The 340,140-nt window shown below is 71.8% G+C and carries 306 protein-coding genes, 5 tRNA genes and 6 pseudogenes; 150 read left to right on the plus strand and 167 right to left on the minus strand.

Going from position 1 to position 340,140, the window contains the following annotated elements; all coding sequences use genetic code 11:
• Positions 1-143: 143 nt before the first annotated feature.
• Together ACF09J_RS07250 and ACF09J_RS07255 are read right to left on the minus strand one after the other, a co-directional pair.
• Complete coding sequence (locus ACF09J_RS07250; protein WP_392304381.1) at positions 144-1,361, minus strand: helix-turn-helix domain-containing protein; 1,218 nt, start codon at positions 1,359-1,361, stop codon at positions 144-146.
• A gap of 378 nt (positions 1,362-1,739) precedes the next feature.
• Positions 1,740-2,114: a hypothetical protein gene (locus tag ACF09J_RS07255; RefSeq protein WP_392304382.1), complete on the minus strand. Its 375-nt coding sequence runs from the start codon at positions 2,112-2,114 to the stop codon at positions 1,740-1,742.
• 355 nt (positions 2,115-2,469) lie between these two features.
• Between ACF09J_RS07255 and ACF09J_RS07260 the strand changes: the two genes are divergently transcribed.
• The gene (locus tag ACF09J_RS07260; protein ID WP_392304383.1) at positions 2,470-2,997 is read left to right on the plus strand and encodes a universal stress protein; all 528 of its coding nucleotides are present in this window, start codon (positions 2,470-2,472) and stop codon (positions 2,995-2,997) included.
• Positions 2,998-3,136: 139 nt separating this feature from the next.
• Positions 3,137-3,703 (plus strand): GPR1/FUN34/YaaH family transporter, encoded by a 567-nt coding sequence (locus ACF09J_RS07265; RefSeq protein WP_392304384.1) that lies wholly within the window; start codon positions 3,137-3,139, stop codon positions 3,701-3,703.
• Between the two features lie 160 nt (positions 3,704-3,863).
• Here ACF09J_RS07265 and glmS read toward each other — a convergent pair whose 3' ends face one another.
• From glmS to ACF09J_RS07280, 3 genes are all read right to left on the minus strand, one after another.
• Complete coding sequence (gene glmS / locus ACF09J_RS07270) at positions 3,864-5,681, minus strand: glutamine--fructose-6-phosphate transaminase (isomerizing) (RefSeq protein ID WP_392304385.1); 1,818 nt, start codon at positions 5,679-5,681, stop codon at positions 3,864-3,866.
• Positions 5,682-5,693: 12 nt separating this feature from the next.
• Positions 5,694-5,951: a hypothetical protein gene (locus ACF09J_RS07275; protein ID WP_189705630.1), complete on the minus strand. Its 258-nt coding sequence runs from the start codon at positions 5,949-5,951 to the stop codon at positions 5,694-5,696.
• A 113-nt stretch (positions 5,952-6,064) separates the two neighbouring features.
• Positions 6,065-6,946 (minus strand): DUF4429 domain-containing protein, encoded by an 882-nt coding sequence (locus tag ACF09J_RS07280; RefSeq protein WP_392304386.1) that lies wholly within the window; start codon positions 6,944-6,946, stop codon positions 6,065-6,067.
• 126 nt (positions 6,947-7,072) lie between these two features.
• Between ACF09J_RS07280 and ACF09J_RS07285 the strand changes: the two genes are divergently transcribed.
• Positions 7,073-8,662 (plus strand): beta-N-acetylhexosaminidase, encoded by a 1,590-nt coding sequence (locus ACF09J_RS07285; RefSeq protein WP_392304387.1) that lies wholly within the window; start codon positions 7,073-7,075, stop codon positions 8,660-8,662.
• 88 nt (positions 8,663-8,750) lie between these two features.
• Here the strand turns inward: ACF09J_RS07285 and ACF09J_RS07290 are convergent, their stop codons facing one another.
• The 10 genes from ACF09J_RS07290 to ACF09J_RS07335 form a co-directional block, all read right to left on the minus strand.
• Positions 8,751-10,520 (minus strand): IucA/IucC family protein, encoded by a 1,770-nt coding sequence (locus ACF09J_RS07290; RefSeq protein ID WP_392304388.1) that lies wholly within the window; start codon positions 10,518-10,520, stop codon positions 8,751-8,753.
• A complete protein-coding gene (locus ACF09J_RS07295) occupies positions 10,517-11,047 on the minus strand; it encodes a GNAT family N-acetyltransferase (protein ID WP_392304389.1) in 531 nt (176 codons plus the stop codon). Before ACF09J_RS07295 ends, ACF09J_RS07290 begins: the two co-directional genes overlap by 4 nt.
• On the minus strand, positions 11,044-12,363 hold the full coding sequence (locus ACF09J_RS07300; protein ID WP_392304390.1) for a lysine N(6)-hydroxylase/L-ornithine N(5)-oxygenase family protein: 1,320 nt from the start codon (positions 12,361-12,363) through the stop codon (positions 11,044-11,046). The genes ACF09J_RS07295 and ACF09J_RS07300 overlap by 4 nt, the downstream gene beginning before the upstream one ends.
• Positions 12,347-13,789: a pyridoxal phosphate-dependent decarboxylase family protein gene (locus ACF09J_RS07305; protein WP_392304391.1), complete on the minus strand. Its 1,443-nt coding sequence runs from the start codon at positions 13,787-13,789 to the stop codon at positions 12,347-12,349. The genes ACF09J_RS07300 and ACF09J_RS07305 overlap by 17 nt, the downstream gene beginning before the upstream one ends.
• A 116-nt stretch (positions 13,790-13,905) precedes the next feature.
• Complete coding sequence (locus ACF09J_RS07310) at positions 13,906-14,754, minus strand: siderophore-interacting protein (RefSeq protein WP_392304392.1); 849 nt, start codon at positions 14,752-14,754, stop codon at positions 13,906-13,908.
• Between the two features lie 70 nt (positions 14,755-14,824).
• Complete coding sequence (locus tag ACF09J_RS07315; RefSeq protein ID WP_392304393.1) at positions 14,825-15,874, minus strand: ABC transporter substrate-binding protein; 1,050 nt, start codon at positions 15,872-15,874, stop codon at positions 14,825-14,827.
• A gap of 165 nt (positions 15,875-16,039) precedes the next feature.
• Complete coding sequence (locus ACF09J_RS07320) at positions 16,040-17,200, minus strand: acyl-CoA dehydrogenase family protein (RefSeq protein WP_392304394.1); 1,161 nt, start codon at positions 17,198-17,200, stop codon at positions 16,040-16,042.
• A gap of 6 nt (positions 17,201-17,206) precedes the next feature.
• The gene (locus ACF09J_RS07325; protein WP_392304395.1) at positions 17,207-18,175 is read right to left on the minus strand and encodes a hydroxymethylglutaryl-CoA lyase; all 969 of its coding nucleotides are present in this window, start codon (positions 18,173-18,175) and stop codon (positions 17,207-17,209) included.
• Complete coding sequence (locus ACF09J_RS07330) at positions 18,172-20,139, minus strand: biotin carboxylase N-terminal domain-containing protein (RefSeq protein WP_392304674.1); 1,968 nt, start codon at positions 20,137-20,139, stop codon at positions 18,172-18,174. The genes ACF09J_RS07325 and ACF09J_RS07330 overlap by 4 nt, the downstream gene beginning before the upstream one ends.
• A gap of 17 nt (positions 20,140-20,156) precedes the next feature.
• Positions 20,157-21,773, minus strand: a complete 1,617-nt coding sequence (locus tag ACF09J_RS07335; RefSeq protein ID WP_392304396.1) for a carboxyl transferase domain-containing protein — start codon at positions 21,771-21,773, stop codon at positions 20,157-20,159.
• Between the two features lie 107 nt (positions 21,774-21,880).
• Here ACF09J_RS07335 and ACF09J_RS07340 point away from each other — a divergent pair, with 107 nt between their 5' ends.
• The 3 genes from ACF09J_RS07340 (at position 21,881) to ACF09J_RS07350 (ending at position 24,759) form a co-directional block, all read left to right on the plus strand.
• Positions 21,881-22,489 (plus strand): TetR/AcrR family transcriptional regulator, encoded by a 609-nt coding sequence (locus ACF09J_RS07340; protein ID WP_392304397.1) that lies wholly within the window; start codon positions 21,881-21,883, stop codon positions 22,487-22,489.
• A gap of 202 nt (positions 22,490-22,691) precedes the next feature.
• Positions 22,692-23,849: an acyl-CoA dehydrogenase family protein gene (locus ACF09J_RS07345; RefSeq protein WP_392304398.1), complete on the plus strand. Its 1,158-nt coding sequence runs from the start codon at positions 22,692-22,694 to the stop codon at positions 23,847-23,849.
• Positions 23,850-23,862: 13 nt separating this feature from the next.
• A complete protein-coding gene (locus tag ACF09J_RS07350) occupies positions 23,863-24,759 on the plus strand; it encodes an acyl-CoA thioesterase (protein ID WP_392304399.1) in 897 nt (298 codons plus the stop codon).
• Between the two features lie 15 nt (positions 24,760-24,774).
• On the opposite strand, the gene ACF09J_RS07355 is transcribed toward ACF09J_RS07350, so the two are convergent.
• On the minus strand, positions 24,775-25,563 hold the full coding sequence (locus tag ACF09J_RS07355; RefSeq protein ID WP_392304400.1) for a phosphatase: 789 nt from the start codon (positions 25,561-25,563) through the stop codon (positions 24,775-24,777).
• 62 nt (positions 25,564-25,625) lie between these two features.
• Complete coding sequence (locus tag ACF09J_RS07360; protein ID WP_392304401.1) at positions 25,626-27,230, minus strand: PucR family transcriptional regulator ligand-binding domain-containing protein; 1,605 nt, start codon at positions 27,228-27,230, stop codon at positions 25,626-25,628.
• A 192-nt stretch (positions 27,231-27,422) separates the two neighbouring features.
• Between ACF09J_RS07360 and ACF09J_RS07365 the strand changes: the two genes are divergently transcribed.
• The 7 genes from ACF09J_RS07365 (at position 27,423) to ACF09J_RS07395 (ending at position 38,558) form a co-directional block, all read left to right on the plus strand.
• Positions 27,423-28,886 carry a sodium:solute symporter gene (locus ACF09J_RS07365; protein ID WP_392304402.1) on the plus strand — a complete coding sequence of 488 codons (1,464 nt, stop codon included), beginning with the start codon at positions 27,423-27,425 and terminating at the stop codon, positions 28,884-28,886.
• A gap of 56 nt (positions 28,887-28,942) precedes the next feature.
• Entirely contained in the window at positions 28,943-29,914 is a 972-nt protein-coding gene (speB, locus tag ACF09J_RS07370) for an agmatinase (protein ID WP_392304403.1), read from the plus strand.
• A 5-nt stretch (positions 29,915-29,919) separates the two neighbouring features.
• The gene (locus tag ACF09J_RS07375) at positions 29,920-31,605 is read left to right on the plus strand and encodes a thiamine pyrophosphate-binding protein (RefSeq protein WP_392304404.1); all 1,686 of its coding nucleotides are present in this window, start codon (positions 29,920-29,922) and stop codon (positions 31,603-31,605) included.
• Positions 31,606-31,731: 126 nt separating this feature from the next.
• Entirely contained in the window at positions 31,732-32,655 is a 924-nt protein-coding gene (locus ACF09J_RS07380; RefSeq protein ID WP_392304405.1) for a serine hydrolase, read from the plus strand.
• 96 nt (positions 32,656-32,751) lie between these two features.
• Positions 32,752-36,480, plus strand: coding sequence for an ABC transporter ATP-binding protein (locus ACF09J_RS07385; protein ID WP_392304406.1), 3,729 nt, complete (start codon positions 32,752-32,754; stop codon positions 36,478-36,480).
• Between the two features lie 78 nt (positions 36,481-36,558).
• Positions 36,559-36,948: a hypothetical protein gene (locus tag ACF09J_RS07390; RefSeq protein ID WP_392304407.1), complete on the plus strand. Its 390-nt coding sequence runs from the start codon at positions 36,559-36,561 to the stop codon at positions 36,946-36,948.
• A 119-nt stretch (positions 36,949-37,067) separates the two neighbouring features.
• Positions 37,068-38,558 carry a S28 family serine protease gene (locus tag ACF09J_RS07395; protein ID WP_392304408.1) on the plus strand — a complete coding sequence of 497 codons (1,491 nt, stop codon included), beginning with the start codon at positions 37,068-37,070 and terminating at the stop codon, positions 38,556-38,558.
• Positions 38,559-38,700: 142 nt separating this feature from the next.
• Here ACF09J_RS07395 and ACF09J_RS07400 read toward each other — a convergent pair whose 3' ends face one another.
• The 3 genes from ACF09J_RS07400 to ACF09J_RS07410 all read right to left on the minus strand — a co-directional run bounded on the left by ACF09J_RS07400 (position 38,701) and on the right by ACF09J_RS07410 (position 42,539).
• Positions 38,701-39,330, minus strand: coding sequence for a hypothetical protein (locus tag ACF09J_RS07400; RefSeq protein ID WP_392304409.1), 630 nt, complete (start codon positions 39,328-39,330; stop codon positions 38,701-38,703).
• A gap of 135 nt (positions 39,331-39,465) precedes the next feature.
• Positions 39,466-41,295, minus strand: a complete 1,830-nt coding sequence (locus tag ACF09J_RS07405; protein WP_392304410.1) for a glycoside hydrolase family 3 protein — start codon at positions 41,293-41,295, stop codon at positions 39,466-39,468.
• 326 nt (positions 41,296-41,621) lie between these two features.
• Entirely contained in the window at positions 41,622-42,539 is a 918-nt protein-coding gene (locus ACF09J_RS07410; protein WP_392304411.1) for a LysR family transcriptional regulator, read from the minus strand.
• 98 nt (positions 42,540-42,637) lie between these two features.
• Between ACF09J_RS07410 and ACF09J_RS07415 the strand changes: the two genes are divergently transcribed.
• A complete protein-coding gene (locus tag ACF09J_RS07415; RefSeq protein WP_392304412.1) occupies positions 42,638-43,585 on the plus strand; it encodes an EamA family transporter in 948 nt (315 codons plus the stop codon).
• Between the two features lie 7 nt (positions 43,586-43,592).
• On the opposite strand, the gene ACF09J_RS07420 is transcribed toward ACF09J_RS07415, so the two are convergent.
• Positions 43,593-44,525: a GNAT family N-acetyltransferase gene (locus ACF09J_RS07420; RefSeq protein WP_392304413.1), complete on the minus strand. Its 933-nt coding sequence runs from the start codon at positions 44,523-44,525 to the stop codon at positions 43,593-43,595.
• A 1,157-nt stretch (positions 44,526-45,682) separates the two neighbouring features.
• Positions 45,683-46,753 (minus strand): LacI family DNA-binding transcriptional regulator, encoded by a 1,071-nt coding sequence (locus ACF09J_RS07425; RefSeq protein WP_392304414.1) that lies wholly within the window; start codon positions 46,751-46,753, stop codon positions 45,683-45,685.
• A 286-nt stretch (positions 46,754-47,039) separates the two neighbouring features.
• Between ACF09J_RS07425 and ACF09J_RS07430 the strand changes: the two genes are divergently transcribed.
• From ACF09J_RS07430 to ACF09J_RS07440, 3 genes are read left to right on the plus strand one after another with little or no spacing between them, the layout of a single operon-like run.
• Positions 47,040-48,191 (plus strand): Gfo/Idh/MocA family protein, encoded by a 1,152-nt coding sequence (locus ACF09J_RS07430; RefSeq protein WP_392304415.1) that lies wholly within the window; start codon positions 47,040-47,042, stop codon positions 48,189-48,191.
• Complete coding sequence (locus ACF09J_RS07435) at positions 48,188-49,339, plus strand: dihydrodipicolinate synthase family protein (RefSeq protein ID WP_392304416.1); 1,152 nt, start codon at positions 48,188-48,190, stop codon at positions 49,337-49,339. Before ACF09J_RS07430 ends, ACF09J_RS07435 begins: the two co-directional genes overlap by 4 nt.
• On the plus strand, positions 49,336-50,172 hold the full coding sequence (locus ACF09J_RS07440) for a sugar phosphate isomerase/epimerase family protein (protein WP_392304417.1): 837 nt from the start codon (positions 49,336-49,338) through the stop codon (positions 50,170-50,172). The genes ACF09J_RS07435 and ACF09J_RS07440 overlap by 4 nt, the downstream gene beginning before the upstream one ends.
• 53 nt (positions 50,173-50,225) lie before the next feature.
• Here the strand turns inward: ACF09J_RS07440 and ACF09J_RS07445 are convergent, their stop codons facing one another.
• Positions 50,226-51,128 (minus strand): ribokinase, encoded by a 903-nt coding sequence (locus ACF09J_RS07445; RefSeq protein WP_392304418.1) that lies wholly within the window; start codon positions 51,126-51,128, stop codon positions 50,226-50,228.
• A gap of 64 nt (positions 51,129-51,192) precedes the next feature.
• Complete coding sequence (locus ACF09J_RS07450; RefSeq protein ID WP_392304419.1) at positions 51,193-52,209, minus strand: LacI family DNA-binding transcriptional regulator; 1,017 nt, start codon at positions 52,207-52,209, stop codon at positions 51,193-51,195.
• A gap of 202 nt (positions 52,210-52,411) precedes the next feature.
• On the opposite strand from ACF09J_RS07450, the gene ACF09J_RS07455 reads away from it, so the two are divergent.
• Both ACF09J_RS07455 and ACF09J_RS07460 read left to right on the plus strand, forming a co-directional pair.
• Entirely contained in the window at positions 52,412-54,676 is a 2,265-nt protein-coding gene (locus ACF09J_RS07455; RefSeq protein ID WP_392304420.1) for an ATP-dependent RecD-like DNA helicase, read from the plus strand.
• Between the two features lie 253 nt (positions 54,677-54,929).
• The gene (locus ACF09J_RS07460) at positions 54,930-56,219 is read left to right on the plus strand and encodes a citrate synthase (RefSeq protein WP_392304421.1); all 1,290 of its coding nucleotides are present in this window, start codon (positions 54,930-54,932) and stop codon (positions 56,217-56,219) included.
• A gap of 662 nt (positions 56,220-56,881) precedes the next feature.
• Here the strand turns inward: ACF09J_RS07460 and ACF09J_RS07465 are convergent.
• Positions 56,882-59,161 carry a heavy metal translocating P-type ATPase gene (locus ACF09J_RS07465; protein WP_392304675.1) on the minus strand — a complete coding sequence of 760 codons (2,280 nt, stop codon included), beginning with the start codon at positions 59,159-59,161 and terminating at the stop codon, positions 56,882-56,884.
• Between the two features lie 57 nt (positions 59,162-59,218).
• Positions 59,219-59,458, minus strand: coding sequence for a heavy-metal-associated domain-containing protein (locus tag ACF09J_RS07470; protein WP_392304422.1), 240 nt, complete (start codon positions 59,456-59,458; stop codon positions 59,219-59,221).
• A gap of 297 nt (positions 59,459-59,755) precedes the next feature.
• On the opposite strand from ACF09J_RS07470, the gene ACF09J_RS07475 reads away from it, so the two are divergent.
• Complete coding sequence (locus ACF09J_RS07475) at positions 59,756-60,799, plus strand: zinc-dependent alcohol dehydrogenase family protein (RefSeq protein ID WP_392304423.1); 1,044 nt, start codon at positions 59,756-59,758, stop codon at positions 60,797-60,799.
• A gap of 58 nt (positions 60,800-60,857) precedes the next feature.
• Here ACF09J_RS07475 and ACF09J_RS07480 read toward each other — a convergent pair whose 3' ends face one another.
• A complete protein-coding gene (locus tag ACF09J_RS07480) occupies positions 60,858-61,058 on the minus strand; it encodes an AlpA family transcriptional regulator (RefSeq protein ID WP_100569385.1) in 201 nt (66 codons plus the stop codon).
• Between the two features lie 463 nt (positions 61,059-61,521).
• On the opposite strand from ACF09J_RS07480, the pseudogene ACF09J_RS07485 reads away from it, so the two are divergent.
• The 13 genes and pseudogenes from ACF09J_RS07485 to ACF09J_RS07545 form a co-directional block, all read left to right on the plus strand.
• A pseudogene (locus tag ACF09J_RS07485) lies at positions 61,522-61,659 on the plus strand (5-deoxy-glucuronate isomerase); the annotation flags it as partial.
• A gap of 47 nt (positions 61,660-61,706) precedes the next feature.
• Positions 61,707-61,898, plus strand: a pseudogene (locus tag ACF09J_RS07490) (3D-(3,5/4)-trihydroxycyclohexane-1,2-dione acylhydrolase (decyclizing)); the annotation flags it as partial.
• Positions 61,899-61,912: 14 nt separating this feature from the next.
• Positions 61,913-63,415 (plus strand): CoA-acylating methylmalonate-semialdehyde dehydrogenase, encoded by a 1,503-nt coding sequence (gene mmsA / locus ACF09J_RS07495; protein WP_392304424.1) that lies wholly within the window; start codon positions 61,913-61,915, stop codon positions 63,413-63,415.
• 346 nt (positions 63,416-63,761) lie between these two features.
• Entirely contained in the window at positions 63,762-65,180 is a 1,419-nt protein-coding gene (locus ACF09J_RS07500; protein WP_392304425.1) for an APC family permease, read from the plus strand.
• A 128-nt stretch (positions 65,181-65,308) separates the two neighbouring features.
• Positions 65,309-67,960 carry a CocE/NonD family hydrolase gene (locus ACF09J_RS07505; RefSeq protein ID WP_392304426.1) on the plus strand — a complete coding sequence of 884 codons (2,652 nt, stop codon included), beginning with the start codon at positions 65,309-65,311 and terminating at the stop codon, positions 67,958-67,960.
• Positions 67,957-68,820 carry an ABC transporter permease gene (locus ACF09J_RS07510; RefSeq protein WP_392304427.1) on the plus strand — a complete coding sequence of 288 codons (864 nt, stop codon included), beginning with the start codon at positions 67,957-67,959 and terminating at the stop codon, positions 68,818-68,820. Before ACF09J_RS07505 ends, ACF09J_RS07510 begins: the two co-directional genes overlap by 4 nt.
• A 280-nt stretch (positions 68,821-69,100) precedes the next feature.
• Positions 69,101-69,298 carry a hypothetical protein gene (locus ACF09J_RS07515; RefSeq protein WP_392304428.1) on the plus strand — a complete coding sequence of 66 codons (198 nt, stop codon included), beginning with the start codon at positions 69,101-69,103 and terminating at the stop codon, positions 69,296-69,298.
• Positions 69,299-69,582: 284 nt separating this feature from the next.
• Complete coding sequence (locus ACF09J_RS07520; protein ID WP_392304429.1) at positions 69,583-69,810, plus strand: chaplin; 228 nt, start codon at positions 69,583-69,585, stop codon at positions 69,808-69,810.
• Between the two features lie 130 nt (positions 69,811-69,940).
• Positions 69,941-70,561 carry a chaplin gene (locus ACF09J_RS07525; protein WP_392304430.1) on the plus strand — a complete coding sequence of 207 codons (621 nt, stop codon included), beginning with the start codon at positions 69,941-69,943 and terminating at the stop codon, positions 70,559-70,561.
• A 979-nt stretch (positions 70,562-71,540) separates the two neighbouring features.
• Entirely contained in the window at positions 71,541-71,780 is a 240-nt protein-coding gene (locus ACF09J_RS07530; protein ID WP_392304431.1) for a chaplin, read from the plus strand.
• Positions 71,781-71,962: 182 nt separating this feature from the next.
• Complete coding sequence (locus ACF09J_RS07535) at positions 71,963-72,244, plus strand: hypothetical protein (protein WP_392304432.1); 282 nt, start codon at positions 71,963-71,965, stop codon at positions 72,242-72,244.
• A gap of 151 nt (positions 72,245-72,395) precedes the next feature.
• Positions 72,396-72,905: a hypothetical protein gene (locus ACF09J_RS07540; RefSeq protein WP_392304433.1), complete on the plus strand. Its 510-nt coding sequence runs from the start codon at positions 72,396-72,398 to the stop codon at positions 72,903-72,905.
• 72 nt (positions 72,906-72,977) lie between these two features.
• Positions 72,978-75,797, plus strand: a complete 2,820-nt coding sequence (locus ACF09J_RS07545; RefSeq protein WP_392304434.1) for a SpoIIE family protein phosphatase — start codon at positions 72,978-72,980, stop codon at positions 75,795-75,797.
• Positions 75,798-75,825: 28 nt separating this feature from the next.
• On the opposite strand, the gene ACF09J_RS07550 is transcribed toward ACF09J_RS07545, so the two are convergent.
• Entirely contained in the window at positions 75,826-76,485 is a 660-nt protein-coding gene (locus ACF09J_RS07550; protein ID WP_392304435.1) for a class I SAM-dependent DNA methyltransferase, read from the minus strand.
• 144 nt (positions 76,486-76,629) lie between these two features.
• On the opposite strand from ACF09J_RS07550, the gene ACF09J_RS07555 reads away from it, so the two are divergent.
• Together ACF09J_RS07555 and ACF09J_RS07560 are read left to right on the plus strand one after the other, a co-directional pair.
• Entirely contained in the window at positions 76,630-76,926 is a 297-nt protein-coding gene (locus ACF09J_RS07555; RefSeq protein ID WP_392304436.1) for a hypothetical protein, read from the plus strand.
• An 825-nt stretch (positions 76,927-77,751) separates the two neighbouring features.
• Positions 77,752-77,988, plus strand: a complete 237-nt coding sequence (locus ACF09J_RS07560; RefSeq protein ID WP_392304437.1) for a helix-turn-helix domain-containing protein — start codon at positions 77,752-77,754, stop codon at positions 77,986-77,988.
• A 123-nt stretch (positions 77,989-78,111) separates the two neighbouring features.
• On the opposite strand, the gene ACF09J_RS07565 is transcribed toward ACF09J_RS07560, so the two are convergent.
• The 4 genes from ACF09J_RS07565 to ACF09J_RS07580 form a co-directional block, all read right to left on the minus strand.
• Positions 78,112-79,200: a hypothetical protein gene (locus ACF09J_RS07565; protein WP_392304438.1), complete on the minus strand. Its 1,089-nt coding sequence runs from the start codon at positions 79,198-79,200 to the stop codon at positions 78,112-78,114.
• On the minus strand, positions 79,125-79,577 hold the full coding sequence (locus ACF09J_RS07570; protein ID WP_392304439.1) for an NUDIX domain-containing protein: 453 nt from the start codon (positions 79,575-79,577) through the stop codon (positions 79,125-79,127). Before ACF09J_RS07570 ends, ACF09J_RS07565 begins: the two co-directional genes overlap by 76 nt.
• Before the next feature lie 93 nt (positions 79,578-79,670).
• The gene (locus ACF09J_RS07575; protein ID WP_392304440.1) at positions 79,671-79,940 is read right to left on the minus strand and encodes a hypothetical protein; all 270 of its coding nucleotides are present in this window, start codon (positions 79,938-79,940) and stop codon (positions 79,671-79,673) included.
• Entirely contained in the window at positions 79,937-80,275 is a 339-nt protein-coding gene (locus ACF09J_RS07580; RefSeq protein WP_392304441.1) for a hypothetical protein, read from the minus strand. Before ACF09J_RS07580 ends, ACF09J_RS07575 begins: the two co-directional genes overlap by 4 nt.
• Positions 80,276-80,419: 144 nt before the next feature.
• Here ACF09J_RS07580 and ACF09J_RS07585 point away from each other — a divergent pair, with 144 nt between their 5' ends.
• Positions 80,420-81,178 carry a GntR family transcriptional regulator gene (locus tag ACF09J_RS07585; RefSeq protein ID WP_392304442.1) on the plus strand — a complete coding sequence of 253 codons (759 nt, stop codon included), beginning with the start codon at positions 80,420-80,422 and terminating at the stop codon, positions 81,176-81,178.
• Positions 81,179-81,238: 60 nt separating this feature from the next.
• Here ACF09J_RS07585 and ACF09J_RS07590 read toward each other — a convergent pair whose 3' ends face one another.
• The 27 genes from ACF09J_RS07590 to ACF09J_RS07720 all read right to left on the minus strand — a co-directional run bounded on the left by ACF09J_RS07590 (position 81,239) and on the right by ACF09J_RS07720 (position 105,668).
• On the minus strand, positions 81,239-81,946 hold the full coding sequence (locus ACF09J_RS07590) for a collagen-like protein (protein ID WP_392304443.1): 708 nt from the start codon (positions 81,944-81,946) through the stop codon (positions 81,239-81,241).
• The gene (locus tag ACF09J_RS07595) at positions 81,943-82,275 is read right to left on the minus strand and encodes a hypothetical protein (protein ID WP_392304444.1); all 333 of its coding nucleotides are present in this window, start codon (positions 82,273-82,275) and stop codon (positions 81,943-81,945) included. The genes ACF09J_RS07590 and ACF09J_RS07595 overlap by 4 nt, the downstream gene beginning before the upstream one ends.
• Positions 82,276-82,325: 50 nt before the next feature.
• Positions 82,326-82,640 carry a hypothetical protein gene (locus ACF09J_RS07600; RefSeq protein WP_392304445.1) on the minus strand — a complete coding sequence of 105 codons (315 nt, stop codon included), beginning with the start codon at positions 82,638-82,640 and terminating at the stop codon, positions 82,326-82,328.
• A gap of 70 nt (positions 82,641-82,710) precedes the next feature.
• Positions 82,711-83,781, minus strand: coding sequence for a peptidoglycan-binding protein (locus tag ACF09J_RS07605; RefSeq protein WP_392304446.1), 1,071 nt, complete (start codon positions 83,779-83,781; stop codon positions 82,711-82,713).
• 70 nt (positions 83,782-83,851) lie between these two features.
• A complete protein-coding gene (locus ACF09J_RS07610; RefSeq protein WP_392304447.1) occupies positions 83,852-85,192 on the minus strand; it encodes a hypothetical protein in 1,341 nt (446 codons plus the stop codon).
• 64 nt (positions 85,193-85,256) lie between these two features.
• Entirely contained in the window at positions 85,257-85,580 is a 324-nt protein-coding gene (locus ACF09J_RS07615; protein WP_392304448.1) for a hypothetical protein, read from the minus strand.
• Positions 85,580-86,332: a hypothetical protein gene (locus ACF09J_RS07620; RefSeq protein ID WP_392304449.1), complete on the minus strand. Its 753-nt coding sequence runs from the start codon at positions 86,330-86,332 to the stop codon at positions 85,580-85,582. Before ACF09J_RS07620 ends, ACF09J_RS07615 begins: the two co-directional genes overlap by 1 nt.
• A gap of 2 nt (positions 86,333-86,334) precedes the next feature.
• Positions 86,335-87,417, minus strand: a complete 1,083-nt coding sequence (locus ACF09J_RS07625; RefSeq protein ID WP_392304450.1) for a hypothetical protein — start codon at positions 87,415-87,417, stop codon at positions 86,335-86,337.
• A complete protein-coding gene (locus ACF09J_RS07630) occupies positions 87,414-88,439 on the minus strand; it encodes a hypothetical protein (RefSeq protein WP_392304451.1) in 1,026 nt (341 codons plus the stop codon). Before ACF09J_RS07630 ends, ACF09J_RS07625 begins: the two co-directional genes overlap by 4 nt.
• A gap of 9 nt (positions 88,440-88,448) precedes the next feature.
• The gene (locus tag ACF09J_RS07635; RefSeq protein WP_392304452.1) at positions 88,449-89,315 is read right to left on the minus strand and encodes a hypothetical protein; all 867 of its coding nucleotides are present in this window, start codon (positions 89,313-89,315) and stop codon (positions 88,449-88,451) included.
• 13 nt (positions 89,316-89,328) lie between these two features.
• Positions 89,329-94,749, minus strand: a complete 5,421-nt coding sequence (locus ACF09J_RS07640; RefSeq protein ID WP_392304453.1) for a phage tail tape measure protein — start codon at positions 94,747-94,749, stop codon at positions 89,329-89,331.
• A gap of 46 nt (positions 94,750-94,795) precedes the next feature.
• On the minus strand, positions 94,796-95,077 hold the full coding sequence (locus tag ACF09J_RS07645; protein ID WP_392304454.1) for a hypothetical protein: 282 nt from the start codon (positions 95,075-95,077) through the stop codon (positions 94,796-94,798).
• A 38-nt stretch (positions 95,078-95,115) separates the two neighbouring features.
• A complete protein-coding gene (locus ACF09J_RS07650) occupies positions 95,116-95,745 on the minus strand; it encodes a hypothetical protein (RefSeq protein WP_392304455.1) in 630 nt (209 codons plus the stop codon).
• A gap of 2 nt (positions 95,746-95,747) precedes the next feature.
• Positions 95,748-96,272: a hypothetical protein gene (locus tag ACF09J_RS07655; RefSeq protein ID WP_392304456.1), complete on the minus strand. Its 525-nt coding sequence runs from the start codon at positions 96,270-96,272 to the stop codon at positions 95,748-95,750.
• A 1-nt stretch (position 96,273) separates the two neighbouring features.
• The gene (locus tag ACF09J_RS07660; protein WP_392304457.1) at positions 96,274-96,531 is read right to left on the minus strand and encodes a hypothetical protein; all 258 of its coding nucleotides are present in this window, start codon (positions 96,529-96,531) and stop codon (positions 96,274-96,276) included.
• An 8-nt stretch (positions 96,532-96,539) separates the two neighbouring features.
• Positions 96,540-96,950: a hypothetical protein gene (locus tag ACF09J_RS07665; RefSeq protein WP_392304458.1), complete on the minus strand. Its 411-nt coding sequence runs from the start codon at positions 96,948-96,950 to the stop codon at positions 96,540-96,542.
• Positions 96,947-97,324 carry a hypothetical protein gene (locus tag ACF09J_RS07670; protein WP_392304459.1) on the minus strand — a complete coding sequence of 126 codons (378 nt, stop codon included), beginning with the start codon at positions 97,322-97,324 and terminating at the stop codon, positions 96,947-96,949. Before ACF09J_RS07670 ends, ACF09J_RS07665 begins: the two co-directional genes overlap by 4 nt.
• Positions 97,321-97,719, minus strand: coding sequence for a DUF6093 family protein (locus tag ACF09J_RS07675; RefSeq protein WP_392304460.1), 399 nt, complete (start codon positions 97,717-97,719; stop codon positions 97,321-97,323). Before ACF09J_RS07675 ends, ACF09J_RS07670 begins: the two co-directional genes overlap by 4 nt.
• Positions 97,706-98,284, minus strand: a complete 579-nt coding sequence (locus ACF09J_RS07680; RefSeq protein WP_392304461.1) for a hypothetical protein — start codon at positions 98,282-98,284, stop codon at positions 97,706-97,708. Before ACF09J_RS07680 ends, ACF09J_RS07675 begins: the two co-directional genes overlap by 14 nt.
• Before the next feature lie 34 nt (positions 98,285-98,318).
• Entirely contained in the window at positions 98,319-98,585 is a 267-nt protein-coding gene (locus tag ACF09J_RS07685; protein ID WP_392304462.1) for a hypothetical protein, read from the minus strand.
• Between the two features lie 43 nt (positions 98,586-98,628).
• On the minus strand, positions 98,629-99,447 hold the full coding sequence (locus tag ACF09J_RS07690; protein ID WP_392304463.1) for a P22 phage major capsid protein family protein: 819 nt from the start codon (positions 99,445-99,447) through the stop codon (positions 98,629-98,631).
• 48 nt (positions 99,448-99,495) lie between these two features.
• Positions 99,496-100,314 (minus strand): hypothetical protein, encoded by an 819-nt coding sequence (locus ACF09J_RS07695; protein ID WP_392304464.1) that lies wholly within the window; start codon positions 100,312-100,314, stop codon positions 99,496-99,498.
• 51 nt (positions 100,315-100,365) lie between these two features.
• Positions 100,366-101,394, minus strand: coding sequence for a hypothetical protein (locus tag ACF09J_RS07700; RefSeq protein ID WP_392304465.1), 1,029 nt, complete (start codon positions 101,392-101,394; stop codon positions 100,366-100,368).
• The gene (locus ACF09J_RS07705; RefSeq protein WP_392304466.1) at positions 101,391-102,908 is read right to left on the minus strand and encodes a phage portal protein; all 1,518 of its coding nucleotides are present in this window, start codon (positions 102,906-102,908) and stop codon (positions 101,391-101,393) included. The genes ACF09J_RS07700 and ACF09J_RS07705 overlap by 4 nt, the downstream gene beginning before the upstream one ends.
• A 27-nt stretch (positions 102,909-102,935) precedes the next feature.
• Entirely contained in the window at positions 102,936-104,585 is a 1,650-nt protein-coding gene (locus ACF09J_RS07710) for a terminase (protein WP_392304467.1), read from the minus strand.
• A gap of 3 nt (positions 104,586-104,588) precedes the next feature.
• On the minus strand, positions 104,589-105,080 hold the full coding sequence (locus ACF09J_RS07715; RefSeq protein WP_392304468.1) for a hypothetical protein: 492 nt from the start codon (positions 105,078-105,080) through the stop codon (positions 104,589-104,591).
• 321 nt (positions 105,081-105,401) lie between these two features.
• Positions 105,402-105,668: a hypothetical protein gene (locus ACF09J_RS07720; RefSeq protein WP_392304469.1), complete on the minus strand. Its 267-nt coding sequence runs from the start codon at positions 105,666-105,668 to the stop codon at positions 105,402-105,404.
• A gap of 537 nt (positions 105,669-106,205) precedes the next feature.
• Here ACF09J_RS07720 and ACF09J_RS07725 point away from each other — a divergent pair.
• Positions 106,206-106,619, plus strand: a complete 414-nt coding sequence (locus tag ACF09J_RS07725) for a hypothetical protein (RefSeq protein ID WP_392304470.1) — start codon at positions 106,206-106,208, stop codon at positions 106,617-106,619.
• A gap of 17 nt (positions 106,620-106,636) precedes the next feature.
• Here ACF09J_RS07725 and ACF09J_RS07730 read toward each other — a convergent pair whose 3' ends face one another.
• The 12 genes from ACF09J_RS07730 to ACF09J_RS07785 all read right to left on the minus strand — a co-directional run bounded on the left by ACF09J_RS07730 (position 106,637) and on the right by ACF09J_RS07785 (position 113,693).
• Positions 106,637-106,888 (minus strand): MerR family DNA-binding transcriptional regulator, encoded by a 252-nt coding sequence (locus ACF09J_RS07730; RefSeq protein WP_392304471.1) that lies wholly within the window; start codon positions 106,886-106,888, stop codon positions 106,637-106,639.
• Between the two features lie 531 nt (positions 106,889-107,419).
• Positions 107,420-107,863: a DUF6941 family protein gene (locus ACF09J_RS07735; protein WP_392304472.1), complete on the minus strand. Its 444-nt coding sequence runs from the start codon at positions 107,861-107,863 to the stop codon at positions 107,420-107,422.
• Positions 107,860-108,306, minus strand: coding sequence for a hypothetical protein (locus tag ACF09J_RS07740; RefSeq protein ID WP_392304473.1), 447 nt, complete (start codon positions 108,304-108,306; stop codon positions 107,860-107,862). Before ACF09J_RS07740 ends, ACF09J_RS07735 begins: the two co-directional genes overlap by 4 nt.
• Positions 108,307-108,323: 17 nt before the next feature.
• Positions 108,324-108,728, minus strand: coding sequence for a hypothetical protein (locus tag ACF09J_RS07745; protein WP_392304474.1), 405 nt, complete (start codon positions 108,726-108,728; stop codon positions 108,324-108,326).
• Positions 108,729-108,869: 141 nt separating this feature from the next.
• The gene (locus ACF09J_RS07750; RefSeq protein WP_392304475.1) at positions 108,870-109,118 is read right to left on the minus strand and encodes a hypothetical protein; all 249 of its coding nucleotides are present in this window, start codon (positions 109,116-109,118) and stop codon (positions 108,870-108,872) included.
• A 97-nt stretch (positions 109,119-109,215) separates the two neighbouring features.
• The gene (locus ACF09J_RS07755; RefSeq protein WP_392304476.1) at positions 109,216-109,926 is read right to left on the minus strand and encodes a hypothetical protein; all 711 of its coding nucleotides are present in this window, start codon (positions 109,924-109,926) and stop codon (positions 109,216-109,218) included.
• On the minus strand, positions 109,926-110,327 hold the full coding sequence (locus ACF09J_RS07760; RefSeq protein ID WP_392304477.1) for a hypothetical protein: 402 nt from the start codon (positions 110,325-110,327) through the stop codon (positions 109,926-109,928). Before ACF09J_RS07760 ends, ACF09J_RS07755 begins: the two co-directional genes overlap by 1 nt.
• Entirely contained in the window at positions 110,324-111,217 is an 894-nt protein-coding gene (locus tag ACF09J_RS07765; RefSeq protein ID WP_392304478.1) for a hypothetical protein, read from the minus strand. Before ACF09J_RS07765 ends, ACF09J_RS07760 begins: the two co-directional genes overlap by 4 nt.
• Positions 111,214-111,933: a nuclease-related domain-containing protein gene (locus ACF09J_RS07770; RefSeq protein ID WP_392304479.1), complete on the minus strand. Its 720-nt coding sequence runs from the start codon at positions 111,931-111,933 to the stop codon at positions 111,214-111,216. Before ACF09J_RS07770 ends, ACF09J_RS07765 begins: the two co-directional genes overlap by 4 nt.
• Positions 111,930-113,201, minus strand: a complete 1,272-nt coding sequence (locus ACF09J_RS07775) for a DUF2637 domain-containing protein (protein WP_392304480.1) — start codon at positions 113,199-113,201, stop codon at positions 111,930-111,932. Before ACF09J_RS07775 ends, ACF09J_RS07770 begins: the two co-directional genes overlap by 4 nt.
• Positions 113,202-113,283: 82 nt before the next feature.
• Positions 113,284-113,481, minus strand: coding sequence for a hypothetical protein (locus ACF09J_RS07780; protein WP_392304481.1), 198 nt, complete (start codon positions 113,479-113,481; stop codon positions 113,284-113,286).
• Entirely contained in the window at positions 113,481-113,693 is a 213-nt protein-coding gene (locus ACF09J_RS07785; RefSeq protein WP_392304482.1) for a hypothetical protein, read from the minus strand. The genes ACF09J_RS07780 and ACF09J_RS07785 overlap by 1 nt, the downstream gene beginning before the upstream one ends.
• 142 nt (positions 113,694-113,835) lie before the next feature.
• Between ACF09J_RS07785 and ACF09J_RS07790 the strand changes: the two genes are divergently transcribed.
• The 4 genes from ACF09J_RS07790 to ACF09J_RS07805 all read left to right on the plus strand — a co-directional run bounded on the left by ACF09J_RS07790 (position 113,836) and on the right by ACF09J_RS07805 (position 115,314).
• Positions 113,836-114,108 (plus strand): hypothetical protein, encoded by a 273-nt coding sequence (locus tag ACF09J_RS07790; RefSeq protein ID WP_392304483.1) that lies wholly within the window; start codon positions 113,836-113,838, stop codon positions 114,106-114,108.
• 119 nt (positions 114,109-114,227) lie between these two features.
• Entirely contained in the window at positions 114,228-114,563 is a 336-nt protein-coding gene (locus ACF09J_RS07795) for a DUF6233 domain-containing protein (protein ID WP_392304484.1), read from the plus strand.
• A 46-nt stretch (positions 114,564-114,609) separates the two neighbouring features.
• Positions 114,610-114,825 carry a hypothetical protein gene (locus ACF09J_RS07800; protein WP_392304485.1) on the plus strand — a complete coding sequence of 72 codons (216 nt, stop codon included), beginning with the start codon at positions 114,610-114,612 and terminating at the stop codon, positions 114,823-114,825.
• A 108-nt stretch (positions 114,826-114,933) separates the two neighbouring features.
• Positions 114,934-115,314, plus strand: a complete 381-nt coding sequence (locus ACF09J_RS07805; RefSeq protein WP_392304486.1) for a hypothetical protein — start codon at positions 114,934-114,936, stop codon at positions 115,312-115,314.
• 71 nt (positions 115,315-115,385) lie between these two features.
• On the opposite strand, the gene ACF09J_RS07810 is transcribed toward ACF09J_RS07805, so the two are convergent.
• The 16 genes from ACF09J_RS07810 to ACF09J_RS07885 form a co-directional block, all read right to left on the minus strand.
• A complete protein-coding gene (locus ACF09J_RS07810) occupies positions 115,386-116,279 on the minus strand; it encodes a Ku protein (RefSeq protein ID WP_392304487.1) in 894 nt (297 codons plus the stop codon).
• Between the two features lie 212 nt (positions 116,280-116,491).
• Complete coding sequence (locus ACF09J_RS07815; protein WP_392304488.1) at positions 116,492-116,719, minus strand: hypothetical protein; 228 nt, start codon at positions 116,717-116,719, stop codon at positions 116,492-116,494.
• 179 nt (positions 116,720-116,898) lie between these two features.
• Positions 116,899-117,615 carry a hypothetical protein gene (locus tag ACF09J_RS07820; protein ID WP_392304489.1) on the minus strand — a complete coding sequence of 239 codons (717 nt, stop codon included), beginning with the start codon at positions 117,613-117,615 and terminating at the stop codon, positions 116,899-116,901.
• Positions 117,616-117,715: 100 nt separating this feature from the next.
• Positions 117,716-118,132 (minus strand): HIT family protein, encoded by a 417-nt coding sequence (locus ACF09J_RS07825; protein ID WP_392304490.1) that lies wholly within the window; start codon positions 118,130-118,132, stop codon positions 117,716-117,718.
• Positions 118,133-118,134: 2 nt separating this feature from the next.
• Positions 118,135-119,688, minus strand: coding sequence for a hypothetical protein (locus tag ACF09J_RS07830; RefSeq protein WP_392304491.1), 1,554 nt, complete (start codon positions 119,686-119,688; stop codon positions 118,135-118,137).
• On the minus strand, positions 119,685-120,044 hold the full coding sequence (locus ACF09J_RS07835; protein WP_392304492.1) for a hypothetical protein: 360 nt from the start codon (positions 120,042-120,044) through the stop codon (positions 119,685-119,687). The genes ACF09J_RS07830 and ACF09J_RS07835 overlap by 4 nt, the downstream gene beginning before the upstream one ends.
• 147 nt (positions 120,045-120,191) lie before the next feature.
• Positions 120,192-120,317 carry a hypothetical protein gene (locus ACF09J_RS07840; protein WP_392304493.1) on the minus strand — a complete coding sequence of 42 codons (126 nt, stop codon included), beginning with the start codon at positions 120,315-120,317 and terminating at the stop codon, positions 120,192-120,194.
• Positions 120,314-120,550: a hypothetical protein gene (locus ACF09J_RS07845; protein ID WP_392304494.1), complete on the minus strand. Its 237-nt coding sequence runs from the start codon at positions 120,548-120,550 to the stop codon at positions 120,314-120,316. The genes ACF09J_RS07840 and ACF09J_RS07845 overlap by 4 nt, the downstream gene beginning before the upstream one ends.
• Positions 120,547-120,687 (minus strand): hypothetical protein, encoded by a 141-nt coding sequence (locus ACF09J_RS07850; RefSeq protein WP_392304495.1) that lies wholly within the window; start codon positions 120,685-120,687, stop codon positions 120,547-120,549. Before ACF09J_RS07850 ends, ACF09J_RS07845 begins: the two co-directional genes overlap by 4 nt.
• Positions 120,688-120,759: 72 nt before the next feature.
• Entirely contained in the window at positions 120,760-121,080 is a 321-nt protein-coding gene (locus tag ACF09J_RS07855) for a DUF4326 domain-containing protein (protein ID WP_392304496.1), read from the minus strand.
• A 77-nt stretch (positions 121,081-121,157) separates the two neighbouring features.
• Positions 121,158-121,976: a DNA adenine methylase gene (locus ACF09J_RS07860; RefSeq protein ID WP_392304497.1), complete on the minus strand. Its 819-nt coding sequence runs from the start codon at positions 121,974-121,976 to the stop codon at positions 121,158-121,160.
• Positions 121,973-122,188, minus strand: a complete 216-nt coding sequence (locus ACF09J_RS07865) for a hypothetical protein (protein WP_392304498.1) — start codon at positions 122,186-122,188, stop codon at positions 121,973-121,975. The genes ACF09J_RS07860 and ACF09J_RS07865 overlap by 4 nt, the downstream gene beginning before the upstream one ends.
• Positions 122,185-122,754 carry a histone-like nucleoid-structuring protein Lsr2 gene (locus ACF09J_RS07870; protein ID WP_392304499.1) on the minus strand — a complete coding sequence of 190 codons (570 nt, stop codon included), beginning with the start codon at positions 122,752-122,754 and terminating at the stop codon, positions 122,185-122,187. Before ACF09J_RS07870 ends, ACF09J_RS07865 begins: the two co-directional genes overlap by 4 nt.
• Positions 122,751-123,278: a hypothetical protein gene (locus ACF09J_RS07875; RefSeq protein WP_392304500.1), complete on the minus strand. Its 528-nt coding sequence runs from the start codon at positions 123,276-123,278 to the stop codon at positions 122,751-122,753. The genes ACF09J_RS07870 and ACF09J_RS07875 overlap by 4 nt, the downstream gene beginning before the upstream one ends.
• Positions 123,275-123,595, minus strand: a complete 321-nt coding sequence (locus ACF09J_RS07880; protein ID WP_392304501.1) for a hypothetical protein — start codon at positions 123,593-123,595, stop codon at positions 123,275-123,277. The genes ACF09J_RS07875 and ACF09J_RS07880 overlap by 4 nt, the downstream gene beginning before the upstream one ends.
• The gene (locus tag ACF09J_RS07885; protein WP_392304502.1) at positions 123,585-125,333 is read right to left on the minus strand and encodes a hypothetical protein; all 1,749 of its coding nucleotides are present in this window, start codon (positions 125,331-125,333) and stop codon (positions 123,585-123,587) included. Before ACF09J_RS07885 ends, ACF09J_RS07880 begins: the two co-directional genes overlap by 11 nt.
• 193 nt (positions 125,334-125,526) lie before the next feature.
• Between ACF09J_RS07885 and ACF09J_RS07890 the strand changes: the two genes are divergently transcribed.
• On the plus strand, positions 125,527-125,736 hold the full coding sequence (locus ACF09J_RS07890) for a type II toxin-antitoxin system prevent-host-death family antitoxin (protein WP_392304503.1): 210 nt from the start codon (positions 125,527-125,529) through the stop codon (positions 125,734-125,736).
• 69 nt (positions 125,737-125,805) lie between these two features.
• Here the strand turns inward: ACF09J_RS07890 and ACF09J_RS07895 are convergent, their stop codons facing one another.
• From ACF09J_RS07895 to ACF09J_RS07950, 12 genes are all read right to left on the minus strand, one after another.
• Positions 125,806-126,201: a hypothetical protein gene (locus ACF09J_RS07895; protein ID WP_392304504.1), complete on the minus strand. Its 396-nt coding sequence runs from the start codon at positions 126,199-126,201 to the stop codon at positions 125,806-125,808.
• 74 nt (positions 126,202-126,275) lie between these two features.
• Positions 126,276-126,833, minus strand: a complete 558-nt coding sequence (locus tag ACF09J_RS07900) for a hypothetical protein (RefSeq protein ID WP_392304505.1) — start codon at positions 126,831-126,833, stop codon at positions 126,276-126,278.
• Positions 126,834-127,073: 240 nt separating this feature from the next.
• Positions 127,074-127,982 (minus strand): hypothetical protein, encoded by a 909-nt coding sequence (locus tag ACF09J_RS07905; protein WP_392304506.1) that lies wholly within the window; start codon positions 127,980-127,982, stop codon positions 127,074-127,076.
• On the minus strand, positions 127,979-128,458 hold the full coding sequence (locus tag ACF09J_RS07910) for a hypothetical protein (RefSeq protein WP_392304507.1): 480 nt from the start codon (positions 128,456-128,458) through the stop codon (positions 127,979-127,981). The genes ACF09J_RS07905 and ACF09J_RS07910 overlap by 4 nt, the downstream gene beginning before the upstream one ends.
• On the minus strand, positions 128,458-128,769 hold the full coding sequence (locus ACF09J_RS07915; RefSeq protein WP_392304508.1) for a hypothetical protein: 312 nt from the start codon (positions 128,767-128,769) through the stop codon (positions 128,458-128,460). The genes ACF09J_RS07910 and ACF09J_RS07915 overlap by 1 nt, the downstream gene beginning before the upstream one ends.
• Entirely contained in the window at positions 128,766-129,014 is a 249-nt protein-coding gene (locus tag ACF09J_RS07920) for a hypothetical protein (protein ID WP_392304509.1), read from the minus strand. Before ACF09J_RS07920 ends, ACF09J_RS07915 begins: the two co-directional genes overlap by 4 nt.
• 106 nt (positions 129,015-129,120) lie before the next feature.
• On the minus strand, positions 129,121-129,531 hold the full coding sequence (locus tag ACF09J_RS07925; RefSeq protein WP_392304510.1) for a hypothetical protein: 411 nt from the start codon (positions 129,529-129,531) through the stop codon (positions 129,121-129,123).
• Positions 129,528-129,878, minus strand: coding sequence for a hypothetical protein (locus ACF09J_RS07930; RefSeq protein ID WP_392304511.1), 351 nt, complete (start codon positions 129,876-129,878; stop codon positions 129,528-129,530). The genes ACF09J_RS07925 and ACF09J_RS07930 overlap by 4 nt, the downstream gene beginning before the upstream one ends.
• Positions 129,875-130,429 (minus strand): hypothetical protein, encoded by a 555-nt coding sequence (locus ACF09J_RS07935; RefSeq protein ID WP_392304512.1) that lies wholly within the window; start codon positions 130,427-130,429, stop codon positions 129,875-129,877. Before ACF09J_RS07935 ends, ACF09J_RS07930 begins: the two co-directional genes overlap by 4 nt.
• Entirely contained in the window at positions 130,426-130,920 is a 495-nt protein-coding gene (locus ACF09J_RS07940; RefSeq protein ID WP_392304513.1) for a hypothetical protein, read from the minus strand. Before ACF09J_RS07940 ends, ACF09J_RS07935 begins: the two co-directional genes overlap by 4 nt.
• 89 nt (positions 130,921-131,009) lie before the next feature.
• Entirely contained in the window at positions 131,010-131,333 is a 324-nt protein-coding gene (locus ACF09J_RS07945; RefSeq protein ID WP_392304514.1) for a hypothetical protein, read from the minus strand.
• A complete protein-coding gene (locus ACF09J_RS07950) occupies positions 131,230-131,610 on the minus strand; it encodes a helix-turn-helix domain-containing protein (protein WP_392304515.1) in 381 nt (126 codons plus the stop codon). The genes ACF09J_RS07945 and ACF09J_RS07950 overlap by 104 nt, the downstream gene beginning before the upstream one ends.
• Positions 131,611-131,893: 283 nt before the next feature.
• Between ACF09J_RS07950 and ACF09J_RS07955 the strand changes: the two genes are divergently transcribed.
• Together ACF09J_RS07955 and ACF09J_RS07960 are read left to right on the plus strand one after the other, a co-directional pair.
• Complete coding sequence (locus tag ACF09J_RS07955) at positions 131,894-132,268, plus strand: hypothetical protein (protein WP_392304516.1); 375 nt, start codon at positions 131,894-131,896, stop codon at positions 132,266-132,268.
• 166 nt (positions 132,269-132,434) lie between these two features.
• Positions 132,435-132,620 carry a hypothetical protein gene (locus ACF09J_RS07960; protein ID WP_392304517.1) on the plus strand — a complete coding sequence of 62 codons (186 nt, stop codon included), beginning with the start codon at positions 132,435-132,437 and terminating at the stop codon, positions 132,618-132,620.
• A gap of 74 nt (positions 132,621-132,694) precedes the next feature.
• On the opposite strand, the gene ACF09J_RS07965 is transcribed toward ACF09J_RS07960, so the two are convergent.
• Both ACF09J_RS07965 and ACF09J_RS07970 read right to left on the minus strand, forming a co-directional pair.
• The gene (locus ACF09J_RS07965; protein WP_392304518.1) at positions 132,695-133,669 is read right to left on the minus strand and encodes a tyrosine-type recombinase/integrase; all 975 of its coding nucleotides are present in this window, start codon (positions 133,667-133,669) and stop codon (positions 132,695-132,697) included.
• Between the two features lie 113 nt (positions 133,670-133,782).
• Positions 133,783-133,855 (minus strand) — tRNA-Arg (locus tag ACF09J_RS07970).
• Positions 133,856-134,176: 321 nt separating this feature from the next.
• Here ACF09J_RS07970 and ACF09J_RS07975 point away from each other — a divergent pair.
• The 8 genes from ACF09J_RS07975 (at position 134,177) to ACF09J_RS08010 (ending at position 143,592) form a co-directional block, all read left to right on the plus strand.
• Complete coding sequence (locus ACF09J_RS07975) at positions 134,177-135,790, plus strand: dynamin family protein (RefSeq protein ID WP_392304519.1); 1,614 nt, start codon at positions 134,177-134,179, stop codon at positions 135,788-135,790.
• A 306-nt stretch (positions 135,791-136,096) separates the two neighbouring features.
• A complete protein-coding gene (locus tag ACF09J_RS07980) occupies positions 136,097-137,887 on the plus strand; it encodes a GTPase (protein ID WP_392304676.1) in 1,791 nt (596 codons plus the stop codon).
• A 265-nt stretch (positions 137,888-138,152) separates the two neighbouring features.
• A complete protein-coding gene (locus ACF09J_RS07985) occupies positions 138,153-138,620 on the plus strand; it encodes a single-stranded DNA-binding protein (protein WP_392304520.1) in 468 nt (155 codons plus the stop codon).
• A 181-nt stretch (positions 138,621-138,801) separates the two neighbouring features.
• Positions 138,802-140,205, plus strand: coding sequence for a Cys-Gln thioester bond-forming surface protein (locus tag ACF09J_RS07990; RefSeq protein WP_392304521.1), 1,404 nt, complete (start codon positions 138,802-138,804; stop codon positions 140,203-140,205).
• Positions 140,206-140,265: 60 nt separating this feature from the next.
• Complete coding sequence (locus ACF09J_RS07995) at positions 140,266-140,583, plus strand: hypothetical protein (protein ID WP_392304522.1); 318 nt, start codon at positions 140,266-140,268, stop codon at positions 140,581-140,583.
• A 172-nt stretch (positions 140,584-140,755) separates the two neighbouring features.
• Positions 140,756-142,420 (plus strand): energy-dependent translational throttle protein EttA, encoded by a 1,665-nt coding sequence (gene ettA / locus ACF09J_RS08000; RefSeq protein ID WP_392304523.1) that lies wholly within the window; start codon positions 140,756-140,758, stop codon positions 142,418-142,420.
• Between the two features lie 9 nt (positions 142,421-142,429).
• Positions 142,430-142,876: an acyl-CoA thioesterase gene (locus ACF09J_RS08005; protein ID WP_392304524.1), complete on the plus strand. Its 447-nt coding sequence runs from the start codon at positions 142,430-142,432 to the stop codon at positions 142,874-142,876.
• Positions 142,873-143,592 (plus strand): hypothetical protein, encoded by a 720-nt coding sequence (locus tag ACF09J_RS08010; RefSeq protein ID WP_392304525.1) that lies wholly within the window; start codon positions 142,873-142,875, stop codon positions 143,590-143,592. Before ACF09J_RS08005 ends, ACF09J_RS08010 begins: the two co-directional genes overlap by 4 nt.
• Positions 143,593-143,605: 13 nt before the next feature.
• Here the strand turns inward: ACF09J_RS08010 and ACF09J_RS08015 are convergent, their stop codons facing one another.
• The 19 genes from ACF09J_RS08015 to ACF09J_RS08105 form a co-directional block, all read right to left on the minus strand.
• The gene (locus tag ACF09J_RS08015) at positions 143,606-144,565 is read right to left on the minus strand and encodes an ABC transporter ATP-binding protein (protein ID WP_392304526.1); all 960 of its coding nucleotides are present in this window, start codon (positions 144,563-144,565) and stop codon (positions 143,606-143,608) included.
• Positions 144,566-144,626: 61 nt separating this feature from the next.
• A complete protein-coding gene (locus tag ACF09J_RS08020; protein WP_392304677.1) occupies positions 144,627-147,380 on the minus strand; it encodes an ABC transporter permease in 2,754 nt (917 codons plus the stop codon).
• A 1-nt stretch (position 147,381) separates the two neighbouring features.
• A complete protein-coding gene (locus ACF09J_RS08025; protein WP_392304527.1) occupies positions 147,382-150,714 on the minus strand; it encodes an FtsX-like permease family protein in 3,333 nt (1,110 codons plus the stop codon).
• Between the two features lie 153 nt (positions 150,715-150,867).
• Complete coding sequence (locus ACF09J_RS08030; protein ID WP_392304528.1) at positions 150,868-151,272, minus strand: globin; 405 nt, start codon at positions 151,270-151,272, stop codon at positions 150,868-150,870.
• Positions 151,273-151,384: 112 nt separating this feature from the next.
• Entirely contained in the window at positions 151,385-152,608 is a 1,224-nt protein-coding gene (locus ACF09J_RS08035) for an FHA domain-containing protein (protein WP_392304529.1), read from the minus strand.
• Positions 152,609-152,701: 93 nt separating this feature from the next.
• Positions 152,702-154,048, minus strand: coding sequence for a VWA domain-containing protein (locus ACF09J_RS08040; RefSeq protein ID WP_392304530.1), 1,347 nt, complete (start codon positions 154,046-154,048; stop codon positions 152,702-152,704).
• Positions 154,049-154,184: 136 nt separating this feature from the next.
• The gene (locus tag ACF09J_RS08045) at positions 154,185-155,879 is read right to left on the minus strand and encodes a protein phosphatase 2C domain-containing protein (RefSeq protein WP_392304531.1); all 1,695 of its coding nucleotides are present in this window, start codon (positions 155,877-155,879) and stop codon (positions 154,185-154,187) included.
• 3 nt (positions 155,880-155,882) lie between these two features.
• On the minus strand, positions 155,883-158,423 hold the full coding sequence (locus ACF09J_RS08050; RefSeq protein WP_392304532.1) for a tetratricopeptide repeat protein: 2,541 nt from the start codon (positions 158,421-158,423) through the stop codon (positions 155,883-155,885).
• 8 nt (positions 158,424-158,431) lie between these two features.
• Positions 158,432-159,730 (minus strand): hypothetical protein, encoded by a 1,299-nt coding sequence (locus tag ACF09J_RS08055; RefSeq protein WP_392304533.1) that lies wholly within the window; start codon positions 159,728-159,730, stop codon positions 158,432-158,434.
• 80 nt (positions 159,731-159,810) lie between these two features.
• On the minus strand, positions 159,811-160,824 hold the full coding sequence (locus tag ACF09J_RS08060; protein WP_392304534.1) for a glutamate ABC transporter substrate-binding protein: 1,014 nt from the start codon (positions 160,822-160,824) through the stop codon (positions 159,811-159,813).
• A 35-nt stretch (positions 160,825-160,859) separates the two neighbouring features.
• On the minus strand, positions 160,860-162,308 hold the full coding sequence (locus tag ACF09J_RS08065) for a hypothetical protein (protein ID WP_392304535.1): 1,449 nt from the start codon (positions 162,306-162,308) through the stop codon (positions 160,860-160,862).
• A 239-nt stretch (positions 162,309-162,547) separates the two neighbouring features.
• Positions 162,548-163,519 (minus strand): N-acetylglucosamine kinase, encoded by a 972-nt coding sequence (locus tag ACF09J_RS08070; RefSeq protein ID WP_392304536.1) that lies wholly within the window; start codon positions 163,517-163,519, stop codon positions 162,548-162,550.
• Positions 163,510-164,775: a 6-phospho-beta-glucosidase gene (locus tag ACF09J_RS08075; protein WP_392304537.1), complete on the minus strand. Its 1,266-nt coding sequence runs from the start codon at positions 164,773-164,775 to the stop codon at positions 163,510-163,512. The genes ACF09J_RS08070 and ACF09J_RS08075 overlap by 10 nt, the downstream gene beginning before the upstream one ends.
• Before the next feature lie 5 nt (positions 164,776-164,780).
• On the minus strand, positions 164,781-165,674 hold the full coding sequence (locus ACF09J_RS08080; protein ID WP_392304538.1) for a carbohydrate ABC transporter permease: 894 nt from the start codon (positions 165,672-165,674) through the stop codon (positions 164,781-164,783).
• Positions 165,675-165,676: 2 nt separating this feature from the next.
• The gene (locus ACF09J_RS08085) at positions 165,677-166,618 is read right to left on the minus strand and encodes a carbohydrate ABC transporter permease (RefSeq protein ID WP_392304539.1); all 942 of its coding nucleotides are present in this window, start codon (positions 166,616-166,618) and stop codon (positions 165,677-165,679) included.
• 6 nt (positions 166,619-166,624) lie between these two features.
• Complete coding sequence (locus tag ACF09J_RS08090) at positions 166,625-167,962, minus strand: ABC transporter substrate-binding protein (protein WP_392304540.1); 1,338 nt, start codon at positions 167,960-167,962, stop codon at positions 166,625-166,627.
• Positions 167,963-168,021: 59 nt separating this feature from the next.
• Positions 168,022-169,233, minus strand: a complete 1,212-nt coding sequence (locus ACF09J_RS08095; RefSeq protein WP_392304541.1) for an ROK family protein — start codon at positions 169,231-169,233, stop codon at positions 168,022-168,024.
• Between the two features lie 169 nt (positions 169,234-169,402).
• Positions 169,403-170,023 (minus strand): Uma2 family endonuclease, encoded by a 621-nt coding sequence (locus tag ACF09J_RS08100; protein ID WP_392304542.1) that lies wholly within the window; start codon positions 170,021-170,023, stop codon positions 169,403-169,405.
• Positions 170,024-170,183: 160 nt separating this feature from the next.
• The gene (locus ACF09J_RS08105) at positions 170,184-171,293 is read right to left on the minus strand and encodes a mechanosensitive ion channel family protein (protein WP_392304543.1); all 1,110 of its coding nucleotides are present in this window, start codon (positions 171,291-171,293) and stop codon (positions 170,184-170,186) included.
• 312 nt (positions 171,294-171,605) lie between these two features.
• On the opposite strand from ACF09J_RS08105, the gene ACF09J_RS08110 reads away from it, so the two are divergent.
• Positions 171,606-172,142 carry an HNH endonuclease gene (locus tag ACF09J_RS08110; protein ID WP_100566803.1) on the plus strand — a complete coding sequence of 179 codons (537 nt, stop codon included), beginning with the start codon at positions 171,606-171,608 and terminating at the stop codon, positions 172,140-172,142.
• 120 nt (positions 172,143-172,262) lie between these two features.
• On the opposite strand, the gene ACF09J_RS08115 is transcribed toward ACF09J_RS08110, so the two are convergent.
• The 4 genes from ACF09J_RS08115 to ACF09J_RS08130 all read right to left on the minus strand — a co-directional run bounded on the left by ACF09J_RS08115 (position 172,263) and on the right by ACF09J_RS08130 (position 177,991).
• On the minus strand, positions 172,263-173,621 hold the full coding sequence (locus tag ACF09J_RS08115) for an FtsX-like permease family protein (RefSeq protein WP_392304544.1): 1,359 nt from the start codon (positions 173,619-173,621) through the stop codon (positions 172,263-172,265).
• Complete coding sequence (locus tag ACF09J_RS08120; protein ID WP_392304545.1) at positions 173,618-174,307, minus strand: ABC transporter ATP-binding protein; 690 nt, start codon at positions 174,305-174,307, stop codon at positions 173,618-173,620. Before ACF09J_RS08120 ends, ACF09J_RS08115 begins: the two co-directional genes overlap by 4 nt.
• The gene (locus ACF09J_RS08125; RefSeq protein WP_392304546.1) at positions 174,304-174,837 is read right to left on the minus strand and encodes a PadR family transcriptional regulator; all 534 of its coding nucleotides are present in this window, start codon (positions 174,835-174,837) and stop codon (positions 174,304-174,306) included. The genes ACF09J_RS08120 and ACF09J_RS08125 overlap by 4 nt, the downstream gene beginning before the upstream one ends.
• A gap of 136 nt (positions 174,838-174,973) precedes the next feature.
• Positions 174,974-177,991 carry a beta-N-acetylglucosaminidase domain-containing protein gene (locus ACF09J_RS08130; protein ID WP_392304678.1) on the minus strand — a complete coding sequence of 1,006 codons (3,018 nt, stop codon included), beginning with the start codon at positions 177,989-177,991 and terminating at the stop codon, positions 174,974-174,976.
• 257 nt (positions 177,992-178,248) lie between these two features.
• Between ACF09J_RS08130 and ACF09J_RS08135 the strand changes: the two genes are divergently transcribed.
• The 3 genes from ACF09J_RS08135 (at position 178,249) to ACF09J_RS08145 (ending at position 181,172) form a co-directional block, all read left to right on the plus strand.
• Positions 178,249-178,563, plus strand: coding sequence for a hypothetical protein (locus ACF09J_RS08135; RefSeq protein ID WP_392304547.1), 315 nt, complete (start codon positions 178,249-178,251; stop codon positions 178,561-178,563).
• Entirely contained in the window at positions 178,564-180,789 is a 2,226-nt protein-coding gene (malQ, locus tag ACF09J_RS08140) for a 4-alpha-glucanotransferase (protein ID WP_392304548.1), read from the plus strand.
• A gap of 119 nt (positions 180,790-180,908) precedes the next feature.
• Entirely contained in the window at positions 180,909-181,172 is a 264-nt protein-coding gene (locus ACF09J_RS08145; RefSeq protein ID WP_392304549.1) for a hypothetical protein, read from the plus strand.
• 138 nt (positions 181,173-181,310) lie between these two features.
• On the opposite strand, the gene ACF09J_RS08150 is transcribed toward ACF09J_RS08145, so the two are convergent.
• Positions 181,311-181,838 carry a MarR family winged helix-turn-helix transcriptional regulator gene (locus tag ACF09J_RS08150; protein ID WP_392304550.1) on the minus strand — a complete coding sequence of 176 codons (528 nt, stop codon included), beginning with the start codon at positions 181,836-181,838 and terminating at the stop codon, positions 181,311-181,313.
• A gap of 78 nt (positions 181,839-181,916) precedes the next feature.
• On the opposite strand from ACF09J_RS08150, the gene ACF09J_RS08155 reads away from it, so the two are divergent.
• Complete coding sequence (locus ACF09J_RS08155; protein WP_392304551.1) at positions 181,917-182,870, plus strand: EamA family transporter; 954 nt, start codon at positions 181,917-181,919, stop codon at positions 182,868-182,870.
• A 10-nt stretch (positions 182,871-182,880) separates the two neighbouring features.
• Here the strand turns inward: ACF09J_RS08155 and ACF09J_RS08160 are convergent.
• Positions 182,881-182,994, minus strand: a pseudogene (locus tag ACF09J_RS08160) (2-phospho-L-lactate transferase); the annotation flags it as partial.
• A gap of 10 nt (positions 182,995-183,004) precedes the next feature.
• Here ACF09J_RS08160 and ACF09J_RS08165 point away from each other — a divergent pair.
• Together ACF09J_RS08165 and ACF09J_RS08170 are read left to right on the plus strand one after the other, a co-directional pair.
• Positions 183,005-183,135: pseudogene (locus ACF09J_RS08165) on the plus strand (LysR family transcriptional regulator); the annotation flags it as partial.
• Positions 183,136-183,217: 82 nt separating this feature from the next.
• Complete coding sequence (locus ACF09J_RS08170; protein WP_392304552.1) at positions 183,218-183,358, plus strand: hypothetical protein; 141 nt, start codon at positions 183,218-183,220, stop codon at positions 183,356-183,358.
• A 79-nt stretch (positions 183,359-183,437) separates the two neighbouring features.
• Here ACF09J_RS08170 and pepN (ACF09J_RS08175) read toward each other — a convergent pair whose 3' ends face one another.
• On the minus strand, positions 183,438-186,056 hold the full coding sequence (gene pepN / locus ACF09J_RS08175) for an aminopeptidase N (protein ID WP_392304553.1): 2,619 nt from the start codon (positions 186,054-186,056) through the stop codon (positions 183,438-183,440).
• Between the two features lie 112 nt (positions 186,057-186,168).
• Here pepN (ACF09J_RS08175) and ACF09J_RS08180 point away from each other — a divergent pair, with 112 nt between their 5' ends.
• Positions 186,169-186,669: a DUF1203 domain-containing protein gene (locus ACF09J_RS08180; RefSeq protein WP_392304554.1), complete on the plus strand. Its 501-nt coding sequence runs from the start codon at positions 186,169-186,171 to the stop codon at positions 186,667-186,669.
• Positions 186,670-186,673: 4 nt separating this feature from the next.
• Here the strand turns inward: ACF09J_RS08180 and ACF09J_RS08185 are convergent, their stop codons facing one another.
• Together ACF09J_RS08185 and ACF09J_RS08190 are read right to left on the minus strand one after the other, a co-directional pair.
• On the minus strand, positions 186,674-187,693 hold the full coding sequence (locus ACF09J_RS08185; RefSeq protein WP_392304555.1) for an aspartate-semialdehyde dehydrogenase: 1,020 nt from the start codon (positions 187,691-187,693) through the stop codon (positions 186,674-186,676).
• Between the two features lie 198 nt (positions 187,694-187,891).
• Positions 187,892-191,218, minus strand: a complete 3,327-nt coding sequence (locus ACF09J_RS08190) for a S8 family serine peptidase (RefSeq protein ID WP_392304556.1) — start codon at positions 191,216-191,218, stop codon at positions 187,892-187,894.
• Positions 191,219-191,535: 317 nt separating this feature from the next.
• Here ACF09J_RS08190 and ACF09J_RS08195 point away from each other — a divergent pair, with 317 nt between their 5' ends.
• Positions 191,536-191,982, plus strand: a complete 447-nt coding sequence (locus ACF09J_RS08195) for an NUDIX hydrolase (RefSeq protein WP_392304557.1) — start codon at positions 191,536-191,538, stop codon at positions 191,980-191,982.
• Positions 191,983-192,064: 82 nt separating this feature from the next.
• Here ACF09J_RS08195 and ACF09J_RS08200 read toward each other — a convergent pair whose 3' ends face one another.
• Both ACF09J_RS08200 and pepN (ACF09J_RS08205) read right to left on the minus strand, forming a co-directional pair.
• Positions 192,065-193,126: a hypothetical protein gene (locus ACF09J_RS08200; protein WP_392304558.1), complete on the minus strand. Its 1,062-nt coding sequence runs from the start codon at positions 193,124-193,126 to the stop codon at positions 192,065-192,067.
• 203 nt (positions 193,127-193,329) lie between these two features.
• Positions 193,330-195,930 (minus strand): aminopeptidase N, encoded by a 2,601-nt coding sequence (pepN, locus tag ACF09J_RS08205; protein WP_392304559.1) that lies wholly within the window; start codon positions 195,928-195,930, stop codon positions 193,330-193,332.
• A 135-nt stretch (positions 195,931-196,065) separates the two neighbouring features.
• On the opposite strand from pepN (ACF09J_RS08205), the gene ACF09J_RS08210 reads away from it, so the two are divergent.
• Positions 196,066-196,740 (plus strand): DsbA family protein, encoded by a 675-nt coding sequence (locus ACF09J_RS08210; RefSeq protein ID WP_392304560.1) that lies wholly within the window; start codon positions 196,066-196,068, stop codon positions 196,738-196,740.
• 83 nt (positions 196,741-196,823) lie between these two features.
• Here the strand turns inward: ACF09J_RS08210 and ACF09J_RS08215 are convergent, their stop codons facing one another.
• Positions 196,824-198,206 (minus strand): amino acid permease, encoded by a 1,383-nt coding sequence (locus tag ACF09J_RS08215; protein WP_392304561.1) that lies wholly within the window; start codon positions 198,204-198,206, stop codon positions 196,824-196,826.
• Between the two features lie 396 nt (positions 198,207-198,602).
• Between ACF09J_RS08215 and ACF09J_RS08220 the strand changes: the two genes are divergently transcribed.
• On the plus strand, positions 198,603-199,184 hold the full coding sequence (locus ACF09J_RS08220; protein WP_392304562.1) for a biotin transporter BioY: 582 nt from the start codon (positions 198,603-198,605) through the stop codon (positions 199,182-199,184).
• Between the two features lie 222 nt (positions 199,185-199,406).
• Here the strand turns inward: ACF09J_RS08220 and ACF09J_RS08225 are convergent.
• Positions 199,407-200,870: pseudogene (locus ACF09J_RS08225) on the minus strand (amino acid permease); the annotation flags it as partial.
• 219 nt (positions 200,871-201,089) lie between these two features.
• Between ACF09J_RS08225 and ACF09J_RS08230 the strand changes: the two are divergent.
• Complete coding sequence (locus ACF09J_RS08230) at positions 201,090-201,575, plus strand: ribose-5-phosphate isomerase (RefSeq protein WP_392304563.1); 486 nt, start codon at positions 201,090-201,092, stop codon at positions 201,573-201,575.
• Between the two features lie 478 nt (positions 201,576-202,053).
• Positions 202,054-202,887, plus strand: a complete 834-nt coding sequence (locus ACF09J_RS08235; RefSeq protein ID WP_392304564.1) for an Fpg/Nei family DNA glycosylase — start codon at positions 202,054-202,056, stop codon at positions 202,885-202,887.
• A 10-nt stretch (positions 202,888-202,897) separates the two neighbouring features.
• Here ACF09J_RS08235 and ACF09J_RS08240 read toward each other — a convergent pair whose 3' ends face one another.
• Positions 202,898-204,139 (minus strand): GNAT family N-acetyltransferase, encoded by a 1,242-nt coding sequence (locus tag ACF09J_RS08240; protein WP_392304565.1) that lies wholly within the window; start codon positions 204,137-204,139, stop codon positions 202,898-202,900.
• 162 nt (positions 204,140-204,301) lie between these two features.
• Here ACF09J_RS08240 and ACF09J_RS08245 point away from each other — a divergent pair, with 162 nt between their 5' ends.
• Both ACF09J_RS08245 and ACF09J_RS08250 read left to right on the plus strand, forming a co-directional pair.
• On the plus strand, positions 204,302-205,480 hold the full coding sequence (locus ACF09J_RS08245) for a PP2C family protein-serine/threonine phosphatase (protein WP_392304566.1): 1,179 nt from the start codon (positions 204,302-204,304) through the stop codon (positions 205,478-205,480).
• Between the two features lie 12 nt (positions 205,481-205,492).
• Positions 205,493-205,975 carry an HD domain-containing protein gene (locus ACF09J_RS08250; protein ID WP_392304567.1) on the plus strand — a complete coding sequence of 161 codons (483 nt, stop codon included), beginning with the start codon at positions 205,493-205,495 and terminating at the stop codon, positions 205,973-205,975.
• On the opposite strand, the gene ACF09J_RS08255 is transcribed toward ACF09J_RS08250, so the two are convergent.
• A complete protein-coding gene (locus ACF09J_RS08255) occupies positions 205,965-207,149 on the minus strand; it encodes an acyltransferase family protein (protein ID WP_392304568.1) in 1,185 nt (394 codons plus the stop codon). The genes ACF09J_RS08250 and ACF09J_RS08255 overlap by 11 nt on opposite strands.
• A gap of 485 nt (positions 207,150-207,634) precedes the next feature.
• Between ACF09J_RS08255 and ACF09J_RS08260 the strand changes: the two genes are divergently transcribed.
• Positions 207,635-207,829: a hypothetical protein gene (locus ACF09J_RS08260; protein ID WP_392304569.1), complete on the plus strand. Its 195-nt coding sequence runs from the start codon at positions 207,635-207,637 to the stop codon at positions 207,827-207,829.
• Positions 207,830-207,927: 98 nt separating this feature from the next.
• On the opposite strand, the gene ACF09J_RS08265 is transcribed toward ACF09J_RS08260, so the two are convergent.
• Positions 207,928-207,998: transfer RNA gene (locus tag ACF09J_RS08265), tRNA-Gly, on the minus strand.
• Between the two features lie 254 nt (positions 207,999-208,252).
• Between ACF09J_RS08265 and ACF09J_RS08270 the strand changes: the two genes are divergently transcribed.
• The 5 genes from ACF09J_RS08270 to clpX all read left to right on the plus strand — a co-directional run bounded on the left by ACF09J_RS08270 (position 208,253) and on the right by clpX (position 213,030).
• Positions 208,253-208,329, plus strand: a tRNA-Pro gene (locus ACF09J_RS08270).
• 193 nt (positions 208,330-208,522) lie between these two features.
• Complete coding sequence (tig, locus tag ACF09J_RS08275; protein WP_392304570.1) at positions 208,523-209,902, plus strand: trigger factor; 1,380 nt, start codon at positions 208,523-208,525, stop codon at positions 209,900-209,902.
• A gap of 264 nt (positions 209,903-210,166) precedes the next feature.
• Positions 210,167-210,772: an ATP-dependent Clp protease proteolytic subunit gene (locus ACF09J_RS08280; RefSeq protein WP_199836507.1), complete on the plus strand. Its 606-nt coding sequence runs from the start codon at positions 210,167-210,169 to the stop codon at positions 210,770-210,772.
• A gap of 131 nt (positions 210,773-210,903) precedes the next feature.
• Positions 210,904-211,584, plus strand: coding sequence for an ATP-dependent Clp protease proteolytic subunit (locus tag ACF09J_RS08285; protein WP_392304571.1), 681 nt, complete (start codon positions 210,904-210,906; stop codon positions 211,582-211,584).
• Between the two features lie 159 nt (positions 211,585-211,743).
• The gene (gene clpX / locus ACF09J_RS08290) at positions 211,744-213,030 is read left to right on the plus strand and encodes an ATP-dependent Clp protease ATP-binding subunit ClpX (RefSeq protein WP_100566838.1); all 1,287 of its coding nucleotides are present in this window, start codon (positions 211,744-211,746) and stop codon (positions 213,028-213,030) included.
• Positions 213,031-213,093: 63 nt separating this feature from the next.
• On the opposite strand, the gene ACF09J_RS08295 is transcribed toward clpX, so the two are convergent.
• The gene (locus ACF09J_RS08295; protein ID WP_392304572.1) at positions 213,094-214,050 is read right to left on the minus strand and encodes a hypothetical protein; all 957 of its coding nucleotides are present in this window, start codon (positions 214,048-214,050) and stop codon (positions 213,094-213,096) included.
• A gap of 137 nt (positions 214,051-214,187) precedes the next feature.
• On the opposite strand from ACF09J_RS08295, the gene ACF09J_RS08300 reads away from it, so the two are divergent.
• From ACF09J_RS08300 to ACF09J_RS08405, 22 genes and pseudogenes are all read left to right on the plus strand, one after another.
• Positions 214,188-216,818 (plus strand): valine--tRNA ligase, encoded by a 2,631-nt coding sequence (locus tag ACF09J_RS08300; protein ID WP_392304573.1) that lies wholly within the window; start codon positions 214,188-214,190, stop codon positions 216,816-216,818.
• A 123-nt stretch (positions 216,819-216,941) separates the two neighbouring features.
• On the plus strand, positions 216,942-218,459 hold the full coding sequence (locus tag ACF09J_RS08305; RefSeq protein ID WP_392304574.1) for a bifunctional folylpolyglutamate synthase/dihydrofolate synthase: 1,518 nt from the start codon (positions 216,942-216,944) through the stop codon (positions 218,457-218,459).
• A gap of 6 nt (positions 218,460-218,465) precedes the next feature.
• Complete coding sequence (locus ACF09J_RS08310) at positions 218,466-218,828, plus strand: DUF4233 domain-containing protein (protein ID WP_392304575.1); 363 nt, start codon at positions 218,466-218,468, stop codon at positions 218,826-218,828.
• A gap of 64 nt (positions 218,829-218,892) precedes the next feature.
• Positions 218,893-219,306: a nucleoside-diphosphate kinase gene (gene ndk / locus ACF09J_RS08315; RefSeq protein WP_392304576.1), complete on the plus strand. Its 414-nt coding sequence runs from the start codon at positions 218,893-218,895 to the stop codon at positions 219,304-219,306.
• Between the two features lie 313 nt (positions 219,307-219,619).
• Positions 219,620-220,639, plus strand: coding sequence for a rod shape-determining protein (locus ACF09J_RS08320; RefSeq protein WP_100566843.1), 1,020 nt, complete (start codon positions 219,620-219,622; stop codon positions 220,637-220,639).
• A 159-nt stretch (positions 220,640-220,798) separates the two neighbouring features.
• A complete protein-coding gene (mreC, locus tag ACF09J_RS08325) occupies positions 220,799-221,740 on the plus strand; it encodes a rod shape-determining protein MreC (protein ID WP_392304577.1) in 942 nt (313 codons plus the stop codon).
• A 14-nt stretch (positions 221,741-221,754) separates the two neighbouring features.
• A complete protein-coding gene (gene mreD / locus ACF09J_RS08330; protein ID WP_392304578.1) occupies positions 221,755-222,432 on the plus strand; it encodes a rod shape-determining protein MreD in 678 nt (225 codons plus the stop codon).
• A 71-nt stretch (positions 222,433-222,503) separates the two neighbouring features.
• Positions 222,504-224,825 carry a penicillin-binding protein 2 gene (gene mrdA, locus ACF09J_RS08335; protein WP_392304579.1) on the plus strand — a complete coding sequence of 774 codons (2,322 nt, stop codon included), beginning with the start codon at positions 222,504-222,506 and terminating at the stop codon, positions 224,823-224,825.
• Positions 224,822-226,021: a rod shape-determining protein RodA gene (gene rodA / locus ACF09J_RS08340; protein WP_392304580.1), complete on the plus strand. Its 1,200-nt coding sequence runs from the start codon at positions 224,822-224,824 to the stop codon at positions 226,019-226,021. The genes mrdA and rodA overlap by 4 nt, the downstream gene beginning before the upstream one ends.
• Positions 226,022-226,079: 58 nt before the next feature.
• Positions 226,080-227,618: a CHAD domain-containing protein gene (locus ACF09J_RS08345; protein ID WP_392304581.1), complete on the plus strand. Its 1,539-nt coding sequence runs from the start codon at positions 226,080-226,082 to the stop codon at positions 227,616-227,618.
• Positions 227,619-227,712: 94 nt separating this feature from the next.
• Positions 227,713-229,692, plus strand: a complete 1,980-nt coding sequence (locus tag ACF09J_RS08350; RefSeq protein WP_392304582.1) for a TIGR03960 family B12-binding radical SAM protein — start codon at positions 227,713-227,715, stop codon at positions 229,690-229,692.
• A 50-nt stretch (positions 229,693-229,742) separates the two neighbouring features.
• Positions 229,743-230,429, plus strand: coding sequence for an SDR family oxidoreductase (locus ACF09J_RS08355; protein WP_392304583.1), 687 nt, complete (start codon positions 229,743-229,745; stop codon positions 230,427-230,429).
• Positions 230,430-230,601: 172 nt separating this feature from the next.
• Positions 230,602-231,387 (plus strand): TIGR03936 family radical SAM-associated protein, encoded by a 786-nt coding sequence (locus ACF09J_RS08360; protein WP_392304584.1) that lies wholly within the window; start codon positions 230,602-230,604, stop codon positions 231,385-231,387.
• A gap of 277 nt (positions 231,388-231,664) precedes the next feature.
• A complete protein-coding gene (locus ACF09J_RS08365; protein WP_392304585.1) occupies positions 231,665-236,041 on the plus strand; it encodes an Rne/Rng family ribonuclease in 4,377 nt (1,458 codons plus the stop codon).
• Positions 236,042-236,502: 461 nt separating this feature from the next.
• A pseudogene (locus ACF09J_RS08370) lies at positions 236,503-236,612 on the plus strand (glucose-1-phosphate thymidylyltransferase); the annotation flags it as partial.
• On the plus strand, positions 236,609-237,598 hold the full coding sequence (gene rfbB, locus ACF09J_RS08375) for a dTDP-glucose 4,6-dehydratase (protein WP_392304586.1): 990 nt from the start codon (positions 236,609-236,611) through the stop codon (positions 237,596-237,598). The pseudogene ACF09J_RS08370 and the gene rfbB, both read left to right, overlap by 4 nt.
• A gap of 10 nt (positions 237,599-237,608) precedes the next feature.
• Entirely contained in the window at positions 237,609-238,571 is a 963-nt protein-coding gene (gene rfbD, locus ACF09J_RS08380) for a dTDP-4-dehydrorhamnose reductase (RefSeq protein WP_392304587.1), read from the plus strand.
• Positions 238,571-239,164 carry a dTDP-4-dehydrorhamnose 3,5-epimerase gene (rfbC, locus tag ACF09J_RS08385; protein ID WP_392304588.1) on the plus strand — a complete coding sequence of 198 codons (594 nt, stop codon included), beginning with the start codon at positions 238,571-238,573 and terminating at the stop codon, positions 239,162-239,164. Before rfbD ends, rfbC begins: the two co-directional genes overlap by 1 nt.
• Before the next feature lie 189 nt (positions 239,165-239,353).
• Positions 239,354-239,674 (plus strand): 50S ribosomal protein L21, encoded by a 321-nt coding sequence (gene rplU, locus ACF09J_RS08390; RefSeq protein ID WP_030653874.1) that lies wholly within the window; start codon positions 239,354-239,356, stop codon positions 239,672-239,674.
• Positions 239,675-239,688: 14 nt separating this feature from the next.
• Entirely contained in the window at positions 239,689-239,943 is a 255-nt protein-coding gene (rpmA, locus tag ACF09J_RS08395) for a 50S ribosomal protein L27 (RefSeq protein ID WP_030051735.1), read from the plus strand.
• A 111-nt stretch (positions 239,944-240,054) separates the two neighbouring features.
• A complete protein-coding gene (gene obgE, locus ACF09J_RS08400; RefSeq protein WP_392304589.1) occupies positions 240,055-241,491 on the plus strand; it encodes a GTPase ObgE in 1,437 nt (478 codons plus the stop codon).
• Positions 241,492-241,706: 215 nt separating this feature from the next.
• Positions 241,707-242,525, plus strand: a complete 819-nt coding sequence (locus ACF09J_RS08405; RefSeq protein WP_392304590.1) for an acyltransferase — start codon at positions 241,707-241,709, stop codon at positions 242,523-242,525.
• 61 nt (positions 242,526-242,586) lie between these two features.
• On the opposite strand, the gene ACF09J_RS08410 is transcribed toward ACF09J_RS08405, so the two are convergent.
• The 3 genes from ACF09J_RS08410 to ACF09J_RS08420 are packed head-to-tail and all read right to left on the minus strand — an operon-like array spanning position 242,587 to position 245,930.
• Positions 242,587-243,660, minus strand: coding sequence for an NAD-dependent epimerase/dehydratase family protein (locus ACF09J_RS08410; RefSeq protein ID WP_392304591.1), 1,074 nt, complete (start codon positions 243,658-243,660; stop codon positions 242,587-242,589).
• Positions 243,657-244,373 carry a 2-C-methyl-D-erythritol 4-phosphate cytidylyltransferase gene (locus ACF09J_RS08415; protein ID WP_392304592.1) on the minus strand — a complete coding sequence of 239 codons (717 nt, stop codon included), beginning with the start codon at positions 244,371-244,373 and terminating at the stop codon, positions 243,657-243,659. The genes ACF09J_RS08410 and ACF09J_RS08415 overlap by 4 nt, the downstream gene beginning before the upstream one ends.
• Positions 244,374-244,376: 3 nt before the next feature.
• Positions 244,377-245,930 (minus strand): CDP-glycerol glycerophosphotransferase family protein, encoded by a 1,554-nt coding sequence (locus ACF09J_RS08420; protein ID WP_392304593.1) that lies wholly within the window; start codon positions 245,928-245,930, stop codon positions 244,377-244,379.
• Between the two features lie 553 nt (positions 245,931-246,483).
• Here ACF09J_RS08420 and proB point away from each other — a divergent pair.
• From proB to ACF09J_RS08445, 5 genes are all read left to right on the plus strand, one after another.
• Positions 246,484-247,629, plus strand: coding sequence for a glutamate 5-kinase (proB, locus tag ACF09J_RS08425; RefSeq protein WP_392304594.1), 1,146 nt, complete (start codon positions 246,484-246,486; stop codon positions 247,627-247,629).
• Between the two features lie 173 nt (positions 247,630-247,802).
• A complete protein-coding gene (locus tag ACF09J_RS08430) occupies positions 247,803-248,231 on the plus strand; it encodes a hypothetical protein (RefSeq protein ID WP_392304595.1) in 429 nt (142 codons plus the stop codon).
• A 59-nt stretch (positions 248,232-248,290) separates the two neighbouring features.
• Positions 248,291-249,577: a glutamate-5-semialdehyde dehydrogenase gene (locus ACF09J_RS08435; RefSeq protein WP_392304596.1), complete on the plus strand. Its 1,287-nt coding sequence runs from the start codon at positions 248,291-248,293 to the stop codon at positions 249,575-249,577.
• Between the two features lie 90 nt (positions 249,578-249,667).
• A complete protein-coding gene (locus ACF09J_RS08440) occupies positions 249,668-250,228 on the plus strand; it encodes a hypothetical protein (protein ID WP_392304597.1) in 561 nt (186 codons plus the stop codon).
• An 89-nt stretch (positions 250,229-250,317) separates the two neighbouring features.
• Complete coding sequence (locus tag ACF09J_RS08445) at positions 250,318-251,391, plus strand: hypothetical protein (protein WP_392304598.1); 1,074 nt, start codon at positions 250,318-250,320, stop codon at positions 251,389-251,391.
• A gap of 1 nt (position 251,392) precedes the next feature.
• Here ACF09J_RS08445 and ACF09J_RS08450 read toward each other — a convergent pair whose 3' ends face one another.
• A complete protein-coding gene (locus tag ACF09J_RS08450; protein ID WP_392304599.1) occupies positions 251,393-252,514 on the minus strand; it encodes a M48 family metallopeptidase in 1,122 nt (373 codons plus the stop codon).
• An 89-nt stretch (positions 252,515-252,603) separates the two neighbouring features.
• Here ACF09J_RS08450 and ACF09J_RS08455 point away from each other — a divergent pair, with 89 nt between their 5' ends.
• From ACF09J_RS08455 to ACF09J_RS08500, 10 genes are all read left to right on the plus strand, one after another.
• Complete coding sequence (locus tag ACF09J_RS08455; RefSeq protein WP_392304600.1) at positions 252,604-252,768, plus strand: hypothetical protein; 165 nt, start codon at positions 252,604-252,606, stop codon at positions 252,766-252,768.
• Positions 252,769-252,945: 177 nt separating this feature from the next.
• A complete protein-coding gene (locus ACF09J_RS08460) occupies positions 252,946-253,101 on the plus strand; it encodes a hypothetical protein (protein WP_392304601.1) in 156 nt (51 codons plus the stop codon).
• 70 nt (positions 253,102-253,171) lie between these two features.
• Entirely contained in the window at positions 253,172-253,846 is a 675-nt protein-coding gene (nadD, locus tag ACF09J_RS08465) for a nicotinate-nucleotide adenylyltransferase (protein ID WP_392304602.1), read from the plus strand.
• A 16-nt stretch (positions 253,847-253,862) separates the two neighbouring features.
• The gene (locus ACF09J_RS08470; RefSeq protein WP_392304603.1) at positions 253,863-255,629 is read left to right on the plus strand and encodes an LCP family protein; all 1,767 of its coding nucleotides are present in this window, start codon (positions 253,863-253,865) and stop codon (positions 255,627-255,629) included.
• A 78-nt stretch (positions 255,630-255,707) separates the two neighbouring features.
• Positions 255,708-256,154 (plus strand): ribosome silencing factor, encoded by a 447-nt coding sequence (rsfS, locus tag ACF09J_RS08475; protein WP_392304604.1) that lies wholly within the window; start codon positions 255,708-255,710, stop codon positions 256,152-256,154.
• Positions 256,145-256,822, plus strand: a complete 678-nt coding sequence (locus ACF09J_RS08480) for a histidine phosphatase family protein (RefSeq protein WP_392304605.1) — start codon at positions 256,145-256,147, stop codon at positions 256,820-256,822. The genes rsfS and ACF09J_RS08480 overlap by 10 nt, the downstream gene beginning before the upstream one ends.
• Positions 256,823-256,941: 119 nt before the next feature.
• A tRNA-Ala gene (locus ACF09J_RS08485) sits at positions 256,942-257,014 on the plus strand.
• A gap of 282 nt (positions 257,015-257,296) precedes the next feature.
• Complete coding sequence (locus ACF09J_RS08490; RefSeq protein WP_392304606.1) at positions 257,297-257,467, plus strand: hypothetical protein; 171 nt, start codon at positions 257,297-257,299, stop codon at positions 257,465-257,467.
• Positions 257,468-257,470: 3 nt separating this feature from the next.
• Positions 257,471-257,704: a hypothetical protein gene (locus ACF09J_RS08495; protein ID WP_100566877.1), complete on the plus strand. Its 234-nt coding sequence runs from the start codon at positions 257,471-257,473 to the stop codon at positions 257,702-257,704.
• Positions 257,705-257,845: 141 nt separating this feature from the next.
• A tRNA-Ala gene (locus ACF09J_RS08500) sits at positions 257,846-257,918 on the plus strand.
• A 120-nt stretch (positions 257,919-258,038) separates the two neighbouring features.
• Here ACF09J_RS08500 and ACF09J_RS08505 read toward each other — a convergent pair.
• Both ACF09J_RS08505 and ACF09J_RS08510 read right to left on the minus strand, forming a co-directional pair.
• On the minus strand, positions 258,039-259,649 hold the full coding sequence (locus tag ACF09J_RS08505; RefSeq protein WP_392304607.1) for an NADH-ubiquinone oxidoreductase-F iron-sulfur binding region domain-containing protein: 1,611 nt from the start codon (positions 259,647-259,649) through the stop codon (positions 258,039-258,041).
• The gene (locus ACF09J_RS08510) at positions 259,646-260,917 is read right to left on the minus strand and encodes a cytochrome b/b6 domain-containing protein (RefSeq protein WP_392304608.1); all 1,272 of its coding nucleotides are present in this window, start codon (positions 260,915-260,917) and stop codon (positions 259,646-259,648) included. Before ACF09J_RS08510 ends, ACF09J_RS08505 begins: the two co-directional genes overlap by 4 nt.
• 447 nt (positions 260,918-261,364) lie before the next feature.
• Here ACF09J_RS08510 and leuS point away from each other — a divergent pair, with 447 nt between their 5' ends.
• The 8 genes from leuS (at position 261,365) to holA (ending at position 272,923) form a co-directional block, all read left to right on the plus strand.
• A complete protein-coding gene (gene leuS, locus ACF09J_RS08515) occupies positions 261,365-264,256 on the plus strand; it encodes a leucine--tRNA ligase (protein WP_392304609.1) in 2,892 nt (963 codons plus the stop codon).
• Between the two features lie 145 nt (positions 264,257-264,401).
• The gene (locus ACF09J_RS08520; RefSeq protein ID WP_392304610.1) at positions 264,402-265,124 is read left to right on the plus strand and encodes a hypothetical protein; all 723 of its coding nucleotides are present in this window, start codon (positions 264,402-264,404) and stop codon (positions 265,122-265,124) included.
• Positions 265,125-265,207: 83 nt separating this feature from the next.
• Positions 265,208-266,053: a DegV family protein gene (locus ACF09J_RS08525; protein WP_392304611.1), complete on the plus strand. Its 846-nt coding sequence runs from the start codon at positions 265,208-265,210 to the stop codon at positions 266,051-266,053.
• A gap of 801 nt (positions 266,054-266,854) precedes the next feature.
• Positions 266,855-267,754: a helix-hairpin-helix domain-containing protein gene (locus ACF09J_RS08530; RefSeq protein ID WP_392304612.1), complete on the plus strand. Its 900-nt coding sequence runs from the start codon at positions 266,855-266,857 to the stop codon at positions 267,752-267,754.
• Positions 267,751-270,462, plus strand: a complete 2,712-nt coding sequence (locus ACF09J_RS08535; protein WP_392304613.1) for a ComEC/Rec2 family competence protein — start codon at positions 267,751-267,753, stop codon at positions 270,460-270,462. Before ACF09J_RS08530 ends, ACF09J_RS08535 begins: the two co-directional genes overlap by 4 nt.
• A gap of 208 nt (positions 270,463-270,670) precedes the next feature.
• Positions 270,671-271,552, plus strand: coding sequence for a YceI family protein (locus ACF09J_RS08540; RefSeq protein WP_392304679.1), 882 nt, complete (start codon positions 270,671-270,673; stop codon positions 271,550-271,552).
• A gap of 68 nt (positions 271,553-271,620) precedes the next feature.
• A complete protein-coding gene (locus tag ACF09J_RS08545; protein WP_326802413.1) occupies positions 271,621-271,866 on the plus strand; it encodes a hypothetical protein in 246 nt (81 codons plus the stop codon).
• Positions 271,867-271,933: 67 nt separating this feature from the next.
• Positions 271,934-272,923, plus strand: coding sequence for a DNA polymerase III subunit delta (gene holA, locus ACF09J_RS08550; RefSeq protein ID WP_392304614.1), 990 nt, complete (start codon positions 271,934-271,936; stop codon positions 272,921-272,923).
• Between the two features lie 268 nt (positions 272,924-273,191).
• Here holA and rpsT read toward each other — a convergent pair whose 3' ends face one another.
• Positions 273,192-273,458 carry a 30S ribosomal protein S20 gene (gene rpsT / locus ACF09J_RS08555; RefSeq protein ID WP_392304615.1) on the minus strand — a complete coding sequence of 89 codons (267 nt, stop codon included), beginning with the start codon at positions 273,456-273,458 and terminating at the stop codon, positions 273,192-273,194.
• A 220-nt stretch (positions 273,459-273,678) separates the two neighbouring features.
• On the opposite strand from rpsT, the gene lepA reads away from it, so the two are divergent.
• The 4 genes from lepA (at position 273,679) to hemW (ending at position 281,156) form a co-directional block, all read left to right on the plus strand.
• A complete protein-coding gene (gene lepA / locus ACF09J_RS08560; protein WP_392304616.1) occupies positions 273,679-275,547 on the plus strand; it encodes a translation elongation factor 4 in 1,869 nt (622 codons plus the stop codon).
• A gap of 269 nt (positions 275,548-275,816) precedes the next feature.
• Complete coding sequence (locus ACF09J_RS08565; protein WP_392304617.1) at positions 275,817-277,691, plus strand: AMP-dependent synthetase/ligase; 1,875 nt, start codon at positions 275,817-275,819, stop codon at positions 277,689-277,691.
• Positions 277,692-277,929: 238 nt separating this feature from the next.
• Positions 277,930-279,876 carry a SpoIIE family protein phosphatase gene (locus ACF09J_RS08570; protein ID WP_392304618.1) on the plus strand — a complete coding sequence of 649 codons (1,947 nt, stop codon included), beginning with the start codon at positions 277,930-277,932 and terminating at the stop codon, positions 279,874-279,876.
• 47 nt (positions 279,877-279,923) lie between these two features.
• Complete coding sequence (gene hemW / locus ACF09J_RS08575; RefSeq protein WP_392304619.1) at positions 279,924-281,156, plus strand: radical SAM family heme chaperone HemW; 1,233 nt, start codon at positions 279,924-279,926, stop codon at positions 281,154-281,156.
• A gap of 43 nt (positions 281,157-281,199) precedes the next feature.
• On the opposite strand, the gene ACF09J_RS08580 is transcribed toward hemW, so the two are convergent.
• Positions 281,200-282,063: a DUF3097 domain-containing protein gene (locus ACF09J_RS08580; protein WP_392304620.1), complete on the minus strand. Its 864-nt coding sequence runs from the start codon at positions 282,061-282,063 to the stop codon at positions 281,200-281,202.
• A 32-nt stretch (positions 282,064-282,095) separates the two neighbouring features.
• Positions 282,096-282,857 carry an MBL fold metallo-hydrolase gene (locus tag ACF09J_RS08585; RefSeq protein WP_392304621.1) on the minus strand — a complete coding sequence of 254 codons (762 nt, stop codon included), beginning with the start codon at positions 282,855-282,857 and terminating at the stop codon, positions 282,096-282,098.
• A gap of 200 nt (positions 282,858-283,057) precedes the next feature.
• On the opposite strand from ACF09J_RS08585, the gene hrcA reads away from it, so the two are divergent.
• The 13 genes from hrcA (at position 283,058) to ACF09J_RS08650 (ending at position 300,220) form a co-directional block, all read left to right on the plus strand.
• Positions 283,058-284,074: a heat-inducible transcriptional repressor HrcA gene (gene hrcA, locus ACF09J_RS08590; RefSeq protein ID WP_392304680.1), complete on the plus strand. Its 1,017-nt coding sequence runs from the start codon at positions 283,058-283,060 to the stop codon at positions 284,072-284,074.
• Positions 284,075-285,214, plus strand: coding sequence for a molecular chaperone DnaJ (gene dnaJ, locus ACF09J_RS08595; protein ID WP_392304622.1), 1,140 nt, complete (start codon positions 284,075-284,077; stop codon positions 285,212-285,214).
• Positions 285,215-285,396: 182 nt separating this feature from the next.
• Complete coding sequence (locus tag ACF09J_RS08600) at positions 285,397-286,485, plus strand: nitronate monooxygenase (protein WP_392304623.1); 1,089 nt, start codon at positions 285,397-285,399, stop codon at positions 286,483-286,485.
• A complete protein-coding gene (locus ACF09J_RS08605) occupies positions 286,482-287,222 on the plus strand; it encodes a 16S rRNA (uracil(1498)-N(3))-methyltransferase (protein ID WP_392304624.1) in 741 nt (246 codons plus the stop codon). Before ACF09J_RS08600 ends, ACF09J_RS08605 begins: the two co-directional genes overlap by 4 nt.
• A gap of 125 nt (positions 287,223-287,347) precedes the next feature.
• The gene (locus ACF09J_RS08610; RefSeq protein ID WP_392304625.1) at positions 287,348-287,923 is read left to right on the plus strand and encodes a hypothetical protein; all 576 of its coding nucleotides are present in this window, start codon (positions 287,348-287,350) and stop codon (positions 287,921-287,923) included.
• 171 nt (positions 287,924-288,094) lie between these two features.
• A complete protein-coding gene (locus tag ACF09J_RS08615; RefSeq protein ID WP_392304681.1) occupies positions 288,095-291,283 on the plus strand; it encodes a S41 family peptidase in 3,189 nt (1,062 codons plus the stop codon).
• A gap of 92 nt (positions 291,284-291,375) precedes the next feature.
• Positions 291,376-291,729, plus strand: a complete 354-nt coding sequence (locus tag ACF09J_RS08620; protein ID WP_392304626.1) for a histidine triad nucleotide-binding protein — start codon at positions 291,376-291,378, stop codon at positions 291,727-291,729.
• A gap of 6 nt (positions 291,730-291,735) precedes the next feature.
• On the plus strand, positions 291,736-292,644 hold the full coding sequence (locus tag ACF09J_RS08625) for a ribonuclease Z (protein ID WP_392304627.1): 909 nt from the start codon (positions 291,736-291,738) through the stop codon (positions 292,642-292,644).
• A gap of 21 nt (positions 292,645-292,665) precedes the next feature.
• A complete protein-coding gene (locus ACF09J_RS08630; RefSeq protein WP_392304628.1) occupies positions 292,666-293,661 on the plus strand; it encodes an adenosine deaminase in 996 nt (331 codons plus the stop codon).
• A gap of 117 nt (positions 293,662-293,778) precedes the next feature.
• The gene (locus tag ACF09J_RS08635; protein WP_392304629.1) at positions 293,779-294,744 is read left to right on the plus strand and encodes a 5-dehydro-4-deoxyglucarate dehydratase; all 966 of its coding nucleotides are present in this window, start codon (positions 293,779-293,781) and stop codon (positions 294,742-294,744) included.
• Positions 294,741-296,030, plus strand: coding sequence for a glucarate dehydratase family protein (locus ACF09J_RS08640; protein ID WP_392304630.1), 1,290 nt, complete (start codon positions 294,741-294,743; stop codon positions 296,028-296,030). The genes ACF09J_RS08635 and ACF09J_RS08640 overlap by 4 nt, the downstream gene beginning before the upstream one ends.
• A 189-nt stretch (positions 296,031-296,219) precedes the next feature.
• Positions 296,220-297,341 (plus strand): carbohydrate kinase family protein, encoded by a 1,122-nt coding sequence (locus ACF09J_RS08645; RefSeq protein WP_392304682.1) that lies wholly within the window; start codon positions 296,220-296,222, stop codon positions 297,339-297,341.
• 755 nt (positions 297,342-298,096) lie between these two features.
• Positions 298,097-300,220: a glycoside hydrolase family 31 protein gene (locus ACF09J_RS08650; RefSeq protein ID WP_392304631.1), complete on the plus strand. Its 2,124-nt coding sequence runs from the start codon at positions 298,097-298,099 to the stop codon at positions 300,218-300,220.
• Between the two features lie 76 nt (positions 300,221-300,296).
• Here the strand turns inward: ACF09J_RS08650 and era are convergent, their stop codons facing one another.
• The 9 genes from era to ACF09J_RS08695 form a co-directional block, all read right to left on the minus strand.
• The gene (gene era, locus ACF09J_RS08655) at positions 300,297-301,250 is read right to left on the minus strand and encodes a GTPase Era (protein WP_392304632.1); all 954 of its coding nucleotides are present in this window, start codon (positions 301,248-301,250) and stop codon (positions 300,297-300,299) included.
• A gap of 68 nt (positions 301,251-301,318) precedes the next feature.
• Complete coding sequence (locus tag ACF09J_RS08660) at positions 301,319-301,681, minus strand: cytidine deaminase (protein ID WP_392304633.1); 363 nt, start codon at positions 301,679-301,681, stop codon at positions 301,319-301,321.
• Positions 301,682-301,783: 102 nt separating this feature from the next.
• Positions 301,784-302,143: an MmcQ/YjbR family DNA-binding protein gene (locus tag ACF09J_RS08665; RefSeq protein ID WP_392304634.1), complete on the minus strand. Its 360-nt coding sequence runs from the start codon at positions 302,141-302,143 to the stop codon at positions 301,784-301,786.
• A complete protein-coding gene (locus tag ACF09J_RS08670; protein ID WP_392304635.1) occupies positions 302,140-303,450 on the minus strand; it encodes a hemolysin family protein in 1,311 nt (436 codons plus the stop codon). The genes ACF09J_RS08665 and ACF09J_RS08670 overlap by 4 nt, the downstream gene beginning before the upstream one ends.
• A gap of 7 nt (positions 303,451-303,457) precedes the next feature.
• Positions 303,458-303,955 carry an rRNA maturation RNase YbeY gene (ybeY, locus tag ACF09J_RS08675; RefSeq protein WP_365423733.1) on the minus strand — a complete coding sequence of 166 codons (498 nt, stop codon included), beginning with the start codon at positions 303,953-303,955 and terminating at the stop codon, positions 303,458-303,460.
• A gap of 12 nt (positions 303,956-303,967) precedes the next feature.
• Complete coding sequence (locus ACF09J_RS08680) at positions 303,968-306,142, minus strand: PhoH family protein (RefSeq protein ID WP_392304636.1); 2,175 nt, start codon at positions 306,140-306,142, stop codon at positions 303,968-303,970.
• Between the two features lie 180 nt (positions 306,143-306,322).
• Positions 306,323-307,687 (minus strand): GH1 family beta-glucosidase, encoded by a 1,365-nt coding sequence (locus ACF09J_RS08685; protein WP_392304637.1) that lies wholly within the window; start codon positions 307,685-307,687, stop codon positions 306,323-306,325.
• 58 nt (positions 307,688-307,745) lie between these two features.
• Positions 307,746-308,012: a protealysin inhibitor emfourin gene (locus ACF09J_RS08690; protein ID WP_392304638.1), complete on the minus strand. Its 267-nt coding sequence runs from the start codon at positions 308,010-308,012 to the stop codon at positions 307,746-307,748.
• Between the two features lie 20 nt (positions 308,013-308,032).
• A complete protein-coding gene (locus ACF09J_RS08695; RefSeq protein ID WP_392304639.1) occupies positions 308,033-309,106 on the minus strand; it encodes a M4 family metallopeptidase in 1,074 nt (357 codons plus the stop codon).
• Between the two features lie 363 nt (positions 309,107-309,469).
• Between ACF09J_RS08695 and leuA the strand changes: the two genes are divergently transcribed.
• The 6 genes from leuA (at position 309,470) to ACF09J_RS08725 (ending at position 316,807) form a co-directional block, all read left to right on the plus strand.
• Complete coding sequence (leuA, locus tag ACF09J_RS08700; protein ID WP_392304640.1) at positions 309,470-311,191, plus strand: 2-isopropylmalate synthase; 1,722 nt, start codon at positions 309,470-309,472, stop codon at positions 311,189-311,191.
• Between the two features lie 195 nt (positions 311,192-311,386).
• Positions 311,387-312,085 (plus strand): TerB family tellurite resistance protein, encoded by a 699-nt coding sequence (locus ACF09J_RS08705; protein ID WP_392304641.1) that lies wholly within the window; start codon positions 311,387-311,389, stop codon positions 312,083-312,085.
• A 165-nt stretch (positions 312,086-312,250) separates the two neighbouring features.
• Positions 312,251-314,341 (plus strand): MMPL family transporter, encoded by a 2,091-nt coding sequence (locus tag ACF09J_RS08710; RefSeq protein ID WP_392304642.1) that lies wholly within the window; start codon positions 312,251-312,253, stop codon positions 314,339-314,341.
• Positions 314,342-314,397: 56 nt separating this feature from the next.
• Positions 314,398-315,612 (plus strand): sensor histidine kinase, encoded by a 1,215-nt coding sequence (locus tag ACF09J_RS08715; RefSeq protein WP_392304643.1) that lies wholly within the window; start codon positions 314,398-314,400, stop codon positions 315,610-315,612.
• Positions 315,609-316,274 (plus strand): response regulator, encoded by a 666-nt coding sequence (locus tag ACF09J_RS08720; protein WP_392304644.1) that lies wholly within the window; start codon positions 315,609-315,611, stop codon positions 316,272-316,274. Before ACF09J_RS08715 ends, ACF09J_RS08720 begins: the two co-directional genes overlap by 4 nt.
• A gap of 56 nt (positions 316,275-316,330) precedes the next feature.
• Positions 316,331-316,807, plus strand: a complete 477-nt coding sequence (locus ACF09J_RS08725) for a protein phosphatase (protein ID WP_392304645.1) — start codon at positions 316,331-316,333, stop codon at positions 316,805-316,807.
• Positions 316,808-316,817: 10 nt separating this feature from the next.
• Here the strand turns inward: ACF09J_RS08725 and bla are convergent, their stop codons facing one another.
• Complete coding sequence (gene bla / locus ACF09J_RS08730; RefSeq protein ID WP_392304683.1) at positions 316,818-317,729, minus strand: class A beta-lactamase; 912 nt, start codon at positions 317,727-317,729, stop codon at positions 316,818-316,820.
• A 144-nt stretch (positions 317,730-317,873) separates the two neighbouring features.
• Here bla and recO point away from each other — a divergent pair, with 144 nt between their 5' ends.
• A complete protein-coding gene (gene recO, locus ACF09J_RS08735) occupies positions 317,874-318,620 on the plus strand; it encodes a DNA repair protein RecO (protein WP_392304646.1) in 747 nt (248 codons plus the stop codon).
• 59 nt (positions 318,621-318,679) lie between these two features.
• A complete protein-coding gene (locus ACF09J_RS08740) occupies positions 318,680-319,513 on the plus strand; it encodes an isoprenyl transferase (protein WP_392304647.1) in 834 nt (277 codons plus the stop codon).
• 73 nt (positions 319,514-319,586) lie between these two features.
• On the opposite strand, the gene ACF09J_RS08745 is transcribed toward ACF09J_RS08740, so the two are convergent.
• From ACF09J_RS08745 to ACF09J_RS08760, 4 genes are read right to left on the minus strand one after another with little or no spacing between them, the layout of a single operon-like run.
• On the minus strand, positions 319,587-319,997 hold the full coding sequence (locus ACF09J_RS08745) for a Fur family transcriptional regulator (RefSeq protein WP_392304648.1): 411 nt from the start codon (positions 319,995-319,997) through the stop codon (positions 319,587-319,589).
• Between the two features lie 58 nt (positions 319,998-320,055).
• On the minus strand, positions 320,056-320,958 hold the full coding sequence (locus ACF09J_RS08750; protein WP_392304649.1) for a metal ABC transporter permease: 903 nt from the start codon (positions 320,956-320,958) through the stop codon (positions 320,056-320,058).
• The gene (locus ACF09J_RS08755; RefSeq protein WP_392304650.1) at positions 320,958-321,743 is read right to left on the minus strand and encodes a metal ABC transporter ATP-binding protein; all 786 of its coding nucleotides are present in this window, start codon (positions 321,741-321,743) and stop codon (positions 320,958-320,960) included. Before ACF09J_RS08755 ends, ACF09J_RS08750 begins: the two co-directional genes overlap by 1 nt.
• Positions 321,744-321,760: 17 nt before the next feature.
• Positions 321,761-322,723 carry a metal ABC transporter substrate-binding protein gene (locus tag ACF09J_RS08760; RefSeq protein ID WP_392304651.1) on the minus strand — a complete coding sequence of 321 codons (963 nt, stop codon included), beginning with the start codon at positions 322,721-322,723 and terminating at the stop codon, positions 321,761-321,763.
• A gap of 173 nt (positions 322,724-322,896) precedes the next feature.
• On the opposite strand from ACF09J_RS08760, the gene ACF09J_RS08765 reads away from it, so the two are divergent.
• The gene (locus ACF09J_RS08765; protein WP_392304652.1) at positions 322,897-324,279 is read left to right on the plus strand and encodes a glycine--tRNA ligase; all 1,383 of its coding nucleotides are present in this window, start codon (positions 322,897-322,899) and stop codon (positions 324,277-324,279) included.
• Positions 324,280-324,358: 79 nt separating this feature from the next.
• Here ACF09J_RS08765 and ACF09J_RS08770 read toward each other — a convergent pair whose 3' ends face one another.
• On the minus strand, positions 324,359-325,429 hold the full coding sequence (locus ACF09J_RS08770) for a chitinase (RefSeq protein ID WP_392304653.1): 1,071 nt from the start codon (positions 325,427-325,429) through the stop codon (positions 324,359-324,361).
• A gap of 224 nt (positions 325,430-325,653) precedes the next feature.
• On the opposite strand from ACF09J_RS08770, the gene ACF09J_RS08775 reads away from it, so the two are divergent.
• Complete coding sequence (locus ACF09J_RS08775) at positions 325,654-326,658, plus strand: aldo/keto reductase (RefSeq protein ID WP_392304654.1); 1,005 nt, start codon at positions 325,654-325,656, stop codon at positions 326,656-326,658.
• A gap of 26 nt (positions 326,659-326,684) precedes the next feature.
• A complete protein-coding gene (locus ACF09J_RS08780) occupies positions 326,685-327,314 on the plus strand; it encodes a TetR/AcrR family transcriptional regulator (protein ID WP_392304655.1) in 630 nt (209 codons plus the stop codon).
• Here ACF09J_RS08780 and ACF09J_RS08785 read toward each other — a convergent pair.
• Positions 327,295-327,720 carry a hypothetical protein gene (locus ACF09J_RS08785; RefSeq protein WP_392304656.1) on the minus strand — a complete coding sequence of 142 codons (426 nt, stop codon included), beginning with the start codon at positions 327,718-327,720 and terminating at the stop codon, positions 327,295-327,297. The genes ACF09J_RS08780 and ACF09J_RS08785 overlap by 20 nt on opposite strands.
• A gap of 330 nt (positions 327,721-328,050) precedes the next feature.
• Positions 328,051-329,496, minus strand: coding sequence for an MFS transporter (locus ACF09J_RS08790; protein ID WP_392304657.1), 1,446 nt, complete (start codon positions 329,494-329,496; stop codon positions 328,051-328,053).
• Positions 329,497-329,591: 95 nt separating this feature from the next.
• On the opposite strand from ACF09J_RS08790, the gene dusB reads away from it, so the two are divergent.
• Positions 329,592-330,734: a tRNA dihydrouridine synthase DusB gene (dusB, locus tag ACF09J_RS08795; protein ID WP_392304658.1), complete on the plus strand. Its 1,143-nt coding sequence runs from the start codon at positions 329,592-329,594 to the stop codon at positions 330,732-330,734.
• A 57-nt stretch (positions 330,735-330,791) separates the two neighbouring features.
• Here the strand turns inward: dusB and ACF09J_RS08800 are convergent, their stop codons facing one another.
• A complete protein-coding gene (locus tag ACF09J_RS08800; RefSeq protein WP_392304659.1) occupies positions 330,792-332,621 on the minus strand; it encodes a CDP-alcohol phosphatidyltransferase in 1,830 nt (609 codons plus the stop codon).
• A 679-nt stretch (positions 332,622-333,300) separates the two neighbouring features.
• On the opposite strand from ACF09J_RS08800, the gene ppdK reads away from it, so the two are divergent.
• Both ppdK and ACF09J_RS08810 read left to right on the plus strand, forming a co-directional pair.
• The gene (ppdK, locus tag ACF09J_RS08805) at positions 333,301-336,048 is read left to right on the plus strand and encodes a pyruvate, phosphate dikinase (RefSeq protein ID WP_392304660.1); all 2,748 of its coding nucleotides are present in this window, start codon (positions 333,301-333,303) and stop codon (positions 336,046-336,048) included.
• Positions 336,049-336,291: 243 nt separating this feature from the next.
• Complete coding sequence (locus tag ACF09J_RS08810; protein ID WP_392304661.1) at positions 336,292-337,074, plus strand: sulfite exporter TauE/SafE family protein; 783 nt, start codon at positions 336,292-336,294, stop codon at positions 337,072-337,074.
• Positions 337,075-337,100: 26 nt separating this feature from the next.
• Here ACF09J_RS08810 and ACF09J_RS08815 read toward each other — a convergent pair whose 3' ends face one another.
• The 3 genes from ACF09J_RS08815 to ACF09J_RS08825 all read right to left on the minus strand — a co-directional run bounded on the left by ACF09J_RS08815 (position 337,101) and on the right by ACF09J_RS08825 (position 339,548).
• Positions 337,101-337,721 (minus strand): class F sortase, encoded by a 621-nt coding sequence (locus tag ACF09J_RS08815; protein WP_392304662.1) that lies wholly within the window; start codon positions 337,719-337,721, stop codon positions 337,101-337,103.
• 157 nt (positions 337,722-337,878) lie between these two features.
• Positions 337,879-338,424, minus strand: coding sequence for a hypothetical protein (locus ACF09J_RS08820; RefSeq protein WP_392304663.1), 546 nt, complete (start codon positions 338,422-338,424; stop codon positions 337,879-337,881).
• Between the two features lie 521 nt (positions 338,425-338,945).
• Positions 338,946-339,548: an ArsR/SmtB family transcription factor gene (locus ACF09J_RS08825; protein WP_392304664.1), complete on the minus strand. Its 603-nt coding sequence runs from the start codon at positions 339,546-339,548 to the stop codon at positions 338,946-338,948.
• A gap of 124 nt (positions 339,549-339,672) precedes the next feature.
• Between ACF09J_RS08825 and ACF09J_RS08830 the strand changes: the two genes are divergently transcribed.
• A complete protein-coding gene (locus ACF09J_RS08830; protein ID WP_392304665.1) occupies positions 339,673-339,969 on the plus strand; it encodes a hypothetical protein in 297 nt (98 codons plus the stop codon).
• The last annotated feature ends 171 nt before the right edge of the window (positions 339,970-340,140 follow it).

Genomic DNA, 340,140 nt, shown 5'->3' on the forward strand with positions numbered 1-340,140 from the left:
CACCAGGCTATGTTAATGGTCCCCCCCCGCCGGCCGCCCCCCCCCGCCCCGCCCCCCGGGGGGGGGGCGGGGGGCGCGCGCCCCCCCCCGCGGCGGGGGGGGGGGGCGGGGCCCCGGGCGCCCCCCCCCCCCCCCGCCGTGGGTCAGGAGCCGCCGCGCTGGCCCGGAACGCTCACCGAGAGCGCCGCGGTGCGGCGGGACTGGTGGGGCACCTGGCTGTCCGGGTGGAAGGAGGGCAGCGGCGACACGGGACCGGCCGGGGCCGCCGCGGAGTGCGCTCCCGGGCCGCCCGGCGCGCCGGCCGTCGCCGAGGCGAGGTCGCCGTCGCCCTGCCGCTCGTTCTGCGGCCGCCGCGCCCGGTAGGCCGCCCGGTACGCCGCCGGGGACGAGCCGAGCTGCCGCCGGAAGTGGCCGCGCAGCGCCACGGGGGAGCGGAAGCCGCAGCGGCCCGCCACCTCGTCGACCGAGTAGTCGGACGTCTCCAGCAGCCGCTGCGCCTGGAGCACCCGCTGGGTGATCAGCCACTGCAGCGGCGCGCTCCCGGTCAGGGAACGGAAACGGCGGTCGAACGTACGCCGGCTCATGTAGGCCCGCGCCGCCAGCGTCTCCACGTCGAACTGCTCGTGGAGGTGCTCCAGCGCCCAGGCGACGACCTCGGCGAGCGGGTCGGCGCCGATCTCCTCAGGTAAAGAGCGGTCCAGGTAGCGTTCCTGGCCTCCGCTCCGGCGAGGCGGGACCACCAGCCGCCGGGCCAGCGCGCCCGCCGCCTCGTTGCCGTGGTCCGAGCGCACGATGTGCAGGCACAGGTCGATCCCGGCCGCCGTACCCGCCGACGTCAGCACGTCGCCGTCGTCGACGAACAGCTCTCTGGGATCCACGTGCACCGACGGATAGCGCTTGGCCAGCGTCGGCGCGTACATCCAGTGCGTGGTCGCCGGCCGGCCGTCCAGCAGGCCCGCCGCGGCGAGCACGAACGCCCCGGTGCACAGGCCCACGATGCGGGCCCCCTCCTCGTGCGCCCGGCGCAGCGCGTCGAGCGCCTCCTCCGGTGGCGGCGAGGTGATCGAACGCCAGGCCGGCACGACGACCGTGCCCGCGCGTGAGATCGCCTCCAGGCCGTTCGGCGTGGTGAGTTCCAGGCCCCCCGTGGTCCGCAGCGGGCCGTCCTCGCCCCCGCACACCAGCAGTCGGTAGCGCGGTACGCCGGCGTCCTGGCGGTCAACCCCGAACACCGACAAAGGTATGGAACTCTCGAAGATGGGGCCGCCGCTGAACAGCAGCACCGCGACGATCTCCTTGCGGCGTCGCCCGGAAAGCTTCCGGGCCGCGGTTTCCGGCGCGGCAGTGGAGTCGTGGCTCATACTGCTAAGCCCCCCTCGGTGGTCGCGGCTCCTCGGTTGTGTCGCTCCTGCACGTTTCCCCTCGGTCCTGCACGAGTCCCCCGCCGTAAGACAGTCAAGATCGAATCTACTGCTTCCCGCCGTGCCGCGTTGACCAGTTCGTCACACGGCACATTGTCGACATGGCAACTTGGCGTGAAGCATTCGATCACGAAGCGTTGCACTCGGGGAGCGTGCAGGGAAGTGCGCCTCGTCGCGGTGGCCAATCCCCGTAGGGTGCGCCGGACCGCGGAGACCCTTTCCTTGCAGGTCGAACGGGGGGAGGGGGGTGCTTCGGTCGGAGAATGCACAGATACGAGAAGTTGGCTGAAAAGATACGCCCGCGTGCGCAAAAACCGGTCAGCCGACCGGTGCCGTCCCGCCGGGGTGCCGACCGCCCCGGTGCGTCCCTGTCCCCGTCCTGTGGTGGCCGCCCCGGTGCGGGGCCTGTTCCTCGGCGCGCAGCCTGGCCGCCTCGCGCTCGGAGCGGCGCAGCAGTGAGCGGCAGGCGCCGGTGGCGGCTCCGAGGCCCAGCGCTGTGCCGGCGGCGCCGGCGAACGACGTGCCGTACCAGAGCAGGACCAGCGGGACGAGGGCACAGCTGAACGCGGCCCAGCGCACCACCTCGGCCGCTGCGGCGGCCCCGGGGGTCGTGGTGGCGTCCTGCACGGTGTCCGGCGCGCCGTCCCACGGGGGAAACGGGCGTCGGTCGGGGACGGTACGGGGTCCGGACACGGTGTGCTCCCTACGGCGGCGGTTCTCCGGGGTTCAACGCGGGTTCGAGGGGCCGGTCACTGTGCGGCACCGGCGCGGGGCCGGGTCGGTCGCCCGCCGACGCCCCTCCGCTACCGTGTTCCCGCCCGTCGCGGAAAGTGAATCCCGCACAAACCGCCTGTACGGGGCAGCAACCATTGCGTGACGGGCGTGGCTCGTGCATGCTCCGGGGAACCGCCACGGAGAGTGCGCGGGATCTGGGCTAAGGAGGCGTGCCGCCGTACCCTTGGGGGTATGGGGTCGGGAAGACCATTCCCGGACACAGCTTCGCCGCAGACTGTCGTCCCCGACAAAGGATCACTTCGCCGAGACAGCCATGGCCGGTCACGAATTCTTCGAACCCGCGGACCGCAAGCGACCGCTCGCCGATCCCACGGCGGCCGATCCTCTGGCGGCGGAAGAGCCACGCCATCCGTGCGATCCGGCGTTCAAGCACGGTGTCGTCGTCGGCTTCGACGGGTCCACCTCCAGCGAGCGCGCCCTCGCCTACGCGATCGGCATGGCGCAGCGCACCCACTCGGGCCTGATCATCGTCCACGTCGCCAACCGCCTCCCCACCACGGTGTGGGCGGGCTGTGAGCCCCCCGTCTTCGTCGACGTGCCGGACCACCGCACCGAGGTCCTCGGTCTCGAACTCGCCTGCGCGGAGTATCTGGCGGAGGTGCCGTGGATCCTGGTCGAGCGCGGCGGCGACATCTGCCACGAACTCGAAGAGGTGGGCAAGGAGTACGAGGCGGACGCGATCGTCGTGGGCTCCACCCACGGGCTCGTGGGGCGTCTGTTCGGCTCGGTCGCGGGCCGGCTCGCCAAGCGCGCGCAGCGGCCGGTCGTCGTCATTCCGTAGCCGGCTCAGCCCGCCAACTCCCCTTCTGCCGAAAGCGCGTACGTTTCCGCGAAATTACCGGCACGCAGAGGTGTTTGTGCCCTTGTGAAGGGCATATACCGGTCACCGCACAACTGCGCAGGCATGAAGGGAGCTTGCCGTGGCCAACGACGTCTCTGCGGGAAGCACCACGACCACCATCCTCGGTCGACTCGCCCTCGGTGTCACCCTGCTGGCCTTCGGCCTCGGGTACACCGAAGTCATCAACGGAGTGACAGCGAACGACGCCGTGACACTCGCTCACTACGTGGGCGGCGTCGCGCTGTTCGTCGCCGGACTACTGGCCTTCCGCGATCGCGACACGGCGACCGGTACGGCCTACGGCGCGCTCGGCGCCCTCTGGTTCACCTGGGCCGTTTCCGCGGGCAGCCAGGTGTCCGCCAACGGCGCGGGACTGTTCCTGCTTCTGTTCGCCCTCGTCGCCCTGACGTTGACACTCGCCGGCGGCGACGTGCTCGGTCAGGGCACCTACGGTCTGTTCTTCGTCTCCCTGGTGCTGCTCGCCATCGCGCGGTTCGCCGACAACGGCGGCCTGGCGAAGGTGGGCGGATGGTTCGCCGTGGCGGCGGGAGCGGTCGCCTGGTACGCGGCGACGGCGGCTCTCGCTCACTGGCCCACGGAACTTCCGCGACGCGCTGCGGGCCGGGGGGTGACGGCCACCGGTTAGCTGCGCCGGCTGGGGGGTGGGGTGGATTGCCCTCCGGTGGATGAGAACGAACCCCTGCGTGGTGGGTGGCACACGTGGGGGTCCGTTCTGTTTGTTCTGCCCGTGCGGGTGCGTGGGGGTTGCTCGCGCAGTTCCCCGCGCCCCTCAGGGGCGCTTTCTGCTACTCCACCGTCACCGACTTGGCCAGGTTGCGGGGCTTGTCGATGTCCCGGCCCAGGGCCAACGCGGTGTGGTAGGCGAGGAGTTGGAGGGGGAGGCCCATGAGGATGGGGTCCAGCTCGTCCTCGTTCTTGGGCACGACGATCGTCTGGTCGGCCTTCTCCTGCTCCTGGTGGGCGACAGCGAGGATCCTGCCGCTGCGGGCCTTGATCTCCTCCATGGCCGCGCGGTTCTTCTCCAGCAGGTCGTCGTCCGGCACGATCGCCACCGTCGGCAGGGCGGGCTCGATCAGGGCCAGCGGGCCGTGCTTCAGCTCGGAGGCCGGGTAGGCCTCGGCGTGGATGTAGGAGACCTCCTTGAGCTTCAGGGAGGCCTCGCGGGCCACCGGGTAACCACGGACCCGGCCGATGAAGAGCATCGAACGGGCGTCGGCGTAGTCCCGGGCCAGCCGCTCGATCTCCTCCTCCTGCTTCATGATCTCGGAGATTTGCGCCGGCAGCCTGCGCAGGCCCTCGATGATCCGCTTGCCGTCACGCACCGACAGGTCGCGGATGCGGCCCAGGTGCAGGGCGAGCAGCGCGAAGGCCACACAGGTGTTGGTGAAGCACTTGGTGGACACCACGCAGACCTCGGGACCGGCGTGGACGTAGATGCCGCCGTCGGCCTCGCGGGCGATGGCGGAGCCCACCACGTTGACGACGCCGAGCACCCGCGCGCCCTTGCGCTTGAGTTCCTGCACCGCCGCCAGCACGTCGTACGTCTCACCGGACTGCGAGACCGCGACGTACAGCGTGTCGGGGTCGACCACCGCGTTGCGGTAGCGGAACTCGGAGGCCGGCTCGGCGTCGGCGGGGATGCGGGCCAGCTCCTCGATCATCTGGGCGCCGATCATGCCCGCGTGGTAGGAGGTGCCGCAGCCGAGGATCTTCACCCGGCGCACCGCGCGCGCCTCGCGGGCGTCAAGGTTGATGCCGCCGAGGTGCACGGTGGCGAACCGGTCGTCGATCCGGCCGCGCAGCACCCGGTCCACGGCCTCGGCCTGCTCGTGGATCTCCTTGTGCATGTAGGTGTCGTGGCCGCCCATGTCGTAGGAGGCGGCCTCCCACTCCACCGTGGTCGGCTCGGCGGTGGTGCGGGTGCCCTCGGTGGTGTACGTGCGGAAGTCGTCGGCCTTGAGGGTGGCCATCTCGCCGTCGTCGAGGGTGACGATCTGCCGGGTGTGGGTGACCAGCGCGGCGATGTCGGAGGCGACGAACATCTCCTTCTCGCCGATGCCGAGCACGACCGGCGAGCCGTTGCGGGCCACCACGATGCGGTCGTTGAAGTCGGCGTGCAGGACGGCGATGCCGTAGGTGCCCTCGACCTGGCGGACGGCGGCGCGGACCTTCTCCTCCAGCGTTTCCGCCTCGGAGCGGGCAATGAGGTGGGTGAGCACCTCGGTGTCGGTCTCGGAGAGGAACTCCACGCCGTCCGCCTGAAGCTTGCGGCGCAGGTCGGAGGCGTTGTCGATGATGCCGTTGTGCACGACGGCGACCTTGTTGTCGGCCGACATGTGCGGGTGGGCGTTCAGGTCGGAGGGAGCGCCGTGGGTGGCCCAGCGGGTATGGGCGATGCCCGTGGTGCCCTTGAAGCGCGCCGGGACCTTGGCCTCCAGGTCGCGGACCCGGCCCTTGGCCTTGACCATCTTCAGGCCGGCCGTCTTCGGCGAGGTGACGGCGATGCCCGCGGAGTCGTAGCCGCGGTACTCCAGGCGCTGAAGGCCTTCCAGGAGCAGGGGGGCGACGTCACGCTTGCCGATGTATCCGACGATTCCGCACATACAGGTAATCCCTCAGCCGTAGACGATCCGGCGCAGCTGCCGGAGGGAGAGTTCCGGCGGTGCCACCGCGCGGTACTTCAGGTCCGCCCCGATCCGTTCGAAGATCTCCGCGTTCACCAGGCCCTGGGCCTGGAGCTCGCGGTGGCGGCGACGGACGAACTCCTCGGTCGTCTCGTCGAAGTAGGCGAGCACGTCCTGGACCACCCGGAGTGCCTCGCCCCGGTTCAGGGGCGTGGACCGCGTCAGATGATCAACAAGTTCGTCGTGCACCCGGTGGATTCTGGAGTAAGGGGCGGGCTTTCGCAAGAAACCTGCCCGATTTCGGGCAGGGAAGTGTCGGTGGGGTTGTTCGGGGGCGGGGTGCGGTGCCGCCCGGACGGTTCTCACATGCGTCTGAGGATCGCCTGCTTGGCCAACGTGAACTCCTCGTCCGTCAGTACCCCCGTGCGGTGCAGCTCGCCCAGTTCGCGCAGCCGCCGCAGCAGGGCGTCGTGGTCCTCCTCGGTCGCGTCCGCCGCGGCCTCCGGCGGCGCGGGCTCGCCGGGCACGGCCCCGTCCACGGGCGCGGCCGGATGCGGGAGCCTGGCCTGCACGGCCGCGGCGACCAGCGCCATCAGCGGGTCCTTCTTGAAGCCCCACAGCTCCACCGCGTTCGGGTCGTGCTTGGGCGGGACGTCGGCGGGCGCGCCCCGCACCGTCAGGCGCAGGCAGCCGTTCTCCAGCCCGGCGGCGGGCAGCCACTCCGCCGCCGTGATGTCGGCGAGCGCGAGCGTGCGGGCCCCGCCCGCGGCCTTGGCGTCCTCCGTCTTCCAGTTCCACTCCAGCCGCACCCGCTCGCCGTCGAAGCTCGCCGTGCCGTCCCCGGCCGACACCGACAGAGGCAGCGCGGGGCCGGGCAGCAGGTAGTCCGTCACCGGGCCGGAGGGCACCTGCTCCAGCCGCAGCGCGTCACGGACCGCGTCCACGAAGTACTCGGCGACCCCGAAACGCTCGGACTCCACGAGCAGCTGATAGGGGTCGTGCGGCTCGGTCAGCCGGCCCCCGGTCGCGAGGAGCAGCGGGTCGGCGCCGTCACGCAGCCGCAGCCTCAGCCGTCCCGTCCGCTTGCCCTGCTCGAACGAGACGTCCGCCAGAGCGGCGAGCGGTACGCGGATCTCACCCAGGGTCCGGCGCAGCAGACCGACGTTCCTGTCCCGTCCCGGGGTCAGTCTCAGGGCGTCGCCGTCCAGGACCCACCTGCCGTCGCTCTGGATGATTTCCGTCATGGGGAGATTGTTTCACCGCATCTGCGGGAGAGTGGTCCATACCGTCGGGGCTCTCCGGAGTCCCCGAGCCGAACGAAGGGAGCGCATGTGAGACGGCACCACAGCACGACTCCCCGCAGGATCCGGATGCCCAGGGCGAGCCGAGCCCTGGGTTCGCTGCTGCTCGTGGCGGCGGCCGGGGCCTGCGCCGTGGGCGCCGCGCCCGCCGGGGGCGCGGCGCCCACGCGGGCCGCGACGCCGCTGGACCAGGTGATCCCGGCCCCCGCGTCCGTCCAGGCGGGCGGAAGCCCGTACCGCGTCACGGCGGGCACCCGCATCCGCGTCGACGGCTCACGTGAGACGCGCCGGGTGGGCGAGTACCTCGCGGACGTTCTGCGGCCGTCCACCGGCTACCGGCTGCCGCTGACCACCCAGGGCCAGGGCGGCATCCGCCTGCGGCTGGCCAAGGGGTCGTACGGCGCCGAGGGCTACCGGCTGGACAGCGCGGCGAGCGGGGTGACGATCACCGCGGGGAAGCCGGCCGGCCTGTTCCACGGAGTGCAGACCCTGCGGCAGCTGCTGCCCGCCGCCGTCGAGAAGAAGTCCGTGCAGCCGGGGCCGTGGCTGGTCGCCGGCGGCACCATCCAGGACCGCCCGCGCTACGGCTACCGGGGCGCCATGCTCGACGTCTCCCGGCACTTCTTCACCGTCACGCAGGTCAAGCGCTACATCGACGAACTCGCCCTCTACAAGATCAACGAGCTGCATCTCCACCTCAGCGACGACCAGGGCTGGCGCATCGCCGTCGACTCCTGGCCGCGCCTGGCGGCCCACGGCGGCTCGACGCAGGTCGGCGGCGGCGCGGGCGGCCACTACACCAAGGCCGACTACCGGGAGATCGTCCGCTACGCCGCCTCCCGCCATCTGGAGGTCGTCCCCGAGATCGACATGCCCGGCCACACCAACGGGGCCCTCTCCTCCTACGCGGAGCTGAACTGCGACGGCGTGGCGCCCCCGCTGTACACCGGCACCCAGGTCGGGTTCAGCTCGCTGTGCGTGTCCAAGGAGATCACCTACGACTTCGTGGACGACGTCGTCCACGAGCTCGCCGCCCTCACCCCCGGCCGCTATCTGCACATCGGCGGTGACGAGGCGCACTCCACCAGCCACGACGACTACGTGAAGTTCATGGACCGGGTGCAGCCCGTCGTCGCCAAGTACGGCAAGACGGTGATCGGCTGGCACCAGCTCACCGGCGCCACCCCGGCCAAGGGCGCGCTCGCCCAGTACTGGGGCCTGGACTCCACCAGCGCGGCGGAGAAGGCCCAGGTCGCCCGGGCCGCGCAGAACGGCACCGGGCTGATCCTGTCCCCGGCCGACCGGGTGTACCTCGACATGAAGTACACCAAGGACACCCCGCTCGGACTGGCCTGGGCCGGCTATGTCGAGGTGCGGCGGTCCTACGACTGGGATCCGGGCGGCTACGTGCCGGGCGCGCCCGCCTCCGCGGTCCGCGGTGTCGAGGCGCCGCTGTGGTCGGAGACCCTCTCCACCTCGGCCCACATCGACGCCATGGCCTTCCCCCGGCTGCCCGGCGTCGCCGAACTCGGCTGGTCGCCCGCGGCCACGCACGACTGGGACGCCTACAGCACGCGTCTGGCGGCCCAGGCCCCGCGCTGGGACGCGCTCGGGATCGGCTACTACCGCTCCCCGCAGGTGCCCTGGCCCACGAAGTAGGAACAGCGGCGGCAGGAGCACCAAGAACACACGCGACGGGCACCCCGGAGGACCGTACTCCGGGGTGCCCGTCCGTCCGGGCCGGGACTCAGCGCCCCGCGAGCGGGTTGCGCAGGGTCCCGACGAGCTGGAGCGCCCCGGATGGGTCCGCGAGATCCACCATCTGCCGGTTGTCGCGCAGTTGGAGCCGGTTGAGGCAGGACAGCGCGAACTCGGGGGCGAACAGGTCGTACTCCCCGAACTTCCAGGCGAGTTCGGGCACCGACTCCTGGTACTCGCGGACCACCTCGGCGACCGTCCGCCAGAAGTCGTCCTCCTCCAGGATCCCCTTGGCGGCGAGGGTCGCGGCGAGGAAGCGGAAGAAGCAGTCGAAGACGTCCGTGAACAGGGACAGCAGCTTCTGGTCGTCCGGGACCTCCACCCGGATCCGCCGCACCTCGGGCGGCAGCGCGGCGTCCGGGTCGAGGACCGCGATCTCCTCGGCGATGTCCTTGAAGACCGCCCGCCGCACCTCGCCGTCCTCCAGCACCAGGATCACGTTCTCGCCGTGCGGCATGAACACCAGGTCGTAGGCGTAGAAGCTGTGCAGCAAAGGGGTGAGGTAGGCGCGCAGCCAGCCGCGCAGCCACTGCCTCGCCGACAGACCGGAGCGCTCGATCAGGGCGCCCGCGAAGGACGCGCCCTCGTGGTCCACGTGCAGCAGCGAGGCCATGGTGGCCAGGGACTCGCCGTCCCGCAGCGAGGGCACCGGGCTCTCGCGCCACAGCGCGGCCAGCATCTTCCGGTACGGCGAGTAGCGGTCCGTCGCCTCCTCGTACTCCAGGTGCCGGTAGCCGACGGCCGCCCGCTCGCGGATGATCGTCAGACCCGTCGACTTCAGCACCGGGTCGTCGGCGATGAGCTGCGCCAGCCAGTCATTGATGGCCGGGGTGGCCTCCATGTAGGCGGCCGACAGCCCGCGCATGAAGCCCATGTTGAGCACGGACAGGGCGGTCTTGACGTAGTGCCGTTGCGGGTTCGAGCGGTTGAAGAAGGTCCGGATGGACTGCTGGGCCAGGTACTCGTCGTCGCCCTCGCCCAGGCAGACCAGGTGCCGGCGGGCGATCTCGGCGGCGAAGGTGACGGTGAGCTTGTTCCACCACTGCCACGGGTGGACGGGGATCAGCAGATAGTCGGCGGGGTCGAGACCCTGGCCGGTGAGCCGGGCCTGGAAGCGCTCGACGGTCTCCGCGCCCAGCTCCTCGCGCAGGAAGGCCTCGTACTCGATGCCGGCGCCCGCCGTGAACGCCGCCCGTGAGCGGTGCGCGGCCAGCCACACCAGCCGGACGGGGCTCGCGGCCTCGGGGGCGTACGACAGGTACTCGTGGACCCCGAAGCCGAGCCGCCCGTTGTTGGCGACGAAGCAGGGATGGCCCTCGGTCATCCCGCTCTCGATGTCCTGGAAGGAGCCCTTCGCCAGCTCGGCGGAGGTGACCTGCGGCTTGGCGAGCTTGTAGCAGGTGCTCGCCAGGGTGGAGGAGATCTCCTCCAGGTAGACCGGCAGGATCTCGTCGCTCAGCCCCAGCGACGCCTTGAACTCGATGAAGAAGTCCAGTGCCGCCAGCGGCAGTTCGGTGCTGTCGCGCCGGCGGGTGATCGAGTCCGGGTCCACCTGCCAGTGGTCGAGGGCGCGGCGGACGGCGGTGAAGCGGTACTGGGTGAGGCCGTCGTCGGTGGGGACGACGAAGTGGTCGCCGTCCGGGCGGGGGGTGAGCAGCCGCTCGTGCGTGAACTCGGCGAGCGCCTTGCGTATGAGCAGGCGGTTGGCGGTCTCCCAGTGCTCCGGTGAGAGGTGGGACACGGCGTCGGCAAGGGTCATGCCGTCACCCCCGTCGCCGCGGTGAACCGCTCCCGGGTGCAGAAGCTCAGCAGCGCCGTCTTCTCGGGCTTGTCGATCTCGCGCTCCGGCACGAACCCGACGGCCGAGTTCAGCGCCTGCACGGCCGCGTTGCGCACGTCGGGCTCCACCACGACCCGGCGCGTCGCCGGATCCTCGAACAGGTGCCGCATCACGGCGGTGAGCACGGCCCGGGTGAACCCGTGCACGGGCGTGTCGGCGGGCGCGACCAGGAAGTGCATGCCGACGTCCCCCGGCTCCGGCTCGTACAGCCCCACCAGCTCGCGGTGGGCCGGTTCGTACCTCTCCATCAGGAAGGCGGGTTCGCCGTCGTGCAGGCCGAGGAAGGCGTTGCGGTGGGGGTCGGCGGCGATCTCCATGTAGGCGCGCTCGACGTCCGTGAGCGTCGCGTCCTGCATCATCCAGAACGTCGCCTTGGGATGGGTGACCCAGCCGTGCAGCAGCTCGGCGTCCTTCAGCGGGTCGAGCGGACGGAAGGTGAAGGTCATACGGCGAACTCCTGGAAAGCGATGGTCTTCTCGACCGGGTAGTGCTCGGTGCCGAGCAGCTCGCGGATGATGCAGCTGTTGCGGTAGGCGCCCATGCCCAGGTCGGGGCTGGTGACGCTGTGGGCGTGCACACCGCCGTTCTGGAGGAAGACGCCCCGGCCGGTGACGTCGATGGCGTAGTTGCGGCCGATGTCGTGGTTGCCGTGGGAGTCGTAGCGCAGCCGGCCCCGGATCGGCTTCAGGAACTCCGGTTCGGCGTACCGGTAGCCGGTGGCCAGGACCAGGCCCTCGGAGCGCAGCTCGAAGTCCTTCCCCTGTTCCTCCTGGCGGAAGGTGAGGGTGTACGCGCCGTCGTGATGAGTCGCCCCGGTGAGCGCGGAGTTGGTGAGCAGGCGGGTGGGGACCGGGCCGGAGAGGTTCTTCTGGTAGAGCAGGTCGAAGATCTCGTCGATCAGGGTGCCGTCGATGCCCTTGAACAGGGCCTTCTGCTGCTCGGTGAGGCGGTAGCGGGTCTGCTCCGGCAGCGCGTGGTAGTAGTCGATGTACTCCGGTGAGGTCATCTCCAGGGTGAGCTTGGTGTACTCCAGCGGGAAGAAACGCGGGGAGCGGGTGACCCAGTTCAGCCGGTAGCCGTGGACGTCGATCTCGCCGAGCAGGTCGTAGTAGATCTCGGCGGCGGACTGGCCGCTGCCCACCAGCGTGATCGACTCCTTGCGCTGGAGCTCCGCCTTGTGTTCCAGATAGCGGGAGTTGTGCAGGAAGTCGCCGGTCAGGCCGCGGCAGGCCTCGGGGAGGTACGCGGGCGTGCCCGTGCCCAGCACCAGGCGGCGGGCGCGGTAGGCGGCCCCGGTGTGTGTGCGCACGGTGTACAGCTCGTCGCCCTCGTCGTACGTCACCTCGGTGACCGTCGTCCCGAAGCGGACGCTGCTCAGCCGGGACGCCGCCCAGCGGCAGTAGTCGTCGTACTCGACGCGCAGCGGGTAGAAGTTCTCCCGGATGTAGAACGAGTACAGGCGGCCCTTCTCCTTCAGGTAGTTGAGGAAGGAGAACGGGGAGGTCGGGTCGGCCAGGGTGACCAGGTCCGACATGAACGGGGTCTGCAGGTGGGCGCCGTCGAGGAACATGCCCGAGTGCCACTCGAAGTCGGGCTTGGACTCCAGGAAGACGCCGTTCAGTTCGGCGATCGGCTCGGTGAGGCAGGCCAGGCCGAGGTTGAAGGGGCCCAGGCCGATGCCCACGAAGTCGTAGGCGGCCCGGGGCCGTTCCTCGGTCCCGCGGGCCTCGGTGGTTTCGGTCGCTTCAGGACGCGCGGTCAAGGGACTCTCCCAGGTACTGCCCGGCGTGGCCGGCGATCAGATCGAGGACGGCGATGAGGTCGTCGGTCGTGGTCCCGGGGTTGAGCAGGGTGAACTTCAGGTAGTGGCGGCCGGCGACCTTGGTGCCCGCGACCGCGGCGGCGCCGGAGGCGAACAGGGCCTTGCGGGCGTGGAGGTTGGCGCGGTCGATCTCGGCCGGGTCGGTGACGGCCGCCGGGATGTAGCGGAAGACCAGGGTGGACAGCGTCGGTTCGACGACGACGTCGAAGCGCGGGTCGGCGGCGAGCAGTTTCCAGCCCGCGGCGGCCAGGTCGCACACCTCGTCGAAGAGCTGCCCGATGCCGTCGGCGCCCATCACGCGCAGGGTCATCCACAGTTTGAGGGCGTCGAAGCGGCGGGTGGTCTGGAGGGACTTGTCGACCTGGTTGGGGATGCGCTCGGTCACCGCGCGCCGCGGGTTGAGGTAGTCCGCGTGGTAGGTGGCGTGCCGCAGGGCCGAGGCGTGCCGGACCAGCAGGGCGGAGGAACTCACCGGCTGGAAAAAGGACTTGTGGTAGTCGGCGGTGACCGAGTCGGCGCGTTCGATGCCGTCGAGCAGTTCGCGGCGGGTGGGGGAGACCAGCAGACCGCAGCCGTAGGCCGCGTCGACGTGCAGCCAGGTGCCGAAGCGTTCGCACAGCTCGGCGATCTCGGGCAGCGGGTCGATGGAGCCGAAGTCGGTGGTGCCGGCGGTGGCGACCACGGCCATCGGGACCAGTCCGTCGCGGTGGCAGCGCTCCAGCTCGTGGGCGAGCGCCAGGGTGTGCATGCGCTTGTCGTGGTCGACCGGGATGCCGACCACGGACTCGGGTCCGAGGCCGAGCAGCAGCGCGGACTTGCGCACACTGAAGTGGCTCGCCTCGGAGGTGAGGATGCGCAGCTCGGAGAGCGAATTGGCGCGGGCCTCCTCGCGGGCCAGCAGCAGCGCCTGCAGGTTGGACTGGGTTCCGCCGGAGGTGAACACGCCGTCGGCGTCGGGGCCGAGGCCGATCCGGGCGGCCGTCCAGTCGATGAGCTTGCGCTCGATCAGGGTGCCGCCGGCCGACTGGTCCCAGGTGTCGAGGGAGGAGTTGACGGCGGACAGGACGGCCTCGCCGAGCACCGCCGGGATGACGACAGGGCAGTTGAGGTGGGCGAGGTAGCGGGGGTGGTGGAAGTAGACGGCGTCCTGGAGGTAGACCTCCTCCAGTTCGTCGAGGGCCGCCGTGGTGTCGTTCAGCGGACGGTCCAGGTCGACCCGCTCGATGCGGGGGGAGAGGGCGTCGGCGGTCACGCCCGTGAACGGCCTTTCGGCGGCGGCCAGTCGGGCGGCCACCCGCTCCACTCCTTCCGTCACGGACCGGCGGTAGTGCTCCGCGGTCAGGTCGTTGAGCAGGTGTGAGCGCATGTGGGGGTCCTCCGGTGGGGTGGGGACGGTCCGTGCGGACGGGGAAGCGGCGCGCGCTGCTTAGGTTAGCCTAACCTGAGTTGATCTACGACGAGTGTCGCCCGCCGTGACCCGTGTCACTCCTGTGTGCGCACCTGCTCCTCGCTCAGGCCGTGCCGCCAGTAGCCCACGAAGGTGACGCGCCGCCGGTCGGTCCCGCGCTCGCCGACGAAGTGCCGGCGCAGCGCCCGGACGCACCCGGACTCGCCCGCGAGCCAGACGTACGGCCGTGCACAGCCGGGAAGCCGAGTGCCGCGCAGGGCGTCGAGCGCCATCGGGGGCCCCACCCCCGGCTCGCGCACCAGCCAGGTGACCTCGGCGTCGGCGCCGGTCGTCACGTCCTGGATGTCGCCCGCGTGGCCCACCTCCAGCCAGGCGCGCACCCGTGTGCCGGCCGGCAGGGACTCCAGGATCGCGGTCGCGGCGGGCACGGCGGTCTCGTCGCCCCACATCACCACCAGATCGGTGTCCTCGGGCGGGCGGAAGCGGATCGCCCGGTTGTCCGCGACCGCCGGGCCGAGCAGCAGGACGCGGTCGCCGGGCGTGGCGCGGGCGGCCCAGCGGGAGGCGGGACCGGCGGGCGCCGCGGCGCCGGACTCCAGGCCGTGCAGGGCGAAGTCGATGTCGATCTCGTCGGGCCCGCGGCGCAGGGACCTCAGGGTGTACGAACGCATCACCGCCCGTACGTCGTCGGGGAGTTCACGCCAGCCCTGCCACCACTGGTCCCCGAGTTCCAGCGGCACCACCGGCTCGGCCTGGCCGGGGTGCGGCAGGAATAGGGAGAGGGACTGGTCGCGTCCGCCGGAGTGGAAGGCGTGCAGGTCGGGTCCCGCGAAGGTGACGCGGACGAGAGACGGGCCGAGCCGCCTCGTCCGTACGACCTGGAGGGAGAAGAAACGGAACGGGGCGGCCACGGCCGTCGTCATGAGTGCTCCTGAGTCGTCGTCAGGGGGCTTTTTGTGGGGGATGTTCACGCCCGGGAAGGGGCGGGTCGGGTCAGGCGACCTTCTTCGCCGTCTCGATGGCCTTCGCGAGGTCCTCGAGCAGCGGGGCGCACTTGTCGTACGACAGGATCGGCTCGGGGTTGCGGGCGATGACCTGCTTCCCCTTGACCGCGGGGAGCTTCTTCCAGGTGCCCTGGGCGATGTCGGCGGGCTGGATGGCCGAGGAGCGGTTGTCCATCATGATGATGTCCGCCGCGTACTTGTCGGCGTTCTCCCAGCTCAGGGACTCGTACCAGCCGCCGCCCTGCTTCTTGGCGCTCTCCGGGGGCTCGACGAAGTTCACGCCGAGGGCCTTGAAGTACTCCAGGTCGACGGAGAGGTTGGTGCCGGAGACGTAGAACAGGTCCTGGCTCGCGGAGCCCACCAGCACCTTGATGTCCGGCTTCGCCCGGGCGGCGGCGCGCAGCCGGGCGGCCGCGTCCTCGAACCGCTTCCTGGCCTGCTTCACCTTGTCGCCGGTGACGTCCCCGCCGAGCGACTTGGCCAGCGCGAGCATGCGCTCCAGCGGCTCGGTCAGCTGCCGGTCGTAGACGGAGATCCCGACGGTGGGGGCGCCGACGGCGAGGATCTTCTTCTTCGACTCCTCCGGGACGTACCAGAGGGTGCCCGCGTCGTCGAACATGGTGGAGACGAGCAGATCGGGGGCGAGGGAGGCGTACTTCTCGATGTTGAACTGGCCCCACTCGTTGCCGAGCACCGCCACCTTGCCGACGTCCAGGTCGCCGGCCTGCACATCGGCCTTGCCGTCCTTGGTCGTCGTCGGGCCGAAGACGCCCTCGACCCGGACGCCGTAGTCGTGCAGCGCGGCGGCGACCCCGACGAAGGCGACGATGCGCGAGGGGGTCCGGCCGGCCTTCACGGTCTGCCCGCGGTCGTCCTTGAACGTCCAGGCGCCGGACGCGCCCTTGGCCGCCTTGCCGCCCGAGCCGCCGCCTTTCGCGTCGCTGTCACCGCAGGCTGCGAGCGCGGCACCGAGGCCGAGGGCGCCGCCCGCGGCGAGAATGCTGCGGCGGGAGAGAAGAGTGGCACGGGCGTTGGGCATGGGTGTGACTGCTTTCGAACAGGGCGGAGCGCCCGCCGGACAGGTTCGAAGGTAGGTTAGCCTAACCTCAGTCGCTGTCCAGGTGGCGGGTCGCCGTGTCCGCGCCGGTCAGCAGGGCGGGCCGCCGTGTCCGTGCCGGCTGGCGGCCCGTGCGCTGCCGCTGCGTCAGCCCGTCAGGCCCAGCTCCCTCGCGATCAGCATCCGCTGCACCTCGCTCGTGCCCTCGCCGATTTCGAGGATCTTGGAGTCGCGCCACATACGGGCCACCGGATACTCGTTCATGAAGCCGTAGCCGCCGTGGACCTGCGTGGCGTCGCGGGCGTTGTCGACGGCGATCGTTGAGGAGTAGAGCTTGGCCAGGGCGGCCTCCTTCTTGAAGGGCTCACCGGCCACCAGGCGGTAGGCCGCGTCGCGCCAGGCGAGGCGGGACGTGTGGGCCTTCATCTCCATGTCGGCGATCTTGAACTGGATGGCCTGGTTGGAGCCGATGGGCTTGCCGAAGGCGTGGCGCTCCTTGGCGTACTTCACCGACTCGTCCACACAGCCCTGCGCCAGCCCGGTCGCCAGCGCCGCGATGGCGATCCGGCCCTCGTCGAGGATGCGCAGGAACTGCGCGTAGCCGCGGCCCTCCTCGCCCAGCAGGTTCGCCGCCGGCACCCGGACGTCGGCGAAGGACAGCTCACGGGTGTCCGAGGCGTTCCAGCCGACCTTCGAGTAGGCGGGCGCCACCGTGAAGCCGGGCGTGCCGGAGGGGACGATGATCGCGGAGATCTGCGGGCGCCCGTCGGGCTTGCGGCCGGTCACCGCCGTCACCGTCACCAGCCCGGTGATGTCCGTGCCCGAGTTGGTGATGAAGCACTTGGTGCCGTTGATCACCCACTCGTCGGTCTCCGGGTCGAGCCGGGCCGTCGTGCGGGTCGCGCCCGCGTCCGAGCCGCCGTCGGGCTCGGTGAGGCCGAAGGCGCCGAGTATCTCGCCGGAGCACAGCCGCGGCAGCCACTCGCGCTTCTGCTCGTCGGTGCCGAAGAGATGGATCGGCATGGCGCCGAGCGAGACCCCGGCCTCCAGCGTGATGGCGACCGAGGAGTCCACCCGGGCCAGCTCCTCCAGCGCGATGCCCAGCGCCAGGTAGTCACCGCCCATGCCGCCGCACTCCTCCGGGAACGGCAGCCCGAACAGGCCCATGCGGCCCATCTCCCGCACGATCTCGTACGGGAACTCGTGCCGCTCGTAGAAGTCGCCGATCTTCGGGGCGACGACGTCGTGGGCGAACTGCTCCACCGTACGGCGGAGTTCCTCCAGCTCGGGGGAGAGACGGTGGTTCATCGTCGATCACTGCTCCTTGTGGGAGAGGGCACGGAGGGTGCGGGAAGGGCTGGGGCGGCCCAGCCGGTCGGCCATCCACGCGCTGGTAGCGGTCAGACGGCCGAGGTCGACTCCGGTCTCGATGCCGAGACCCCGCAGCATCCACACGAGGTCCTCGGTGGCGAGGTTGCCGGTGGCGGACTTGGCGTACGGGCAGCCGCCGAGACCGCCCGCGGAGGCGTCGACGGTGGTGACGCCGTGCTGGAGGGCGGCCAGGGTGTTGGCGAGTGCCTGGCCGTAGGTGTCGTGGAAGTGCACGCCGAGCGCGGAGGTCGGCACGCGCCGCTCGTTGAGCGCGGCCAGCAGCTCCAGGACGTGCCCGGGGGAGGCGACGCCGATCGTGTCCCCGAGGCTCAGCTCGTCGCAGCCCATGTCCAGGAGCGCCCTGCACACATGGACGACCTGGTGGACCGGGACGGCCCCCTCCCAGGGATCGCCGAAGCACATGGAGACATAGCCGCGGACATGGGCGCCCTCGTCCTTCGCGCGCGCCACGACGGGTTCGAAGACCGCGAGCGACTCCTCCACCGTGCGGTTGAGGTTGGCCTTGGCGAAGGACTCGGTGGCGCTGGCGAAGACGGCGATGCGGTCCGCCCCCAGGGCGAGCGCGCGCTCCAGTCCGCGCGCATTGGGCACGAGGACCGGGAGGTGCATCCCCTTCAGGGCCTTGACTTGCGGGAACAGGTCCTCCGCGTCCGCCAGTTGGGGAACCCACTTCGGGTGGACGAAGCTGGTGGCCTCCACGGTCGTCAGGCCCGCGTCGGCGAGGCGGCGGATGAACTCCGCCTTGACCTCGGTCGGTACGGTCGCCTTCTCGTTCTGCAGTCCGTCGCGCGGCCCGACCTCGTGGATCCTGACCCGCGCGGGCAGGCCGGGCGCCGGGACCACCATCGGGAGCCCGGTGTCCGAGGTGCTCATGCCGTCCGGGGCGGTCATGCCGTCTCCTCCTCCACGGGGGCGATGACCGCCAGGACCTGGTCCATGGCGACCGTCGTGCCCGGTGTGACGTCCAGTTCGGTGACGGTGCCGGCGTGCGGCGCGGAGATGACGTGCTCCATCTTCATCGCCTCGACCACCAGCAGGCTCTGGCCCGCGGCCACCTCGTCGCCGACCGCGACCTTCACCACCGTGACCGTGCCCGGCATGGGGGCGGTGAGCGAGTCGGCACCGGAGTGGGCCGAGCGGCTGAGCGAGGCGGCCACCGGGTCGTGGTCGCGCACGTGCCAGGCGTCGCCGTCGCGGGCCAGCCAGTCGGCGGCGCGGTGGAAGGCGTGGCGGACGCCGTCGAGAGTGACGGACACCGTGTCGTCGGTGACCGTGTGGGTGCCGCGCACCTGGTGAGTGACGGGTTCGAGTCCCGGCACCCGCAGCGGGAACGCCATCGGCTTCGGCTCCCCGCCCAGCCGCCAGCCGCTCGGCACGGAGAACGGGTCGGTCCAGCCCCCGCCCTTCGGCCGCAGGGCCTCCAGCCGTACGGCCGCGGCGGCCTCGTAGACCTCCTCCGGCACCTCCGGGGTGATCAGCTCGTCGACCACCCGCTCCACCAGGCCCGTGTCCAGGTCGCCCGCCACGACGGCCGGGTGGGCCAGCAGCCGGCGCAGGAACCCGGCGTTGGTCTGCACGCCCAGCGTGACCGTCCCGGCGAGGGCCGCCCGCAGCTTCCTGAGCGCGGTGGCGCGGTCCGGGCCGTGGGCGATCACCTTGGACAGCATCGGGTCGTACAGGCTGCCGACCTCCGTGCCCTCGCTGAGCCCGGAGTCGGTGCGCACACTTCCCCCAAGCTCTCCGAGCAGGGGGGACCCCCAGCCCTGCGGCTCGCGCAGTGCGAGCACCGTGCCGCCCGAGGGCAGGAACCCGCGTGCCGGGTCCTCCGCGCACAGCCGGGCCTCGATCGCGTGACCGGTCAGCCGGACGTTCTCCTGGGCGAACGCTAGCGGCTCGCCGGCCGCCACCCGGAGCTGCCACTCCACCAGGTCGAGACCCGTGATCAGCTCGGTGACCGGGTGCTCCACCTGGAGGCGGGTGTTCATCTCCATGAAGAAGTACGACGCCGGGTCGCCGCCGGGGACGATGAACTCCACCGTGCCCGCGCCCCGGTACCCGCAGGAGCGGGCCGCCTGGACCGCGGCCTCGCCCATCGCGGCCCGGGTCTCCTCGTCGAGGAGCACGCTCGGCGCCTCCTCGACGATCTTCTGGTGGCGGCGCTGGAGAGAGCACTCGCGCTCGCCGAGGTGCACCACGTTGCCGTGTCCGTCGGCCAGGACCTGGATCTCGATGTGCCGGGGACGGTCGACCCAGCGCTCGACCAGCAGGGTGTCGTCGCCGAAGGAGGCGCGGGCCTCACGGCGGGCGGCGGCGATCTCCTCGTCGAGCAGGCCGGCGTCCCGCACCAGCCGCATGCCCTTGCCGCCGCCGCCGGCGGACGGCTTCAGCAGCACCGGCATGCCGATCTCGCGGGCGGCCTGGGCCAGTTGGGCGTCGGTGAGTCCGGAGCCGCTGGAGCCGGGGACCACCGGCACACCGGCGGCCTTCACCGTCTCCTTGGCGCGGATCTTGTCGCCCATGAGGGAGATCGCGTCCGCCGGAGGGCCGATGAAGACCAGCCCGGCCTCCTCGCAGGCCCGCGCGAACCCGGCGTTCTCCGCCAGGAAGCCGTACCCGGGGTGGACGGCCTGCGCGCCGGTGCGGGCGGCGGCCTCCAGGATCCGCTCGACGGACAGATAGCTCTCGGCCGCGGGCGCCGGTCCGATCCGGACCGCCGTGTCGGCCTCCCGGACATGCCGGGCGTCGGCGTCGGCGTCGGAGAAGACGGCCACCGAGCGCACGCCGAGCGCGCGCAGCGTACGGATGACCCGGACGGCGATCTCGCCCCGATTGGCCACCAGAACCGTTTCGAACATCGTCACGAGGTCCCCCCTCACATCCGGAAGACGCCGAACTGGGGGTCACCCAGCGGGGCGTTGGCGCACGCGGTCAGGGCCAGGCCCAGCACCTGGCGGGTCTCCAGCGGGTCGATCACGCCGTCGTCCCACAGCCGGGCGGTGGCGTAGTAGGCGTTGCCCTGGTGCTCGTACTGGGCGCGGATCGGGGCCTTGAAGGACTCCTCGTCCTGCGCCGGCCACTCCTCGCCGCGGGCTTCGAGCTGGTCCCGCTTGACGGTGGCGAGCACGGAGGCGGCCTGCTCGCCGCCCATGACGGAGATCTTGGCGTTCGGCCACATCCACAGGAAGCGGGGGGAGTAGGCCCGGCCGCACATGGAGTAGTTGCCCGCGCCGTACGAACCGCCGACTACGACGGTCAGCTTGGGCACTCGGGTGCAGGCGACCGCGGTGACCATCTTGGCGCCGTGCTTGGCGATGCCGCCCGCCTCGTAGTCCTTGCCCACCATGAAGCCCGAGATGTTCTGCAGGAACAGCAGCGGGATCCCGCGCTGGTCGCACAGCTCGATGAAGTGGGCGCCCTTCTGGGCGGACTCGGAGAACAGGATGCCGTTGTTGGCGACGATCCCGACCGGGTGGCCGTGGATCCGGGCGAAGCCGGTGACGAGGGTCTGCCCGAACTCGGCCTTGAACTCGGCGAAGCGGGAGCCGTCGACCACGCGCGCGATGACCTCGCGGACGTCGTAGGGGGTGCGGGGGTCGGCGGGCACCGCGCCGTACAGCCCGGAGGGGTCGACCTTGGGCTCGACCGCCTCGGTGACCTCCCACGGCAGGGTGCCGCGCGCGGGCAGGGTGGAGACGATGTCCCGCACGATGCGCAGGGCGTGGGCGTCGTCCTCGGCGAGGTGGTCGGTGACGCCGGAGATCCGGGAGTGCACCTCGCCGCCGCCGAGCTCCTCGGCGGTCACGACCTCGCCGGTGGCCGCCTTCACCAGCGGCGGCCCGCCCAGGAAGATCGTGCCCTGGTTGCGGACGATCACGGCTTCGTCGCTCATCGCCGGGACGTAGGCGCCGCCGGCCGTGCAGGAGCCGAGGACCGCGGCGATCTGCGGGATGCCGGCGCCCGACATCCGGGCCTGGTTGTAGAAGATCCGCCCGAAGTGCTCCCGGTCGGGGAAGACCTTGTCCTGCATGGGCAGGAAGGCGCCGCCGGAGTCGACCAGGTACAGGCAGGGCAGGCGGTTCTCCAGGGCCACCTCCTGGGCCCGCAGGTGCTTCTTCACCGTCATCGGGTAGTAGGTGCCGCCCTTGACGGTGGCGTCGTTGGCGACGATCACGCACTCGCGGCCGCCCACTCGTCCGACGCCGGCGATGACCCCGGCGGCCGGGGCCTGGCCGTCGTACATCCCGTCGGCGGCCAGCGGGGCCAGCTCCAGGAACGGCGACCCGGCGTCGAGGAGGGTGTCCACGCGGTCGCGCGGCAGCAGCTTCCCGCGCGCGGTGTGCCGGGCGCGCGCCTTCTCGCCGCCGCCGAGCCGTGCGGCGGCGAGCTTGCCGCGCAGCTCCTCGGCGAGCTCGCGGTGTGCCTGTTCGTTGGCTCGCCAGGCCTCCGACGCGGGATCGGCCGCGCTCGTCAGCTCCGGTGCCTCGTGCATCCTTGCGGTCCCCTCACCCGGTGGTCGGTGCGCCCGACTGTTAATGAGCGTTAACGCTTTTCCCTTCAGGTTAACGAGCGCTAACCGTCCTGTCTAGAATTACTTTCATGGCCACTCGAACCGACGCCCCCACCCGCCGTGAGCAGATCCTCAAGGAAGCGGCGCGGCTCTTCGCCGAGCGCGGGTTCCACGGGGTCGGCGTCGACGAGATAGGCGCCGCCGTGGGTATCAGCGGGCCGGGTCTGTACCGGCACTTCGCGGGCAAGGACGCGATGCTCGCGGAGCTGCTGGTCGGCATCAGCGGTCAGCTCCTGACGGGGGCGAAGCGCCGGCTGGCCGAGGCCGACGGGGTGGCCGGGCCCGAGGCGGTCCTCGACTCCCTGATCGAGGGCCACATCGACTTCGCGCTCGACGACCGTCCGCTCATCACCTTGCACGACCGCGAGCTGGACCGCCTGCGGGACAGCGACCGCAAGCTGGTGCGACAGCTTCAGCGGCAGTACGTCGAGCTGTGGGTGGAGGTGGTCCGCGAGGTCCATCCGGACCTCGGCGAGCCGGCCGCGCGGTCGGCCGTGCACTCGGTGTTCGGGCTGCTGAACTCCACACCGCATCTCGGGCGGGCGGGTGTCCTGCCGGGGCGGGGGGACACGGCGGAGCTGCTCCACCGGATGGCTCGGGGGGCGTTCGCCTCTGCGGGGTCGCCCGCGGCGGGCTGAACGGTTCGCGGGCGCGTCCCGGCCCGTGGCGGGACCGCGGCGCGCGCCCCTGGGGCCTGTGATGGTCTGCGGGTTCGTCCGGGCTGGGCGCGCGGTTCCCCGTGCACCTGGGCGGCACCCCCTTTACGAGCTTGCGTACTCGTCGGTATCTTGACTGAGCAAGCGCTTGGACAGTTGGACAATTGCTCTGTGGAGGTGCGGCGTGCGGCGTGTGGTGTTCGGCGAGGATCACGAAGCGTTCCGGGAGACCCTGCGCGCCTTCATCGAGGCCGAGGTCGTGCCGGTCTACGACGAGTGGTGCGCCGCGGGGCAGGTCCCGCGCGAGTTCTACCACCGGCTCGCCGAGCTTGGACTGTTCGGGATCAACGTCCCCGAGGAGTACGGCGGCGCCGGACTCCAGACGCACCGGTTCGAGGCCGTCCAGTACGAGGAGACCGCCCGCGCGGGCGTGACCTTCGGCGGGTCCGGCGTGCACGTCCTGCTCGCGCTGCCCTACCTCAAGATGCTCGCCTCCGACGAGCAGAAGAAGCGCTACCTGCCCAGGTTCGTCTCCGGCGAGGAGATGTGGGCCATCGCGATGACCGAGCCCGGCACCGGCTCCGACCTCGCCGGGATGAAGACGACCGCCCGGCTCGGCGAGGACGGCACGCACTACGTCCTCAACGGCGCCAAGACCTTCATCACCGGTGGCGTCCACGCCGACCGGGTCATCGTCTGCGCCCGCACCGCCGCCCCGACGGCCGAGGACCGCCGCCACGGCATCTCCCTGTTCGCGGTGGACACCCGGTCCCAGGGCTATTCGGTGGGCCGCAAGCTCGACAAGCTGGGCCTGAAGGCCTCCGACACCGCCGAGCTGGCGTTCGCCGACGTCAAGGTGCCGGTCGAGGACCTGCTCGGCGAGGAGAACAAGGGCTTCTCCTACCTCGGCGCCAACCTGCCCTCCGAGCGCTGGGGCATCGCCTTCGGCGCGTACGCGCAGGCCAGGGCCGCCGTCCGGTTCGCCAAGCAGTACGTGCAGGAGCGCACGGTCTTCGGCAAGCCGGTCGCCCACTTCCAGAACACCAAGTTCGAGCTGGCCGCCTGCCAGGCCGAGGTGGACGCGGCGCAGGCCGTCGCCGACCGCGCCCTTGAGGCCCTCGACGCCGGTGAGCTCACGCCCGCCGAGGCCGCGTCGGCCAAGCTGTTCTGCACCGAGGTCGCCCACCGCGTCATCGACCGCTGCCTCCAGCTGCACGGCGGCTACGGCTACATGAACGAGTACCCCATCGCCCGCCTGTACGCGGACAACCGCGTCAACCGCATCTACGGCGGCACCAGCGAGATCATGAAGTCGATCATCGCCAAGGACATGGGCCTGTAGGGCCGGCCGACGCATGAACCCGGCACTTCGGTCCCTGCTCGATCTGCTCGACCTGGAGCGGATCGAGCGGGACATCTTCCGCGGCCGGTCCCGCCACGCGGTCGTCCCGCGCGTCTTCGGCGGGCAGGTCGCGGCGCAGGCACTGGTCGCCGCGGGGCGCACGGTCCCCGCGGACCGGCACGCGCACTCGCTGCACGCCTACTTCCTGCGCCCCGGCGACCCGGGCGCGCCCATCGTCTACACGGTGGACCGCATCCGCGACGGCCGCTCCTTCACCACCCGCCGGGTCGTCGCGGTCCAGCACGGGCAGCCGGTCTTCCACCTCTCGGCGTCCTTCCAGACGTACGAGGAGGGCCTGGACCACCAGGCGCCCATGCCGTCCGCACCCGACCCGGAGACCCTGCCCACCTCGTGGGAGCGGTTGCGCGGCTACGACCACCTCCCGCGCGAGGTCGTGGAGCGGTTCCAGGAGGCCCGCGCGGCCGTGGACCTGCGCTACGCCGACGAGCCGCCGTACGGCAGGTTCGGCGAGCCGCGCGAGCCGCGCTCCCAGGTGTGGTTCCGCACCGACGGCAAGCTCGACGGCGACATCGACCAGCCCCTCCTGCACGTCGTCCTCGCCACCTACGTCTCCGACATGACGCTGCTGGACTCGGTGCTGCTCGCGCACGGCCGCGGCGGCTGGGCGGTCGGCGACGTGGTCGGGGCCTCGCTGGACCACGCGATGTGGTTCCACCGGCCGTTCCGGGCCGACGAGTGGCTGCTGTACGACCAGGAGTCCCCCTCCGCGCACGGTGGGCGCGGCCTCGGCCAGGCCCGCATATACACCCAGGACGGCCGGCTGGCGATCTCGGTGATCCAGGAGGGCGTGGTCCGCGTGCCCCGGTCCGAGGACGCCCCGCCGGCCTGATCCAAACGAAAGACCCTAGCCCAGACCCGCCCGGTCCAGCAGGTACGCCGTCATCGGGTCGTAGTACCGGGGGCTGATCACGTGGTCGTCGAGCGGCACGGTCACCTGGAGGGTGCCCTCGGCCTCGGCGACGAACAGGGCCGGGTCGTTGCAGTCGGCGTAGCCGACCGAGTCCACACCGTGCTGACCGGCGTATCCGGCCCAGCCGTGGTCGGCGACGACCAGGTCGGGCAGTCGTCTGCCCTCGCGCTCCAGGCCGGTGAGGATGGCCCGCATCGGCTCGCCGGAGTGCGTGTGCCACAGCGTGGCGCCGTGCTCCAGGACGGCCACGTCCGCGAACTGCATGACGTATCCCTCGTCCGTCTGGAGCCCGTCGGGGATCACCACGATCTCGCAGCCGGCGGCGCGCAGGGCGGCGGCGGTGGCGCGGTGCACGTCGAGCAGGCCGCCGGGGTGACCGGTCGCGAACAGCACCCGCTGACTGCTGTCGGCGGCCTTACGCAGCCGGCCGGCCATCCGCTCCAGCGCGTCGACGGTCAGTTCGGGGTCGATGGTGTCCTGGCCGTAGCGGTGCTCCGGGTCGTCGTTGACGCCGACGCGCTCCGCCATCACCGCCAGCACGTCCTGCTCGTCGCTCCAGCGGTCGCCGAGCTCCAGACCGAGCCAGAAGTGGCGGTCGCCGTTCGCGAGCTTGCGGTAGTGGGAGAGGTTGTTCTCGCGAGGGGTGGCGACGTCCCCGGCGATACGGGTCTTGACGAGGTGGTCGACGAGCTCGGCGCGGCTGGGTGTCCCGGATATCGGCATGGCTCCCATTGTGGTGCAGCTCTCTGTCCGCGTCGCCGATGTCCCGATCGCTGGGACGCGGGTCACGCCCGCCGCAGGGCGAACCACAGTTCCATGCGCACGTCGGGGTCGTCCAGGTCGGTGCCGAGGAGGGCGGCGCAGCGGGCGATGCGCTGGCGGACGGTGTTGCGGTGCACGGAGAGGGCGACCGCGGTGCGGTCCCAACTGCCGTGCAGGGAGAGCCAGGTGCGCAGCGTCTCGGTCAGCGCGGGAGCCGCTTCCAGCGGGGCGAGCAGCGCCTGTGCATGGGCGTCGGCCGCGTCCGGGGGGAGCAGGTCGGTCAGGCCGGGGCGGGTGCCGTGGCCGACCAGGGCGGTGCGGGTGGCGCGGGCGCGGGCCAGGGCGCGGGCCGCCTGGGCGTCGGCCGTCGTCCAGTCGCCGGGGCCGACGGCGCCGCTCACCCCGAGGGCCCAGCCGGGCTGGGGTCCCGGGTCCCGCTCGGCGGGCAGCAGGACCCGTACGACCCCGTCGGCGAGGTCGACCAGGGCCGAGCCGAGGGCGGCGCCGAGCGCGGAGGCGGCCACGGCGTCGGCCGCCTGGGTGTCCGGCCGTGCGTGCACGACGACCCACCGTCCGGTCCCGAGCAGCGGCGCCACCTCCTCGGGCGCCGCGCCCAGCAGCACCCGCACCAGCGCCGAGGAGCGGGCCGCCCCCGTACCGCTGCGGTGCTCGCCGGTGAGCAGCGAGAGCAGTACGGCGGCCACGGACGCGATGGTGTGGTCCCCGGGTTCGCGGCGCGGTGAGGCCACCCCGAGCACGAAGCCCTGCCCGGTCCCGAGGGCGTAGGCGGCGAGATGGCTGCCGGCGACGGTGTCGGTGGCGGAGGAAGGCACGGGCCGCGCGACGACGGGGGCGGCCGCCGGGGCCTGGGGAGACGGTGGCGGCGTCCGGGCGGTGGCGCCCGGCGGGGCCGCGGGCGGCGGGGCCGTGGTCGCCGGGGCCGGGCGGACCACGTCCGTCAGGTGGGCGAGCGCCTGGCGGGCCGTGTCGTGCGGGGCGCGGCCCGCCGAGGCGATCTCCGTGCCGTCCGGGCCGTACAGGACCGCCCAGCCGGTCAGGCGCTGGGCGAGCTGGCGCAGCACGGAGGGGACGGGGTCGGGGCGGGAGGCGGATGCCGCGAGCCTCTGCTGGGCCTCCGTGACACGGCGCAGCTCGGCCAGTCGGGCCTGCGCCATCAGCTGCCAGACGGCGCGCGCCACGCCGGAGAAGGTGGTCTGCGTCGGTACCTCCAGGAGCGGCAGGCCGTGGGTCTCGCAGGCAGCCACCAGGGTGCGCGGCACCGTGTCGTGCACCGGCGCCAGACCGAAGCCGATGGCCGCGCCGCCCGCCGCCGCCACCCGGGAGACGTAGGTGTCGAAGTACGGGCCGGTGGCGTCCTCCGGGGTGACATGGACGCCGGCCGTCAGCAGCAGCTCGCCGCCGAGCAGGTACGGGTAGGGGTCGGCCATCTCCGAGGTGTGCGCCCAGTGGATCGCGGTGTCCGCACCGGCCGGGCCGGCGATCCGGCGCAGCGCGAGGTCCTCCCGGGCGAGCAGGGCGGACAGCGGGATCGGAGGAGTCGGCGGGACCGCTGGGACCGCTGGGGTCAGGGGGACAGGTGTGTCCGGCACGATGTGCATTCCCTCCATACCGCCGCGACTCGAATGGATGAAAAGTACACTTCGCAGTCGCTTTTCGGCCACCTAGTGTCTAGGGGGCCGGCAGCCACGGGTACGGGCGATGTCCCCGCGAGCCCTTGCCGGGTCCCACCCCCCATATCTGTACGACCCCATATATCTGCACGACACCGCCACCCGGATGTGCGAGAAGGAGGGCCCCACATGGCCGTCGACTACACAGTGATCGTCGTCTATCTCGCCGGCATGCTGGCCATGGGCTGGTGGGGCATGCGCCGCGCCAGGTCCAAGAGCGAGTTCCTGGTCGCGGGCCGCCGCCTGGGCCCCGCGATGTACTCCGGCACCATGGCGGCGATCGTCCTCGGCGGCGCGTCCACCATCGGCGGCGTCGGCCTCGGCTACAAGTACGGCCTCTCCGGCGCCTGGATGGTCTTCACCATCGGCCTCGGACTCCTCGCCCTCTCGGTCTTCTTCTCCGCCCGCATCGCCCGGCTGAAGGTCTACACCGTCTCCGAGATGCTCGACCTGCGCTACGGCGGCCGGGCCGGCCTCATCTCGGGCGTCGTGATGTGGGCGTACACCCTGATGCTGGCGGTGACCTCCACCATCGCGTACGCCACGATCTTCGACGTGCTGTTCGACCTGAACCGCACCGTCGCGATCATCCTCGGCGGCGCGATCGTCGTCGCCTACTCCACCCTCGGCGGCATGTGGTCCATCACGCTGACCGACATGGTGCAGTTCGTGGTCAAGACGATCGGCGTGCTGCTCCTGCTGCTGCCCATCGCCGTCGTCAAGGCGGGCGGCTTCAGCGAGATGAAGGCCAAGCTGCCGACCTCCTACTTCGACCCGCTGGGCATCGGCGGCGAGACGATCTTCACCTACGTGCTGATCTACACCTTCGGCATGCTCATCGGCCAGGACATCTGGCAGCGCGTGTTCACCGCCCGCAGCGACACCACCGCCAAGTGGGGCGGCACCGTCGCCGGCACCTACTGTCTGGTCTACGCGATCGCCGGCGCGGTCATCGGCACCGCGGCCAAGGTGCTCTACCCCGACCTCGGCAGCGCCGACGACGCCTTCGCCACCATCGTCAAGGACGACCTGCCCATCGGTATCCGGGGCCTGGTGCTCGCCGCCGCCCTGGCCGCGGTGATGTCCACCTCCTCCGGCGCGCTGATCGCCTGCGCCACCGTCGCCAACAACGACATCTGGTCCCGGCTGCGCGGCGCCGTCCGCCGCGGCGGGGAGGAGGCGCACGACGAGGTCAAGGGCAACCGCGTCTTCATCCTCATCATGGGCGTCGGCGTGATCTGCACCGCCATCGCGCTCAACAACGTCGTCGAGGCGCTGACCGTCGCCTACAACCTGCTCGTCGGCGGGCTGCTCGTGCCGATCCTCGGCGGACTGCTGTGGAAGCGCGGCACCGCGCAGGGCGCCCTCGCCTCCGTGATCGTCGGCGGCGCCGCGGTCATCGGCCTCATGGCGACCTTCGGCATCCTCGCCAACGAGCCCGTCTACTACGGCCTGCTGTCCTCCCTGGCCGCCTACGTCATCGTCTCCCTGGCGACGAAGCCGACCGACGAGGCCGTCCTCACCGCCTGGCGCGAGCGGCTCGCCGGGCGCACCCCCGAACTCGCGTCCGAACCGGCCCCCGCTCACCAGTAGAGTCGATCACGAGCCATTACATACGCGACGAAGCGCAAGAAAGAAGGCATTTCGCCATGAGCAGCACCGAGACGCCCCGCGGTCCCGTCGACTCCTCCCGCGTCCCGCGGTACGCCGGCCCCGCGACCTTCGCCCGGCTCCCCCGCCTCGACGAGGTGGGCACCACCGACGTCGCCGTCGTGGGTGTGCCGTTCGACTCCGGCGTCTCGTACCGGCCGGGCGCCCGCTTCGGCGGCAACGCCATCCGTGAGGCGTCCCGGCTGCTGCGCCCCTACAACCCGGCGCAGGACGCCTCCCCGTTCGCCCTCGCCCAGGTCGCGGACGGCGGCGACATCGCCGTGAACCCGTTCAACATCAACGAGGCCGTCGAGACCATAGAGGCCGCCGCGGACGAACTCCTCGGCACCGGCGCCCGGTTGATGACCCTCGGCGGCGACCACACCATCGCGCTGCCCCTGCTGCGGTCCGTCGCCAAGAAGCACGGCCCGGTCGCGCTGCTCCACTTCGACGCCCACCTCGACACCTGGGACACCTACTTCGGCGCCGAGTACACCCACGGCACCCCGTTCCGGCGGGCGGTGGAGGAGGGCATCCTCGACACCGAGGCGCTCTCCCACGTCGGCACCCGCGGCCCGCTGTACGGAAAGCAGGACCTCAGCGACGACGAGAAGATGGGCTTCGGCATCGTCACCTCCGCCGACGTCTACCGCCGCGGCGCCGACGAGGTGGCCGACCAGCTGCGCCAGCGCATCGGCGACCGCCCGCTGTACATCTCCATCGACATCGACTGCCTCGACCCGGCGCACGCGCCCGGCACCGGCACCCCCGAGGCGGGCGGCATGACCTCCCGCGAACTGCTGGAGATCCTGCGCGGCCTGGCCTCCTGCAACCTGGTCTCCGCCGACGTCGTCGAGGTGGCCCCGGCGTACGACCACGCCGAGATCACCTCGGTGGCCGCCTCCCACACGGCGTACGAACTGACCACGATCATGACCCGCCGGATCGCGGCGGACCGGAAGGACGCGTAAGCCAAGTGACGCACGACCACGACCTGGTTCTCCGCCCGACACCCGCGCAGACGGAGGCCGCCCTGAATCCTCCCCCCGGCCGCAACGGCGGAGACCTGGTCGTGGAGACCCTCGCCGGGCTGGGCGCGACGACCGTCTTCGGCCTGCCGGGACAGCACGCCCTCGGCATGTTCGACGCGCTGCGCCGCTCGGAGCTGACCTACGTCGGCCTGCGGGTGGAGAACAACGCGGGCTTCGCCGCCGACGCCTACGGCCGGATCACCGGCGAGGCCGCCCCGCTGCTGCTGTCGACCGGCCCGGGTGCGCTGACCTCGCTGGCCGCGCTCCAGGAGGCCGCGGCGGCCTCCGCCCCCGTCCTGGCCATCAGCAGCCAGATCCCGACGGCGGGGCTCGGCGGCGGCCGCCACGGCTACCTGCACGAACTGCCCGACCAGGCCGCCTCGTTCCGCGGTGTGGTGAAGTCGGTCCACACGGTCCGCACCCAGTCCCAGATCCCCTCCGCCATCGCGGCCGCCTGGAAGTCGGCGCTGACGGTCCCGCACGGTCCCGTGTGGGTGGAGATCCCGCAGGACGTGCTTCTCGACCGGACGAGTCTGCCGGTGGTGACGGCCCCGGACGCCACCCCGGAGGAACTGGTCCCGCGTCCCGAACTCACCGCGGTGGCGGCCGACCTGCTGTCCGGGGCCGCCCGCCCCGCGGTCATCGCGGGCGGGGGAGTGGTCCGCGCCGACGCGTCCGGCAAGCTGCTGGCCCTCGCGGAACGGCTGAACGCCCCCGTCGTCACGACGTTCGGCGGCAAGGGCGCCTTCCCCTGGGAGCACCCGCTGTCCCTCCAGTCCTGGCTGGAGGACCGGCACACCACGGACTTCCTGGAGGACGCCGACGTCCTGCTCGTCGTCGGCTCCGGCCTCGGCGAACTCTCCTCCAACTACCACACGTTCAAGCCCCGCGGCCGGGTGATCCAGATCGAGGCCGACCTCGGCAAGCTGGAGTCCAACCACCAGGCGCTCGGCATCCACGCCGACGCCCGCCTGGCGCTCCAGGCCCTGCTGGAGACGGTGGACGAGCGCGCCGACGAGGGCGCCGCCGAGGGCGTACGCGAGGTCCTCGCCAAGGTCCGCGACCGGATCGCCGCCCAGGAACTCACCCTGGAGCAGGACGTGCTGGCGTCCGTCCGCCGCGCCCTGCCCGCCGGCTCGCCGTCCTTCTGGGACATGACGATCCTGGCGTACTGGGCCTGGTCGGCCTTCGACGCGAAATCCCCCAACACCATGCACTCGGCCCAGGGCGCGGGCGGCCTCGGCTACGGCTTCCCGGCGGCGCTCGGGGCCGCGGCCGCCGACCGCAGCCGCCCGGTCCTGGCGGTGTCGGGCGACGGCGGCGCGCTGTACTCCATCGCGGAACTGGCCACCGCCCGCCAGTACGGCCTCGACGTCACCTGGCTGATCGTCGACGACGGCGGATACGGCATCCTCCGCGAGTACATGACCGACACCTTCGGCCAGGCCACGGCCACGGAGCTCACCCGCCCCGACTACGTGGCCCTCGCCGGGTCCTTCGGTGTCCCCGGCGTCCGCACGACCCCGGAGACCCTGGCGGCCGACCTGGCGAACGCCCTTGCCGAACCCGGGCCTTCGGTGGTCGTCCTCCCCGCGGTGCTGCGGATGTTCGCGCCCACGCACCTGGACTGAGGCCGCGTCGAAACCGGAAGGGGCTCGTGCTCGTGTGCGCGAGCCCCTGACTGCATTCGGGTAACGGCCGGTCAAATCTAGGCCAACTCGCGCAACCTTGACCCGGAGTCCGTACGTCAAGGGAGCATGACTCACTCGACAACCCGACGCGCCAGAGTGCTCGCGGCGGGCGTGGGCGCCGGGATGCTGATTCCCTGCGTGGCCGCCGCGACGCCCGCCGCGGCCGCCACACCCACGGTCAGCTGCACGTCCGGCAAGGCAGGCCTGGCGGCCAAGTTGGAGAAGGACATCACCGCGGCGATGAAGGGCCGCAAGGGCACCGTCGCCGTCGGCCTGCGCGACCGCACCACCGACACGACCTGCACGCTGCGCCAGTCGACCGCCTACGACTCGGCGAGCGTCGTCAAGGTCACCGTCCTCGCCACCCTGTTGTGGGACGCCAAGAAGCACAACCGCTACCTCACCGCCCGCGAGGCGACCCTCACCAAGGCGATGATCACCAAGTCGGACAACAACGCCACCTCCACCCTGTGGAAGCAGTTGGGCGTGACGAAGGTGAAGGGCTTCCTGACCGCGGCCGGCATGACCCAGACCAAGCCTGGCGCGAACGGCTACTGGGGCCTGACCCAGATCACCGTCCGCGACGAGCAGAAGCTGCTCGCCCTGATCACGGCCAAGAACTCGATATTGAGCGACAACTCCCGCGACTACATCCTCAAGCTCATGGGCCAGGTCGTGGCCTCCCAGCGCTGGGGCACGCCCGCCGGGGCGCCGTCCTCCGTCGCCGTGCACGTCAAGAACGGCTGGCTGTCGCGCGCCACGCACGGCTGGCGGGTGCACAGCGTCGGCACGTTCAAGGGCGCCGGCCGCGACTACATGATCACGGTGCTCACCCAGGACAACAGCACCATGAACTACGGCGTCACCACCATCCAGAACATCGCCAAGGCCATCCACAAGGACCTCGTCCCCACGACGGCGAACACCGTGCGCTACGCGCCGACCACCACACCGAAGGAGGCGTTCGTGGCCGTCCCCTCCGGCGGCTGACCCCCGCGCCACGGGCGCATTGTCGCGGAGGGATGAAATCCGCCCCCGCCCGCGTTGGTGTCTTCCGGAAGATCAGCTCATGAGGGAGGCACCGACGTGGCAGCGCAGCCGGGATGGGCGCGGAGACTGGCCGGGTACGCCTGGCGTCACCCCAGGGACGTCGTCCTCGCCCTCGGCGCCTCGCTCGCCGGCATGGCCGTCACGGCACTGGTCCCGCTGATCACCAAGGTGATCATCGACGACGTGATCGGCGACCACAGCCGCCGCATGGCCCCCTGGGCGGGCGCCCTGATCGCCGCCGCGCTCGTCGTCTACGTCCTCACCTACATCCGCCGCTACTACGGCGGCCGGCTCGCCCTCGACGTCCAGCACGACCTGCGGACGGAGATGTACGAGACGATCACCCGGCTCGACGGCAGACGCCAGGACGAGCTGTCCACCGGCCAGGTGGTCGGCCGCGCCACCAGCGACCTCCAGCTGATCCAGGGACTGCTCTTCATGCTGCCGATGACGATCGGCAACGTCCTGCTCTTCCTGATCTCCCTGATGATCATGGCCTGGCTGTCGCTGCCGCTGACCCTGGTCGCCCTCGCCGTCGCCCCGGCCCTCGGCTGGATCGCCCGGCGCAGCCGCACCAAGCTCCACCCCGCCACCTGGTACGCCCAGGCGCAGGCCGCCGCCGTCGCCGGCGTCGTCGACGGCGCGGTCAGCGGCGTGCGCGTGGTCAAGGGCTTCGGACAGGAGGAGCAGGAGACCGGAAAGCTGCGCGAGGTCGGCCGCAGGCTGTTCGCCGGGCGGCTGCGCACCATCCGGCTGAACTCCAGGTTCACCCCCGCGCTCCAGGCCGTGCCCGCCCTCGGCCAGGTCGCCATGCTGGCCCTCGGCGGCTGGCTCGCCGTGCGCGGGCACATCACGCTGGGCACGTTCGTCGCCTTCTCCGCCTACCTCGCCCAGCTCGTCGGCCCGGTCCGGATGCTCGCCATGGTCCTCACCGTCGGGCAGCAGGCCCGGGCGGGCACCGAACGCGTCCTGGAGCTGATCGACACCGAGCCCACCCTGACCGGGGGCACCAGGGAGCTGCCCGCCGAGGCGCCCGCGACCGTCGAGTTCGACGACGTCTCGTTCGGCTACGCGGACGACCGGCCTGTCCTCCAGGGGCTGTCCTTCGAGATCCGCCCCGGCGAGACCCTGGCCGTCGTCGGCTCCTCCGGCTCCGGCAAGTCCACGGTCTCCCTGCTGCTGCCCCGCTTCTACGACGTCACCCACGGCGCCGTCCTCGTCGGCGGCCACGACGTGCGCGAGCTGACCCTGGACTCGCTCAGGGCCGCGATCGGCCTGGTACCCGAGGACTCCTTCCTGTTCTCCGACACCGTCCGCAACAACATCGCCTACGGCCGCCCCGACGCCACCCAGGAGCAGATCGAGGCCGCCGCCCGCGCCGCCCAGGCCGACCGTTTCATCGCCGAGCTGCCCGAGGGCTACGACACCAGGGTCGGCGAGCAGGGCCTGACCCTCTCCGGCGGCCAGCGCCAGCGCGTCGCACTGGCCCGCGCGATCCTCACCGACCCGCGCCTGCTCGTCCTGGACGACGCCACCTCCGCCGTGGACGCCCGCGTCGAGCACGAGATCCACGAGGCCCTGGCCCAGGTGATGGAGGGCCGCACCACCCTCCTCATCGCCCACCGCCGCTCCACCCTGAACCTCGCCGACCGCATCGCCGTCCTCGACCAGGGCCGCCTCGCCGACCTGGGCACCCACGACGAGCTCCAGGAACGGTGCGCCCTCTACCGGCGCCTGCTCACCGACCCCGACGAACTCGGCGGCGTCTCGCCGGGCCACGCCCTGCCCGCCGCACCCGCGGAGGACGTATCGGTACGCCAGGAGCTGGACGCCGAGTTCGACGCGGAGCGCGGCATCACGCCCACGCTGTGGGCGGGAGAGCGCGAGCCCCGGGACACGGCGATGTCCGGCATGCCCGCCACCCCCGAACTGCTCACCCAGGTCGCCGCGCTGCCACCCGCGACCGACACCCCCGGCATCGACGAGCGGCAGGCCGTCCGCCCGGAGGACTCCTACGGCCTGCGCCGCCTGCTGCGCGGCTTCGGCCTGCCGCTCCTGGTCAGCCTCGGCCTCGTCGCCGTGGACGCCGGCATGGGCCTGCTGCTGCCGGTTCTGATCCGGCACGGCATCGACCAGGGCGTCACACGGATGGCGCTGGGCGCCGTCTGGGCGGCCTCGCTGCTCGCCCTGCTCGCCGTGCTGGTGCAGTGGGCGGCTCAGATCGGCGAGACCCGGATGGCCGGGCGGACCGGTGAGCGGGTGCTGTACTCGCTGCGCCTGAAGATCTTCGCCCAGCTCCAGCGGCTCGGCCTGGACTACTACGAGCGCGAGCTGACCGGCCGGATCATGACCCGGATGACGACGGACGTCGACGCGCTGTCGACGTTCCTCCAGACCGGTCTGGTCACGGCGTTCGTCTCGGTCGTCACCTTCTTCGGCATCATGGTGGCCCTGCTCGTGATCGACGTGCAGCTCGCCCTGGTCGTCTTCGCGACGCTGCCGCCGCTCGTCGTCGCCACGTTCTTCTTCCGCCGGGCGAGCGTGCGGGCGTACGAGCTGGCACGTGAGCGGGTGTCGGTGGTCAACGCCGACCTCCAGGAGTCGGTGGCCGGGCTGCGGATCGTGCAGGCCTTCCGGCGCGAACAGGACGGCGGGCGGCGTTTCGCCGGACGCAGCGACAGCTACCGCCGGGCGCGGATCCGGGGCCAGTGGCTGATCTCGGTCTACTTCCCGTTCGTGCAGTTCCTGTCCTCGGTCGCGGCGGCCTCGGTGCTGATCGCGGGCGCGGGCCGGGTGGAGGCGGCCACGCTGACCGCGGGCGCCCTGGTGGCGTACCTGCTCTACATCGACCTGTTCTTCGCGCCCGTCCAGCAGCTCTCCCAGGTCTTCGACGGCTACCAGCAGGCGACCGTCTCGCTGGGCCGCATCCAGGAACTGCTCCGGGAGCCGACGTCCACGCGGTCCGCCGCCGAGCCCCTCGACGTGCCCGCCCTGCGCGGCGAGATCGCCTTCGAGGACGTGCACTTCCGGTACGGCGGCGCCGACGCGGGCGAGGCGGCACTCACCGGCGTCGACCTGCGCATCCCGGCCGGACAGACCGTCGCCTTCGTCGGCGAGACCGGCGCGGGCAAGTCGACCCTGGTGAAGCTGGTGGCCCGGTTCTACGACCCGACCGGCGGCCGGGTGACCGTCGACGGCACGGACCTCAGGGCGCTGGACCTCACCGCGTACCGGCACCGGCTGGGGGTCGTGCCGCAGGAGGCGTACCTCTTCCCCGGCACCGTCCGCGACGCCATCGCCTACGGCCGCCCCGACGCCACCGACGCCGAGGTGGAGGCCGCCGCGCGGGCGGTCGGCGCGCACGAGATGATCGCCACGCTGGAGGACGGCTACCTGCACGAGGTCGCCGAGCGCGGACGCAACCTGTCGGCCGGTCAGCGCCAGCTCATCGCACTGGCCCGCGCCGAACTCGTCGACCCGGACGTCCTGCTCCTGGACGAGGCGACCGCCGCGCTCGACCTGGCCACCGAGGCACAGGTCAACCAGGCCACCGACCGGCTCGCCGGCCGCCGTACGACGCTGGTGGTCGCCCACCGGCTGACCACGGCCGCCCGCGCCGACCGGGTGGTGGTGATGGACCACGGCCGGGTCGCCGAGGACGGCACGCACGAGGAACTGCTGGCCCGCGACGGGCGGTACGCCGAGCTGTGGCGGACGTTCGTCGGCGCGCCGGAATCGGAGGAGCCGGTCAGCGCGTCCCGCTGAGCCCGCGTGGGGCAACCAACCGGCCCATGGGCCGCGTCCGTACACCAGTACGCTTGTAGCCGGCCGTCAGGGGGGACCGTGGACAGTGGTGCGATACGCCGAAGGCCGCTGCCGTTCGTGGCCGTGCTGACCGGGGCGGTGCTGCTGGCGTTCGCCGCACCCGGCACCGCCCGGGCAGCGGCCGCCGCCTGCGCCGGCCGCGAGGTCAGGACGCTCCCCTTCGCCACGGGCGCCGTCCACCTCCACAAGCGCGACGGCTATGTCTGCGCCCTCACCGTCGCCGCCAAACCCGGACCCAAGCGGCCGATGTCGGTGACGGTGCAGGCCCGCGGCAGCCGCCCGGTCACCGACAAGGGCCGCTACTCCCGGCACGCCGGCCCCGTCACCGTGTACGCGGGCCACCGCTGCGTGCGGGTCGCCGGATCGGTCGGGTCGAAGTCGGTGCACACGGACTGGATCCTGTGCTGAGCCCCTGAGCCCGCGCCGGGAACCCCTGAAACAGGTTCAGGTATTTTCCCTGCTCCCCTGGTGTGCACCCGAGTTGCTCCGATAGCTTCCGGCGAACATCTGTCTCATAGGGAGGGTGCATGCGCAAGGCGCTCAGATGGCTGCTCGCGCTCACAGTGTCCATCGGCACACTGAGCACGGCGGGGGCGGCCACAGCGTCCCCCAAGCTCTCGGCTCCGCTCGAGCAGGGGGTTCCCCCATCGCCGGAGGCCACGAACGGCACCGCGGCCAGCTCGGAAACCGACATCCTGAACCGGCTCCTGGCCATCCCGGGGATGAGCCTGATCCAGGAGAAGCCCTACAGCGGCTACCGCTTCTTCGTCCTCAACTACACCCAGCCGGTGGACCACCGCCATCCGTCGAAGGGCACCTTCGAACAGCGGATCACCGTGCTGCACAAGGGAGTCGACCGCCCGACGGTCTTCTACACCGGCGGCTACAACGTCTCCACGACCCCCAGCCGCCGCGAGCCCACCCAGATCGTGGACGGCAACCAGGTCTCCATGGAGTACCGGTTCTTCACCCCGTCCCGGCCCGCCCCGGCCGACTGGTCCAAGCTCGACATCTGGCAGGCCGCCAGCGACCAGCACCGCATCTACGAGGCGCTGAAGCCGGTCTACTCCCACAACTGGATCGCCACCGGCGGCTCCAAGGGCGGCATGACGGCCACCTACTACAAGCGCTTCTACCCCGGTGACATGGACGGCGTGGTCGCCTACGTCGCCCCCAACGACGTGGTCGACAAGGAGGACTCCGCCTACGACCGCTTCTTCGCCACCGTCGGCACCAAGGAGTGCCGCGACCGGCTGAACGGGGTGCAGCGGGAGGCGCTGGTGCGCCGGGAGTCGCTGGAGAACAAGTACGCGAAGTTCGCCGCCGACAACGGCTACAGCTTCACCACCATCGGCAACCTGGACAAGGCGTACGAGGCCGTCGTCCTCGACTACGTGTGGGGCTTTTGGCAGTACAGCCTGCTGAAGGACTGCGGCACCATCCCGGGTGACGCCAAGAACGCCACCGACCAGCAGATCTGGGACTCCGTCAACACCATCTCCGGGTTCGACGCCTACACCGACCAGGGCCTGGAGACCTACACGCCGTACTACTACCAGGCCGGCACGCAGCTCGGCGCGCCGACCATCCAGTTCCCGCACATCGAGAAGAAGCTGATCCGCTACGGCTACCAGCCGCCGCGCAACTTCGTGCCGCGGTCCATCCCGATGAAGTTCCAGCCGTCGGCGATGCGTGACGTGGACACCTGGGTGCGCCGGCACGCGAACCACATGCTCTTCGTGTACGGGGAGAACGACCCGTGGGGCTCGGAGCGGTTCCGCCTCGACAAGAAGGCGCAGGACTCGTACGTCTTCACGGCGCCCGGCATGAACCACGGGGCGAACGTCGCCGGTCTCGTGCCGGACGAGAAGGCGCTCTCCACGGCCAGGATCCTCGAGTGGGCCGGAGTCGCCGGACCGGCGGTCCAGGCGAACCCGTCGGTGGCCAGGCCGCTGGCGGGCTTCGACGCGAAGCTGGACGTGCGGGACGTGGAGCGCGAGCCCGCGCTCAGGCCGTGACGCGCTGATTCGCACATGCTGATCCGCACATGCTGATCCGCACATGCTGATCCGCACATGCTGATCCGCACATGCTGATCGAGAGGCGCTGATCGAGAGGCGCTGATCGAGCGGCGCTGATCCCGGTGGGCCGCGCCCGGAGTCACAGTCTCCGGGCGCAGCCCACCGGTTCGTCGCCGCCCAGCCGGACGTACAGCGCGGTCGACGCCGGGCACTGGTCGCGGCTGCGCACCGCCCGCGTCACCCGGTACTCCGGCTTCCTTCCGCCCGTGCCGTCGCACGCGGTCTCCCGGACCTGGCCGCGGCCGGAGCCGTAGACGCAGTCGCCGACGACGGTACGCGGGCCGCCCCCGCCGCCGGGGTCGCCGGGGTGCGGCGGCTGAAGGTTGCGCATACAGGCGTAGCCCTGCGGGATCGCACCGCCCTCCGTGCCCGGGGCGGCCGGCTGGGCGCCGATGTGCAGGACGAAGTCGGTGTCCGGCGGGCAGGGCGGGCCGTCGGCCGGCCGGCCGTCGTGGCGGGCGGTCACCCGGGCCGCCGCACGCTCGCCGGAGCACGGCACCTCGGTGAAGCTCGTCGTGCCGAAGGAACTGCACTCGCCCACACCGAGGAACACCGCGCCGTGCCCGGAGGGCCGCGCGGAGGCCGGGGCAGCGCCCCGTTCCCGGCCGTCCGTGGATCCGGGCGGCTGTCCGCAGCCCGTGAGCACGGCCACGAGCAGCGCCGGCAGGGCGCACGCCACCCCCACGCACCAGTTCCCGCGACTTGCCATCCCCCGGTCCACCCCCCGGCCCAGCGTGGCCCGCCACAGCGGGGCCACGCCAGGCGTGCGGGGCGCTTCGGGCCAGTTGGCGGTGGCGCGCCGGGGGCGCGACGTAAGCGCCGTACGCCCGACGCGCGAGGCCGGTCAGTACGACAGGCCGTACCCGATGGGGTACAGGACCCGTGCCGGGTCGTCCGCCCGCTGCACCGGCACCGGGAGCTTCCCGCGCGGCCTCACCTGGCCCGCGATCACCCGGGCGGCGGCGCGCAGTTCCACGTCCGTCCAGGAGTAGGCCGCCAAGTGAGCAGGGACGGTGGGTAGTTGGGCGATGTCGTAGGGGTTGCGGACCGCGACCGCGATCACCGGGCGGCCGGTGGCGACGAGCCGTTCGACCAGCGTCTTCTGGGAGCTGCCCGCCGTGACGTTGTACGTCGCGACCACCACCGCGTCCGCGTCCCGGGCCGCGGCCACCGCCTTGTCGGCGGTCGCCGTCGACGGGGCGGTGCCGGTCGACAACGCCGTGGCCTGGAAGCCGAGTTCGGTGAGGGCGGCGGCGAGCACTCCGGTGGGCGGCCCGGTGGTGCCCGACGGGGACGCGGGGTCGGCGCCGACGACGAGCAGCTTCTTGTGGCTACGGCGGGACAGCGGCAGCAGGCGGCCCTCGTTGGCCAGCAGGGTCGTGGTCCGCTCGGCGATCCGGTCGGCCGCCGCCAGGTGGGTGCCGATGCCCACGACGCGGTCGACCTTCGCCTGGCTGACGTAGGGTTCCTCCAGCAGTCCCAGCTTCGCCTTCAGCCGCAGAACGCGCAGGATCGACTCGTCGAGCCGGGCCTCGGTCAGCTCGCCGGCCCGCACCGCGTTCAGCACCGCGTTCCAGGCCACGTCCAGCGAGGGCGGGTTGAGCAGCTGGTCCACGCCCGCCTTCAGGGCGAGCACCGGCACCCGGTCGTCGCCGTACTTGGTGCGTACGCCGTCCATGCCGAGCGAGTCGGTCACCACGACCCCGTCGTAGCCGAGTTCGCCGCGCAGGATGCCGGTGAGGATCGGCTGGGAGAGGGTGGCCGGGTCGCCGGAGTCGTCCAGCGCCGGGAACTGGATGTGCGCGGTCATGATCGAGTCGATGCCGGCCTTGATCGCGGCCCGGAACGGCACCGCGTCCAGCTTCTCCCACAGCTCGCGGCTGTGCGTGATGACCGGGAAGCCGTAGTGGCTGTCGGTGGCGGTGTCCCCGTGCCCGGGGAAGTGCTTGGCCGTCGCCGCCACCTTGGAGCTCTGGTAGCCCTTCACCTCGGCGGCCACCAGCTTCGCCACCGCGTCCGGGTCGGCGCCGAAGGACCGTACGCCGATGACCGGGTTGGCCGGGTTGACGTTCACGTCGGCGTCGGGGGAGTAGTCCTGGTTGATGCCGAGGGCGCGCAGCTCCGCGCCGGAGACGCGGCCCAGCGTCTGCGCGTCGGCGGGGGAGCCGCCCGCGCCCACCGCCATGGCGCCCGGGAACAGGGTCGCGGGCTTGCCCACGCGGCAGACGATCCCGTGCTCCTGGTCGGTGGCGACGAGCAGGGGCAGGCCGCGCGGCTGTCCGAGGGACGCCTGCTGGATCCCGTTGGACAGGTCCGCTATCTGGTGCGGGTTCTGGGTGTTGTTGGCCCAGGCGAAGTAGATGATGCCGCCGACGCGGTACTTGGCGATCAGCTCGGCGGCCGTGCGGACGCCGATCTCCTTGAGGTTGGCGTCGATGTCGGCCTGCGTCGGGTCGGTGGCCGAGTGGCCGTAGACCCGCATCACGAAGAGCTGGCCGACCTTCTCCTCGAGCGTCATCCGAGAGACGAGGGCACGCAGCTTCTTGTCGTTGTAGGAGGCGGCGTGGGCGGTGCCGGTGCCCGTGACCGCCAGGGCGGCGGTGATGCCGGCGGTGGCGGCGAGAACGGTGCGTCTGGAGGGAAGTGCAGTGGTTCCCGTGCTGGTGTCGTGCACGTGCGCCCCTTCCGGGAGGAGATCCCTAGCGCTGAAGGAAACTTCCGAGGAGTCACCAATATCCGGGAAGTTTCTGCCAGTCAAGGGAGTGCACAGGAACCGGTGAGGGCCGCCGCCGGCGCAGCCGGAGGGGGGCGCGCCGACGGCGGCGGGCTGCCGGCCGCGGTGCGGAGGAGAGGGTGGTCGGCGATCGCGGACGTCGGCGAGGCCGGCACCGCACCGCGCGGACTCCTGCGGCAGCTCACCGGTCGGACGGGCGGGGGCGGTGCCGGGTTCCCGGCCGGACGCGGATTCCCGCACATCGGTGCGGAGGTGACCGCGGGAGTTCAGCGGGGCGTGTGGGCGGACACCTCCGGCCAGTGCTGCCGCAGGGTGCGCACCGTCTCCGCGATGGCCGGCCGCCGGGCGGCGCCCGTGCGCCACAGCGCGTACAACCGCCGTACGGGCATGGGATCGAGCGGCACCTCCACGACCCCCTCGGGCAGCGGGCCCCGGCCCAGGCGCGGGATCAGCGCGACGCCCAGGCCAGCGGCGACCAGGGCGACCAGGGTCGGGTTCTCGTCGGCCTGGTGGACCACGTCCGGCTCGTGTCCGGCGGCGCGCAGGGTGCGCAGCAGCCAGTCGCTGCACACCCGGCCCGGCGGCTGGCAGATCCACCGCTCGCCGCCCAGCTCCTCGCGCCGCACCCCCGTCCGCCCCGCGAACGGGTGCCCGGCCGGCACCAGCAGGTCGCACAAGTCGTCCCCGATGACGGCCTGTTCCACCCCGGCCGGGGCGGGCAGCGGGGCGATGTCCCAGTCGTGCGCGACGGCCAGGTCGACGGCGCCCTTGGCGACCAGGTCCACCGACAGATGCGGGTCGACCTCACTGAGCCGGGCGTCCAGGGCCGGGTGCCGCCGGGCCAGGTCCGCGAGGACGCGGGGCATGAGCCCGCGCGCCGCCGAGGCGAACGCCGCCACCAGCAGCCGTCCGGCGGGCACCCCGCGCCGCTCCTCGAGCTCGGTCTCCGCGCGCTCCACGATCGCCATCAACTCGCTGGCCGCAGCGACCAGTTGGTGAGCCTCGTCGGTGAGCCGCACCCCGCGTCCCTCGCGTTCGAGCAGGACGGTCCTGGTCTCCCGTTCCAGCTTGGCGATCTGCTGCGACACCGCCGACGAGGTGTACCCGAGCGCGACGGCGGCCGCCCCGACGGTGCCGTGCACGGAGACGGCGTGCAGGGCGCGCAGACGCTGGAGATCGAGCACGGTGTTCCTCCCGCAGGCCGACCGATTAGTGTTGCTTCACGCAATGGTGCAGCAATCATCGCTGGTGCTTCACGGTCCGTGGACGTGATCCTCGGTACATGCGACCCGCCCATGTCCTGCTCGCCGTCCTCGTCGCCGCCGTCTGGGGCGTGAACTTCACCGTCATCGAGGTCGGCCTCGGCCACTTCCCGCCCCTGCTCTTCTCGGCCCTGCGCTTCCTCGCGGCCGCCGTGCCCGCCGTCTTCCTGGTGGGCCGGCCGAAGGTGGCGTGGAAGTGGATCGTGGCGGTCGGGCTGGTGCTCGGCGTCGCCAAGTTCGGGCTGCTGTTCGTCGGGATGGACGCCGGGATGCCCGCCGGGCTCTCCTCCCTGGTGCTCCAGATCCAGGCGGTGTTCACGGCCCTGTTCGCCTTCCTGGCGCTCGGCGAACGGCCTTCGCGCGTCAGGGTGCTGGGCATGGGTGTGGCGCTCGCCGGCATCGGCGTCGCGGCCGTGGACGAGGGCACCGCGGGCCCGGTGGGCGCCTTCGCGCTCGTCGTCGCCGCGGCGGCCTGCTGGGGCGTCTCCAACGTCCTGACCCGCAAGGCGGCCGCCCCGGACGCGCTGAACTTCATGGTCTGGGTGAGCACGGTCCCGGTCCTGCCGCTGCTCGGCCTGTCGCTGCTGCTGGAGGGCCCCTCCCGCGACCTGGCCGCGCTGCGCGCCCTGGACTGGCAGGGCGCGGGCACGGTCCTCTACGTCGCCTGGATCACCACGGTCTTCGGCTTCGGCGCCTGGGGCCTGCTGTTGCGCCGCCACCCGGCGTCCACGGTGGCGCCGTTCTCGCTGCTGGTCCCGGTCTTCGGCATGTCCTCGGCCGCGCTCTTCCTCAGCGAATCGGTCAGCCTGCTGCGCTGGTGCGCGGCGGCGCTGCTGGTGGGCGGGGTGGCGCTGACCTCCCTGACACCGGGCCGCCGCCGCGAGCGCTCGCCCGCCCCGGCTCCGGGGCCCGCCGCCGTGCACAGCGACGTCCCCGCCCCGGCGCAGCCGGCCGGGCGGCCGCGCTGAGGTCTCCTCACGCGCCCGTTTCGCGCAGGTCCAGTCGCCAGTCCTGGCCCACCAGGTCCTTGCCGAAGGAGTGGTGCGGCCGCTCGGCGACCAGGGCGAAGCCGTGCCGCTGGTAGATGCGGCGGGCGCTGCCGAGCACGTCGTTGGTCCACAGCACCAGGTCCCGGTAGCCGGTTTCGCGCGCGAAGCCGACGACCGCCCGCACCAGTCGGTCCCCGATGCCCAGTCCGCGCGCCTCGGGCCCGACCAGCAGCAGCCGCAGCCGCGCGGTGGCCGGCGCCTCGTCCCGTACGCACATCACGCACCCGACCGGGCGCCCGTCGAGCTCGGCGATCCACACCCGTTCCAGGTCCGGGTCGTGGTCCCGGGCGAAGTCGGCGACGATCCTCGCCACCAGGCCCTCGTAGTCGGCGTTCCAGCCGAACTCGGCGGCGTACACCGCGCCGTTGCGCTGCACGATCCAGCCCAGGTCGCCGGGTCCGGGCCCGCGCAGCACGACGTCCTCGGGCCGTGGCTCCCGTCCCCCGGACAGGATCTCCCGTACGGTGCGCATCGCGTCCGCCAGCCGCGGCCGGTCCGCCGGCGGTACGGCGAGCAGCAGCCGGCCGACGGACTCCCGCGCCCGCTCCTCCAGCAGGCCGGCGGCCTCCCTGCCGTGCGGCGTGAGGGTGACGCTCCGGCGCCGGGTGTCCCGCTCGGACGGGCCGCGCTCGACCAGCCCGTCCTGCTCGAACTTGTTGAGGATCCGGCTCAGGTACCCGGCGTCCAGGGAGAGTTCGGCCCGCAGGTCGGCCGCGTCGGTCCGGGGCGCGTGCGCGAGCTCGTAGAGCACCCGTGACTCGGTGAGCGTGTAGGGGGCGTAGAGGTGGCGGCCGTAGTCGAGGGCGCCGATGGCGTTGGTGTAGAAGCGGTTGAAGGCGCGGATGTCCTGGACGGTCATGGCGGGCCTCGTGGGTGAGGGGGCGGGAGACGGCGGATGCTTGACTCAGTCAGAGAACCGCTCGGTCCGAGGCTAAACCCCGGCCGCCCGCCCCGTCCACGCCTCGGGCCACCCGCCTCACGCCCCGAGCGGCACCCCGATGGACCCACACGGTGCCCGGTGCCCGCCCGCTGTCCCGTGGACGCGCCCGACGCCCCTTTCGGACCAGCAGGGCTCTCGACCCCTGGGATCCCGCGCAACGCCCCACCCTCCCGCGACGCCCCGCGCCCCGCGCCGTGCCTCATGTCCCCACGGCCCGGTTCTCCAGCCCTGCGGGTTTCCCGACCCGCGGGCCTCAGCCGCGCGGTCTCTCGCCTCCGCGCGTGCGCCTGACGCCATGAGGTCCCTGCGGACCCGCACGGCGCCTTGCCCCGCGTGGTTCAGGCCGCACGGACCCCTTGCGCGGCGCCCCCTGCCGCACGCAGACCTCAAGTCCCTATGGCTCGTGCGGTTCCCAAGTCCTGCGGGCCGTCTCAGGTCCCGCGATCTTCGAGCCCTGCGGGTTTTCCCGAGCCCTGTGGTCTTCAGCCCGCGCGGTCTCTCGCCCCCGCGCGTGCGCCTGACGCCACGGGGTCCCGGCAGGCTCGCGCGGCGCCTCGCCCCGCGGGATCAGGTCTCACGGACGCCTGCGCTCCACGCTCCACGCCGCACGCAGTGCCTCAAGTCCCCATGGGTGGTGCGGTTCTCAAGTCCTGCGGGCCGTCTCAGGTCCCGCGATCTTCGAGTCCTGCGGGTTTTCGCGAGCTCCGTGGTCTTGAGCCCGCGTGGTGTCTCGCCTCCGCGCGTGCGCCTGACGCCGCGGGGTCCCTGCGGACCCGCACGGCGTCTCGCCCTGCGTGGTTCAGGCCGCACGGACCCCTTGCGCGGCGCCCCCGCCGCACGCAGTGCCTCAAGTCCCCATGTCTCGTGCGGAGTCCTGCGGGCCGTCTCAGGTCCCGCGATTCTCAAGCCCTACGGGTTTCCCGAGCACCGCGGGCCTCAGACCGCACGGTGTCCCGCCCTGCGCATGCGCCTCACCCCACGGGGTCCCCGCGGACCCCCACGGCGCCTCACGCCCCGCGTGGTTCAGGCCCCACGGATGGCTTCCCGCGACCCGCGGCGTCCCACGCCCCCACGCTTCAGGCCCCGCCCGACGCCCCCGTCGTCTCGCGCGGCGCCCCCGTCGACCCGCGCACCATCAGCTCCCCCGGGACGTGTGCGACCTCGCTCGCCGGCGGCTCCTCGCGGCCCATCGCGATGCGGCCCGCGCGGGCGCCCGCTTCCGCGAGCGGCAGCCGGACCGTCGTGAGGGCGGGGACCGTGTCGACGCTGAAGGGGAGGTCGTCGAAGCCCGCCACCGAGACGTCCTCGGGGATGCGCAGACCGGACTCGCGCAGCGCGGCGCAGGCGCCCAGCGCGACGGAGTCGTTCGCGGCGACGACCGCCGTCAGGGACGGGTCGCGGCGCAGCAGCTCCAGGGTGCCCTCGTGGCCGGACCGGCGGTCGTAGCGGCCGTACACCGTCCGGCGGGGGTCGTCCTCGATGCCCGCCGCGGCGAGCGCCTCGCGGTGGCCCTCCAGCCGGTGGCGGGTGGTCGTGCGCTCCCCGGGCCCCGCGATGTAGCCGAGCCGCCGGTGGCCCAGGGCGATCAGATGCTCCGTCAACCGCCGTGCGCCGTCCTGGTTGCCGAAGGCCAGCGCGATCGCCCGGGTGCCCGCCGCCGGGGGCCGCCCGCACAGCACCACACGCGTCCCGGCGTCGGCCAGCTTGCGCAGCTTGGCCGAGACCGCCGCCGCGTGCGGCGCGTCCTCCACGGCCCCGCCGGTCAGCACCACCGCAGCCGCCCGCTGCCGTTGCAGCAGGGTCAGGTAGGTCAGCTCGCGGTCCGGTGAGCCGCCCGTGTTGCAGACGACCGCCAGCCGCTCCCCGCCGGCCCGGCCCCCGGGGCCGCCGATCTCCGACTGGATGGCGCTCGCCATGATGCCGAAGAAGGGGTCGGCGATGTCGTTCACGAGGATGCCGACCAGGTCGGAGGTCGCGGCGGCGAGCGAACTCGCGGGACCGTTGAGCACGTAGTCCAGCTCGTCTACCGCCTTCAGCACCCGCTCCCGGGTGGAGGCGGCGACCGGGTAGTTGCCGTTCAGCACGCGCGACACCGTCGCGGGAGAGACCTGTGCGCGGGCCGCCACGTCCGCCAGGGTCACCGTCATCTCGTCGTCCTCCGGTCGCGCATCTTGTCGTCGTACGTGCCACCCGACACGTGCCCACTCGTGGCCCGCCGCGGGCACGCGCCCGGCCCGGGGTGTCGAGCAGACCTTACGGCCACCCGGCCCGCCCGCAGGCGGCCTCGAACCACCACGTCCTGGACACGCTCTTGTCCGGACGGCTGTCCAGAGGCTAGCTTCTCTGTGCATAGAAAGCGCTTGCTGCAACGCGCTCACCAGTGCCACCACCGGGGGCGTACGCGGCGCGTGGACCGCGTACGAAGGGACTGAAGTGACACGCAAGACGGTGCGGATCGCCATGAACGGCGTGACCGGGCGCATGGGGTACCGCCAGCATCTGGTCCGCTCCATCCTCGCCCTGCGCGAGCAGGGCGGACTCGACCTCGGCGACGGCACGGTGCTGTGGCCGGAACCGGTCCTGGTCGGCCGGCGCGAGCACGCGCTGCGGGCGCTCGCCGAGAAGCACGGCCTGGAGCACGTCTCGACCGACCTGGACGCGGTCCTCGCCGACCCGTCCGTCGACATCTACTTCGACGCGCAGGTCACCTCGGCCCGCGAGGAGGCGATCAGGAAGGCGATCGCCGCCGGCAAGCACGTCTACACCGAGAAGCCCACCGCCACCGGCCTGGAGGGCGCCCTGGAGCTCGCCCGGCTCGCCCGCGAGGCCGGCGTCAAGCACGGCGTCGTCCAGGACAAGCTCTTCCTGCCCGGCCTGCTCAAGCTGAAGCGGCTGATCGACGGCGGCTTCTTCGGCCGGATCCTGTCCGTGCGCGGCGAGTTCGGCTACTGGGTCTTCGAGGGCGACTGGCAGGAGGCCCAGCGCCCGTCCTGGAACTACCGTGCCGAGGACGGCGGCGGCATCGTCGTCGACATGTTCCCGCACTGGGAGTACGTGCTGCACGAGCTGTTCGGCCGGGTCACCTCCGTACAGGCCCTCACCGCCACCCACATCCCCCAGCGCTGGGACGAGAACGGCAAGCCCTACACCGCCACCGCCGACGACGCCGCCTACGGCGTCTTCGAGCTGGAGGGCGGGGTGATCGCCCAGATCAACTCCTCCTGGGCCGTCCGCGTCAACCGCGACGAGCTGGTCGAGTTCCAGGTCGACGGCACCGAGGGATCGGCCGTCGCCGGTCTGCGCGACTGCCGCGTCCAGCACCGCTCCGCCACCCCCAAGCCGGTCTGGAACCCCGACATCCCCGCCACCGAGGTCTTCCGCGACCAGTGGCAGGAGGTGCCCGGCAACCAGGAGTTCGACAACGGCTTCAAGGCCCAGTGGGAGCTGTTCCTCAAGCACGTGTACGCCGACGCCCCCTACCACTGGGACCTGTTCGCCGGCGCCCGCGGCGTCCAGCTCGCCGAACTGGGCCTGAAGTCCTCGGCCGAGGGCCGCCGCCTCGACGTACCGGAGATCCAGCCGTGACCATCCGACTGCCCGGCGCGGGCGGGACGCTGCGCAGTTACGAGCCCCGCACCGAGCCGCTCGCCCCCACCGCGGGCACGCCCTTCACCTCCCGGACCGTCTTCTCGGCGGCGCACGTCGTCGCCGACCCGTTCGCCGACGTGTCACCCGACTCGCCCGCTGCCGTCGACTGGGACGCCACCCTCGCCTTCCGCCGCCATCTGTGGGCCCACGGGCTGGGCGTCGCCGAGGCCATGGACACCGCCCAGCGCGGCATGGGCCTGGACTGGGCGGGCGCGGCCGAACTGATCCGCCGCTCCGCGGCCGAGGCCCGTGCCGTGGGAGGCCGGATCGCCTGCGGCGTCGGCACCGACCAGCTCACCGGCGGCTCGCTCACGCGGATCCGGGCCGCCTACGAGGAGCAGCTCGCCGTCGTGGAGGAGGCGGGCGCCCAGGCGATCCTGATGGCCTCGCGCGCCCTTGCGGCCACGGCCGAGGGCCCCGAGGACTACCTGGAGGTCTACGGCCACCTGCTGCGCCAGGCCGCCGACCCGGTGATCCTGCACTGGCTCGGCCCCATGTTCGACCCGGCCCTCGAGGGCTACTGGGGCTCGGCCGACCTGGACGCGGCCACCGACACCTTCCTGGAGGTCATCGCCGCCCACCCCGACAAGGTCGACGGAGTAAAGATCTCACTGCTGGACGCCCAGCGGGAGATCGACCTGCGCCGCCGCCTGCCGCAGGGCGTGCGCTGCTACACCGGCGACGACTTCAACTACCCCGAGCTGATCGCCGGCGACGAGCAGGGCTTCAGCCATGCGCTGCTCGGCATCTTCGACCCGCTCGGACCGCTGGCGGCCGAGGCGGTACGGGTCCTGGACACCGGGGACACCAAGGGCTTCCGCGGCCTGCTCGACCCCACGGTCGAGCTGTCCCGGCACCTCTTCCAGACCCCCACCCGCTTCTACAAGACGGGCGTGGTGTTCCTGGCCTGGCTCGCCGGGCACCAGACGCACTTCACGATGGTCGGCGGCCTCCAGTCGGCCCGCTCCCTGCCTCACCTCGCCCGCGCCTACGAACTCGCCGACGGACTCGGCCTGTTCCCGGACCCGAAGCTCGCCGAGGAGCGGATGACGAACCTGCTGTCGCTGTACGGGGTGAACCAATGAGCGCGGACCTGGAACGCTTCTCCATCAACCAGATGACGGTCAAGCAGCTGTCACTTCCGGAACTGGTGGACACCTGCCTGGAGCTGGGCGTGCCGGGCGTGGGCCTGTGGCGCGAACCCGTCCAGGCGTACGGCGTGGAGGCCGCCGCCAAGCTCGTCCGGGACGCGGGCCTCACCGTCACCACCCTGTGCCGGGGCGGCTTCCTCACCGCGATCGACCCGGTCGAGCGGGCGGAGGCGCTGGGCGACAACCACGCGGCGATCGACGAGGCCGCGACGCTCGGCACCGACACGCTGGTGCTGGTCTCCGGCGGACTGCCCGCAGGCAGCAAGGATCTGCGCGGGGCCAGGGAACGCATCGCCGACGCCCTCGCCGTCCTCGGCCCGTACGCGGCCGAGCGCGGGGTCCGCCTGGCCATCGAGCCGCTGCACCCCATGTACGCCGCCGACCGCTGCGTGGTCTCCACTCTCGCCCAGGCGCTCGACCTCGCCGAGCGCTTCCCGGCCCACCAGGTCGGCGTCACCGTCGACACCTACCACATCTGGTGGGACGACACCGCCCCCGAGCAGATCGCCCGGGCGGGCGCTGGCGGCCGCATCCACACCTTCCAGCTCGCCGACTGGACGACCCCGCTGCCCGAGGGCGTGCTCAACGGCCGGGGCCAGATCGGCGACGGCTCGATCGACATGCGGGAGTGGAAGCGGTACGTGGAGGCGGCCGGTTACACGGGCGCCATCGAAGTCGAGCTGTTCAACGACGGGTTGTGGGCCCGGGACGGACGGGAGGTGCTGGCGGAGACGGCGGAGCGGTTCGTGGCGCACGCGATCCGATGACCACCGCTCATGCGATCCGATGACCACCGCTCACGCGATCCGACGGCCACCGCTCACAGGGCGTCGACCTCGGCCGCGGTGGGATAGGACTCCTGCGCGCCCCGCCGGGTGACGGCGACCGCGCCGACCCGGGCGGCGTAGGCCGCGGCCTCCTCCAGGGAGGCGCCCGCGCCCAGCCGCCAGGCCAGCGCCGCGGTGAACGCGTCGCCCGCGCCGGTGGTGTCCACGGCGTCCACCTTCACCGACGGGACCCGGGCGGTCCCGTCGGCGGACGCCACCAGCGCGCCCTCGCCGCCCAGGGTGATCACCACCGAGCGCGGGCCCAGGGCGAGCAGGTCCCGCGCCCAGCTCCCGGGGGTGCCGCCCGCCTCGGAGCCGCCCAGGATCACCTGCGCCTCGTGCTCGTTCACGATCAGCGGGTCGCAGGCCTCCAGGAGTTCCCGCGGCAGGGGGCGAGGCGGCGACGGGTTCAGCACGAAGCGGCTTCCCGGCGCCAGGTTCCGCACCGCCTCCACGACCGTCTCCAGCGGGATCTCCAACTGCGCCGAGACCACCCGGGAGGCGCGCAGGAGGTGGCCGGCCGCGCGCACGTCCTCGGGGGTGAGCCGGCCGTTGGCGCCCGGCGAGACCACGATGCTGTTGTCCCCGGACGGGTCCACCGTGATCAGCGCCACCCCGGTGGGCGCCCCGCCGACCAGCACGCCCGCCGGGTCGACCCCGGCCGCGCGCTGGGCGTCGAGCAGCAGCCGGCCGTGGGCGTCGTCGCCGACCCGGGCCAGCAGGGCCGTCCGGGCCCCGAGCCGGGCGGCGGCCGCGGCCTGGTTGGCGCCCTTGCCGCCGGGGTGGACCCTCAGATCGGAACCGAGCACCGTCTCCCCTGCGGCGGGCCGCCGCTCGACACCGATCACCAGGTCGGCGTTGGCCGACCCCACGACCAGGAGGTCGTAGTCGTACATGTGCGCTTTCTCCTTACGGGGGTGACTCACGAGGGGGCCGGCCGGGACGACCGGTGGACATCGGTCAGGTCGCCGTCACCGGGTCGCCCTCCGGCTCGCCGCAGGAGCGGCGTACGACCAGCCGGGCGGGGAGGGTGACGGACCGCGCGGGCCGCCCCGCCATGCGGTCGACCAGGGCGCGTACGGCGGCGCGCCCCAGCTCGTCGGTGGGCTGCGCGATCGCGGTGATCGGCGGGTCGGTGTGCGGGAACCACGGGATGTCGTCGAACGCGGCCAGCGCGATGTCGCCGGGCACCCGCAGCCCGCGCGCGCGGATGGCGTCCAGCGCGCCGAGCGCCATCAGGTTGTCGGCGGCGAACACGGCCTCGGGGGGCTCGGGCAGCCCGAGGAAGCCCTCGGTGACCCGTCGGCCGCTCCCCGCCTTGAAGTCGCCCTGGCCGATGTACGCGTCCGGCAGCGGGAGTCCGTGGGCGGCCAGCGCCTCGCGGAACGCCTCCACGCGCTCGCGGCCGGTGGTGGTGGCCGCCGGGCCCGCGATGATCGCGAGCCGCCGGTGGCCGAGCCGGTACAGGTGCGCGACGAGATCCCGGACGGCCGCCCGCCCGTCCGAGCGGACCACGGGCACGTCCACGCCCTCGATCCACCGGTCCACGAACACCATCGGCGTGCCCGCGCGCGCGGCGTCCGGCATCAGCGGGGAGCCGTCGTCGGCGGGGGAGATGAGGAGACCGTCGATACGGCGGTCGAGCAGCGTTCGTACATGGTGGTCCTGGAGGCCGGGCCGCTCGTCGGCGTTGCCGATGATCACGCTGTAGCCGAGGGCGCGGGCCTCCTCCTCGACGGAGCGGGCCAGTGCGGTGAAGTACGGATTGAGCACGTCGCTGATGACCAGGCCCAGGGTGCGGGTCCGGTGGGTGCGCAGCGACCGGGCGACGGCGTTCGGGCGGTAGCCCAGCGCCTCGACGGCGGCCAGCACGCGTGCGCGTGCGCCGGCGCTGACCGACGGGTTCTCGTTCAGGACGCGGGAGACCGTGGCCACGGACACGCCCGCCGCGGCGGCGACGTCCTTGATGCCCGCCATCGCCGTCCCACCTCCTCGTGGAATCGATTACATCAGCGATTGGAAACGATTACACCAGCCGAGGCAAGGGCCCGTTGCCGGATCGTTGCCCTTCCGGGTCGGGGCCGATCGCCGAGTGGAAGGACCTTGGTGAGCGGCGGGCCCGCCGGGCCGTCACGGCGCGCTCGGCGGTGCTGTCACAGCCCGGCGGTACCGTCGGGTCATGACCACGGAGGCGAGTCGGAGCGGGCAGGCCGGTGCCGGGGAGCGGCGTCCGGCCGTGCTGGAGGGCGTGCTCGAACGGATCACGTACGCCAACGAGGAGAACGGCTACACGGTGGCCCGCGTCGACACCGGCCGGGGCGCCGGTGACCTCCTGACCGTCGTCGGCGCGCTGCTCGGCGCCCAGGTCGGCGAGTCGCTGCGCATGGAGGGCCGCTGGGGCTCCCACCCGCAGTACGGCAAGCAGTTCCAGGTGTACAACTACACCACCGTGCTCCCGGCCACCGTCCAGGGCATCCGCCGCTACCTCGGCTCCGGCCTGGTCAAGGGCATCGGACCGGTCTTCGCCGACCGCATCACCCAGCACTTCGGACTGGACACCCTGCAGATCATCGAGGAGGAGCCGAAGCGCCTGATCGAGGTGCCCGGCCTCGGCCCCAAGCGCACCAAGAAGATCGCCGACGCCTGGGAGGAGCAGAAGGCGATCAAGGAGGTCATGCTCTTCCTCCAGACCGTCGAGGTCTCCACCTCGATCGCGGTGCGCATCTACAAGAAGTACGGCGACGCCTCCATCTCCGTGGTGAAGAACCAGCCGTACCGGCTCGCGGCGGACGTCTGGGGCATCGGCTTCCTGACCGCCGACAAGATCGCGCAGTCCGTCGGCATCCCGCACGACAGCCCGGAGCGGGTCAAGGCCGGCCTCCAGTACGCGCTGTCGCAGTCCACCGACCAGGGCCACTGCTACCTGCCCGAGGAGCGGCTGATCACGGACGCGGTCAAGCTCCTCCAGGTGGACACCGGCCTCGTCATCGAGTGCCTCGCCGAACTCGCCGAGCCCCCCGAGGACGGCGCCGACCCCGGTGTCGTGCGGGAGAAGGTGCCGGGCCCCGACGGCGGCGAGGCGGTGACGGCGATCTACCTCGTGCCCTTCCACCGCGCCGAGCTGTCCCTGTCCGCCCAGCTGCTGCGCCTGCTGCGCGCCGACGCCGACCGGATGCCCGCCTTCCGGGACGTGGCCTGGGACAAGGCGCTGGCCTGGCTGAAGGGCCGTACGGGAACCGACCTCGCCCCCGAGCAGCAGGCGGCGGTCAGGCTGGCGCTGACCGAGAAGGTGGCCGTGCTGACCGGCGGCCCCGGCTGCGGCAAGTCCTTCACGGTGCGCTCGATCGTGGAGCTGGCGCGGGCCAAGAAGGCCAAGGTGGTGCTCGCCGCGCCCACCGGCCGGGCCGCCAAGCGCCTGTCGGAGCTCACCGGCGCCGAGGCCTCCACCGTGCACCGCCTGCTGGAGCTCAAGCCCGGCGGGGACGCGGCCTACGACCGGGACCGCCCGCTGGACGCCGACCTGGTGGTCGTGGACGAGGCGTCCATGCTGGACCTGCTGCTGGCCAACAAGCTGGTCAAGGCCGTGCCCCCGGGCGCGCACCTGCTGTTCGTCGGGGACGTGGACCAGCTCCCCAGCGTGGGCGCCGGCGAGGTGCTGCGCGATCTGCTGGCGGACGGCGGCCCGGTGCCCGCCGTCCGGCTCACGCGCGTCTTCCGCCAGGCCCAGCAGTCGGGCGTGGTGACCAACGCGCACCGGATCAACGCCGGGCAGCATCCGCTGACCGACGGCATGAAGGACTTCTTCCTCTTCGTCGAGGACGACACCGAGGAGGCCGGCCGGCTCACCGTGGACGTCGCGGCGCGCCGGATCCCGGCCCGCTTCGGGCTCGATCCGCGCCGGGACGTGCAGGTGCTCGCCCCCATGCACCGCGGCCCGGCGGGCGCCGGCACGCTGAACGGACTGCTCCAGCAGGCGGTCACTCCCGGGCGCCCCGACCTGCCGGAGAAGCGGTTCGGCGGCCGGGTCTTCCGCGTCGGGGACAAGGTCACCCAGATTCGCAACAATTACGAGAAGGGGGAGAACGGTGTCTTCAACGGCACCGTGGGCGTCGTCACCTCGCTCGACCCGGTCGACCAGCGTCTGACGGTGCTGACGGACGAGGACGAGGAGGTGCCGTACGAGTTCGACGAACTGGACGAGCTCGCGCACGCGTACGCGGTGACCATCCACCGCTCACAGGGCAGCGAGTATCCGGCCGTGGTGATCCCGGTCACGACCGGCGCCTGGATGATGCTCCAGCGCAACCTGCTCTACACGGCGGTGACCCGGGCCAAGAAGCTGGTCGTCCTCGTCGGGTCGCGCAGGGCGATCGGCCAGGCGGTGCGCACGGTGTCGGCCGGGCGGCGCTGCACGGCGCTGGACTTCCGTCTCGCCGGCGGCTGAAAATCGCCGTCCTGAGGGCTGGAACCCGGTGCCTGACGCTCCGTCACAAAAAATGATCGATCAAATGAGTCGCAAAGGTCACACAGCACTTCCCGTGGCCCGAGCGAGGGGGCAGGATGAACAGGTTGACGGCACTGAGTGCCGCCAATGGGCCCAATGGTCGACCCCGAGTGCACTCTCCTGAGCCAAATGGGGGATGGTAGAGACAGTCAGGGCACCTCGAAGATGAGGCACTACGTCGGTGAGGGAAGACGTGAGCGACAACTCTGTAGTTCTGCGGTACGACGGCGGCGAGTACACCTACCCGGTGGTCGACAGCACCGTCGGCGACAAGGGCTTCGACATCGGGAAGCTGCGCGCCCAGACCGGTCTGGTGACCTTGGACAGCGGATACGGCAACACGGCCGCGTACAAATCCGCCATCACCTATCTCGACGGCGAGCAGGGCATCCTCCGGTACCGCGGCTACCCGATCGAGCAGCTGGCCGAGCGCTCCACCTTCCTGGAGGTGGCCTACCTGCTGATCAACGGTGAGCTGCCGACCGTCGACGAGCTCTCCTCGTTCAAGAACGAGATCACGCAGCACACCCTGCTGCACGAGGACGTCAAGAACTTCTACACGGGCTTCCCGCGCGACGCCCACCCGATGGCGATGCTGTCGTCGGTCGTCTCGGCGCTGTCGACCTTCTACCAGGACAGCCACAACCCGTTCGACGAGAAGCAGCGCAACCTCTCGACGATCCGCCTGCTCGCCAAGCTCCCGACGATCGCGGCGTACGCGTACAAGAAGTCGATCGGCCACCCGTTCGTCTACCCGCGCAACGACCTCGGTTACGTCGAGAACTTCCTGCGCATGACCTTCTCGGTCCCCGCGCAGGAGTTCGACCTGGACCCGGTCGTGGTCGCCGCGCTCGACAAGCTGCTGATCCTGCACGCCGACCACGAGCAGAACTGCTCGACCTCCACGGTCCGCCTGGTCGGCTCCTCGCAGGCCAACATGTTCGCCTCGATCTCGGCCGGCATCAGCGCCCTGTGGGGCCCGCTGCACGGCGGCGCCAACCAGTCCGTCCTGGAGATGCTCGAGGGCATCCGCGACTCGGGCAACGACGTCGACACCTTCATCCGCAAGGTGAAGAACAAGGAGGACGGCGTCCGCCTGATGGGCTTCGGCCACCGGGTCTACAAGAACTTCGACCCCCGCGCCAAGATCATCAAGGCCGCCGCGCACGACGTGCTCTCCGCGCTGGGCAAGGACGACGAGCTCCTCGACATCGCCCTGAAGCTGGAGGAGCACGCGCTGTCCGACGACTACTTCGTCGAGCGCAAGCTCTACCCGAACGTCGACTTCTACACCGGTCTGATCTACCGGGCCATGGGCTTCCCGACCGAGATGTTCACGGTCCTGTTCGCCCTCGGCCGGCTGCCGGGCTGGATCGCCCAGTGGCACGAGATGATCAAGGAGCCGGGCTCCCGCATCGGCCGCCCGCGCCAGATCTACACGGGCGTGGTCGAGCGCGACTTCGTCCCGGTCGAGGGGCGCTGAGCCTCCCGGCGGCGGCACCGGCCCCGTAGCGTCACCGGCCCCGTATTCGCGCGCAGTCCGCGGGTGCGGGGCCTCGTGCTGTGCGGAGTCGTCCATCGCCCCGGAGACGTACTGGTGTGCGAACGGTCCGGCGGAGAACGGGTCGCGGAAACGTGGAAGGCGCCCTGGTGTGCCGGTCCCCCCACGGGCCGACGGCCAGGGCGCCTTCCCATGTCCCGGTGCGGATTCCCCCCACGGGATCCGGCCGGGCGTTCAAGGACCAGCGCCTGAATCGCTGTGAGCACAACGAGCAGAACTCGTCGCACCTGGTGCTGTGCGGTCTGCCGGGACGCGCACGCGCGGGAGGGCCGCTCAAAGCTTCCCGGTGTACGTGCCCCGGCAACGCACCTCTGGGGAAGTCCCCCAAGACATCCCCAGATGCCGGTCAGCGCCCCCCAAGACGCTGCCCGACATCGCCAACTTAGACCTTCGAACCCCTTCGATGGTTACGTTCACATCACTGTGATCTGCGTCTCTTGCATATGTCCGTTAGGTACGCAAGAGCCCAAGTATGGCGACCGGAACTCAAGCGTAAGGATGATGCGCGAGCCTTGTGAAGAGCTTATGTGAGGCGCGCGTTGGACTCTAGAGGGACTCTTACTTCGGTCTCGACTGCTTTTCATTCAACGGAACGTGCGCAACCTCAGACTGTTCGTCACCACGAACACCGACGAGAACGCCATCGCCGCTCCCGCGATCATCGGATTGAGCAGTCCGGCGGCGGCCAGCGGCAGCGCGGCCACGTTGTAGCCGAAGGCCCACACGAGGTTGCCCTTGATGGTGGACAGGGTCCGCCGGGACAGGCGGATGGCGTCCGCGGCCACCCGGAGGTCCCCGCGCACCAGCGTCAGATCGCCGGCCTCGATGGCGGCGTCCGTCCCGGTGCCCATGGCCAGACCCAGATCGGCGGTGGCGAGCGCGGCGGCGTCGTTGACCCCGTCGCCGACCATCGCCACCGTCCGCCCCTCGGCCCGCAGCCGCCGGACGGCCTCGGCCTTCTCCTCGGGCAGCACCTCGGCGACCACGTCCTGCTGGTCGATACCGACGGCCCGTGCCACGGCCTCGGCGACGGCGCGGTTGTCGCCGGTCAGCAGGACCGGGCGCAGCCCCAGCGTGTGCAACCGCGCCACCGCCTGCGCGCTGGTGTCCTTGACGGCGTCCGCGACGGCGAGGACACCGCGTGCCGCCCCGTCCCAGCCGACGACGACCGCCGTACGGCCCTCGCGCTCCGCCTCGCGCCGGGCGCGGGCCACCTCCTCGGGCAGCTCGTCGGTGAACTCCACGAGCCGTCCCACGGCCACGTCGTGGCCCTCCACGCGCCCGCGTACGCCACGCCCGGGGACGTTCTCGAAGTGCTCGACCGGGGGCAGCGGTCCCATCCGCTCCTCGGCGCCGGCGGCCACGGCCCGCGCGATCGGGTGCTCGGAGGCGTGCTCCAGCGCGCCCGCGAGGCGCAGCAGTTCCTTCTCGTCGGTGCCCTCGGCGGCGTACACCTCCTGGAGGGTCATCCGGCCCGTGGTGACCGTTCCGGTCTTGTCCAGGACGACGGTGTCCACCCGGCGGGTGGACTCCAGCACCTCGGGACCCTTGATGAGGATGCCGAGCTGGGCGCCCCGGCCGGTGCCGACCATCAGCGCGGTCGGCGTGGCCAGGCCCAGGGCGCACGGGCAGGCGATGATCAGCACCGCGACGGCGGCGGTGAACGCGGCGGTCACCTCGCCGGTGGCGAGGAGCCAGGTGAGCAGGGTGGCCGCGGCGATGAGCAGGACGACCGGCACGAAGACCGCCGATATGCGGTCCGCCAGCCGCTGCACCTCGGCCTTGCCGCCCTGCGCTTCCTCGACGAGCCGCGCCATCCGCGCGAGCCGGGTGTCCGCGCCGACCCGGGTGGCCTCGACGACCAGCCGGCCGCCCGCGTTGACCGTGGCGCCGGTGACGGGGTCGCCGGGGCCGACGTCCGCGGGCACCGACTCGCCGGTGACCGTCGAGGCGTCGACGGCCGAGGCGCCCTCGACGACCGTGCCGTCGGTGGCGATCTTCTCGCCGGGCCGTACGACGAACCGGTCGCCGACCGTCAGCGCGGCCACCGGGATCCGTGTCTCCGTCCCGTTCCGCAGGACGGAGACGTCCTTCGCGCCCAGTTCCAGCAGCGCCCGCAGCGCGGCGCCCGCCCGCCGCTTGGACCGGGCCTCCAGATAGCGGCCGAGCAGTATGAACGCGACGACCCCGGCGGCGACCTCGAGGTAGATCGTGGAGGCCGCGTCCGTCCGGGAGACGGTGAGGCGGAACTCGTGGCGCATGCCGGGCATGCCCGCGTCGCCCAGGAACAGCGCCCACAGCGACCAGCCGAACGCGGCCAGGGTGCCGATCGAGACGAGCGTGTCCATGGTGGCCGTGCCGTGCCGGGCGTTGGCCAGGGCCGCCCGGTGGAACGGCAGTCCGCCCCAGACGACGACCGGCGCGGCCAGCGTCAGCGAGAGCCACTGCCAGTACGTGAACTGGAGGGCCGGGACCATCGCGAGCAGCACGACCGGGGCGGCGAGGAGCGCGGAGACGACCAGGCGCCCGCGCAGGGCGGCCAGTCCGGGATCCCGCTCGTCGTCCGGCCGGGACTCCGCGTCCGCCGCCGGTTCGGGTGCCGGCAGTGGGGGTTCCTCGGCGGTGTAGCCGGTCCTGACCACGGTGGCGATCAGATCGGCGACCGATACCCCCGCGGGGTAGGAGACCCTGGCCTTCTCCGTGGCGTAGTTGACCGTCGCGGTGACGCCGTCCATGCGGTTGAGCTTCTTCTCGACGCGGGCGGCGCAGGAGGCGCAGGTCATTCCCCCGATGAGCAGCTCGACCTCGGCGGCGTCCGGCTGGTCGGCCGTGGACGTCGTCCGTGGGGTGGCGTGGGTGTCCATCCGGGTGTTCATCCTCGGTACTCCAGACGACGTACGGGCTTGGCGGGCCGGCCCTCGTCAGGCCCGGCCGGCGAGCTCGAAGCCCGCCTCGTCCACCGCGGCGCGCACTGCCTCCTCGTCCAGCGGCGAGGCGGAGACGACGGTGACCTCGCCGGTGGAGGCGACGGCCTTCACCGAGCTGACGCCGGGCAGCGCGGAGATCTCGGCGGAGACGGAACCCTCGCAGTGTCCGCAGCTCATCCCGCTCACCTTGTAGACGGTGGTGACGGTGTCCGAAGTGTCAGTCTGGGCGGTCATGTCGTTCTCCTCGTCGTGGTGGTGGGTGGGGCATGGGGGTCGTGGGGGACCATCGGGGCCCTTCACTCGTCAACACTATACCCCTAGGGGGTATTCCTCCAAGGAGTCACGGCCCGGAGCGCCGCGCGGTCACCGGCAACGGGGTGAGTCGAGGGCGACGGCGAGGGCGAGCGTCGGCGGGAGGCGTGAGGCGGGAGGCGGGACCAGGCAGGCCCCCGCGCCCGGGATGTGGCCGCGTACTACGGTTTCGCCGGCGGCGGTGGGCCGCGAAGATACCGGGCGAAAGGCGAGGCGGCGATGCGGGCTGTGGTGTTCGAGCGGTACGGGGAGCCGGCCGAAGTGCGCGAGGTGGCCGACCCCAGGCCCGCGGAGCACGGGGTCGTCGTGCGGGTCGAGGCGACCGGCCTGTGCCGCAGCGACTGGCACGGCTGGCAGGGCCACGACCCCGGCATCACGCTGCCGCACGTGCCGGGGCACGAACTCGCCGGGACCGTAGAGGAGGTGGGCCCCCGGGTGACCCGCTGGCGGGCCGGCGACCGGGTGACCGTCCCCTTCGTCTGCGCCTGCGGCACCTGCCCCGCCTGCGCGGCCGGCGACCAGCAGGTGTGCGAGCGGCAGACCCAGCCCGGCTTCACGCACTGGGGCTCCTTCGCCCAGTACGTGGCGCTCGACCACGCCGACGTGAACGTGGTCGCCGTACCCGAGGGCCTGTCCTGCGCCACGGCGGCCTCGCTCGGCTGCCGCTTCGCCACCGCGTACCGCGCGGTCGTCCAGCAGGGCCGGGCGTCCGCCGGTGACTGGGTCGCCGTGCACGGCTGCGGGGGAGTGGGCCTGTCGGCGGTGATGATCGCGGCGGCCGCGGGGGCCAGGGTGGTCGCGGTGGACGTGTCCGCCCGGGCCCTGGACCTGGCCCGGAGGTTCGGCGCCGCGCACTGCGTGGACGCCTCCGCCGTCGAGGACACGGCGGAGCGGGTGCGCGAACTGACCGGCGGCGGCGCCCATCTCTCGCTCGACGCGCTCGGCTCGCCCGCCACCTGTGCGGCCTCGGTGAACGGATTGCGCCGCCGTGGCCGCCACGTCCAGGTCGGCCTGCTGCCCTCCGCGACCGGCACCACCCCGGTGCCCATGGCCCGCGCCATCGCCCTGGAACTCGAACTCCTGGGCAGCCACGGCATGGCCGCGCACGCCTATCCGGAGATGCTGGAACTGGTGCGGGCCGGAGTGCTGCGCCCCGACCTGCTGGTGACCTCGGCCATCCCGCTGGCGGCCGTCCCGGACGCGCTCGCGGCGATGGGCACGGCACCGGGATCCGGGGTCACGGTCATCGAACCGTGGAGCTGAGCCGTGGCGGCGCCCAACCCGCGTGGGGCGCCGCCACGCGCGGCGCGACGGCCGTGCTTCAGTCGGCTCTGCGTCCGCGGTTGCCGGGCCGGGCGGCGACCCAGGCGCGGACCGTGTCGGCGTACCAGTAGGGCCGGCCGCCCTCCACGTGGTCGGGCGGCGGCAGCAGACCGTGCTTGCGGTAGGACCGCACGGTGTCCGGCTGCACCCGGATGTGCGCCGCGATCTCCTTGTACGACCAGAGCCTTCGGTCGGTCATGACGTGCACCTCCCCGCGCGCACCACGGCGGCGGCCGGAGAGGCCGTCGGGGGAGCCGGGCGCTGCGCTGGCGATCTCCAAGCCTGTGGTCGGTGAACGAGACCGGCCGCGCACCGGCAAGCGGCTGTCGGCCGGGTGTGACCGAGGACCCGCGTACTCGCGACATGCGTGACACGGCGGTGGTTTTTGTGACAGAGCTGAAGCAGGCGACTTACCCGCCCCGGGGTTTACCCGACCGGAAGGCCGACCTCTCGTCCGTATGTCCGGACAAACCATTGACAGGGGTCCGTGCCCGGCACTAGAACCGGTGGGACCGGGGGAGCCGAGGCGGAGGGAGGCCGAGGACAGCCGATGGCGTGCGACCTGATCACCGCGCGGCCGTGCCCGCCCGCGCGCCCGGGACGGCCCGGTGGACCGAGGGTTTCCTCACCCGAGCGGTGCGGGCACGCTGGGTGCAGACCCACACGTGCCTCGTGGCGCACGGGCACAGAACGCCTCCGGTGCGGGATGCCGCTTCGCCCTGGCAGGAGCGAAGTGCGAGCGTCGACTCCCCGCCCGCTACGGCCCCGCGCCGGAGGTCCCGACAACCCACCGCGCGGCGGCGGCCGGCCGCACTCCGCCCGGGCGCGGAATCCGTACGCCGTCCCCGCCGGGTCCCGCGTGGCGGACACTCCCACATGTGTCTACATGGAGACGGAAACCGCAGACACAGTGTCGGGCGCGCCCCCGGCGTATGCCTGGTGGGATGTACCTGTGGCCGAGACCGCGGCGCGCACGTCGCCGGTCACGGCACATGAGCTGTACGCACGGCACGCTTCGACCCGTCGCCGCCATCTGTGAAGGAGTAACCGGGCATGACGAAGATCGTCAACCACTGGATCGGCGGGAAGACCGTCGAAGGCGCCTCGGGGACGTACGGGCCGGTCACGGACCCGGCGACCGGCGAGGTCACCACCAAGGTCGCGTTCGCCTCCGTGGAGGAGGTGGACGCCGCGGTCGCCGCCGCCAAGGACGCGTACCTGACCTGGGGGCAGTCCTCGCTCGCCCAGCGGACCTCGATCCTGTTCAAGTTCCGCGCCCTGCTGGACGCCCACCGCGACGAGATCGCCGAGCTGATCACCGCCGAGCACGGCAAGGTGCACTCCGACGCGCTCGGCGAGGTCGCGCGCGGCCTGGAGATCGTCGACCTGGCCTGCGGCATCAACGTGCAGCTCAAGGGCGAGCTGTCCACCCAGGTCGCCACCCGCGTCGACGTGTCCTCGATCCGGCAGCCGCTGGGCGTGGTCGCCGGCATCACGCCGTTCAACTTCCCGGCGATGGTCCCGATGTGGATGTTCCCCATCGCCATCGCGTGCGGCAACACCTTCGTGCTGAAGCCGAGCGAGAAGGACCCGTCGGCCTCCCTGAGGCTCGCCGAGCTGCTGGCCGAGGCCGGACTGCCCGACGGCGTCTTCAACGTGGTCCACGGCGACAAGGTGGCCGTGGACCGCCTCCTGGAGCACCCGGACGTCAAGGCGGTCTCCTTCGTCGGCTCCACCCCGATCGCCCGCTACATCCACACCACCGCCTCCGCCAACGGCAAGCGCGTGCAGGCCCTCGGTGGCGCCAAGAACCACATGCTGGTGCTGCCGGACGCCGACCTGGACGCGGCCGCCGACGCCGCCGTCTCGGCCGCGTACGGCTCGGCGGGCGAGCGCTGCATGGCCATCTCGGCCGTCGTCGCCGTCGGTTCGATCGGCGACGAGCTGGTGGCGAAGATCCGCGAGCGCGCCGAGAAGATCAAGATCGGTCCCGGCAACGACCCGTCCTCCGAGATGGGCCCGCTGATCACCAAGGTGCACCGCGACAAGGTGGCCTCGTACGTGGAGAACGCCGCGAGCGAGGGCGCCGAGGTCGTCGTGGACGGCACCGGCTACACCGTCGAGGGCTTCGAGGACGGCCACTGGATCGGCATCTCGCTGCTGGACAAGGTGCCCACCGGCGCCAAGGCCTACCAGGACGAGATCTTCGGCCCGGTGCTGTGCGTGCTGCGCGTGGACACCTACGAGGAGGGCGTGGCGCTCATCAACGCCTCGCCGTTCGGCAACGGCACGGCGATCTTCACCCGGGACGGCGGCGCGGCCCGCCGGTTCCAGCTGGAGATCGAGGCCGGCATGGTCGGCGTCAACGTGCCGATCCCGGTGCCGGTGGGCTACCACTCCTTCGGCGGCTGGAAGGACTCGCTCTTCGGCGACCACCACATCTACGGCAACGACGGCACGCACTTCTACACCCGCGGCAAGGTCGTCACCACCCGCTGGCCCGACCCGTCCGAGGCCCCCACGGGCGTGGACCTCGGCTTCCCGCGCAACCACTGACCGGCGCCCCCTGACGGTCGCGATCCCCGACCGTCGTGCCCCGGCCGTCGCCGCAGGTGATGACGAGGCCGTCCGATATGCGGACGGCCTCGTCTTTTTTTGAGGTTCGGCTGCGGTTCCCGCACGCCCGCAAGGCCCGAACAATCGGACTGTTTGAGCGTGAATCAGTTGTGGATCGCCATTCCGCCACGGATTCCGTAGGTTAACGGCCATTGACTCGGCGGTTTTCGTTGATGTTCGATAACCGGGCCGGGAGCGGACGAGAGTGCTACGACCGCGAACCGCCGGAGGCGATAGCGCGCTCCCTGGCCCTCCACCTGTTGCACAAGTCGATCGGAACCGCCGCATGACCGACATGCTCCGCTCTGTCGAGAACGCCGTCCCGGACCTGGCCGGCGGTCCCACAGAGGCGACGGACAGCCCCGCCCAGCTCAAGCGTTCCATCGGGGTCGTCGGCGGCACCCTCCTCACCCTCTCGTGCGTGACCCCCGCCTCCACCCTCTTCGTGGTCGTCCCCGACCTGCTCGGCTCGCTCGGCACCGCCACCGCCCTGACGCTCGCCATCGGCTCCCTGCTGTGCATCGCCGTGGCGTTCTGCTACTCGGAGCTGGGCACCCTCATCCCCAGCGCGGGCGGCGAGTACGCCATGGTGTCGACCATGGCCGGGCGGCTGGCGGGCTGGCTGGTCTTCGTGCTGTCCCTGCTCGTCGTCATGATCGTCCCGCCGGTGATCGCGATGGGCACCGCGGACTACCTGACACCGATCGTGCACCTCGATCCGGCCTGGACCGGTGCCGGCGTGATGCTGCTGGCCACCCTCGCCGGTCTGCTGGACCTGCGCGCCAACGCCTGGATCACCGGCATCTTCCTGGTCCTGGAGGTCATCGCGGCGGGCGTGGTCGCGCTGCTGGGCTTCGCGCACAGCCACCGGGGCGTCGGCAGCCTGGTCTCCATGCAGGTCGCCGGCGCGGACGGGCACACGGACCCGGTGACGGCCATGCTCGTCATCTCCGGGCTCGCCATCGCGCTCTTCGCCACCCAGGGCTTCTCCACCGCCGTCTACCTCTCCGAGGAGCTGGAGAACCCGCGCCGCAATGTCGCCCGCACGGTGCTCGCCACCCTCGCCATCTCCTCCGTGATCATCCTCGTGCCGGTCGTCGCCATCACCATGGGCGCCTCCGACATCAAGGAGCTGACCAGCGGCAACCTGAGCGCCATGGTGATCGCCTGGTCCAACTCCGCGGTCGGCACCTTCGTCAGCCTCTGCGTGGCCCTGGCGATCATCAACGCCGGCATCGTCATGGTCATCCAGAACTCCCGCGTGCTGTTCGCCTCCGCCCGTGACAAGGCCTGGCCCTCGCCGGTCAACAACGTCTTCTCCCGGCTCGGCCGCTTCGGCTCCCCCTGGGTCGCCACCCTCGCCGTGGGCGTCCCCGGCGCGCTGCTGTGCTTCGTCAACCTGGACACCCTCTACGGCGTCACGGGCGTGTCCGTGACCGGCATGTACCTGCTCGTCGCGGTCGCCGCGCTGCTGTCCCGCCGCGGCTCCCACAAGCACACGCCCGCGTGGCGCATGCCCCTGTGGCCGGCCGTGCCCGTGCTGCTCATCGCTCTCCTGGCCTACATCCTCAGCCGCCAGGAGATCACCTACCTGCTGTGGACCGGCGGCATCATGGCGGTCGCCACCCTCTACTGGGCCCTCTACCTCCGTCCCCGCCGCGACACCCGCTGGCTGGTGTCGATCCCGGAGGACACCCGGCCGTAGGACGACGGGGCCGCCGCCGCGTACCGCGGACGCGGTACACCGAGCCCGGCCCGTACTCCCCGAGGAGGTGCGGAGGTTCGGTCCGGCGGCGGCTTCGGTTGTCGGTGGCGGCCCGTACCGTGGAGAGCATGGATCTTCGACCGCCCGGACTGCGCGGGCTGCTGCGGAGGCCCCGGCGCCTGCTGGCCGCCGGGGCCGCCGTCGTCGTGCTGGCCGGCGCCGGCACGTGGACGGCGATCGCCTCCGACGACCCGCCCCCGGTGCACCGCGCCGACCAGGTGATGGCCATGGGCGACGGGGTGCGCATCGACACCTCGTACTTCACCCCGGCCACGCCCGGCCGTCACCCCGCCGTCCTGCTCGGGCACGGCTTCGGCGGAAGCAAGGACGACGTACGGAGCCAGGCGCGGGACCTCGCCAGGGACGGATACGCGGTGCTGACCTGGTCGGCGCGCGGCTTCGGCGGATCCACCGGAAAGATCGGGCTGAACGACCCCAAGGGCGAGGTCGCCGACGTCACCAGGCTGATCGACTGGCTGGCCCGGCGGCCCGAGGTCCGGCTCGACGGGCCCGGCGACCCGCGCGTGGGCGTGGCCGGAGCCTCCTACGGCGGAGCGATCTCCCTCCTCGCCGCCGGACACGACCACCGGGTCGACGCCATCGCCCCCGCGATCACCTACTGGAACCTCGCGGACGCGCTCTTCCCCGGCGGCGTCTTCAAGAAGCTGTGGGCGGGCGCCTTCATCAACTCCGGCGGCGGCTGCGCCAAGTTCGAGCCCGCGCTGTGCCGGATGTACGAGCGGGTCGCCGAGTCGGGCAAGCCCGACGCCGAGGCACGCGCACTCCTTCAGGAGCGCTCGCCGTCCGCCGTCGCCGACCGCATCAAGGTGCCGACCCTCCTCGTGCAGGGCCAGACGGACTCCCTCTTCCCGCTCGGCCAGGCCGACGCCGCCGCCCGGGCGATCCGGGCGAACGGAGCCCCGGTCGACGTCGACTGGATCGCGGGCGGCCACGACGGCGGCGACATGGAGACCGGCCGGGTCCAGGCACGCGTGAAGACCTGGTTCGACCGCTACCTCAAGGACGACCAGAACACCGGCACCGGCCCCGCCTTCCGTGTCACCCGCACCGGAGGCGTGGACTCCACCGACGGCAGGGCCCTGCTGCGGGGCGCGAGCGGGAGCACGTATCCGGGCCTCGAAGGCGGGCAGCGGCCGATCGCCCTGCGCGGAGGCGAGCGACGCTTCGAGAACCCCGCCGGGGCCAACCCGCCCGCCGTGTCCTCCCTGCCGGGCCTCGGCGGCTCCGGCGGACTCGCCCAGCTCTCCTCGCTCGGCGTCGGAGTGTCCCTCGACTTCCCCGGCCAGAACGCGCGCTTCGACTCCGCACCGCTCGGCGCGGGCCTGCGCATCACCGGATCGCCGACCGTGACCGTCCACGTCACCTCGACCTCCGACGACGCGGTGTTCTTCGCCAAGCTCTACGACGTCGGACCGGGCAAGCAGCAGCCGGTACTGCCCGCCCAGCTCGTGACCCCCGTGCGCGTCGAGGGCGCCAAGACGGGCAAGGACGTCACCCTCACCCTCCCGGCCGTCGACCACGAGGTCCAGGAGGGCCACCGGCTCCGCCTGGTCCTCGCCTCCACCGACCTCGGCTACGCCTCACCGGCCGCCCCGGCGACGTACACCGTCGGCCTGAAGAGCGACCTCGAGGTGCCGACCGCACCGGGCGTGACCACCGCGGCGGCGCCGCTGCCCGCCTGGGTGTGGTGGCTGCCGCTCGCCGGCGCCGCGGTCGCGCTCGCCCTGCTGCTGACCGCCCGCCGCCGCACCGCCGCACCCGCACCCGACCCGGAACTGGCCGACGTCCCGCTGCGGATCACCGGACTGAGCAAGCGGTACGCGAAATCGGCCGACCGGTACGCGGTACGGGACCTGTCGTTCCAGGTGGGCAAGGGCCAGGTCCTCGGCCTGCTCGGGCCGAACGGCGCGGGCAAGACCACCACCCTGCGCATGCTGATGGGCCTGATTCAGCCGGACGACGGCGAGATCCGCGTCTTCGGCCACGCCGTACGGCCCGGCGCGGCCGTGCTGTCGCGGGTCGGCGCCTTCGTCGAGGGCGCCGGCTTCCTGCCCCATCTGTCCGGCCGGGAGAACCTGGAGCTGTACTGGCGCGCCACCGGCCGCCCGCCCGAGGACGCACACCTGGACGAGGCCCTGCGGATCGCCGGCCTCGGCGGAGCGCTGGCCCGCGCGGTGCGCACCTACTCGCAGGGCATGCGCCAGCGCCTGGCGATCGCGCAGGCCATGCTGGGCCTGCCGGACCTGCTGATCCTGGACGAGCCGACCAACGGCCTCGACCCGCCCCAGATCCGCGAGATGCGCGAAGTGATGATCCGTTACGCGGCCGCCGGCCGTACGGTGATCGTCTCCAGCCATCTGCTCTCCGAGGTCGAACAGTCCTGCACCCACCTGGTGGTCATGGACCGGGGACGTCTGGTGCAGGCGGGCCCTGTCGGCGAGATCGTCGGCTCCGGCGACACCCTGCTGGTGGGCACCGCCACCCCCGTCGAGGACCCTGTCGTGGACAAGGTGTCCGCCCTGCCGGACGTCGCCTCGGCGTTGCGGACCGAGGACGGCCTCCTGGTCCGGCTGGAGACCGGCGGCACGGCCCAGGGCCTGGTCGCGGAGCTGGTGCGCCTGGAGGTGCCGGTCGTCGCGGTCGGCCCCCACCGCAGGCTCGAAGACGCCTTCCTCACCCTGATCGGAGGTTCCGCATGAGCACGCTCGCCGAGAGCACCGAGGTCGCCTCCGGTTACCGGGCGGGCCGCACCCTGCCCCTGAAGGTGGAGCTGGTGCGGCAGCTCAAGCGGCGCCGCACGCTCGTCATGGGCGGCATCCTGGCCGCGCTGCCCTTCGTGCTGGCCGTCGCCTTCGCGATCGGCGGCGGTCCCGGCGGCCGCGGCGACCGGGTGACGCTGATGGACACGGCCACCGCGTCCGCGGCCAACTTCGCCGCGGTGAACCTGTTCGTCTCGGCGGGCTTCCTGCTGGTGATCCCCGTGGCGCTCTTCTGCGGGGACACCGTCGCCTCCGAGGCGAGCTGGTCCTCCCTGCGCTACCTGCTCGCCGCGCCCGTGCCACGGGCCCGGCTGCTGTGGTCCAAGCTCGTCGTCGCACTCGGGCTCAGCCTGGCCGCGATGGTGCTGCTCCCGCTGGTGGCGCTCGCCGTCGGCGCCGCCGCCTACGGCTGGGGCCCGCTGCAGATACCCACCGGCGGCGCGCTCGACGCGGGCACCGCCGCGCAGCGGCTGCTGGTGGTGATCGCGTACATCTTCGTGTCGCAACTGGTCACCGCGGCTCTCGCGTTCTGGCTGTCCACCAGGACGGACGCGCCCCTGGGCGCCGTGGGCGGTGCGGTCGGCCTGACCATCGTGGGCAACGTCCTGGACGCCGTCACGGCCCTGGGGCACTGGCGCGACTTCCTGCCCGCGCACTGGCAGTACGCCTGGGCCGACGCCGTGCAGCCGCACCTCGAGTGGTCCGGCATGATCCAGGGCACGACGGTCTCGTTCAGTTACGCGCTGGTGCTGTTCGCCCTGGCCTTCCGCGGGTTCGCCCGCAAGGACGTGGTGTCGTAGCAGCCGCGTTCGCGGCGGGCCCGCCTTTGGTTTCTCCTCCTCACTCCGTCGGCCGACGCCCCGGGCTGTTTGTGTGTTTTTTGGACTCCCCTGATTTTCCTGAGTTTTGAATGCAATGGGGTCCAAGCGGGTGAACCCCCGCAACCAAACATGCCGTGCCGGGTTGAAGAAGTCGTAGGACCTGCGTCGCTGGAGGAAAGGAACGCGCAGTGCTCGAGAAGGCAAAGGCCGCCACGGCAGCCGCCGCTTCCGTCGTCGGTATGTCGGTGGCGGCCGCTCCATGAGCCCGCAGTTCTCGCTGACCCGGGAGACGCCCGACAAGCCGTGCCTCGGCCTGGGCGACACCGGCGCCGGCGTGCTGCAGGCGGTCCACGTCCAGGACGCGCCGGTTCTGTCGGACCAGCGGAACCAGCAGTGCCCGGACACCTTCACCCAGGCCAGGCGGACGTGGCGCTTTCCCGCCTACTGGACAATCTGACGGTTCTCTCCGCCGACACCGGGAGCTGAACCGAATCAGGTCGCCCGGGATCCTCCGCCGCTTTGGCCGAGGACTGCCCGTACCTTTCCGAAGAACTCTTTCCAGGCAATGCAGTCGAGGGTGAATTGTATGGTCGCGCGGTTCAAACGAGTGAAGTGCTCGGCGACTCACGTTCCGCGTTTTTCCATTACGGCTATTCCTCGTTCAGCATCACGACCGTATCGGTTGTGTTCACTCGGTTTCCGACCGTCATCGGGGCATCGTCCCCAAGAAGGGAACAATTCATGAAGAAAAGCGTTGCTGTCGTCACCGGCGCCCTCGTGGCCCTGGGCATGGCCGGCCCCGCCTTCGCCGACTCCGGGGCCACGGGTACCGTCGCGAACTCCCCGGGCGTTGCATCGGGCAACCTCGTCCAGGTTCCCGTGCACGTGCCGATCAACGCCTGCGGCAACACCGTCAACATCATCGCGCTGCTGAACCCGGCGTTCGGCAACACCTGCGTCAACGGCTGACCGTCCGGCGCACCCAGCCGCACCGGCTGTGTCACGGCCGGCCTTGGACACCGATCTTTCGCCCAAGGCCGGCCTTCCCACTTCTTCAAGCCGCTCGCACCGGGCGGCTGCAAGCAGGAAGACAACGAGATTGCGACAGACTCTGAGCAGGGGAGTGTTCGCGGCCGCCGCCGCGACGAGCATGCTGACCCTGTACGGCAGCCCCGCCCTGGCCGACTCGCACGCCGACGGCGCCGCCGCGAACTCCCCGGGCGTGCTCTCGGGCAACGTCCTCCAGGCTCCCGTGCATGTGCCGGTCAACGTCTGCGGCAACACCGTGAACGTGGCGGCGCTGCTGAACCCGGCGTTCGGCAACGGCTGCGCCAACGGCTCACCGGCGGGCGCGCCGGTCGCGGTGCCGGCACCCGCTGTCACGCCGCCGGCCGACGGTGACGCCACGACTCTGCCGCCCGGGGGCACGACGACGCCGACGACACCGGCGCAGACGCCGGCGGACACGCCGTCCGACGCCACGCCGGACGCGGACACCCCGTCGCGGGTGGTGGACGACGCGGTGCCGGAGCCCCAGCGTGCCCAGACCCTGCCGGCTCCGGCGTCCTTCGAGGAGCAGGCCGCGCCCGACACGGCCCCGCAGCTTGCCGAGACCGGCGCGGGCGCCCTGCTGGCGTCCTCGGCCGCCAGCGCGGCCCTGATCGCCGGCGGCGTGATCCTCTACCGCCGCGGCCGCACGGCAACTCAGCGCCAGAGCTGACCTCCCCGCGCCACCGAACGGCCCCCCCCACGGGTGCCGGACACATGTCCGGCACCCGTTCTTGTGGGGGGCCACCGGTCGTCGTGGTGGTCTTGTCGGCGGCTGAAGCGGCTGCCTTGTTCCTGCTGGCGTGGCGGTTTTGTCGGCGGCTGAGCGACTGTCTTGCTGGCGGCCCTCGGGCGGGCCTTGCTGCCGGCTGGGCGTGTCTTGCGCCGGGCTGGGGAGCGTGTCTTGCTGACGTCGGGAGCGGCCGCCGGTGGCCCTGGTCTGCCCGAGGACGTGGCCCTGCCCAGCCGTTGGCCTGCCCGAGACGCTGGTCAGCCGCAGCCCTGCTCTGGCCGGCCGACGCCACGCTGGGTCCCTGCACTCCGGCGTGCCGTCGGCCTTCGTCCTGGCGTGGCTTGATTCTGGTCGTGCGGTGTGCCCGTTGGCCCTGCTTCGCTCCCGGCCGTCGCCCGGCGTGCCGTCGGCCCGTCCTGGCGAGCCACTGGTCCTGGCTGGCCTCCTGGCTCTGGCGGCCCGCCGAGGCCCCGTTGCGTACGCCTTCCGGCGTGCCGTCGGCCTTCGTCCTGGCATGACCGTTCGATCCGGCCGTGCGGCGTGCCAGAGGCCCCGCTCCGCTCCCGGCCGTCGCCTGGTATGCCGCTGCCCCCTTCGTGGCGTGCCACTGGTCCTGGCTGCCCCCTGGCTCTGGTCGGCCGCGGCCGCTCCCTCCGGCCTGCCGCCAACCCCAGACCTGCAGTGCCTTTGGCCCCCGCCGCCCCGGCCTCGGCCCGCCGTTGGGCCCCGCCCGCCGTGGCCCTGGCAGGCCCCCGTCCGACCAGCCCCCGCGTCCCCGCCCCGAGACGCAACTCGCCCGGCGACCCGGAACTTTCGATATCACTCCTTTGGCGGCACAACTCGGGGGAGCGCCGCGCGTTGACACAGCGCCGGGCATCCCGCCCGGGTGTTTTTGCGTCAACCCAAGGAGCACCTCTCCATGTCGCGTATCGCCAAGGGCCTGGTCCTTACCTCCGTCGCCGCCGCGGCCGTCGCCGGTGGTGCCGGCATCGCCGCCGCCAGCAGCGGCGCGACCGGCGGCGCCGCCAACTCCCCGGGCGTGCTGTCGGGCAACGTCGTCCAGGCTCCCGTGCACGTCCCGGTCAACGTCTGCGGCAACACCATCAGCGTCGTCGGCGTGCTGAACCCGGCGTCCGGCAACGTCTGCGGCAACGCCTGACGTCAGCCCGCATTCGTCCGGCCGGCCGCCGTCCCCCGGTTTCCCCGGGGCCGGCGGCCGGCGGCTTTCCGTACGAGGACCGGGCGATTTCTCGCCGCCGGGGTTTCCGGTCCGGCCGGAGCTCGTTGGACACGGCGACACAGACCCCCGCGGCGACCGACGCCGCCGAAGAAAGGAACACGATGAAGTCCCTGAAGGCCGCCGCCGTCCTGGCCGGTTCCCTGGCCCTCACCGGCGCCGCCGCGCCCGCGTTCGCCCAGAACTCCGCCGACCTCACGCCCACCAGCCTCAGCGGCGCCGTGAAGACGCTCGCCAAGGGCCCCATCGACGTCATGCCGTTGCAGCACCAGTCCGACGCCATCGACACCGAGAACAAGAACTCGCTGCTCCACTCGGTGAACGGCGCCCCCAAGACCCTGAACGCCCCGAAGCCGCTGCTCGGCGGCCTGGCACTGCAGCGCTGAGACGCGTGAGGCGTCAGCCCGGCGCCTCCGTACCGGCCTGACCTGTCGTACTACTGCGGCACCCGGGGGAATCCCGTGCTGCCGACGGCGTCACGATCGTTGGGCGGTACGGACGTCGAGCCCACGAACCCGGAAAGGGACCGTACCTGACATGAAGTCGACCACTCGAGGAACCCTCGCCGCCGTCATCGCGGGCGTCGCGGCAGCCATGGGCGCGGCCGCCACCCCCGCATCCGCGGCCGGCGCGGTCCCCGTCCCCGTCCCGCTGGACGGCGCCGAGGCGGCCCTGGGCACGGAACTGCCCGAGGTCGGCGGACAGGTGCCGCTGCCCACGGCGGGCGTGCCGGAGCCCCCGCGCTTCGTCCAGGGACGGCTCCTGCCCGAGCGCGCCGTGCCGCGGCTGCCGGTCGACGGCGGCCTGCCCGGCCTCCAGCTGCGCGCCCCGCTGGCCCACGCCCTCGACGACGGCTTCGACCACGTCGACGTCGGCCTGCCCGCCTCCGACGTCCGGACCCTGACCCCGGGACTGTCCCTGGACGCCCCCCTGACCAACCCGAGCCCCGGCGAACTGCCCGCCCTCAAGCAACCGGAACTGGCCGTCCTCGCCCCGGTCCTGCGCACCACCCCGGGCGCCGACCTGACGGCCGGCCCCGGCCTGTAGCAGCCCTGGCCTGCGGGCCGCGGCCCGCAGGCTCGCCGCGGCCCGGGCCAGAGTGCGGTGGCGCGCTCCCCCATGCCCTTGCCGGAATGCCGACCGGGACACAGGGAGCAAAATGGAGGAGTGATCGCATACTCCCGTCGATCTCTCCGGCGCGGCGGGCGCGACAACTCGCCGCAGCCGCCCACGGGGCGACTGCGGTCACTGTTCAGGCCGCGCAGCGTCGCGGGCCAGGTGTTCCTGCTGCAGGTGGTCATCGCGGTCCTGATCGTCGCCGCCGCGCTGATCGCCCTCGTGCTCCAGGCCGGGGACGACAGCACCAAGGACGCCCGGGAACGCTCCCTCGGCATCGCCGAGACGCTGGCGTACGCGCCGGACACGCTGAAGGCGATGACCGGCCCCGACCCTCCCAAGGTGCTTCAGCCCGTCGCGGAGAAGATCATGAAGGGGGCCGATGTCGACCTCGTCGTCATCTACTCCAAGGACGGGATCCGCTACACCCACGCCAACCCGGCCTTCATCGGCAAACCGGTCCTCGGCGCCCGCAGACCGCCGCACTCCGCAATCACCCAGACTCTCCGGACCACCCAGGGACGCGCGGTGGTCTCGTACGTCCCCGTCACCAGGCCGGGCGGCCAGGCCGTCGGCACCGTCGCGGTCGCCATCACGGTCCAGAAGGTGGAGAGCACGGCGGGCCGGCAGCTTCCGGTCCTGCTGGGCACGGCCGCCGGGGCGCTGGTCCTGGCCGCGGGCGGTACCGCACTGGTGAGCCGGCGGCTGCTGCGCCAGACCCACGGCCTGGGACCGGCCGAGATGACACGGATGTACGACCACCACGACGCCGTGCTGCACGCGGTGCGCGAGGGCGTGCTGATCGTCGGGGGCGACGGACGGCTGCTGCTCGCCAACGACGAGGCGCTGCGGCTGCTGGAACTGCCGCCGGACGCGGAGGGCCACAAGGTCACCGACCTGCCCCTGGACGCCGACATCGCCGAGCTGCTGACGTCGGAGCGCACGGCCAGCGACGAGGTCCACCTCACGGCCGACCGGCTGCTCGCGGTCAACAAGCGGCCCACCGCCCCGTACGGCGGGTACGCCGGGAGTGTGGTGACCCTCAGGGACACCACGGAGCTGCGGGCGCTGTCGGGACGCGCCGATGTGGCGCGCGAGCGCCTGAAACTCCTCTACGACGCGGGCGTGAAGATCGGCACCACCCTGGACGTGTGGCGCACCGCGCAGGAACTGGCGGACGTGGCTGTTCCCGGCTTCGCCGACATCGTCACCGTGGAACTGGCCGAGGAGGTCCTCAGCGGCCAGGAGCCGACCGGGGCGATCAACGAGGCGCGCCGGGCGGCGGTGCGGGGCCGTCCCGGCTACCGGTCGCTGGTGGAGGTGGGTCAGCGGCTCAGCTTCGCGCCCAGCACGCCGCAGGCCCGGTGCGCGGAGACGGGCCGAGGGGTGCTCGAGGCGGATCTGATGACCGCGCGGAAGTGGCGGGCGGCGGATCCCGACCGCGCGCGGCGCGTCCTGGAGCGCGGCATCCACTCCCTGATCGCGGTGCCGCTGCGTGCCCGCGGCACGGTCCTGGGGGTGGTGGACTTCTGGCGCTGCCGGCAGGGGGAGTCCTTCGACGAGGAGGACGTGCCGTTCGCCGAGGAACTGGCCGCCCGGGCCGCCGTGGCCCTCGACAACGCCCGCCGCTACACGCGTGAGCACACCATGGCGGTCACCCTGCAGCGCAGTCTGCTGCCCCGCGCCCTGCCCGAACTGAGCGCCCTGGATGTGGCCTACCGCTATCTGCCGGCCCAGGCGGGGGTGGGCGGTGACTGGTTCGACGTGATCGAACTGTCCGGAGCCCGGGTGGCCCTGGTGGTCGGCGACGTGGTGGGCCACGGGCTGCACGCGGCGGCCACCATGGGACGACTGCGCACCGCGGTGCACAACTTCTCCACCCTGGACCTCGCCCCGGACGAGCTGCTGGGCCGCCTGGACGACCTGGTGGCCCGGCTCGACCGGGGCGGCGCGGCCGGCGGCAAGGAGGGAGACCGCGAGGAGGGGCTCACGGGCGCCACCTGCCTGTACGCCGTCTACGACCCGTCCTCGGGCGCCTGCTCCCTGGCCCGGGCCGGCCACCCGCCGCCCGCCCTCGTCGCCACGGACGGCGCCGTGACCTTCCCCGACCTGCCCGCGGGCCCGCCCCTGGGCCTCGGCGGCCTCCCCTTCGAGGCCGTCGAACTGCGCCTGCCCGAGGGAAGCCGACTGGTCCTCTACACGGACGGGCTCGTCGAGGACCGCGAACGGGACATCGGCGCGGGACTCGAACTCCTGCGCGCCGCGCTGGCCCGTCCCGGCCGGTCCCCCGAGCAGACCTGTCAGGCGGTGCTCGACGCACTTCCCCCGGACCACGCGAGCGACGACATCGCCCTGCTCGTGGCCCGTACCCGCGTACTCGATCCCGCCCTGGTCGCCGACTGGGACGTACCGCGCGACCCGGCGGCCGTCTCCCGCGTCCGCGCCGACGTCGCCCGGCAGCTGAAGGACTGGGCTCTGGAGGACGCGAGCTTCACCACCGAACTCGTCCTCAGCGAACTGGTCACCAACGCCATCCGCTACGGCAGTGACCCCATCCACGTACGCCTGCTGCGGGACCGCAAGCTGATCTGCGAGGTCTCCGACGGCAGCAGCACCTCACCCCACCTGCGCTACGCGGCGACCACGGACGAGGGCGGACGTGGACTGTTCCTCGTCGCCCGGTACGCCGAGCGCTGGGGAACCCGGTACACCCCCACCGGCAAGGTCATCTGGACCGAACAGTGCCCGCACGGCGGGGCGGCGCCGGCCGACGGCGCCGCGGGCGAGGACCTGCTCGACCAGTGGAGCGACGACGCACTCTGACCCGGTGCTGAGCGCCCTGCCCGGTGCTTCAATTCCCGTCTCGGCGGCCGAGAATGATCCCCCCAAGGGTGCTCTCGGCCGAGGTCAGAACCCTTTGCACCTCGACGGTGAAACCGGCCGCCTTGAGCCAGGCGGTCATCTGGCTGTGCCGGCGACGATGGGCATGGACCTTCATCGGGTGGCCGCCATATCCCTGCGTCTTCAATTTCGACCCATCCCCGACATGGAAGCCGAGGAGCAACGGCCCGCCTGGCCGTAGCACTCGCCGGAAGTGCCGGAGGACCGAGCCGATCTCGTCGTCGGGGATGTGGATCAGCGAGTACCAGGCGACCAGGCCCGCCAACGAGCCGTCGCCGAGACCAAGTTCCGTCATGGAGCCCAGTTCGAACCGGAGGCCGGGGTGGTCACGCCGGGCCACGTCGATCATCCGCGGCGACAAGTCGATCCCGAGCGCGTCCGTGCCCAGTTGGCTCAGACAGGCCGTGATCCGCCCCGGCCCACAACCCACGTCAGCCACCAACCCCCCACCGCCGGCGCTCACCTGCTCCGCGAACAACGCCAACACGGCACGCTCCACAGGCGTTTCGTCCAGCAGGTCACGCACCTGGTCCGCATAGCTCGCGGCGACAGCGTCATACGACGTCCGAGTGTCTTCCAACCAACTGCCGGCATCCGGCCCGATTCCCACGCCCGCAAGCTACCCAACAGCCGGCTGGGGAGACGCCGCCCAGAGACGGCCCAGCGGCCCTCACAGGAAAGTGCCCGCACTCGGCTGCGGCTTCGTGCGATGATCAGGCCCGCGTGATGGGGCACGCGAAGGGAGGGGTGGGACGTGGACTTGTTCCTTGTCGGTGCGGCTGCGGCGGGCTTCGGCCTGTTGGCTGTGGGTGGCGTCCTGGCGTTGGCCACCGGTTGGCTGGCGCCGTGGCTGCGAGGCCGCGTAGTTCGGCCGGACCTGTGGGGGTACGGGACGGTGTCGCTGGCCGCGGGCCTGGCGACGATCATGTCCTTCAAGGTGGCAGTGGATTCGGAGATCGTGCTGGATACGCTCTTCGTCCTCGCCATGGTGTTGTCCATCGTGGGCGGCCTGCTTCAGAGGCGCTCGCTGCGTCGCCCCGCAGACCATTAAGGGAAAGGGCACGACCGCTGCCACCAAGACCACCAATGCCGTAGCAGTGGCCATTCGGGTGAAAGATGTGACATTGCCCGTTCCTGGCGCGAGGACCAGTGGAGTGAACTTCTGATCCACATCCCGCCCTGACGCCATCCTGCGCGCCGTCATCCTCGCCAGGTGGCGGACTGGGCCGGAAACAGCGTCCCGGTACTTCCGGCCACGTACGCCCGCTGTGTCGAGGGTCGGATTCCCGATCTCAAGAGGCGGCTCGAAGCCGCGGGGGACCTCCCGGAGTGGCCGGACGTCGGCTGACCGTCACGGCTGAGAACTTCGATACGTATTCGACACGGCCACCCGCGAAAACCCGGTGACAGCCGGACGGCCCCGGAGCCTTCCCGTGATCGTCGGGGGAGTGCCCGGGGCTTCGTCGTGCGCGGTGAAACCCTGCCTGACCAGCGAAAAGCCCTCCCGGGAGGGAGGGCGGAGACTGGCGCCCCCGGCAGGACTCGAACCTGCGGCCAAGCGCTTAGAAGGTGTGCGAGGTTTAGCGATGTGCTCACCTGCGTCTTTGCAGGTCGCCTGAGACCAGACTAAGGAAAGGCGCTTGGTCTGAGATTCTGCGTACTTTGACGCGATTCTGATCCCTCGAGCGGAGCCCGCCCCGGCCCCCACTGTAGGGGGACCGGGGCGGTCAGGACGCGACTCCGCCATCTGGACGGAACGGGCCTCGCGCGTGAGGAGCACCTATCGCGTCCGCCTGTAGGAGCCTGCCACCCCAAGATCACAAAAATTAGGGTGGACCCTAATCACATTTGATCATGCTGTCGGGACCGTGGACAGGTGCGCCCCACCCCACCTGACGAACGGGTCCTCGCCCGCCGCCGCCTGGTGGGAGAGCAGATCCGCCGCGTCCGCAAGGCGCACGCCCTCACCCAGCACGACGTATGCGGTAGATCCGGCATCGACATCGCCACCTACAGCCGCATCGAGCAGGGCCACTCGTCGCCCTTGCTGGACACCTTGATCCGCATCGCTGACGCGATCGGCGTGGACCTCGCCGAGCTTGTCCGCCGTTGACCACAGGCCGTCCCCGATGCGGGTGGCCGACGGGAGGGGGCCCCGCTCGTCCGCCACGGGTAAGGCGAATGAGCGGGGCTGTAGGCGGGCCGGCGGCCCGACGACCGCCATCTCCACCCGCGGTCAGAGGACGGCTTCCTGCTCGGGCGCCGCCAGGTAGCCACCAGCCTGGAACATCCCAGCGAACGCTCCCGGCCCGTGCCGTTCGTCGAGCCACCGGCACAGTCGGATCGTGTCCCCGCTGATGATGGCGGCCACCACCAGGTCGTGCAGGTCCTCCGGCTCGCCTGCGCCGAACTCGGCCAGCCACCGCTCGTACCGGCGGTTCACGCCGTTCTCGTATCGGCAGAGCGCGGCCACGTAGGCCCCTGCCTCGCCGCCGATCCGGGCGCCCAGGCCACCCGGGTCCTCAGCGCCGCCAAGCTGCCCGGTCACGTCCCGGTACGCCCACCACCCCGGGTCCTTCGGGGAGGCGGGACTGGTGACTCCGTACCGGGAGGCGATGTAGCGGGTGATGCGCCGGGCCTCTCGGTCGCAGGCTCCCTCCATGACGACACCCAGGTTCCGGGTATGAGCGGCGTCGTCCGGGTCGGCTGCCGAGTACGAGCGGCCGTCGTGCCGCCGCCAGTTGATGCCGTACTGCGTCCGCATCACCTGACTACCGACGAGGCCGTACCGGCGCGCCGACCCGTAGTGCAGAGAGTCGTGCGCGTAGGCCCGGACCACGTCGAGCATCGCCAGCCCGGGATCGGCGGGGGTTGCCCGCTCCATCGGTCCGTACATGGTGATGACGGCGGCCATCTGCATGTGCCGGTATCCCTGGTTGGCGTGGTGGAACCCGCCCCAGGCTCCGGAGCGCGTCGACTCGGCGCCGACGAGTACCCGGTCCAGGGGCAGCAGGTGGTCGAGACCGAACTCGGCGTAGCGGACACGAGCGCGGTGCAGTCCGCCGTGCACGGGCGTGGTGTCGATCCCCGCGATCTCCCAGGCCTCCAGACGCTCGGAGAGGCTACGGAAGACGTGCGGTGCGTGCTCGCTGCTCGTCGTCAACGACGTGGGGTCTTCGCGCAACGCGGCCAGCGCGGCGGCGACAGCCGTGCGGTCGCCGACGAGGAGCTCGTTGGGAGCGAGCAGGTTCAGGTCGCTGTGCCGCTGATGAGATGCCGGTGGGAGTCCTGCATCCCGTCCGGCAGGTCGGTCGGTGTGACCCATCGGGCCTCCAAGATCTCGAAGCTGTCGAGGTGGAGAGATCCGCCGATAACGAGCGCCTCGTAGGCGACCTCGATGCGCATCTGGTAGCCGCTCTTGAGGTTGAGCAGGCGGCCGACCTTCACGTCCAGGCCGGTCTCCTCTTTCACCTCCCGCACGATGGTCTGCTGGAACTCCTCGCCCTTGTTGGCGTAGCCGGTGGGCAGGCCCCACGGCCTGTCGGGCGGCCACATCCGGTGGCGGAGCAGGAGGACCCGACCGGAGTCGTCGCGGACGACGCCGGTCACGCCGACCATGAACTTGGCGTGGGCGAACCAGAGGACGCGCCACTGGAGCGGGCCTCGGATCGCGCGCCACACGGGTGCCAGGAAGCGTTTCATCGGTGGACCTTTCCGATAGGAGATCCGCCATAGTGGCGGCTTTCTCCCAGTGGTGACCAATTGCCTGCGCGGGTGGGGGTACGGCCGCTCCGATCAGGGGGATGAGGCGGAGCGGCCGCCTCCGCTGCTGGCCCGATGCTCGCGGCCGGTAGCGGAAGTCTTGGGGCGCCGGGGCCGCTTGGGGCACTTCCAGCCGCAGGCGTAGACCTCGACGTCCATGACGTGGGCGCCGATGCAGCCACGCGCAATGCCGACGCTGAGTCCGCCCTGCCACAGGGAAGTGCCGCACCAGCAGCAGGCGTAGCCCTCGTACTGCGGCCGGGTCAGCTCGGTAGCGGGCGGCGGTTTCGGCCGCCAGGTCATCTACTCGCTCCCAACTGCGCCCACAGGCCGCACTCGTCGGTGGTGAGGCCGGCGCGGGAGGCCACGCCGCAGATGAGGGTCCAGCCCGGGCCGTGGCTGTAGATCAACGGCAGCGGGTCGGGGCCCTGCGCGGTGATGCGGATCCGGGACCCGGCGGTGGACAGGGTCATCTCGATGACGGCGGCGCCGGAGCCGAGGACGGCGACGTACAGCTCGTGCGCGAGTAAGGGGGCGTCGGGGTGCCGCACCCGGCCGGCCGTCCAGAGCCGGACGTGGGCTGCCTCGATGGGCTCGGCCTTGAAAGCCTTCTGCCACGAACGTCCCGACTCGGGCATGGTTGTCCCCCGGCACCAGTAGTTATCTGAGTACAGGTAGTGCTTATCTGTACTCAGATTGTCGCGGGGATTGGCGCAGGTCAAGGGGATGGGGAGAGTATGTGTACTCAGATTGACGTGATCACTCGACGTGGGGGTGCAGCGGTGGCACAACCTGAGTACCTACGGATCGCCGCCGACCTGCGGCGTCGCATCTCCTCCGGCGAGTGGGGACCCGGCGACCAGATCCCCACGCTGCCCGCGCTGTGCACCGAATACGGCGGCGTGTCGGAGACCACGATCCGCAACGCGCTACGCCTCCTGGCCAACGAGGGGCTGATCGAGACCCGGGCACGCGCCGGCACCCGCGTCCGCCCGCGACCACCGATCCACCGCATGGCAGCCGACCGCTACCGGCCCACGCCGGGCGCCAAGTCCACGCCGTACACCAGAGACCAGGGCATCGGCTGGTCCGAGTACCGGCTCGACAAGCGCTTCGAGCGCGTCCTGGCGGATGCGGAGCTGGCGGCCATGTTCGAGTGCGAGGTCGGCGAGCGGCTCCTCGCCAGGCACTTCGTCTTCTACGACAACGACCAGCCGACGCAGATGTCGACCAGCTACGTACGCTGGTCGGACGTTGCGGGCACGCCCGTCGCCGACCCCATCAACGAGCCCTGGCCAGGCGGCACTCGGGCGCAGCTCGCCACGCTGGGAATCCGCGTCCGCTGGATCGACGAGTCCTTCACCGCCGGCATGCCCACCGAGCTCGAGGCCGCGACGCTGCGTATCGGAGTCGGCGTCCCGGTCCTTCGCTACACCCGGAAGCACATCACGAACGCCGGCCGCATCGTCGAGGTCGCTCACCCGATCGTGCGGCGCGGCGACAGCACTGTCGTCGACTTCCGCATCGACCTCGAGGGCTGACCTCCAAACATGACGAAGCGGCCCCCGCCTGGCCGTTGAGGCCAGACAGGGGCGTGACGTTCATGCGATACGACGGCGTTCGGCGGGCAGCCCGAGCAGCGACTGCCCCGGGCTCGGCGACGACGGGCTATCAGGCTGCGGAGCGCCCGTGCGGCGACAGACGAGCGCATCGGGATCCCCCGAAGGGGTCTGCAGGCTGTACCCGTCGGGACATGCCTGCCCATCCTTCCCGGCTGCACCGTCGCGGCCGTCCTTCCCGGGCGGTCCGGCCGGTCCGGCCGGTCCTACAGGGCCCGGCGGACCCGCCGGACCCACCGGACCGAGCGGACCGAGCGGACCGGTCACCGTGGCGCCAGGCTCGCCCTGCCCACCGGACGGGCCGGCAGGACCAGGCGAGCCCGGCGACCCGTTCGCGCCCGGACTGCCCGGCTCACCCTGCGGGCCGCGAGGCCCGGCCGGGCCAGGGATGGGCACCGGCACCTCGGCACGCGCGGGCAGGTCCTCGACCGCCCGCGACGGATCCGGCGCCGCCGGCGTACCGCCCTTCGCCTCGATCTGCGCCCGCAGCACCCGCACATCGGTCGCCAAGGTTGCCACGGCGCTGCCCCGCAGGTCCGCCTCGTCTGCGAGCGCATCCGCCCGGCGTGCTTCGGCGTTGATCCGCAGCCACACCAGCACGACCGCACCCGTCAGCACGAGCAGCACCGCGGCGACCGCTAGGGACCGCCACCGCTGCGCGAGGATCGGCTGAGCATGACGACCGTTCACGTGTGTTGCCCTCCGAGCTCGACGATCTGTGCGCGCAGCCGCTCGTTCTCGGCCGTGAGTTCCGTGATCCGTCCTTGCAGTGCCGCCTTGTCGGCCCGCTCACTGGCGAGTTCGGCGTACGCCGCGGCGAGCAGCCGCTCGTTCTCGGTGAGCTTCACCTGCAGCCCGTTGCGTTCTTCCTGCAGGTTGTCGACGAGCGTGCTGTATCCGCCGAGCACGGCGCCGGACTGCGAGGCACGGTTCGCGCCCCGCTGCCCGATCAGTGCGCCGACTGCGGATGCGAGCCCAACGACGATGGCTCCGACGGCGCCGACCGCGGCAGCATCCACGCATCCTCCGGTTGTGCAGTGGGGGAGTGACCGCGGCAGTAACGCCGGCGTCACTTGCTGTCGGCGTCCGACAGGTAGCGGGCACCGTCGACCGGTTCGAGCTGCTCGAACTTCGGGTACGCCGGCGGCCGCGCCCACCCGAGGAACACCCCGGCGAGGTTTTGCAGGACGGTGCCACGCGCCCGCTCGCCGAGCCATTCGAGGCACCTGAACAGCAGGTAGTACGCGAGCGCGAGCACGACCAGGACGGCCGTGCTGACGGTCGTCGAGTCGATGTCGAACCCGGCGCCCGCGGCGAGGGTGAGCAGCCATCCGGCGACGAGCGGAACGCCCGTGCGCATGGCGGAGATGAACAGACCGGGCATGGCCGGCCCCTTTCCGTGAGAAGGAGATGCCGCGGCACCGGGGAGCGCCCGGTGCCGGGCGGGGTGGTGGTCAGGAGAAGAGGCGGCGCCAGGTCTCCGGGCCCGGGTAGCCGTCCGCGTCGGAGCTGGTCCAGCCCTGTGCCCGCTGGAACGCCTCCGTGTTCTTGCGGTCGTTCTCGGTCCACTTGGGGCCGGGGCCCTGCGTGTAGAAGCGGCCGTAGCCCTTCTTCACGAGCTGCTGCCCGAGCTGGGTGACGTACCGGTTGGACTGGCCGGGCTGGAAGTGCCGGCGGCCCGGGAACGGCGGCGGCGTGGTGGTCTTCGCCGCGGCGGCGGGGAGGGTGCCGAGGAGCTGCTTCAGGGACGTCTCGCCGGGCACACCGTCGGCGTCCTTGCCGCTGTAGCCCAAGGACCGCTGGTAGTCCGCGTAGTTAAGCGTGTCCGCGTCCGTCCACACGGGGCCGGGGCCGGAGGTGTAGTGGCGGCCGAAGCCACGCGCGACGAGGAACTCGCCGACCTTGGTGACGTGGTCGCCCACGGCGCCGTACCCGTACGTCAGGCCGTTGATGACGACCTGGTAGCGGGCCACCTCGGCGCCGCGACCGGGGAGGGACCCGCCGGGGTTCGGGGCGGGGTTGTAGCCCTGCGCGGGCATCCCTGCCTTCACCCACGCGTACAGTCGCGCGCCCGGGCACAGGGTGGCGATGCCGTCCCGGTGCCCCTTCGGGGCGAGGGTGCGGCCGGTCCGCTGGCACGCCTCGTCGTACAGGGCGCGCGCCGTGGCGAGGGCGGCGGGGGTCGGCTCCTGGTCGCCGCCGACGGCGATCTGTACCGAGAGCCCGCTCACGTTGTGGCCAGGGCAGTGCGCGCCCTGTCGACCCCACCCGCGGCCCTCGTACGCGTTGCCGGCCTGGTCCACCACGAACGAGTAGCCGATGCCCGCCCACCCGTTGGCGAGGTGCTCGGCCTCGATGGCGCGCGGGATGGCGTAGCCGGTGCGGGTGATGGGAGTTGCCCCGTCGTAGTGGACGAACCACTCTGTACGGCTGCTCAGCGGGACGGCCGCGGGGCCGCTGCTCCGCGGGTCGTTGTCCCACGGCTTGGCTCCCCACTCGGCACGGCTGATGATCTTGACGGACACGGGTGTCTCCTGACATGAGGAAACGCCCGGCGCGGCGCGCTCGGGCGTAGGGGTGAGAGGGGCCGGGGGGTCAGATGAGGGCGAGCGCCATGATCGGGATGTCGTGGTCGGTCAGCACTCCGGCCGCGGCCTGGTTGACCGTGGGGGGCAGGTCCGACTGCCCTTCGATGTACCAGGCCCGCGCGAACGGCGTCCCGAGGAAGAAGTTCGCCGGCGAGACGGGCGCCTCGTTCTGCACGTGGTAGAACGCGTAATCGGTCGCTGCGCCCGTGGTCAGTGCCCATGTGCCCCAGTACCGGCCCGGGGTGAGGGTGGCCGTGGACGGCATCGCGATCGGGGTGGCACCGGTGTGGGTGCTGGCCATCTGCGGGGGGCTGCCCGCCGTCTGTCCGGCCGCGGCCAGACTCACCGGGCTTGCCGTTCCGGTCACCCGGCTGCCGTTCTCCCGGTAGACGCCGGCCACGAACCGGGCGGTGGGCACGCCTCCGTATCCGCGTGCGAAGAGGACCACGGCGTTGAAGGGCGTGTCCTCGGTGATGAGGAACCCGCACGCGTAGAGACGCTGCGGCTTCAGGTACTTCGTGCCGGGGTTGGCTACGCCGTAGGGGTCGCAGGTCCACGCCTGGAACCCGAGGCTCTGCGGGGTCCACACGTTCTTCATGCCTGCAGGCCCGGGCACTCCTTGCTCCCCGCGGGGACCCTGTTCTCCGGGGTCGCCCTTCGGGCCCTGCTCCCCAGGCTGGCCCGGCTCGCCGGTGTCGCCCTTCGGCCCCCGCTCGCCCTGCGCGCCCGGGTCGCCCTTCGGCCCGGCGGGCCCCTCGGGCCCTTGCTCGCCGTCTGCGCCAGCCTCGCCAGGAGCACCGGGGTCGCCCTTGGGCCCCGCCGGGCCCTGCTCACCCGCCGGGCCCTGCTCACCCTCGGGGCCCCGCTCACCGGCGTCACCCTTCGGGCCTGGCGGGCCTTCGGGGCCGGCCTCTCCCTGCGGGCCGGGCTCACCGGCTGCCCCCGGCGGCCCGGGCGGCCCGGGTTCGCCGGCGGGGCCCGCGGGTCCGGGCGGGCCGGGCACGCGCAGGTAGGGGCCGCCCGCCGCGTAGACCGGGACGAGCTCGTCCAGGTCGATGGTGTCCCGGTCGGCGGGCAGTTCCACCTCGTACAAGGCGCGCGGTGCGTCCTCGAGACGCTCGTCGACCACCAGGGTCCACCCGGTGGGGAGCAGTCCGTCGGCGGGCCGCACGAAGGTCGCGCTGAAGTGGCCGTCGTCGTCCAGGTCGACGATGACGGCACCGGAGATCGTCTCGTGGGTGACGGTAGACAGCAGCCGTGCGGGCTTCGGGGCCAGGATGATCCGGCCCTTGAGCGGCCTCTCGGTGCTGGGGTCACGGTAGGTGTGGCTGATGGTGAGGGTGTCCACGGGCGGGGTCTCCTGGCGTGACGAAGCCCCCGGCCACGTGGCACGGGGGCGGAGGGTGCGCGGGTCAGCCGCGCAGGGATGCGAGCCAGTCCAGCTTGGCGTGAGCCTGGGCGACGGCCTGTTCCACGGCGGCCTTCACCTTGTCCGGGTTGGGCTCCCAGTAGGTGCCCATGCTCGCGGAGACGTCCGCGTAGGCGAGGGTGTCGGAGAACTCGCCGTCGGGGGTCTGAACGAAGATCGTGGCCCTCACGCACGGTGTGTTCCGCCGGTTCGGCTCAGAGTCCTGGACCGCCACATCAACGGTGAACGGGCCCTCTTGAACGGGCTTCATGGCGCGTCCCGCGTAGTCGAGGGCGATGCCCCAGGGCTGGGTCGGGTCGATGTCCATCAGAGTGCCTCCGCTGCCGAGTAGGTGTTGGAACCCCAGATCCCTTGGCACCACATGGTGCAGGTGCCCGTACCCGCGGTCCGCTGTCCCTGGATGATGATCGTGCAGACGTCGCCCCATGCCATTCCGTGCTGGGAGGGGGTCAGCCGGTATTCGCCGAACGTTTCGTTTCCGCCGGTGCTGGAGATGACGGGCGTGACCGGCGTGGTGTTGTTGTTCGCGGCGATGGCGACCCGGGCCTGCGCGGTGGACCCGCTCGGGGCCCAGACCGAGATCCCGATGTGGAGGACGGCGTGCTGGGCCCACATCCTGCCCAAGTGCGTGGGCTGCCACGTCGTGCCGGTGAAGTTGACGCCGGACTGCATGGGGATGGGGACCCACGGGCGTCCGAGGTATCCGTCGGCGTAGGCGTCGTCCATGATGATCGGGGTGCCCTGCCGGTTGTACAGGCGGATCATGCCCGGTGTGTCCGCGCCCGATCCCTCGACCTGCATGGCGAGGGTTCCGTTGTTGCGGCGCAGGGCGGAACCGTAGGAGCCGTCCCCCCACCGGCCGGTGGCGAAGATCGCGGCCGGTACGCCGGGGTAGTAGGCGGCGAAGGCACCGCCGTTGATGCGCAGGCCGCCGGCGCCGACGGTTGCTGACTCCAGCCGGCGCGCGGCATCCCTCTCGTTCAGGCGCCGCTCCATACGGGCGACCTTCGTCCCGAGGGACTTGATGTCCGGCGGCAGCTTGTCGGCCTTGAGCGGCATTGCTAGTCCTCCTGCAGCAGGATCGGCGTCACGCGGTCGGCGGCCGGATCGAAGTCCCAGCCGTAGGCACGGGCCACGGTCGACACGCCCCGGGGATGGCGCGGAGACCGGTCGATTTGCACCCGGACCGCGTCACCCAACGCCCAGTCCCGCCCGAGGCGCGGAGCCTGCGAGGCGACGGCATCGACCGTCCACGTGGTCGTCCCGGTCCGCATCTGCGCGAGCGCCTCGGCCGCGTGCCGGTTGAGCTGGACGGGGTCCGTCAAACCGCTGGCAGGCGTGTACCGGTACACCCACCGGCACCAGCCGGCGGCGATCAAGTCGCTGGCGAGGTACGAATCGGAGTGCAGCCGGGAGGAGCCTTCACCATCGCCCCACGCGTAGACGACATTGGCGCCCTTCCCCGCCTCATACGACTCCGTGCACCGGTAGGCGGCGATGCAGCCAGGGAAGTCGAATGTGGCTTCCGGCTGCTCGGCTTGCACGCCGACCTGCTGGCGGATGCGGGCCACCAGCCGCACCCCGGTCTGCGCGGCATCCGCCCACTCCACATCCACGGTCCACTCGGGCCCGCCTTCCAGGCCCATCAGCTCCTGCCACACCGACAGGATGGTGCGGTCGTCGCCGTCCTGAACGTCGTAGTCCATGGTCCGGCCCGTCGCGGGGGCGTCGAAAACGATCGGTGGCGCGTCGGTGGTCAGCGAGCTGGCGACGCCGGTCATGATGACCGCCTGGTCCTTCCCCACGCCTATGTAGGTGCTGGTGTACCGCCGGTCCAGGTAGCACTCGGGAGTCGACGCCCCCAGCTTCACGGTGCTGTCAGAACCTCCCTCACGGGTGAGGGTGATCCACGCGCCCAGCGGCTGCGCGGTGGCGTTGTCGACCGGCACGAGCATGGTGCGACCCGGATCGCACGCGGCTTCCCAGTCCGGCGGGGCGCCGTCGAGCGCGAGGTCGAACTGCGCGCTGGTGGGGAGGCCGAGCCTGCGGCCGAACGCCCCGGAGGGGACCAGCGATTGCAGCTCCTCCGCGATACGGCCCGACTTCAGATCGCAGGCGAGCCACGTCAGTTCCACGGCGCTCACGACAGCGGGTACCTGATGCCGCGCAGGGAGAACCAAGACGTCTCCGAGTCACCCGCCGCGGCGGTGACGAGCCCCACGGTCCCGTCCTGGTTGAAGTCCACCTTCACGCTGTTCACGACGGACCCCGAGCCGGACACGCCCGCGATGCCGGCTGCGTTTCGCGGGACCGAGAACGAGGCCCGGTACTTCGGGCGGAGAATGGTCGGCAGAGCAGCATTGAGGATGTTGGTGTTCTGGGCACCGGCCGTGCGGGTGCCGCCGCCGTCCCACTCCATGTACTGGGTGCCCCGGTCGGTGTAGGTCCGGTAGCGGATAGGACCGTTCGCGTTACCCAGGGTGTCGCTGCCCTGCGTGTAACCGTTGCCGAGCGTGGAGGGGGTTGTCCACGCTACGCTCTCGACCTTCTGCATGGTCTCCACGGCGCTGCCGGTGTACCGGCGCAGGTCGGACCCGTCGTCCCAGTACATGCCCGGATAGGCGCCGGCCGGGACGCCCGCCTGGCCGGGCAGGATCCCGCCCGGAGCCACGGTCACCGGCCGAACGCTCGTGTCCACGCTGGGCGCACCGCCGCCCGAGCGGGGCACGGTGATCTGCGCGAGCGGCACCCACACCTCATTGGCTCCCGGGGAGGGCACCGGCGGGGTCGCCGACGCCGTGCCCGGCAGGTACACCACGTCGCCCTGCCGCAGCCCGGAGCTGTCGACGTCCGTGTCCCAGATCCGCAGGTACACCAGGTCGATACGGAAGTAGGTCGCGTGCGCGGCGGCCAGCGTGCCCGTCCACGCCGAGGGCAGCACCGCCCGGTACACGCCCTGACCCGCCCGGTACGCGAACGCGCCACCGGCGGACACGTTGATCGTGGTCCCGGACAGGGAGACCGTCAGGCCGGTTGAGCCGGGCCGCACCCCGCCCCGGGCACCCAGCGCTGTCCCGTCGCTCATCACCAGGAGCGCATCCGCGCGCCGCAGTTGAAGCCCGTTGCTGGTGAGGGTGTTCTGCCACAGCGGCGGATCGGTAGGCATGTGGCCTCCTCACATCCAGGCCGGCCGCCAAGTGGCGGTCAGCTTTGTTGTCGGGTTGTAGGTGTCGGCCCGGTACTGGATCGCGACCGTCGCGCCGGCCGGGATGTCCGGCCAGGGCCCGGACAAATAGCGGCGGCGGGAGGCCCCGCCGAGCATCACCGTGTGCCGATCGGTGTCGATCACCAGCTGCTCACCCGCGCCGAGGGTCTCGGAGTAGACGAGGGTCCGCACAGTGCCGTCCGGGGAGACCACGGGGATCCGCGGCGCCGGGACGGGCCCGGTGATCGTGAGGATCGGCCGGACCGCGATCGTCCCCTCGTTCGTCGCGGTGATGTCACCGGACACCGTCGTCGCGGCCACCGTCAGCGGCGGCGTGAGCGGCGGGGCCAGGCCGCCGCTGGTGGAGGGCAGCGCCGTGGACTGCTGCCGCAGCTCGGTGCCGTACCGGCGCGGGTCGGCGGCTGTCACCAGCACCGACCAGTCCAGTGCGGTCCCGGTCAGCCGCTGGGCCAGCACCTTCCCGGACCGGCGCACGACGCACTGCTTCGGGATGGACTCGTTGACCGTCAGCGTCGTGTCGGTCAGCGAGGCCGCCACCAGGAGCCGCTCGATCGCCCGGTCCAGCGTGGGGGCGTCCGGGGCGAAGGCCTTCCCGGCGAGCGTGATCACCCGTTCATTCAGGTACACCGGTCCAGCCCACGCTCCGTGGTCCGCCTCCCGCTGGGTGATCTGGGCGCGGACGTCGGGAGAGTCCCAGCCCTCGAGGGTGCCGCAGTGCCAGTGCACGCCCTCCTGGTCGACCTGGCCGAAGACGAGGTCGCCGAGCTGGATCGGGATCGCATCTTTGAATCGGTAACCGGCCTGCAGCCCGGCCATGGCACCCCCTTCCTCAGGACACGAACGCCATGTGCCTGTTGATGTCCGCCAGTTGCTCGCCCGTCGTCTGCTTCGCCCCGTCGAGCTGCACCGTGTAGTGCTTGGTGATGTGCTGGACGACGGTCTGGCCGCCCCCGCCGCGGATCGGGGCGAGGTGGTAGCCAAAGTTCCCGGCGACCGCCTGCAGCAGGGCAGTGGAGCGGGCCCGGTTCCCTGCGCCGAGCGGGATGTAGGCCTCCCCGCCCGTGCCCCGCTCCCCGGCGAGCACCGTGTAGCTGGAGTCGGGCAGGATGCCGCCCTTGGCCAGCGCAATGTTCTGGCCCTTCATCTGCTCCACGAACGTGCCGCTTCCGGAGATCCCCTTGATCTCCTTGGCGATCTTCGGGGCGAGCGCGCGGACGGTGGCCCAGTCCAGGCCGGCCGCGATGACGTCTGCGATGCCCGCGCCCGGATTCGACCGCAGCACCCCGAGCAGGATCATGGCGTTGCTCAGGTCCTCCGACGAGAGCAGCGCGGCGTTGGCCTTCGCGGCCTTGTCGGCGGCCGCCGCGGACGTCTTGTTCTGCACCGCCGCGGCGGCGACCGCCTGGGCGGCATCGTCGCCCTGTGCGGCGAGCTGCGTTGCCAGGTCGGTGTAGCCCATGCTGGCGAGCTTGAGCAGGTTCTTCTGGAAGTCGCCACCGGCCTTGTTCGCGCTGGTCAACTGCTTCGTGTAGTCCGCGAGCGTCGCCTTCGCCGTCGGCGCGAGCGCCTTGAGGTTCTTCACGATCGCGTTGAACTGCTTCGTGGAAGCGCCGGCGAGGGCGTTGACGAGGGCTCGGCCTTCCTCGCCCATCCCGCGCAGGATGTCCTCCACCTCGCTGCCGGCCTTCTTGCCGACCTTCGTGAGGTTCTTCTCCCACGTTGCGTTCGCCTTCGAGGCCTTCTCCAGTTGGAGCTGGTAGCCCTTCAGGTCGAACCCGGAGGGCGCCTTGGCGCCCTTCTTCAGTCCCAGCTCGGCGTCCGCCGCGTATACCTTCTTCCGCGCCGCGGCTACGTCCTTGTTCCCGGAGATGGCCTTCTTGCGGGCCTTCTCCGTCCGGTCCGCGGCCGCCTTGTTGGACTTCGACGCCGCATACCGGGCGTTGGCCAGGCGCCGCTCGGCGTCCGCCAACTGCTTCGCGGTGTGCTTTCCGTTCCGCACCCGCGCCAGGTTGGCCTCCGCCTGCTGGACCTTGCGCGCGTTGTCCTTGCGGGTCTGCGCCTCCTTCTTCTGCGCCTCCTTGTACGCCTTCGACCCCGAGGCGGCCTTCTTCTCGACCTCGGCGAGCTTCGCCCACGCGTCCTTCAGCCGCTGCACAGCGGCCTGGTACCGGTCCATGCCGGACCCGGCACCCAGCGTCGACATGGGCTCCGTCGGCGCGTACGTGAACCCGCCGGCAGCGAACGAAGTGATCCCGCCCTGCGCGTACTTCTCCAGCCGGTACCCGAACCGGCGCGCCACCTCCTCCAGGATCTTCGTGGAGCGACCCCGCTTAGAAGGGGACAAAGGGAGGTAAGCCTCCCCGCCCGTGGACGGCTCCGCCCACACCCGCATCGCTCCGGCCGGGGCGATCTGCGCGATGTGGTTCTCACGCACGCCGCCGTCGGCGTAGTAGTCGGTGACGCTGCCATCCTCGTTCCGGCGTGCCAGCAGCGGCGGAACGTTGGAGCCCTGTTCGACCTTCTTGTGGTACTCGGTGGTGTAGACGCCGATGCCGAGGGTTTTGCCCGACATGTTGTTGATGGCGCCCTGGATGTAGTCGATGGCTTCCTTGGGCGGCCCGGTCGGGATGGTCACCTTGACCGTCCCGTCCTTCATGTGGGTGACCTTGAAACCGAGGTCCTTGAGGGCCTTCTCGGCGTCCCCGGTGAGCGCCGTCATCGTGACCGTGCGGTCCTTGGTGCCCGCGATCTTGGCCTGCAGTACCTCCAGGTCGCCCATGGCCGCCTGCGTCTTGGCGGACACCTGGACCTCTTTGGCGGGCAGTTTCTTCGCGATCAGCGCGTCGAGGTCCTGCGCGGCCTTCTTGGTCGGCGCGGTGATCTCCACCTGCCGGCCACCCGGCAACGTTTCGATCTTGAATCCGAGGTCCCGGAGTTGCTTGGTCGCCTCCTTGGTGAGCGCCGACACCCGGATCTTGGAGTCCTTGGGCATGTGCCCGGCCAGGCCCTGCACGTACAGCAAGTTCTTTTCGGTGTCGGACAGGCCCGGCGTGTCCAGCGTGATCGCCAAGCTGCTGGGGATGAAGCCCATGCCGTTGGCGAGCTCCATCGCCTGGTCACGGGTCAGCCCGAACTCCTGGCCGGCCTTGACCGCGGTCTTCCACGCCGCTTCCATGTGCTGCTCGGCCTTGGCCAGGGCAGGGCCCGCGGCCTCGTCGTTGGCCCGCGCCAGGTCATACGTCTTCTGCGCTGCCCCGGCCGCACTGGAGTTGAGCTGCTGGAACCGGTCGAACAGGGTCCGGCCGTTCTCCGTGGTCGTGTTGAGGGAACCGTCGATTGCGATCAGGGACCGGTTCAGGTCGTCGAGGTTCTTCCCGAAGCCCTTGTTCCGGTCCACGTCAGCCCAGGTGTCCTTCAGGCTGGCGATGTCCTGGTTGAGCTGCGATACCGCGGCCTGGACCTCGAGCTCGCCACCGGCCAGCAGGTTCAGAGCATCGTGTAGGGCGCGGGCCTTGGTGTCCGCATCCGACGACGCGTCGCCGAGGGTCTTGATGGCCTCCTTGAGACGGCCGGTCGGGTTGGCCGCGTCCAGCGCCGCATCCCCGCCGCCCCGGACCGCGTCCGCGTGCTCCTTCGCCCGGCGGATCGCCTCCGGCATCTCACCGGACAGCTGCCCCAGAGCATCGGCGGCCTGTGCGTACGCCAGCCCCTGGTCGGTGTAGACCGTGGACGCGTACTGGCTGCCCTTGACCCACGTCTTGTTGACGTCGGCGGCCTGCTGCATCTCCTTACGCAGGGCGCCGATGCTCTTGCCCTGCCCGAGGTAGGCGTCGGTGACCTGCCGCTCGGACAGCCCGGCGGCCCGGGTGATGTCCAGGAGCCGCGTCTTGCCGTCCTTGAGCTTGGTGTCCTCCAGCGTCTGCGCGGCCGCAGCCCGCACGTTCGCGTTGATCGCCCCGTTGGAGTCGTGCAGCGCCTTACTGAGGTCCGAGATGCGCTGCTGGTGCGCGGCCGCCGCCGCGGCGGCCTCCTGCTGCCGCTTGGCCAGCCAGGCCAGCCCGAGCATCGCTCCGGCCATGGCGACGCCCCACGGACCGCCGAGGAACCCCACCAGGCCCTTCATCCCGGACACGGCGCCGGACCCGGCGGCCGCGCCGATGCCACCGAGCGCGGACCGGAACCCGACCGCACGGCCGCCCGCGGCCTGGATCTGACCGGCCGTCGTACGGAACGCGTTCCCCATGCGGCCGATCGCGGGCGACCGGCGCTCCATCTCGGCCATGAAACCGCCGAGCCGGCCGATGTCCTTACCAGCACCTGCGGCCAGCACCCGCTGGTACAGGACCGCGTCCCCCACCCCTCGGAACGCGTTGATCCCGGCGCGCCCGTACGCGGTCACGCTCGTGCGCAGCCCGTCGATCGGGCCACGGGCGGCGCGCATGGCGAGCATGGTCAGCAGCGCGAGCTGGACCGGGGCGGGCAGGCCACCGAAGGCCTTGCCCAGGCCGCCGACGAGCCCGGCGAGCGGCCCGAGGATGTCGCTGACGTGGGAGAGCATTCCGATGGTGCCGCCGAGGGCACTGCCGAGGATGCCCAGCGCGCCGGTCCCGGACTGGATGGATGAGATGAACGCGGCCAGCCCGTCGACGAGCGGGCCGACGGCGTGGCCGATGTTCTGCAAGATCGTCCACAGCCCGTACAGGGTGCCCGTCGCGATCGGCGCGGCCACCGCCAGGCCCGACTTGAGGACGACGACCAGCGGGTCGACCAGTTTCACGGCCTGCCGGCGGACCCGGGTGCCGGCGTCCGACAGCTTCCGCTCGACCGTCGGCCCGTACAGGTCCCACAGGGCACCGGCGACGGCCACGCCGCGCCGGACGTACGGGATGCCGGCGGCGACCGAGTCGGCCATGCCGCGGGTGATGTGCTCCAGGACCGGGGAGACACCCGTGTACACCTGCAAGAAGAAGCCCTTGACCTGCGCGCCCATGGTGCGCATGGCGCCGCCCAGGCCCTTCGCCTCGGCCGCGGCGATGTCCGCCGCGCCACCGACGCGGGAGATCTGGTTGTGCAGGATGCCGTACGCCTTGGCGCCCTGGTGCGCGAGCGCGGTCGCGCCACTGAGGGCCGGCTTGCCGAACGCCATCGCCGCGGCGGACGTGAACTCCTTCTGGGAGAGGTGCTCATGTGCGTCGGCGAGCTTGCCGACGACGTACTCCATGCCCTTGAACTTGCCGCTCGAGTTGAAGGCCTCGATCCCGAGTTCCTTCAGCCCCTGCTTGGCCTGCCGGGTCGGGGCGGCCATCCGGGCGAGCATCCCGCGCAGCGTCGTACCAGCGGTTTCACCGATGATGCCCGACTTGCCGAGCAGGCCGACGGTGGTCGCGGCGTCCTGGATCGACACGCCCATGGAGTGCGCCGTCGGCCCGACGTACTTCATGGCGTAATAAAGATCGATCAGCTCGCCCGAGGCGTTGTTGACCGTGTTCGCCAGGGTGTCCGCCACCGTGGAGGCCTCGGACCCCTTCATGGCGAACTGGTCCATGATGTCGCCCTCGATGCGGGCGGCCATGGCGACATCCGTCCGCGCTGCGGCGGACAACTGCAGCGTGCCCTTCGCCGCCTTCATCGAGTCCTGCGCGGACAGGCCGGCCTTGGCAAGCTCCGTCATCGCCTCGGCCGCGCCGGCCGCCGTCGCCGCCGGGAGGCGGATGTCCGCGCCGAGGGCCTGCGCCTCCCGGCCCGCCGCAGCCATCTCCGCACCGGAAGCCCGGGTGACCTCCCCGAACTTGTACAGGGCGGAGCTGTAGTCGTTGCCCTGGTGGACGATGTCGTGGAGGCCGTAGACGATCGCCCCGCCCGCCAGCATCGCGCCCAGACCCCGCACCGGCGCGAGCATCGCCGACGTCGCCGAGGCCGCCGAGCTGAGCCCGGACCGGGCCGCGGACCCGATCCGGCCGAACACCGCCGGGATGCCCGCGCCTGCGGTGGTGATCCCGGACAGGCCGCGGCGGGCACCCCCGGCCGCCGTGGTGACACCGGCCAGGCCGGACGCGCCGCCCCGCGCGCCCGCCCCCACCGCGGTCAGCCCACGCCGGGCACCGCCCGCCGCGGTCGTCAGCCCCCGCACACCCACCCCGGCGAGCCCGGCCTGCCGGCCGAACCCGGTCAGCTGCGCAGCCGCTCCCCGCAGGGCACCGAACCCGGCGAGGTCTGCTACGACGCGGACCCGTACGGTGCGTTCCGCCATGACGGATCACCCCCGTCCCCTGTTGAGTTGTTGTGCTGGTGCTGCGTCAGTCGCCGACGACGGGCCGACGGCCGACGAGCGTGACGGTGATCTTGTGGCCGGACAGATCCGCGCCCTCACGCTCGGACGCGGCCCGCTCCGCCCGCTCCTTGGCCTGGCAGGCGAAGCACGTGATCCGCTTGGGCTCGTACTCGTTCGCCTCGTCCAGCGACTCGGACAGCAGATGCCCGCACTGGCAGGTCTCGTCCTGCAGCCGCTGCCACTCGATCGCCAGGAGGGTGTCCTCCTGAGTCCACTCAGGCTCGCCCGGCGGCACCGCGCGGCCCATGAACACCGAGTAGGGGATGCCGCGTGGGGCGCAGTAGCTCAGCTGAGCCCGAAGCTCTCCAGAATCTCGGATGCGAGCTCGGATTTTGGGCCAGGGTCGGTGACCCCCAGCTGCACCGTCAGCGCGGACGACCAGAGCTGGTTTACCTGGCCGTCGCTCAGCTTGTCCCAGAACGCCTCGAACTCCTCGTCGCTGCCGACGACGGGGTCGATGAGCTGGTGCCGTACGAGCAGCGGAGCGAACGTGTCCGGGTCGAACACCGGCTCGACCGTCGCCTCGGCCCCGCGGGCCTCGGCCATCTTCGCGGCCTGCTCGATCTGCTTCTGGGTCGGCGGGCACTGCGCCCGCAGCCGCTGGTACTTGCGGTGCTGGACCGCCTCGAGCGTGAACACGACCTTCGAGGCCGCGGCCTTCTCCTCCAGCTCCCGCAGGTAGCGGGCGAGATCCGGAGCGGTGTCGGGCTCGTTGTGGAGCTCGTCGTACTCCTTCGCCCGCTCGAGGGCCTCCTCCGCATCCGCGATCTGGGAGGCGGTCTCCGCGTCCAGGTACAGCGGCACCCGCTGTCGCGGCCGCTGGATGCGGGCACTCACGTCCGCCAGGCTCTGGACCCCCGCCGCCGGAGCAGCGGGGGCCGGGGCCGCCTGGAACGTCTCAGGCACAGTCGTCACCGTCAGCCCCCTGCCGCCGCCACGACGGCGTCCTGCTCCGGCTCGCCGGTGATGGCCAGGCTCGCGGTGAACTTCGACGTCTCGTTGTCGCCGGTGTCGTTCGGCGCCCGGGAGATCACCGTGATCGGGTAGGTCTCGCACCGGTCGCCGTCCTTGGCGACACCGTCCTTGGTGCCCAGGCCGGTCGTGGGCGACTGGTCGAAGCCGGCGCGGGCGACGATCAGGCAGGCGATCGTGTCCTGGGCCAGCGCGTCCCACGCCTTGTCGTCCGTGCCCTTGGAGTCGCGGTGCGCGGTGATCTCCGCGGCGTCACCGCCGTAGGTGCCGGGCGCCTGCTTGTTGTACCGGCTGCCGATGTCGCTCGCGTCGATGGTGTTGCCCGAGGACGGCGTCTTGAGACCGTCGCGGGTGACGTAGTCGGAGATGTTCACCCCCGCCGCGATCTCGGCGACGGTCGGCGCCTTCGGGTCGACGACGGTCGGCGCGAGGATGATCGCGATCCGTCCGGTAGTGCCGTAGCGAGGCATGTCAGTCCTCCTTCGACGCGGCGGTGGCCGCGGTCTTGCGGCGGGGTGCCGCGTCGGTGGTGGACGTGGGGGCCTCCGGGGCCTCCACGGTGTCGGCCGCGGGCGTCTCGCCTGCGGCCGAAGGGGTGTGCAGCTCCCAGCCGAGCGGCGCCCAGACCCGCGTGAACGCGGCCCTGAGCGCGGTGGCCGTCTGGCCGGGGAGCTTCGGGTGGGTCATCTCCACCCACGGATCGGTGTCGGTGGCGGGCTCGTCGGCCACGGGTCCTCCTAGACGGGGGTCAGGTAGTAGCGGTAGACGTCGACCCGGAACCAGGTCGGGGCTTCCGGCGTGGTCGGGTCGGTGGTGGGCTCGGTCGTCGTCGCGGTCCCGGTCACGTACACCGCGGCCTGCTGCCACTCGCAGCCGTCCGGCGGCGGCATCGGCCCGAGCGCGACCCGGTCGGCGATCTCGGCGACCTGGTCCGCCGCCCGCCGTGACGGGCCAACGGAGGTGATCTGCAACTCCGGTTGCCGGTCCGCGTTCGGGTCGCCGATGCTGCTCTCGCCCCGCATGATCTGCCGCGGCCGGACGACGACGTACCGGCCGGTGAGCGGGCCGTCGGCATTGCGGGGCTGCCCGTCGCCAACGGTGAGTCGCGCTGCCTCGAGCGCCTCGATGAGCCGGTCGGTGACGTTCACCGGAACGCCTGCAGCACGGCGATCTCCACACCACGCAGGAGGTCGTCGGCGTTCTCGTCGAGCGCCGGCCCCAGGTGCGGGATCGGCGCGTTGTTGACCGACCCGTACTCGATCAGGTTGCCGAGCGGGCCCTGGCGGCGGCCCTTGTCCGGGCCGATCTCCGCCTCCACCCCCATTGCCCCACGGGTGATGGAGAACGAGATCGAGTAGGGGTAGGCCGGCAGGTACGGGTGGCCCGAAACCCGCTGCTGCGCTGAGCGTTTGACTTTCCCAGCGGTCACCGCCACCGCCGTGCCCGCGTTCCGCTCCAACTGGGCCACGCTCCGCAGCAGGGCCGCGGCCGACTCCTGCGCACCGGTCACGATGACCGTCATCGGCTCACCTCCGTACACCACATGCGGCGCGCCGTGATGTGCGTGCCGCGGTCAAAGTTCCTGAGCATGAGCCGCAGTCCGACCATGGACGGGTCGCGTGAGGCGGTGATGGTCACGCGCAGGCCCGCGCGCAGCTGCTCGGGCCCGAGCGGGATCGACACCTTGTACTGCCAGGTCTGCGACTGGGCGTTCACCGACGGCGTCACCACCGCGGTGCTGGCGGGCTTGGCCCGGCACTTCCCCGTATAGACCACGACCGGGTCCGTGAGGTCCTGGCCGTCGTCGGTGGTCGTGACCACCCCGAAGTCCTCGATCAGGCACGCGTCCTTCATGAGGGCTTCCGCCATGGCCCGGCCCATGTCGGCGGTCTCGTCCGCTACGTCACCGACGTTCACCGGACTTCACCACCCACGTCCCCGGCGTCCCCAAAGCGGCCTTGAGCGCCTGGAGCTCGCCGGGCATCAGGTCGCCGGCAGCGGCGATCTGCTCGGACGCGTACGTGAAGGCCGCGTCGTCCACGGATGCGGTGCGGAGCATGCCCTCGCCCTGCGCGGGCTGCTGCGACAGCCGGAAAGCGACCTGGCACACCAGCTCCACCAGGCCGTCCGGCAGCACGTGGAATCCGTGCCGATAGGTGACCTCGACCACCGAGACGAGGTGGTACGGGACGGACAGCTTGTCGTCGCCAGCGTTCCACCGAAAGGGAATCTCTTCGGCGGGGCTGTCATCCTCGGGCACAGTTCGTACCCCGGACACAGACAGCACCGGCCCTCCCGGCAAGGTGACCGTGCCGCGCGTGACCGGGAGGCGCACCTCGCTGGTCTGCGCGGTGATCGCGCCCCGGCCGGCCGCCCGCCGCACGCGGGCAGACGCCCGGGCGAGGAGGCCTTCCGCCCGGTCGGCGGGCAGTTGGTACCCGTAGGCCTGGGCGTCGGCCGGAGTGGCCAGCAGTGGCAGCATGCGCCACCTCCCTTCTGGCGGCGTCGCCGATCGGTCAGGACTTGTCGGCTGGCCCGCTGTCGGGTTCGTCCGCGATGACGCCCGCCGCACGCAGGGAGGCGAGCAGTTCGTTGAGGGCGGACCGCAGTTGCGCGGTGGTCGCTCCGGAGGGAACGTCAGCGACCGCGGGCCCGGACACCACGGGCCCGGCCGCTGACGGGTCGGCGGATCCGCCGACCACGGTCATGGGCAGGGGGTTGTCCACGCCGACGGGCACGATCTGCCCGTCCTCGGCGCGCATGACGAGCTGCAACTTGCTCACGATGAACTCCTGGAAGGGAGAGGCCTGGTGGGCCGGGAGAGGGTCAGGCGGCGGTGTACTTGGCCGCGGCCTCCGGGCGGATCACCTTGCTGCCGTAGACGTGCAGGCCACGGAGCCGGTCGGCGAACTTGTTCTGCGCGCGCATGGCCTCGACCTTCTGGATCTGGGACACGTAGGCGCAGGCGTCCTTGTTGAAGGCCACGGCCTGCGGCTTGGTCGTTTCCGGCATGTTCTCGGTGGTGACGATCCGGCAGCCGAGCAGACGGCCGACGGTGGCGTCGCGGAGGCCCTGGGGGTCGCCGGAGGCGTCGACGGCAGTCAGCTTGCTGTTGGCGCCGATCAGCTGCCGGTGGAACATCGAGTTGATCGCCACGATGCGGCCGGCCTTCGGGACCTTGTTCTGGTTCATCGCCAGCACCAGGTCGGCGATGACGTCGAACGCGTCGTCGCCGTCCAGGATCGGGTCGGTGTTCGGGATCGCCGTCGCTCCGGCCACCAGCTGGCTCGCGATGTACAGGTCGGCGTCCTCCGCCAGGCCCAGCGACGCCGCCTGGGAGTAGCCGTCCATCGAACCGGCCGCCTGCGCACGGTCGATGTCGTCGACGTAGAAGTCGAAGTTCTTCTCCTGGTCGACGGGCACCTCGACCTCGGTGTCCGTGATGTCGTCCGCGGACGTGGTGCGGTTGTTCGCCTTGTAGTCCTTGATCGCGGGCACGACCACGCCCGAGATCTTGACCACGTTGCCGCTGGTCAGGTCGCCTTCGTAGTCGCGGTTGACGAGCGGTGCGAAGACGGTCGTCTCCCAGTACTGCGTCTGCATCTGCGCAGACCAGATCTTGGGGATGAAGTGGGTGATGGCCACAGTGCGGCCCCTCTCCGTGAGAAAGGGCCGCTGCTGGCGGCCCTGGGGTTACTTGCTGATGCCGAGGAGGTTGTTGAGGCGGCCTTCCTTCTTCGCCGCGTTGATCTGGCTCGGGGTCATGCCGTCCAGGTCCTGCTCGGTGAGCTGGCCCTTGGGCGCCTTGCCGCGGGCGCCGCCGTCGCCGCCGTCCTTGAACCGCTTCTTGGCCATTGCGGCCTGCTCGCTGCCCAGGTACGGGTCGCTGTCGAGGAGGTCCTCGAGGGCTTCGTTGATCGCCTCGGTGTCGATGCTGCCGCCGTCCACGAAGTCCTCGACCTTGTCGGCGAGGAGCTTGCGGGCGAGCTCGGGGTTGGCGAACTTCTTGGCGGCCTTGGCCTCGAGCCGGTCCAGAGCCCGCTCGCGCAGGCCTTCGGCCCGGGCTTCGGCGCGGGCGTCTTCGCGGATCTTGTCGAGGTCCGGACCGTCGCCGCCGTCCCCCTCGGGCTTCTTGCCCTGTGCCGCCTTGAACGTGGCGAGTTCCGCCTCGGCGGCCTTGCGCCGCTCACGCTCGCTGCGGACCTTGCCCTTCATGCTGGCGAGGGCCTTCTTCCCGGCGTCGCCGAGCTGGTCGGCGCCCTCCGGGTCCTGGCCGTCGTCATCGTCGCCGCCGGCATCGTCGCCCTGACCGTCGTCGTCCTGGTCGTCGTCGCTGTCGCCATCAGCGTCGTCGTCCGGCTTGACGGGCTCGACGAACTCCGCCGGTGGCACGGGTGCTCCGCCGAGGATGGGCCAGATCGGCTGCATGCCGTCCTCGCCCGGGCGCGGCTTGCGCCAGCCGACCGCTACCAGCCCGTTGCGGGCATGACGCGGCAGAGTGCTGTTCTGCATGGTGGTTCTCCCATTGCGGGTGAGCGGCGAGCCCCTTGCGGGCCGCCGAGTTCAGAGGCGGGCGATTTCCGCTACCGGCCGGACCAGGTAGCCGTGCCGTCCGAGCAGCCGGATCAGCTCCTGCCGGTCGGCCGCGAGCTTGAAGATCGCCTCCGGGGTCAGGCGCAGCCGGCTGAGTTTGCGCCCTTCGATCTGCTCGAGGTGCCGGCGCACGTGGGCGAAGTAGCCGCGCCGTGTGGTGCCCTCGGTGGTCGCGGTGACGATCGTGCCGCCGCCCATGTCTACCCGCCGCAGCTGACGTGCCGTACGGCGCGCGTTGACGACGGAGGGAATGTCGGCGCCCGCGCGGATCGCTTCGGCGCCGCCGCGGCCGAAGAGGCGGTCTTGGTCGCGGCGGGACAGGCTGTTGAAGTAGGCGTGCGGGTTGGTCCGCCAGGAGCCACGCCCTCGGGCCCGGTGCTCGTCACCGGCGGGGATCCCGTAGCAGTGGCAGCGCGGGTGGCGAAGGAAGTCGGCGTTCCACCGGTACCAGCGGCCTGCGAGGACCGCGCACCGCTTGCACGCGCCTGCGCTGATGCAGCGGATGTAGCCGGTGATGTGGCGGGTGCCGGCCATCGCAGCCTGAGAGGCTCCCCGGCTCGCGTCCGCGACCTCGGTGGAGCCCATCATCAGTACCGACTGCCGGATCTGGCCGACGGACCAGTCCGCGGACTGCCCGCGCTGTTCGACCGCGTGCCACCCGCGCAGGGCCGGCGTCGTGAGCAAGGACGACAGCGGCCGGCCGTCCGCCGCGACCCCGCCGAACGCGGCCGGGGCTACCTCCCACGCGGTGGCCGCATCCAGCCCCATCAGCGAGGCGGCCTCCGCCACGTACGAGCTGGCGCCGGCGGCCGCCCGGACCTGACCGCGGGACAGGGCCAGGTACAGGCCCGGCAGCACCTGGTCGAACCAGGAGCCCATGATGTCGGCGGGATCGAGGAGGGCGAGCCAGAACAGCATCTCAGCCTGCACCGCCCGGGCCACGGCCTCCAGTTCCTGCTGCCGGCGGGCGGTCAGCTGCTCGGCCTGGGCCAGGGTCACAGCCCGGCCCCGGCGAGCGTCGGCACCGGATCGGCGGGCGCGGCGTCCGGCGCCTGGCCGTCGTCCGGCCCGGGCCCGGTGTCCGGGTTCATGCCGTCGCGGGGCCGGGCGCCGAGGATCAGCGAGGCCGGGTCCATGTCGGCCTCCGCCTGCCGCATCTCGATCAGGTCGGCGACCTCCGTCGGCGACAGCCCGAACCGCAGCGCGAGCCACTCGAATGGGAACCCGACCTGCCGCAACTTGAGCAGCATGTCCGCGGCCTGCGCCTGGTTCCGGGACTCGGCGTCCTGCCACAGGATCTGACCGCCGGCCAGGGCACGCCCGAGGCCCTTCTCACCGCGGGCGAGCGCGATCAGCTTGAACACCTCGCGGATCGCGACGCCGAACCACAGCTGCTTCTCCTGCGACTTCTTCACCAGGCCGGTCTCGGCGGCGACCAGGGCGTCCCCGGATAGGTTGGCCATCCGGCCGACGAGGTAGTGCGGCGGGGTGCGGGTCTGCGCGGCGATGTGCCCGACCGCGACCTCCATCACCTCCGTGTAGGCCTTTAGGTTCGCGGCCGGCCAGGAGGCCGCCTTCGCTTTCTCGTCCGTGATCCACAGGATCCGGTCGACGGCGAACCGTTCGAGGTCCACGGGGCGTTCGCCGATGACCTGCCCGTTCTTGTCGAGGATCGGGGTCTTCGGCATTTCTGCGCCAAGCACCAGTCGCTGCGGGAAGCTCGCGAAGTCGCTCGCGGTGAACAGCTGCGACCACAGCAGGTTGATCGCGTCCTGCATCGCGATGACCCCGGAGACATCCGAGATCGGCTCCTCGGCCAGGAGCGGCCGGTTAGGCAGCTCCACCATCGGCACGACACCCATCGGGTTCGGCTGCGGGTTCGGTGCGTGGCCGGTGTCGCGCAGCTCGAACTCGTGCGCCAGGTCTTCCGCCGACTGCATGGCCGCCGACTTGTGCGGCTCGGCGGACACTGCCCGCTGCAGCTTCCACACCTGGTCCTTGAGGTACAGGGTGCAGTAGACCCGGGAGCCGTCCCGCCACGACTTCAGCGCCGCCTTCCGCTTGCGGCGGGAGCCCGGCTCGTACATGACGATCGCCTGCCGGGCGTCCTCGAACGTGACCTCGGGGGTCTCCTCGTCGTCCGGGTCACCCCAGACGAGGACATACGCGCGCGCCCCGTACCCGGCCCCGAGGAACCCGAGTTGGGAGTCGGCGTCGAGGCCGTTGCGCTGCCACACCCCCCACAGCTCCCGGTCCGCCGCTGTCTCCCCGGCCGGCTTCACCCCGGTCACCGTCAGCCGCTCCACAGGGCTGTCGGACACGACCTGCACCCAGTTGTCGGAGAACCCGGCGTACTGCTTCGCGAAGTGCTTCCGGAACGAGTCGCTGGCGAAGCGGAGCGGGTGGTTGCCCTTGTAGTACTCCACCCCCCGCTCGATCATCGGCGTCCGGTTCTGCAGCTCCGACAGGAGTTGGTCCGCCAGCTGCCCGGCCTGGGCAAGAGTCAGCGGCACGCGCCCTCACCCCCTCATCCACGCGGATCACGCGGTGTAGACGTACGACTTCTTCTTGGGCTTGTTCAGGCCGGCCTTGATGGCATCCCGGCGGGCCTCCCACGACAGGCAGCCGGCCATCGCTCCGTCCATCACCAACGGCGACTGGTGCCGCTCCTTCTCGATCACCCACAGCGGCTGCGCCTGCTCATCGAGCATCTTCAGGAACTTCTTGCGCGCGTTGCCGATGTGCCGGGCGTAGACCTCGTCACCGGAGTGCGTCAGCTCCCCGGACTTCATGGCGCCCTGGTAGGCGCGCAGGCTGTAGGCCATGGCCTTGTGCCGGTTCGTCCACCACTCGGTAACGCGCTGGTCGCCCCAGCGGCCCTTCCAACGGGTGATCAGGCCCTCCCAGTAGGGCGGGTCCATGTACGCGCGGACCACGTCCCACGTGTCGAACGCCTCGACCAGGGCGGCGTCGACCTCGTCCTCGGGGCACTCCCAGCCCTCCCCGCCGGGGTCGTTGGCGCCGGGCGGGCACTCCCAGATACCCAGGGACCACTGGAAGCCAGTCGACAGGTGGGTAGCGATCAGGGCCGTGGCGTCCCGGAACTGGGCACCGTCGAAACCAACGACGATGCGGTCGCCCTTCTCTGGCCGCTCCTGCTGCGGCCGGGCAAGCTCCGTCCACCGCTCTACCGAGAACGCCTGACGGCCAGCCTGCACCCGCCGGTTCAGCCACACGCGCTCCCAGTACGAGCGGTCCGTGTCCGGGGCGTTGTACAGGGAGACGATCGCGTCGACCTGGCCCTCGAAGTCCGGCCAGGCCGCGATGGACGGGCCGGACGCCTCACGCACCGCAGCCCGGATCTGGTCCTCGTCGGAGAGGTCCTCGTCCGGCCGCGGGGCAGCCTCCCGGTGGAAGAAGAACAGCGTCCGGTCCTTCGACTGCCCTGAGGCGACCAGCTCGGCGAACTCGTGCGTCCCCTGCGCCACCGACCCCTCGCCCGGGGTGTACGTGGTCGTCGTCTCCAGCGACCACGGATCGAACATCATGATCTTCGGGATGTTCGCCAGCATCGTCTGATGCGCGTCCCGGTGCCGCGGCAGCGTGAACCGGTGCGTCTCGTCGAAATGCTGGAACGTCGTACGCGCACCATCACGGGAGTCCGGCGAGGACGCCAGCGGCACCGCACGCCCCGACCCGCCCCACCGCATGATGCGGTCCAGGCCCGAGTCGAACACGTCCGCGTCCGGGCCCTCCGTCGTCATCACGTACAGCGCGGCGAAGGCCAGCTCCTCCGTCTGCTCCTCGGTGTACGCCACCATCGGGATGTACGGGTCCGACACCGGCACCCCGACCGGCTCCCCGTTCGCGTCGAACCCGTCGCAGCGCACCGGCCCATCCGGATGCAGCTCGGCGAACGCGACCGCGGCGGCCAGCTCGGTCTTCGCCGTGCCCTTCCGCACCGACAGCCCGACCCGCTTGAACCTGCGCTTCCCCGCTCGAGGGTGTCCCTGCGGGAACACCTCGTACCAGCGGTAGATCAGCGCCCGCTTCTCCGGATCGAGCACGTAGGGCCGGCCGCGCAATGCACCCGGCCCGTGAACGGCACGCTCCTCGATCAGGTCGCACACCTGCGGGCCCAGCGTCGGCCACGGCTCCTCGTCCGGAGCGGGGACCATCAGGACACCCACGGCTCACTCCACCAGGTGCAGCGCGGCCCGCGGGTCATCGGGCCGGCGACCGCTCGAGGCCGGCTTCCGACGCGGACGCGCCGCTGCAGGAGCATCGGTGTCCGCCGCGATCTTCCAGCGCAGCCGCAGCATGGCCAGCGGCGTGAGGCCCAGACGGTCAGCGAGCTGCCGGGCTTCCTTCGCAGCGTCCAGGTCGCCGACCTCAGCACGGCACTTCCACCGGACGTACTGGGCGACCTCCCGCGTCCACGACATCTGCTGCCACATCACGGCCTGCGGCGTGGACCACAGCTCCTTCCACAGCTGGTACTCGTTGGCCTGCTGCGCCTCGAGCTGCTTCGTCAGGATCAGCGCGGCTTCCCTGGCCGCGTCCGCCTTCTTCTCGGCGGTCGCCTTGGCCCGGCCTTGCAAGTTCGGTTCGAGCAGGGCCAGTTCGAGGTCATCTGCCTTGCGCAGTGCCATGTCCCGGCGGGTGGTCAGTACGACGTCGTCCATCAGTGGCCACTTCGGTGGCCGGCCTTTCCGCCCTCCGGGAGGGAGTTCCGTCATCGCGACGGTGGCGTTGCGCCGCCGTCGTGCAGCGTCCGGCTTGGGGGCCGGTCCCGTTCCTGCCATGGGATGGGTCCTTCCTGTGCCGTTGCGGCATGGAAGTGGCGCCGGCGTTGCGCCGGAGCCAATTGGTCACTCTAGGTAATTGGGCGTTCGTTCCGGGGACTCCCAGACCCGTACAGAAATCGATAGCCCTCCCCCCCGGTCCGGAGGTGATCAAGGATCAGGGGGTCACCCCCCACCCCCTGTCACTCTGGGTGATGGTGGTCACCCCTCGGAACCGGGAGCCTGGGGCTGCATGACCCCCGTCTCCATCGCCTCGGCGATGCGGAGCATGCCTGCACGTTCGATCCAGCCGAGGCCCTCGGAGTAGGACATGGACAGGCGGGTGGAGCCGTCCTCCTGGAGGACCTTCATCAAGACGATGGCGCCGGCGACGAGCTCGCCGTCGTCGAGGGTGCCGGTGATGCCGAGCGCGTCGAGCGCGGATCCGAGTGGGACCTCGCGCTCCTCGTCGTTGTCCTCGTCGCTCACTGGTTCCACCCTCCGGGCTGGGCTCGTGCTGTCTCCCGGCTGTGGCATGGCCCGCACAGGCCGCGCCCGTGCCGCGGGTCGTTCGGATCTTCTCCTCGCCGCACGAGCTCGCGTCGGTCGATCGGCCAGTGATCCGCGTGCTTGCTCGGCGCCTTGCGGCAGAGCACGCAGACGGGATCGCGCGCGAGAACTGGGGCGCGGAAGAGGCGTTCGTGTGCACTGTCGTACCCGCGTTGTCGTGCGCTGCCTCGGCGTTGGTCTGCCTCTGAGCGGCAGCCTGGGCAGCGGCCCTGGTCCGTGTACTCGGGGCAGCCTGGTGTGCTGCACACGCGAAGTCGATTGCGTCTGGGCATTGTTCGCCTCCCTTCGCGGTTTGCTGCGGTGGGCCCGGTGGGGAATGGGGCGTTCCGGTGTGAGGGGGCGTGCCTGCTCTGGGAGGCTGCGGGGATGGGTCGAGATGTGATCGCTTCTGAACGTTCGGGTGAAGCCCGTGTGGGTGGGCGTCGTGGGCCCTGGCCGCTGGTGGTGGCCGGGGTCGTGGGGGTCGTGGTGGGGGCCGGCGCGGTGGGGCTGGTGTGGGCCTTGTCCGGGTCTGGTGGCGCCAAGGATCCGGAGGTCTTCACCATGTCGGGGTCGGTGGTGCTGCCGGTGCGGGGCAGCATCGAGGCCGGCGAGTCCAGCTGCACCGGGTACGAGGGCAGCACCTACCGGAATGTCACCGAGGGTGCGGCCGTGGTCGTGTTCGGGCCGGACGGTGCGCGCCTGGGTGAGGGGAAGCTTGGTGTGGGCCGGCCGCACGACGAGGGGAACGAGTCGATCACGTGCGCGTTCCCGGTGAGCATCTCGGGCGTGAAGGGGGCCGAGGGCTCGTATCAGGTGCGTGTTGCTGACCTGGAGCTGGTGAAGGTGCCGACCGGGGAGGCGCGTTCTTTCACCGTGACGTTCGAGTAGGGCGAGGGCGCTGCGGATCAGGCGATGCGGCGTACGGCGGCGGTGTTCTGCCGGGCGGTGCGGTGGGCATCGGCGATCTGCTGCTGGCTGTAGATGCGCCGGCCGTGCTCGTCGTGCCGGGGGTTGGTGAGGTGGCCGCGGCGTTCCCAGGAGTAGATGGTTTGGGGGCTGCCGCCGATGAAGGCGGCGGCTTCGCGGACGGTGAACCAGATGCCACCGTCGGCGTCTTCGCGGCCGTCGGCGGGTGCCCGGTCGGTGGGGTGAGGCAAGTGATTCACCCCCTGACATGCAGAAACCCCCGCTCGGGGCGGGGGCTCGTGTGGTGTGTGGGCACAAGTGTGCTGCTGGCACCGGATTATGCAGTGCTGATCGTCTACATGTCCAGCGGAGTGGTGTTCGTGCCGTCGTTGGCTACGCTTCGGCGACTCGCCTGTCGCCGTTGTGGCCATGGAGCATGCTCTGTCCGCAGCGGGCGCACAGCCCTGTAGGGACTGGGTCTCCGGGGGGTGGTTGTGTCGATCGGCTCGTGTCCGATGTACGTGCCGGTGTTGCAGGGGCGATGGTGAGCGCGGCCGCAGTGCCAGGTTCAGGCCAGATAGCGATGAGGTCGTGTCCGAGGACGGCGATCCGGATGGGGTTCGAGCGAGGAACGAACATCCACGTTGGCGTCACCTCGGCGGCAAGGTCATGCTTTGCCGCCGCTCGACCTTCCGTTGCGGGATCACGTGACATGCGCGGGCCCCGCCGTCCGGGGGAAACGGCGGGGCTTTCGGAGCGCTGGCGCCCTCATCGGGCAACAGCTATCGAAGCTGAGTGGTGACTCCAGGGAGCATCGCTTTGGTCACGATGAGGGACAGTTGCGCGAGCGGGCTGCCGTCCATGGCTACTTCGACAGAGTGCTCGCCTTCTTGGGTGAGGACGATGCTTCGCAGTGGTACGACGACAGGCAACTGCGGCAGCGGATGCTTGGGCGCTGCAGGATCGTCGTCAGGCTCAATACGGGGCGAATCCCACATCAACTCGATGACGTGGTTTTGGTCGCTTTCGACGTGACTCATGGTGGCTGTGAGGCGGTGCGAGCCTGCGAGCTCCTGCCAGTCTTCAGCCTGGATGAGGATCGCCAGGTCGAGGTCGGGCGGAGACGGCAAGCCGAGGGAGCACTGAGTCACTCCGGCGCCGAGGATGTGTAGCAGCCCCTCACGGATGGTCGCCCTGTCACATAGAGCCACCATGTTGAGCTTCACGCTGTGTCGCCTGCTTCCATGGCTGTCGTCACGTCACGCATCGATACGGAGTTGGGCGCAGCCGTGCCACTGGCGGTGGTAGCTACGCCCGCCCCGGTGGCAGCGGCCACGGCTGCTGCAGTGGCCAGGAGGGGAGTCACCATCTTCTTGATCGTGATGGGTACCCAGCTGGCTCCGGAGGAGGTGGAGCTGCGATGCGCGTATCGGACAGTGGCCGGCTTGGCTATCGGAACTGGGATGTCGTCTGTCATCGCGTCCCAGTCGACGTCAAGGTAGGCAACACCGTGTGCGATCTTCTTGACCACAGCCGGTGCAGCTACCTCGTCCTCCGATTCGAAGGCCGTTACGAGATCACCGACGGAGACGTGGCCGTCCGCGTCGGAGAGGAAGGCTGGTACGCGGCCCTCAGCGTCACGCGAGTTCAGGTCGATCTCAATACGCACACGAGGGCGTGTGGAGGTTACTTGGGCGGCCATGCCGGGTTCCTCCTGACTCCGGGAAGCAAAATGGCTTCCAACCTCTTAACGTCCATGTCGCGCAGTTCGTCACCTAGGATCACGTCATGATGGTGACGTGGGGGCTCTGAGCGTTCCACCCGGAACCCCTCCTCCTCAAGATGTCGCTGGGTCGTCACGGCAACTTTCTTGCCATTGATCTTCACTGTCTGGCAGATGGTGATGATCAAGTCGTTGATGGTCGTCTGCTCGTCCGGTCGAACGATAGCGAACGTAGAGATCGCGTAGACGGGGGGCTTGCCCTCCAGCCTCAGACGTTCGTAGTCGCGCTCGGCCTTCTCTCTGATCTTGTCGGCGCTGAACGGTGCGAACCGCGCAACCATCAGATCCCCCACCCGAACATCTGTCACGCGCTCCAAGTTACCGGACCTTAAAGGAAGCCTAGACAGACGGTGGCCCAGCCGCGACGGGAATGTATCCAGCGGGCCCGCGGTCCGTGCGGCAGGCGGTCAGCTCTGGCCCCTGCTCTTCGGCGCACCGGGCCTTGTGGGCTAACGGCCCCAGCAGTTGGCCAGGATCAGGGCGAGCAGGAAGAGCGCGGCGAGGCAGCTGTGTCGGGGCAGGATGCCGTCGCCGCGGCTGATGGCGTGGACGTGGTGGATGCCGTCGCCCTGGAGTGGCGCGAGCCCTCCGTGTGCGGAGTTGCGGTGCTCCTGCCGGTCGGCCTCGGCGGCGGCCGGGTAGGGGTGCTCGGCGGGTGACTGGGCCTGGCACTGGTGGCAGGTGTAGCGGTACGGCATCGGGTCTCCACGGGGGCGGTAGGGGCTGCTACGGGGGGTTGCTACGGCTGTAGCGGTGGCTGCTACGCCGCAGGTCAGCGAGCAGCTACAGGGGTCGCTACGGGTCCTGGGCGAGGCCTTGGCCGGGGGCCGGGGGCGGGGTCTGTAGAGCGGCTGCGAGGTCGTCTCGGTGCACCCCTCGGTTGACCTTCCCGCGGGCGTCCCGGACGGATGGGCGTAAGGGGATGCGGCGCGCCTCAAGCTCGGCCTCGACGTGGGCCCGCGTGGGAGCCGGACGGCCCTGTCTGGTGGCGGCCTCGGCGAGGACCTTGACGAGGGTCTTGAGGTGCACGCCGGGGGCGTCGCCGATCAGCTGCCACAGGAGCGTGGTCAGGGGGTCGGCCGGCTGCTGCGGCTCCTCCTCGGCCTCGGGGGCGTCGGGCTCGGTCGCGGTGGGGGCGTGGCGGCGCTCGAAGCGGTCGACGATCCGGTCGATGGAGGAGGCGGGCATGAAGGTGACGACGGCCGCGGCGAGGGCGATGACCATGGCCCAGGTCACCCACTGGCTGTAGTGGGCGGCGGCCCAGATCGCGACGGCGTGCAGGGCGTAGGCCTTGCTGGTGCCGATCAGGTTGCTGCACCAGTGCCACCAGCCGTGGATGCCGGCGGCGAGGCCGCGCAGGAAGCCGGTCGGCTCGCTGGCCTGCGGTGCCTGATCGTCGGGCTTCTGCCCCGCGGGGCTGGCGGCCTGGTCCTCGGTTGTGTCCTCGAGGACCTCGGCGTCCGGGGCCGGGGTGGGCTGCGTCTTGCGGACGCTGATGCGGGCCATCACTGCAGCCCTGCCCGGGCGTTCTCGATGGCGTCGCTGATGTAGGACCAGTTCCCGCCGGCGCCGGCGGCGACGTAGAAGAACAGCAGCGCGACGACGGCGAGCTGCTTGGTCGTCAGCCTCTTGAACAGGATGAAGACGAGGAGGCTGAGAGCGATCGCGGGCATGGTGGCGCCCTTGACGAAGCCGTTGATGAAGTGAACGACGCTGCCCGCCAGGTCGGGGACGACGCTGAAGAGTCCGCCGGCGGCCTTGTAGGCGCTGCCGGCGAGCATCGCCACGAACAGCGTGGTCCACCAGCCCAGCGGCCTGAGCTTGCCGCCGCCGGGGATGCCGACGAACAGCAGCACGGTGAGGACCAGGGCCAGGCCGGCGGTGCCGAGGTTGCCGAAGATGTTCACAGGGGGAGCTCCAACTCGTGCCAGCCGGTGCCGTACAGGAGGGTGCCGGTGACGATCGACGCGATGGGGATGGCGGCCGCCCAGCGGGCGACGAGGATGCGGTGGGCGAAGCGGCGGCGCAGGAGTTCGCAGCTGAACGCGACGGCGTACCAGAACAGGGAGCTGGGCCGGAGCAGGCCGTGGTCGGCGATCCAGGCTGCGGTGCGGGTGGAGAACTGCACCCAGCCGATGCGGTATCCGGCTGCGGCTGCGGTGCCGTGCAGGACCAGCCAGCGGATGCGCAGCGGTACGCGGGCGTAGGCGTCGACGAGGGCCAGGCGCGGGGCCGGCTCGTCGACGAGTGCGCGCGCCGCACTTGCGGGCGCAGCCGGGGCACCGGGGCGGATGCGCCCGGCTGCCTTGCGCAGCCGGGTGCGGCTGCGGCTGGGCTGCGGCTGCGTATCGGGCTCCCCCGAGTCGTCGGCAGCCTCCTCGGCCGTGTCGTCCTCGTCCTCGTGCTCGTCCTGGTCCGCAGCCGGGTCGGCGTCCGGGGTGTCTTCTTCCTCGTCGGCGTCCGGCTCGTCCTTGTCCGGTGTGAGGTCGGCGTGCTGTCCGGTCCACCAGTCCGGGATGCGGCTGCGCAGCGCCTGCGGCTTCCGCTGCGGTTGCGGTTGCGGTTGCGCAGTCTGCTCCTCATCGGGGCCGGAGTCGCTGGGCTGCTCGTCCGCGTACAGCGCATCCCACCAGTCGTCGCGGGCGGCTGCGGCTGCGCGTGGGGTGGACGGCTGCGGCTGTGCAGCCGCTGCGTTGGCGGCTGCGGCTGCGCTGGTGACGGGGTCGGGGGGTGTGGCGTCGCCGAGGCTCACGCCTTGCTGGACCAAGAGGGCGCGGATGCGCTGCTCGTCGTTCATCGGGTGCGTCCTTGCTGGTACGGGGGCAGGAGCCGGTCTGCCAGGGCGGCGATCGGGCCAGGCCGGCGGCGCGGCGCCTGGGTGGTGCGGTCGAGGTCGCGCAGTTCCTGGCACAGGCCGTCGGCGGGCACGATGCGCAGGCCATCGAGGACCAGGCCGTCGGAGGGAATGGGCGGGCCGTCGAGGGCGACGAGGGGCTGTACGGGCAGGTTGAGGGCGCGGGCGACGGCCTGGGCCTCGTGGTGCAGCCCGTCGAGGCGGTCGGTGACGTCGTAGTCGCCGTGGAACAGGCGGCCGTCGCGGACGGTGACGGGATAGCGGGCCGACCAGCGTTTCGTGTCGGGCAGGTACAGGCGGCCGAGCGGGCTGATGGCCAGGTGGTCGACGTTGGCGCGGCCGCGGGGCAGGGCGCGGTCGTGCAGAACGGTCCATCCCTCGCGCTCCAGCGCGGTGAGGCGGGCTGCGGTGCGCCGCTCCCCTTCGGCGCCGGCCGCCCACCGGGCTGCCTGCGCGCCGCGCTGGGTGGGGATGCCGAGACGGTCGGCGATCCGTACGCCGGGGGTGCGCAGCTCGCGGGCGCGGGCGGCTGCGGATGCGCCCGCTCCGGTGCGGCGGTTGCGCAGCCAGGTGCGGATCCGGGTCGGGATGCGCAGTCGGGGCCCAGGGCCGAAGAGGAGCGCCAGGAGGGCGGCAGTCAGAAGGAGGTGGTATGTCATCGCACGGAAGCCTTCGCGGCGGGCGGCTGCGCATCCGCAGCGGCGGGGGTAAGGGTGTCGGGGAGCTGCGCCTGGATGCGCTGGGCGCGGCGCTGGCCGATGCCCAGTTCGCGCTGCAGCAGCCGCAGCGGCGCCTTCTGGCCGTCCTCGCGCAGCGACCTGGCGTTCAGCTCGTGGGCGCGCTCGAGGTACTGCGCATCCGCATCCGGGGTGCGCAGCTGCGACACCGGACGGCGGCTCTTGGCCGGGGCGGCTGCGCGCGGCGCGGGTGCAGCCGCATCCGCTGCGACCTGCGACGACTGCGCATCCGGTGCCGGGGGCAGTACGGGGTGCCCGGGCTGGAGCTGCAGCATCGGTGCCAGGTCCAGCACCAGCGCATCCGGTGCAGTCGCCGCGTCGTCGGCCAGTGCAGCCGCATCCGGCTGCACCACGGCTACGGCTGCGACTGCGTCCGGCTGCGCTATGGCGAGTGCGGTTGCGGCCGTGGTCTCGAAGTCGGTACCGGCCGGCTGCGGTCGCGGCTCTGTCTCTCGCGCATCCGGTGCGGTCGGCGCAGCCGGGGAGTGCGGCTGCGGGGCGGCGCCGGCGTCGCGCACTCCTTCGACCGGGCCGAGGGGACGCCCGTACCGGGTGAGCCGGTACGCGATGACCGACTCGACTGGTGCCTTACGCCGCCACCCGCGTCCGTACGCCGCGCGCAGCCGCGCCCGCTCGATGAGCCGCGACTGCTCGAGTCGGATCACCTCGTCGTACGAGCGCAGCTCCCACAGCTTCATGCGCCGCCACAGGAAGAACGTCCGCACAGGGGCGAGCAGCCACCGCGACAGCCGTACCGACTCCATGTGCTTCGCGGCGCCGATGTCCGCCGCCGTGCCGATCGCGTGCCGTGCTGCCTCGACGACGGCGACGAACAGGACGGGGATCACAGCGTGCATGCCGACGCCGAGCGGGTCGGGCCACGCGGCTGCGCCGTTGAAGGCGATGGTCGCCGCGGTGAGCAGCCACGCGATGTGACGGAGCAGCGGCAGGGGCATGCGCAGCCACGTCAGCAGCAGGTCGAGGGCGAGTAGCACGAGGATGCCGGCGTCGAGACCGATCGGGAAGAGCTGCGCGAACCGGCCGAAGTGCTTCGCTTCGGCGAGGGCGCTGACGGCGGCGTACGAGCCGATGAACCCGATCAGCGCGATCACGGCCGCCCCGGCGGCGACTGCGATGACGAGCCTGCGCTGCAGAGGCGTGAGCTGGATGCGATCGCCGTTGGGCGACATGGAAGTCCCTTCGCGGGCAAGTGGCCGGCCCCGCTCGGGGGACGGGGCCGGCCGGTCGACGACAGTCAGTTGTTGCGGCCGGTCAGGAGAAGACCAGGCCCAGCGCGGCGGCGGCCGCGAGTATGAAGAGGAGGAAGAGGGCGCCGCAGCCGGACTGGGTCTCGTGGTCGAAGGAGGCACGGTCCTGCAGCTCGCGCATGGAGTGGCCGCGCTGGCGGTCCTTGCACTTGCCGCTGGTCTCGCCGGGGCGGTGCCAGGTGCCACCGAAGGTGTCGCCCATCAGCGCCGTCCCCTCGGGGTCTCGGCCGCGGCCCTGCCGTGCCACTTGGCCGTCTCGGCCTGGACGATGGCGTCCTCCGCGCGGGCGGCCTGGTCGGCGGGCGTGCCCCGGTCGCGGGTGCAGGCCTGGACCGTGGCGGGCTCGGCGAGGATGCGGTTGGGCTGGGGCTGCGTCGGGGTGGGCGGCTGGTCGGGCTGGTCGGTACGCTCCATGGCGGACCTGCTCCTTGTGATCGCTGTGGACGGGTCCACCCCTCGCCCCGGAGCGGCAACTCCAGATGGGGCGAGGGGTTTTGCCGTTGTGCCGATTTCAAGGTAGCGACCTTGTTGCCACATGGCAACAAGGTCAGACAGGATGGTGACCGTGGCCGACGCCGAAGGAGGGCCGGACATGGTGTCGTTCCGTGAGCTCGCGCGCAGACTCGTCGCTGACGGGATCGTCGAGCGGATCACTCACCAGCGGGTATCGAAGATCTCGCAGGAGGACCCGGACTTCCCGCCCGTGGTGAAGGTCGGTAGGTCGAACGCTGTCGACTACCGGCTCGCTGCGCCGTACTTCCGGAACCGGATCACGCGTCCGGGATGGCGGACGGACCTCAAAGGGAAGCCGCCGAAGGCTGACGAGTAGCCCGCGCGCAGTGATGCCCCCGTCTCCGCCGAGACGGGGGCCTCAACGAATGCCGGGCTGGCGGCGGCCGTCCTTGCCGGGTGGATTGCGCCCGCACCGGCGAAACTAGAATCGAACGTGTGAACGACTTGCCGCCGGATTTGCCGCGCCTCCGCACCCTGGAGACGTGGCTCGCCTACAGCCTCAAGCGGGTCCGGCAGCAGATCGCAGCGGCCGAGCGGCAGGAAGCTGAGCGACAGCGCGGCGCCGAGGCCCGGCCCCCCACGCCCGACTGGATCCTTGAGCGCGGCCTGAACCGGGACAGCCCACCCGTCGCCGTCCACCTCGGCGGCTGCCACATGGCGGGCAAGCGGTGGCACGGCGTCGACAGAGCGACCGCGCTCCGGGCGCTCGCCGACGGCGTCGAGGCCTGCGGGCACTGCCGGCCCGACGCCGAGCTGGGCTACCTCGACTGACCCACGCCACGATGCGGCCCGCACCGACCAGCGACAGGATGGTGGCATGGCTGCTCGCGTGATCGTGGACCCGCCCGGCAAGGGCGGTGGTCGGCAGGTGCATGCCGACGGGACCACCCTCGGCACCGCCTACAGCCTGCACGACCTGTCAGTCTTCATGGAGCGCGCTGGCCTGGAGGGCCTGGACGAACTGGACGTGGCGATGTCGCCCCTGGTGGAGTGGCATGGCGGCGGCCCGGAAGTATGGCCAGCCACAGATTGACGCTGGACGCCCCAGTATTCCTCGATGCTGGACAGGTCACTGTCCGCCACTCGGGCGGCATTCGCCGCGGCTCGGTGTCCTGGATGGCGGCTGACTGGTTGGTTGGTCATGGCGAACGACCAGATGCATCTACCCCATGGCGAAGAAGAGATCATTCAGCAGGTCGAGGCATACACGATGGCGGGAATCACCCGCGCCGTCCTGCGTGGATGTATCGACCGCGGCGAGCTACGCATCGCCGACCACCACGGATCACGGGGCTCGGCGCGACTGTTCCGCGCTGACGTAGCGCGTCTGATGGCTGAGAAGGGGTGGAGAGGGCCATCACCGGCAGCCAGCCCACTGCCGCAGGAGAAGGTCGGCGACGTCTGCCGACAGCGTGAGTGCACTGAACGGCGCGACAAGATCAGGGCCCTCGAAGAGGCGCAACGGCAGGACGCCGAAACCATCCGCCGGATGCGGATCGCACTGAACGCACTCACCTCGTAGAAGTGAGGCCCTCGTCCGTGCAGGGCCATCGTCGGTCCGTCGGCGGCCCTGCAGGCGGTTGAGTACGGGGCTTATGCACTACGTGGTTTCCGGGCCGCCTTCTTCGTGGCGGTCTTCTTCCCCGCCGTCTTCTTCGCCGGCTGCTTCTTCGGGGCAGGCATCGCGTGCACGTCGGCTTCGCCGCGGGAGGCGCGCGCCTTCTCTACGGACGCGTTCAGTGCGGCCATCAGGTCCAGCACCTGCCCGGGCTCGGTCTCCGGCTCCGTCACCGCGGGCGGCTCCCGGTGCTCGCGCTTGGCCTCGATGATCTCCTGGAGCGCCTCGGTGTACGTGTCGCGGAACTCTTCGCCTTCGAGGTCGTCGCGCGCCATCGTGTCCATGAGGGCCAGGGCGCCGTCGATCTCACCCTCGTCGATGTCCACGGGCGGCGGGTACAGCTCTTCCGGGGAGCGGATCTCGTCTGGCCAGCGCATGGAATGCAGCACCAGCACGTCATCCCGCACCCGCAGCAGCCCCAGCCGCTCCCGACCCGACCACGCGTACTTCGCCACGGCCACCTTCGACGAGCGGCCCAGTGCCTGCACCAGCAGCTTGTACGGCTTCGCGGCCACGGCGCCGTCCGGCGCCAGGTAGTAGCCCTCTCCGATCCGGATCGGGTCGACGGACTCCAGTGGCACGAACGCGTCGATCTCGATGGCGCGAGCCGTAGGCAACGGAAGCGCGCGCAGTTCCTCATCCGTGACAGGGATGACCTGGGTATCCGACAGCTCGTAGCCTTTGCCGATCTCGGACTGCTGGACCTCGCGGCCTTCGATCTCGCAGACCTTCTTCACCCGCACTCGGCCCATGTCCTCCAGGTGGTACTGGTGGAAGCGGACGCTGTGGTCCTCGGTAGCGCTGACCACGCGGATCGGCACCGTGACCAGGCCGAAACTGATCGCGCCGGACCAGATGGTTCGGGGCATGGCAGACCTCCACAGCAAACCCCGAGCAGCATCAGCCTACGAGCCGCTCAGCCGACGCGCATACAAGGAAGCACGCTCGGCACCCGGAGAAGGCCGCTGACGCGGTCTTCCGCCGTGCTGGCATCGGTGCGTAGGACCAGCGTTCACCACAGCGGGGGCGCCCGCGATCGGCCCGCCGGTCCCTGTACCCCTTGGGATCGGCGGGCCGCGTGCTACTCAGGCCTTGGCGCTGGTTCCGTGCGCAGGTAGACGTACACCCACAGTGGGCCATCGTCCGCGTCCGTCCGCGCTCGGGGAGTGTAGATCTCCTGCATACCGGCGCCGTCCTGGTGTATCAGTGTGCCGGGCGGTTCGAGCGGGTCCCTGAACAGCGGGAGAGTACGGCCGTCGAGGGTGCCGCCTTGGACGACGATGCCGTCCTCGATCCAGTCTTCAAACACGACGAAGCCCTATCTATCAGGCCCCGCGCCTGCATAAGAGTATGAGGCACGGCACTGACACGGTGCGCGAAAGCTCGATCAGGCGGCTACGAAGCCGCACTACGCCCACATCCGGCCCACCCTGGGCTGGCGCAAGCGGCAGCCGGTGTTCCTCGCCGGGACGGGGACACGGGGCCTCGTCAGGCCGGGCCGGTGTCGAGCGCCGCGGCGGTGATGCGTGCGGCGAGGGCGAGTTCCTCTCGGGTGAACATGGCCTCGCAGGTGGTGCAGTCGATGTACAGCTGGTGGTCCGTCTGGACCAGGGTCAGGGAGTCGCAGCGCGGGCAGGGCTGCGGGACGGGCCGGCGCTGCGGGCGCAGGCGGGTCAGGTCGCGGATGGTGCGCATCAGCTGGTGGAGCTCGTCGCGCATGGCGCCCGCCCACGGTTGGCGGGAGGCCCAGTCGAGGGCGCGGGGGTGTGCGAGCCAGGCGGCGAGGGCCTGCGGGGTGAGGGTGGCGGGCGGGTTCCAGCGGCGTTGCTCGGTGATGATGCGGACCCAGCAGATGAGGGTGCCGGCGATGGGGAGGGGGCCGTGCTGGTCGCGAGCGGCTTGGCCGTAGGGGTCGCGGATGCCGTCGTTCCAGGCGGCGGGGCCGAGGATGTTGAGGATGTCGTCGCGGCCGGGCAGGGGTGCGGTGCGGTAGGTGGTGCGGCCGCCGGAGGCGCCGGTCGTCTCCCGCTGGCGGGAGCCCTCGAGGACGATGATCTGTGTCGGGATCTCGCGCAGCCAGACGCCGATGACGTGGACGCACGGGGTGCAGATGGTCTGCCGGTTGGCGAGTTCGTGGTCGCGGAGGCCGCGGTCGCAGGTGGCGGCGCAGGACGGGCCGTGGCCGTGCTGGGGGGTGGTGGTCATCGATCGCTCCTGAGGTGCGTGGGGCGCGGGGCGGTACGGTGGGGCGATCGGATGGGGCGTCCTGGTCTGGGGAGACTGCGGGGGCGCCCCTTCGTCGTGTTCAGCGGCGGCCGCTGTACCAGGGCAGTGCCAGCCCGTCGTTGATGGCGCGGGGCACCAGGTGCAGGTGCAGGTGGAACACGGACTGCGTGGCAGGCCGCCCCTTGCTGGTGATCAGGTTGTAGGAGCCCATCCCGCTCACGAGTTCGGCGGCCCGGTGCATGGCGAGGGCTGAGATGTCGGGATCGGTGACGAAGTCCTGGACGTGGTCTCGGGGGATGACGAGGACGTGTCCTTCGACGACGGGCCTGAGGGGCACGATCGCGAGGGCGTCGTCCCACTCCTCAACGATGGTTGCGGGCGCGCGACCGGCGGCGATCTCACAGAACGGGCAGAGGTCCTCGCGGGCCCGGTCGGCGGACGGAGCCGGTTCGGTGCCGATTTTGAGGCCGGGGCACCAGCGGGGTTCGTGGTCCACGGTCAGTGCTCCTTCGTCATGTCGCTGGGGTACTGGGTGCAGCCGCCGCACATGCCGCCGATGACCGGGGCGTTCGGGTGCTGGGCACAGGCCTCGCCGGCACCCTCGCAGCGGCCGGTGTAGGTGTGGCCTTCGGCGCACGCCGGCCCGCACTGCTGCGAGAGTTCGGCTGTCACCGCGGCGATGTGCGCGTACTTTTCCTGCGTGGTGTGGCCGTCCCACTGGGCGCGGGGGTCGTCGGGTTCGACGGGTTCGATGTGGGCGACGAGGTCGGCGTCTCGGGGGGAGATGTGCCAGGCGGCTTGGCGGCCGCCGATGGTGAGGTAGGCGATCTGCCAGCCGGGCTCGTCCACGTCCGGGGCCGGGGCGATCACTGCGCCGTCGGTCATCGCCGCCAGGAGCGCGACGAGGTGCGCCCGCTCGCGGTACGCGCCGTCCCGCTCGGCTTGGGTGCGGGAGACGTCGGCGAGCAGCTCGTCGACGCGGGCGATGGTCGACTGGTGTCGGCGGGTGTTCTCCTCACCGATGTTCTCCAGTTGCTGCACCCGTGCCTGAGCGGTGATGAGCGGCTGTTGCAGCCAGGTCGTGCCGTTGGCGTCGTTGTGGACGGGGCCGTCGTGGTTGCGGCGCAGGGTGCACGGGCCGATGAGGCTGCCGCCTGCGAGGGGGCTGTAGGTCGAGGCGTCGCAAGTACCCCCAGCGGTCGGGTTGGCGTCGAGGGCAGCGGCTACGGCCTGCCAGATGATCACGTTGCGTTGGATCTTGCTCGACGGCAGCGCGTCGTCGAGCTGGCGGATGTACGCGTAGACCGCGTCGTACGCCGGTTGGCGTTCTGGGGCCGTCGTCAGGGCGTCGACACCGTCGGCGACGGGCTGTCCGTGGACGACGGCGACGCCGGGCGACACGGTGTGCGCGGCGGCGGTCTGCTCGCCGTCGAGCGCTTTGTCGATGAGGCCGGCTACCGGCTCCCAGGTGCGAGTGGTGGCGCGAATCCGGGCCGATTCTGCCCGCACGCGGGCGATGGCGGCCTCGGCCTGCTCGGCGCGCCACTGGAGTTCGCGGATGTTGGCGGCCCTGCCGTGGATCGCGCTGAGGGCCGCGTTGTGCAACTGCCCGGGTGCGAGCCCGAGGGCCGCGTGCAGCTCGTCCCGTTCGGCCTCGGCCGCAATGGCCTTGTCGGCCGCGATGCCAACCCGCTCGCGGCATGATGCCCACCGGTCCCGCACGTGCGTGAGCCGGTCTTCCAACTCGCGGCTGCGCTCCTCGGCCTGCTCCACACGGCGGCTCAGGACGCGGTGGGTGAGCTGGTAGTGCCGCCACACGAAATCGCGCTCTTCTGCCGGGTCGAACTCCGGCAGCGCGTCGGCGATCGCGTCGACCAGCTGGCGTACGGCCGTCGGCGGGGTGCGGTCGACGTGCTGCTCGTCGGTCTCGATGTGGTTGGGCAGGTAGCGCATGAGGTGGCGGAGGGCGTCTCGGGCTCCGTCGCGCTGCCTGTACAGCTCGTCCAGTGCGGTGTCGTTGATGGTGTCGGCGGTGTAGCGCTTGGGCGTCACGTGGTCCGGTCCTTCAGGGTGCAGTAGTCGGGGTCGTGCTGCTCGCCGTGGGAGTCCCAGCCGGTGAGGCAGCAGGCGGTTTCCAGCTCGTGCCAGGCGATGGCGAACTCGTCGGCGAGCGCGGCCGGGTGGGGCCCGGGCGGCCGGGCGGCGCGCTCCAGCCGAGCGTGGTCGGCGTGCAACTGGCCGGAGTGCCAGGCGTGGTGGGCGACGGCCAGGCCGAAGAGGACCGCGCAGCCGACGAAGAACCAGCCGTAGCCGGTGGCGCCGTTCTGCTCGCTGATGACGGCGCAGCGCAGTAGGCCGGCGGCCGCGAGGGGGTACAGGACGGCCAGGGCGCGGGTGAGGTGGTTCATCGTTTCCTCCAGGGCAGGTAGGCCCAGTGGCCGAGCGGGAGCCCGGCAGTGACGGTGACGAGGACGACGTAGGCGAAGACGGCGATCACGACTGCGCCCTGGCGCTGTGGCCGGTGAGCGGCTCGGGGGCTGACCGCGGGTGTTCGGTCACGAGGTGCTCCTGGTGCGGTGGGTGAGCTGGCGCAGGGCGCACCCTGCCCGGCGGAGGCCGAGCAGGGCTGCGCTGATGAACGGGCCGGCGGTGATGCCGAGGGCGAGGCCGTACGCGGTCACGCGGCTTCTCCGTAGTCGCGCTTGGAGCGGGCTCGGGCGAGCCGGGCGCGGCCGCCTGCCCAGATGGGGCGGATACCGCGGCGTATGGCGCGGGTGGTGGTGGCGACGAGCGGCCGGGCGGCGAAGAAGAGGGTGGACAGGGCGAGGCCAGCGGCGGCGCCGAGGACCCACGCCCAGATCAGGGCGGCGTAGATGAGAGTGACGAAGGCGTCGGCGGCGTCGTGGATGATCACGGCTGCTCCTGGTGGCGGCGGTCGCGGATGGTGTGGACGAGGTGGGTGACGCCGGAGGCGAGGAAGAACAGGGAGCCGAGAAGCCAGCAGGCGATGCCGGCCAGGGCAGTCAGGGCGAGGGGTTCGGACTCGGGCATCAGCGCTGCGCCTCCTGCTCGTTGGCGATGGCGAGGAGCACCGCGGCGTGGCAGTGGTCGGTGTCACCGGGCTCAGGCAGGGGGGCACCAGCACATGAGGTCGCGGCCGGCGAGCTGCCGGCGGGCGGCGGCCGCGAGGTCGGGCTGGCTGGAGAACCAGGCGCGGAACCAGTCGACGGCGACCCTGCGCGCCTCGGCCTCCTCCTTGTTGGCGTAGATCAGGCCGCCGCTGTCGGACACGACGGCGTGGAACCGGTTGCGCTGGACGACCGCGTACGGGTTGCCCCAGCGGGTGCCGCGGCCGACGTAGACGGCGCGGTCGGGTGCGCGCCAGCCCTTGGTGCGCTGACGCTGGATACGAGTGGGCTGGGCGAGAGCGGTCTGGCGCGTCATGGCGCGGCTCCAGGTGGTTGTGGTGGGATCGGGGATGCGGCCGCCCCGCATTGCCCGCGGGGCGGCCGTCCTGCTGCTCACGCGATGGCGTCGAAGAGGCCGGCCTGCTCGGCCAGCGGCCGGTTGGCCCACAGCACTTCGGTGCGTGTCTTGTCGCCCTTGCCGTTGCCGGTCGTGGCCGACCGCTCGTAGCGGTGCCAGCCGTCGTACAGCTCGTCGTAGAGCGGCGAGTGGTAGCCCGAGAGGACGACTGCGGCCCGGCAGTCGGCAAGCGCTGCCGCGAGTTCCCGGTGCTCTGTCTCGCCGCGCATCTCTGCGCCGTACCGGTTGCGGTGGCTGCGGGTGGTGCCGAGGTAGGGCGGGTCGACGTACAGCAGCACGTCCCGGGCGGCCCCGTACTTACCGATCATGGTGAGGGCGGGCAGGCATTCCAGGCTCACGGACGCGATGCGTTCGGCGGCCGGCAGCAGCCGGTCCCGGTAGGCGTCCAGGTGGTCCGGCATGCTGAAGCTGGAGCGCGAGGTGGTGGTGTAGTGCCGCCATCCGCTGCGGCGCATCATCCCGCCGCGGCCCTGTGTCAGCCGCACCCACACTCGACGCGCCCGCTCGACCTCGTCCTCGGTCGGCTCCCACGCTCCGGTCAGCTCGGCGCGGGCGTGCGGGGTCAACTCGCAGGCGCGCAGCAGGTCTGCGGGGCGGTCGCGCAGGATCCGCCAGAAGTTGACCAGGTCGCCGTCCAGGTCGTTGACGGTCTCCATCGCCGACGGCGGCTTGGCGAGGAGCACCGAGAGGCCGCCGGCGTACGGCTCGACGTAGTGCGCGTGCTCGGGGAGCAGCGAGACGATCCACGAAGCGACGCTCCGCTTCGACCCGAAGTACGGGACGGGGCTCTTCACTGGTTGATCACCTGTTCATCGAGAGGGAGTTGCCCGTCGGTGGCGGGTACGGGCTGGTTGAGGGCGGCGCGGATGTCGCGCGGGTTGCGGCGGATCGTGGCGCGCTGGGCGGGGGTGAGCTTGCGCCAGCAGCCCGACCCGATCCGCCGCTTCGCCGCGGCGGCGGACCGGATCGGCCGGTGGCACAGCACGCACACGGCGGCCTCGCTCACGCCGTACCGCCCGTTGCGCTGCTGGTGGCCTGCCGCCAGGCGTCGACGACGTCCTTGGGGATGCGGCCGCGGGTCGGGCAGTCGACGCCGTTCTGGGCGGCCCAGGCGCGGACCTCGGCCGCGGGGTACTCGACGGGCTGTCGCTTGCCCTTCGCCTTCTTCGGCGGCGCCAGTTCGGCCTCGCGGGCCTGGAGTTCGGCCAGGCGCTGCTCCAGCTGCGCCCGTTCGCTGGTGATGGCGGTCAGTTCGCGGTCGGCGGCGTAGCGCTGGCGCAGGCCGTGCAGGGCGATGCGGGCGCGGGCGGCCTGGTCCTGGATGCCGGGGTCAGGGTGCTGGTCGCCCCAGGCGAGGAGCTTGCCGACGGGCAGTTGCTCGGGGGTGTCGGTGGTCGGGACGGTCGTGAGGTGGACGTCGGCGGCTGGCGGGATGGGGCGCGGGGCGGGTGCGGTGGTCATGGTCGGTGTGGCTCCTTCGTCGGGGAGGTGGAGGCGGTTGTGGCGGGCGGCGTCGGGGCCGCCCTGGCGGTCGATCTCGTCGAGGAGGGCACGGAGCCCAGCGATGGTCATGCGCCGGCGCCCGACTGCCGAGGGATGGGAGGCGCGGTGCCGCGCATGACGGCGTCGGTGAGGTGGGCGCCCGTCATGCACGGGATGTCGCCGCAGCAGGAGACGACGTAGCCGACCGGCGGCCGCCCGTGGTGTCGCTCGAACACGGTGCGCCGGGCGTTGAGACGGCGCCCTTCGGCGCAGAGCTGGGGCATACGGCCGGTCATCGGGCCGGTCCAGCGGGCGTGCCCGTCTCCGTAGGGCTCGATGTGCAATGCGAGGGCCTCGGCCACCGTCCGCGACGGCATGCTCCGCTTCGCCAGCGGGATCCGCAGCTCCCCACGGATCCGGCCCACCGTCGGCGGGCTCACCCCGACTTCCTGGGAGATGCGCTCGTAGGTCGCACCGGCCAGCAGCAGCTTCCCGACGCGGGCGACGATGGCCGGCCGCTCCTGCGGTGAGATCCGCTCGCCAGCAGGGCGCCCGGCCAGCAGGATGCGCTGCGCCTGGCCGGTGGCGGTGTCGTCCTGCGGTTCGTTCTTCATCGGGCCGGCCGCCAGGTGCCGTAGCGGACGGTGGGGGTGCGGCGGCCGGGCCGGCTCGAGGGCCGCGGCGTCCGCGACCGGGGACGGGAGCAGGTGGCGGCGTGGGGCATGGCCTGCCACTCGGCGTGCTCGAGCGTCGGCCGCTCGGCCGTGAGAACACGAACCTTGAGGGTGCCGGTGCCGTCCGTGTGCGCGGCCAGATTGCCCTTGGGGTCGGGGTCCGCGTTGACGGCCTGCCGCTTCCCGTTCACGGTGATGGCCCACCGGATCCGGCCGTGGCAGTCACCGCACATGGCGACGTCGTGGTCACTGGGCATGAGTCCTCCGGTCACTACCGGTCTCGACGGGGTTGGGGCGGCTGTTCAGGAGCGGGAGCGCCCTGAGATGGCCGTAGATGTGCAGCGCGATCGCGGGCCCGTGCTCGGCAATCGCCGCGAGGACCTCCTCGTCGCTGGCCTGGTCGCGCTGCCGGTACGTCTTCTTCGGCGGCAACGCCCGCGCGGGCGGTAGTTCCGGCTCCGGCCGCCGCAGACCGAACACCGCAGCCCCGGGCAGCGGCTCGTCGCCGAGCTCCTCCAGCAGCCGCGCCCGGGCACGCCCGGCCGCCTGCCGCTGCTGCTCCTCGAGGGCCTCCGCTTCGGCGAGGCGCTGCTCCCGCTGCTCGTCCAAGAGCCGGGACCGTTCGGCGAGTTCGGCGTCGCGGCGGGCGCGGGCGGCGGCGGTCTGCCGGTTGACGGCGCAGGTGTCGCAGTCGGCGCCGGTCTCCCAGATGACGCCGGTCTCGCAGTCGGGGCGGCCGCAGCCGTGGCGGACGAGAGCGGCTCCGAGGAGCCAGCGGCCGACGTCGCGGATCGCGGTCGTGGTGGCGTAGCGGCGAGTGAGCCGGTCGATGAGCCGCTCCTCGCTACCGCCCGGCGCGTTCAGCTGGGCGCCGATCTCACGGGCCACCTTCCGCAGCACGAACGCGCTCAGCGCCGGGAGTTCGTGGCGGACCGGCTCGAGGACACGCCAGATCCGGGGAGACAACTGCAGGGCGGGGCCGGTGTAGGCGGGGCGGCCGGTGGCCGGGCCCGCGCCAGCGGCTTCGTCATCCGTGCGCAGCACGAGACCACCACGGCCGAAGGTGTCCGGCACAGGGTTATCCACAGGGCCCGCGACCGACTTACGGTCACCTCGCCTACGGCGGATACCCCCACTCAGCTCCGTCTTTTCCGGTCGGTCAGTCCAGTGGTCTTCCTTAGACGCGAGGGATCCGTCAAGATCGTCCGCACCCGATCCGTCATGAATGACCGGTGACTCGTCTCCCCACAGGGGGAGTTGGCCGGGGGCCTGGTCCTCGAGGACCGACGCCGCGGCGGGCACCGCGGCGTCGAGGGCCGGGACGGGGTGCAGCGGGCGGTCGTTGGTCTCGTAGGCGTGGCGGCCGCGCTGGCCTTCACGGCGGTGGACGGTGAGCCAGCCCGTAGCCGCGAGCTCGTCGACGAGACGGCGGGCCTGCCGCTCCCCGAGACTCTGGCCGGCCTTCTGACCGGTGTGGTGGTAGAGCATCTCGCCGAGCTCGGCCGCGGTCACGGGGATGCGGCGGGCGGTGGCGTAGGCGAGGAGCGCGTACAGGCGCAGCAGCCGCGGCGTGAGCGCCTCCGCCGCACGCACCGGGATACGGACCCATAGTTCACCCCGGGTGAGGGGGCGTATGGAGCGCTCCGCGGACTGCCCGCGGCCGTCGCGGTAGGTGCGCCGGTGGGTCGGGACCTCGACCAGGCCGTCGACGGGGTCGGGCTGGGTGAGTGGGCGCAGGCCGCGCTCCACCGCGCTCTTGGACATGCCGAGGTAGGCGGCGAGGGTGTCGACGCGGGCGGTGCAGCCCTCCGGGCGGAGGGCCAGGGCTGCGATCTTGACGTAGACGCTCAGGGCCGCATCGGGGTACTGAGCGCCTACGACCAGGCGCAGGGGGACTTTGACGGTGCGTCCGCCGTCGCGCGGGCGCACCACGGCAGCCGCGTGCGGCTGGGGGTGCGGTGCAGCCTGGTCGGCTGCGAGCGCGGCGACGGGCATCGGCGGTTGCTCCAGGTCAGGGAGAAGGGTGGTCAGGCGGCGGTGCTGGAAGGGGCGGCTATGAGGCGTCGGCCCCTGGGCTCGGGCATGGCTGGTTGGGGAGCCGCGGCAGGGCGCGCCCTTGACCGACTCTATGGCCATCATAGCGCTCATGTACATCACGTACGTGTGAGGGCTGAGATACACTCCCGCTATGACCGCGCCGAAGATTGAGCACGAGGAACGCATCGCCGACGTGCGCAACTCGTTCGCCGATGCAGTGGGCCGTGCCCGCTACAGCGACGAGACGACCGTGCTGACCAGCCGCGGGAAGCGGGTGGCCGTGATCGTGTCGCTCGACTTCTACGAGCGAGCCCTCACGGCGCTGGGTGAAGAGCGCGTGCTCGCCAACCCGAAGACCTGACACCGTCGCTCCTCTCTTTCCTGGCCCCGCACCGTGCTGGTGCGGGGCTTCGTGCTGGGTGGGCCTGCTTCAGGTGCTGGGCTGGGTGCCGCGGCAGGTGTGCTCGCGTCCCTGGGTGCGGTAGCCGGCCTCGCAGCACGCAGCCGCCGCTGCCTCGCGCGCGGCCATCTCGGCAGCGAGCATCTGGGCAGACTGGTCCCGGGCGGCGAGCAGGGCCTGGACGAACTGCTCGCCCGCCTCGGCACCTTGGGCCGCCTCCAGGTAGGCGAGGGCCGCGCCGACGAGGCGGGGAGCGACGCAGGAAGGCAGGAGGACCGCGATGTCCTCGGTGATGCCGTCGTGCTCGCTGAACAGGTGGAACGACAGGTAGGGGCTGCCGTCGCTGCAGCGGTGTTCGGCGTTCAGGCCGGCCCCGCCGCTGGTGGCGCGGAAGACGCGGCTGGGCTCGGTGATCCGGATTTCCATCGGTGCTCTCTTTTCGCAGGAGTGGTGCGCGGGGCGGGCGCGGCATGGACAGCGCCCGCCCCGCGGTCTGGTGGTCAGCGGATGGAGGACTCGAGCGGGTGCTCAGAGATCCAGGTGCGGATCCGCTCGAGGGCTCCGGCGGGGATCGCGAGGCAATGGACGGTCTGCCCGGCGCGAGGCCCCTCGGGCAGGCGGAGGGACTGGAGCCAGCCGCGGGTGAGCAGGACCTGCAGGGCCACGTCGACCTGAGCGGTGGTCAGGCCGGTGGCGAGCGCCAGCCGTTCCCTGCTGGGCTGCCGCCTGGCGCTGATCCGGCCGGTGGCGTGGCTGGCGCGCCACAGCAGGTCGTGGCCGACCAGGCGGGCGTGCGCCGGCAGGTTGGTGGTGCGCATACCGAAGAGGTAGTACCTGCGGAAGTGCTCCTGCTTGGTGAGCTTCCCGGGCCGGATGGCGTCCTCGGGGCCGAGCTTGCGGGGCTGGTAGGGCTGTCCCGGCTCGGGGAAGTGCGGCCCGGCGTCGGTCCTCGGCTTGGGCGCGGGCTTGGGTCCGGTGGCCGGCGGACGGGGGCCCTGCCGGCGGGCGAGGTCAGCGGGGGACGGCGGGCGAGGAACTGCCGGTGCGGTCACAGTCATCGGGTTCTTCCTGTTCATGCTCGGAGCCGGTGGGGGCGGCGTCCTCCGGGTTGGTGCCAGGTGGGGGCTGGCGATGGACGGGCCAGCCCGGGCCCGGCGGGGCCTCAAGCCGCCCGACGAGGGCGGACGGGGTATGCAGGGCGCACCGGTAGCCGCAGGGGTAGAGGCGGGTGCCGGGGGTGTGCGGGCCGGCCACGTGCCCGCACACCCCGGCGACGCCAGGGCGCCGGTCCTCGCCAGTCACCAGTCCGGTCCGGAGTCCAGGCCGGGCGCTTTGCTGGCCGCTACCTCTTCGGCGGTCAGGTCGGTCTCGTAGGCGGCCTGCAGGATCAGCCGCTCGCCGCGTTCGCCGTCCAGGGACAGGCGCATGTCGGCCAGGCGTCGGCGGGGCCCGCGCAACGTGTGGACGATCCCGCCGGCGCCCTCGTCCCTGTCCCAGCTGTAGGCCTCGTCGACGGTGAGGCCGGGTACCTGCCGCCAGGCAGCCAGGACGGCACGCGCCTGGTCCGCGGGCAGGTCCCTGAGGTCTGCCGTCGCGATGCCGTGGCCGTGGCGGCTGCCGCTGGTGATGTTGGTGAAGTACCAGGGGGCGGGCGGCAGCTGCGGGTGGACGACCTCGGCGGTGGCGATGAGCAGCAGCGCGCTGTTGGCGGCGTAGGTGGACTCGGTGAGCTGGCCGGCCTTGTGGCCGAGCCAGGCCTCGCCGGCGCGGTGCTTGCTCTTGTGGACGGTGGAGGACTTCCAGCCGCAGGAGCAGGCGGAGTTGTAGCCGTCGACGAGGGTGTACATGCCGCGCTTGACCGGGTTGTGGGAGGTGACGTGCTTGGAGTGCCCGGTGAGCCGGCCGAAGTGGGACACGCCCCGGCGGACGCGAATCGTGGAGTTGCGGCGGTGGATGACCTGGGTGCGAGGCGCGGGGCTCTCGCCTTTCGGGTGGAAGGCGACGTGGAAGGCCTGGCCGGGCGGGTCTCCGGCGAGGGTCCAGTACTGGGGGCGCTGGACGATCTCGCGGACGCGGATGATGCCAGCCGGGCTGTCGACGGCGTCGCCGAGTTCCACCTCGTCCGCGCGGGTGAGGATGGTGACGACGGGCTGGCCGAGGACCTGGTCCAGCGGGCGAGTCGACTGCTCGCAAGACGTGTCGGTCATGACGCTCCGTTCGGGATCGGGTGGGGAAGCGAGGCGACGGCACCGGCCCAGGCCTCGTTGTCCGAGCTCGTTGAGGTGGTGTGCCGCTCCCACAGGCCGACGAGGGCGTCGACGGGCTTGTTCTGCGGGGTGCGGCCGATGGGGCGCCCGCACTGGCAGGTGCCGATGAAGTCGGGGCCAGCGGCCTGGAGGATGAGGGCGTGCCCGGTCGTGGCGTCCGCGCGAGCAGTGGACGTCGTCCCCTGGTGCCGAGCGGTGGTGCTGTCGGCGGGGATGTCCTTCTCCTCGCGGTCCGCCTCCCGCAGGGCGGTGTCGATGGCCTCCGCCAGCTGCGGCACCGTCGCCGTCCACCGCGTCAGCGTGCTGCGCGGGTCGATCCCCTGCACCAGGTGCTCGCGCATCTCGTGCGCGAGCACCGGGCGCTGCAGGACCGGCGAGCGCAGGACGCCGGCGACGATGTCCGTACGGGACGGCATCAGGCCGCACCGCCCGGGCGCATCGGGATGCTGCGGATGTCGGCGCGGGCCCGGGCGATCGCGGCGCAGCGGCCCGGGCAGTACCAGTGCGCGGCCGCTCCGTCCGCGCTACCGGCGACGGAGACCATGCGCGCGACCGGCGGGCGCCGGCCGACGGCAGAGGTTCCGCAGCCGTCGACGGTGCAGGCCTCGATGACCGTCTGCTCCGCGGGCGGGCGGCCCTTGCCGGTCAGGCCCGCGTTCCAGGCCAGCCGGGCCTTCTTCTGGGCCTCGCTGGTCTCGCGTAGGCGGGGACGAAAAGCGCGGCTCACGAGCGGCCACCTCTCCTGGTTCTGAGGGTGTAGAAGCGGTTGTTCTCAGACCCGTGCCGGTTGAGGTGGCCGCGCAGGTGGAGCTCGGCCATGTCGTACCGGGCGGTGTTCCGCTGGCGGGGGCCGCCGGTCAGCCGGCGCAGCTCCACCACACGGCCGACCGTCCACCGCTCGCCGGGGAAGGTGCGGATGGTGTCGAGGAGCTGCGCCAGCCGGGCCTCGCGGTCGGCCTTCGAAGCGCTCACTGGTGGCCTCGCTTCCACTGGGACAGCAGCGTCGGCAGGTCGGCCATGCAGTAGATGAGGAAGACGGACCACGCGACGCTGGCCCACAGGAGCCACTCGATGACCCTCATCGGGCGTCACCCGCCTCGGCGACAGCCGTCGGGCAGCCGGCGGCGTGCCGGTCGAACCGCTTTGGGCAGCCACACGGGTGGCACGGGTCCTCGTCCCAGGGGGCGGTCAGCGGGATGTCGAAGATGCTCCGCAGCTCCGACTGCGAGACGAAGTTCTCGCTGACCAACTCCGGGGTGCGGCCTCGCTGCCACCGCTGGCCCGCGCGGAGACGCTCGGCGAGAGCCTCACTCTGGGCCTCCAGCTCGGCGACGCGGCCGCGCAGCTGCTCGAGCTCGGCGGCGGTCTCCGGCGGCTGGAGCAGACACGCGGAGTCCAACGAGGTCGCCAGGCTCGCCGGGGTCGTCTTGCCCTGCTCCATGGCGGCGGCGATCACGCCCGCCGCGGCGTTCACCAGCTTCGCGTTCATGCGCCGCCACCACTCTCGGGAACGGCCGCCTCGTCCAGAGGAAGACCCCGCTGGCAGGCGAGGAACTCCACCGACACGCCCGACGGCTTGCCCTCAACCTGGAAGGTCCGGGTCACCGTGCCGTCGTCCTGCCGCAGCTCGTAGCTGTGCTCGCGGGCGCCCCGCATGGCGCGCGCCAGCTCGGCAGCAACCTGCGGAACGAGAGCGGCATCCGCGCGGAGGGCCATGTCGATGTAGATCGAGCCGTCGCTCTTCAGCTGCCAGTCGATGGGCAGCTGGGCGAGGGCGGGTCGCTTGGCGACGAGCATCGTGACGACGGCCGCCTGCAGAGCGATGTGCGTCTTCATGCCGCGTCACCACCCTCGGCGGCCTGGAGCTCGAGGAGCTTGGGCACGCCGTCCCCGCACACCGAGACGACGACGTTGTCCACCACGCCCATGGCGTAGGTGGTGTCGTGCTGTCGGGTCACGGCCTCGGGGGCGACGTTCAGCTTGTCGAGCCACCACTGCCAGGCACGCCAGGACTGCGGCCTCACGGTCAGGCCCAGGTACGTGGCGTCGGGTACGTCGGTGGCGATGACGTCCGGCTGCCGCCCCCGCAGCTCGGCCGCGAGCTGGGCCGCGGGCGAGTCCTCGTCGACGTCGATGTCGATGCGGGAGATGCAGCCGGCGTACTCGGTGGTCCGCACGCCGGCCGCCTCGTTCACCCGCCCGGTGAGGGCGCAGCGGATGGGCGCGTTCTCCTCGACGCTGGCCCGGGTCTCGGCGCGCAGGGCGGCGATGGCCGGGGTGACCTCGACGGCCAGGCGCTCGAGGTGCCCGGTGTCGAGGGGCAGGTCGAGGGTGGCGGTCGCGGTCTGCAGGATGCTGTGCAGCTGGTGCTGCAGGGCCCGGCTCACGCGTCGGTCCCCGTGGCGGTGGCTTTCATGGTGGCGAGGGGGCGGACGGCGAAGATGGCCGGGACCGTGATGGCCGTGGGGGACGTGCTCACGGTGGGGATCGGCTGCGTCGTCTCCGGGTCCTCGGCCGTGTCGCCGGCGGCCAGGAGCTCGTCGGCGTCGGCGGTGTTCGTCAAAGCGCGGGCGATCAGGGGGATCCCGTCGACCGTGGTGTGGACCTCGATCCAGACGACGCCGTCGCGGACGTCGTCACGGGTCACCTCGGCGTCGACGATGGCCGCGGTCTCGAGGACCCCGCGGCCGGCGGCGAGGCCGGTGCCGAAGTGGAGGCGGGCGCCGTAGGTGTCGGTGCCGAGCTCGCGGCGGGCCTCGGCCGTGTCCGGGATGACCTCCACCTGGTCGACGAGGCGAGCGACGAGCGCGGCCGCGGCCAGGTACGCGGTGCGGAGCGGGTTAGTGGGGGTGGTCTGTTCGGTAATCTCGGTGGTCAAGGTGACCTTCTTCCTTGGGTGAAGGGGTCGCCGAGTCGTTGGGGCTGCTCAGGCCGGCACAGTCGGAGCGGCCCCTCGGCGTATGGGGATTACGCGGCGTTGCCGCTGGCGTGCGCGGCGAGCTCCCGCTCGATTTGGCGGGAGCGCTCCTGGTTGGCGAGCTCCCGCTTGATGCGGCGGGCCTGCGCCGACTTGAGCGCGAGCTGCTGGTAGTGGGCCTTCTTCAGCGACGCGGCGAGCTTGAGCAGCTCGGCCTCGGTCGCGTCGGGGTTCTTCTCGCGCGCCATGTCGAGGAACCGGGTGTGGTGGCTAGCGCGCCGGGCGGCGGCGGTACGGGCCGACCGGTCCGTCGTGTTCGCCCAGCTCATGTGCGCGGCGAGCCGGAGCTGCATCGTCCGCTCGTTCGTGTCCACTTTGTGCTCCTTCCTGGTCGTTGCCCACGCCCATGGGCGTGGGCAGTGGGTCGTAAAAAACAGCGTCGCGCCGGACGTCGAGAACCTCGCATATGCGTTCGGCAACGTCCTCTGTGACCGAAGGTCGCTCTCCGGACAGCAGGGCGCCGATCTTGCTCTTCGAGACGCCGACGGCGTCGGCGAGCTTCCGGATTTCCAGTGAGCCGCCGCCAGGCGCCCGACGCATCAGCCCGCGCAGCACGTCGCTGTCGGTCAGATATCGCTGGGCATGGGTCATGGATGCGCCTCCGCTTTGCTGCCCACGATCGTGGACAGGTCCAGTACAGCACACCGCTTGAGCGGTGTCCACGATCGTGGGCAGCTTGTCCTTGGGTCAAATATCGGCCGTACCTTCAACCCCGGCTCCCGCGACTGCCCTTGATCGTGGACAATGTCAGCCAGGCGAAAAAGGTTGCACACCCTGACCTGCAATTTCATGCGCGCATCCGAACATGGGTGTGGACCGCAGTGTCTAGAGAGGCGGAGGGATGCCGCAGCAGCGAGACGCACTCACGGAGCTCATGAAGGCGCATGTCGGCAGAGGGCGCCGCATGTCCACGAGAGAGTTCGCCGTCCAGGCTGTGGACCCAGAAAGCGGCTGGTCGCCGAGCAAGAGCCTCGTTGCAAAGATCATCGCGGACCAGGGGTACGACATCACGCCGCAGCTCGTGTCCGCCCTGGCCGTCGGTCTCGGGCTCGACCGCGAAGTCGTCGCAGCCGCCGCGCACCTGCAGATCATCGGATACACGGACGCCGAGCTGTCGCACGGTGCGCCGGCGAAGCTCATCCGGGTCATCGGCGCAGAGGACACCCCGGCTGACAAGGCCCGCGCCGTAGCGGAACGGTGGGAGAGCGAAGAGGCCGAGGAGGTCCCCCGAACGGGTGACGTTCGCTGAGACGGCGTTTAACCTGTTCTTTTCTGGTGATCCAGTGACCCACTGTTGCTGGTGATACGCCCTGTGTTTACCGCTCGCTGCGTCGTACAGTGATCGTGCCTCGCGCGTGTCGAACGCACGTCCGATTCACGCTGTCCGAAATCGCCGTGCGGGAACAGGGGGTCACGTGACAGAAGTGCGGGTGGAGCAAGCCGAACTCGACCGCGGCGTGCCCGTCATGTACCGCGACTACGGGACGCATGTCCGGCTTGCTCATGATCCTCAGCAGATAGAAGAGGCTGCGGCGCTCGCGCTGTTGTGTCTGCGTTTGCCGAGCCTTGTCGGAGCCATGAAAGTGCGGCGGCTGCAGTAGCGCATCGCCCAGCCGCACAGGCGTGCCCCGGCACCCGTTCGCCGACACGAACCGGAGCCGGGGCAGAGTTCCATCTAGCGGAGCCGGTCAGCAGGCGACAGCCGGGCATGCGCCGACCGCGCCCGCTCGGCGCCGGCCGACGCCGCGTACCGCGACAGCATCTGACGGGACGACCACCCCGTGATGCGCATCAGGTCGTCCTCGTTGCCGCCGTTCACCTTCCACAGGTGCGCGAACGTGTGTCGGAACTGGTGCGGGTGGATGTGCTCGATCCCCGCCTCAACGCAGCGGCGCTCGAGCATCGTCCCCACACCCCAGACGGTGAGCCGGTGCCCCTTCTGCCCGCGGTCGCCCCACCACAGCCACATGTCCTCGTCGAGCGCCTTGCCCTTGTGCTTCGCCGCAGCCCGCAGATACCGGTCGAGGGCGGTCGCCGCCGTGGCCCCGAAGGGGACCGAGCGCCACTTTTCCTTCTTGCCGAGGACGCGCAGCACCTTGAGGTCGAGGTCGAGGTCGCTGACCCGGCGGTCCGTCAGCTCACTGAGCCGGACGCCCGTGTCGAGGAACAGGAGCAGGATCGCCGTGTCGCGCCGGTCGGCGTACGTCTTGCCCTTGCACGTCTTGAACAGCTTGACGAGGTCGGCCTCCGGGATGACCGGCACCTCCTTCTCGGTGACGGTCGGCGGCTTCATCGTCCGCATGGGGGTGCGGTCGATCTCCTCCTCGTCGACGAGCCAGTTGAAGAACGTCTTCAGCGCCCGGAAGTGCTGGTGCGCGTTCGCCGGCGAGGTGCGCGCAATCGTGGCGGCGATGTACGCCTGCACGTGCTCGCGGTGGACCTCGTCGAGATCGGTCGGTGCGGGGCGGCCGGGATTGCCTTCTTCGTCGGCAATCGGGTGATATCCGTCGTCCTCGTTGAGCAGGAACTCGCCGAACTGTCGCGTGGCGTTTCCGTAGATACGGATCGTGTTGTCGGACTTGTTCTCGGACTTGAGGGCGCGCAGCCATGAGGCCGCCATCGGCCCGATGTTGTACCGCTCATCTGCCATGGGCCCACCATGACGCCCACGATCGTGGACAGTCAAGGCGCTTGGTGTGAGAGCGATGTGCATTGAGCCAGAAATAAAGATGACCAGCGTTTCCGCTGGTCATTGGGTGTGTGCGCCCCCGGCAGGACTCGAACCTGCGGCCAAGCGCTTAGAAGGCGCCTGCTCTATCCACTGAGCTACGGGGGCCAGGTGTGGTGGCCTCTGTCGCGGTGCCCGGGTGCGGGCGGGTCCGTGACATCGCCGGGGACAAGGATAGGGCTCCCCGATCCATGTCCCGGTTGCTTCGCCTCCGTGGCTCAATGTGGAGGTTCAGTGAAGCGGTCCTGATAATCGCAGGCGGGTACGAATCGTGCACCGCTTTTGACGCCCGGCGCACCTGGTGTTGTGCACTCGTTATGCCTGGACTGTACCCGCGTCCCAGTCATCCCTTCCGTCCGTTGTGTCCAATCGGCGCGCAGACATGCTCATATGCTTCAGAATTCCCCTAAAATTGGGCATTCTTCGCATGTGGTGACCTTGGACGTAAGGCCTCAGCTGCTCGACGCACTCTCCGCCCTGCGAGACCGTGTCGCCGCCGCACGCTTCCCGCTGCCCCTGGCGGGGGCTCCACGCGCGCGTGCCAACCGCGACGAACTGCTCGCACAGCTAGACGACTACTTGGTGCCCCGGTTGAGAAGGCCCCAAGCGCCGTTGCTGGCGGTCGTCGGGGGGTCGACAGGCGCCGGGAAGTCCACTCTCGTCAACTCGCTCGTCGGACAGCGGGTCAGCGAGGCGGGCGTGCTGCGGCCGACCACCCGGACACCGGTGCTGGTCTGCCATCCGGAGGACCATCACTGGTTCAGTGGCATGCGCGTACTGCCGGACCTCACGCGCGTGTGGGTGCCCAGGGGCGACCCCGGAGCCGGCGACGACCTGCTGATGCAGGAGAACACCCCCACCAGGGTGCTGCGCGTGGAGACCGTCGACACCCTGCCCCCCGGAATCGCCCTCCTCGACGCCCCCGACATCGACTCCCTGATCGCCGACAACCGTGTCCTGGCCGCCGAGCTGATGTGCGCCGCGGACATCTGGGTCATGGTCACCACCGCCGCCCGGTACGCCGACGCGATCCCGTGGCACCTGCTGCGCACGGCCAAGGAGTACGACGCCACGCTGGTGACCGTGCTGGACCGGGTGCCGCACCAGGTCGCCTCGGAGGTCTCCCGGCAGTACGGGGCGCTGCTCACCAAGGCCGGACTCGGCGAGGTACCGCGGTTCACCGTGCCGGAGCTGCCCGAGTCGGCCTGGGGCGGTGGCCTGCTGCCCGCCTCCGCCGTCGCACAGCTCCGTACCTGGCTGGTGCACCAGACCCAGGATTCCGCGGCCCGCGAGTACGCCATGGCCCGCACGGCACAGGGCCTCCTCGACTCGCTGAAGTCCCGGATGCCCGAGCTGGCCAGTGCCACCGCCGCCCAGTACGCCGCCGCGCTGCGGCTGACCTCGGCCGTCGAGACCGCCTTCGACAGCGAGCACACGCGCGTGCGGGGACGGCTCCAGGCCGGAGCGGTGCTCGCCGGTGACGCCCTGAAGAGGTGGCGCGCCTTCCCCCTGGACTGCACCGCCGGGGAACTGCTCGACGCGCTCGTGGAGAGCCTGGCCGCCCTGCTGCTGTGCGCCGTCACCGCCGCCGACGAGCGCGTGGACGACGCCTGGCGGCACGAGCAGGCCGCCACGGCGCCGGAGCTCGCCGGCCGCGACCGAGTGTCGGACAGCGCCGAGCACCGCATCGGCCTGGCCGTACGGCGCTGGCGGCGGGAGCTGGAGGAGTTCGCCGATGACGAGGTACGCCGGCTGGACCGCAGCATCGCGCCGGACGCCGAGGTCGTCGCCGCCCTGGCCGCCACCGGGCTGCTGGGAGGACGCCGGGCGAGGTCCGCGGGAGAGGGGCTCGCCGAGCGGATCGGCGCGCACGGGGCGCTGCGGCTGCGCGACCGCGCGGGGCGCCTTCTGAACGAACACCTGGACCGGGTGATCCACGTCGAGCGCGAGCGCCGTCTGGCCCCGCTCGACGCCCTCGACGTGCGCGCCGAGCCCCAGGCCGAACTCATCGCCGCGCTGTCCGTACTGCTGAAGGAGAGGTGACCGGTGACCGCCGTCACTGACCAGGACCGAACGGAACACACCGATCAGACGCAGGGCACCGTCCTGACGGACCAGGAGACGGACGGAAGGGCGGACGGAAGGGCCGGCGGGCAGCAGACGCGCGGAGAGACCTGGATCCGGGACCGGGCGCCGGACGCCAGGTCCGAGGACGGCCACGGCACCGAGGCCGGCCATGGCGCCGAGGGCGTCCCTGAGGCCGGGGACGCCGAGCCGCCCGGGGGCGCCGAGAACCACCGGCTCCCCGGGACGGCGGCCTCCGACCAGCCGGTCACCGGGCAGGTCAGCATGGCGAAGGAGGCCGCCGTCGCCCACGCGCGCGTGGAGCACGACGACAACGACGCGCGCGCGACGGACGACGACGCAGCGAGCGGTACGGACGCCGAGGGCGCCTGGGACGACGGGCTGATCGCGCGCCGCGTCAGCGAGACGGCCGCCGCCGAACTCGTACCCGTGGAGCCCCGGCCCTCCCGGCAGTCGGCCGTGCCCCCGCTGGCGTACGACGGACCGCTGCGGTCCAGGCTCGACGCGCTGCGCGAACTGGTGGGCCTGTCCCGCACCCGGCTGGACAGCGCCACGCTCGCGGAGGCGGGCCGCGTCCTCGACGAGGCGGCGGCGCGGCGCCGGCTCTCCGGGCAGCACACCGTCGTCGCCATCGCGGGCGCCACCGGCAGCGGCAAGTCCCAGCTCTTCAACGCCCTCGCCGGCGTCGCCATCTCGGAGACCGGCGTACGGCGGCCGACCACCGCGGCGCCCATCGCGTGCAGCTGGAGCGACGGCGCGGCCAGTCTCATCGACCGGCTCGGCATCCCGGGACGGCTGCGCAGGCGCCCGGTGCAGGCGCAGGACGGCGACCCGCAACTGCGCGGCCTGGTCCTGGTGGACCTGCCCGACCACGACTCGGCGGCGGTGCAGCACCGCGAGCACGTGGACCGCATCCTGCGGCTCGTCGACGCCGTCATCTGGGTCGTCGACCCGGAGAAGTACGCGGACGCCGTCCTCCACGAGCGCTACCTGCGGCCCATGGCCGGCCACGCGGAGGTCATGTTCGTCGTCCTCAACCAGGTCGACCGGCTGCCCGGCGAGGCCGCCGACCAGGTCCTCGACGATCTGCGACGGCTGCTCGACGAGGACGGGATCGCCCTCGGCGAATACGGCGATCCGGGCGCGACCGTGCTCGCGCTGTCCGCGCTCACCGGGCAGGGCGTCGGTGAGCTGCGCGAGGCGCTCGGTCAGTTCGTGGCCGAGCGCGGAGCCGCGGTGCGGCGGATCTCGGCCGACGTGGACGCCGCGGCCCAGCGCCTGCGGCCCGTCTACGCCACCCGGTCGAACACCGGGCTCAGCGAGGAGGCGCGCGAGGAGTTCGCGGCCCGGCTCGCGGACGCGGTGGGCGCCACCGCCGCGGGCGACGCGGCCGAGCGTGCCTGGCTGCGCAACGCCAACAAGGCGTGCGGGACGCCCTGGCTGCGGCTGTGGCGGTGGTGCCGGAGCCGGCACGAGGCGCCCACCGGGCGCCTGATGCTGCGTACCCAGCAGGACGAGGAGGCCACCGCGCGTCAGCGTGTCGAACACGCGGTGCGCACGGTGGCCGACCAGGCCTCGGCCGGCATGCCGGGGCCGTGGGCGCAGGCCGTGCGCGAGGCCGCCGTACGCGGCGCGCAGGGGCTGCCCGAGGCGCTGGACCAGCTGGCGGCGCGGGCCGGGCTGCCCCCGGGCCGGCCCCCGCGCCCGGGCTGGTGGCCCGTCGCGGTCCTCGCCCAGGCGGCGATGACGATCCTTCAGGTGGCCGGCGGTCTGTGGCTGGTCGGCCAGATCGCCGGGGTGATGGCGCCGAACCTGGGGGTTCCGGTCCTGCTCATGCTGGCCGGCATCGTGGGCGGGCCGCTCGTGGAGTGGAGCTGCCGGATCGCTGCGCGCGGACCCGCACGGCGGTACGGCCAGGAGGCCGAGCGCCGACTACGGGAGGCGGCCTCGGGGTGCGGCCGGGCCCGGGTGCTGGATCCGGTGGCGGCGGAACTCCTGCGATATCGCGAGGTGCGGGAGCAATACGCGCTGGTGAAGGGAGCGGGGGCCGGATGAGGGGCGGTCCTCGCCCGTGAGCCGGACGAAGGCCGCTCTTCAGCCGTGAGTCGGACGAGGGGCGGTCTTCACCCGCAAGGGTGAGGGAGTTCTCCACAGGCAGGCGGTGGTCCACAGCGCTCGGCGGGCTCGGCCCGGACGCAGGCAGTCTGGTTCCGCGGCGATCGCGACGAACGCGGTCGTCACGACAGACGCAGCCGTACGGGACGGGCCCGTACGCGTGTCCGCCCGCGCCGAGCGGCCGGGCGAGGGAGGGGTTTCGACGATGAACGAGACGATCGTCTGCACCGTGGGCAACGTGGCGACGCAGCCGGTGCACCGGGAGCTGCCCTCGGGCGCCTCGGCGCGGTTCCGGCTGGCGGTGACCTCGCGCTACTGGGACCGGGAGAAGGGTGTCTGGACGGACGGCCACACCAACTTCTTCACGGTGTGGGCCAACCGCCAGCTCGCCGCCAACGCGGCGGCCTCGCTGACCGTGGGCGACCCCGTCATCGTGCAGGGCCGGCTGAAGGTGCGCTCGGAGACCCGCGACGGCACCAGCCGGACCTCGGCGGACATCGACGCCCTGGCGATCGGCCACGACCTGGCGCGGGGCACGTCGGCCTTCCGGCGCACCGTCAGGGCGGAGCCGCAGGCGGCGAGTCCGCCTCCGCAACCGGAGCCCGCGTGGGAGACGGCTCCCTCGGACACCGGGTCCCCGCAGGAGCCGGAACCGGCCGCGGCGGCGCGCTGAGGTGATCTTGGTGATAACGATTGCGATTCGGATCAGCGATCTGACGATACGACAGCGAAGTCCGGGTGCGCGGGCTCCATAGGATGCCGGACACAGCTCTCTGGGCTTGTCACTGGGCTTGAAGATTCTGCTGGTGGGACCGCACCCCCACGTCAAAGGGTCCTGCTCGAAGGGGATTTCTGTGTGTGCTTACTCTGCGCCGTCCGCGCGCAGGCGGGGCGCGGCTCGGCTCGCCGCCGCCACCCTGGTCTCCGGATTCGTCGCCGCCGGTCTGATGACCGCCGCCGGCCCGGCCGCCGCCGACGGCATGCCGCAGAGTCCGGGCGGCGCGACCGCCACCATCGGCAGTCTGAAGACCTACGGCGCCGCCGTCATCCATGACGACGGCGGCGACCACCAGGTCTCCGCGGGCCTGTTCGAGATGTCCGTCGACGGCGGCGGGACCCTGCAGACGTACTGCATCGACGTGCACAACCCCACGCAGCGGGACGCCAAGTACCACGAGACGCCCTGGAGCGGCACCTCCCTGGCCGGCAACAAGAACGCCGGGAAGATCCGCTGGATCCTGCAGAACTCCTACCCGCAGGTCAACGATCTCGCGGCGCTCGCCGAAAAGGCCGGCGTCGGGAACCTCACCGAGCAGGACGCGGCGGCCGGCACCCAGGTGGCCATCTGGCGCTACTCCGACGGCGCGGACGTCGACGCGGTCGACCCGCGGGCCGAGAAGCTCGCGGACTACCTGGAGAAGAGCGCGGGCGACCTGCCCGAGCCGCGGGCCTCGCTCACCCTCGACCCGCCCGCCGTCTCCGGCCACCCGGGCGAGCGGCTCGGCCCGGTGACGGTGCACACCAACGCGGACATCGTGACCCTGACGCCTCCGGTCGGCGCCGCCACCAGCGGCGTGCGGATCGTCGGCAAGGACGGCGAGGAGATCACGTCCGCCCGGGACGGCAGCCGGGTGTTCTTCGACGTGCCCGAGGACGCCGGGGACGGCTCTGCGACGCTGACCGCGCAGGCCTCCACCACGGTGCCGGTCGGCCGCGCCTTCGCCTCCGACAGCCGCAGCCAGACCCAGATCCTGGCCGGCTCCAGCGAGTCCACGGTCGCCGCCACCAGCGGCGCGACCTGGGCCTCCACGGGCGCGATACCCGCCCTGTCCGCGGTGAAGAACTGCGCCAAGGGCGCCCTGGACATCACCGTGGCCAACAAGGGCGACGAGCCGTTCGACTTCGAGCTCATGGACACCCGGTACAGCATCGCCGCGGGCGCCTCCGAGACGATCACGATCCCGCTCCAGGAGGACCAGGCGTACGACTTCGCGATCACGGGCCCCGGCGGCCACGCGGAGCGCTTCGCGGGCGTCCTCGACTGCCGCACCCAGGGCAGCCCGAGCGGCACCGTGACCCAGACCGTGGGCGAACCCACCCCCGTCATGGCGGGCGGCGACACCTCGGCCAATCCCAACCTCGCCGAGACCGGTGGCGCCGGCACCACCCCGCTGATCGCCGCCATCGGTCTCAGCCTGCTGGTTCTGGGGGCCACGGCACTGAGCATCGTCCACAAGAGGAAGAGCGCCGGGAACTGACCTAGCGTGGAGGGGGGCATCGAGCGGATGCCCGGCACCGGCGGTTGAACGGGATGTGACATGACCGTGCGCGCGAGCAGGACAGACTCCGACACAGCGCCTGCCGGCGCGCCGGTTCCGATCACGAAGCCCCACGGCGCCCGCGCCGCGGCCGAGCGGGTCGTCTCGGGTGATTCGGTGACCGTCTCCCTGGGCGGTCTCCGCTTCGAACTGCCACCGCGGGACCAGCTCGCCTACCTGGCGGGCCTCGGCCTCCTCACGGCGTTCGACCTCGTCGAATGGCCGGTCGCGCTCGCCATCGCCGTCGGACACGAACTGGCCCGCACCCACCGCGGCAAAACCCTCCGCGAGTTCGGCGACGCCCTGGAACAGGCGTAAGCACACCTCGCACCGTGGACAGCAGTACCCGCCCGGAGCCGCTCCACCGAGCGGCAGGCGAAACCCCAGGTCACAGCCCCCTGGCCGTACGCGTTTCCTCCCAGGGGTGGCGGTACGGCAAGATGGGGTGTATCTGCCCACTGCCTGATTTCAAGCTGCCGGACGGTTTCTCTTGGCTGAGTTCATTTACACCATGCGCAAGGCGCGCAAAGCGCACGGCGACAAGGTGATTCTCGACGACGTCACCCTGAGCTTCTATCCGGGGGCGAAGATCGGCGTCGTGGGTCCGAACGGCGCCGGCAAGTCGACCGTGCTGAAGATCATGGCGGGGCTGGAGCAGCCGTCCAACGGTGACGCGTTCCTGTCGCCCGGCTACACCGTCGGCATCCTGCTGCAGGAGCCGCCGCTGAACGACGAGAAGACGGTCCTGGAGAACGTCCAGGAGGGCGTCGCCGAGATCAAGGGCAAGCTCGACCGGTTCAACGAGATCGCCGAGCTGATGGCCACCGACTACTCGGACGCGCTGCTGGACGAGATGGGCAAGCTCCAGGAGGAGCTCGACCACGCCAACGCGTGGGACCTCGACGCCCAGCTCGAGCAGGCCATGGACGCCCTGGGCTGCCCGCCCGGCGACTGGCCCGTCACCACCCTCTCCGGTGGTGAGCGCCGCCGTGTCGCGCTGTGCAAGCTGCTGCTCGAGCAGCCCGACCTGCTGCTGCTCGACGAGCCCACCAACCACCTCGACGCCGAGTCGGTGAACTGGCTGGAGCAGCACCTCGCCAAGTACGAGGGCACCGTCGTGGCCGTCACCCACGACCGGTACTTCCTGGACAACGTCGCCGGCTGGATCTGCGAGGTGGACCGCGGTCGCCTCCACGGCTACGAGGGCAACTACTCCAAGTACCTGGAGACCAAGGCCACCCGCCTCAAGGTCGAGGGCCAGAAGGACGCCAAGCGGCAGAAGCGGCTCAAGGACGAGCTGGAGTGGGTGCGGTCCAACGCCAAGGGGCGGCAGGCCAAGTCCAAGGCGCGTCTGGCCCGCTACGAGGAGATGGCCGCCGAGGCCGAGAAGATGCGGAAGCTGGACTTCGAGGAGATCCAGATCCCGCCGGGCCCGCGCCTGGGCAGCATCGTCGTCGAGGTCAACAACCTCAGCAAGGCCTTCGGCGAGAAGGTCCTCATCGACGACCTCTCCTTCACGCTGCCGCGCAACGGCATCGTCGGCGTCATCGGTCCGAACGGCGCGGGCAAGACCACGCTGTTCAAGATGATCCAGGGCTTCGAGCAGCCGGACTCCGGCAGCATCAAGGTCGGCGAGACGGTCAAGATCTCCTACGTCGACCAGAGCCGCGAGAACATCGACCCGAAGAGGACGCTGTGGGCCGTCGTCTCCGACGAGCTGGACTACATCAACGTCGGCCAGGTCGAGATGCCGTCCCGGGCGTACGTGTCCGCGTTCGGTTTCAAGGGCCCGGACCAGCAGAAGCCCGCCGGCGTGCTCTCCGGCGGTGAGCGCAACCGCCTCAACCTGGCGCTCACCCTGAAGCAGGGCGGCAACCTGCTGCTCCTCGACGAGCCGACCAACGACCTCGACGTCGAGACCCTGTCCAGCCTGGAGAACGCGCTGCTCGAGTTCCCCGGCTGCGCCGTCGTCGTCTCCCACGACCGGTGGTTCCTGGACCGCGTGGCGACGCACATCCTCGCCTACGAGGGCGACTCCAAGTGGTTCTGGTTCGAGGGCAACTTCGAGTCGTACGAGAAGAACAAGATCGAGCGGCTCGGCCCGGACGCCGCCCGGCCGCACCGCGCCACCTACAAGAAGCTGACCCGGGGCTGATCGAAGCAGATGCGCCACATCTACCGCTGCCCGCTGCGCTGGGCGGACATGGACGCGTACGGCCACGTCAACAACGTGGTGTTCCTCCGCTACCTGGAGGAGGCGCGCATCGATTTCCTGTTCCGCCCGGACAAGGAGTTCAAGCAGGGGTCCGTGGTGGCGCGTCACGAGATCGACTACAAGCGCCAGCTCGTCCACCGGCACGCGCCGGTGGACATCGAGCTGTGGGTCACCGAGATCAGGGCGGCGTCCTTCACCCTCGGCTACGAGGTCAAGGACGGCGACCAGATCTACGTCCGCGCCTCGACGGTGATCGTGCCGTTCGACTTCGAGGCGCAGCGTCCGCGCCGGATCACCGCGGAGGAGCGCGACTTCCTCCAGGAGTACACCGACGACGCCGGTACCGGTGACGACGCCGCGGACGCGGGCGACAAGGAGGAGGCCGTCGCCGCATGACGGTCCTCCACCTCGCCGACGGGACGGAGGCGGCGGACCTCGCCGCCTTCCTCTCCCGGCTGCTGCACTACGACCGTTCCGCCGCGGTGCGGCTCCAGGGGGCGGGCACCGCGCTCGCCGTCTTCGGACGGCCGGCGTCCTTCGAGGTGCTCGCGGTGCGCGCGGTGCGGCTCGCCGAGCCGTACCGGAACGATCCCGACGCCACCCTCGACGTGACCGTCTCCGCCGGTGAACTGCTGGAGTCCGTCGACGAGTCGGCGGCCACGGCCGCCGTCCCCGCGGCGGTGACCGGGCCGCCGTGGGCGGGTGTCCTGCCGCCGCGCGGCGGCTGGCGGACGGAGCCCGGGCTGCCCCCGGCCGGCGCGCTGGGCGCGACGGTGGCCGCCGCGGTCGCCGAATTCCGCGCCCGTACGCAGGAGTTGGCACAGGAGCACCGCACGCGCGCCGAACTCGACCGGATCGGGCGGGAGATCTGGTCCCGGCTGGTCGGCGAGACCCAGCTGCCCGTGCGGGCCGTGCACGCGGCGCAGTCGCTGCGGTTCCTCAGGCCCCCCGCCGCCGAGGGAGACCCCGCACGGCCCCCGGCGGCCTCCGGCGAGGAGGACCTCGCGCTGCTGTCGTCGGGGACGTGGCTGCGGCTGCGGACCCCGTACGGATCCATCGCGGTACGGCGGGCGGAGGCCGGACTCGGCGCCCTGGACGTCAGCGTCCGCTGAACGCGAGCGGCGCTCAGCTCCCCTCGCTGTCGTCCGGCCGCACCGCGATGTGGTCGGGTTCCAGCTCCAGCGCCACCCGGTCGCGCATCCCCAGGGCCTGCGTGTACTCGGCGGGCAGTTGCAGACGGCCGGCCCGGTCGAGCATGGCGTACTCGCGGCTCACCAGCGTCTCGTCGCCGGTCGCCGCGTCCACCTCGCTGCGGCGCAGCACCTCGGTGGAGGTGCGGCCGTCGCGGATGGCGACCGTGCGGCGGACCTCGCCGGCGACCGTCTGGTCGTGGGTGACGATGACGATGGTCGTGCCCAGACGCTCGTTGGCGGTGCGGAAGGCGGCGAAGATCTGCTCACCGGTGTGGGAGTCCAGTTCGCCGGTGGGCTCGTCGGCGAGCAGCACCGCGGGGTTGTTGGCCAGGGCCACCGCGATCGCCACACGCTGCTGCTGGCCGCCCGACATCTGGTGCGAGCGGCGGTCCCGGCAGTCACCCACCCCCAGCAACTCCAGTAGCTCCACGGCGCGTTCGGCCTTCGCGCGGCGGCTCCGCCCGCGGTCGCCGGACAACTGCATGGGCAGCGCCACGTTCTGCGCCGCCGTCAGGTACGGCAACAGGTTGCGGGAGGTCTGCTGCCAGACGAAGCCGACGACCTCGCGGCGGTAGCGGAGACGGTCCTTCGCGGTCATGGCGAGCAGGTCGTGGTCCCCGACCCGGGCTGCGCCCGCCGTGGGGGTGTCCAGCCCGGCGAGGATGTTCATCAGGGTGGACTTGCCGCTGCCGGAGGCGCCGACGAGGGCCATCAGCTCGCCCTCGCGGACCAGCAGGTCCAGGCCCTGGAGGGCCTGGACCTCCACGCCGTCGGCGGTGAAGATGCGGACCAGGCGGTCGCAGCTGATCACCGCGTCGTGGCCGTAGGCCGGGCGGGTGCGGCTCGCGGTGGCGCGCTCGGCCAGGTCGGCCAGGGTGGGGTTCGTCGTCATCGGGGCTCTCCTGCGCGGCGGCTACGGCGGCTACTGCGGCTGTGGCGGTCGTCCGGTGGATTCATCTCGCGTCCCCCGCTCTCAGTTCCCGCACCGACCCCCTGCGTCCCGTCCACCACGCCTGGCCCAGGGCGATCCCGATCGTCAGCAACAGCACGGCCACGGCCGGCAGGGCCAGTGAGAGCGGGTCGGTCCGCAACTCGTTGGCGCCGTCGGACATCGCCGACGGCGGCAGCGCGACGGCCGTCAGGTCGATGCCGGGGGAGAGCAGCAGGACGGTCGCCCAGCCCGTCAGCGCCCCGCCCGCCGCGGCGAGCAGCGCCTGGGGCAGGGACTCCAGGACGAGCAGACGGCGGCCCTGCGCGCGGGTGAGGCCCATGGTGCGCAGGCGGGCGAGGAGCGCGGCCCGCTCGGGCGCGGCGCGCAGCAGGGCGAGGAGCAGCGCCAGTACGGCGTAGCCGGCGCCGGCGGCCACCGCCACCGTGTAGATGCGTTCGGCGCCGGACTGGAGGGGCGAGTCGACGTACTGGGTGCGTTCCGCGGCCCGCGTCGTCACGGACGCGTCCGTGCCCGCCGCCCGGCGCAGGGCGCCCGCCTCGAGGTGGTCGCCGGTCAGCAGCAGCATGCTCGTTCGGGCCTTCTCGCGGCTCAGCCCGGCCCGGTCCACGACCAGGAAGTTGGTGCCGATGACGGCCGGAGTCCGGTCCCGGACGACGGCGATCCGGATGCTCACCTCGGTCCCGTCGCCGAGTTCGAGCGGGATCGGGCGGGTGCCGTACTTCTCGGCGACCGAGGGGGAGGCCAGCGCCGGCAGCGCACCCCCGGAGCCGGCGGCCTGCCGCCGCAACTGCTCCTCGGGGAAGGCGCCGAGCCCGGTCCGTCCGGCCAGGGACGCGTAGGCCGCGGGGTCGACGCCCGCCACGGATATCCGCGCGTTCGTCTCCGTCTTGGCCTGGTAGTCCATGCTCACTTCGGTGAGGGTCCGCACGCCCGGTGTCCGGCGGACCCGGTCGGACAGCCCGTCCGGCAGCGGTTCGGTGCCCTCCACGCGGGCGTCGGCGCCGACGGCGAGGAGGGCCGCGTGGTCGCGTGCCCCGGCCACCCCGGCCAGTACGGAGCCGCCGAACGCGGCGGTGGTGAGCGCGGTCAGCAGTGCCAGCAGGGGCAGCACCGCCGGGACGGACGTACGGCCCGCACGGGCCAGGGACAGATGGCCCACCACCCCGCGCAGCCGGCCGGCCGGACGCGTCAGCCAGCGCAGCGGCCACGGGTACAGGCGGACCAGCACCAGGGCCGCGATCACACCCACCAGCACCGGTGCCAGGGACACCAGTTGGCCCCCGGAACCGTCCGAGGCGCCGGCGTCCTGCGCCGAACCCGCGACACCGTACCGCCGCAGTGCCTCCACCGCTGCCGCCGCGATCACCAGCAGCGTCAGCTCGGCGACCGTACGGCGCTGGGAGGGACGTACGGACACCGTGTCCTCGCGCGGTCCGTGGACGCGGACCGCGCGGTGCGCGATCACGGCGCGCACCGGCAGCGCGGCACAGGCGACGACGGTGACCACGGCGGCCGCGAGCACGGCGTAACCCGGCCGGCCCTCGGGAACGGCGAGCAGGGCCGCACCCAGCCCGAGCGCCCCGGCGGGCACGGCGACCACCGCCGTCTCGGCGAGCAGCCGGCCCGCCAGACCGGGCAGGGAGGCGCCGCGGGCGCGCAGCAGGGTGAGTTCGAGGCGGCGGCGGTCGGCCGCCAGGCCGCCGGCCATCAGCAGGACCACGGCGGCGACCGTCGCGCTGCCGAACGCGGCGACCGCGACCAGCGGGGTGATGCCGGAGCTCAGCCGGCTGTAGGACAGCAGGACGTCGTCGAGGCCGTTGTCCACCTGTGTGACCGGATCGGTGGCCGCACGCACGCGCACCAGGCCCGGCCCGGACTTCAGGCTCGCGACGGCGGACTTCAGGCTCTCCAGGTCGTGGGCGTGCAGGGAGCGGGGGTCGGGAGCCACCTGCCAGTAGCGCAAGGGGGTCCCCGCGGTGCCGGTCAGGGCGGGGGCGGCCTCGGGCGGCAGGAGCAGGGCGCCGAGCCAGTACTTCGGTGGTACGGGACTGTCCGAGAACACCTCCACCAGGGTCGGGGTGCGCAGCAGCGGCGCGGTGGCCCAGTAGGGTCCGTCGGGCTCGCGCGGGGTGAGGATGCCGGTGACGCGGACCGCGAGCGGCGGGCCGGACATGGCGGGTACGTGGATGACCGAACCCACCTTGATGTGCAGGCTCTTGGCCGTCTCCTCGCTCACGGCGGCCTCCGCGTGCGTGGTCGAGGCCGTCACCCGCCCGGTCGTCCGCGGCAGCCGGCCCTCGCGCACCGAGGAGTGCTCGGCCAGCCCGCTGGGCGCGACCAGGCGTATCTTCGCGGGCAGCCCGCTGGGCCAGGGGATCCAGCGCTCGGGGACGGCGAGGTTGGTGGTGTTCATGACCCCGTACGACGACTGGCCGGGGTCGGCGACCAGCGGGTGCGGGAGGGTGTCGAGGACCTTGGCCTGCTGCCGGCCCATGGCGGGCGGCAGCAGTGCCTGCTCACGTTCCCGGTCCGGGGCCCCGGAGTCGGGCAACGGGGCGTACATCGTGAAGGTGGTGCGCGGCGGGGTCGCCCGGTCGATGGCCCGGACCAGACCGGCGTTCTCGTACCGGTCGAGCGCGCGGGGGAACGCGGCCGCCAGGCACGCGGTCAGCGCGACCAGCAGGGCGAGGGCGGCCGCGGTACCCGGCGCGGTGCGCAGGCGTACCCGGACCCAGGCGGGAGTGACGGCGTTCAGCTCACTCACCTCCGCGGTCTCGAAGGGACAGCGCCGGGTCGGGCCGGCGCAGGATCAGCACCGCCGTGACGACGAGCGGCGCGGCGGCGACGGCCGCGAGCAGCAGGGCCACCCGGGCGGCCGGCAGTTCCACCAGGACGGTCGGCAGCGGTTTCGTGGCCTGCCCGGTCAGCACGATCAGCGGGATCACGGCACGGGCCAGCACGGCGCCCAGGGCCGCGCCGACCGCCACCGCAAGGGCCACCAGCACGCCCTGCTCGGCGGCGAGCGTCCGGGCCAGTTCGCGGCGCGGGGTGCCGAGCGCGCGCAGGACGGCGAACTCGGCGTCCCGCTCCCTCCGGGTCCCGACCGCGCCGACCACGAAGCCGACGGCGGCCAGCGCCGCCGCGACCACGGCGGCCGCGGTGAAGGCGGCGGCCGGCCCGGCGCCGAACGGGTCGTCGCGCAACTGGTCGGCGATCTCGTCCCGCACGATCACCTGCTCCGGGTCGACGTCGGGCAGGGCCCGCAGGACCGTGGCCACGTCCGCCGACCGGTGGGCGTCGGTGCGCAGCCACCACTCGGTGGGCGCGGCCCGGTCGCCGGAGCCCGACTGGAGCAGCCGGTTGTACGAACGCAGGTCCACCAGCAGACCTCCGCCGTCGTGCGCGGCGTCCGGGGAACCGCCTTGTTCGCCGGCGCCCGTGGTCGGCAGCGCCCGTACCGAACGCACGATCCGGACCGGAACGCTCTGGCCGGCGACGGTCACGTCCACCCGCTGCCCCTCGTGCGCGCTCGTGGACTCCAGGAAGCGGTCGGTCGCCACGGCCGCGATCTCCGGCTGCGCGGGCTGCGCCACCTGGAGCTGCACCGTCACCGTGCCCGAGGCCCGGACCTGCTCGTGCGGCACGTATCCGGTGCCGTAGGTGACGGTCAGCGGGCGGGCGGACGTCACGGCCGCCTTGGCCGGGGCGGCGTCGGGGGGAGCCGAGGCGTTGGTGCTGACGGCCGAGGCCGCCTTCCAGGCCGCCGGCGGGCTCAGGCGCCGTACGGTCCCGTCGGTGCCGGTGGCGGTCGCCCCGGAGACGGTGAGGCGGTGCCGCTCGGCGATGTCGAAGGGCTGGCTCAGGGACAGGTCGAGGCCGACGAGGGTGAGGGGCCCGATGCCCGCGGGGAGGTCCAGGTCCAGGGGGTGGGAGCGGCCGTCGGCGGGCAGGGTGCCCATCGGCACGTGGTACAGCGCACCGCGGTCGTCCTCGACGGTGACCGCCAGGTCCACCGGCATCCTCGTGGCGGAGCCGCGCATGCCGGCCGTCAGCCGCAGGCGGGCCGTCCCGGCGGGCACCTTCAGGCCCGCCGTCGGGTTCTTCGGCGCGAGCCCCGCCGGCAGCGACGGCACCGGCTGCGACGCCAGGTCGCTGCGCATCAGCAGCGTGTCCGCCGCGTTCGCGGTGTCCAGCGCGATCAGGGTCGCGGTGCGGTCGCCGGCCAGCGGCAGCGGGGCGCGGACGGCGGGGGCGGCGGAGCGTACGTGCGGGACGGCCGCGTACTGCTCGGTGCGGCCGAGTTCCCCCTGGCCGGCGGCCAGCACGCGCACCGGCGCACCCCCCCGGAAGTCGGCCTGGTCGTCCTGCGAACGGTTCCAGGAGGCGTCCTGACCGATCGCCAGCATGCCCAGCGCGACGGCGAGCACGAGCAGCAGCACCGGCCCGGCGCCGCGCATCGGGCGGCGGCTGAACTGCCAGCCCGCCAGCGCGGCCGGCAGCCCGCGGCCCCCGGTCGCGCGGCGCTCGGCCAGCCGGGCCACCGGCGGCATCAGCCGCAGCGTCAGCACCGTCCCGGCCAGCAGGGCCAGCGCGGGCGCGACGACCAGCAGCGGGTCGATGCCGAGCGTGCCCGTGAGGTCGCCGCCGACCGCGCCGGAGGAGTGCCGGCTCAGCTGCCAGTACGCCACACCGGCCACCGCCAGCAGGCCCAGGTCCGCGCCGGCGCGCAGCGGCGCGGGCAGCGGACGGGACCGCGGTCCTGCCGCGAACGTCGAGGTCAGCGCGGGCAGCGTCACCGCCATCGCACAGCCGAGGGCCACGGCCGCCGCCACCAGCCAGACCGCGGGACGCCCGGTCGCGATGACGTCCGGGTGCAGTCCGATCCGGGCCAGGGCGCCCTGTCCGGCCAGCAGCCCGGTCAGCGGCCCCGCCAGCAGCGGCGCGCAGGCCACGGCGGGCACGGCGAGCAGCAGCGCCTCCGTGGCGGCGAGTCCCGCGAGCCGGGCGCGGGAGGCGCCGCGGGCCCGCAGCAGGCGTGTCTCCGCGCCGCGTTCGGTGCTCAGCAGCCGGGCCACGAGCAGCAGCGCGTAGCCGGCCAGCAGCGCCAGCTGGACCGCGGCGATCAGCAGGGTCGAGCGGGCCACGAGCAGGGAGCGGTCGATCCGGTCGAGGACGTCGGGCAGCGAGCTCGTGACCTCCGGTGTGCCGCTCACCACGGTGGACTTCCGCAGGGACGCGGCGCTCTCGCGCACCGCGTCGCGCAGCGCCCCGATCCGCCCGGTGGTCAGCGTGGAGAAGTCCGCCGACGCCTGCCACGCGCTCTGTCCCGCGCTCACCCTGCCGCCGTCGACGACGCCGGGATCGGTCAGCAGCGGCCCGTACATCGTGAAGCCGATCTTGCGGACACCCCGGCCGTCCATCTCGTCCAGCCGCCAGTACGGCGCGTCGGCGTGGGCGGGGCGGTAGATCCCGGTGATCCGTGCGTGGACCGTCCCGCCGCCGAGGCGGTTGGTGAGGGCGAACCGGGCACCGGCCTTCAGACCGAGGCGCTGCGCGGCGGTCTGCGGCAGCGCGACCTCGACGTCACCCGTCGCCGTCGCGCGGGGCAGGCGTCCGGAGACGAGCCGCACCTGGGTGGGGTCCAGGGCCGCGAAGTACGTCAGGTCCGGCTCGTCGGCGGAGGCGACTCCCGCCTCGGCGGAGCCGTCTCCCGCTCCGGCGGAGTCGGAAGCCTGCGGGAGTTTCACCGGGGGCCGCAGGGACAGCGGCAGACCGTAGGGGCCGGAGCGCACCAGGGTGCGCACGGTGACCGGCAGTCCGTCGAAGGCCTTGCGGGCCTGCTCGCGTACGGCGGCGTCGGCGGCCGCGCGCCCCCCGGACGGTGTCTCGCCGCGGACCACCAGGGTGGTGTCGGCGGCGTTGCGCGGGTCCCGCAGGGAGTGGCGCAGTGCCGCGTCGCCGATCGCGCCCGAGTAGGCGGTGAGCGTCGCCAGCACCGCCGTGGTCAGCAGGACGGTGAGCAATGCGGCGGCCAGCGGCAGCCGGTGCGCCCGTGCCCGCAGCAGGACGAATCCCGTGAACCCCGCCACCCGGCTCCCCCTGCCGTTGTCCAGATCTTTTCGGTGATGTTGTCAGAGGGAGCACGGCGCGGGTAAGCGGTGGTGGGCCGACTTTGACCGGATCGTGATCGGAATCCGGCGCCGAACGACCGGAATCCGGTACTCAGCTTCCCGCGAGGCGGCTCAGCCGGGCGTGTTCACCATCGACGCCGCCGCGTACGTGAGGTAGTTCCACAGTGTCTGCTCGTGCTCCTGAGACAGGCCGAGTTCGTCGACGGCGACCCGCATGTGCCGCAGCCAGGCGTCGTGCGCCGCCCGGTCGACCTGGAAGGGCGCGTGCCGCATCCGCAGCCGCGGATGCCCGCGCCGCTCGCCGTACGTCGTCGGACCGCCCCAGTACTGGATCAGGAACAGCCTCAGCCGCTCCTCGGCCGGCTCCAGGTCCTCCTCGGGATACATCGCCCGAAGCTCGGGGTCCTGGGCCACCCCCTCGTAGAAACGGTGGACCAGCCGGCGGAAGGTCTCCTCGCCGCCGACCTGCTCGTAGAAGGTCTTCTCCTGAAGCGTGCCACGCCGGATCTCATTCACCCGTCCATGCTCTCAGACGGCCGGACGAGGACCGGAGGCCCAGGCCCCTGCCTTGCAGCGGGCAGTACCAGGGACCCCCGGCCCCGAAGTGATCCGGGCGAGCCGGGCGGCGCTAGCCGCGTCGGATCGTGATCGTCGTCCACGCGCCCACGTGCACGCGGTCGCCGTCCTGGAGGGGGACCGGCACGAAGGGCTGGATGGGGTCCTCCGAGCCGTTGACCGTGGTGCCGTTGGTCGAGTTCTGGTCGACCACCGCCCAGCTGCCGTCGGGCTGCTGGACCAGCACCGCGTGCTGGTGCGAGACGCCCGGGTCCTCCGGCGGGACCGCCAGGTCGATGTCGGGGGTGTCGCCGGTGGAGTGCCGGCGGCGGCCGATGGTGACCTGGTTGCCGGAGAGCGTGCGCTGCTGCTCGGGCGAGTACGCGGGCAGGTTCAGGCCCGCGGCCTCGGGGCCCGAGCGCTGCATCATCGCCATGAAGTACTCGCGGTCCGGACCGATCGTCGCCGTCCAGGTCGCGGGCTGCTGCGGCTGGTTCGGGAAGGCCGGTCCCGGCGGGGCCTGGGTGGCACCCGGCTGCGGGTAGCCGTAGCCGCCCCCCTGGCCGGGACCGGGACGGCCCGGGGCGCCCGGTCCGGGCGGGCCCCCGGCCGACGGCGGGGAGATCACCCAGTCGTCGTCGACGCCGCGTCGCGGCAGGCCGCCCGTCTCCTGCGGGAACACGGGCGGAGCCGGCGGGCCGGACTGCTGGTAGGCCTGCGGGGCACCACCGGGCGCTCCCGGTGCGCCGGGCGGCGGCGGAACCGGCCGGGACGGGTCCGCGCCGAAGTTGGGCGGGCCCGGGCGGCCGGGGGGCTCGGTGCCGAAGTTCGGCGGGCCGGGGCGGCCCGGCGGCTCGGTGCCGTAGGGCGGGGCGTGCGGGATCGGCTCGGCGGGCCGGTTCATCTGGGACGGCCGGGAGCCCTGGTACTCGAAGGTGTCACCGCCGAAGCCCGGTCCGGGCGGCTGCGGGAAACGAGGGCCGGCACCGGGCGGCGGCGCGGCCGGCGTGTACGAGGTCGCCGTGTTCGTCAGGAAGTTCCACCGGCACTCCTCGCAGAACGGCGCGCCGCCCTCGCGGGGCGTACGGCACTGCGGGCAGAGCTGCGGCTCGGAGTCGGGTACGGCGGACGGGCGCGGGTGCCCACCGGGCACGCCGGGCCCCGGGGCGGGCGGGAAGCCGTAGCCCCCGGCCGGGGGCGGCGGGGGAGGCGGAGGCACGGCACCGGCCATGCGGTGACCGCACACCTCGCACCAGTCGTCGGAACCCGACTGGTGTCCGTTCGGGCAGGTCGGCATGTCGGCGCTTCCCCCTCTCCTTCTCCGGCCGGTGCGGCCGGATTTCTCCCACCCCGAGGGGCCGGGCTCGCTGTCCTGTGCGGTCTTCCCGCGTCACTTCTTCACACGAACGGTCTTGGTGGACCGGGTTTCGAGTGTCATCTCGTCGGCCTCGTCGACCTTCGCTTTCAGTCGCACAGTACCCGTCGCGGCGTCGACCACGTCCACCACCTTCGCAAGGAGTTTCGCAGTATCCGCGTTCCCCGAAACACCGGCGAGCTGAACGGCCCGGCCCAGTTTGGCCGTTGCTCCATCCAGATCACCCGCTTTGCGAAGGTCCAGGCCCTGTTGGATGACCTGTGCCAGTTCGGCCTGCCCGGTGTAGTGGGCCACCTGGGGATTGATCGAGGTGGAGGCGGTCATGTCGTCGGTCCACACGGCCCGCACCAGCCCCTGGGCGCCGAGGCTCTGCGCCGTCCCGTCCGGTGCGGGCACCACCAGGGAGACGCGGGCGGCGAGCATCTCCTGCCCGACGCCGGCCGCGGGCACCGCCACACAGAGGTGGTAGTCGCGGGACTCGTCGCCCCAGGAACCGGTGGGATAGTCCCCGGCGCGCGGGCCCGCCTCGGTCCGGCGGTCGGTCAACTCCTCCACGCCGGGGGCGACTTGCTTGACGAACTTGATGGTCGTGCCCACCGGCGTCCACACCCGCAGCCGGACGTCCGCGACCTCCTTGCCCATCGCCGTCTCCATCATCCGCGTGAAGTCGGCGGCCAGACCGGCCGGGTCGGCCACGATGTCGGCGGTGCCGAGCAGCGCGGAGGCGATCTGTGTGACTTCTTTCACTTCCCAGTCGGTGCCCACGCCCCGCGCGTCGCACGTGAAGTGTCCCGCGCACTCGTCGAGCGTCCGCTTCAGGTCCTCCGGGGACTCGTGCTCGTTGCGGCCGTCGGTGAGCAGGATGCCGTGCCGGATGGCGACGTCGGCCGAGGACAGCAGCCGGTCGGCCAGCCGCAGCCAGGTGCCGATGGCCGTGCCGCCGCCCGCGCTGAGCCTGCGCAGCGCCTGCTTGGCCTGGTCGCGGGTGGTCGCGTCGGCGACCGCGAGCCGGCCGCCGCCCGGATACACCTCCTTGGCCACGTGCGTGCCGCCGATCACCGCGAAGTGCACGCCGTCGCGCAGGGTGTCGATCGCGGCGGCCGTGGCGTCGCGGGCGTTACGCATCTTGGCCGGCGGGTAGTCCATCGAGCCCGAGCAGTCGACCATGATCACCACCGCGGCGGACGGCCCCTGCCCCGGCGTGTACAGGTGCGGCGCCGCGACCGCGCCGCCGATCGTGCCGCCGCCGGTCGCGGTGACCGTGACGATCGCGTTGACCTCCCGGCCGCCCTCCGGCAGGTACTCGTTCTGGTACACGTCCACCGAGAACTGCGGCACGCTGGACTTCGAGAAATTCGCCATGCTGTCCCAGATCCCCCTCTGGACCCCGTGAACGGGGACGACGACTGTGAACGGACCGGCCCCCGCCGGCCCTCGGAGCTTCGCCGCGCTGAGGGCTCGGCCGGGGGTTTCCGTCACGCGTCCCGGCGTACGTCCCTCAGGCCGATCCTGCCCCCTGCGGCGCGGCCGGGAACGGCAGGACGGCCACTGTTACGTTGTCGTGGCCCCCGCCGTCGAGGGCGTGGCCGACCAGCACCCGGGCGCTGTGCAGCGGGCGCACGGCGGCGTCGAGGGGGACGGCCTCGGCCATCTCCCGAGCCGTCTCGGCGTAGTTCCACAGCCCGTCCGTGCACACCACGACCACGCCCGGCCGGTCCGGCTTGAACGACGCCGTGTGCGGCTCCAGTTCGTAGGCGTCCGCGCCGAGCCAGCCGGTGATCGCGTGGGCACGCTCGTCGGCGTACGCCTCCGCCTCGGACATCAGGCCCGCGGAGACCATCTGCGCGGCCCACGAGTCGTCCTCGGTGAGCCGGGCCGGGGGCGCGCCGCGGTCCGCCGGCACCCAGTAGGCGCGACTGTCGCCGACCCAGCCCACGACCAGCAGTCCGGGGGTGACCACCGCGCCGACGAACGTGCAGGCCGGTGCGTTCTGGTGGGCGGAGTGCCGGCCTTCCGGCGCCGGCTCGCCGGCGAGCGCGTCGACCGCCTGCGCGGCGGCGACGATCGCGTCGTGCATGGCCTGCTGCGGGTGCGTGCCCCGGGGCAGCGCGGCCAGCAGCGACTCGCTCGCCGTACGTGAGGCAGCCAGGGACGCTTCGTCGGGGCGGGTCGCGGAGGACACGCCGTCGCAGACGACCGCGGCGAGGGCGGGCGAGCCGTCGGGCAGCGTGGTGCGGCCGAGGGCGAAGGCGTCCTCGTTGCGGTGGTGGCGCAGACCGCGGTCGCTGACCGCGGCGATCGGGCCCGACTCCTCCTCCATGTGGTCGCGTTCGCGCGGCTGGGCGTGCCCGCAGTTCTCGCAGTAGCCGTCGCTGTCGACCCGGCCGGCCCGGCAGGCGACGCACACCCCGGCGCCCTCGCCCGGCGCGGCGGCGTCGGTGTCGGCGGGCACGCGCGGGTCAGGCGCCTGCAAGGGGTACTCCTCGGGCTCCGCGGGCCGGTCGAGCCGCACACCGGAGGCGGGCTGCGGCTGCGCCTGTTCTTGCGGCTGGGGCTGCTGCGGCTGCGGCTGTCCCTGAACCGCCGCCTGCGCCGAGACATGCGGCTGTGGCGGAGGCTGGGCCGCCGCGTGTGCCTGGGCCGGGGGCTGCGGCTGCGACTGCGGGTGGGAATGCGCCTGCGGCTGGGGCTGAACGGCCGCCTGGGGCCGGGGCGGTGCCCCCTCCGCCGCGTGCGGCTGCTGCTGAACCGTCGCCCGGACGTGGGCAGGAGCCTGCGGCTGCGCCTGCCCGTGCTGCTGCGGTTGTCCCTCGACCGCGGCCTGTGCCGGAGCCTGCGGCCGCGGCTGCGCGGCCGGCGGCGCCTGCCGTGCCGGTGCCGGCAGCGGGGCGCCGCTGGAGTCCGTGCCCGGCAGGTCCGTCGGCAGATGCAGCCGCGGTGGGGCCTCGGAGGCGTCCGGGTGCGGCGCGCGCGGCCACACGGCGTCGTCGGCGCGCTCGCCGGGGCCGGCCGGGCGCGGCACCGCGCCGCGGTCCATGCCGCGGTCCATGGTGAGCGTCGGCGTGTCGCCCGGTCCCGCGGCGGCCGCGGACAGGTCGTACCCGCACGCGCCGCAGAAGCGGTCACCCGATTCGAGCGGCTCCGCACAGCTCGGGCACTTCGGCAGCGCGGCCTGCTGGTGCATCTGCGACATCAACTACACCCACGTCCGGGGGCGGTAACGGTTGGCACGTTCCACCAGGTCGATCCTCTCCTCGCCCCCGGGGGCCAGCCGGGCCAGCGTGCGGTACGAACGCTCCAGGCCGAAGCGGAGTCCCCGCTCGTCCAGGTCGCTGCCGAGCAGCACCCGCCGGGCGGCCGGGTCGGTGGCCCGGCCCCCGGAGAGTACCCAGTCCAGGGCGCAGCCGAGGACTTCCGCCGACAACAGCTCGCGCCGCGCCGGGTCGAGACCGTAGGCCTGAAGTGCCTCGACCTGCCCGGAGGCGGCCGTCAGATCGTCCAGGAACGGCGTGTCGGAGGCCGCCGCCGTACGGTGCCGCAGCCGTGCCCGTACGGCCGCCACGCGGGCCGCCGTGTAGTGGATGGAGGACTCCGGTACGGACTCCAACGTCCGCACCGCGCCGTTCCGGTCGCCGCCGGCGAGCTGCACGCGGGCGAGCCCGAACGCGGCGCTGACCTGGCTCGGGTCGGTCGACCAGACCAGGCGGTAGTACTCGGCGGCGTTGTCGAGCTGGCCGAGCACCTCGGCGCACAGGCCGAGCGCCAGCTTCGGCGCGACCTCGCCCGGGAAGGCGTCGTAGACCGCGTCGAAGGCGAGGGCCGCCTCCTCGTGGTCGCCGGTGACCAGGGAGGCCGTGCCCCGGTACCAGACGACCCGCCAGTCGTCCGGGTGACTCTGCTCCAGTTGGCGCAGGACCTCCAGCGCGGTGGCCGTCTCGCCGGTCTCCAACCTGGCGCGGACCTGGCGCAGCCGGGTCTCGGCCGACTGCACGGGCGCCGCGGCGAGCGCGTGCGCCAGTTCACCGGGCGCCGACGTCAACAGGCCCGCCAGAAAACCCGCGTTCGGGTCACCCGGGTCCACATGGGGCACCGGCAGGGCGAGCGCGGCGACGGGTGCGTCGACGGGCTTGACGAGCGCCGGGGGAGCCGGCGGGTTCGGTGTGTCCGGGGCGCCGCCGCCGTGGGCGGTCCCGGCGGCGAGGGCCGGGGCCGAACGGCGCGGGCGGGTCACCCGTGCCCCCAGCCGGGACACGTCCGCGTCCAGCCTCGGGAACAACTCCGTGTCCGTCACCCGGAGTTCCGGACCGAACAGCGTCGAAAGAGCCGGCCGCGCCCGGCCGGTCTGCAAGGACACGACCTCCCGCAGCACGCCCGTGAGCTGCTCGGCCATCTCCTGCGCCGAGGCGAACCGGCGGGCCGGGTCGGGGTCGGTGGCGCGGACCAGCAGACGGTAGAAGGACTCGTACCGGCGGAAGACCTCGATGTTGTCCGGGTCGGGCAGGGAGTCCGCGAAGACGTTCGTGTAGCCCTGGAAGTCGAAGGTGAGGACGGCGAGCGTACGGCCCACCGTGTACAGGTCGCTGGCCACCGACGGGCCGGCCTCGGCCACCTCGGGCGCCTGGTAGCCGACCGTGCCGTAGATGGCCGACTCCTCGTCGTCCATCCGGCGCACCGCGCCCATGTCGATCAGCTTGAGCTGGTCCTCGGTCTGGATCGCGTTGTCGACCTTGAAGTCGCAGTACAGCAGGTTGCGGCTGTGCAGATGACCGAGCGCCTCCAGGGCCTCGATGCCGTACGCGCAGGCCTGCTCCACCGGCAGCGGATCGCGTCTGCCCTCCGGGGTGCGGCGGGAGTTGGCGATCTCCTTCAGCGACTTGCCGCCGACGTACTCCATCACGATGTAGCCGTCGAGGGAGCCGGTGCGCTGGTCGAGGTGCTCGACGAAGTTGTAGATCCGCACGATGTTGGCGTGCTCGATCTCCGCCAGGAACCGCCGCTCGGAGATCGCCGCCGCCATCGCGTCCTGGTCGCCGGTGTCCAGCAGGCCCTTGAGCACCACCCAGCGGTCGGACACGGCCCGGTCCACGGCGAGGTAGATCCAGCCCAGGCCGCCGTGCGCCAGACAGCCCACCACCTCGTACTGGCCGTGGACGACGTCCCCGGCCCTCAGCTTCGGCACGAAGGAGTACGGGTGCCCGCACTTGGTGCAGAAGCCCTCCGTACGACCCGGGCGGTCCCCCCGCGCGCGGCCGACCGGCGCCCCGCAGTCCGAGCGCGAGCAGAACCGCTTGCGCTCCGGCACCTCGGGGTTGTCCAGCACCATCGAACGCGGGTCGGGCCGCGGCACCTGCGGCACCTGCACCAGGCCCGCGCCCAGCCGGCCGCGGCCGGAGGAGCCGGCCGTGGAGCCGGAGCTGCGCACCGACACCGAGCGGCCGGTGGCCCTGCCCGACAGCGAGCGCGAGAGCCGTCCCGACACCGAGCGGCGGGACCGGGAGGAACCCGTCGACTGCGACGACGTACGGGAGCTTCGGGCGCTGCCCGCCGAACCCCTGCTCCCCGCCGAACCCCGCGAGTCCCCGCCGCCGGTCACGCCGGTGGGCGGTGAGACCACCAAGCCCGTCGACGAGACCACGGGCGCGAGACCGCATGTGTCGCAGTACAGCTCGCCGCCTCCGACGTCCTCGTACGCTCCGCCGCAGTCCGGCCGCTGACAGGTCTGCCCCGCCTCACTCATGACTCCCCCTACCGTCCCTCGCGCCCGCCCTGCTCCGGCACCCGGGAGCCGCCGAGCAACTCGGCCGCCGCGTGCTGGTAGCGCAGCACGGCCTGTTCGGCCACCCGCAGGTCGCAGGGCGCGCTCCACAGCATGCGGCGCGCCGCGTCGTACCGCTCCACCAGCAGCGGGTCCTCCGCCAGACCGTGCCGGGCCACCTTCGCCTTGTACGCGTCCAGCCGCCCGCGCAGCTCGGCGCGGACCGCCAGCGGTGCGGTGACCGCCGTCAACGACTCGCGGGCGCGCAGGAGTTCGTCCTCCGCCTTCTGCTCCAGAGACTCCAGCAGCGGCGACAGCCGGTGCCACCGGGCCTGTCTGCGGTACTCGGCGGCCGTCGCCAGCTGCTCCTGGAGCGCGGTCGGCGGACCGCTGACCACCGGCACCTCCGTGGCGGCGATCTTCGCCAGCACCTCGCCGCGCGCGGTGCGCGCCTCGGCGAGCGTGCGGTCCGCGCGCGAGAGCACGTCCCGCAGCCTGATCAGCCGCTGCTCGGCGTCCTGCCGCACCCCGAGCACGGCCTCGATCTCCCGGCGCACCTCGTCGAGGGCCCGCGCCTGACGGTCGTACACCGTGGTGTCCGGCCGTCCGCCGCCCGGCGCCGAACTGCCCTGCGCGGGCACCCAGAAGGCGAGCGGATCGGAGATCACCTCCGCGCGCAGTTCCGTCAGCGTGCGCGTGACGCGCTCCAGGTCGTCGCCCGCCGGGTGCTCGCCGGGGCGGACGCCGACCGAGTGCGCGAGCCGTCGGGTGCGCTGGAGCTCCGCGGCCAGCAGATCGATCCGCGCGGGCAGTGCCGACCACACCGCGTCGGCGGCGACGACCATGTCCAGACCGGCCGCGTACAGCTCGTTCATCCGGTCGACCAGCGTGACCAGGGAGAAGCTCTGGCTGAGCCGGCCCGGGCCGGGCGCGCCCGCGGCGGCCGCGCCGGAGACGGTGACGGACTCGCCGCGCAGCAGCTCGGTCAGCTCCACCAGGTCCTCGCGGCTGGACCAGCGGCGGCGGGCGCGGATCTCACGGGCGGTGCGCAGGGCGCCGCTGTAGGCGTCGAAGTACGCCCACAGCAGCGTGATCGACGCCTCCGTGACCGCCCAGCGCTCCTTGGTGACGCCGGTCAGCTCGGCGCCCTCCAGGAGTCTGCGGCCCGCGTGGTCCTGCAGGGCGAGCAGCGAGGTCTCGATGGCCTCGTGCTCCGCGCCGAGCCGCGCCAGCGCACGGTCCACCTCGTCCCGGTCCATCACCGGCCCGGCGGGGTCCGTGACGCCCATCGATCACCTCTCGCTGCTGCGTGTCGCCTGTGTGCTGTCGGGTTGTGCCGGTCCGTGGTGCCGCGCCGGCCGGTGACAGGTCACCGGTAGGACGGCGTCGGCGCCGTGGCCGACGGGGAGTCCTTACCCAGCGTGGCGGACAGCCACGTCCCGTACGACGTCTTCCAGCCCCCGTCCTTGCGGTAGTTCTCCAGTGTCCGGTTGACCTGGCGGACCAGGTCGTCGGCACCGAGCTTCATGGCCACACCGTAGAACTCCTTGGTGAAGGAGGCGCCCTTCAGGGCGACGGTGGGGTCCTGCGCGGCCTGGCTGGCGGCGAGCGCGCCGTCCGTCACCACCGCGTCCACCTCGCCGAGCTGGAGCCGCACCAGGCAGTCGAGCTGGTTGGGGACGGTGGTGGCGATGTCGGTGGACGCGGGGAGCGTGCCGTCCTTGGTGTCCGCGGCCAGGTGGTCGTAGGCCGTGGAGCCGGTCGCCGAGCAGACCTTCTTCCCGGCGAGTGAGCCGTCGTAGCCGGTGATGTCCGAGGTCTTGGGGGCCAGGACCTGCTGGCCGGTCAGGAAGTAGGGGGCGGAGAACGCCACTTGCTTCAGCCGGTCGCAGGTGATGGTCATGGTGCGCACCACCATGTCCACCCGGCCGCTGCGGATCGCGGGTATGCGCTCGTTGGTGGGGATGGCCTTGAACTGGACCTTGTCCGGGTCGCCGAGGATGTCCTCGGCGATGCGGTGCACGAGGTCGATGTCGAAGCCCTCCAGCGCGCCGGAGCCGTTGTTCGGGTTGCGGTAGCCCCAGCGGTAGCTGTTCTGGTCGACGCCGACCGTCAGATAGCCGCGCGAGCGGATGGCGCTCACCGTGCGGCCGCCCGCGCCGGACGGGGACAGGCTCAGGTTGTGGGCCCGGCTGTCCCGGCAGTTGTCCGCCTTGGACTGTGTGCCCTGCGCGGCCCGCCCGCCGCCCGCGACGGGGCCGGCGCCGTGCGGCTGGGTGCGGGGCAGCAGGAGGACGAACGTCAGTGCCAGGGCGCAGACGGCCGCCATCGCGCCGACCCCGCCCCAGCCCTTCAGGCCGGCCCGCAGTCGTCGTGCTCGCATCGCCACTCCCCCTCTCACCGTTGCCACGCTCCCTCTCACCGGTACTCCGAAAGCCTGCGGCCGATGCCCAGCACCGCGCCCGCCGCGCCGAGCACCGCGAGCACCGCGGAGCCGGCGGGAAGGCCCGTCATGGCGGCCCGGCCGTCCTGGGCGGCCTGCCGGAACCTGCCCGTCTCATGGGTGAGCGCCGACGCCAGGGAGGCGTCCACGTTGTCGAAGCACTCGCCCGTGGACTGCGCCCGGCCCTCGGCGGTGGTGCCGATGACCCGGTCGCGCGCCTTCTGGTAGTCGCCCGAGTCGTTGGCCTGGCGGGCCAGTTCGTGCCGCTGCTTCCACACCTTCATCGACTCGTTCGCCGTGTCCACCGGCTTCCTGCCCCCGGGGTCCTCCGCGAGGGTGCCGGCCCGGCTCAGCGTCCGGGCGAGGGTGCCGAGTTCCTGGTCGTACGCCCAGTCGTAGGCGTCCATGACCGTGCCGTCCTTCAGCGTCCTGGTCTCCGCGCCGCGGCTGACAAGGGTGAGGTTCTCGTCGCTGCGGGCCTTGAGGGAGGCGATACGGGCGTCGTGCAGCACGTTCAGCGAGCGCACCCCGTGCGTGTACGAGCCGTTGAGGCCCGCGCGCGCGACGCTGTGGCCGATCACCAGCCACAGCAGGACGACGGCGGTGGCGGCGCTCGCGGCGACCAGGCCGTGGTTCAGCACCCGGTTCGTCCGACGGTAGTTGCGCCGCTGGGCCCAGGCGAGGGCCGCCAGGGCGACGACGCCGAGGGCGATCGCGGCCCACGGGTACGGTGTCGCGTCCCCGTAGTCGGCGCGCAGCCGCTGGTTCTCCTTCTGGTACAGGTCCTCGGCCGCCGGGAGCATCTCGTTCTGCATGGTGTCGTTGGCGGCGCGCAGGTACGCGCCGCCGACCGGGAAGCCCTGACGGTTGTTGGCACGGGCGGACTCGACCAGGCCCTTGTAGCGCGGCAGGAGCTGGTTGAGCTTGGTGATGGTGGCCGCGGAGGGGCTGCCGGGAGCGGAGTTGGCGGCGGCGGTGACCAGCTTGGCGGCGGCCGTGCGGATGTCGGACTCGTAGCGCTCGCGGGTGGCCGCCGTCTCCTGCAGACCGGCCAGATAGCCGCTGGTCGCCATGGTGTTGGCGTCGGCGAGCGAGCGGTAGATGTCGGCCGCGTCGGAGCTGAGCGGCTGGCTGCGGTGCAGGACGTCGTCGGCCGCCGTGGCACGGTCGGTGGTCTGGAGGGCGGTGACGGCGCCGAAGGCCACGACGAGGAGGGCGAGGACGGCGCCGATGACGCGGAGCCGGCCGGGCTCGGTGGTGGCGGCGGTGCGCAGGCGCTCGGCGCCCTCGGCGAAGGCGGTGCGGCGCGGGGGCGACGGGGGCCGGGCAGCGGGGACGGGGGCAGCGGGCTGCGGCGGGATCGCCGGCAGCGTGGGCAGGCCCGGGCCCGGCGGCGCCGAGCTGCTCGTCGGCGGTTGTGTCACTGCTGACCTCCCCCATGGTCATCCGTCGCCGCAAGTATCGCTGCCGGGACCGACATCCGCACCGGTCTTCACCCGAACTCGGCCGAACCGTGCGCGCTCGCCCCGTACCACCCCTTGCCCATGTATACGCCGGGAGAATCTGTTCGGTTCCCCCGCGCTTCCCGCGCGCCCAGGGTGCGCAGGGAGGCCCGGCCCGCGCCCCGCCGTCCCACGGCCGCGGACCGGACGGACCGTTCCGCTCACTGCTCGAAGTGGGCCCGCACCCTCTCCAGGGCCGCCGCCGGCGCTCCCACGTGGTCCAGGCCCAGGAGGGCCGCGCCCAGGACCGGACGGGCCCTGACGACCCGCGGGACCGCCTTGGGGGCCCGGTCGGCGAGCAGACCGCGGACGGCGTCGTCGAGTCGGGGGTGGCGGGCGGCGAGGACACTGCCGCCGAGGACGACCGGGGTCTCCTCGTCGAGCAGCCCGAGGCGGGCCAGCGCGACCGCGGCCATGGCGACCACCTCCTCGGCCTGGCGGTCGACGATCGCGCCGGCTACCGGATCGCCCCGGTCGGCGGTGGCGAACAGGACCGGGGCCAGTTCGTGGCGGCGGTGGTGGTCGACGTGCCCCAGGTGCAGCGCTTCGATCAGGGCGTACATGGAGTCGAGACCGAAGTGGGCCGGGAGGGCGCGGGACAGAGCGGTGGGCGCGCCGCGGCCGTCCTCCGCGCGGGCCGCGTACCACAGGGCCTCCTCCGCCAGGCCCCAGCCGCCGCCCCAGTCGCCCGAGACACGGCCGAGCGCGGGGAAGCGGGCGGTGCGGCCGTCCGGGAGCATGCCGACGCAGTTGATGCCGGCGCCGCAGACGACCGCGACCCCGCGCGGTTCGGCCACGCCCGCGCGCAGGATGGCGAACGTGTCGTTGCGGACCTCCACCGTCGTGCCCCACGCGCGCGCGTGCAGCGCCGACGCCAACTGCTCCTCCTCCACGGGCAGATCGGCGTTGGCCAGGCACGCCGAGACATGGGCGGCGCCGGAGACGCCGGCCTGCGCGTACGCCCGCCGGACCGGTTCCTCCAGGGCGTCCACCGCGGTCTCCACGCCCACGGCCGGCGGCCGGAACCCGCCGCCGCGGGCCGTCGCGAGGACGTGCCCGTCGGCCGCCACCACCGCGACGTCCGTCTTGCTGTTGCCCGCGTCGATCGCGAGGACGCTTGCGCTCAGGCCCACGCGAGGTACTCCCGGTTGTGCGCGACCAGTTGGTCGGTGAGGGTCTCGGCGTAGGCGTACTGGCCGACCAGGGGGTGCGCGAGGAGGGCGCGGAAGACGCGGTCCCGGCCGCCGCGCAGGGCCGCATCGAGGGCCAGGTCCTCGTACGCCGTCACATCGGCCATCAGGCCCGCGTACAGCGGGTCAACGCCGGAGACCGGCAGGGGGACCGCGCCCTTGGAGCCCACCGCCGCCTGCACCTCGATCACCGCGTCGTCCGGGAGGAAGGGCAGGGTGCCCTTGTTGTACGTGTTCACCACCTGGTACGGGTTGCCCCCTCCGCCCAGCAACGCCGCCGCCAGGTCCACGGCCGCCTCCGAGTAGAAGGCGCCGCCCCGCCGGGCGAGCAGGGCCGGCTTCTCCACCAGAGCCGGATCGCCGTACATCGTCAGCAACTCCCGCTCCATCGCCGCCACCTCGGCCGCCCGGGACGGCTTGGTGCGCAGTTCCTCCACGACCTCGTCGTGCGCGTAGTAGTAGCGCAGGTAGTAGGAGGGGACCACGCCCAGGTGGTCCAGGAGCCGGCGGGGCAGGCGCAGTTCGCCGGCGATCGCCTCGCCGTGCTCGGCCAGGAGCCGGGGGAGTACGTCCTCGCCCTCGGGGCCGCCCAGGCGCACCGCCGTCTCCCAGGTGAGGTGGTTCAGGCCCACGTGGTCCAGGTGGATGTCGGTGGGCGCGAGGTCGAGCATCCGCGCGAACTTGCGCTGGAGGCCGATCGCCACGTTGCACAGGCCGACCGCCCGGTGGCCGGCCTGGAGCAGGGCGCGGGTGACGATGCCGACCGGGTTGGTGAAGTCGATGATCCAGGCGGCCGGGTTGGCGCGGCGGACCCGGTCGGCGATGTCCAGGACCACCGGGACCGTGCGCAGCGCCTTGGCCAGACCGCCCGCGCCGGTGGTCTCCTGGCCGACGCAGCCGCACTCCAGGGGCCATGTCTCGTCCTGCTGCCGCGCCGCCTGGCCGCCGACGCGCAGTTGGAGCAGCACCGCGTCGGCGCCGTCGACGGCCGCGTCCAGGTCGGAAGTGGTGACGACACGGCCCGGGTGGCCCTGGTGGGCGAGGATGCGGCGGGCCAGCCCGCCCACCAGTTCCAGCCGGTCCGTCGCCGGGTCCACCAGTACGAGTTCCTCGACGGGCAGGGTGTCCCTCAGACGTGCGAAACCGTCGACGAGTTCGGGGGTGTAGGTCGAGCCGCCGCCGACCACGGTGAGTTTCATGCTGTTCAACCCTTCACTCCGGTGAGTGTGACGCCTTCGACGAACGCCTTCTGCGCGAAGAAGAACACGAGGATCACGGGGGCCATGACCAGAACGGTCGCGGCCATGGTGAGGTTCCAGTCGGTGTGGTGCGCTCCCTTGAAGGACTCCAGGCCGTAGGACAGGGTCCACGCGCCGGGGTTCTCGGAGGCGTAGATCTGCGGGCCGAAGTAGTCGTTCCAGGCGTAGAAGAACTGGAAGAGGGCGACGGCCGCGAGGCCGGGCCGGGCCATGGGGACCACGACCCTCAGCAGGGTGCGCAGTTCGCCGCAGCCGTCGACCCTCGCCGCGTCCAGGTACTCGTTCGGAATGGTCGTCAGGAACTGCCGCAGCAGGAAGACGGAGAACGCGTCCCCGAACGCCATCGGGATGATCAGCGGCCACAGCGTGCCCGACAGGTCGAGCTGCTTGGCCCAGAACAGGTACATCGGGATGATGATCACCTGCGGGGGCAGCATCATCATCGAGATCACCAGCATGAGCGACAGGTTGCGGCCCCGGAAGCGGAACTTGGCCAGCGCGTAGGCCACGGGCAGAGAGGACGCGACCGTCAGGACCGTGCCGAGACCGGCGTAGACCAGTGTGTTCCGCCACCAGGTGAGGAAGCCCGGGGTGTCGAGGACCTTCTGGTAGTTGCCCCACTCCCAGGTGTGCGGGACCAGATCGCGGCTGAGGGCCTGGCTGTCGCTCATCAGCGAGGTCAGCACCACGAACACGAAGGGCAGGACGAAGAACAGGGCGGCCGCCACGCCGAGCGAGTGGACCGCGATCCACTCCAGCACCGCCCTGCGGCGGGCCGTGCGCTCGGCGGGGGAGGGCCGGCTCCTCAACCCCGTCGGTTTGTCCAGTACTTGGGCCATCGTCAGTCACCTGCCTGGATGAGACCGCCCCGGCGCCGCATCAGGAACGCGGTGAACACCATCGACAGGGCGAACAGCACCAGCGCCACCACGCAGGCCGGGCCGTACTCGAAGCGCTGGAAGCCGAGGTTGTACACGAGCTGGGGGAGGGTGAGCGTGGACCTGTCCGGGTAGCCGGGCTCGAACTGGGTGCCCGCGCCCTGGATCACGCCCGAGGCGACCTTTCCTGCGATCAGCGGCTGGGTGTAGTACTGCATCGTCTGGATCACACCTGTGACCACCGCGAACATCACGATCGGCGAGATGTTCGGCAGCGTGACGTACCGGAATCGCTGCCAGGGCGAGGCGCCGTCCAGCTCCGCGGCCTCGTACTGCTCCGTGGGCACGTCGAGCAGCGCGGCCATGAAGATGACCATCAGGTCGCCCACCCCCCACAGGGCGAGCATCGTCAGGGCCGGCTTGGACCAGGCGGGGTCGCCGAACCAGCCGGGCGCGGGGATCCCGACCCGCTCCAGAAGGGAGTTGACCGGGCCCGTGCCGGGGTTGAGCAGGAAGGCGAAGGCCATGGTCGCCGCCACCGGCGGGGCCAGGTAGGGCAGGTAGAACAGGGTGCGGAAGACACCCGTGCCCGTTCTGATCCTGGTGATCAGCAGGCCCACGCCGAGCCCGAAGACCACCCGCAGGCTCACCATTACCAGGACCAGCCAGAGGGTGTTGCGCAGAGCCGGCCAGAACAGCGGGTAGCTCTGGAAGACGTACGTCCAGTTCCTGGTGCCGCGCCACGTCGGCGGCCCGAAGCCGTCGTAGTGCATGAACGAGAAGTAGACGGTGGAGATCAGCGGATAGGCGAAGAAGACCGCGAAGCCGATCAGCCACGGCGACATGAAGGCGAGGGTCTTCAGCGCCGAACGGCGGCGCTTGGACGCCAGGGTGACGGTGGTCATGCGCGCCTACTTCGCCTGCGCGATGTCCGTGTCGATCTGCTCGGCCGTCCTGAGCAGGCCGGCCTTGAGGTCCTTCGCCCGGCCGCTCTCGTAGTCGTAGCCGAACTGCTGGATCGTCACCAGGTACTGGCCGCCGTTGACGGAGGCGGGCGTCGTGGTCGAGTCCGGGTTGGCGGCGATGTCCAGGAAGGTCTTGAAGCGCGGGTCGTACTTCAGCTTCGGGGACTTGAGCGCGGCCAGCGTGGAGGGCACGTTGTGGATGTCGTTGGCGAAGCCGACCACCGCGTCGGTGTCCGTGGTCATGTACTTCACCAGCTCCCAGGCGGCGTTCTGCTTCTTGCTGGTGGCGGCGATGCCCGCGATGGTGCCGGTGATGTAGCCCTTGCCGTACTGGTCGGCCCGGTCGTCGGGGACGGGCAGCGGGGCGACGCCGATCTCGAACTCCGGCTTGGCCTCCTCGGCCATGCCCAGCCGCCACTCGCCGTCGAGCTGCATGGCCACCTGGCCGGTGTGGAAGGGGTGCTTGGGGCCCCACTCGTCGCCGAGCGTGGCGCGGTACTTCTCCAGCTTCCGGTAGCCGCCGAGTTCGTCCACGAGCCGCTTCTGAAGGGTGAAGCCCTGCTCGAAAGCGGGGTCCTTGGCCAGGTTCGACTTGCCGCTGGAGTCGAAGTAGGCCGGGGAGAACTGAGCGAAGTAGTGCTCGGTCGTCGACTCCCAGCCGTGGTAGTTCGGCATGAAGCCGAGCCGGCGGTAGCCGTCGCCCTGGGGGATCGTCAGCTTCTTGGCGTCGGCCTCGAACTCCGACCAGGTCTTCGGTGGGTTCTTGATGCCGGCCGCGGCGAAGGCGTCCTTGTTGTAGTAGAGCCCGTAGGCGTCGCCCAGCAGCGGCACCGTGCAGCGCTTGCCGTCGAACTGGGTGTACTCGTTCATCGCCTTGGGGAAGATCTTCTCCGGGTCCGTGTCCGTCTTCTCGAAGAACGGGTTGAGATCGACCAGCGCGCCCGAGGAGCAGAACTTGCCGACGTTGTTGGTGGTGAAGGAGGAGATCACGTCGGGCGCCTTGTCGCCGCCGGTGCGCAGCGCCTGGTTGATCTTGTCGTCGGTCATGTTGCCGACGACGTTGACGCGGATGTTGGGGTGCGCCTTCCGGAAGCCGTCGATCAGCGTGGTGACGGCCTTCACCTCGCGCGGATCGCTCCAGGCGTGCCAGAAGTTGATGGTCGTGTCCTTCGACGCGTCGTCGTTCGCGCCTGCGCTGGGCTGACCCGTACAGGCGGTGGCGAGCAGTGCCATGGCGGCGGAGGCGGCGAGGGCGAGGGCCGTTTTCCGGGACACTTCGGGCATGGCTGGATCTCCCTGGGGCGGGTGGGCGGTGAGGGAAAACGCGGGGCGGGTACGGCGGCTCAGCGCGAGGTGTCGAAGACCTCGTCGCGGGTGGACGCGAGCGCGCTCTCCAACGCGCCCCGCAGCACGGGGTGTTCGGGTACGTCGCCGACCACCAGACGCGGCCTGGAGGCGGCCAGTTCCTCCAGCTCGGCCTGGACCAGGGCGCGCAGCACCTCGCCGCCGGCGGTGAGCGAGGTGCCGCTGAGGACGACGAGTTCGGGGTCGAGGACGGAGACGAGGGCGGCGAGACCGGTCGCGAGCCGGGTCGCGTACGCCGTCAGGAACGTGCGGTGGGGGCCGGTGGCGTGGTCGGCGGCGCGGGCGACGAGTTCGGCGGCGGCCTGCGTGGAGGGTCCCGTGGGCAGGTCCTCGACGCCCAGTTCCCTGGCCAGTTGCGGCAGCGCCTGCGAGCCGGCCAGTTCCTGGAAGCCGCCGCTGTTGGCCCGGGTCACCTGGCGGACCAGCGGGGTGCCCGGCACCGGCAGGAAGCCGACCTCGCCGGCGCCGCCGGTCCAGCCGCGGTGCAGCCGGCCGCCGAGCACCAGGGCGGCGCCGAGGCCCTCCTGGTTCCACAGCAGGACGAAGTCACGGTGGCCGCGGGCCGCGCCGAGCCGCTGCTCGGCCATGGCCACGAGGTTGACGTCGTTCTCGTACTCCACCGGCATCGGCAGGGCGGCGGCGAGTTCGTCGAGCAGGCTGGGGGAGTGCCAGCCGGGCAGGTGGGAGGCGTAGCGCAGACGGCCGGTGTTGGGGTCGAAGGCGCCGGGGGTGCCGATGACCAGCCGGTGCACGTCGCCGCGGGCCAGCCCCGCCGCCTTCACCGCGCCGTCGAGGGCGTCGGTGACGTGCCGTACGACGGGCTGGGACGGGCGCCGGCCGGGGGTGGGCAGCTCGTACTCGCCGACGGTGCGGCCGGTGATGTCGGCGACGGCGGCGAGGATGCGGTGGGGGTTGACGTCCAGCCCGGCGGCATGGGCCGCGACCGGATCGACCGCGTAGAGCTGGGCGTTGGGACCCGGCCGTCCCTCGCTGGTCCCCGTGGCGCGGACCAGCCCTGCGGACTCCAGCCGGGCCAGGAGCTGGGAGGCGGTCGGCTTGGAGAGCCCGGTCAGCTTGCCGATCCGGGTACGCGAGAGCGGCCCGTGCTCCAGCAGGAGGTCCAGGGCGGCGCGGTCGTTCATGGCCCGCAGAACGCGCGGGGTGCCGGGCGTGCCGGCGGCTCCTGCCATGCGTGTGCCCTCCCTGCGGGTCACTGTTAGGAAAGTTTCCTTTCCGAGTGGCAGGAAGGTATGCCCGTTGCGAAGTGGCCGTCAAGAGCGCGTCCCCGCGGCAACGGAGTCGTTACCTAAAGGGACGGCGAGGGGAGCGCGCGGTCGGGAGCCCGGTCCGGTCAGTCCTTCAGTCCTTGAGGAACGGTGCCGTGTCCAGCGTGGGGTACGGCGCAGGGAGGGGCAGCGGATCTCCGAGGTCGACCTTGGTCTCGTCGTCGTAGTACGCCTCGGTGGGGTCCTCGCCGGGGAGGACAGGGGTGGTGTAGCAGTGGGCTGTGCCAGTGTTGCGGTTGATCAGGACATAGACGGAGACGCCCGCGGCGGCGTAGGTGCGGAGCTTGGGACCGGTGTCCGTCCAGTGGTTGCTGGAGGTCACCTCGCCGACGAGGGAGATCATGTCGACGGGGTACCAGCCCTTGTGGGCTCTGCGGTAGGACTCGTCCGGTTCGGAGGCCTTGCGCCGCCGGACGTAGAAGTCCGGAATGAGCAGGGCCATGGTGCCGCCGTCCTGGTTGGCGGCGCGATAGCCGTTGCCCATGCCCGCCAGCTCGAACCCGGCGTTGAAGAACTGGACCGCGAGCTTGAAAGCGCCGTCGTTGTGATGGTCGTTCGGCTGGGGCGGCACGATGACCGTCCCCTCGATGTACTCCGGCCGAATCGGCATCGGCGACGCCTTTTCGATCGCGTTCAACAGGTCGATGGGGTCCACCTGCGTCATCACCGGCTCCATGATCGGTTCGGCGCTCATCGCTGATCTCCTTGTCGCGCTGGTGTCAGGCCACGCCCGCGCCGGGTGCCCCGGCAGAACGATGAGGCGTGCGGGGCGCGTCGCACGGTGGAATCCGCGCCCCTTCACTCGAACGAGTGTGCTGAACCGTTCCGCCGGTCTCCGCGCAGGCTCCGTGGGCCTACTTCGACAGTGACTGCGGTGGGATCGGTGAGGCCGCCAGGGACTGCGGGGAGGTGGCGCTGGCGAACGCGGAGGGGGCCGACATGGCCGCCGTCGGGTCGGCTGCCGCGGTCGCGTCCGCCGGGGCCGTCGCGTCGCCCACGATGCGGATGTCCGCCGCGTCGAAGGCGCGCTTGATGCGCCACCGCAGCTCCCGCTCGACGGTCACCGACTTGCCCGGCATGGTCTTGGCCGTGACGCGGACGACCATGGAGTCGATCAGCACGCTGTCCAGGCCGAGCACCTCGATCGGGCCCCACAGGAGCTCGTTCCAGGGCTCCTCCTTGCTCATCCGCTCGGCGACCTCGTCGAGGGTGGCCTTCACCTTGTCCAGGTCCTCGTCCGTCTTGACGGTGACGTCGACGCCGGCCGTGGCCCAGCCCTGGGAGAGGTTGCCGATCCGCTTGATCTCGCCGTTGCGGACGTACCAGATCTCGCCGTTCGCCCCGCGCAGCTTGGTCACCCGCAGTCCGACCTCGATCACCTCGCCCGCGGCGACGCCCGCGTCGATCGAGTCGCCGACGCCGTACTGGTCCTCCAGGATCATGAACACGCCGGAGAGGAAGTCGGTGACCAGGTTGCGGGCGCCGAAACCGATCGCCACACCGGCCACACCCGCCGAGGCCAGCAGGGGGGCCAGGTTGATCTCGAAGGTGGCCAGCACCATCAGGGCCGCGGTGCCCAGGATCAGGAAGCTCGTCACCGAGCGCAGCACCGAGCCGATCGCCTGCGAGCGCTGCCGGCGGCGCTCGGCGTTGACCAGCAGCCCGCCCAGCGCCGTGCCGTCCACCGCCTGCGCGGTACGGGCCATGCGGTCGATGATCTTGGTGATCGTCCGCCGGACCACCGCTCTCAGCACGGCCGCGATCACCAGGATCAGCAGGATCTTCAAGCCGATGGCGAGCCATGTGGACCAGTTCTGCTCGACCCAGCCGGCCGCGTTCGTCGCGGTCTCGTGGGCGTCCTGGAACGTGGGGACCGTCAGGGCCGGCGACTCGGAGGGCGACGGCGACGGACCGGCGGCCGGCAGGACGACGGGCAAGGACACGGCAGGTACCTCCAGGTGCATCCGCCCTCCGGCACGGGGTCAATATCGACTGGGTCACGAACGGATCACCGGACGGGCAGAACCACCACACTAACGGGGCAGGGTGTGTGGATTCCCGGGAAGTCCCAGGAAGGGCGCATGGGGAGACGGTGACCACCGGCCTCTGAACAGGCTGTGTGAAGGGGCCGTGGTCCGGGGGATGAATGAGGTGTGGTCGAAAACACTCCCAGCCCGTTACCGGGACATGGTGGCGCGTTCACCAGGCATGAGGGGAAACTGACTGCAGACAGCCCCGGCGCGAGCCACGCGCCGCCGGCGTACAAGGAGGCATCCGTGCCGCATGTCCTGGTCCTCAACGCGTCGTACGAGCCGCTCGGCGTCGTACCGCTCCGCCGCGCGCTCATCCTCGTCCTGGAGAACAAGGCAGTCTGCCTCGAGGAGTCCGGCGCCTATCTGCACAGCGCAACCGTCACCGTCCCCGCACCCAGCGTGGTCCGGCTCAAGCGTTTCGTACGGGTTCCCTACCGGGGGCCCGTTCCTCTCACCCGAAGGGCGCTGTTCGCGCGCGACGGGGGCCGGTGCATGTACTGCGGTGGCATCGCCACCAGCGTCGACCACGTCATCCCGCGCTCGCGCGGGGGCAAGCACGTCTGGGACAACGTGGTGGCCTCCTGCCGCCGCTGCAACCACGTCAAGGCCGACCGCCACCTGGTCGAGCTCGGCTGGCGCCTGCGCCACAAGCCGGCCCCGCCCACCGGACTGGCCTGGCGCATCATCGGCACCGGGCATAGGGACCCGCGCTGGCTGCCCTACCTGCAGCCGTACGGCGCGGACGACGCCCTGGCCCGGATCGACGGCATCTCCGCCTGACGATTCCGGGCCTTCGCATTGCCGACGGGTGCGACGCCCGGCCCGCGTCCTGTACGGGTACGCGGGCCGGGCGTCACACCCGGCCCCGGCCGAACCGGTTCGTCCGACAGGACCGGACGATCACGCGGTCCACCGCAGCTCCGCCGGGCGGACCGAGCGGTGGAGCAGTGGCAGGGACGCGGCCGTGGTCAGCAGGCAGGCGGCGTACACGCCGACGGGGACCAGAAGTGCTGTGTACGGCACGGCCCCGGTGGTGAGGACGCCGTACCAGACGCCGATCGCCAGGCCGCCGACGCCTGCCACGAGGACGGCCGGGGCCAGGGGCAGTGCGGTTTCCAGCAGGACGGCCCGGGCGAGCACCCGCAGGGGTACTCCGGCGGCCACCTGGGCGGCCAGGCCCCGGCGCCGGGTGGCGACGGACTCGGCGGTGCCGACGGCCAGCGCGACAAGGACGATCGCGAGGGCGAGGACGATGGCCGCGGCCGTGAGGTCCAGCCCGGTCGTGTAGAAGGACATGTCCGTCCCGAGCGTCTGCCTCCGCCGCATCTCCTCCAGCTCGGCCAGCAGCGCCTGCCGCACCCCCGTGTACCCGGTCCCGACCACCGTCACCAGCAGCACCGCCGCATGGGTGCGGGCCGCCGCCCACGGGTCGTCCCGCAGCCGTTCCGCCGCGATCAGCACCGCGGGGGAGCCGGTACGGGGCGCGAGCAGCCGGCCGGTCAGCCGGGACAGGGCGCCCGCGAGCCACACCGCTCCCGCGCCGACGGCGAGCACCGCCGCCATGACGACGACCGGACCCCGCGCCAGGCTCGAATCCCGGGAGTCGGCGGACGTACCGGCCACCGCCCCCAGCGCCACCACGCCCACGACCAGCAGTCCGCCCACGAACAGCAGCGCCGGACCACGACCCGACCGCTCGTGGCTCCGCCGCACCCACCCCAGCGGCGAGGCCACCACGCGGCGCAGCGCCAGCACCCCGGCCGCCACGCCCAGCACCGGCGCCACGACCGCGACCAGCGCCATCCCGGCCCAGGCCGGCGCGGTGGGCTGCTCCCACACCGCCACCAGCACCGCCGCCGCCCCGGCCGTGGCAAGCGCGGAGCCCAGCAGGCAGGCGAGCCCGGTCTCCAGCGCCGCGATCCGCCGCACCCGGCCCGGCTCCGCGCCCGCCAGCCGCAGCACCGCCGTCCGCCGGTCGCGGTGCACCGCGCCGATCCGGGCGCACTGCCCGAGGAACCCGAGCACCGGCACCAGCAGGAGCAGCAGTGTGACGATCACGCCGGAGCGCTCGCCGGGCTCGTCGAGCAGGCCGTTGCCGACGGAGAAGCTGTACTGCCCGCGCACGGTGGCCAGGACGGCGGCCGCCAGTCCCAGCCCCGTCGCGCACATCGCCCCCACCGCCGTGAGGGCGATCCGCCACCACTCCCGCCGGTCCGAACCGCGCACGAGCAGCCAGGCCAGCCGCAGATCGGTCCTCACGCGAGCACCTCCGACGCGACCGTCACGCCGTCCTGCAACCGCACCTCACGGTCGGCGTACGCCGCCGTCTGGGCGTCGTGCGTGATCAGCAGGACCGCCGTGCCCGCCTCGCGGGCGGCTCCCGCCAGGGCCGTCATCACCTGTTCGCTCGCCAGCGAGTCCAGTGCCCCCGTCGGCTCGTCCGCGAACACCACCCTGGGACGGGTTACCAACGCCCGTGCCAGTGCCACGCGTTGTGCCTGGCCCCCGCTCAACTCCCCGGGCCGTGCGTTCTCCTGCCCCCGCACGCCGAACCGCTCCAGCCACGCCCCCGCCTGCTCCCGGGCCGACCTCCGCGCGGTCCCGGCCAGCATCATCGGCAGCGCGACGTTGTCCACGACGGTCAGTTCGGGGATGAGCTGCCCGAACTGGAACACCACTCCGAAGTCGGTGCGGCGCAGTTCGCTCAGGCGCTGCTCCGGCAGCCTGTCGACGCGTTCCTCGCGGTACGTCACCGAGCCCTCGTCCGGCCGGACGATGCCCGCCAGGCAGTGCAGCAGCGTGGACTTCCCGCTGCCGCTGGCGCCGGTCACGGCGACGATCTCGCCCTCGCGCAGTTCCAGGCTCGCCCCGCGCAGCGCCGGGGTCCTGCCATGGGACTTGACGAGGTCTCGGGCCTCCAGAAGGGGCACCGGAGGGTTGCTCATGCTCGGTCGACCTCCACGGTCAGAGTGGTGAGCCGGGCCTGCGTGGTGGTCATCCAGCGCAGGTCGGCGTCGAGGTGGTTGAGGGCGTAGTCCGCCGAGAGCACGGTCGCCAGATCGGCGCCCGGAGCGGTCTTGACCGCCGTCAGCTCCCGCATCCGCTCCATGTGCGCGGCGCGTTGCGCGAGCAGGTGGGCGGCGGGGTCGCCGCCGGTGAGGATCGCCGTGACGACCTTCGCGAAGATCTCGTTCGCCACGAAGGGCGCGGGAGGTGTGACCTGCCCGGCCCAGTCGGCGACTTCGCGGGAGCCCTCGGCCGTGAGGCGGTACAGCGTGCGCTCCGGTCCTCCGTCGGAGTCGGTGCCCTCCACCTGGGCCAGTCCGTCGCGGACCAGCCGTTGCAGGGTCGTGTAGACCTGCCCGTAGGCCAGCGGGCGGGCCTGCGGGAAGTGTTCGTCGTGGCGTCGCTTCAGGTCGTAGCCATGGCTCGGCCCTCCGGCGAGCAGGCCCAGCAGGATGTGGCGGGTGCTCATGAGCTCAGTATGCACTGAGTACATGTACTAAGTGAATAGTGACCGCCGGGAAAGCCGGGTGAACCGAGGATCGCGGTCCGGAAGAAACCGAGGATCGCGGTCCGGGGGAACGGAGGGTCCCGTTCCCCCGGCGGGCTCAGTCCGCGACCGCGTACGCCTCCACCGACCACAGCGAATAGCCGTACTGGGTGGCCCGCTTGTCGCCCTGTACGCGGATGTAGCGGACGTCCCGCGCGTCCATGCGCAGGGTCTCGCGGCCGCCGTCGCTGTCGCGGACGGTGGCGGCGGTGCGCCAGCGGCGGCCGTCGGCGGAGACCTGGATGCGGTAGGCGGAGGGGTGGGCGTCCTGCCAGTGGAGGGCGACCTTGCCCAGGCGCACCGCCTGCGGGAGCCGCACCTGCCACCAGGCGCCGTCGTCGACGGGGGAGGACCAGCGGGTGTCCGGGTTGCCGTCGATCGCGGCGGAGGCCGGGAAGTCGGCGGTCTCGTCGGCGGAGGAGCTCGCCGTGCCGGTGCGCGCCAGGTCCGGGCCCGCGGTGCGCGGGAAGGTGCGGACCGTGAGGGTGCGGGTCACCCCGGCGAAGGTGACGCGGACGTCGTACGAGCGGGCGGGCGAGGCCGGCGGCACGATCACCTGGACGGGGACGTTCACCGTGGTGCCGCGGGGCACGGTGACCGGCTTGGTGGGGACGCGGACCTCGATGCCCTCGGGGGCCTCGACGGTGACCTTCCCCCGCACGTCGGCCGGACGGCCGGAGGACAGCCGGGCGGTCAGCCGCTCCGTGCCGCCGATCTCCGCGTCGGCCCCGGCCCGCGGCAGCTCCAGGTCCGCCACCGGGGTGTCGGCGAACCAGGGGACCAGGTGGCGCACCCGCAAGGGGTAGGCGCCGGTCACGCGGACGGCGTCGACGCGGGTGCCGGCCGGCGGGGGAGTGGGCTGCACGAGGGCCGGCGGGCGCGTCCAGAGGTCGGGAGCCGGGGAGACCGGCGGCCAGAGGGCCGGCGGGCGCGTCACCGCGCTGTCCGCGGACGGGGACTGCGCGGTGTCGATCTCCGTGGCCCCCTGCTCCGCCAGCGTTCCCGCCCGGCGCCAGCCCTGTCCGGGGACGTGGACCTCGACGGCACCGGTCGTTCCGGGGTCGCTGAGGACCGTCACGGCGGTGAGGGCGCGAGCGCTCGGGAAACGGACCGTGCGGCCGTCCGGCGCCCCACCCGGGTCCGCGGCCGGCTCGTGGGTCAGGCCGGCCCAGGTCTCGTACTCCTGCCGCGCCCGGTCCAGGAAGGGGTCCAGAACCCCCTTGCCGACCGTCACGTCGGCGCTCCTGACGCCGGCCAGCAGCCGGTCCAGCGTCCGGTACGCGGTCCAGGCACCCGCCGCGTCGCCGGCGCGCTGGGCGCCGAGCATGTCGAGCGCCGCCTCGCCCGCCTTGCCGTAGCGCGCCAACTGCGCGGACCACGGCGCGACCTCGGCTGCCAGAGTGCCGTCGCCCGACAGGTTCTGCGGCAACTCGCGCAGCACCGTGAAGGCGGCGCGCAGCCGCTGCTCGGCCCGCTCGTTCGCGGCCCGGTCCGTCGTCGTACGGGCCTGCCAGACGGCCGCGATCAGCGGGCGCAGATACGCCGACTCGGTGCCGCCGAGCACCGAGGACGCGTCGTTGCCGGCCAGCGCCGACAGCGCCTCGTGGCGCCGTTCGTCGCCTCCCGCGAGGTCGGCGACCGCCGCCTTCCAGGACTCCTCGGGGCGGTAGTCGCGGGGGTTCCAGGCGTAGTCGGCGGCCGTGAACAGCGGGATGCGGGAGGCCTCCGCCTGCTCCATCGCGTTGGCCAGCAGGGCGGACGAGCCGCTGGCGACGGCCGGGTCGCGCCCGGTGTACGGGCCGAGGAAGATGCGGTCCTCGGCGTAGTCGTTGACCGGGTAGTTGTCCATGGTGACCAGCGGATGTGCGAACGCCGCGCGGGCTTCGGCCAGTTCGCCACCCGTGATGGTCCTGGGCACCACGCCCACCCCGGTCCAGGCGACCTGGACCGACGCGTCCAGGGCGGACGCCAGCGCCCGTCGGTAGGGCGTCGAGCCGTCCTCGTAGAACTCCGTCGGCATCAACGACAGCGGCGCCGCGCCCGGGTGCCGTTCCGCGAGGTGGCGGGCGACCTCGTTCGCCACCCGCGCCTGCGCCCGTGCCGCCGCGTCCGGACCGGAGCCGAAACGGTCCGGGTCCGCGCCGCAGTGCCACTCGCTGTAGCTGACGTTCTGGAACTGGAGCTGGAACGCCCGGAAGCCGAGCGCCCACATCGCCTCCACCTTGCGGGTCAGTGCCCGTACGTCGTCGTCCGAGGCGAAGCACAGCGACTGGCCGGGCGCCACCGCCCAGCCGAGCGTGACGTGGTTGGCGCGCGCCCGGTCGGCCAGCTCGCGGAAGGCGGCCCGCTGCACGGCCGGGTACGGCTCGCGCCAGCGCTCCTGGCGGTAGAGGTCGTCGCCCGGGGCGTACAGGTACCGGTTCTGCTTCGTGCGGCCCATGAAGTCGAGCTGGTCGAGCCGCTGCTGCTGGGTCCACGCGGTGCCGTAGAAGCCCTCGGTGGTGCCGCGCACGGCGGTGCCCGGCCAGTCCCGGATGCTCACGCCGGGGACGGTCCCGTCGGGGCGCAGCAGTTGCCGCAGTGTCTGCACGGCGTGGAAGAGGCCGTCCTCGCCGGCGCCGGTGAGTGTCACGGCGTCCTTGCCGGTCTCGAGGAGGTAGCCGCCGGAGGGCAGCGCGTGCCGCGGGTCGCTGTGCGCCCGCTCGGTGTACGCGCGCACCGCCAGGGCGCCCGCCGGAACCGGGTCCGTCCCCCTGAGGTCCGTGACTGTCCGGGCCCCGGCCTCGTACAGCAGCGAGCGCAGCGCGCTCAGGGCGTACGGGTCCGCGTCCGCGTCGGCGACCAGGGCGACGACCCGGTCGGCGGCCTTCACCGAGCCGCCGGTCGCCCGCAGGGACTGCGGGCGCGGCCACACCGCGAGGTCGGCGGAGGCTGTGGCGGGGTGCTCCGGGTTCGCGGCCGGGAGGCCGGTGCCGGGGTCGGGGGCGGACGGCGCCGCGACGGCCGCGGGCGCGGCTCCCAGTGTTCCGGCCAGGACGGCGAACGCGAGTGCGGCCGCGCTCTTCCCGTGCCCCATACCGCGCCGAAGCCGCACGGCCCCTCCTCGTCGATCGGCCTTCGCCGGGCGGAGCCGAAGGCGGTGTCGAAGAGTCTTGACCACACCATCCCCGGGGGAAGGTGTCAACGAGAGTGGCCGTTGTGCCGTGATTGCCCCAACCTGGTGGAGGGGAATGTGACCAGTGGCACGTAGGGCGTACTCCTACGTCTGCCCTGGCGCGCACTGGGTAGGGCTGCGGTAATCCCCTTGACGCCGTACTCGACGAGGAGGCCCCCGTGGCCGCACCGGCACACCTTCTGCTCTCGGCCCTGTCCAAACACGTGGCGGAGCCGCCCGCCGACCACCTGCTGCCCGACGACGAACCGGCGTCCCCCGTCGTCCTGCCGCCCGAGCCCCGGCTGCCCGCCGACCCCGGCCTGTGCGTGTTCAGCGCGGAGGGCACCCGTGCCGACGTGCCGCTGACCAGCGAGCCGCCGCTGCCCGACGCCGAGCCGCTGACCAGCGAGCCGCCGCTCGCCGAGACCGCACCCCTGACCAGCGAGTCGGTCGCCGAGTCGGCCGAACAGGACCCCTGTCGCGCGGAGTTGTAGATGACGGAACCGCGGCCGGCCGAACCTCCCGGATCTGCCGGGCCTCTCGGTGACGAGTTGGCCCGGCTCGCCGTGCTGCACGGCGTCGCCACCTCCTACAGCCCCTCCCCGGGCCGTACGGTCACCGCCTCCGCCGGAGCGGTCGTCGCGGCCCTGGCCGCCCTCGACGTCGACGCGAGCACCCCGGCGGCCGCCCGCGCCGCGCTCACCGCCCGCGAACGGGAACGGGACGAACGGCTGCTGCCGCCGACGGTGGTGTGCTGGCTGGGCCCTGCGGCGGACGCTCCCACGGGCGCCGGCCCCGCGGTGGAGGCGGACCACGGGCTATCGCCGGCCGCTCTCGCCGGGCTGCCCCCCGGTACCCGGCTGGACGTCGGGACCGAGCAGGGGGAGAACCGCTCATGGGTGCACGGCGCGGACCGGACCGACCGCACGGACCGGACGGACGCCGCGGCCCCCCTTCCGCCGGGCGTCCACCGGCTGACCGCCACCGCCCCCGACGGCCGCACCGGGCAGGCGCACCTCATCGCCGCCCCGCCCCGGCTGCCCACCCCGGCGGCACGCTCGTACGGGCTGCTCGTCCAGCTCTACTCCGTCCTCTCCCACCGCTCCTGGGGCATGGGCGACCTCGGTGACCTCACGGAGCTGAGCGGCTGGGCCGGGCGGGCGCTGGGAGCCGGGTTCGTGCAGGTCAACCCGCTGCACGCGGCCGTGCCCGGACCGCCCGCCGACCCGTCCCCCTACCGCCCCTCCTCGCGCCGCTTCCCCGATCCGGTGCACCTGCGCGTCGAGGACGTCCCGGAGTTCGCGTACGCCGGGGACCGCGAGCGGCTGCGGTCCGTGCTGGAGCGGGCCGGACGGCTGCGTGCCTCTGTTCTGGACGAGGGCGCGCTGATCGACCGGGACGCGGTGTGGGAGCTCAAGCGGGAGGCGCTGGAACTGGTGCGGCGGGTGCCGCTCGGGCCCGGCCGCCGCGCCGCCTACGCCGACTTCCTCGCCGAACAGGGGCAGGCCCTGGAGGACCACGCCACCTGGTACGCCCTCGCCGAGGTGCACGGCTCGGACTGGAGCCGGTGGCCCGAGGGGCTGCGGGACCCGCGCTCGACGGAGACCGCCCGCGCCCGCGCCGCGCTGAGGGACCGCGTCGACTTCCACTCCTGGCTCGCCTGGCTCACCGACGCCCAGCTCACCGGCGCCCAGCGCACCGCCCGCGAGGCGGGCATGGGGACCGGGATCGTGCACGACCTCGCCGTGGGCGTGCACCCCGGCGGGGCCGACGCCTGGGCGCAGCGGGACCACTTCGCGGCCGGCATGTCGGTCGGCGCACCGCCGGACGCCTTCAACGCGCGCGGCCAGGACTGGGGCCTGCCACCCTGGCGCCCCGACCGCCTAGCCGCCTCCGGCTACGCGCCCTTCCGCCAACTGCTGCGCGCCCTGTTCCGCTACGCGGGCGCCCTGCGCATCGACCACGTCATGGGCCTGTTCCGGCTGTGGTGGATCCCGCAGGGCCTGCCGCCCACCGAGGGCACCTACGTCCGCTACGACGCCGAGGCCATGCTCGCCGTGCTGGTCCTGGAGGCCTCGCGGGCGGGGGCCGTGGTGATCGGCGAGGACCTCGGGACGGTGGAGCCGGGGGTGCGCGAGACCCTGGACCGGCGCGGGGTGCTCGGCACCTCGGTGCTGTGGTTCGAACGGGACTGGGAGGGATCCGGCCGCCCGTTGCCCCCCGAACGCTGGCGCGCGGACTGCCTGGCCACGGCCACCACCCACGACCTGCCGTCCACCGCGGCCCGTCTCACCGGCGAACACGTCGCACTGCGCCACCGCCTCGGCCTGCTCACCCGCCCCCTGGAGGAGGAGCGCGCGGAGGCCGCGGCGGACACGAACGAGTGGCTGGCCCTGCTGGCGGAACTGGGCCTGTGGCGGGCCACGGACGGCGGTGGCGGCGCCGTCCCCGAGGAGGAGGCCGGTATCCAGGCCGTCCACCGCTTCCTGCTGCGCACCCCGGCCCGCATGATCGGCCTGTGGCTGCCGGACACGGTCGGCGACCGGCGTCCGCAGAACCTGCCGGGCACCTGGGACCAGTACCCGAACTGGCGCCTGCCCGTCGCCGACGCCGAGGGCCGCCCGGTCACCCTGGAGGACCTCGCCGCGTCGCCACGGCTCCACGCCCTGACGGACGTGCTGCGGACGGACGCACGGGCCACGCCGGACGACACGGACTGACCGGCGGGAAGCGCCGGGGCCCGTCCGGGTGCGACCCGTGCGGGTTTCCGCGTGGCTGTCCGGTGCGAATACGGCACCCCGGGCGCGCGACCCGTTCCGGCGTTCGCTACGTTTGCACCGTGGACAAGAAGAACGCCCTGCGCGCCGGCGCTCTGGCCGCCGGTACGACGCTGATGATGCTGCTCATGTCGTCTCCCGCGCTCGCGCTGACGCGCGACGACGGCGACGACCCCGGCAAGGGCCTGAGCGTCATCCAGACGCTGGGTCTGTTCGTCGGTCTCCCGCTCCTGCTGTTCCTGGTCATCACCGGCCTGGTCATGGTCCTGGACAAGTCCAAGGACCGCCGGCCGCGCGCGAGCCAGGACGTGGACGTCAAGGCCTGACCCGGCCCTCTCCCGCCGCGGTCCGTCCGCAACCCGCTTTCTCCGAGGGCGCCGACCTCGCCGTACGTACGTGCACAACCGCCGTACGTGGGCGAGGTGGGCGCCCCGGGTGCGTTGCGGGACCGCCCGGCGAAGCTCCTACGCCGGCGCCCCCGGTGACTGAGCCGTCCCGGCCAGCAGCTCCCTGAGCAGGCCGGCCAGTTCGCCCGCCCGTTCGGCGTCCAGGGCGGCCAGCGCCTGCGTCTGCGCGGCCAGCCCCGCGGCCACCGCCTCGTCGATGAGCCGCAGCCCCTTGCCGGTCAGCGTGACCTTCAGGCCCCGGCGGTCGTGCGGATCCGGCGAGCGGCGCAGCAGCCCCGCCGCCTCCAGCTTGTCCAGCCGCCCGGTCATCCCGCCGGTGGTGAGCATGAGCGTCGCCGAGAGCTGCCGCGGCGAGAGGGTGTAGGGCTCGCCGGCCCGGCGCAGCGTGGCCAGCACGTCGAACTCGCCCCGCGAGATCCCGAACGGCGCGTACGCCTTCTCCATCCGGTCTCCCATCGCCCGCGAGAGCCGGAAGATCCGCCCGAAGACCTCCATCCCCGCGGTGTCGAGATCGGGCCGCACGGCCGCCCACTGGTCGATGATCGCGTCGACGGCGTCCCTGCGCTGCTGGGGGCGTTCATTCATGGCCCGAGTATCCGCCGCCCCAGGGTCGACCGCAAGAAAGTAGCTTGACGGTAAGTAGCTTGCAGCTAAGCTAATTGCATGGCTGACTCCCGGCGCCCCGCCGCGATCTGGTCCCTGGTCGCCCTCACCGCCCTCGCCCCGGTCTCCTGGGGCACCACCTACGCCGTCACCACCGAGTTCCTGCCGCCCGGGCGGCCGCTCTTCACGGCGCTGGCCCGGGCGCTACCCGCCGGGCTCCTGCTGCTGGCCCTGGCCCGTGTGCTGCCGAAGGGCGCCTGGTGGTGGAAGGCGGCGGTCCTCGGCGCGCTGAACATCGGCGCCTTCTTCCCGCTGCTGTTCCTGTCCGCGTACCGGCTGCCCGGCGGGATGGCGGCGGTCGTCGGCTCGGTCGGACCGCTGTTCGTGGTGGGGCTCTCCGCGCCGCTGCTGGGGCAGCGGCCGACGGCGCGGGCCCTGCTTACCGGGGTCGCGGCGGCGTTCGGGGTCAGCCTCGTCGTGCTGAGGGCGGCCGGTGCGCTGGACGGCGTGGGTGTCGCCGCCGCCCTCGCCTCCACCGCCTCGATGTCCACCGGCACCGTGCTGGCCAAGAGGTGGGGCCGCCCGGCCGGTGTCGGTCCGCTCGCGCTCACCGGCTGGCAGCTCACCGCGGGCGGCCTGCTGATCGCACCCCTCGCCCTGCTGGCCGAGGGGCCGCCGCCCGCGCTGGACGCCCGCGCCCTCGGCGGCTACGCCTACCTCTCCCTGGCCAACACGGCGCTCGCCTACTGGCTCTGGTTCCGCGGCATCGGCCGGCTCTCCGCCACCCGGGTCACCTTCCTCGGCCCGCTGTCACCGCTCACCGCCGCCGTGATCGGCTGGGCCGCCCTCGGCCAGGCGCTCACCCCGCTCCAACTGGCGGGCATGACGCTGGCCTTCGGGGCGACGGTGGCGGGCCAGCTCGGCGCCGCCCACCCACCACGACGGTTCAGCCCACCGGAAGGAACTGCTCGAAAAGATCCGACGGACCTGACGGGTCCGGCCCTGCGACGGTAGAGCGGTGGGCTGCGTCGACCGTGTCGACGAGCCGGCCGTCCAGCAGTCCGGAGCCGTAGTGCTCGGCCACCGCCGCGGCCGTGGACTCCACGCCGACCGCGAGGAGGACCTTGTCGGCCATGCCCGGGGCCCGGGTGCGGCTCGCCGATCTGGCGGCGGAGGCGTGGATCTTCGGCGGCAGCGGTCCTTGGTCGGACATCACGCGTGCCTGCCTGCGAGGCGGCCGGGTTCAGCCCGTACCAGGGGCACTCGGCGGCCGACCGCCATGCGCAGCACGAGTGCCACGCCCATGCCCGCCTCCCGCATCGCCAGGATCGCCGTCCAGCCGCCTGGGCAGGGAGGGCCTGGTGATGCGCACCCCGGGCGCCGACCGGCCGTACCGGCGCGTCGTGGCGGCCGTGCGCAAGGGAGCGCGGGACGCTCCCGCGCCGGCCTTGGTGCCGGCGGCGCTGCGGTGCGCGGCCGCCGGGCTTGCCCGCTCCGAGTGACCGGACGGCAGGCGGAGACGGTAAGGGAAAGGGGCGCCCGGTCGAGCACCGGGCGCCCCTTGTCGGCGTACGGGCGGTGTTACGACTGGGCCGCCGTGTCCGCCGCCTGGGCCTTCAGGGCGCGCTCGACGCCCGCCCGCGACTCCGAGACCAGCCGGCGCAGCGCCGCGTTCGGCTCGGCCGAGGCCAGCCACTCGTCGGTCTTGCGCAGGGTGTCCTCGGACACCTGCACCGACGGGTAGAGGCCGACCGCGATCTGCTGGGCCATCTCGTGGGAGCGGGCGTCCCAGACGTCCTTGACCACCTCGAAGTACCGGTCGGCGTACGACGCGAGCAGCTCGCGCTGGTCGGTCTGGACGAAGCCCGCGATGACCGCCTCCTGGACGGCGTTCGGGAGCTTGTCGGACTCGACGACCGACGCCCAGGCCTCGGCCTTGGCCTCCTCGGTCGGGCGGGCGGCGCGGGCGGCGGCCGCGTGCCGCTCACCGGCCGCCGTCCTGTCGCGCTCGTACTCGCCCGCGATCTCCGCCTCGTCGAACCGGCCGACGGCCGCGAGCCGCTCCACGAATGCCCAGCGCAGCTCCGTGTCCACGACCAGGCCCTCGATGGTCTGCGAGCCGTCCAGCAGGGACTCGAGCAGGTCGAGCTGCTCCGGCGTACGCGCGGTCGCCGCGAAGGCGCGCGCCCACGCGAGCTGGTGGTCGCTGCCCGCGTCCGCCGCCCGCAGATGGGCCAGCGTGGCGTCCGTCCAGCGGGTGAGCAGGGCCTCGCGGGCGGCCGGGTCGGCGTACAGGTCCACGGCCAGCTTCACCTGGCGGTGCAGCGACTGCACGACACCGATGTCGGACTCCTTGCCGATCCCGGACAGCACCAGGGACAGGTAGTCGCGGGTCGCCAGCTCGCCGTCCCTGGTCATGTCCCAGGCCGACGCCCAGCACAGGGCGCGCGGCAGCGAGGACGCGAAGTCGCCCAGGTGCTCGGTGACGACGGCCAGCGACCCCTCGTCCAGGCGGACCTTGGCGTACGACAGGTCGTCGTCGTTGAGCAGGATCACCGCCGGGCGGCGCCGGCCGGCCAGCTCCGGCACGGCGGTCAGCTCGCCGTCCACGTCCAGCTCGATCCGGCCGTCCGCGGCGCGCACCAGCTTGCCGGTCGCCTCGTCGAGGTCGTACAGGCCGATCGCGATCCGGTGCGGGCGCAGGGTCGGCTCGCCCTTCGCGCCGGCCGGCAGGGCGGGGGCCTCCTGGCGGACGGAGAACGAGGTGATGACCCCCGCCTCGTCCGTCTCGACCTCGGGGCGCAGGATGTTGATGCCGGCCGTCTCCAGCCACTTCTTCGACCAGGTCTTCAGATCGCGCCCGGAGGTCTCCTCCAGCGCGCCCAGCAGGTCGGACAGGCGCGTGTTGCCGTAGGCGTGCTGCTTGAAGTACGCCTGCACGCCCCGGAAGAACTCGTCCATGCCGACGTAGGCGACGAGCTGCTTCAGGACGCTCGCGCCCTTGGCGTAGGTGATGCCGTCGAAGTTGACGAGGACGTCGTCCAGGTCGCGGATCTCGGCCATGATCGGGTGGGTGGACGGCAGCTGGTCCTGCCGGTACGCCCACGTCTTCATGGAGTTGGCGAACGTGGTCCACGAGTGCGGCCAGCGGGAGCCGGGGGCGTACGCCTGGCAGGCGATGGAGGTGTAGGTGGCGAACGACTCGTTCAGCCACAGGTCGTTCCACCACTCCATGGTGACCAGGTCGCCGAACCACATGTGGGCCAGCTCGTGCAGGATCGTCTCGGCGCGCAACTCGTACGCCGCGTCGGTCACCTTGGACCGGAAGACGTACTGGTCGCGGATGGTGACCGCGCCCGCGTTCTCCATCGCGCCCGCGTTGAACTCCGGCACGAAGAGCTGGTCGTACTTCTCGAACGGGTAGGCGTAGTCGAACTTCTCCTGGAACCAGTCGAAGCCCTGCCGGGTGACCTCGAAGATCGCGTCCGCGTCGAGGAACTCGGCGAGGGAGGGCCGGCAGTAGATGCCGAGCGGGACCGACTGCCCGTCCTTCTCGTACACGCTGTGCACGCTGTGGTACGGGCCGGCGATCAGCGCCGTGATGTACGTCGAGATGCGCGGCGTCGGCTCGAACACCCAGACGTCGTCCCGCGGCTCGGGCGTCGGCGAGTTGGACACCACCGTCCAGCCCTCGGGCGCCTTCACGGTGAACTGGAAGGTGGCCTTCAGGTCCGGCTGCTCGAAGGAGGCGAAGACCCGGCGGGCGTCCGGGACCTCGAACTGGGTGTAGAGGTAGGCCTGGTCGTCGACCGGGTCGACGAAGCGGTGCAGGCCCTCACCGGTGTTCGTGTACGCGCAGTCGGCGACGACCCGCAGGATGTTGCGGCCCGCGAGCAGGCCCGGCAGGGCGATCCGGGAGTCCTCGAAGACCTCGGCGGGGTCCAGGGAGTCGCCGTTGAGGGTCACCTCGTGGACGGCCGGGGCCACCAGGTCGATGAAGGAGGCGGCGCCTTCCTCGGCGACGTCGAAGCGCACCGTGGTCACGGACCTGTAGGTACCTCCCCCACTCTCAGCTCCGTTCGAGCGGGCGGGACCCCCACCCTGCGCGCCGGAGAGGTCGAGATCGATCTCGTACGAGTCAACGGTGAGCAGCTTCGCCCGCTGCTGCGCCTCTTCGCGAGTCAGGTTTGTGCCAGGCACGCGGTCATCTCCTCGTGATGTGTGGATTGCGCCATCTTTCCACGTGACCCGTGCCGAACGCGACGACCGGAACCCGCCGGTGACCGGGGCAGTGGAGCGCGAGCCTGGGGGCATGACGACAGTGAGCGAAACGACGGGATACAGCGCGCGTGCCATCGCCCCGGCCGTGCTGGCGCGGCTGTGGGAGCGGGACGACGCCGGACGCCCGGCGGCCCCGTACACCGACGAGGAGGGCGGCGCTCCCCTGCGCTGCTGCCTGCGCAGGAGCGAGCCGGGGGAGCGGATCGCGCTGGTCTCCTACGCCCCGCTGCGGCGCTGGGCGGCGGAGACGGGCGCCACCCCGGGCGCGTACGACGAGCAGGGGCCGGTCTTCATCCACGCGCGGGAGTGCGCGGGGCCGGCCGGCGAGGGCCGTCCGTTCAGCAACGCCCACCGTGTGTTCCGGCGCTACGGGGCAGACGGGCACATCCTGGGCGGGCGGCTGGTCGGGGAGGGCGCCGAGCGGTTCGACGAGGCCCTCGCGGAAGCGTTCGACGACCCGGCCGTGGCGCTCGTCCACGTCCGGGCCGTCGAGTACGGCTGCTTCCTCTACGAGGTGCGCAGGGGCCAGTGACCCGTCACCGGTCCTTGAGCTCCGCCGCCACCAGCTCCGCGATCTGCACCGCGTTCAGGGCCGCGCCCTTGCGCAGGTTGTCGTTGGAGACGAACAGGGCCAGGCCGTTGTCCACGGTCTCGTCGCGGCGGATGCGGCCGACGTACGACGGGTCCTGCCCGGCCGCCTGGAGCGGCGTCGGGATGTCGGAGAGGGCCACACCGGGGGCGCCGCCCAGCAGCTCGGTCGCGCGCTCCACGCTGAGCGGGCGGGCGAAACGGGCGTTGACCTGGAGGGAGTGGCCGGAGAAGACGGGCACGCGGACGCAGGTGCCGGACACCTTCAGCTCCGGGATCTCCAGGATCTTGCGGGACTCGTTGCGGAGCTTCTGCTCCTCGTCGGTCTCGTTCAGGCCGTCGTCGACGAGGTTGCCCGCGAAGGGGAGCACGTTGAAGGCGATCGGGCGCTTGTAGACGGACGGCTCGGGGAAGTCCACGGCCGCGCCGTCGTGGGTCAGCCGGTCGGCCTCCGCGACGACCTTCATGGTCTGGCCGTGCAGCTCGGCGACGCCCGCGAGGCCCGATCCGGACACCGCCTGGTAGGTGGCGACGACCAGCGCCGTGAGGTCCGCCTCCGCGTGCAGCGGCTTGAGGACCGGCATCGCGGCCATCGTCGTGCAGTTCGGGTTGGCGATGATGCCCTTGGGGCGGTCGGTGATCGCGTGCGGGTTCACCTCGGACACCACCAGCGGCACATCCGGGTCCCTGCGCCACGCCGAGGAGTTGTCGATCACCACGGCGCCCTGCGCGGCGACCTTCTCGGCCAGCGCCCTGGAGGTGGCGCCGCCCGCCGAGAACAGCACGATGTCCAGGCCGGTGTAGTCCGCGGTGGCCGCGTCCTCCACCGTGACCCCGTCGAGGACCGTGCCCGCCGAGCGGGCCGAGGCGAACAGACGCAGCTCGGTGACCGGGAAGTCGCGCTCCGTGAGGATTCCGCGCATGACCGTGCCGACCTGACCGGTGGCTCCGACGATTCCGATCCTCACGGTGACTCCTTCTGCTCACTTCACTCTGCGTACGCGGTACGCGCGGGACGGTTCCATCATGCGTCTGTCCTGGGTCCGTCTGTCCAATCATTGCCCACGGAGTGGGACGGCCCGGTGGACGAGCCGTACCGGAAACGCAAGGGGCGGGCTCCGCGTGGAGCCCGCCCCGTCGTCACGTACCGGAGGTGGAGACCGCCGTTACTGGACGACCTTGCCGATCTTCACGCTGCCGAGGCCCGCGGCGGTGCCACGGGTGTTCAGCACCTGCACCTCGCCGAAGAACTCGCGGCCCGCGGGGGCGGGCTGGTTCGCGACGACGTCGGCGGAGATCTGCGCCGTGCCGTTCGGGGCGAGCGTGTAGACCTTCGCCTCGTCGACGTTGACCGAGCCGAGCGCCGCCGAGTAGTACACGTCCCGGTAGTCGTAGGCCGTGGTGCCGGCGGGCACCGAGTAGGCGTCGATCAGGATGGTGTACGTGCCCGCGGCGGGCTTGGCGATGGAGACGGACTCCTCCGAGCCGCCCGCGGCCGAGTAGGCGACGCGCGTGCCGGCGGCGTTGTACACGTACAGGTCCAGGTCGGCCCCGGCGTCCGAGACGTTGCCGATGGCGACGTCCAGGCGCTCGGCACCGGCCGGCACGACGACCGTCCTGGTCTGCGAGTCACCGTCGGCGATGGTGGGACGGTCCGTCTTCGACGAGCCCAGCGAGCCGCCCTTCAGCTTGGCGTCCAGCCCGGCGAACTTGTTCGTCAGCGTCCAGGACACGGGGGCCGGCGTACCGGCCTTCGCCTCGTCGACCGTCTGCACCGCGGGGCTGAAGTCCAGCCCGTACACCGCCGCGTTCAGCGTGTACGGGTTGTCCAGCAGCGGCGAGGTACGACGCGCCTCGACCTCGATCTCCCAGACTCCCGGCATCGGCTTGGCGTACGAACGCACGTCCGGACGGCAGGTGTTGGCCGGGTTGTTGTAGTTCGGGTAGCAGTACGGGGTCGAGGTGTTGTCCACCGGGGTGCCGTACGGGTGGATCGCGATGAAACGGGTCTGGCTGTCGGCCTTGAGACCGCTCATCGAGACCTCGAGGGTCTTCGCGCCCTCCGGGACGGTCACGAAGTACGACGTGGTGCTGTTGCGCTGCGCCACACCCGACACCGAGTAGGTGTAGGACGGCTTGGCGATCTCCGTGGAGACCACGACGGTCAGCATGATCTGTTTGTCCACGCCCTCGGTGCGACGGTCGTCGACCTCGAGGATCGCGCTGTGCACACCGGCGGAGGCGGGGCGTGCCTCGATCTTGACCGTCACCGGCTTGTTCAGCGGCAGCGAGACCTCGTCGTCGCCGAGGATCTTGAAGGTGCCGTCGTCGTTCTTCAGGCTCAGCTTGTGCTTGACCGAACCGGCCGCGCCCGTCGTCCGGGTGACCTGGACGTCGTAGGTCTTCTTCTGGCCCTTCTTCAGACCGCCCTCGCGGTCGTACAGACCGGTGCCGAAGTCCGGCGCCCGGAGCGCCCAGGACAGCGAGGTGCTGACCGGGGCCTTGACCGTGTACTCGTGCGCCGAGGCGCCCTTCTCGATCGACTTCCAGGCCTTGACGATGTCCATCAGGCCGGCGCCCTCGCTGTGCGGCTGCTCGCCCTTGATGTGCTGGGCGGTCGAGGTCAGCGCGGTGCGGAGCTTCGCCGGGGGCAGGTCGATGTGCTTCTGCTTGGCCGCCGACAGCAGCAGCGCGGACGCGCCGGCCGCCTGCGGGGAGGCCATCGAGGTGCCCTGGAGCATCGAGTAACCGGCCGGCAGCGAGTAGCCGGCCTCGGCGACCGGGCCGCCGGGCAGCCAGGTCTGGGTGGTGTTGATGGCCGCGCCGGGCGCCGAGATGATCGGCGTGAAGCCGCCGTCCTCACGCGGACCGCGCGAGGAGAACGGCATCATGGCGTACGACTTGTCCACCACGGAGCCGTAGTTGGCCGCCCAGGTCTCCTTGGAGATGGTCGCGCCGACCGAGATGACCTTGTCGGCGAGGCTGGGGTCGCCGATGGTGTTCAGGCCCGGGCCGCTGTTGCCCGCCGAGATGACGAGCTGCACGCCGTAGGTGTCGATGAGCCGCGTGTAGAGCTGCGCGCGGGCGTTGTTGCCGTCGTTGAGCGCCGGCAGGCCGCCGATGGACATGTTGACGATGTCCACGCCGCGGTTGACGACGAGGTCGATCATGCCCTCGGTGAGCGCGACGTTGGTGCAGCCGCCGTTCCAGTTGCAGGCCCGGGAGGAGACGATCTTCGCGCCCGGGGCGGCGCCGTTCATCTTGCCGCCGAACAGGCTGTTGGCGGCGGTGATGCCGGCGACGTGCGTGCCGTGCTCGGACTCGATCACGCCGATGTTGACGAAGTCGGCCTTCTTGCCGATCCAGGACCCGCCGTAGGGGTCCATCGCCACGTCCTTGCGGATCTCCACGACGAACGGGATGCGCATGTCGGCGCCGGTCGCGGGGTCCTTCTTGTCCTGGCCGAACCAGCCGACCTGGTAGCCGTCCTTGTACGGCTTCATCGGGACGTCGTCCGTGAAGTCGTTGTTGTTGTTCAGGTCGACGCGGACGGTGCCGTTCGCCGGGTCGTACAGGACGCCCCAGACGCTGGTGGTCCTGCCGTCGCGGTCCAGGTCGCCGTCGGCGTCGCCGCCCTTGGTGGCGGACTCGCTGAAGGTGTTGAACAGGAAGCTGCCCGCCGGCGTCTTCCAGGTCTTGCCGCCCGAGGTGAACTGGGGGCCCGTGACACTGGCGGTCATCGGGCGCCAGGTGCCGTCGCTGTCGACGATCGGGTCGGTCGCGGTGACCCAGTCGACGATCTTGCGCTCGCCGGTGGTGGTCTTCTGGAGCGCGGGGTGGCCCAGGTCGACACCCGAGTCGAGGATGCCGATGGTCACGCCGCGGCCGTCCGCCTTCGGGTTCTTCTTCACGAAGTCGACGGCGCCCGTCTCGAAGGACGGGTTGTACGGGTTCTCGGCAGGGGTGTTCTTGTCAGGCGCCGGGTAAGTGCCCTTGCCCTTGCCCTTGTTCTTGTCCTTGCCCTCGGGGGAGTCCGCCTCGGGCCTCGGGTCGTCGAGCGGGATGTCCTGCTTGAGGTCGATGGCCTGCACGGAGGACAGCTTCGCGGCGGCGGCGATCGCCGAGTCCGCCTTGCCCGTCGGCACGGTGGCGCGGACGTAGCCGAGCTTGTCGTAGGTGCGGCCCACGGCGCCGCCGTCGACCGCGTCCAGCTGCTTGGCGACCTGCGCGGTCTGGCCGGGCGCGGTCGCGATCATCATGGTGACGTTCTTGGCGCCCTCGGCCTTGGCCTCGGCGAGCAGTTCGGCACCGGCCGAACCGAGTTTGTCGCCCGCCGGCTTGACGGCCGGGTCGGTGGACGCGGGGCCGTCCTGGGCGACGGCCATGGGTATCGGGCCGGCCACGGAGAGCGCGGCCACCACGCCGGCGGCCATGGCGATACGGGCCAGGCGTCTCGCGCCCGTGAGCGGTGCGCGCTGGGGGTCGGGGGTCATCGGCATCCCTTGCAGGTAAAGGAACCAAGCGAGGTGCGATCGGGGTCGATCGCGATCGTCCGGATTTCGGAATCGGATGATCGCTCAGCTTTACCTAAAGGAAAGATGTTTGACGAGAGTTGATCCTGACGGGATGGAGGCATGGCGTACTTCCGCCATGCGCCACGAGGGGCATAAGGGCCCAAACCGTGGCGCATCTCCTGGTGGCGCGTGAGCGTGACCGCCCGCTCCGGCACGGGCGTTGACCCGGCCTCGCGCCGGACCCGGACCTCGCCGATTCGCTCCGGAGAGCCCCCTTCCTGCCGTAACGTCCCCCCATGAACAAGGAGTTGAGGGTGGCGGCCTACGCCGTGTGTGTACGGGACGGACGGCTGCTGCTGGCCCGCTGGGTGGCGGCCGACGGCACCCGGCGGTGGACCCTGCCCGGCGGCGGCATGGAACACGGCGAGAATCCCTACGACACCGTCGTGCGCGAGGCCGAGGAGGAGACCGGCTACACCGTCGAACCGGTCGTGCTCCTGGGCCTGGACTCCGTCCGCCGCCACTACCCGCGCCCCCAGGGCGCCCAGGCCGACTTCCACGGCCTGCGCGTCCTTTACGAGGCCCGTGTCACCGGCGGCGAACTGCGCCACGAGACGGCCGGCTCCACCGACCGGGCGGCCTGGCACCCCCTGCCCGCGGTGCCCGCCCTCCCCCGGGTCGGCCTGGTCGACGTGGGCCTCCATCTGTGGCACACCCGCCCGCCGGCGGGAAACCCCGCCTGACGTGCGAGGAGGGGCCGCCGGATCGCGGGTCCGGCGGCCCCTCCTCTCCCCTCCTGGTGCGCCCCCGGTGGACGCCCGGTCGTCACCGGGGGAGTGCCACCACGTATGCGGCCGGGTCGCGGTCGGTGGCCGCCATCAGGGCGGTGCGGACGACCGTCGCCTGCTGGTCCAGGGACTCGCGCAGCTTCCTGGGGGTGAGATGGACGACCGTGATGCCCAGCCGTTCCAGGTGCTCGCGCTTGCGGGCCTGCTCGGAGCGCAGGGACGCGTCGTCCGTCCGGCCGCCGTGGCGGTGGGCGCGGGTGTCCAGTTCCACCGCGACCGCCTGCTCCGGCCAGTACGCGTCCACGCCGCCGAGCAGCGGCCCGCCCGGCAGGCGCAGCTCCACGTTCCAGACCGGGTCCGGCAGGCCGTGCTCGCGCACCATCCGGTACAGCCGGTCCTCGGCGAGGGCCCGCCCCTCGGCCAGCAGCAGGTCCACCGCGTCCACCACGTGCGGCCGGTCCAGCAGCCCGGCCCCGGCCAGCTCGCCGACCACGGCGGACGGCTCGCAGTACCCGGCGCGCACCGCCTCCGTCAGCAGCCGCCGCACCGTGCCCGCGTCCGACAGACCGGCCACCGCGTCCGCCAGGGCGCGCGGCACCGGGGCCACCGGCAGACCCGTGACCGACTCGGCGGCGGGCAGGCCGGCCGCCCGGACGATCCGCGCGCAGCCGGCCGAGCGCAGCCGCCTGCCGCGTTCCACCAGGACGTCGATCTTCTCCAGCGCCGGCAGACCGGGCGAGGCTGCGAAGCCGTGCAGGGTGAGCGCCGCAAGACCGGTGACCATCGCCTCCGCGTACACCGGACGGTGCGGGCCCTCGGCGGTCGGCTGCGCCGGCACCCCGGCGGCCGCGCGCGGGAGCGGTCCGCGTGCCGCGTACAGGAGCACCGCGTGCAGCCGTTCCTCACTGGTCGGTGGGCCGGGATGGAGCAGGAACACACCCGGCAGGAACTGTTGCCAGGGCCCGCCGGCGCGGCACCGCACGGCGGCCTCGGCCGCCGGCACTCCGTGCTCGTGGAGCTGAGCGGCGGTCAGGACCCGGCGGGGCGCGTCGGCGAGATGGTGCAGGGGGCGGGGGGAGAGCGGGGTTTCGTGGTTCATGTCGGGCACGTTTCCCGCACGGTGACCGGCGGTTAACCGCTGTTACAAGCCCGTTGACAAACCTGGACAAGCTCGCCCTAAAGGACGGGTGTTCGGATGCCGAAAACCCCTGGTCCCCTCACGGGTGGACCAGGGGTTACGGCGAGCCGGGCACGCATCGTGTAACAGTTACCGCACGCCCGACCCTTGGCCAGAACTACGGGTCAGCCGGCGGACGTCCCGGCCGCCGCGTCGCACGCCTGTCCGCGCAACGCACGGGCCAGGTCGTCCCGGGCCTCCAGCACCAGGCGGCGCAGAGCGGGAGCGGCCCCCTCGTGCGCGGCGAGCCACGCGTCGGCCGCCCGAAGGGTCTCCGGCGAGTCCTGCAGGGCCGGGAACAGCCCCCGCACGATGTCCATGCCGATCTGGATGGACCGCTCGGTCCACACCCGCTCGATCGCCTCGAAGTACCTCGGCGCGTACGGCGCGAGCAGCTCACGCTGGGAGGGCTGCCCGAAGCCCGCGATCGTCGCCTCCACCAGCGCGTTCGACAACGTGTCCGAGTCCACCACCTGCTCCCAGGCCCGCGCCTTGACGGCGACCGAGGGCCGCGCGGCCAGACAGCGCACCTGGTGCCGCTTGCCGGAGGCCGTGTCGTCCCGGGCGAGTTCGGCGGCGAGCACCTTCTCGTCCGCCACCCCGTGCGCCGCCAGCGGCTCGAGGAACGCCCAGCGCAGCTCCTGGTCGACCTCCAGGCCGTCGATCTCCTCCGCGCCGTCCAGCAGGCCCTTCAGCAGCTCCAGGTCGTCCGGCGCCGAGGCCGCCGTGGCGAAGAAACGCGCCCACGCGAGCTGGTGCTCGCTGCCCGGCTCGGCCTGCCGCAGCTCGGCCAGCGCGCCCTCGGCCAGCGCCCGCCCGCCCGTCTCCCGCCACTGCGGCGCCGCGTAGTTCACCAGCGCGGACTCCGCCCAGGCGTGCAGCATCTGGAGCACGCCGATGTCGGTCTCCCGGCCGGCGAAGCGCAGCACCAGCTCGACGAAGTCCCGCGCCGGCAGCAGCGCGTCCCGGGTCAGGTTCCACAGCGCCGACCAGCACAGCGCGCGGGCCAGCGGATCGGTCAGGCCGCCCAGGTGCTCCCGCAGGGTCGCCAGCGAGGTCTCGTCGAAGCGGATCTTGCAGTAGGTCAGGTCGTCGTCGTTGACCAGCACCAGATCGGGCGCGTCCGCACCCGCCAGCTCGGACACCACCGTACGGACGCCGGCCACGTCGGTCTCGGCGCGCGCGTACCGCTCCAGCGCCCCCACCTGGGACCGCTGGTACAGGCCCACCGCCACCCGGTGCGGGCGCAGCTCCGGATGGTCCGCCGGGGCAATGGCAGAGGCCTCCTGCACCACGGCCAGTTCCTCGATCCGGCCGTCGGCGCCCAGCACCACCTGCGGGGTCAGCGAGTTGACCCCGGCCGTCTGGAGCCACGACCGCGCCCACGCGCCCATGTCGCGGCCGCTGGTCTCCTCCAGCACCGCGAGCAGGTCGCCCAGCCGCGTGTTGCCGTACGCGTGCCGCTTGAAGTAGCGCCGCGCGCCTTCCAGGAACGCGTCCTGGCCGACGTACGCCACCAGCTGCTTGAGCACCGAGGCGCCCTTCGCGTAGGTGATGCCGTCGAAGTTCAGCTTGGCGTCCTGCAGGTCCCGGATGTCCGCGGTGACCGGGTGCGTGGAGGGCAACTGGTCCGCGCGGTACGCCCACGCCTTGCGGCGGTTGGCGAAGGTGATCCAGCCGTCCGTGAAGCGGGTCGCGCCGACCAGCGAGAACGCGCCCATGAAGTCCGCGAAGGACTCCTTCAGCCACAGGCCGTCCCACCACTCCATGGTGACCAGGTCGCCGAACCACATGTGCGCCATCTCGTGCAGGATCACATTGGCCCGGGCCTCGTAGGAGGCCTGCGTGACCTTCCCGCGGAAGATGTACTCCTCCCGGAAGGTGACCAGGCCCGGGTTCTCCATCGCGCCGAGGTTGTACTCGGGCACGAACGCCTGGTCGTACTTGCCGAACGGGTACGGGTAGTCGAAGTGGTCGTGGAAGAAGTCCAGGCCCTGCTTGGTGACCAGGAAGACGTCGTCGGCGTCGAAGTGCTTGGCGAGCCCCTTGCGGCACAGCGCGCCCAGCGGGATCTCCAGCCGCGTACCGTCCTCGAACACCCGCTCGTAGGAGTCCGTCACGTGGTGGTAAGGACCCGCGACCACGCAGGTGATGTACGTCGAGACCGGCTTGGTCTCGGCGAACCGCCACACGCCGTCCTGCTGCTCGCCGACACCGTTGCTCCACACCGTCCAGTCCTCCGGCGCGCGCACCTCGAAGCGGAACGGCGCCTTGAGGTCGGGCTGCTCGAAGTTGGCGAAGACGCGGCGGGAGTCGGCGGGCTCGTACTGCGTGTAGAGGTAGACCTCGCCGTCCTCCGGGTCGACGAAGCGGTGCAGGCCCTCGCCGGTGCGCGAGTAGGCGCACTGCGCGTCCACGACCAGCTCGTTGTCGGCGGCCAGGTCCTCCAGGAGGATCCGGGAGCCGTCGAAGACCTCGCTGGGGTCGAGGTCCCTGCCGTTGAGCGAGACGGCGGTGACGCTCGGCGCGAGCAGGTCGGCGAAGCTCGACGCGCCCGGCTCGTTGCAGCGGAACCGGAGGGTCGTCACGGACCGGAACGTCCGCGGACCGTCCCCGGTGTCCTCGCCCACCGCGGACCGCACGTCCAGGGACACCTCGTACGCGTCGACGGACAGCAGGGCGGCCCGTTCCCGGGCCTCGTCGCGGGACAGATTCTCACCGGGCACAGGAGGCACTCCCTCGGATGTTTTCACGATGTGGACAGCACCGATCCTGCCATGCGGATATGCGGCGCGGCAGCCGGGAATGCCGTGCCCGACCGTCGATGTTGGCAGTTCAACGACCCTTTACCGAGGAGAGCCATGTCCGAGACCGCCTCCGCCGCGACCCCGTCGTCCGGCAAGACTCCCGTCGACTTCTGGTTCGACCCGCTGTGTCCCTGGGCCTGGATCACGTCCCGGTGGGTGCTGGAAGTGGAGAAGGTGCGTGACATCGAGGTCCGCTGGCACATCATGAGCCTCGCGGTGCTCAACGAGCCGAAGCTGGACGAGCTGCCCGACGAATACCGGGAGCTGCTGACCACCAAGGCGTGGGCGCCGGTGCGCGTGGTCACCGCGGCCTGGCAGAAGCACGGCCAGGACGTCCTCGGCCCGCTCTACACCGCGCTCGGCACCCGCTTCCACAACCGGGGCGAGGGCCCCACCCGCGAGGCCCTCGCCGCCGCCCTGGAGGAGGTGGGCCTGCCCGCCGACCTGATCGACTACGCCGACCAGGAGGACTTCGAGTTCGACGCCGAACTGCGCGCCTCGCACAAGGAGGGCATCGAGAAGGTCGGCCAGGACGTCGGCACCCCGGTCATCGCGGTCCCCGGCCCGGACGGCGAGCAGATCGCCTTCTTCGGCCCGGTCGTCACCCCCACCCCCAAGGGCGAGCAGGCCGCCCGCCTCTGGGACGGCACCCTCGCGGTCGCCTCCGTCCCCGGCTTCTACGAGATCAAGCGCACCCGCACGGTGGGGCCGGACTTCAGCAACCTGTGACCCGTCCGGCCGGCGAAAACCCCCGCGAGACACGTACTCGCGGGGGTTTCCTCCCTCCGCGGTCCGCGGTGGTCCGCGCCGCGTCAGCTCCGGGCGCGCCTGCGCTGCCAGAGGTACCCGGCCGCCGCCAGGACCAGCGTCATGCCGCCCGTCGAGTACAGCTGCACCCGGGTGCCCGACTCGCCGGCCATCAGGACGAAGACCGCCGCCATGCCGGCCAGGGCCGCCCAGGTCAGCCACGGGAACGCCCACATCCGGACCGCCGGCCTCTCCGGCGCCTCCTGCTCCAGCCTGCGGCGCAGCCGCAGTTGCGAGACGGCGATGAAGATCCAGACGACGAGGATCACCGCGCCGATCATGTTCAGCAGCCAGGGGAAGACGTCGTTCGGCCGCCAGTAGCTCAGCAGCACGCAGACGAATCCGAAGACGGAACTGGCCAGCACCGCGCGCCGCGGCACCCCGCCGGTGACCTTCGCCAGCACCTGCGGGCCCTGACCGCGCTCGACCAGCGAGTACGCGATGCGCGAGGAGCCGTAGATGTTGGCGTTCATCGCGCTCAGCAGCGCGACCAGGACCACCACGTTCATCAGCTGACCGGCGCCCGGGATGCCGAGGTGGTCCAGCGCGGCGACGTACGGGCCCTTCCCGACGACCTCCTCGGAGTCCCAGGGGACGAGCGTGACGATCACCGCCATGGAGCCGACGTAGAACAGCGCGATGCGCCACATCGCCGTGCGCACCGCGCTCGCCACGCCGCGCACCGGGTTCTCCGACTCGGCCGCCGCGATGGTGACCGTCTCCAGGCCGCCGTAGGCGAAGACCGAGGCGAGCAGCCCGACGACCAGTCCGTGGCCGCCGTGCGGCAGGAAGTCGGTCAGGTTCGAGGCGCCGGGGGAGTCGGTGCCGGGCAGCACGCCCGCGACGGCCAGCACACCGAGGACCAGGAACAGGGTGATCGCGCCGACCTTCAGCGCGGCGAACCAGAACTCGAACTCGCCGAAGTTCTTCACCGCGGCCAGGTTCGTGCCGCAGAAGACCACCATGAACAGCGCCACCCACACCCACTCCGGCGTGCCCGGCAGCCATCCGGTGACGATCTTCGCGGCGCCCATTCCCTCCAGGCCGACCGCGGTGCACAGCAGCACCCAGAACGACCAGCCCGCGGTGAAGCCGGCCCACGGGCCGAACGCCCGCTCGGCGTGCGCGGAGAACGAGCCCGACGACGGATACGCCGCCGACATCTCGCCGAGCATCCGCATGACCAGCATCACGAGCGCGCCGGACAGGGCGTAGGCGACGACGATCGAGGGGCCGGCGGCGGCGATGCCGGCGCCGGAGCCGACGAAGAGGCCGGCGCCGATCACACCGCCCAGCGCGATCATCGACAGATGGCGCTGCTTCAGGCCGTGGGACAGGGAGACGTCGTCGGCCCGCGGGGGCTTCTCGACAGTGGTGCTGCTTGGCATGGGGGCGGCTCGTCCGGTGGGGGTGCGGGTGCGAAAACCCCCACAGTCTGGGCGTCCGCTCCACCGCGCCGGAGCGGACGCTCACCATCCGGACGTGCTCTGTACGCACAGTGAGACGCCGGCTACCGAGTGGCCGGCCCGCCCACCGGGCGCCGACCCTGATCGAGAGACCGGAGCGTTTGGCGGGACCCTACAGTCGCCGTCTCCTCCTCACACGTGGCGGAAACCGCGCCACCTCAGTGACAGGCATCACCTCCCACCGGGTGTACGGCCCCTCCTTTGTGTGAAACGGACCAAGCGTCCGCTTCCCCCTTGTCGACCGCTGACGGTGATCGCCGCGCCACCGCTGGGATAGCGTCACGCTGTCCCGAACTGCCCTCACTCCGCGGAGTCCCCATGAGCACCGCTGCCACCACCCCCGCCCGTACCGGGGTCGTCCTCGCCGACCTGCTGCCCGCGTCCCGTATCCGGGACGTGGCCCTCGTGGTGGGCGGCGCCGCGCTCACCGGACTCGCCGCCCAGATCTCCCTGCCCGTGCCGCACTCCCCGGTGCCGGTGACCGGCCAGACCTTCGCGGCGCTGCTCGTGGGCACCTCGCTGGGCGCCGGCCGCGGTCTCCTCGCCCTCGCGCTCTACGCGCTCGCGGGCGCGGCGGGCGTGCCGTGGTTCGCGGGCGGCGCCTCGGGCGCGGGCTCCGTCTCCTTCGGCTACGTCCTCGGCATGCTGCTTGCCGCCACCGTCGTGGGCGCGCTGGCCCGCCGCGGCGGCGACCGCAACGTCTGGCGCACGGCCGGCACGATGGTGCTGGGCCAGGCGATCATCTACGCCGTCGGCGTGCCCTACCTGGCCCTGGCCACCGGTATGTCCGCGTCCGCCGCGATCGCCGCCGGCCTCACCCCGTTCCTGATCGGCGACGCCCTCAAGGCCGCCCTGGCGATGGGCCTGCTGCCCAGCGCCTGGAAGCTGGCCGGGAAGTGACCGCTCCCGACGTGATGCCGTAGGTCTCCGCCGATACGCCGAGGCCCACGCAGGAGGGGGGGGGGGGGGGGGGGGGGGGGGGGGGGGCCTGGCTCTCCTCGCCGCGGGGGGGGCCCCCCCGCGGGCGGGGGCCGGGGGTCGGGCGCGCCCCCCCCCCCCCCCCCCCGGCCTCTTCGTCGTTCCCCGCCGTGACCGCGGTCAGCCGGTGGCGACCTTGTCCGTCTCCTCGTCCGCCTTCTCGGCGGCCGGGACCGCGACCGCCGCACGGCCGCTGTCGAGCTTCTGCTTGACGAAGGAGATCACCAGCACGATCGCCGCGACCAGCATCGACAGCAGCACGGTCTCGCGGCCGTCGTGCTCGGTGTCGGTGAGCATGTAGCCGAAGACGAAGACGATCAGCGCGGCCGCCGCCCACGTCAGATACGGGTACAGCCACATCTTCACGACCAGCTTCTCCGGCGCCTCCCGCTGGATGATCTTCCGCATCCGCAGCTGCGAGAAGCAGATCACCAGCCAGACGAACAGGGCGACCGCGCCGGAGGAGTTGACGAGGAAGAGGAACACGGAGTCCGGGAACCGGTAGTTGAAGAACACGGCCACGAAGCCGAACACGACCGACGAGACGATCGCGGCCATCGGCACCCCGCGGCGGGTGGTCCGCGCGAACGCCTTCGGCGCGTCCCCGCGCTGGCCGAGCGAGAAGGCCATCCGGGATGCCGTGTAGAGGCCGGAGTTGAGGCAGGAAAGCACCGAGGTCAGCACGATGAAGTTCATGATCTGACCGGCGTGCGCGATACCGAGGGAGTCGAGGGCGGCCACGTAGGAGCCCTTCTCGGTGATCGACTTGTCGTTCCAGGGCAGCAGGGCGACCACGACGAAGACGGAGCCGAGGTAGAAGACGCCGATGCGCCAGATGATGCTGTTGGTCGACTTGGTCACGGCGCGCTGCGGGTCCTCCGACTCGCCGGCCGCCAGGGTGGCGATCTCGCTGCCCATGAAGGAGAAGACGACGAGCAGGACACCGGTGAGGATGGCGCCGGGCCCGTTCGGCAGGAACCCGCCGTGGTCGGTCAGGTTGCCGAGCCCCGCCTTGTCGCCGTGCACGCCGGGCAGTACGCCGAAGACGGCCAGCGCGCCGACGACGATGAACGCGCCGATCGCCACGACCTTGATTCCGGCGAACCAGAACTCGAACTCCCCGTAGGAGCCGACGGAGACGAGGTTGGTGGCGGTCAGCACCACCATGACGATGAGGGCCCACCCCCACTGGGGCACGGCCGGCACCCATTCGGAGAGGATCTTGGCGCCCGCCGTCGCCTCCACGGCCAGCACGACGACCCAGAAGAACCAGTACAGCCAGCCGATGGAGAACCCGGCCCAGCGGCCGAGCGCCCGGTCGGCGTGCGCGGAGAAGGAGCCCGAGGTGGGGTTGGCGGCGGACATCTCGCCGAGCATGCGCATCACGAGGACGACGAGCGTGCCGACGAGGGCGTAGGAGAGGAGGATGCCCGGTCCTGCGGTGGCGATGGCCGAACTGGAACCGACGAAGAGACCGGCGCCGATGACGCCGCCGATGGCGATCATCGACAGATGGCGGTTCTTGAGCCCGGCCTGGAGCCCCGAACCGTGTCCCTCGGGGCCCGTGGGGCCGCTTCCGGTCTCCGGCGGGGTCGGCTGCGAAGTCATGGACGGTAATTCCTTTGCTCTGATGGAGCGGTCCCCCGCACGAGCGGTGTACGGGATGGTCCAGTGAATCGGAGGCATTGGAATCCGTGAACCTTCGAAATGCAATTGTTACTTGAGGTTTCTTTGAGCTTTTGAAGTTTTAGGTACTTTTTTCTCGCGAGTGTGATATTAGGCTGACCCGGCGCTGCCGCCCGCATTCCGTCATGTCACACTCGGACCATGCGCGTGTATCTCGGCTCCGACCATGCGGGCTTCGAACTCAAGAACCACCTCGTCGAGTGGCTCAAGGCAGCGGGCCACGACCCCGTCGACTGCGGACCCCACATCTACGACGCCCAGGACGACTACCCGCCCTTCTGCCTGCGCGCCGCGGAGCGCACGGCCGCCGACCCCGACTCCCTCGGCATCGTGATCGGCGGCTCCGGCAACGGTGAGCAGATCGCGGCGAACAAGGTCAAGGGCGTGCGTGCGGCCCTCGCCTGGAGCGAGGAGACGGCCTCCCTCGGCCGCCAGCACAACAACGCGAACGTCGTCGCGGTGGGCGCGCGCATGCACACCGAGGAGGAGGCGACGAAGTTCGTCGAGACCTTCCTCGGCACGCCCTTCTCCGGCGACGAACGCCACATCCGCCGCATCGGCATGCTCGACGCCTACGAGTCGACGGGCGACCTCCCCCCGATCCCGCCCCACCACCCGCAGCAGTAACGGCTCGCCCCCAGGGCACGGCACCGTCGAAGTGCCGTGCCACCCGGCGCCGCACGAGGGGTGCAGGGGACGGAGTCCCCGCTGGGACCCCCGGCTGAGCACTGCTCAGGGATGCAGGGGACGGAGTCCCCGCGAGGGGTCCGCGACCGAGTAGTACTCAGGGGTGCAAGGGACGGAGTCCCCGCAGGGGTTCCCGACCGGGCATTGCCCAGGGGTGCAGGGGAGGGAGTCCCCGCGGGGGGCCCCGACCGAGTAGTGCTCAGGGGTGCAGGGGACGGAGTCCCCGCGGCGGGCCTGGGGCGCAGCCCCAGCCTCGCCCCGCCTCACCCTTCCACCCACCGAGTCGGGCGGGTGGGTGGGAAACGGGGTCCGGGGCGAAGCCCCGGCGGGGTCCGGGACAGAGCCCCATAGCCGGTGCCCCTCCACCCACCGAGACGGGCGGGCGGGTGGGCAAAGAACCACAAGAAGGGACACCCCCGTGCCGGAGGGGCACACCATCCACCGCCTGGCGCAGGACTACGCCACCCACTTCCAAGGCCGGCAGGCCCACGTCACCAGCCCCCAGGGCAAGTTCACCGCCGCCCCCCTCCTCACCGGCGCGGAACTCACCCGCACGGAAGCCCACGGCAAACACCTCTTCCTCCGCTTCCGCGAGAGCGACTGGATCCACATCCACCTGGGCCTCTTCGGCAAGGTCACCTTCGGCGACGCCCCCGCGCCCCCGCCCACGGACACCGTCCGCCTCCGCCTCGCCAACCCGGACTCGTACGTCGACCTGCGCGGCCCCACCACCTGCGCCCTGATCACCGACGCCGAGAAACAGGCCGTGCACGACCGCCTCGGCCCCGACCCCCTGCGTCCCGACGCCGACCCGGACCGGGCCTACGCCCGCATACGCCGCAGCCGTACGACCATCGCCGCGCTGCTGATGGACCAGAAGGTCGTCGCCGGCGTCGGCAACGTCTACCGCGCCGAGGTCCTCTTCCGGCACCACGTCGACCCCTACCGCCCCGGCAGGGACGTGACCCCCTCCGAGTGGGACGCGATCTGGGCCGACCTCGTCGCCCTCATGCGCGAGGGCGTCCGCAACAACCGCATCGACACCGTCCGCCCGGAGCACACCCCCGAGGCCATGGGCCGCCCGCCCCGCGTCGACGACCACGGCGGCGAGGTCTACGTCTACCGCCGTACCGCCCTGCCCTGCCACGTCTGCGGCACGGACATCCGCACCGCCGGCCTCGCCGCCCGCAACCTCTTCTGGTGCCCCACCTGCCAGCAGCCCGCGCGGACCGGACCCGCGAGGACCGGATGAGACGCCCGGCTCAGAACCCGTGCGGCAGCCACGGCGCCACCGCCGAGCCGAACGCCACCGACGCCGTGGCCAGCGCCCCGGGCCGCAGCTCCCGTACCCGCCCGGCCGCCGCCAGTCCCGCCAGCGGCACGCCGCCGAGATAGGCCGCCCCCAACTCCCGTACGGACAAGGAGAGTTCCGCCGCGTCCGTGGTCCGCTCGCAGGACGCCCCCTTCGCGTCCCCGGTCAGCCGCCACCGCCCGGCGTTCCAGGGGCAGAAGTCGTCCGCCACCTCCAGCACCACGTCCACCGGCGTCTGGTAGGTCCGCGCGGCGAGCGCCGCCCCCACGTCCACGAGCCGTACGTACAGCGAGTCCTTCAGCCGCGGCCGGCACCGCCGGATGTCGGACACCAGGTACTGCCAGGCGTCGTCGACCGGCTGCCCCCGCACGACCAGCGTGGAGGTCAGGTCGATGCCGAACAGGAAGCGCCACAGCGCCGCGTCGCTCGCCGGGTCCAGCGCGGCCAGGTCACTGAGCTGCACCGTGCCCTCCGGCCCGCCGGCGCCCCAGCCGGGCTTGACGCGGTAACGGGCGTACCCCGTGACCTCGCCGGCCCGCTCGGCGACCACGCACTGCAGCGGCGAGGCGCCCTCCCGCGCGCTCTCCGGATCGAGCAGCGCCACCCGCTCCCAGCCGGGCTGCCGGGCCAGCATGCCGGGCCGCCCGGGCACCAGCCGCGCGTACACCGCCTCGCAGTCGTCCAGCACGTCGGCGGGCGCCGCGAAGCGCAGGCGTACGTCGTCCGTGCAGGCCGGGACCGTCAGACCGGCCCGGTCGGTGTCGATCTCGGCGGCGAGCTGGAAGGTCGCCGCGCCGTACCCGAAGCGGCCGTAGATCGGGGGCTCGGAGGCGGTCAGCACCGCCAGCGGCTCGCCCCAGGAGCGCACGTCGTCCAACTGGCGCCGCATCATGGACGTCAGCACACCGCGCCGCCGGTGCGTGGCGGCCACGCTCACCATCGTGACGCCGGCCGCCGGCAGCAGGTCGCCGCCCGGCACGGTGATCCGGAAGCTGAACGCGCCCGCCGTGCCCACGCACGTGTCGCCGTCCCAGACACCCAGGGAGCGGTCCAGCTCGGTGAGGGCGTTCCAGACCTCCCGCTCCTCGTCCGGCTCCGGGACCCCTCCGAAGGCGCGAATCAGATTGTCGTACCAGGAGTCCCACTCGTCCCGCCGCAGCACCCTCGGCCCGGCCGCATGCTCAGTCGCCATGCGCCATGCCTACCAGCGCGCCACGGAACGGGCGAACGAATTTCGTCCAGGTGGCAGCGAGACGGCCGCCGGTGAAGTTCACTGTGAATCGGAGCCTCGGACGGGGGACAAGTGGGACCTCCCGTGCCAAGCGTCAGGTCGGATAGGTAGGGTCCCCAACTAATGGCAGCAGGACGACAGCGGCGCGCGGAAGCCGAGACGTTCACGGCCCGGTTGAAGATGCAGTGGCACCGGGCCCGCGTCGGCGTGCGCAGAGCCGCCGTCGACTACTTCCGCGGGGACGGCTCGGACTGGATCGCGCTCGGCGGTCTGCTGCTGACCATCCCGCTGATCCTGGCCCTGACGCTCGCCAACTCGGTGTGGTTCTCACCGGTCGCTCTGGTGCTGCCCATCGTCGCCGGCGGGCTGCTGCTGCGCCCGGCGAGCCTGCTCGGCCTGTACGCCGCCGCGGCCACGGCGCTGATCGTGGAGTCGGTGCGGCTCGGGCCGTACACCGAGGGCCCGTCCCGGGTGACTCCGGGCGTGGTGCTCGTGGTCGCCGCCTGCGGCTTCTTCGGGCTGCTCATCGCCCAGTTCCGCAGCCGGGTCGGCGTGCCCTGGCGGCGCGGCGGCACCATGCTGTTCGACCTGCGTGAACGCATCCGGGTCCAGAGCCAGCTTCCGCAGCTGCCCGGCGGCTGGCACCACGAGATGGCGCTGCGCCCGGCAGGCGGCCAGTCCTTCTCGGGCGACTTCGTGGTCGCCGCCCGCACGAACGGCGGCCGCACCCTGGAGGTCGTGCTCACGGACGTGTCCGGCAAGGGCATGGACGCGGGCTCGCGGGCGCTGCTGCTGTCGGGCGCGTTCGGCGGTCTGCTCGGCAGCCTGCCCCCGCACGCGTTCCTGCCCGCCGCCAACGGCTACCTGCTGCGCCAGGACTGGGACGAGGGCTTCGCGACCTCCATCCACCTGGTCCTTGACCTGGACTCCGGCGACTACGAGCTGTACTCCGCGGGCCACCCGCCGGGCCTCCAGCTCAGCGCGGGCAGCGGCCGCTGGGAGGAGAAGGCCGCCGAGGGCCCGCTCCTCGGCGTGTACGACGGCGCCCAGTTCGACCCGGTCAAGGGCTCCCTGCGCGCCGGGGACGTGCTGATGCTGTTCACCGACGGACTGGTGGAGACGTCCGACCGCGACATCGTCGAGGGCATCGACCGCCTCACCGGCGAGGCCGACCGCTATGTCGCCGGCGGCTTCCACGGCGCCGCCTGGCATCTGATCGAGGCGGTGGCGAAGGACGTCAACGACGACCGCGCGCTGCTGCTGATCTGCCACGAGGGCCCCACGGCGCTCGCGGCGCGCTGACACACTGGGCAGGTGACCGACACGCCCCGCACCCCGCGCACCCTGTCCCCGGCCGAGGTCGAGACCGTGGCCAGGGCCGCTCACGAGGGGCAGACCGACAAGGCGGGCCGGCCCTACGCCGAGCACCTCCGGGCCGTCGCCGAAGGCGTGCGCGCCCGGGGCGGGGACGGCGAACAGATCGCGGCGGCCTGGCTGCACGACTCCGTGGAGGACGGCGTCCTGTCCGAACGCTGGCTGCGCGAGGCCGCGTTGAGCCGGCGCACGAAGGACATCGTGCGCGCGGTCACCAAGCGGGCGGGCGAGGAGCCGGAGGCGTACGCGCGGCGGATCCTCGCCACGCCCGGGGCGCTGCTGGTGAAGGAGGCGGACCTGGCGCACAACGCCGACCCGGCCCGCCTCGCGGTCCTCGACGAGGCCACCCGCACCCGGCTGACCGGGAAGTACGCGCGGATGCGCGCCCTCCTCGGTCTCCCGGACGGCTCTGTCAGGCGCTGACCGAGCCGGCCTCCGCCGGCTGCGGCCGCTGCGCCTCCCGGCGCTCGCGGGCCTGCTCGCCCGCACCCTGCCGGAAGGCCCACTTCATCTCCGGTTCCATCACGCACCGGAAGACCCGCCGCACGGGCTCCGTGCACAGCAGGGTGACGACTGCCGCCGCCACGACGGTGACGAGGATCTCGCCGAGCGGGCCGTGCAGCCAGGTGGGGTCGAACCAGCCCTGGTAGTCGGCGCCCTTCAGGACGAAGCCGTGCAGCAGATAGCCGCACAGCGTGCCCGCGCCGAGCGCCGTGAACCACGTCCGGCGGCCCGGCACCCAGGCGAAGAAGCAGGCGGTCAGCACCAGCGAGCAGCCGAACAGCGCCAGCGTCATCACCGGTCCGACCCACCAGGGTGCGCCCAGCTCCTGCGCGGCGTCGCGGTGGTAGAACCAGGCGGCGTTCATCCGCGGCACCGCCCACCAGGCGACGCACAGCGCCATCGCCACCACCGGCACCGACGCGATCCGCACCGAGCGGCGCCGCACCAACTGGAAGTGCTCGGGCTTCATCACCAGACCCAGCACGAAGAACGGCAGGAACTGAAGAACCCGCTGGAGGTCCAGGTCGTTTCCGATGCTCGGGCTGAGCGACGCCAGCATCGCGACGCCGAGCGCGACCGGCAGCGGCCGGCGGACCAGCTTCCAGAGCGGCGTTGTCAGCCGCCAGACGAACAGGGCGCACAGGAACCAGGTCAGGTACCAGGGGTCGAGGAGGCTGATGTCCTGGTCGGGGTTGTGGCCGGCGTAGCGGTTGAAGAGGGAGAGGGCGGTTTCGAAGACGACGTACGGAACCGCGACACCGGTGATCAGCCGTTTGAGCCGGTCGGGGCGGGCGTCGAAACTGCGGGAGAAGTAGCCGGAGATGACGATGAAGGCCGGCATGTGGAAGGCGTACACGACCATGTAGAGGCCCTGGAGCGCGCGGCTGTCGCCCTTCAGCGGCTCCCAGAAGTGCCCCATCGCCACCAGCACGATCGCCAGGTACTTCGCGTTGTCGAAGAACGCGTCGCGCTGTTTGGCGGGTCTTCCCTCCGGCTCGCCCGATCCGCGCGGACTCGGCACTCCCGGGGCCGGCGACTGTGCCGGAGGAAGCGGCGTTCTGTTCTGGCGGGGGGACGAGGCAGCGTGGAACATCTGAGGCACCCTAGTGTCGACCGCGGGGTTCCGTAAAAGGCAGGACGTCGTTCCTGGTTATTCGCTGCGGCTACCCAGAGTTTGACGCACCAGCTTGTCTGCAAGGGTGACGGTCGACACATCGCAGGAGCTCCTCGGCGGCATGGTCGCACCCCCAATGTCCGGACTCGTCCTGATGAGTTGGTGCAGGTGTTCACGTCTTGGGTGAGATTCGAATTCCTTGCGAACATCATGTGCAGGCATGTGCGTGACCTCGTTGAATTTCCCGCGGAGGCGGCGTGGCGGTAACCCTCGAATTACCGTACGGATCACGGTCGGAGAAGCGCTCCTGCCCGGGGATCGGGATCACCGGAGCGAGGGACTTGGCCGATGATGTGTCAGCCGCCGCATGGGGAAGCCGGGTTGGTGGCACGATGGTTCCAGCGGGGTGCGCGGGGATGGCGTCCGCGGGCCGGGAGAGCGACCGACCGAGGGTGTGATCAGTTGTGGCCATTTCACTGTCAGTGGTGCTGCTGTTGGCGATCATCCTGGTGGTGCTGCTCCGAGGCGGATCCATCAAGGCCGGCCCGGCCGTCGTCGCCGTCCTCTTCGGCTTCTTCCTCGCCTCCACCGGAGTGGCGCCGTCGATCCAGCGCTTCCTGGACTCGATAGCGCACACGATCAACGGGATCAGTTTCTGACAAGAACATGCCCGACCTGAGACGGTCGGTGCCGGTCCCGGAAACGATCAGGGCCGGGTCGGAGGAGACGTCCTCCGACCCGGCCCTGAGCCGTACAGAGCGGGCGACGGGAATCGAACCCGCGTGGCCAGTTTGGAAGACTGGGGCTCTACCATTGAGCTACGCCCGCACACAAGGCGCCGCCGGTCTGCCGACCGCGGCACACAAGGCATCGTAGCGGGTCGTGCGGTGTCCACGCACACTCCGTTCCCGTGACTCCGCTCCCGCGGTTCCGGCGACTCCGCTCGCGCGGGGACCTCACCAGCCGCCTCCGCGCGCGGGTGCGCGCCCGGCGCGCACCCGCGCCGGGCGGCGCGATCCCGGTGGTCGGAGAATGCGACGTCCGCACTGCCTGCGGGCATGTACCCTACGTGTCGCACCAGACGGGGTGTGGCGCAGCTTGGTAGCGCGTCCGCTTTGGGAGCGGAAGGCCGTGGGTTCAAATCCCGCCACCCCGACCATCCGCCGGCCACCGGTCGGCGTCACCACGCGTGATCGCCTTTGGGGGCGCGGAGTGGCTGCGGTTACTATGCAAACTGCGCGCCCGTGTGTCCGGTCCTGCTGGGCCTGCGAACTCCTCCGGGCGGGGCGAAATCCGCCGGACCCGTCTGGCCCCGGCAGAATCCAAGCAGTCAGCCACAAGGAGACCGAACCGTGAAGAGCGCCGTGGAGACCCTGAACCCGACCCGGGTTCGGCTCACTGTCGAGGTGCCCTTCGAGGAGCTCAAGGACAGCCTCGACGCGGCGTACAAGAAGATCAACCAGCAGGTCACGGTGAAGGGCTTCCGCAAGGGCAAGATCCCGGCCCGGGTCATCGACCAGCGGTTCGGCCGCGGTGCGGTTCTGGAGGAGGCCGTCAACGACGCGCTGCCGAAGTTCTACACCGAGGCGGTCAACGAGGCGGAGCTGAACCCGCTGGGCCAGCCCGAGGTCGACATCACCGAGCTGAAGGACGGCGAGACGCTGAACTTCACCGCCGAGGTCGACGTCCGCCCGACCGTCGAGATCCCGGACTACTCCGGCATCGAGGTCGAGGTCGACGCCGTCGAGGTCACCGACGAGGACGTCGACAAGGCCGTCGAGCAGCTCCGTGAGCGCTTCGCCTCGACGAGCCCGGTCGAGCGCGCCGCCGAGGACGGCGACGTGGTCACCATCGACCTGGAGGCCAAGGTCGACGGAGAGGTCCTCGAGGACGGCGTTGCCAACGGCGTGTCCTACACCATCGGCTCCGGCGAGCTGCTGGACGGCATCGACGACGCCGTGAAGGGCCTGGAGGCCGGCGGCGAGGCCACCTTCACCTCCGAGCTCAAGGGCGGCTCCGCGGCCGGCAAGGAGGCCGAGGTCACCGTCAAGGTCACCCAGGTGGCCGCGCGCGAACTGCCCGAGCTGGACGACGACTTCGCGCAGCTCGCCTCCGAGTTCGACACCCTCGAGGAGCTGCGCGCGGACAGCCGCAAGCGCCTGGAGAACATGAAGCAGTTCGACCAGGCCACGCAGGCCCAGGAGCGCGTCCTGGACAAGCTGCTCGAGCTGGTCGAGGTCCCGGTCCCCGAGAAGCTGCTCGAGGACGAGATCAACACCCGCAAGCACAACCTCGAGCACCACCAGCTCGGCCAGATGGGCCTCACCCTCGACAAGTACCTGGAGATCCAGGGCAAGACCGCCGAGGAGTTCGACACCGAGACCCGCGAGGCCGCGGTCAAGGGCATCAAGACCCAGTTCGTCCTCGACGAGCTGGTCAAGACGGAGAAGCTCAACGTCAACCAGGAGGAGCTCACCGAGCACCTCATGCGCCGCGCCGCCTCCTCCGGCATGTCCCCCGACCAGTTCGCCCAGGCGGTCGTAGAGCAGAACCAGGTGCCGCTGCTGGTCGGCGAGGTCGCCCGCGGCAAGGCCCTGGCCGTCGTGGTCGAGGCCGCGACCGTGAAGGACACCAACGGCGAGGTCGTCGACCTGGACGACGAGGAAGACGAGACCGCCGAAGCCGCCGAGGCCGCCGCCGAGGGCGAGGGCGACGAGAAGGCCGAGGCCTGATCCGTACGCCACGGATGAGCACGGCGCGGATGCGCACGAAGGGCGGGCCCCGGGTACGTTTGTGACCTGGGGCCCGTTCGCCTATCCGAAGACCCCCGCGCTACGCCCCCGGCGAACACTCCCCTCAGCGGGATTCGCCGAAGGGAGCCGCGCGTTAGGGTCCATGAGTACGGGGGCAGGGGAGTCCCCTGAAGCCCCTGGCAGGAACACGTGAGACGGCCCGGCGCCGTCGTAAGACGAGCAGGTGGATACGTGACGAATCTGATGCCCTCCGCCGCCGGCGAGCCTTCCATCGGTGGTGGCCTCGGCGACCAGGTCTACAACCGGCTGCTGGGCGAGCGGATCATCTTCCTCGGCCAGCCGGTCGACGACGACATCGCCAACAAGATCACCGCACAGCTGCTGCTCCTTGCCGCGGACCCGGACAAGGACATCTACCTGTACATCAACAGCCCCGGCGGCTCGATCACGGCGGGCATGGCGATCTACGACACCATGCAGTTCATCAAGAACGACGTGGTGACCATCGCCATGGGCCTCGCGGCCTCGATGGGCCAGTTCCTGCTCAGCGCGGGCACGCCCGGCAAGCGTTTCGCGCTGCCGAACGCCGAGATCCTGATCCACCAGCCGTCCGCGGGTCTGGCCGGCTCCGCCTCGGACATCAAGATCCACGCCGAGCGGCTGCTGCACACCAAGAAGCGCATGGCCGAACTCACCTCCTTCCACACCGGTCAGTCGGTCGAGCAGATCACCCGCGACTCCGACCGCGACCGCTGGTTCGACGCCCACGAGGCCAAGGAGTACGGCCTCATCGACGACGTCATCCCGACGGCCGCCGGCATGCCGGGCGGCGGCGGCACCGGGGCCTGAGCCGCTCCCACGGGGCCCACGAGGCCCCCTGAGCCGCTCCCGCGGAGTTCCCGGCCCCATGGCGGGCTTCCGGACCTCCGCGCGGCCCAGCCAGCCCCAGCCGACCGCCCAGCCCTTTTTCAGGAGACACCGTGAACGACTTCCCCGGCAGCGGCCTCTACGACCGTGCGCATGCCGAGTACACCGGCCCCACGGCCGAGTCCCGCTACGTCATCCCGCGCTTCGTGGAGCGCACCTCCCAGGGCATCCGCGAGTACGACCCGTACGCGAAGCTCTTCGAGGAGCGGGTGATCTTCCTCGGCGTCCAGATCGACGACGCCTCCGCCAACGACGTCATGGCGCAGCTGCTGTGCCTGGAGTCGATGGACCCCGACCGGGACATCTCGGTCTACATCAACAGCCCCGGCGGCTCCTTCACGGCGCTCACCGCGATCTACGACACGATGCAGTTCGTGAAGCCCGACATCCAGACCGTGTGCATGGGCCAGGCCGCCTCGGCCGCCGCCGTCCTGCTGGCCGCGGGCACGCCGGGCAAGCGCATGGCGCTGCCCAACGCCCGGGTACTGATCCACCAGCCGTACAGCGAGACCGGTCGCGGTCAGGTCTCCGACCTGGAGATCGCCGCCAACGAGATCCTCCGGATGCGTTCGCAGCTGGAGGAGATGCTGGCCAAGCACTCCACCACGCCGATCGAGAAGATCCGCGAGGACATCGAGCGCGACAAGATCCTCACGGCCGAGGAGGCCCTGTCGTACGGGCTGATCGACCAGATCATCTCGACCCGCAAGATGAACAACGCGTCCGTCCGCTGACGGGAGGCAGTATCGTCTGCCACTCCTTGGCACGGTGCACGTCAAAGCGAACCGTGCCAAGGGGGGCCCGAACGAGGGGCCCGGCAAGGTACCGTCGACATAAGGCAGCACCAGGAGCCGCTGGACCTAGGCGTCTCCCAGGCGAAGGGGAAGCACACCGTGGCACGCATCGGTGACGGCGGCGATCTGCTCAAGTGCTCGTTCTGCGGCAAGAGCCAGAAGCAGGTCAAGAAGCTCATCGCAGGGCCCGGTGTGTACATCTGCGACGAGTGCATCGATCTCTGCAACGAGATCATCGAGGAGGAACTCGCGGAGACCAGCGAGGTGCGCTGGGAGGAGCTGCCCAAGCCCCGTGAGATCTACGAGTTCCTGGACGGGTACGTCGTCGGCCAGGAGGCCGCGAAGAAAGCCCTGTCCGTCGCGGTGTACAACCACTACAAGCGCGTCCAGGCCGGCGAGAACGGCGGCGCGCAGGGCCGGGACGACGGCATCGAACTCGCCAAGTCCAACATCCTTCTGCTGGGCCCCACGGGCTCCGGCAAGACCCTGCTGGCCCAGACGCTGGCCCGCATGCTGAACGTCCCGTTCGCCATCGCCGACGCCACGGCGCTGACGGAGGCCGGGTACGTCGGCGAGGACGTCGAGAACATCCTGCTGAAGCTGATCCAGGCGGCCGACTACGACGTCAAGAAGGCCGAGACCGGGATCATCTACATCGACGAGATCGACAAGGTCGCGCGGAAGAGTGAAAACCCCTCCATCACCCGCGATGTGTCGGGCGAGGGCGTCCAGCAGGCTCTGCTGAAGATCCTGGAGGGGACCACGGCCTCGGTCCCGCCGCAGGGCGGCCGCAAGCACCCCCACCAGGAGTTCATCCAGATCGACACGACGAACGTCCTGTTCATCGTGGGCGGCGCCTTCGCGGGTCTGGAGAAGATCATCGAGGGCCGGGCGGGCGCCAAGGGCATCGGCTTCGGCGCGACGATCCGTTCCAAGCGGGAGCTGGAGACCAAGGACCAGTTCGAGGACGTCATGCCCGAGGACCTGGTCAAGTTCGGCATGATCCCGGAGTTCATCGGCCGGCTTCCGGTGATCACCTCGGTCCACAACCTGGACCGCGAGGCGCTCCTGAAGATCCTCGTCGAACCGCGCAACGCCCTGGTGAAGCAGTACCAGCGCCTGTTCGAACTCGACGGCGTGGAGCTGGACTTCGAGCGCGAGGCCCTGGAGGCCATCGCCGACCAGGCCATCCTCCGCCAGACCGGCGCCCGCGGACTGCGCGCCATCATGGAGGAGGTGCTCCAGGGCGTGATGTACGAGGTTCCGTCCCGCAAGGACGTGGCCCGCGTGGTCATCACGGCCGACGTCGTCCTCTCCAACGTCAACCCGACCCTGATCCCGCGCGACGCGCGCGGCCGCGGCCCGGGCGAGCAGAAGACGGCGTAACCGCCGCCGCACGAACCAGAAAGGGGCCCCGGTCGACCCGACCGGGGCCCCTTTCGGTGTGTGTCAGGCCTTGACGCGGACGTCGTTGCGCAGCTTCGCCGTGAGATCGGCCGCGTCCTCGAGGGAGACGCCGCCTCCCGTCGCCATCTTGGCCACCTCCACCGACAGCACGACAGCGAGCGTGCTGTGGTCCCCCCAGACGCACATGGGCACGTTCATGACCTTCGGAACGCCGTCCGTCGCCTTGTCGTTCGTGATCTTGGCGTTCTGGCACTTCATGATACCGTTGTTGAAGCCGGACGGCGTCATCTTCTGCGGGCTGCCCTCGAGTTCGCCCTTGCCGCCATCGCCGCCCTTTTCCTTCTGGGACTCGGTCTTCATCTTGGCGAACATCGCGTCGACGATGGCCTCCGGGTCATCGATCGTGCCGTAGACACCGCTGAAGTTCAGCATCTTCAGCGTCAGACCCTCACCGGCGCTGTAACCGGCACTGACGTCCTGGGGGTTCTTCACGCCCCACTTCTCGGCGTCCTTGAGGTCGGACTTGGTCATGCCGTCGGAGTCGTCGTTCGGGCCCTTCTTGTACTCCCCGCCCAGCACCGTCGCCGGCGTCGTCAGCTTGTGCGGGCCGTCGTTCTTGACGCTGGAGCCGCCGCCCCCGCCGAACACGAAGTACGCGCCCACCGCGATCGCCGCGACGACCGCCACCGCGCCGATGATCAGGCCCGTCTTCTTGCCGCCGCCACCGGGGGCCGGGGGCTGCGGGGCGCCGCCGTAGGGAGGCTGGCCGTACGGGGGCTGCTGGCCGTAGGGGTTCGGCTGGGGCGGGACGCCCGGGGCGGCGGGCTGCTGCGGGTAGCCGTAGCCGGGCTGCGGCTGGGCGGGAGGGGCCTGCTGGGGGTAGCCGTAGCCGGGCTGGGGCGGTCCCTGCGGCGGCTGCTGGCCGTAGGGACCAGGCTGGCCGTACGGCCCGGGCTGCTGGGGCTGCCCGCCGTACGGGCCCGGCTGGTTGTCGCTCATTTCCTGGGTTCCCCTCCAGATGCTTATGTGTCCCTGACATCCTGGCCCAGGTACGGGCACACCATGTCATCGGGGTCGCCACCGTTACGAAACAAATGCGGTTCGGGACAGCGCGGTGACGCATCTAAACTGACCCCGTGACCGAGAACGCTCAGCAGCAGCCACCAGCGCCCGACACCGAACTGCCGACCCAGTACGCGCCGGCCGACGTAGAGGGGCCGCTGTACGAGCGCTGGGTGGAGCGGGGTTACTTCGAGGCGGACGCGAAGAGCGACAAACCGCCGTTCACCGTCGTCATCCCGCCGCCGAACGTCACCGGCAGCCTCCACCTGGGGCACGCCTTCGAGCACACGCTCATCGACGCCCTCACGCGCCGCAAGCGCATGCAGGGTCACGAGACGCTGTGGCAGCCGGGCATGGACCACGCCGGCATCGCCACCCAGAACGTCGTCGAGCGCGAACTCGGCAAGGAGGGCAAGTCCCGGCACGACCTCGGCCGTGAGGCCTTCGTCGAGCGCGTCTGGCAGTGGAAGAACGAGTCCGGCGGGCAGATCTCCGGCCAGATGCGCCGCCTCGGCGACGGCGTCGCCTGGTCCCGTGAGCGCTTCACCATGGACGAGGGTCTTTCGCAGGCCGTCCAGACCATCTTCAAGCGGCTCTACGACGACGAACTGATCTACCGCGCCGAGCGCATCATCAACTGGTGCCCCCGGTGCCTGACCGCCATCTCCGACATCGAGGTCGAGTACCAGGACGACGACGGCGAGCTCGTCTCGATGACGTACGGCGAGGGGGACGACACCATCGTCGTCGCCACCACCCGTGCCGAGACCATGCTCGGCGACACCGCCGTCGCCGTGCACCCCGACGACGAGCGCTACCGCCACCTCGTCGGCAAGCTCATCAAGCTGCCGCTGACCGACCGTTCCATCCCGGTCGTCGCGGACGAGCACGTCGACCCCGAGTTCGGCACCGGCGCCGTCAAGGTCACCCCGGCCCACGACCCGAACGACTTCGAGATCGGCCGGCGCCACGACCTGCCCGCCATCACCGTGATGGACGAACACGCCGTCATCACCGTCCACGGCCCCTTCCAGGGCCTGGACCGCTTCGAGGCGCGCTCCGCCATCGTCGGCGCGCTGCGCGCCGAGGGCCGGATCGTCGCCGAGAAGCGCCCGTACGTCCACTCCGTCGGCCACTGCTCGCGCTGCAAGACCACCGTCGAGCCGCGCCTGTCCATGCAGTGGTGGGTCAAGGTCGGCCCGCTGGCCCAGGCCGCCGGCGACGCCGTCCGGGACGGCCGCGTCAAGATCCACCCGCAGGAGATGGAGAAGCGGTACTTCGACTGGGTCGACAACCTCCACGACTGGTGCATCTCGCGGCAGTTGTGGTGGGGCCACCGGATCCCCGTCTGGTACGGGCCCGGCGGCGAGGTCGTCTGCGTCGGCCCCGACGAGCAGCCGCCCGGCACCGAGGCCGAGGGCTGGAAGCAGGACACCGACGTCCTCGACACCTGGTTCTCCTCCGGCCTGTGGCCGTTCTCCACCCTCGGCTGGCCCGAGCAGACCGAGAGCCTCGCGAAGTTCTACCCGAACTCCGTCCTGGTCACCGGCTACGACATCCTCTTCTTCTGGGTCGCCCGGATGATGATGTTCGGCCTGTACGCGATGGACGGCACCCCGCCGTTCCACACCATCGCCCTGCACGGCATGGTCCGCGACCAGTTCGGCAAGAAGATGTCGAAGTCGTTCGGCAACGCGGTCAACCCGCTGGACTGGATGGACAAGTACGGCTCCGACGCCCTCCGGTTCACCCTCGCCCGCGGCGCCAACCCCGGCGTCGACGTGCCGATCGGCGAGGACTGGGTCCAAGGCTCGCGCAACTTCGCCAACAAGATCTGGAACGCCACCCGCTTCGCGCTGATGAACGGCGCGACGGTGGACGGGCCGCTGCCGGACGCCGCGAAGATGTCGGCGACCGACCGCTGGATCCTGTCCCGGCTGAACTCGGTCGTCGCCGAAGTCGACGCGTACTACGAGGACTTCCAGTTCGCCAAGCTGTCGGACACCCTGTTCCACTTCGCCTGGGACGAGGTCTTCGACTGGTACGTCGAGCTGTCCAAGACGACGTTCCAGGCGGGCGGCGAGCCGGCCGAGGTCTCCAAGCGTGTCCTGGGCGAGGTCCTGGACGTCACGCTGAAGCTGCTGCACCCGGTCGTCCCGTTCGTCACGGAGACGCTGTGGACGACGCTGACCGGCGGCGAGTCCGTCGTCGTCGCCGAGTGGCCGGCCGACAGCGGCTTCCGGGACGCGGGCGCCGAGATGGAGATCGAGTCCCTCCAGTCGGTCATCACCGAGGTCCGCCGTTTCCGCGCCGACCAGGGCCTCCAGCCCGGTCAGCGCGTCCCGGCCCGGCTGACCCTCGACGGCACGGCACTGGCGCCGCACGAGGCCGCCATCCGCCAGCTGCTGCGCCTCCAGCCGGAGGGCGACGGCTTCACCGCGACGGCGACGCTGCCGGTCTCCGGCGCCGAGGTGGCCCTCGACCTCTCCGGGACGATCGACGTGGCGGCGGAGCGCAAGCGCCTCGCCAAGGACCTGGCGGGCGCCGAGAAGGAGAAGGCCCAGGCGACGGCGAAGCTCGGCAACGAGGCCTTCCTGGCCAAGGCCCCGGACAACGTCGTGGAGAAGATCCGGGGCCGCCTGGCCAAGGCGGAGGAGGACATCACCCGGATCGCCGCGCAGCTGGAGCGGCTGCCGCAGGCGTAGCGCACGGGCGCACCCCGCAAGCGCGGGGAGCGGACCCACGTGAGGGCGGCGAAGGCCCCCGGAGCCACTCGGCTCCGGGGGCCTTCGCCCACGTATGTCGGCGAGCCTCCGTACACTGGCCCCGTGAGTGAGCTCCCCCCGGACCCCAGTGGTCAGCCCGACCCCCTCGACTCCTTCGACGAGATCATCGAGGCCGAGACCACCCGCGACCCCGACCTCGCGGTGATCGAGGCCGGCAGCCGCACCCTGCGCACGCAGGGCGGGCCGCCGCAGGCCGACGTACCCGGACGCCCGGAGGACCCCGAGGTCGACCGTGCGCTGCGCGAGGTCGAGGGCGAGCTGGCCACCCGCTGGGGCGAGACCAAGCTGGAGCCCTCCGTCAGCCGGATCGCCGCGCTGATGGACGTCCTGGGCGAGCCGCAGCGGTCGTACCCGTCGATCCACATCACCGGCACCAACGGCAAGACCTCCACCGCCCGCATGATCGAGGCCCTGCTCGGCGCCTTCGAACTGCGCACCGGCCGGTACACCTCCCCGCACGTGCAGTCGATCACCGAGCGGATCAGCCTGGACGGCGCCCCGATCTCCGCCGAGCGGTTCGTCGAGACGTACCAGGACATCAAGCCGTACGTGGAGATGGTCGACGCCTCGCAGGAGTACCGCCTGTCCTTCTTCGAGGTGCTGACCGGCATGGCGTACGCCGCCTTCGCCGACGCGCCGGTCGACGTGGCCGTCGTGGAGGTCGGGATGGGCGGCAGCTGGGACGCCACGAACGTCATCGACGGTGACGTCGCCGTGGTGACCCCCGTCGACCTCGACCACACCGACCGCCTGGGCTCCACGCCCGGCGAGATCGCGGGCGAGAAGGCCGGCATCATCAAGCAGGACGCCACCGTGATCATGGCCCAGCAGCCGGTGGACGCCGCACAGGTGCTGCTGAAGAAGGCCGTGGAGGTCGACGCGACCGTCGCCCGCGAGGGGCTGGAGTTCGGTGTCGCGGCCCGCGGGGTGGCCGTGGGCGGGCAACTGCTGACCCTGCGCGGGCTGGGCGGCGAGTACCCCGAGGTGTACCTGCCGCTGCACGGCGCCCACCAGGCGCACAACGCCGCCGTGGCGCTCGCCGCCGTCGAGGCGTTCTTCGGCGTCGGCGCGCAGCGCGCCGAGTCGCTGGACCTGGAGACGGTGCGCAAGGCGTTCGCGTCCGTGGCCTCGCCCGGCCGGATGGAGGTCGTACGGCGCTCGCCGACCGTGGTGCTGGACGCCGCGCACAACCCGGCGGGCGCGCGGGTGACCGCCGAGGCGGTCCAGGAGGCGTTCGACTTCAGCCGGCTGATCGGGGTGGTCGGGGCCAGCGGCGACAAGAACGTGCGCGGTCTGCTGGAGGCCTTCGAGCCGATCTTCGCGGAGATCGTGGTGACGCAGAACTCCAGTCACCGCGCGATGGACGCCGACGAACTGGCCGCGCTCGCCGTCGAGGTGTTCGGCGAGGACCGGGTCCAGGTCGAGCCGCGGCTGCCGGACGCGCTGGAGGCCGCGATCACGCTCGCCGAGGAGGAGGGCGAGTTCTCCGGCGGCGGTGTGCTCGTCACCGGCTCCGTCATCACCGTCGGTGAGGCCCGACTGCTCCTGGGAAGGGGCTGACTTCTCGTGCGTACGCTGTGTTCCTCGACCCTGATCGGCGAGTTCTTCGTCATCGGCTTCGCCGCGCTGGTCGCGATGAAGGACCCCGGCCTGTCCATGGCGACGGTGTGGACGGTCAGCGGCATCGCGATGCTGCTGTGCCTGCTGCTGTGCGGCGTGGTGACCCGGCCCGGCGGTGTGGTCCTCGGCTGGGTGCTCCAGGTGGCGCTGATCGCGTCCGGTCTGATCGTGCCGATGATGTACTTCCTCGGCGCGGTCTTCGCGGCCCTGTGGTGGGCCTCGGTGCACTTCGGGCGGAAGATCGAGGAGGCCAGGGCCAGATTCGCGGCGCAGGCCGCCGAGGCCGGCCCTCCGGCTGACGCTGCGTGACAGGAACGGCGACACGCCCTGTAACCTCGTCCCACCGCACATCTGCCAGGTGAAGGAGCCACCCGTGACCCAGCGCACCCTCGTCATCCTCAAGCCCGACGCCGTCCGTCGTGGCCTGACCGGCGAGATCATCAGCCGTATCGAGCGCAAGGCCGGCTGGCAGATCACCGCGCTGGACCTGCGCACCCTGGACACGGAGACCCTGGAGCAGCACTACGGCGAGCACAAGGGCAAGCCTTTCTACGAGCCGCTGATGGTGTTCATGGCCTCCGGCCCGGTCGTCGTCATGATCGTCGAGGGTGAGCGGGTCATCGAGGGCGTGCGTGCGCTGGCGGGCCCGACCGACCCGATCGCCGCCGCCCCGGGCTCGATCCGCGGCGACTTCGGCGTGATCGTCCGGGAGAACCTGATCCACGCCTCCGACTCCGAGGAGTCCGCCGAGCGCGAGGTGAAGATCTTCTTCCCGGGCCGCGGCTGACCCCCGAGAGCCCTCCTTGGCCCCGCCGGGCTGACAGACCGTCAGCTCGGCCGTCCGCCTGACCTGGGCGGCCGCGCGAACCCGGCCGCCCGGTGGCATACGCGGTCCCGATCGGGGGAACGAGTGCCCCCGATGGACCGTCTCCACAAGCGGGTCGGTACGCCATCTGCTGACAATGGCGAAGACCCTCGCGCAGTGTTCGTGCAGGCGCGTCTACGATGGAAGCCTTCACGTCACAGCACCCACCTCGCCGTACCTGAACTGCCGTCAAAAGCTCCCAGGGAAGGCCAGACGAATCCTGATGGGGAACTCAATGTCGTTCATCGGCCGTGACATGGCTGTCGACCTCGGGACCGCCAACACGCTGGTGTACGTCAGGGGTCGCGGGATCGTACTCAACGAGCCGTCCGTCGTCGCGATCAACACCAACACCGGTGGGATCCTCGCGGTCGGCGCCGAGGCGAAGAAGATGATCGGGCGCACGCCGGGCAACATCGTCGCCGTGCGTCCGCTCAAGGACGGCGTGATCGCGGACTTCGAGATCACCGAGCGGATGCTCCGCTACTTCATCCTGAAGATCCACAAGCGGCGGTATCTGGCTCGTCCGCGCGTCGTCGTCTGCGTGCCCTCCGGTATCACCGGCGTCGAGCGCCGCGCCGTCATCGAGGCCTCGTCCCAGGCCGGCGCGCGCCAGGTGCACATCATCGAGGAGCCGATGGCCGCGGCCATCGGCTCCGGCCTGCCGGTCCACGAGGCCACGGGCAACATGGTGGTGGACATCGGCGGCGGCACCACGGAGGTCGCGGTCATCTCGCTCGGCGGCATCGTCACCGCCCAGTCCATCCGCGTCGCCGGCGACGAGCTGGACAACGCCATCATCCAGCACGTCAAGAAGGAGTACTCGCTCCTGCTGGGTGAGCGTACGGCCGAACAGATCAAGCTCACGATCGGTTCGGCGTACGACCTCGACTCCGACGAGCACACCGAAATCCGAGGCCGGGACCTCGTCTCCGGCCTGCCCAAGACCGTCGTCATCTCGGCCGCCGAAGTGCGCAGGGCCATCGAGGAACCGGTCAACGCGATCGTCGACGCGGTCAAGACGACGCTCGACAAGTGCCCGCCGGAGCTGTCCGGCGACATCATGGACCGCGGAATCGTTCTGACCGGCGGCGGTGCACTGCTGCGCGGACTGGACGAGCGGCTGCGCAGTGAGACCGGCATGCCGATCCACATCGCCGAGGACCCGCTGGACAGCGTGGCGCTCGGCTCGGGCAAGTGCGTCGAGGAGTTCGAGGCACTCCAGCAGGTCCTTGACGCCCAGCCCCGCAGATGACACAACTCTTCGACTCCGCCGTACGAGATGATCTTTTCTCGTACGGCGGATCGTTGATATAGAGGCTTAAGCTCCCGCAAGCGGGCCCCTTGGGACGGCGCGCAGACCGCGCTTCGCCGGGGCCACCCAGTTCCTATGAGGAAGGCACGGCCGCCGCACGTGAGGGACACGAAAGAGAGCCGGCTGCTCCTGGTGCTGCTGATCGCCATCGCGTTCGCGCTGATCACGGTGGACATCCGCGGCGGGGAGAACTCCCCGGTGGACGGTGCCCGGCAGGCCGCCGCCACCGTCTTCGGCCCGATCGAGAACGGTGTGTCGGCCGCGGTGAACCCGGTCGGCAACGCGGTCTCCGCGGTCCGCGACTCCGGCGAACGCCACGACCGGCTCGCCGCGCTGGAGAAGGAGAACGCCGCCCTCAAGGCCGAACTCGGCAGCGACGACCGCAAGCGCAGCCGTCTCACCCAGCTCAACAAGATGCTGAAGCTGGCCGGTGAGGGCCAGTACGGCATCAAGGGCGCCCAGGTCATCGCCATAGGGGCGACCCAGGGCTTCTCCTGGACCATCACCATCGACGCGGGCGCCTCCGACGGCATCCAGCGCGACATGACCGTCCTCAACGCCGACGGACTGGTCGGCCGCGTCACCACCGTGGGCCCCAGCACCTCCACCGTGCTGCTCGCCAACGACCCCGACTTCACCGTCGGCACCCGCATGGAGGGCAGCGACGAACTCGGCTTCGCCTCCGGCCAGGGCGACCGGCCGCTGCGCGTCCAACTCCTCAACGGCAAGTCGGACGTGAAGAAGGGCGACCGCATGGTCACCTTCGGCTCCCAGGCCGACAAGCCCTTCGTGCCGGGCGTCCCGGTCGGTGTCGTCTCCCGCGTCGACCCCTCCGGCGGCGACCTGACCCGCACGGTCTACGTCACCCCGTTCGTCGGCTTCACCAAGCTCGACGTCGTCGGCGTCGTCGTCCAGGCCCCCAAGAAGGACCCGCGCGACGAGGTCCTGCCGCCGAAGCCCAAGCCCACTCCGACGCCCACGGTGACCGTCACGGTCACCCCCTCCGCCGACGCCTACGCCCCCGACCGGCCGCAGCAGTAGGAGCTTCACGTCCCATGCGCCTCAACCGGATCCTGCTCTCCACCGCGCTGGTCGTCGTCGCCCTGGTCATCCAGGTGAGCGTCCTGTCCCGGCTGCACCTGCCCGGCGCCGTCCCCGACCTGCTGCTGCTCACCGTGCTCGGCCTTGCCATGGTCTACGGCCATGTCGGCGGCGCCCTCGTGGGCTTCGGGGCCGGACTGCTCGCCGACATCGCCCCGCCCGCCGACCACGCCGCCGGCCGCTACGCGCTCGTGCTGTGCGTCATCGGCTACCTCGCCGGACTCATCAAGCCCGAGAACGGCCAGGTGAAGTCGGCCACCGGCCCCATGGCCGTGGTGGTGGGCGCCGCCATCGGCTCCACCCTGCTGTACGCGGGCGTCGGCGCCCTCGTCGGCGACACCGCCGCCCGCCATGTCGGCCTGGGCGGACTGCTCCTGACGGCCGCCGTGTACGACCTGCTGCTCGCGCCCTTCGTGGTCCCCGGGGTCATGTGGCTGGCCAGGCGCGCGGACAACGACCCGCTCGCCGAGACCGGCTCCGCCACCAGGAAGACCGACATCTCCTCGGGCTGGCTCTCCTCCGGCACCGGACTGAGCATCGGCGGCCGGCGGGGCGCGCTCGGCAGCCTGAAGGCCAAGGCCCGCACCCGCACCACCCGGGTCGGCCGCATCAAGGGGGTCAAGCGCCTGTGACAGCACGGCAGTCGGCCGCTTCGCCGGCCGCACAGGTCCGTTACACGCACTGAGAGGGGGAGGCAGCACCCGTGACCAACATCCCTGAGACCGGCAGGACCCCACGCGTCCAGACCCGGCTCGTCGTCATCCAGATCCTCGTCCTCTCCCTGCTCGGCACCCTCGGCGGCCGACTGTGGTACCTCCAGATCCGCGAGGGCGCCCACTACCAGAAGGAGGCGTCGGGCAACCACGTCCAGCAGGTCGTCCAGCCCGCCGTGCGCGGCTCCATCCTGGACGCCCGCGGTGTGCCGCTCGCCGACAACGAGACCCGGTTGGTGGTCTCCGCCTCCCGCACCGACCTGCTGAAGCAGAAGGACGACGGCAAGGCGGTCCTCACCAAGCTGGCCGGCGTCCTCGGCATGGACGTCGACGAGGTCATGCTGAAGGTCCGGCTGTGCGACGCCAAGACCCCGCAGCCCTGCTGGAACGGCTCGCCGTACCAGCCCATCCCCATCACCGACGAGGCCACCCCGCGCCAGGCCCTCCAGATCCGCGAGCGCGCCGAGGACTTCCCGGGCATCACCGCCGAACCCGAGGCCGTGCGCCGCTACCCCGGGCCCGGCAAGTCCAACTCCGCGCAGGTCCTCGGCTACCTCTCACCGGTCACCGACGACGAGATCCAGCAGGCCAAGGACACCGACTCGCCCTACCTGCGCTCCGACATGGTCGGCCGCTCCGGCCTCGAACGACAGTATGACCGGGAGCTGCGCGGCAAGGCCGGCGTCACCCGCTACGAGGTCGACAACCTCGGCCGGGTCATCGGCAAGTCCAAGTCGGACCCCGCCGAAACCGGCTCCAGCCTGGTCACCAGCATCGACTCCCGCGTCCAGCGGATCGCCGAGTACGAGCTGGACAAGGCGATGAAGGCCGCGCGGACCCAGTGGGACAGGAACACCAACAGGAACTACAAGGCCGACTCCGGGGCCGTCGTCGTGATGGAGGCCAAGACCGGCCGTATCGTCGCCATGGCGTCCGCGCCCACGTACGACCCCAACGCCTGGGTCGGCGGCATCTCCTCCAAGGACTACAAGGCGCTCACCGGCAAGAACTCCAACTACCCGCTGCTCAACCGGGCCATCCAGGGGCAGTCCGCGCCCGGCTCGACGTTCAAGGTGGTCTCCACGGCCGCCGCGGTCGAGGCCGGCTACGACTTCAACGGCAACTACCCCTGCGTCAGCTCCTACTCGGTCGGCAACCAGGTCTTCAAGAACTTCGAGGGGGAGAACTTCGGCCCGATCTCGCTCGGCCGGGCCCTGGAGGTCTCCTGCGACACCGTCTTCTACTACCTCTCGGACAACGAGTGGAAGAAGGACGGCGGCATCAACCCCAAGAAGGGCAAGCCCAAGGACTACTTCTACAAGGCCGCCCACCAGTTCGGCCTCGGCAAGGAGACCGGCATCGACCTGCCCAACGAGGTCACCGGCCGGGTCCCCGACCGCGAGTGGAAGCAGCGGTACTGGGAGGCCAACAAGGACGGCTGGTGCAAGACCGGCAAGAAGGACGGCAGCTACGTCGAGAAGATCGCGTACGAGAACTGCCTGGAGGGCAACAAGCTGCGCGAGGGCGACTCGATCAACTACTCCATCGGCCAGGGCGACACCCTCGTCACCCCGATCCAGGAGGCCGTGATCTACGGCGCGATCTCCAACGGCGGCACCATGTACACGCCGACCATCGGCAAGGCGGTCATCAGCCCCGACGGCAAGCAGGTCACCGAGATCAAGCCCAAGTCCCACGGCAAGCTGCCCGTCACCAAGGCCACCCGCGACATGATGGACCAGGCCCTGGCCGGTGTGGCCACCCGCGGTACCGCCGCCTGGAAGTTCGCCGGCTGGCCGCAGGACAAGATCCCGCTGCACGCCAAGACAGGTACCGCCGAGGTCTACGGCAAGCAGACCACCTCCTGGCTGGCCACCTACAGCAAGGACTACTCGGTCATCATGACCATCGCCCAGGCCGGTACCGGCTCCGGCGCCTCCGGTGAGGCCGTCCGCAACATCTACAGCGCCATGTACGGCGTCCAGGCCGACGGCTCCATCGACAACAAGAAGGCCCTGCTGCCCACCCCGCAGAAGAGCCTGCCGCAGATCCGCCCCGACGGCTCGATCGCCGCCCCGAAGGTCCCGGCCGACCCGGCCAAGGACCAGGAGGAGGTCGCCAAGCAGGCCGCCGAGCAGGGCGGCGGCACCGCGCCGAACGACCAGCAGGGCGGCACCACGGCCGGCGACCAGCAGGGCGGCGCCTCGCCGAACGACCAACTGCCGCCGGCGACCACCGCCTCGCCCCCCACAGGCAACCGCCAGACCCGTAGGCGCCAACGCCGAAGGGGAAGCCGGAGGATCACCGCATGACCGGCGCGAACAGCTTCTCCATCTCCGGATACGGCCCCCAACGGGGCGGCTGGACACGGGTCTTCGCCCGCGACTCGGCCGCCCGCCGGCTCGACTGGCCGATACTGTTCTGCGCGCTCGCGCTGTCCGCGATCGGCGCCGCCCTGATCTACTCCGCCACCCGCAACCGCACCGGCATCAACCAGGGCGACCCGTACTACTTCCTGCTCCGGCACCTGATGAACACCGGCATCGGGTTCGCCCTGATGATCGGCACCGTCTGGCTGGGCCACCGCACCCTGCGCAACGTCGTGCCCATCCTGTACGGACTCTCGGTCCTCGGCGTGCTGCTGGTGCTCACCCCGCTCGGCGCCACCATCAACGGCAACCGCAACTGGATCGTCCTCGGCGGCGGCTTCTCCCTCCAGCCCTCCGAGTTCGTGAAGGTCACGATCATCCTGGGCATGGCGATGCTGCTCGCGGCCCGGGTCGACGCGGGCGACAAGATGTACCCCGACCACCGCACGGTCCTGCAGTCGCTCGGACTGGCCGCCGTACCGATCATGGTCGTGCTGCTCATGCCCGACCTCGGCACGGTCCTGGTCCTGCTGACCATCATCCTGGGCGTGCTGCTCGCCTCCGGCGCGTCCAACCGCTGGATCTTCGGCCTGCTCACCGCGGGCGTCGTCGGATGCATCGCCGTCTGGCAACTGCACATCCTGGACGAGTACCAGATCAACCGGTTCGCCGCCTTCGCCAACCCCAGCCTCGACCCGGCCGGCGTCGGGTACAACACCAACCAGGCCCGCATCGCCATCGGCTCCGGCGGTCTGACCGGCGCGGGCCTCTTCCACGGCTCCCAGACCACCGGCCAGTTCGTCCCCGAACAGCAGACCGACTTCGTCTTCACGGTCGCGGGCGAGGAACTCGGCTTCGTCGGCGCCGGACTCATCGTCGTGCTGCTCGGCGTCGTACTCTGGCGCGCCTGCCGCATCGCCCGCGAGACGACCGAGCTGTACGGCACCATCGTCGCCGCCGGGATCGTCGCCTGGTTCGCCTTCCAGTCCTTCGAGAACATCGGGATGACCCTGGGCATCATGCCGGTCACCGGCCTGCCCCTGCCCTTCGTCTCCTACGGCGGCTCGTCGATGTTCGCGGTCTGGGTGGCGGTCGGACTGCTCCAGTCGATCAGAGTGCAGCGGCCCATGTCCGCGTAGCGGCGACCCGCGCCCCGGACCCCTGCCGCCGGGGCCGTACCCGCACTAGATTCGGGTCATGGCGGACATCAAGGCGAAAAGGGAGATCGAGCGGAAGTACGAGACGGGCGACGGCGGGCTGCCCGATCTGAGCGGCGTCCTGACCGGCGTCGGCCCGGTGGCGGCCGTCGTCGACCAGGGCGTCGCCGAACTCGACGCCGTCTACTACGACACCCCCGACGAACGCCTCGCCGCCGGCGGACTCACCCTGCGCCGCCGCACCGGCGGCGCCGACGCGGGCTGGCACCTGAAACTCCCGGTCGCCACCGGCGTACGCGACGAGATCCACGCCCCCCTCTCCGACACCGTCCCGCCCGACCTCGCCGCGCTCGTCCACTCCCGCGTCCGCGAGGGCGAACTGCTCCCACTGGTCCGCCTCCGCACCCGGCGCGGCACCCGCCACCTCGTCGACGCCGACGGCACCCCGCTCGCCGAGGTCGTCGTCGACGCCGTACGGGCCGAACGGCTGACCGGCCACGACGGCGCGGCCCAGTGGACCGAGATCGAGGTCGAACTCGCCGACGACGGCGACCCGGCCCTCCTCGACGCCGTCGACACCCGCCTGCGCGAGGCCGGCGTACGGCCCTCCCCTGCGGCCTCCAAACTGGCCCGCGCCCTGACCGAGACCGCCCCGCCGGACCACCGCCCCGCCGCACCGGCCCGGCACAAGCCACCGAAGACGGCCGGCGACCACGTCCTCGCCTATCTGCGCGCCCAGCGCGACGCCCTCGTCGCCCTCGACCCCGCCGTACGCCGGGACGAGTACGACTCCGTCCACCGCATGCGCGTCGCCACCCGCCGCCTGCGCAGTGCCCTGCGCACCTACCGCAGGGTCCTGGACCGGACCGCCACCGACCCGCTCCGCGCGGAACTGAAACGGCTCGGCATCGAACTCGGCCGCGACCGCGACCAGGAAGTCCTCACCGAACGCCTCACCGCCGCCCTCGACGACCTGCCCTACACCCTGGTCACCGGCCCCGTCCGCACCCGGCTGCGCACCTGGTCGCAGACCGCCCACGGCGACGCGCGCCGGCGGTTCCTCGCCGACCTCGACAGCGACCGCCACCTGGCCCTCCTCGACGCACTGGACGCCCTGCTGGCCGACCCGCCGCTGCGCCCGGCGGCCGCCGGCAAACCGGCCAAGGTGATCGCCAAGTCCGTACGCAAGGACCTCGCCGCGCTCTCCGACCTGCTCCAGCAGGCCCTCGGCCTGCCGCCGGGCCACGACCGCGACCTCGCCCTGCACGAGGCCCGCAAGAGGGCGAAGGCCACCCGGTACGCGGCCGAGGCGGCCGAACCCGCCCTCGGTGATCCGGCCGCCGGCCTGGTGAGGGCGGCGAAGTCGCTGCAGAACCTGCTCGGCGACCACCAGGACAGCGTCATGGCCCGCCGCACCCTGCGCGAACTGGCCGGGCAGGCGCACGCGGCGGGGGAGAGCGCCTTCACGTACGGGGTGCTCCACGGACGCGAGGAGCAGCGCGCGGCCGAGCTGGAGGCGCGGCTATCGGAAACCTCGCGGGCGCTCAAGAAGACGGTCAAGAAGGGGGCGGCTCTCTGAGCGCTCCGGGCCCGCCTTCCGAGCGTTCGGGGCAGGCCCGGGACCGGGTTACGCTTGATGGTCACCCCTGTCAGCTCAGCGAAGGTCCGTCGAGATGCCTGCCGAAGCCGCCGAGACCGTCGAGTCTGTGTTCCCGCAGCTCGAAGCCCTGCTCCCGCATGTGCAGAAGCCGATCCAGTACGTGGGCGGCGAGCTCAACTCGACCGTCAAGAACTGGGACGACTGCGATGTCCGCTGGGCGCTCATGTACCCGGACGCCTACGAGGTCGGCCTGCCCAACCAGGGCGTCATGATCCTCTACGAGGTCCTCAACGAGCGCGAGGGCGTCCTGGCCGAGCGCACCTACAGCGTGTGGCCCGACCTGGAGGCGCTGATGCGGGAGCACAGCGTTCCGCAGTTCACGGTGGACGGCCACCGCCCGGTGAAGGCCTTCGACGTCTTCGGCCTGTCCTTCTCCACGGAGCTGGGCTACACGAACATGCTGACGGCCCTGGACCTGGCCGGAATCCCCCTGGAGGCCAGGGACCGCACGATCGACGACCCGATCGTGATGGCGGGCGGCCACGCGGCGTTCAACCCCGAGCCGATCGCCGACTTCATCGACTGCGCGGTCATCGGCGACGGCGAGCAGGCGGTGCTGGAGGTCACGGAGATCATCCGCGCCTGGAAGGCGGAGGGCCGCCCGGGCGGGCGCGAGGAACTCCTCTTCCGCCTGGCCCGGACGGGCGGGGTGTACGTGCCCGGCTTCTACGACGTCGAATACCTCCCCGACGGCCGCATCGGCCGCGTGGTCCCCAACAGGTCGGGCGTCCCGTGGCGCGTGTCGAAGCACACGGTGATGGACCTGGACGAGTGGCCGTACCCGAAGCAGCCGCTGGTGCCGCTGGCGGAGACGGTCCACGAGCGCATGTCGGTCGAGATCTTCCGCGGCTGCACGCGCGGGTGCCGCTTCTGCCAGGCCGGCATGATCACCCGCCCGGTGCGCGAGCGTTCCATCACGGGCATCGGCGACATGGTGGAGGCCGGGCTGAAGTCGACGGGCTTCGAGGAGGTGGGCCTGCTCTCCCTGTCCTCGGCCGACCACTCGGAGATCGGCGACATCGCCAAGGGCCTCGCCGACCGCTACGAGGCCGACAAGATCGGCCTCTCGCTGCCCTCCACCCGCGTGGACGCCTTCAACATCGACCTGGCGAACGAGCTGACCCGCAACGGCCGCCGCTCGGGCCTCACCTTCGCCCCGGAGGGCGGCTCCGAGCGCATCCGCAAGGTCATCAACAAGATGGTCTCGGAGGACGACCTGATCCGCACCGTCGCCACGGCCTACGGCAACGGCTGGCGCCAGGTGAAGCTGTACTTCATGTGCGGTCTGCCCACGGAGACCGACGACGACGTCCTCCAGATCGCCGACATGGCGACCCGTGTGATCCAGAAGGGCCGTGAGGTCTCCGGCTCCAACGACATCCGCTGCACGGTGTCGATCGGCGGCTTCGTCCCCAAGCCGCACACCCCGTTCCAGTGGGCGCCCCAGCTCTCCGCCGAGGAGACGGACACCCGCCTGGAGCGGCTCCGCGACAAGATCCGCGGTGACAAGAAGTACGGCCGCTCGATCGGCTTCCGCTACCACGACGGCAAGCCCGGCATCGTCGAGGGCCTGCTCTCCCGCGGCGACCGCCGGATCGGCGCCGTCATCCGCGCGGTCTACGACGACGGCGGCCGCTTCGACGGCTGGCGCGAGCACTTCTCCTACGACCGCTGGATGGCCTGCGCCGACAAGGCCCTGGCCCCCTTCGGCGTGGACGTCGACTGGTACACCACCCGCGAGCGCACCTACGAGGAGGTCCTCCCCTGGGACCACCTCGACTCCGGCCTCGACAAGGACTGGCTCTGGGAGGACTGGCAGGACGCCCTCGACGAGACAGAGGTCGACGACTGCCGCTGGACCCCCTGCTTCGACTGCGGGGTGTGCCCGCAGATGGACACGGCCATCCAGATCGGCCCGACCGGCAAGAAGCTGCTCCCCCTGACGGTCAAGAACGCGGCCCCGGCGGCCGCGGCGAGTGGTCACGCGCACTGAGGGTCCCAGTGCCTGCCGTGCTCGGCAGGCCACAGCGGGAAGGAAGCGCGATGGAGATCAGAGGATCGACAGCCCTGGTGACAGGGGCCAACCGTGGCATCGGGCACGCATTCGCTCGTGCACTGATCGAGCGGGGAGCCGCCAAGGTCTACGCCGGTGTCCGCGATCCGGCGAGCGTGGGCGACGAGGAGCTCTCCCCGCTGCGTCTGGACGTCACCAGGCCGGAGGAGGTCGCGTCGGCGGCCGAGGCCGCCGGTGACGTCACCATCGTCGTCAACAACGCGGGCGTCGGAGGCTTTGGGACCAAGCTGCTCACGGGCTCCTTCGACGGCGCGCGCGAGGCGATGGAGATCAACTACTTCGGCACCTGGGCCGTTTCCCGCGCCTTCGCCCCGGTCCTGGCGCGCAACGGCGGCGGGGCACTGGTGAACATGCTGTCGGCCGTCTCCTGGATCTCCCGGCCGGAGTATCCCGGGTACGCGGCCTCCAAGGCGGCTCAGTGGTCGTTGACGGGCGCGCTGCGGGAAGGTCTGCGCGAGCAGGGCACGCTCGTGATCGGCGTCCACGCCGGTTTCGTGGAGACGGATCTCAGCTCCTTCACGGACGCACCCAAGATCAGCGCGGCGGACGTGGCGGCGCAGACCATGGACGCCCTGGCGAACGATCGGGTCGAGGTCCTCGCCGACGAGCGGACCAGGCAGATCAAGCAAGCCCTGGCGCAACCACTCGGACAGTGAGCTCTCGGCCAGTGGTCCGCCGGGAACCCGAGGTGGCCGAAACGCGTACTCTAGAGAGAAGGACCGGGCGCGAAGCCACCGACGAGGGTTGGCGCCACGGACCGTCCGCCGTACACGAGGAGAAGTTCCACTGGGCAAGCGACAGCCCGAAGGCCCACCGCCCGCACCCGCGGTGCAGCGCATCCGACTGCGCTACACCAAGCGAGGCCGCCTCCGGTTCACCAGCCACCGTGACTTCCAGCGCGCCTTCGAGCGTGCGCTGCGCCGTGCCGAGGTGCCGATGGCGTACTCGGCGGGGTTCACGCCGCACCCGAAGGTCTCCTACGCCAATGCCGCACCCACCGGCACGGGCAGTGAGGCGGAGTACCTGGAGATCGCGCTCACCGCGCCCCGCGACCCGGAGCGCCTGCGTGAGTTGCTCGACGAGTCGCTGCCCTCCGGGCTGGACGTCGTCGACGCGGTCGAGGCCCGTACGTCGGGGCTCGCCGACCGGCTGACCGCTTCCGTGTGGGAGCTGCGGCTGGACGGCGTGGACCCGGCCGAGGCCGAACGCGCGGTCGCGGCCTTCAACGGGGCCGGGACCGTGGAAGTGCAGCGCCTGACCAAGAACGGCATGCGCACCTTCGACGCCCGGTCCGCCGTGGTGGACCTGGGGAGTATGGAAACGCACGGTTCGGCGGCTGATGGGCCGACCGGCCAGCCTTGTGCGATACTGCGGCTGGTTGTTCGGCACGTGACGCCTGCCGTACGACCCGACGACGTCCTGTCCGGTCTCCGCGCCGTGGCCGACCTGGCGCCGCCGGTCCCCGCAGCGGTGACCAGGCTGGCGCAGGGGCTGCTCGATGAAGAGACCGGCACGGTGACCGACCCGCTCGCGCCCGACCGCGAGGCAGACCTGGCCGCCCCGGCCGATTCAGTGGGGGCCGCCGTTCCTGCCGCCGCGAAGGCGCCTGCGTAGGGACGGTTCCGCACCGGGACGGACGTTGAAAGCGCCGCCCTCGTACTCGGGAGCCACCTGGGTCGGGCAGCGCACCGACCAGAAGACTTTCGCCAGGCCGTGCACGACAAGGGGTACGGAACCGGCGAGACAGGACACAGAGAGCTCCCGTGCGGCGCCCGCGCCCCGGACGGCGGCCGACGCGCATCGCGCGGCCGCGGACGTCAACGGTGCCGATCGACGTGATCGGCGCCGGACCAGGCGCGGCGCCCGGGAGCCTGACGGGAGATTCGCCCGCATGCTCGAACCGACCGAACCCATCGTGGGTTCCGAAGAACTGAACACCCCCAGCGACACCCTGCCGCCGCGTCGTCGGCGCCGTGCCGCGTCCCGCCCGGCGGGTCCGCCCGCCGCCGCGTCCTCCGAGGCCGCGGCCGAGATCACCGCTCCGGCCGTACCGGCCGCCGCTGCCGCGGAACTCGCGGAGCAGGTGGAGGAGACTCCCGGGACAGCGGAGGCCGCCGAGGCGGAGCCGGCCGTAGTCGCCGGTGAGGACACCGAGGAGACGGAGGGGGCCGAGGAGGCAGCCGAGGCCGCCGCCGAGGAGGCGGCGCCCGCGCGCCGTACGCGGCGTCGCGCCTCCGCGCCCGCCGGGACCCCCAAGGCCACCGAGGGCGAGGCTGCCGCCGAGACCGTCGTGCAGGCGGCGGCCGTCGCCGAGACGCCGGCCACCGGGTCCGGTGCCGTCGAGACGCCCGCCGGGTCCGTGGAGGTCGGCGAGGCCGCCGCCCCGCGGCGTACCCGCCGGCGTGCCACGCGCAGCGTGACCACGCCTGCCGCGTCCACGGAGGCCGTCGAGGCGGCCGTCCCGGCCGCGCCCACGGAGAGCGCGGAGCCCCGGACGAGCGTCGAGACCGTCGCCGAGCCGGCGGCGGAGGCGCCCGAGCCCGCCGCTCGTACGCGGCGCCGCGCCACCCGGCGCGTGTCCGCGCCCGCCACAAGCGCTGCCCCCGCCGAGGAGACGGTGCCCCAGGCCGCCGCCACCGGTGAGCCCGCCGCCGAAGCCGAGGGCGAGACCGTCGGCGAGGACGCGGCGCCGCGCCGCACGCGTCGGCGTGCCACGCGCCGTGTGTCCGAGCCCGCCGCCGCGCCCGTGAGCGTGGCGGCCGAGTCCGCAAGCGCCGCCCCCGCCGCCGAGGCTCAGGCTGGCGCTGCCGCCGAAACCGCGGCCACCGAAACCGGGACCGCCGAGCGCGAGTCCGACGCGGAGGTCGTGGAGGACGCGGCGCCGCGGCGCACCCGTCGGCGTGCCACGCGCCGTGTGTCCGAGCCCGCCGCCCAGACCGCCGCCGTTTCCGAGGCCCCCGAGGCCCGGTCCGACGAGGTTCCCGGCGAGGGCGAGGCCCCCGCCGAGGTCACCCCCGCCGCCGAGGAGAGCGGGACGCGGCGGAGCCGGCGCCGGGTCGTCCGGCGTGCCGCGACCGGGTTCTCCGAGCCCGCCGCCGAGTCCACCGCCGGTGACGGCGAGTCGACGCGCAGGCCCGCTCGGCCCGCCGTCGCCGTGTTCCAGGCGCCCGTCTTCACCGAGCCGATGTTCCAGACCCCGGAGCGTGCCGCCGCCGCGGCCGCGGCCGAGGCCGCCGAGAGCGAGGAACTCCCGGAGGAGCAGCCCGAGCAGGTCGAGCAGACCGAGCACTCCGACCAGGGCGGCTCGCGCCGCCGCCGTCGTCGCCGGGGTTCCGGTGGCGAGGAGTCCGAGACCCGGACGGCCGCGACCGCCGACGAGTCCGCCGAGGACGAGTCGGAGGAGGAGTCCGCCGAGTCGGCCGACGACGCCGTCGAGGGCGAGGACGGCGAGGAGTCCGGTTCCCGCCGTCGCCGTCGCCGCGGTGGCCGTCGCCGCCGCCGGGGCGAGTCCGCCGAGGCCGGCGAGGACGCGGAGGAGAGCGACGAACTCGCCGCCGAGCAGGCCGCGCAGGACGCCGAGGACACCGCCGAGCAGCTCGACGAGGACGAGGAGGACGCGTCCGGGGCCGAGGACTCGGCCGACGAGGACGAGGGCCGGCAGGGAGGCGGCGGCTCCAGCAGCAGCCGCCGTCGCCGTCGGCGTCGTCGCCGGGCCGGTGACGGCGCCGGGGAGGGCGAGCCGTCCGCCGACGACCCCGAGCGCACCGTCGTCAAGGTGCGCGAGCCCCGCAAGGCCGCCGAGCCGTCCGACGAGGTGCAGTCCATCAAGGGCTCGACCCGTCTGGAGGCCAAGAAGCAGCGCCGCCGCGAGGGCCGCGAGCAGGGCCGCCGCCGGGTGCCGATCATCACCGAGGCCGAGTTCCTGGCCCGCCGTGAGGCCGTCGAGCGGGTGATGGCCGTCCGGCAGCACGGCGACCGTACGCAGATCGGCGTCCTGGAGGACGGCGTGCTCGTCGAGCACTACGTCAACAAGGAGCAGTCGACCTCGTACGTCGGCAACGTCTACCTGGGCAAGGTGCAGAACGTCCTGCCCTCGATGGAGGCCGCCTTCATCGACATCGGCAAGGGCCGCAACGCCGTCCTGTACGCGGGCGAGGTCAACTTCGAGGCGCTCGGGATGGCCAACGGACCCCGCCGCATCGAGTCCGCGCTGAAGTCCGGGCAGTCCGTCCTCGTCCAGGTCACCAAGGACCCGATCGGACACAAGGGCGCCCGCCTGACCAGCCAGGTCTCCCTCCCGGGCCGCTACCTCGTGTACGTCCCCGAGGGCTCGATGACCGGCATCAGCCGCAAGCTGCCCGACACCGAGCGGGCCCGGCTGAAGACCATCCTCAAGAAGATCGTCCCCGAGGACGCGGGCGTCATCGTGCGCACCGCCGCCGAGGGCGCGAGCGAGGACGAGCTGCGCCGCGACGTCGAGCGGCTCCAGTCGCAGTGGGAGGACATCAAGAAGAAGGCCAAGGGCGGCAGCTCGAGTGCGCCGTCGCTGCTGTACGGCGAGCCGGACATGACCGTCCGGGTCGTGCGCGACATCTTCAACGAGGACTTCTCCAAGGTCATCGTCAGCGGCGACGAGGCGTGGGAGACGATCCACGGGTACGTCTCGCACGTCGCCCCGGACCTCGCGCCGCGTCTGCAGCGCTGGACCAGCGAGGTCGACGTCTTCGCCACGTACCGGATCGACGAGCAGCTCGCCAAGGCGCTGGACCGCAAGGTCTGGCTGCCCAGCGGCGGTTCGCTGGTGATCGACCGGACCGAGGCGATGGTCGTCATCGACGTCAACACCGGCAAGTTCACCGGCCAGGGCGGCAACCTGGAGGAGACGGTCACCAGGAACAACCTGGAGGCGGCCGAGGAGATCGTGCGCCAGCTTCGGCTGCGCGACCTCGGCGGCATCATCGTGATCGACTTCATCGACATGGTCCTGGAGTCCAACCGCGACCTGGTGCTGCGCCGCCTGCTGGAGTGCCTGGGCCGGGACCGTACGAAGCACCAGGTGGCCGAGGTGACCTCGCTGGGCCTGGTGCAGATGACCCGCAAGCGGGTGGGCCAGGGCCTGCTGGAGTCCTTCTCCGAGACCTGTGTGCACTGCAACGGCCGCGGTGTCATCGTCCACCTGGAGCAGCCGAGTGCCGGCGGTGGCGGCGGGAGCAAGCGCCGCAAGCGCGCCCGCGCCGGTGCCGAGCAGCCGCACGAGCACGAGGCCGTGGCCGCCGAGGTGGTCGCCCCGACCGCCGAGGAGGAGGCGGAGACCGAGTCGGAGGCCGCCGGGCCCATCACGCTGCCCGCGCTGGAGATGGCCCCGGACGAGGAGCTGTACAGCAGCGTCGCCGAGGCGGAGGCCGCGGCGAGCCGTGGTCGTACGCGGCGCCGCGCGAGCCGGCGGGCGTCCGCGCCCGCGGGCGCGCCGAAGGCCCACGCCGACGGCGGCGCCCCGGCTCCCACGGCGCAGGACGTGACGGCGGCCGAGGAGGCCGCGCGTCCGGTTCTCCCGGAGCCGGCCGAGCAGGCTCAGGCCGAGCCCGTGGCCGTGGAGGACCCGACGGTCCCTGCCGTGGCCGAGGAGGCCGCCCCCAAGGGCCGTGCGCGTCGTCGCGCGACCCGCAAGGTGTCGGCGCCGGCCGGGTCCCCGGAGGGTGCCGAGGCGTCCGTGGTGACGGTGCCGGAGGCCGCGCCGGCGGCGCCCGCCGAGGCGCGGGACACCGTGGGCGAGGCGGCTGAGGTTCCGGCGGCTCAGCCGGAGGCTCCGGCCGAGTCCGCCGCCCCGGCCCGTCCGCGCCGCCGCGCCGTGCGCAAGGCCACCGCGCCGACCGCGCCCGAGGACACGGCCGTCGTGGTCGTCCCGTCGGGCACGGCGGAGGAGGCCGTCGCGCAGGACACGCGGAACGCGGTCACCGAGTCCGCCGAGCCGGCGGCCGAACAGGCCGCTGTGGACCCCGAGTCGGCCGAGACCGCCGCCGAGGAGGCCGTCCCGGCCAAGAAGACGGCCCGCAAGGTCGCCAAGAAGGCCACGGCGAAGAAGGCCGCCACGAAGAAGGCGGTGGCCAAGAAGACGACGACGGCCAAGAAGACCGCCGCGAAGAAGGCCACGGCCAAGAAGGCGGCGAAGACCGCCAAGACGGCCACGGCCGCGAAGAAGTCCGCGTCGAAGAAGACCGCGGCGGCCGAGCAGTCGTCGCCGTCCGTCTCGGCCTCGACGGAGGACTGACCGGCTCGCACCCCGCGGGGGGGGGGGGGGGGGGGGGGGGGGGGGGGGGGGGGGGGGGGGGGGGGGGGGGTACGCCGCCCCCCCCCCCCGGCGCGGCCGCCCCGCCCCCCCCCCCCGCGGGGGGGCGCGCGGGCCGCCCCCCCCCCCCCCCCCGCGGCCCGGCCCCCCCCCCCCCCCCCCCCCCCCCCCCCCCCCCGCGTTTGTGTGTCGTACGTCGCTGCTTTCGTGGCGCGAGGGAAAGACGGACCGGAAAGGCTAAGGTATGAGCCGCGATTGACTCTAAAAAGGACGTATTGGGATTCTGTTCCCAATCCATCCACAGTATTGGGGCGCAATACGTGAAGGCTCTCGTGCTCTCCGGGGGGCGGATCCTGCTGACCAAGGTTCCCAACCCCACGTCCTTCGGTGTCGCCGAACTCGTCCGCTCCCTCGAGCCCTGCTGGCGCGGGGAGTTGGAGATGGTGGAGGCCTCCCTCGTCGGCGGGACGTCGAAGTGACGCCCGCGTCCCGGAAACCTTCGGCCCACCGGCTCGTGCTCGGTGATCACAGCAAGGTGCAGATCTCCTCATGACGACCAGGATCCTGGTGACCGGCGGCGCCGGCTTCATCGGCTCGCACTACGTCCGTACGCTGCTCGGCCCGCGGGGGCCCGGTGGTGTCGCGATCACCGTCCTGGACAAGCTGACGTACGCGGGCAACCCGGCCAACCTCGACGAGGTGCGCGCGCACCCGGGGTTCGCCTTCGTGCAGGGCGACATCTGCGACCCGGAACTCGTGGGCAAGCTGATGTCCGAGCACGACGAGGTCGTGCACTTCGCCGCCGAGTCGCACGTCGACCGCTCCATCGACGGCGGCGCGGAGTTCGTCCGCACGAACGTCGTCGGCACGCACACGCTCGTCGACGCGGCCCACCGGGCCGGCATCAAGACCTTCGTGCACATCTCCACCGACGAGGTCTACGGCTCGATCGACGAGGGCTCCTGGCCCGAGACCCACCCGCTGGCGCCCAACTCGCCCTATTCCTCGGCGAAGGCCTCCAGCGACCTGATCGCGCTGTCCTACCACCGCACCCACGGCCTGGACGTCCGCGTCACCCGCTGCTCCAACAACTACGGGCACCACCACTTCCCCGAGAAGGTCATCCCGCTCTTCGTCACCAACCTCCTCGACGGCAAGAAGGTCCCGCTGTACGGCGACGGCGGCAACGTCCGCGACTGGCTGCACATCGACGACCACGTCCAGGGCATCGACCTGGTCCGCACCAGGGGCCGCGCGGGCGAGGTCTACAACATCGGCGGCGGCACCGAGCTCTCCAACAAGGAGCTCACGGCGCTGCTGCTGGAGGCGTGCGGCGCCGACTGGGAGACCAGCGTCGAGTACGTCGACGACCGCAAGGGCCACGACCGCCGCTACTCCGTCGACTGCGCGAAGATCCGCGATGAGCTCGGCTACGAGCCCCGCAAGGACTTCCGCACCGGCCTTGCCGAGACGGTGCAGTGGTACCGCGACAACCGTGCCTGGTGGGAGCCGCTGAAGGAGCGCGCGGCCCTGAACTGAAAGAAGAGGCATGAACCCGACACAGGAAGAGGCAAGCGTCCCGAGCGGGTGGCTGGTCACCGGCGCGGGCGGCATGCTCGGCCAGGACGTGCTGGCCGGGCTGGCCGCCGAGGGCGAGCAGCCGGTCGCGCTGGACCGCGCCGCCCTGGATCTCACCGACCCCGCGGCCGTGCGGCGGGAGTTGGAGCGTCACCGCCCCGCCGTGGTCGTCAACTGCGCGGCCTGGACCGCCGTGGACGACGCGGAGACCCACGAGGCCGAGGCGCTCCGCGTCAACGGCGACGGACCGGCCCACCTCGCCGCCGCCTGCGCCCGTACCGGCGCCGTCCTGCTCCACGTCTCCACCGACTACGTCTTCGCCGGCGACGCCACCACCCCGTACGCCGAGGACGCCCCCACCGCCCCGCGCAGCGCGTACGGCCGTACCAAGCTCGCCGGTGAGCAGGCCGTCCTGAAGATCCTTCCGGACCGAGGCCATGTGATCCGCACCGCCTGGCTGTACGGCAGCGGCGGCCCCAACTTCGTCCGCACCATGATCCGCCTGGCCGGGGAGCGCGAGACCCTGGACGTCGTGGACGACCAGCGCGGCCAGCCCACCTGGAGCGCCGACCTGGCCGGTCTGCTGTGCGCCCTGGGACGCGGAGCCCTGGCCGGCACCGTCCCGGCCGGGATCCACCACGGCACCAGCTCCGGCGAGACCACCTGGTACGGCTTCACCCGGGAGATCTTCCGCCTGCTCGGGGCGGACCCGGACCGGGTCCGCCCCACCACGAGCGAGGCGTTCAGCCGCCCCGCCCCCCGCCCGGCCTACAGCGTCCTCGGCCACGACGGCCTCCGGGCGGCCGGTGTCGAGCCGCTGCGCGACTGGCGCGCGGCGCTCACCGAGGCGTTCCCGGAGATCCGGCGCGACCGGCCGGCGCGCCCCGCCGGACCAGCGGAAGAAGAACCGAGGGAAGAACCGAGGACTGTGTGATGCGACCCCTTTCGATCTCCGGTGCCTGGGTGCACGAGCCGAAGGTCTTCCCCGACAGCCGGGGCAGCTTCCACGAGTGGTTCAAGGCGCCCCTCTTCACCGAGGCGGTGGGCCACTCGCTCACCCTGGCCCAGGCCAACATGTCGGTCTCCAGCCGGGGCACCCTGCGCGGGATCCACTTCGCGGACGTGCCGCCCGGCCAGGCCAAGTACGTCAAGTGCGTGCGCGGCGCGGTCCTCGACGTGATCGTGGACATCCGGGCCGGCTCGCCCACCTTCGGGCAGTGGGAGGCGGTGCGCCTCGACGACCGCGACCACCACGCGGTCCACCTCTCCGAGGGCCTCGGCCACGGCTTCATGGCGCTCACCGAGGACGCCACCGTGGTCTACCTCTGCTCCGAGGGCTACGCCCCCGGACGCGAGCACGGCATCCACCCGCTGGACCCGGCACTCGGCATCGCCTGGCCCACGGACATCACCCCGCTGCTCTCCGACAAGGACGACCGGGCGCCCGCCCTGGCCCAGGCCCGGGACCAGGGCCTCCTGCCCTCCTACGCGGAGTGCGTGGCCCACCGGGAGAGCCTCGGCGGCTGAACCGTCCCCGGCCCGGTTTGACCGGCCGGTGGACGCCCCGTAACCTTGACCGTCGGCGTGGCCTCTGTGCCCGTCACATCCCCGTAAACCTCATCCTCCCGGACACAGGCCGTGACCGGGAGAGGTCGTCCGCTGTGCCGGGTGGCTGGCCTGCGGGGGTGCCGTCCCGAGCGAGAGAGTGAGATCCGCGTGTACGCCATCGTGCGCAGCGGTGGTCGCCAGCACAAGGTTGCTGTCGGCGACATCGTTGAGGTTGACAAGATTTCCACCGCCAAGGTTGGCGACACGGTCGAGCTTTCGACCCTGCTCGTCGTCGACGGCGACTCCGTGACCAGCGACCCGTGGGTGCTGGCCGGCATCAAGGTCCAGGCCGAGGTCGTGGACCACCACAAGGGCCAGAAGATCGACATTCTGCGCTACAAGAACAAGACCGGCTACCGCCGTCGGCAGGGCCACCGCCAGCAGTACACGGCGATCAAGGTCACGTCGATCCCCGCGGCTGCGAAGTAAGGGACTGAGGAGACATGGCACACAAGAAGGGCGCATCGTCCACCCGGAACGGTCGCGACTCCAATGCCCAGCGGCTCGGCGTGAAGCGCTTCGGCGGTCAGGTCGTCAACGCGGGTGAGATCCTGGTCCGCCAGCGCGGCACCCACTTCCACCCGGGCGCCGGTGTCGGCCGCGGCGGCGACGACACGCTGTTCGCGCTCCAGGCCGGTGCGGTGGAGTTCGGCACCAGCCGTGGCCGCAAGGTCGTGAACATCGTTCCGGTCGCCTGATCGGAAGCTTTCGCGAGGCGGACCTCACTTCCCCGGCGGGAAGGCGGGTCCGCCTTTCGCGTGTTACGCAGTCACCACATCCGTACCTTTCGCAGTGCTGGAGGCACCACCATGACCACCTTCGTGGACCGCGTCGAACTGCACGTCGCCGCGGGTAACGGAGGCCACGGCTGTGCCTCCGTGCATCGTGAGAAGTTCAAGCCGCTGGGCGGCCCGGACGGCGGCAACGGCGGGCGCGGCGGCGACGTGATCCTCACCGTCGACCAGTCCGTCACCACGCTGCTCGAGTACCATCACTCGCCGCACCGCAAGGCCACCAACGGCAAGCCCGGCGAGGGCGGCAACCGCAGCGGCAAGGACGGGCAGGACCTCGTCCTCGTCGTGCCCGACGGCACCGTCGTGCTCGACAAGGCCGGCAACGTCCTCGCCGACCTCGTCGGCAACGGCACCTCGTACATCGCCGCGCAGGGCGGCCGGGGCGGCCTCGGCAACGCGGCGCTGGCCTCCGCCCGGCGCAAGGCACCCGGCTTCGCGCTGCTGGGCGTGCCGGGTGACGTGCAGGACATCGTCCTGGAGCTGAAGACCGTCGCCGATGTGGCGCTGGTCGGGTACCCGAGCGCCGGCAAGTCCTCCCTCATCTCCGTCCTCTCCGCGGCCAAGCCGAAGATCGCGGACTATCCGTTCACCACCCTCGTGCCCAACCTGGGCGTGGTGACGGCCGGTTCGACCGTCTACACCGTCGCCGACGTGCCGGGTCTCATTCCCGGCGCCAGCCAGGGCAAGGGTCTCGGCCTGGAGTTCCTGCGCCATGTGGAGCGGTGCAGCGTGCTCGTGCACGTACTGGACACGGCCACCCTGGAGTCCGACCGCGACCCGGTCTCCGACCTCGACGTCATCGAGGAGGAGCTGCGGCAGTACGGCGGCCTCGGCAACCGTCCCCGCATCGTCGTCCTGAACAAGACCGACGTCCCCGACGGCAAGGACCTCGCCGAGATGGTCCGCCCCGACCTCCAGGCACGCGGCTACCGCGTCTTCGAGGTGTCGGCGGTCGCGCACATCGGGCTCAAGGAGCTGTCGTACGCGCTGGCCGACCTGGTCGCCACGGCGCGCGCCGCCCGGCCGAAGGAGGAGGCGACCCGTATCGTCATCCGGCCGAAGGCGGTCGACGACGCGGGCTTCACAGTCGTCCGCGAGGACGACGGCCTCTTCCGCGTGCGCGGCGAGAAGCCCGAACGCTGGGTGCGGCAGACCGACTTCAACAACGACGAGGCCGTCGGTTACCTCGCCGACCGCCTCAACCGCCTCGGTGTCGAGGAGCAGTTGATGAAGGCCGGCGCCCGCGCCGGTGACGGCGTCGCCATCGGGCCCGAGGACAACGCGGTCGTCTTCGACTGGGAGCCGTCGGTCACTGCGGGCGCGGAGATGCTCGGCCGCCGCGGCGAGGACCACCGGTTCGAGGCGCCGCGTCCGGCCGCCCAGCGCCGCCGCGACCGCCAGGCGGAACACGACGAGGCCCAGGACGAGTACGACGACTTCGAGCCGTTCTAGAAGAGGGCATCGGCACGTCCGGATGCCGTGGGACTCCAGGTATTCGGCGCCAAATGCTTTTGATCCAAAGGCCCATGCCGGCGTCGGCGACCAGGTGGTTCGGGTTAATTTTCGGTAATAGAGCCATCTGCTAGCTTGAGCGAACACGCAGGCTGGAACGGAGGTGCGAGGGGCTGGTCCGACCTGACCCGGTCGAGGGCACACCCTCAGACGCGATGCTGCAATTGCACAAGCTCGAGCGTTACAAGGATGATCAGGGAAATCAGATCGTCTATGACGGCGAGATCCGTGAAGACAAGATCGATATCCGGTTCAAGGGGTCGAACAACACGCTCATCATCAGCCCCAAGGCGGATATCAAGGATCTGCTCGTCACCTTCTCGGGAGACAACGGACAGATCGAGATCGGGCCGACCACGAAGAAGCGCGCAGGTCTCCGCTTCGAGCTGCGCTGCGGACACGAGTCCCGGATCTGGATCGGCGAGAACGTGGGCTGCGCCGGACGTACCTTCATCTCCGCCGTCGAAGGCGTGTCGGTGTCGATCGGTGATGACGTGATGTTCGCCAAGAACATCGAGGTGCGGGGCGACGACACCCACCCGATCTTCGACGTGCGCACGGAGAAGCGCGTGAACCCGTCCCAGTCGATCGTCGTGGGCGAGCACGTCTGGATCGCGAAGCACGCGGTCGTGATGGGCGGTGTCACCATCGGCAACGGTTCGGTGATCGGCTTTCGCAGCATCGTCACCTCGTCCATTCCGAACAACTGCGTCGCGGTGGGAGCACCGGCGCGCGTGGTGCGGAGGGACATCGCCTGGGAGCGCCCCGAGGTCGTGCCACGCCGGCCGAACGAGGAGTACCCGCGCAAGGGGGAGAAGTCCCCGAAGTACTGGAACCTCACCGACGACGCGGCGATCCCGGAGAAGCCGGCGGTGCGGCCGCGGGCCGGCGGAAAGACGCGGCGGCTGGCCCGGCACCTGCCGGCACCGGTGCGGCGGCTGGCCCGGAAGCTTCTGTCCTCCTCAAAGGCCTGACAGCGGATCACCCCGGCACGGACGAAGGTCCGTGCCGGGGTGATCCGCTGTCAGGGGTCGGCTAGAGCGCCTCGACCGTCGACTCCAGATGGGTCACCATACGGTTCAGGCCGACCGGCAGGTCGACGACCGGACGCCAGCCGAGGGCCGTCAGCCGTGCGCTGTCCAGGCCCTGCTTCTTGGTCAGGCTGTAGGCACGCGCGTCGGACTCGTTGGTGAACCGCAGTCGGAGCCCGCGCTCCGGGCGCACCTCGGTGAACAGCTCCGCCAGCCGCCGGATGGAGACCAGACCGGACGGGTCGGCGACGTTGTAGGCCGTCTGGTCGCCGCGGAGCAGCGTGTAGAACAGTCCCGCGATGGCATCGGCCACGTAGGTGTAGGTCCGTACGCCGGAACCGTCGCTGTTGAGCACGATGTCCTTGCCGGCCACCACGTTCGCCGCGAAGTCGGCCTGCACCCGCCCGTCGTCGAGCGCCATCCCCGGCCCGTAGATGTGACCGAACCTGACGACGCGGCAGTCGATTCCGTACTGTGCCCCGTAGCTCGCGCAGATCGTCTCCGCGGCGCGCTTGCCCTCGGCGTAGCAGGCACGGGGGTTGAGGATGTCGAAGCCGCCGTAGCTCTGCTCGTCGATGAGCTCGGTCTGAGGAGGCTGGGCGCCGTAGACCTCCGCGGAGGACATCAGCACGAAACCGCGGCTGGCCTTCTCCACACACAGGTCGAGCAGGTTGAAGGTGCCCAGCAGGTTCGCCTTGATCGTCATGACCGGTTGGCTGCCGTGCAGGGCGGGCCGCGCGGCGCTCGCCCCGTGGATCACGTAGTCGACGGGACCGGGCAGCTCGAGCGGCGCCGACACGTCCTGGACGACGAGGTGAAAGTCGGGGCGGTCGAGCACATCGGCGAGCAGTCGCCTGGCCTTGTCCTCGTTCCGCACCAGACCGTGCACGGAGATCCCCAACCCGTGCCGGTCGTTCAATGCGAGCAGGGTGTAGACGACGTACGACGGCAACATGCCGCTTGCACCGGTGACCAGCACGGTGCTGCCGGAAAGCTCGCTCCACGGCAGGTCACGGTCGAGGATCTCATCGAGGTCGTGCGCCACGACCGGGCTGGAGACGGTGGTCACTGGAATCACGTACCTACGATCTGCTGGTTCTCGATGATCTCGAAGAACGTCCGGCACAGGTAGAAGTCCTCGGACGTCGTGATCTTTATGTTCGAGCGAGGGCCGACCACCCGGTAGATCTTCTGACCGTACCGATGCATGAGGGAGCACGAGTCGATGCTGTCGTGCTCGTCCTCGGCGACCGCCCGGTCGTACAGCGAGAGGATCTGGCCGAGCCGGAAGCTCTGCGGGGCCTGCGCGGCGTAGATGTGGTCGCGCGGGATCACATCGTCGATGTGCTCGTGCTCGCTCGACACCACGGTCTCGTTGAACTTGGTGCAGGTGATGGCGGAGCCGTGCTCCTTGACGGTCTCGATGTTGGCGCTGATCAGCTTCGCGTCAATCAGCGGCCGCACGCCGTCGTGGATCAGCACGACGGTGTCCTCGGGGCAGTCCGCGGCGACCGTCTTGAGCGCGTTGTGCCGCGACTCCTGGCCGGTTTTGCCGCCGTCGACGACCCATCTGACCTTCTCGATCTCGTACCGCTTGAGCAGCTTCATCAGGTGCTGGCGGTATTCGGGGAGGATCGCGATGGCGATGCCGTCGATATCGGGGTGCGCCTCGAAGTGCTCGAGGGTGTGGATGATGATCGGCTTCCCGTGGATCTCCAGGAACTGCTTCGGGAGGGCTCGGGAGTTCATCCTCGACCCGATGCCGCCGGCGAAAAGCAACGCAACGTTCACAGCTCATGCCTCCGACTGGTCGCTGAGCGGTTGGTCGCCAACCGCCGTGTCGTCAGGGGCGAGATCGAGCCACCGGCGATCGCCGCCCGTCTTTCTGTCATCGGGGTCGCCGAGCACCAGCCAGTCGATCACCCGGTCCGCCGAGTTGGTGTCGACGAAGTCGAAGTTCTCCCGTCGGAACTGCTCGACCTTGGAGGTGTCGAAGTCCTCGTCCTGAAGGGCCTTGAGCAGCTCGTCGAAGGTGACGCAGATCGTGCCGGGAGCGACGGAGTCGTAGTCGCGGTGGAATCCGCGGATCACCGAATAGGTGTCCTTGTCGTACGCGTAGAACAGGATCGGCCTGTCGAGCAGCGTGTACTCGTAGATGATGGACGAGTAGTCGGTGACGAGTACGTCGGTGACGTGCAGCAGGTCGTTGGTGTCCGGGAACGACGCGAAGTCCAGCAGCCGATCCGAGTATTCCGCGGGAATCGGCACGGGATCCGTTATAAAGTGGTGCATCCGGAAGAGCACGACGTACTTGTCCCCGCAGACCTCGTGGAGCTTCGCGAAGTCGATGCGGTTGTAGTCGTAGTGCGCGTCGTCGATGTTCTTCCCGCGGAAGGTCGGCGCGAACAGCACGATCTTCTTGCCCTTGAGCTGCGGGTGGGCGGTGAAGAAGTCCTCGGTGACCTTGCGAGAGCGCTCCTTGTCGAGGAACGTGTCGATGCGCGGAAGACCCGTCGGCACGACCGCCGATTCCTCGATGCCGAACGCTTCGGCGTACACCGGCACAAGGTGCTGGGAGCCGGTAATCACGTAGGTGTATTTGCGGTGGGCGTTGGTCAGCTTCGGTGAACCGTATCGTCCGAACCGGCTGTAGCCGACCGACTTGAACCCGCTTCCGGCGTGCCAGAGCTGGATGATCTTGGTGTCCGGGGAGATGCCCAACTGCGCGAGAAGCCCGAAGTAGTCGTCCATCATCACGATGTCCGACGTCGCCAGCAAGTAGATGAGGCGAATCGTGCTCCACTTGTTGGCGGTGCTGGGTATTCGGAACGAATAGCGGAACGAGTACTTCTTGTCGAGACCCCGTTCGATCATCCGGTCATGGACGCGTGCCAGGTTGCCGCCGAGGCCGGTGCGCATCTCGGAGGCGAACAGGATCCGGTTGCCGCGCGACCGGTACAGGCGGTGCGAGACCGAGTAGATGCGGTTGGCGAGCTTGCGGCGCCGCGCGCGCGGGAACACCCACAGTCCGATCCGCTGGCCGAGCGGCTTCTTGGGACCCTTCGGAGCCTTCGCGCCCGACTTGCTCGGTCCGGCGCTGCGGAACAACTGGTACGTCCGCATGAGGAACTCGGGGGTCTCCTCGTCGTCCGAGATCCCGAAAGCGATCACGTACGCGGTGCGGTTGCGGTCGTAGAGGAAGGTGCGGGAGTCCTCGTCGAGGCGGTCCGTGGCCGTGAGGTCGAAGCCGGCGGCCGGCAGTCGCGTCTCTCCCGCCACCGGGACTATCCGCCAGGAGCCGTTGGGCACCTGGCGTCGGTCCTGGAAGTTGGTGACGTTGATCTCCAAGCAGTGGTGTTCGGCGTCTATTTGCCGAGAATTCACCGGGAACTCGCGCTCACCATCGACAATCAGGAAGCGGAGCGTACTAGGATCTCCGGTGAAGTCCGAGACGGCCGCAGTGAGATTGAGGTGTACGCGCTCCCAGGAAATCGCTGCTATCGAGCAACGTGGCATCGTCATCCTTCCGTCCGTGAAAGCGCCGCGCATCCATGAGGCCTGCGCGACGGCAACGGCGGCTGCCCGCGCCAGGTGGGGCGACCGTGGGAGCATAGCGCACCGAGTCATGGCGGCCATAAGTCGTGACAGGGGCCACCTTCCAGGCGTGAGCGCTGAACCGGCCCCAATGGTCTGAATGCGCTGTGACGCAGCCAACTCCTGCCGAGCGCTCCGCGCTTCTCCGTCACCGCGCGGGTGAACCCTGCCACCAGCGCCCTGGGACTCGCCGGCCGACCCCGCCCGACGGGAGCGGTCCGTGTACTGGACGAATACACGGCGACCCCCCTGACTCACGTAGATTCGGTAGGGGTACATCGGCGTGCGGCCGGACGGGCGCGAGGAGATGGACAATAAGGTGACAGGGGCAAGGCAGGCCGTGCGCGAGGCCCGCAGGATCGTCGTCAAGGTGGGTTCCTCGTCGCTGACCACCGCGTCGGGCGGTCTGGACGCCGACCGCGTGGACGCGCTCGTGGACGTGCTCGGCAAGAGCCTCAAGGACGGCGCCGCCCGCAAGGAGATCGTCCTCGTCTCCTCCGGCGCCATCGCCGCCGGCCTCGCCCCGCTGGGCCTGCGCCGCCGACCCCGCGACCTCGCCCGCCAGCAGGCCGCGGCCAGTGTCGGCCAGGGCCTGCTCGTGGCCCGCTACACCGCCTCCTTCGCCCGCTACGGCATCCGCGTCGGCCAGGTCCTGCTGACCGGCGACGACACCAGCCGCCGCGCCCACCACCGCAACGCCTCCCGCACCCTCGACAAGCTCCTCGCGATGGGCGCCCTGCCGGTGGTCAACGAGAACGACACCGTCGCCACCGACGAGATCCGCTTCGGCGACAACGACCGGCTCGCCGCGCTCGTCGCCCACCTGGTCCGCGCCGACCTGCTGGTGCTGCTGTCCGACGTGGACGGCCTCTACGACGGCGACCCGAGCAGGCCGGGAACGTCCCGGCTGGCGGAGGTGCGGGGCCCGGCCGACCTGGCGGGCATCGAGATCGGCAGCGCCGGCAAGGCCGGCGTCGGCACCGGCGGCATGGTGACCAAGGTGGAGGCGGCCCGGATCGCGGCAGCCGCCGGCATCCCCGTGGTGCTGACCAGCGCCGTCCACGCCGCCGACGCCCTGTCCGGCGGCGACACCGGCACCTACTTCCACCCCACCGGCAAGCGCTCCGCCGACCGGCTGCTGTGGTTGCAGCACGCCTCCGCCCCGCAGGGCTCGCTCACCCTCGACGACGGCGCCGTCCGGGCGGTGGTCGAGGGCCGCAAATCGCTGCTGCCCGCCGGGATCGCCGCCGTGGAGGGCGAGTTCACCGCGGGCGACCCGGTCGAGCTGCGCGACGGCGCCGGACGCGCGGTGGCCCGCGGGCTCGTCAACTTCGACGCCAGGGAGATCCCCCGGCTGATCGGCCACTCCACCCGCGAACTCGCCCGCGAGCTGGGACCGGCGTACGAACGTGAGGTCGTACACAGGGACGACCTGGTGCTCCTGGAGCCGTAATGGGCCGAAACGTCCGGCCGCCCGGGTGCCGAAGGTGGGGGACGTTCCGTAAAACCGCCCCGCGGAGCCGTGCGGCCTGCTCCACTTTGAGGCAGGGACGCATTCCGCATGAGCGGGACCGGCGGTGGAGCGATGCCAGCGATGCGAGCGAGCGCTGCGTGAAGGAGGACGTCGTGAGACGAGTGCGCCCTGGGGCGGCGGCGTCCCGCGGTGGCCTGACGAGCGTGGCGACCGGAGACGGCTGCGCCGCGCCGCGTGACCTGCCCCGGTTGTGGCACGTCACGCTCAGCGTCTCCGGCGCCCGGGCCCCGCTCAAGGAGGTGCGGCGCGGACTCGAACAGCTCGCCCACGACCACCCCTTCCTGCTGACCAGCCGGTACGCGGACGACCACGCCGAGATCCGCTACTGGGAGGAGGCCCGCGACCTCCACGACGCGGCCGCCGTCGCCCTGCGCCTGTGGGGCGAGCACCGGCAGAGCGCCCAGCTCCCGCCCTGGGAGATCGTGGGCCTTGAGGTCGTCGACCGCGAGACCTACCACCAGCGCCTCGCCGAGGGGTACGGAGCGCCGCCGGCCACACCGGTCGGGGTGCACCCCTTTTGACCCGTCTCGCGGTGTGGGACGACCGGTGGACGCCCCGCACGTCGCACTACCCTTCCCCCATGACCACGCTCTCGCCGTACGACTCGATGTCCCCGGTCACCCAGGCCGCGTACCGCGCCAAGGCCGCCGCCGCCGACCTCGCGCCGCTGCCGCGGGTGGCGAAGGACGACGCCCTGCTGGCCATCGCGGACGCCCTCGAGGTCCGTACCGGCGAGATCCTCCAGGCCAACGCCAAGGACGTCGCCAAGGCCCGTGAGGCCGGCACCAGCGACGCCATCGTCGACCGGCTCACGCTCACCCCCGAGCGGGTGCGCGCCATCGCCGCCGACGTGCGGGACGTGGCGGGACTGCCCGACCCGGTCGGCGAGGTCGTCCGCGGCAACACGCTGCCGAACGGGCTCGACCTGCGCCAGGTCCGCGTCCCGCTCGGCGTGGTCGGGATCATCTACGAGGCCCGCCCGAACGTCACGGTGGACGCCGCCGCCCTCTGCCTGAAGTCGGGCAACGCGGTGCTGCTGCGCGGCTCCGCCTCCGCCTACGAGTCGAACACCGCCCTGGTCCGCGTCGTCCGCGACGCCGTGGGCGGATCGGGGCTGCCCGCCGACGCCGTGCAGCTCGTGCCCGGCGAGAGCCGCGAGAGCGTGCGCGAGCTGATGCGCGCCCGCGGCCTGGTCGACGTGCTGATCCCGCGCGGCGGCGCCTCGCTGATCCGGACCGTGGTGAACGAGTCCACCGTCCCGGTGATCGAGACCGGCACCGGGAACTGCCACGTCTACGTCGACGCTCAGGCCGACCTCGACACGGCCGTCGACATCCTGATCAACTCCAAGGCGCAGCGGCCCAGCGTCTGCAACGCCGCCGAGACGCTGCTGGTCCACCAGGACATCGCCGCCGAGTTCCTGCCCCGTGCCCTGGACGCGCTCGCCGAGGCCGGGGTCACCGTCCACGCCGACGAGCGGGTCATGGCGCATGCCAAGGACTCCCGGGCCACGGTCGTGGAGGCCACCCCGGAGGACTGGGAGACCGAGTACCTGTCGTACGACATCGCCGCCGCCGTGGTCGACTCCCTCGACCGGGCCGTCGCGCACATCCGGCTGTGGAGCTCCGGGCACACCGAGGCGATCGTCACCACCTCGCAGCAGGCCGCCCGCCGGTTCACCCAGCTGGTCGACTCCACGACCGTCGCCGTCAACGCCTCCACCCGCTTCACCGACGGCGGCCAGTTCGGCTTCGGCGCCGAGATCGGCATCTCCACGCAGAAGCTGCACGCCCGCGGCCCGATGGGACTGCCCGAGCTGACCAGCACGAAGTACATCCTCACGGGGGACGGGCACACCCGGCGCTGACGCGGTCCGGCCTGTGGCGGGGCGTCTCGGCAGACGGATGAATTTCCATACCGTCTGCCCAAATTGACCCCTCAGGTCTAGTCTGGATGCGTGCCGGAGGACGTGGGGGGCACGCCGTTCCCTGACGGCTGGGAGCCCGACGACGACCACGACCACGGGGTGTCGGACGAAGAGTTCGCCTCCGTGGTCTTCGACGAGGCCTTCGTACGCGCGGCCGTGATCCACGAGCCGACCGCCGTCGAACGCCTCCTGGCCGCCGCGCAGGCCAGAGCCGAGGCCTCCGAGGCGGAGGCCCGCCGCGCCCACGCCAGAGGCGAGCGCTACGAGGAGGGGTACGGCCTCGGCCCCGACCCCTACGGCGACCCGGACGACCCCGACGCCGACGTCCTCGAAGGCCGCCCCGGCGCCCCGGGGACCTTCGGCAGGCACGTCCGCTGGCACCGTCCCGTCGCCTGGGTACTCGCCCTCGTCATGGGCATCGGCATGGTCGCCCTCGCCTTCGCGGCGGTCTACCGGGGCGGCTCCTCGGGCAGCCGCGACCAGGTACCGCCGCCCGCCTCGACCGGCCTGGAACAGGGCAGCGCGGCGGCGCCCTCCGCGTCCGCCGACTACTCCCGGCCGGAAGTCCCCGCGGTCCCGCGCACGCCCTGACGGCGGCGCGGCGGTTCTGGTGAGAACCTGTCAGAACTTGTCGCACATCAGGGCGTTTACCAGGGCTTGCGGAGACCTACCCTGAAGATATGGGAGGGCCTGGCGAGCCACCTGAGGGGACACCCGAGGGCGTCCCGGGAGGTGCGGAGGACGAATACCGATCCGTCGTCTTCGACGAGTCGTTCGTGCGGGCTGCCCGCCTCCAGGAGTACTCCGCGCTCGAACGGATCACCGACCACACCCCGGCCGTGCGCCGCCGCCCGCCGCTGCGCCGCGGGCTCTCCCGGCAGGCGCTGCTGCTGGTCCTGCTGATCATCGTCGCCTTCGGCACCGCGGTCTACATGGGCGTACGGCACCCCTACCAGAGCGCGCAGGCCCAGCAGCCCGTGGAGCCGCTGCGGATGACCGTCGTCCCGCTCGCCCCGCAGGGGAAGGTGCCCGGCGCGGCCGATCCCGCGTACCTGTACACGCACAGCCCGGCCGCGCAGTTCTCCGTCGGCGCGGAGGGCGTGCCGCTGCCCGCCGTCCGGCGCACCGCGCACTTCGCCGACAGCCAGGTCTTCGCGGCGCTGACCATCGCGAAGGAGTACATCGTCGCCTCCTCGCTCTACCCGGAGGTGCTCATCGGTGGCCGGACCGACCCCGTGCGGGCGCTGCTGGACCCCGGTCAGCTCGACCAGTTCGACCAGAGCTTCGACCGGCCCGCCGCCGACGGCCGGCACGCGGCCACCGGCTGGCTCGTCCGCTTCGACCCGGCCAGGACCGAGCTGGCCGGCCACGAGATCCGGGTCCAGGGCAGCCTCCAGGCCGCCGAGACCGACTCCTCCACCCTGGAGGTCGGCGCGGACCACACGTTCGTCTACGCGCTGAAGCCGGCCGGCTCCGGTGCGCGCGCGCCCGTCTCGCTGTTCACCGTCCGGCGCGAGCTGCAGTTCCGCTTCACCCCGGACGACCTGCGGCTGCACGAGATCCAGCTGGTCGTCTCCTACACGCAGGCCGGACCGCTCTCCTGCGCCGGGGACTCCGCACGGCAGTTCGAACCGCTGCTGGCCGGCCAGACGGCCAAGCCGGGCGGCCCGCCCGGCACGGACCCGTACGCCACGGACACCGCGGCGGCCGTGTGCGGCTCCCTGGCGCACAGCGCCGAGCCCAGGGTGGGGTAGGTCAGTCCTCGTCGCCGGGCGGGGTGCCGGTGGACGGCTGGTCCTTGCCCCCGTCCTTGGGCGGGGCCGAACCCGTGAAGCCGCCGAAGCCGCGGCGCACCCGGTCGCCCAGATCGCCGGCGCCGCCCGCCAGATCGCTGACCAGCTTCATCAGCGGGTCCTTCGAGCTCTTGACGTGGCTGGCGTAGTGCGCCGCCGACTCGCGGAAGGAGTCGCTGACCGAGGTGTCCTTGTCCTCGCTGCGGCGCGGGTAGTGGCCGTCCATGATCCGCTGGTAGTCGCGGGACTCGGCCCACTTCTTCAGCTCGGCCGCCCGCACGGTGGTGAAGGGGTGCGAGCGCGGCAGCACGTTGAGGATCTTCAGCACGGAGTCGCGCAGGTCGCCCCCGGCCTCGTACTCCTCGGCCTGCTGGAGGAACGCGTCCACGTTCATCTGGTGCAGGTGGTTGCCGCCCGCGATCTTCATCAGGCCCCGCATGGAGGACTTCAGGTCCTGGCCGACGAGGAGACCGGCCCGGTCCGCGGACAGCTCCGACTTGCGGAACCACTCGCGCAGCCCGGTGACGATCGCCATGATCGCGAGGTTGCCCAGGGGGATCCAGGCGACCCGGACGGCCAGGCTCGTCAGGAACAGCAGGATCGTGCGGTACACGGCGTGCCCGGACAAGGCGTGGCCCACCTCGTGGCCGACGACCGCCCGCATCTCCTCCTCGTCGAGCAGCTCGACCAGGCCCGTGGTGACCACGATGATCGGCTCGTCCAGGCCGATGCACATCGCGTTGGGCTGGGGGTCCTGGGTCACGTACATCGGCGGGACCTTCTCCAGGTCCAGGATGTAGCAGGCGTCCCGCAGCATGTCGTTCAGGTGGGCGAACTGCTGGTCGGAGACGCGTACGGAGTCGGACAGGAACAGCAGCCGGAGGCTGCGCTCGGGCAGCAGACCGCTGAGGGCCTTGAACACCGTGTCGAAGCCGCTCAACTTGCGCAGCGCGACCAGCGCGGAGCGGTCGGCCGGGTGCTCGTACGCGCGTGAGGAGATCTCCGGGAAGCGCCTGCGCTGCCGGCTGGGCATGTGCTCCCGCCCCTCTTCTTCGCGGCCGTCGTCGGACATGTGGTCCCCCATGTCTGTCAGTGTCCCAATGTGCCCCCGAGGCAGGGCCCAGCCTAGGCGGAGTTACCGTGGACGGGCAGTACGACGAAGGAGTCCACGTCATGGAGCACCACCCCGCAGCCGCCCGGCTCACCGAGGCCGCGAGCGCCGCCGCCCAGCACGAGGGCGCGGGCTACCTGCTCCGGGTCGTCCTGATCGTGATGGTCGTGGGCTGCGTACTCACCGGCTGGTTCCTCCTCCGCGGCTACAAGCGGGACGACGACTGACGCGGCGGAAAGGTTCCCAGGGGCTCCCTCGGCCGTAGCGTCCGCTGGGGCGGGGACCGGTGGGGCGGGAGCGCCCGCGGTGCCAACAGTGGAGTCGGGGTGAGCGGTGTGTCGGGGGTTGCTTACGATGGGCCGACATCCTTGTCCCGCTCAACTCCCGGATAGGTCCTGCCAAAGATGAGCTACCACAGCACCGCTGCCCAGTTGGCCACCCTCGCCGAGGCCGAGGGCGGCAACCACGAGAGCCTCAGCCCCTTCCTCACCGGCGGCGGCGCGCTGTTCATCCTGCTGCTCCTGCTGTGGATCACCACGCGTTTCAACCGCGACCGCTGAACCCGCGTCCGGCCCGTCCCCGGGATCTGGATCATGGAGTCCTCAGGCCGGGCCGGTAGGGTCTGCACGCATGGGAGAGCAGGACATGCCTACCGGTCCGGCGAGTGACACGGTGAAACCCCTCGAACACGGGCCCGGCGGCGGACCCTCGGCATCGGGCAAGCGGCGCCTCGGCGTCATGGGCGGAACGTTCGACCCGATCCACCACGGGCACCTCGTGGCGGCCAGCGAGGTCGTCGCGCAGTTCCAGCTCGACGAGGTGGTGTTCGTACCCACAGGGCAGCCCTGGCAGAAGTCCCACCGCCATGTCTCCCCGGCCGAGGACCGCTATCTGATGACGGTCATCGCGACCGCCGAGAACCCGCAGTTCTCCGTGAGCCGCATCGACATCGACCGCGGCGGACCCACCTACACCGTGGACACCCTGCGCGACCTGCGTGCGCTCAACCCCGACACGGACCTGTTCTTCATCACCGGCGCCGACGCGCTCGGCCAGATCCTCACCTGGCGGGACTCCGAGGAACTGTTCTCCCTCGCGCACTTCATCGGCGTCACCCGGCCGGGCCACCATCTGACCGACCCCGGCCTGCCGGAAGGCGGTGTCTCGCTCGTCGAGGTCCCCGCCCTCGCCATCTCCTCCACGGACTGCCGGGCCAGAGTCGCCAAGGGCGACCCCATCTGGTACATGGTGCCGGACGGAGTCGTGCGCTACATCGCCAAACGCCAGCTGTACCGAGGCGAGTAAGCCGAGAGGGGCACCGGTGAACGACCGATACGACGCTGGTCACGGGGGCGACCAGTACGAGCTCGTCGGCTACGACGAGTACGGCCGGCCTGTGTACCGGCCGGTCCCCGTCCAGCAGACCCCGCAGCAGACCTACGACGCGTACGGACAGCAGGGCTACGCCTACGATCCGTACGCGACCGGCGGCCAGCAGCAGCTCGATCCCACCTCCTACCAGGGTGGCCAGGGCGATGCCCAGCAGCGCGGCTACGGCACCGGCTACGACGGCGGCTACGACCAGGGAAGGCAGGCGCCCGGCCCCTCCGCCCAGGGCGCCCACGGCTCCTACGACCCGTACGGCTCCGGCGCGACGGCGGCGCCCTACGACCCGTACGGCGCGGCCGCGACCAGCGGGCAGCAGCCCCGGGTCACCGAGCAGACCGCCCACATCCCGCAGCAGACCGGCCCGGCGGACGCCGACCGGGCGGAGCGGGGACAGGACCGGGACAGCGCGGACGAACGCGATTACCGGACCGAGCAGTTCGCCTTCGTGGAGGAGCCGAGCGACGACTCCGAGGACGTCATCGACTGGCTCAAGTTCACCGAGAACCGCACCGAGCGCCGCGAGGAGGCCCGCCGCCGCGCCCGCAGCCGCATCATCGCCCTGACCGTCGTGCTGGCCCTGGTCGCGGCGGGCGGCGTCGGCTACCTCTGGTACGCCGGGAAGCTGCCCGGCCTGTCGTCCCCCGGCGCCGAGACCGGCGCCTCGACCCCGGCCGGCGCCCAGAAGCGCGATGTGATCGTCGTCCACCTGCACGACACCGCGCGGGGCGGCACGTCCACGGCCCTGCTCGTCGGCAACACCACCACCAAGCAGGGCACCACCGTCCTGCTGCCCAACACCCTCGCCCTGACGGGCGACGACGGCAGCGTCACGACCCTCGCCAAGTCGGTCAAGGACGACGGCTCCTCGGGAACCCGCGACCAGCTCGACACGGTCCTCGGCACCGACATCGAGGGCACCTGGCGCCTGGACACCCCCTACCTCCAGAACCTCGTCGACTCGGTCGGCAACGTCGACGTCGACACCAACGCCGACGTACCCGACCCGGACAGCAAGAAGAAGGGCACCTCGCCCCTGGTCCGCAAGGGCAAGGCGCAGACCCTCAGCGGCCGGACGGCCGTCGCCTACGCCACCTACCGCGCCCCGGGCGAGGAGGAGAACGCCCAGCTCGAACGGTTCGGGCAGGTCGTGCAGAGCGTGCTGCGCAAGCTCTCCTCCGACGCCTCGGGCGCCACGACGACGGTGCAGACGCTCCAGCAGATCCTCGACCCCTCGCTCACCGACGAGGACCTCGGCACGTTCCTGGCCAAGCTGGCCGGGTTCGCCAAGGGCGGCGACTACAGGACGACGCTGCTGCCGGTGCAGACGGACGGCACACTGAGCGCCGAGACCAGCGAGAGCGTGGTCAAGGACGTCCTCGGCGGCACCGCCAAGAGCCCCGACCAGTCGTCCGCCCTCCGGGTCTCCGTGCAGAACGCGACCGGCGCCAAGAACAACACCGAGAAGGCCCGGGTCGCCCTCCTGGGCGGCGGCTTCACCTTCCTGGAAGGCGGCACCGCGTCCACCGTCCGCTCGGCGTCCGAGGTCGTCTACGCCGACGCCGCGGACAAGCAGAAGGCCACCGACGTCGCCAAGACCCTGGGGCTGCCCGACACCGCGGTGACGAAGGGCAAGGTCACCACGAACGCCGACGTCTCGGTCGTCCTCGGCCAGGACTACCAGGTGGCGCCGGCGCAGTGATCCCTCGAAACGCGTGAGGTGTCCTCGGCGGTCCGTGAGACCCTTGGTCTCAAGTGACCGCCGAAGGAAAGCCTCCTAGTGACCGCGACCGACCGCTCTCTCGACCTCATCAACACCGCCGCCCAGGCGGCCGCCGACAAGCTCGCGCACGACGTCATCGCGTATGACGTCAGCGACGTGCTGTCGATCACGGATGCCTTCCTGCTGGCGTCCGCGCCCAACGACCGCCAGGTCAAGTCGATCGTCGACGAGATCGAGGAGCGGCTGCTGAAGGAACTCGGCGCCAAGCCGGTGCGACGCGAGGGCGACCGCGAGGCCCGCTGGGTCCTGCTCGACTACGTGGACATCGTCGTGCACGTCCAGCACAGCGAGGAGCGGGTCTTCTACGCCCTGGAGCGGCTGTGGAAGGACTGCCCCGAGCTCGAACTGCCCGCCGACGCCAAGGCCACCCGCGGCAAGGCGGAGGAGCACGCCAAGCAGCAGGCCGCCGAGGAGGCGGCCGAGCCCGGTGGTGAGTGGCGGTGAGTGGCGCCGCCGAGGCGTCCGGCCGCGTTCCTGGCCGGGGCCGCCGCATCATCCTGTGGCGGCACGGCCAGACCCCCTGGAACGTGGAGCGCCGCTTCCAGGGCAGCACCGACGTCGAGCTGACCGGGACGGGTGTCGGCCAGGCCCGCCGCGCCGCCCGTCTGCTGGCGTCCCTGCGGCCCGACGCGATCGTCTCCTCCGACCTCGCGCGGGCCACCCGCACGGCCGCCGAGCTGGCCGAGCTGACCGGCCTGGAGGTCGCGCGGGAGGAGGGCCTGCGCGAGACCTACGCGGGCATCTGGCAGGGCCTGACGCACGAGGAGATCATCGACCGGTACGGCGAGGAGTACGCCGCGTGGAAGCGCGGCGAGCCGGTGCGCCGCGGCGGCGGCGAACTGGAGACGGAGGTCGCCGACCGCGCCGCCCCCGTCGTGCTGCGGTACCTGGAGAAGGTGCCCGAGGACGGCACGCTCGTGGTGGTCAGCCACGGCGGCACCATCCGCACCACCCTCGGTCGCCTCCTCGGCCTGGAGCCCCACCACTGGGAGAGCCTGGGCGGCCTGTCCAACTGCTGCTGGTCGGTCCTCGGCCAGGGCGCCCGGGGCTGGCGGCTGATGGAGCACAACGCCGGCACCCTGCCCGAGCCCGTCCTCGGCGACGACGACTGAGCAGCCCGCGGCCCCGCGCGACCCGGATTTCACTTTCCGGCAGGTCGCAGGCTAAAGTTCTTCTTGTTCGCCCCGCCGAGCGGGGCGAAAGACCACGCGGCAGGTTCGCGTGGTGGCAAGGGGCTATAGCTCAGTTGGTAGAGCGCCTGCATGGCATGCAGGAGGTCAGGAGTTCAATTCTCCTTAGCTCCACAAACCGGCACTCCGTCGAGTAGCCGAAGATCGTTCGAAAGGATCCCGTCCCTCACAGGGGGCGGGATTTTCTGTGTCCCCGCGCACCGGCTTGAGTCACTTGGGCCCCGGGGGCGTATATGTGTGCGAGCGCGCTCTCGGGTGCACGCACGCGCCGACCGGGGACGGCCCCGCGACGCAGGTCGTGGCCGTACTGGTACCGAGGCGTCGCTGACCGTATCGGCCCGGCCGTGGCAGAATCAGACGGCCGAAGGGGGCGCGGCCCGACGGGAGGGAGTAGCGATGTCTGCCTGCATCCTCGAGGAGGTCCACCTCCTCGGTGCGGCGTTGATACGAGACACGGGCACCCGCCTCGTCTGCCCCTCCTGCGGCTCCCTCCATGTGGCCCAAGTCCTCGGCGACAACGGGGGGATCTCGTACGTGTGCACGGCCTGCGGCCACAGCTGGAGCTGACCCATGGGTGCACACAGGCGGAAGTGCGACTGGTGCGGCGGCGGCACCCCGATCGTCCGCGACATGGAGCCGATCAACCCCGACTACCAGTACTGGTGCGAGGAATGCGCGCGGGCACTGATCATAAAAGGCGACCCGATCGAGACCTACCGCGAGCTGGAGGGCGAGCCGATCTACGGCCGGCTCCTGGAGGAGCACTGCACGCTGAAGCGGTTCTATTCGTTCGTGACGGCGTGATACCGGCCCGCCGTCCGGCGGGCGTGCGGGGCGGAGCGAAACCGATTTGGTGTTCCACCCCCTGGACCGTGTAATGTTGGCGTCGCCGCCGGGGAAACCGGGCGACACGGTCAAGAACGCGGCTGGTCCGCGTGGCCACGAGGGGCTATAGCTCAGTTGGTAGAGCGCCTGCATGGCATGCAGGAGGTCAGGAGTTCAATTCTCCTTAGCTCCACAGGAATTGAGGGCGAGTCATCCACCGGATGACTCGCCCTCGACGTATGCCCGAACGCGTACGCTGCGGCAATACGACGGCGGGCCGCCCCCTCAGGGGGCGGCCCGCCGTCGTGTGCGTTCAGCGGCCCAGAGCGCGGCGGCCGCGGCCCTGGGAGAGGACCGGCAGGTTGCGGGCCGGGGCCTGCGAGCGGGTGTCCTCCTCGAGGCGCAGGGCCAGTGCGGGACAGCGCCGCACGGCGCGCAGGGCCTTGGCCTCCGCATAGCGCGGAACCTTCGCCTGGGCGACGGTCGGGAAGCCGTCGGCGCCCAGTTCGAAGACCTCCGGGAGGATGTCCGCGCACAGGCCGTGCCCCCGGCACAGCGTCCAGTCGACATAGATCTTCTGACGGCTGGAGCCGGACTCCTCGGCCTCGCCGCCGCCGGGAACGCCGGTGGGGGCCCTGCCGCCCTCGAAGAGCGGCAGGACGCCCTCCACGGGGCGTCCGCAGCCGTTGCCGAGGACGTGCGCGGCCAGGTCGTCGGTGAACGCCTTGATGGTCGACTCGAGGAACATCGCCGACCCGTCGGGGTGCGAGCACGCGCCGCGCCGCTTGACGTTCTTGGCGACCTGCTTGAGGGCCTCGAGGGCGGCCGGGCCGCCGCCGTTCAGGATGTCCTCCATGCCGCGCGCGGCGGCCGGCAGACCGAGGTAGCAGGGACCGCACTGGCCCGCGCTCTCCTCCGCCAGCCACTTCGCCACCTGGAGCGACTCGCCCAGCGGGCAGGTCTCCTGACTGATCGGCAGAATCGCCCCGGCGCCCATCGCACCGCCCACCGCGTCCAGCGAGTTGCGCGAGACGATCGCCTCGTTGACGGTCGCCGCGTCGATCCACTTGCCGTGGTAGCCGCCGGTCAGCACGCCCTGCGGCACCGGCGGGGCGCCGGCGAGCTGGAGGACGTAGCGCAGCGGCACGCCCGTGGGCGCCTCGACCACCATGGGGCGGGCGACGGCGCCGGAGATGGTCAGCATCACGGTGCCCGGCTCGTCGTACAGGCCGGTGTTGCCGTAGCGCTCCGGGCCGATGCGGGCGGCGATCGCCAGCTGGGCGAAGGTCTCCGCGTTGGACAGCAGGGTGGGCGCGCCGCCCACGCCGTTCTGCGAGGCACTGGTCTTGCGGCCCGGCGGGATCGCCGGGCCGCCGTCGATGGAACGGATCAGCGAGGCGGCCGCGCCCGTGACCATGCGCACCGGGTTGCGCTGCACGCTCGCGCGCAGCGCCGACCTGCGGCTGTTGCTCAGTCCGCGCTCGGCGAGCGCCGCCTCCATGGAGCGCTGGGTGGACTCCCGTGTGACGCCCACCACGAGCGTGCGGGCACCGAGGGCCTCCGCGACCAGCAGGGCCCCGTCCAGGATGAGGTGCGGGGCACGGTTGATCAGGACCGTGTCCTTGCGGCAGGCCGGCTCGTCCTCGCTGCCGTTGACGACGACGACCGGGCGTACGCCGCGTTTGATCGCCGCCTCGGCGACCGAGCGCAGCTTCCGGTGGAAGGGGAAGCCCGCGCCGCCGCGGCCCTTCAGATTGATGGCCTCGGAGAGCTTCGCGAGCTGCTCGCCGCCCAGGGGTTCGAGCGGCCCGTGCACCTTCAGGTGCATGGGCAGATCGAGTCTTTCGACAAGGTCGAAGCCCGACGTGAGCTGGGGAAGCCCGACCACGCGGACTTCCGGGACGTCGGGCAGGGCCTCGTTCACCTGTAGCCTCCGGAAGGCGTGTTCCAAGGTTCGCCCGAACCCGGCGCGTCGTAGGAGGCGCCGGGGGGTGTTTCAGTGGCGGGACCGCTGTTGTACGTGTCGTTGGGGTTGTACGTGCCGTAGGGGGCGTTCGTCTCACCGGTGTTGTACACGTCACGTCCGCCGTACGCGGGGGTGCCCGCGGCCGCGCCCGGATTGTTGTAGGCCGGGATGTTGTATCCCGTGTCGTTCAGCGGGTCGTAGGCCGACGGGGGCGCCTCGCCGACCGGCGGCGGCGAGGGGATCGGCCAGCTTCCCGAGGTGCTGCCGGGGCCGTCCGTGCGCGCGGTCTGGTCGGCCGCGAAGGGCTGCCCGGGCGGCGGCGTCGCGACGGTCCGGTAGGCGGCCGCGAAGCCGGGCTGCGGCTCGGCGGCGGGCGCGGCGGTGTCGTACAGCGGGGAGGAGGGGCGCGGTCCGCGCGGCGCCTGCCTCGTCGCGTCGGCGTGCGGGGGCGTCGCGCCGCGTGCGTTCTCGTAACCCGCCGGCCCGGACTCCGAGGCCCTGGCCCGGCTCGCGTCCAGGTCGTCCAGCTCCGGCCGCTCGCCGCCGCCCAGCAGCGCCACGAGCCGGTCGGCGAGCCTGCGCTTGACCGGACGCGGCGCCGCGCGCACGGCCAGGGCCACGATGACGCCCAGCAGGGACAGACCGTAGAGGATGAAGAAGATCGGCTTGGCCTCGCGGCCCGCGTACAGGCCGTGGATCAGTGCCGCGCACCAGGCCGGGTAGGCCAGCATGTGCATCGCCCGCCAGCGTGCCGCGACCGGGGCGGGGGTGGCGAAGTTGCTGCGCAGCGCGCCGGTGATGCCGACGAAGATCATCAGCAGGCCGGCCAGCGAGCCGAGGCCGACCAGGCCCTCGATCCCGGTGAGGCCGAGCGAGAACGGGACGACCGCGGCGATGAGCTGTGTGTGCCCCAGCACGATCTTGGTGGTGATGTGCACCAGGAGGAACGCGATCGAGGCGACCGCGGTGGTCCGGTGCACCGCCTGGCCCACGATCCGCTGGCGCGTGTTGAGGATGATCCGGTCCTGCGCGACCAGGCCCCAGATCACCGAGCAGCTGAGCGAGACGAGGGAGAGCACGCCCGCGCCGAAGTTCAGGAACTCGCGGAACTGGCTGCCTCCGGCCAGCACGACCACGGGTATGAGGAGCAGGACGACAGCCGACGCCACCCCATAGGCCGAGCGGCCGGGTTTGGGGAGCGAGCTGTTACTGCGACGAGGGTTCATGGGGGCGACTCCGAGCGGTTCGGGAAAGCGGTCCCGGGCACGAACTCTAAGTGGCCCCAAACCGAGCAGTACGCCGTTTGAGTTATTGCGTTGTTATCAACGCCACAGCTGAGGCTCACGTTGTCCCCATAGGCTCCGTTACGCCGGGTTATCTTTGAACGATGTTCAGTTTTTCTGAACCTTCACCGGCGGACCCCCGGTCCCTCACGGATCGCCGAGGGAGGTGTCCCGTCCCGTGGACGCTCGTCGCCCCCCGCTCGACGGCTGCGGTACCCTGACGCCATGCGTGCCGTACGCCTTCTGCTTAGCGAGCCGCGCTGATCAGTCCCGACCGCCGGACCAATCGGACGGTCGGCATCGGCGCGGCGTCCCCTCCTGTGCGAGGGGATTTTTCATTTCTGAAAGTCGCAGCCGTGGGCAGAGACGATCGATGGAGCTTTGAGGACCATGAGCGAGACGAACCCCGCTGCCCCCTCCGAGGTGGCAGCGCCGCACCGCTACACGGCCGCCGTCGCGGCCGACATCGAGGCACGCTGGCAGGACTTCTGGGACGCCGAGGGCACCTACGCGGCGCCGAACCCGAAGGGCGACCTGGCGGGCGACCCCGACCTGGCCGCCCGGCCCAAGAAGTTCATCATGGACATGTTCCCGTACCCGTCCGGTGCGGGTCTGCACGTCGGCCACCCGCTGGGGTACATCGCCACCGACGTGTACGCCCGCTTCCAGCGGATGACCGGCCACAACGTCCTGCACACCCTGGGCTTCGACGCCTTCGGCCTGCCCGCCGAGCAGTACGCCGTGCAGACCGGCACGCACCCGCGCGTTTCCACCGAGGCCAACATCGAGAACATGAAGTCCCAGCTGCGCCGGCTGGGCCTGGGCCACGACAAGCGCCGGTCGTTCGCCACGATCGACCCGGACTACTACAAGTGGACCCAGTGGATCTTCCTGCAGATCTTCGACTCCTGGTACGACGAGGAGGCGAAGAAGGCCCGTCCGATCTCGCAGCTGATCGCCCAGTTCGAGTCCGGTGAGCGGGCCGTCCCGGGCCACACGCGCGCGTGGCCCGAGCTGAGCGCCACCGAACGCGCCGAGGTCCTGGCCGGGTTCCGGCTGGCCTACGCCTCCGACGCGCCCGTCAACTGGTGCCCCGGCCTGGGCACCGTGCTGGCCAACGAGGAGGTCACCGCCGACGGCCGGTCCGAGCGCGGCAACTTCCCGGTCTTCAAGGCCAAGCTGCGCCAGTGGAACATGCGCATCACCGCCTACGCCGACCGGCTGCTGGACGACCTGGAGGAGCTGGACTGGCCCGAGGCCATCAAGCTCCAGCAGCGGAACTGGATCGGCCGCTCCGAGGGCGCCCGCGTCGACTTCCCGATCGACGGTGAGCGGATCACGATCTTCACCACCCGCCAGGACACCCTGTTCGGCGCCACCTACATGGTGCTGGCGCCCGAGCACCCGCTGGTGGAGAAGTTCACCCCGGCCGCCTGGCCCGAGGGCACCCACGAGGTGTGGACCGGCGGCCACGCCACCCCGGCCGAGGCCGTCGCCGCCTACCGCGCCCAGGCCGCCTCGAAGTCGGACGTCGAGCGCCAGGCCGAGGCCAAGGACAAGACCGGCGTCTTCACCGGCGCGTTCGCCACCAACCCGGTCAACGGCGAGAGGATCCCGGTCTTCATCGCCGACTACGTCCTGATGGGCTACGGCACCGGCGCGATCATGGCCGTCCCCGCCCACGACAGCCGCGACTTCGCCTTCGCGCGCGCCTTCGAACTGCCGATGCGCTGCGTCGTGGAGCCGGTCGACGGCCGCGGCACGGACACCACGACCTGGGACGACGCCTTCGCCTCGTACGACGCGAAGATCGTGAACTCCGCCGGCGACGACGTGAAGCTGGACGGCCTGGGCGTCGCCGACGCCAAGGCGCGCATCACCGAGTGGCTGGAGCGCCGGGGCATCGGCGAGGGCACCGTCAACTTCCGCCTGCGCGACTGGCTGTTCAGCCGCCAGCGCTACTGGGGCGAGCCCTTCCCGATCGTCTACGACGAGGACGGCGTGGCCCACGCGCTGCCCGAGTCGATGCTGCCGCTGGAGCTGCCCGAGGTCGAGGACTACTCACCCCGCACCTTCGACCCGGACGACGCCGACACCCAGCCCGAGACGCCGCTGTCGCGCAACGAGGACTGGGTCAACGTGACCCTGGACCTGGGCGACGGGCCGAAGAAGTACCGCCGCGAGACCAACACCATGCCCAACTGGGCCGGTTCCTGCTGGTACGAGTTCCGCTATCTGGACCCGCACAACGACCGGCAGCTGGTCGACCCGGAGATCGAGCGCTACTGGATGGGCCCGCGCGAGGGGATGCCGCACGGCGGCGTCGACCTGTACGTCGGCGGCGCCGAGCACGCCGTGCTGCACCTGCTGTACGCGCGCTTCTGGTCCAAGGTCCTGTACGACCTGGGGCACGTCTCCTCCGCGGAGCCGTTCCACAAGCTGTTCAACCAGGGCATGATCCAGGCCTACGTCTACCGGGACGCCCGCGGCATCGCGGTGCCGGCCGCCGAGGTGGAGGAGCGCGACGGCGCCTACTACCACCAGGGCGAGAAGGTCTCCCGGCTGCTGGGCAAGATGGGCAAGTCCCTGAAGAACGCGGTCACTCCGGACGAGATCTGCGCCGAGTACGGGGCCGACACGCTGCGCCTGTACGAGATGGCGATGGGCCCGCTGGACGTGTCCCGGCCGTGGGACACACGCGCGGTCGTGGGCCAGTTCCGGCTGCTGCAGCGGCTGTGGCGCAACATCGTCGACGAGGCGACCGGCGAGGTCACCGTCGTCGACGCCGGGAACGCCGGGAACGCCGACGTCGAGGTGGAGACGCTGCGCGCCCTGCACAAGGCGATCGACGGGGTCCGCCAGGACCTGGAGGGCCTGCGCTTCAACACCGCCATCGCCAAGGTGACGGAGCTGAACAACCATCTGACCAAGACGGGCCGTCCCGTGCCGCGCCCGGTCGCCGAGGCGCTGGTGCTGATGGTCGCCCCGCTGGCCCCGCACATCGCCGAGGAGCTGTGGCACAAGCTGGGCCGCACCGGCTCGGTCGTCCACCAGGACTTCCCCGTGGCCGACCCGGCGTACGTCGTCGACGAGACCGTGACCTGCGTCGTCCAGGTCAAGGGCAAGGTGAAGGCGCGTCTGGAGGTCTCGCCGGCCATCTCCGAGGAGGAACTGGAGAAGGTGGCGCTGGCCGACGAGAAGGTCGTCGCGGCGCTGGAGGGCGCGGGCATCCGCAAGGTGATCGTGCGGGCGCCGAAGCTGGTCAACATCGTTCCGGCGTGAGCGTTCGTTCCGGCGTGGGTGTGAGTGCCTCGGGGTAGTCCCCTACGGGCAGGTTCGGGGTTCTTCCGGAACCCCGAACCTGCCCTTTGCGTTTACCGTTGAAGGGCGGCGCGACCCGTGCCGCGCCAGCCGGAGGAGGAGCGCAGTGGGAACCGTCATCACCGTCCTCGTCCTCCTCTTCGCGGTCTTCGTCGCGCTCGGCGTCTACGCCGCGGTGAAGGTGGTCGGGGCCGCCAAGCGCAGTGTGGACCGCACCATCACCCAGGCCCGCCGTACGGTCGAGGACCACACCCTGCGGGCCAAGTCCTTCGCCCAGCCCGGACCGATGGGCGAGCTGGCCCAGCTCCGGCTCACCCTGCGCACCTCGATGCGCGCCACCCAGGACGCCCTGTACGCGGGCGTGCGCGAGGACGAGTCCCTCAAGGAGTCCATCGCCCTGTTCCAGCGGCTCAGCGTGCACGGGCGCGAACTGGACGCGGACCTCAAGCGCCTGGAGGCCGACCCGGACCGGGCGACGCTCGCCGAGCGGCTCCCGGCCCTGCGCGAACGCACCCGGCGCATCACGGAGTCGGCCGACTCCCTGCGCTGGGCGGCCCGTGACCGCGCCCACCGCTTCGCCGACGACGACCTGGACACGCTGAGCGCCCAGATCGACGTGGAGGCCGGGGCGCTGCGCCACTGGACGACGGCCGAGCCGACGACTGGGCCGACGGCCGCGCCTCCAGTCTCCGAGGCGGGCCCGCAGACCCGGCACGGAACCCCACGGCAGGCCCCCGCCGAGGAGCCGGTCCGTCCCGCCATCACCCCCTCGCGCCGTGGCCCCGCCAACATCTGGCAGAAGAAGCCCCGCCCCGAGAGCACGACTTGACCGGGGCCCCGATCCGGCCACACCCGACCCGGTGAGAGGGGCTGGGCTGCCGTCGGGGCACTACGGCAGGTAACCTCCAGCTCATGTCCCGCCATGTCGCGATCGTCACCGATTCAACGGCCTACCTGCCGCCGTGGACGATGGAGCGCCACGGCATCACCGCGGTTCCGCTGACCGTGGTCCTCGGCGACCAGGCGCTCGAAGAAGGCACCGAGATCTCGACGCGCTCCCTCGCGCAGGCGCTGCAGAAGCGGCGGTTCGTCACCACCTCGCGCCCCAGCCCCCAGCAGTTCGCCGAGACCTACCGCAGGGTCGCGGAGTCCGGCGCGAGCGGCATCGTCTCCCTGCATCTGTCCGCAGAGCTCTCCGGCACGTACGACGCCGCGGTGCTGGCCGCGCGTGAGGCGCCCGTGCCGGTACGGGTGGTGGACACCGGGATGGTCGCGATGGCGCTCGGCTTCTGCGCCCTGGCAGCGGCCGAGACCGCGGAGGCCGGCGGCACGGCGGACGAGGCGGTCGCGGCCGCCGAGAAGCGTGCCGGGGGCACCTCCGCCTTCTTCTACGTCGACACTCTCGACTATCTGCGCCGCGGCGGCCGCATCGGCGCGGCGCAGGCGCTGCTGGGTTCCGCGCTCGCCGTGAAGCCGCTGCTCCAGTTGCAGGACGGCCGCATCGAGCTCCTGGAGAAAGTGCGTACCGCCTCGAAGGCGATCGCCCGCCTCGAGGAGATCGTGGCCGAGCGGGCTGGCGGGGCCGATGTCGACGTCGCCGTCCACCATCTCGCCGCTCACGAACGGGCGTCGGCCCTCGCGGACCGGCTGCGCACCCGCGTGTCCGGGCTGGCCGATCTCCACGTCAGCGAGGTCGGGGCGGTGATCGGCGCGCACACCGGTCCGGGGCTGCTGGGGGTCGTGGTCTCACCCCGCTGACCCGTACGGGTGAGCGAGTTGTCCACAACCGGGCGGTAGTCCCCGGGAATCAGGCAAGATCATCGCGAGTGTGCCGGATTGCCGGATGCTCCTGGCATGGCACTTCGATCACACTCACGCACAGCGGCGGCGACCAGCGGCCCGGGCCGCGCCCCCGATTCGGACGGCCGCACCCGCCACCGCCGCCCACCAGCCCGCCGGGGCTCCCACACCTCGGCGGAGGACCTGCACCGACGCGCGCGGGCGCTGTTCGCGGAACGCGCCGCGCGCACGGAGGAACCGGGCGGCGGCTCCCCGGAAGCGGCGCACCAGCACAGGACCGGCCCTGCCGGGCCTGCTCGTCCTGGCGGCCTTGACCCGATGCCGCCGATGCGGCCCCTTCGCCCCAGGCCGGCCTGGGCCACCGCGCCCGCGGACCGGACCGGCCGCCCACCGGACGAGCCACACACGCCACCGGGCCGCCACCGGACGGAGACGGGGCCCGTCCTCAGGCCTTCCGCCGACCCCTGCCCCGACCTCGCTGCCGCGGGCGCGCCGAGCCAGGGGGGTGCGGGGCGGCTCGCGGGGGGCGGCACCGAGCCGACCGGCGTGACGGACGCGGGTCTTGGCGTGGTGCGGAAGGCAGGCGTGGCGGGCGCGGGTCTGCTTGCCGTGAGCGGCAAGGCTTCGACTGCCGTGGGCGACGGGGGATTTGCCGCCGTACGTGAGGTGGGCGACACGGCCCTGACTGTCCCGGCCGACATCGGCGCTGCCGCGAGTGAACCCTGTCCGGCCGACGCGGGCCGGGTGAACTTCCCCGCCGTGAGCCAAGTGCCCCGCTCGACCGCGGCGGTTGGGGCGGGCCCGGTGACGGCGGTCCGGATGGGCACGGTCGGCGTGGCGGTACGGAGCGCCCCGGAGGCAGACGTGCGGACCGCCCCGGAGGAGGACGGCGGCGCCGGGGCGGGACTCGTGGGGCAGGCCGGGGCGCCCGAGTGGCGGGAGCGGGCCGGGGCCGCGCTGCGCGAGCGGATGCCGTTGTGGTTGCAGAGCCGGTGCGGACTGGAGCGCAGGAACGTGGTCGCGCTCACCGTGCTGTTCGCGGTCGCCGCGCTCTTCGCCGTGCAGCACTTCTGGACCGGCCGTACGCAGACGGTCCAGGCACCCGAGGTGATGCGTGCGGTGGCTCCCCATGAGGACCAGGGACGGGACAAGGCCGCCCAGGCCGGGGCCCCGGTCACCGCGCGGGGCGCCCCGGCGTCCCCCGGCACGGAGATCGTGGTGGACGTCAGCGGCAAGGTCCGGCACCCCGGAATCCAGCATCTGCCGGCCGGGTCGCGGGTCGCCGACGCGCTCCAGGCGGCCGGCGGGGTGCGCCCCGGTACCAGCACCGACGGCCTCAACCGGGCCCGCTTCCTCGTGGACGGGGAACACGTCGTCGTCGGCGGCCCGGCCCCCGCCGCCGCACCGGACGCGCCCGGTCCGGGCGTCGCCGGAGCGACCGGTGCGGACACGGCGGGCACGTCCACCGCCCCGGTCTCCCTCAGCACGGCCACCGCGGACCAGTTGCAGACCCTGCCCGGCGTCGGTCCGGTGCTGGCCCGGCGCATCATCGACTACCGCACACAGCACGGCGGCTTCCGCTCGGTGGACCAACTGCGTGAGGTCAGCGGCATCGGCACGCGCCGCTTCGCCGATCTGCGCGACCTGGTCGGCCCATGAGACCCGACACCGACACCGACGCCGACGCCGTACGAGGGCCCGCACCTCCTGGACACCTCGTCCCCGCCGAGCCCCCTCCCGACCCGCCCCACGCCCGTCCGGCGGTGCACGCCGCCTCCGGCAACCGGCTGGGAGCCGCCCACCCCCGGCAGGAAGGACCGGCGGACCTTCGGCTCGTGCCGCCCGCCCTCGCGGCCTGGGCGACGGCGGCGGTGGCGCTGGACGCCTCCACAGGCCGGCTGACCGGCTTCGTGATCGCCTGCCTCGCCGCTGCCGCCGTACTCCTGCTCGGCCGACGGCGCGGAAGACAGGGAACACCCGCGACGCCCGCGACAGGACGGCCGCCCGCCCCCGCCGCCGGGCGGCCCTGGGTGCGCGCCTCCTGGGTACGTGTTTCCTCCGCCGCCGCACTGCTCGCCGCCGCCGCGGCCGCCGTGTCCGCCGGGCTCCATGGCGCGGACGTGCGTCGGGGCCCGGTGCCCGCTCTGGCACGGCAGTTCGCCACAGTGACCGCCGAGGTGGAGCTGACCTCCGACCCCCGACTCACCCGTCCCCGGATCCGCGGGGACCGCCAGGCACCCGCCTCCGTACGGATGGACGCCGAGGTGCTGCGCGTCGACCGGCCGGGCTCGGCGGCGGCCGTGGCGACCCGGACTCCGGTACTGATCCTCGTCAGCACCGGCTCACCGGCGCCGGCCCGCGCCGAGAGCCCGTCAGGCAGCCCCGCACACCCGCCGGACGGGCACGACGAGCACCCCGCGGAAGGTGCGCGGCGCTCACCCTGGCTCGGGCTGCTGCCGTCCACGCGGCTGAGAGTGACCGCACGGCTGGAGCCCCCGATGACGGGCGGCGACCGGATCGCGGCGGTCCTCCGGGTCCGGGACCGGGCCGCGCCCGAGGTGGTGGCTGAGCCGTCCGCGCCGCAGCGGCTGGCGGGCCGGCTGCGCGCCGGGCTGCGGGCGGCGACCGACGGTCTCCCGCCGGACGCGCGGGCCCTGCTGCCGGGACTGGTCGTCGGGGACACCTCGCGGATCACCCTCGAACTCGACGAGGCGTTCAAGGCGACGGACCTCACCCACCTCCTGGCCGTCTCCGGCAGCAACCTCACCATCCTCCTCGTCCTGCTCCTCGGCCCACCCGGCCTGGCCCAGCGGGTGGAGCGCCGCGGCCTGGCGCCGAGGCTCGGCCTCACCCTGCGCGGCACCGCGCTGCTCGGGGCGGCGCTCACCCTCGGGTTCGTCGTCGTGTGCCGGCCCGACCCGAGCGTGCTGCGGGCGGCGGCCTGCGGAGCGGTTGCGCTGCTCGCCCTCGCGACAGGGCGCCGCAGATCGCTGCTCCCGGCCCTGGCGACGGCCGTCCTGCTGCTGGTGCTCTACGACCCGTGGCTGTCGCGCAGTTACGGCTTCCTGCTGTCGGTGCTGGCCACCGGAGCCCTGCTCACCCTCGCGCCCCGCTGGAGCGCGGCGCTGCGCCGGCGCGGGGTGCCCGCCCGGGCGGCCGAGGCGCTGGCCGCGGCAGCCGCGGCGCAGGCGCTGTGCGCGCCCGTCGTCGCCGTGCTGTCGGCCCGGGTGAGCCTGGTCGCGGTGCCGTGCAACCTGCTCGCGGAGGCCGCCGTCGCGCCCGCCACCGTGCTGGGGTTCGCGGCGCTGGCGACGGCACCGTTCGCGATGCCGGTGGCGAAGGCGCTCGCCTGGTGCGCGAGTTGGCCGGCCGGATGGATCGCGGACGTGGCCAGGACCGGCGCGGCCCAGCCCGGCGGGGGAGTGGACTGGCCGGACAACTGGACCGGGGCGCTGCTGCTGGCCCTGGTCACGGTGGCGGCCGCGCTCGTGGGCCGGAGGCTGCTGAGACACCCCTGGGTCTGCGCGATGTGCGGGGTCCTGCTCCTGCTGGTGATCGTGCAGCCGCCTCCGCTGACCCGGGTGATCACCGGCTGGCCGCCGCCGGGCTGGCGGTTCGCGATGTGCGACGTGGGGCAGGGCGACGCGACGGTGCTCGCGGCGGGCCACGGCGCCGGTGTGGTCGTGGACGCCGGACCCGACCCGACGCTGGTGGACCACTGCCTGCGCAAGCTCGGCGTGACCAGGATCCCGCTGGTCGTGCTGACCCACTTCCACGCCGACCACGTGGCCGGCCTGCCGGGCGTACTGCGTGGACGGGCGGTGGGCGCGATCGAGACGACCGGCTACGAAGAGCCCGCCCAGCAGGCCGGGTTCGTACGGAGGGAGGCGGCCCGCCGCGGCATCCCGCTCACCCACGCCGGCGCCGGCGAACAGCGTGGCACCGGCGACCTGACCTGGCAGGTCCTGTGGCCGCCACCGTCCCCCACCCCGGACCCGGACGGACCCAACGACGCCAGCGTCACCCTGCTCGTCCACTCCGGCGGGCTGCGGCTGCTGCTCCTCGGCGACCTCGAACCCCCGGCCCAGCAGGCACTGTTGGATTCACCGATGAGCGCGCGGCTGGCGGGCGTGGACGTGCTCAAGGTCGCGCACCACGGCTCCGCGTTCCAGAGCCCGGACCTGATACGTGTGGCGGCCCCGCGTCTTGCCCTGATCTCCTGCGGCGCGGACAACCCCTACGGGCACCCGGCTCCCCCCACCGTCGCCGCGCTGCGCGCGCTGGGCGCGGTGGTGCTGCGCACGGACCGGGACGGGGCGCTCGCGGTGAGCGGGGCGGGTGCGGGGGTGCGGGTGGCGCGGGACTGAGCGCCGGGGACTGTGTACCCACTGTGGGGAAGGTGAGGTGAAATTGTTTGTTTTCTGTCCATGAGAGGCCAGTTGCTGCTCCTTGCGTGCAGTCCCATGGCATGTGCCGGATTCTCGCGATGTGGCCTCGTGTTGCCTGGAATGCCCTGTTGATGATCGAATACTTCTTCGGCAAGGGAAATGTCGAGGCATGCATGGGGTGGCGCAGATGTTCGGCCGCTGGCTGGGAAACCGGACGAACCGGATACAACAGGCGAGTCCGCTCGCGGCGGTGCAGACCCCGCCCGACGCCGGGGTGCTGAGCTGCCGGGTGCTCGATCCGGTCAACGAACCGCTGGCGCACGCGGAGTTCACCGTGAGCGACGCGATGGGGCGCACGGTGGTCGGCGGCGGTACGGATCCCTACGGACTGTTCCTGGCGACGGTGCCGGCGGGGGAGTACCGGCTCGCCATCTCCGCTGAGGGGTACGCGCCGCACCGCGCGACCGTGTTCGTCCGTGAGAACTCGCTGGCCCCGTTGGGCGACGTGACCCTCCAGGCCGCCCAGCCGCCGGACCTGCCGGCGCCGGGCGACTGGGAGATAGAGGCGACGCACTCCTCGATCGCCTTCACCGCCCGGCACATCGGGCTGGCCCGGATCCACGGGCGCTTCAACTCCTTCGCCGGGGCGCTGCGGATCGCCGACCCGGTGGAGCGGTCCGCGATGCACGTGGTGATCGACGCCTCGTCCATCGACACGAACGTGCGGATGCGCGACGACCATCTGCGCTCGGCGGACTTCCTGGACGTGGCGAACTTCCCGACGCTCGAGTTCTACAGCGAGCGGTGCGTGCACCGGGGCGGCAGCCGATGGGCCGTCACCGGCGCGCTGTCGCTGCACGGTGTGACGCGTACGGTCACCCTCGACATGGAGTACCTCGGGCTCGGCAACGGCATCGAGGGCGAGGTGCGGGCGGCCTGCCGGGCCACCACCGAGCTGCACCGGGACGACTACACGGTGAGCTGGCAGACGATGCTGGCGCGGGGCATCGCCGTGGTCGGCCCGACCATCCAGGTCGCCCTCGACGTGCAGCTCGTCCCCAAGGCCTGACAACCCGCCGGGCGCAGTCGTCCGGAGCCGCCGGCCGCCGTCCCGGCGGAGTGCCGGACAATGTCCCCGTGAGCGATGTGAGACACGTACTGGTGCTGCCCGACCGCGATGCCGCGGAGGAGGCGGCGCAGGCGCTCGCGGAGCGGTTCGCGGTCGACGAGGAACCGCGGATCGTCCGGGACGCGCTGGCCGGTGAGGACGACGCCGAGGACGCGCAGTGGCTCGTCGTCCTCCGGGACGAGGGGGAGCGGCTCGATCCGGCGGAGCTGGACGCGTTCGCCGGGGAGTGGGAGGGCTGGCGGGAGGAGCCCTAGCCTCCCGCGTGCCCCTCGCGCCCCCGTGCCGGGGGCGTTGTCGGTGGTCCGTGGGATGCTTGTCGCGATGGCCAGGAAGACTGCGAACGACGACCCTCTCGCCCCGGTGACGCTAGCCGTGGGGCAGGAGGACCTCCTGCTCGACCGCGCCGTGCGGGATGTGGTGGCCGCCGCCAGGGCCGCCGACGCCGACACGGACGTACGGGACCTCACCCCGGACCAGTTGCAGCCCGGCACGCTCGCCGAGCTGACCAGTCCGTCGCTCTTCGCCGAGCGCAAGGTCGTGGTCGTGCGCAACGCGCAGGATCTGTCGGCGGACACCATCAAGGACGTCAAGGCGTATCTGGGGTCGCCCGCCGAGGAGATCACGCTGGTGCTGCTGCACGCGGGCGGCGCCAAGGGCAAGGGCCTGCTCGACGCCGCGCGCAAGGCCGGCGCCCGCGAGGTGGCCTGCCCGAAGATGACCAAGCCGGCCGACCGGCTCGCCTTCGTGCGGGGCGAGTTCCGCGGGCTCGGGCGCTCGGCCACACCGGAGGCGTGCCAGGCGCTCGTCGACGCGATCGGCAGCGATCTGCGCGAGCTGGCCTCCGCCGCGGCGCAGTTGGCCGCCGACGTCGAGGGCACGATCGACGAGGCGGTCGTAGGCCGCTACTACACCGGGCGGGCCGAGGCGTCCAGCTTCACGGTCGCCGACCGGGCCGTCGAGGGGCGGGCGGCCGAGGCGCTGGAGGCGCTGCGGTGGTCGCTGGCCACTGGTGTGGCCCCGGTGATGATCACCAGTGCGCTCGCCCAGGGCGTGCGGGCGATCGGCAAGCTGTCGTCCGCGCGCGGCGGCCGTCCGGCCGACCTGGCGCGGGAGCTGGGCATGCCGCCCTGGAAGATCGACCGTGTCCGGCAGCAGATGCGCGGGTGGACCCCGGACGGCGTGGCCGTCGCCCTGCGCGCCGTCGCCGAGGCCGACGCGGGCGTCAAGGGCGGCGGCGACGACCCCGAGTACGCCCTGGAGAAGGCGGTCGTCACCATCGCCCGGGCGGCCCGCTCAAGAGGCCGCGCCTGAGACGCCCGTCGCCACGGGCTGAGGCGCCCGCGCGCCACCTCGTTGCGCCCCCGTCCTGCACGCGACACGCCGAGGACCCCGCCGCTCTCCCTGGGGAAAGGGAGTGCGGCGGGGTCCTCGGGTCACGCTGTTCGGTTCCGCGCCCGCGTGGCGAACGCAGGCCGCGCGCGGAGCCGGGGAGCCGGTCGGGGGCGGATGAGAGAGGGCCCGCCCTGGGTCCTTCCGGCCACATCGGATCCCTGGGGATCCATTCGGATCAGGAAGGGGTTCAGCCGTTGAGGGCCGTCACCTTGGTGGCCAGCGCCGACTTCTTGTTGGCGGCCGCGTTCTTGTGGATGACGCCCTTGGAGACGGCCTTGTCGAGCTGACGCGCGGCAGCGCGCTGCAGCTCGGTCGCCTTCTGGACGTCACCCGCGGCGGCGGCCTCGCGGGCCTTGCGGATCGCGGTCTTCAGAGAGGACTTGACGGCCTTGTTGCGCAGCCGGGCCTTCTCGTTGGTCTTGTTCCGCTTGATCTGGGACTTGATGTTCGCCACGAATGAGCCTTTTCAGGTTCTGGTACGGGGCCGCACGGGTCCCGTACCGATGATTTCTTGAGATGTGCCTCGCGCGAAGAGGGCATGAGACACAGTCGCCCAGGCTACCAGCGGTCCGCTGCGCGGCCCAAACCGGTCCCCGGTCCGCGCCCGTGGGACCATGGAAGCTACGTATCGTTCCGACCCGAGGCATAAGGCGCCTCAAGAAACAGGACCCTGCGTGCCCGCGACCCCTGACAACGTGCCCGAGCCGAGCCGTACCGCCCCGGCTCTGATCCGCAACTTCTGCATCATCGCGCACATCGACCACGGCAAGTCCACCCTCGCCGACCGGATGCTCCAGCTGACCGGGGTGGTCGAGCAGCGGCAGATGCGCGCCCAGTACCTCGACCGCATGGACATCGAGCGCGAGCGCGGCATCACGATCAAGTCCCAGGCGGTGCGCCTGCCGTGGGCTCCCACCCACGACCCCGGCAACACGCACATCCTCAACATGATCGACACCCCGGGGCACGTCGACTTCACCTACGAGGTCTCGCGGTCGCTCGCGGCGTGCGAGGGGACCGTCCTGCTCGTCGACGCGGCCCAGGGGATCGAGGCCCAGACCCTCGCCAACCTCTACCTGGCGATGGAGAACGACCTCACGATCATCCCGGTCCTCAACAAGATCGACCTGCCGGCCGCCCAGCCGGAGAAGTTCGCCGAGGAGCTGGCCAACCTCGTCGGCTGCGACCCCGACGACGTGCTGAAGGTCTCCGCCAAGACCGGCCTCGGCGTCGAGGCGCTGCTCGACCGGGTGGTCAAGGAGATCCCGGCCCCGGTCGGCGTCGCCGACGCCCCCGCCCGCGCGATGATCTTCGACTCGGTCTACGACTCCTACCGCGGCGTCGTGACCTACGTCCGTGTCATCGACGGCCAGCTCAACAAGCGTGAGCGGATCCGGATGATGTCCACCGGCGCCACCCACGAGCTGCTGGAGATCGGCACCAACTCCCCGGAGATGCTGCCGGCCGACGGCCTCGGCGTCGGCGAGGTGGGCTATCTGATCACCGGTGTGAAGGACGTCCGCCAGTCCAAGGTCGGCGACACCGTCACCAGCCAGCACAAGGGCGCGGAGGAGGCGCTCGGCGGCTACAAGGACCCCAAGCCGATGGTCTTCTCCGGCCTGTATCCGCTGGACGGCTCCGACTACCCCGAGCTGCGCGAGGCGCTGGACAAGCTCCAGCTCAACGACGCCGCCCTGGTCTACGAGCCGGAGACCTCCGCCGCCCTGGGCTTCGGCTTCCGCGTCGGCTTCCTCGGCCTGCTCCACCTGGACGTGATCCGCGAGCGTCTCGAGCGCGAGTTCGGTCTCGACCTGATCGCCACCGCCCCCAACGTGGTCTACCGCGTGATGATGGAGGACGGCAGCGAGCACACGGTCACCAACCCCAGCGAGTTCCCCGAGGGGAAGATCGCCGAGGTGTACGAGCCGGTCGTGCGGGCCACGATCCTCGCGCCGACGGAGTTCATCGGCTCGATCATGGAGCTGTGCCAGACCCGCCGCGGCACCCTCCTCGGCATGGACTACCTCTCCGAGGACCGCGTGGAGATCCGCTACACGCTCCCGCTCGCCGAGATCGTCTTCGACTTCTTCGACCAGCTGAAGTCCAAGACCCGCGGCTACGCCTCCCTCGACTACGAGCCCACCGGCGAGCAGAGCAGCTCCCTGGTCAAGGTCGACATCCTGCTGCACGGCGACAAGGTGGACGCCTTCTCGGCGATCACCCACAAGGACCAGGCGTACGCGTACGGCGTGCGGCTCGTGGCCAAGCTCAGGGAGCTCATCCCGCGGCAGAGCTTCGAGGTGCCCGTCCAGGCAGCCATCGGCTCCAGGGTGATCGCCCGCGAGACCATCCGCGCCATCCGCAAGGACGTCCTCGCCAAGTGCTACGGCGGTGACATCTCCCGTAAGCGGAAGCTGCTCGAGAAGCAGAAGGAGGGCAAGAAGCGCATGAAGATGGTGGGTTCCGTGGAGGTTCCGCAGGAGGCCTTCATCGCGGTGCTCTCCAGCGACGACAGCGCGGCGTCGGCCAAGGGCAAGAAGTGACCACCCGGTAGCCAGGGGCGAGCGGACGTCACCCGGTGAACCGGGTGAAAAAGGGGCCCGTCGTGCGAAAGCGCGGCGGGCCCCTGCGCATCCGCGCGGTAGCTCTCTGTGGAAGTGACCGGGCGCGGCCCCTTACGCGGCGGCCGGTCGCGGCTTAGTCTGACCCTGCCTGTTAGTTACTCGTGAGTTAAGCAACAGTCCGAACCACCACCCGTGAGTCACCCAGCCGCAAAGAGCCGGCCGCACTGCCGCGGGCCCCGGAGGATGTCGTGAGCGACGCACAGACCCTGATCGAGAACCGTCCGCCGTCCGTGGCGGCCCTCTTCCTGGAGCGCGTGGCGGCCACACCGGACGCCGAGGCCTACCGCTACCCCGTGCCGTCGGCCTCGGGGGAGGGCCCGGACGAGTGGAAGTCGCTGAGCTGGGCGCAGTCCGCCGAGCGGGTCTACGCGATCGCGGCCGGACTCATCGAACTGGGCGTGCGGCCGGAGGAGCGGGTCGCGCTCGCCTCCTCCACCCGTGTGGAATGGCTGCTGGCCGACCTCGGCATCATGTGCGCGGGCGCGGCCACGACCACGGTCTACCCGCAGACCAACGCCGGCGAGTCGGCCTTCATCCTCTCCGACTCCCAGAGCAGGGTGCTCATCGCGGAGAACGCGGAGCAGGTGGCCAAGGCCGAGGAGAAGCGCGCCGAGCTGCCCGAGCTGCACCATGTCGTCGTCATCGACCCGGACGGCGTGGAGACCGGCGACCGGGTGATCGGCCTGGACGAGCTGGAGCGGCGCGGCGCCGCCCACCTGCGGGAGCACCCCGAGCTGATCAAGGAGCGGGTCGGCGCGATCACCAAGGACCAGCTCGCCACCCTCATCTACACCTCGGGCACCACCGGCCGCCCCAAGGGCGTCCGGCTGCCGCACGACAACTGGTCGTACATGGCCAAGGCCATCGCCGCCACCGGCCTGGTCGGCGCCGACGACGTGCAGTACCTTTGGCTGCCGCTCGCGCACGTCTTCGGCAAGGTCCTCACCTCCGGCCAGATCGAGGTCGGGCACGTCTCCGCCGTGGACGGCCGCGTGGACAGGATCATCGAGAACCTGCCTGTCGTCCGGCCGACCTACATGGCGGCCGTCCCGCGCATCTTCGAGAAGGTCTACAACGGCGTCGCCGCCAAGGCCCGCGCCGGCGGCCCGGCCAAGTACAAGATCTTCCAGTGGGCCGCCGAGGTCGCCCGCGAGTACGCCAAGGTCACCCAGGACAACTTCAAGCGCACCGGCACCCGCTCCGCGCCCTTCGGCCTGGCCGCCAGGCACAAGGTCGCCGACGCGCTCGTCTACGCCAAGATCCGCGAGGCCTTCGGCGGCCGGCTGCGCGCCTGCGTCTCGGGCAGCGCCGCCCTCGCCCCGGAGATCGGCTACTTCTTCGCCGGCGCCGGTATCCACATCCTGGAGGGCTACGGACTCACCGAGTCCTCCGCCGCCTCCTTCGTCAACCCGGGCGAGGCCTACCGCACCGGAACGGTCGGCAAGCCGCTGCCCGGCACCGAGGTGCGCATCGCGGACGACGGCGAGATCCTGCTGCGTGGCCCCGGCATCATGGAGGGCTACCACAAGCTGCCCGAGCAGACCGCCGAGGTGCTGGAGGCCGACGGCTGGTTCCACACCGGCGACATCGGCGAGCTCTCCCCGGACGGCTATCTGCGCATCACCGACCGCAAGAAGGACCTCATCAAGACCTCCGGCGGCAAGTACATCGCGCCCGCCGAGGTCGAGGGCCAGTTCAAGGCGGTGTGCCCGTACGTCTCCAACATCCTCGTGCACGGCGCCGACCGGAACTTCTGCACGGCGCTGATCGCCCTCGACGAGCCCGCGATCCTGGAGTGGGCCAAGGAGAACGGCCTGGAGGGCAAGCCGTACGCCGAGGTCGTGGCCGCGCCGCGGACCGTCGAGATGGTCGACGGCTACGTCAGGCAGCTCAACGAGGGCCTGCAGCGCTGGCAGACCATCAAGAAGTTCCGCCTGCTGCCGCGCGACCTCGACGTCGAGCACGGCGAGATCACCCCGAGCCTGAAGCTGAAGCGGCCGGTGGTGGAGCGGGAGTACAGGCATCTGATCGACGAGATGTACACGGGCGCGCGTGAGGCGTGATCACTGAGCCGGCCCGGCCGGTGAACTCCCCGCGCGCCTCGGGTGCGCGGGGGAACGATCACGGAACCACGGAATGCGTTCGCGGGTGCTCGGAACTGTCCGTTTTTGATCACTCCGGTGGCGCATTTCTCATGCAAGGCGGCCCACTTCGGTAACTCCTCGCTTATGGACGCAGCCGGTCTGTCACCCTGTCGGCATTGACCGAACCGATCCGTGAGAACCGCCCGGGGAGCCGCAGATGGGGGCCATTCCCACGCAGCGGGAGACCTTCTCCCGTGCCTCCGAGGTGCCCGCGCACGCGTCCGGCACCGCCGCGCCCGGCGAGGCGTGCCCGCAGGCGCACGCGACACTGCCCCAGGGCTCCCTGGCACCGGGCGCCGCCCGCGCGCTGCTGCGCGCGGCGCTGACCGAGTGGGCGGACCTCGGCTTCGAGATCGGCGAGCGACTGGCCGACGACGTCCTGATCGTGGTCAGCGAGCTGGTCACCAATGCCGTCGTGCACGCGGGCACCGACGTCGAGCTGACCTGCCGGCTGGAGCCGCACACCGGTGCCTGCGTGGTCGAGGTGTGCGACCGCCACCCCTCGCGTGCTCCCCGCGACCACGGTTCCGGGGTGCCGCACGAGACCCCGGAGTACGGCCGCGGCCTGCGGCTGGTCGCGACGCTCTGCGAGGCGTGGGGCGTCACCTACCGGACCGGCGCCAAGACGGTGTGGGCGCGGCTGCCCGCGGAGCCCGGACCGGCGCAGGAGGACGAGGAGGCGTACGGCGCGGACCACGGACTCGGCATCGCCGAGGTCCTCGCGCCCGAGCCGCAGCGCGCCGGACGGGACCGGGACTGGCTGGGGCGCGGCGCGCTGTCCTTCCTCGCCGAGGCCTCCGATCTGCTCGCCGGACAGCTCGACGAGGACCTGGTCGCCTCGCTCACCGGACAGCTGGTCGTGCCCCGGCTGGCCGACTGGTGCGCGGTGTGGCTGGAGGACGAGTCCACCGGCCGGTGGGGGTCCTCCCGCTGGAGCGGGGGCGAGGGCGGCGGGGGCTGGAGCGACGTCACCGGCGCGGCCGGGCCGAGGCTCGCCCGGGTCTGGCACGGCAGCGAGAGCCGTATCGAGGAGCTGCGCCGGGCCCTGGAGAAGGACCCGCCGCGCCCCACCGACGGCCTGAGGTCGGGGCCCGCGCCCTATCCCTGGCCCGGGGAGGCCCTCGGCCCGCACGCGGCCCACGGCGCGGCGCTGGCGTACCGCCTGATCGCGGGCGGCCGTCCGCTGGGCACGCTGGTCATCGGGCGGACCGGGCTGCTCCGCTTCCCCGACGAGGTCACCGGGCTGGTCGAGGACCTCAGCCGCCGGGTCGCCCTCGCCATCGGCGCGGCCCGGCAGTACGCCCGCCAGGCCACCATCAGCGCGGTGCTCCAGCGCGGCCTGCTGCCCGGCGCGGTCGCCGAGATCCCCGGTCTGCGCAGCGCGCTGGTGTACGAGCCGTGCGACAAGGGCGGCCCGAGCGGCGACTTCTACGACCTCTTCCCGGCGGGCGACGGCCGCTGGTGCTTCGCCGTCGGCGACGTGCAGGGCAAGGGCCCCGAGGCCGCCGTCGTCATCGGGCTCGCCCGCCCCTGGCTGCGGCTGCTGGCCCGCGAGGGCTACGGCGTCGCCGACGTCCTGGACCGCCTCAACCAGCTCCTCCTCGACGACGCCACCGAGGCCGCCGACGCCGCCGCGCGCGTGCTGGTGGCGGCCGGCGGGCGCACTCCGGTCCCCGGCGACACCCAGACCCGCTTCCTGTCCCTGCTGTACGGCGAGCTGGTGCCCTTCGACGGCGGTGTGCGGTGCACCCTCGCCTCCGCGGGGCATCCGCTGCCGCTGGTCCTCGGGCGCGAGGGCGGCGTCCGTACGGTGGCCCGGCCGCAGGCGCTGCTCGGCGTGATCGAGGACGAGACGTACGCCAGCGAGACCTTCGAGCTGAGGCCCGGCGACACCCTGCTGTGCGTCACCGACGGCGTCACCGAGCGACGCTCCGGCTCCCGCCAGTTCGACGACGGCGACGGCCTCGCCATCGCCCTCGCCGACTGCGCCGGCCTCGACGCGGACCTGATCGCCGACCGCATCCGCCACCTCGTCCACGACTTCGGCACCGGCCCCCCGGAGGACGACCTGGCCCTCCTGGTACTCCAGGCCGAACGCGCCTGACGGAACACCCGGCCGGAACCGGCCTCGCGTGCTGGACAATGGAAGGCATGCCTTCCGCACTTCCCGACGGTGAGTCCGTTCCCGATGACGGCGCGCTGCCCCCGCAGGCGCTCGTCGGGGCGGGTGAGCGGGCCCTCGGGTTCTACCTGCACGTTCCGTACTGCGCGACCCGCTGCGGGTACTGCGACTTCAACACCTACACGGCCACCGAGCTGCGGGGCAGCGGTGGGGTGCTCGCCTCGCGGGACAACTACGCCGGGACGCTGACCGACGAGGTGCGCCTCGCCCGCAAGGTGCTCGGCGACGACCCGCGCGAGGTCCGGACGGTCTTCGTCGGCGGCGGGACGCCCACGCTGCTGCCCGCCGGGGACCTGGTGCGGATGCTGGGGGCGATCCGCGACGAGTTCGGCCTCGCGGCCGACGCGGAGATCACGACCGAGGCCAACCCCGAGTCGGTCGACCCGGCCTACCTGGCCGCGCTCCGCGAGGGCGGCTTCAACCGGATCTCCTTCGGCATGCAGAGCGCCCGGCAGCACGTGCTGAAGATCCTCGACCGCACCCACACGCCCGGCCGCCCCGAGGCCTGCGTGGCCGAGGCCCGCGCCGCCGGCTTCGAGCACGTCAACCTCGACCTGATCTACGGCACCCCCGGCGAGTCCGACGACGACTGGCGGGCCTCGCTGGACGCGGCCCTCGGCGCCGGCCCCGATCACGTCTCGGCGTACGCCCTGATCGTGGAGGAGGGCACGCAGCTCGCCCGCCGGATCCGGCGCGGAGAGATCCCGATGACGGACGACGATGTGCACGCGGACCGCTATCTGATCGCCGAGGAGACGCTGTCCGCGGCGGGCTTCGAGTGGTACGAGGTGTCCAACTGGGCCACCTCGGAAGCCGGCCGCTGCCTGCACAACGAGCTGTACTGGCGCGGTGCCGACTGGTGGGGCGCGGGACCGGGCGCGCACAGCCACGTGGGGGGCGTGCGCTGGTGGAACGTGAAGCATCCGGGCGCGTACGCGGCGGCCCTCGCGGCCGGCCGCTCCCCGGGCGCCGGCCGGGAACTGCTCACCGAGGAGGACCGCCGGGTGGAGCGCGTCCTGCTGGAGCTGCGGCTGAGCGAGGGCGTCCCGCTGGACCTGCTGCGCCCGGACGGCCTGGCCGCGTCCCGGCGCGCGCTGTCCGACGGGCTGCTCCAGGAGGGGCCGTACGAGGCGGGGCGGGCCGTGCTCACCCTGCGGGGCCGGCTCCTGGCGGACGCGGTGGTGCGGGACCTGGTGGACTGAGGCACCCGGAGCAGGCGGCCCCGGAGGCGCGGGCCCGGCGCCGCTACCCGGGCGGGACGGTCACGAAGTCGATCAGTTGCTCGACCCGGCCCAGGAGCTCCGGTTGCAGGTCCTTGTAGGACCGGACGTGGGACAGGATCCCCTTCCAGGCCGCACCCGTGTTCTCCGGCCAGCCCAGGGCGCGGCACACGCCCGTCTTCCAGTCCTGGCCCCGGGGGACGCGGGGCCAGGCGTCGATGCCGAGCGAGGAGGGCTTCACGGCCTCCCAGACGTCGATGTACGGGTGCCCGACCACCAGCGCGTGCTCGCTGGTCACCGACTCGGCGATGCGCCACTCCTTGCTGCCGGGGACCAGATGGTCCACCAGGACGCCGAGGCGGGCGTCCGGACCGGGTGCGAACGCCTCGACGATCGCCGGCAGGTCGTCCACGCCCTCCAGGTACTCCACGACCACGCCCTCGACGCGCAGGTCGTCGCCCCATACCTTCTCGACCAGTTCGGCGTCGTGCCGGCCCTCGACGTAGATGCGCCCGGCGCGGGCCACACGCGCGCGTGCCTCGGGCACGGCGACCGAACCGGACGCCGTACGGGTGGGCCGTACCGGACCGGACGCCGGCTTCACCAGGGTGACCGCCCGGCCCTCAAGGAGGAAGCCGCCGGCGGCGAGCGGGAACACCCGGTGCCTGCCGAAGCGGTCCTCCAGCGTCACCGCGCCCGCCTCGCAGCGGATCACCGCCCCGCAGAAGCCGGTCCCCGGCTCCTCCACCACCAGACCCGGCTCGGCGGGAACCTCCGGCACGGTCCGCGGCTTCTTCCACGGGGGAGTGAGGTCGGGCGAATACACGCGGGGGCGCGGGCCCGAAGGGCCCTCACCGGAGGGGCGGTGGTGGGAGACGGGTGGGCGCATTCGAGTGACGATATGGACAGGCCCGTGCCCCCTCAGCGCGACACGCCGAAGCGCGCGGCCAGGGCGTCCCGCTGGGCGCGGACGAAGGCGGCGTCCACCACCGCTCCGTGACCGGGAACGTACAGCGCGTCCTCGCCGCCGAGCGCCAGCAGCCGGTCGAGCGCGTCCGGCCACCGGGACGGCACGGCGTCCGGGCCCGCCTGGGGTTCACCGGACTCCTCGACCAGGTCCCCGCAGAACACCACCGCCGGTTCGCCCGGTACCACCACCGCGAGATCGTGCGCGGTGTGGCCCGGACCCACGTTCACCAGCAGCGCCTCCCGCCCGCCGCCGAGCGGGAGGGCCAGCCGGTCGTCGACCTCGCGGCCCGGCCGCACCAGCGCGTCCGCCGCCTCCCGCGCCGCCCGCCCGTCCAGCCCGTGGCGCACCCCGTCCTCGCGCAGCTCCTCGCGCCCGCCGGCGAACACCGCCGCCGCGCCCGCCGCGGCGAACACCTCCGCGCCGGTGAACTCCGCCGCCCCGAAGACATGGTCGAAGTGCGGGTGGGTGAGCGCGAGAAGCGTCACACCGCGACCGGAGAGCTCCCGCGCCCGCGCGCGCAGCAGTGCGCCCTCCGCGCGGCTCGACCCCGCGTCGACCATCAGCGCGCCGTCCGCCCCCACGACCAGCCCGGCCGTGCAGTCCCACACCGGAAGGCGCCACCGGCCGACCCCGTCGGCCAGCCACTCCCATTCCAGGTCTCCCCGACCCGCTTCTCCGGGCTCCTCGGGGGCCACTTTCCGCGCATCCGTCATACGGCGACGCTAACGGTGACGTCGGCCGGGTACGACATCCCGGCCGATCCCGGGTGATCCCGGTCCCGACCTCGCACGCAGTCGCGGCCCGGCCTTGCCGGGGGCGTACCCGGCGGCCGTACACTGGGCCGGGTAGAGCTGGCACTCCTATGCGCAGAGTGCCAGGCGAGCGGCCGAGGAACGACCTGGAGGTGTGCGCGATGCTCAGCGAGCGGCGGCTTCAGGTGCTGCGCGCCATCGTCCAGGACTACGTGGGCACCGAGGAGCCGGTCGGCTCCAAGGCACTCACCGAGCGGCACAGCCTGGGCGTCTCGCCGGCCACGGTCCGCAACGACATGGCGGCCCTGGAGGACGAGGGCTTCATCGCCCAGCCGCACACCAGTGCCGGCCGCATCCCCACCGACAAGGGGTACCGCCTCTTCGTCGACAAGCTGGCCGAGGTCAAGCCGATGACCGCGCCCGAGCGGCGCGCCATCCACCACTTCCTCGACGGCGCCGTCGACCTCGACGACGTGGTGGCCCGCACGGTGCGGCTGCTGGCTCAGCTGACCCGGCAGGTCGCCGTCGTGCAGTATCCGTCGCTGACCCGTTCGACCGTGCGGCACGTGGAGCTGCTGTCCCTCGCGCCCGCGCGCGTGATGCTCGTGCTGATCACGGACACCGGCCGGGTCGAGCAGCGGATGGTCGACTGCCCGGTGCCCTTCGGGGAGACCTCCCTGGCCGATCTGAGGGCGCGGCTGAACAGCCGGGTCGCGGGTCGCCGCTTCACGGACGTCCCCCAGCTCGTGGAGGACCTGCCCGACGCCTTCGACGCCGAGGACCGGGGTACCGTCTCGACCGTGCTGTCCACTTTGCTGGAGACACTCGTCGAGGAGAACGAGGAGCGGCTGGTCATCGGCGGCACCGCCAACCTCACCCGCTTCGCGCACGACTTCCCGCTCACCATCAGGCCCGTTCTGGAGGCGCTGGAGGAGCAGGTCGTGCTGCTGAGGCTGCTCGGTGAGACGCAGAATCCGGGCATGACCGTGCGCATCGGTCACGAGAACGCCCATGAAGGACTCAACTCCACGTCCATCGTGTCGGTCGGCTACGGTTCGGGCGGCGAGGCAGTGGCCAAGCTCGGCGTGGTCGGACCGACCCGCATGGATTACCCGGGAACGATGGGAGCGGTACGCGCAGTGGCACGGTACGTCGGACAGATCCTGGCGGAGTCGTAGGTGGCCACGGACTACTACGCCGTTCTCGGCGTGCGCCGTGACGCGTCGCAGGAAGAGATCAAGAAGGCCTTCCGGCGGCTCGCGCGCGAGCTGCACCCGGACGTCAACCCGGATCCGAAGACCCAGGAGCGGTTCAAGGAGATCAACGCCGCCTACGAGGTGCTCTCCGACCCGCAGAAGAAGCAGGTCTACGATCTCGGCGGCGACCCCCTTTCGCAGTCCGGCGGGGCCGGCGCGAGCGGCTTCGGGGCCGGCGGTTCCTTCGGGAACTTCTCCGACATCATGGACGCCTTCTTCGGCACGGCGTCGCAGCGCGGACCGCGCTCGCGCACGCGCCGGGGCCAGGACGCGATGATCCGGCTCGAGGTCGAGCTGGACGAGGCGGCCTTCGGCACCACGAAGGACATCCAGGTCGACACGGCCGTCGTCTGCAACACGTGCAGCGGCGAGGGCGCGGCCCCGGGCACCACGGCGCAGACATGCGACATGTGCCGCGGCCGGGGCGAGGTCTCGCAGGTCACCCGGTCCTTCCTGGGCCAGGTCATGACCTCGCGTCCGTGTCCCCAGTGCCAGGGCTTCGGCACGGTGGTGCCCACCCCGTGCCCGGAGTGTGCCGGCGACGGCCGCATCCGCGCCCGCCGCACCCTGACCGTGAAGATCCCGGCGGGTGTCGACAACGGCACGCGCATCCAGCTCGCGGGCGAGGGCGAGGTCGGCCCCGGCGGCGGTCCGGCCGGCGACCTGTACGTCGAGATCCACGAGCTGCCGCACTCGACGTTCCAGCGGCGCGGCGACGACCTGCACTGCACGGTCACCATCCCGATGACGGCGGCGGCCCTCGGCACCAAGGTGCCGCTGGAGACCCTGGACGGCCTGGAGGAGGTCGACATCCGCCCGGGCACCCAGTCCGGCCAGTCGATCCCGCTGCACGGCCGGGGCGTCACGCACCTGCGCGGCGGCGGCCGGGGCGACCTCATCGTCCACGTGGAGGTCCAGACCCCGACCAAGCTCGACCCCGAGCAGGAGCGTCTGCTGCGCGAATTCTCCAAGCTGCGCGGCGAGGAACGCCCCCAGGGCCAGTTCCAGCCGGGGCAGCAGGGCTTGTTCTCGCGCCTGAAGGACGCTTTCAACGGTCGCTGACGCGGGGCTCGGGTCGGCCGGGGGTCCGGGGGTTGTCCCCCGGGCGGGCGCAGTCAACGGTCGCTGACGCCGGGCTCGGACCGGCCACGGGTTCGGGCGACCGCCCCGGAGGGGATTCCTCCGGCATATGCCGGAGGTCGCCCGGTTTCGGACTCGTCCGGAGGACGTGACAACATGCCGTCATGTCCTCCGCACTGACCGATCTCTTCCCGCACCCGATCGTGCAGGCGCCGATGGCGGGCGGTCCCGCGGTGCCGCCGCTCGCCGCGGCGGTGTCCGATGCCGGCGGACTGGGATTCCTCGCGGCCGGATACAAGACCGCCGACGGCATGTACCAGGAGATCAAGCAGCTGCGCGGACTGACCGGCCGCCCCTTCGGCGTCAACGTGTTCATGCCGCAGCCGGAGAGCGCCGAGACCGGCGCCGTCGACCTCTACGCCCACCAGCTCGCCGGCGAGCCCGGCTGGTACGAGACCGAACTCGGCGACCCGGAGTCCGGACGCGACGACGGCTACGACGCCAAGCTCGCCGTGCTCCTGGAGGACCCGGTGCCGGTGGTCTCCTTCCACTTCGGCGTGCCGGCCCGCGAGGTCGTCGACTCCCTGCACCGGGTCGGCACCTTCGTCCTCGCCACCGCCACCACCACCGAGGAGGCGCTCGCCGTGGATCGGTCGGGCGCGGACGCGGTGATCGCCCAGGGCGTGGAGGCCGGCGGCCACCAGGGCACCCACCGCGACCTGCCGGAACAGGACGGCGCCGGAATCGGCGTGCTCTCGCTCGTCGCGCAGATCCGTGAGACGGTCGCCCTGCCGATCATCGCCACGGGCGGCATCATGCGCGGCAGCCAGATCGCCGCCGTGCTCGCGGCGGGCGCCACTGCCGCCCAGCTCGGCACGGCCTTCCTGGCCACCCCCGAGTCCGGCGCGCACGACCTGCACAAGGAGGCCCTCACCGACCCGGTGTTCCCGCGTACGGAGCTGACCCGGGCGTTCTCGGGGCGGCCGGCCCGCGGACTGGTCAACCGCTTCATGCGGGAGCACGGCCCCTACGCGCCCGCCGCCTACCCGGAGGTCCACCACCTCACCGCGCCGCTGCGCAAGGCGGCCGCCAAGGCGAAGGACGCGCAGGGCATGGCGCTGTGGGCTGGCCAGGGCCACCGGATGGCCCGCGAACTGCCCGCCGGACGGCTCGTGGAGGTGCTGGTCGCCGAACTCGACGCGGCACGCGCGGCGTTGGCGGCCGGCCCGGCGGCAGGAGGTGACGCGCGATGACCGCGCCGGTGTTCGTCGTGGACGAACTGAAGCCGATCGGGGCGGAGTTCGTGCTGGACGGCCCCGAGGGGCGGCACGCGGTCTCGGTCAAGCGGCTGCGGCCGGGCGAGGACGTGGTGCTCACCGACGGCCGCGGGCGCTGGACCCAGGGCGTGGTCAAGGCCGCCGAGGGCAAGGACCGGCTGGTCGTCGCGGACTTGGCGGCCCTCGTCGAGGAGCCGCCGGAGTCCCCCCGTATCACCGTCGTCCAGGCGCTGCCCAAGGGTGACCGGGGTGAACTCGCCGTGGAGACCATGACCGAGGTCGGCGTGGACGCGATCGTGCCCTGGTCCGCCTCCCGCTGCATCACGCAGTGGAAGGGCGACCGGGGCCTGAAGGCGCTCGGCAAATGGCGCGCCACCGCCCGCGAGGCCGGCAAGCAGTCCCGCCGGGTGCGCTTCCCCGAGGTCGCGGACGCGGCGACGACCAAACAGGTTGCCGCACTTCTGGCCGGAGCCGACTTCGCCGCCGTGCTCCACGAGAGCGGCGAGGAACGCCTGGCCACCGCCGAACTCCCCGGCCGTGGCGAGATCGTGCTGGTCGTCGGCCCCGAAGGTGGCGTGTCCCCCGAGGAGTTGGCGCAGTTCGAGGACGCGGGCGCGAAGCCGTACGTGCTCGGGCCCACCGTGCTGCGCACCTCGACCGCCGGCACGGCGGCGACCGCCCTGCTGCTGGGCCGCACCGGGCGCTGGTCCTGACCAGCCGCTCGTTCTGAACGGTCGGGCACGCCCCACGGGCGGCCGGACGAGCCCGGGCGTGCGCGGCGCGCGCGTGGCCGTATGCGCTCTACCGTCCCGGGCGCGGCGGTGGCAGGCTGCCGTACATGGGGGCATTGAGGCGGATTCGGCATCTGCCGCACGGGCGGCGAGTGAAGGCCGTGGCGGTGCTCGCGGCGGTCGCCGCGGGCGGCGCCGTCGCATGCGATCCCGGCGGGCTCAACGCCGCCTCGGCCGCGTACACGACCGACAGGACGGCGACGGCGGAGCTGAACCGGCGGCACGCTTCCGTGAGCTGGCTCAGCTGCACGGGCAGGGACGGCGACGGCGGCCGCACGCGCGCGGCGGGGAGTGCGGAGCCTTCGGCGTCCGGGACCACCGTGGTCTCCGTGGACTGCGAGGGCGAGACGAAGGACGGCCGGAAGATCACCGTCACCGGGAGGGTCACCCGGGCCGTCGACGGAGCCTGCGTGCGCGGGGACCTGACCGCCAAGGTGGGCGGCAAGGAGTTGTTCCACGTGCGCGGCCTCGGCAACTGCGACGCCACGACCGGGCCGACGTACCGGCCGCCCGTCACCTACCGGCCCACCAACGACCAGCCGCAGCCGGCGGTCACGGTGACCGTCACACGGACGGTCTGGTGCCAGGGCGATCCCACCTGCTGGCCCGTCCGGGGCAAGTGAGGCCGCACCGCCGCCGGTTCGCGTGCGCGGAGGCCGTTCGTCCCCCTGTCCGTGGCCGCCGCCCCTGCGTAGGGTGATCACGTGACTCAGCCCGCATCGTCTCCCGCGTCCCTGTCGTCCGCGTCCTCCGCTTCCTCCGCGTATCTCCGGTTCCCGCATCTGCGGGGCGAGTTGGTCGCCTTCACCGCCGAGGACGATGTGTGGCTCGCGCCGCTGGACGGCGGCAGGGCCTGGCGGGTCAGCGCCGACAACGTGCCGGTGAACCACCCCCGCATCTCGCCGGACGGCACCCTCGTCGCCTGGACCTCCACCCGTGACGGCGCCCCCGAGGCGCACGTCGCCCCGGTCGCCGGCGGCCCCGCCAAGCGCCTGACGCACTGGGGGAGTTGGAAGACCCAGGTGCGCGGCTGGACCCCGGACGGCGAGGTCCTCGCGCTCAGCACCCAGGGCCAGGCCAGTCTGCGCCGCACCTGGGCGCGCGCCGTCCCGCTCGACGGCGGGCCGGCCACCACCCTGCCGTACGGCCCCGTCGGCGACGTCGCGTACGGCCCGCACACCGTGCTGCTGTCCGCGTCGATGGGCCGCGAGGCGGCCTCGTGGAAGCGGTACCGCGGCGGCACCGCGGGCAAGCTGTGGATCGACCGAGAGAGCACGGGGGAGTTCGTCCGGTTGCACGAGGACCTGGACGGCAACATCGAGTACCCGCTGTGGGTGGGGGAGAGGATCGCGTTCCTCTCCGACCACGAGGGCACCGGCGCGCTGTACTCGTCCCTCGCCGACGGCTCCGACCTGCGCAGGCACACCCCGCATGGGGGCGCCTCCCGATCGAGCGGAGCCGAGAGCGGGGGAGGGTTCTACGCGCGGCACGCGGCCACCGACGGCACCCGGGTCGTCTACTCCAGCGCCGGTGAACTGTGGCTCCTCGACGACCTGGACGGCGCCGAGCCGTGCCGGATCGACGTCCGCCTCGGCGGGCCGCGCGTGGACCTCCAGCCCTATCCGGTCAACGCCTCCCACTGGTTCGGCTCGGCGTCCCCGGACCACACCGCGCGCGGCAGCGCGGTCGCCGTGCGCGGCGCCGTCCACTGGGTGACCCACCGCTCCGGTCCCGCCCGCGCGCTCGCCGCCGAGCCCGGCGTACGCACCCGGCTGCCGCGCACCTTCCGCGCCGAGGGCGAGGAGTGGGTGGTGTGGGTGACGGACGCCGAGGGCGACGACGCCCTGGAGTTCGCGCCCGCCACCGGACTCGCGCCCGGCGCCACCCCGCGCCGGCTGGGCGCCGGGCAGCTCGGCCGCGTCCTGGAACTCGCCACCGCGCCCGACGGCAGCCGCGTCGCCGTCGCCTCGCACGACGGCCGGCTGCTGCTGGTCGAGCGCGACAGCGGCGAGGTGCGCGAGGTGGACCGCAGCGAGCACGGGGACGTGAGCGGCCTCGCCTTCTCCCCGGACTCCGCCTGGCTGGCCTGGTCGCACCCCGGCCCGCGCCCCCTCAGCCAGCTCCGGCTCGCGGGCACCACCGACCTGTCGGTCACCGAGGCGACCCCGCTGCGCTTCCGGGACCACGCGCCCGCGTTCACCGTTGACGGCAAGCACCTCGCCTTCCTCTCCCACCGCTCCTTCGACCCGGTCTACGACGAGCACGTCTTCGACCTGGCGTTCGTCGAGAGCTCCCGCCCGCATCTGATCACGCTCGCCGCGGCGACCCCCTCGCCGTTCGGCCCGCAGCGGCACGGCCGGCCCTTCGAGACGCCCGACAAGGAGGAGACACCGGACAGCGAGGGCGTCCCGGCGACCCGGATCGACCTGGAGGGCCTGGCCGACCGCATCGTGCCGTTCCCGGTCGAGGCCGCCCGCTACTCCAACCTGCGGGCCGCCAAGGAGGGAGTGCTCTGGCTCAGGCACCCGGTGCGCGGAGTCCTCGGCGCGACCCGCGCCACGCCCGACGACCCCGACCCGAAGACCGAACTGGAGCGCTACGACCTCGTCCAGCAGCGCATCGAGCACCTCGCCGCCGACGCCGACCACTTCGAGGTCAGCGGCGACGGCAAGCGGGTCCTGCTGTGGACGGACGGCAAGCTCAAGGTCGTGCCCAGCGACCGGCGCGCCTCCGGCGACGAGGACAGCGACTCCAACATCACCGTGGACCTCGGCCGGGTCCGGCAGACCGTCGACCCGGCCGCCGAGTGGCGGCAGATGTACGAGGAGACCGGCCGCGTCATGCGGGACCACTTCTGGCGGCCGGACATGGGCGGCGTCGACTGGGACGGCGTCCTCGACCGCTACCGGCCCGTCCTCGACCGGATCGCCACCCACGACGACCTGGTCGACCTGCTGTGGGAGGTGCACGGCGAGCTGGGCACCTCGCACGCCTACGTCATACCGGCAGGCGGCTTCGGGCACAGCACCCGGCAGGGGCTGCTCGGCGCGGACATCTCCCGGCACGAGGACGGCAGTTGGCGCATCGACCGGATCCTGCCCTCGGAGACCTCCGACCCGAACGCGCGCAGTCCGCTCTCCGCGCCGGGCGTCGCGGCGCGCGCCGGGGACGCGATCGTCGCGGTCGGCGGCCGGCCGGTCGACCCGGTGACCGGCCCCGGCCCGCTGCTGGTCGGCACGGCCGACCAGCCGGTCGAACTGACCGTCCTGCCGGCCGGCGGAGGCGACCCGCGGCACGCGGTCGTGGTCCCCGTCGCCGACGAGGAGCCACTGCGCTACCACGCGTGGGTGGCCGACCGCCGCGCCCATGTCCACGAGCGGTCCGGCGGCCGCCTCGGCTACCTGCACGTCCCCGACATGCAGGCGCCCGGCTGGGCGCAGATCCACCGCGACCTGCGCGTGGAGGTGGCCCGCGAGGGACTCGTCGTCGACGTCCGCGAGAACCGCGGCGGCCATACCTCGCAGCTCGTGGTGGAGAAGCTGGCCCGGCGGATCGTCGGCTGGGACCTGCCGCGCGGCATGCGTCCGGAGAGCTACCCGCAGGACGCGCCCCGCGGTCCGGTCGTCGCCGTCGCCAACGAGTTCTCCGGCTCCGACGGCGACATCGTCAACGCGGCGATCAGGGCGCTCGGCATCGGACCGGTCGTCGGCACCCGCACCTGGGGCGGCGTGATCGGCATCGACAGCCGCTACCGCCTGGTGGACGGCACGCTGATCACCCAGCCCAAGTACGCCTTCTGGCTGGAGGGTCACGAGTGGGGCGTGGAGAACTACGGCGTGGACCCGGACGTCGAGGTGGCGCAGCGCCCGCAGGACCATGCGGCGGGCCATGACGTCCAGTTGGACGAGGCGATCCGCCTCGCGCTCGAGGCTTTGGAGACAACACCGGCGAAGACCCCGCCGTCCTTGCCGTCCCTGCCGTGACCGTCCGGGGGCCGCGGCCCCCGGACCCGGCCGGATCCGCCCGGCCTGGATACCATGCCCGTACTCGATCAACCCGGCGTGAGGAGCATCGCATGGCAGGGGAACCCCAGGACGACTGCCTGTTCTGCAAGATCGTCGCGGGACACGTCCCGGCCACGATCGTCCGCGAGACGGAGACGACCGTCGCCTTCCGCGACATCAACCCCCAGGCGCCCACCCATGTCCTGGTGATCCCCAAGGCGCACTACAAGGACGCCGCGGCCCTCGCCGCCGAGGCCCCCGCCCTCGCCGCGGACGTCCTGCGCGAGACGCAGACGATCGCCGACGAGGACAAGCTGGACAGCTACCGCATCGTGTTCAACACCGGCTCCGGCGCCGGCCAGACCGTCTGGCACGCCCACGCCCACGTGCTCGGCGGCCGTGGCCTTCAGTGGCCCCCCGGGTAGGCCGTCGTGTCCGTACGTGAACTGGTCGTCCTCGGCACCGCCAGCCAGGTGCCCACCCGGCACCGCAACCACAACGGCTATCTGCTGCGCTGGGACGGCGAGGGCATCCTGTTCGACCCCGGCGAGGGCACCCAGCGCCAGATGCTGCGCGCCGGGGTCGCGGCGCACGACCTGAACCGGATCTGCGTCACCCACTTCCACGGCGACCACAGCCTCGGCCTGGCCGGGGTGATCCAGCGGATCAACCTCGACCGGGTGCCGCACGAGATCACCGCCCACTACCCGCGTTCGGGCAAGCGCTTCTTCGACCGTCTGCGCTACGCCACCGCCTACCGCGAGACGGTCGGGCTCACCGAGGCCCCGGTCGACACCGACGGAGTCCTCGCGACCACCCCCGCGTACACCTTCGAGGCCCGCCGGCTCTCCCACCCGGTGGAGTCCTTCGGCTACCGGCTGATCGAGCCGGACGGGCGCCGCATGCTGCCCGAACGGCTCGCCGCGCACGGGATCAAGGGCCCGGACGTGGGCCGCATCCAGCGCGAGGGCTCCCTGGACGGGGTCCCGCTGGAGGCCGTCAGCGAGGTGCGGCGCGGACAGCGGTTCGCGTTCGTCATGGACACCCGGCTGTGCGAGGGCGTGCACGCGCTCGCCGAGGGCTGCGACCTGCTGGTCATCGAGTCGACCTTCCTCGACGAGGACGAGCCGCTGGCCGTCGAGTACGGCCATCTGACGGCCGCTCAGGCGGCGCGGGTGGCGCGGGACGCCGGTGTGCGGCACCTGGTCCTCACCCACTTCAGCCAGCGCTACACGGAGCCCGGGGAGGAGTTCGAGCGGCAGGCGCGGGCCGCCGGGTTCGACGGCGAGCTGACCGTGGCGTACGACCTGCTCAGAGTGCCGGTCCCGAAACGTCGCTGACCAGGGACGTACGATGTTCCGATGCCTCTGCCGAAAGCCGAACTGCATCTGCACATCGAAGGCACCCTGGAGCCCGAGCTCGCTTTCGAGCTGGCCGCACGCAACGGCGTCGAACTGCCGTACGCGGACACCGAAGCGCTCCGCGAGGCCTACCGGTTCGAGGACCTCCAGTCCTTCCTCAACCTGTACTACGAACTCATGGCCGTCCTGCGCACCGAGCGGGACTTCGAGGACCTGGCCGACGCCTATCTCGCGCGGGCCGCCGCGCAGGGCGTGCGGCACGCGGAGATCTTCTTCGACCCGCAGGCCCACCTCTCCCGCGGCGTCGACATGGGCACGGTCGTCGAGGGACTGTGGCGGGCGCTGGGCCGGTGGGGAGAGGACAAGCACGGCGTCTCGACCCGGTTGATCATGTGCTTCCTGCGCGACGAGTCCGCCGAGTCGGCCATGGAGACCCTCGACGCCGCCAAGCCGTACCTCGACCGGATCACCGGGGTCGGCCTGGACTCGGCCGAGGCTGGCCACCCGCCGGCGAAGTTCCGCGAGGTGTACCAGGCCGCCGCCGCCCTCGGACTGCGGCGCGTGGCGCATGCCGGCGAGGAGGGTCCGCCGGAGTACATCGCGCAGGCCCTCGACGTGCTCGGCGTCGAGCGCGTCGACCACGGGCTGCGCTGCATGGAGGACCCGGAGCTGGTCGCCCGCCTGGTGCGCGACCGGATCCCGCTGACCGTGTGCCCCCTGTCCAACGTCCGCCTCCGCGCGGTCGACACGCTGGCCGACCACCCGCTGCCCGCCATGCTGGACGCCGGACTGCTGTGCACGCTCAACTCCGACGACCCGGCCTACTTCGGCGGCTACGTGGGCGACAACTTCCACGCCGTGCGCGACACCCTGGCCCTGGGCAAGGACCGGCTGCGCGAACTGGCCCGCAACTCCTTCCTCGCCTCCTTCCTGGAAGACGACGAGGAGCGGCGCCGGCGGTACCTCGCCGAGGTCGAGGCGTACGAGTTCCCGTAGACCGCCGCTCGCTCGCGCCGCCACTCGCCAACGACCGCTCCGCGCACCGCCCGTTGACGAGGCGTGTTCGCGTTTCTAAACTCTGTTCCCATACGTGGATGGCGTCTATGTGGGGAGATGGCCAGGGTGAGTCCGGAGACGAACACCGCGGGTCCGTCCGATGTGGTGCGCAGACTGCGGGACGGGATGGCGCACGGCGTGCTGTCCTTCCCGCTGACGGCGTTCCACGACGACGGCTCGCTCGACCCCGACGGCTGCCGCGCCTACCTGGCGGCCCAGCTCGCCACCGCGCCCGGCGCCCTCTTCCCGGCCTGCGGCACCGGCGAGTTCTTCTCCCTGGACGAGGACGAGTACCGCCGGGTCGTCTCGATCGCGGTCGAGGAGGCGGCCGGCCGGGTGCCCGTGGTGGCGGGCACCGGCTACGGCTGGGCGCAGGCCGCACGGTTCGCGCGCGTCGCCGAGGAGGCCGGCGCCGACGCGCTCCTCGTCCTGCCGCACTACCTCGTCGCCGCCCCGCAGGACGGACTGGCCGCCCAGCTCGAACAGCTCGCCGCCCGCACCCGGCTGCCGCTCATCGCCTACCAGCGCGGACAGGTGGCGTACGGTCTGGAGACGTTCCGGCGCATCACGCGGATCCCCTCGGTCATCGGCCTCAAGGACGGCCGCAGCGACCTCGACGCCCTCCAGCGGCTCACCCTCGCCGCCCCCGAGGGCTTCCTGTTCTTCAACGGCGCCCCCACCGCCGAGATGCAGGCCCGCGCCTACGCCACCGTCGGCGTGGCCGCCTACTCCTCCGCCGTGCACGCCTTCGCCCCGGAGATCGCCAACGCCTTCTTCGCCGCGCTGCGGTCCGGCGACGGCGGCTCGGCCGACAAGCTGCTGCGCGACTTCTACGTCCCCTTCGTCGAACTGCGCGACCGCGTGCCCGGGTACTCCGTGTCCCTGGTGAAGGCCGCCGCCCGGCTGCGCGGACGCCCCGTCGGACGCGTGAGGGCCCCGCTCACCGACCCCTCGCCCGCCGACCTGGCCGACCTGAGGGAACTGCTGTCCGCGGGACTCGACATGGTGGGAGTCGCCCTGTGACCGGCGACCTGACCATCACCGAGGTACGGCTGACCCCGATCCTGATCGCCGACCCGCCGCTGCTGAACACCCAGGGCGTCCACCAGCCGTACACACCCCGCCTGATCGTGGAGGTGGTGACGGCCGACGGCGTCACCGGATACGGCGAGACCTACGGCGACACCAAGTACCTGGAACTGGCCCGCCCGCTCGCCGACCGGCTGACGGGACGCCGGATAACCGACCTCAACGGCCTGTTCGCCCTCGACGTCGCCGTGGACGCCTCCCGGGTGGAGAACGCCGTCGACGTCGGCGGGCTGCGCGGCGTCCAGACCGCCGACAAACTCCGCCTGTCCGTCCTGTCCGGCTTCGAGGTCGCCTGCCTGGACGCCCTCGGCAAGACGCTCGGACTGCCCGTGCACGCGTTGCTCGGCGGCAAGGTGCGGGACTCCGTCGAGTACAGCGCCTACCTGTTCTACAAGTGGGCCGGGCATCCGGAGGGCGTCGCCTGCGAGAAGGACGACTGGGGCGCCGCGCTCGACCCGGCGGGGGTGGTGGCGCAGGCGCGCAGGTTCACCGAACGCCACGGTTTCACCTCCTTCAAGCTCAAGGGCGGCGTCTTCCCGCCCGCGCAGGAGATCGCCGCCGTACGGGCCCTGGCGGAGGCCTTCCCCGGGCGCCCGCTGCGGCTTGACCCCAACGGGGCCTGGTCGGTGGAGACCTCCGTGGAGGTGGCCCGGCAGCTCGGGGGCGTCCTGGAGTACCTGGAGGACCCCGCCCTCGGCACGCCCGCCATGGCCGAGGTGGCCGCCCGCACCGGCGTGCCGCTGGCCACCAACATGTGCGTGACGACCTTCGCCGAGATCAAGGAGGCGTTCACCTCGAACGCGGTGCAGGTACTGCTCTCCGACCACCACTACTGGGGCGGCCTGCGCAACACCCAGCAGCTCGCGGCCCTGTGCGCCGCCTTCGGCGTCGGCGTGTCGATGCACTCCAACACCCACCTCGGGATCAGCCTGGCCGCGATGACGCACGTGGCGTCCACCGTGCCCGGCCTCCACCACGCCTGCGACACCCACTACCCCTGGCAGTCGGAGGACGTCCTGACCGAGCGGCTCACCTTCGACGGCGGCCGGGTCGCCGTCCCCGACGCCCCCGGCCTCGGCGTCGAACTCGACCGGGACAGGCTGGCCTTCCTGCACCGCCGGTGGGCCGAGGACGACGGCCGTCTGCGGGACCGCGACGACGCGGCCGCGATGCGCGTCGCCGAACCGGGCTGGACCGCCCCGGCGACCCCCCGCTGGTAGGCGCGGCGGCGCTCCCCGGCGCGAGCGCCGACGGGTTGTCGGCGCTCTGGTGCACACTGGCCGGACCAGCACCATGTCAGGGAGCGCACCGTGACCGCGTCCAACACGTCCGCCGGAACATCCGCCGGAGCGGGACCGGAGTACCCGGAGGACCGGGACGACCCGGAAGGCCGGGACGGCCGGGAGTACATCGTCGGGGCGCCGCACGCCCACGTCGATCATCCGGTCGACCCGCTGGCCGGACTGCGCTCGGCGGACGACCCGCCCTGGGACGTGTACCTCACGGGCACCGTCTTCCTCGACATCGTCTTCACCGGACTCGACTCCGCCCCGGTGCGCGGGACCGAGTCCTGGGCGCGCGGAATGGGGTCCAGCCCCGGCGGAGTGGCCAACATGGCGACCGCGCTGGCCCGCCTGGGACTGCGGACGTCCCTGGCGGCGGCCTTCGGTGACGACCACTACGGCGACTACTGCTGGGACGCGCTGGAACAGGGCGAGGGCATCGACCTGTCCCCGTCCGGCACCGTGCCCGGCTGGCACTCGCCGGTCACGGTCTCCATGGCCTACGAGGGCGAGCGCACCATGGTCTCGCACGGCCACGAGCCGCCCCCGGAGGCCGTGTTCCTCCAGGAGGGCGCCCCGGAGTGCCGGCCCCGCGCGCGTGCCGCCGTGTCCTCCCTGACGCCGGGCCGGCGCTCTCCGTGGATCGCCCAGGCTGCGGCGGAGGGCACGCGCATCTTCGGGGACGTCGGCTGGGACGACACCGGCGCCTGGGACCTGGCCGGCCTGTCCGACCTGGAGCACTGCGAGGCGTTCCTGCCCAACGCCGAGGAGGCGATGCGCTACACGGGCACCGACTGCCCGCGCGCCGCCGCGCACGCGCTCACCGCGTTCGTACCGGTCGCGGTGGTCACCCTCGGCTCCGAGGGCGCCTACGCGGTCGACCGGCGCACGGGGGAGAGCGCCGAGGTGCCCGCCATCGCGGTGGAGGCCCTGGACCCGACCGGCGCGGGCGACGTCTTCGTGGCCGGCTTCGTCACCGGCACCCTGGCCGGCTGGCCGCTCGCCGACCGCCTCGCCTTCGCCGGCCTCACCGCCGCCCTGTCCGTCCAGGAGTTCGGCGGCTCCCTGTCGGCGCCCGGCTGGTCCGAGATCGCCGCGTGGTGGCGCCGGGTGCAGTCGGTCGAGGGCCAGGACCCGGCGGCCCTGCGGCGCTACGCGTTCCTGGAGGCCCTGGTCCCCGAGGCGAGCGTCGAACCCTGGCCGCGCCGCCGCGCCGTACCGACGATCGGCTTCCGCAGACCGGGGTGACGGTCGCGGACGCACGTCGAGCCGCCCGCGCGTCGGCCGACGGCGCGTCCCGTCGCGGCGTGCCGCACTGCCCACGTGCCAGCCGCCCGCGCGTCGCGCCGTCCTCGCGTGCCAAGCTGCCCCGCTTGTCGAGCCGCCGGTGCGTCGAGCCCTCCGTACGTCGAGTCGCCCGCGGCCGTCCGCGCGTGCCGCGCTGCCCGTGCGTCGGCCGCGCGCCTGCCGTGCTGCCCGCCTGCCAAGCCGCCCGTGCGTTGAGCCGCCCGTGTGCCAAGCTGCCCCGCTTGCCGCGCCGTCGGTGCGTCGAGCCGTCCGGACGTTGAGCCGCGCTCGGTCGGCCGCGCGCCTGCCGTGCTGCTCGCGTGCCAAGCCGCCCGTGCGTTGAGCCGCACGTGTGCCAAGTCCCCCACGCGTGGGGCCGTCCGCGCGTGCCGCTCCCTCCACGGTCGGCCGCGCGCCTGCCGTGCTGCTGCGTCCCGGAGTCGGGTGTCCGTGCGTTGAGCCGTGCGCGTGACAAGTCTCCCCGCGCATCGAGCCGTCCGCGCATGCCGGGCCGCAGGCGTGCCAAGCTGCCCGCCTGCCGCGCCGTCCGGCAGTCGGCCGCACGGCCGGCCGGGCGTTCGCGCGCCGCGCCGTTCGGGCCTTGGCCGGGAACGTCGTTGACACGTGGCGTTCGCCGCCCGATCATCGGCGCGACCGAGCACGATGAGGCAAGCAGCCTCCGGCCTCCTGGCTCCCTCCGTCGAAGGACACGCGTCGTGCGCAGACCAACACGCAGCCCCGGAGTGCTCCTCGCCGTTTTCGGCCTGGTCCTGGCGCTGCCCCTCGCGTTGACCGCGCCGGAACCGGCCCGGGCTCGGGCACTGACCGGGACCGCGGCCGACCCGCACGCGCCCCGCCTCACCCACTCGGCGGACCAACTCACCCTGACCGTACCGGCGGACCGCACCAGCCCCGGATACGCATTACGGGTGACAAGGCATCAACTTTCTTTGACGACCAGCCGTTCGGGCGGCACCGTTCTGGCCACCGCGGCCGGCGGCACCGGCGCACTGCGCTTCCAGGCCGCCGGCGCATGGCAGCACGCCACCCGCGTCACCGACTGGACCTGGAAGAACGGCACGCTCACCCTCACCGCGGCCACGACGGCGCCCGGTGCCACCGTACGGGCCCACGTCACCCCGTCCGCCGACCGCTACCGCCTCGACTGGCAGGTCGTCGGCGCCGCCCCCGAACGCCTGGGCCTCGCCTACGACTTGTCCTCCGCCGGCCACTGGTACGGCCACGGCGAGACCCGGACCCCGCACGGCGGCCCCGCCTCCGACCAGCCCTGGCCGCTCGACAGCGGACAGGTCGCCGACCCGGCCTTCGGGCCGGCCTCGTACTACATGGTCGACCCGTTCTGGTACACGTCCTCGGCGGCCGGACTGCGCGTGGACACCGGACACGTCATGAACGTGGCGATCAACCAGAACGACGACGGCCTCGGCCGCTTCGACATCGAGTCCGCCGCCCCCTACCGGGCCACGGTCTTCGTCGAGTCGACACCGCTGGAGGTCTACCGCGACTACGTCGGCGTCGTGGGCAAGCCGGACAAGAGCGACGCCACCCCGCGGCAGTACGCCGAGCCGGTGTGGAACTCCTGGGCGCAGTTCTACACCCACGTCGACCAGGCGGCGCTCCTCGGCTACGCCCAGGACCTGCACGACCACGGGATCACCGGGCACACGCTCCAGCTCGACGACAAGTGGGAGTCCGACTACGGGAACATGACCTTCGACCCGAAGGCCTACCCGGACCCCGGGGCGATGTCCCGCCGGATCCACGACCTCGGCTTCGGCTTCGGCCTCTGGGTGACGCTGTGGATCAACCTGGACTCCGACCAGTACCAGTACGCCGCCGACCACGGCTATCTGCTGCGCGCCGCCACCGATCCCGCCGAGCCGTGCCGGGTCACCTGGTGGAACGGCACCGCCGGGATCGTCGACCTCGCCAACCCGAAGGCCAGGGCCTGGTACAAGAGCCGGCTCGGCAGCCTCATGAGCACCTACGGCGTCGACGGGCTGAAGTTCGACACCCGGTTCTTCGACGAGCGGTGCGTTCCCCGCGCCGGCTACCAGCCCACCGACTACCAGCGGCTGGGCGCACAGCTCGCCGACGAGTTCGACCTCCAGGGCGTCGGCATCCGCGTCCACTGGGACACCACCGCGCACCGGGCGGGTTTCGTCACCCGTCAGCTCGACAAGGGCACCGGCTGGAACTCCCTGCGGGCCGCCGTCACGCAGAACCTCGCCATCTCCACCATCGGCTACCCCTTCGTCACCACCGACATGATCGGCGGCTCCAGCGGTGAGCCCGCCCCCACCAAACAGGTCCTGGTTCGCTGGGCGCAGGCCGCGGCCCTGATGCCGCTGATGTACTCCTCCACATCACCCGTCGGCACCGTCGATGTGACGACCGGCCGGAAGGTGGTGTACGACGCGCAGACCGCCGCCCTCTACCGCGAGGCCATCGCCCGCCACCGCCGACTCGCCCCCTACATCCAGGACCAGGTCCGGCAGACGCTGCGCACCGGCGACCCCATCATGCGCCCGCTCTTCTTCGACTTCCCGCACGACGAGCGGGCGTACACGATCACCGACGAGTGGATGCTGGGCCCCGCGGTCCTGGCGGCCCCCCAACTGACCGACGCCCCCACCCGCCCGGTCCACCTCCCCCCGGGCACCTGGTACGACGTAACCCACGCCCGCACCCTCCACGGCCCCCGCACCATCACGGCCTACCCGACCCCCCTGAACACGACCCCGGTCTTCATCAACCTGAACGCAAGGGACGCGAAGAAGGCACTGAAGGCACTGAAGGCACCGAAGACCCTGCGCTGAATGCGACTGGGGGCAAAGCCGCCCGCCGGGGTCCGGGGGCAGAGCCCCCGGAGGAGAGCCCGGAGTGACCGGGCTCTCAGAAGCCGAGGCGGCGCAGCTGCTTGGGGTCCCGCTGCCAGTCCTTCGCGACCTTCACATGGAGGTCGAGAAACACCGGCGTCCCCAGCAATGCCTCAATGTGCTTGCGGGACTTGATCCCGACTTCCTTCAGCCGCTTCCCCTTGGGCCCGATGATGATGCCCTTCTGGCTCGGCCGCTCGATGAACACGTTGGCGTGGATGTCGAGCAGCGGCCTGTCCGCCGGCCGGTCCTCGCGGGGCAGCATCTCCTCCACCACCACCGCGATGGAGTGCGGCAGTTCGTCCCGCACACCCTCCAGCGCCGCCTCCCGGATCAGCTCGGCCACCATGACCTGCTCGGGCTCGTCCGTGAGGTCGCCCTCGGGGTAGAGCGCGGGCCCCTCGGGCAGCAGCGGGACCAGCAGGTCGGCCAGCAGGTCCACCTGCTTGTTCGCCGTCGCGGACACCGGCACGATCTCCGCCCAGGTGATCCCCAGCTCCTCGCCCAGCCGGTCGATCGCGATGAGCTGCTCGGCGAGCGCCTTGGAGTCCACCAGGTCCGTCTTCGTGACGATCGCGACCTTGGGCGTCTTCTTGATCCCGGCCAGTTCCTTCGCGATGAACCGGTCACCGGGCCCGATCTTCTGGTCGGCCGGCAGGCAGAAGCCGATCACGTCGACCTCGGCCCAGGTGGCCCGTACGACGTCGTTCAGCCGCTCCCCGAGCAGCGTGCGCGGCTTGTGCAGCCCCGGCGTGTCCACGAGGATCAGCTGCGCTTCCGGGCGGTGGACGATGCCCCGCACGGTGTGCCGCGTCGTCTGCGGCCGGTTCGAGGTGATCGCCACCTTCTGCCCGACCAGAGCGTTCGTGAGGGTGGACTTGCCCGCGTTGGGGCGGCCCACGAAGCAGGCGAAGCCGGCCCGGTGGGAAGCCTCGACGGACTGCTCGGATGACTGGGTGCGAACGCTCATGGCGCCCATTGTCCCTGATCCACGAACCCCGGCTGCACACGGACGGGCAAGCGCGGCTCCGGCGGGCCTCAGCCGTCCTCGCCCGCCGGCCGGGTGAGCCGTACGGTGCCGTCCGGGCCGGCCAGCAGAACCGGCGTCTTCGCGCCGCCCAGGTCCCGTACGGCGGCCAGGTCCTCCGGGGCGATCTCCTCCGCCTCGCTGACCACCGCCGCCGCCTCCAGGGACGTCGCACCGGACGCGACGGCCATCGCCACCGCGGTCTGCAGGGCGCTCAGGCTCAGGGAGGCGAGGCGCACCGACCCGGCGACGTACGTACGCCCCGTCTCGTCCCGTACGGCCGCGCCCTCCGGCACACCGTTGCGGGCCCGGGCCGAACGGGCCAGGGTGACGATCTTGAGGTCCTCGGGATCAAGCGCGTTGGTCTCGGTCATGCCCCGAGCATAAGAGCCGCCCCCACGGTCGCGGAGATCACCCCGGCCACCGCCGAGACCGCCGCAGCCGCCGCGGTCAGGCCCGCCGCGGCGCCCCGGCCTTCACGCCCGGTCGAGCCGCAGCCGCTCCGCGCGCGGCAGTCCCGCCACCACCAGGTCGTAGGAGTCCTCGACGAGCTCCCGGACCAGCCGGTCCGGGAGCCCGGTGCCGACCGTGACCGTGTTCCAGTGGCGCTTGTGCATATGCCAGCCGGGGACGATCAGGCCCTCGTACTCCGCGCGCAGCCGGATCGCGTCCTCCGGGTCGCACTTGAGGTTGACCTTCAGCGGCCGGGAGTCCAGGGCCGACAGCGCGAACAGCTTGCCCCGGACCTTGAAGACCGAGGTCTCCGGGTTGAAGGGGAAGTCCTCCACCACCGCGTTGAACGACAGGCAGAGGGCGCGCAGCTCCTCGGGACTCACTCCGGTTTCTCCTCCCCGCCCCCGGCGGGCGCCGCCGGGGCCACCGGCTCCGCGAGCACGGTCACGATCTTGTTCCGGCGCCCGGCCGCCGCCTCCGCGGTCAGCCGCAGCTCCCGGCCGTCGGGCAGCTCCACGACCGACGAAGCGCCCGCGATGGGCACCCGGCCCAGGGCCTTGGCGAGCAGCCCGCCGACCGTCTCCACGTCCTCGTCGTCGTACTCCTCCAGGCCGTACAGCTCGCCCAGGTCCGTGATGTCCAGGCGCGCGGTGACGCGGTAGCGGTCGTCGCCGAGCGGCTCCACCGGCGGCAGCTCGCGGTCGTACTCGTCGGTGATCTCGCCGACGATCTCCTCGAGGATGTCCTCGATGGTGACGATGCCGGCCGTGCCGCCGTACTCGTCGATGACGACGGCGACGTGGTTGCGTTCCTTCTGCATCTCGCGCAGCAGGTCGTCGGCGTTCTTCGTGTCCGGTACGAAGACGGCCGGACGCATGGCCGTCGACACCAGCTCGCTCTCGGCGTCCCGGTTGATGTGCGTCCTGCGGACCAGGTCCTTCAGATAGACGATCCCGACGATGTCGTCCTCGTTCTCGCCGGTGACCGGAATCCGCGAGAAGCCGGAGCGCAGCGCCAGCGTGAGGGCCTGGCGGATGGTCTTGTACCGCTCGATCACCACCAGGTCGGTGCGCGGCACCATGACCTCGCGCACGAGGGTGTCGCCCAGCTCGAAGACCGAGTGCACCATGCGCCGCTCGTCGTCCTCGATCAGCGACTCCTGCTCGGCGAGGTCGACCATGGCGCGCAGCTCGGCCTCGGAGGCGAACGGGCCGCGCCGGAACCCCTTGCCGGGGGTCAGCGCGTTGCCGATGAGGATCAGCAGCGACGGGATCGGGCCCAGCACCCGGGCGAGCGGCACCAGTACGTACGCGGCCACGGTCGCCGTGTTCAGCGGGTGCTGGCGGCCGATGGTGCGCGGGGACACCCCGATGGCCACGTACGAGACGAGCACCATGACCGCGATGGCGACGACCAGCGCCTGGCCCGTGCCCGGGAACGACTCCAGACACGCGTAGGTGACCAGCGCCGCCGCCGCCATCTCGCACGTGACGCGCATCAGCAGCGCCAGGTTGAGGTAGCGGGTCGGGTCGGCGGCGACCTGGGCCAGTCTCGCGCTGCCGCGGCGGCCCGCCTTCACGGCCTCCTCGGCGCGGAAGCTGGACACCCGTGCCAGGCCCGCCTCCGCGCAGGCGGCGAGCCAGGCGACGACGACGAGCGCGATCGCGCCGACGACGATCTGAGGGCTCATGGGCGGGTTACGAGACGGTGGGTGCCGGTGACGGGCCGCGCAGGCCCCGCTCGGCACGCCAGCCGTCCACGATCGCCGCCTGAAGGCCGAACATCTCGGCCTTCTCGTCGGGCTCCTCGTGGTCGTAGCCGAGCAGGTGCAGCACGCCGTGGACGGTGAGCAACTGGAGCTCCTCGTCCATGGAGTGCTGCGTCGGGGCCTCGGCGCCCTGCTTCGCGGCGACCTCGGGACACAGCACGATGTCGCCGAGGAGGCCCTGCGGGGGTTCGTCGTCGTCCTTCGACGGCGGCCGCAGCTCGTCCATCGGGAAGGACATGACGTCCGTGGGGCCCGGCAGGTCCATCCACTGGACGTGCAGCTGCTCCATGGCGTCGGCGTCCACGACGATCACCGAGAGCTCGGAGAGCGGGTGGATGCGCATGCGGGTGAGTGCGTAGCGGGCGATGTCGAGGATCGCCCGCTCGTCGACCTCGGTTCCCGACTCGTTGTTGACGTCGATCGACATGGTGGTGCTGGTCTACTTCCCCTTGTGCCCGTGACCGTGCGCGTGCCCGGCCCTGCCGTGCCCGCCGGACTTGTTGGGCCCGCCGTTCTCGGTGCCGTGCTTGCTGTCGTACTTCTCGTACGCGTCGACGATACGGCCCACGAGCTTGTGCCGTACGACGTCGTGCGACGACAGCCGGGAGAAGTGGACGTCCTCGACGCCCTCCAGGATCTCCTGCACCTGCCGCAGACCGGACTTCTGGCCGTTCGGCAGGTCCACCTGGGTGACGTCACCCGTGATCACGATCTTCGAGTCGAAGCCGAGCCGGGTGAGGAACATCTTCATCTGCTCGGGGCTGGTGTTCTGCGCCTCGTCCAGGATGATGAAGGCGTCGTTCAGGGTGTTGTGCGTCAGCAGATGGTCCTGCGTGACGTACAGGGAGTCCTCGGCCGCCACCTGGATGCAGACGCATTCCTCCCGGCCCGCAGGCTCGATGCTGTCGATGAACCGCATCGGACGTCCGCCGCCACCGGCCGCCTGGTACTGGTCCCGCTTGCGGGCAAGTCGGAAGGGCTCGATGCCTTCGGGAAGGCGGATGTCGATGACGTGGGCGTCCCGCCGGTGGGCGACGTCCCGCTCCTTCGCGCGGCCCGGACCGCGTCCCTCGGCGGCCCTGCGACGGCTGTAGGCGACGCCGCCCAGGGACTGCACCAGAGCGATCACGTCGTCCCGGAGCAGGATGGATGTCGTCGTGTACTGGACGCGGCAGGTCCGGTCCTTCTGGACGACGGGGCCGCCGTCGGAGTCGAGCAGTCCCTGCAGGATCGCCAGCCGTACCTCGGCCGAGTTGAAGAGGTAGTCGTCGGGGACGAACTTGCTGTGCGAGCGCGTCCGCAGCAGGTCCAGCTTGCGCAGAACGCCGGTGACCGGGTTTTCCAGGGTGACCACGTCGCCAGGGGCCTTGACCCGGTTCAGGACGTAGTCGGGCCCGCCGCGATGCCGTACCGAGATTCCGGGAAGGGCCGATTGCAGGGCCGACGCGAGTTCCGGGTCCTCGGTGGCGAACGAGGGGGTGGTGGAGCCGGTCAGGCATCCGTCGCCCAGCAGGAGTCCCAGCGCATAGGGGTCCATCGGTACTTCGCGCTCGGGGAAGCACACCGGCGCCGTGAGTATCGGCAGCTCGTATCGACGCGCATGTGCGGCACGCAGGTTGCCGATCATCTCCTTGGTCTCCAGGACCCGCCACGGCTTGTCACGACGCTTGTCCGAAGCCGTGCGCACCGTCCACAGGTGCTCGCCGCAGCACAGGGTCCAGGCCCCGTCCTGGGCCGTGACGCGGTAGACATCCTTCTCGCCCTGTGGATAGACGCCCAGGACCGGGGTCGGCTCACCGTTGGAGCCGATGACGAGGTCACCGACCTGCAGATCGCCGATGGGGCGCCAGCCATCAGGGGTCAGGACGTTCGTGAAGCGCGGCTGCGCGCGTCCACGCATGTACGCCAGCGGTGCCACCTCGATCGTTCCCGCCGCCATCAGGCGCGGGATGGAGTCCGGGTCGAGCATGTCGTGCAGCGCGTCGTACAGCGGGCGCAGGTACGGGTCGATCTTCTCGTACAGCGTGCCGGGCAGGAAGCCGAGGCGTTCACCGGCCTCGACCGCGGGGCGGGTCAGGATGATGCGGTTGACCTGCTTGGACTGCAGGGCCTGCACCGCCTTGGCCATGGCCAGGTAGGTCTTGCCGGTGCCGGCGGGGCCGATGCCGAAGACCACCGTGTGCTTGTCGATCGCGTCGACGTACCGCTTCTGGTTGAGCGTCTTGGGACGGATCGTGCGGCCGCGGGAGGACAGGATGTTCTGCGTCAGGACCTCGGCGGGGGTCTCGTGGCCGTCGCTCTCGCCGTTCTCGCTCGCCTTGAGCATGGCGATGGAGCGTTCCACTGCGTCCTCCGTCATCGGCTGCCCGGTGCGGAGCACCAGCATCATCTCGTCGAACACGCGCTGGATCAGGGCGACGTCCACCGGATCGCCGACCGCGCTGATCTCATTGCCCCGGACATGGATGTCGGCCCCCGGGAAGGCCTTCTCGATCACGCGCAGGAGAGAGTCGCCGGATCCCAGGACGGTCACCATGGGGTGCTGGGCGGGGACGGTGAACTGTGCTCTGGCCTGCCCCTGCGCGGGGGTCTTGGCTGCGGGTGTCTGAGTCATGGGCCGGCGCTGAAGGCCTGCGGTTCCTCCTCGTCACGGCCGCACAAGTGAGGGCGGCCTCGCGCTTCCCAGGGTACGACGGGGGAGCGACAACGCCGTAGGGCTTTTCGGCGACCGGAGCGACCCCGGTGATCCTGGTGACTCCGTTGGGACCGACGACCCCGCGGATCCGGGGCGGGATCAGTCCGGCACGGGCGACGCGGCGGCCGCCGCACCCTCCCCCCGCTGGGCCCGCAGCAGGTCCCGGAACCAGTGGTAGGAGGCCTTCGGGGTGCGCTCCAGCGTCGCGTGGTCGACGTGCACCAGGCCGAACCGGCGGGCGTAGCCCTCGGCCCACTCCCAGTTGTCCAGCAGCGACCACACGAAGTAGCCGCGCACGTCCACGCCCGCCTCCACGGCCCGGTGCAGGGCGCGGAGGTGTCCGTCCAGGTACGCGATGCGGTCCTGGTCGTCGAGGCCCTCGTAGGAGCACCCGTTCTCGGTGATGACGACGGGCGGGAGCCGGTCGCCGTAGCGGTCGCGCAGGCCGGTCAGCAACTCGGTCAGGCCCTCCGGGACCACGGGCCAGCCGAAGTCCGTGACCGGGTGGCCCTCGATCTCCCGTACCGAGAAGGGCAGTTCGGCGGGCAGGGTGAGACCGCCGAACTCGATCTCCTCGCCGCGCGGGGCGCCCACCCGGGTCGGCGCGTAGTAGTTGACGCCGTACCAGTCCAGGGGCTCCGCGATCACCTCCAGATCCGAGGCCAGTTGCTCCGGGGCGCCCGGCATCAGCTCGCCCAGTCCCTCGGGGTAGCGGCCGAGCAGCAGCGGGTCGGCGAACAGGCGGTGCAGCAGCAGGTCGTAGAAGCCGGCCGCCTCGACGTCCGCCTGTTCCCCGGAGGCCGGCCGGACGGGACTGTGCGAGTTGGCGATGCCGATGTCCGCGGCCCCGGCGATGCGCAGCGCCCGGACCGCCAGGCCGTGGGCGAGCAGTTGGTGGTGGGCGGCCGGGAGCGCGTCGAACAGCAGCCGCCCGCCCGGCGCGTGGACGCCCAGGGCATGGCCGAGCAGGGTGTGCTCGGCGGGCTCGTTGAGCGTGATCCACTTCGGTACGCGGTCGCCCAGGCGCCCGGCGACCACCGACACATGGTCGGCGAACCGCGCGGCCGTGTCCCGCTCCAGCCAGTCGAGGCGGGCCGGCAGGTCCCAGTGGAAGAGGGTGGGGACCGGGCGGACGCCGGCCGCGCACAGGTCGTCGACCAGGCGGTCGTAGAAGTCGAGGCCGCCGGGGGAGTCCACCCGGGGCCAGGAGACGGAGAAGCGGTACGCGTCGACACCGAGGCCGGCCAGCAGCGCCACGTCCTCGCGGTGGCGGTGGTAGTGGTCGCAGGCCACCGCCGCCGTCGAGCCGTCCTTGATCCGCCCCGGCCCGGCCGAGAACGTGTCCCACACGGACGGCTCGCGCAGGTCGGCCGCCCCCTCGATCTGGTGGGCCGAGGTGGACACGCCCCACAGGAAGCCGGCCGGGAACCGGGGTATCGGGTTCGTCGCCATGGGCGGGATCATCCTTACCGTCGGTAACGGAAGTCAACGCCCGGGACGGGAACGGGACGGGAAAAGGACCTCACGCCCCCTCCTTGAGCACGCGGGAGATGAGCTCGCGCTGCTCCCCGGTCAGCCGGGGATCGGCCGCGTACACCGTCCGGCCGTCCACGGTGATCTCGTAGTTGAAGCCGTCGGGCACCCCGGCCGGCGGCGCGGTCTTGCCGGCCGCCAGCGCCCGCTCGGCCAGGTCCCGCCACTGCGGGGCGTCGGGCCGCCCCGAGACGTCCACCTCGGCGCGGCGCTCGATGCCCGCGAAACCCCCTGTGCGCCTCACTCGAATTCGCATGGTCCGTGTCTAGTACGGAACTACAGCGTCCGCACCCCTACCTGCTCCCAGGCCTTCCGCACGGCCTCGAGTTCGCCGCCGTCGGTGCCGTACCGCTCCCGCGCGGCCCGCACCGTGAGCGTGGCGAAGTCCGCGAACTGCGCGTCCTCGTGCAGTTCGCCGCCGGTCAGCACGTCGTACCAGAGCTGTCCCGCCTTCTCCCAGGCGTGGCCGCCGAGCGCCGTGGCGACCAGGTAGAAGGCGTGGTTGGGGATGCCGGAGTTGATGTGGACGCCGCCGTTGTCGCTGCCGGTGTGGACGTAGTGGTCCATGGAGGCCGGCTGCGGGTCCTTGCCGAGCACGTCGTCGTCGTACGCCGTGCCCGGTGCCTTCATGGAGCGCAGCGCGGTGCCGCTGACGCCGGGGGCCAGCAGCCCGGCGCCGATCAGCCAGTCGGCCTCGGTGGCGGTCTGGCCGAGCGTGTACTGCTTGATCAGCGAGCCGAAGACGTCGGAGAGCGACTCGTTGAGCGCGCCGGACTGCCCGAAGTAGGCCAGGTTGGCGGTGTGCTGGGTGACGCCGTGGGTCAGCTCGTGGCCGATGACGTCCACCGGGATGGTGAAGTCCAGGAAGATCTCGCCGTCACCGTCGCCGAACACCATCTGCTCGCCGTTCCAGAAGGCGTTGTTGTACTTCTCGTCGTAGTGCACGGTCGCGTCGAGCGGCAGTCCGCTGCCGTCGATCGAGTCGCGCCGGTAGGCCGTGAGGTACAGCTCGAAGGTGGCGCCGAGGCCGGCGTAGGCGCGGTTGACCGTGGCGTCCCCGCCGGGTTCCTGGCCCTCGCCGCGCACCTTGCTGCCGGGCAGCTCGGTGCCGTGCCGGGCGTCGTAGACGGTGCGGTGCGGGTGACCGTCCTGTCTGCCCGCGGGCGCGGCGACGGCGGGTGCGCCGACGACGGTGGTCAGCCGCCGCCGGGTGCGCTCGAAGGCGTCGCGTTCCAGGGTCCGGCGGGCGGGTCCGGAGAGCGCGGGGTCCTCGTTGCGGGCGAGGCGGTCGAGGACGTGCGGCGGCACGATGGTGCAGAAGACGGGCTCGAAGCCCCCGGTGGTCGTCATATTCGAAACCATCGCACTGCGTGCCTGCGATGTCACTACCCGCAACCGTGATGGGGGAATATCGGGGCAAGGGGTCTGCTCGCCCGTCACGGAGTGGTAGGTGGGGGGAGGTCGGCGGCGCGTGACGTCGCGCACTTTTTGCCCTGTTTGCCCCTTCGGTTTCGCATAATGGGACGGGCCCGCGCATCCGGCGCGGCTCGGCTAGGCTGCGCAGCATCATGCGTTTCGGGCTGCTTCTCCTTAGCTGCCGCGGCGAGGGCCTGTAGTCGAGGCCGACCCCCTCCCCGCGGAGTTCGGCGTTGCGCCGTCGGCCGTTCTCCGGCACCCGCGGACCCGCGGACCTCACGAGGAGCCCACGCCACCATGGTCAACCGTCAGCAGCCCAGTTCCATGCCGATCCACAAGTACGGCCGCTACGAGCAGGTCGACATCCCCGACCGCACCTGGCCCGGCCGCCGGATCACTTCCGCCCCCCGCTGGCTCTCCACCGATCTGCGCGACGGCAACCAGGCCCTGATCGACCCGATGTCGCCCGAGCGCAAGCGCCGGATGTTCGACCAGCTCGTCGCGATGGGCTACAAGGAGATCGAGGTCGGCTTCCCGGCCTCCGGCCAGACCGACTTCGACTTCGTGCGCTCCATCGTCGAGGAGGAGGGCGCGATCCCCGAGGACGTCACGATCTCCGTACTGACCCAGGCCCGTGAGGACCTGATCGAGCGGACCGTGGAGTCCCTGAAGGGCGCCCGGCGCGCCACCGTCCACCTGTACAACGCCACCGCCCCGGTCTTCCGCCGGGTCGTCTTCCGCGGCTCCAGGGACGACATCAAGCAGATCGCCGTCGACGGCACCCGCCTGGTGGTGGAGTACGCCGAGAAACTGCTGGGCCCCGAAACGGAGTTCGGCTACCAGTACAGCCCGGAGATCTTCACCGACACCGAACTGGACTTCGCCCTGGAGGTCTGCGAGGCGGTGATGGACGTGTACCAGCCGGGTCCGGGCCGCGAGATCATCCTCAACCTGCCCGCCACGGTGGAGCGTTCGACGCCGTCGACGCACGCGGACCGCTTCGAGTGGATGCACCGCAACCTGTCCCGCCGCGAGTACGTCTGCCTGTCCGTCCACCCGCACAACGACCGCGGTACGGCCGTCGCCGCCGCCGAGCTGGCGCTGATGGCCGGCGCCGACCGCGTCGAGGGCTGCCTGTTCGGCCAGGGCGAGCGCACGGGCAACGTCGACCTGGTCACCCTGGGCATGAACCTGTTCTCGCAGGGCGTCGACCCGCAGATCGACTTCTCCGACATCGACGAGATCCGCCGTACGTGGGAGTACTGCAATCAGATGGAGGTCCACCCGCGCCACCCGTACGTGGGCGACCTGGTCTACACGTCCTTCTCCGGCTCCCACCAGGACGCCATCAAGAAGGGCTTCGACGCGATGGAGGCCGACGCGAAGGCCAGGGGCGTCACGGTCGACGACATCGAGTGGGCGGTGCCGTACCTGCCCATCGACCCCAAGGACGTCGGCCGCTCCTATGAGGCCGTCATCCGGGTCAACTCGCAGTCCGGCAAGGGCGGTGTCGCCTACGTCCTGAAGAACGACCACAAGCTGGACCTGCCGCGCCGGATGCAGATCGAGTTCTCGAGGATCATCCAGGCCAAGACGGACGCCGAGGGCGGCGAGGTCACGCCGAAGGACATCTGGGCCACCTTCCGGGACGAGTACCTGCCGAACCCGGACAACCCCTGGGGCCGCATCCAGGTCAGGACCGGCCAGTCGACGACGGACACCGACGGGGTCGACACCCTCACCGTCGAGGCCACCGTCGACGGCGAGGACACCGTCCTCACCGGCTCCGGCAACGGTCCGATCTCGGCCTTCTTCGACGCCCTGCACTCCGTCGGCGTCGACGTGCGCCTGCTCGACTATCAGGAGCACACGATGAGCGAGGGCGCCTCCGCCCAGGCCGCCTCGTACATCGAGTGCGCGATCGACGACAAGGTCCTGTGGGGGATCGGGATCGACGCGAACACGACACGTGCGTCGCTGAAGGCCGTCGTCTCGGCCGTCAACCGCGCTACGCGCTGACCGCTCTGACCGGTGCTTTCGGGGCCCCGGCCGCCTGCTGAGGCGGCCGGGGCCCCGTCGTGCGCCCGGCGAGTATCGGCCAGTCGGCGACCCAGGTCACGGAAAGGTCTCGTCCGGGGTACTGACGACGCCTCGGCAATGTGGCTAACATCACGCCTGCACGGCGATGTTGCCGTGCCGTTACGGAGGTGGGACGTGCTGCCAGTAAGGGGACGAAACGGCCGTGTCACCAGACTTGCCCGACTGCTGGGCACCCGCACCGCGTGGACGCCGGTCGGCGACGGCGAGTTCTTCTGCCCCGGCTGCGGCGGGGACCGCAACTACCAGCGGCTGACCGGGCGTCGGCGCTTCACCGTCCTCGGCGTACCGCTGCTGCCGCGCGGCACGACCGGGCCGGTGGTCGAGTGCGCCGCCTGCGGTGCCCACTTCGGCACGGACGTCCTGGACCATCCGACGACCACCCGCTTCTCCGCGATGCTCCGCGACGCCGTGCACACCGTCGCCCTGGCGGTGCTGTCCGCGGGCGGTACGGGCTCGCGCACGGCCCTGGAGACCGCCGCGGTCACGGTCCGCGCGGCCGGCCTGGCCGACTGCACCGAGGAGCAACTGGCCGCCCTGGTGGAGGCGCTGGCCGCGGACACCGGGCGCGCCTACGAGGACCAGCCGTGCGGTGCGGGCCTGGCCATAGAGCTGCACGAGGCCCTCGACCCGCTCGCCCCGCACCTGGCCCCCGCGGGCCGGGAGTCGATCCTCCTCCAGGCCGCCCGCATCGCCCTGGCCGACGGCCCGTACACCCCCGCCGAGCACGACACCCTCAGCACCGTCGGAGCGGCCCTGACCATCTGCACGAACGACGTGACCCGCCTCCTGACGGAGGCCCGCACCCCGTCCTGACGCCTCCCGTGGTGCTCTCCGGCTACTCCCCAGGGAGTAACACGGCTGCCCGGTCACCCCGCGCAGTACGCCCGAACTCGCCCTCCCGCGCGACGAAACCCGCCCACCGCGCCGGAAGTCTGGAGACCGCATCCAGACATCCGCGCCGGAGGGAGGGCCCGCCTCATGGGGGCCGCAGAAACGACACGTACACGACGACGCGCCATTCCCTGGCTGCTGCTCGCCCTGTGGATCGGCGTGCTGGCGCTCGCCTCTCCGTTCGCCTCGAAACTCGCCGGCGTGCAGCACAACCGGGCCACCGACTACCTGCCCGCGAGCGCCGACTCCACCCAGGTGGCGAAGATCCAGAATCGGCTGCCGGGCGGCGAGCGGACCGAGCTGGTCCTCGTCTACCACCGCGACTCCGGACTGACGGCGGCGGACCGGGCCACGGCGGCACGGCAGATCGCGACGATCGGCCGGCAGCACGAACTGACGGGCACACCGCAGGCCGTCCCGTCCAGGGACGGCACCGCCCTGATGTACCCGGTCACCAGCGACGAGCCCGGCACCGACGAGAAGAAGCGCGACGCCCTCGTCGACGACGTCCGCCGGGTCGCCCACGACCAGGACGGACTGACCGTCCAGGTCGGCGGCCCGAGCGCCATGGCCACCGACGCCGCCGGCGTCTACGGCTCGCTCGGCGGACCCCTGCTCTACACCACCGTCGCCGTCGTCGCCGTGCTGCTGGTCCTCATCTACCGCAGCCCCCTGCTGTGGCTGGTCCCGCTGGTCGTGGCCGGCGTCGCCGACTTCCTGTCCATGGGCGTGGCCTACGGCCTCAACGAGGCCTTCGGCACCACCGTCACCGGCCAGAGCCAGGGCGTCATGACCATCCTCGTCTTCGGCGCCGGCACCGACTACGCCCTGCTGCTCATCTCCCGCTACCGTGAGGAGCTGCGCCGCCACGAGCGGCCCTACGACGCCATGCGCGCCGCCCTGCGCGGCTGCGGGCCCGCCGTGCTCGCGTCCTCCGGCACGGTGGCCGCGGGCCTGCTGTGCCTGCTCGCCGCCGACCTCAACTCCAGCCGCGGCATGGGACCGCTGGGCACGGTCGGCGTGCTGTGCGCGCTGGCCGCGATGCTGACGCTGCTGCCCGCACTGCTGGTCCTGCTGGGCCGCCGGGTGTTCTGGCCGCTCGTGCCCGCATACGGCAGTACGCCCACGGCACGCCGGTCGCTGTTCGGGGCGATGGGCAGCTCCGCCGGGCGCCGCCCGCTGACCGTCCTCGCCTCCGGCGCCGTCCTGCTCGGCGCGCTCGCCCTCGGCGCCCTCAACCTGCCCGGCACGGTCAAGCAGCAGGACGCCTTCGTCGACAAACCGGAGTCGGTTGCCGCCCTGGAGACACTCGCCAGGGCCTACCCCGAACAATCCGCCCAGCCCATCGACGTCATCACCCCGGCCGGCCGGGCCGACGCCACCCTGGCCACCGTCCGCGCCACGCACGGCGTCGCGAGCGCCCGGCCCGGCCGCACGGGAGCCGGCTGGACCGAGATCTCCGTGATCGCCTCCGCCCCGCCCCAGTCAGCGGCCGAGACCGCCACCATCAAGGAACTGCGGCACGAGCTGACGGGCTCCTACGTCGGCGGGCCCAGCGCCCAGCAGATCGACCTGGAGGACACCAACGCCCGGGACCGGACGGTCGTCATCCCGATCGTTCTCGTCTCCGTCCTGCTGATCCTGATCGCCCTGCTGCGCTCCCTCGTCGCGCCGCTGATCCTGGTGGCCGCCGTCATCGCGGTCTGGGGCGCCGCACTCGGCATCGGCGGACTGGTGTTCGGCCCGCTCCTCGGCTTCCAGGGCACGGACCCCGGGCTCGGGCTGCTGTCGTTCGTGTTCCTGGTCGCCCTCGGTGTGGACTACGGCATCTTCCTCATGCACCGCATGCGGGAGGAGTCACTGAACGGCGCGCCACCGGCCGCCGCCGCACTGACCGCGCTGCGCACCACCGGCGGGGTCATCGCCTCCGCCGGGCTCGTTCTCGCCGCCACCTTCGCGGTGCTGACGAACATGGGCCTCGTCCAGCTCGTCGAACTCGGCTTCGTCATCGCCGTCGGCGTGCTCCTGGACACCTTCCTCGTCCGCACCTACCTGGTGACCAGCGCAAGCGTGGCCCTCGGCCGGAAGGTGTGGTGGCCGGGGCGGCTGTCCCGCACCCCGGACCCCGCACCGCCGGATCCCGCACCGCCGGCCCGCGCGCCGGAGCCCGTGAGCTGACGAGCCGGGCGCCCCTCCCGACGGGAGGGGCGCCCGCCTATCGGAAGATGGAACCCGTGCAGGCAACCACGACAGCGCCCCGACCCCAGCTGGGCGAGCGGATCATGGCGGCGATCAACCGCGATCCGCTCACCGCGCCGCACCGCGCCCGCAACGACGCGCTGCTCGCCGTCGGCCTCGCCGCGCTCGCCACCCTCATCGCGCTCCTCGGCGACGAGCGGCGCAGCCCCGACGCGCTCGGCTGGACGCTGCTGTTCGCCGCGCACGTGCCCATCGTGTGGCGGCGCAGCCACCCGGTCCTGGTCCTGGCCGCGGTGGCGGCCTGCGTGGCGCCCTACCACGCCCTCGACTACAACCACGTCGCACCCACCCCCGCTGCGTACGTCGCGCTGTACACGGTCGCCACCACCGGCCGCCCGCTGCGCACGGTGCTGACCGGCATCGGCGTCCTCACCCTCATCACGGGCGTGATGTTCACCGTCAACAGCCACCAGGCCGTCGAGGGGCTGAGGGTCTCCGGCTGGGTCATCGCCGTGGTCTTCTGGGGCGTCGACGTCCGCTACTACCGCCAGTACGTCGCCGCCATCGTCGAGCGCGCCGAACGCGCCGAACGCACCCGCGAACAGGAGGCCCGCAGCCGCGTCGCGGAGGAACGCCTCCGCATAGCCCGCGACCTGCACGACCTGCTCGCCCACAGCATCACCCTCATCGGCGTCCAGACCTCCGTCGCCGCGCACGTCCTCGCCACCGACCCCGACCGCCTCGACCGTGCCGCGGTCGCCGCGGCCCTCGACGACATCGCGGAGACCTGCCGGACGGCACGCGGTGAGCTGCGTACGACGCTGGAGGTGCTGCGGGAGCAGGACGTGCCCGCGGCCCGCGGCCCGCTGCCCGGCCTGCCCGGCGTCGCCGACCTGGCGGAGACCGCCCGGACGGCCGGAGCGACGGTGGAGCTGTCCGTGCGGGCCGGCGACATCCCGCCCGCCGTCGGCGCCGCCGCGTACCGCATCGTGCAGGAGGCGCTGACGAACGCCGTACGGCACGCCGGTCCCGAACCGGCCGTCATCGTCGACCTGCACACCGAGGACGGCGCCCTGCGCCTGTCCGTCACCGACGCCGGCACCGGGCCCGTACCCGGGGCCGGCGGTGGCTTCGGCCTCGTCGGCATGCGGGAGCGGGCCCGCAGCGTGGGCGGAACGCTGGACGCGGGACCCCGTTCCGGCGGAGGCTTCGCGGTGACCGCCGTACTGCCGCTGGAGGGAGGCCGGTGAGCGCCATCCGTGTGCTCCTCGCGGACGACCAGACCCTGGTCAGGACATCCTTCGCGATGCTCGTCGAGTCGGCCGGCGACATGGCGGTCGTCGGGCAGGCCGGCACCGGGCGCGAGGCCGTCGCGCTGGCCCGCAGCGCCCGCGCCGACCTCGTGGTGATGGACCTGCGCATGCCCGACCTCGACGGCATCGAGGCCACCCGGCTCATCGTCGCCGACGAGGACCTGGCCGGGGTGAAGGTGCTCGTCCTCACCACCTACGACACCGACGAGAACATCGTGGAGGCGCTGCGCGCCGGTGCCTCCGGCTTCCTGGTCAAGGACATACGGCCGGCCGAGCTCCTCGACGCGATCCGCACGGTGGCCGCCGGCGACGCCCTGCTCTCGCCGGGCCCGACGGCCCGCCTGATCGCCCGCTTCCTGCGCAGCCCCGCGGCACCGGCCACGGGCGGCCCCGACTGCCTCTCCGACCGGGAGCGCGAGGTGCTGGCCCTGGTCGCCCGGGGCCTGAACAACACCGAGATCGGCGAGGCGCTGACCCTCAGCCCGCTCACCGCGAAGACCCACGTCAGCCGCATCATGGGCAAGCTGGGAGCGCGGGACCGGGCCCAACTGGTCATCGCGGCCTACGAGTCCGGGCTGGTGTCCCCGGGGAGCCAGTGACGGACCGGGTGACGTCCGGGTTGCCCAGCGCCCGGGCCTCGGCTACGAATGGCCGGATGGCGAGCCAGGAACCCGAGGAACCAACGGAACAGCGGTGGGAGGAGGGGCAGCCGGGTGTGCTCCGGCTGCCGTCGGGACGGCTGGTCCGCGGCCGCGGCCTGCGCCGCCCGCTCGACCCGTCGGCGCCGGCTCCGTCGTACGGCGTCTACCTGCTCGGCAAGCAGCCGCCCGAGGTCCCCTGGGAGTCCCGCTGGCTGCGCTGGCCGGACTTCCGGCTGCCGTCCGACCGCGCCGCCGCCCGCGCCCTGCTCACCGAGGCCTGGGAGCGCGCCGCCGCCGAGCGCGTCGAGCTGGCCTGCGGCGGCGGCCGGGGCCGCACGGGCACGGCCCTGGCCTGTCTGGCGGTCCTCGACGGCGTACCGCCCGAGGAGGCGGTCGCCTACGTCCGGGCCCACTACGACCGGCACGCGGTGGAGACACCGTGGCAGAAGCGGTACGTACGGAACTTCCCGCCGCCGCGTCGAGGCACCTGAGCGCCGTGGCCTATCCCAGGGCCCGCGCGACCGCGGCGGCGGCCCGGGCCACGAGGGCGTCGTCGTACGGGGCGTCCTCGGCCGGTTTGGTCGACAGCACGGCCAGGACCACGGGGGAGCCCGACTCGGTCCACGCGACGCCCACGTCGTTGGCGGTGCCGTGGGCGCCGGACCCCGTCTTGTCCGCGACCGTCCAGGTCGATGGCAGGCCCGCGCGGAAGCGCTTCGTGCTGGTGGTGTTGTTCAGCAGCCAGTGCGTCAGCGTCCGGCGGTCACGGCGGTTCAGCGCGTCCCCGAGGACGAGACGGGCGTAGGTGCCGCCGATCGCGCGCGGGCTCGTGGTGTCCGTGCGCCGCCAGGGCTCGGAGGTGTTGAGCTCCGGCTCCCACCGGTCCAGGCGGGTCACCCGGTCGCCGAGCGAGCGGGCGAAACGGGTGATGGCCGTGGGGCCGCCGAGCTCCCGCAGGAGCAGGTTGCCGGCGGTGTTGTCGCTGAAGCGGATGGCGACGTCGGCGAGCTCGGCGATGGTCATGCCCGTGTCCAGGTGCGCCCGGGTCTGGTCGGAGCCTTCCGGCACCAGGTCGGCCTCGGTGTAGCGGATGCGGCGGGAGAGGACCTCGCCGTGGCGGTCCAGGTCCCGCAGGACCGCTGCCGCCGCCAGGGTCTTGAACACCGAGCACATCGGGAAGCGTTCTTCGGCCCGGTACCGCACGGTCCGGCCGGTGGCGAGGTGGTGGGCGAACACGCCCAGCCGGGCGCCGTGCCTCCGCTCCAGGGCGCGCAGACACGCGGTGGTGCCGTCGTCCGGCAGGGCGTGCGCGGGCGTGGCCGTGGCGGCCGCCGTCGCCGCGGCGAGAGCGGAGGCGGCGGCGGTGGTCAGTAAGGCACGTCGGGTCGGGTCGGACTGCTCCGCGGTGCGAATGGTGCTCTCCTCCGGTCGGGCCGGACGGAACGATCTCCGCACTGACCGACGCCCCCGGGCGCATCGCGGTTGCGCCGCGCCGGGAGCCGGACCGGGTCGGAGGTCCGGCCATGCCCACATCCGCCGTGGGCGACAATGGACCCCATGAGTCTGTTCCGGGACGACGGCATCGTGCTGCGCACCCAGAAGCTGGGTGAGGCGGACCGGATCATCACGCTGCTCACCCGCGGACACGGGCGGGTGCGCGCCGTGGCGCGGGGGGTGCGGCGGACGAAGTCGAAGTTCGGGGCCAGGCTGGAGCCGTTCTCGCACGTGGACGTGCAGTTCTTCGCCCGGGGCAGCGAGCTGGTGGGGCGGGGGCTGCCGCTGTGCACGCAGAGCGAGACCATCGCCCCCTACGGCGGCGGGATCGTGGCCGACTACGCCCGCTACACCGCCGGGACGGCCATGCTGGAGACCGCCGAGCGGTTCACCGACCACGAGGGCGAGCCCGCCGTCCAGCAGTACCTGCTGCTCGTGGGCGCCCTGCGCACCCTCGCCCGGGGCGAGCACGCCCCGCACCTCGTGCTGGACGCGTTCCTGCTGCGGTCGCTGGCCGTCAACGGCTACGCGCCCAGCTTCGGCGACTGCGCCCGGTGCGGGATGCCCGGCCCGAACCGGTTCTTCTCGGTGGCCTCCGGCGGCTCGGTCTGCGCCGACTGCCGGGTGCCCGGCAGCGTCGTACCCTCGCCGCGGACGCTCGAGCTGCTCGGCGCGCTGCTCACGGGGGACTGGGCGACCGCGGACGCGTGCGAGCCGCGGTACGTCAGGGAGGGCAGCGGGCTGGTCTCCGCCTACCTGCACTGGCACCTGGAGCGCGGGCTGCGCTCACTTCGGTACGTGGAAAAGTAGTACTCCGAAACAAGTACGTCCGGAACAAGTACGTTCGAAACCAGGGAGACGAGAAGCACATGGCCGTACGCGGGATCCTGGGGCGCCGGCGCCCGGAGTACAGGGCGCCCGAGCCGCATCCGTCCGGCGCCCGCGCGCCGAAGCTCCCCGGTGAGCTGGTCCCCGAGCATGTGGCGATCGTCATGGACGGGAACGGCCGCTGGGCCAAGGAGCGCGGGCTGCCCCGCACCGAGGGGCACAAGGTCGGCGCCGAGCGGGTGCTGGACGTGCTGCAGGGCGCGATCGAGATCGGCGTCGGCAACATCTCCCTCTACGCCTTCTCCACCGAGAACTGGAAGCGCTCGCCCGACGAGGTGCGCTTCCTGATGAACTTCAACCGCGACTTCATCCGCAAGACCCGCGACCAGCTCGACGAACTCGGCATCCGGGTGCGCTGGGTGGGCCGTATGCCCAAGCTGTGGAAGTCGGTCGCCAAGGAGCTCCAGGTCGCCCAGGAGCAGACCAAGGACAACGACCGGCTGACGCTGTACTTCTGCATGAACTACGGCGGCCGGGCCGAACTCGCGGACGCGGCCAAGGCGCTCGCGGAGGACGTCAGGGCGGGCCGGCTCGACCCGGCCAAGGTCTCCGAGAAGACCATCCAGCGGTACCTGTACTACCCGGACATGCCGGACGTCGACCTGTTCCTGCGCCCGAGCGGCGAGCAGCGCACGTCCAACTACCTCCTCTGGCAGAGCGCTTACGCGGAGATGGTCTTCCAGGACGTCCTGTGGCCCGACTTCGACCGCCGCGACCTGTGGCGGGCCTGCATCGAGTTCGCCTCGCGCGACCGCCGCTTCGGCGGCGCCATCCCGAACGAGGAACTCCTCGCCATGCAGGGCGACGGCGAGTAGAAAAGCCTGTCCGGCGCTTGAGGACGAGGCCGTTCAGGCCGAAAGCGAGGTCCGGGGGCGGCAGCCCCCGGGCTCACCCCGCGGCGCACTCCGCGCAGGTCCCGAAGATCTCCACCGTGTGGGCGACGTTGACGTAGCCGTGCTCCGCGGCGATCGCCTCCGCCCACTTCTCCACCATCGGCCCCTCGACCTCGACCGCCTTGCCGCAGACGCGGCAGACGAGGTGGTGGTGGTGCTCGCCGGTGGAGCAGCGGCGGTAGACCGACTCGCCGTCGGAGGTGCGCAGGACGTCGACCTCGCCCGCGTCGGCGAGGGACTGAAGGGTGCGGTAGACCGTCGTCAGGCCCACCGAGTCGCCCCTGTGCTTGAGCATGTCGTGGAGTTCCTGCGCGCTGCGGAACTCGTCGACCTCGTCGAGGGCCGCCGCGACAGCGGCACGCTGCCGGGTGGCGCGGCCCTTCACGGGCGGTCCAGCGGTGGTCACCGGTCGGCCTCCTCACGTCTCGCCTGCGGGCCATTGTGCCAGCCCGGGCCGTGCGCGGTCAGGCGCCGGCCCCGTCGCCGGCGGCCCGGGTGGCCGGAATCGCGCACTCCGCCGGGTCCCCGGCGGGCCGTGCCGCGGCGAGGGCCCGCGCGCGTCGCCGGGCCAGCGGCGTGGCCAGCCCGGTGAGCGCGATGAACACCGCGATGGTGAGCAGCACGATCGTCGCGCCGGGCGGCACGTCCTGGTAGTACGACGTGACGGTGCCGCCGATGGTCACGCTGACCCCGATGGCGACGGCGATCGCGAAGGTCGCGGCGAAGCTCCGGCTGAGCTGCTGGGCGGCGGCCACCGGGACCACCATCAGCGCGCTGACCAGCAGCAGCCCGACCACGCGCATCGCGACCGTCACCGTCACCGCCGCCGTGACCGCCGTCAGCAGGTTCAGGGCGCGCACCGGCAGCCCGGTCACCCGCGCGAACTCCTCGTCCTGGCTGACCGCGAACAACTGGCGGCGCAGGCCCAGGGTGACCAGCACGACGAAGGCGGCCAGCAGGCAGATCGCGGTGACGTCGGACTGCGAGACCGTGGAGAGCGAGCCGAACAGGTACGACGTCAGGTTGGCGTTGGAGCCGGCGGGGGCGAGGTTGATGAACATGACGCCGCCCGCCATGCCGCCGTAGAAGAGCATCGCGAGGGCGATGTCGCCGCGGGTGCGGCCGTACCAGCGGATCAGCTCCATGAGGACCGCGCCCAGGACGGAGACGGCCGTCGCCATCCACACCGGGGAGGTGGACAGCAGGAAGCCCAGGCCGACACCGGTCATGGCCACATGGCCGATGCCGTCGCCCATCAGGGCCTGGCGGCGCTGGACGAGGTAGATGCCGACGGCGGGCGCGGTGACGCCGACCAGGACGGCGGCGAGGAGGGCCCGCTGCATGAAGGCGTAGTTCAACAGGTCCATCAGCTCAGCAGTCCCGTGCGGATCGGATCGGCGCCCGAGGCGTCGTGGGGGTGTACGTGGTCGTGGCCGGGCAGGGCATGCTGGCCGACGGCCTTCGGGGGCGGTCCGTCGTGCAGGACGCAGCCGTCGCGCAGCACCACCGCCCGGTCGATCAGGGGCTCCAGGGGGCCCAGCTCGTGCAGCACGAGCAGCACCGTCGCCCCGGCCCCGACCCGCTCCCTGAGCGTGCTCGCCAGCACCTCCTGGCTGGCCAGGTCGACGCCCGCCATCGGCTCGTCCATGATCAGCAGCTCGGGTGCGGCGGCGAGCGCCCGGGCGATCAGCACGCGCTGGTGCTGACCGCCGGAGAGGGCGTTCACGGAGTCCTTCGCGCGGTCCGCCATGTCGACCAGCTCCAGGGCCCGCCGTACGGCCGCGTGGTCGGCCTTGCGGAAGATCCCGAAGCGGGTGCGGGAGAGCCGGCCCGAGGAGACGATCTCGGTGACCGTCGCCGGGACACCGCCCGCGGCCGTCGTGCGCTGCGGTACGTAGCCGACGCGCGCCCAGTCGCGGAAGCCGCGGTGCGGGGTGCCGAACAGTTCGATCTCACCGGCGCTCACCGGCACCTGGCCGATCACGCTGCGCACGGCCGTCGACTTGCCGGAGCCGTTGGCGCCGAGCAGCGCGACGACCTCGCCCCGGCGCACGGTGAGGTCGATGCCGCGAAGGACGGGGCGCGAGCCCAGGTCGGCGCGGACTCCGCGCAGGGATATGACGGGTTCGGCGGTTTCGCTGCTGACGTCCATGACGCCCTCCGTTGTGCTCACTCGGCGCCCAGTGCCTGTTGGAGCGCCTTGAGGTTGGCGTCCATGACCTGGAAGTAGTCGGTGCCGCGGGACTTGTCGGTGATGCCTTCGAGGGGGTCGAGGACGTCCGTCCGCAGATGCGCGTCCTTGGCGAGGGTCTTAGCGGTCTTGTCGCTGACCAGCGTCTCGTAGAAGACGGTCGTGACCCCGTCGGCCTTCGCCGTCTCCTGGAGGTCCTTCACCCGGGCCGCGCTGGGCTCGGACTCCGGGTCGAGGCCGTTGATGGCCTCCTGGGTCAGTCCGTAGCGCTCGGCGAGGTAGCCGAAGGCGGCGTGGGTGGTGATGAAGACCTTGCTCCTGGTGTCCTTCAGACCGGTCTCGTAGCGGGCGTTGAGCTCGCCGAGCTGCTCGACCAGGGCCTTGGTGTTCTTGCGGTAGTCGGCCGCGTGGTCCGGGTCGCCCTTCTCGAAGGCCTTGCCGACGCCCTCGGCGATCTGCGCGTAGCGCACCGGGTCCAGCCAGACGTGCGGGTCCTTGCCGCCGTGCTCCTCGTCATGGTGGGCGTCGTGCTCCTCGGCGTGGCCGTCCACCTCGGTGCCGTGCTCCTCCAGCGTGGTCAGGGAGGCGGCGTCGATCTTCGTCCTGACCCCGGACTGGGCGACGGCGCTGTCGACGGAGGGCTGGAGGCCCTTGAGGTAGAGCACCGCGTCGGACTTCTCCAGCTCCACGGTCTGCTTGGCGCTGATCTCCAGGTCGTGCGGTTCCTGGCCCGGAGTGGTGAGACTGGTGACGTGGACGTGGCTCCCGCCGATCCGCTCGGCGAGGAAGGCCATCGGGTAGAAGGACGCGACGACGTCGTACGTGCCGCCGCCACGAGTGCCGCTGGCGTCGGCGGAGGAACAGGCGGAGAGCGCTCCGAGGCCGAGCGCGGTGATCGTCAGGGCCGTGGAGCCGGATATGAGGCGTCGTCGTACGTTCATGACAGTCATTTTCAACAAAGATGGAAACCGTTGTCAACAAACCTCGTGACAGGCCCGAAAAGGGCCCTTGTCCGGCACCGATTTGGTCGAGGGGGAGTGACCGCCGGTACCCTGAAGCATTCGCTCGTGAAGCGTCTCGCTTCGTCGCCCGTCGTCGTAATGAAGAGAGCACCGTGGCCGCCGACAAGATCGACACCATCGTCAGCCTGAGCAAGCGCCGTGGCTTCGTATTCCCCTGCAGTGAGATCTACGGCGGCCAGCGTGCCGCCTGGGACTACGGGCCCCTGGGTGTCGAGCTCAAGGAGAACCTCAAGCGCCAGTGGTGGCGCTACATGGTGACGTCCCGCGAGGACGTGGTCGGCATCGACTCGTCCGTGATCCTGGCGCCCGAGGTCTGGGTCGCCTCCGGTCACGTCGCCACCTTCACGGACCCGCTGACGGAGTGCACCTCCTGCCACAAGCGGTTCCGCGCCGACCACCTGGAAGAGGCCTACGAGGAGAAGAAGGGCCGCGCCCCGGAGAACGGCCTCGCGGACGTCAACTGCCCCAACTGCGGCAACAAGGGCCAGTTCACCGAGCCCAAGCAGTTCTCGGGCCTGCTCTCCACCCACCTCGGCCCCACCCAGGACTCCGGTTCCGTCGCCTACCTGCGCCCCGAGACCGCCCAGGGCATCTTCACGAACTTCGGCCAGGTGCAGACCACCTCGCGCCGCAAGCCGCCGTTCGGCATCGCCCAGATGGGCAAGTCGTTCCGCAACGAGATCACGCCGGGCAACTTCATCTTCCGCACCCGCGAATTCGAGCAGATGGAGATGGAGTTCTTCGTCAAGCCGGGCGAGGACGAGAAGTGGCAGGAGTACTGGATGGAGCAGCGCTGGAACTGGTACACGGGCCTCGGCCTGCGTGAGGAGAACATGCGCTGGTACGAGCACCCGAAGGAGAAGCTCTCCCACTACTCCAAGCGCACCGCCGACATCGAGTACCGCTTCCAGTTCGGCGGCAGCGAGTGGGGCGAGCTGGAGGGCGTCGCCAACCGCACCGACTACGACCTCTCCTCCCACGCCAAGGCCTCCGGCCAGGACCTCTCCTACTTCGACCAGGAGGCCGGCGAGCGCTGGACGCCGTACGTCATCGAGCCGGCGGCCGGTGTCGGCCGCGCGATGCTCGCCTTCCTGCTCGACGCGTACGTCGAGGACGAGGCGCCCAACGCCAAGGGCAAGATGGAGAAGCGCACGGTGCTGCGCCTGGACCACCGCCTGGCCCCGGTGAAGGTCGCGGTGCTGCCCCTGTCGCGCAACCCGGAGCTGTCGCCCAAGGCCAAGGGCCTGGCCCAGGCCCTGCGCCAGAACTGGAACATCGAGTTCGACGACGCCGGCGCCATCGGCCGCCGCTACCGCCGCCAGGACGAGATCGGCACGCCGTACTGCGTCACGGTCGACTTCGACACCCTCGAGGACAACGCGGTCACGGTCCGCGAGCGCGACACCATGAAGCAGGAGCGCGTCTCCCTCGACCAGATCGAGGGCTACCTGGCCGGCCGCCTCGTCGGCTGCTGACCCCGTCAGCGCGCGGTACCTCAGCGCCGGACGGCCTGCCGAGACCTCGCTCGGCAGGCCGTCCGGCGTTCGCCGTTCCTCAACGGCCTTGCAGGGCCTTCACGTTGTCGCCGAAGGTCCAGTTCTTCGACCCGTCCCAGTTGATCGACCAGGTCATCAGGCCCTTCAGGCTCGTGCCGTAGTGGCGCCAGGCCTCGGAGACCAGCGCGGGCGCCATGTGGCCGCCGCCCGCGCCGGGCTGGGCGGGCAGGCCCGGGACCTGCTTGTCGTAGGGGACCTTGACCGTCGTGCCCTGGATCACCAGGCCCTTGGCGAGGCAGTCGGTCTGGGCGGTGAAGCCGGCCACGGTGCCCGCCTGGTAGGAGTCGCCCGAGCAGCCGTACATGCTGCCGTTGTAGTACTGCATGTTCAGCCACCACAGGCGGCCGTTGTCGGCGTACTTCTTGATGATCGGCAGGTACGCGCCCCAGATCGAGCCGTAGGCGACGCTGCCACCGGTGACGTAGGCGGTCTCCGGGGCCATCGTCAGGCCGAAGTTCGACGGCATCTGCGCGAGGACGCCGTCGATGATCCTGATCAGGTTGGCCTGGGACGGGGAGAGCTGGTTGATGTTCCCGCTGCCCGTCAGGCCCGTCTCGATGTCGATGTCGATGCCGTCGAAGTTGTACTTCTTCAGGATGGGCACGATCGTCGCGACGAACCGGTCCGCCACGGCGGACGAGTTGAGATCGATACCGGCCGTCGCGCCGCCGATGGACAGCAGGATCGTCTGCCCGGACGCCTTGGCCGCGCACATCTCCGCGGGTGTCGCCACCTTCACGCCCGCGTCCATGCCGTTCTCCCACAGGGCCGTTCCGTCGGAGCGGATGACCGGGAAGGCCGCGTTGATCACGTTGTAGCCGTGCGCGGCGATGCGCGAGTCGGTGACCGGCGTCCAGCCGAAGGGCGGATGGACGCCGTTGGCGGAGCCGTCCCAGTTCTCCCAGTAGCCCTGGAGCACCTTGCCGGCGGGCCTGGACTTCACGGCGCACGTGTCGGCGGCGGAGGCCGCCGAGGCGGTGGGGGCGGTGGGGGCCAGGGCGATGGAGAGCTGGGTGAGACAGGCGGCCGCGAGCGCGGCGGCCAGCAGACGCAGTCTGCGGCGGATCATACGGAGCCTCCCGGTGGGGGGTGCGGTGAGGTGTCGTAGGCATGACAGTGCTCGTGGTCCAGACCTCTAGTCAATAGGTCTGGACCAAATCGCCAGGCCTGTCGGTCGCGCCCACGCACCTCTTGGTTGATGACAACTGACAGATATTGAAATCTGTCAGTTGTCATGCCAGGCTGGTCGCGGGTACCCGTTCCATCCCCCCTCCGAGCCCCCAAGGAGCCCTCATGGACACCCGCAACCTCGGAACCACCGGCCCCCGGGTCTCCGCCCTCGGCCTCGGCTGCATGGGCATGTCCGCGCTGTACGGCGAGGCGGACCGGACCGAGTCCATCGCCACCGTGCACGCCGCCCTCGAAGCGGGCGTGACCCTGCTCGACACCGGCGACTTCTACGCCATGGGGCACAACGAGATGCTGGTCGGCGAGGCCCTGCGCACCGCCCCCGCGGCCCGCCGCGAACAGGCCCTGCTCAGCGTGAAGTTCGGCGCCCTGCGCGACCCGGACGGCAACTGGGCCGGCTACGACGGCCGTCCCGCCGCCGTGAAGAACTTCGCCGCCTACTCCCTCCAGCGCCTCGGCGCCGACCACATCGACGTCTACCGGATCGCCCGGGTCGACCCGGACGTGCCGATCGAGGAGACGGTCGGCGCCATCGCGGAACTCGTCGAGAAGGGACACGTCCGGCACATCGGCCTCAGTGAGGTGGGCGCCGACACCATCCGCCGGGCCGCCGCCACCGCGCCGATCTCGGACCTCCAGATCGAGTACTCGCTCGTCTCCCGCGGCATCGAGGACCGGATCCTGCCCACCACCCGCGAGCTCGGCATCGCCGTCACGGCCTACGGGGTGCTCTCCCGCGGTCTGATCTCCGGGCACTTCGGCCGCGACCGCAAGCTCGCCGCCAACGACTTCCGGGCCCATTCGCCCCGCTTCCAGGGCGAGAACCTCCAGCACAACCTGGACCTCGTCGATGCCCTGCGCAAGGTCGCCGAGGGCCGGGGCGCCACGGTCGCGCAGACCGCCATCGCCTGGGTGCTCTCCCGCGGTGAGGACATCGTCCCGCTGATCGGCGCCCGCACCCGCGAGCGGCTGGCGGAGGCACTGGGCGCGGTGGCCGTCACGCTGGACGAGGCCGACCTGGCGGCCATCGAGGAGGCCGTCCCGGCGGACGCGGCCGCGGGCGCGCGCTACCCCGAGGCGCAGATGGTCCACCTGGACAGCGAACGCTGACCCGGGCGCCGGGTACGGTCTAGGGCATGCCACCCACCACCGAGACCCTGACCGCCGAGCGCATCCTCGAGGCGACCGAGGAGGTGCTGCGCCGCCATGGGCCGGCCAAGGCCACCGTGGTGGACGTGGCCCGCGCGCTCGGTGTCAGCCACGGCAGCGTCTACCGGCACTTCCGTACGAAGGCCGCGCTGCGCGAGGCGGTGACCAAGCGGTGGCTGGACCGCACCTCCGACGCCCTCGCCGGAATCGCCGCCGAGCAGCGGGACCCGGAGGCCCGGCTGCGCGACTGGCTGCGGGGCCTGTTCGAGGCCAAGCGCCGCAAGGCGGGCGACGACCCCGAACTGTTCGCCACGTACTCGGTGCTCACCGGGGAGAACGGCGCGGCGGTCGGCGAGCACATCGACGACCTGACCGGCCAGCTCACCCGGATCGTCCGGGACGGCGTCACGGCCGGCGTCTTCACGGCCGCCGACCCGGCCGTCGCGGCCCGGGCCCTGTTTCATGCCACCGGCCGCTTCCACGACCCGGGTCATGCCCGGGAGTGGAAGCGGCCGGCGATCGAGGAGGAGTTCGAGGCGGTGCTCGAACTGGTGCTGGGCGGACTACGAACCCGTCAGCACCCTGTCACCTCCGGGGTCAGGTCACGTCCACGGTGACCGTCGCGGAGTGCGTGTTGCCGTGCACGACCCGCAGTTGCTGCTTGCCCTTGACCGCCAGCTTCGTGGACACGGTGTAGGTGTCGCCCTTCTTGACCAGGGTGGTCGCGCGCAGCGTGGTCCACTTGCCGTTGCTCAGGTGCTGGACGGTCAGCCGGGTGCCGGCCGCCATGTGCGCGGTGCGACCGGTGAGCGTGACGCTCTCCCCGGACCTGATCGAGCGGTGGCTGGCCCTGACCGTGATCGACTCGGCCGCCCTGGTCGGCATGGCCTCGTGCGTCCGGGTGGGCATCGGGCTCGGACGGGGCGCGGCGAAGGCCGCGGCGGAACCGGCCGACACCAGCGCGGCGGACAGAGCGCCCACGGCGACTCCACGGACACAGCGGCTGCGGAGTGTGAGATGCATGGTGGTCTCCCGTTGGTGGTTCCCCCCTGCGTGGCGCATGACCCGAAGGGCTCATCGCGCTCCCACCAGATTTGCCGCGGATCGTCCGCGCGGCGACTCGGGAGGAGTGACCCGGGGCTGTGAGCGAGCGGCACTTTGATGAGAAGTCGCAGCTCAGCGACCATGATCACGCTTACTTCTTTCTTACCAAGTGCCCCGGCGGCGCCCCGCTCCGAACCGGTGCTCACGCACTGAAATCACTCGTACGCGATCCGCGAGCGGTCCCGGACTCCCCGGCACGGCCGCCCGACGCTGTTGCGAGCGGCCCGGGATTCTCGGGCGTTCGGGCGCTCAGGCGCCGATGCCGGCCGCCTCCCGCACCTCGTGCGCCTGGAGCCGCTCGGCCGTGCGCACGGCGGTCCCCCTGGCCCACCGGCCGCTGGTGACCGCGCCCAGTGCCAGCACCGCGGCGCCGCACGCCACCAGCACCCACCATCCGTACCGGGCGGCCGGGACGAACGCGTCCCGGTAGGACGAGGAGCCGACCCCGGCGGCCAGCAGCGCGCCGACCACCGCGACCCCGAGGGTCTGCCCGAGCTGGCGGCTGGTGGAGGCGACCGCGGCGGCGACCCCGGCCTGGGCGCGCGGCATCCCGGAGACGGCGGTGTTGGTGATCGGCGCGTTGACGAAGCCGAAGCCGATGCCGAACAGGACGTACCCGATGACGAGCGTGAGATTGGAGGTCTCCGCCTCGAACGCGGCGAAGAGCACCGCGCTCACCGTCATGGCCGTTCCGGCGATCAGCAGGGGCAGCCGCGGCCCCCGGGTGCCGACCAGCCGCCCGGACAGCGGCGCGCACAGGAAGGTGGGTGCCGCCATTGGCAGCATCCACAGGCCGGCGTGCAGGGCGTCGAGGCCGCGCACGTTCTGGAGGTAGAGCGTGGACAGGAACAGGAAGCCGCCGAGCGCCGCGAACGCGCTGATCGCGATGACGGTGGCCCCGCTGAACGGCGCCGAGTGGAAGAAGCGCAGGTCGATGAGGGGTTCGGTGCGCCGCGGCTCGTACCACAGGAGGCCGAGCAGGGCCGCGAGCGCGACGACGGCGAAGGGCAGGATCGTGGCCGGGCTGGAGGCCGGGGCCTCGATGATCGCGTACGTCAGGGCGCCGAACAGGGCGATGACCAGGACCTGCCCGACCGGGTCGGGCCTGCGGGCCCTCGGCGCGCGGGACTCGGGGACGAAACGCGCGGTGAGCAGCAGCGCGGCCAGGGCCACCGGCAGATTGACCCAGAAGATGGAGCGCCAGCCCACCGACTCCACCAGCAGGCCGCCGACGAGCGGGCCGGCGGCCATGGATATGCCGACCACCGCACCCCAGGCCCCGATGGCGCGGGCGCGCTCACGCGGGTCGGTGAAGGTGTTCGTGATGATCGACATGGCGACCGGGTTGAGCATCGAGCCGCCGACCGCCTGCAGCATGCGGAACACGACCAGCAGTTCCAGGTCGGGCGCGAGGGAACACAGCAGCGAGCCGATGCCGAAGACGACCAGTCCCGCCATGAAGACGCGTTTGCGGCCGATCCGGTCGGCCGTGGAACCGGAGAGCATCAGCAAGGAGGCGAGCACCAGCGTGTACGCGTCGATGGTCCACTGCAGGCCGGAGGTGCTCGCCTGCAGCTCGCGCTGCATCGAGGGCAGGGCGACGTTCAGAACGGTGTTGTCCAGGCTCACGATCAGCAGGCTCATGCAGCAGATCGCGAGGACGAGAAGCCGTCGTCGATGGCTGAGCTCGGGCATGCGTTCCATGGTACGGGATTTCAATAGTGCGGTTAACTAATGACTGCTACATGATCTGTGCCGATACGCGACAGCCGATACGCGACAATGGGGGAATGCCCATGTCCGAGTCCCCCCTCCAGATCGGCCCGCATACCGTCCGGCCGCCCGTGGTGCTGGCCCCCATGGCCGGTATCACCAACGCGCCCTTCCGCACGCTGTGCCGGGAGTTCAGCCAGGGCAAGGGCCTGTACGTCAGCGAGATGATCACGACCCGGGCGCTGGTCGAGCGCAACGACAAGACCATGCAGCTCATCAGGTTCGACGCGAGCGAGCGCCCGCGCTCGATCCAGCTCTACGGCGTCGACCCGGCCACGGTCGGCAAGGCGGTCCGCATGATCGCGGAGGAGGACCTCGCCGACCACATCGACCTCAACTTCGGCTGCCCGGTGCCCAAGGTCACCCGCAAGGGCGGCGGCTCGGCCCTCCCCTACAAGCGCAACCTGCTGCGGGCGATCCTGCGCGAGGCGGTCAACGGGGCCGGCGACCTGCCGGTCACGATGAAGATGCGCAAGGGCATCGACGACGACCACCTCACCTTCCTCGACGCCGGAAGGATCGCGGTCGAGGAGGGCGTCACGGCGATCGCGCTGCACGGCCGCACGGCCGCCCAGCACTACGGCGGCACGGCGGACTGGGACGCCATCGCGCGCCTGAAGGAGCACGTGCCCGAGGTCCCGGTGCTCGGCAACGGCGACATCTGGTCGGCCGAGGACGCGCTGCGGATGGTGCGGGAGACCGGCTGCGACGGTGTGGTCGTGGGCCGCGGCTGCCTGGGCCGGCCGTGGCTGTTCGCCGACCTGGTGGCGGCGTTCGAGGGGCGGGTCCATGACCTGGCCGGCCCGACCCTGCGCGAGGTCGCGGACGTCATGGTCCGGCACGCCACGCTGCTCGGCGAGTGGATCGGCGACGAGTCGCGCGGTGTGATCGACTTCCGCAAGCACGTCGCCTGGTACCTGAAGGGCTTCGCGGTCGGCTCCGAGATGCGCAAGCGGCTGGCGGTCACCTCCTCGCTGGAGGAGCTGCGGGCCGGCCTCGACGAGCTGGACCTCGACCAGCCCTGGCCCGCCGGCGCCGACGGGCCCCGCGGCCGCACCTCCGGCAACAACCGGGTGGTACTGCCGGACGGCTGGCTGAAGGACCCCTACGACTGCGCGGGGGTCGGCGAGGACGCCGAACTGGACACCTCGGGCGGCTGAGGCGCTCCCGGCGGGCGGCGGGCCGGTGTCCGAGCCCGGCCCGCGCCCGCCCGGCGGTCAGCCCTTCGACGGGTGCGGTGTGGAGCCGTACGCCGTCAGGAAGCGGTCGCGGAAGTCGCTCATCTTCCACACCGGGGCGTCGTGGTCGGGGCGCAGGCCCTCCGTCCAGTCCCAGTCGGCGATCTTGTCCAGGACCTTCGGGTCCTTGGCGATGATCGAGCAGGGCACGTCACGGCTGGCGTGGTCGCCGCTGACCCGGGCGATGGGCTGGTGGTCGCCGAGGACCACGAGCACGGTGTCGTCCTTGCCGTAGCGCTCCAGCCACTGGGTCAGGGCGGTCAGCGAGTACTCGACCGACTTGCCGTACTCCTCGCTGGAGCGGTCGGAGCTGGTGAGGATGTCCCCGGGCTTGGTGCCGGCCGCCTCGATGTCCTTGAAGACCGAGCCGTCACCGAGCTGGTCCCAGCCGACCATCTCCGGCACCGGCGCCCAGGGCTGGTGGCTGGAGGTCAGGATGACGAACGAGGTCAGCGGCTTGTCGCGCTTCTTGCCGTGCTCCAGGCGCTGGAAGGCCTCCAGCACGTACTGGTCGGGCATGGTCGACCAGCTGAACTTGGGGCCCTCGTAGCCCATCCGGAAGGCGTTGTAGACCTTGTCCAGGCCGTACCACTTCGACTCCGGCCAGCCCTTCTGCACGCCCGGCATGATCCCGACTGTGTCCCAGGCCCCGGTCTTCTTGAACGCCTCGGTCAGGGTGAGGTGGTCGCCGGAGGTCACCGTGCGGTAGCGGTTCTGGTTGTCGACCCACAGGCCCGACATGAACGTGGAGTGGCCGAGCCAGCTCCCGCCGCCGTACGTCGCCGACGTCAGCCAGCCGGTCCTGGCGTGGAAGCCGGCCTCGGCCAGGGCCCGCGTGCCGGCGTCGAGGGTCTTGGTGACGCCGGGCGCCGGGATCGGGTCCTCGATCGCGCTGCGGCCGTAGCTCTCGATGAACGTGAAGATCATGTCCTTGCCGCGCAGGTCCGGCACGAGCTCGCCGGGCGGGGTCGCGCCGAACGGATCGGCCTCCGCCGTCCTCGCGAAGTCCCGCTCGTCCCGGATCGTGGAGCGCAGTGCCTGGTCGTGGTACTTGACCATGGCGACCGTGTGCTGGGAGGCCACAGGGACACCGGAGATCTGGACGTCCAGGGCCAGGCACGTCATCCACACCACGCTGGCGAACAGCAGTCCGCGCGTCGAGCGGGCCTTGTCGCGGCCCAGGAAGTCGCCGAGGCGCACGACCGCGAGGGCCATCACGGCGAGCACCGCCAGGACGAGGAGGACGACCCCGGCGGCGGCGAGCAGCGCGGTGGTACCGCCGAGGGTGTCCGCGAGGTACGACTGCGCGTCGTCCAGCAGCTCCCAGTCGAGGATCACGTCGAAGCTGCGGCCCAGGTACTGGTTGAACTCGATGTCCGTCACGTTGAGCACGGTCAGCACGCCGAGCGCCAGCCCGCCGAGCACGGCCACGGCCACCCGCGGCCGGCGCGGCAGCACGAGCAGCACGGCTCCCAGGATCAGCGCCTCCACCGGCAGCCGGGTGAACGCCGCGACCTGCAACTGCGCCTCCTTGTTCGGCAGCAGGAGCGCGACGACGACGAGCAGGAGCGCGAGCAGCGTGACCCCGTGGGACACCCTGCGCGCGGCCACGGGCTGCGCCACCTGCCAACCGCGCCAGCGCTTGCGAAGGTGCCAGGGGCGTATCGCCGTGACCGTGGCGGGCTCGGCGGCCTCGTCGGACTCGGCGGCGGGTTCGGAGGCGGGTTCGGCGGTCTTGGTGGCGGGCTCGGCGGCCTCGGTAGCGACCTCGGCGACCTCGGAGGTGGCCTCGGTGGCCCGGTCGGACACGCCCCCGGAGGCGGCGCCTTCGCTGTCGGCGGCTTTCGCCTCGTCGGTCCCGGATGGGGCCGGGGACTCGCCGTCCCCGGGGGTCCCGTCCGATGGTGTGCCCGAGCCCGATGGTGCGCCCGATGACTGGCGTGTGTCCGTGTGCTGAGGCACCCGAAGGTCCTTCCGTGCGCGGCGTCGCTGAGGAGGCGGGCCACGCTGGGGCCCGCCGCACTCCCGTACGGCCGGCCCCTCGTCCGTGTTCACGGGCGCCGGGCAAACACCCGGCAAACGGCTGCCCGGCCGCGGGCCGGAAGTCGTCCGCATGGTGAAATTCGAGCGCTTGTGGCAGCGTGATTCTCGCCACCCTTGATAAGGGTTGCGCTCAGATGAGCGGATCTTGAGCGGCTGCACTTCTCCAAAGGGTGGCACTCAGTGCCACGCCTTGATCGTTCATCGATCGAAAACAGACGTGACAGGAGCCGCTCAGATGAGCGATTGGGGTGAGTCTACGAGCGTTGATTCGTTCAAGAAGTGAAAACATCCGCACCCGACGGCTTGCCAAGCCTTGACTTTCAATCCGCTGGCGGACGACTGGTTACAGGCGCATGACCCACAAGTGGACGTACCCATCGGCCTTTGATCTGGGTATGTTCCTCGCCGTCAGGGCAGCCACCGCGTCCTCGAGGAGTCGAGACCCGTGTCGGAAAACAAAGATCTCCAGGTAGCCGATCGCGGCAACAGTGTTGAGGGCGTGAAGTTCGTCTACGACTTCACCGAGGGCAACAAGGACCTGAAGGACCTCCTCGGCGGCAAGGGCGCGAACCTGGCCGAGATGACGAACCTGGGCCTTCCGGTCCCTCCCGGCTTCACGATCACCACCGAGGCCTGCAAGGTCTACCTCGACAGCGGTGAGGAGCCCGCGGCACTCCGTGACGAGGTGAGCGCACACCTCGACGCGCTCGAACAGAAGATGGGCAAGAAGCTCGGCCAGCACGACGACCCCCTGCTGGTCTCCGTCCGCTCCGGCGCGAAGTTCTCCATGCCCGGCATGATGGACACCGTCCTGAACATCGGCCTGTCCGACAAGTCCGTACAGGGCCTGGCCAAGCAGGCCGGCGACGACCGGTTCGCCTGGGACTCCTACCGCCGCCTCATCCAGATGTTCGGCAAGACCGTCCTCGGCGTCGACGGCGACCTCTTCGAGGACGCCCTCGACAAGGCCAAGGAGACCAAGAAGGTCACCGTGGACACCGAGCTCGAGGCCGCCGACCTGAAGAAGCTGGTCACCACCTTCAAGAAGATCGTCAAGAAGGAGGCCGGCCGGGACTTCCCGCAGGACCCGCGCGAGCAGATGGACCTCGCCATCACGGCGGTCTTCGACTCCTGGAACGGCGAGCGCGCCAAGCTCTACCGCCGTCAGGAGCGCATCCCGCACGACCTCGGCACGGCCGTCAACATCTGCTCGATGGTGTTCGGCAACCTCGGCCCCGACTCCGGCACCGGCGTCGCCTTCACCCGCGACCCCGCCTCGGGACAGCAGGGCGTCTACGGCGACTACCTGCAGAACGCGCAGGGCGAGGACGTGGTCGCGGGCATCCGCAACACCGTCCCGCTGGCGGAGCTGGAGCGGATCGACAAGACGTCGTACGACCGGCTGATGCAGATCATGGAGACGCTGGAGAACCACTACAAGGATCTCTGCGACATCGAGTTCACCATCGAGCGCGGCCAGCTCTGGATGCTCCAGACCCGCGTCGGCAAGCGCACCGCCGGCGCCGCGTTCCGCATCGCCACCCAGCTCGTCGACCAGGGCCTGATCGACGAGGCCGAGGCCCTGAAGCGGGTCAACGGGGCCCAGCTCGCCCAGCTGATGTTCCCGCGGTTCGACGAGGAGGCCAAGGTCGAGCAGGTCGCCCGCGGCATCGCCGCCTCCCCGGGCGCGGCGGTCGGCAAGGCGGTCTTCGACTCGTACACCGCCGTCAAGTGGTCCCGTTCGGGCGAGAAGGTCATCCTGGTCCGCCGGGAGACCAACCCCGACGACCTGGACGGCATGATCGCGGCCGAGGGCATCCTGACCTCCCGCGGCGGCAAGACCTCCCACGCGGCCGTCGTCGCCCGGGGCATGGGCAAGACGTGCGTCTGCGGCGCGGAGGACCTGGAGGTCGACACCAAGCGCCGCCGGATGACGGTCCCCGGCGGGCACGTCGTCGAGGAGGGCGACGTGATCTCCATCGACGGCTCCACGGGCAAGGTGTACCTGGGCGAGGTCCCGGTCGTCCCGTCCCCGGTCGTCGAGTACTTCGAGGGCCGGATGCACCCGGGCGCCGACGACGCGGACGAACTCGTCGAGGCGGTGCACCGGATGATGGCCTTCGCCGACCGCAAGCGCCGCCTGCGGGTACGCGCCAACGCCGACAACGCCGAGGACGCGCTGCGCGCCCGCCGCTTCGGCGCCCAGGGCATCGGCCTGTGCCGCACCGAGCACATGTTCCTCGGCGACCGTCGCGAGCTGGTGGAGCGGCTGATCCTGGCGGACACCCAGGCCGAGCGCGAGGAGTCCCTCAAGCAGCTCCTGCCGCTCCAGAAGCAGGACTTCGTGGAGCTGTTCGAGGCCATGGACGGCCTGCCGGTCACGGTCCGCCTGCTCGACCCGCCGCTGCACGAGTTCCTGCCCGACATCACCGAGCTGTCGGTGCGCGTGGCCCTCGCCGAGTCCCGGCAGGAACCGCACGAGAACGAGCTGCGCCTGCTCCAGGCCGTGCACCGCCTGCACGAGCAGAACCCGATGCTCGGACTGCGCGGCGTACGCCTCGGACTGGTCATCCCCGGCCTGTTCACCATGCAGGTCCGCGCCATCGCCGAGGCCGCCGCCGAGCGCAGGGCCGCCAAGGGCGACCCGCGCGCCGAGATCATGATCCCGCTGGTGGGCACCGTGCAGGAGCTGGAGATCGTCCGCGAGGAGGCCGACAAGGTCGTCGCGGAGGTCGAGGCGGCCACCGGTACGAAGCTGAAGCTGGCGATCGGCACGATGATCGAGCTGCCGCGCGCCGCGCTCACCGCCGGCCAGATCGCCGAGGCCGCGGAGTTCTTCTCCTTCGGCACCAACGACCTGACCCAGACGGTGTGGGGCTTCAGCCGCGACGACGTCGAGGCGTCGTTCTTCACCGCCTACCTGGAGAAGGGCATCTTCGGGGTGTCGCCGTTCGAGACGATCGACCGGGACGGCGTCGGCTCCCTGGTGAAGTCCGCCGTCCAGGCCGGCCGGGCCACCCGCCCGGACCTCAAGCTCGGCGTCTGCGGCGAGCACGGCGGCGACCCCGAGTCCGTCCACTTCTTCCACGAGGTGGGCCTGGACTACGTCTCCTGCTCCCCCTTCCGCATCCCGGTGGCACGCCTGGAGGCCGGCCGGGCCTCCGTCGAGGCGGAGGGCAGCGACCACCGGTAACAGGTCCCGGAGTCCTCGTCGTGGTCCCCGACCCTCACCACCGATGACGACGAGGACTCCGGCACCGGGGAGCGCGGCGACCGCAGCCGCACTCCCGTCCAGGCCCCGGAGCCGCCGTCGGTCCCCGACCAAGCCGATCGACGGCGGCTCCGGTACGCCCCCCGAACTCCCGCCCCGCGCCGTACCTCAGAAGTGCCTCAGATACGTGGACGGCACACACATCGCGTCCCTAGGGTCGCGATCATGCCCGACATATCGCTGACCGTGGTCGTCCTCCTGTGCCTCGCCGCCTTCGCGGCCGGGTGGATCGACGCCGTGGTCGGCGGCGGCGGGCTCCTGCTGCTGCCCGCGCTGCTCCTCGGACTGCCCGGCGGCACCCCGGCCGCCGCCGCGCTCGGCACCAACAAGGCGGTCGCCATCGTCGGCACGACCGGCGCGGCCGTGACCTACGTCCGCCGGGCGCCCGTGGACGTCCGCACCGCCGTCCGCATCGGGCTGGCCGCGCTCGCCGGGTCCTCCGCCGGGGCGTTCTTCGCGGCCGGGATGAGCACCGAGGTGCTCAAGCCGGTGATCATGGTGGTGCTGCTCGGCGTGGGCACCTTCGTGATCCTGCGCCCCTCGTTCGGCACGGCCCCGGCGCCCGGTCCGGCCACCCGCCGCCGGATCCTCGCGGCGATCGGCCTCGCGGGCCTCGGCATCGGCTTCTACGACGGCCTCATCGGCCCCGGCACGGGCACCTTCCTCGTCCTGGCGTTGACCGCCGTGCTCCACCTGGACCTGGTGACCGCCTCCGCCACCGCCAAGATCGTCAACTGCTGCACCAACGCGGGGGCCCTGGCCACCTTCGCCTGGCAGGGCGTGATCCTGTGGCAACTGGCGGCGGTGCTGGCCGTGTTCAACCTGGTGGGTGGCGCCCTGGGCGCGCACACCGCACTGAAGAAGGGCAGCGGCTTCGTCCGCGTCGTACTGCTGACGGTGGTGTTCGCCCTGGTGGCGAACATGGCCTACCAGCAGTGGGTGGCGTAGAGCCGCTCTTCCGGATCGTGCCAGGGTCAGCGGCGGCTGCCGGTCAGGTGGGCGAAGACGACCACGTTGCCCTGGTAGCCCGTGGTCTTCGAGTAGCCGCCGCCGCAGGTGATGACGCGCAGTTCGGGGCGCTTGGCGGTGCCGTAGACCTTCTCGTCGGGGAAGTCCTTGGCCTCGTAGACCTCTATGGCGTCCACGGTGAAGACGGCGACCCCGCCGTCGCGGCGGTCCACCTCGACGGTGCTGCCCTTCTTCAGGGCGCCGAGGTTGTAGAAGACGGCGGGTCCCTGGGCGTTGTCGACGTGGCCGGCGACGATCGCGGTGCCCCGCTCGCCCGGGGTGGTGCCCGCCTCGTACCAGCCGGCCAGGTTCTTGTCACCGGCGGGAGGGACGTCGAGGCTGCCCGACTTCGTCAGACCGAGGCCGGTCAGCGGGGCGTCGATCCGGATGGAGGGGATGCGGATGCGCACGGGCCGGGACGGCGGCAGCGCGGGGGCGGCGCGCGCTTCCCCACCGGGGTCGAACACGCCCTGATCCGCGCCGGGCTGGGGCGGGGCGTGCGTCTCGGCGCCGCTGTGCAGCAGCCACACGCCGGAGCAGAAGGCGACCACGGTGACGGTCGCTATCGCGGTGTTGCCTATGCGCATGGGGACGACCCTTCCCGGAGCCCCGCGGGCTTCCTTCCTGCCCCCTTCAGGCCCCTCCGGGACCCGGGCCCCGCACCCCCTCCGGGGCGCGAGGGGCGTCGCACCCGGAGGGGGAGGGGACGTGCGGTACTGGCGGACGGACAGCGGAGGGTGCCCGTCAGATCCCGTCGCCTCTCGCCCGGCGATGCAGGAGCCAGGTACCGCCCGCGGCGGCGACGGCGAGAGCCGCCACACCGGCCGCGGTCCGCACGGGGTCGCGGCCCAGCCCGCCGCCGACCCCCGTCTTCACACTCCCTCGGGGCTCCACCTGCCCCTGCGCGGCCATCAGCGTGACGATCAGGTCGCCCCTGACCTCCCGGTCGCCGTCGGCGCACTGCGCGACGATCTCGTACGTACCCGGCTGCGCGCTCTCCGGCACCCGGAACCGCCCGACCGCCTCGCCCTCGCGCGAGCCGGGCGCCAGCGTGAAGGGCCCCGCGCCGACCGCGCTGGCGTCGCCTGCGGCGGAGGCCTTCTTGCCGCACCCCGTGGTGTTCACCGTGACCTGACCGCCCGGCTCGACCGAGTACGGGGACACCTCCAGAGTGCCGCCGGCCGCGCCGTACACGGGCGCGGCCAGACCGCCCACGGCGGCCACGGCGGCCACGGCGAGCACGGTCCCGGCCACGGCCCTGGCCGGCGGACCGGCGGCGTTGCGTCGCATCGGTGCTCCTCCGGGCTCGCTCCACGGCGGCACGCACCGCGGCACCCGCATGTGCCGGCATCGGTCGTGCCCTTGCTCTTCCGAGGTAAAGGGCACGCGCCCGCCCCCGCTCCCTGAAGGAACGTCAGAAATACGGTGAACGGGTGCCGGTCACCCGCCCCGGACCGGCCCCAGGAGCCGGCGTTTGGCCAGGTCAAGCCCAACCTGCTGACGACACGTCGAAGACCACCCGGAAGGGGGCGCGGCGCGGGGGTGAACGGATGACCGGCGTGCGACGGCCGGGAAGGCCGCGTGGGTCTGCCTCTGCCGCGGCACTAGGGCCTGTTGCGAAAGTCCCGCCTGCCCCGCGACGCCATGCACGCTCCCCCAAGCTCTTCGAGCAGGGGGGACCCCCACTCGCCGCACCGGGCCCTGACCCAAGTACATCCAGTACGAGGGCCAGGGCCCGGCACGACGAGAGCACGCACCTGACGCCGCGAGGCCCGCCCTCCGGGCGGACGACGGGACTTTCGCAACAGGCCCTAGCTCTCGTCCGGCTCCGTCGGCAGGGTGGGGCCGGAGCCCTCGTCCGGCAGCATGACCAGACGTACGGCCATGTGGCGGGAGCCTGGAGGCCGGTCGCCCGGCTCCGGGATGTACTTGTGCAGCAGGGTCCGGTACTCCTCGGCGAACGCCGCCGTCTGTTCCTTCGTCATCCACAGGCCGGAGCGGTAGATCTGATTCCAGCCCGCCGAAGTGTCGTAACCGGCGTACGCCTTGACGACCAGGTTCAGGTCCTGCGTCATCTTGAGCGCGCCGATCTTCAGCGCGGCCTCGCGCTCGTCGTCCGTCATCTCCAGCCCCGGGGGCGTGAAGATGTCCGTCATCAGCGATTTCCACCAGCGCTCCCGGCCGCCGGACCGCTCCTCGATCTCGGCGATCAGCTTGAGTTCGGCGAGCTTGCGCAGGTGGTAGCTGGTCGTGCCGGTGCTCTCGCCCAGGGCCTTGGCGACGCTGGTGGAGTTCGCCTCACCGTGCTCGCCGAGGTAGCTCAGGATGTCGCGGCGCACCGGGTTGGACAGTGCCTTGTAGAACGCCTTGAGGTCCGGGCCGGTGAGAACTCTTGTCTCGGGACGCTCAGCCATGGGGCTCACCCTACTGCAAAGGTTCTCTGCAATAATCACAGAGAACCTTTGCAGAGAAGCTCTGCACTCGTTAGTTTGGGGCAGGGCGGTCCACGGCGGGCCCGCCGAACACCCGGGGGCGAAGATGCAGACAGAGAAGATCAAGAGCGGGCCGGACGCACTGGACGCCCGGATGCGCGACGAGATCGACGACCAGGTCGCCGAGGCCTTCGACGCGTACCTGGAGGACCGCCTCGCCGAGCCGGGCCCGCTGCGCGCCGCACTGGCCACCCGGCGCAGCGCGGGAGTGGTCCTGGGCTCGATCGGCCTCGGCGCCCTCGCCACGGCACTGGCGCCGGCCGGGGTCACGGCCGTCTGCTGGATCTGGGGCGCGATCGCCGCCATCGACGTGGCCTGGCTGCTGACCGCCCGCCGCCGCTGATGTGCGGCCCGGAGGCGCGCGTCAGCGGCGGTGGGCGCGTCGCCGGACGGCGAGCGCGGTCGGCGGGATACCGGCGACAGAACGGGCACAGGTCCCGGTGATCATGGAGTTGCGACGCTCTGTGATCACTGGGGAGACCTGTGCCCGCGCTTCCCTCATGGCTGACCGAAC

The organism is Streptomyces sp. NPDC014889 (assembly GCF_043081205.1).
Lineage (GTDB): Bacteria > Actinomycetota > Actinomycetes > Streptomycetales > Streptomycetaceae > Streptomyces.

Excerpts from the sequence above, each read along its gene's own strand:
- ACF09J_RS07415 (WP_392304412.1), top strand. The coding sequence starts at position 42,638 with ATGCGACCCGCCCATGTCCTGCTCGCCGTCCTCGTCGCCGCCGTCTGG.
- ACF09J_RS07285 (WP_392304387.1), top strand. The coding sequence starts at position 7,073 with ATGCCCAGGGCGAGCCGAGCCCTGGGTTCGCTGCTGCTCGTGGCGGCG.
- ACF09J_RS07515 (WP_392304428.1), top strand. The coding sequence starts at position 69,101 with ATGAGCCCGCAGTTCTCGCTGACCCGGGAGACGCCCGACAAGCCGTGC.
- ACF09J_RS07565 (WP_392304438.1), bottom strand. The coding sequence starts at position 79,200 with ATGGGTCACACCGACCGACCTGCCGGACGGGATGCAGGACTCCCACCG.
- ACF09J_RS08085 (WP_392304539.1), bottom strand. The coding sequence starts at position 166,618 with ATGACCACCGTCACCCTGGCGTCCAAGCGCCGCCGTTCGGCGCTGAAG.
- ACF09J_RS07365 (WP_392304402.1), top strand. The coding sequence starts at position 27,423 with ATGGCCGTCGACTACACAGTGATCGTCGTCTATCTCGCCGGCATGCTG.
- ACF09J_RS08740 (WP_392304647.1), top strand. The coding sequence starts at position 318,680 with ATGGCCGTACGCGGGATCCTGGGGCGCCGGCGCCCGGAGTACAGGGCG.
- ACF09J_RS08095 (WP_392304541.1), bottom strand. The coding sequence starts at position 169,233 with ATGGCAGGAGCCGCCGGCACGCCCGGCACCCCGCGCGTTCTGCGGGCC.
- ACF09J_RS08755 (WP_392304650.1), bottom strand. The coding sequence starts at position 321,743 with ATGGACGTCAGCAGCGAAACCGCCGAACCCGTCATATCCCTGCGCGGA.
- ACF09J_RS08040 (WP_392304530.1), bottom strand. The coding sequence starts at position 154,048 with ATGGCGAATTTCTCGAAGTCCAGCGTGCCGCAGTTCTCGGTGGACGTG.
- ACF09J_RS08295 (WP_392304572.1), bottom strand. The coding sequence starts at position 214,050 with ATGAGCGACAACCAGCCGGGCCCGTACGGCGGGCAGCCCCAGCAGCCC.
- ACF09J_RS07885 (WP_392304502.1), bottom strand. The coding sequence starts at position 125,333 with ATGCCCGTCGCCGCGCTCGCAGCCGACCAGGCTGCACCGCACCCCCAG.
- ACF09J_RS08195 (WP_392304557.1), top strand. The coding sequence starts at position 191,536 with ATGAACAAGGAGTTGAGGGTGGCGGCCTACGCCGTGTGTGTACGGGAC.
- ACF09J_RS08600 (WP_392304623.1), top strand. The coding sequence starts at position 285,397 with ATGTCCTCCGCACTGACCGATCTCTTCCCGCACCCGATCGTGCAGGCG.
- ACF09J_RS08535 (WP_392304613.1), top strand. The coding sequence starts at position 267,751 with ATGAGACCCGACACCGACACCGACGCCGACGCCGTACGAGGGCCCGCA.
- ACF09J_RS07995 (WP_392304522.1), top strand. The coding sequence starts at position 140,266 with ATGACCGTGCGCGCGAGCAGGACAGACTCCGACACAGCGCCTGCCGGC.
- ACF09J_RS08785 (WP_392304656.1), bottom strand. The coding sequence starts at position 327,720 with ATGCATCTCACACTCCGCAGCCGCTGTGTCCGTGGAGTCGCCGTGGGC.
- ACF09J_RS07895 (WP_392304504.1), bottom strand. The coding sequence starts at position 126,201 with ATGGAAATCCGGATCACCGAGCCCAGCCGCGTCTTCCGCGCCACCAGC.
- ACF09J_RS08710 (WP_392304642.1), top strand. The coding sequence starts at position 312,251 with ATGGGGGCCGCAGAAACGACACGTACACGACGACGCGCCATTCCCTGG.
- ACF09J_RS07355 (WP_392304400.1), bottom strand. The coding sequence starts at position 25,563 with ATGCCGATATCCGGGACACCCAGCCGCGCCGAGCTCGTCGACCACCTC.
- ACF09J_RS08245 (WP_392304566.1), top strand. The coding sequence starts at position 204,302 with ATGGCAGCAGGACGACAGCGGCGCGCGGAAGCCGAGACGTTCACGGCC.
- ACF09J_RS07510 (WP_392304427.1), top strand. The coding sequence starts at position 67,957 with ATGAGCACGCTCGCCGAGAGCACCGAGGTCGCCTCCGGTTACCGGGCG.
- ACF09J_RS08450 (WP_392304599.1), bottom strand. The coding sequence starts at position 252,514 with ATGGGGGACCACATGTCCGACGACGGCCGCGAAGAAGAGGGGCGGGAG.
- ACF09J_RS08255 (WP_392304568.1), bottom strand. The coding sequence starts at position 207,149 with ATGTTCCACGCTGCCTCGTCCCCCCGCCAGAACAGAACGCCGCTTCCT.
- ACF09J_RS08100 (WP_392304542.1), bottom strand. The coding sequence starts at position 170,023 with ATGAGCGCCGAACCGATCATGGAGCCGGTGATGACGCAGGTGGACCCC.
- ACF09J_RS08810 (WP_392304661.1), top strand. The coding sequence starts at position 336,292 with ATGCCCGACATATCGCTGACCGTGGTCGTCCTCCTGTGCCTCGCCGCC.
- ACF09J_RS07835 (WP_392304492.1), bottom strand. The coding sequence starts at position 120,044 with ATGAACCACCTCACCCGCGCCCTGGCCGTCCTGTACCCCCTCGCGGCC.
- ACF09J_RS08210 (WP_392304560.1), top strand. The coding sequence starts at position 196,066 with ATGTCCGAGACCGCCTCCGCCGCGACCCCGTCGTCCGGCAAGACTCCC.
- ACF09J_RS07770 (WP_392304479.1), bottom strand. The coding sequence starts at position 111,933 with ATGACATACCACCTCCTTCTGACTGCCGCCCTCCTGGCGCTCCTCTTC.
- ACF09J_RS07455 (WP_392304420.1), top strand. The coding sequence starts at position 52,412 with ATGACCACGGAGGCGAGTCGGAGCGGGCAGGCCGGTGCCGGGGAGCGG.
- ACF09J_RS08695 (WP_392304639.1), bottom strand. The coding sequence starts at position 309,106 with ATGACGACCACCGGGGGCTTCGAGCCCGTCTTCTGCACCATCGTGCCG.
- ACF09J_RS08280 (WP_199836507.1), top strand. The coding sequence starts at position 210,167 with ATGCCCTCCGCCGCCGGCGAGCCTTCCATCGGTGGTGGCCTCGGCGAC.
- ACF09J_RS07785 (WP_392304482.1), bottom strand. The coding sequence starts at position 113,693 with ATGGAGCGTACCGACCAGCCCGACCAGCCGCCCACCCCGACGCAGCCC.
- ACF09J_RS08790 (WP_392304657.1), bottom strand. The coding sequence starts at position 329,496 with ATGCCCGAGCTCAGCCATCGACGACGGCTTCTCGTCCTCGCGATCTGC.
- ACF09J_RS07800 (WP_392304485.1), top strand. The coding sequence starts at position 114,610 with ATGGCTGCTCGCGTGATCGTGGACCCGCCCGGCAAGGGCGGTGGTCGG.
- ACF09J_RS07325 (WP_392304395.1), bottom strand. The coding sequence starts at position 18,175 with ATGACCGCCCCGGACGGCATGAGCACCTCGGACACCGGGCTCCCGATG.
- ACF09J_RS08830 (WP_392304665.1), top strand. The coding sequence starts at position 339,673 with ATGCAGACAGAGAAGATCAAGAGCGGGCCGGACGCACTGGACGCCCGG.
- ACF09J_RS07640 (WP_392304453.1), bottom strand. The coding sequence starts at position 94,749 with ATGGCGGAACGCACCGTACGGGTCCGCGTCGTAGCAGACCTCGCCGGG.
- ACF09J_RS08220 (WP_392304562.1), top strand. The coding sequence starts at position 198,603 with ATGAGCACCGCTGCCACCACCCCCGCCCGTACCGGGGTCGTCCTCGCC.
- ACF09J_RS08460 (WP_392304601.1), top strand. The coding sequence starts at position 252,946 with ATGAGCTACCACAGCACCGCTGCCCAGTTGGCCACCCTCGCCGAGGCC.
- ACF09J_RS08240 (WP_392304565.1), bottom strand. The coding sequence starts at position 204,139 with ATGGCGACTGAGCATGCGGCCGGGCCGAGGGTGCTGCGGCGGGACGAG.
- dusB (WP_392304658.1), top strand. The coding sequence starts at position 329,592 with ATGCCCATGTCCGAGTCCCCCCTCCAGATCGGCCCGCATACCGTCCGG.
- ACF09J_RS07655 (WP_392304456.1), bottom strand. The coding sequence starts at position 96,272 with ATGCCTCGCTACGGCACTACCGGACGGATCGCGATCATCCTCGCGCCG.
- ACF09J_RS08750 (WP_392304649.1), bottom strand. The coding sequence starts at position 320,958 with ATGGACCTGTTGAACTACGCCTTCATGCAGCGGGCCCTCCTCGCCGCC.
- mmsA (WP_392304424.1), top strand. The coding sequence starts at position 61,913 with ATGACGAAGATCGTCAACCACTGGATCGGCGGGAAGACCGTCGAAGGC.
- ACF09J_RS07955 (WP_392304516.1), top strand. The coding sequence starts at position 131,894 with ATGAAGGCGCATGTCGGCAGAGGGCGCCGCATGTCCACGAGAGAGTTC.
- ACF09J_RS08510 (WP_392304608.1), bottom strand. The coding sequence starts at position 260,917 with ATGAACCCTCGTCGCAGTAACAGCTCGCTCCCCAAACCCGGCCGCTCG.
- ACF09J_RS07320 (WP_392304394.1), bottom strand. The coding sequence starts at position 17,200 with ATGAACCACCGTCTCTCCCCCGAGCTGGAGGAACTCCGCCGTACGGTG.
- ACF09J_RS07930 (WP_392304511.1), bottom strand. The coding sequence starts at position 129,878 with ATGAAGACGCACATCGCTCTGCAGGCGGCCGTCGTCACGATGCTCGTC.
- ACF09J_RS08365 (WP_392304585.1), top strand. The coding sequence starts at position 231,665 with ATGCTCGAACCGACCGAACCCATCGTGGGTTCCGAAGAACTGAACACC.
- ACF09J_RS08725 (WP_392304645.1), top strand. The coding sequence starts at position 316,331 with ATGGCGAGCCAGGAACCCGAGGAACCAACGGAACAGCGGTGGGAGGAG.
- rfbB (WP_392304586.1), top strand. The coding sequence starts at position 236,609 with ATGACGACCAGGATCCTGGTGACCGGCGGCGCCGGCTTCATCGGCTCG.
- ACF09J_RS08630 (WP_392304628.1), top strand. The coding sequence starts at position 292,666 with ATGCCTCTGCCGAAAGCCGAACTGCATCTGCACATCGAAGGCACCCTG.
- ACF09J_RS08215 (WP_392304561.1), bottom strand. The coding sequence starts at position 198,206 with ATGCCAAGCAGCACCACTGTCGAGAAGCCCCCGCGGGCCGACGACGTC.
- ACF09J_RS07350 (WP_392304399.1), top strand. The coding sequence starts at position 23,863 with ATGAACCCGGCACTTCGGTCCCTGCTCGATCTGCTCGACCTGGAGCGG.
- ACF09J_RS07380 (WP_392304405.1), top strand. The coding sequence starts at position 31,732 with ATGACTCACTCGACAACCCGACGCGCCAGAGTGCTCGCGGCGGGCGTG.
- ACF09J_RS08680 (WP_392304636.1), bottom strand. The coding sequence starts at position 306,142 with ATGACTCAGACACCCGCAGCCAAGACCCCCGCGCAGGGGCAGGCCAGA.
- ACF09J_RS07680 (WP_392304461.1), bottom strand. The coding sequence starts at position 98,284 with ATGCTGCCACTGCTGGCCACTCCGGCCGACGCCCAGGCCTACGGGTAC.
- ACF09J_RS07540 (WP_392304433.1), top strand. The coding sequence starts at position 72,396 with ATGAAGTCGACCACTCGAGGAACCCTCGCCGCCGTCATCGCGGGCGTC.
- ACF09J_RS08490 (WP_392304606.1), top strand. The coding sequence starts at position 257,297 with ATGTCTGCCTGCATCCTCGAGGAGGTCCACCTCCTCGGTGCGGCGTTG.
- ACF09J_RS07445 (WP_392304418.1), bottom strand. The coding sequence starts at position 51,128 with ATGTACGACTACGACCTCCTGGTCGTGGGGTCGGCCAACGCCGACCTG.
- ACF09J_RS07925 (WP_392304510.1), bottom strand. The coding sequence starts at position 129,531 with ATGAACGCGAAGCTGGTGAACGCCGCGGCGGGCGTGATCGCCGCCGCC.
- proB (WP_392304594.1), top strand. The coding sequence starts at position 246,484 with ATGGACAATAAGGTGACAGGGGCAAGGCAGGCCGTGCGCGAGGCCCGC.
- ACF09J_RS07900 (WP_392304505.1), bottom strand. The coding sequence starts at position 126,833 with ATGACTGTGACCGCACCGGCAGTTCCTCGCCCGCCGTCCCCCGCTGAC.
- ACF09J_RS07805 (WP_392304486.1), top strand. The coding sequence starts at position 114,934 with ATGGCGAACGACCAGATGCATCTACCCCATGGCGAAGAAGAGATCATT.
- ACF09J_RS08605 (WP_392304624.1), top strand. The coding sequence starts at position 286,482 with ATGACCGCGCCGGTGTTCGTCGTGGACGAACTGAAGCCGATCGGGGCG.
- ACF09J_RS08580 (WP_392304620.1), bottom strand. The coding sequence starts at position 282,063 with ATGCGCCCACCCGTCTCCCACCACCGCCCCTCCGGTGAGGGCCCTTCG.
- glmS (WP_392304385.1), bottom strand. The coding sequence starts at position 5,681 with ATGTGCGGAATCGTCGGATACATCGGCAAGCGTGACGTCGCCCCCCTG.
- ACF09J_RS07335 (WP_392304396.1), bottom strand. The coding sequence starts at position 21,773 with ATGCACGAGGCACCGGAGCTGACGAGCGCGGCCGATCCCGCGTCGGAG.
- ACF09J_RS08570 (WP_392304618.1), top strand. The coding sequence starts at position 277,930 with ATGGGGGCCATTCCCACGCAGCGGGAGACCTTCTCCCGTGCCTCCGAG.
- ACF09J_RS07580 (WP_392304441.1), bottom strand. The coding sequence starts at position 80,275 with ATGCCCGAGTCGGGACGTTCGTGGCAGAAGGCTTTCAAGGCCGAGCCC.
- ACF09J_RS08815 (WP_392304662.1), bottom strand. The coding sequence starts at position 337,721 with ATGCGCATAGGCAACACCGCGATAGCGACCGTCACCGTGGTCGCCTTC.
- ACF09J_RS07470 (WP_392304422.1), bottom strand. The coding sequence starts at position 59,458 with ATGACCGCCCAGACTGACACTTCGGACACCGTCACCACCGTCTACAAG.
- ACF09J_RS08445 (WP_392304598.1), top strand. The coding sequence starts at position 250,318 with ATGGGAGGGCCTGGCGAGCCACCTGAGGGGACACCCGAGGGCGTCCCG.
- ACF09J_RS08320 (WP_100566843.1), top strand. The coding sequence starts at position 219,620 with ATGTCGTTCATCGGCCGTGACATGGCTGTCGACCTCGGGACCGCCAAC.
- ACF09J_RS08005 (WP_392304524.1), top strand. The coding sequence starts at position 142,430 with ATGCGCCACATCTACCGCTGCCCGCTGCGCTGGGCGGACATGGACGCG.
- ACF09J_RS07635 (WP_392304452.1), bottom strand. The coding sequence starts at position 89,315 with ATGGCCGGGCTGCAGGCCGGTTACCGATTCAAAGATGCGATCCCGATC.
- ybeY (WP_365423733.1), bottom strand. The coding sequence starts at position 303,955 with ATGTCGATCGACGTCAACAACGAGTCGGGAACCGAGGTCGACGAGCGG.
- ACF09J_RS07880 (WP_392304501.1), bottom strand. The coding sequence starts at position 123,595 with ATGCCCAGTGACCACGACGTCGCCATGTGCGGTGACTGCCACGGCCGG.
- ACF09J_RS08060 (WP_392304534.1), bottom strand. The coding sequence starts at position 160,824 with ATGCGAGCACGACGACTGCGGGCCGGCCTGAAGGGCTGGGGCGGGGTC.
- ACF09J_RS07645 (WP_392304454.1), bottom strand. The coding sequence starts at position 95,077 with ATGGGCCGCGCGGTGCCGCCGGGCGAGCCTGAGTGGACTCAGGAGGAC.
- rpmA (WP_030051735.1), top strand. The coding sequence starts at position 239,689 with ATGGCACACAAGAAGGGCGCATCGTCCACCCGGAACGGTCGCGACTCC.
- hrcA (WP_392304680.1), top strand. The coding sequence starts at position 283,058 with ATGCTCAGCGAGCGGCGGCTTCAGGTGCTGCGCGCCATCGTCCAGGAC.
- ACF09J_RS08770 (WP_392304653.1), bottom strand. The coding sequence starts at position 325,429 with ATGATCCGCCGCAGACTGCGTCTGCTGGCCGCCGCGCTCGCGGCCGCC.
- ACF09J_RS08010 (WP_392304525.1), top strand. The coding sequence starts at position 142,873 with ATGACGGTCCTCCACCTCGCCGACGGGACGGAGGCGGCGGACCTCGCC.
- ACF09J_RS08635 (WP_392304629.1), top strand. The coding sequence starts at position 293,779 with ATGGCCAGGGTGAGTCCGGAGACGAACACCGCGGGTCCGTCCGATGTG.
- leuA (WP_392304640.1), top strand. The coding sequence starts at position 309,470 with ATGGTCAACCGTCAGCAGCCCAGTTCCATGCCGATCCACAAGTACGGC.
- ACF09J_RS08345 (WP_392304581.1), top strand. The coding sequence starts at position 226,080 with ATGGCGGACATCAAGGCGAAAAGGGAGATCGAGCGGAAGTACGAGACG.
- ACF09J_RS08055 (WP_392304533.1), bottom strand. The coding sequence starts at position 159,730 with ATGGGCGTCACGGACCCCGCCGGGCCGGTGATGGACCGGGACGAGGTG.
- ACF09J_RS07875 (WP_392304500.1), bottom strand. The coding sequence starts at position 123,278 with ATGAAGAACGAACCGCAGGACGACACCGCCACCGGCCAGGCGCAGCGC.
- ACF09J_RS07775 (WP_392304480.1), bottom strand. The coding sequence starts at position 113,201 with ATGTCGCCCAACGGCGATCGCATCCAGCTCACGCCTCTGCAGCGCAGG.
- obgE (WP_392304589.1), top strand. The coding sequence starts at position 240,055 with ATGACCACCTTCGTGGACCGCGTCGAACTGCACGTCGCCGCGGGTAAC.
- ACF09J_RS07260 (WP_392304383.1), top strand. The coding sequence starts at position 2,470 with ATGGCCGGTCACGAATTCTTCGAACCCGCGGACCGCAAGCGACCGCTC.
- ACF09J_RS08190 (WP_392304556.1), bottom strand. The coding sequence starts at position 191,218 with ATGACCCCCGACCCCCAGCGCGCACCGCTCACGGGCGCGAGACGCCTG.
- ACF09J_RS07280 (WP_392304386.1), bottom strand. The coding sequence starts at position 6,946 with ATGACGGAAATCATCCAGAGCGACGGCAGGTGGGTCCTGGACGGCGAC.
- ACF09J_RS08435 (WP_392304596.1), top strand. The coding sequence starts at position 248,291 with ATGACCACGCTCTCGCCGTACGACTCGATGTCCCCGGTCACCCAGGCC.
- mreD (WP_392304578.1), top strand. The coding sequence starts at position 221,755 with ATGCGCCTCAACCGGATCCTGCTCTCCACCGCGCTGGTCGTCGTCGCC.
- ACF09J_RS07980 (WP_392304676.1), top strand. The coding sequence starts at position 136,097 with ATGGCGAAGGAGGCCGCCGTCGCCCACGCGCGCGTGGAGCACGACGAC.
- recO (WP_392304646.1), top strand. The coding sequence starts at position 317,874 with ATGAGTCTGTTCCGGGACGACGGCATCGTGCTGCGCACCCAGAAGCTG.
- ACF09J_RS08670 (WP_392304635.1), bottom strand. The coding sequence starts at position 303,450 with ATGAGCCCTCAGATCGTCGTCGGCGCGATCGCGCTCGTCGTCGTCGCC.
- rodA (WP_392304580.1), top strand. The coding sequence starts at position 224,822 with ATGACCGGCGCGAACAGCTTCTCCATCTCCGGATACGGCCCCCAACGG.
- ACF09J_RS07395 (WP_392304408.1), top strand. The coding sequence starts at position 37,068 with ATGCGCAAGGCGCTCAGATGGCTGCTCGCGCTCACAGTGTCCATCGGC.
- ACF09J_RS07440 (WP_392304417.1), top strand. The coding sequence starts at position 49,336 with ATGAGCGCGGACCTGGAACGCTTCTCCATCAACCAGATGACGGTCAAG.
- ACF09J_RS07450 (WP_392304419.1), bottom strand. The coding sequence starts at position 52,209 with ATGGCGGGCATCAAGGACGTCGCCGCCGCGGCGGGCGTGTCCGTGGCC.
- ACF09J_RS08125 (WP_392304546.1), bottom strand. The coding sequence starts at position 174,837 with ATGAGCACCCGCCACATCCTGCTGGGCCTGCTCGCCGGAGGGCCGAGC.
- ACF09J_RS08660 (WP_392304633.1), bottom strand. The coding sequence starts at position 301,681 with ATGACCGAGACCAACGCGCTTGATCCCGAGGACCTCAAGATCGTCACC.
- ACF09J_RS08105 (WP_392304543.1), bottom strand. The coding sequence starts at position 171,293 with ATGCACCTGGAGGTACCTGCCGTGTCCTTGCCCGTCGTCCTGCCGGCC.
- ACF09J_RS07360 (WP_392304401.1), bottom strand. The coding sequence starts at position 27,230 with ATGGAGGGAATGCACATCGTGCCGGACACACCTGTCCCCCTGACCCCA.
- ACF09J_RS08350 (WP_392304582.1), top strand. The coding sequence starts at position 227,713 with ATGCCTGCCGAAGCCGCCGAGACCGTCGAGTCTGTGTTCCCGCAGCTC.
- ACF09J_RS07765 (WP_392304478.1), bottom strand. The coding sequence starts at position 111,217 with ATGAACGACGAGCAGCGCATCCGCGCCCTCTTGGTCCAGCAAGGCGTG.
- leuS (WP_392304609.1), top strand. The coding sequence starts at position 261,365 with ATGAGCGAGACGAACCCCGCTGCCCCCTCCGAGGTGGCAGCGCCGCAC.
- ACF09J_RS07850 (WP_392304495.1), bottom strand. The coding sequence starts at position 120,687 with ATGCCCGAGTCCGAACCCCTCGCCCTGACTGCCCTGGCCGGCATCGCC.
- ACF09J_RS08685 (WP_392304637.1), bottom strand. The coding sequence starts at position 307,687 with ATGATCCCGCCCATGGCGACGAACCCGATACCCCGGTTCCCGGCCGGC.
- ACF09J_RS08405 (WP_392304590.1), top strand. The coding sequence starts at position 241,707 with ATGCTGCAATTGCACAAGCTCGAGCGTTACAAGGATGATCAGGGAAAT.
- hemW (WP_392304619.1), top strand. The coding sequence starts at position 279,924 with ATGCCTTCCGCACTTCCCGACGGTGAGTCCGTTCCCGATGACGGCGCG.
- ACF09J_RS07600 (WP_392304445.1), bottom strand. The coding sequence starts at position 82,640 with ATGCCCGGTCTGTTCATCTCCGCCATGCGCACGGGCGTTCCGCTCGTC.
- ACF09J_RS08050 (WP_392304532.1), bottom strand. The coding sequence starts at position 158,423 with ATGAGTGAGGCGGGGCAGACCTGTCAGCGGCCGGACTGCGGCGGAGCG.
- ACF09J_RS07715 (WP_392304468.1), bottom strand. The coding sequence starts at position 105,080 with ATGGACGACGTCGTACTGACCACCCGCCGGGACATGGCACTGCGCAAG.
- ACF09J_RS07310 (WP_392304392.1), bottom strand. The coding sequence starts at position 14,754 with ATGACGACGGCCGTGGCCGCCCCGTTCCGTTTCTTCTCCCTCCAGGTC.
- ACF09J_RS07810 (WP_392304487.1), bottom strand. The coding sequence starts at position 116,279 with ATGCCCCGAACCATCTGGTCCGGCGCGATCAGTTTCGGCCTGGTCACG.
- ACF09J_RS08090 (WP_392304540.1), bottom strand. The coding sequence starts at position 167,962 with ATGCCCGAAGTGTCCCGGAAAACGGCCCTCGCCCTCGCCGCCTCCGCC.
- nadD (WP_392304602.1), top strand. The coding sequence starts at position 253,172 with ATGGGAGAGCAGGACATGCCTACCGGTCCGGCGAGTGACACGGTGAAA.
- ACF09J_RS07695 (WP_392304464.1), bottom strand. The coding sequence starts at position 100,314 with ATGCAGAACAGCACTCTGCCGCGTCATGCCCGCAACGGGCTGGTAGCG.
- ACF09J_RS08525 (WP_392304611.1), top strand. The coding sequence starts at position 265,208 with ATGTCCCGCCATGTCGCGATCGTCACCGATTCAACGGCCTACCTGCCG.
- ACF09J_RS07910 (WP_392304507.1), bottom strand. The coding sequence starts at position 128,458 with ATGCCGTCCCGTACGGACATCGTCGCCGGCGTCCTGCGCTCGCCGGTC.
- ACF09J_RS07570 (WP_392304439.1), bottom strand. The coding sequence starts at position 79,577 with ATGAAACGCTTCCTGGCACCCGTGTGGCGCGCGATCCGAGGCCCGCTC.
- ACF09J_RS07615 (WP_392304448.1), bottom strand. The coding sequence starts at position 85,580 with ATGGACATCGACCCGACCCAGCCCTGGGGCATCGCCCTCGACTACGCG.
- ACF09J_RS07670 (WP_392304459.1), bottom strand. The coding sequence starts at position 97,324 with ATGACGGTCATCGTGACCGGTGCGCAGGAGTCGGCCGCGGCCCTGCTG.
- ACF09J_RS07820 (WP_392304489.1), bottom strand. The coding sequence starts at position 117,615 with ATGACCACCACCCCCCAGCACGGCCACGGCCCGTCCTGCGCCGCCACC.
- ACF09J_RS07905 (WP_392304506.1), bottom strand. The coding sequence starts at position 127,982 with ATGACCGACACGTCTTGCGAGCAGTCGACTCGCCCGCTGGACCAGGTC.
- ACF09J_RS07315 (WP_392304393.1), bottom strand. The coding sequence starts at position 15,874 with ATGCCCAACGCCCGTGCCACTCTTCTCTCCCGCCGCAGCATTCTCGCC.
- holA (WP_392304614.1), top strand. The coding sequence starts at position 271,934 with ATGGCCAGGAAGACTGCGAACGACGACCCTCTCGCCCCGGTGACGCTA.
- malQ (WP_392304548.1), top strand. The coding sequence starts at position 178,564 with ATGACGGAACCGCGGCCGGCCGAACCTCCCGGATCTGCCGGGCCTCTC.
- ACF09J_RS08775 (WP_392304654.1), top strand. The coding sequence starts at position 325,654 with ATGGACACCCGCAACCTCGGAACCACCGGCCCCCGGGTCTCCGCCCTC.
- rfbC (WP_392304588.1), top strand. The coding sequence starts at position 238,571 with ATGCGACCCCTTTCGATCTCCGGTGCCTGGGTGCACGAGCCGAAGGTC.
- ACF09J_RS08455 (WP_392304600.1), top strand. The coding sequence starts at position 252,604 with ATGGAGCACCACCCCGCAGCCGCCCGGCTCACCGAGGCCGCGAGCGCC.
- ACF09J_RS07330 (WP_392304674.1), bottom strand. The coding sequence starts at position 20,139 with ATGTTCGAAACGGTTCTGGTGGCCAATCGGGGCGAGATCGCCGTCCGG.
- ACF09J_RS07290 (WP_392304388.1), bottom strand. The coding sequence starts at position 10,520 with ATGACCCTTGCCGACGCCGTGTCCCACCTCTCACCGGAGCACTGGGAG.
- ACF09J_RS07965 (WP_392304518.1), bottom strand. The coding sequence starts at position 133,669 with ATGGCAGATGAGCGGTACAACATCGGGCCGATGGCGGCCTCATGGCTG.
- ACF09J_RS08035 (WP_392304529.1), bottom strand. The coding sequence starts at position 152,608 with ATGCCGACCTGCCCGAACGGACACCAGTCGGGTTCCGACGACTGGTGC.
- ACF09J_RS08180 (WP_392304554.1), top strand. The coding sequence starts at position 186,169 with ATGACGACAGTGAGCGAAACGACGGGATACAGCGCGCGTGCCATCGCC.
- ACF09J_RS08820 (WP_392304663.1), bottom strand. The coding sequence starts at position 338,424 with ATGCGACGCAACGCCGCCGGTCCGCCGGCCAGGGCCGTGGCCGGGACC.
- ACF09J_RS07950 (WP_392304515.1), bottom strand. The coding sequence starts at position 131,610 with ATGACCCATGCCCAGCGATATCTGACCGACAGCGACGTGCTGCGCGGG.
- ACF09J_RS08015 (WP_392304526.1), bottom strand. The coding sequence starts at position 144,565 with ATGACGACGAACCCCACCCTGGCCGACCTGGCCGAGCGCGCCACCGCG.
- ACF09J_RS07535 (WP_392304432.1), top strand. The coding sequence starts at position 71,963 with ATGAAGTCCCTGAAGGCCGCCGCCGTCCTGGCCGGTTCCCTGGCCCTC.
- ACF09J_RS08585 (WP_392304621.1), bottom strand. The coding sequence starts at position 282,857 with ATGACGGATGCGCGGAAAGTGGCCCCCGAGGAGCCCGGAGAAGCGGGT.
- speB (WP_392304403.1), top strand. The coding sequence starts at position 28,943 with ATGAGCAGCACCGAGACGCCCCGCGGTCCCGTCGACTCCTCCCGCGTC.
- ACF09J_RS07530 (WP_392304431.1), top strand. The coding sequence starts at position 71,541 with ATGTCGCGTATCGCCAAGGGCCTGGTCCTTACCTCCGTCGCCGCCGCG.
- ACF09J_RS08690 (WP_392304638.1), bottom strand. The coding sequence starts at position 308,012 with ATGCGAATTCGAGTGAGGCGCACAGGGGGTTTCGCGGGCATCGAGCGC.
- ACF09J_RS08045 (WP_392304531.1), bottom strand. The coding sequence starts at position 155,879 with ATGTCGCAGATGCACCAGCAGGCCGCGCTGCCGAAGTGCCCGAGCTGT.
- era (WP_392304632.1), bottom strand. The coding sequence starts at position 301,250 with ATGAGCGTTCGCACCCAGTCATCCGAGCAGTCCGTCGAGGCTTCCCAC.
- ACF09J_RS07575 (WP_392304440.1), bottom strand. The coding sequence starts at position 79,940 with ATGACCTGGCGGCCGAAACCGCCGCCCGCTACCGAGCTGACCCGGCCG.
- ACF09J_RS08080 (WP_392304538.1), bottom strand. The coding sequence starts at position 165,674 with ATGGCCCAAGTACTGGACAAACCGACGGGGTTGAGGAGCCGGCCCTCC.
- ACF09J_RS07855 (WP_392304496.1), bottom strand. The coding sequence starts at position 121,080 with ATGACGCGCCAGACCGCTCTCGCCCAGCCCACTCGTATCCAGCGTCAG.
- ACF09J_RS07400 (WP_392304409.1), bottom strand. The coding sequence starts at position 39,330 with ATGGCAAGTCGCGGGAACTGGTGCGTGGGGGTGGCGTGCGCCCTGCCG.
- ACF09J_RS08155 (WP_392304551.1), top strand. The coding sequence starts at position 181,917 with ATGGCTGACTCCCGGCGCCCCGCCGCGATCTGGTCCCTGGTCGCCCTC.
- ACF09J_RS07780 (WP_392304481.1), bottom strand. The coding sequence starts at position 113,481 with ATGGGCGACACCTTCGGTGGCACCTGGCACCGCCCCGGCGAGACCAGC.
- rfbD (WP_392304587.1), top strand. The coding sequence starts at position 237,609 with ATGAACCCGACACAGGAAGAGGCAAGCGTCCCGAGCGGGTGGCTGGTC.
- ACF09J_RS07750 (WP_392304475.1), bottom strand. The coding sequence starts at position 109,118 with ATGCCGTACCGCTACACCTGCCACCAGTGCCAGGCCCAGTCACCCGCC.
- ACF09J_RS08230 (WP_392304563.1), top strand. The coding sequence starts at position 201,090 with ATGCGCGTGTATCTCGGCTCCGACCATGCGGGCTTCGAACTCAAGAAC.
- ACF09J_RS07425 (WP_392304414.1), bottom strand. The coding sequence starts at position 46,753 with ATGACGGTGACCCTGGCGGACGTGGCGGCCCGCGCACAGGTCTCTCCC.
- ACF09J_RS07500 (WP_392304425.1), top strand. The coding sequence starts at position 63,762 with ATGACCGACATGCTCCGCTCTGTCGAGAACGCCGTCCCGGACCTGGCC.
- ACF09J_RS07305 (WP_392304391.1), bottom strand. The coding sequence starts at position 13,789 with ATGCGCTCACACCTGCTCAACGACCTGACCGCGGAGCACTACCGCCGG.
- ACF09J_RS07505 (WP_392304426.1), top strand. The coding sequence starts at position 65,309 with ATGGATCTTCGACCGCCCGGACTGCGCGGGCTGCTGCGGAGGCCCCGG.
- ACF09J_RS08150 (WP_392304550.1), bottom strand. The coding sequence starts at position 181,838 with ATGAATGAACGCCCCCAGCAGCGCAGGGACGCCGTCGACGCGATCATC.
- ACF09J_RS08620 (WP_392304626.1), top strand. The coding sequence starts at position 291,376 with ATGGCAGGGGAACCCCAGGACGACTGCCTGTTCTGCAAGATCGTCGCG.
- ACF09J_RS08760 (WP_392304651.1), bottom strand. The coding sequence starts at position 322,723 with ATGAACGTACGACGACGCCTCATATCCGGCTCCACGGCCCTGACGATC.
- ACF09J_RS07985 (WP_392304520.1), top strand. The coding sequence starts at position 138,153 with ATGAACGAGACGATCGTCTGCACCGTGGGCAACGTGGCGACGCAGCCG.
- ACF09J_RS08610 (WP_392304625.1), top strand. The coding sequence starts at position 287,348 with ATGGGGGCATTGAGGCGGATTCGGCATCTGCCGCACGGGCGGCGAGTG.
- ACF09J_RS07465 (WP_392304675.1), bottom strand. The coding sequence starts at position 59,161 with ATGGACACCCACGCCACCCCACGGACGACGTCCACGGCCGACCAGCCG.
- ACF09J_RS08355 (WP_392304583.1), top strand. The coding sequence starts at position 229,743 with ATGGAGATCAGAGGATCGACAGCCCTGGTGACAGGGGCCAACCGTGGC.
- ACF09J_RS07250 (WP_392304381.1), bottom strand. The coding sequence starts at position 1,361 with ATGAGCCACGACTCCACTGCCGCGCCGGAAACCGCGGCCCGGAAGCTT.
- ACF09J_RS07340 (WP_392304397.1), top strand. The coding sequence starts at position 21,881 with ATGGCCACTCGAACCGACGCCCCCACCCGCCGTGAGCAGATCCTCAAG.
- ACF09J_RS07620 (WP_392304449.1), bottom strand. The coding sequence starts at position 86,332 with ATGCCGCTCAAGGCCGACAAGCTGCCGCCGGACATCAAGTCCCTCGGG.
- ACF09J_RS07480 (WP_100569385.1), bottom strand. The coding sequence starts at position 61,058 with ATGACCGACCGAAGGCTCTGGTCGTACAAGGAGATCGCGGCGCACATC.
- ACF09J_RS08780 (WP_392304655.1), top strand. The coding sequence starts at position 326,685 with ATGCCACCCACCACCGAGACCCTGACCGCCGAGCGCATCCTCGAGGCG.
- ACF09J_RS08130 (WP_392304678.1), bottom strand. The coding sequence starts at position 177,991 with ATGGGGCACGGGAAGAGCGCGGCCGCACTCGCGTTCGCCGTCCTGGCC.
- ACF09J_RS07755 (WP_392304476.1), bottom strand. The coding sequence starts at position 109,926 with ATGGCCCGCATCAGCGTCCGCAAGACGCAGCCCACCCCGGCCCCGGAC.
- ACF09J_RS08200 (WP_392304558.1), bottom strand. The coding sequence starts at position 193,126 with ATGAACCACGAAACCCCGCTCTCCCCCCGCCCCCTGCACCATCTCGCC.
- ACF09J_RS08120 (WP_392304545.1), bottom strand. The coding sequence starts at position 174,307 with ATGAGCAACCCTCCGGTGCCCCTTCTGGAGGCCCGAGACCTCGTCAAG.
- ACF09J_RS08825 (WP_392304664.1), bottom strand. The coding sequence starts at position 339,548 with ATGGCTGAGCGTCCCGAGACAAGAGTTCTCACCGGCCCGGACCTCAAG.
- ACF09J_RS08075 (WP_392304537.1), bottom strand. The coding sequence starts at position 164,775 with ATGAAACTCACCGTGGTCGGCGGCGGCTCGACCTACACCCCCGAACTC.
- ACF09J_RS07475 (WP_392304423.1), top strand. The coding sequence starts at position 59,756 with ATGCGGGCTGTGGTGTTCGAGCGGTACGGGGAGCCGGCCGAAGTGCGC.
- ACF09J_RS07630 (WP_392304451.1), bottom strand. The coding sequence starts at position 88,439 with ATGCCTACCGATCCGCCGCTGTGGCAGAACACCCTCACCAGCAACGGG.
- ACF09J_RS07545 (WP_392304434.1), top strand. The coding sequence starts at position 72,978 with ATGCCCTTGCCGGAATGCCGACCGGGACACAGGGAGCAAAATGGAGGA.
- ACF09J_RS08495 (WP_100566877.1), top strand. The coding sequence starts at position 257,471 with ATGGGTGCACACAGGCGGAAGTGCGACTGGTGCGGCGGCGGCACCCCG.
- ACF09J_RS07295 (WP_392304389.1), bottom strand. The coding sequence starts at position 11,047 with ATGACCTTCACCTTCCGTCCGCTCGACCCGCTGAAGGACGCCGAGCTG.
- ACF09J_RS08540 (WP_392304679.1), top strand. The coding sequence starts at position 270,671 with ATGTTCGGCCGCTGGCTGGGAAACCGGACGAACCGGATACAACAGGCG.
- ACF09J_RS07420 (WP_392304413.1), bottom strand. The coding sequence starts at position 44,525 with ATGACCGTCCAGGACATCCGCGCCTTCAACCGCTTCTACACCAACGCC.
- ACF09J_RS07790 (WP_392304483.1), top strand. The coding sequence starts at position 113,836 with ATGGTGACCGTGGCCGACGCCGAAGGAGGGCCGGACATGGTGTCGTTC.
- ACF09J_RS07870 (WP_392304499.1), bottom strand. The coding sequence starts at position 122,754 with ATGACCATCGCTGGGCTCCGTGCCCTCCTCGACGAGATCGACCGCCAG.
- ACF09J_RS07520 (WP_392304429.1), top strand. The coding sequence starts at position 69,583 with ATGAAGAAAAGCGTTGCTGTCGTCACCGGCGCCCTCGTGGCCCTGGGC.
- ACF09J_RS07890 (WP_392304503.1), top strand. The coding sequence starts at position 125,527 with ATGACCGCGCCGAAGATTGAGCACGAGGAACGCATCGCCGACGTGCGC.